This window comes from Ruegeria sp. BHSC276 (assembly GCF_059612945.1).
Window position 1 is genome coordinate 1 of record NZ_JBXWRP010000001.1, and the last position, 446737, is coordinate 446737.

At 63.1% G+C, this 446737-nt stretch carries 439 protein-coding genes, 5 tRNA genes, 1 other RNA gene and 2 pseudogenes (1 of these 447 cut by a window edge); 177 read left to right on the forward strand and 270 right to left on the reverse strand.

Annotated features, from left to right (window positions below):
- Positions 1 to 112: 112 nt before the first annotated feature.
- The 9 genes and pseudogenes from AC2FMD_RS00005 to AC2FMD_RS00045 form a co-directional block, all read right to left on the reverse strand.
- Positions 113 to 247 (reverse strand): annotated as a pseudogene (locus tag AC2FMD_RS00005) (LacI family DNA-binding transcriptional regulator); the annotation flags it as partial.
- Entirely contained in the window at positions 247 to 1014 is a 768-nt protein-coding gene (locus tag AC2FMD_RS00010) for an SDR family NAD(P)-dependent oxidoreductase (protein ID WP_496794523.1), read from the reverse strand. The gene AC2FMD_RS00010 and the pseudogene AC2FMD_RS00005, both read right to left, overlap by 1 nt.
- Before the next feature lies 1 nt (position 1015).
- Positions 1016 to 2065: an ester cyclase gene (locus tag AC2FMD_RS00015; RefSeq protein WP_496794524.1), complete on the reverse strand. Its 1050-nt coding sequence runs from the start codon at positions 2063 to 2065 to the stop codon at positions 1016 to 1018.
- Positions 2066 to 2159: 94 nt separating this feature from the next.
- On the reverse strand, positions 2160 to 3500 hold the full coding sequence (gene hisD / locus AC2FMD_RS00020; RefSeq protein WP_496794525.1) for a histidinol dehydrogenase: 1341 nt from the start codon (positions 3498 to 3500) through the stop codon (positions 2160 to 2162).
- 11 nt (positions 3501 to 3511) lie between these two features.
- Complete coding sequence (locus tag AC2FMD_RS00025; RefSeq protein ID WP_496742754.1) at positions 3512 to 4042, reverse strand: ester cyclase; 531 nt, start codon at positions 4040 to 4042, stop codon at positions 3512 to 3514.
- 135 nt (positions 4043 to 4177) lie between these two features.
- Positions 4178 to 5059, reverse strand: coding sequence for a carbohydrate ABC transporter permease (locus AC2FMD_RS00030; protein WP_170525366.1), 882 nt, complete (start codon positions 5057 to 5059; stop codon positions 4178 to 4180).
- A gap of 9 nt (positions 5060 to 5068) precedes the next feature.
- Positions 5069 to 6100 (reverse strand): carbohydrate ABC transporter permease, encoded by a 1032-nt coding sequence (locus tag AC2FMD_RS00035; RefSeq protein WP_170815427.1) that lies wholly within the window; start codon positions 6098 to 6100, stop codon positions 5069 to 5071.
- Positions 6101 to 6170: 70 nt separating this feature from the next.
- A complete protein-coding gene (locus tag AC2FMD_RS00040) occupies positions 6171 to 7415 on the reverse strand; it encodes an ABC transporter substrate-binding protein (RefSeq protein WP_170525362.1) in 1245 nt (414 codons plus the stop codon).
- A gap of 100 nt (positions 7416 to 7515) precedes the next feature.
- On the reverse strand, positions 7516 to 8562 hold the full coding sequence (locus AC2FMD_RS00045; protein WP_496742794.1) for an ABC transporter ATP-binding protein: 1047 nt from the start codon (positions 8560 to 8562) through the stop codon (positions 7516 to 7518).
- A gap of 114 nt (positions 8563 to 8676) precedes the next feature.
- Between AC2FMD_RS00045 and AC2FMD_RS00050 the strand changes: the two genes are divergently transcribed.
- From AC2FMD_RS00050 to AC2FMD_RS00065, 4 genes are all read left to right on the forward strand, one after another.
- The gene (locus AC2FMD_RS00050) at positions 8677 to 9576 is read left to right on the forward strand and encodes a LysR family transcriptional regulator (protein WP_496794526.1); all 900 of its coding nucleotides are present in this window, start codon (positions 8677 to 8679) and stop codon (positions 9574 to 9576) included.
- 170 nt (positions 9577 to 9746) lie between these two features.
- Positions 9747 to 10748 carry an ester cyclase gene (locus AC2FMD_RS00055; RefSeq protein WP_496794527.1) on the forward strand — a complete coding sequence of 334 codons (1002 nt, stop codon included), beginning with the start codon at positions 9747 to 9749 and terminating at the stop codon, positions 10746 to 10748.
- Positions 10745 to 11635, forward strand: coding sequence for an amidohydrolase family protein (locus AC2FMD_RS00060; protein ID WP_496794528.1), 891 nt, complete (start codon positions 10745 to 10747; stop codon positions 11633 to 11635). Before AC2FMD_RS00055 ends, AC2FMD_RS00060 begins: the two co-directional genes overlap by 4 nt.
- Positions 11636 to 11709: 74 nt before the next feature.
- Complete coding sequence (locus AC2FMD_RS00065) at positions 11710 to 12102, forward strand: thioesterase family protein (protein ID WP_496794529.1); 393 nt, start codon at positions 11710 to 11712, stop codon at positions 12100 to 12102.
- A gap of 267 nt (positions 12103 to 12369) precedes the next feature.
- Here the strand turns inward: AC2FMD_RS00065 and AC2FMD_RS00070 are convergent, their stop codons facing one another.
- Positions 12370 to 12768 carry a RidA family protein gene (locus AC2FMD_RS00070; protein WP_496742759.1) on the reverse strand — a complete coding sequence of 133 codons (399 nt, stop codon included), beginning with the start codon at positions 12766 to 12768 and terminating at the stop codon, positions 12370 to 12372.
- A 115-nt stretch (positions 12769 to 12883) separates the two neighbouring features.
- Here AC2FMD_RS00070 and AC2FMD_RS00075 point away from each other — a divergent pair, with 115 nt between their 5' ends.
- From AC2FMD_RS00075 to AC2FMD_RS00105, 7 genes are all read left to right on the forward strand, one after another.
- Positions 12884 to 13579, forward strand: a complete 696-nt coding sequence (locus tag AC2FMD_RS00075; RefSeq protein WP_496742760.1) for a glutamine amidotransferase-related protein — start codon at positions 12884 to 12886, stop codon at positions 13577 to 13579.
- Positions 13576 to 14367: a creatininase family protein gene (locus AC2FMD_RS00080; RefSeq protein ID WP_496742761.1), complete on the forward strand. Its 792-nt coding sequence runs from the start codon at positions 13576 to 13578 to the stop codon at positions 14365 to 14367. Before AC2FMD_RS00075 ends, AC2FMD_RS00080 begins: the two co-directional genes overlap by 4 nt.
- Positions 14364 to 15605, forward strand: a complete 1242-nt coding sequence (locus AC2FMD_RS00085) for an amidohydrolase family protein (protein WP_496742762.1) — start codon at positions 14364 to 14366, stop codon at positions 15603 to 15605. The genes AC2FMD_RS00080 and AC2FMD_RS00085 overlap by 4 nt, the downstream gene beginning before the upstream one ends.
- The gene (locus tag AC2FMD_RS00090) at positions 15599 to 17008 is read left to right on the forward strand and encodes an FAD-binding oxidoreductase (protein WP_496742763.1); all 1410 of its coding nucleotides are present in this window, start codon (positions 15599 to 15601) and stop codon (positions 17006 to 17008) included. The genes AC2FMD_RS00085 and AC2FMD_RS00090 overlap by 7 nt, the downstream gene beginning before the upstream one ends.
- Before the next feature lie 4 nt (positions 17009 to 17012).
- Entirely contained in the window at positions 17013 to 17897 is an 885-nt protein-coding gene (locus AC2FMD_RS00095) for a TauD/TfdA dioxygenase family protein (RefSeq protein WP_496742764.1), read from the forward strand.
- A gap of 65 nt (positions 17898 to 17962) precedes the next feature.
- On the forward strand, positions 17963 to 19627 hold the full coding sequence (locus AC2FMD_RS00100; protein WP_496794530.1) for an ABC transporter substrate-binding protein: 1665 nt from the start codon (positions 17963 to 17965) through the stop codon (positions 19625 to 19627).
- Positions 19628 to 19680: 53 nt separating this feature from the next.
- Positions 19681 to 20187: a DUF2165 family protein gene (locus AC2FMD_RS00105; RefSeq protein WP_496742766.1), complete on the forward strand. Its 507-nt coding sequence runs from the start codon at positions 19681 to 19683 to the stop codon at positions 20185 to 20187.
- A 239-nt stretch (positions 20188 to 20426) separates the two neighbouring features.
- Here AC2FMD_RS00105 and istB read toward each other — a convergent pair whose 3' ends face one another.
- A complete protein-coding gene (gene istB, locus AC2FMD_RS00110; RefSeq protein ID WP_496742767.1) occupies positions 20427 to 21155 on the reverse strand; it encodes an IS21-like element helper ATPase IstB in 729 nt (242 codons plus the stop codon).
- Complete coding sequence (gene istA / locus AC2FMD_RS00115) at positions 21088 to 22653, reverse strand: IS21 family transposase (protein WP_496742768.1); 1566 nt, start codon at positions 22651 to 22653, stop codon at positions 21088 to 21090. Before istA ends, istB begins: the two co-directional genes overlap by 68 nt.
- Before the next feature lie 140 nt (positions 22654 to 22793).
- Between istA and AC2FMD_RS00120 the strand changes: the two genes are divergently transcribed.
- Positions 22794 to 23030 carry a helix-turn-helix domain-containing protein gene (locus AC2FMD_RS00120; protein ID WP_496742769.1) on the forward strand — a complete coding sequence of 79 codons (237 nt, stop codon included), beginning with the start codon at positions 22794 to 22796 and terminating at the stop codon, positions 23028 to 23030.
- Between the two features lie 413 nt (positions 23031 to 23443).
- On the opposite strand, the pseudogene terL reads toward AC2FMD_RS00120, so the two are convergent.
- From terL to AC2FMD_RS00140, 4 genes and pseudogenes are all read right to left on the reverse strand, one after another.
- Positions 23444 to 23917: pseudogene (gene terL / locus AC2FMD_RS00125) on the reverse strand (phage terminase large subunit); the annotation flags it as partial.
- Between the two features lie 42 nt (positions 23918 to 23959).
- Entirely contained in the window at positions 23960 to 24919 is a 960-nt protein-coding gene (locus AC2FMD_RS00130) for a hypothetical protein (protein WP_496794531.1), read from the reverse strand.
- The gene (locus tag AC2FMD_RS00135; protein ID WP_496742771.1) at positions 24906 to 25337 is read right to left on the reverse strand and encodes a DUF5681 domain-containing protein; all 432 of its coding nucleotides are present in this window, start codon (positions 25335 to 25337) and stop codon (positions 24906 to 24908) included. The genes AC2FMD_RS00130 and AC2FMD_RS00135 overlap by 14 nt, the downstream gene beginning before the upstream one ends.
- Positions 25330 to 26724: a site-specific DNA-methyltransferase gene (locus AC2FMD_RS00140; RefSeq protein ID WP_496794532.1), complete on the reverse strand. Its 1395-nt coding sequence runs from the start codon at positions 26722 to 26724 to the stop codon at positions 25330 to 25332. Before AC2FMD_RS00140 ends, AC2FMD_RS00135 begins: the two co-directional genes overlap by 8 nt.
- Before the next feature lie 398 nt (positions 26725 to 27122).
- On the opposite strand from AC2FMD_RS00140, the gene AC2FMD_RS00145 reads away from it, so the two are divergent.
- From AC2FMD_RS00145 to AC2FMD_RS00155, 3 genes are read left to right on the forward strand one after another with little or no spacing between them, the layout of a single operon-like run.
- Positions 27123 to 27353, forward strand: coding sequence for a DUF3489 domain-containing protein (locus AC2FMD_RS00145; RefSeq protein WP_496686191.1), 231 nt, complete (start codon positions 27123 to 27125; stop codon positions 27351 to 27353).
- Entirely contained in the window at positions 27350 to 27766 is a 417-nt protein-coding gene (locus tag AC2FMD_RS00150; protein ID WP_496742773.1) for a DUF2924 domain-containing protein, read from the forward strand. Before AC2FMD_RS00145 ends, AC2FMD_RS00150 begins: the two co-directional genes overlap by 4 nt.
- Positions 27763 to 29442 carry a recombinase family protein gene (locus AC2FMD_RS00155; protein WP_496794533.1) on the forward strand — a complete coding sequence of 560 codons (1680 nt, stop codon included), beginning with the start codon at positions 27763 to 27765 and terminating at the stop codon, positions 29440 to 29442. Before AC2FMD_RS00150 ends, AC2FMD_RS00155 begins: the two co-directional genes overlap by 4 nt.
- 379 nt (positions 29443 to 29821) lie before the next feature.
- Here the strand turns inward: AC2FMD_RS00155 and AC2FMD_RS00160 are convergent.
- Positions 29822 to 29911 (reverse strand) — tRNA-Ser (locus AC2FMD_RS00160).
- A 268-nt stretch (positions 29912 to 30179) separates the two neighbouring features.
- Here AC2FMD_RS00160 and AC2FMD_RS00165 point away from each other — a divergent pair.
- From AC2FMD_RS00165 to AC2FMD_RS00200, 8 genes are read left to right on the forward strand one after another with little or no spacing between them, the layout of a single operon-like run.
- Positions 30180 to 31271 carry an SPOR domain-containing protein gene (locus tag AC2FMD_RS00165; RefSeq protein WP_496794668.1) on the forward strand — a complete coding sequence of 364 codons (1092 nt, stop codon included), beginning with the start codon at positions 30180 to 30182 and terminating at the stop codon, positions 31269 to 31271.
- Positions 31272 to 31286: 15 nt separating this feature from the next.
- A complete protein-coding gene (locus AC2FMD_RS00170; RefSeq protein ID WP_496742776.1) occupies positions 31287 to 32453 on the forward strand; it encodes a D-alanyl-D-alanine carboxypeptidase family protein in 1167 nt (388 codons plus the stop codon).
- Positions 32450 to 33091 (forward strand): dTMP kinase, encoded by a 642-nt coding sequence (gene tmk / locus AC2FMD_RS00175; protein WP_496794534.1) that lies wholly within the window; start codon positions 32450 to 32452, stop codon positions 33089 to 33091. The genes AC2FMD_RS00170 and tmk overlap by 4 nt, the downstream gene beginning before the upstream one ends.
- Positions 33088 to 34209: a DNA polymerase III subunit delta' gene (locus AC2FMD_RS00180; RefSeq protein ID WP_496742778.1), complete on the forward strand. Its 1122-nt coding sequence runs from the start codon at positions 33088 to 33090 to the stop codon at positions 34207 to 34209. Before tmk ends, AC2FMD_RS00180 begins: the two co-directional genes overlap by 4 nt.
- Complete coding sequence (locus tag AC2FMD_RS00185; protein ID WP_496742779.1) at positions 34206 to 35021, forward strand: TatD family hydrolase; 816 nt, start codon at positions 34206 to 34208, stop codon at positions 35019 to 35021. Before AC2FMD_RS00180 ends, AC2FMD_RS00185 begins: the two co-directional genes overlap by 4 nt.
- On the forward strand, positions 35018 to 35824 hold the full coding sequence (locus tag AC2FMD_RS00190; protein ID WP_496742780.1) for an MBL fold metallo-hydrolase: 807 nt from the start codon (positions 35018 to 35020) through the stop codon (positions 35822 to 35824). The genes AC2FMD_RS00185 and AC2FMD_RS00190 overlap by 4 nt, the downstream gene beginning before the upstream one ends.
- Positions 35825 to 35876: 52 nt before the next feature.
- Entirely contained in the window at positions 35877 to 36809 is a 933-nt protein-coding gene (locus AC2FMD_RS00195; RefSeq protein WP_496742781.1) for an AEC family transporter, read from the forward strand.
- Between the two features lie 60 nt (positions 36810 to 36869).
- Positions 36870 to 37565 (forward strand): CbiX/SirB N-terminal domain-containing protein, encoded by a 696-nt coding sequence (locus AC2FMD_RS00200; RefSeq protein WP_496682765.1) that lies wholly within the window; start codon positions 36870 to 36872, stop codon positions 37563 to 37565.
- Between the two features lie 12 nt (positions 37566 to 37577).
- On the opposite strand, the gene AC2FMD_RS00205 is transcribed toward AC2FMD_RS00200, so the two are convergent.
- From AC2FMD_RS00205 to AC2FMD_RS00225, 5 genes are all read right to left on the reverse strand, one after another.
- Positions 37578 to 38567, reverse strand: a complete 990-nt coding sequence (locus AC2FMD_RS00205; protein WP_496682766.1) for a diguanylate cyclase domain-containing protein — start codon at positions 38565 to 38567, stop codon at positions 37578 to 37580.
- Positions 38567 to 39154, reverse strand: coding sequence for a heme NO-binding domain-containing protein (locus AC2FMD_RS00210; protein WP_496686162.1), 588 nt, complete (start codon positions 39152 to 39154; stop codon positions 38567 to 38569). The genes AC2FMD_RS00205 and AC2FMD_RS00210 overlap by 1 nt, the downstream gene beginning before the upstream one ends.
- 121 nt (positions 39155 to 39275) lie before the next feature.
- Positions 39276 to 40835 carry a trimethylamine methyltransferase family protein gene (locus AC2FMD_RS00215; RefSeq protein WP_496682772.1) on the reverse strand — a complete coding sequence of 520 codons (1560 nt, stop codon included), beginning with the start codon at positions 40833 to 40835 and terminating at the stop codon, positions 39276 to 39278.
- 122 nt (positions 40836 to 40957) lie between these two features.
- Complete coding sequence (locus tag AC2FMD_RS00220) at positions 40958 to 41647, reverse strand: HAD family hydrolase (protein WP_496742783.1); 690 nt, start codon at positions 41645 to 41647, stop codon at positions 40958 to 40960.
- Between the two features lie 26 nt (positions 41648 to 41673).
- Entirely contained in the window at positions 41674 to 41958 is a 285-nt protein-coding gene (locus tag AC2FMD_RS00225) for a DUF3572 domain-containing protein (protein ID WP_496686154.1), read from the reverse strand.
- Between the two features lie 87 nt (positions 41959 to 42045).
- Here AC2FMD_RS00225 and AC2FMD_RS00230 point away from each other — a divergent pair, with 87 nt between their 5' ends.
- Positions 42046 to 43440, forward strand: coding sequence for a diguanylate cyclase (locus AC2FMD_RS00230; RefSeq protein WP_496742784.1), 1395 nt, complete (start codon positions 42046 to 42048; stop codon positions 43438 to 43440).
- Positions 43441 to 43445: 5 nt separating this feature from the next.
- Here AC2FMD_RS00230 and AC2FMD_RS00235 read toward each other — a convergent pair whose 3' ends face one another.
- The 4 genes from AC2FMD_RS00235 to AC2FMD_RS00250 are packed head-to-tail and all read right to left on the reverse strand — an operon-like array spanning position 43446 to position 45350.
- Complete coding sequence (locus AC2FMD_RS00235; RefSeq protein WP_496742785.1) at positions 43446 to 43919, reverse strand: periplasmic heavy metal sensor; 474 nt, start codon at positions 43917 to 43919, stop codon at positions 43446 to 43448.
- A complete protein-coding gene (locus AC2FMD_RS00240) occupies positions 43916 to 44275 on the reverse strand; it encodes a hypothetical protein (RefSeq protein ID WP_496686148.1) in 360 nt (119 codons plus the stop codon). The genes AC2FMD_RS00235 and AC2FMD_RS00240 overlap by 4 nt, the downstream gene beginning before the upstream one ends.
- Entirely contained in the window at positions 44259 to 44876 is a 618-nt protein-coding gene (locus AC2FMD_RS00245) for an RNA polymerase sigma factor (RefSeq protein WP_496742786.1), read from the reverse strand. Before AC2FMD_RS00245 ends, AC2FMD_RS00240 begins: the two co-directional genes overlap by 17 nt.
- 6 nt (positions 44877 to 44882) lie before the next feature.
- Positions 44883 to 45350, reverse strand: coding sequence for an EF-hand domain-containing protein (locus AC2FMD_RS00250; RefSeq protein ID WP_496742787.1), 468 nt, complete (start codon positions 45348 to 45350; stop codon positions 44883 to 44885).
- A 219-nt stretch (positions 45351 to 45569) separates the two neighbouring features.
- Here AC2FMD_RS00250 and AC2FMD_RS00255 point away from each other — a divergent pair, with 219 nt between their 5' ends.
- Both AC2FMD_RS00255 and AC2FMD_RS00260 read left to right on the forward strand, forming a co-directional pair.
- Entirely contained in the window at positions 45570 to 45968 is a 399-nt protein-coding gene (locus AC2FMD_RS00255) for a DUF983 domain-containing protein (RefSeq protein ID WP_496686141.1), read from the forward strand.
- 24 nt (positions 45969 to 45992) lie between these two features.
- Positions 45993 to 46694, forward strand: a complete 702-nt coding sequence (locus AC2FMD_RS00260; RefSeq protein WP_496686140.1) for an NUDIX hydrolase — start codon at positions 45993 to 45995, stop codon at positions 46692 to 46694.
- A 7-nt stretch (positions 46695 to 46701) separates the two neighbouring features.
- Here the strand turns inward: AC2FMD_RS00260 and AC2FMD_RS00265 are convergent, their stop codons facing one another.
- The 30 genes from AC2FMD_RS00265 to AC2FMD_RS00410 form a co-directional block, all read right to left on the reverse strand.
- Positions 46702 to 48369 (reverse strand): ribonuclease J, encoded by a 1668-nt coding sequence (locus tag AC2FMD_RS00265; protein ID WP_496742788.1) that lies wholly within the window; start codon positions 48367 to 48369, stop codon positions 46702 to 46704.
- On the reverse strand, positions 48366 to 49145 hold the full coding sequence (locus AC2FMD_RS00270) for a type III pantothenate kinase (RefSeq protein WP_496686135.1): 780 nt from the start codon (positions 49143 to 49145) through the stop codon (positions 48366 to 48368). Before AC2FMD_RS00270 ends, AC2FMD_RS00265 begins: the two co-directional genes overlap by 4 nt.
- Before the next feature lie 11 nt (positions 49146 to 49156).
- The gene (locus tag AC2FMD_RS00275) at positions 49157 to 49906 is read right to left on the reverse strand and encodes a biotin--[acetyl-CoA-carboxylase] ligase (RefSeq protein ID WP_496742789.1); all 750 of its coding nucleotides are present in this window, start codon (positions 49904 to 49906) and stop codon (positions 49157 to 49159) included.
- Between the two features lie 54 nt (positions 49907 to 49960).
- A complete protein-coding gene (nuoN, locus tag AC2FMD_RS00280) occupies positions 49961 to 51403 on the reverse strand; it encodes an NADH-quinone oxidoreductase subunit NuoN (RefSeq protein WP_496742790.1) in 1443 nt (480 codons plus the stop codon).
- A 15-nt stretch (positions 51404 to 51418) separates the two neighbouring features.
- Positions 51419 to 52960: an NADH-quinone oxidoreductase subunit M gene (locus AC2FMD_RS00285; RefSeq protein ID WP_496682807.1), complete on the reverse strand. Its 1542-nt coding sequence runs from the start codon at positions 52958 to 52960 to the stop codon at positions 51419 to 51421.
- The gene (gene nuoL, locus AC2FMD_RS00290; RefSeq protein WP_496794535.1) at positions 52960 to 55086 is read right to left on the reverse strand and encodes an NADH-quinone oxidoreductase subunit L; all 2127 of its coding nucleotides are present in this window, start codon (positions 55084 to 55086) and stop codon (positions 52960 to 52962) included. Before nuoL ends, AC2FMD_RS00285 begins: the two co-directional genes overlap by 1 nt.
- Before the next feature lie 6 nt (positions 55087 to 55092).
- Positions 55093 to 55398 (reverse strand): NADH-quinone oxidoreductase subunit NuoK, encoded by a 306-nt coding sequence (gene nuoK / locus AC2FMD_RS00295; RefSeq protein ID WP_171096971.1) that lies wholly within the window; start codon positions 55396 to 55398, stop codon positions 55093 to 55095.
- 4 nt (positions 55399 to 55402) lie between these two features.
- Positions 55403 to 56005 carry an NADH-quinone oxidoreductase subunit J gene (locus AC2FMD_RS00300; protein WP_496682814.1) on the reverse strand — a complete coding sequence of 201 codons (603 nt, stop codon included), beginning with the start codon at positions 56003 to 56005 and terminating at the stop codon, positions 55403 to 55405.
- Positions 56002 to 56424: a carboxymuconolactone decarboxylase family protein gene (locus AC2FMD_RS00305; protein ID WP_496713560.1), complete on the reverse strand. Its 423-nt coding sequence runs from the start codon at positions 56422 to 56424 to the stop codon at positions 56002 to 56004. Before AC2FMD_RS00305 ends, AC2FMD_RS00300 begins: the two co-directional genes overlap by 4 nt.
- The gene (gene nuoI / locus AC2FMD_RS00310; RefSeq protein WP_005984030.1) at positions 56421 to 56915 is read right to left on the reverse strand and encodes an NADH-quinone oxidoreductase subunit NuoI; all 495 of its coding nucleotides are present in this window, start codon (positions 56913 to 56915) and stop codon (positions 56421 to 56423) included. Before nuoI ends, AC2FMD_RS00305 begins: the two co-directional genes overlap by 4 nt.
- A 2-nt stretch (positions 56916 to 56917) precedes the next feature.
- Entirely contained in the window at positions 56918 to 57955 is a 1038-nt protein-coding gene (nuoH, locus tag AC2FMD_RS00315; RefSeq protein ID WP_496686123.1) for an NADH-quinone oxidoreductase subunit NuoH, read from the reverse strand.
- A gap of 237 nt (positions 57956 to 58192) precedes the next feature.
- The gene (nuoG, locus tag AC2FMD_RS00320; RefSeq protein WP_496740883.1) at positions 58193 to 60178 is read right to left on the reverse strand and encodes an NADH-quinone oxidoreductase subunit NuoG; all 1986 of its coding nucleotides are present in this window, start codon (positions 60176 to 60178) and stop codon (positions 58193 to 58195) included.
- Between the two features lie 3 nt (positions 60179 to 60181).
- Positions 60182 to 60586, reverse strand: a complete 405-nt coding sequence (locus AC2FMD_RS00325) for a DUF5333 domain-containing protein (RefSeq protein WP_496740884.1) — start codon at positions 60584 to 60586, stop codon at positions 60182 to 60184.
- A 98-nt stretch (positions 60587 to 60684) separates the two neighbouring features.
- Complete coding sequence (locus AC2FMD_RS00330; RefSeq protein WP_496686115.1) at positions 60685 to 61062, reverse strand: hypothetical protein; 378 nt, start codon at positions 61060 to 61062, stop codon at positions 60685 to 60687.
- Positions 61062 to 61478 carry an MAPEG family protein gene (locus AC2FMD_RS00335; RefSeq protein WP_496678940.1) on the reverse strand — a complete coding sequence of 139 codons (417 nt, stop codon included), beginning with the start codon at positions 61476 to 61478 and terminating at the stop codon, positions 61062 to 61064. The genes AC2FMD_RS00330 and AC2FMD_RS00335 overlap by 1 nt, the downstream gene beginning before the upstream one ends.
- A gap of 5 nt (positions 61479 to 61483) precedes the next feature.
- Positions 61484 to 62782, reverse strand: a complete 1299-nt coding sequence (gene nuoF, locus AC2FMD_RS00340) for an NADH-quinone oxidoreductase subunit NuoF (RefSeq protein ID WP_496678939.1) — start codon at positions 62780 to 62782, stop codon at positions 61484 to 61486.
- A 6-nt stretch (positions 62783 to 62788) separates the two neighbouring features.
- Complete coding sequence (locus AC2FMD_RS00345) at positions 62789 to 63016, reverse strand: DUF5337 domain-containing protein (protein ID WP_496678937.1); 228 nt, start codon at positions 63014 to 63016, stop codon at positions 62789 to 62791.
- A gap of 32 nt (positions 63017 to 63048) precedes the next feature.
- The gene (locus AC2FMD_RS00350; RefSeq protein ID WP_496678935.1) at positions 63049 to 64197 is read right to left on the reverse strand and encodes an NADH-quinone oxidoreductase subunit E; all 1149 of its coding nucleotides are present in this window, start codon (positions 64195 to 64197) and stop codon (positions 63049 to 63051) included.
- Complete coding sequence (locus AC2FMD_RS00355) at positions 64197 to 65411, reverse strand: NADH-quinone oxidoreductase subunit D (protein ID WP_496678951.1); 1215 nt, start codon at positions 65409 to 65411, stop codon at positions 64197 to 64199. Before AC2FMD_RS00355 ends, AC2FMD_RS00350 begins: the two co-directional genes overlap by 1 nt.
- A gap of 213 nt (positions 65412 to 65624) precedes the next feature.
- A complete protein-coding gene (locus AC2FMD_RS00360) occupies positions 65625 to 65798 on the reverse strand; it encodes an NADH dehydrogenase (protein WP_068347518.1) in 174 nt (57 codons plus the stop codon).
- Entirely contained in the window at positions 65799 to 66404 is a 606-nt protein-coding gene (locus AC2FMD_RS00365) for an NADH-quinone oxidoreductase subunit C (protein WP_496686109.1), read from the reverse strand. It abuts the gene before it with no gap.
- 12 nt (positions 66405 to 66416) lie between these two features.
- Positions 66417 to 66950, reverse strand: coding sequence for a NuoB/complex I 20 kDa subunit family protein (locus AC2FMD_RS00370; protein ID WP_093964904.1), 534 nt, complete (start codon positions 66948 to 66950; stop codon positions 66417 to 66419).
- A complete protein-coding gene (locus tag AC2FMD_RS00375) occupies positions 66941 to 67306 on the reverse strand; it encodes an NADH-quinone oxidoreductase subunit A (RefSeq protein WP_093964903.1) in 366 nt (121 codons plus the stop codon). Before AC2FMD_RS00375 ends, AC2FMD_RS00370 begins: the two co-directional genes overlap by 10 nt.
- Before the next feature lie 187 nt (positions 67307 to 67493).
- Positions 67494 to 68282, reverse strand: coding sequence for a crotonase/enoyl-CoA hydratase family protein (locus tag AC2FMD_RS00380; protein WP_496712997.1), 789 nt, complete (start codon positions 68280 to 68282; stop codon positions 67494 to 67496).
- Between the two features lie 9 nt (positions 68283 to 68291).
- The gene (locus AC2FMD_RS00385; protein WP_496740886.1) at positions 68292 to 69146 is read right to left on the reverse strand and encodes a hydroxymethylglutaryl-CoA lyase; all 855 of its coding nucleotides are present in this window, start codon (positions 69144 to 69146) and stop codon (positions 68292 to 68294) included.
- A gap of 56 nt (positions 69147 to 69202) precedes the next feature.
- Positions 69203 to 71134: an acetyl/propionyl/methylcrotonyl-CoA carboxylase subunit alpha gene (locus tag AC2FMD_RS00390; protein WP_496740888.1), complete on the reverse strand. Its 1932-nt coding sequence runs from the start codon at positions 71132 to 71134 to the stop codon at positions 69203 to 69205.
- Between the two features lie 5 nt (positions 71135 to 71139).
- Complete coding sequence (locus AC2FMD_RS00395; protein ID WP_496740890.1) at positions 71140 to 71556, reverse strand: ASCH domain-containing protein; 417 nt, start codon at positions 71554 to 71556, stop codon at positions 71140 to 71142.
- Between the two features lie 13 nt (positions 71557 to 71569).
- Entirely contained in the window at positions 71570 to 73174 is a 1605-nt protein-coding gene (locus AC2FMD_RS00400; RefSeq protein WP_496740892.1) for a carboxyl transferase domain-containing protein, read from the reverse strand.
- Positions 73171 to 73971, reverse strand: coding sequence for a hypothetical protein (locus AC2FMD_RS00405; protein WP_496678926.1), 801 nt, complete (start codon positions 73969 to 73971; stop codon positions 73171 to 73173). The genes AC2FMD_RS00400 and AC2FMD_RS00405 overlap by 4 nt, the downstream gene beginning before the upstream one ends.
- Positions 73961 to 75424, reverse strand: coding sequence for an AMP-binding protein (locus AC2FMD_RS00410; RefSeq protein WP_496740894.1), 1464 nt, complete (start codon positions 75422 to 75424; stop codon positions 73961 to 73963). The genes AC2FMD_RS00405 and AC2FMD_RS00410 overlap by 11 nt, the downstream gene beginning before the upstream one ends.
- A 205-nt stretch (positions 75425 to 75629) precedes the next feature.
- Here AC2FMD_RS00410 and AC2FMD_RS00415 point away from each other — a divergent pair, with 205 nt between their 5' ends.
- Entirely contained in the window at positions 75630 to 76235 is a 606-nt protein-coding gene (locus AC2FMD_RS00415) for an OmpW/AlkL family protein (RefSeq protein ID WP_496740896.1), read from the forward strand.
- A gap of 51 nt (positions 76236 to 76286) precedes the next feature.
- Here AC2FMD_RS00415 and AC2FMD_RS00420 read toward each other — a convergent pair whose 3' ends face one another.
- The 3 genes from AC2FMD_RS00420 to AC2FMD_RS00430 form a co-directional block, all read right to left on the reverse strand.
- Complete coding sequence (locus AC2FMD_RS00420; protein ID WP_496740898.1) at positions 76287 to 77450, reverse strand: isovaleryl-CoA dehydrogenase; 1164 nt, start codon at positions 77448 to 77450, stop codon at positions 76287 to 76289.
- A gap of 157 nt (positions 77451 to 77607) precedes the next feature.
- The gene (locus tag AC2FMD_RS00425) at positions 77608 to 78798 is read right to left on the reverse strand and encodes a DegT/DnrJ/EryC1/StrS family aminotransferase (RefSeq protein WP_496740900.1); all 1191 of its coding nucleotides are present in this window, start codon (positions 78796 to 78798) and stop codon (positions 77608 to 77610) included.
- Positions 78799 to 78838: 40 nt separating this feature from the next.
- The gene (locus AC2FMD_RS00430; protein WP_496712982.1) at positions 78839 to 79510 is read right to left on the reverse strand and encodes an HAD-IA family hydrolase; all 672 of its coding nucleotides are present in this window, start codon (positions 79508 to 79510) and stop codon (positions 78839 to 78841) included.
- A 133-nt stretch (positions 79511 to 79643) separates the two neighbouring features.
- Here AC2FMD_RS00430 and glmU point away from each other — a divergent pair, with 133 nt between their 5' ends.
- Genes glmU through AC2FMD_RS00445 form a run of 3 tightly spaced genes read left to right on the forward strand, consistent with a single transcriptional unit; the run spans position 79644 to position 83517 of the window.
- Positions 79644 to 80996, forward strand: a complete 1353-nt coding sequence (gene glmU, locus AC2FMD_RS00435) for a bifunctional UDP-N-acetylglucosamine diphosphorylase/glucosamine-1-phosphate N-acetyltransferase GlmU (protein ID WP_496740902.1) — start codon at positions 79644 to 79646, stop codon at positions 80994 to 80996.
- Between the two features lie 4 nt (positions 80997 to 81000).
- Positions 81001 to 82824 carry a glutamine--fructose-6-phosphate transaminase (isomerizing) gene (gene glmS, locus AC2FMD_RS00440; protein ID WP_496740903.1) on the forward strand — a complete coding sequence of 608 codons (1824 nt, stop codon included), beginning with the start codon at positions 81001 to 81003 and terminating at the stop codon, positions 82822 to 82824.
- Between the two features lie 6 nt (positions 82825 to 82830).
- The gene (locus tag AC2FMD_RS00445) at positions 82831 to 83517 is read left to right on the forward strand and encodes a DNA alkylation repair protein (RefSeq protein ID WP_496740905.1); all 687 of its coding nucleotides are present in this window, start codon (positions 82831 to 82833) and stop codon (positions 83515 to 83517) included.
- Here the strand turns inward: AC2FMD_RS00445 and AC2FMD_RS00450 are convergent.
- Complete coding sequence (locus AC2FMD_RS00450) at positions 83505 to 83918, reverse strand: hypothetical protein (protein ID WP_496712978.1); 414 nt, start codon at positions 83916 to 83918, stop codon at positions 83505 to 83507. The two genes, AC2FMD_RS00445 and AC2FMD_RS00450, sit on opposite strands and share 13 nt — an antisense overlap.
- Before the next feature lie 91 nt (positions 83919 to 84009).
- On the opposite strand from AC2FMD_RS00450, the gene moaA reads away from it, so the two are divergent.
- A complete protein-coding gene (gene moaA / locus AC2FMD_RS00455; protein WP_496740907.1) occupies positions 84010 to 85017 on the forward strand; it encodes a GTP 3',8-cyclase MoaA in 1008 nt (335 codons plus the stop codon).
- Position 85018: 1 nt separating this feature from the next.
- Positions 85019 to 86329, forward strand: a complete 1311-nt coding sequence (locus AC2FMD_RS00460) for a 3-deoxy-D-manno-octulosonic acid transferase (protein WP_496740909.1) — start codon at positions 85019 to 85021, stop codon at positions 86327 to 86329.
- Between the two features lie 39 nt (positions 86330 to 86368).
- Here the strand turns inward: AC2FMD_RS00460 and AC2FMD_RS00465 are convergent, their stop codons facing one another.
- Genes AC2FMD_RS00465 through AC2FMD_RS00480 form a run of 4 tightly spaced genes read right to left on the reverse strand, consistent with a single transcriptional unit; the run spans position 86369 to position 91772 of the window.
- Positions 86369 to 87532, reverse strand: a complete 1164-nt coding sequence (locus tag AC2FMD_RS00465) for a M20 aminoacylase family protein (RefSeq protein ID WP_496686073.1) — start codon at positions 87530 to 87532, stop codon at positions 86369 to 86371.
- 26 nt (positions 87533 to 87558) lie between these two features.
- Entirely contained in the window at positions 87559 to 88722 is a 1164-nt protein-coding gene (locus AC2FMD_RS00470; protein WP_496740911.1) for a M20 aminoacylase family protein, read from the reverse strand.
- Positions 88723 to 88779: 57 nt separating this feature from the next.
- Complete coding sequence (gene argE / locus AC2FMD_RS00475; RefSeq protein WP_496794536.1) at positions 88780 to 89946, reverse strand: acetylornithine deacetylase; 1167 nt, start codon at positions 89944 to 89946, stop codon at positions 88780 to 88782.
- Between the two features lie 5 nt (positions 89947 to 89951).
- Positions 89952 to 91772 carry an ABC transporter ATP-binding protein gene (locus AC2FMD_RS00480; protein ID WP_496678903.1) on the reverse strand — a complete coding sequence of 607 codons (1821 nt, stop codon included), beginning with the start codon at positions 91770 to 91772 and terminating at the stop codon, positions 89952 to 89954.
- Positions 91773 to 92055: 283 nt separating this feature from the next.
- Here AC2FMD_RS00480 and AC2FMD_RS00485 point away from each other — a divergent pair, with 283 nt between their 5' ends.
- The 3 genes from AC2FMD_RS00485 to AC2FMD_RS00495 all read left to right on the forward strand — a co-directional run bounded on the left by AC2FMD_RS00485 (position 92056) and on the right by AC2FMD_RS00495 (position 95829).
- Positions 92056 to 93762, forward strand: coding sequence for a peptide ABC transporter substrate-binding protein (locus AC2FMD_RS00485; RefSeq protein ID WP_496794537.1), 1707 nt, complete (start codon positions 92056 to 92058; stop codon positions 93760 to 93762).
- Between the two features lie 95 nt (positions 93763 to 93857).
- Positions 93858 to 94865, forward strand: coding sequence for an ABC transporter permease (locus AC2FMD_RS00490; protein WP_496678900.1), 1008 nt, complete (start codon positions 93858 to 93860; stop codon positions 94863 to 94865).
- Positions 94858 to 95829 (forward strand): ABC transporter permease, encoded by a 972-nt coding sequence (locus AC2FMD_RS00495; RefSeq protein WP_496678899.1) that lies wholly within the window; start codon positions 94858 to 94860, stop codon positions 95827 to 95829. Before AC2FMD_RS00490 ends, AC2FMD_RS00495 begins: the two co-directional genes overlap by 8 nt.
- Before the next feature lie 7 nt (positions 95830 to 95836).
- Here the strand turns inward: AC2FMD_RS00495 and AC2FMD_RS00500 are convergent, their stop codons facing one another.
- The 6 genes from AC2FMD_RS00500 to AC2FMD_RS00525 form a co-directional block, all read right to left on the reverse strand.
- Positions 95837 to 96973 carry an MFS transporter gene (locus AC2FMD_RS00500; RefSeq protein WP_496740913.1) on the reverse strand — a complete coding sequence of 379 codons (1137 nt, stop codon included), beginning with the start codon at positions 96971 to 96973 and terminating at the stop codon, positions 95837 to 95839.
- Between the two features lie 69 nt (positions 96974 to 97042).
- Positions 97043 to 98320 carry a DUF3422 family protein gene (locus AC2FMD_RS00505; RefSeq protein WP_496712967.1) on the reverse strand — a complete coding sequence of 426 codons (1278 nt, stop codon included), beginning with the start codon at positions 98318 to 98320 and terminating at the stop codon, positions 97043 to 97045.
- Between the two features lie 106 nt (positions 98321 to 98426).
- Positions 98427 to 98783 carry a VOC family protein gene (locus tag AC2FMD_RS00510; protein ID WP_496740915.1) on the reverse strand — a complete coding sequence of 119 codons (357 nt, stop codon included), beginning with the start codon at positions 98781 to 98783 and terminating at the stop codon, positions 98427 to 98429.
- A 98-nt stretch (positions 98784 to 98881) separates the two neighbouring features.
- Complete coding sequence (locus tag AC2FMD_RS00515) at positions 98882 to 100336, reverse strand: NAD(P)(+) transhydrogenase (Re/Si-specific) subunit beta (RefSeq protein WP_496678892.1); 1455 nt, start codon at positions 100334 to 100336, stop codon at positions 98882 to 98884.
- A gap of 13 nt (positions 100337 to 100349) precedes the next feature.
- Positions 100350 to 101918 (reverse strand): Re/Si-specific NAD(P)(+) transhydrogenase subunit alpha, encoded by a 1569-nt coding sequence (locus AC2FMD_RS00520; RefSeq protein ID WP_496741153.1) that lies wholly within the window; start codon positions 101916 to 101918, stop codon positions 100350 to 100352.
- Between the two features lie 130 nt (positions 101919 to 102048).
- On the reverse strand, positions 102049 to 102498 hold the full coding sequence (locus AC2FMD_RS00525; RefSeq protein ID WP_496686059.1) for a methyltransferase family protein: 450 nt from the start codon (positions 102496 to 102498) through the stop codon (positions 102049 to 102051).
- Between the two features lie 200 nt (positions 102499 to 102698).
- Between AC2FMD_RS00525 and kynU the strand changes: the two genes are divergently transcribed.
- The gene (kynU, locus tag AC2FMD_RS00530) at positions 102699 to 103892 is read left to right on the forward strand and encodes a kynureninase (protein ID WP_496794538.1); all 1194 of its coding nucleotides are present in this window, start codon (positions 102699 to 102701) and stop codon (positions 103890 to 103892) included.
- Here kynU and AC2FMD_RS00535 read toward each other — a convergent pair.
- On the reverse strand, positions 103885 to 104463 hold the full coding sequence (locus AC2FMD_RS00535) for a TetR/AcrR family transcriptional regulator (protein WP_496686055.1): 579 nt from the start codon (positions 104461 to 104463) through the stop codon (positions 103885 to 103887). The two genes, kynU and AC2FMD_RS00535, sit on opposite strands and share 8 nt — an antisense overlap.
- A gap of 99 nt (positions 104464 to 104562) precedes the next feature.
- On the opposite strand from AC2FMD_RS00535, the gene AC2FMD_RS00540 reads away from it, so the two are divergent.
- Positions 104563 to 105027 carry a (2Fe-2S)-binding protein gene (locus tag AC2FMD_RS00540; protein WP_496740919.1) on the forward strand — a complete coding sequence of 155 codons (465 nt, stop codon included), beginning with the start codon at positions 104563 to 104565 and terminating at the stop codon, positions 105025 to 105027.
- A 3-nt stretch (positions 105028 to 105030) separates the two neighbouring features.
- A complete protein-coding gene (locus tag AC2FMD_RS00545; RefSeq protein ID WP_496740921.1) occupies positions 105031 to 107271 on the forward strand; it encodes a xanthine dehydrogenase family protein molybdopterin-binding subunit in 2241 nt (746 codons plus the stop codon).
- A gap of 60 nt (positions 107272 to 107331) precedes the next feature.
- Here AC2FMD_RS00545 and AC2FMD_RS00550 read toward each other — a convergent pair whose 3' ends face one another.
- From AC2FMD_RS00550 to AC2FMD_RS00565, 4 genes are all read right to left on the reverse strand, one after another.
- Positions 107332 to 108855, reverse strand: a complete 1524-nt coding sequence (locus AC2FMD_RS00550) for an autotransporter outer membrane beta-barrel domain-containing protein (RefSeq protein WP_496794539.1) — start codon at positions 108853 to 108855, stop codon at positions 107332 to 107334.
- A 179-nt stretch (positions 108856 to 109034) separates the two neighbouring features.
- A complete protein-coding gene (locus AC2FMD_RS00555; protein ID WP_496740925.1) occupies positions 109035 to 109814 on the reverse strand; it encodes a gamma-glutamyl-gamma-aminobutyrate hydrolase family protein in 780 nt (259 codons plus the stop codon).
- A 189-nt stretch (positions 109815 to 110003) separates the two neighbouring features.
- Positions 110004 to 110429, reverse strand: coding sequence for a GlcG/HbpS family heme-binding protein (locus AC2FMD_RS00560; RefSeq protein WP_496678876.1), 426 nt, complete (start codon positions 110427 to 110429; stop codon positions 110004 to 110006).
- A 36-nt stretch (positions 110430 to 110465) separates the two neighbouring features.
- Entirely contained in the window at positions 110466 to 112601 is a 2136-nt protein-coding gene (locus AC2FMD_RS00565; RefSeq protein WP_496740927.1) for a malate synthase G, read from the reverse strand.
- A gap of 207 nt (positions 112602 to 112808) precedes the next feature.
- Between AC2FMD_RS00565 and pepN the strand changes: the two genes are divergently transcribed.
- From pepN to gatB, 4 genes are all read left to right on the forward strand, one after another.
- The gene (pepN, locus tag AC2FMD_RS00570; protein WP_496794540.1) at positions 112809 to 115361 is read left to right on the forward strand and encodes an aminopeptidase N; all 2553 of its coding nucleotides are present in this window, start codon (positions 112809 to 112811) and stop codon (positions 115359 to 115361) included.
- Positions 115358 to 115801, forward strand: a complete 444-nt coding sequence (locus tag AC2FMD_RS00575; RefSeq protein WP_496740931.1) for a hypothetical protein — start codon at positions 115358 to 115360, stop codon at positions 115799 to 115801. Before pepN ends, AC2FMD_RS00575 begins: the two co-directional genes overlap by 4 nt.
- Positions 115802 to 115944: 143 nt before the next feature.
- Complete coding sequence (locus AC2FMD_RS00580) at positions 115945 to 117198, forward strand: hypothetical protein (RefSeq protein ID WP_496794541.1); 1254 nt, start codon at positions 115945 to 115947, stop codon at positions 117196 to 117198.
- Positions 117199 to 117288: 90 nt separating this feature from the next.
- Positions 117289 to 118800 (forward strand): Asp-tRNA(Asn)/Glu-tRNA(Gln) amidotransferase subunit GatB, encoded by a 1512-nt coding sequence (gene gatB / locus AC2FMD_RS00585; protein WP_496794542.1) that lies wholly within the window; start codon positions 117289 to 117291, stop codon positions 118798 to 118800.
- Positions 118801 to 119034: 234 nt separating this feature from the next.
- On the opposite strand, the gene AC2FMD_RS00590 is transcribed toward gatB, so the two are convergent.
- Positions 119035 to 120117 carry a calcium-binding protein gene (locus AC2FMD_RS00590; protein WP_496794543.1) on the reverse strand — a complete coding sequence of 361 codons (1083 nt, stop codon included), beginning with the start codon at positions 120115 to 120117 and terminating at the stop codon, positions 119035 to 119037.
- A 190-nt stretch (positions 120118 to 120307) separates the two neighbouring features.
- Here AC2FMD_RS00590 and AC2FMD_RS00595 point away from each other — a divergent pair, with 190 nt between their 5' ends.
- Positions 120308 to 120745 carry a DUF4177 domain-containing protein gene (locus tag AC2FMD_RS00595; RefSeq protein WP_496794544.1) on the forward strand — a complete coding sequence of 146 codons (438 nt, stop codon included), beginning with the start codon at positions 120308 to 120310 and terminating at the stop codon, positions 120743 to 120745.
- Positions 120746 to 120842: 97 nt separating this feature from the next.
- Here AC2FMD_RS00595 and AC2FMD_RS00600 read toward each other — a convergent pair whose 3' ends face one another.
- Complete coding sequence (locus AC2FMD_RS00600; RefSeq protein ID WP_490360767.1) at positions 120843 to 121097, reverse strand: BolA family protein; 255 nt, start codon at positions 121095 to 121097, stop codon at positions 120843 to 120845.
- 107 nt (positions 121098 to 121204) lie between these two features.
- Between AC2FMD_RS00600 and AC2FMD_RS00605 the strand changes: the two genes are divergently transcribed.
- A complete protein-coding gene (locus tag AC2FMD_RS00605) occupies positions 121205 to 121825 on the forward strand; it encodes a J domain-containing protein (protein WP_496711481.1) in 621 nt (206 codons plus the stop codon).
- Positions 121826 to 121891: 66 nt separating this feature from the next.
- Here the strand turns inward: AC2FMD_RS00605 and AC2FMD_RS00610 are convergent, their stop codons facing one another.
- Both AC2FMD_RS00610 and AC2FMD_RS00615 read right to left on the reverse strand, forming a co-directional pair.
- The gene (locus AC2FMD_RS00610) at positions 121892 to 123346 is read right to left on the reverse strand and encodes an arylsulfatase (RefSeq protein ID WP_496678862.1); all 1455 of its coding nucleotides are present in this window, start codon (positions 123344 to 123346) and stop codon (positions 121892 to 121894) included.
- A gap of 235 nt (positions 123347 to 123581) precedes the next feature.
- A complete protein-coding gene (locus AC2FMD_RS00615) occupies positions 123582 to 124367 on the reverse strand; it encodes a Hint domain-containing protein (RefSeq protein WP_496711482.1) in 786 nt (261 codons plus the stop codon).
- A gap of 367 nt (positions 124368 to 124734) precedes the next feature.
- Here AC2FMD_RS00615 and cobS point away from each other — a divergent pair, with 367 nt between their 5' ends.
- The 4 genes from cobS (at position 124735) to AC2FMD_RS00635 (ending at position 130009) form a co-directional block, all read left to right on the forward strand.
- Positions 124735 to 125721: a cobaltochelatase subunit CobS gene (gene cobS / locus AC2FMD_RS00620; RefSeq protein ID WP_496678859.1), complete on the forward strand. Its 987-nt coding sequence runs from the start codon at positions 124735 to 124737 to the stop codon at positions 125719 to 125721.
- Positions 125722 to 125834: 113 nt separating this feature from the next.
- A complete protein-coding gene (gene cobT, locus AC2FMD_RS00625) occupies positions 125835 to 127712 on the forward strand; it encodes a cobaltochelatase subunit CobT (protein WP_496794545.1) in 1878 nt (625 codons plus the stop codon).
- An 85-nt stretch (positions 127713 to 127797) separates the two neighbouring features.
- Positions 127798 to 129588: an aminopeptidase P family protein gene (locus tag AC2FMD_RS00630; protein ID WP_496740941.1), complete on the forward strand. Its 1791-nt coding sequence runs from the start codon at positions 127798 to 127800 to the stop codon at positions 129586 to 129588.
- 76 nt (positions 129589 to 129664) lie between these two features.
- Positions 129665 to 130009: a DUF427 domain-containing protein gene (locus tag AC2FMD_RS00635; RefSeq protein WP_496678854.1), complete on the forward strand. Its 345-nt coding sequence runs from the start codon at positions 129665 to 129667 to the stop codon at positions 130007 to 130009.
- 13 nt (positions 130010 to 130022) lie between these two features.
- Here the strand turns inward: AC2FMD_RS00635 and AC2FMD_RS00640 are convergent, their stop codons facing one another.
- From AC2FMD_RS00640 to AC2FMD_RS00665, 6 genes are all read right to left on the reverse strand, one after another.
- On the reverse strand, positions 130023 to 131708 hold the full coding sequence (locus tag AC2FMD_RS00640; RefSeq protein WP_496794546.1) for a chloride channel protein: 1686 nt from the start codon (positions 131706 to 131708) through the stop codon (positions 130023 to 130025).
- Between the two features lie 102 nt (positions 131709 to 131810).
- Positions 131811 to 133460, reverse strand: a complete 1650-nt coding sequence (gene recN / locus AC2FMD_RS00645) for a DNA repair protein RecN (RefSeq protein ID WP_496740945.1) — start codon at positions 133458 to 133460, stop codon at positions 131811 to 131813.
- A gap of 36 nt (positions 133461 to 133496) precedes the next feature.
- Entirely contained in the window at positions 133497 to 134360 is an 864-nt protein-coding gene (locus AC2FMD_RS00650; RefSeq protein WP_149774745.1) for an outer membrane protein assembly factor BamD, read from the reverse strand.
- Positions 134361 to 134485: 125 nt separating this feature from the next.
- Positions 134486 to 135406: a UDP-3-O-acyl-N-acetylglucosamine deacetylase gene (gene lpxC, locus AC2FMD_RS00655; RefSeq protein WP_496740947.1), complete on the reverse strand. Its 921-nt coding sequence runs from the start codon at positions 135404 to 135406 to the stop codon at positions 134486 to 134488.
- Positions 135407 to 135617: 211 nt separating this feature from the next.
- Positions 135618 to 137225: a cell division protein FtsZ gene (gene ftsZ, locus AC2FMD_RS00660; RefSeq protein WP_496678847.1), complete on the reverse strand. Its 1608-nt coding sequence runs from the start codon at positions 137223 to 137225 to the stop codon at positions 135618 to 135620.
- Positions 137226 to 137606: 381 nt separating this feature from the next.
- Positions 137607 to 137870 carry a DUF4242 domain-containing protein gene (locus AC2FMD_RS00665; RefSeq protein WP_068347630.1) on the reverse strand — a complete coding sequence of 88 codons (264 nt, stop codon included), beginning with the start codon at positions 137868 to 137870 and terminating at the stop codon, positions 137607 to 137609.
- A 152-nt stretch (positions 137871 to 138022) separates the two neighbouring features.
- On the opposite strand from AC2FMD_RS00665, the gene AC2FMD_RS00670 reads away from it, so the two are divergent.
- Positions 138023 to 138901 carry a LysR family transcriptional regulator gene (locus AC2FMD_RS00670; protein ID WP_496740949.1) on the forward strand — a complete coding sequence of 293 codons (879 nt, stop codon included), beginning with the start codon at positions 138023 to 138025 and terminating at the stop codon, positions 138899 to 138901.
- A 6-nt stretch (positions 138902 to 138907) separates the two neighbouring features.
- On the opposite strand, the gene ftsA is transcribed toward AC2FMD_RS00670, so the two are convergent.
- The 9 genes from ftsA to ftsW form a co-directional block, all read right to left on the reverse strand.
- Positions 138908 to 140242, reverse strand: coding sequence for a cell division protein FtsA (ftsA, locus tag AC2FMD_RS00675; RefSeq protein ID WP_496678843.1), 1335 nt, complete (start codon positions 140240 to 140242; stop codon positions 138908 to 138910).
- Positions 140243 to 140250: 8 nt separating this feature from the next.
- Complete coding sequence (locus AC2FMD_RS00680; protein WP_496678842.1) at positions 140251 to 141258, reverse strand: cell division protein FtsQ/DivIB; 1008 nt, start codon at positions 141256 to 141258, stop codon at positions 140251 to 140253.
- Positions 141246 to 142166: a D-alanine--D-alanine ligase gene (locus tag AC2FMD_RS00685; RefSeq protein ID WP_496740951.1), complete on the reverse strand. Its 921-nt coding sequence runs from the start codon at positions 142164 to 142166 to the stop codon at positions 141246 to 141248. Before AC2FMD_RS00685 ends, AC2FMD_RS00680 begins: the two co-directional genes overlap by 13 nt.
- A gap of 104 nt (positions 142167 to 142270) precedes the next feature.
- On the reverse strand, positions 142271 to 143197 hold the full coding sequence (murB, locus tag AC2FMD_RS00690) for a UDP-N-acetylmuramate dehydrogenase (protein WP_496740953.1): 927 nt from the start codon (positions 143195 to 143197) through the stop codon (positions 142271 to 142273).
- Between the two features lie 55 nt (positions 143198 to 143252).
- Complete coding sequence (locus tag AC2FMD_RS00695; protein ID WP_496740955.1) at positions 143253 to 143495, reverse strand: DUF2484 family protein; 243 nt, start codon at positions 143493 to 143495, stop codon at positions 143253 to 143255.
- Positions 143492 to 143740: a DUF2484 family protein gene (locus AC2FMD_RS00700; RefSeq protein ID WP_496740956.1), complete on the reverse strand. Its 249-nt coding sequence runs from the start codon at positions 143738 to 143740 to the stop codon at positions 143492 to 143494. The genes AC2FMD_RS00695 and AC2FMD_RS00700 overlap by 4 nt, the downstream gene beginning before the upstream one ends.
- A gap of 75 nt (positions 143741 to 143815) precedes the next feature.
- On the reverse strand, positions 143816 to 145225 hold the full coding sequence (murC, locus tag AC2FMD_RS00705) for a UDP-N-acetylmuramate--L-alanine ligase (RefSeq protein ID WP_496711493.1): 1410 nt from the start codon (positions 145223 to 145225) through the stop codon (positions 143816 to 143818).
- On the reverse strand, positions 145222 to 146319 hold the full coding sequence (locus tag AC2FMD_RS00710) for a UDP-N-acetylglucosamine--N-acetylmuramyl-(pentapeptide) pyrophosphoryl-undecaprenol N-acetylglucosamine transferase (RefSeq protein ID WP_496740958.1): 1098 nt from the start codon (positions 146317 to 146319) through the stop codon (positions 145222 to 145224). Before AC2FMD_RS00710 ends, murC begins: the two co-directional genes overlap by 4 nt.
- A complete protein-coding gene (ftsW, locus tag AC2FMD_RS00715) occupies positions 146319 to 147482 on the reverse strand; it encodes a putative lipid II flippase FtsW (RefSeq protein WP_496740960.1) in 1164 nt (387 codons plus the stop codon). The genes AC2FMD_RS00710 and ftsW overlap by 1 nt, the downstream gene beginning before the upstream one ends.
- Positions 147483 to 147611: 129 nt before the next feature.
- Here ftsW and AC2FMD_RS00720 point away from each other — a divergent pair, with 129 nt between their 5' ends.
- Positions 147612 to 148793, forward strand: coding sequence for a BaiN/RdsA family NAD(P)/FAD-dependent oxidoreductase (locus AC2FMD_RS00720; RefSeq protein WP_496794547.1), 1182 nt, complete (start codon positions 147612 to 147614; stop codon positions 148791 to 148793).
- Here the strand turns inward: AC2FMD_RS00720 and AC2FMD_RS00725 are convergent.
- The 10 genes from AC2FMD_RS00725 to AC2FMD_RS00770 form a co-directional block, all read right to left on the reverse strand.
- On the reverse strand, positions 148790 to 149164 hold the full coding sequence (locus AC2FMD_RS00725) for a glycine zipper family protein (protein ID WP_496678832.1): 375 nt from the start codon (positions 149162 to 149164) through the stop codon (positions 148790 to 148792). The genes AC2FMD_RS00720 and AC2FMD_RS00725 overlap by 4 nt on opposite strands.
- A 110-nt stretch (positions 149165 to 149274) precedes the next feature.
- Complete coding sequence (gene murD, locus AC2FMD_RS00730; protein WP_496794548.1) at positions 149275 to 150669, reverse strand: UDP-N-acetylmuramoyl-L-alanine--D-glutamate ligase; 1395 nt, start codon at positions 150667 to 150669, stop codon at positions 149275 to 149277.
- Between the two features lie 150 nt (positions 150670 to 150819).
- Complete coding sequence (mraY, locus tag AC2FMD_RS00735; protein ID WP_496678829.1) at positions 150820 to 151902, reverse strand: phospho-N-acetylmuramoyl-pentapeptide-transferase; 1083 nt, start codon at positions 151900 to 151902, stop codon at positions 150820 to 150822.
- A gap of 34 nt (positions 151903 to 151936) precedes the next feature.
- Positions 151937 to 153331 (reverse strand): UDP-N-acetylmuramoyl-tripeptide--D-alanyl-D-alanine ligase, encoded by a 1395-nt coding sequence (locus AC2FMD_RS00740; protein WP_496740966.1) that lies wholly within the window; start codon positions 153329 to 153331, stop codon positions 151937 to 151939.
- Entirely contained in the window at positions 153328 to 154809 is a 1482-nt protein-coding gene (locus AC2FMD_RS00745; RefSeq protein WP_496740968.1) for a UDP-N-acetylmuramoyl-L-alanyl-D-glutamate--2,6-diaminopimelate ligase, read from the reverse strand. Before AC2FMD_RS00745 ends, AC2FMD_RS00740 begins: the two co-directional genes overlap by 4 nt.
- A 21-nt stretch (positions 154810 to 154830) precedes the next feature.
- The gene (locus AC2FMD_RS00750; RefSeq protein WP_496740970.1) at positions 154831 to 156618 is read right to left on the reverse strand and encodes a peptidoglycan D,D-transpeptidase FtsI family protein; all 1788 of its coding nucleotides are present in this window, start codon (positions 156616 to 156618) and stop codon (positions 154831 to 154833) included.
- Entirely contained in the window at positions 156615 to 156983 is a 369-nt protein-coding gene (gene ftsL, locus AC2FMD_RS00755) for a cell division protein FtsL (protein ID WP_496678822.1), read from the reverse strand. The genes AC2FMD_RS00750 and ftsL overlap by 4 nt, the downstream gene beginning before the upstream one ends.
- Entirely contained in the window at positions 156980 to 157975 is a 996-nt protein-coding gene (gene rsmH / locus AC2FMD_RS00760; protein WP_496678950.1) for a 16S rRNA (cytosine(1402)-N(4))-methyltransferase RsmH, read from the reverse strand. Before rsmH ends, ftsL begins: the two co-directional genes overlap by 4 nt.
- A gap of 4 nt (positions 157976 to 157979) precedes the next feature.
- Positions 157980 to 158483: a division/cell wall cluster transcriptional repressor MraZ gene (gene mraZ, locus AC2FMD_RS00765; protein WP_005977420.1), complete on the reverse strand. Its 504-nt coding sequence runs from the start codon at positions 158481 to 158483 to the stop codon at positions 157980 to 157982.
- A 348-nt stretch (positions 158484 to 158831) separates the two neighbouring features.
- Positions 158832 to 159236 carry a hypothetical protein gene (locus AC2FMD_RS00770; RefSeq protein WP_496740972.1) on the reverse strand — a complete coding sequence of 135 codons (405 nt, stop codon included), beginning with the start codon at positions 159234 to 159236 and terminating at the stop codon, positions 158832 to 158834.
- A 159-nt stretch (positions 159237 to 159395) separates the two neighbouring features.
- On the opposite strand from AC2FMD_RS00770, the gene AC2FMD_RS00775 reads away from it, so the two are divergent.
- Positions 159396 to 159620, forward strand: a complete 225-nt coding sequence (locus tag AC2FMD_RS00775; RefSeq protein WP_496685980.1) for a DUF1127 domain-containing protein — start codon at positions 159396 to 159398, stop codon at positions 159618 to 159620.
- A gap of 94 nt (positions 159621 to 159714) precedes the next feature.
- Here the strand turns inward: AC2FMD_RS00775 and AC2FMD_RS00780 are convergent, their stop codons facing one another.
- On the reverse strand, positions 159715 to 160080 hold the full coding sequence (locus AC2FMD_RS00780; RefSeq protein WP_496794549.1) for a hypothetical protein: 366 nt from the start codon (positions 160078 to 160080) through the stop codon (positions 159715 to 159717).
- 54 nt (positions 160081 to 160134) lie between these two features.
- Complete coding sequence (locus AC2FMD_RS00785; RefSeq protein WP_496794550.1) at positions 160135 to 162537, reverse strand: ATP-dependent helicase; 2403 nt, start codon at positions 162535 to 162537, stop codon at positions 160135 to 160137.
- 161 nt (positions 162538 to 162698) lie between these two features.
- Here AC2FMD_RS00785 and AC2FMD_RS00790 point away from each other — a divergent pair, with 161 nt between their 5' ends.
- Together AC2FMD_RS00790 and AC2FMD_RS00795 are read left to right on the forward strand one after the other, a co-directional pair.
- On the forward strand, positions 162699 to 163859 hold the full coding sequence (locus AC2FMD_RS00790; RefSeq protein ID WP_496740978.1) for an alpha-hydroxy acid oxidase: 1161 nt from the start codon (positions 162699 to 162701) through the stop codon (positions 163857 to 163859).
- Between the two features lie 120 nt (positions 163860 to 163979).
- Entirely contained in the window at positions 163980 to 167417 is a 3438-nt protein-coding gene (locus tag AC2FMD_RS00795; RefSeq protein ID WP_496685972.1) for a pyruvate carboxylase, read from the forward strand.
- Between the two features lie 59 nt (positions 167418 to 167476).
- On the opposite strand, the gene AC2FMD_RS00800 is transcribed toward AC2FMD_RS00795, so the two are convergent.
- Entirely contained in the window at positions 167477 to 168457 is a 981-nt protein-coding gene (locus AC2FMD_RS00800) for a hypothetical protein (RefSeq protein ID WP_496794551.1), read from the reverse strand.
- A gap of 413 nt (positions 168458 to 168870) precedes the next feature.
- Between AC2FMD_RS00800 and AC2FMD_RS00805 the strand changes: the two genes are divergently transcribed.
- A tRNA-Gly gene (locus AC2FMD_RS00805) sits at positions 168871 to 168945 on the forward strand.
- 34 nt (positions 168946 to 168979) lie between these two features.
- Positions 168980 to 169054: transfer RNA gene (locus tag AC2FMD_RS00810), tRNA-Gly, on the forward strand.
- Between the two features lie 70 nt (positions 169055 to 169124).
- On the opposite strand, the gene AC2FMD_RS00815 is transcribed toward AC2FMD_RS00810, so the two are convergent.
- The gene (locus tag AC2FMD_RS00815; protein ID WP_149774720.1) at positions 169125 to 169364 is read right to left on the reverse strand and encodes an Lrp/AsnC ligand binding domain-containing protein; all 240 of its coding nucleotides are present in this window, start codon (positions 169362 to 169364) and stop codon (positions 169125 to 169127) included.
- A 155-nt stretch (positions 169365 to 169519) separates the two neighbouring features.
- Between AC2FMD_RS00815 and hisB the strand changes: the two genes are divergently transcribed.
- Positions 169520 to 170107 carry an imidazoleglycerol-phosphate dehydratase HisB gene (gene hisB / locus AC2FMD_RS00820; RefSeq protein ID WP_496740982.1) on the forward strand — a complete coding sequence of 196 codons (588 nt, stop codon included), beginning with the start codon at positions 169520 to 169522 and terminating at the stop codon, positions 170105 to 170107.
- A complete protein-coding gene (gene hisH, locus AC2FMD_RS00825; protein ID WP_496685963.1) occupies positions 170108 to 170746 on the forward strand; it encodes an imidazole glycerol phosphate synthase subunit HisH in 639 nt (212 codons plus the stop codon).
- Positions 170747 to 170750: 4 nt separating this feature from the next.
- Here the strand turns inward: hisH and AC2FMD_RS00830 are convergent, their stop codons facing one another.
- Positions 170751 to 171158 (reverse strand): DUF2147 domain-containing protein, encoded by a 408-nt coding sequence (locus tag AC2FMD_RS00830; RefSeq protein ID WP_496678805.1) that lies wholly within the window; start codon positions 171156 to 171158, stop codon positions 170751 to 170753.
- A gap of 135 nt (positions 171159 to 171293) precedes the next feature.
- Here AC2FMD_RS00830 and hisA point away from each other — a divergent pair, with 135 nt between their 5' ends.
- The 4 genes from hisA (at position 171294) to AC2FMD_RS00850 (ending at position 173875) form a co-directional block, all read left to right on the forward strand.
- The gene (gene hisA / locus AC2FMD_RS00835) at positions 171294 to 172016 is read left to right on the forward strand and encodes a 1-(5-phosphoribosyl)-5-[(5-phosphoribosylamino)methylideneamino]imidazole-4-carboxamide isomerase (protein WP_496711507.1); all 723 of its coding nucleotides are present in this window, start codon (positions 171294 to 171296) and stop codon (positions 172014 to 172016) included.
- A gap of 122 nt (positions 172017 to 172138) precedes the next feature.
- Positions 172139 to 172900 (forward strand): imidazole glycerol phosphate synthase subunit HisF, encoded by a 762-nt coding sequence (hisF, locus tag AC2FMD_RS00840; protein ID WP_496678803.1) that lies wholly within the window; start codon positions 172139 to 172141, stop codon positions 172898 to 172900.
- The gene (locus AC2FMD_RS00845) at positions 172897 to 173214 is read left to right on the forward strand and encodes a phosphoribosyl-ATP diphosphatase (protein ID WP_496678801.1); all 318 of its coding nucleotides are present in this window, start codon (positions 172897 to 172899) and stop codon (positions 173212 to 173214) included. The genes hisF and AC2FMD_RS00845 overlap by 4 nt, the downstream gene beginning before the upstream one ends.
- Positions 173215 to 173299: 85 nt before the next feature.
- Positions 173300 to 173875: a hypothetical protein gene (locus tag AC2FMD_RS00850; protein WP_496678800.1), complete on the forward strand. Its 576-nt coding sequence runs from the start codon at positions 173300 to 173302 to the stop codon at positions 173873 to 173875.
- A 4-nt stretch (positions 173876 to 173879) separates the two neighbouring features.
- Here AC2FMD_RS00850 and AC2FMD_RS00855 read toward each other — a convergent pair whose 3' ends face one another.
- The 4 genes from AC2FMD_RS00855 to rlmB all read right to left on the reverse strand — a co-directional run bounded on the left by AC2FMD_RS00855 (position 173880) and on the right by rlmB (position 176181).
- Complete coding sequence (locus AC2FMD_RS00855; RefSeq protein WP_496740994.1) at positions 173880 to 174350, reverse strand: CoA-binding protein; 471 nt, start codon at positions 174348 to 174350, stop codon at positions 173880 to 173882.
- 201 nt (positions 174351 to 174551) lie between these two features.
- Positions 174552 to 174959, reverse strand: a complete 408-nt coding sequence (locus tag AC2FMD_RS00860) for a YHS domain-containing (seleno)protein (protein ID WP_496678798.1) — start codon at positions 174957 to 174959, stop codon at positions 174552 to 174554.
- A 145-nt stretch (positions 174960 to 175104) separates the two neighbouring features.
- Complete coding sequence (locus AC2FMD_RS00865; RefSeq protein ID WP_496678949.1) at positions 175105 to 175395, reverse strand: hypothetical protein; 291 nt, start codon at positions 175393 to 175395, stop codon at positions 175105 to 175107.
- 12 nt (positions 175396 to 175407) lie between these two features.
- Positions 175408 to 176181, reverse strand: a complete 774-nt coding sequence (gene rlmB / locus AC2FMD_RS00870; RefSeq protein ID WP_496794552.1) for a 23S rRNA (guanosine(2251)-2'-O)-methyltransferase RlmB — start codon at positions 176179 to 176181, stop codon at positions 175408 to 175410.
- A gap of 116 nt (positions 176182 to 176297) precedes the next feature.
- Between rlmB and AC2FMD_RS00875 the strand changes: the two genes are divergently transcribed.
- From AC2FMD_RS00875 to AC2FMD_RS00900, 6 genes are all read left to right on the forward strand, one after another.
- Positions 176298 to 176381, forward strand: a tRNA-Tyr gene (locus AC2FMD_RS00875).
- A gap of 406 nt (positions 176382 to 176787) precedes the next feature.
- A complete protein-coding gene (locus AC2FMD_RS00880) occupies positions 176788 to 178134 on the forward strand; it encodes a substrate-binding protein (RefSeq protein WP_496740998.1) in 1347 nt (448 codons plus the stop codon).
- 104 nt (positions 178135 to 178238) lie between these two features.
- Positions 178239 to 179270, forward strand: a complete 1032-nt coding sequence (locus AC2FMD_RS00885; protein ID WP_170340251.1) for a branched-chain amino acid ABC transporter permease — start codon at positions 178239 to 178241, stop codon at positions 179268 to 179270.
- Positions 179271 to 179273: 3 nt separating this feature from the next.
- On the forward strand, positions 179274 to 180479 hold the full coding sequence (locus tag AC2FMD_RS00890; RefSeq protein ID WP_496678790.1) for a branched-chain amino acid ABC transporter permease: 1206 nt from the start codon (positions 179274 to 179276) through the stop codon (positions 180477 to 180479).
- Between the two features lie 12 nt (positions 180480 to 180491).
- A complete protein-coding gene (locus tag AC2FMD_RS00895) occupies positions 180492 to 181247 on the forward strand; it encodes an ABC transporter ATP-binding protein (RefSeq protein ID WP_496678788.1) in 756 nt (251 codons plus the stop codon).
- 9 nt (positions 181248 to 181256) lie between these two features.
- The gene (locus AC2FMD_RS00900; protein WP_093964811.1) at positions 181257 to 182012 is read left to right on the forward strand and encodes an ABC transporter ATP-binding protein; all 756 of its coding nucleotides are present in this window, start codon (positions 181257 to 181259) and stop codon (positions 182010 to 182012) included.
- A gap of 3 nt (positions 182013 to 182015) precedes the next feature.
- Here AC2FMD_RS00900 and AC2FMD_RS00905 read toward each other — a convergent pair whose 3' ends face one another.
- The 7 genes from AC2FMD_RS00905 to AC2FMD_RS00935 all read right to left on the reverse strand — a co-directional run bounded on the left by AC2FMD_RS00905 (position 182016) and on the right by AC2FMD_RS00935 (position 189908).
- Entirely contained in the window at positions 182016 to 183137 is a 1122-nt protein-coding gene (locus AC2FMD_RS00905) for an alanine racemase (protein WP_496741000.1), read from the reverse strand.
- Positions 183134 to 184381 carry a D-arabinono-1,4-lactone oxidase gene (locus AC2FMD_RS00910; protein ID WP_496741002.1) on the reverse strand — a complete coding sequence of 416 codons (1248 nt, stop codon included), beginning with the start codon at positions 184379 to 184381 and terminating at the stop codon, positions 183134 to 183136. Before AC2FMD_RS00910 ends, AC2FMD_RS00905 begins: the two co-directional genes overlap by 4 nt.
- Before the next feature lie 90 nt (positions 184382 to 184471).
- Positions 184472 to 184993 (reverse strand): DUF2478 domain-containing protein, encoded by a 522-nt coding sequence (locus AC2FMD_RS00915; RefSeq protein ID WP_496678947.1) that lies wholly within the window; start codon positions 184991 to 184993, stop codon positions 184472 to 184474.
- Positions 184994 to 185063: 70 nt separating this feature from the next.
- Entirely contained in the window at positions 185064 to 185729 is a 666-nt protein-coding gene (locus tag AC2FMD_RS00920; protein WP_496711513.1) for an NnrU family protein, read from the reverse strand.
- Positions 185730 to 185832: 103 nt separating this feature from the next.
- Positions 185833 to 187899: an ABC transporter permease gene (locus AC2FMD_RS00925; RefSeq protein WP_496741004.1), complete on the reverse strand. Its 2067-nt coding sequence runs from the start codon at positions 187897 to 187899 to the stop codon at positions 185833 to 185835.
- Positions 187896 to 188948 carry a quaternary amine ABC transporter ATP-binding protein gene (locus tag AC2FMD_RS00930; protein ID WP_496794553.1) on the reverse strand — a complete coding sequence of 351 codons (1053 nt, stop codon included), beginning with the start codon at positions 188946 to 188948 and terminating at the stop codon, positions 187896 to 187898. The genes AC2FMD_RS00925 and AC2FMD_RS00930 overlap by 4 nt, the downstream gene beginning before the upstream one ends.
- Before the next feature lie 9 nt (positions 188949 to 188957).
- A complete protein-coding gene (locus AC2FMD_RS00935; protein ID WP_496741008.1) occupies positions 188958 to 189908 on the reverse strand; it encodes an ABC transporter substrate-binding protein in 951 nt (316 codons plus the stop codon).
- A 398-nt stretch (positions 189909 to 190306) separates the two neighbouring features.
- Here AC2FMD_RS00935 and AC2FMD_RS00940 point away from each other — a divergent pair, with 398 nt between their 5' ends.
- On the forward strand, positions 190307 to 190969 hold the full coding sequence (locus AC2FMD_RS00940) for a DNA-3-methyladenine glycosylase I (protein ID WP_496794554.1): 663 nt from the start codon (positions 190307 to 190309) through the stop codon (positions 190967 to 190969).
- 41 nt (positions 190970 to 191010) lie between these two features.
- The gene (locus tag AC2FMD_RS00945; protein ID WP_496711515.1) at positions 191011 to 191697 is read left to right on the forward strand and encodes a hypothetical protein; all 687 of its coding nucleotides are present in this window, start codon (positions 191011 to 191013) and stop codon (positions 191695 to 191697) included.
- A 3-nt stretch (positions 191698 to 191700) separates the two neighbouring features.
- On the opposite strand, the gene AC2FMD_RS00950 is transcribed toward AC2FMD_RS00945, so the two are convergent.
- Positions 191701 to 192096 (reverse strand): c-type cytochrome, encoded by a 396-nt coding sequence (locus tag AC2FMD_RS00950; RefSeq protein ID WP_496678774.1) that lies wholly within the window; start codon positions 192094 to 192096, stop codon positions 191701 to 191703.
- 97 nt (positions 192097 to 192193) lie between these two features.
- Between AC2FMD_RS00950 and AC2FMD_RS00955 the strand changes: the two genes are divergently transcribed.
- Positions 192194 to 192631, forward strand: coding sequence for a DMT family transporter (locus AC2FMD_RS00955; protein WP_496711516.1), 438 nt, complete (start codon positions 192194 to 192196; stop codon positions 192629 to 192631).
- Here the strand turns inward: AC2FMD_RS00955 and AC2FMD_RS00960 are convergent.
- From AC2FMD_RS00960 to AC2FMD_RS00970, 3 genes are all read right to left on the reverse strand, one after another.
- A complete protein-coding gene (locus AC2FMD_RS00960; protein ID WP_496741010.1) occupies positions 192615 to 193301 on the reverse strand; it encodes an ABC transporter ATP-binding protein in 687 nt (228 codons plus the stop codon). The two genes, AC2FMD_RS00955 and AC2FMD_RS00960, sit on opposite strands and share 17 nt — an antisense overlap.
- Complete coding sequence (locus tag AC2FMD_RS00965; RefSeq protein WP_496678769.1) at positions 193294 to 194580, reverse strand: lipoprotein-releasing ABC transporter permease subunit; 1287 nt, start codon at positions 194578 to 194580, stop codon at positions 193294 to 193296. The genes AC2FMD_RS00960 and AC2FMD_RS00965 overlap by 8 nt, the downstream gene beginning before the upstream one ends.
- Positions 194581 to 194661: 81 nt before the next feature.
- Entirely contained in the window at positions 194662 to 195672 is a 1011-nt protein-coding gene (locus AC2FMD_RS00970) for a DUF6492 family protein (RefSeq protein ID WP_496741012.1), read from the reverse strand.
- 204 nt (positions 195673 to 195876) lie between these two features.
- Here AC2FMD_RS00970 and AC2FMD_RS00975 point away from each other — a divergent pair, with 204 nt between their 5' ends.
- Positions 195877 to 196338, forward strand: a complete 462-nt coding sequence (locus AC2FMD_RS00975; RefSeq protein WP_496741014.1) for a hypothetical protein — start codon at positions 195877 to 195879, stop codon at positions 196336 to 196338.
- On the opposite strand, the gene AC2FMD_RS00980 is transcribed toward AC2FMD_RS00975, so the two are convergent.
- Both AC2FMD_RS00980 and proS read right to left on the reverse strand, forming a co-directional pair.
- Positions 196335 to 197228 carry a glycosyltransferase family 2 protein gene (locus tag AC2FMD_RS00980; protein ID WP_496741016.1) on the reverse strand — a complete coding sequence of 298 codons (894 nt, stop codon included), beginning with the start codon at positions 197226 to 197228 and terminating at the stop codon, positions 196335 to 196337. The genes AC2FMD_RS00975 and AC2FMD_RS00980 overlap by 4 nt on opposite strands.
- A complete protein-coding gene (proS, locus tag AC2FMD_RS00985; protein WP_496741018.1) occupies positions 197212 to 198552 on the reverse strand; it encodes a proline--tRNA ligase in 1341 nt (446 codons plus the stop codon). The genes AC2FMD_RS00980 and proS overlap by 17 nt, the downstream gene beginning before the upstream one ends.
- A gap of 237 nt (positions 198553 to 198789) precedes the next feature.
- Between proS and AC2FMD_RS00990 the strand changes: the two genes are divergently transcribed.
- From AC2FMD_RS00990 to AC2FMD_RS01000, 3 genes are read left to right on the forward strand one after another with little or no spacing between them, the layout of a single operon-like run.
- Positions 198790 to 199863: an AI-2E family transporter gene (locus AC2FMD_RS00990; protein WP_496712411.1), complete on the forward strand. Its 1074-nt coding sequence runs from the start codon at positions 198790 to 198792 to the stop codon at positions 199861 to 199863.
- Complete coding sequence (locus tag AC2FMD_RS00995) at positions 199864 to 200553, forward strand: HdaA/DnaA family protein (RefSeq protein WP_496712412.1); 690 nt, start codon at positions 199864 to 199866, stop codon at positions 200551 to 200553.
- A gap of 52 nt (positions 200554 to 200605) precedes the next feature.
- The gene (locus AC2FMD_RS01000) at positions 200606 to 202147 is read left to right on the forward strand and encodes a Ppx/GppA family phosphatase (RefSeq protein ID WP_496741020.1); all 1542 of its coding nucleotides are present in this window, start codon (positions 200606 to 200608) and stop codon (positions 202145 to 202147) included.
- A gap of 9 nt (positions 202148 to 202156) precedes the next feature.
- Here AC2FMD_RS01000 and AC2FMD_RS01005 read toward each other — a convergent pair whose 3' ends face one another.
- The 7 genes from AC2FMD_RS01005 to AC2FMD_RS01035 form a co-directional block, all read right to left on the reverse strand.
- Entirely contained in the window at positions 202157 to 202540 is a 384-nt protein-coding gene (locus AC2FMD_RS01005; protein WP_496678755.1) for a hypothetical protein, read from the reverse strand.
- Positions 202541 to 202578: 38 nt separating this feature from the next.
- A complete protein-coding gene (locus AC2FMD_RS01010) occupies positions 202579 to 203592 on the reverse strand; it encodes an endonuclease/exonuclease/phosphatase family protein (protein ID WP_496741022.1) in 1014 nt (337 codons plus the stop codon).
- 3 nt (positions 203593 to 203595) lie between these two features.
- A complete protein-coding gene (locus AC2FMD_RS01015; RefSeq protein ID WP_496685910.1) occupies positions 203596 to 204276 on the reverse strand; it encodes a TerB family tellurite resistance protein in 681 nt (226 codons plus the stop codon).
- 45 nt (positions 204277 to 204321) lie between these two features.
- On the reverse strand, positions 204322 to 204810 hold the full coding sequence (locus AC2FMD_RS01020) for a GNAT family N-acetyltransferase (protein ID WP_496741024.1): 489 nt from the start codon (positions 204808 to 204810) through the stop codon (positions 204322 to 204324).
- Entirely contained in the window at positions 204807 to 205409 is a 603-nt protein-coding gene (locus AC2FMD_RS01025; RefSeq protein WP_496741026.1) for a VOC family protein, read from the reverse strand. The genes AC2FMD_RS01020 and AC2FMD_RS01025 overlap by 4 nt, the downstream gene beginning before the upstream one ends.
- Before the next feature lie 157 nt (positions 205410 to 205566).
- Complete coding sequence (scpA, locus tag AC2FMD_RS01030) at positions 205567 to 207693, reverse strand: methylmalonyl-CoA mutase (protein WP_496794555.1); 2127 nt, start codon at positions 207691 to 207693, stop codon at positions 205567 to 205569.
- Positions 207690 to 208505 carry a hypothetical protein gene (locus AC2FMD_RS01035; RefSeq protein ID WP_496712420.1) on the reverse strand — a complete coding sequence of 272 codons (816 nt, stop codon included), beginning with the start codon at positions 208503 to 208505 and terminating at the stop codon, positions 207690 to 207692. Before AC2FMD_RS01035 ends, scpA begins: the two co-directional genes overlap by 4 nt.
- Positions 208506 to 208664: 159 nt before the next feature.
- On the opposite strand from AC2FMD_RS01035, the gene AC2FMD_RS01040 reads away from it, so the two are divergent.
- Complete coding sequence (locus tag AC2FMD_RS01040; protein ID WP_496685900.1) at positions 208665 to 209111, forward strand: DUF4174 domain-containing protein; 447 nt, start codon at positions 208665 to 208667, stop codon at positions 209109 to 209111.
- A 115-nt stretch (positions 209112 to 209226) separates the two neighbouring features.
- On the opposite strand, the gene AC2FMD_RS01045 is transcribed toward AC2FMD_RS01040, so the two are convergent.
- The 5 genes from AC2FMD_RS01045 to AC2FMD_RS01065 all read right to left on the reverse strand — a co-directional run bounded on the left by AC2FMD_RS01045 (position 209227) and on the right by AC2FMD_RS01065 (position 214625).
- Positions 209227 to 211272, reverse strand: a complete 2046-nt coding sequence (locus AC2FMD_RS01045; protein ID WP_496712421.1) for an ATP-binding protein — start codon at positions 211270 to 211272, stop codon at positions 209227 to 209229.
- A 117-nt stretch (positions 211273 to 211389) separates the two neighbouring features.
- Entirely contained in the window at positions 211390 to 211593 is a 204-nt protein-coding gene (locus tag AC2FMD_RS01050; RefSeq protein WP_149774774.1) for a hypothetical protein, read from the reverse strand.
- Between the two features lie 464 nt (positions 211594 to 212057).
- Entirely contained in the window at positions 212058 to 212411 is a 354-nt protein-coding gene (locus AC2FMD_RS01055; protein ID WP_496685896.1) for a hypothetical protein, read from the reverse strand.
- Between the two features lie 130 nt (positions 212412 to 212541).
- On the reverse strand, positions 212542 to 213027 hold the full coding sequence (locus AC2FMD_RS01060) for a DUF6497 family protein (protein ID WP_496712422.1): 486 nt from the start codon (positions 213025 to 213027) through the stop codon (positions 212542 to 212544).
- A gap of 65 nt (positions 213028 to 213092) precedes the next feature.
- A complete protein-coding gene (locus AC2FMD_RS01065) occupies positions 213093 to 214625 on the reverse strand; it encodes an acyl-CoA carboxylase subunit beta (protein WP_496794556.1) in 1533 nt (510 codons plus the stop codon).
- 172 nt (positions 214626 to 214797) lie between these two features.
- Here AC2FMD_RS01065 and AC2FMD_RS01070 point away from each other — a divergent pair, with 172 nt between their 5' ends.
- Both AC2FMD_RS01070 and AC2FMD_RS01075 read left to right on the forward strand, forming a co-directional pair.
- A complete protein-coding gene (locus tag AC2FMD_RS01070) occupies positions 214798 to 216003 on the forward strand; it encodes a multidrug effflux MFS transporter (RefSeq protein ID WP_496794557.1) in 1206 nt (401 codons plus the stop codon).
- Between the two features lie 64 nt (positions 216004 to 216067).
- Complete coding sequence (locus tag AC2FMD_RS01075; protein ID WP_496678732.1) at positions 216068 to 217468, forward strand: helix-turn-helix domain-containing protein; 1401 nt, start codon at positions 216068 to 216070, stop codon at positions 217466 to 217468.
- 39 nt (positions 217469 to 217507) lie between these two features.
- Here the strand turns inward: AC2FMD_RS01075 and AC2FMD_RS01080 are convergent, their stop codons facing one another.
- The 7 genes from AC2FMD_RS01080 to AC2FMD_RS01110 form a co-directional block, all read right to left on the reverse strand.
- Positions 217508 to 217753, reverse strand: a complete 246-nt coding sequence (locus AC2FMD_RS01080; protein ID WP_496678730.1) for an HP1242/YdcH family protein — start codon at positions 217751 to 217753, stop codon at positions 217508 to 217510.
- Positions 217754 to 217854: 101 nt separating this feature from the next.
- Positions 217855 to 218442 carry a thermonuclease family protein gene (locus AC2FMD_RS01085; protein ID WP_496794558.1) on the reverse strand — a complete coding sequence of 196 codons (588 nt, stop codon included), beginning with the start codon at positions 218440 to 218442 and terminating at the stop codon, positions 217855 to 217857.
- Positions 218443 to 218553: 111 nt separating this feature from the next.
- Positions 218554 to 220212, reverse strand: coding sequence for a choline dehydrogenase (betA, locus tag AC2FMD_RS01090; RefSeq protein ID WP_496741042.1), 1659 nt, complete (start codon positions 220210 to 220212; stop codon positions 218554 to 218556).
- An 86-nt stretch (positions 220213 to 220298) separates the two neighbouring features.
- A complete protein-coding gene (gene betC / locus AC2FMD_RS01095; protein WP_496741045.1) occupies positions 220299 to 221807 on the reverse strand; it encodes a choline-sulfatase in 1509 nt (502 codons plus the stop codon).
- A complete protein-coding gene (gene betI, locus AC2FMD_RS01100) occupies positions 221804 to 222376 on the reverse strand; it encodes a choline-binding transcriptional repressor BetI (RefSeq protein ID WP_496678724.1) in 573 nt (190 codons plus the stop codon). The genes betC and betI overlap by 4 nt, the downstream gene beginning before the upstream one ends.
- A gap of 84 nt (positions 222377 to 222460) precedes the next feature.
- Positions 222461 to 223369, reverse strand: coding sequence for a DMT family transporter (locus AC2FMD_RS01105; RefSeq protein ID WP_496794559.1), 909 nt, complete (start codon positions 223367 to 223369; stop codon positions 222461 to 222463).
- A gap of 40 nt (positions 223370 to 223409) precedes the next feature.
- Complete coding sequence (locus AC2FMD_RS01110; protein WP_496685882.1) at positions 223410 to 224009, reverse strand: LysE/ArgO family amino acid transporter; 600 nt, start codon at positions 224007 to 224009, stop codon at positions 223410 to 223412.
- Positions 224010 to 224094: 85 nt separating this feature from the next.
- On the opposite strand from AC2FMD_RS01110, the gene AC2FMD_RS01115 reads away from it, so the two are divergent.
- Positions 224095 to 224973, forward strand: coding sequence for a LysR family transcriptional regulator ArgP (locus AC2FMD_RS01115; RefSeq protein WP_496794560.1), 879 nt, complete (start codon positions 224095 to 224097; stop codon positions 224971 to 224973).
- A 48-nt stretch (positions 224974 to 225021) separates the two neighbouring features.
- On the opposite strand, the gene AC2FMD_RS01120 is transcribed toward AC2FMD_RS01115, so the two are convergent.
- Positions 225022 to 225762: a YebC/PmpR family DNA-binding transcriptional regulator gene (locus tag AC2FMD_RS01120; protein WP_496794561.1), complete on the reverse strand. Its 741-nt coding sequence runs from the start codon at positions 225760 to 225762 to the stop codon at positions 225022 to 225024.
- Between the two features lie 110 nt (positions 225763 to 225872).
- On the opposite strand from AC2FMD_RS01120, the gene AC2FMD_RS01125 reads away from it, so the two are divergent.
- The 4 genes from AC2FMD_RS01125 (at position 225873) to AC2FMD_RS01140 (ending at position 231023) form a co-directional block, all read left to right on the forward strand.
- Positions 225873 to 227645 (forward strand): SLC13 family permease, encoded by a 1773-nt coding sequence (locus AC2FMD_RS01125; RefSeq protein ID WP_496794562.1) that lies wholly within the window; start codon positions 225873 to 225875, stop codon positions 227643 to 227645.
- Between the two features lie 40 nt (positions 227646 to 227685).
- Positions 227686 to 228420, forward strand: a complete 735-nt coding sequence (locus tag AC2FMD_RS01130) for a glutamine amidotransferase (protein ID WP_496712435.1) — start codon at positions 227686 to 227688, stop codon at positions 228418 to 228420.
- A gap of 72 nt (positions 228421 to 228492) precedes the next feature.
- Positions 228493 to 229350 (forward strand): bile acid:sodium symporter family protein, encoded by an 858-nt coding sequence (locus tag AC2FMD_RS01135; protein ID WP_496741050.1) that lies wholly within the window; start codon positions 228493 to 228495, stop codon positions 229348 to 229350.
- 11 nt (positions 229351 to 229361) lie between these two features.
- Positions 229362 to 231023, forward strand: a complete 1662-nt coding sequence (locus tag AC2FMD_RS01140; RefSeq protein WP_496741052.1) for an FAD-binding dehydrogenase — start codon at positions 229362 to 229364, stop codon at positions 231021 to 231023.
- Positions 231024 to 231036: 13 nt separating this feature from the next.
- Here AC2FMD_RS01140 and AC2FMD_RS01145 read toward each other — a convergent pair whose 3' ends face one another.
- The 3 genes from AC2FMD_RS01145 to AC2FMD_RS01155 all read right to left on the reverse strand — a co-directional run bounded on the left by AC2FMD_RS01145 (position 231037) and on the right by AC2FMD_RS01155 (position 234555).
- Complete coding sequence (locus AC2FMD_RS01145; protein ID WP_496678709.1) at positions 231037 to 231774, reverse strand: YbaY family lipoprotein; 738 nt, start codon at positions 231772 to 231774, stop codon at positions 231037 to 231039.
- A 99-nt stretch (positions 231775 to 231873) separates the two neighbouring features.
- Positions 231874 to 233652, reverse strand: coding sequence for an SLC13 family permease (locus tag AC2FMD_RS01150; protein WP_496794563.1), 1779 nt, complete (start codon positions 233650 to 233652; stop codon positions 231874 to 231876).
- A 90-nt stretch (positions 233653 to 233742) separates the two neighbouring features.
- Entirely contained in the window at positions 233743 to 234555 is an 813-nt protein-coding gene (locus AC2FMD_RS01155) for a TIGR00282 family metallophosphoesterase (RefSeq protein WP_496685866.1), read from the reverse strand.
- 130 nt (positions 234556 to 234685) lie between these two features.
- Here AC2FMD_RS01155 and AC2FMD_RS01160 point away from each other — a divergent pair, with 130 nt between their 5' ends.
- Positions 234686 to 234910: a putative hemolysin gene (locus tag AC2FMD_RS01160; protein ID WP_496794564.1), complete on the forward strand. Its 225-nt coding sequence runs from the start codon at positions 234686 to 234688 to the stop codon at positions 234908 to 234910.
- On the opposite strand, the gene AC2FMD_RS01165 is transcribed toward AC2FMD_RS01160, so the two are convergent.
- Together AC2FMD_RS01165 and mgtE are read right to left on the reverse strand one after the other, a co-directional pair.
- On the reverse strand, positions 234907 to 235470 hold the full coding sequence (locus AC2FMD_RS01165) for a 5-formyltetrahydrofolate cyclo-ligase (protein WP_496741058.1): 564 nt from the start codon (positions 235468 to 235470) through the stop codon (positions 234907 to 234909). The two genes, AC2FMD_RS01160 and AC2FMD_RS01165, sit on opposite strands and share 4 nt — an antisense overlap.
- Positions 235467 to 236861: a magnesium transporter gene (gene mgtE, locus AC2FMD_RS01170; protein ID WP_496741060.1), complete on the reverse strand. Its 1395-nt coding sequence runs from the start codon at positions 236859 to 236861 to the stop codon at positions 235467 to 235469. The genes AC2FMD_RS01165 and mgtE overlap by 4 nt, the downstream gene beginning before the upstream one ends.
- Positions 236862 to 236996: 135 nt before the next feature.
- Here mgtE and guaD point away from each other — a divergent pair, with 135 nt between their 5' ends.
- Positions 236997 to 238286 (forward strand): guanine deaminase, encoded by a 1290-nt coding sequence (gene guaD / locus AC2FMD_RS01175; RefSeq protein ID WP_496741062.1) that lies wholly within the window; start codon positions 236997 to 236999, stop codon positions 238284 to 238286.
- Positions 238287 to 238342: 56 nt separating this feature from the next.
- On the opposite strand, the gene AC2FMD_RS01180 is transcribed toward guaD, so the two are convergent.
- From AC2FMD_RS01180 to AC2FMD_RS01190, 3 genes are all read right to left on the reverse strand, one after another.
- On the reverse strand, positions 238343 to 239677 hold the full coding sequence (locus AC2FMD_RS01180) for an 8-oxoguanine deaminase (RefSeq protein WP_496741064.1): 1335 nt from the start codon (positions 239675 to 239677) through the stop codon (positions 238343 to 238345).
- Between the two features lie 115 nt (positions 239678 to 239792).
- A complete protein-coding gene (hisN, locus tag AC2FMD_RS01185; protein ID WP_496685856.1) occupies positions 239793 to 240584 on the reverse strand; it encodes a histidinol-phosphatase in 792 nt (263 codons plus the stop codon).
- A gap of 45 nt (positions 240585 to 240629) precedes the next feature.
- Positions 240630 to 241001, reverse strand: a complete 372-nt coding sequence (locus AC2FMD_RS01190; protein ID WP_149774650.1) for a helix-turn-helix domain-containing protein — start codon at positions 240999 to 241001, stop codon at positions 240630 to 240632.
- Positions 241002 to 241333: 332 nt separating this feature from the next.
- On the opposite strand from AC2FMD_RS01190, the gene AC2FMD_RS01195 reads away from it, so the two are divergent.
- Entirely contained in the window at positions 241334 to 242290 is a 957-nt protein-coding gene (locus AC2FMD_RS01195; protein ID WP_496741066.1) for an NADPH:quinone oxidoreductase family protein, read from the forward strand.
- Between the two features lie 5 nt (positions 242291 to 242295).
- Here AC2FMD_RS01195 and AC2FMD_RS01200 read toward each other — a convergent pair whose 3' ends face one another.
- Positions 242296 to 243177: a LysR family transcriptional regulator gene (locus AC2FMD_RS01200; RefSeq protein ID WP_496741068.1), complete on the reverse strand. Its 882-nt coding sequence runs from the start codon at positions 243175 to 243177 to the stop codon at positions 242296 to 242298.
- Between the two features lie 126 nt (positions 243178 to 243303).
- Here AC2FMD_RS01200 and AC2FMD_RS01205 point away from each other — a divergent pair, with 126 nt between their 5' ends.
- Both AC2FMD_RS01205 and AC2FMD_RS01210 read left to right on the forward strand, forming a co-directional pair.
- Positions 243304 to 243516 carry a DUF1127 domain-containing protein gene (locus tag AC2FMD_RS01205; RefSeq protein WP_496712211.1) on the forward strand — a complete coding sequence of 71 codons (213 nt, stop codon included), beginning with the start codon at positions 243304 to 243306 and terminating at the stop codon, positions 243514 to 243516.
- Between the two features lie 165 nt (positions 243517 to 243681).
- Positions 243682 to 244419, forward strand: a complete 738-nt coding sequence (locus tag AC2FMD_RS01210) for a Bax inhibitor-1/YccA family protein (RefSeq protein ID WP_496678691.1) — start codon at positions 243682 to 243684, stop codon at positions 244417 to 244419.
- A 124-nt stretch (positions 244420 to 244543) separates the two neighbouring features.
- Here AC2FMD_RS01210 and AC2FMD_RS01215 read toward each other — a convergent pair whose 3' ends face one another.
- From AC2FMD_RS01215 to gatC, 7 genes are all read right to left on the reverse strand, one after another.
- Positions 244544 to 245062: a hypothetical protein gene (locus tag AC2FMD_RS01215; protein WP_496685849.1), complete on the reverse strand. Its 519-nt coding sequence runs from the start codon at positions 245060 to 245062 to the stop codon at positions 244544 to 244546.
- A 191-nt stretch (positions 245063 to 245253) separates the two neighbouring features.
- Positions 245254 to 245421, reverse strand: coding sequence for a 50S ribosomal protein L33 (gene rpmG / locus AC2FMD_RS01220; protein ID WP_005630270.1), 168 nt, complete (start codon positions 245419 to 245421; stop codon positions 245254 to 245256).
- 215 nt (positions 245422 to 245636) lie between these two features.
- Positions 245637 to 246052: RNase P RNA component class A (gene rnpB, locus AC2FMD_RS01225), an RNA gene on the reverse strand.
- A gap of 125 nt (positions 246053 to 246177) precedes the next feature.
- Positions 246178 to 246906, reverse strand: coding sequence for an N-acetylmuramoyl-L-alanine amidase (locus tag AC2FMD_RS01230; protein ID WP_496678687.1), 729 nt, complete (start codon positions 246904 to 246906; stop codon positions 246178 to 246180).
- Positions 246845 to 247543, reverse strand: a complete 699-nt coding sequence (locus tag AC2FMD_RS01235) for a hypothetical protein (protein WP_496712214.1) — start codon at positions 247541 to 247543, stop codon at positions 246845 to 246847. Before AC2FMD_RS01235 ends, AC2FMD_RS01230 begins: the two co-directional genes overlap by 62 nt.
- A 40-nt stretch (positions 247544 to 247583) precedes the next feature.
- Positions 247584 to 249071: an Asp-tRNA(Asn)/Glu-tRNA(Gln) amidotransferase subunit GatA gene (gene gatA / locus AC2FMD_RS01240; RefSeq protein WP_496712215.1), complete on the reverse strand. Its 1488-nt coding sequence runs from the start codon at positions 249069 to 249071 to the stop codon at positions 247584 to 247586.
- 3 nt (positions 249072 to 249074) lie between these two features.
- Positions 249075 to 249362: an Asp-tRNA(Asn)/Glu-tRNA(Gln) amidotransferase subunit GatC gene (gene gatC / locus AC2FMD_RS01245; RefSeq protein ID WP_496678682.1), complete on the reverse strand. Its 288-nt coding sequence runs from the start codon at positions 249360 to 249362 to the stop codon at positions 249075 to 249077.
- 216 nt (positions 249363 to 249578) lie between these two features.
- Between gatC and AC2FMD_RS01250 the strand changes: the two genes are divergently transcribed.
- From AC2FMD_RS01250 to AC2FMD_RS01260, 3 genes are all read left to right on the forward strand, one after another.
- The gene (locus AC2FMD_RS01250) at positions 249579 to 249740 is read left to right on the forward strand and encodes a hypothetical protein (RefSeq protein WP_496678680.1); all 162 of its coding nucleotides are present in this window, start codon (positions 249579 to 249581) and stop codon (positions 249738 to 249740) included.
- Between the two features lie 202 nt (positions 249741 to 249942).
- Positions 249943 to 250506, forward strand: a complete 564-nt coding sequence (locus tag AC2FMD_RS01255) for a DUF4202 domain-containing protein (protein ID WP_496712216.1) — start codon at positions 249943 to 249945, stop codon at positions 250504 to 250506.
- A 6-nt stretch (positions 250507 to 250512) separates the two neighbouring features.
- The gene (locus AC2FMD_RS01260; RefSeq protein WP_496741074.1) at positions 250513 to 251271 is read left to right on the forward strand and encodes a class I SAM-dependent methyltransferase; all 759 of its coding nucleotides are present in this window, start codon (positions 250513 to 250515) and stop codon (positions 251269 to 251271) included.
- On the opposite strand, the gene AC2FMD_RS01265 is transcribed toward AC2FMD_RS01260, so the two are convergent.
- Positions 251231 to 251917: a ceramidase domain-containing protein gene (locus AC2FMD_RS01265; protein ID WP_496741076.1), complete on the reverse strand. Its 687-nt coding sequence runs from the start codon at positions 251915 to 251917 to the stop codon at positions 251231 to 251233. The two genes, AC2FMD_RS01260 and AC2FMD_RS01265, sit on opposite strands and share 41 nt — an antisense overlap.
- Before the next feature lie 57 nt (positions 251918 to 251974).
- On the opposite strand from AC2FMD_RS01265, the gene AC2FMD_RS01270 reads away from it, so the two are divergent.
- Together AC2FMD_RS01270 and AC2FMD_RS01275 are read left to right on the forward strand one after the other, a co-directional pair.
- A complete protein-coding gene (locus AC2FMD_RS01270) occupies positions 251975 to 252667 on the forward strand; it encodes a metal-dependent hydrolase (protein ID WP_496741078.1) in 693 nt (230 codons plus the stop codon).
- On the forward strand, positions 252664 to 253842 hold the full coding sequence (locus tag AC2FMD_RS01275) for a M24 family metallopeptidase (RefSeq protein WP_496741080.1): 1179 nt from the start codon (positions 252664 to 252666) through the stop codon (positions 253840 to 253842). The genes AC2FMD_RS01270 and AC2FMD_RS01275 overlap by 4 nt, the downstream gene beginning before the upstream one ends.
- Positions 253843 to 253849: 7 nt before the next feature.
- Here AC2FMD_RS01275 and AC2FMD_RS01280 read toward each other — a convergent pair whose 3' ends face one another.
- Positions 253850 to 254320 (reverse strand): nucleoside deaminase, encoded by a 471-nt coding sequence (locus AC2FMD_RS01280; protein ID WP_496741082.1) that lies wholly within the window; start codon positions 254318 to 254320, stop codon positions 253850 to 253852.
- On the opposite strand from AC2FMD_RS01280, the gene AC2FMD_RS01285 reads away from it, so the two are divergent.
- From AC2FMD_RS01285 to AC2FMD_RS01360, 16 genes are all read left to right on the forward strand, one after another.
- Complete coding sequence (locus tag AC2FMD_RS01285) at positions 254319 to 255194, forward strand: pseudouridine synthase (RefSeq protein WP_496685835.1); 876 nt, start codon at positions 254319 to 254321, stop codon at positions 255192 to 255194. The genes AC2FMD_RS01280 and AC2FMD_RS01285 overlap by 2 nt on opposite strands.
- A gap of 177 nt (positions 255195 to 255371) precedes the next feature.
- Positions 255372 to 256286, forward strand: a complete 915-nt coding sequence (locus tag AC2FMD_RS01290; RefSeq protein WP_496741084.1) for a 5-bromo-4-chloroindolyl phosphate hydrolysis family protein — start codon at positions 255372 to 255374, stop codon at positions 256284 to 256286.
- 30 nt (positions 256287 to 256316) lie between these two features.
- Entirely contained in the window at positions 256317 to 257507 is a 1191-nt protein-coding gene (locus AC2FMD_RS01295; RefSeq protein WP_496683541.1) for a toxic anion resistance protein, read from the forward strand.
- An 11-nt stretch (positions 257508 to 257518) separates the two neighbouring features.
- Positions 257519 to 258472, forward strand: coding sequence for a DUF2927 domain-containing protein (locus AC2FMD_RS01300; protein ID WP_496741086.1), 954 nt, complete (start codon positions 257519 to 257521; stop codon positions 258470 to 258472).
- 22 nt (positions 258473 to 258494) lie between these two features.
- Positions 258495 to 259643: an SPFH domain-containing protein gene (locus AC2FMD_RS01305; protein ID WP_496741088.1), complete on the forward strand. Its 1149-nt coding sequence runs from the start codon at positions 258495 to 258497 to the stop codon at positions 259641 to 259643.
- 9 nt (positions 259644 to 259652) lie between these two features.
- A complete protein-coding gene (locus tag AC2FMD_RS01310) occupies positions 259653 to 259970 on the forward strand; it encodes a CPCC family cysteine-rich protein (RefSeq protein ID WP_496741090.1) in 318 nt (105 codons plus the stop codon).
- A 6-nt stretch (positions 259971 to 259976) separates the two neighbouring features.
- The gene (locus AC2FMD_RS01315; protein WP_496733948.1) at positions 259977 to 261092 is read left to right on the forward strand and encodes a TFIIB-type zinc ribbon-containing protein; all 1116 of its coding nucleotides are present in this window, start codon (positions 259977 to 259979) and stop codon (positions 261090 to 261092) included.
- 99 nt (positions 261093 to 261191) lie between these two features.
- Positions 261192 to 261872: a nitroreductase gene (locus AC2FMD_RS01320; RefSeq protein WP_496741092.1), complete on the forward strand. Its 681-nt coding sequence runs from the start codon at positions 261192 to 261194 to the stop codon at positions 261870 to 261872.
- A gap of 24 nt (positions 261873 to 261896) precedes the next feature.
- On the forward strand, positions 261897 to 262334 hold the full coding sequence (gene dtd / locus AC2FMD_RS01325; protein WP_496741093.1) for a D-aminoacyl-tRNA deacylase: 438 nt from the start codon (positions 261897 to 261899) through the stop codon (positions 262332 to 262334).
- Positions 262334 to 263437: a glycerate kinase type-2 family protein gene (locus AC2FMD_RS01330; RefSeq protein ID WP_496741095.1), complete on the forward strand. Its 1104-nt coding sequence runs from the start codon at positions 262334 to 262336 to the stop codon at positions 263435 to 263437. The genes dtd and AC2FMD_RS01330 overlap by 1 nt, the downstream gene beginning before the upstream one ends.
- 51 nt (positions 263438 to 263488) lie before the next feature.
- The gene (locus tag AC2FMD_RS01335; protein ID WP_496741097.1) at positions 263489 to 265483 is read left to right on the forward strand and encodes a CocE/NonD family hydrolase; all 1995 of its coding nucleotides are present in this window, start codon (positions 263489 to 263491) and stop codon (positions 265481 to 265483) included.
- A 126-nt stretch (positions 265484 to 265609) separates the two neighbouring features.
- Positions 265610 to 267196 (forward strand): ABC transporter substrate-binding protein, encoded by a 1587-nt coding sequence (locus tag AC2FMD_RS01340; RefSeq protein WP_496794565.1) that lies wholly within the window; start codon positions 265610 to 265612, stop codon positions 267194 to 267196.
- Positions 267197 to 267211: 15 nt separating this feature from the next.
- Positions 267212 to 268168, forward strand: a complete 957-nt coding sequence (locus AC2FMD_RS01345; RefSeq protein WP_496683567.1) for an ABC transporter permease — start codon at positions 267212 to 267214, stop codon at positions 268166 to 268168.
- A complete protein-coding gene (locus tag AC2FMD_RS01350) occupies positions 268165 to 268980 on the forward strand; it encodes an ABC transporter permease (RefSeq protein ID WP_170340710.1) in 816 nt (271 codons plus the stop codon). The genes AC2FMD_RS01345 and AC2FMD_RS01350 overlap by 4 nt, the downstream gene beginning before the upstream one ends.
- Entirely contained in the window at positions 268977 to 270614 is a 1638-nt protein-coding gene (locus AC2FMD_RS01355) for an ABC transporter ATP-binding protein (RefSeq protein ID WP_496741101.1), read from the forward strand. The genes AC2FMD_RS01350 and AC2FMD_RS01355 overlap by 4 nt, the downstream gene beginning before the upstream one ends.
- Before the next feature lie 142 nt (positions 270615 to 270756).
- On the forward strand, positions 270757 to 271593 hold the full coding sequence (locus AC2FMD_RS01360; protein WP_496741103.1) for an alkaline phosphatase family protein: 837 nt from the start codon (positions 270757 to 270759) through the stop codon (positions 271591 to 271593).
- A 6-nt stretch (positions 271594 to 271599) separates the two neighbouring features.
- Here AC2FMD_RS01360 and AC2FMD_RS01365 read toward each other — a convergent pair whose 3' ends face one another.
- The 4 genes from AC2FMD_RS01365 to AC2FMD_RS01380 all read right to left on the reverse strand — a co-directional run bounded on the left by AC2FMD_RS01365 (position 271600) and on the right by AC2FMD_RS01380 (position 276604).
- A complete protein-coding gene (locus AC2FMD_RS01365; RefSeq protein WP_496794566.1) occupies positions 271600 to 272523 on the reverse strand; it encodes an alpha/beta hydrolase in 924 nt (307 codons plus the stop codon).
- Between the two features lie 12 nt (positions 272524 to 272535).
- Complete coding sequence (locus AC2FMD_RS01370) at positions 272536 to 274425, reverse strand: acyl-CoA synthetase (RefSeq protein WP_496683579.1); 1890 nt, start codon at positions 274423 to 274425, stop codon at positions 272536 to 272538.
- Positions 274426 to 274582: 157 nt separating this feature from the next.
- Positions 274583 to 276403, reverse strand: coding sequence for an ABC transporter transmembrane domain-containing protein (locus AC2FMD_RS01375; protein WP_496741106.1), 1821 nt, complete (start codon positions 276401 to 276403; stop codon positions 274583 to 274585).
- 127 nt (positions 276404 to 276530) lie between these two features.
- Positions 276531 to 276604 (reverse strand) — tRNA-Gly (locus AC2FMD_RS01380).
- Between the two features lie 226 nt (positions 276605 to 276830).
- Between AC2FMD_RS01380 and AC2FMD_RS01385 the strand changes: the two genes are divergently transcribed.
- Entirely contained in the window at positions 276831 to 278720 is a 1890-nt protein-coding gene (locus AC2FMD_RS01385) for a PhoX family protein (protein WP_496794567.1), read from the forward strand.
- Between the two features lie 57 nt (positions 278721 to 278777).
- Here AC2FMD_RS01385 and AC2FMD_RS01390 read toward each other — a convergent pair whose 3' ends face one another.
- Both AC2FMD_RS01390 and AC2FMD_RS01395 read right to left on the reverse strand, forming a co-directional pair.
- Positions 278778 to 279344 (reverse strand): tetratricopeptide repeat protein, encoded by a 567-nt coding sequence (locus AC2FMD_RS01390; protein ID WP_496685795.1) that lies wholly within the window; start codon positions 279342 to 279344, stop codon positions 278778 to 278780.
- Positions 279345 to 279374: 30 nt separating this feature from the next.
- Entirely contained in the window at positions 279375 to 279863 is a 489-nt protein-coding gene (locus AC2FMD_RS01395) for an Lrp/AsnC family transcriptional regulator (RefSeq protein WP_496794568.1), read from the reverse strand.
- Between the two features lie 102 nt (positions 279864 to 279965).
- Between AC2FMD_RS01395 and putA the strand changes: the two genes are divergently transcribed.
- The 3 genes from putA to AC2FMD_RS01410 are packed head-to-tail and all read left to right on the forward strand — an operon-like array spanning position 279966 to position 284517.
- A complete protein-coding gene (gene putA, locus AC2FMD_RS01400) occupies positions 279966 to 283364 on the forward strand; it encodes a bifunctional proline dehydrogenase/L-glutamate gamma-semialdehyde dehydrogenase PutA (protein ID WP_496794569.1) in 3399 nt (1132 codons plus the stop codon).
- Between the two features lie 41 nt (positions 283365 to 283405).
- Positions 283406 to 284149: a rhomboid family intramembrane serine protease gene (locus AC2FMD_RS01405; protein WP_496681773.1), complete on the forward strand. Its 744-nt coding sequence runs from the start codon at positions 283406 to 283408 to the stop codon at positions 284147 to 284149.
- Positions 284146 to 284517 carry a GFA family protein gene (locus tag AC2FMD_RS01410; RefSeq protein WP_496712238.1) on the forward strand — a complete coding sequence of 124 codons (372 nt, stop codon included), beginning with the start codon at positions 284146 to 284148 and terminating at the stop codon, positions 284515 to 284517. The genes AC2FMD_RS01405 and AC2FMD_RS01410 overlap by 4 nt, the downstream gene beginning before the upstream one ends.
- Before the next feature lie 9 nt (positions 284518 to 284526).
- Here the strand turns inward: AC2FMD_RS01410 and AC2FMD_RS01415 are convergent, their stop codons facing one another.
- Positions 284527 to 285312: an inositol monophosphatase family protein gene (locus tag AC2FMD_RS01415; RefSeq protein WP_496681769.1), complete on the reverse strand. Its 786-nt coding sequence runs from the start codon at positions 285310 to 285312 to the stop codon at positions 284527 to 284529.
- A gap of 108 nt (positions 285313 to 285420) precedes the next feature.
- Positions 285421 to 286326, reverse strand: a complete 906-nt coding sequence (locus AC2FMD_RS01420; protein ID WP_496681767.1) for a LysR family transcriptional regulator — start codon at positions 286324 to 286326, stop codon at positions 285421 to 285423.
- Positions 286327 to 286420: 94 nt separating this feature from the next.
- On the opposite strand from AC2FMD_RS01420, the gene metF reads away from it, so the two are divergent.
- Together metF and AC2FMD_RS01430 are read left to right on the forward strand one after the other, a co-directional pair.
- Positions 286421 to 287287, forward strand: a complete 867-nt coding sequence (gene metF / locus AC2FMD_RS01425; protein ID WP_496681766.1) for a methylenetetrahydrofolate reductase [NAD(P)H] — start codon at positions 286421 to 286423, stop codon at positions 287285 to 287287.
- 204 nt (positions 287288 to 287491) lie between these two features.
- Positions 287492 to 288133: a J domain-containing protein gene (locus AC2FMD_RS01430; protein ID WP_496681764.1), complete on the forward strand. Its 642-nt coding sequence runs from the start codon at positions 287492 to 287494 to the stop codon at positions 288131 to 288133.
- Between the two features lie 55 nt (positions 288134 to 288188).
- Here the strand turns inward: AC2FMD_RS01430 and AC2FMD_RS01435 are convergent, their stop codons facing one another.
- Positions 288189 to 288707, reverse strand: a complete 519-nt coding sequence (locus AC2FMD_RS01435; protein WP_496712239.1) for a YHS domain-containing (seleno)protein — start codon at positions 288705 to 288707, stop codon at positions 288189 to 288191.
- A gap of 234 nt (positions 288708 to 288941) precedes the next feature.
- On the opposite strand from AC2FMD_RS01435, the gene yghU reads away from it, so the two are divergent.
- The gene (yghU, locus tag AC2FMD_RS01440; protein WP_496741116.1) at positions 288942 to 289820 is read left to right on the forward strand and encodes a glutathione-dependent disulfide-bond oxidoreductase; all 879 of its coding nucleotides are present in this window, start codon (positions 288942 to 288944) and stop codon (positions 289818 to 289820) included.
- Positions 289821 to 289875: 55 nt separating this feature from the next.
- Here yghU and AC2FMD_RS01445 read toward each other — a convergent pair whose 3' ends face one another.
- Positions 289876 to 290664: an SseB family protein gene (locus AC2FMD_RS01445; RefSeq protein WP_496681756.1), complete on the reverse strand. Its 789-nt coding sequence runs from the start codon at positions 290662 to 290664 to the stop codon at positions 289876 to 289878.
- Positions 290657 to 291244 (reverse strand): uracil-DNA glycosylase family protein, encoded by a 588-nt coding sequence (locus AC2FMD_RS01450; protein WP_496741118.1) that lies wholly within the window; start codon positions 291242 to 291244, stop codon positions 290657 to 290659. The genes AC2FMD_RS01445 and AC2FMD_RS01450 overlap by 8 nt, the downstream gene beginning before the upstream one ends.
- Positions 291245 to 291458: 214 nt before the next feature.
- On the opposite strand from AC2FMD_RS01450, the gene AC2FMD_RS01455 reads away from it, so the two are divergent.
- From AC2FMD_RS01455 to AC2FMD_RS01470, 4 genes are read left to right on the forward strand one after another with little or no spacing between them, the layout of a single operon-like run.
- Positions 291459 to 292118, forward strand: coding sequence for an ABC transporter ATP-binding protein (locus AC2FMD_RS01455; protein ID WP_490362212.1), 660 nt, complete (start codon positions 291459 to 291461; stop codon positions 292116 to 292118).
- Positions 292096 to 293670 carry a KpsE/RkpR family capsule polysaccharide export protein gene (locus AC2FMD_RS01460; RefSeq protein ID WP_496741120.1) on the forward strand — a complete coding sequence of 525 codons (1575 nt, stop codon included), beginning with the start codon at positions 292096 to 292098 and terminating at the stop codon, positions 293668 to 293670. The genes AC2FMD_RS01455 and AC2FMD_RS01460 overlap by 23 nt, the downstream gene beginning before the upstream one ends.
- Before the next feature lie 5 nt (positions 293671 to 293675).
- A complete protein-coding gene (kdsA, locus tag AC2FMD_RS01465; protein ID WP_496794570.1) occupies positions 293676 to 294509 on the forward strand; it encodes a 3-deoxy-8-phosphooctulonate synthase in 834 nt (277 codons plus the stop codon).
- Positions 294510 to 294524: 15 nt separating this feature from the next.
- Positions 294525 to 296021, forward strand: a complete 1497-nt coding sequence (locus AC2FMD_RS01470; protein ID WP_496794571.1) for a phosphomannomutase/phosphoglucomutase — start codon at positions 294525 to 294527, stop codon at positions 296019 to 296021.
- A gap of 39 nt (positions 296022 to 296060) precedes the next feature.
- Here the strand turns inward: AC2FMD_RS01470 and AC2FMD_RS01475 are convergent, their stop codons facing one another.
- Positions 296061 to 298052 carry an AsmA family protein gene (locus AC2FMD_RS01475; RefSeq protein WP_496741125.1) on the reverse strand — a complete coding sequence of 664 codons (1992 nt, stop codon included), beginning with the start codon at positions 298050 to 298052 and terminating at the stop codon, positions 296061 to 296063.
- Positions 298053 to 298146: 94 nt separating this feature from the next.
- Here AC2FMD_RS01475 and rimO point away from each other — a divergent pair, with 94 nt between their 5' ends.
- Entirely contained in the window at positions 298147 to 299538 is a 1392-nt protein-coding gene (gene rimO, locus AC2FMD_RS01480; RefSeq protein ID WP_496794572.1) for a 30S ribosomal protein S12 methylthiotransferase RimO, read from the forward strand.
- Positions 299539 to 299604: 66 nt separating this feature from the next.
- Here the strand turns inward: rimO and AC2FMD_RS01485 are convergent, their stop codons facing one another.
- Complete coding sequence (locus tag AC2FMD_RS01485) at positions 299605 to 299793, reverse strand: hypothetical protein (RefSeq protein ID WP_496681739.1); 189 nt, start codon at positions 299791 to 299793, stop codon at positions 299605 to 299607.
- A gap of 220 nt (positions 299794 to 300013) precedes the next feature.
- On the opposite strand from AC2FMD_RS01485, the gene AC2FMD_RS01490 reads away from it, so the two are divergent.
- The gene (locus AC2FMD_RS01490; RefSeq protein WP_496688524.1) at positions 300014 to 300256 is read left to right on the forward strand and encodes a CDGSH iron-sulfur domain-containing protein; all 243 of its coding nucleotides are present in this window, start codon (positions 300014 to 300016) and stop codon (positions 300254 to 300256) included.
- Positions 300257 to 300260: 4 nt separating this feature from the next.
- Here AC2FMD_RS01490 and AC2FMD_RS01495 read toward each other — a convergent pair whose 3' ends face one another.
- From AC2FMD_RS01495 to AC2FMD_RS01515, 5 genes are all read right to left on the reverse strand, one after another.
- A complete protein-coding gene (locus AC2FMD_RS01495) occupies positions 300261 to 300518 on the reverse strand; it encodes a DUF6455 family protein (RefSeq protein WP_496681735.1) in 258 nt (85 codons plus the stop codon).
- A complete protein-coding gene (locus AC2FMD_RS01500; protein WP_496681732.1) occupies positions 300518 to 300787 on the reverse strand; it encodes a DUF6455 family protein in 270 nt (89 codons plus the stop codon). Before AC2FMD_RS01500 ends, AC2FMD_RS01495 begins: the two co-directional genes overlap by 1 nt.
- Positions 300784 to 301053 (reverse strand): DUF6455 family protein, encoded by a 270-nt coding sequence (locus AC2FMD_RS01505; RefSeq protein ID WP_496681731.1) that lies wholly within the window; start codon positions 301051 to 301053, stop codon positions 300784 to 300786. The genes AC2FMD_RS01500 and AC2FMD_RS01505 overlap by 4 nt, the downstream gene beginning before the upstream one ends.
- Before the next feature lie 69 nt (positions 301054 to 301122).
- A complete protein-coding gene (locus AC2FMD_RS01510) occupies positions 301123 to 301491 on the reverse strand; it encodes a YigZ family protein (RefSeq protein WP_496741131.1) in 369 nt (122 codons plus the stop codon).
- On the reverse strand, positions 301488 to 302198 hold the full coding sequence (locus tag AC2FMD_RS01515; protein ID WP_496741133.1) for a M48 family metalloprotease: 711 nt from the start codon (positions 302196 to 302198) through the stop codon (positions 301488 to 301490). Before AC2FMD_RS01515 ends, AC2FMD_RS01510 begins: the two co-directional genes overlap by 4 nt.
- Before the next feature lie 117 nt (positions 302199 to 302315).
- Here AC2FMD_RS01515 and AC2FMD_RS01520 point away from each other — a divergent pair, with 117 nt between their 5' ends.
- Positions 302316 to 302564, forward strand: a complete 249-nt coding sequence (locus AC2FMD_RS01520; RefSeq protein WP_496681723.1) for a DUF8831 family protein — start codon at positions 302316 to 302318, stop codon at positions 302562 to 302564.
- Here the strand turns inward: AC2FMD_RS01520 and AC2FMD_RS01525 are convergent.
- Positions 302552 to 302827: a DUF167 domain-containing protein gene (locus tag AC2FMD_RS01525; RefSeq protein WP_496741135.1), complete on the reverse strand. Its 276-nt coding sequence runs from the start codon at positions 302825 to 302827 to the stop codon at positions 302552 to 302554. The two genes, AC2FMD_RS01520 and AC2FMD_RS01525, sit on opposite strands and share 13 nt — an antisense overlap.
- Positions 302828 to 302946: 119 nt before the next feature.
- Here AC2FMD_RS01525 and AC2FMD_RS01530 point away from each other — a divergent pair, with 119 nt between their 5' ends.
- Both AC2FMD_RS01530 and AC2FMD_RS01535 read left to right on the forward strand, forming a co-directional pair.
- A complete protein-coding gene (locus AC2FMD_RS01530; RefSeq protein ID WP_496681718.1) occupies positions 302947 to 303525 on the forward strand; it encodes a nitroreductase family protein in 579 nt (192 codons plus the stop codon).
- Positions 303510 to 304235, forward strand: coding sequence for an EI24 domain-containing protein (locus tag AC2FMD_RS01535; protein WP_496681717.1), 726 nt, complete (start codon positions 303510 to 303512; stop codon positions 304233 to 304235). Before AC2FMD_RS01530 ends, AC2FMD_RS01535 begins: the two co-directional genes overlap by 16 nt.
- Here AC2FMD_RS01535 and AC2FMD_RS01540 read toward each other — a convergent pair.
- The 3 genes from AC2FMD_RS01540 to mce are packed head-to-tail and all read right to left on the reverse strand — an operon-like array spanning position 304226 to position 306289.
- Complete coding sequence (locus AC2FMD_RS01540; RefSeq protein WP_496741139.1) at positions 304226 to 305545, reverse strand: ferredoxin reductase family protein; 1320 nt, start codon at positions 305543 to 305545, stop codon at positions 304226 to 304228. The genes AC2FMD_RS01535 and AC2FMD_RS01540 overlap by 10 nt on opposite strands.
- A gap of 42 nt (positions 305546 to 305587) precedes the next feature.
- Positions 305588 to 305863 (reverse strand): DUF1467 family protein, encoded by a 276-nt coding sequence (locus AC2FMD_RS01545; protein WP_496681712.1) that lies wholly within the window; start codon positions 305861 to 305863, stop codon positions 305588 to 305590.
- A 21-nt stretch (positions 305864 to 305884) separates the two neighbouring features.
- A complete protein-coding gene (gene mce, locus AC2FMD_RS01550; RefSeq protein ID WP_496681779.1) occupies positions 305885 to 306289 on the reverse strand; it encodes a methylmalonyl-CoA epimerase in 405 nt (134 codons plus the stop codon).
- Positions 306290 to 306423: 134 nt separating this feature from the next.
- On the opposite strand from mce, the gene AC2FMD_RS01555 reads away from it, so the two are divergent.
- Complete coding sequence (locus tag AC2FMD_RS01555; RefSeq protein WP_496794573.1) at positions 306424 to 307143, forward strand: response regulator; 720 nt, start codon at positions 306424 to 306426, stop codon at positions 307141 to 307143.
- A gap of 279 nt (positions 307144 to 307422) precedes the next feature.
- Here AC2FMD_RS01555 and aspS read toward each other — a convergent pair whose 3' ends face one another.
- Positions 307423 to 309198: an aspartate--tRNA ligase gene (gene aspS / locus AC2FMD_RS01560; RefSeq protein WP_496794574.1), complete on the reverse strand. Its 1776-nt coding sequence runs from the start codon at positions 309196 to 309198 to the stop codon at positions 307423 to 307425.
- Positions 309199 to 309392: 194 nt separating this feature from the next.
- Here aspS and AC2FMD_RS01565 point away from each other — a divergent pair, with 194 nt between their 5' ends.
- Entirely contained in the window at positions 309393 to 310619 is a 1227-nt protein-coding gene (locus tag AC2FMD_RS01565) for a class I SAM-dependent methyltransferase (protein WP_496741148.1), read from the forward strand.
- Between the two features lie 5 nt (positions 310620 to 310624).
- Here AC2FMD_RS01565 and AC2FMD_RS01570 read toward each other — a convergent pair whose 3' ends face one another.
- Genes AC2FMD_RS01570 through AC2FMD_RS01580 form a run of 3 tightly spaced genes read right to left on the reverse strand, consistent with a single transcriptional unit; the run spans position 310625 to position 313028 of the window.
- Positions 310625 to 311296: a CPBP family intramembrane glutamic endopeptidase gene (locus tag AC2FMD_RS01570; RefSeq protein WP_496794575.1), complete on the reverse strand. Its 672-nt coding sequence runs from the start codon at positions 311294 to 311296 to the stop codon at positions 310625 to 310627.
- Positions 311293 to 311940 carry an aminotransferase class IV family protein gene (locus AC2FMD_RS01575; RefSeq protein ID WP_496743356.1) on the reverse strand — a complete coding sequence of 216 codons (648 nt, stop codon included), beginning with the start codon at positions 311938 to 311940 and terminating at the stop codon, positions 311293 to 311295. Before AC2FMD_RS01575 ends, AC2FMD_RS01570 begins: the two co-directional genes overlap by 4 nt.
- On the reverse strand, positions 311895 to 313028 hold the full coding sequence (locus AC2FMD_RS01580) for an aminodeoxychorismate synthase component I (RefSeq protein ID WP_496794576.1): 1134 nt from the start codon (positions 313026 to 313028) through the stop codon (positions 311895 to 311897). Before AC2FMD_RS01580 ends, AC2FMD_RS01575 begins: the two co-directional genes overlap by 46 nt.
- Before the next feature lie 172 nt (positions 313029 to 313200).
- Between AC2FMD_RS01580 and carB the strand changes: the two genes are divergently transcribed.
- The gene (carB, locus tag AC2FMD_RS01585) at positions 313201 to 316554 is read left to right on the forward strand and encodes a carbamoyl-phosphate synthase large subunit (protein WP_496688504.1); all 3354 of its coding nucleotides are present in this window, start codon (positions 313201 to 313203) and stop codon (positions 316552 to 316554) included.
- Between the two features lie 105 nt (positions 316555 to 316659).
- Here the strand turns inward: carB and AC2FMD_RS01590 are convergent, their stop codons facing one another.
- From AC2FMD_RS01590 to lepA, 4 genes are all read right to left on the reverse strand, one after another.
- A complete protein-coding gene (locus AC2FMD_RS01590; RefSeq protein ID WP_490360453.1) occupies positions 316660 to 316974 on the reverse strand; it encodes a hypothetical protein in 315 nt (104 codons plus the stop codon).
- Between the two features lie 116 nt (positions 316975 to 317090).
- The gene (locus tag AC2FMD_RS01595; RefSeq protein WP_496743362.1) at positions 317091 to 317333 is read right to left on the reverse strand and encodes a PA2433 domain-containing protein; all 243 of its coding nucleotides are present in this window, start codon (positions 317331 to 317333) and stop codon (positions 317091 to 317093) included.
- A 425-nt stretch (positions 317334 to 317758) separates the two neighbouring features.
- Complete coding sequence (locus AC2FMD_RS01600) at positions 317759 to 318529, reverse strand: hypothetical protein (RefSeq protein ID WP_496794577.1); 771 nt, start codon at positions 318527 to 318529, stop codon at positions 317759 to 317761.
- A 31-nt stretch (positions 318530 to 318560) separates the two neighbouring features.
- Positions 318561 to 320360, reverse strand: a complete 1800-nt coding sequence (lepA, locus tag AC2FMD_RS01605) for a translation elongation factor 4 (RefSeq protein ID WP_496794578.1) — start codon at positions 320358 to 320360, stop codon at positions 318561 to 318563.
- Positions 320361 to 320508: 148 nt separating this feature from the next.
- Between lepA and AC2FMD_RS01610 the strand changes: the two genes are divergently transcribed.
- The 3 genes from AC2FMD_RS01610 to AC2FMD_RS01620 all read left to right on the forward strand — a co-directional run bounded on the left by AC2FMD_RS01610 (position 320509) and on the right by AC2FMD_RS01620 (position 322936).
- On the forward strand, positions 320509 to 321555 hold the full coding sequence (locus AC2FMD_RS01610; RefSeq protein ID WP_496743367.1) for a Hint domain-containing protein: 1047 nt from the start codon (positions 320509 to 320511) through the stop codon (positions 321553 to 321555).
- A 38-nt stretch (positions 321556 to 321593) separates the two neighbouring features.
- Positions 321594 to 321911 carry a hypothetical protein gene (locus tag AC2FMD_RS01615; protein WP_496681681.1) on the forward strand — a complete coding sequence of 106 codons (318 nt, stop codon included), beginning with the start codon at positions 321594 to 321596 and terminating at the stop codon, positions 321909 to 321911.
- A 71-nt stretch (positions 321912 to 321982) separates the two neighbouring features.
- Positions 321983 to 322936, forward strand: a complete 954-nt coding sequence (locus AC2FMD_RS01620; protein WP_496794579.1) for a LysR family transcriptional regulator — start codon at positions 321983 to 321985, stop codon at positions 322934 to 322936.
- Here AC2FMD_RS01620 and AC2FMD_RS01625 read toward each other — a convergent pair.
- Positions 322933 to 323376 carry a low molecular weight protein-tyrosine-phosphatase gene (locus tag AC2FMD_RS01625; protein ID WP_496743370.1) on the reverse strand — a complete coding sequence of 148 codons (444 nt, stop codon included), beginning with the start codon at positions 323374 to 323376 and terminating at the stop codon, positions 322933 to 322935. The two genes, AC2FMD_RS01620 and AC2FMD_RS01625, sit on opposite strands and share 4 nt — an antisense overlap.
- 27 nt (positions 323377 to 323403) lie before the next feature.
- On the opposite strand from AC2FMD_RS01625, the gene AC2FMD_RS01630 reads away from it, so the two are divergent.
- A complete protein-coding gene (locus tag AC2FMD_RS01630; RefSeq protein WP_496743371.1) occupies positions 323404 to 324099 on the forward strand; it encodes an NAD-dependent deacylase in 696 nt (231 codons plus the stop codon).
- A 52-nt stretch (positions 324100 to 324151) separates the two neighbouring features.
- Entirely contained in the window at positions 324152 to 324760 is a 609-nt protein-coding gene (locus tag AC2FMD_RS01635) for an HdeD family acid-resistance protein (protein ID WP_496681669.1), read from the forward strand.
- An 80-nt stretch (positions 324761 to 324840) separates the two neighbouring features.
- Here AC2FMD_RS01635 and AC2FMD_RS01640 read toward each other — a convergent pair whose 3' ends face one another.
- The 6 genes from AC2FMD_RS01640 to meaB all read right to left on the reverse strand — a co-directional run bounded on the left by AC2FMD_RS01640 (position 324841) and on the right by meaB (position 328898).
- The gene (locus AC2FMD_RS01640) at positions 324841 to 325308 is read right to left on the reverse strand and encodes a copper chaperone PCu(A)C (protein WP_496743372.1); all 468 of its coding nucleotides are present in this window, start codon (positions 325306 to 325308) and stop codon (positions 324841 to 324843) included.
- 44 nt (positions 325309 to 325352) lie between these two features.
- Complete coding sequence (locus AC2FMD_RS01645) at positions 325353 to 325742, reverse strand: hypothetical protein (RefSeq protein ID WP_496712089.1); 390 nt, start codon at positions 325740 to 325742, stop codon at positions 325353 to 325355.
- A gap of 88 nt (positions 325743 to 325830) precedes the next feature.
- A complete protein-coding gene (locus tag AC2FMD_RS01650; RefSeq protein WP_496794580.1) occupies positions 325831 to 326004 on the reverse strand; it encodes a hypothetical protein in 174 nt (57 codons plus the stop codon).
- A gap of 172 nt (positions 326005 to 326176) precedes the next feature.
- The gene (gene rpmB, locus AC2FMD_RS01655; protein ID WP_040634222.1) at positions 326177 to 326464 is read right to left on the reverse strand and encodes a 50S ribosomal protein L28; all 288 of its coding nucleotides are present in this window, start codon (positions 326462 to 326464) and stop codon (positions 326177 to 326179) included.
- Positions 326465 to 326622: 158 nt separating this feature from the next.
- The gene (locus AC2FMD_RS01660) at positions 326623 to 327774 is read right to left on the reverse strand and encodes a Hint domain-containing protein (RefSeq protein ID WP_496794581.1); all 1152 of its coding nucleotides are present in this window, start codon (positions 327772 to 327774) and stop codon (positions 326623 to 326625) included.
- Between the two features lie 146 nt (positions 327775 to 327920).
- A complete protein-coding gene (gene meaB, locus AC2FMD_RS01665) occupies positions 327921 to 328898 on the reverse strand; it encodes a methylmalonyl Co-A mutase-associated GTPase MeaB (protein ID WP_496681660.1) in 978 nt (325 codons plus the stop codon).
- A 126-nt stretch (positions 328899 to 329024) separates the two neighbouring features.
- On the opposite strand from meaB, the gene hrpB reads away from it, so the two are divergent.
- Positions 329025 to 331475: an ATP-dependent helicase HrpB gene (gene hrpB, locus AC2FMD_RS01670; RefSeq protein WP_496794582.1), complete on the forward strand. Its 2451-nt coding sequence runs from the start codon at positions 329025 to 329027 to the stop codon at positions 331473 to 331475.
- 70 nt (positions 331476 to 331545) lie between these two features.
- Positions 331546 to 332001: an NUDIX hydrolase gene (locus AC2FMD_RS01675; protein WP_496743378.1), complete on the forward strand. Its 456-nt coding sequence runs from the start codon at positions 331546 to 331548 to the stop codon at positions 331999 to 332001.
- Here AC2FMD_RS01675 and AC2FMD_RS01680 read toward each other — a convergent pair.
- From AC2FMD_RS01680 to AC2FMD_RS01690, 3 genes are all read right to left on the reverse strand, one after another.
- The gene (locus tag AC2FMD_RS01680; protein WP_496794583.1) at positions 331998 to 332993 is read right to left on the reverse strand and encodes a 2-dehydropantoate 2-reductase; all 996 of its coding nucleotides are present in this window, start codon (positions 332991 to 332993) and stop codon (positions 331998 to 332000) included. The two genes, AC2FMD_RS01675 and AC2FMD_RS01680, sit on opposite strands and share 4 nt — an antisense overlap.
- 78 nt (positions 332994 to 333071) lie before the next feature.
- The gene (locus AC2FMD_RS01685; protein ID WP_496684119.1) at positions 333072 to 334034 is read right to left on the reverse strand and encodes a pirin family protein; all 963 of its coding nucleotides are present in this window, start codon (positions 334032 to 334034) and stop codon (positions 333072 to 333074) included.
- 102 nt (positions 334035 to 334136) lie between these two features.
- Positions 334137 to 334979, reverse strand: a complete 843-nt coding sequence (locus AC2FMD_RS01690) for a phytanoyl-CoA dioxygenase family protein (RefSeq protein WP_496743176.1) — start codon at positions 334977 to 334979, stop codon at positions 334137 to 334139.
- Positions 334980 to 335185: 206 nt separating this feature from the next.
- On the opposite strand from AC2FMD_RS01690, the gene AC2FMD_RS01695 reads away from it, so the two are divergent.
- Positions 335186 to 335674: a twin-arginine translocation pathway signal gene (locus AC2FMD_RS01695; RefSeq protein ID WP_496794584.1), complete on the forward strand. Its 489-nt coding sequence runs from the start codon at positions 335186 to 335188 to the stop codon at positions 335672 to 335674.
- A gap of 5 nt (positions 335675 to 335679) precedes the next feature.
- Positions 335680 to 336285, forward strand: a complete 606-nt coding sequence (locus tag AC2FMD_RS01700) for a ferric reductase-like transmembrane domain-containing protein (protein ID WP_496743179.1) — start codon at positions 335680 to 335682, stop codon at positions 336283 to 336285.
- 14 nt (positions 336286 to 336299) lie between these two features.
- On the opposite strand, the gene AC2FMD_RS01705 is transcribed toward AC2FMD_RS01700, so the two are convergent.
- The 3 genes from AC2FMD_RS01705 to AC2FMD_RS01715 form a co-directional block, all read right to left on the reverse strand.
- Positions 336300 to 336644 (reverse strand): 5-carboxymethyl-2-hydroxymuconate Delta-isomerase, encoded by a 345-nt coding sequence (locus AC2FMD_RS01705; RefSeq protein ID WP_496794585.1) that lies wholly within the window; start codon positions 336642 to 336644, stop codon positions 336300 to 336302.
- A gap of 56 nt (positions 336645 to 336700) precedes the next feature.
- Positions 336701 to 337627 (reverse strand): ornithine carbamoyltransferase, encoded by a 927-nt coding sequence (gene argF, locus AC2FMD_RS01710; RefSeq protein WP_149775691.1) that lies wholly within the window; start codon positions 337625 to 337627, stop codon positions 336701 to 336703.
- Positions 337628 to 337695: 68 nt separating this feature from the next.
- The gene (locus AC2FMD_RS01715; protein ID WP_496794586.1) at positions 337696 to 338883 is read right to left on the reverse strand and encodes an aspartate aminotransferase family protein; all 1188 of its coding nucleotides are present in this window, start codon (positions 338881 to 338883) and stop codon (positions 337696 to 337698) included.
- Positions 338884 to 339178: 295 nt separating this feature from the next.
- On the opposite strand from AC2FMD_RS01715, the gene AC2FMD_RS01720 reads away from it, so the two are divergent.
- Positions 339179 to 340069, forward strand: coding sequence for a DMT family transporter (locus AC2FMD_RS01720; protein ID WP_496743200.1), 891 nt, complete (start codon positions 339179 to 339181; stop codon positions 340067 to 340069).
- Here AC2FMD_RS01720 and AC2FMD_RS01725 read toward each other — a convergent pair.
- Complete coding sequence (locus AC2FMD_RS01725) at positions 340059 to 340862, reverse strand: ABC transporter permease (RefSeq protein ID WP_496684134.1); 804 nt, start codon at positions 340860 to 340862, stop codon at positions 340059 to 340061. The genes AC2FMD_RS01720 and AC2FMD_RS01725 overlap by 11 nt on opposite strands.
- A gap of 126 nt (positions 340863 to 340988) precedes the next feature.
- On the opposite strand from AC2FMD_RS01725, the gene AC2FMD_RS01730 reads away from it, so the two are divergent.
- Both AC2FMD_RS01730 and AC2FMD_RS01735 read left to right on the forward strand, forming a co-directional pair.
- Positions 340989 to 341567 (forward strand): GcrA family cell cycle regulator, encoded by a 579-nt coding sequence (locus AC2FMD_RS01730; protein ID WP_496743184.1) that lies wholly within the window; start codon positions 340989 to 340991, stop codon positions 341565 to 341567.
- A gap of 6 nt (positions 341568 to 341573) precedes the next feature.
- Positions 341574 to 342218, forward strand: a complete 645-nt coding sequence (locus AC2FMD_RS01735) for an NUDIX hydrolase (RefSeq protein WP_496743185.1) — start codon at positions 341574 to 341576, stop codon at positions 342216 to 342218.
- 3 nt (positions 342219 to 342221) lie between these two features.
- Here AC2FMD_RS01735 and AC2FMD_RS01740 read toward each other — a convergent pair whose 3' ends face one another.
- Together AC2FMD_RS01740 and AC2FMD_RS01745 are read right to left on the reverse strand one after the other, a co-directional pair.
- A complete protein-coding gene (locus AC2FMD_RS01740) occupies positions 342222 to 343301 on the reverse strand; it encodes a T6SS phospholipase effector Tle1-like catalytic domain-containing protein (RefSeq protein WP_496713422.1) in 1080 nt (359 codons plus the stop codon).
- Positions 343279 to 345570, reverse strand: coding sequence for a xanthine dehydrogenase family protein molybdopterin-binding subunit (locus AC2FMD_RS01745; RefSeq protein ID WP_496743187.1), 2292 nt, complete (start codon positions 345568 to 345570; stop codon positions 343279 to 343281). The genes AC2FMD_RS01740 and AC2FMD_RS01745 overlap by 23 nt, the downstream gene beginning before the upstream one ends.
- Positions 345571 to 345715: 145 nt before the next feature.
- On the opposite strand from AC2FMD_RS01745, the gene AC2FMD_RS01750 reads away from it, so the two are divergent.
- Together AC2FMD_RS01750 and AC2FMD_RS01755 are read left to right on the forward strand one after the other, a co-directional pair.
- Positions 345716 to 348877 (forward strand): valine--tRNA ligase, encoded by a 3162-nt coding sequence (locus AC2FMD_RS01750; protein ID WP_496794587.1) that lies wholly within the window; start codon positions 345716 to 345718, stop codon positions 348875 to 348877.
- A gap of 127 nt (positions 348878 to 349004) precedes the next feature.
- On the forward strand, positions 349005 to 350171 hold the full coding sequence (locus AC2FMD_RS01755; RefSeq protein ID WP_496683337.1) for a benzoate/H(+) symporter BenE family transporter: 1167 nt from the start codon (positions 349005 to 349007) through the stop codon (positions 350169 to 350171).
- 27 nt (positions 350172 to 350198) lie between these two features.
- Here AC2FMD_RS01755 and AC2FMD_RS01760 read toward each other — a convergent pair whose 3' ends face one another.
- Positions 350199 to 350981 (reverse strand): crotonase/enoyl-CoA hydratase family protein, encoded by a 783-nt coding sequence (locus AC2FMD_RS01760; RefSeq protein WP_496688455.1) that lies wholly within the window; start codon positions 350979 to 350981, stop codon positions 350199 to 350201.
- 144 nt (positions 350982 to 351125) lie between these two features.
- Between AC2FMD_RS01760 and AC2FMD_RS01765 the strand changes: the two genes are divergently transcribed.
- Entirely contained in the window at positions 351126 to 352235 is a 1110-nt protein-coding gene (locus AC2FMD_RS01765; RefSeq protein ID WP_496743191.1) for a pyridoxal phosphate-dependent aminotransferase, read from the forward strand.
- On the opposite strand, the gene AC2FMD_RS01770 is transcribed toward AC2FMD_RS01765, so the two are convergent.
- The 6 genes from AC2FMD_RS01770 to AC2FMD_RS01795 form a co-directional block, all read right to left on the reverse strand.
- Complete coding sequence (locus AC2FMD_RS01770; protein ID WP_496743192.1) at positions 352232 to 353422, reverse strand: pyridoxal-phosphate-dependent aminotransferase family protein; 1191 nt, start codon at positions 353420 to 353422, stop codon at positions 352232 to 352234. The two genes, AC2FMD_RS01765 and AC2FMD_RS01770, sit on opposite strands and share 4 nt — an antisense overlap.
- Before the next feature lie 52 nt (positions 353423 to 353474).
- Entirely contained in the window at positions 353475 to 354110 is a 636-nt protein-coding gene (gene eda / locus AC2FMD_RS01775; protein WP_496683347.1) for a bifunctional 4-hydroxy-2-oxoglutarate aldolase/2-dehydro-3-deoxy-phosphogluconate aldolase, read from the reverse strand.
- Between the two features lie 4 nt (positions 354111 to 354114).
- On the reverse strand, positions 354115 to 355920 hold the full coding sequence (gene edd / locus AC2FMD_RS01780; RefSeq protein ID WP_496743193.1) for a phosphogluconate dehydratase: 1806 nt from the start codon (positions 355918 to 355920) through the stop codon (positions 354115 to 354117).
- A 1-nt stretch (position 355921) separates the two neighbouring features.
- Positions 355922 to 357367, reverse strand: coding sequence for a glucose-6-phosphate dehydrogenase (gene zwf / locus AC2FMD_RS01785; RefSeq protein ID WP_496743194.1), 1446 nt, complete (start codon positions 357365 to 357367; stop codon positions 355922 to 355924).
- Between the two features lie 146 nt (positions 357368 to 357513).
- Positions 357514 to 359757 (reverse strand): phosphoenolpyruvate--protein phosphotransferase, encoded by a 2244-nt coding sequence (gene ptsP, locus AC2FMD_RS01790; protein ID WP_496683355.1) that lies wholly within the window; start codon positions 359755 to 359757, stop codon positions 357514 to 357516.
- 46 nt (positions 359758 to 359803) lie between these two features.
- A complete protein-coding gene (locus AC2FMD_RS01795) occupies positions 359804 to 361042 on the reverse strand; it encodes an aspartate kinase (protein WP_149775707.1) in 1239 nt (412 codons plus the stop codon).
- A 166-nt stretch (positions 361043 to 361208) separates the two neighbouring features.
- Here AC2FMD_RS01795 and AC2FMD_RS01800 point away from each other — a divergent pair, with 166 nt between their 5' ends.
- On the forward strand, positions 361209 to 361565 hold the full coding sequence (locus AC2FMD_RS01800; protein ID WP_496683357.1) for a hypothetical protein: 357 nt from the start codon (positions 361209 to 361211) through the stop codon (positions 361563 to 361565).
- Here AC2FMD_RS01800 and AC2FMD_RS01805 read toward each other — a convergent pair.
- From AC2FMD_RS01805 to AC2FMD_RS01825, 5 genes are all read right to left on the reverse strand, one after another.
- On the reverse strand, positions 361559 to 362197 hold the full coding sequence (locus AC2FMD_RS01805; RefSeq protein ID WP_496743195.1) for an SDR family oxidoreductase: 639 nt from the start codon (positions 362195 to 362197) through the stop codon (positions 361559 to 361561). The genes AC2FMD_RS01800 and AC2FMD_RS01805 overlap by 7 nt on opposite strands.
- A 3-nt stretch (positions 362198 to 362200) precedes the next feature.
- On the reverse strand, positions 362201 to 362647 hold the full coding sequence (locus tag AC2FMD_RS01810) for a DUF1178 family protein (RefSeq protein WP_496743196.1): 447 nt from the start codon (positions 362645 to 362647) through the stop codon (positions 362201 to 362203).
- A gap of 51 nt (positions 362648 to 362698) precedes the next feature.
- Entirely contained in the window at positions 362699 to 363184 is a 486-nt protein-coding gene (locus AC2FMD_RS01815; RefSeq protein ID WP_496713058.1) for an NUDIX hydrolase, read from the reverse strand.
- A 114-nt stretch (positions 363185 to 363298) separates the two neighbouring features.
- Entirely contained in the window at positions 363299 to 364048 is a 750-nt protein-coding gene (locus AC2FMD_RS01820) for an EcsC family protein (protein WP_496683365.1), read from the reverse strand.
- Positions 364049 to 364102: 54 nt separating this feature from the next.
- A complete protein-coding gene (locus AC2FMD_RS01825; protein ID WP_496688441.1) occupies positions 364103 to 364597 on the reverse strand; it encodes a GNAT family N-acetyltransferase in 495 nt (164 codons plus the stop codon).
- 72 nt (positions 364598 to 364669) lie between these two features.
- On the opposite strand from AC2FMD_RS01825, the gene AC2FMD_RS01830 reads away from it, so the two are divergent.
- Positions 364670 to 365275, forward strand: a complete 606-nt coding sequence (locus AC2FMD_RS01830; protein ID WP_496743569.1) for a flavin reductase family protein — start codon at positions 364670 to 364672, stop codon at positions 365273 to 365275.
- Positions 365276 to 365408: 133 nt separating this feature from the next.
- Here the strand turns inward: AC2FMD_RS01830 and AC2FMD_RS01835 are convergent, their stop codons facing one another.
- The gene (locus AC2FMD_RS01835) at positions 365409 to 367043 is read right to left on the reverse strand and encodes a SulP family inorganic anion transporter (RefSeq protein ID WP_496688438.1); all 1635 of its coding nucleotides are present in this window, start codon (positions 367041 to 367043) and stop codon (positions 365409 to 365411) included.
- A 216-nt stretch (positions 367044 to 367259) separates the two neighbouring features.
- Here AC2FMD_RS01835 and AC2FMD_RS01840 point away from each other — a divergent pair, with 216 nt between their 5' ends.
- From AC2FMD_RS01840 to AC2FMD_RS01855, 4 genes are all read left to right on the forward strand, one after another.
- Complete coding sequence (locus AC2FMD_RS01840) at positions 367260 to 368132, forward strand: S-methyl-5'-thioadenosine phosphorylase (protein ID WP_496794588.1); 873 nt, start codon at positions 367260 to 367262, stop codon at positions 368130 to 368132.
- 61 nt (positions 368133 to 368193) lie between these two features.
- Entirely contained in the window at positions 368194 to 368823 is a 630-nt protein-coding gene (locus AC2FMD_RS01845) for a LysE family translocator (RefSeq protein WP_496743567.1), read from the forward strand.
- Positions 368824 to 368928: 105 nt separating this feature from the next.
- Positions 368929 to 369468, forward strand: coding sequence for an adenine phosphoribosyltransferase (locus AC2FMD_RS01850; RefSeq protein ID WP_170337941.1), 540 nt, complete (start codon positions 368929 to 368931; stop codon positions 369466 to 369468).
- Between the two features lie 169 nt (positions 369469 to 369637).
- A complete protein-coding gene (locus AC2FMD_RS01855) occupies positions 369638 to 370120 on the forward strand; it encodes a fasciclin domain-containing protein (RefSeq protein WP_005977763.1) in 483 nt (160 codons plus the stop codon).
- Between the two features lie 37 nt (positions 370121 to 370157).
- Here AC2FMD_RS01855 and AC2FMD_RS01860 read toward each other — a convergent pair whose 3' ends face one another.
- The 11 genes from AC2FMD_RS01860 to coxB all read right to left on the reverse strand — a co-directional run bounded on the left by AC2FMD_RS01860 (position 370158) and on the right by coxB (position 380125).
- Complete coding sequence (locus tag AC2FMD_RS01860; RefSeq protein WP_496743566.1) at positions 370158 to 371576, reverse strand: FAD-binding oxidoreductase; 1419 nt, start codon at positions 371574 to 371576, stop codon at positions 370158 to 370160.
- A 38-nt stretch (positions 371577 to 371614) separates the two neighbouring features.
- Positions 371615 to 372433 carry an MBL fold metallo-hydrolase gene (locus tag AC2FMD_RS01865; RefSeq protein ID WP_496681447.1) on the reverse strand — a complete coding sequence of 273 codons (819 nt, stop codon included), beginning with the start codon at positions 372431 to 372433 and terminating at the stop codon, positions 371615 to 371617.
- Positions 372434 to 372525: 92 nt separating this feature from the next.
- Positions 372526 to 373110, reverse strand: coding sequence for a GNAT family N-acetyltransferase (locus tag AC2FMD_RS01870; protein ID WP_496681444.1), 585 nt, complete (start codon positions 373108 to 373110; stop codon positions 372526 to 372528).
- Positions 373110 to 374372: a M16 family metallopeptidase gene (locus tag AC2FMD_RS01875; protein WP_496681442.1), complete on the reverse strand. Its 1263-nt coding sequence runs from the start codon at positions 374370 to 374372 to the stop codon at positions 373110 to 373112. The genes AC2FMD_RS01870 and AC2FMD_RS01875 overlap by 1 nt, the downstream gene beginning before the upstream one ends.
- A complete protein-coding gene (thrC, locus tag AC2FMD_RS01880) occupies positions 374369 to 375757 on the reverse strand; it encodes a threonine synthase (RefSeq protein ID WP_496743381.1) in 1389 nt (462 codons plus the stop codon). Before thrC ends, AC2FMD_RS01875 begins: the two co-directional genes overlap by 4 nt.
- Positions 375754 to 376431: an SURF1 family protein gene (locus tag AC2FMD_RS01885; RefSeq protein ID WP_496743382.1), complete on the reverse strand. Its 678-nt coding sequence runs from the start codon at positions 376429 to 376431 to the stop codon at positions 375754 to 375756. The genes thrC and AC2FMD_RS01885 overlap by 4 nt, the downstream gene beginning before the upstream one ends.
- Positions 376432 to 376603: 172 nt before the next feature.
- Positions 376604 to 377419 carry a cytochrome c oxidase subunit 3 gene (locus AC2FMD_RS01890; RefSeq protein WP_496681436.1) on the reverse strand — a complete coding sequence of 272 codons (816 nt, stop codon included), beginning with the start codon at positions 377417 to 377419 and terminating at the stop codon, positions 376604 to 376606.
- A gap of 22 nt (positions 377420 to 377441) precedes the next feature.
- Entirely contained in the window at positions 377442 to 378017 is a 576-nt protein-coding gene (locus AC2FMD_RS01895; RefSeq protein WP_496681434.1) for a cytochrome c oxidase assembly protein, read from the reverse strand.
- Entirely contained in the window at positions 378017 to 378178 is a 162-nt protein-coding gene (locus tag AC2FMD_RS01900; protein ID WP_496743384.1) for a cytochrome c oxidase system small membrane protein, read from the reverse strand. Before AC2FMD_RS01900 ends, AC2FMD_RS01895 begins: the two co-directional genes overlap by 1 nt.
- Positions 378175 to 379131 carry a heme o synthase gene (cyoE, locus tag AC2FMD_RS01905; protein ID WP_496743386.1) on the reverse strand — a complete coding sequence of 319 codons (957 nt, stop codon included), beginning with the start codon at positions 379129 to 379131 and terminating at the stop codon, positions 378175 to 378177. Before cyoE ends, AC2FMD_RS01900 begins: the two co-directional genes overlap by 4 nt.
- Before the next feature lie 82 nt (positions 379132 to 379213).
- Positions 379214 to 380125 carry a cytochrome c oxidase subunit II gene (gene coxB, locus AC2FMD_RS01910; protein ID WP_496681428.1) on the reverse strand — a complete coding sequence of 304 codons (912 nt, stop codon included), beginning with the start codon at positions 380123 to 380125 and terminating at the stop codon, positions 379214 to 379216.
- 176 nt (positions 380126 to 380301) lie between these two features.
- Here coxB and tldD point away from each other — a divergent pair, with 176 nt between their 5' ends.
- From tldD to AC2FMD_RS01935, 5 genes are all read left to right on the forward strand, one after another.
- Positions 380302 to 381723 carry a metalloprotease TldD gene (gene tldD, locus AC2FMD_RS01915; protein WP_496794589.1) on the forward strand — a complete coding sequence of 474 codons (1422 nt, stop codon included), beginning with the start codon at positions 380302 to 380304 and terminating at the stop codon, positions 381721 to 381723.
- A gap of 226 nt (positions 381724 to 381949) precedes the next feature.
- The gene (gene dprA, locus AC2FMD_RS01920; RefSeq protein WP_496794590.1) at positions 381950 to 383086 is read left to right on the forward strand and encodes a DNA-processing protein DprA; all 1137 of its coding nucleotides are present in this window, start codon (positions 381950 to 381952) and stop codon (positions 383084 to 383086) included.
- Positions 383087 to 383230: 144 nt separating this feature from the next.
- On the forward strand, positions 383231 to 385846 hold the full coding sequence (topA, locus tag AC2FMD_RS01925) for a type I DNA topoisomerase (protein ID WP_496743387.1): 2616 nt from the start codon (positions 383231 to 383233) through the stop codon (positions 385844 to 385846).
- 114 nt (positions 385847 to 385960) lie between these two features.
- Positions 385961 to 386665 (forward strand): CoA transferase subunit A, encoded by a 705-nt coding sequence (locus AC2FMD_RS01930; RefSeq protein ID WP_040634234.1) that lies wholly within the window; start codon positions 385961 to 385963, stop codon positions 386663 to 386665.
- Complete coding sequence (locus AC2FMD_RS01935) at positions 386665 to 387291, forward strand: 3-oxoacid CoA-transferase subunit B (protein WP_490361858.1); 627 nt, start codon at positions 386665 to 386667, stop codon at positions 387289 to 387291. The genes AC2FMD_RS01930 and AC2FMD_RS01935 overlap by 1 nt, the downstream gene beginning before the upstream one ends.
- Positions 387292 to 387340: 49 nt before the next feature.
- On the opposite strand, the gene AC2FMD_RS01940 is transcribed toward AC2FMD_RS01935, so the two are convergent.
- On the reverse strand, positions 387341 to 388207 hold the full coding sequence (locus AC2FMD_RS01940; protein WP_496743389.1) for a lytic transglycosylase domain-containing protein: 867 nt from the start codon (positions 388205 to 388207) through the stop codon (positions 387341 to 387343).
- Between the two features lie 352 nt (positions 388208 to 388559).
- On the opposite strand from AC2FMD_RS01940, the gene AC2FMD_RS01945 reads away from it, so the two are divergent.
- From AC2FMD_RS01945 to pdeM, 15 genes are all read left to right on the forward strand, one after another.
- The gene (locus AC2FMD_RS01945; protein WP_496681414.1) at positions 388560 to 388802 is read left to right on the forward strand and encodes a Flp family type IVb pilin; all 243 of its coding nucleotides are present in this window, start codon (positions 388560 to 388562) and stop codon (positions 388800 to 388802) included.
- Between the two features lie 227 nt (positions 388803 to 389029).
- Positions 389030 to 389266, forward strand: coding sequence for a hypothetical protein (locus AC2FMD_RS01950; RefSeq protein ID WP_496743391.1), 237 nt, complete (start codon positions 389030 to 389032; stop codon positions 389264 to 389266).
- A gap of 232 nt (positions 389267 to 389498) precedes the next feature.
- Positions 389499 to 390380 (forward strand): Flp pilus assembly protein CpaB, encoded by an 882-nt coding sequence (gene cpaB / locus AC2FMD_RS01955; protein ID WP_496681410.1) that lies wholly within the window; start codon positions 389499 to 389501, stop codon positions 390378 to 390380.
- A 207-nt stretch (positions 390381 to 390587) separates the two neighbouring features.
- The gene (locus AC2FMD_RS01960; protein WP_496711365.1) at positions 390588 to 391997 is read left to right on the forward strand and encodes a type II and III secretion system protein family protein; all 1410 of its coding nucleotides are present in this window, start codon (positions 390588 to 390590) and stop codon (positions 391995 to 391997) included.
- 16 nt (positions 391998 to 392013) lie between these two features.
- The gene (locus AC2FMD_RS01965; RefSeq protein WP_496681407.1) at positions 392014 to 392643 is read left to right on the forward strand and encodes an OmpA family protein; all 630 of its coding nucleotides are present in this window, start codon (positions 392014 to 392016) and stop codon (positions 392641 to 392643) included.
- 198 nt (positions 392644 to 392841) lie between these two features.
- Positions 392842 to 394077, forward strand: a complete 1236-nt coding sequence (locus tag AC2FMD_RS01970) for a CpaE/TadZ family protein (RefSeq protein ID WP_496794591.1) — start codon at positions 392842 to 392844, stop codon at positions 394075 to 394077.
- A gap of 27 nt (positions 394078 to 394104) precedes the next feature.
- Positions 394105 to 395553, forward strand: coding sequence for a TadA family conjugal transfer-associated ATPase (locus tag AC2FMD_RS01975; protein WP_496794592.1), 1449 nt, complete (start codon positions 394105 to 394107; stop codon positions 395551 to 395553).
- 11 nt (positions 395554 to 395564) lie between these two features.
- Entirely contained in the window at positions 395565 to 396533 is a 969-nt protein-coding gene (locus AC2FMD_RS01980) for a type II secretion system F family protein (RefSeq protein ID WP_496681400.1), read from the forward strand.
- Between the two features lie 10 nt (positions 396534 to 396543).
- Positions 396544 to 397527, forward strand: coding sequence for a type II secretion system F family protein (locus AC2FMD_RS01985; RefSeq protein ID WP_496688411.1), 984 nt, complete (start codon positions 396544 to 396546; stop codon positions 397525 to 397527).
- A gap of 4 nt (positions 397528 to 397531) precedes the next feature.
- Entirely contained in the window at positions 397532 to 398113 is a 582-nt protein-coding gene (locus AC2FMD_RS01990) for a tetratricopeptide repeat protein (protein WP_496743531.1), read from the forward strand.
- Between the two features lie 29 nt (positions 398114 to 398142).
- On the forward strand, positions 398143 to 398994 hold the full coding sequence (locus AC2FMD_RS01995; protein WP_496688407.1) for a tetratricopeptide repeat protein: 852 nt from the start codon (positions 398143 to 398145) through the stop codon (positions 398992 to 398994).
- A 3-nt stretch (positions 398995 to 398997) separates the two neighbouring features.
- On the forward strand, positions 398998 to 399543 hold the full coding sequence (locus AC2FMD_RS02000; protein WP_496711363.1) for a prepilin peptidase: 546 nt from the start codon (positions 398998 to 399000) through the stop codon (positions 399541 to 399543).
- Between the two features lie 118 nt (positions 399544 to 399661).
- Entirely contained in the window at positions 399662 to 400969 is a 1308-nt protein-coding gene (locus tag AC2FMD_RS02005) for a DUF8689 domain-containing protein (RefSeq protein WP_496711362.1), read from the forward strand.
- A 52-nt stretch (positions 400970 to 401021) separates the two neighbouring features.
- Positions 401022 to 403430: a ligase-associated DNA damage response DEXH box helicase gene (locus tag AC2FMD_RS02010; protein ID WP_496794593.1), complete on the forward strand. Its 2409-nt coding sequence runs from the start codon at positions 401022 to 401024 to the stop codon at positions 403428 to 403430.
- A gap of 43 nt (positions 403431 to 403473) precedes the next feature.
- Complete coding sequence (gene pdeM / locus AC2FMD_RS02015) at positions 403474 to 404136, forward strand: ligase-associated DNA damage response endonuclease PdeM (RefSeq protein WP_496794594.1); 663 nt, start codon at positions 403474 to 403476, stop codon at positions 404134 to 404136.
- 4 nt (positions 404137 to 404140) lie between these two features.
- On the opposite strand, the gene AC2FMD_RS02020 is transcribed toward pdeM, so the two are convergent.
- The 18 genes from AC2FMD_RS02020 to ruvC form a co-directional block, all read right to left on the reverse strand.
- Positions 404141 to 404884 (reverse strand): LytTR family DNA-binding domain-containing protein, encoded by a 744-nt coding sequence (locus AC2FMD_RS02020; RefSeq protein WP_496743478.1) that lies wholly within the window; start codon positions 404882 to 404884, stop codon positions 404141 to 404143.
- Positions 404885 to 405108: 224 nt separating this feature from the next.
- Positions 405109 to 405999: a bifunctional methylenetetrahydrofolate dehydrogenase/methenyltetrahydrofolate cyclohydrolase FolD gene (folD, locus tag AC2FMD_RS02025; RefSeq protein WP_496743480.1), complete on the reverse strand. Its 891-nt coding sequence runs from the start codon at positions 405997 to 405999 to the stop codon at positions 405109 to 405111.
- Positions 406000 to 406054: 55 nt separating this feature from the next.
- Positions 406055 to 406360: a chorismate mutase gene (locus tag AC2FMD_RS02030; RefSeq protein ID WP_496681374.1), complete on the reverse strand. Its 306-nt coding sequence runs from the start codon at positions 406358 to 406360 to the stop codon at positions 406055 to 406057.
- Between the two features lie 57 nt (positions 406361 to 406417).
- A complete protein-coding gene (locus AC2FMD_RS02035; RefSeq protein ID WP_496681371.1) occupies positions 406418 to 408094 on the reverse strand; it encodes a formate--tetrahydrofolate ligase in 1677 nt (558 codons plus the stop codon).
- A gap of 165 nt (positions 408095 to 408259) precedes the next feature.
- On the reverse strand, positions 408260 to 408835 hold the full coding sequence (locus tag AC2FMD_RS02040) for an MOSC domain-containing protein (RefSeq protein WP_496743482.1): 576 nt from the start codon (positions 408833 to 408835) through the stop codon (positions 408260 to 408262).
- Between the two features lie 95 nt (positions 408836 to 408930).
- A complete protein-coding gene (gene ftsH, locus AC2FMD_RS02045) occupies positions 408931 to 410847 on the reverse strand; it encodes an ATP-dependent zinc metalloprotease FtsH (protein WP_496681367.1) in 1917 nt (638 codons plus the stop codon).
- Between the two features lie 76 nt (positions 410848 to 410923).
- On the reverse strand, positions 410924 to 412177 hold the full coding sequence (gene tilS, locus AC2FMD_RS02050; protein WP_496743483.1) for a tRNA lysidine(34) synthetase TilS: 1254 nt from the start codon (positions 412175 to 412177) through the stop codon (positions 410924 to 410926).
- A complete protein-coding gene (ybgF, locus tag AC2FMD_RS02055; RefSeq protein WP_496681363.1) occupies positions 412174 to 412998 on the reverse strand; it encodes a tol-pal system protein YbgF in 825 nt (274 codons plus the stop codon). The genes tilS and ybgF overlap by 4 nt, the downstream gene beginning before the upstream one ends.
- 4 nt (positions 412999 to 413002) lie before the next feature.
- Positions 413003 to 413503 (reverse strand): peptidoglycan-associated lipoprotein Pal, encoded by a 501-nt coding sequence (pal, locus tag AC2FMD_RS02060; protein ID WP_496743484.1) that lies wholly within the window; start codon positions 413501 to 413503, stop codon positions 413003 to 413005.
- Between the two features lie 89 nt (positions 413504 to 413592).
- On the reverse strand, positions 413593 to 414912 hold the full coding sequence (gene tolB, locus AC2FMD_RS02065) for a Tol-Pal system beta propeller repeat protein TolB (RefSeq protein WP_496681360.1): 1320 nt from the start codon (positions 414910 to 414912) through the stop codon (positions 413593 to 413595).
- Complete coding sequence (gene tolA / locus AC2FMD_RS02070) at positions 414909 to 416000, reverse strand: cell envelope integrity protein TolA (RefSeq protein ID WP_496743486.1); 1092 nt, start codon at positions 415998 to 416000, stop codon at positions 414909 to 414911. The genes tolB and tolA overlap by 4 nt, the downstream gene beginning before the upstream one ends.
- 9 nt (positions 416001 to 416009) lie before the next feature.
- The gene (tolR, locus tag AC2FMD_RS02075) at positions 416010 to 416486 is read right to left on the reverse strand and encodes a protein TolR (RefSeq protein WP_496688381.1); all 477 of its coding nucleotides are present in this window, start codon (positions 416484 to 416486) and stop codon (positions 416010 to 416012) included.
- A 1-nt stretch (position 416487) separates the two neighbouring features.
- The gene (tolQ, locus tag AC2FMD_RS02080) at positions 416488 to 417183 is read right to left on the reverse strand and encodes a protein TolQ (protein WP_496681354.1); all 696 of its coding nucleotides are present in this window, start codon (positions 417181 to 417183) and stop codon (positions 416488 to 416490) included.
- 108 nt (positions 417184 to 417291) lie between these two features.
- Complete coding sequence (gene ybgC / locus AC2FMD_RS02085) at positions 417292 to 417675, reverse strand: tol-pal system-associated acyl-CoA thioesterase (RefSeq protein WP_496681352.1); 384 nt, start codon at positions 417673 to 417675, stop codon at positions 417292 to 417294.
- Positions 417672 to 418295, reverse strand: coding sequence for a hypothetical protein (locus AC2FMD_RS02090; protein ID WP_496794595.1), 624 nt, complete (start codon positions 418293 to 418295; stop codon positions 417672 to 417674). The genes ybgC and AC2FMD_RS02090 overlap by 4 nt, the downstream gene beginning before the upstream one ends.
- A gap of 62 nt (positions 418296 to 418357) precedes the next feature.
- Positions 418358 to 419377 (reverse strand): Holliday junction branch migration DNA helicase RuvB, encoded by a 1020-nt coding sequence (ruvB, locus tag AC2FMD_RS02095; protein ID WP_170435328.1) that lies wholly within the window; start codon positions 419375 to 419377, stop codon positions 418358 to 418360.
- A 4-nt stretch (positions 419378 to 419381) separates the two neighbouring features.
- Entirely contained in the window at positions 419382 to 420053 is a 672-nt protein-coding gene (gene ruvA, locus AC2FMD_RS02100) for a Holliday junction branch migration protein RuvA (protein WP_496681347.1), read from the reverse strand.
- Complete coding sequence (gene ruvC, locus AC2FMD_RS02105) at positions 420050 to 420547, reverse strand: crossover junction endodeoxyribonuclease RuvC (RefSeq protein ID WP_496681345.1); 498 nt, start codon at positions 420545 to 420547, stop codon at positions 420050 to 420052. Before ruvC ends, ruvA begins: the two co-directional genes overlap by 4 nt.
- Before the next feature lie 327 nt (positions 420548 to 420874).
- On the opposite strand from ruvC, the gene AC2FMD_RS02110 reads away from it, so the two are divergent.
- The gene (locus AC2FMD_RS02110; RefSeq protein ID WP_496794596.1) at positions 420875 to 421087 is read left to right on the forward strand and encodes a DUF1127 domain-containing protein; all 213 of its coding nucleotides are present in this window, start codon (positions 420875 to 420877) and stop codon (positions 421085 to 421087) included.
- Between the two features lie 99 nt (positions 421088 to 421186).
- Here the strand turns inward: AC2FMD_RS02110 and AC2FMD_RS02115 are convergent, their stop codons facing one another.
- The 4 genes from AC2FMD_RS02115 to AC2FMD_RS02130 all read right to left on the reverse strand — a co-directional run bounded on the left by AC2FMD_RS02115 (position 421187) and on the right by AC2FMD_RS02130 (position 426091).
- Entirely contained in the window at positions 421187 to 421540 is a 354-nt protein-coding gene (locus tag AC2FMD_RS02115; protein WP_490362348.1) for a hypothetical protein, read from the reverse strand.
- Between the two features lie 98 nt (positions 421541 to 421638).
- Positions 421639 to 422517: a 50S ribosomal protein L11 methyltransferase gene (locus AC2FMD_RS02120; protein WP_496794597.1), complete on the reverse strand. Its 879-nt coding sequence runs from the start codon at positions 422515 to 422517 to the stop codon at positions 421639 to 421641.
- Positions 422518 to 422585: 68 nt separating this feature from the next.
- Positions 422586 to 423818 (reverse strand): MFS transporter, encoded by a 1233-nt coding sequence (locus AC2FMD_RS02125; protein ID WP_496688376.1) that lies wholly within the window; start codon positions 423816 to 423818, stop codon positions 422586 to 422588.
- A 77-nt stretch (positions 423819 to 423895) separates the two neighbouring features.
- A complete protein-coding gene (locus AC2FMD_RS02130) occupies positions 423896 to 426091 on the reverse strand; it encodes a primosomal protein N' (RefSeq protein ID WP_496743079.1) in 2196 nt (731 codons plus the stop codon).
- A 91-nt stretch (positions 426092 to 426182) separates the two neighbouring features.
- Between AC2FMD_RS02130 and fsa the strand changes: the two genes are divergently transcribed.
- From fsa to AC2FMD_RS02150, 4 genes are all read left to right on the forward strand, one after another.
- Positions 426183 to 426836: a fructose-6-phosphate aldolase gene (fsa, locus tag AC2FMD_RS02135; RefSeq protein WP_005977921.1), complete on the forward strand. Its 654-nt coding sequence runs from the start codon at positions 426183 to 426185 to the stop codon at positions 426834 to 426836.
- Positions 426837 to 427040: 204 nt separating this feature from the next.
- Positions 427041 to 427748: a DUF484 family protein gene (locus AC2FMD_RS02140; RefSeq protein ID WP_496681337.1), complete on the forward strand. Its 708-nt coding sequence runs from the start codon at positions 427041 to 427043 to the stop codon at positions 427746 to 427748.
- Positions 427745 to 428665: a tyrosine recombinase XerC gene (locus AC2FMD_RS02145; protein ID WP_496681335.1), complete on the forward strand. Its 921-nt coding sequence runs from the start codon at positions 427745 to 427747 to the stop codon at positions 428663 to 428665. Before AC2FMD_RS02140 ends, AC2FMD_RS02145 begins: the two co-directional genes overlap by 4 nt.
- 91 nt (positions 428666 to 428756) lie before the next feature.
- Complete coding sequence (locus AC2FMD_RS02150; RefSeq protein WP_496711350.1) at positions 428757 to 429452, forward strand: CDP-alcohol phosphatidyltransferase family protein; 696 nt, start codon at positions 428757 to 428759, stop codon at positions 429450 to 429452.
- Positions 429453 to 429479: 27 nt separating this feature from the next.
- Here AC2FMD_RS02150 and AC2FMD_RS02155 read toward each other — a convergent pair whose 3' ends face one another.
- The 8 genes from AC2FMD_RS02155 to AC2FMD_RS02190 form a co-directional block, all read right to left on the reverse strand.
- Complete coding sequence (locus AC2FMD_RS02155) at positions 429480 to 429947, reverse strand: hypothetical protein (protein WP_496681332.1); 468 nt, start codon at positions 429945 to 429947, stop codon at positions 429480 to 429482.
- Between the two features lie 76 nt (positions 429948 to 430023).
- Positions 430024 to 430479, reverse strand: coding sequence for a methylated-DNA--[protein]-cysteine S-methyltransferase (locus AC2FMD_RS02160; protein ID WP_496794598.1), 456 nt, complete (start codon positions 430477 to 430479; stop codon positions 430024 to 430026).
- A gap of 85 nt (positions 430480 to 430564) precedes the next feature.
- Positions 430565 to 433483, reverse strand: a complete 2919-nt coding sequence (gene ileS, locus AC2FMD_RS02165) for an isoleucine--tRNA ligase (protein WP_496794599.1) — start codon at positions 433481 to 433483, stop codon at positions 430565 to 430567.
- Positions 433484 to 433649: 166 nt separating this feature from the next.
- Complete coding sequence (locus tag AC2FMD_RS02170) at positions 433650 to 436376, reverse strand: DUF2339 domain-containing protein (RefSeq protein ID WP_496794600.1); 2727 nt, start codon at positions 436374 to 436376, stop codon at positions 433650 to 433652.
- Positions 436377 to 436483: 107 nt separating this feature from the next.
- Positions 436484 to 437194, reverse strand: a complete 711-nt coding sequence (locus AC2FMD_RS02175) for a VIT1/CCC1 transporter family protein (protein ID WP_496711345.1) — start codon at positions 437192 to 437194, stop codon at positions 436484 to 436486.
- 60 nt (positions 437195 to 437254) lie between these two features.
- The gene (locus AC2FMD_RS02180) at positions 437255 to 438244 is read right to left on the reverse strand and encodes a YcjF family protein (RefSeq protein ID WP_496794601.1); all 990 of its coding nucleotides are present in this window, start codon (positions 438242 to 438244) and stop codon (positions 437255 to 437257) included.
- A gap of 3 nt (positions 438245 to 438247) precedes the next feature.
- Entirely contained in the window at positions 438248 to 438691 is a 444-nt protein-coding gene (locus AC2FMD_RS02185; protein ID WP_496743088.1) for a GNAT family N-acetyltransferase, read from the reverse strand.
- Entirely contained in the window at positions 438688 to 440100 is a 1413-nt protein-coding gene (locus AC2FMD_RS02190; RefSeq protein WP_496743090.1) for a YcjX family GTP-binding protein, read from the reverse strand. Before AC2FMD_RS02190 ends, AC2FMD_RS02185 begins: the two co-directional genes overlap by 4 nt.
- A 112-nt stretch (positions 440101 to 440212) precedes the next feature.
- On the opposite strand from AC2FMD_RS02190, the gene truA reads away from it, so the two are divergent.
- The gene (gene truA / locus AC2FMD_RS02195; protein WP_496743091.1) at positions 440213 to 440980 is read left to right on the forward strand and encodes a tRNA pseudouridine(38-40) synthase TruA; all 768 of its coding nucleotides are present in this window, start codon (positions 440213 to 440215) and stop codon (positions 440978 to 440980) included.
- Between the two features lie 2 nt (positions 440981 to 440982).
- Here truA and AC2FMD_RS02200 read toward each other — a convergent pair whose 3' ends face one another.
- From AC2FMD_RS02200 to AC2FMD_RS02220, 5 genes are all read right to left on the reverse strand, one after another.
- Entirely contained in the window at positions 440983 to 441915 is a 933-nt protein-coding gene (locus AC2FMD_RS02200; protein WP_496743093.1) for a nickel/cobalt transporter, read from the reverse strand.
- Positions 441900 to 442547 carry a DUF1007 family protein gene (locus AC2FMD_RS02205; RefSeq protein WP_496711340.1) on the reverse strand — a complete coding sequence of 216 codons (648 nt, stop codon included), beginning with the start codon at positions 442545 to 442547 and terminating at the stop codon, positions 441900 to 441902. The genes AC2FMD_RS02200 and AC2FMD_RS02205 overlap by 16 nt, the downstream gene beginning before the upstream one ends.
- 68 nt (positions 442548 to 442615) lie before the next feature.
- Complete coding sequence (locus AC2FMD_RS02210) at positions 442616 to 443431, reverse strand: thioesterase family protein (protein WP_496743095.1); 816 nt, start codon at positions 443429 to 443431, stop codon at positions 442616 to 442618.
- Between the two features lies 1 nt (position 443432).
- On the reverse strand, positions 443433 to 444668 hold the full coding sequence (locus tag AC2FMD_RS02215) for an acyl-CoA dehydrogenase family protein (protein WP_496711338.1): 1236 nt from the start codon (positions 444666 to 444668) through the stop codon (positions 443433 to 443435).
- A 161-nt stretch (positions 444669 to 444829) separates the two neighbouring features.
- The gene (locus AC2FMD_RS02220; protein ID WP_496686937.1) at positions 444830 to 445183 is read right to left on the reverse strand and encodes a hypothetical protein; all 354 of its coding nucleotides are present in this window, start codon (positions 445181 to 445183) and stop codon (positions 444830 to 444832) included.
- 183 nt (positions 445184 to 445366) lie between these two features.
- Here AC2FMD_RS02220 and AC2FMD_RS02225 point away from each other — a divergent pair, with 183 nt between their 5' ends.
- The 3 genes from AC2FMD_RS02225 to AC2FMD_RS02235 all read left to right on the forward strand — a co-directional run.
- Positions 445367 to 446200, forward strand: coding sequence for a bifunctional allantoicase/(S)-ureidoglycine aminohydrolase (locus AC2FMD_RS02225; protein ID WP_496794602.1), 834 nt, complete (start codon positions 445367 to 445369; stop codon positions 446198 to 446200).
- A gap of 109 nt (positions 446201 to 446309) precedes the next feature.
- Entirely contained in the window at positions 446310 to 446627 is a 318-nt protein-coding gene (locus AC2FMD_RS02230) for a hypothetical protein (protein WP_496682025.1), read from the forward strand.
- 53 nt (positions 446628 to 446680) lie between these two features.
- Positions 446681 to 446737, forward strand: partial view of a type I glyceraldehyde-3-phosphate dehydrogenase gene (locus AC2FMD_RS02235; RefSeq protein WP_496711336.1) — the 5' end (the start) only. The gene runs 927 nt beyond the window's last position; the window shows 57 of its 984 coding nt (coding positions 1–57); the start codon lies at positions 446681 to 446683; its stop codon lies off the right edge, out of view.

The window sequence follows — 446737 nt, forward strand, 5'->3', positions numbered from 1 at the left end:
AGGGATGATTTCTGGACTGGTTTTGAAATAGCGAAACGGCGATCGTTGGGTCATGGTGCGACGCTACAAAACCGCCCTTCCCGCCTCAAGGCAGTTTGCTTTGACAGTGCCCTTTCGCGGCTTTGCGCACTTTTTCGATGGTCTTGGCAGAGGCCGAGGCACCGGGCGTGAACACCCGGCTGACCGCCGACTGGCTTACACCAGCAAGGCGGGCAACTTCTGCCGATGTGACTTTCTGCGCAACCATCAATCTGCCGTCCAACCTCCATCGACCATCAGGGCCGTGCCAGTCACCAGATTTGATGCATCCGAAGCCAGATAGACCACTGCCCCCATGATGTCCTCAATCTCTCCAGGACGGCCCAGCTTGATCTTGTCCAGAATCCAGGCGCGTTTGTCCGGGTCGTCGAAGGTGGATCTGGTCAGCTCGGTCAGAATGAAGGTGGGGCAGATGGTGTTGATGCGGATCTTAGCCGATCCGAACTCCAGCGCCATCGCCTTGGTGAACCCTTCGACCGCGAATTTCGACGCGCAATAAACGGCGCGTTCTCGTCCGCCAACGTGGCCCATCTGGCTGGATATGTTGATCAGCGAGCCGGGGCGACCGGCTTCCAGCAAGCCTTTTGCAACGGCTTGGGTCAGGAAATAGGCGCCTTTGACATTTACCCCCATGACTGCATCGAAATCATCGGGCTGTGTGTCCACGGCCTTGCCGTGACGGGCAAGCCCGGCCGAGTTCAGCAGAATATCGAACGGCCCGTTCTGCGCCACGGCCTCAGCAGTTGCCGCCACGTCCGAAACATCCAGTTCCAGAATCTCGGCAGACCACCCCTGCGCCGACATATCCTGCGCAATATCCTGCAGTGCGCCAGTACGGCGCGCCGCCAAAGTGACCTCAGCACCGTGTTCCGCCAGCGCCACGGCACAGGCCATGCCGATGCCCGACGAGGCTCCGGCGACCAGTGCGCGCTTGCCGCTCAGGTCGAAACTGGGGGTGCTGGGGAATTGGGGCATATCAGACCTCGCCAACCGGGAACGGAATCGTGCCCTGAACGCGAACCTTGTTGAACTCGCGCAGGCGGGCAAAGACATCTACGCCCAGTTGGCGGTAGGCATCCAGCAGGTCGACCATGACCCAGTTCTCGCGGATCAGACCATTTTCCAGCCGCCAGAAATCCAGCGATCTCATGGTGATCTTCTTGCCCGACGGCGCAATGCCCATCCAGCCGTCATGGGTGACGGTCTGGATCATGTTCGGCCACCCGGTGACGGCGGCATAGTCGCCGTCGCCAAAGAAATGGTAGGTGATATCTTCGATGTATTTACCGCGGTCAGGCATGCCGTTCAGGAAAGGTATCTGGTGCCAGTTGCGGAACCCTGCGATCCCACGCCCGGTGCCGATCCCGGCGGGGCCGTACCAGTTCATGCGCGGATGCCAGAACCGCTCCATCTCCATCACTTCAGGCCCACCCTGGCTGGGGTGTTTCTTCAGGTGGTTCAGCATCTCGACGATATGATTGCACGAGGCCTGAGATTTCGCCTCATCCCACGGTCCGGGCACGATGCCGTCCAGAGTCGCCGGGCCGGGAATGCAGAATTCCAGCCCCAGCGACGGGGCCATCGGCCAGGCCTTAGCCTGCATCATCACTTCGGGGATGTCCCAAAGCGTCTGGATCTCGACAACCTTGCCATTTTCGAAGCGGTAAAACTCGTGGAACCGCATATGGGTCAGATGCCCAGTCGGCGGGATGTCCAGCCAGGGGGCGACGAAGGTACCAACGTAGTGGCCGCCGCAGCCGACCCAGTCGTTGCCATGCTCGGTCGGCCCGCCCATGACGATCCAGTCGCGGCGTTCCAGATCCGGCATGGATGTCAGCAGCGGCGCATAACAGGTGTCGTAGAGTTCCTGCGGCCCGGTCAGGTCGCCGAACGGATGCGGCATGTGGATGACGGCGTCAGTCGCAATCACCGCCTGCAGCGCGGCGCGGACGCCGGCCTCGTCAAAGTTGTACATGGCCTCGCGCAAGGGTGCGATCAGGGCCTTATGGGTAGAATGTGTGTCCATTGCGAAATCTCGCATTGTGTTATCTGCTTCTCATTCAAAATCCGTGACGCCCGGGCGAACCCGGGCGCAATTTTCGTGACGGTCTGCCCTGCGTCTACGAGGACGCGTCCGCAGCCTCGCGATAAGGCGCGCCTTCGCCGTAGGGCACGTTGATGCCGCCAAAGCGCCGGACGCGGATGTTGCATTGCTCGGCATGGCCGACAAAGCCTTCCAGCATGCACAGGCGCGAGCCGTATTCGCCGATCAGCGTCGTCGCCTCGTCGGTGACGACTTTCTGGTAGCTGTGCGTTTTCATGAACTTGCCGACCCAGAGCCCGCCGGTATAGCGCCCGGCCTTTTTGGTCGGCAGCGTGTGGTTAGTACCGATCACTTTGTCGCCGTTGGCCACGTTGGTGCGCGGACCCAGGAACAGCGCCCCGTAGCAGGTCATGTTGTCCAGGAACCAGTCGTCGCGGTCGGTCATGACCTGAACGTGCTCGGAGGCGATGTCATCCGCAACCTGCAACATCTCGTCATAGGTGTCGCAGACGATGATCTCGCCGTATTCATCCCAGCTGACCTTGGCGGTGCCCGCGGTGGGCAGGATGCCCAGGATACGGTCGATCTCGCTCAGCGTGTCTTCGGCCAGCTTGCGCGAGTTGGTGACCAGAACGCAGGGGCTGTTATAGCCATGCTCGGCCTGACCCAGCAGGTCGGTGGCGCAAAGCTCGGCATCGGCTGCGGTTTCATCGGCGATCACCATGGTCTCGGTCGGGCCGGCGAACAGGTCGATGCCGACGCGGCCGAACAGTTGGCGCTTGGCTTCGGCCACAAAGGCGTTGCCGGGGCCGACCAGCATGTGAACCGGATCGATGGTCTCGGTCCCGATCGCCATGGCGCCGATGGCCTGAATGCCGCCCATGACATAGATCTCATGCGCGCCGCCCAGATGCATCGCCGCGATCACGGCCGCGTTCGGTTTGCCCTGAAACGGTGGGGTGCAGGCGATGATGCGCGGCACACCGGCCACCTTGGCGGTCGCCACGGACATATGCGCCGAGGCCACCATCGGGAACTTGCCACCGGGCACATAGCAGCCAACCGACTGCACCGGAATGTTCTTGTGACCCAGGATCACGCCGGGCATCGTTTCGACCTCGATATCCAGCATCGAGTCGCGCTGCGCCTGCGCAAAGTTCATCACCTGCTTCTGAGCAAACTTGATGTCGGCCAGTTCGCGCTCGGACAGCGAAGCGATCAGCTCGTCGATCTGTTCCTGGCTCAGGCGGAAGCTTTCCGGCGAGTAATTGTCGAACTTCTCCGACAGTTCGCGCACTGCCGTGTCGCCACGGGTTTCGATGTCTTTCAGCGTCGCTTCAACGACGGCGCGGGTTTTGGCATCGTCCTCGGCCCGGTCGGCCTCGGGTTTGCCGCGTTTCAGATATTCGATAGCCATTGTCCTAATCCTCAGTTGTCGGGCCGGGGCGGAGTCTTTTCTCCCCGGTCGAATGTTTCCCAGCCTTCGCCGTTAAATAGGTCCACGCCCAGTTGAGCGGCGACATGGGCGAAATCGACATTCACCCAGTTGTCGACAATCTTGCCGTCGACGACTTTCCAGAAATCCATATAGCGGATCTCGACCCGCTTGCCGGTGGGCGCGATGCCCAGGAATTCACCGGAATGGGTTGCCTCTTGCCGGCCAAAGGCCGCAGCCCATTCGCTCATGTAAAGCCGGGCCTCGTCGATGCAGGTCTTGTCGGAAAACGCAGCCTGGAATGGGCGCTGCCAGTTTTCCTGAAATTCTTTGAGCCCGGTCTTGGTGCCGCAGCCCTGGTTGCCCATCCAACGGAACCCTGCCGCGAAGAACCTGCCAATGTCGTCAATGCGGTGGTCGTTCAGCCCATCGACCATCCCTTCGATCACCGCGCGGGTCTGGTCGGTTTTGCTCATGTCCGTGTCGCGTGTTAGCGCGGCCTGTTCGGGGCGGGAACCCTTCATGTCTCTATTCCTTTTCCGGTTGCCAAGAGTTTTTCTGTGTGGACGGGGAGGGTTAATCGGCCGTCAGAAAATCCCTTGGCATCCGGTTGAGCGCCGGGTGGCGCCCAACTGCGTTATGTCTTGCAGATGCACTCATCAGCCCTTGACCGCCCCTGCCGTCAGACCGCTGACGATCTGGCGCTGGAAGAACAGGATCAGGACAAACAGTGGTGCGGTGGCCGAAACCACGGCCGCGACCGCGTACATGACCTTGCCTTCAACCTGGGTGGTGCCCATAAAGCTGTTGATGGCGGGAATGATGGTCTCGTTCTCTTCACTCAGAAGCATCACGGCCACGGTAAAGTCGTTGTAGGCCAGCAGGAAACTGAACAGACCGGTGGTAATCACGCCGGGCCACATGACCGGGACGATTACATGCCGGAAGGCCTGGAACCGGGTGCAGCCATCGACCATGGCACTTTCGTCCATGTCCTTGGGGATGTTCTTGAAGAACGAGTGAAGCATCCACAGGGTAAAGGGTTGATTGATAGCCACAAGCACGATGATGGTTGTCGGCAGGATGCCCCAAACATTCCATTCAAAGAACCACAGCAAATAGCCCGAGACCAGTGTCATATGCGGCATAGCGCGGAACACAAGTGCGGCCATCAGGATCCAGAAGGCATAGCGGAAACCGGACCGCGCCAAGGCATACCCCCCGAGCGTTCCGAAGGTCAGCGAGATGAGCACAGTGAAGAAAACCACGATGCCGGTGTTCTTGAAGTTGAACCAGAAATCTTCCAGAACCCATGCCCCGTGATAGCCGGCACCGGTAAAGGCACTGCCGGTTTGCTCAATCGTGTTGGCACCGGTCAGGGCGTTCATCCAGTCGGCCTTGGACAAGAAGTCGGCCTGTACCTTGAAGCTGCCCCAGAAGGTCCAGAAGAACGGGAAGGCGGCAATTATCAGCCAGAGGGCCACGAAGCCGTAAGAGAACAGCTTTAGCGGGGTCATGCGGGATTGTGCTTTGGTCGCCATGTCGTGTCCTCAGTGAGATTTACGGGTGAAGTCGCGCCAGGTGCGAACAAGCACCGGTGACATCAGGATCAACGCAAGGATGATGGTAATCAGCGAGGTTGCACCTGCTGACGCATAGAGCGGATTGCCACTTTCGCGCAGGTCGTTGAAGATGATCCAGCTTAGCGACTGTGCATGGGCTTCGGCCTTGAAGCTGACGATCGGCTCAAAAACCCGGAAGTTGTCCATGATCAGCATGAGCGTCACAAACGAAACCAGCGGCATCAGGTGTGGAACGATCACGTGGATCAAGCGCTGCCACTTCGTCGCGCCATCGATCTGTGCCGCTTCCATCGTATCATCTGGGACGGTTTGCAGACCTGCGTAGAAGGTGATGAAACTGAACGGCAGGGTATGCCACACGCCGTAGACCATCAGCATTGTCCATGTCAACGCCGTCGACGCCTTCAGGCTCAGAGACGGGTCATTGAATATGCGCTGAATGGTGGCGCCGATAACACCGTCGCCATCGACCATCCAGAACAGGATCAACGAGCCAACCAGCGGCGTAACGAGAAACGGCAGAAGCGAAATGAAAATCGCAACTCCTTTGAGCGCACGCGGCAGGTTGTTGACACCTACAGCAATTGCCAACCCAAGGGCCAAAACCAGCGGCGTGACAATAAAGGTGTACGCCAATGTAAATGTCAGGGCGCTGTAGAATGGCAGGTTGTACACCTTAGCCCAGAAATCACCGAAACTGTCAGAATTCGCCCACGCTTCTCCGATCTCTGCAAATGCCAGGTGCGAACGGTTGGTGTATGTGCCCAGACCATTGAACCGGCCTAGCGGTTGTTCTTCCTGCAGCTTGGCAGTGGCCTCGGTATCGACCGACGTGGTTGGCGTGCATCCAAATGGACCACAGCTTTCGGAAACCACCAGAACCTGCTCGTGTTCGACGAAAAGCGATTGAACAAAGACAGAGACGATCGGCAGCGCAATGAATAAGATCATTGCGGAAAGCGTCGGCAGAATGAACCAGAAAAAGGTGCGGTGCTTCATAGCGTGCGTCCCAGTCTAAAGTCCGGAAAAAGATGAGGGGGCCAAGTAAGCCCCCTCCAGTCGGGGAGTGTTATTCGAGGAAGCCGGCTTCTTTGGCCGAGGTCCGGTAGGCGGATTCGACATCCGCCAGCGCCTGTTCAGCGCTCTCGTCACCCTTCAGGAAATCCGTCAGTTCCGAGCCGAGCGCCGCATGCAGCAGACCCATTTGCGGAATCATCGGGTAGGGCTTGGCACCTCCCTGTACGGTTGCCGCAACACCCGCCGCCGCCGGTCCGGGCTTGAACCCTTCAAGCAGCCAGACTGCATCATCGTTGTTCGCAGCCACCATTTCCGGGTTCAGGGCACTGATCAGCGCAGCAAAGGTTGCTTCGGCTTCTTCGTCCGACACGTTGGATGCGATGGTGATACCGTCCCACCACAGCGTGGCTGCAGGGATCGATCCGCCACCTACTGTTGGCGCAGCAGACAGAACCGTGTTCGAGGTCACTTCTTCGGTAGACCCTTCGTCATCCAGAATCGGTGCACCACGCGAACCCCACATGACAGCCAGAGCCGCCTGGCCGGATTCCCACAGGCCCTGCGTTTCGTTCGACGCGTGGGTCAAGTGGTCAGGGTGGGCGTATTCCACCAGGGCCTTCATAGTTTCCAGCGCGGCCACACCCTTTTCGTTATTGATCGAAGGTTCAGCAGAACCAGGCTCAAAGAACTCACCGCCATGACCCAGATAGATCATGTTGAATACTTCTCCCACGTTCCAACCGGTCTGGAGGTTCATCGCGATCGGATGCTCCATGATACCGGCGGCGCGGATTTTCTCGGCGGCTTCGATAACTTCTTCATAAGTCGCCGGAATGCCGTCTACACCGGCCTGTTCCAGGATATCCTTGCGCGAGAACAGGTGCTGCGAGTTGGCCATGAAGGCCACGGCCATAACGTTGCCATCAATGGTGATCAGCAGGTTCGGCGGGATGCTGTCCTTGTATTTCTCAACCAGATCGTTCAGCGGGCGCACCAGACCGTCGTTCATCAGCTGGGTCAGCGTCGAGTTGGCTAGGATCACCGATGTATATTCCGACGGGTTCGGTGTCAGAGCGGCGTTCATGATTGAGCGCGCTTCGGTGGTGTGGTTGGTGTTGAATTCAGCTGCAGCCCCACCGCAATTGGCTTCGGCGGCTCCCGCAACTGCGTGGATTGCCGGGAAGTCGCTGGCGAGAATTCGAATGGATTGACCTTCCGGCCCGCAGTCGGCGGCGTAGGCTGCCGAACCCATCAGGCCCACAAGGGCGGTTGCTGTAGCGATTTTTCTAAGGAACATTTCTGTCTCCCTGTTTTTCTGAGTTTTTTGAGTGCGTGGCCCGTTCACGCATGAGTTTCTAACGCCGGGGTTTGTCCCCGATCATAAAGCGGGGCTGTGTTCAGATCCGGGCACCGGTCTTGCCGTCAAACAGATGGCAGATTTCAGCTGGAACCGAGATTGAAACCATGTCGTCGATCTCTGCTCGGAAATTCTTGTCCGCTTTCACCGATACCAGGGCACCACCGACGCGAACCGAAATCATTGTGGCGTCGCCCAGCAATTCCTGCGTGTAGATAGGAGCGTTGATCTGCCCCTGCCCTTCCACGGCAAGATCGGCATCTTCGGCACGGAAACCCAATGTCATCGCACCATCCGGTGCGCTCAGACCAGAGATTTCGACGTTCTTAGCCGTGAAAACACCGTTCCGAACCTCACCTTCCATCAGGTTCATGGCCGGGTTGCCGATAAAGCTGGCCACAAAGGTGTTAGCCGGGGTGTCGTAAATCTCGGTCGGGCTGCCAACCTGCTGCACAACACCACTCTTCATTACCACCACACGGTCGGCCAGCGTCATCGCCTCAATCTGGTCGTGCGTCACGTAGATCGTGGTCACCGCCAGTTCATGGCTGAGGTTCTTGATCTGCGCACGGGTCGACAAGCGCAGCTTTGCGTCGAGGTTCGACAGCGGCTCATCCATTAGGAATACATTCGGTTCCCGCACGATGGCACGGGCCAACGCAACACGTTGGCGCTGACCGCCCGACAATTCTGCGGGCTTGCGGTGCAGGAAGTCGTCCAGTTCGACCATAGCCGATGCGCGTCGCACTTTTTCGTCATGCGTGGCGGGGTCGATGCCGCGAACCTTCAACGGGAACCGGATGTTCTCGTAAACGTTCATGTTCGGATACAGAGCGTAAGATTGGAATACCATCGCGACGTCACGATCCTTGGGCTCCATGTCGTTGACACGGGCGCCGTCGATCAGGATGTCACCCTCACTGGCATCTTCCAGACCCGCGATCATACGCATCGTCGTGGTTTTGCCGCAGCCTGATGGACCAAGTAGAACCAGAAACTCTTTGTCGGAAATCGTCAGGTCGAAATTGTCGACCCCAACAAACGAACCCCAACGCTTTCCAACGTTGCGAAGTTGAATCTCGGCCATTGAGTCCCTCCCTGATGGGTCGCCGTGCATACGTATGCAAAGAGACTAGACGAAGGCCGATATTCAGTATAATGAAATCGTTCTATGGTAGATATAAACAAAATTAATTTAAGATTGATCGATACAACGGTGCTGTTGATCTTCCTCAGCCTTATGCGGCATCGCAAAGCAACAGAGGTTGCACGCGAGATGGGATTGACCCAACCGGCTGTCAGCCATGCCTTGAAACGACTTCGCATGCTCTATGAGGATCCGCTTTTTCTGCGCCGCGCGCACGGGCTCGAACCGACATCGCTGGCGCATGAATTGGAACCCAAAATTCGCAGGATTGTACGGCTGCTTTCAGAAACGCTCGAAGACCCGGAAAAATTCGACCCACTTTCCACTGCGACCGACCTTAGGATCGGCGCGTTCGATTACGAACTGACGAGTGTGATACCAAAACTTGTTGCCGAAATGCGCAACCTCAGCCCAAACATTGATGTACAGGCCTATCCATTCGTCTATAGCGAGGCGCTCGACGCTCTTGTGCATGGACAGATCGACCTCGCCATTGGATACTTTGATATTCCACAAAAAAGCGAGGCGTCTTTTGTTGTCGAGGACCTCTATACAGAGCACTACGTTCTGGCTGGTCGCCGCGACCACCCTCTGTTGACTGCAAACCCGACACTCGATGACATGGCGCAAGTGGACCACCTGCTTGTGTCGCCCCACGGTCTGATCAGAAACAGGGTGGACGAAGCGTTGCGAATTCGAGGCTACAAAAGAAATATTCGCACGGTCGTTCCCTCGCTTTTTTCGGCGCTCTCGATCATCGAAAGATCGGATCTTGTCGTAACGCTGCCCGAGCATGTCGCCCAAACCAATGGACAACGTTTCGATATCGTCCACAGACCATTGCCGATTGAGGTCGGCGGTTTTCAACTGCAAGCTGTTCGACACGCACGCAATGCCAACAGTCCGCTCCACTTTTGGCTGCTCGAAAACTTGCGCCGGGTTGCGTCCCTTTAGGTGTTCGGGACTGCGACCAGAACAGCCCTATCCTACCGCCTGAACATGCGTGGTTCGACTGTACCTGAATTCACAAGTGCGTGGCCTTCGTCTGCGAATGTACTGGACATGAAAGGTTTGGATCGACCAGTACACATGCTGCAAACAGGCGAAAAACTCGGGAAACAGCTGTGAGCTTTCAGGAAGAAAAACAAGTCGTTCGAGACCTTTATACTATACTGGACGGTACTTCTCCGGATCGAATCAGATCGATACTTTCCGAAGTAATGACACCCGATGCGCTGTGGCGCGGGTTCCATCCGTTTGGCGAATTGACCGGACCGGACGCACTGGCTGAAAAATTCTGGACGCCGCTGCGCCTGTCACTGACACGGATGCAACGGCGGCAGGACGTCTTCTTTGCAGGGCGCAACGAGTTGGACGGGTTCACAGGCACCTGGGTAGTATCGATGGGTCACTTAATGGGCCTCTTTGATCGGCCCTGGCTGGGCATCGCGCCTACCGGAAAGATGACTTTTCTGCGGTATTGCGAGTTCAACAAGGTCGAAAATGGCCGCATCGTGGAAACCGCGATGTATTTCGACATTCCGCACCTGATGATGCAGGCAGGGCTCAACCCCTTCCCGCCGCAAACAGCGGCGCATCTGGTACAGCCCGGCCCGCTGACCCACAACGGATTGCTATACGATGATGCACCTGAGGCTGAGGGTCAGGCCACGCTTGCCGCCATAAATGCCATGATCGGCGATTTGGGTACCTGGCAGTCGGGTCTTTCGATCGAAGATGAACTCACACAAACCTGGCATGACGACATGATCTGGTGGGGCCCCGCAGGGATCGGTGCAACCTACACGATCGAACGCTACGCTAAACAGCATTCTGGCCCATTCCGCGCATCCTTCACGGACCGTTCAAAGACCAAACACATTTGCCGCATGGCTGAGGGTCATTATGGCGGCTTTTTCGGCTGGCCGAATTTCACCGCCCGCCCGACGGGTGGATTTATGGGCATGCCGGCCACCGACAAGGCCGGTGAATTCCGGGTGATCGACATCTATCGACGCGAGGGCGACAAGCTGGCCGAAAACTGGATCTTCATCGACCTGCTGCATTTCTGGAAGCAACAAGGCGTCGATATTCTGGGACGCATGGCGAAAGTACCACGGACATGACCGGCTGGATCGACGCGCATCACCACCTTTGGGACCTTACAACGGTACACTACCCTTGGCTGATGGCCCGTGGGGTGGAAAGGTTCTTTGGCGACCCGACGCAGATTCAGCGAGACTATATGCTGAGCGAGTTCCGATCCGAATCCGCACCCTGCGGCGTCGTTGCTTCGGTCCATATCCAGGTGGGGGCCGAAAGTGGTCTGGACGAAGCCCGGTGGGTCCAAAGCGTTGCCGATGCCAATCCAGACTGGCCGATGGCGCAGGTTGTGTTCTGCGACCTGACCTCGACCGACCTGCCCAATCAGCTTGACACGTTTCAGGACCTTCCAACTGTGCGTGGCGTGCGCCAGATCGTTGGCCGGGCACCCGGAGAGGACGTGCAGACAGGTACCAATCTTTTGCTGGACGATCCGCGATTTCTGGTCGGACTGCAGGAGGCCGGACGGCGCGGTCTCAGATTTGATCTGCAGCTCATTCCTGAGTTGTTGGAGAAAACGGCAGGGGTATTGGCGCAGGCTCCGGATACAAAAATTGCCCTGTGTCACGCAGGCTCACCGCATGACCGCAGCCCGGCGGGCCTGAACGACTGGGCTCAGAGACTGTGCGCGATGTCCAATCTACCGCATGTCTCGTGCAAGCTCTCCGGTCTAGGCATGTTCGATCACAAATGGACGCCAGACAGTATTCGCCCGATCATCGAAGTCTGTCTTGAACAATTCGGACCCAAGAGGGTCATGTTTGGCTCAAACTTCCCGGTCGACAAGCTCTACGGCGATTACGCCTCTCTGATGCAGGCTTACCTTGATCTGGTGCCAACTGAGGCGCATTCGGCAGTGTTCCGTCAGACCGCAGCACGTTTCTATGATCTTGAGGTGCCACAAGATTGATGTTCACGTTTGAAACCACAGTGAATCCTGAATGGATCGACTACAACGGCCATATGTAAGACGCCTGTTACGGGTTGGTATTCAGCCACGCCGTCGATGCGATGCAGGATGAGGTCGGATTCGATGCAGAGTATCGCGCGCGCACCGGGTGCACGATTTACCTGCTTGAAGACCACAAATATTATCTGAAGGAAGTGAAGGAAGCCGACCATCTTCGCATTGAAACGCGAGTTTTGAATTGTGATGAAAAGCGCTTTCACTTGCATATGGAAATGCTCAGAGACGGTGATCTCGCGGCGGTCGTTGAATTCATAGAGCTTCACGTCCGGCAAAAGCCAAGCCCTCATGCGGCACCGATACCGGATGAGATTCTGCAGCGTTTGCAGACAGCGACGCTGCCGTCTGGCGATGCGGCAGAACTAAAGCACCGTTCACGTTCGATGACGATCGCACGCAACTCACGCTAAACTTGATACCAACACAAGTGATTGAATAACCCTCCTCCACCGGAATGGTCAGAAACGTAAGAACCACGCGGCGAACAAGCGACAGTCCCGGGCGAGACCCCGTGGAATATGCACGGAACGAGGACAGCCACATAAGGCGATGCCAACTTGATTACGTGTAAGCAGCCAAGCGGAAGCCTGCCTGAAGAAAGGCGTCTGAAGTCGCCAAGACAGTATCTTCAGACTGACGTTGCTTTGCGTCTGGCAGGGCAAGTCCGCAAGCAAGTATTACTTTGCGGCCATGACCTCCACTTCGACTTTGAACTCTTCGCGCGTGAACCCTGAAACGATCACCAAGGTTGAGCTTGGAACCCGCCCGGTTCCGGCCAGAAATTCGTCCCGTGCACGCATGTAATCAGCCATATGTTCGCGGCTGGTTACGTAAGCTGAAATATGGGCGACGTCGGAGGGCTCCATCTTTCCATCGCGCAGAATTTCGCGGATGCTTTCGAAACAAATCACGGCCTGTTCATAGCAACTTTCGGGGATCGAATCATCGGCCCGTATGCCGAGCTGACCAGAGGTGACAACCAATCGTTTGCCAGCCGGTATCTCGGTGCCATGGACGTAATTGCCAAATGGCGGTCGAATAGAGGTTGGTGTTAAGGTTCTCATTTTGTTGCTCAATTTTCGATCACACAAAAGGCTTGCAAGATAGCTATGAGTTTGCAAGCCTTAAGAAACTCTCTGGCACAGATCAATATCAGGGCCACGCAAACCAATTCTCTGAAGGAGGGAGAATATGGCATCGCGTGTCCTATTGGTGCGCCATGGCGATGAGCCTGAAGATGATCGTGTGGTCACCTGGCTGGCTGCAAACGGTTATGAGGCCGTCACACGCAAACCCTTTTCCGGGGACCGTCTGGATGATGTCGGCGAGGTTGCCGCCTCAGTGATCTATGGCGGTCTTTTTGATGTTTTTGAAACATCAAAACACCCCTTCCTGCTTGAGGAAGACCGCTGGATCAGCCAATGCCTGAAACAGGGAATTCCACTTCTGGGCATCTGTCAGGGATGTCAGCAAATTGCCTATCACCTCGGCGCCTGGGCCGGGGCACCGGAAGAAGAGTGCTTCGAGTTCGGATACTACCCGCTTGAGCCCACGGAAGAGGCGGGAAGCTTTCTTGCGAAGCCGCTGGTCGTCACCCAGGCGCATTATCACACCTTTGATCTGCCCGAAGGGGCGGTGCGGCTTGCCGGCAATGCCCAATACCCGAACCAGGCCTTTCGTTATGGCGATAACGTCTACGGCTTTCAATTCCATGCTGAAGTCACGCCAACTGGGTTCCGCCGCTGGCAGGATAGCAAGAAACATGTGTACGGAAGGCCAGGTGTGCAGGATGAGCAGACGCAGAACCGGTTGATGGATGCGCACGATGCGGCGCAGGGGCGTTGGTTCAACGGGTTTCTTGACAGTTTCCTGGGGCGGGCGGCATGAGTGTTCAAGGTCATTGGGCCGATCTGAAGGCACCTGATTTCGGGGCATTGCCATCTGACACGGTAGCGGTGCTGCCACTGGGCGCGACCGAACAGCATGGTCCGCACCTTCCGCTTTCGGTCGATACTGACCTGACACAAGATGCGGTCGCGCGAATGCTGACTAACCTCAGCGCGGAGCAATCGGTACTGGTGCTACCCGCGCTGACAATCACCAAAAGCAGCGAACACAACCATTTCCCCGGCACTCTGAGCCTTTCTCCTGAAACGCTTTTGGCCGTTCTGCGAGATATCGGCGCTTCGGTGGCGCAGGCCGGGGTTGAGCGTCTGGTCCTGTTCAACGGGCACGGCGGCAATACCGCGTTGTTGCAGGTCGCTGCGCGTGAGTTGCGGATCGACCACAATTTGATTGTGGCGGTGTGTTCGTGGTCCGGTTTCGCCGAAACCGAAGGGCTGTTCGATCCGACCTCCTATGCCGTGGACCTGCATGCCGGCGACAGCGAAACCTCAGCCATGTTAGCGACCCGGCCCGGTCTGGTGGACATGGGCAAGGCGAAGAATTTTCGCACAGCGATGGAAGATTGGCAGCAAGAGTTCAAGTTCATCGGCCTGACCGGCCAGCCAGCCGCCCCCGGGTGGATTGCAGGTGATCTTAACCCCGATGGTGTCTGTGGCGATGCCTCTTCCGCCACTGTGGAAAAAGGCGAGGCGATGCTGGCCTCCGCCGGGCGCAATTTCGCGCTGTTTCTCGCCGAGTTTGCCCGGTTCGACCACAGGAGCAACTCATGAGAGATGCAGTTCCTTCCATCGCACGGTTGCCCGGTGTTCTGGTCCCCATCTCGCTGCTGGCGGACAAGAAGTTCGGTGGGCAGTGCCAAAGCGATTGCCTGGTGGGCGATCTGATAATCCGCGATGGCCGTGTGGTAGGGCTGGAACCTGCCAGCGCATCTCCGACCTGCCTTGTCCTGCCCAAGTTTTCTGAACCGCATGTACATCTTGACAAATGCCACACCATCGACCGGATGGATGGCGTTGGCGGCGGGCTGGCCGAGGCCATTGAGGCCCAGTCGCTGGACCGCGAGAACTGGACCGAAGCTGATATCCGCGCGCGTGCGTGGCGCGGGTTGCAGGAATTACTGAATGCGGGCTGTGCCGCCATTCGCACGCATGTGGATTGGGGCACACCCACCGATCCGGCGGCCACTCCCTTGGCGTGGGGCATCATAGGGGAATTGGCCGAAGACCTGCCTGACGGTATTGTCACGCAACGCGCGGCGCTGACCGATGTGGCCCGAATGACCGAGGATGATTACGCCGCGCTTTGTGCCCGTCAGGTGTCGCAGGCAAATGCGGTCCTGGGCGCGTTTGTTCTGGACCAGCCCAACCGGCGTGAGGGTATCCTCAGCACATTCCGCTTCGCGGAAAAGATTGATGCCGCGCTTGATTTTCACGTCGATGAGGGGCTGGAATCCGGCCTGGGCGGGCTGGAGATGATCGCGGATGCCGCGCTGGAAACCGGGTTTCAGGGCCCTGTGCTGTGCGGTCATGCCTGTAGCCTGATGAACTTTGAAGACCCTGACGTTCAGCGCATCGCTGACAAACTGGCACGGGCCGAAATTTCCGTCGCTGCTTTGCCCGCGACAAACCTCTATCTTCAGGGCCGCAGCGACGGAACACCGGATCGTCGTGGCATCACCCGTATTCGCGAATTGCAGGATGCGGGCGTCAACGTCGTACTGGGTGCCGACAATGTCCGCGACGCCTTCTGCCCGCTGGGCAGCCATAACCCGCTGGCAACCCTTTCGCTGGCCGCTCTGGCGGCGCATCTGGACCCGCCGTTTGGCAGCCATCTTCCAATGATCACCACCAGCGCGCGCCGCGCGCTTGGCCTTGCCCCCGTAACCGTCGATGGGGCCGCAATCGGGGATCTGCAACTGTTCGACGCCCCCTCGGTCACGGCCATTCTGGGCAACGGCAGCTCGCCGCGCCCGTTGGCCGTGGCCTTGCAAGGAGAACAAAAATGGTAGCGAAAACCATGGACCGCACCGAAACCGACTGGGACGCCTTTGCCGCCAGCCTGGCCCCGGTCGAGGTGATCTCGGAACCTGTGCTGGTCAAGAAACGCTCGCGGGATTTCTTCTGGTACAGCCCGCTGCTGAACGCGCAGCTCAGAAAGTGCTTTGGCGATCTGGTCGCGGTCCCAAAGACCACGTCCGAGATGCGTCACTGCCTGCAACGCGCCTATGAGGAAGACCTGCCCGTTACCCTGCGCGGCGGAGGGACCGGGAATTATGGACAGGCGGTACCCCTGAAGGGCGGGTTGATCATCGAATCCACGGCGATGAACAAGATCCTTGAGATAGGTGAAGGATATGTGCGCGCCGAGGCTGGTGCGCTGATGGCGGATGTGAACGCGGCGTTGATGGCGCAGGGCTGGGAAATGACCATGTTCCCGTCGACGCAGGATATCGCCACCATTGGCGGCTTTGTCGCCGGTGGGTCCGCCGGTATCGGCTCGATTGCTAACGGGGCTTTACGCGAAAAGGGCAACATCATCCAGCTCAAGGCGCTGTCGATGGAGGCACACCCGCAGGAGCATAAATTCGACGCCGAAGAGGCGCTACAGATTCACCATGCTTGGGGGTTGAACGGAGTCATCACCGAAGTCACCCTGCGCACCGTGCCGCACCGCGACTGGGTCGGCTGCATGGCGACTTTTGATACTTACCGGGATTGCTATGCCGCAGGTTACGCCCTGGCTTCTGCGTCAGATATCGGCCGAAAACTGGCCAGTACGGTCGAAGCGCGGATCGTCGAATATTTCCCGCGCCTCAAAGGACACATTCGGGAAGGCAAGCATCTGCTGGTCGCGCTGGTTCCGGCCGAGGATATGGAGGCGTTCCGAAAGCTGATCTCGGATCAGGGCGGCCATCTGGACCTTGCGATGACGGATGCAGAACGTCAGGTGGTAAAAATACCGCATGTTTTCGAGTTTGCGTATAACCACACGACATTGCAGGTGCTGAAGGCCGACCGCTCGGCCACCTATCAGCAGATCGGCGTACCCGATCCTGCGGACGCCGATGCGGTTGTCGCCGTGGGTGCCGCTCTTGGCGACGACGTCTGGCAGCACCACGAATTCGCCCTGCTGGACGGCAAGATAGTGGCGTTTGATCTGCCGATCATCTGGTTCAAGGACGAGGCACGGCTGCGCGAGATCGACAGCATCTATAGGCAGCACGACCACAGTGTTGCAGATGCGCATACCTATCACGTCGAAGGCGGCGGGCTGAAGAACGCCGATTATCGCCATCTGGCGTGGAAAAAAAGGATGGACCCCAAGGGACTGCTGAACCCCGGCAAGTCACGGGCCTGGGAAGAGTTCAAGCACCTCTCCGCTGAGGAAATCGAAGCAAAGGCAAAGGGTTAAGAACATGACGACCATTCAGACAAAACCGCTGACACAACAGTTCGGAGTCGAGGTTTCCGGCATTGATCTGGCCGACGTGCGGGCGGACAACCTGTTTCCTGAGTTGCGTGCGCTGTTCGAAGAACATTCCGCCCTGCTGTTTCGCGGGCAGGACGTGAGCGACGAACAGCACATGGCGCTCGCGAAACTGTTCGGCCCGATCGAGGACCGGCAGGCGGATGAACGCAAGCCCGGCGAGAAGTTCGAGGTTCCCAAGGTGTCGAACGTACAGGAAGACGGCACGACCAGTGGCGAAATGGACCTCAAGACGCTGAACCTGAAATCGAACTTCTTGTGGCATTCTGACAGCACGTTTCTGCCCAACCCGGCGCTAACCAATATCCTGATCGGTCGTGTCGTCACCACCGAAGGCGGCGCAACTGAGCTTGCCAGCACCCGGGCTGCTTGGACAGCGATGCCTGAAGAGTTGAAGGAACGCGTTCGCAACCGCGGCATCTGGCACCGCTACAGCCATTCACGGTGCAAGATTTCTCCGGAACTGGCAAGGCTGCCAATGTTCAATAAGTGGCCCGACCAGCACTGGAAGGCCGTATGGCAGAACCCCGTAAACGGACACGAAGCACTGTATATAGCAAGCCATGCCTTCAAGGTCGACGGCTACGACGAGGCCGAAAGCCAGGCGCTTCTGGACGAGTTGATTGCATTCTGTACACAGCCAGAATTCGTCTATTCCCATCAGTGGAAAGTCGGCGATGTTCTGATTTGGGATCAGCGCGCCGTCATGCATCGCGGTACACCCTGGCCCTATGAACAGCCTCGCACACTGTCGAGCATCTGCAGCACGGCCACCGAAGCAGACGGTATCGATCTGATCCGCGTTGCGGGTTGAACCGGAACAACTAAACCCCGCCATGCGGGCGGTCCACCTCACGACCCAGCAGACAGGAAACGTAAATGACGTTTAAAACACACAGCGGCAGCCCACTGCCGGAATTCCTGCCAAAATCGGCGCCGAATTCCGATGCCGATCCGGTAACACGGCGCGAGTTTTTGGCAACCGCCTGCAGCTTCGGCGCGAGCGCAGCAACGGCCTATGCGATGATGGGATTGGCCGCCCCGACCCGCGCGGCCACCGATGCGCAAATGGGCGGCACCGTGCGCATCCAACAGCAACTCGTTACAATGCGCGATCCGCGCAAATTCGATTTCAACTCGCTGGCGACCTTCACACGCGGCTGGCTGGAATATCTGGTCCAGTACAACTCGGACGGTACGTTCACACCGGTCCTGCTGGAGAGTTGGGAAATCAACGACGATGCCACCGAGTATCTTCTGAACGTCCGCAAGGGTGTGAAGTGGAACAATGGCGATAATTTCACCGCTGATGACGTTGCCTTCAACATCGAACGTTTCTGCGACAGCACGGTTGAAGGCAATGCCATGGCGAACAAGTTCGCAGTGATCGTTGATCCGGACAGCGGCAAAATGATGGAGGGCGTTCTGGAGGTTGCGGACAGCCATACCGTTCGCCTGACCCTGCCGCGATCGGATATTTCGCTGATCGCTGGTCTGGCGGACTATCCCGCAGCCATCGTTCACCCAAGTTTCGACGAAGCCAGCATGCTCGACAACGCGATCGGCACGGGCGCTTATCTGCCTGAAAGCTACAGTGTCGGGGACAGTGCCGCATTGGTGCGCAATGAAGGGCATGAATGGTGGAATGCCGGCAATGGCGCCTATATGGATCGGGTCGAATTCATTGACTTCGGCGCGGACCCAAGCGCCTATTTCGCCGGGGCCGCAGCCGATGAATATGACGTCACTTACGACACCGAGGGCGACTACATCATCGCATTCGATAGCCTGGATGGCTGGACCAAGAATGAGGTGGAAACGGCCGCCACGGTGCTGGCCCGGTGCAATCAGCAGGTCGAAGTCGATGGCAAGAAAATCTATGCCGACGCTCGCGTGCGCCGCGCGATGGCGCTTGCGGTCGACAACGCCACGGTTCTGGAACTGGCCTACAACAATCTGGGCAGCGTCGCCGAAAACCATCACGTGTCGCCCAAGCATCCGGAATATGCCGATATCGGCGCCCCAAAGCGCGATGCCGAAGCAGCGATGGCCCTGTTGGAAGAGGCAGGGATGAGCAACTTCGAATTCGACCTCATTACGCTCGACAGCGCATTCTGGAAGGCCACGGGAGATGCAATTGCCGGTCAGCTGCGCGACGCGGGCATTAAGGTGAAACGCACGGTTTACCCGTCTTCCACCTTCTGGAACGATTGGTCGAAATATCCCTTCTCAGTCACTAACTGGAACCACCGTCCGCTTGGTATCCAAACCTTCGCGCTTGCCTACAAAAGCGGCGCAAGCTGGAGCGAGACCGGTTTCGCCAATGCCGAGTTCGACACCCTGGTTGATCAGGCCCTGGCAACACCGGACCCGGATTCCCGGCGCAAGATCATGACTAGGCTAGAGCAGATCATGATTGATGAAGGCGTGATCATCCAGCCCTACTGGCGGGCGCTTCACAACCACTGCAAAAGCAACCTTAAAGGGGCCGCGGTGCATATTTCGAACGAGCTTTACCCACAATACATGTATTGGGAATCCTAAACCTTGCTGCATGTCCGGGCCGGTCCCGGGCAGGCAAGAATCACGGATAAAAGATGCTGGATACTGTTTTACTTGTTGCCGGGTGCGTCAACCTGGCATTCATGGCGGCTTGGCTGACGATAGGAGTGCTCGAGAACCTGTTTCACCCGTTCTTGAATGAAACCTATACCGCACAGGTCATGGATATGGAGAGGATGCGTGAGGAATATCCGGAAGCCTACGAGCATGTTGCTTACCGGCGAGTCACCAACCGTAAGATCCGACGCCGATTGTTCTCGTTCATCGTCGGCTGGGAAATGCTGGCCGTCGCGGGACTTTGGCTTGGTGTAGGAGCATTGGCCGGCGCAGCCTCGGACCTTGTCGTTATTTCGACAGGACTGTCGCTGGGCTTGATTGGCGCAATGATGTTCTGCGCCACATGGGCCGGTTTCCTAATCGCGGGGAACTACTTTTGCTATTGGTTCGGGCATGAAGGAGGCCAAAATACTCACTTCCAGATGCTACTTTGGGGACTTGCCAATTGCGTTGGGCTCATCGCGCTAGCCATCTACTTTAACTGACCTCATTCGCGCATCAGACAACAGTCTAACCAGATTGGAAGTTGCCCCCTCGGTGCTGCCAGACAAATGCAAACCAGTCTCCACATGGACAGAATGGCTGTCCCTTAATTGTCAATCGGCATTGAACCTTAGCCCCCTATCGGCATCCAATTTTGACCCCTTTTGTGATGAGCAGGCCCGGCGCTGCGTAGTCTCCATTTAACGCAGCTGCGACGGGCCTGCGGGTTTTGGGATTGGCGTTATGCCCGGTTTTTGAAGCGCCAGCTTTCGTTTCCGGTTTCGACGATCTCGCAGTAGTGTGTGAGCCTGTCGAGGAGCGCGGTGGTCATCTTGGCATCACCGAAGACACTGGGCCATTCGCCGAATGCCAGGTTTGTTGTGACAATGATCGAGGTGCGTTCGTTGAGCTTGCTGATGAGGTGGAACAGGAGCTGACCACCGGTCTGGGCGAAGGGGAGATAGCCCAGTTCATCCAAGATCAGGAAGTCGAGCCGGGAGATCAGATCGGCGGTTCGGCCCTGGCGTTCTGCGCGGGCCTCAGCGTCCAATTTGTTCACCAGATCGACCACGTTGAAGAACCGGCCCCGGCGCCCGGCCCGGATGCACGCCCTGGCGATGCTGACGGCGAGATGGGTTTTGCCAGTTCCGGTGCCGCCGATCAACACGAGGTTACGCTGGTGATCCAGGAAGTCTCCGGTGGCCAGGTCGCGGACCAGGGTTTCGTTCGCCTCGGCGGTCTCGAAGTCGAACTCTTCCAGTTCCTTTGCCAGGGGCAGTTTGGCGATAGTCATCTGGTATTTGACAGACCGCGCCTGCTTATCCCGGATCTCGGCGGTCAGCAGGTCACCGATGATCTGCTGCGGTTCGTGCTGCCGTTTGACGGCGGTGGTCAGAACCTCGTCATAGGCGGCTCTCATTCCGTAGAGCTTTAGCTTTCCTATCGCGTCGATCACGTCTGATCGTTCCATTTGTCTGTCTCCTCAAGCTGTCATATCGGTTGCAGTCGGCAATTGGCTCGCTGGCCAGCTTCAACGCATCTGGCGTCGCAATTGTCAGGGGCGGTGGCGGTTCGCGGTGTCGAGCCAGGATGTTCAGAACAACACCGGCGGAATGAACGTTGTGCGACAACGCCTCGGCGCAGGCCGCCTCTACCGCTTCGATCCCATCTGTCAGCACAGCACTCAGGATATCGACCATCTGCCGATCCCCGCCAGGCTGGCGTTCGAGCTTGCGCCGCACGCGGCGGATCGCAATCGGCAGGTCCCACTCCTTGAACAGTGCACCATTGCGCAATGCCCCCGGCTTGCGGGCGAGAACTGGTATGTAATGCAAGGGATCGTAGACTGTGTGGTCGCGCCCGAAGGTACGCTCGTGTTGGCCGACAATCCGTCCATCCTGCCAGCATTCCAGCCGGTCGGCATAGGCGCGGATCTCGACAGGTCGGCCGACCGCTCGCGCATCGACCGAGTATCCGTTCTTGTCGAACCGCACGAGGCAGGTCTTGGAGACGGAGGCCGGAACCGCGTGGAATCCATCGAACGGGCCGACATAAGGAACGAGGCTGGGACGCTCCTCTTTGAACACCTCCCAGATGGTCTTGTCGCGCATCTCAGGGTGCTTGTTGGCCCTCGCATAGGCCAAGCACCGATCTTCCAGCCACGCATTCAGGTCGGCATAGGATTTGAACTTGGGACGCGGCACGAAGAAGCGCCGACGGATCACGCCCACCTGGTTCTCGACCTGACCCTTCTCCCACCCGGATGCCGGGGTGCAAGCGACGGGCGCGACCAGGTAATGGCCGCACATCTGCTGGAACCGGCGATTGTAGGCGCGGTCTTTGCCGACAAAGATCGCGTCCACCGCGGTCTTCATGTTGTCATAGATGCCCCGAGCACACGCTCCACCGAAGAAAGCGAACGCCTTGTCATGGGCGTCGAACACCATCTCCTGCGTTTCACGCGGATAGGCCCGAACAAATGGCATCCGGCTGCGACAAAGGCGAACATGCGCGACCTTCACCGTGACAGCGGCACCATCGAGGATCACGAGCTCATGGCTCCAGTCGAATTGGTAGGCCTCACCCGGATCAAAGCTCAGTGGCACATAAGCCGCTGCGGACGCTTCCCGTGTCGCTTGTGACCATCTGGACGCATAACGCCGCACTGCGTCATAGCTGCCATCATAGCCTCGGTTGCGCAACTCTTCGTAAATCCGGACAAGGGTCAGCCGTTGACGTTTGGGCTGTCGGGCATTTTCGGCCCGCATCTCATACAGATCCGCCCGCCAGGGATCAATCTTGGGCCGAGGCTGCGTGGACTGGTCATAGCTGAACTCCGTCGCACCGGAGCGCACTACCTTGCGAACTGTGTTCCGTGAAACCCGAAGCTCACGGCAGATCTGCTTGATCGACTTTCCCTGGGTAAAATACGCCCGCCTGATCTTCGCAATCGTCTCCACAACCAACATCCCCAAATCGCTCCCTCAAATCTGCGAGGAAGCTAACGAAACCAAATATCAGGGGGGTCAATTTTGGACGCCGATTACCCCAATACAGGGGTCAATTTTGCATGCCGGTTCACAATCAGAAAAAGCTCGCGGAGCGAGTGATGAAAGAAGAGTCTGGTGCTTCGATATCACCTCAGGACCTCAACGATATCGAGCACGATCGACGAAGCCCAACTTCTGATCACCTCATCCGTGAATTCGCTACCGTCCTTAATGTGGATGGGGGTTACCTATTCGTCCTCGCTGGCAAAATTCCTGATGACATACGCAAGTCGACGAATGATGCGGACAAGATAGTGGCTGCGTTCAAAAAGTTCCGCGAGACGCTGACTGAGTAACTGTGCTTTGGAGCGTTCCCTTAAACGGTTACATAGTTCCCTTACCTAGTTAACTAGAAGAGCCACTAGCAACTCTGACTTTCGCGCCGTCGTGCACAACTACGCCGCCTCCGGGTGTCTCTGTTCGCATTGATTGTAGTCGAGCCTGCTTCAACTGCGGAGCAAAGCATTTTGGTAAGCACCTAAAATAAGGCGCATTTTTGAATCCGTCTCGATTTGGGTGAAGGGCGGGTGGAAAGAGACGCGGGGCGTTCGGAGACCGATTCCGGGTCAACGACCAGTCTCCGAAAGTCGGATGGCTACGCTAAACCCCTTTGAACCAAAAAGAAAAAGGCCCCGCAAGGGACCTCATCTTGGGTTCGCAATGTGTAAGTGGCGGAACGGAAGGGATTCGAATTGTCGAGACGGCGGCGTTACCGCCGCCTCACGCACGTTTGGTTCTGTTCACGCCGCGCGACGTTGATCGGGTGTTCCCGACCGAGGGCGCGATAGAAGCCGTTGCCCTTTGACCAGTTCAGGAACTGGCTGAAGCTGTCGACCTGGTCATCGTTCCGTCCGCGTGGGAAGGACTGCAGCTCGCGCTTGAAGGTTGCCAGCCAAGGGGAGTCGGCCGGCAGACACACCTTGCCCTCCTCCACCGGGGAACAGGCCGCGTTGAAGCGGATCTCCTTGTCCTTGTCGGGGGTCACCCGTTTGAAGCGCTTGTCGTCCTGGAACAACTCCTGGAACAACGGCCGACCGGTCGCGGCATCCTCGATCAGAACCTTCTCGGGATCCCATTGCCCAACCAGGGCCAGCACCTTCGATTTCAGTTCGGGGTAGTCCAGTTGCCCGCGCCAGAGATCGAGCAGATGCCAGTGCGGCGGCAGGAACCCCCAGGTCGTGCAGACGGAATAGTCCGACCGCGGATCTGACGAGGAGCCGGTATCCTAACTCTGGACGACCAGGTGATAGTGGTTCCGAGGCAGGACCGCGTCAAAGGTGCCAAACCACTCCCAGCGCAGCGGAGATCCGTCCGGCGCGATCGGGTTCTGCTGGTATTGGCAGTTGAAGATCGCCGTGCCCATTTCACGGCGCATGCGATCGAGTGTCTCCCGGTCTAGCCTTTCCGGGAACAGCAGGTCCCCCGGCCTGCGCCAATGCACTTGCCCGCGCCCGATCGGAATAACCTCGATTTCTTCCGCGATGGCCGGCAGGTTCAGGTGCCAGTATGTACCCTTGTCGAGGAGGTATCCCGGCGGGTCCATCTCGTGCAGCCGCTGGGCGATCATCACCACCCTGCCCTCCGCCGGGTTGTCGAAGCGCGACAGCAACGTGCCTTCGATGAACTCCTGCGCCCGGATCAATTCTGCCTCGGAATTGGCGTCGCCGGCCTTCAGGAGATCATCGATGATGATGTAGTCGGCGCCATGGCCGGTCACCGAACTGCCGATGGACACCGCCTTGCGACTGCCGCCCGCGGTGGTGCGGATTTCTTCCACGGTATTGCCCTTCTTCGCCAGCCGAGTCCCGGGGAACATCTCGCGGTACCAGCGCGACGACATGACCCGCCGGCAATCCTCGGAATGCTTGCGGGCGAGATCAAGGCCATAGCTGGCCACGATGATCTTTGCCCCGGGGTGATGCCCCAGCAGGAAGGCTACGTAAGACACCGCCACGGTCACGGATTTCAGGCAGCGGGGCGGAATGTTGATCACCAGCCGCTTGTTCTCGCCACTGCGCACTTCGTCCAGCGCATGGCACATCGCGCGCACATGCCAAGCCGGCTCAAACGTACCATTGGACCCGTGATGGAGGGTGTCGAACACCCTCCACACGAACAGGAAGAAGTTGTCCCGGCAGAGATTGATGGCGGCCTGCCGAACCATGCGCGGTTCAGGTACCGTCATAATCATCCTCCTGGTCCTCGACATCCTCTTGCCCCGCCTGCGGGGAGGAGAAGAAATCCCGGAGGATGTCATAGTCTACCGGCTCGGGCCTGCCCGAGAGACCAGCCTCAGTATCGCGAGCCTCGCTGTCGCCAAACAGGTCCGCATCAAGTTTCAGAAGGGCCAACAGCGCCTTCGAATCTCCCTTCAAGGCACTGGCCGCCAGCCGCTTGGCCATGGCTTCCGCCTTGGTGATCCGGACCTCGCGGTTGCCCTCGCGGACCGTGATTTTGGATTCAAGCTCACGCTTGAGGCTGGCACCCAACCCCCTGGCACCTTTCGGCCGCCCTTTCGGATTGCCCGACTGGCCTTTCTTGAACCGCGTGTGTTTCGGCGGCTTGCCATATCCTACCTGGTAGTCCTTTTCGTCATCAGACATGGCGGACCTCCTTTTCCACGACGGCATTTGCCTGAGCAGCCCGGCCGTCAAAGGTCTCGCCGGTGACCGCGTGCACGACCTGTTCACCCGTCATCTCCTGCCAGCGACGGATGGCGACATCGACGTAAGCCGGGTCCAACTCGATCAGCCGCGCCCGGCGCCCGGTCTTCTCGGCCGCCAGCAGCGTGGCGCCGGAGCCGCCGAACGCATCGAGCACCACGTCGCCACGATGGCTCACATCCATGATCGCGTCCGCCACCAGCGCCGTCGGCTTAACCGTGGGGTGATCGGCCAAATCGGCCTCGCGCCCCTTGCCGAAGCTGTTGACCCCGGCATAGTCCCAGACATTGGTGCGGTTGCGGCCATGCTTGCCCAGCTCCACGTTGTTGATGTGCCGCGCACCCGGCTCCTTGAAGATGCAGACCATCTCGTGCTTGGAGCGGTAGAGGCTGCCCATGCCGCCATTGGTCTTGTTCCAGACGCAGAGATTGATGAGGTCGAGACCGCCGGCCTTACCCATTGCGATCAGGTCCTCGATGTGGCGCCAGTCCATGCAGACCATGGCGATGCCGCCCGCAGGCAGATTGGCCACGACATGGGTCAGGAACGTCTGGAGAAAGCCTCGGAACTCGGTGTCAGTCATCTCGCCCGAGGCCATGGCGAACTCGCGGTGGCTGCCATCCTTGCCCAAGCGCACATGCCCCTGCACCGGCACATTGTAGGGCGGGTCGGTGAAGACCATGCGCGGTACATCACCATCCAGCACAGAGGCATAGCTGTCCGCTTCCAATGCATTGCCGCAGAGGATGCGGTGATCCCCGAGCAGCCAGATGTCGCCGGGCCGGGTGATGGCGGCTTGTGCCGGGTTCGGCTCTTCAACGATTTCCGGCTGACGCGCATCCGTGTCACCGGCACCGCCGATGAGGATGTCGATCTCCGCCACCTCGAACCCGGTGATGTCGAGACCGAACTCCAGCTCGCCATCCAGGCTCAGGTCCATCAGCTCGGCAAACTCGATCTGCAGCGCCGCCTGGTTCCAGTCGGACAGTTCCGCGAGCCTATTGTCGGCAATGCGCAGGGCGCGCACCTCGGCCGGGCTCAGGTGACCGGCTACCACGGTCGGCACCGTGGTGAGGCCAAGCGCGTTCGCTGCCTCGAACCGGCCATGACCGGCAATGATCACGCCGTCGCCGTCGACCAGGATCGGGGTGACGAAGCCGAACTGTCGTACCGAGGCTTTCAGCTTGTCGATGCTCTTTACCGTGTGAACGCGATTGTTCTTGGCGTAAGGCTTGAGGTTTGCAATCGGCGCCTGCACGACCTTTTCGGCCATCCAGACAGGGGCGGTCGATGCTGCGGCATCGCGGGGTTGGGATTGGGTACGCATGCGCGCCTCCATTCATCTGGGCTGTCGCAACAGCCGGGGATCGAATGGACCGCTTCGGGGAATTCGGAGAGAGCATGAACAGCAACTCCCCGGATCCAGCGATCCGGTTCATTGCCTCTTTCGATGCTCCCTTTAGGCGCTCGGGCCCGGTGAGTGCTTCTGGCAGGATTTGAAGGTCCTGCGTGAGGCACACCGAATATAATCACCCAACCAGAAGGAAGCAAGTTTTTGTTTTTTTCCAGTGCGTTACGACACCTAAGATTCTTCGTTGGCGCCAGCGGATTCAGGCTGGACTACCGGCGCGAACCACGCATCACTGGTCCCACGCCCGACATGTTCGGGCTCACCTCGGTACCGGGGCACGGCATCCCGCCCCCCTGAACACGAGGAGACCAGACATGCCCAAAACCAAACACACCAAGACCGATAGGGTGCAAGCCCTGCTTCGCCGCCCCGCAGGTGCCAGCCTCGCGGACATCTGCAAGGCCACCGGCTGGCAGCAACACTCGGCCCGGGCCGCCCTCAGCATGTTGCGCAAGAAAGGCGCAACGATCGAACGCCGCGCATCGGACAAACCGGGCGCGCCGGCCACCTACCACCTCGTTGCCGAGGCGGAGGCGCAGGCATGACCTTCCCAGCGGAAATCGCCGAGCTGGAAGCGATGGATCGGAAGGGCTTGCTGTTGCTCTGGCAGCAGCTGTTCGACCGCCCTGCCCCGGCAATGCTGAGCCAGCCCTTCCTACGCCGCTTCCTCGCCTTCGAACTGCAGGCCCGCCGTCATGGCGGGCTCTCCCGGAAGGTAACGGCCGCGCTGGACAAGGGGGCGGACCAAAAGCCACGGCCGACGCCCCCGGCCCTCAAACCCGGGGGACGCCTGCTGCGCGAATGGAACGGGGTGACCCATGTGGTCGATGTCACCGAGGACGGCTTTGCCTGGAACGGGCGGTCCTACCGCTCGCTCTCGGCCATCGCCCGCGAGATCACCGGGGCGCACTGGTCCGGCCCCCGTTTCTTCGGTCTCACTGGAAAGGGCGCCAGATGAGCCCGCGTCGCAAAGTCCGCTGCGCCATCTACACCCGCAAGTCCTCCGAGGACGGGCTGGACCAGGACTTCAACTCGCTGGATGCGCAACACGAGGCCTGCGCCGCCTATGTCGCTAGCCAGCGTCACGAGGGCTGGTCACTGCTGCCACAGCGATACGACGACGGCGGCCTCTCCGGCGGCACGCTCGAACGCCCTGCCCTGCAGCGGCTTCTGGAAGAGATCGATGCCGGGCGCATCGACATGGTGGTGGTCTACAAGATCGACCGGTTGACCCGCTCACTCACCGACTTCGCCAAGCTCGTCGAGCGGCTCGAACAGGCCAACTGCTCCTTCGTCTCGGTGACGCAGTCCTTCAACACCTCGTCATCCATGGGTCGACTGACCCTGAACGTGCTGCTGTCCTTTGCTCAGTTCGAACGCGAGGTGACGGCCGAGCGCATCCGCGACAAGATCGCCGCCTCCAAGAAGAAAGGCCTCTGGATGGGCGGCAACCTGCCCCTGGGCTACGACCGCCACCCTGATCCCAAAGCCCGCACGCTGGTGGTGAACCAGGAAGAGGCCAGCACCGTCCGGCGCCTCTTTGATCTCTACGCGGAACTGCGCTGCCTGCGCCGGGTGGCGGAGCGGGCCGCTGCCGAGGGATTGCGCTCGAAACGGGTTGTCCGAGCTGATGGCACCGTTAGGGGCAATCGCCTGCTGTCGCGCGGCCAGATCTACTACCTGCTGCGCAACCCGGTCTATCGCGGCCAGATCCGCCACAAGGACAAGCTCTGGCCCGGCCAGCACCCGGCGATCGTCGACGAGGACCTGTGGGAACGGGTGCAGGAGAGGATGCGGCAAGCCTCACAACGGTCCCGCGCGCAACCCTCACCCGATACTCCATCCAGAGGGACGGCCCCCGGCGCCTGGCTGACCGGCAAGCTGCGAGATGACACCGGCGATTGGCTCACCCCGACCCACACCACCCGCAAGGGCCGACGGCTACGCTACTACGTCTCCAACAGGCTGATCTCCGGGGGCACGGATCCCACCGGTTGGCGATTGTCAGGACCAGCATTGGAGACGGCGGTTAGCAACATCGTGATCACACATCTGCAGGAGGCATCCGCATCGCACCGGATCCTCGCGCGGCCCGAGGCCGGGTCCGCATCTGTAATCAAGTCCGCGGTCGCAGAACTGGCCACCCGGCTCCGCGACACCGGCGGAACGATTTGCGCCGGCCTGCTTGCCTCTGGCACGCTCAAGCGCGGGCGGATCTGCCTCGACCTGGACGGCAAGGCCCTGGCAAGCGCGCTTGGCCATTCGCCAGACGATCTGAACCCGGACCTGCTCAGAATCGAAGCGCCTTTCGACCTGCGACGCCGCGGCGTCGAAGCCAAGATCATCGCCGGCGATGTGCAGCCTCACCCGGATCCGCATCTCCGCTCCATGCTGGTCCGCGCCCATGGCTGGGTCCGCAATCTGAAAAGTGGCGTCCAGCTGGTCAACATTGCGCGCGAGGAACAGGTGCCCGCCTCCTTCATCCGCACCCGCGCCCAACTCGCCTTCCTGTCGCCGAAGATCCAGGCCGCGATTCTCGACGGCAGCCAGCCGCCGGAGCTTACCCTCAAGCGCCTGGTCAGCGTCACCCACCCGCTGGATTGGGTGGAGCAGGAGCGCATCTTCGGCTTCTGAAACTCTCCAAAATTCCGGCTTCCCTGATACCCGGTGTGACGTCCCTGTTCCGGCGCAGAACTTCCCTGTTACCGTGAAAAAATTTCCCTGTTCCACAGTTTAGGGAATTTGGGGCGTAAATCATTGATATCACGCCATTATCACAAAGACAAAATCAGGAAATTCCGCCAAAAATGCCGAAATTCGCTGTAAACTCCCTGTTATCAGGGAAAATCCGCCCAAAGCGACCCCGCGAAAATACGGAACTGAGACTGGCGTTAGAACCGTGGCCTAGTTGTGCTTGCTAGATCGTCTCTGATAGAAAACGGGTATGGTAAACCGCTGATGTCGCGGCAGAAATCCGGGGCAGAAAGTATCAATAGAGTGAGACGGGAATGGGTGGCGGGGAGACAGGGATTCGAACCCTGGGGACGCTCTCACGCCCAACGGTTTTCAAGACCGCCGCATTCGACCACTCTGCCACCTCCCCGGCGCAGGCAGCGGTCTAAGGCCAAGACCCGGCCGTGGCAAGCAAAAAGAGGGATTTCTTGCCGAGCCCGGTTCCTCTGTCTTTTCTTGCCGATACACGCGGGCTATGATCCGCGCGATATGGTTGCGGCATACTGGCAACAGAACCAGAGGGCGGCAGCTAGGACGGGGTCCGACCCGGCCATACAGGCAAGGGAACGCAAAACATGGAAACTGCGACACAGACACGCGTTGGCCGGTGGACGGCGGCTGTTGCGATAATGGCTTTGGTGGCGTTGAGCGGTTGTGATGAGGCGCTGCTGGCTGGCGGCCAGGCAAGCAAGCCGAAGCCCGATGGACAGCCCAACGGCGGAGCAACCGAGCTTCTTCCGGACATAGCAGGCCCCTCGCAACGCGACGTCGAAGCACCGGACGTTTTTCAGGTGACCGAGGCCGGCCTGTGGGACGGACGCCCGTCACTGGGTGGCGTCTGGGTGGCCCACCCCAACGTAGTCCAACCCGAACGGGTCAAAATCACAAATACGGCCAATGACAAGTCGGTTACGGGCGCGTTGTTCCGGCGCGAACGGAATCTGCCCGGTCCGGCGCTGCAGGTGTCCTCGGCGGCAGCCGAGAAACTCGGGTTGCTGGCTGGCGCGCCGGCGCGCCTGACCGTGGTGGCTCTGCGCCGCGAGGTGGTCGAACCCCCGGCACCCGAAGCGGAACCGGCTGAAGATGTCGCCGCGGACGCCGCAGACAGCGCAACCAAGGACGAGACGCCCGACAAGACCGACTCGGAGGCGACTACTGCGCCGGAAGAAAAACCCGCAAAGCGGAAATGGTGGCAAAAGAAGAAACCCGACGAAACCGCCGCGACCGGTGCGGCAGCCGAAGTGGCGGCGGGCGCTGCGGCCGTTGCCGCGACGGCGCCCCAGCAGGCGCCCCCCGCCTCTGACGCGACCGCCACCCTAGCCGACCCCGTCGTGACCCCGCCGGCCGAGAAACCGGCCAAGCGAAAATGGTGGCAGAAAAAGCCCAAGGATGAAATCACGGAGACCCCGCTGGACCCGATTGCCGGCGCAGCTGCCGCGATCGAGGCCTCCGAAGCCACACCAGCCAGCACCGGCTCGGAATCGGCCAGTTCAAACCTGACAAAACCCTTTGTGCAGATCGGGACGTTCAGCGAAGAGGCAAATGCCAAAGCCGCCGCTGACAAGGTCAGCAAGAACGGCCTGTCGGCACAGGTTCAACAAGTAACTTCGGGCGACAAACAGGTCTGGCGGGTTCTCGTGGGTCCGGCTGCCACAAGGGCGGAACGCCGCGCAATCCTCGGCGACATGAAGGATCTCGGGTTCTCCGACGCCTTCATCGCCGCGAAATAGACAGGGAGGCCCAAGATGCCGACTTTGATTCGAACCCTCCTTCTTGCCATCGGCCTGATGCTGGCGGCGCTGCCCGCTCTGGCCTTCGACACCTCGGCGCGGGCGGCCTATGTGATGGACCAGACGACTGGGACGGTCCTGCTGGCCAAGAATGCCGACGAGCCGCTGCCGCCCGCGTCGATGTCCAAGCTGATGACGCTCTATGTGGCGTTCGAGGCGCTGCGCGACGGCCGCCTGACGCTGGATGAAAAGCTGCCGGTGTCGGAACACGCCATGAGCTATGGCGGGTCGACCATGTTCCTGAACACGCAGGACCGCGTCCGGGTCGAGGACCTGCTGCGGGGCATCATCGTGCTGTCGGGCAACGATGCCTGCGTCGTCATTGCCGAAGCGCTCAGCCCGGACGGAACAGAGGCGGGCTTTGCCCGCTACATGACCCAGCGCGCCAAGCAACTTGGCATGACCAACTCGACCTTCGCCAACTCCAACGGCTGGCCCGCGGCCGGTCAAATGATGTCGGTCAAGGATCTGGCCATCCTGGCGGACCGCCTGATCACCGATTTCCCGGAATATTACCCGCTGTTCGCAGAGGAAACCTTTGAATTCGACGGGCGCGCACCGTCGAACGTCAATAACCGCAACCCGCTTCTCAAGCTCGACATCGGCGCTGACGGGCTGAAGACCGGCCACACGCAAGAGGCCGGCTATGGCCTTGTCGGATCGGCCCAGCAGGGCGACCGGCGAGTGATCTTCGTTCTGTCCGGGCTGGAAAGCACCGCCCGCCGCGCAGAGGAGGCCGAGGCCGTGGTTAACTGGTCGTTTCGAAATTTTGTCGAGAGGAAAGTTGCCACCGCCGAAACGCCGATAGCCCAGGCCAAGGTCTGGATGGGCGCCCAGAAGACCGTTGGCCTGGTGCCAGAGGACGACCTGACCCTGCTGTTCCCGGTGCTGGGCGACCAGAACGTTCCGGCAGAAGTGGTCTATCAGGGGCCGGTAAACGCCCCGATCCGGAAAGGCCAGCAACTGGCCGAACTGGTGGTCAAGCCCGAAGGCCTGCCCGAGATCCGTCGCCCTCTTTATGCGTCCCAGGACGTACCGCTGGGCGGATTCGTGGTGCGTCTGATGGCAGTTGGCGGCATCGTGCTGAAGGATGTTATCAATTCCCCGCTGGAGTCGATGTGAGCGGGCGCGGGCTTTTCCTGACCTTCGAAGGGATCGACGGATCGGGCAAATCCACCCAGGCACGTCTGCTGGCGGAAGCCCTGCGCGCCGCAGGCCATGACGTGGTGCTGACCCGCGAACCCGGCGGCTCACCCGGCGCCGAGGAGATCCGTCGGCTGGTGCTTGAGGGCGACCCCGACCGCTGGTCGGCGGAAACCGAGATCCTGCTGTTCACCGCCGCACGCCGCGACCATCTGGAGCGTACCATCGAGCCGGCCCTGGCGGCAGGCAAGATTGTGATCTGCGATCGGTTCGCGGACAGCACCCGGATGTATCAGGGCCTGTCGCGCGGCGATCTGCGCGCGCTGGTGGACAAGTTGCACGCCTTGATGATCCGGCGCGAACCCGATCTAACCCTGCTGATCGACATGGACCCAGACACCGGCCTGGCCCGGGCCAAGGGCCGGCAGGGCGCCGAAGAACGGTTCGAGGATTTCGGTCCCGACCTGCAACGCCGGATACGCCGGGGCTTTCTGGATCTTGCCAAAGAGTTTCCGAACCGGTTCCGCGTCATCGACGGCAACCGCGACGTCGGCAGCGTGGCCCGCGACGTGGCGGACATCGTGCATCAGACCTTGCGCCCCCTGCAACAGACATGACCGACGACATTCTTCCCCCGGATCAGGTGCCCGGCGCGCCGCACCCGCGTCAGACGCAACAACTGTTCGGTCAGGACGCGGCCGAAAGCGACTTCCTGTCGGCCTTCGCCTCCGGGCGGCTGCATCACGGCTGGCTTCTGACCGGGCCGCGTGGCGTGGGCAAAGCGACGCTGGCCTGGCGCATCGCCCGCTTCCTTCTGGCGACCCCGGCCCCGCAGGAGGACGGGCTGTTCGAAGCCCCTCCGGCTCCCACATCTTTGGACATCGCGCCCGATCATCCGGTGGCCCATCGCATGCTGGCCGGGGCTGAACCCGGGCTTGCGGTCGTGACCCGCTCGGTGAACGAAAAGGACAAGATGCGCAACGAAATCGTGGTCGAGGATATCCGAAAGCTCGGCCGTTTTTTCGGGCTGTCCGCCGCCGATGGCGGGCGCCGTGTCGTGATCGTGGATACGGCCGACGACATGAACGCCAGTGCGGCGAACGCCCTGCTGAAGATGCTCGAAGAGCCGCCGGCCCGCACCACGCTGCTACTGGTCTCGCACCAGCCCTCGCGGCTGCTGCCGACGATCCGGTCGCGTTGCCGGACCCTGCGCCTGTCGTCGCTGTCGCCGTCGGACATGCAGGCGGCGCTGGCTCAGGCCGGTGCCGACCTGCCGCCCAACCCCGACCATCTGGCCGCCCTCGGGGCGGGCTCGGTCGGCGAGGCAGTCCGACTACTGAACCTGGGCGGGCTTGACATCTATGCCGAACTGATCGGCATTCTGGGCAGCCTCCCCCGGCTGGACCGGCAACGCGCTCTGGCCTTGGCCGAGGCTGCCGCGCAGCGCGGAGCGGCGGACCGGTTCGACCTGCTGCTGAACCTGATCGACATCGCGCTGTCGCGCCTGGCCCTGACCGGCGCAACCGGCGCACCCCCCAGCCCCGAGGCCGCCCCGAACGAGTCGGAAACGCTCCGGCGGCTGTCGAATTCGCCGCAGACGGCCCGCCGGTGGGCCGAGGTTGCCGCGGCCGTATCCGCAAGGGCCCGTCACGGTCAGGCGGTGAACCTTGACCCTGCCGCTCTGGTCCTAGATACGGTGTTCAAGATACAGGACTCCGCCGGCCCGAGCAGATGAACGACACCAGCCCCCCACCCTCGATCACCGACAGTCACTGCCACCTGGACTTTCCCGACTTCGAGGGCCAGTTGGACGAGATAATCACGCGCGCGCGACAGGCCGGCGTGACCCGCATGGTCACGATCTGCACCCGCCTACGCAACGAACCGGCCGTACGCGCCATCGCCGAGGCGCATGCCCCGGTGTTCTATGCCGCCGGCACCCACCCCATGAGTGCCGCCGAAGAGCCGATGGCCACTGTCGACGAGCTGGTCGCACTGGCCGCGCACCCGAAATTCGTGGGCATCGGCGAAACCGGGCTGGACTATCACTATACCGCGGACAGCGCCGAGGTTCAGAAAAAGTCGCTGCGCATCCATATCGAGGCCGCCCAGCGCACCGGGCTGCCGCTGATCATCCACGCCCGCGCAGCCGATTCCGACATGGCCGACATTCTGGGCGCCGAGTTTCGCAACGCGCCCTATTCCTGTGTGATGCATTGCTTTTCCTCCTCGGCCGAACTGGCCCAGGCGGCGCTGGATCTGGGGTTCTACCTGTCGATGTCGGGCATCGCGGCCTTTCCCAAAAGCCACGAACTGCGCGAAGTCTTCGCCGCCGCGCCCATTGATCGAATTCTGGTAGAAACCGACGCCCCCTATCTTGCCCCGCCGCCGCATCGCGGCAAACGCAACGAACCGGCTTTCACCGCCCACACCGCCCGCGTCGGCGCCGAACTGTTCGGGCTGGACTATGCCGAATTCGCGGCCCGCACCCAGGCCAATTTCGACCGCCTGTTCACCAAGGCCGCCGCCCACGAGGCCGCCGCATGACCACGCTGCGCTGCACGATCCTTGGTTGCGGCTCGTCCGGCGGGGTGCCGCGCCTGGGCGGACACTGGGGCGAATGCGATCCCGAAAACCCGCGCAACCGCCGCCGCCGTTGCTCGATGCTGGTCGAGCGCGACGGGCCGGACGGCACGACCTCGGTGTTGATCGATACCTCGCCCGACATGCGCAGCCAACTGCTGGATACCGGCACCGGGCGGCTGGACGGTGTGGTCTATACCCACTCGCACGCCGACCATGTGCATGGCATCGACGATCTGCGCATGATCGTGTTCAACATGCGCAGCCGAGTCCGGGTCTGGGCCGACGGCGACACGCAAAACGCGCTGCTGGGGCGGTTCGGCTATGCCTTCATCCAGCCCGAGGGGTCGCCGTACCCGCCGATCCTCGACCTCAAGACCATCGATGGCCCTTTTGCGGTTGACGGACCCGGCGGGCCGATCCCGTTCCGGCCCTTCAAGGTCAACCATGGCTCGATCGACGCGCTGGGGTTCAGGATCGGTGATCTGGCCTATCTGCCGGACGTGGCCGAGATCTATGACGACGCCTGGCCCGAGTTGGAAGGCCTGGACTGCCTGGTGATCGACGCTCTGCGCCGCAGCCCGCATCCGACCCATGCCCATCTGGACAAGACCCTGGGCTGGATCGAACAGTTGCAGCCCAAGCGGGCGATCCTGACCAACATGCACATCGATCTGGACTATGCCACGGTCGACAGGGAAACCCCCGACCATGTAACCCCCGCCCATGACGGATTGGTGATCGAACAGCCGTTGCCGGGCGCATGACCACCCTCGTCGCGACAGGCACGACGCAGAACGAACCGAGGCGAACCGTGAGATGCTGCAAAGCCTGATCGACGTCATTTTACCAGTCTTCCTAGTCATCGGCGCCGGATATGCTGCGACCCGCCTGGGCTATTTCAAGGAAAACCATGTCGACGGGTTGATGAAATTCACCCAAGGCTTTGCAATCCCGTGCCTGCTGTTTCTGGCCATCGCCCATCTGGACCTGAGCGCCAGCTTCGACCCACGATTGCTGGGCAGCTTCTATTCGGCCGCGGGTCTGTGCTTTGTCGCGGGCATGCTGGGCGCCCGGTTCATCTTCGGGCGAGAATGGGAAGACTGCGTGGCGATCGGCTTCTGCTGCCTGTTCTCGAACTCGGTCCTGCTGGGCCTGCCGATCACCGAGCGCGCCTATGGCGCGAACAACCTGACCGGTAACTATGCCATCATCGCCTTCCATTCGCCGTTCTGCTACTGCGTCGGCATCTCGGTCATGGAGTTCATCCGCAATCGCGGCCAAGGCGGCCTGCGTATGGTCCGGTCCGTCCTGTCGGCGATGTTCAAGAACGCCCTCATCCTGGGCATCACGCTTGGGTTCATTGTGAACCTGACGGGTCTGGCCATCCCGGCGGTCGTGGACGAGGCTCTGGGGTTGATCACCCGCGCTGCCCTGCCCGGCGCGCTGTTCGCGCTGGGCGGCGTGCTGGTCATGTATCGCCCCGAGGGCGATCTGCGGACCATCGGCTATGTCTGCTGCGTGTCGCTGATCCTGCATCCCAGCCTCGTCTGGCTGTTCGGAACTGCGACCGCCCTGCCGCAGGACCTGTTCCGCTCGGGCGTTCTGAACGCGGCGATGGCGCCGGGGTTCAACGCCTATATTTTTGCCAACATCTATGGGCGCGCAAAACGCGTCGCCGCCTCGTCCGTGCTGATAGGAACCGCGGCGTCGATCCTGACGGTCTGGATGTGGCTGGTGGTTTTGGGCTGAGGCCGGATTGACTTCGACGTCGCGCGCCGCACATAACCCCGAGCAAGACAGGAGACCGCAATGCTGAACGCCGTCATCGTCGCCCACGGGCAACCCTCGGATCCGGCTCCGGCCGAGGCGGCTTTGGCGCGGCTCGCCGACGAAATCGACCAGTTGACGGATCAGGTCCATGTAACCTCGGCCACGCTGGCCGCGCCGGGGGCGCTGGAGCAGGTTCTGGACGGCCTGACCGACGCAGTGGCGATCTATCCGCTGTTCATGGCGAAAGGCTGGTTCGTGACCAGCGCCCTGCCCAAACGTGTGGACGGCCGCGATGTGCGAATACTCGACCCGCTGGGAACCGACCCGGACTTGCCCCGGATCGTGGCCACGGCCCTGTCCGAGCAGTTGGACCAGCGCGGCTGGCGAGCGGCCGAGACGGACCTGGTGATCGCCGCACACGGGTCAGGCCGCAGCCGCAACCCGTCGGTTGTTGCCAACAGCTTTGCAGACAAACTGGCCGGTTTGATATCTTTCCAGTCGGTTCGAACGGGTTTTGTGGAAGAGGCGCCGTCGATATCCGAGGCCGCCCGCGGCACCCGCGAAACCGCGCTGTGCCTACCGTTCTTTGCCTGTACGGGCGGACATGTTCTGGACGATGTGCCGACCGAGCTGGCTCGCGCGGGTTTCCGCGGGCTGCAACTGCCAGTCGTCGGTGAACTGGGTGCCGTCAAACACCGCATTGCCAAGGTCTTGGAGGCCGAGGTCACGCGGTGAAACCGGCCGCGCTCAGTGCCCGGCCTTTTCCTGCTCGCAATAGAAGCGGTGACAGCCTCGGCCGCTGCGCTTGGCCTCGTACAGGGCCATATCCGCTGCGTTGAGAATGTTGGCCGGCATCACCGACGGGATCTGCGCGCTGAGCGCGGTGCCGATACTTGCGGAAATAGCGCAGGTCTGGCCCTGATAGTCCATCGGCTGTTGAAGCCGTGAAATAAGCCGTTCCGCGATGCGCTGCAGGACGTCTCGGTCAGACAGACCACGGAAGATCAGTACGAACTCGTCCCCGCCGATGCGGGCCACCGTATCGTCGTTGCGGGTTTCTTCCAACATGATCCGCGCGGCTTCGCTCAGTACGTAGTCGCCGGCCGCATGCCCCAGTTCGTCATTCACGGCCTTGAAGAAATCGAGGTCCAGGTGCATCAGCGCAAAAGTCGCCTTGCTGGACACGAGATGTTCAAGAATGTGGTCCATTGCCCGTCGGTTTTTGAGACCGGTCAAGGTGTCGGTATAGGCCTGCTCCTCCGCCGCCAGCATTGCGCCTTGCAACCGCAGGTTCAGAGACCGTGACGCCTCCATAGCGGCCGATTTTGCCTCGACCAGGTAGAGCAGTTCGATCGCCAGATCGGTGCCCGAAAAGTCCGAACTTGTCAGCGCATAGTCGCGGACCGCGTCCAGGATCGAGATTCCGAATGACAGGTTGATGACCGCCCCGCCTGTCGGCAACGGCGAGACAAGGCCCTTGAGCGCCGTTCGCGGCTCGTCGCGAAATTTCACCGAAAGTTTCACACCTTCGCTTGCCATCAGGTCGCGGAACGACGTAATGGACCGGGGGCGAACCAGATCGAAAACGTCAAGGAAAGCGCGCCCCGGCATCGGCCGGTCAGAACGCAGCTTTTGCAGGGTCGGCCCAGCCTGGCGGATGGTTCCGTCGCCACCCAGCAGGACGAACATGGGGCACAGGGTTCCCAACAACACCCCCAGTTGATCGTGATCCAACATCAGCTTGGTGCCCCCAGATCGAAATTTCGGCCCTCGGCGAATGCGCTTTCGACAAGGGTCATGGAAATGATGTCGATTCCCTTTTCATTCGTGCCAGTGCGCGTCAGAAACACCAGCGCGCCGTAGTCATCGGCCATCGCCCTTAAAAGGCCGGTCAGGACGCAGGAATAGCCGTCCAGCCCGGGCTGACAGTGCAGTTCGAACTCGTTGGGCGAACACTCGATCAATTCCAGAGCGGGCAGCGTCAGATCGGCCACCGCCAGGCGCACCCGATCCGACAGATCGTCCAGCGAGTGCAGGAATTCCACATAGGTGACGCCGCCAAACCGCAACAGACGCCGCAACCCCTCCATGTTGGGGTGAGACACGAGATAGGTGCCCAGATCCTCGAGAAATTCGTCGCGCGCACGCTTCAATTCGGCGCACAGCGCATCGAGCAGGCGATAGGACTTGTCGCGGTCATAGACCAGCATGGCCTCGAACTCGACGAAGCCAAGCTCGGCCACCGCGGTGGCACGCAGCCAGCACTCGCGCCCGTAGGTCGCACAGACAAACGACTGAATGGCCTTGTTTATCAATCCGTGCATGAACAGCCTCAGACTTGGTATGAGTCCGATCACAGCCCAGAAATCTTAACAAAGGTCGAATCCGCGCGGCCAAGTTTCTGCAAATGCAGAATAATCTTAACCTGATACGAATGCAGAGTGTTCAGAAATCCGTCGGCGCCCCGCCCTCGGCTTTGCGTCGGGCCACGAAATCGGCCAGTTCCTCGCGGATGGCCGCATCCATGGGGGGCGCTTCGAAACTGCCGATGATCTCCTTGAACAGCAGGTGCGCGCGCTCGGCGGTCCAGATGCCGCCGGCGGCCTCCCAGCCTTCATAGTTCTTCCAGTCACTCAGGAACGGCTGATAGAAGGCCGTGGTATAGCGGTCCTGCGTGTGCTGGATGCCAAAGAAGTGACCATCGTTGCCGACCGACCGGATCGCATCCAGTGCGATTTCATCCGGGCCCGTGGCGCACAGTTCGGGCTGCATGTAGCGCTGGATCTGCTGCAGGATCTCGCAATCCATGATGAACTTTTCGGGGCTGGCGATCAGTCCGCCCTCCAGCCAGCCGGCGGCGTGATAGACCATGTTGGTCCCCGACTGAACCGCTGCCCAAAGAGAATTGGAGGTCTCCCAGATCGCCTGCCCGTCCGGTACGTTGGCGGCGCATACCCCCGAAGACCGCAGAGGCAGCCCATAGAACCGCGCCATCTGGCCGGTCATCTGTGTCGCGCGCATGTATTCCGGCGTTCCAAAGGCCGGTGCCCCGGACTTCATGTCGACATTCGACGTGAAGGTGCCGATCACGCAAGGAATGCCGGGGCGAACATACTGGAACAGGGCGATCGCGCTGAGTGCCTCGGCCACCGACTGCGCCACCGCACCGGCCAGCGTGACCGGCGCCATTGCCCCGGCCAGCGTGAACGGCGTCACCACGATCGCCTGCCCCCGTCGCGCCAGCCGCAGGCAGCCGTCGATCATCGGGTGGTCATGTTTCAGGGGCGAGGTCGAGTTGATATTGGTGTACATCCGGGGCGTCGCCTCGAACGCCTCGTGGCTGAGGCCGCCGGCGATACGGACCATCTCCATCACGTCCTCGACCCGCTCCTTGCCCAGAGAATAGGCGTGCATGGCCTTGTCGGTCAGCGTCAGCTTGTCGTACAGCACGTCCAGGTGTCGCACACTGGCGTGGATGTCCACTGGCTCGACCGGATAGCCGCCTGCGAAGTGGATGCAGTTGAAATACTGCGTCAGCTTCAACAGGTTCCGGCACATCTCGCGATTGCCGGGCACCTTCTTGCCGATTTCCATGTCCCAGTAGTTGGGCGGCGAGGAGACGTTTCCGAAGAGCAGCCGTTTGCCGCCGATCTCGATCGTGTGGTCCGGGTTGCGTGGCGTGATGGTGAAGGTGGGCGGCGCCTTGCCGACCATCTCCATCACAAAGTCGCGGCCCATCCGCACGATATCGCCATCGACCGCGCAACCGGCCTGACGAAAGATCGCGATGGCCTCTTCGTTCAGAAACTGGATCCCGATTTCCTCGAGAATGCGCATCGCGCCGTCATGGATGGCTTCGACTCCCTCGGGCGGCAGCGGTTCAGTAGGGTGGTCTATATTGATCGGCGGGTTCCACGGCATCTGGTCGATGACGGCGGCGCCCCTGCGGGCGGCGGCACCTGCGCGCCCGCCGCTGCGGCGCCTCTGAGTCCTGGTGTCGGCCATGTGGTCCTCCGGCGATGGCTTTTCTCAAGCAAGCCCCGAAGTCGGCCGTTGAGCCGCTCTGTCTGCGACAGAGATGGTCGGTTTCAAATCATGAAACGCCGATTTTTTGGCGCCCGTTCCGGTCAAATCCCCAGCCAGGCCGGAATATGCCCAATATCCGGCAGAACCACATCGGCCAGAGGCGCCAGGTCCTGCGCCGAGGCCATGCCCGTCAGCACACCGATCGTCGTCATGCCGGCTGCCCGACCGGCCTGCATGTCGTGCAGGCTGTCACCAACCATGGCGGTCTGCGACGGCGCAACGCCGATATGTTCGGCAAAGGCCAGCAACTGGCCCGGAGCGGGCTTGAAGCCGTGGCCGCTGTCATAACCCGCAACGAAATCGAACAGATGACTGACCCCGACCGAAGCCAAGTGTTCCCGTGCAGGCATCTCGCCGTCATTCGTGGCAACGCCCAGCCTTTTGCCGGCCTGTTTCAGACCGCGCAGAAACGGGGCCAGGGCAACCGCTTCGACCTGCGTCGCGCCTGCGGATTCGGCATTGAGCATCTCGATCAGACCGGCCCGCGACCATTCGGGCAGTTGCGGGGCCAGTACATCCACGATCTCGTCGATCGTACCCGCGACCACGATGCTGTCGGACGCGTAGGTACCGCGCACCGGATCAAATCCGATCGCCTCGCCCAACCGCGCGGCGCGCGCGTCGTCGCCGCCGCCCAGCCGCCGCAGAACAGCCGCGCCGAACGCACCCCAAGTGGCCGCAAAGTCGAACAGAGTTCCGTCTTTGTCGAACACCAGGGCTTCGATCTGCATGTCGTTTTCTCCAGATTCAGGCCCGGTCACGTCCAGTGAATATCGGCCCCTCCCGCCAGGGCCGTCCGGGCCTGCGCCGGACTGTCATAGGGCACGGAATTGTCGTCACAGAACGCCATGACCCACGAATCGTCAAGCATCAGAAACTCGAGCACAGACATCAGGAATTCAGGCTCTGCAGCGCGGTCACGAAGATCTGTGATCGACGCCCCCGTCGAACCCAGAAAAACTGGCAGCAAATCGTCATTGCCGGCAAGCCAACCCAGCGCATTCAACGCCAGCGTCTCGGCATTTTCGAAGGATATCGTCATAAATCTCTCGAACGGCGGCAGTTGGAAAGGGTTTGTTAACCAGAGTCATAAACACTTTGGCAACACATTCAACCAACGGTGAAAGCCATGTCCGTGCAGGGAACTATCCTGGTTCTTGATGGGGTCTCGACCAATCGCATCATGCTAAAGGTGCAGCTGACGGCTGCCTGGTATCAGGTGGCGCAGGGCAACAAGCTGGCTGGCCTGCCCGCCTTGGTGCGGCGTGTACAGCCCGATCTGGTTCTGACGGCGATGACATTGGCGGACGGCACCGCATCGGAGGTGAAGAAACTGGTCCAGTGCGATCCACAGCTTCGTGATGTTCCCGTCGTCGCGATCGCGCAGCACAATGATAAGACCGCCCGGTTGCGCGCCCTTTCGGACGGGCTCGACGACGTTCTGCCGTATCCCTTCAAGGACACATACCTATTGGCGCGGGTCCGCAGCCTGCTGCGTGCACGCGCCGAAACGCAGGACCTGCGCGGCAGGAATGACGTGCAATCCATCGGCTTTTCCGAGGCGCCCGACCCGTTTGTCGCGCGTACCCGCACCGACCGGATCGCCGTTCTGGCTCGCTCGGCTTCACGGGGTGCGATATGGCGCCGCGCGCTGGCTGAGCTATCCGGTCAGACGATCTCGGCCCACACCATTCCCAACCTGCGCGGCTTGCTGTCGGGTTCGATCCCGGACGTCATCGTCGTGGACCTGGATCGCGACGCTCAGGGCTTGAACCTTCTGACCGACCTCAAGTCACGCAACGGTACCCGCAAGACCGCGGTGATCGGCGTCATCGCGGATGACAACGCGGCTCTTGCCGCCGACGCGCTGGACCGGGGCGCCGACGCGATCTGCATGGGCGGGTTCTGCGCGCACGAGGTTTCGCTGCGGATCGGCGCGCTGATCTCGCGAAAAGCGCAGGACGATCACATGCGGGCGGCGCTTCGGCGCGGGTTGGAAGACTCTCTGATCGACCCTCTGACCGGGCTGAACAACCGCCGGTTCGCACTGTCTGCTCTGGCCCGGATCATGGCGCGATCCAGGGAAACCGGCCGGAGCTATGCGATCATGCTTGCCGACCTGGATCATTTCAAATCGATCAATGATCGGTTCGGCCATGCTGCCGGCGATCAGATTTTGATCGAGGCCGCGAAGCGTATGAAGCGCAGCCTGGGCGCGAGCGCCTTTTTGGCCCGGATCGGCGGCGAAGAGTTTCTGATCGGGATGCCCGACACCACCGAGGCCGAGGCCAAAAGAAAAGCGGACGAGATCTGCACCCGCATTTCTGCCACGCCTTTTGTCCTGCCTGATGTGCCCATGCGGCTGACCGTTACAGTCAGCGTCGGCCTGAAACTGTGCGACCCACACACCAATCCGATTGCTGAGGGTCCCGGCGCAGCGCTCAGTCTGATCAAGTGCGCCGATCAAGCCCTCTACGCCGCCAAACGGTCTGGTCGCAACCAAGTGAGCCTGAGCGCCGCCTGACGGGGCTAGTGTTCGCGACCGGGCTTGCGCGAGCGTCGATCCTTGACCACCTGTTCGAGACGATCGGCATAGGCCTTCCGCTCGGCGTCGGTCATTTTCGTCACACGCGACAGCCATTTTTTCTGTAAGTTCGACTGGATCAGGGCAGTTGTGGCCGCCTGCTCTTTCAGAACGTTCTCGACCAAGACCGGATCGAAAGGAACTGCGCGCAGGGCTTCGCCCAGCTCGGCAAAATCCTGGGCGCGTTGCCTGGACCCGCGCCTGTGCTCATCGAACAATTCATCTCGCAAGGCTTTTCGGTCAGTTTCGGGAAGAGCCCGGAACAGAGCCGGCCCGAACCCTGGGGGGACATCGACATGATCGCCACGGAACCGCAGGACGGCGCCCAGCAACACACCGGCAACCAACAGGTTCAGACCCAACGAGGCCACCAGAAGAATGGTCATCCAGCGGCGCGGTTGCTTGACGGTTTCGGTCATTCCAATTCCTCCAGAAAGGTGGGTTCCAACCCCATATTCGCCACCAAGTAGGATGTGTCCTGCGATACGAAGTAGCTTGCCGGATCAGGCAGGTACGAGGGCGCGGCAAACCCCACCCAGACCCCTGCGACGCTTGCAGCCATCAGCCCGCCCAGACCCTGCCACCCGCCCAGCCCGTCGTACAGGCTGCGGATCAGACCACGGTCTGCGGGCACGGCCGGTCGCGACCGTTCAAGACGTACCGCCTCGGCATCGGTCAGGATGCGAACGGCCAGATCGTCCGGCAATTCAGGGCTGCTCCGCCGCGCCTCGGCGAACAGCAGGTCCAGATCCGTGTCATTATCTGAAGTCGTCATATCCCAACTCCTCTCGTCGACCCGACAGGATTGCTGTCAGCGTCCGTTTTCCCCGCGCCACCAGGCTTTCCACCGCTTCGACCGAGATTCGCATGATCTGGGCAATCTCGGGGTTCGACAATTCTTCGATATGCCTCAGAATCACTGCCTGACGCTGGCGTTCCGGCAATTGCGCCAAGGCCCCGTTCAGGGCGTCCAACCGGGCCTTCTGCTGCATCCGTTCGACAGCGCCCGCGCTGTCATCCTGGGGTTCAGGGGTACCGTCGAGCGCGTCCGCCGACTTTCTGCGACGCCGGTCGATGCACAGGTTCAGGGTCACCCGGTACAGCCAGGTTGAAACCCTTGCCTGCCCCGGCACCCAATCCGGCGCGACCTTCCAAAGGCGCATCATCGCCTCTTGGGTCACGTCTTCGGCCTCGGCGCGGTTGTTCAACATGCGCAAGGCCACCGAGAAACAGCGCGGCCCCAGCCGATCGGTAAGCACCCGCGCCGCCGCCGCGTCGCCATCGGCGAACAACCTCAGCAACCGCTCGTCGCTCAGGTCTTCCGCGGCGACCCGGTCGCCGCGGAACTTTTGCGCTAAGGAGGTCAGATCCTCCATCCCACATCACTTGTTGTCTGCGCCCGGGCGACCACCTTTCCTGTGTGGTCGTCCCATACGGTGCTGCGCATCCGCGAACTCCTCTTCGGACAGCGAGCCGTTCCCGTCCGCGTCAATCCGGTCGAACATCTTGTCAGCCCGGCGCGGCTTGGGCAACTCATCCTCGGTCAAAAAGCCGTCCTTGTCGGCATCATGACGCGCGAACATGTCCGTCACGCGCGCGTTGGCTTTGGCCTGTGCCGCGGCCTGCATTTCCTCGACGCTCAGCTTGCCATCCCCATCTGCATCCATCGTGGTGAACTTTTGCGTGCGATGTTCTTCCATCTCGGCCTTGGTCACCTGGCCGTCACCGTTCGCGTCCAGGTCCTGGAAACTGATGGGGGCATGATCCCGCGGACCTTTCGCCAGAGCCGATGTCCCGGTGATCGCAGCCGCAGACAGAACGATGGCAGAGATGAATTTTGCGCTTTTCATTGCTCGGTTCCCTTATGTTGCCGCGGCCCTGTGCCGCTGCTTACATCTGTTCAAACGCCGCGCCGTGGGGTTTCCGTCGCGCTGACGAAAATTTTTTGTCGAAAAATTCGGATTGCGGGGTCATATATTCGGAAACGGCACGCGCAAAGCGACGCACCCCCCTTTCCGGGCGGCCCAAACAAGCGCAATATTCATCCAAATCCGAGCGCGAGTATCAAGATGACAGACCAAACTGTGGAAATCATGGCCCATGACGATCGGCCAACTTGGCCGGCCTTGGTAAAGGGGTTCCGTTGCAAATGTCCAAATTGCGGCAAAGGGCAGCTGTTGCACAGCTATCTGAAGGTGAATGACACCTGCAACGAGTGCGGTCAGGACCTGTTCCACCACCGGGCGGATGACGGCCCGGCCTATCTGACGATCCTGATCGTCGGCCACCTGCTGGCCCCGGCGTTGCACGTGTCCTATGTCCACTTCCGGCCGGACCCGCTGACCATGGCGCTGATGTTCTCGGTGGGCTGTGTGGCGTTGTCCTTGTATCTGCTGCCGCGACTCAAGGGAGCAGTCGTCGGGTTTCAATGGGCTCGGCGAATGCACGGGTTCGGCGACTCGAAATGATTTGGCCGCGGGCTTGATCCGAACATGACCGTAGACAAATCTGCCATTCGCGACGCAGCAACCGTGATCGTGCTGCGCGATCGCCATGAAAAGCCGGCGATCCTGATGGGCCAGCGCGGCGCAGCCGCGGCCTTCATGCCGAACAAGTTCGTGTTTCCCGGCGGCGCGGTCGACCCCGAGGATGCCCGTGTGCCGCTGGCCGCGCCCCTGCCTAATATCTGCCACCAACGCCTGGCCGATCAGGCCCCCAACGGCCTGCAGACAGCATTGGCGGCAGCCGCGATCCGCGAGTTGTGGGAAGAAACCGGCCTGATCCTGGGGGTTCCCGGGCAATGGCCCGGACCTGCCCCGCAGGACTGGATCAGCTTCGCTGAGCGCGGGTTCCTGCCTTCGGCGCAGCCCTTGCAGTTCGTGTTCCGGGCAGTCACGCCACCGGGCCGGCCGCGCCGGTTCGACGCGCGGTTCTTTCTGGTGGATGCTGACGCCATCGCCAACGATCCGGACGACTTCAGCCAAGCCTCTGACGAGCTGTCGCACCTGCAGTGGATCCCGCTGGATCAGGCCCGCGATTTCGACCTGCCCTTCATCACCGAGGTGGTGCTGGCCGAGGTCGAAGCACGGGTCACCGACCCGGCCCCGCCAGCTTCGGTGCCCTTCTTCCTCAACAACGAGGAAGCCAGCCTGTTCCAGCGTCTCAAAGGCCGCCCGATGCCCGAAACGGGCTGAGGCCAGATCACTTCATCCGGCTGATCACCACAGTCACTTCGGGCTTCTTGCCGATCTCGATCTGGGCGCTTTGGCGCACGATGCGGCGCATGGCCTCTTCCAGCTTGTCGTCGTCGCGCAGCGTCTTGACGTCGGCCCGCATCAGGAACTGATTCAGGTCCTCTTCCAGCACCTCGACCAGCCCGGCACGCGACGCGCCGGTTTCAGGCAGGCCCATCGTATCGCACCAGGGCTCGCCCAGGGGCTCGTCGTCTTCGTCCAGGATGACGGTCACGATCACATGCCCGTTCAGCGCCAAGCGGATGCGGTCGCGCACCACACCGTCCAGTGCCCCGATCTTGACCGATCCGTCCAGATATGTGCGCCCGGTTTCGACATAGTCGACCACCTGCGGCGCGTTCCCCGACAGGTCCAGCATGGTGCCGTTGACGGCCAGCACACCGGCCCGTCCACCGGCCTCGGCCAGCTTGGCATGTTCGCGCAGGTGCCGGTGTTCGCCATGCATCGGGATGACCACCTGCGGGTCGATCAGCGCATGCACCCGTTCCAGATCCGGGCGGTTGGCGTGGCCGGATACATGATACAGCCCATTGCTGTCATCGACGACGTCCACGCCTTTCTCGCTCAGTTGGTTCATGATGCGGATCACGCCGCGTTCGTTACCCGGAATGGTCTTGGATGAAAACAGAAACAGGTCGCCCTCTTTCAGCTCGATCCCCCGGTATTTGCCACGCGCCAGCTGTGCGCTGGCCGCACGGCGTTCCCCCTGGCTGCCGGTGACGATCAGCATCAGGTTCTGGCGCGGCAGGTCCAACGCCTCTTCGGCGCTGACCACGCGCGGGAAATCGGTCAGAATCCCGGTTTCGGTGGCCGCTTCGATCATCCGCCGCATGGCCCGACCCAGCAGCACGACCGACCGCCCGGCCCGGTGGCCGGCCTCGGCGAGAGTTTTCACCCGCGCCACGTTCGAGGCGAAGGTTGTTGCCACGACCATCCCGCTGGCCTGCTCGACCAATTGAGTGATGGCGGGCCCGACCTCGGATTCCGACCGGCCGGGATGGGTCGAGAACACGTTCGTGCTGTCGCAGACCAGCGCCTTGACGCCGGGTTTTGCCACCTCGGCCCACAGGGCCTCGTCAAAGGGCTCGCCGACCACGGGGGTCGTGTCCAGTTTGAAGTCACCCGAATGCACGATGCGCCCGGCGGGCGTGTCGATCACCAGCGCGGCGCTTTCGGGGATCGAGTGCGACACCGGCAGGAACCCCACGGTGAAAGGCCCGGCTTTGACCTGCTCGGGCCAGGCCGAGACGGTGCGCACCGCATCCTCGGGGTGGCCGGCCTCTTCCATCTTCTTGCGGGCGATGTTGGCGGTGAACGCCCGCGCATGGATCGGCGCACCCAGCATTTCATGGCACAGCGCCACGGCGCCGACATGGTCTTCGTGTGCGTGGGTGATGAAAATCGCCTCGAGCCGGTCGGCGCGTTCTTTCAGCCACGAGATGTCGGCATAGATCAGGTCGACGCCCGGCGTGGTGTCCATGTCGGGGAATGTCACGCCCAGATCGACCAGGATCAACCGTTCCTCGCCGGGCGCGCCATATCCGTAGACATAGGCGTTCATGCCGATTTCACCCGCGCCGCCCAGCGGCAAATAGATCAGTCGTTCACTGCTCATGCCGAGCCATTTTCCTTGTTGTAGCGATGGATCACGGTTAGACCGTGCATCGTCAGATCATCTTCAATTGCGTCAAAGCCCACATCGGCCTGATCGAACAGCGGGGCAAGGCCGCCGGTTCCGACAACCTTCATCGGCATGCCGTATTCGGCCTTGATGCGGGCGATCAGGCCTTCGATCAGGCCGGAATATCCCCAATACACGCCCGACTGGATACAGCCAACCGTATTCGTACCGATCACCTTGTCGGGCCGCGACACATCGATATGCGGCAGCGCGGCAGCGCCTTGGTGCAGCGCCTCGAGGCTGAGGTTCACCCCCGGCGCGATCACGCCGCCGACATAGGCGCCATCAGCCGCGACCACGTCAAAATTGGTGGCGGTGCCAAAATCCACCACCACGACGTTGCCGCCATGACGGTCGAAGGCACCCGCGGCATTGGCCAGCCGGTCCGGGCCGGGAATCGTGCCTTCATCAATCCGCGGCGGAACCGGCAGCAGGCAATCGGGCTTGCCCACGACCAACGGCCGGCATCCAAAGAACCGGTCGGCAAAGACGCGCAGGTTGAACACCACCCGCGGCACGGTCGAGGCGATGATGACATCGGTAATGTCGGCCTCGATCCCATAATGTTTCACCAGAGTCGAGTACCAGGTGAAATAGGCATCGGCCGTGCGCGCATGGTGGGTCGAGGTGCGCAAGGTGCACAGGAATTTCTCGCCATCCCAGATCGAGAACACGGTGTTGGTATTGCCGCAATCAATGGCCAGAAGCATCTGCGCCCCTTTCAGAAATAGACGTCTGCCGCCGGAATGCTGACCCGGCCCTTGGCGGTGTTTAGGACAAGGTTGCCGCCCGCGTCCACCGTTTCAAAGGTTCCGACGGTCTCGGACGTGGCGGTACGGGCCGTGATGACCTCGCCCAGCTTTGCGGCACGAGACAGCCAGGCCGTGCGGATGGGCTCGAATCCATAGGTCGTGAACTGCGCCTCGTATCGGGCATAGGCGGCGGCCAGTTCCGTCAGGAAATCCTCGGGCAGGACCTGAGCGCCGGTTTCCGACAGCAGCGAGACCGGTCGCAGCGCTCCGGGCTCGACGGTATCGGGCGCGGGCGCGTCAGCCAGGTTTAACCCGATGCCGATCGCCAGATGCGACACGCCGCGCCCCTGCCCCGTGCTTTCCAGCAGAATGCCCGCCAGTTTGCCGCCGTTCAGCAGCACGTCATTGGGCCATTTCAGCGACATCCCCGCCGCCCGCCCGGTCACCGAGACCACGGCATCGAACAGCGCAAGCGCCGCAACAAAGCTGCGCAGCGCCGCCTGTTCCGGGTTGCCTTCGGGGCGCATCAGCAAGGTTGCGGCCAAATTCCCCTTGGGATTGGCCCAGACCCGGCCCCGGCGTCCGCGCGCGGCCGTCTGGTGATGCGCCATGATCCAGACCGGCCCGGTTGCGGTGGGCGCGATACGGGCGGCCTCGTTCAAAGTGCTGTCCACCTCCTGCACGACGTGCAGGCCGTATCCCGTGGGCCAGTCACTCATCGCAAAAAGGCCCGGTCCTGCGACCGAGCCCCTCTGTTTCGTACGGACAGCAGATCAGTTGACAAGCGTTGCCGCGGCGGCGGTGGCCGCGCCCTCGATCCCGAACTGATAGAATACGCCGATTAACATCAGCGCCGCCGACCCCATCAGCGCCGCCCATAGAACGGGCGACGACCGAGTGTCGATCGGGTCTTCGTTCTCGTCCCCGAAATACATGTAGAACACGATCCGTAGATAATAGAACGCACCGATGACCGACGAGATGGCCGAAACGATGACCAACCCGATCAGGTCGGCATCGACACCGGCCTGCCAGACGCCCAGCTTGGCAAAGAAACCCAGCATCGGCGGCACACCCGCCAGGCTGAACATCAGGATCAGAACGGCGAGCGCCTTGCCCGGGTCACGCTTAGAAAACTGGCGCAGAGCGTCGATGTCGGTCACGGGCTTGCCGTCGCGCTCCATCATCAGGATGAAGGCGAAGGTGCCGATGTTCATGGTCACGTAGATCGCCAGATACATCAGCATCGCCTTGATCCCCAGCGCCGTGCCCGCCGCCAGACCGATCAGCGCATAGCCCATATGTGCAATCGACGAATAGGCCATCAGCCGCTTGATGTCGCGCTGACCGATGGCCGCGATGGCGCCCAACAGCATCGACAGGACCGACAGCAGGACGATCACCTGCTGCCAGTCGGCGACCGCGCCGCCAAAGGCGTCATGCAGCACCCGCGCGAACAGCCCCATGGCCGCAACCTTGGGCGCAGTGGCGAAAAACGCCGTGACCGGCGTGGGCGAGCCTTCGTAGACATCCGGCGTCCACATATGGAACGGCACGGCCGACACCTTGAACGCCAGCCCCGAGATCAGCAGAACCAGCCCGATCAGCAGGCCGACCGAGACCTCGCCATGATGCACCGTAGACACGATCCCCGAAAACAGCGTGGTCCCGGAGAAGCCATAGACCAGCGACGCCCCGAACAGCAGCAGGCCCGAGCTGAGCGCGCCCAGCACGAAATATTTCAGGCCCGCCTCGGTCGATTTGGCGCTGTCGCGGCGCAGCGCGGCCACGACATACAGCGAGAGAGACTGCAGCTCGAGCCCCATGTATAGCGACATCAGATCGCCCGCGCTGACCATCATCATCATGCCGACCGCTGCCAGCGCCACCAGCAGGGGATATTCGAACCGCAGCATATTGCGGCGCGCCATATAGTCCTGGCTCATGACCAGAACCGCGGCCGCCGACAACAGGATGGCAACCTTGGCAAAGCGCGAGAACCCGTCATCGACGAACATTCCGTTGAAGGCTACGTTCGTGCCCTCACCGTTTGCCGCGATCCAGAAGGCCAACACGGCCATCAGTCCCGCCGTGCCCCAGATCAGCACGGGGGCCAGCGCGTCTTTCGAGGTGTAGACCGCCCCGATCAGCGCCACCATCGCATAGATCGCCAGAATGATTTCCGGCAGGATTACAATCAGATCAGCCTGGATCATGTCTCCAAAGCTCCCTTAGTGCGAGGCGACCTGGGTCGCGGCCTCGGCCGCGGCCAGAGCCGTGTCATAGTTCGAAATCAGCGCGGCGGTCGAATTGCCGATCACGTCCGTAACCAGCGACGGGTAGACCCCCAGCAGAATGGTCATGACGATCAGCGGCGCAAAGATCAGGCGTTCGCGTGTGCTCATGTCGGTGATCGACTTGAGGCTTTCCTTGATCAGGTCGCCAAAGACCACGCGGCGATACAGCCACAGCGCATAAGCTGCCGAGAAGATCACACCGCTGGCCGCCACTGCTGTCACCCAGGTGTTGACCTGGAAAGTGCCCATCAGCGTCAGGAATTCGCCGATGAACCCACTGGTGCCCGGCAGGCCCACATTTGCCATGGTGAACAGCATGAACACCAGCGCATAGGCCGGCATGCGGATCACCAGGCCGCCATAGGCCTCGATGTCGCGGGTGTGCATCCGGTCATAGATCACGCCAACGCAAAGGAACAGCGCGGCCGAGATGAAACCGTGGCTGAGCATCTGGAAGATCGCCCCGTCGATGCCCTGCTGGTTGGCGGCGAAGATGCCCATGGTCACAAAACCCATATGCGCGACCGAGGAATAGGCGATCAGCTTTTTCATGTCCTCCTGCACCAGCGCCACCAACGAGGTGTAGACCACGGCGATGGCCGACAGCCACAGGACCAGATCGGTCATCACTGCCGAGCCGACGGGGAACATAGGCAAGCTGAAGCGCAGGAAGCCATAGCCACCCATCTTCAGCAGGATCGCCGCCAGCACGACCGAGCCCGCCGTCGGCGCCTGAACGTGGGCGTCAGGCAGCCAGGTGTGCACGGGCCACATCGGCATCTTCACCGCGAAGGACGCGAAGAACGCGAGGAACAGCAAGGTCTGCATGCCGCCGACGATGTGGACGCCCAGCACGCTGAAGCTCTCGGACGAGAACTGGTGCGTCATCAGCGCGGCAATGTCGGTGGTGCCAGCGTCGGCATACATCGCCACCATCGCCACCAGCATCAGAACCGAGCCGAGGAAGGTATAGAGGAAGAACTTGAAGCTGGCATAGATCCGGTCCTTGCCGCCCCAGATCCCGATGATCAGGAACATCGGGATCAGCCCGGCCTCAAAGAACAGGTAGAACAGCACCAGGTCCAGAGCCATGAATACGCCCAGCATCAGCGTTTCCAGCAGCAGGAAGGCAATCATGTATTCCTTGACCCGGTCGGTCACGTTCCAGCTGGCCAGGATGGTCAGCGGCATGATGAAGGTGGTCAGCAGCACGAACAGAACGCTGATGCCATCCACGCCCATCTTGTATTTCAGGCCCATCAGCCATTCGCCCTCTTCCACCATTTGAAAGCCGGTGTTCGAGGGGTCGAACTCGGTATAGATACCGATCGAGACCAGAAAGGTGACCGTGGTTGCTACCAGCGCGATCCACTTGGCATTGCTTTGAGCTGCCGCATCCTTCCCGTGCAGGAACAGCGCCATCAGACCGGCGGAAATGGCCGGAATGAATGTGACAATGGATAGGATATTGTCCATCAGTGTGCGCCTCCGCCGATCGACATCCAGGTGACCAGGGCTGCGATGCCCAGAACCATCCAGAAGGCGTAAGTGAAGATGTAGCCCGTCTGTGCCTTGCCTGCGAGGCGGGTGAAGAAGGGAACGACGCCCATTGCTACTCCGTTCAGGAAACCGTCGATCACCTTGCCGTCACCGCCCTTCCACAGGAACCGGCCCAGGGCCACGGTCGGTTTGACAAGGATCGCGTCGTAAATTTCGTCAAAGTACCACTTGTTCTTGAGGAACAGGTACAGCGGACGCTGGTTCTCGGCCAGGCGGCTCGGCAGCGCCGGGTTCACGATGTAGAACAGGTAGGCCAGTCCAAAGCCCAGAACCATTGCGATGAATGGCGAGATCTTGACCCATTTCGGCGCAGCATGCGCGTCGTCCAAAACATGGTTGTCCGGCGCGATGTACAGCGCGCCCTCGCCCGGTTTGCCAACAAAAGCATAGTGGTGGTCGCCGCCCTTGGCCTTGTCACCGTGCGCAGCTTCGTCGTCATGAGATTCTGTGGCATGCGTGTCGTCGCCATGATCATCGGCCTTGGAATGGTCACCGGCCTCGGCATGCGCCTCGGCAACCGGAATGCCATAGAACTTGCCCACCTGATCGGCGTGACCGAAGAAGTTGTTGTACCAGATCATGCCCGCGAACACGGCGCCCAGCGACAGAACACCCAGCGGCACCAGCATGACCATCGGGCTTTCATGCGCGTGCTCATGCGTGTGCTTGTCGCCCCGCTCCTCGCCATAGAAGGTCAGGAAGATCAGGCGCCAGCTATAGAACGAGGTCATCGCGGCGGCGATCACCAGCGCCCAGAAGCCAAAGGCCGACCCGCCGGCATAGGCGCTTTCGATGATGGCGTCCTTGGACAGGAAGCCGGCAAAGCCGATCGTGGTCAGCGGGATGCCGACGCCTGTGATGGCCAGCGTGCCGATCATCATCGCCCAGAAGGTATAGGGGATTTTCTTGCGCAGGTTGCCATAGTTCATCATGTCCTGTTCGTGATGCATGGCGTGGATCACCGAGCCCGCACCAAGGAACAAGAGCGCCTTGAAGAAGGCATGCGTGAACAGGTGGAACATCGCCGCCGAATACATGCCCACGCCCGCGGCCACGAACATGTAGCCCAGCTGCGAACAGGTCGAATAGGCGATCACGCGCTTGATGTCGGTCTGCACCAGACCCACGGTCGCGGCAAAGAACGCGGTCGAGGCCCCCAGCACGGTGACGAACCCGGTCGCACCCGGCGCGAACTCCATCAGCGGCGACATACGGCAAACCAGGAACACACCGGCCGTCACCATGGTGGCGGCGTGGATCAGCGCCGACACGGGCGTCGGGCCCTCCATCGCGTCCGGCAACCAGGTGTGCAGGATCAACTGCGCAGATTTGCCCATCGCACCGATGAACAGCAGCACGCAGACGACCTCGACCGCAGACCATTCGCCCCACAGGAAAGTCAGCTGCGTTTCCGCCAGCTGGGGTGCGGCAGCAAAGATATCCGAGAAGTTGATGCTGTCGGTCAGGAAGAACAGCGCAAAAATCCCCAGCGCAAAGCCGAAGTCGCCCACACGGTTGACGATGAACGCTTTCATCGCCGCCGCATTGGCCGAAGGTTTGCGGTAGTAGAAACCGATCAGCAGGTAGGATGCGACGCCCACGCCTTCCCAGCCAAAGAACATCTGCACCAGGTTGTCCGCCGTTACCAGCATCAGCATGGCGAAGGTGAAGAAGGACAGATAGGCAAAGAAGCGCGGCTTGTAGCTTTCGCCTTCGCGCCACTGCGGGTCGTGATCCATGTAGCCGAACGAATAAAGGTGCACGAGCGCCGACACCGTAGTGACCACGATCAGCATAATGGCGGTCAGCCGGTCCAGACGAATGGCCCACGAGGTCGACAGCGAGCCGCTTTCGATCCAGCGCATGATCTCGATCTGCTGGGTCTGTCCATCAAAGCTGAAGAAGACGATCCACGACAGCAGACAGGCCAGGAACAGCAGGCCCGTGGCCGTCCACAGCGCGGCCTTTTCGCCGATGAATTTCCAGCCAAAGCCGCAGATCAGCGCGCCCACGAGCGGGGCAAAGAGGATTGTGGTTTCCATGATCCCTTACCCCTTCATCATGTTGACGTCTTCAACCGCAATAGTGCCGCGGTTGCGGAAGAAGCAGACCAGAATAGCCAGCCCGATCGCCGCCTCGGCCGCGGCCACGGTCAACACAAACAGCGTGAACACCTGCCCGACCAGATCGCCGAGAAAGCTGGAAAACGCCACGAGGTTGATATTTACCGCCAGCAGCATCAATTCGATGCTCATAAGCAGGATGATGACGTTCTTGCGGTTCAGAAAGAGACCGAAGATGCCGATGACGAACAGCGTCGTCGCGACGGTAAGATAGTGCTCAAGTCCGATCATGGTCTCAAAGTCCCTGCCCCGGTTTCACGTCCTTCAACTCCAGCGCCTTGGCCGGGTCGCGCATCATCTGGGCGATGATGTCCTGCCGCTTGATGTCCTGGCGGTGGCGCAGCGTCAGTACAATGGCACCGATCATGGCCACCAACAGGATCAGGCCCGCCAGTTGGAACAGAAGGAAGTATTGATCGTAAAGGATGACACCCAGCGCTTCGGTGTTGTGGCGATCGGCCGGGATCGGCTGGGCCAGGTTGGCCGCCGCGCCCTGTGCGCTGTCCCAGGCGCCAAAGGCCATGACGAACTGCATCAGGATGACCAGACCGATCAGCAGGGCCAAAGGCATGTAGCGCGCCATCTCGGCCTTGAGCTCGGCAAAATCCACGTCCAGCATCATCACCACGAACAGGAACAGCACCGCCACCGCGCCGACATAGACGATGATCAGCAGCATGGCGACGAATTCCGCCCCCAGCAGCACGAACAGCCCCGCAGACGACAGGAAGGCCAAAATCAGCCACAGCACCGAATGCACCGGCTGCCGGCTGATCACGGTGAACAGCCCGCCGGTGATGGCGCTGATGGCAAAGAGGTAAAAGGCAAATACGCTCATTGGTCATCATCCTCGTTTTCGCCCATGGCCTCCTGCGCCAGTTCCAGCGCCCGGGTCATGGCCGGGATGCCGGCAAAGACCGACATTTGACCGATCGTTTCCACGATCTCTTGTTTCTTGGCCCCTGCCTCGATGGCATGGCGCACCGTTTGGCGCACGGCCGTATCGGCCTGCGCGCCCTGACAGGTCAGCCCCGCCAGCGTCAGCAACAGGCGGGTCTTGGCATCCAATCCGCCCGGATTGACGGTGTTGCCGAACATCATCTCCATGACCTCTTTGGGCATGGTCGGCCACAGCGCCTCGAAGCCGCGCATCGCGTCGACGGGCGAATAGCTCTCCAGCGCCGGGTTGAACGCCTTAGCCATGTCATGTGCCTGTTTCAGCATCTGCTCGAATGGGTTCTTGACCGGATCACTCATCTGTACGGCGCGTCCAGTTCTAGGTTGCGGGCGATCTCGGCTTCCCAGCGGTCGCCGTTCTCTAGCAGTTTCTGCTTGTCATAGAACAGCTCTTCGCGGGTCTCGGTGGCGAATTCGAAATTCGGCCCTTCGACGATCGCATCGACCGGGCAGGCCTCCTGGCAGAAGCCGCAATAGATGCACTTGGTCATATCGATGTCATAACGCGTGGTGCGGCGGCTGCCGTCTTCGCGCGGTTCGGCGTCGATGGTGATGGCTTGGGCCGGGCAGATCGCCTCACACAGCTTGCAGGCGATACAGCGTTCCTCGCCGTTCGGATAACGACGCAGAGCATGTTCGCCCCGGAACCGGGGCGACAGCGGGCCCTTTTCATGCGGATAGTTCACCGTGGCCTTGGGGGCGAAGAAATACTTCATCCCCAGCTTGAAACCCTGCCAGAAGTCCTGCAGCAGGAAATACTTGGCCGCACGGGTATAGTCGATCTGGGTCATTGTCAGCCTCCTACGCTCCAGCGGGCAAACGCGCCCCAGAACCAATCGAATTTTGCAGCAAAAGCCACGAAGACCACCCACACCAAACTGAACGGCAAGAAAACTTTCCAGCCCAGCCGCATCAGCTGGTCATAGCGGTAGCGCGGCGTGATCGCCTTGACCATCGCGAACAGGAAGAAGAAGAACGCCATCTTGGCGACCATCCACAGCACGCCATCCGGCAGGCCAGGGATAGGCGACAGCCAGCCGCCGAAGAACAGCAGCGAAGTCAGCGCGCACATCAGGAAGATGGCGATGTATTCGCCCGCCATGAACAGCAGGAAGGGCGTGGCCGAATATTCCACTTGGTAGCCGGCAACCAGTTCCGATTCCGCCTCGGGCAGGTCAAACGGCGGGCGGTTGGTTTCGGCCAGCGCCGAGATGAAGAACAGGAACACCATCGGGAAATGCGGCAGCCAGTACCAGCTGAAGAACCCGAACGCGCCGTCCTGCGCCCGCACGATGTCGCCAAAATTCATCGAGCCGGTCGAGATGATCACCCCGATGATGATCAGGCCGATCGAAACCTCGTAGGAAATCATCTGCGCGGCCGAGCGCAGGCTTCCGAGGAACGGGTATTTCGAGTTCGACGCCCAGCCCCCCATGATCACGCCGTAAACCTCGAGCGAGGATACGGCGAACACGTACAAGATGGCCACGTTGATATCCGACAGCACCCAGCCATCGTTGAACGGAATGACCGCCCAAGCGATCATGGCCAGCACGAAGGATGTCAGAGGCGCCAGGATAAACACCGTCCGGTCAGCCCCGGCGGGGATTACCACCTCTTTCACCACGTATTTCAGCGCATCCGCCACCGATTGCAGCAGACCATACGCGCCCACGACGTTGGGGCCGCGACGCATCTGGACCGCCGCCCAGATCTTGCGGTCGCCATAGACCAGGAACAACAGCGAGATCATCACGAAGGCGACGACGGCCAGCACCTGTGCCAGTATGATCAGGGCTATTCCGCCCGGGGTGTCAAAGAATTCAGCCATTGGTCCTCACACCGTGGGTATTCCGTTTGCCGCCGTGGCCGCCAAGCCCAGCCCGACGGCCAGAGACTCGCACCGCAAGCGGTTGGTTTGGCGTGTCGGTGTAAACAGCATCCGCCGCCCGTACGCCACCTTTTTTCTTCCTTTTCAACGGTCGCGCACACGACGCGGCCGCCGCCCCGTCATACGAGCCGGCGGGCAACGGCGCGCCGTTGTTCTGCCGTATGAACGCCGCCAGACTCATTCCGCCGCGATCTTCTGGTTGCCGCGCGCCTTGGCCAGCGCCGAAAGCTCTGCCATCAGCTGCGACGCCCGCGCGATCGGGTTGGTCAGATAGAAATCCTTGATCACAGTTCGGAAGGTCGCCTGCCCCAACGGCCCGGCCTCGAGCGGCTGCATTTCGTTCTCGGGCACTTGGTCGATCTGCGCCAGATGCGGCACCGCCTCGACCACCGCCGTGCGCAGCTGCGCCAGCGAGTCGTAGGGCAGCGCCTGCCCCAGCTCGGCCGAAAGCGCCCGCAGGATCGCCCAGTTCTCCTTGGCCTCGCCCGGGGCGAACCCGGCGCGCATCGCCAATTGCGGGCGACCTTCGGTGTTCACGAACAGCCCGTTTTCCTCAGTATAGGCGGCTCCGGGCAGGATGATGTCGGCGCGGTGGGCACCGCGGTCACCGTGGCTGCCCTGATAGATCACGAAGGGGCCGTCCTCGATCTCGATTTCGTCGGCCCCGAGGTTGTAGATCACCTCGGCCCCATCGATCGCTGCCTCGATTCCTCCTTCGGTGACGGCGCCAACATCCATCGCACCAACCCGCGCCGCAGCCGTGTGCAGCACGAACAGGCGGCCCGACAAGGCCTGGGCCGCAGCCAGAACGGCCAGGCCGTCGGCCTCGGTCACGGCGCCCTGCCCGACGATCACGATGGCATCCTTGCCTGCCTTTGCCTTGGCCAGAGCCGCGCGGTCCTCACCCAAATGGTCATAATCATAGGTCAGATCCACCGCCGGACCGATCACCTTGACCGTAGCCCCGGCCAGCCACGCCTTGCGGATGCGCGCGTTCAGCACCGGGGCTTCGTCGCGCGGGTTGGTGCCGATCAGGATGATCTCTTTCGCGGTATCGATCTCTTCAATCGCCACGTTGCCGACATAGCCCGAGCGGTTGCCGATGGGCAGGCGGGCATTGTCGGTTCGGCACTCGACCTTGCCACCCAGCCCTTCGATCATCTGCTTCAGGGCAAAGGCGGCCTCGACCGGAACCAGGTCGCCGACCAGGCCGGCCACGGTCTTGCCCTTCATCGCGTCCGCCGCGGCCGCAAGCGCCTCGGTCCAGCTGGCCGGACGCAAAAGGCCGTTCTCGCGGATATAGGGCGTGTCCAGCCGCTGGCGGCGCAGCCCGTCCCAGACAAAGCGTGTCTTATCGGAAATCCACTCTTCGTTCACGCCGTCATGGTTGCGTGGCAGAATGCGCATCACGACGCGGCCCTTGGTGTCAACCCGGATGTTCGAGCCCAGAGCATCCATCACGTCGATGGATTCGGTCTTGGTCAGCTCCCATGGGCGGGCGGTGAACGCATAAGGCTTTGAAGTAAGCGCGCCCACCGGGCACAGGTCGATGATGTTGCCCTGAAGGTTCGAGTCCAACGTCTGGTTCAGATAGGTGGTAATCTCGGCGTCTTCGCCCCGACCGGTCTGCCCCATCTGGTCGACCCCCGCCACCTCGGTGGTGAAGCGGACGCAACGGGTGCAGCTGATGCAGCGGGTCATGGCGGTGCCCACCAGCGGCCCAAGATCCAGATCGTCCACCGCGCGCTTGGCCTCGCGGAACCGGCTGGCCGAGATGCCATAGGCCATCGCCTGATCCTGCAGATCGCATTCACCGCCCTGGTCGCAGATCGGGCAATCCAGCGGGTGGTTGATCAGCAGAAACTCCATCACGCCTTCGCGGGCCTTCTTGACCATGGGCGAGTTGGTCTTGACCACCGGCGGCTGGCCTTCCGGCCCCGGGCGCAGATCGCGCACCTGCATGGCGCACGAGGCGGCGGGCTTGGGCGGGCCGCCCACGACCTCGACAAGGCACATGCGGCAGTTGCCTGCGATCGACAGGCGCTCGTGATAGCAGAAACGCGGAACTTCGATCCCGGCCTGTTCACAGGCCTGGATCAGGGTCATTGCACCATCGACTTCGATTTCCTTGTCGTCGATCACGATCTTGCGGAGGTCAGACATGGTCTAGTTCGCCCTCAAATACACGCCAATGGCGCTGTTTCTTTCGATTTCCCTGCGCCCCAGCGCACAGAAAGTTTCGGTGTCGGCATAGCTTACGCCGTTCTGAGCCAGGTATGCCTCGCCCTTGGCGCGCATCCGCGCCTTTTCGGCATCCGATTCCACATAGGCCCGGATCTCGGCATCCGAATATCCCAGCTGGTTCGCTTTGGATCGCAGCCCCCACATCACGCCTATCGCCTTCAGACGACGCCCGCTGATTGTCGGGCAGATTTCCGAAATCTCGTTGGCGATGGCGATGTAGTAGAGCGAGTCGTCGATCTCCTTAACTTCGCGCAAGGGCGGTTTGGCTCCGGCCACGGCAGGCAGCGCGACGACGCAGGCAACGGCGGAAAGTTTCGCAGCTTTCATGACATATCCTTTCGTCTTGGGTTCCCCAAGACGACACTTCCCTCGACCGCTATGCAATAACGCGCGGCCTGCCGGAACCTGATATGACATGGCATGGGTCATGGCCGCTGACACTTCCCGGCAAAAGTCAGGCTGTCATTGTCGATCCGCAGAGTCTGCGGCTCGGCATCCGGTCCGATTTTCCAGGCGATGCGGGAAGACCCGAAATTCTGCACACAGAACCGCGTGGCCTCATAGCGCCCCGCTTCGCGCGCGCCGTCCAACGAAGCCGACACGCCCTTGACCGTCACGGTGAAATCGGCCGGCGACCTTTTCTTGTCGACCGCCTTCGCCTTGGCGCGAAATGCCTGCCCATCGAACAGCACGCGATCCTCGGCCTTGCCACCGCAGGCCGACAGCACCGCAAGAACCGCCAAAACACCGGTCAACGGAGCAATGGCCCTACCACGGGCAACAATAGGGATCAGCCTTGCCATCAGATCGCCGCCACCAAAGCCATGACGCCCAGCACAGCCATGCATGCCCAGGCCACAACGTACAGAACGCTTCGCAGGCCGCTGTGCGGTTTGCCAATGCCGCGGATATGAACCACCAGCATCACCAGACGCGCCACCAAGGCGATCGAGGCCAGCCAGTTCACCCAGACCGGGCTGACCCCCAGCAGCATGGCCGCCAGAGTCACGGTCAGGAACGCGGGCAGAGTTTCGGTTCCGTTAAGATAGGCGCGGTTCAGACGATAGGCACTGTCGGCATAGTTCTGTTCCGGCGTCGCCCCTGGCGCCAGGCCCTTGCCCTGCTTGGCCAGCGCCGAGAACGGCGCCAGCAGCAGGACCACCAGCGTAAAGATCACCAGCGCGGCAATCGCGTGCGAGTATTCGGAATATACTTCCATCGGATCTACTCCGCCGCCATCGCACCCATACGGCCCGATTTGCGGGCCTTGATGCGGTCTTCGATTTCTTCGCGGAAGTTGCGGATCAGGCCCTGGATCGGCCATGCGGCCGCGTCCCCCAGTGCACAGATCGTGTGGCCTTCGACCTGCTTGGTCACCTCGAACAGCATGTCGATCTCTTCCAGCTCGGCCTCGCCGCGGACAAGGCGATCCATCACGCGCATCATCCAGCCCGTGCCTTCGCGGCAGGGCGTGCACTGGCCGCAGCTTTCGTGCTTGTAGAATTTCGATAGGCGCCAGATCGCCTTGATGATGTCGGTGGACTTGTCCATCACGATCACAGCCGCCGTTCCCAGCCCCGAGCCCAGATCGTTGCGCAGATAGTCGAAATCCATGATCGCATCGCGCATGTTCTCGCCGCGCACGCAAGGCACGGACGAGCCACCGGGGATCACGGCCAACAGGTTGTCCCACCCACCGCGGATGCCGCCGCAATGGGTCTCGATCAGTTCTTCGAAGCTGATCGACATCGCCTCTTCGACCACGCAGGGGTTGTTGACGTGACCCGAGATCGCAAAAAGCTTGGTGCCCGCGTTGTTCTGGCGGCCGAAACCGGCGAACCAGTCGGCACCGCGGCGCAGAATCGTGGGCACGACGGCAATAGATTCCACGTTGTTCACCGTGGTCGGGCAGCCATACAGACCCGCCCCCGCCGGGAACGGCGGCTTCATGCGCGGCATGCCCTTCTTGCCTTCGAGACTTTCCAGCAGCGCGGTTTCCTCGCCGCAGATATAGGCGCCGGCGCCGTGGTGCAGGAACAGGTCGAAATCCCAGCCCGAGCCGGCGGCGTTCTTGCCCAGCAGGCCGGCATCATAGGCCTCGTCGATGGCGGCCTGCAGCGCCTCGCGCTCGCGGATGTACTCGCCCCGGATGTAGATGTAGCAGGTATGCGCGTTCATCGCGAACGACGCGATCAGGCAGCCTTCGATCAGCGTGTGCGGATCGTGGCGCATGATCTCGCGGTCCTTGCAGGTGCCCGGTTCGGATTCGTCAGCGTTCACAACAAGGTAAGACGGACGGCCATCGCTTTCTTTTGGCATGAACGACCATTTCAGACCGGTCGGAAAGCCCGCGCCGCCACGCCCGCGCAATCCCGAATCCTTCATCGTCTGGATGATCCAGTCGCGCCCTTTAGCGATCAGGTCAGCGGTGCCGTCCCAATGCCCGCGGGCCTGGGCGCCCTTCAGCGTGCGCTCGTGCATCCCGTAGATGTTGGTAAAGATCCGGTCCTGATCCTTCAGCATCGCGTGTTACCTTTGGCTGTCCTGACGCATGCGCCAGAGTTGAAAAATGTTGACGCCTGCATAGATGAAGGCCGCGATCGCGGCGAAATCAAACAGCAGCGCATAGCGTCCCGGCAGTTCCAGCGCCGGGCCGATGAACAGGGTCACGGCAAGCCACATCAGCATGGTCACTGCGATGACCACGCCGATATGTCGGCCCTTGCGGGCGATGGCCTGTTCCTTGTCCTTGTCCATCACACTCCGATGCCCGTATCGGGCACCGTCTCTCAGTCTTCGTAAGTGCCTTCTTTCTTGGCACGTTTGGCAAATTCGGTTTCCTCGCCGGCCGCCAACTTGGCCGCCTGTTCGATCCAGCCGTCGCGTTCGATCCGGCCCTTGAATTTCAACCGTGCATCTACCCAGGCCACCTGTTCGGGCGTCCAGGCCGCGATCTGGTCATAGTGGTAAAAGCCCAGTTCGTTCAGCGTCTGCTCGAGCTTCGGGCCTACGCCCTTCAGCAGCTTCAGATCGTCGGGTTTGCCGCCACGAGGACCAGTCAGCGTTTCGGGCTGAGTCTCGGCGGTTGCGGGCCTAGCTGCGGCGCCCTCGGGCGAAGATGGCTCGGCCTTGGCGGATTTCTTGGGCGCGGCCTGACGGGCCGCGGGCTTGCCCGGGTCCGCCGCCTTGGGCGGCTTGGGCGCGGCTTTCGCGCCGGCGGCCTTGCCGTCCTTGCCCAGCCATGGCGTCAGGATCGGAACCTCGGTCCCATCGATGCGCTTGACCGTATCGCCCAGATCGGCGGCCAGTTGAACGCTGGCATTGTACTTGGACTTGCCGGCCTCGTACTGTTTCAGGCTGGTCAAGCCGCCCTTGGGCTCGGCGGCATAGCGCCCGTTCTGCGGACCCGGAACCGGCGCCTTGCCGGCAGCCAGATCATCGATGATGCGGGCAAAGCTCTCGGCGGTCAGATCCTCGTAATAGTCCTTGCCGATCTGCGCCATCGGCGCGTTCGAGCACGACCCCAGGCATTCGACCTCTTCCCAGCTCAGCTTGCCGTCCGCCGACAGCTGATGAGGCTTGGGCGCGATCTTTTCGCGGCAGACCGCGATCAGATCCTCGGCCCCGCAGATCATGCAGGACGTGGTGCCGCAAACCTGAATATGCGCAACGGAACCAACCGGTTGCAGTTGAAACATGAAGTAGAAGGATGCAACTTCAAGCACCCGGATGTAGGACATGTCCAGCATCTCGGCCACATATTCGATGGCCGGGCGGCTGAGCCAGCCCTCCTGCTCTTGCGCGCGCCACAGCAGCGGGATGACCGCGCTGGCCTGACGGCCCTCGGGGTACTTGGTAATCTGAGCCTTGGCCCAGTCCAGATTGGCGGGCGTGAAGGCAAAGCTTTCGGGTTGTTCGGGGTGCAGGCGGCGGAGCATTAGCGGTCAATCTCTCCAAATACGACATCCATTGTGCCGATGATGGCGGCGACGTCGGCCAGCTGGTGGCCCTTGGCGACGTGGTCCATGGCTTGCAGGTGCAGATAGCCCGGCGCGCGCAGCTTGGCGCGGTACGGCTTGTTGGTGCCGTCGGCGACCAGATAGACGCCGAACTCGCCCTTGGGCGCTTCGACGGCGGCATAGACTTCGCCCGCCGGAACGTGGAAGCCTTCGGTGTACAGCTTGAAGTGATGGATCAGGCTTTCCATCGAGGTCTTCATGTCCGAACGTTTCGGCGGGGTGATCTTGCCGCGCGCCAGAACGTCTCCGGGGCAGTCGCGCAGCTTGGAGATGGCCTGACGAATGATCGACACCGACTGGCGCATCTCCTCCATGCGGACGAGATAGCGGTCATAGCAGTCGCCATTCTTGCCGACGGGAATCTGGAACTCGAATTCGTCGTAGCATTCATAGGGTTGCGCGCGTCGCAGGTCCCAGGCCAGGCCCGATCCGCGCACCATCACGCCCGAGAATCCGTATTTCTGGATGTCGTCCTCGGTCACCACGCCGATATCGCAGTTGCGCTGCTTGAAGATGCGGTTCTCGGTCAGCAGGCCGTCGATATCATCCAGAACAGCGGGGAAAGCATGGCTCCAGGCCTCGATATCGTCAAGCAGTTCGGGCGGCAGGTCCTGGTGAACGCCACCGGGACGGAAATAGGCGGCGTGCAGGCGCGCACCGCAGGCGCGCTCATAGAAGACCATCAGCTTTTCCCGCTCTTCAAAGCCCCATAGCGGCGGGGTCAGCGCGCCAACGTCCATCGCCTGGGTCGTCACGTTCAGCAGGTGGTTCAGGATGCGCCCGATCTCGGAATACAGAACCCGGATCAGCGAGGCGCGGCGCGGCACTTCGACCCCGGTCAGCTTTTCGATGGCCAAGCACCAGGCGTGTTCCTGGTTCATCGGCGCCACGTAATCCAGACGGTCAAAATACGGCAGGTTCTGCAGATAGGTCCGGCTTTCCATCAGCTTTTCGGTGCCACGGTGCAGCAGGCCGATATGCGGGTCGCAGCGTTCGACGATCTCGCCATCCAGTTCCAGCACCAGACGCAGCACGCCGTGGGCCGCAGGGTGCTGCGGGCCGAAGTTGATGTTGAAGTTGCGGATCTTCTGCTCGCCCGTCAGAGCGTCTTCGAAGCCCTTGCCGCCATCCATCATCGTGTCTCTCCTGTCCGGGGATCAACCCCGGCTGTTCCGTTCGTGCCGGACCGGTCCGGCAAGCGAGGGCCTCAGCGCCGCCCCCGGTTTTTCTTTTTTGCCTCGGCCCGAACCCGGACCCTTTCGGCGTCTGCCGCTTTCACCGCCGCCCCGGCCAACAACGCGCCCAGAGCCCCAATCACAACCAGTTCTCCAAGCATCGTCAGCATCTCAGCGGCGCTCCAGTTCCTGCAGCTTCAGACCCATCCACCACAAAAGGGCGATCGTGCCGAAGGGAACCAGACAGGCCAGCGCCCAGTATTTGTTGATCCCGAAAAACGGCAGAAGCTTGACCATCGGGATGATGGTCAGCGCCGAAAGGATCAGCCACCAGATGCCGCCCATTTACTTGGTCTCCTGCTTTTCGTCCCCCGGCAGAATGTAATTCGCACCCTCCCACGGGCTCATGAAGTCGAACTGGCGGTATTCCTGAACCAGCGAGACTGGCTCATAGACCACGCGCTTCTGCGCCTCGTCATAGCGAACCTCGGTGTAACCGGTGGTCGGGAAATCCTTGCGCAGTGGGTATCCCCGGAACCCGTAGTCGGTCAGGATGCGCCGCAGGTCCGGATGGCCCGAGAACAGGATGCCGAACATGTCGAACACTTCGCGCTCGAACCAGTTGGCGGACGGGTGCACATCGACGATCGAGGGCACCATCTCGTCCTCGCGGACCGAGACCCGCAGCCGGATGCGATGGTTCTGATACATCGAGAGGAAGTGATAGACGACGTCGAACCGCTTGGCCCGCTCGGGATAGTCCACGGCGGTGATGTCGACGAGGGTCGAGAATTTGCAGTTCTGGTCAGACTTCAGATACTCGACGAATTCGATCAGGTTCGACGGGGCCACATCGACGCTCAACTCACCAAAGCTGACGTCCCATGACAGGACGCAGTCGGGCCGCTTGATTTCGATCAGTGCGCCAAGTTCCTTGAGTGCTTCGCTCATCAGGGTTCCTCCTCAGCGCACGATGGTGCCGGTGCGGCGGATCTTGCGTTGCAACTGCAACAGACCATACAGCAGCGCCTCGGCGGTCGGCGGGCAGCCGGGAACGTAGATGTCCACCGGAACGATGCGGTCGCAGCCGCGCACCACCGAATAGGAATAGTGGTAATACCCGCCGCCATTGGCGCAGGATCCCATCGAGATGACATAGCGCGGCTCGGGCATCTGATCATAGACCTTGCGCAGAGCCGGCGCCATCTTGTTGGTCAGAGTGCCTGCCACGATCATCACGTCCGACTGGCGCGGGGATGCACGCGGCGCGATGCCGAAGCGTTCGGCATCGTAGCGCGGCATCGAGGTGTGCATCATCTCGACCGCGCAGCAGGCCAGGCCGAAGGTCATCCAGTGCAGCGAGCCGGTGCGCGCCCAGTTGATGATGTCCTCGGACGAGGTCAGCAGGAACCCTTTGTCCTGCAACTCGGCGTTCAGGGCCTGGGTGGCGACTTCCTTGTCAACGCCCGCGGTGTTTGCACCCGTCATCACTCCCATTCCAAGGCCCCCTTCTTCCATTCATAGGCAAAGCCGATGGTCAGAACGCCCAGGAACACCATCATCGACCAGAAGCCGACATCGCTGATATCCTTGAAGCCCACGGCCCAGGGAAACAGGAACGCAATCTCAAGGTCGAAGATGATGAACAGGATCGAAACCAGATAGAATCGGACATCGAACTTCATCCGCGCATCGTCGAACGCGTTGAACCCGCATTCATAGGCGCTGACCTTTTCGGGGTCGGGATTGCGGACTGCCAGAACGACGGCGGCCAGAATCAGGACGATTCCAAGGCCCACGGCGACGGCCAGAAACACCAGGATCGGGAGATATTCCCGCAACAGCTCTTCCACGAGTGGCTCCTTTCCTGCGCATCCCGAACGAGACGCGCCGTCAATTGGCGTGTTGACTGGACATTCTCTATCCGCGCGGGGTCAGAGGGTCAACCGAGCACAAGCGCGCATGGCACCGAATATTCGGCTTGCCAACGCCCAGCGCTGCACTAGGCGCAAGCCCTTGGCTTCAAATGGTCGCGGACGGTCAAACCTCACTATTCCATGAAGGTTTTCGCTTGTCGAAGAAAGCGCTGATTCCCTCATGCGCCTCGTCCGTTTCCCATCGGTCGACCAGCGCCCGGATCGTGTGGTCGATCACCGCGTCGTCGATGCGCGGCCCGAGGTCCCGAACCAACGCCTTGGCCGAGGCCACGGCGCCCGGCGCACAGGACAGATAGGGCTGCACTTCGGCTTCGATCGCGGCATCCAACTCATCCGCCGGAACGGCCCGCGCGAGCAGGCCAAGATCCACCGCCTCGGCCGCGTCGAACAGACGGGCCGACATGAACACGCGCCGCGCGCGGGCCTCGCCCATGCGGGCGATGACATAGGGGCCGATGGTGGCCGGGATCAGCCCCAGCCGGGTTTCGGTCAGCCCCATCTTCAGACTGTCCACGCCGACGGCCACGTCACAGACCGCGGCCATGCCCACGCCACCGCCAAAGGCGTTGCCCTGAAGCGCGCCGATCAACGGTTTTTGCAGGGTGTTCAGGGCGTTCAGCATCTCGGCCAGCTTGCGTGCCTCGACAAAGCGGGTCTCGGGATCGGCGGCCATTTGGGCCTGCATCCAGCCCAAGTCACCCCCGGCGCAGAAGCTCTTGCCCGCGCCGGTCAGAACTACGACACGCACGTCGTCGGTTTTCCCCAGTTGCGCGGCGGCCTGGGTCAGTTCGGCGATCATCTGCGCCGACATCGCGTTGTGTTTTTCCGGCCGGTTCAGCGTCAGCGTGGCAACCCCGCGCGGGTCGGTGGAGATCGAGATGGTTTCAAACATGTCAGCCTCTTATCCCGCCCGCATTGCGCGGGCCATTTCCGCCGCTTCGTTCAGCACGGCGGCGTCCAGTCCGGTGTCATAGCCCAGCCGCTCCAGATGCGCGGCCACGGCTTCGGTGGCCACATTCCCGGCCGCGCCCGGTGCGTAGGGGCAGCCACCCAATCCGCCCACGGCGGCGTCGAACACCCGGACGCCCAGCGCAAGAGACGCGTCGATATTGTCGATCGCGCGCCCGTTGGTGTCATGAAAATGCCCGGCCAAGCGGGTCGCGGGCACATATTCACGCACCGCCAGCAGCATCCGCGCGATGCTGTCGGGTGTCCCCTGCCCGATCGTGTCGCCCAGCGAGATCTCGTAACAGCCGTGCGAAAACAGCAGGTCGGCCACCTCGGCCACTTTGGCGGGTGGCGTCGGCCCGTCATAGGGGCAGTCGGTCACGCAGGAAACATAGCCGCGTACCGGCAGGTCGATATGGCGCGCCGCCTCGAGGATCGGGACGAACCGCTCGATGGATTCGGCGATGGTTGCGTTGATGTTGGCCTTGGAAAACCCATCGGATGCCGAGGCAAACACCGCGATTTCATCCGCCCCGGCAGCCAGCGCGTCCTCATAGCCGCGCATGTTCGGGGTCAGCGCGGCATAGCGCACGCCGGGGGCGCGGGTGATCCCGGCCAGCACCTCGGCGCTGCCGGCCATCTGCGGCACCCATTTGGGCGAAACGAAACTGGCCACCTCGATCCGGCTGAACCCCGCCCGGCTGAGACAGTCGACCAGCGCGATCTTCTCGGAAACTGGGATTTCGCGCTTTTCGTTCTGCAGCCCGTCGCGTGGCCCCACTTCGAAAATCTCGACACGTTCCGCCATCGCGGTGCCCTCCTGTTCAGTCCGGCCCGCCTCGTTTGGGGCGGGCGTTCAGGGTTTCAGTCGTCTTCCAGCCGGACCAGCGCCGCGCCGGCCTCGACCTGCGATCCGGCCTCGGCCAGAACCTCGGCCACGACACCGTCGCGGGCGGCCAGCAGCGAATGCTCCATCTTCATCGCCTCGAGGATGGCCAGCCGGTCGCCCTCCTTCACCGCCTGTCCCGGCGCTGCGAATACCGCTTTGACCAGCCCAGGCATCGGAGCCTCGACCACGTTGGTGTCACCGGCGGCGCTGACGTCGCGGTCCAGCGGGTCCAGCACCTCGAAACTCACGCCATAGGCGTCGAACACGGTGACATCGTGGCCCGTAATCGCAACCGGAGGCATCGGCTGACCGTCGATGACCCAGCGGCCGTTGACCCGTTCGGCGATCACGCTGGTCCCGCTAACCTGCCAGTCCTGTCGGTCCGGCCCTGCGACCTGGACGTCCAGTTCCAGAACCTCGCCGTCGAGCTTCATCTGAAGCGCTCGGTGCAGCGGGGCCCAGAGGGTAAACCCGGTGTCCTCGGCGGGCTTGTCCAGTCCGGTCGCGGCCATCGCGGCCGCAACGGTCATTGCCGGGGTGACGGCGGGTTCGCGCACCAGATCGTCCAGATCGCGGCCGATCAACCCGGTATCCACATCCCCCGCCGCAAACCCGGCGTGCCGGGTCAGTGCGCCCAGGAAAGACAGGTTGGTGACGGTTCCCGCCACCTGCGTTTGGCGCAGCGCCCGGTGCAGTTGTCCCAGCGCCACCGCGCGGGTCGGGCCGTGCACGATCACCTTGGCGATCATCGGGTCATACCACGGGCTGATCGTGTCACCCGCCCGCACGCCGCTGTCGGCGCGACAGCCGCGCGGAAACTCCAGATGGGTCAGAGTGCCCGTCGCGGGCAGGAACCCTTTGGGTACGTCTTCTGCATATAACCGGGCCTCGAAGGCATGGCCATTGATCGACAACTCGCTCTGCTGTTTTGGGAGGCTTTCGCCCGCCGCAACCCGCAACTGCCATTCGACCAGGTCGATGCCGGTTATGGCTTCGGTCACCGGGTGTTCGACCTGCAGGCGGGTGTTCATCTCCATAAACCAGAAGCGGTCGGGGCGCAGACCGTCCGAGGCATCGACGATGAACTCCACGGTGCCTGCGCCCTTGTAGCCGATGGCCTCGGCCGCGCGCACGCCCGCCTGGCCCATCGCTTCGCGCATCTCGGGCGTCATTCCGGGGGCCGGTGCTTCCTCGATCACCTTCTGGTGGCGGCGCTGCAGCGAGCAGTCACGCTCGAACAGATGCACGGCATTGGTGCCGTCGCCAAAGACCTGAACCTCGATATGGCGGGGCTTGGCCACGAATTTCTCGACCAGAACGGCATCATTGCCAAAGGCGGTCTTGGCCTCGCCCCGGGCACTGTCCAGGGCGGCTGCGAAATCCGCGGGTTTCTCGACCAGCCGCATCCCCTTGCCACCACCGCCGGCCACCGCCTTGATCAGAACCGGATAGCCGATCGTGTCGGCCGCACCGGCCAGATGCTCGGGGTCCTGGTTATCGCCGTGATAGCCGGGCACGACCGGGACGCCAGCCTGCTCCATCAACGCCTTGGCGGCATCCTTCAGACCCATTTTGCGGATTGCATCCGCCGAGGGGCCGATGAAGATCAGGCCCGCCGCCTGAACTGCATCCACGAAATCGGGGTTCTCGGACAGAAACCCGTACCCTGGGTGGATCGCCTGCGCGCCGGTGTCCAGCGCGGCCTGAATGATCACGTCGCCTTTCAGATAGCTGTCGGCCGGAGCCGCTCCGCCGATATGCACGGCCTCATCCGCCATCTGCACATGCTTGGCGGCCGCGTCCGCATCTGAATACACGGCGACGCAGGCCACGCCCATCTTGTGCGCGGTTTCGATGACCCGGCAGGCAATCTCGCCCCGGTTGGCGATCAGGATCTTGTCAAACATGGCCGTTACCCTTTCCCTGCCAGATCTTCCACAAGGCGAAACCGTTCGCAGACCAACTCCATCTTTGGGTCGAAGCCGCCGTTTCTTTCGAAATATCTACGATGATCCTCGCGCCAGCCTTTCAGGCTGTCGTTTTCGCCCTCGGCCAGGGCAAACGCCTCGTCCACATCGCAATAGCGCCGGACCGTCACATCGACCGTTTCGATGACCAGCGCGGGCTGTCCGTCCCAGTCCAAAGCGATGTCGCGGCGGCCAACCTGCGGCATTGCCTCGCCACCCGCCGCAAAGTTACGCAATGCGCCACATGTCGCGGTCTTGCGCCCCGAGCGGACCAGAGCCAGCAAGTTGTCGCACAATGCCCGGCTGTCGCCGAACTGAAAAGTCTCGGCCCCAGGGTATCTTTCTTTCAAGCTTTCCAGCATCGAACCGCCCCTTCTACATCCGGAACACGCCAAAGCGCGTGTCCTCTATGGGTGCGTTCAGTGCGGCGCTCAGCGACAGGGCCAGTACATCGCGACTTTTGCGCGGGTCAATAATGCCGTCATCCCACAACCGGGCAGAGGCATAAAGCGGGTGCGACTGCTCTTCGAACATCTCGAGCGTCGGGCGTTTGAATTCGGCCTCTTCCTCGGCCGACCATGTGCCGCCCTGCCGTTCGATCCCGTCGCGTTTGACCGTTGCCAGAACACCGGCGGCCTGCTCGCCACCCATGACCGAGATACGGCTATTCGGCCACGTCCACAGGAAACGGGGCTGATAGGCGCGCCCCGCCATGCCATAGTTCCCGGCCCCGAAAGAGCCGCCCACCAGCATGGTGATCTTGGGCACGCTTGTGGTGGCCACGGCGGTCACCATCTTGGCGCCATGGCGCGCGATGCCTTCATTCTCGTACTTGCGGCCCACCATGAACCCGGTGATGTTTTGCAGGAAAACCAGCGGGATCTTGCGCTGGCTGCACAGTTCCACGAAATGCGCGCCTTTCTGCGCGGCCTCGGAAAACAGCACGCCGTTGTTGGCGATGATCCCGACGGGGCAGCCTTTGACATGGGCGAAGCCGGTCACCAGCGTCTCGCCGAACCGAGGCTTGAACGCGTCAAAACGCGAGCCATCGACCAAGCGCGCGATCACCTCGCGTATGTCATACGGCGTGCGCAGATCGGCCGGGACAACGCCCAGGATTTCCTCGGGGTCATAGGCCGGGTCTTCGGGGCTGGCCCAATCCACCGTCTGCGGCTTGTTCCGGTTCAACGAGCCAACGGCCCGGCGGGCCAGAGCCAGCGCGTGGGCATCATCCTCAGCCAGATAATCGGCCACACCCGAAAGGCGCGTGTGCACGTCGCCGCCGCCCAGGTCCTCGGCGCTGACGACCTCGCCCGTCGCCGCCTTGACCAGCGGCGGGCCAGCCAGAAAGATCGTGCCCTGTTCCTTGACGATGATCGTGACGTCGGACATGGCCGGCACATAGGCGCCGCCCGCGGTACACGAGCCCATCACCACAGCAATCTGCGGGATGCCCTTGGCGCTCATCCGTGCCTGGTTGTAGAAGATGCGGCCGAAATGGTCGCGGTCGGGAAAGACCTCATCCTGGTTGGGCAGGTTCGCGCCGCCGCTGTCGACCAGATAGATGCAGGGCAGATGGTTTTCCTCGGCGATCTCCTGCGCGCGCAGGTGCTTTTTGACCGTCATCGGATAATAGGTGCCGCCCTTCACGGTGGCGTCGTTGCAGACCACCATGACCTCTTGCCCCTGCACCCGGCCGATGCCCGCAATGACACCGGCACAAGGGGCCGCACCGTCATACATGCCATGCGCCGCCGTCGCGCCGATTTCCAGGAACGGAGACCCCGGATCCAGCAGGTTCGCCACCCGCCGCCGGGGCAGCATCTTGCCCCGCGACACATGGCGTTCGCGCGATTTCTCGCCCCCGCCCATGCGCGCGGCCTCGGCGGCGTCAGAGATCTGCGCCAACGCCTCAAGGTGCGCGGCACGGTTTTGCTTGAAGCCATCGGACGAGGGCAAAGCGGAAGATCGCAGCTTCATCTGGTATACTCTCTCAGAAATTCGCGAACGGGGTTTTCGCTGACGCCAAAGCTCTGCATGATGCGCGCATAGCCCTGCGACACGTTGCTGGAGCAGACGGTGTCCAGCTTCTTGATTTCCGGCTCTTCGAGGAAATCCTCAAGATCCCACATCGGAACCATGAAATAATATTCGAACGGCTGCATCTCGGCCGCCATTTCCATCGCCTCGACGGCCTTGTCCTGTTCTCCGCGGCACAGATAGGCCAGCGACAGGTTGCGATAGGCGCTCCCAAGGCTCTCATAGTCGTCGTCTGCCTCGTATTGGTTGACCGCGAGTTTGAGCCGCCCAACGACCTGACGACCGAAATACCCGTCATCCGCCTGCGCCTCAGGCAGGAACATCGCGACATAGGCCAGCTTCTCGTCATGCCAGCCATCGGTCTGCATCTCGTTGCTGAAGACGTCGTGCAGCATCCGGATTTCCGGTTCGTATTTCAGCGTGCCCTCCGAGTCGGCCACCGCATCCAGATAGTTGTCATAAAACGCGATCCTGCGTTTATCTTCGGCATCCAGCCTGGCGACCCGACCGGCGATCTTGCGCAATTCCGATATGGCCTCGTCCGGGTAGCCGTAAAAAATCAGCAGATCAGCCACTTGCAGTTTTTCGATGACGGCAACCTTTTCTTCGACCGCCTTGTCGATCGTGTCGCGCATCCAGGTTTCGAAATAGGTCTTTCCGGCCCAAAAGGCCCCAATAACCGCGATGACGGTCGCGCTGAACTCGACTCCGGTCCGGACGCTGGATTTATCTGCCATGGCACATCTCCTCGGACGCGCGACGTTTCAATTCCTTGCGAATGACTTTCCCCGTCACGGTCAAAGGCAAGTCTTGCACAAAAGCCACCTCTCGCGGGTAGGAATAATGTGCCAGACGGTCCTTGACCCAATCCTGTAGCTCTTGTTCCGAGGCCTCAGACCCCGGTTTCAGCACCACATAGGCCTTCACGATCTCGGTCCGCAGCGGGTCGGGTTTGCCGACCACGCCCACGGTGGCCACCGCCGGGTGGGTCAGCAGGCAATCCTCGATCTCGGCCGGGCCGATGCGGTATCCCGCCGAGGTGATCACGTCATCCTCGCGGCCGACAAAGCGCAGATAGTCGCCCTCCCACACGCCGCGGTCACCGGTGACCAGCCAATCGCCGCGAAACTTCTCGGCCGTGGCCTGCGGGTTGTTCCAGTATTCCAGCAGCATCGAGGCCGAGCCACGCCGGATGGCCACATCACCCTCGGCGTCGGTCGGCTTGCCTGCGGCGTCGATCACCGCGACCTCGTGGCCCGGCACTGGCTTGCCGATACAGCCCGGGCGCGCGGGGAAATCCTCGGCACAGGACGAGACGACCATATTGCATTCGGTCTGGCCGTAGAATTCGTTGATCGTCAGGCCAAAGGCCCGCTGCCCCCACGCCAACATTTCCGCGCCGAGTGGCTCGCCACCCGAGGCCACGGACCGCAGGCCGGGGATCGCTATTTCCGCAGCCTTGAGCATCCGCAGCGCCGTGGGAGGAAAGAACACGTTGCGCACGCCGCCGCGCTTGACCACCTCCGCGCAGGCCTCGGGGGTGAACTTGTCGAGCCGCGCAGCGACGACCGGAATGCCCAGCGCCAGCCCCGGCATCAGCACGTCGAACAACCCGCCGATCCAGGCCCAGTCGGCCGGTGTCCACAGGCAGTCGCCAGCACGCAGGTGGTTGTGGCTGATGGACACGCCCGGCAGATGCCCAGTCAGCACTCGGTGCCCATGCAGCGCCCCCTTGGGCTTGCCCGTCGTGCCCGATGTATAGATCAGCACCGCCGGGTCCTCGGGACCGGTGTCAGCAAAATCCACGGCGGGCCCGTCCGCCCCCAGTTCTGACACGATCAGCGGCTGCGCCAGATCGCCCAACATATCGGCGCCCTCGCCGTCGGTCAGCACATACCCGGCCCCCGCATCGCCGATGCGCGAGGCCAGGGCATCGCGCTTGAACAGCTTGAACAACGGCACCGAGATTGCCCCGATCTTCCAGATGGCCAGATGCGCGGCCGCGCACCACGGTGACTGACTGAGCAGCACGCCGACCCGGTCGCCGGGTTGCACTCTGCGGAGCAACCCGCGCGCCAGCCGATCGGTCATTTGTTCAAGTTCACCATAGGTGATCTCGGTCGTAACCACAGAAGATAGATCAAGGATAGCCACCTGCTCGGCTGGCTGCGAGAGGCACTGACGCGCCATGTTCAACCCGGGCGGAATCACCCAGCCCCCACCCCGGTGCAAACCTGGTATGCGCCTAGTGGGATGCAATGGATTTACCCCTTATTTTCTTATGCCTTGAACGCATTTTCTCAAACAAAACAAAAGGCAGATTTTGACTCAGATCAGTGTCCCGACCCGACCGACCTGAAACACTGGGCGCGTCAACTAACCCAAAGGCATGAAAATGACCAAGAAACTCGCCATCCTCGCGCTTTCCACCGCCGTCGCCGCCCTGTCGGCCCCCGCCTTCGCCCAGTCGGAGGGCGACTGGACCTTGGGTATCGGCATCGGGTATCTGGACCCGAAATCCGACAACGGTACGCTGGCCGGATTTAGCACCGACATCGACTCGGACACCCGCCCGATCTTCACCGCCGAGTATTTCATCCGCGACAACTTGGGCATCGAGTTGCTGGCCGCAACCCCGTTCAAGCATGACGTCACGCTGGGCGGAAGCGTCGATGCCGGCAGCGTCAAGCACCTGCCGCCCACCCTGTCGCTGAACTATCACTTCCCGACCAACAGTGCCTGGAAGCCCTATGTCGGTGCCGGTCTGAACTATACCATCTTCTTCGACGAGGAATCGCCGCTGGGCGATCTCAAGGTCGACGACTCGTTCGGCGTGTCGCTGCAAGCCGGTCTGGACTACATGGTCACGGACAAGGGCGCGGTTCGCCTGAACGTCCGCTGGTTCGACATCGACTCGGACGTCACGCTGAACGGCGCGAACATCGGCAAGGCCGAGGTCGATCCGTGGCTGGTTGGCGTGTCCTACGTCCATCGCTTCTGATCCTTCGATCGGATACGCCTCGCCGTGACCTCGTCGGCGAGGCGTTTTTCTTCATAGCATCTCGTTCATCAGCTCACGGCCGATCAGCATCCGGCGGATCTCGCTGGTGCCCGCGCCGATCTCCATCAGCTTGGCATCGCGGAAGATCCGGCTGACCGCCGCATCCGACAGGAATCCGGCCCCACCCATCGCCTGCACCGCCTGATGGGCCTGAACCATCGCCTGCTCGGACGCATAGAGGCAGCACGCCGCCGCATCCTGCCGGGTCACGTCGCCCCGATCACAGGCCTTGGCCACCTCGTAGATATAGGCCCGCGCCGAGTTCATCGCCGTGTACATGTCGGCGATCTTGCCCTGCATCAGCTGGAAGGTTCCGATCGGTTTGCCGAACTGCTTGCGCTCGGCCATATAAGGCATGATCTCGTCCAGACAGGCTGCCATGATTCCGGTACCGATCCCGGCCAGAACCACCCGTTCATAGTCGAGGCCTGACATCAGCACGGCAACGCCCTTGCCCTCTTCGCCCAAAACGTTCTCGAAGGGCACTTCGACATCTTCGAAGATCAGCTCGGCCGTGTTCGACCCGCGCATCCCCAGCTTGTCGAAATGGGGCGAGGTCGAGAACCCTTTCATCTCTTTCTCGATCAGGAAGGCCGTGATGCCCTTGGACCCGGCGTCCGGGTCGGTCTTGGCATAGACGACCAGCGTATCGGCATCCGGGCCGTTTGTGATCCAGTATTTGTTGCCGTTCAGGCGGTAATGGTCATTGCGCTTTTCGGCGCGCAGCTTCATCGAGACCACGTCCGACCCGGCACCGGCCTCGGACATGGCCAGCGCGCCCACATGGTCGCCCGAAACCAAGCGCGGCAGGTATTTCTTCTTCTGCTCTTCGTTGCCGTTAAGCTTGATCTGGTTGACGCACAGGTTGGAATGCGCCCCGTAGGACAACGAAACCGAGGCCGAGGCCCGCGCGATCTCCTCGACAGCCACGACATGGGCCAAGTAAGACATGCCCGCCCCGCCGTATTCCTCGGGCACGGTGATGCCCAGCAGCCCCAAGTCACCCATTTCCTTCCACAGTTCGTTGGGAAAGGCGTTGGTCTTGTCGATCTCGGCCGCCATCGGCTTGACCCGCTCCTGCGCCCAGCGGTGCACCATCTCGCGCAGCGCGTTCACATCTTCACCCAGATCGAATTGCATTGTCGCCGTGAACATCCGCGCTCTCCTCTCTCGCGTTAATGAACAGGTGTTCAATAAACTGATACAGACCTTTCCCCTCGCGGTCAATCATCGCGTGACCCAAATGAAAAAGCCGCCCCTCGGGCGGCTTTTGCAGGGTTCGGGCGTGCGCCGCATGGCGCACTCGATTGAATTATTGCTGGAAAACGGCGCCGACCTCGGCGCGGATGATGCCGGCAATCAGGCGGCAATCGTCCAGCGAGAAGGTGAGCGGAACGCGCATGTCGATGATCCCGCGCAAAATTCGGTCGGTCTCGGGCATCCGTTCCGACTCGGCATAACGCCAGCTGTCATAGCGCGAAGTGAACCCGGTTGGCTCGGCCCCACCGAACCACTTCAGCTCGACCCCGCGATCGGCGCAGCGCCTCAAAACCTCGGCGATCTGCTCAGACGCCCAATCCAGCAGAAGGAACTGGATCGACGAGCCTACATATCTTTCCTCCGCAGGCCGCTCGACGATGGTCAGGCCGGGCGTGCCGCGCAGGCCCGCCTCGATCTCGGCATAGCGTTCGTTCCAGCGCCGTACCTGCTGGTCCAGATTGCGCAACTGGGGGCGCAGGATCGCGGCGCGCAGATTGTCCATCCGCCCCGACACGTTTGGCGTGGTGTACTTGATCCGCTCGAACACCTCGGGGCCCGGTGCCGCAAGGTGGCGTTCATACAGCATGTACGAGCCCGACAGCATCGTGGCCTTGGCCGCCAGCATCTCGTCATCGGCGATCAACAGACCACCCTCGCCAGAGTTCACATGTTTGTAGGTCTGGCAGGAATAGCAGCCGATCGCTCCCTGCCGGCCGGACAACTGCCCACGCCAGGCGGCGCCCATCGTGTGGGCGCAATCCTCGATCACCGTCACCCCGGCTGCGTCGCACATCTGCATCAACCGGTCCATGTCACACAGATGCCCGCGCATGTGGCTGAGCATCAAAACCTTGGCGCGGTCCAGCTTGGCCGCCAGATCGTCCAGATCGATGGTCAGCCCCTCGGTCACGCCCACAAAAACCGGGCGCGCATTGACCGAAGCAATCGCCCCCGGCACAGGGGCCAGCGTGAAGGCGTTGGTCAGAACCGCGTCCCCCGGCTGGACACCCACGGCACGCAGGGCCGTGGCCAGCGCATAGCCGCCCGACGACACGGCCAGACAGTATTTCGCCCCCATCTGCACGGCAAATTCCTGTTCCAGAAGGGCGGTTTCGCTCACCTCTCCGGGGGCCACGTTGTAGCGGTGAAGCCGCCCGTGGCGCAGAACGGCCAGCGCCGCCTCGATCGCCGCGTCGGGGATTGGCTCCTGCTGGGTGAAACTGCCAGAAAATCGCTCGGTCATGGCGTTGTTTGTGGGGCCAGTCGCAGCGCGGGTCAAGAGATCAGGCCGCCGCGCCCACAAGCTCGGCGACGATTGCGGGCAGATCGTCGAAATGGTGCAGCAGCGCCTCGGGCTGCAGCGCAGCCATGTCATCGCCTGACGGGCCGAAGGTCACAAGGATCGACGGCACCCCGGCGGCACGGGCCGTGTTCCTGTCGGTATCCGAGTCGCCCACCAGGATGCAGTGGTCGGGATGTCCCCCGGCCCGGCGCGCGGCTTCACGCAGCGGGGCGGGGTCGGGCTTGCGCACCGGCAGCGTATCCGCCCCCACCAGCGAGCCGAACAGCGCCCGCGCGCCCAGCCGCGTCATCAGCAGCTCGGCCAGCGCCTCGGGCTTGTTGGTGCAGATGCCGACACCGTATCCGGCGGCTTTCAGCGCTTCGACCGCCTGCAGCGCGCCGGGATAGAAGGTGGTGTGGGTGTCGATAGCCTGTCCATAGGCCTCGAGCAGGACCGGGTAATAGGCGTTCACGGTCTCTTCGTTATAGGCGCCCACGCGTTTCAGCCCGTGGGTCAGCATCATCCGCCCGCCGCGCAAAGCCACCGCAGCATCCTGCCCGTGCACCAGCACATCACCATGCCCCATCTGCCGGAAACAATGGTTCGCCGCCGCCAGCAGATCGCCCGACGTATCGGCCAAAGTCCCGTCCAGATCGAAGATGACCGTGCGCATTTTGTCTCCTTGCTCGGCAGTTTTCCGCCATGTCGTGTTGCAAACGGCAATCTTGTTTGATGGCCGAACGGCTTGCGCCCCTGCCCCCAGCGGATAAAACGGACCTCGAAAAAACAAAAGAGAAAACGCATTCATGAGCACTGCCCTTGTCATCCTTGCCGCCGGAAAAGGCACCCGGATGAATTCGGACATCCCAAAGGTTTTGCACCCGATCGCCCAGGTTCCGATGCTGGTGCACGCCATGCGCGCCGGTTCGGTCCTGGCACCCGAACGCACGGTCATCGTCACCGGCCACGGCTCGCAGGCGGTGGCCAAGGTCGCGCAGGCCGAGGATGAAGACGCGCGCATCGTCGTGCAGGACCAACAGTTGGGCACCGCCCATGCCGTCGCCCAAGCGCGCGAGGCGCTGGACGGGTTCATCGGCGACGTGGTCGTTCTGTACGGTGACACCCCGTTTCTGCAGCCCGACACGCTGGAGCGCATGATCGCCGCGCGGGCTGACAACGATCTGGTGATCCTTGGCTTCGAGGCCGCCGACCCGGCCCGGTACGGCCGTTTGGTGATGAACGGCGACGCCCTGGAGCGGATCGTCGAGTTCAAGGATGCTTTAGATGAAGAACGCGCCATAACCTTCTGCAACTCAGGCCTTCTGGCCTGTGACGCGGGCACCCTGTTCGACCTGATCGACGCGGTCGGAAACGACAACGCCTCGGGCGAATACTATCTGACCGACGTGGTCGAGATCGCGCGCGACCGCGGCCTGAAGGTCACCGCCGTTTCGTGCGACGAGGCGCAGACGCTGGGCGTGAACTCGCGCGCTGATCTGGCCGCCGCCGACGCCGTGTTCCAGGCCCGCGCCCGGGCCGAGTTGCTGGATCTGGGCGTCACCCTGATGGCCCCCGAGACGGTCTATCTGGCCGCCGATACGGTGATCGGCCGCGACACGGTGATCGAACCAAACGTGGTCTTCGGCCCCGGTGTCACCGTCGAAAGCGGCGCGACGATCCGGGCGTTTTCGCACCTGGAAGGCTGCCATGTCAGCCGCGGCGCCATAGTCGGCCCCTATGCCCGGTTGCGCCCTGGGGCGGAACTGGCCGAGAACACGCGTATCGGCAATTTCGTCGAGATCAAGAATACCGAGATTGCCGAGGGCGCAAAGGTCAATCACCTCAGCTATATCGGCGATGCGTCGGTGGGCGCGGGCACGAATATCGGCGCGGGCACCATCACCTGCAACTATGACGGCGTGATGAAGCACCGCACGACGATCGGCGAGAACGTCTTTGTCGGTTCGAACACTATGCTGGTGGCCCCGGTCACCGTGGGCAGCGGCGCGATGACGGCCACCGGCACCATCGTGACCCGCGACATCGAACCCGACGCCCTGGCGGTGGGTCGCGCCAAACAGGAAAACAAGCCGGGCTATGCCCGCAAGCTGTTCGAGATGCTGAAGGTGAAAAAGGCACGCCGGGACAAGGGAGCCTGAGTAAATGTGTGGAATTGTTGGCGTATTGGGCAAGCACGAAGCGGCGCCCATTCTGGTCGAAGCACTGAAACGGCTGGAATACCGCGGCTATGACAGTGCTGGCATCGCAACCGTAAACGGCGGCAAGCTGGGCCGTCGGCGCGCGGTGGGAAAGCTGGTCAATCTCAGCGACTTGCTGGTGCATGACCCCCTGCCTGGTAAGTCGGGCATCGGGCACACGCGGTGGGCGACCCATGGCGCACCCTCGGTCAGCAACGCGCACCCGCATCAGGCCGGACCGGTTGCCGTGGTCCACAACGGCATTGTCGAAAACTATCGCGAGCTGCGGGCCGAACTGGCTGAGAACGGAATCGATTTCCAGACCGAGACCGACACCGAAACCGTCGCGTTGATGACCGAATTCTACATGAAATCGGGGCTGGGCCCGGTGGAGGCCGCCTTCAAGACCATCGACCGGCTGCAAGGCGCCTTCGCGCTGGCCTTCCTGTTCGACGGCGAGGATGACCTGATCGTCGCCGCCCGCAAGGGCTCGCCGCTGGCCATCGGGCACGGAGATGGCGAGATGTTCGTCGGCTCGGACGCCATCGCGCTGGCGCCGCTGACCGACCGGATCACCTATCTGGAGGAAGGCGACCGCGCCGTGGTCACCCGCAATTCGATCGAGATCCGCAACGAGGCGGGCGAAATCGCAAATCGCGAGATCCGCAAGATCCAGCTGGATCAGACCCGAACCGACAAGGGCGGACACAAGCATTTCATGGCCAAGGAAATCGCCGAACAGCCGGTGGTGGTGGCCGAGGCGATCCGCTCGTACCTGCCCACCGGCAGCGACCGGGTGGTTCTGCCGGATGCGGATCTTGATTTCTCCAAGCTGGACCGCCTGACCATGGTGGCCTGCGGCACGGCCTTCTATGCCTGCCTGACCGCCAAATACTGGTTCGAGCAACTGGCCCGGATGCCGGTCGAGGTCGATATCGCCAGCGAGTTCCGCTATCGCGAACCGCCAATCACTGACCGCACGCTGGCGCTGTTCGTCAGCCAGTCGGGCGAAACCGCCGACACCCTGGCCGCGCTGCGCTATTGCGAGGGCAAGGCTGACAAGATCGTGTCGGTGGTCAATGTCCCCGAAAGCTCGATCGCGCGGGAAAGCGACGTGGCGCTGCCCATCCATGCCGGGGTCGAGATTGGCGTTGCCTCGACCAAGGCCTTCACCTGCCAGCTGAGCGTTCTGCTGATGCTGGCGCTCAAGGCCGCGGCCGACCGGGGCACGCTGGACGACGATGCGCTGGCCGATCACGCCGCCGCGCTGCGCGGCCTGCCGACGCTGCTGAACGCCGCGCTGGACCAGGAGGAGGCGATCCGGAAATCCGCGCAGCGCCTGTCCGAGGCGCGCGACGTTCTGTTCCTGGGACGCGGCCTGATGTACCCGCTGGCCCTCGAAGGCGCGCTGAAACTCAAGGAAATCAGCTATATCCACGCCGAAGGCTATGCCTCGGGCGAGCTGAAGCATGGCCCCATCGCCCTGATCGACAAGCACATGCCGGTGGTGGTGATGGCCCCGCGCGATGCGGTGTTCGACAAGACCGTGTCGAACATGCAAGAGGTCATGGCGCGCAAGGGCAAGGTCATTCTGGTCTCGGACGACGACGGGATCGCCGATGCCAAAGACGGGGTCTGGAGCACGATCCGTATGCCGCATGCCCACGCCTCGGTCGCGCCGATCCTGTATTCGGTGCCCGCGCAGCTGCTGGCCTATCACACGGCCGTCGCCAAGGGCACCGATGTGGACCAGCCGCGTAACCTGGCGAAATCCGTCACGGTCGAGTAAGCCGTCATGCCGGAAAGCCCTCTGGACCAGATCAAGGCGCATGCCGACCCGGACCGGGCCACCCAGATGGCGGCCTATCACAAGGTCGATCGCCCCTATCTTGGGGTACCGAACCCAGTGCTGAATGATCTGACCAAAAGCTGGCGGCAGCAGATGGACGTAGACGCCCGTGTCGCGCTGGCCGATCAGCTGTGGCAGACCAACATCCACGAGGCGCGGCTGGCCGCCGCCAAGCTGCTGACGCAGGCGCGCATCCGCCCCGATCAGGCGGTTTGGGACCTGCTGCAAATCTGGCTGCCCGATTTCGACGCCTGGGCGGTCGCCGATCATGCCAGCATGGCCATGCAAAAGCGCCTGTGGGCTGACCCTTCGCGGCTGGATCAGGTCGAAAGCTGGACCAACTCGGATCACATGTGGACCCGACGCGCGGCACTGGTCGCCACCCTGCCCTGGACCAAGCAGAACCACCCCAAGCCCGAAGATATGCAGCGCCGCGACCGTATTCTGAGTTGGGCCGCCGGCTATGTCCCCGATCGCGACTGGTTCATCCAGAAGGCGGTGGCCTGGTGGCTGCGCGACCTGTCGAAACATGACCCCGACCGGGCCCGGGCCTTTCTGGCCGCGCACGGTGACGCGATGAAGCCCTTTGCCCGCAAAGAGGCCAGCAAGTACCTGAAAAGTCAATCGGAATAGACGTCCAGCTCGACCAGCTCGTCAAACGGTACCAGCAGAGCGCGCATCGCCTCGAGCGAGAGCCGCCCGCCGCCGCCCTCGGGGCCCGACGCGGGAACCAGCGTCACATAGGCCTGCGCCCCGGTCTTCGTCACCACGACCCTGCCATTCCGCTCGGCCTGCACCAATGGCGTTTCCAGCCAGCGCCCCGGTTTGTTCGGATCGCCTAGCCCCGCGATCGTGCGTTTCGCACCGCTCCAACCGGGTTGCGCCGCCGCAACGGGCTGTGCCGCGACGACCTCGGTTTCCGTGACCACCGCATCCGGTTTAACGGTCGGCGTTTCTGGCGACCGGTCCAAGGTCTGCCGCACCGCATCGCAGCCGGTCAGAAACGCAGGAAGGAGGATAAACAGGTATCGCATGCAACCAACCTACCCCTGCCCGCGCCCGTGTTCCACCCCTCGAGCGCAGTTGCGACTTGCCGTATCGCATTACCCGCTTTACCTATTGAGCATGACTGCTCCGCTGATCGATCCGTTTGCCCGCGCAATCACCTATCTCCGCGTCTCCGTCACGGACCGCTGCGATTTCCGCTGTGTCTATTGCATGTCGGAAAACATGACCTTTCTGCCCAAGAAAGAGCTGCTGACGCTGGAAGAACTGGACCGGATGTGCTCGACCTTCATCCGGCTGGGCGTGGAAAAACTGCGGATCACCGGGGGCGAACCGCTTGTGCGCCGTGGGATCATGAGTTTCTTCAACTCGATGACCCGGCATCTGGACAGCGGCGCGCTGAAAGAGCTGACACTGACCACCAATGGTTCGCAATTGGCCCGGTTCGCCGACGACCTGTATGCCGCCGGGGTGCGGCGGGTGAATGTCTCGCTCGACACGCTGGACGAAGACAAGTTCGCCCAGATCACCCGCTGGGGGCGGCTGAAACAGGTCTTGGGCGGAATCGATGCCGCGCAGAAGGCGGGGTTGCGCGTGAAGATCAACGCGGTGGCCCTGAAAGGGTTCAACGAGGAAGAACTGCCCAAGATCACACGATGGTGCGCCGAGCGCGACATGGACCTGACTTGGATCGAGGTCATGCCCATGGGTGACATCGGCAACGAGGATCGGCTGGATCAATACTGGTCGTTGAAAGACGTGCGGGCCGAGTACGAAAACCACTATACTGTTACCGATCTGGCCGAGCGCACGGGCGGCCCGGCGCGCTATGTCCGGTTGGAGGAAACCGGGCAGAAGATCGGCTTCATCACACCGCTTAGCCATAATTTCTGCGAAAGCTGCAACCGGGTACGCCTGACCTGTACGGGCGAGTTGTACATGTGCCTGGGGCAAGAGGACATGGCCGACCTGCGCGCGCCCCTGCGCGACCACCCCGACAGCGAAGAGCCGTTGGAACAGGCGATCCGGGCGGCGATCACCCTCAAGCCCAAGGGCCATGATTTCGACTATTCCCGCCAAAAGATCGATGGCCAGATGAGCCGTCACATGAGCCACACGGGCGGCTGACATGTCAGACTTGTCGGGGCGACCCACGGCGTTGTACCACGTGTACTGCGCGCTGACATCCCTCGCCATGCCGCTGGCCTGGCGCACCGTTCGCGCCAAGCTGCAGTCGGCGGGTGTTTCTGAAATCCGTCAGCGCGAGCGGCTGGGCCATGCGAGCCAGCCCCGCCCCGACGGTCGGCTGATCTGGTTTCATGCGGCCAGCGTGGGTGAGAGCCTGTCGGTTCTGAGCCTGATCAAGCGCATGAGCGAACGGATCGAGGATGCGCAGTTCCTGATCACCTCTGGCACCCCGACCTCGGCTTCGCTGGTGGAAAAACGTCTGCCGCCGCGCACCCGCCACCAATACCCCCCGCTGGACAGCGCCGGCCCGGTGGCGCGGTTTCTGGATCACTGGCGGCCCGATGCCGGCGTCTTCGTCGAAAGCGAGATCTGGCCACGACTGATCGTCGAGACCGCCCGGCGCGGGACGCCCCTGGCCCTGCTGAACGCACGCCTGTCCGAGAAATCGGTGGCCGGGTGGAAGAAGCGCCCCGACACCGCCCGCTATGTCCTGAGCCAGTTCCGCCTGTTCCTGACGCAAAACGACCGCACGGCCGCAAACCTGATCGCCATGGGGGCGCCCGTCGATCGGGTGCAACCCGGAACCAACCTCAAGGCCATGTCCGATCCGCTGCCGGTGGATCAAGACATGCTGACGCAGATCCGCGCCCAGATCGGCGCGCGGCCGGTCTGGATCGCCAGCTCGACCCATGCAGGCGAGGAAGAGACCGTTCTGGCCGCCCATGCCGAATTGCTGAACCGCTGGCCCGACCTGCTGCTGCTGCTGATCCCCCGTCACCCTGAACGGCGGGGCGACGTCTGCGCCCTTGTTGATGCGGCGGGTCAAAGCCATGCTCTGCGCAGCGCCGGGCAGCCGATCACCCGCGACACACAGGTCTATGTGGCCGATACGCTGGGCGAAACCGGAACGTGGTACGCATTGTGCCCGATCGTTTTTCTGGGCGGGTCGCTGAAAGAGATTGGCGGCCACAACCCGTTCGAACCCGCACAGGCCGGGGCCGCGGTGATCACCGGACGGGGTTACTACAATTTCGCCGAGACATTTGCCCCGCTGGTGGACAGCGGTGGCGCGGTCGAAGTGTTCTCGGCCTCGGACCTGAGCGGGGCAGTCGCGCTTTGGCTGTCGGACAGATCGGCGCTGGCAGCAGCGCAAGCGGCGGCGCAGTCCTGCGTGAATACCCAGAAATCGGCTCTGGATGCGGTTGTTGATACGCTATGCGACAAACTGGGCCTGGAGGACGCAGGCCCCTGACCGCAAACGGCAGCGGGGGCCTGCGCCCCCGCTACGGAATCAGGCTGCGGGCATCCGCTGTTCGACGATCTCGGCCCACCAACTGCACCCGGCAGGGATCGCCTCGTCGTTGAAATTGTATTCCGGGTGGTGAACCATCGCCGTATCGCCATTGCCGACCAGGATATAGGCTCCGGGGCGCTCTTCCAGCATGTAGGCAAAATCCTCGCCGCCCATGACCAACGGTGCGACCTCGCAATCGCCCGAGACCGACTTGGCCACTTGGGCCGCAAAATCGGTCTGTTCGTCACTGTTCACCATGACGGGATAGCCGCGCATGTAGGTCACGTCGGCAGTGCCGCCGAACGTGGCCGCGACGCCCGCGCAGATTTCCTTGATCCGCTTTTCGGCCAGGTCGCGCATTTCGCTGCTCATGGTGCGTACGGTGCCCTTGATCTGCACCTTCTGCGGGATCACGTTGAACGCCTTGGACGAGGTCTCAAACGAGGTGACCGAGACGACGACCTGATCGATCGGATCGGCATTGCGCGACGCGATGGTCTGCAACGCCAGAACGGCCTGCGCCGCCATTACGGTCGTGTCCACCGTCTCGTGCGGCTTGGCTGCGTGCCCGCCCCGCCCCTCGAAAGTGATGTCGAACTGGTCGGTCGCCGCAAAGAAAGCCCCCGGCCGGATCGAAAAGCTGCCGACCGGCTTGCCCGGCCAATTGTGCATCCCGTAAACCTCCTGGATGTTCCAGCGGTCCATCAGGCCGTCCTCGCACATCTCGCGGCCGCCACCTCCGCCCTCTTCGGCGGGCTGGAAGATCACCACCACGGTGCCATCGAAGTTGCGGGTCTCGGCCAGGTATTTCGCCGCGCCGAGCAGCATGGCGGTATGTCCGTCATGGCCGCAGGCATGCATTGCCCCCGGTGTTTTCGAAGCATAGTCGAGGCCCGTCGCCTCGTGGATCGGCAGCGCGTCCATGTCGGCCCGCAGGCCGATCACCCGGCCCTTGGTGTCGGCCTTGCCTTTGATCACGCCGACCACCCCGGTGCGGCCAATCCCCGTGACCACTTCGTCGCAGCCGAATTCCTTCAGCTTTTCCGCCACCACCGCGCTGGTGCGGTGTGTTTCGAACAGGATTTCGGGGTTTTCGTGCAGATCTCGTCGCCATGCGGTGATTTCGTCCTGCAATTCGGCAAATCGGTTCTTGACTGGCATTTTCGTCTTCTCTCTCCTTCAAAGCCTCAGGCCGCCGGCATCCGGCTTTCGACCATTTCGGCAAACCATGAGCATCCAATCGGAATGATTTCGTCATTGAAATCGTATTCAGGGTGATGCAGCCCGGCGCTGTCACCATTGCCCAGAACTATGAACGCACCCGGCCGTTCCTGCAACATGAACGAGAAATCCTCGCCGCCCATTACCATCGGTGCCTCGAGGCAGCTGCCGCCCACGGCGATGGCTGCTGCCTCGGCGTGCTGTGTGGGCACTTCGGCGTTGATCGTCACCGGCACGCCACGGGTATAGGTTACCTGCGCAGTTCCGCCCATCGCGGACGCGACGCTCTGCGTCACCTCGGTCAGGCGGCGCTCGATCAGGTCGCGCATCTCATTGGAATGGGTACGCACCGTGCCACGCACGCGCGCCGATTGCGGGATCACGTTGAACGCGGTCGAAGATGTCTCGACCGAGGTGACTGACAGCACCGCCTGCAGAGTCGGATCGGCGTTGCGCGCCACGATGGTCTGCAGCGCCACCACAAGGTGCGACAGCATGACGGTGGTGTCCACCGTTTCGTGCGGCTTGGCCGCATGCCCGCCGCGCCCTTCCAGATGGATGTCGAACTCGTCCGCCGCCGCCAGCAACGGCCCCGAGCGGATGGCGAATTGCCCCGTGGGCAGGCCCGGCACGTTGTGCATGGCATAGACCTCTTGGATGCCAAAACGGTCCATCAGCCCGTCCCGACACATCGCTTCGGCGCCGTTCCCGCCTTCTTCGGCCGGTTGAAAGATCACCACCGCCGTGCCGTCAAAATTGCGCGTCTCGGCCAGATATTTCGCGGCCCCTAGAACCATTGCCGTATGTCCGTCATGGCCGCAGGCATGCATAGCCCCCGGTGTTTGCGAGGCATAGTCGAGCCCGGTCTGCTCCTGCATGGGCAGCGCGTCCATGTCGGCCCGCAGGCCGATCACCCGGCCCTTGGTGTCGACCTTGCCTTTGATCACGCCGACCACGCCGGTGCGGCCAATCCCCGTCACCACCTCGTCGCAGCCGAATTCCTGCAGCTTTTCCGCAACCAGCGCGCTGGTGCGGTGGGTGTCGTACAAGATCTCGGGGTTCTGGTGAATGTCACGCCGCCACGCGGTGATTTCGGGATGCAATTCGGCAAAACGGTTTCTGACGGGCATGCACGTTTCCTCCACTACCAACATCCAAGCCTAAAGCCTTGGGCTGGGACAAAAAAATCAGGCGGCCAGTTTCTGAACCAACCGCTGCATGAATTGGTGCCCGGCATTGAACTGGGCAACGGTTATGAATTCGTCGGGCTTGTGCGCCTGGGCGATGTCGCCCGGCCCGCAGATCACGGCCGAATAGCCGGCCTCCTGGAACTGCCCCGCCTCGGTGCCATAGCTGACGACATGGGTCGCGTTGTCGCCGGTCAGCGAGCGGACCAGAGCCTCGGCCTCGCCCTCGGGTTCGGGGACCAGCGCGGGAACAGCAAAGCTGGGCGTCACGTCGATCCGCGTCTCGGGGCGGACCTGCTGCATCCGCGCCTCGACCGCGCGCACCTGCGCAAGATAGGCGTCGCGCCATGCGGCGGCACTTTCGCCGGGCACCACGCGGAAATCCATCATGAACCAGCAATCCTTGGCCGTGATGTTATGCGCCGTCCCACCCCGGATCATGCCCACATGGCAGGTCGTCCAAGGTGGGTCGAACACCGCCGCCAGCGCGCCGGGTTGCGCAGCCATGTTCTTTGCATTCTGCTGATTGGCCCAGTCGATCAAGGGGGCCGCCTGCATGATGGCATTCACCCCTTCGTGCAGGCGCGAACTGTGGACCTCGTAGCCCACCACATGCGTGTCATAGCCATAGCTGCCTTTGTGCCCGGTCACCGCCTGCATCATCGACGGTTCCCCCACGATCACCGCCGAGCCCTTGGGTAGAACCTTCTGCATCGCCGCGATCATCGGCGGAGCGCCGGTACAGCCGACCTCTTCGTCAAAGCTCAACGCCAGTTGCAGCGGGCGAGCCACGCCCGCGTGATGCGCCTCGACCAATGCCCAGATCGCCAGCGCGTCGAACCCTTTCATGTCGCAGGTGCCGCGCCCGAAATACTTGCCTTCGCGCTCGGTGACCGTGAAGGGATCGCTGTCCCAGGCCTGCCCGTCCACCGGCACCACGTCGGTATGACCTGACAGAACGACGGCACCCTCGTCCCAAGGCCCGACATGGGCAAACAGAGCCGCCTTGTGCGGCTGGTCGGGATCGGGCCAGCGGTGGGCTTCGATGCCATGACTTGCCAGATAGTCCCCGACCCAGTCGATCAGAGGCAGGTTGCTGTCGCGGCTGACCGTCGGGAACGCAATCAGCCGCGTCATGATCTCGAGCGGTGTCAGGCGCCGCGCCATCGGGATCAATACCCGCTGTCGGTGGTCAGAATGAAATGCCCCGGCTCGACCTCACGGTATTCAGACGGCGCGGGCTGATAGTCGATCGGATGAATGGGCGACGGGATCGGTTTGAAATTCAGGTCTTTTTCCGATTTTCGCTGGTTCGGGTCCGCGATCGGCACCGCCTTCATCAGCGCCTGGGTATAGGGATGCTGAGGGTTCTCGAACACCCGCGCCCGCGGGCCCAGTTCGACGATCCGGCCCAGATACATCACCCCGACATGGTGGCTGACGCGTTCAACCACGGCCATGTCGTGGCTGATGAACAGATAGCTGAGCCCCAGTTCGGACTGCAGTTCCATCATCAAGTTCAGCACCTGCGCCTGCACCGATACGTCTAGTGCAGAAACGGCCTCGTCGGCGATGATCAGCTTGGGGTTCAGCGCAAGGGCGCGCGCGATGGCGATACGCTGGCGCTGGCCGCCCGACATCTCGTGCGGGTACCGGCGCATGAAGCTGCGCGGCAGGTGCACCTTGTCGAACAGCTGCGCCACACGGTCCTGCAATTCCGACCCCGAGGCCACGCCATAATTGCGCATCGGCTCGGCGACCTGATCGACCAGCTGCATCTGCGGGTTCAACGAGGCGAACGGGTCCTGAAAGATCATCTGCATGTCCAGTCGGGCCTTGCGCAGGCCCTTCTGGTCCAGTTTCATGATGTCGACGCCATCGAGGTCCACCTCGCCCGACAGCGGCTCGACCAACCGCAGAATCGACCGCCCCGCCGAGGACTTTCCGCAGCCGGATTCACCGACCAGACTCAGCGTCTGACCTCGATTCAGAGTGAACGATACATCCTCGACCGCGTGCACGTTCGAGATCGTGCGGCGCAGCAGCCCGCCCTTGACGGGGAAGCGCGTGGTCAGGTTGCGGACCGTCAGCAGCACGTCCTCGGTTCCGGGAATCGGAGCGATGTTCTGGCCCTCGACTCCCAGCAGCTTCATCGGTTCGGGCGCGGATTTGCCGCGCATCTCGCCCAGCTTGGGCACCGCGGCCAGCAAGGCCTTGGTGTAGTCGTGTCGGGGGTTTTCGAAAATCTCGGTGACGGTGCCCTCTTCGACCTTGTTGCCGCGATACATGACCACGACGCGGTCGGCCATCTGGGCGACCACGGCCATGTCATGGGTGATGAACATGACCGCCGTGCCGGTTTCGCGCTTGAGCCGGTCCATCAGGGCCAAGATCTCGGCCTGGATCGTCACGTCCAGTGCCGTCGTCGGCTCGTCGGCGATCAGCAGGCGCGGCTCGCAGGCCATCGCCATGGCGATCACCACCCGCTGTCGCATCCCGCCTGACAATTCGTGCGGGTACTGTTTGAGGCGCCGCTCGGGCTCGGGGATGCGGACCTGCTTGAGTAGCTCCAGCGCGCGCGCCTCGGCCTGTGCCTTGGACATGTTTTTGTGGATCCGCAGGCCCTCGGTCAGCTGTCGGCCCACGGTGAAGACCGGGTTCAAAGCGGTCATCGGTTCCTGGAAGATCATCCCGATCTCGTTGCCGCGAATCTGCTTCATCAGGTCCTGATCGGACTTGGCCAGATCCAGCTTGCGCCCGTCGCGTCGGTCGAACAGCAGTTCGCCCCCCGCGATCTTGCCGCCGCCGAATTCCACCAGCCGCATCAGCGACAGCGACGACACCGATTTGCCCGACCCCGATTCGCCCACGATGCAGACGGTTTCGCCCGGATGGACCTCGAACGAGACATCCTCGACCCCGACGACCGGTCCATCCTTGGTCTGAAACTCGACGCGAAGTTTTCTGATATCGGCAATAGGCTGGTCCAGCACGCGCGCGCTCTCCTTGAGGGCTTGTTCGATTTGAGTGCCAAACGCTAAGGCGGCGAAGTGGGAAAAGTCAAACCCATTGCCCGATTTCGCTGCGGCAAGGCTTGCAATTTTCCAAAACTCTGTTTCGATACCCCGCGTAACCGCGCCGGAAAACCTGTGCAGGCCGCAATAAGCGAAACCTTTTTTCTTTTCGTTACAGCAGCTTGCCCCACGCGCGGCAACGCCAAGTCCGCAGGCCTTGCGGAATAATCGAGACACGAATGTGTCCAACATGGAGTGTATGATGAAAATCAAAGCCCTTTTGCTCGGTGCGATTGCAAGCACGGCGATGGCCCCGATGGCCATGGCCGAGCGCGGATCGGACGGCAATGTCAGCATCATCTATTGGCAGGCGCCCTCGATCCTGAACCCGTTCCTGTCGGGTGGCACCAAGGATGTCGAGGCGGCCTCGCTGGTGATCGAACCGCTGGCCCGCTATGACCAGGACGGCAACATGGTGCCCTACCTGGCGGCCGAAATCCCCACAGTCGAAAACGGCGGTGTCAGCGAGGATCTGACCTCGATCACCTGGAAGATCGCGCCCGGCATCACCTGGTCGGACGGCTCGCCCTTCACCGCGGCGGACGTCAAGTTCACCGCCGACTACTGCATGGACCCGGAGGGCGGATGTGCGCAGGTGACCAAGTTCGAAGGCGTCACCAGCGTCGAGGCGCTCGACGATCTGACCGTCAAGGTCACCTTCGACAAGCCGACCCCCTTCCCCTATGGCCCGTTCGTTGGCGGGGAAAGCCCGATCATCCAGAAGGCCCAGTTCGAAAACTGCATGGGCGCCAAGGCGCCGGAATGCACCGAACAGAACTTCAATCCGATCGGCACCGGCCCGTTTGTCGTCACCGAGTTCAAGCCGAACGACGTGATCACCTTCAAAGCCAACGACAACTATCGTGATCCGAACAAGCCTGCCTTTGCGACAGTGACGTTCAAGGGCGGCGGCGATGCAACCGCGGCCGGACGCGCCGTGATGGAAACCGGTGAGTTCGACTATGCCTGGAACCTGCAGCTGGCGCCCGAAGTGATCGCGCAAATGCAAGAAGGCGGCAAGGGCACTCCGGTGGCAGGCTTTGGCCCGCTGGTCGAGCGCATCATGCTGAACCAGACCAACCCGTCCCCCGAACTGCCGGAAGGCGAACGTTCGACGGCCAAGCACCCGCACCCGTTCCTGACCGACCCGGCAGTGTACAACGCCATGTCTCTGGCAATCGATCGTCCGCTGCTGGTTGAGATCGGTTATGGCCAGGCAGGCAAAGTTACCTGCAACTGGGTGCCGGCTCCGGCCGCGTTCAACTCGACCACCATGACCTGCGACATGCAGGACATCGAAGGCGCGAAGAAGCTGCTGGATGATGCCGGGATCGTCGATACCAACGGCGACGGCATCCGCGAAAAAGACGGTGTTCCGCTGAAAGTTGTATACCAGACCTCGACCAACGCCGTCCGTCAGGACTTCCAGGCGCTGATCAAGGAATGGTGGAGCCAGATCGGCATCGAAACCGAACTGCGCAACATCAACGCCTCGGTCTTCTTCGGTGGTGATCCGGGCTCGCCCGACACGTTCCAGAAGTTCTATGCCGACGTTGAAATGTACGCCAACACCTTCAACGGCACAGATCCGCAGTCGTATCTGGGCAACATGCTGTGCGACAAGGCTCCGCGTCCGGACACTCAGTGGCAGGGCGAGAACATCTCGCGCTGGTGCGACCCGGAATATGACGCGCTGCATGCCCAGCTGGCCCAGACCGCCGGCCTGGAAGCCCGCGCCGAGATCGCGAAAAAGCTGAACGACATGGCCGTAATGGGCGGCGCGATGATCCCGCTGGTGCACCGTGGCCGCCTGTCGGCACATTCGAACACGCTGGGTGGCGTCGTTCTGAACGTGTGGGACAGCGAGCTGTGGAACATCGCTGACTGGTACCGCAAGACCGGTTCCTAAGCGTCAGGCTTGCACTGCCGCGCCCCGGTGTCTATCGGGGCGCGGTTACCTGCATACACCCCAACGAAAAGACGCATGCACAAAGGCGCCTTTGAATGCTCAACTTCACCATTCGACGACTGATCCTGGCCGTTCCGACGCTGTTGTTCATCAGTCTCGTCATTTTCCTGCTGCTCGAACTCGCCCCCGGCGACCCGATGGCGCAGGTTCCGCTGACCGTTCCGCCCGAAGTCAAAGAGAAGATGCGCGAGGCGCTTGGCCTCGGCCAGCCGATGCATGTCCGGTTCTGGAAATGGATCGTGCAGTTCTTCTGGATTGAACCGCAGGTTCTGGTCGATCACATTTTTGGCACTACCTTTTCCGAAGGTGACCTGCGGGTGATTTCGTGGCAGACCCGCTCGCCCGTCATGGACATCGTCGTTCAGCGCATCCCGCAGACCCTGTGGGTTGTCGGCACCGCCTATGTGGTCGCCATCCTGATCGCGCTGCCCATCGGCATCTATTCGGCCTATCGCCAGTATTCATGGTTCGACCAGATGGGCACCTTCGTGTCGATGGTCGGCTTCTCGGTCCCGCCGTTCTTCTCGGGGGTGCTGGTAATCGTGATCTTTTCGGTCCAGCTGGGCTGGTTCCCGTCGATCTATGACACGACGCATGTGGTCAATGACTGGGACAGCTTCGTCGTTCAGCTGAAACAGATGATCATGCCGGTGATGGTGCTGGCGCTGCAGATCACCGCGCAGCTCAGCCGGTTCATGCGCGCCTCGATGCTGGACAACTTGAACCAGGACTACGTCCGTACCGCCCGCGCCAAGGGCCTGAGCGAGTACACCGTCGTCATGGTGCATGTCCTGCGCAACTCGATGATCCCGGTGGTCACCGTGATCGCCCTGGGGATTCCGTCGATCTTCGGCGGCGCCATCATTACCGAGCAGGTATTCAAGGTGAACGGCATCGGACAGCTGCTGATCGGCGCCATCCAGGCCAACGACCTGCCGATGGTGCAGACCCTGACCTTCATCTTTGCCGTGCTGATCGTCCTGTTCAACCTGATCGCCGACGTTCTCTATGGCATTCTGGACCCGAGGATCCGCTATGACTGACAAGGATCGCTTTGTCCCCGACGAAGGGCTTGCGCCCGCTTCGACCGCTCTGCCCGCCGCGGACGTGGTCGAGGAATTCACCGCCCCGCCCCGCAGCCAGTGGCGCGATGTGTGGGACCAGTTCAAGACCCACAAGGGCGCCATGATCGGCGCGATGCTGTTCATCTTTATCGTCGCGGCCGTCTATCTTGGCCCGTTCCTGTGGACCATCGACCCAACCCAGATCGATATCCGTGCCCGCAACCAGGGGCCCAGCTGGGCCCATCCGTTCGGTACCGATCAGCTGGGCCGGGACATCTTGGCCCGGATGATGTCGGGGGGGCAGACCTCGGTCTCGGTCGGCATCACCGCGATGCTGCTGGCGCTGTTTCTTGGGTCGTTCATCGGCGTGGTCGCCGGGTTCTTCAAACGGTTGGACGGGCCGCTGATGCGCCTGACCGACCTGTTCCTGGCCCTGCCGCTGCTGCCGCTGCTGCTGGTGATGATGTTGCTGTTCCGCGAGCCTCTGTCCGCTGCGTTCGGGCTCGAGCGTGGGATCTTCATCCTGATCGTCTGCGCCATCGGCATCACCTCGTGGATGCCTACGGCGCGGATCGTGCGCGGCGACGTGCTGGCCATCAAGGAACGCGAATTCGTTCTGGCCGCCCGCTCGATCGGCACCAGCAACACGCAAATCATCACCCGGCACATCCTGCCGAACGTACTGTCTCCGATCATGGTGTCGGCCACGCTGGGCATCGCCACGGCGATCATCACCGAAAGCGCGCTGTCCTTCCTGGGGCTGGGCTTCCCGCCTGATTTCCCCACCTGGGGCCGGCTGCTGTTCGATGGTGTTGATTATCTGCAGCAATACCCCGAGCGTGTGTTCTGGCCCGGCCTGGCGATCTCGCTGACCGTTCTCAGCGTGAACTATCTGGGCGACGGCCTGCGCGATGCGCTCGATCCGCGGATCCGCGGACGCTGAACAAAAGTCAGTCGGCGCGCCTAAGCGCGCCGGCCAACACAACGATCACAACTGCCAGCGGCAGCAGGACGCCAAAGGCCAGCCGCAGTGACACGAACCCCGCCAGAAGCCCGATCAGCGGCGGACCGATCAGAAGACCTCCGTACCCCAAAGTGGCGACACTGGCGATGGCCTGCCCCGGCGGGACATGCGGGTCGTTCGCGGCTCGGCTGAAGGCCAGCGGCATGATCACCGCATAGCCCACGCCCATCATCGCGAATCCAGCCAGCGCCCCGACCGCCCCCCCGGCCGATACCACCAGGAACACGCCCAAGGCCGCGCAGGCTCCGCTGACCCGGGCCACCGGCACCGGGCCGAACCGGGCTATCACGAGCCCACCCAGGAGCCGAGCTGCAACCATGGACACCGAAAAGACGGCATAGCCCAATGCCGCAACGCTTTCAGCCACACCCGTGACATCCCGCAGAAAGATGGCGCTCCAATCGGCCACCGCGCCCTCGCCCAACGCGCCGCACATCGCGGTCAGCCCGACCAGAACCAGAACTCCGCTGGGCAAGGCAAAGATGGCGTTGCCGTCGGACTGCACCCGCCGCGACGTCCATCGGACCCAAGACAGGGCAAGCGCCAGCGCCACGGTTGCCCCGCCGGCCAGCAAGAAATGTGGCAACACGTCAAGCTGCAGCTGAACCGCGCCGTAGCCGCTGAGCGCTCCCAACCCGGCGCCGAGGCTCCACATCGCGTGGAACGAGGACATCACCGGTTTGGCGTAGGCCTGCTCGACCTCGGCGGCCCAGGCGTTCATGCCCACATCCATCGAGCCGTGGAAGGCCCCGAAGATGAACAGGAACGCAGCCAGCATGGCGAAGCTGTCGGCGGCCGCAAGAAGGATCAGTGATGCTGTGTACAAAACCGCGATCACCCGCGTCACTGTCACCGCTCCGAACCTGTCGGTCAGGCGTCCGGTGACTGGAAAGGAACACACCGCCCCAGCCGCCATGAACAGCAAGCCATAGCCCAGCTCTTCGTGGCTCAGCCCCAAACGGTCACGGACGGCCGGAATGCGCGAGGCCCAGATGCCGAACAGGGCGCCGTTCAGGATGAACATGGCGGCCACGGCCCGCCAGGCTGAAACCAATCCGGTCATTTGCCCTGCCCCACCTGTGAATTGCCTGCCTTGCAGCAATACAGGCGCCGTGCGGGTTGGCAAGCCGCCCTATTCCAGCTTGCGGCGGATGCGGCGCACGGCCAACCAGACAAGCGCCACAACAGGCAGCGTCACGCCTGCGGTCAACATCCCTTTGCTGATCCCCGCCTTGGTCAACGGATACAGCAGGTAACTGACCAGTGACACGGCATAATAGCTGATGGCCACCACTGAAAGACCCTCGACCGTGTGCTGCAGACGCAGGGCCAGATCCGCCCGGCGGTCCATGCTCTCCAACAAAGCCTGGTTCTGCGCGCTGCGCTCGACATCGACGCGCGTTCGCAGCAGGTCACCGGCGCGAATGGCCCGGTCCGAAAGCGCCTGCAGTCGCCGTTCGGTCGCCTTTACCGTGCGCATGGCCGGGTCATAGCGGCGCATCATGAAATCGGCGAATGTCTGACGCCCGTGAAAGCGATCCTCGCGCAGCGCCTCGATTCTCTGGTGCACGATGGCCTCATAGGCCCCCGTCGCGGCAAAGCGAAAAGCCGAACGCGCCGACAGCGTCTCGAGCTCGGTCGACGTGGCCAGCAATTGCGGCAACAGATCGTCAGGATGGGTCTTGTCCTTGGTCATCTCGCCCATCAGCTGGGTCAGTTGCCGGTCCAACTCTCCGATCTGGGGCATCAGGGCCTTGACCCGGGCAAAGCCCAACATGGACATCGCCTTGTAGGTCTCGATCTCGCACAGGCGTTGGATGATCCGGCCGGTGCGCCTACGCCCGGTGCCCTCGGACACGAACAGGGCAAACCGCATGTGTCCCGCCGGGTCGATGCGAAAATCGCTGGCGCAGATCGCCGAGTCGTCCAGCACCTGTGACACAGCCAAGCTTTCGGGTTCGAACCAGTCCGCCAGCGCGGCTTGCGTGGCCCCGTCATCCGGGCGCGGCACCACCCGCAGCATGATCGAGGTCACACGCTGCCCCGGACTGGCCATCAGCCAGTCGGGGGGGAATACCTCGAAATCGGCGGGGTTGAAGGCGCGCTCGCTGACATTCTGAGTGATGGCCGTGTAGGTCACGAATTCCGTGTGATGTTCCCACTTCAACCAATGTCGCCCGATCTGGCCGGCATAGTGGGTGGCATCGGGTTGCGGATGCTGCGCCCCGTGGCGGTCCAACAGGTCGATCAGGTGGGCCATATCTTCGGCTCGGTCGCGCGCCACCGCGGCGACCGGTTTTTTGATCGCAAGGAAGACAACCGTGCACGGGGCCTGCGCAACGGGGAACGGCCGCGCGTGCAATTCATTGGCCAACGTATAGCGCAGCGGATGATCCTCGATTGGCGTCATGAACGGCTCCTTGTATTCCGGGCACTATACGACACCGGCTGATTTCATCAATTCTCTTTTTATTTCATGTACTTACATGGATACCGCGGTATACAAGCCAGCTATCTCATTGATTTGGCTGCCAGAGCTCGATCGGATTGCCCTCGGGGTCGTTCAAGCGGGCGAATGTTCCGATCTCGCTGTTCCATTCGTCTCGGGTCTCCACCGCGATTCCAGCCGCGCGCAGTTGGTCGACCATGGCCGCCAGATCGTCGACGCGGAAATTGATCATCCATTGTTGCGCCGCATCACCGAAATAGTCCGTATCTTCCGAGAAAGGGGCAAAAACGGTGTAGCCTTCGTGCTGCTTCCACGGGACAGGGTCATAGCGGTTGACGCCCAGATGGGCCTCGTACCATTGCGACAGAGCCTTCGGATCGCGGGCGCGAAAGAACACGCCGCCAATGCCGTTTACCTTCTGCATGGAACACCTCGTGCCGTTGGGGGTTGCTGTGGCATCATACCCTGAAACGGAAAAAGGCGCCCGCGAGGGGCGCCTTTTCCAAGGATATGGGCCGCGGATCAGTCGATCATTGGCAGCAGCTTGTCCAGCGACTGCTTGGCGTCGCCATAGAACATGCGGGTGTTTTCCTTGTAGAACAGCGGGTTTTCGATACCCGAATACCCGGTGCCCTGCCCGCGTTTCGAGACGATCACCTGCTTGGCCTTCCACACTTCGAGCACCGGCATCCCCGCGATGGGCGAGTTCGGGTCTTCCTGCGCGGCCGGGTTCACGATGTCGTTCGAGCCGATGACAATGACAGCGTCCGTGTCCGGGAAATCATCGTTGATCTCATCCATCTCCAGCACGATGTCATAGGGTACCTTGGCCTCGGCCAGCAGCACGTTCATGTGGCCCGGCAGGCGGCCCGCAACGGGGTGGATGGCAAAGCGCACGTTCTTGCCTTTGGCGCGCAGCTTGCGCACCAGTTCACTGACCGACTGCTGCGCCTGTGCCACGGCCATGCCATACCCCGGCACGATGATGATGCTGTCGGCATCGTTCAGTGCTGCGGCGACACCTTCGGCGTCGATGGCCACCTGTTCGCCTTCCACGGCCATCTGTTCGCCCTGCGGGCCGCCGAAGCCGCCCAGGATCACGCTGACAAAATGGCGGTTCATCGCCTTGCACATGATGTAGGACAGGATCGCACCCGACGAGCCAACCAGCGCGCCGACCACGATCAGCAGGTCGTTCCCCAGCGAGAAACCGATAGCCGCCGCAGCCCAGCCCGAATAGCTGTTCAGCATCGACACTACCACCGGCATGTCGGCACCGCCGATGCCCATGATCAGGTGATAACCGATGAACAGCGCCGCCAGCGTCATCAGGAACAGCGGGAAGAAGCCACCCGAAGCGGTGTACCAGATCAGACAGATCAGCGAGAGGCCGGCCGCCGCCGCGTTCAGCGCATGCCCGCCCGGCAGCTTGGTTGCCGCCGAGGTGACCTTGCCGGCCAGCTTTCCATAGGCCACGACCGAACCGGTAAAGGTGATCGCACCGATGAAGATGCCCAGGAACAGCTCGACATGCAGAATGGCCAGCTCGGCCGGGGTTTTCTTGGCGATCAGTTTCGCGAAGGCCCCCAGATCCGACAGGTCGGCATCCTTGGCCGCGTCAACGATCGCAAAGACTTCGGCGACGTTCTTGATCTCGAAATGGGCATTGTAGCCGACGAATACGGCCGCCAGACCCACCAGCGAGTGCATGGCGGCCACAAGCTGCGGCATCTCGGTCATCTGGACGCGCTGCGCCACGTATTGACCGATCAGGCCGCCGCCGATGATCAGCAGGAGCGACAGTGGCCACAGGCCCGATCCGGGGCCGACCAGCGTGGCGAACACCGCCAGCGCCATGCCGACGATGCCGTACCAGACCGCGCGTTTGGCGCTTTCCTGGTTCGACAGACCGCCGAGCGAAAGGATGAACAGAACAGCCGCAACGACATAGGCGGCGGTGGTGAAGCCAAATTCCATGTGCCCGGCCTCCTTAAGATTTCTGGAACATGGCGAGCATGCGCCGGGTTACGAGGAAACCGCCGAAGATGTTGATCCCGGCCATGAAAATTGACAGCGCCGCCAGCAGAATGACGAGGAAAGACCCCGACCCGATCTGCATCAACGCTCCCACGATGATGATCGAGGAAATCGCGTTGGTGATCGCCATCAACGGCGTGTGCAGGCTGTGGCTGACGTTCCAGATTACCTGGAAGCCTACGAAGACCGACAACACGAAAACGATGAAGTGCTGCATGAAGCTGGCCGGAGCCACCAGCCCCACCAACAGCATCAGCGCACCGCCCACGCCCAGCAGCGTCACCTGCTGTTTCGTCTGCGCCTTGAAGGCCGCGATCTCTTGCGCGCGCTTTTCTTCGGGCGTCAGTTCCTTGACCTCGGCCTTGGGTTTGGCCGCGATGGCCTGCACCTTGGGCGGTGGCGGCGGGAAAGTGATCTGCCCTTCGTGGGTCACGGTCGCTCCGCGGATCACGTCGTCTTCCATGTCGTGAACGATCTGCCCGTCCTTGTTGGGCGTCAGATCGGTCATCATGTGCCGGATGTTGGTGGCGTACAGCATCGAGGCCTGCGTCGCCATGCGGCTGGGGAAGTCGGTATAGCCGATGATGGTGACGCCATTGTCGGTGACGATCTTTTCGTCCGGAACGGTCAGCTTGCAGTTGCCGCCCTTTTCGGCCGCGAGGTCCACGATGACCGAGCCGCGTTTCATCGACTGAACCATGTCCTCGGTCCACAGCTCGGGCGCCTCGCGGTTGGGGATCAGCGCCGTGGTGATGACGATGTCCATTTCGGGCGCCATCTCGCGGAACTTGGCCAGCTGCGCCTCGCGGAACTCGGGGCTGGAAGGCTTGGCATAGCCGCCGGTTTCCGCGCCGTCCTGATCGTCCTGGAAATCCAGATAGACGAACTCGGCGCCCATGGATTCGACCTGTTCGGCCACTTCGGGGCGCACGTCGAACGCATAGACCACAGCACCCAGGCTGACGGCCGTGCCGATCGCGGCCAGACCGGCCACGCCGGCGCCCACGACCAGAACCTTGGCCGGCGGCACCTTGCCCGCGGCGGTGACCTGACCGGTGAAGAACCGGCCGAAATTGTTGCCCGCCTCGATCACGGCGCGATAGCCGGCGATGTTGGCCATCGACGACAGCGCATCCATCTTCTGCGCGCGGCTGATGCGGGGCACCATCTCCATCGCGATGACGTTGGCGCCCTTTTCCTTGGCCAGTTCCATCCCTTCTTCGTTCCCGGCCGGGTTGAAGAACGAGATCAGCGTCTTGCCCTTGGTCAGACGCTTGAGTTCGGTTTCGGTGGGCACGCGCACCTTGGCGATGATGTCGGCCGTTTTCCACAAAGAAGCGGCGGTCTTGACGATTTCGACCCCGACGGCCTCGTAAGCCTCGTCCGAGAACCCGGCGGCCGCACCGGCCCCTTTCTCGATCGCGCAGTCATAGCCCAGTTTCTGCAACTGAACGGCCGACTCCGGAGTCATCGCGACCCGGTTCTCGCCCTTTAGTATTTCCTTTGGCGTGCCTATTTTCACCGGCATGTCCCCCTAATTATCACTCTGTCCGAGCGGCTGATCGGTATTTCCTGTTAAGCAATCATGTATCCCGCGCAACATTATTTCGCAAGCGCAGCATTCATTACGTTGTGTCACGGGTCGGCGCATCTCAGATCCAGCGCCGGGTTTTGCGTTCGTAGCGCGCGAAATCCGCACGGAAGATGCGGCGAAGGCGGTTTTCCTCGGGCAGGATGAACCGCCGTTCAAGCACCCAGACGAAGACCGGAACCAACACCATCGACAACACGGCATCGAAGCGCAGGATCAACCCGGCAAGGATCAGGACATCGCCCAGATAGATCGGATTGCGGCTGCGCTTGTAAATGCCCGACTGCACCAGCGCCGAGGGTGTTTCATGCGGAATGACCGTCGTACGGTGGCGGCGGAATTCGACGATTGCCAGAACCGCCAGCAGGATGCCTGCACCGATCAACAGCCCGCTCAGCAGGTCCGTGAACCAGCCTTCCAGCGAAAGGCCGAACGACAGATAGCGGCCCTGCAACCAAGCCAGTGCCGCAAAGCCCACAAGCCACAGTGGCGGTAAGTCGATACGGCGCATTCGCATCCCTTCGTTGTCGCGACAATCACGGGCAGATTGTCGCTTCCGACTTACGTCCTACCGTTTTCAGGACAGGATGGCAAAACCCCAAGGTGTCGCAACCCGAAATCGGGCCATCGACCCCTGACCACCCGATCATGGACAGTCCAGCGTCGATCCGATACCCCCGGATCGAAGAAGAAAAACCCTAGGGATCCAGCATGACCGATTTCGCCGCCACCAAAGCCATGTTCAACCTGCCGGAAGGAGTTCTGTATCTGGACGGCAACTCGCTGGGCCCTCTGCCCAAGGCGGCGGCCGCAAAGGTGCAGAAAATGCTGACCGAGGAATGGGGCCAGATGCTGATCACCGGGTGGAACAAGGCCGGATGGATGGGTATGCCGACCGACCTGGGCGATCGGATCGGCCGCTTGATCGGCGCTGCGCCCGGCACGGTCGTGGTGGGCGACACGCTGTCGATCAAGGTCTATCAGGCGGTTGCCTCGGCATTGGAGCTGAACCCGGGGCGCAAGGTGGTCCTGTCCGACAATGGCAACTTTCCCTCCGATCTCTACATGGCTGACGGGCTGCTGCGCTCGCTGGGCGAGGAGTACGAGCTGCGGGTCGTGGACCCCCAGGCCGTGGCCGAGCACATTACCGATGAAGTCGCCGTGCTGATGCTGACCGAGGTCGACTATCGCACCGGCCGCATGCATGACATGAAGGCGCTGACCGAGCTGGCCCATGCACGCGGCGTCATCACGGTGTGGGATCTTGCCCACTCTGCCGGGGCCATCCCGGTGGACTTGGCCGGGTGCAACGCCGATTTCGCGGTGGGGTGCACCTACAAATACCTCAACGCTGGTCCGGGCGCCCCCGCCTTCATCTATGTCGCGCCGAAATGGGCCGACACCGCGCGCCCGGCCCTGTCAGGCTGGCTGGGACACGAGGCCCCCTTTGCCTTCGACCTGGACTATCGCCCCGGCGCAGGCATCGAGCGCATGCGCGTCGGCACGCCGCCGGTGATCCAGATGACCGCGCTGGCCGCCGCGATGGATATCTGGGACATGGCCGACATGGATGATGTGCGCGCGAAGTCCATCGCTCTGACCGAACAGTTTATCCAGCAGGTCGAGGCCACCTGCCCCGATCTGGAACTGGCCAGCCCGCGCGACCCCGCAATGCGCGGCAGCCAGGTCTCGTTCCGTTTTGCCGACGGGTACGCGGCGGTGCAGGCCCTGATCGCCCGCGGCGTGATCGGGGATTTCCGCGCGCCCGACATCATGCGGTTCGGCTTCACGCCGCTGTATATCGACGAAGGCGACGTGACGCGCGCCGTAGAGGTCCTGGCGGACATCATGCAAAACCGTTTGTGGGACAAACCGGAATACAAGATCCGGCAGCGGGTTACCTGACCTCAAGCCCCGCGCCAATCAGCGCGGTCAGCTGGGCGATGCGCTGCTCGAACTCCTCGGCGTTCGAGGCGGTCATCTTGATCCCCTTCAGCGCGGCGGTGATGGTCCGCGCGGTCTCGGCCGGACCGTCTGGCAGTCGCACTCGACCCGCCGCCAGTTCGCGCTTCAGCCATTCGGCGTAGAGATCCGCCAGCGCCGCCTCACCCTCGGCCACGATGTCGGCAGCGGTGGACTTGCTGGTATCCAGCATTTCAAGCCCATGCGGCGACGCCAGTATGGCCGCCATCCCGGCGATCTGCGCGTCAATCGCCCGCGCCAGAATGTCGGACACCGCTCCATCGCCCTGCAGCGCCTGCGTCACCGCCGCGATCTTTTCGGCGTAATGCGCCTGCGTCAGGCTGCGAACGATGGCCTCTTTGTTCTTGTAATGCAGATAGACCGCCGGACGGGACATACCCGCGCCACGCGCTATGTCATCCATCGAGGTCTTGCGGAACCCATAGGCGGAAAAGGCCTGAAACGCCGAAGTCAGGATCGCCTTTGCCCGTGTATCATCCAGTTTTTCCGCCATGAATTGACCTCTGACAGTTTCGCGCGAAATTGTCAATTGACGCACTGACATTTTTCATAAACTATGTCACCAACTAGCCACAGCCAAAAGAGGTGCGCCATGGCGACCACGCTGACGATCAACGGAAAGCCACATCAGGTCGATCTTCCAGACGACGTGCCCCTGTTGTGGGTGCTGCGCGATGAGGTGGGCCTGACCGGAACCAAGTTCGGCTGCGGGGTGGCCGCCTGCGGAGCCTGCACGGTGCATATCGATGGCGAAGCCGTCCGCTCGTGCCAAGTCGCCCTTTCGGATGTCTGGGGCGAGGTCACCACGATCGAAGGATTGGGAACGCCCGACAACCTAGCCACGATCCAGCAGGCCTGGGTCGACCACCAGGTCGCGCAATGCGGCTATTGTCAGTCGGGCCAGATCATGCAGGCCGCCGCGCTGCTGGCCGAAAACCCCGCCCCCACGGATGCCGAGATCGACGAGGCGATGCAGGGCAACCTGTGCCGCTGTGGCACCTATCCCCGCATCCGCGCCGCGATCCACGACGCCGCCGCCAAGCTGAAGGAGGCCTGATCCATGGCCAGCATCGGAAAAATCCTGCGCCGAACCTTCCTGATCGGGTCTGCCGCCATCGTCGGCGGCGTGGCCTTCGGCGTTTATTACGTCAATCGCCCTGCCAAAAACCCGCTGAAACCGGGCGAAGGCGAAGCGGCCCTGAACCCCTTCATCCTGATCGATCAGAACGGCGTGACCCTGTTTGCGCCTCGCGCCGAGATGGGCCAGGGCGTGAAAACCACCTGGGCCGCCCTGATCGCCGAAGAACTGGACGTGGATCTGGATCAGGTCACCGTTCTGCACGGGCCTGCGGCGGCGGCCTATTACAACTCGGCCTTGATCGGCGAGAGCCTGCCCAACAAGGGCTATGACGTCTCGAACTTCCAGCACAACCTGGGAGAGGCCCTGGGCGTGATCGGCAAGGCGCTCAGCCTGCAGGTCACCGGCGGATCGACCTCGATGAAGGACGGGTTCGAGCGGATGCGCGCGGCCGGCGCCTCGGCCCGCGAAACGTTGAAACAGGCGGCCGCCGACCGGCTGGGCATTGACCGCGACCAGTTGAAAACCGCCTCGGGCCACGTCATCGCGCCTGATGGCAGAAAAATCGCCTATACCGAACTTGCTGCCGACGTGGCGCAGATGGATCCGATTGAGGCGCCCCTGCGCGACCCGTCTGAATGGCGCTATCTGGGCCGGACGCAACCGCGTCTTGACATGGTGGAAAAGGCCACCGGCACGGCCCAGTTCGGCGTTGACGTGCGCCTTCCGGGCATGAAATTCGCCAGCGTGCGGATGAACCCCAGGCTGGGCGGTCACATGAACGGCTTCGACGACAGCGCCGCCCGCGCAATGCCGGGCGTCGAAAAGATCGTCGATCTGGGCAATGGCGTTGCGGTGATTGCCACCAACACCTGGCTGGCAAACCAGGCGGTCGAGGCCATTGACGTCGATTGGGGCGAGGCCCCCTATCCCCCTGAAACCGAAGCCATCTTTACCGAGATCGCCAAGGCCTTCGACGCCGATCCCAACTCGACCATGCGCTATGACGGCGATGTCAGCACCGTTCCCGAAGGCGCAACAGTGATCGAAGCTGAATACACTGTCCCCTACCTGGCCCACGCCACGATGGAACCGATGAACGCCACCGCGCTGTTTACCGGCGACGCCTTGGAACTGTGGTGCGGGAACCAAGCCCCCACGCTGATCCAGTTCCGCGTTGCCAACACCGCGGGTCTGGATACCGAAGCAGTCCAAATCCACACCACCTATCTGGGTGGCGGGTTCGGTCGCCGCGGAGAGTTGGATTTCGGCGAAATCGCAACCAAGGTTGCCATGGCGGTGCCCGGCACTCCGGTCCAGACGACTTGGAGTCGCGAAGAGGATATGCGTCACGACTACTACCGCCCCGGTGCGATGGCGCGGATGCGCGGCGCGGTTCAGGATGGCAAGGCAGTGCTCATCGACGGTGCGGTCGCCGCGCAGTCCTGCACGCAGCAAGCCGTCGAGCGCTATACCGGAATGCCCGGCGCTGGCCCGGACAAGGTGCTGGTCGAAGGGTTCTTCAATCAGCCCTACGCGGTGCCCAACTATCGCATGAGCGGCCACATCGCCGATCTGAAGATCCCGGTCGGCTTCTGGCGCTCGGTCGGCAACAGCCACAACGGCTTCTTCCACGAGACCTTCATCGACGAGATGGCCCATGCCGCCGGACGCGATCCGCTGGCGTTCCGGCTGGAGCTGATGCGCGACGAACACGCGCCCTCGGCCGGGTGCCTCGAGGCGGTGCGCAACATGTCCGGCTGGACGGGCAAGACCCCAGTTGGCGTGGGACGCGGCGTGGCCTTCACCTACAGCTTCGGTACCCCGGTCGCGCAGGTGATCGAGGTGGTGGACGAAGACGGCACCATCCGTATCAGCAAGGCCTGGATCGCCTGCGACATGGGACTGGCGCTGGACCCGGATAACGTAAAGGCGCAGATGTTCGGCGGCATGATGTATGGCCTGTCGGCGGCATGCTATGGCGAAATCACCTTTGCCGACGGCGAGGTCGAGCAGATGAACTTCCCCGACTATGACGCGCTGCGCATGCACACCGCGCCGCAGGTCGAGGTTCAGGTTCTGGAAACCAATCGCTTCATGGGTGGAGCGGGCGAACCCGGCACGCCGCCCTCGATGCCGGCGCTGGGCAACGCGCTGTTTGACCTGACCGGCCAGCGCGCCCGAACCCTGCCGCTCAACAAACAGTTCAACCTGCTGGTATAAAACGAAAAAGACCGGCATGATCGCCCTAGCCGGTCTTTTTCAAGCGTGACCGCACAGGGGCTAAAAGTTCACAGAAAGATAGATGGACGCTTCGGTTGAATCGAGATCGGCCTCGAACAGGCTCAGGTATCCGACCGAGGCTTCGAGAAACACGGCATCGCTGGCTTGCGCCCGCACACCTAGACGTGTGGCCCAGGTCAGATCGTCTAATTCAGCCCCCGCCGTTTCAAAACCAAAATTTACCCGGTCTATCCAGTAAGATGCGCTGACTGAAACGTAAGGCGACATGATGGATCTCGAGGTCACGAAGGGCCGACTAATCTCCAACTCGGGTGTCAGGGCACCATACCGCGCGCCGCCGACTTCGCTCATGATGTTCGTGGGACTTCCCGCCAAGCTACCGCTCAGTTCAAATTCCGCGGCGCCATAGTCATAGTAGTCAAAGGCAAGGGAGGGGCGCAAAACAAAAGCCCCAGCTTCATACTGGCCGATCGCCTCGAGGTTTGCCCGCCAACGCGAACGATCAAAGCTGCCATCCAGCTGCAACACTGAAACGTCCGTTGTAAACCAGCCATATGTTGCAACGCCGGTCAAAACCCAGGTTTCGCTGGCGCGCCATGAAAAATAGGGGCCCACAGACACCCCACTCACATCCTTCGCAAGCTGACCACTGAAGCCTTGCGTGTTCGTGTTTTCGTATTCGACCTGGAAGCCAAGTACCAAGTCCTCGCGAACAAGCCGATCGATACCCGCTGCGAAATAACTGTCTGAAATATCCGTGTCCCGAAAGCCCCGAGTGTCTTGGGTTTCGGTATAGGTGAAATCAGACCACACGTTCCAGGGGGTGGGCGGCGCCCATTCCCGTCCCGGCGTCAGTGGTGGACCGACGACCGGGTCGCACAGCGCCGGGTCCAGCTTACCCGACGCCTCCTGAACGCATGCAGACCTTGGGTAGTAGTCACGTCGGCCATTGCCACTGCTCGTGCGCGGCACCGCTGTTGTGGCGACACCACCACCGCCGGAGCCGCCATTGCCGCCTCCGCCAAAGCCGCCGCCGGAGCCGCCGTTGCCGCCACCGCCAAAACCGCCGCCCGAGCCACCGTTGCCGCCACCGCCAAAACCGCCGCCCGAGCCGCCGTTGCCGCCACTGCCAAAGCCGCCGCCCGAGCCGCCGTTGCCGCCACCGTTACCCCCACCCCCGCCCAGCAAGGTCCAATCACGTTTCTGGTTTTGCGTATCAATCAGGCAGTCATTGCCATTTGGCGCACCACCTTGCTTGAAAAGGCGGTGAACGCCACCGCTACCATTGGAGACAAAGGGCGAAAGCGAAAGATGAACACCCTTCCGCGAACTGCTCCACGTGTCGACCGTCGAATTGCCTTGGGCGGCTTCCAGTCGGAAATTTCCCTGCCCCGTTGCAGACAACCAAACCGAAAAGGCAAAGTCCCGGGTTCGACCAATATAAATCAAATCGCCCAAAGAACCGCATTGTTGCGCAAATGCTTCCGACGAAAAGACTGCCGCCGTGAACATCGGCACCACCCAGCGTCCTACCGGGAAGGCAAATTGTCCAAGGTTTGACATCGGTAAATTCCCTCAAAACCGCCGCCTGCGCCGAAACAGGGCTGACGTCAGCAACAGCCTGCTGTTGCATCAAGGAATTCGCAACGCCCATGGGGTCGCTTACCAAAATACTCCTGACACCATGCCCAAATAACAACAGCTGGCGGACAACCGTCGCCTAGCACGAGCCCGGAAGGCAATCACGCCGTCATTTGATAGGAAGCAGCCTTGTTTCCCCGCGCCCAGGCCCGAACGGCGTCGCCGAAGGCCTGAAACAGGGGCCGCGACACCGGGTCATTGGCGGCATCCCATTCCGGGTGCCATTGCACCGACAGGGTAAACCCGGGCGCATCTTGGATATAGATCGCCTCGGGCGTACCATCCGGCGCGTGGCCGTCGATCACCACGCCCTTGCCCACCGTCTTGATGCCCTGCCCATGCAGCGTATTGGTCATCACCTCACTGGCGCCGAACAGTCGGTGAAAAACCCCGCCCTCCGTCAGCTTGACCACATGGCGCAGGGCGAATTTCTCTTCCAGCGTGCCATCGGGCGGCATGCGGTGGTTCATCCGGCCGGGCAGATCGCGGATTTCCGGGTACAAAGTGCCGCCCATGGCCACGTTGACCTCTTGGAACCCTCGGCAGATGCCCAGAAAGGGCTGGCCGCGTTCCACGCAAGCCCGCACCAGCGGCAGGGTGATTGCATCACGCGCCCGGTCGAATTCACCATGCGCGTCAGTTGCCGGCTCGCCGTATTCCTCGGGGTGAACGTTAGGGCGTCCACCGGTCAGCAAGAAACCGTCGCAAACCTCAAGCAGCTCGGCCACGTCGACATAGCGCGGGTCGGCCGGGATCAGCAGCGGCAGACAGTTCGAAACATTCGCGACCGCGTCCGAATTCATCGTTCCACCGGCATGGGTGGGATACTGGTCGTTCATCAGATAAGAATTGCCGATGATGCCAACGACGGGTCGGGACATTCCGCTACCTTGCTGTTTTACATGCACTGGTCGGAAATTATCCGCCCCTTCAGTAACGTGCAAGAAAACACGCCCTGCACCATGGCGCAAGGACGTGTTCAGATGCGCACATATCGTTTCCGATTTCCGCAGAGCGCTGGACGGATTTCCCGAACGATCTGCCGTGTGCGTGACGGCAGCACCAACCGATCAGGTCTCGCCGGTCAGCCCAGCGGCATCGATCCCGGCCATGGCTGCAACCACGTCGTTGTCCGAGGTGTCGCCGGTGACGCCGACGGCCCCGATCACCGCGCCCTTGCGGTCGCGCAACAGCACGCCGCCCGGAACCGGCACGACCTGACCGCCATAGACCCCATTCACCGCGGCCATGAAATAGGCCTGCGCCTCGGCCCGCTGCATCTGGGCGGTGCCTGCCATGCCCAGCATGACCGATCCATAGGCCTTGCCATGGGCAATCGCGAACCGGCCGGGGGCCGCGCCGTCCTCGCGCTCGAAGGCGATAACATGGCCGCCAGCGTCCAGCACCACCACCGACAGGGGTTTCAGGTCCATCTCGCGCCCTTTCTCAAGGGTTTTGCGAATGATGGTGCGGGCCTTTCTGAGTGAAACCGACATGATCTTGTCCTCTGTCTGCGGTGGTCTGCCCCGGTTCTAGCTCTGACGGGCCTTCAGTTCCAGCCGTCGCGCATGCAGGACCGGCTCGGTATAGCCCGAGGGCTGCACCCGCCCCTTGAACACCAGGTCGCAGGCGGCCTGGAAGGCGATGCCGTCGTAACCCGGTGCCATGGGCCGATAGGCCGGGTCGTCCGCGTTCTGACGGTCAACCACTGCGGCCATCTTCTTCATCGCGGCCATCACATGATCGGCGCTGATCACATCGTGATGCAGCCAGTTGGCCAGCGCCTGGCTCGAGATCCGGCAGGTGGCGCGATCCTCCATCAGACCCACGTCGTTGATATCGGGCACCTTCGAGCAGCCGACGCCCTGATCGACCCAGCGCACGACATAGCCCAGAATGCCCTGTGCGTTGTTCTCGATCTCGCGGGTGATCTCGTCGTCGCTGAGGTTGCGGCCGCCAAGCAGCGGGATGGTCAGCAGATCGTCCAGCGTGCCGCGCGGGCCTCCGGCGGCGATCTCGTCCTGACGGGCCAAGACGTCCACCCTGTGGTAATGAGTCGCGTGCAGGGTCGCTGCGGTGGGCGACGGCACCCAGGCGCAGGTCGCACCGGCCATGGGGTGGCCGATCTTGGCCTCGAGCATCTCGCCCATCCGGTCGGGCATGGCCCACATGCCCTTGCCGATCTGCGCCCGCCCCTTCAGACCGCAGGCCAGCCCGATATCGACATTGCGATCCTCGTAGGACTGGATCCATGGCGTATTCTTCATGTCGCCCTTGGGCAGCATCGGCCCGGCCTCCATCGAGGTATGGATTTCATCCCCCGTCCGGTCGAGGAATCCGGTATTGATGAAGGCCACCCGCGATTTCGCGGCGCGGATGCACTCCTTGAGGTTTACCGAAGTCCGGCGTTCCTCATCCATGATGCCCAGTTTCACGGTGTTGCGCGGCAGGCCCAGAATGTCCTCGACCATGTCGAAAATTTTGACCGAGAACGCCACCTCTTCGGGTCCGTGCATCTTGGGCTTGACCACATAGACCGAACCGTGGACCGAGTTGCCGCCATCACGCTGCAGGTCGTGCATCGCGATCAGCGTGGTGCACAGCGCGTCCATTAGCCCCTCGCCGATCTCGTTGCCCTCGGCGTCCAGCACGGCTGGGTTGGTCATCAGGTGGCCCACATTACGCACCAGCATCAGCGATCGGCCCTTCAGGCTACCGGCCGATCCGTCGGGCCGGGTAAAGGCGATGTCCTCGGACAGTTTGCGGGTAAATGTCCGGCCGCCCTTCGTGACCTCTTCGGTCAGATCGCCTTTCATCAGGCCCAGCCAGTTGCCATAGGCCACGACCTTGTCCTCGGCATCGACACAAGCCACCGAATCTTCGCAGTCCATGATGGTGGACAGGGCCGACTCCAGGCGCACATCGGAAATGCCCGCCGGGTCCGAGGCCCCAATGGTGCTGGACGGGTCGATCATGATCTGGATGTGCAGGCCGTTGTTCTTCAGCAGCACGAAGTCCGGGGCCTTGGCCGCACCCCCGAAGCCCACGAATTTCCCGGGCTCGGCCAGCGCCGGAACCAATGCGCCGCCTTCGACCTTCAGACCGGATACATCGGCCCAGCTGCCTTGGGCAAGCGGTGCTGCCTCGTCCAGAAACGCCTTGGCCCAAGCGATGACCCGCGCACCGCGGGCCGCGTCATAGCCGCCCCCTTGCGGCAGGTCGCCCATCGCGTCGGTGCCATAGAGCGCATCATACAGGCTGCCCCAGCGGGCGTTGGCCGCGTTCAGGGCAAAACGCGCATTGGTGATCGGCACCACCAGCTGCGGGCCGGGCGTCGCGGCGATCTCGGGGTCGACATTCGCCGTGTCAATCTGGAAATCGGGGCCTTCATCCAGCAGATAGCCGATTTCGCGCAGAAAGGCTTGGTACTCGGCCATGTCGATGGGTTGCCCCTTGCGGGCCAGGTGCCATGCGTCGATCCGGCTTTGGATCTCGGCGCGCTTGTCCAGCAATTCGCGGTTCTGCGGCCCCAACTCGGCCACCATCCGCGCGAGGCCCGCCCAGAACGCATCGGGGGCCACCCCGGTTCCCGGCAGCGCCTGCTGCTCAATGAATTCGGCCAGAACCGTGTCTACGTTCAGCCCGTGCCGGTCTTGTCTGTCGCTCATGAATCGAATCTCCCGCCCTGTCGTAACATTGGTCTAGTTCACCAAATAAGCCGAGCGTTTCCGATAGGCAACTTCTGCGTTCAATTTTTGGTAAGATTTTTTTACCAAAAATCGACATCCCCGGGCCACCCATGGCTTCGATCGCCTTGCAGCCAATTCATGATCCCCCTAACTTCGCGCCCAACATCCATACACCAGAGGCCCCCGATGCGTGACGCCGCCCCCACAACGATTTACCTCAAGGACTACTCGCCGTTCGGTTACATCGTCGACAGCGTTCACCTGATCTTCGATCTGGCGCCGAATGCAACGCGCGTGACATCACGCATCGCGTTCCGCCCGAACCCGCAAGCCACCGACCGCACGTTCTTTTTGCACGGTGAAGAGCTGAAGCTGATCCGCGCCAGCATCGACGGCACCCCGATCACCCCCGACGTCACCGAAAAGGGCTTGACCGCAAGCGTCCCCGATGCCCCCTTCGTCTGGGAGGCTGAAGTCGAGATCGACCCCGGCAACAACACCGCGCTCGAAGGGCTGTACATGTCCAACGGCATGTATTGCACCCAGTGCGAGGCCGAGGGATTCCGCAAGATCACCTTCTACCCCGACCGGCCCGACGTGATGTCCACCTTCACCGTTCGCATCAACGGTGACCTGCCGGTGCTGCTGTCCAACGGCAACCCGACGGGCAAGGGCGAAGGCTGGGCCGAATGGACCGACCCCTGGCCCAAGCCCGCCTATCTGTTCGCTCTGGTCGCCGGAGACCTGGTTGCCCATTCCGACAGCTTCACCACCAATTCGGGCCGGCATGTGGATCTGAACCTCTGGGTCCGCCCCGGGGATGAGGGCAAATGCGCCTTTGGCATGGACGCGCTGAAGCGGTCAATGAAATGGGACGAGGACGTCTATGGCCGCGAATACGATCTGGACGTGTTCAACATCGTCGCCGTGGATGACTTCAACATGGGCGCGATGGAGAACAAGGGGCTGAACATCTTCAACTCGTCTGCGGTGCTGGCCAGCCCTGAAACCTCGACCGATGCCAATTTCGAACGGATCGAGGCGATCATCGCGCATGAGTATTTCCACAACTGGACCGGCAACCGCATCACCTGCCGCGACTGGTTCCAGCTGTGCCTGAAAGAGGGGCTGACCGTGTTCCGCGACGCGCAGTTCACCTCTGACATGCGCTCGGCCCCGGTCAAGCGCATCCATGACGTGATCGACCTGCGCGCGCGCCAGTTCCCCGAGGACAACGGGCCGCTATCGCACCCCGTGCGCCCCGAAAGCTTTCAGGAGATCAACAACTTCTACACCGCGACCGTCTATGAGAAAGGTGCCGAGGTGATCGGCATGCTGAAAACGCTGGTGGGGGACGAGGCCTATTCCAAGGCGCTGGACCTGTATTTTGAACGCCACGACGGGCAGGCCTGTACGATCGAGGACTGGCTGAAAGTGTTCGAGGACACGACCGGCCGCGACCTGACCCATTTCAAGCGGTGGTACAGCCAGTCCGACACGCCCCGGGTGAAGGTCGAGGAGGATTGGGCCGACGGCACCTATACCCTGACCCTGTCCCAGAGCACCCCACCCACGCCCGGCCAACCCGAGAAGCTGCCGCAGGTGATCCCCGTGGCCGTGGGCCTGCTGGGTCCCAATGGCAACGAGGTGCGCGGCACCGAGGTGCTGGAACTGACCGAAGTGCGCCAGAGCTTCACCTTCGATGGGCTGGCCACGCGGCCCGTCGCCTCGATCCTGCGGGGGTTCTCGGCGCCGGTGATCCTGGAGCATGACCGACCCAACGCCGAACGCGCGTTTTTGCTGGCCCATGACACCGATCCGTTCAACCGGTGGGAGGCCGGACGGACGCTGGCGCAGGACACCTTGCTGCGCATGATCACACAGGACGCGGCCCCCGATGCCGAATATCTGGATGGCTTGCTGGCCGTTCTGCGCGACGCCGATCTGGACCCGGCCTATCGTGCACTGATGCTGGGTCTGCCGACCCAATCCGAACTGGCCGCCGCGCTGCACGAACAGGGCAAAACGCCCGACCCGATGGCGATCTGGCGCGGGGTCGAGACCCTACGACAAGCCACCGCCCAACATATGCAGGACCTGTTGCCCCGCCTGCACTCCGAGGCGCTGGTGGACGGCCCCTATTCGCCCGATGCCGAACAGGCTGGAAAGCGCGCATTGGGCAGCGCCGCGCTGGCGCTGACCACCCGGCTGGACGGCGGCGCCATGGCGGCCGACGTCTATGCCAAGGCCGACAACATGACCCTGCAGCTCAGCGCCCTGTCTTGCCTGCTGCGGGCCGGCAAAGGTCAGGCGGAACTGGCGGCATTCTACGACCAGTGGCACCACGACCGGCTGGTTCTGGACAAATGGTTCGGGCTTCAAGCCTCGCTGGCCGCACCGGACGATGCGCCGCGGATCGCCCGCGCCCTGTCCGAGCATCCCGATTTCAACTGGAAGAACCCCAATCGGTTCCGTGCGCTGATGGGTGGACTGGCAATGAACCACGCCGGGTTCCACCATGCCAGCGGCGCGTCCTACGCCTTGCTGGCCGACTGGCTGATCCGGCTGGACCCGGTCAACCCGCAGACCACTGCGCGCATGTGCACCGCCTTCCAGACCTGGAAACGCTATGACGCCGACCGTCAGGACCTGATCCGCGCCCACCTGACCCGCATCGCCGAAACCCCGAACCTGTCGCGCGACACGACCGAGATGATCTCGCGCATCCTCGGGGCATGACGACGCCCGAAGGCTCTGGGTTCCGCTTTACCCGCCACAACCGGTCGCCCCGCAGCATCGCCATTCTGGCCGCTGTCTATGCGGGGCTGCTGGCACTTGTGCTGATTTTCGACGCGGCTTGGTGGCTGATTGGGTTGCTATCGCTGGGCACCCTGCCCGCGCTGTGGGACGTGCTGCGCGACACCGATGCCGGGCTGAACCTGGAGCCTGCAAAACTGCGCTGGCATTCGGGCGCACGGCAGGGCGAGATCGACCTGACCGAGATCGACTTCTTCCGCTTCGACACACGCTGGGACTTTTCGGTGCGCGTTTCGATGGTGCTGACCAACGGCAAGCGGTTGCGCCTGCCGGACGAGGCCCTTCCGCCGCACAAACAGCTGGAACAGGCGCTGCAACAGGCCGGTTTCCGGGTCGACCGGCATCATTTCACGGTTTTCTGAAACGATACCGCTGTTTCCAGGCCCATTGAACCTGATCCATCGCCGTTTTTGCGCACCTGCGCCCGACATCTTGAATTTTGCACAATTCCCCAGCAGACTGGGACTTGGTTTTTTACGAGTTTCAAATAGTCCGAGTGTTCCTCATGTTCCGGTCTTTCAGGGCGGGGCTTGCGCCCCTCAAAGGATTTCTCCAATCTACGCCGCATCAGCGCGTCGCGCAGGTCGATCCCGCTGCGGACTGCCTACACCATGTCGGCCGGCTGAACATTCCCGTCGCGCAGACTGACGTGCCAACCGGACAGGATCGGATCGATCGGGGCCGCCATCTGGCCCGCCAAGATCGCTGGGCCGAGCTGTCCGCCGAAATCCGAACGGCCGACCAAACCCGCGCCACGGCACCCGACGGGGCTCCCGTGGCAGACCTGTTGGCCTTCGGCGCACGTTCGGATGTGGTTCTGGCGGTTGAACATGCGTTATCCGACGGCAAGGCATTTGCCGAGTATGATGTGCTGGCCGGAATTTCGGAACTGGAAGGCGTGATGCAGGACCACCCCGGCGACCCGATCATCGCGCTGATCGTCGCCCTGGCCCATATCGACCTTGCATGGGCCTGGCGGGGAACCGCACAGGTTTCGACGCTTCCGCCGTTGAACCGGGCCCGCTGCGCGGCGCATTTCGATCGCGCCGGTGCCATCCTGTCGCGATGGCGGCCAGCAACAGCCGACAGCCCGATCATGGCTGCGGCCGACTGTGCCCTGCTGGGCGGGCAACCGGCCGGCACCCAACGCGTCGCGGACCGGTATGAACGGTTGATCGCGCTGGATCCGTACAACCCCCGGCACATGCGCGCGATGGGCTGCCATCTGCTGCCCCGCTGGTTCGGCAGCTACGAGGAACTGGAGTTGCGGGCCCTGCGCGCCGCAGCCAACACGCAATCAATCTGGGGCGCAGGCGGATACGCCTGGGTCCAGTTCGACGCCATCGCGATGGACGAGATCGCCTGTGCCCGCCTGGACACCGACTATTTCCTGCAGGGCCTGTCCGACATCGTCGCCCGCAGGCCCGACCAGCAGACGGTCAACCTGCTGGCGTCCTATTGCGCCCTGACCATGCAAAGTGGCCAATGTCTGAACGAACAGGCCGATCTGGTGCGCAGCCGCATCGCCGACGCCGCCCAATGGTTGATCCGCGACCACCTGACCGAGTTGCACCCGCTGATCTGGGCGCACGCGGCGAACGGGTTCAACAACTCGGTCCGAGTGCAATCGCCCGAACGGTACGCCGCGCGGGGACACCGCGCCGCCCTGCACGCCATCAGCGACCTGTTCCGCGACGAGCTGCGCGACGGGACTGTCGTGACCTTCACACCCTCGGGCCTGCAGTTGAACACCCCCTGAGATTCGCGCTCCCCGCGCCTTTGCCCCTTGCCCCTTGGACGGTCCGGGCCTAATACGCAGGCCTAGACTTCTGCGGAAATGAGGCGCGCCATGCTCGACTTGACCTATGAACTGCCCAAACCCAAGACCATCGCCGGTGCCAAGCACGACTGGGAACTGGTGATCGGGATGGAGGTGCACGCGCAGGTCTCGTCCAATGCCAAGCTGTTCTCGGGGGCATCGACCAAATTCGGGGCCGAGCCGAACTCGAACGTGTCCTTCGTGGATGCGGCCATGCCGGGCATGCTGCCGGTGATCAACGAATTTTGCGTGGCCCAGACCGTGCGCACCGGCTTGGGCCTGAAGGCGCAGATCAACCTGAAATCGGCCTTTGACCGCAAGAACTATTTCTACCCCGACCTGCCGCAGGGCTACCAGATCAGCCAGCTGTATCACCCGATCGTGGGCGAAGGCGAAGTGCTGGTAGAGATGGGCGACGGCACCGCGCGCAAGGTGCGGATCGAGCGTATCCACATGGAGCAGGACGCGGGCAAGTCGATCCACGACATGGATCCGAACATGTCCTTCGTCGACCTCAACCGAACCGGCGTCTGCCTGATGGAGATCGTCAGCCGCCCCGACATCCGCGGGCCGGAAGAGGCCGCCGCCTATATCGCGAAGCTGCGCCAGATCATGCGCTATCTGGGCACCTGCGACGGCAACATGCAGAACGGCAACCTGCGGGCCGACGTGAACGTGTCGATCTGCCGCCCCGGCGACTATGAGAAATACATGGAAACGCAGGACTTTTCGTACCTGGGCACGCGTTGCGAGATCAAGAACATGAACTCGATGCGCTTCATCCAGCAAGCCATCGAGGTCGAGGCGCGTCGCCAGATCGCCATCGTCGAGGCCGGCGGCAAGGTCGAGCAGGAAACCCGCCTGTATGATCCCGACAAGGGCGAGACGCGCTCGATGCGGTCCAAGGAAGAGGCGCATGACTATCGCTACTTCCCCGATCCCGACCTGCTGCCGCTGGAAATCGAGCAGACCTGGGTCGATGACATCGCCGCTAAGCTGCCCGAGCTGCCGGACGAGAAAAAGGCCCGCTTCATCAACGACTTCGGCCTGACCGACTATGACGCATCAGTGCTGACCGCCGAGGTTGAATCGGCGGTGTACTTCGAAGAGGTCGCCAAGGGCCGCAACGGCAAGCTGGCCGCGAACTGGGTCATCAACGAGCTGTTTGGCCGCCTGAAGAAAGACGACCGCGACATCACCGACTCGCCGGTTTCGCCCGCACAGCTGGGTGGAATCATCGACCTGATCGCCTCGGACGCCATCTCGGGCAAGATCGCCAAGGAGCTGTTCGAGATCGTTTATACAGAAGGCGGCGACCCGGCGCAGATCGTCGAAGAGCGCGGCATGAAGCAGGTGACCGACACCGGTGCCATCGAGGCCGCGCTGGACGAGATCATCGCGGCCAATCCCGCCCAGGTCGAGAAGGCCAAGGTGAACCCGAAACTGGCCGGTTGGTTCGTCGGACAGGTGATGAAGGCCACCGGCGGCAAGGCCAACCCCAAGGCAGTCAACCAGTTGGTTGCGCAGAAGCTGGGCCAATAAGGGCTTTCGGTTTGTACAGGCCGGGCAACTGGGTTTGTCCGGTTTGTAGTCAACAGTCTTGCAAACACGGGCCCGGCTCGATTGAACGAAAGCTACCCGTTGCCGAACGGTTCTTGATCGTGGCATCGCCTTCGGCGCTGATAGGCGACGAAAACCGTCGGTCAGGGCGGTCATTGTTGGCGATCTATGATTCTCGCTGCAACAAGAATGACGCTGGCGGCTGCGGAAACTTCCCTACAGAATAAAATCCGTCTGGTTCAGATCGAAGATACCAGTCAATTGAACTTGGAAATCGGCAGAGCCATCCCCATCGATATCCGCGCTCACGACTGTAATTCCGCTTGTCGTGTTTTTGACGAAACGCAATTCACCCTCAGTGCCAGAGAACGCGGCTTCTCCAATAAACGTAAAAGCCTGATCCAAAGGTTGCGACGTTGCATCGATAGCGGAAACATCAATAACATCTTCCCCTTGAACGAAATCTGTAACGACGTCCCGTTTCGTTCCTCCAACACGCGACTCGGAAACAGCTTTGAATACGAACTGATCCGCACCGGCACCTCCGGCAAGGATGTCACGACCGGCGCCGCCCTGCAGGATGTCGTCTCCCGAACCCCCAGCTAGGTTGTCGTTACCAGATCCACCAATGAGAGTATCATTGTCGCCGCCGCCTCTCAAAATATCTGCGGCGTTCCCGCCGTTCAGAATGTCGTTGCCGGCACCGCCATAAACTCGGTCGCTGCCGCCGCCACCGATCAGTACGTCGTCGCCACTGCCGCCGGAAAGGACATCGTTCCCGGACTGTCCGACGAGTTTGTCCACTCCACCCTGACCAATTAGTCTGTCATTGCCTTGGTTGCCAAAAACGGTGTCGTTTCCTAGTCCACCTCGGACGACATCGTTACCACTTCCGGCCCACACCGTGTCGTCTCCATCCCTAGCGTTGACGATGTCATTTCCTGCAAATGACTTAATACTATCAGCAAACAACGAACCGGTTAGGCTATCGCTTTTTGCAAGAACAATTGCTGCCGCTTTTTGAAAGTTCGCTTGTATCTGGATTGCATTGTACAGCGCTGCGGCACTCGCGCCAATTCCAGTCACAGTGTATAGTTTCTGACCACCCGCAAACTCGGTGATCTTGTTCATAATTCCGGACACGCGCCCTGCCGCATCATACCTGAAACTGCCTTCGTAGATCGTTTTCCGAAACCCATCCGAAATAACGATCCTCCCCGAGTTTGCGACCTGCACAAAACCAAACCATACAGATGTGTTCGGTATATCAACGCCGCGATACGCAATCGCTCGAGCCATAACACCCCCCCAAACTAATTAACCCAACGTCAATTAGTAGACGCGTGTCAGGCGAGTATGTCAATCAATGCACCTTTACCGAGTACCCAAATGGAAAAATCTGCCTATATAGTGCAGTCGTCATACAAGTGGTGCTATGGCGTTTGGGGAACACGCTGCTATAACCCCTTCAACAATTTTGAGGTTGTGTATGCAGCGTTACGAATACAAGGTCGTCCCGGCCCCCAAGAAAGGCACCAAGGCCAAAGGGGTCAAAACGCCCGAGGGCCGGTTTGCCGTCACCATCGAGCAGCTATTGAACGAGATGGGCGCAGAGGGTTGGGAATATCAGCGCGCCGAACTGCTGCCCAGCGAAGAGCGGGTGGGACTGACCGGCAGCACCACGAACTGGCGCAATGTTCTGGTGTTCCGGCGGGCTGTCGAGACCGAAGTGCCGGCCGATGAAGCCGAGGCCTTTCTGACCCCGCCCGAACAGGACGATACTCCCTTGGCGCGTCCGGTTCCCGGCCCCGACGCACCGGCCCCGATCGCGCAGGATAATGACGACCCGCCGCTGACGTCGAAGCCGGACAAAGACACCCCCGAGGCCAAGCCGGACGAGGCCGAAAAAGATACCCGGGGCAACTGAACCATTACCGCCACACCGCCTGGCTGGATGCGCGGATTTCGGGCATGCGCCAGTTGCTTGCCAGCGCTCTGATCGCCTTCCGCCGGCCGTGGCGCAATCAGTCGCCAATGTCCAGCGCCAGCGCGTGGATGCGCGGCACGACGTCTCCCAGCGCTTTGTGCACGGCGCGATGGCGGGCCACACGGGACTGACCGGCAAAGGCCGCGGCGCGGATGCGGACGTTGAAATGGCTTTCGCCGCCTTCGCGAAACCCGGCATGGCCACGATGGCTTTCGCTGTCGTCCACGACCTCAAGCTCATAGGGGTCGAAAGCCGCCTGCAGGCGGGTGCGAATTTCCTCGGTCATGGTCATTTTCGTGCTCGTGGACAAATAATTTGCCGCGCCCCTCTTCTACTTTCGGTCACTTAGATTAAACTGCTGCCTCCGAGTCGAAAAGACGCGTTCGTGAGGATGAGCACATGGTAAAACCTGATCCCTTCGGTTTCGACATCTCGGTGTCCAGTGCCAAGAAGAAAAACCCGCGCGGCCGCCGGGGCATGTCGGGCGCATCCGAAACATCGACCCGCGTCTGCGATCACGAAGGCTGTAACGAACCGGGGAAATACCGCGCGCCCAAGGCGCCCGACGTGCTGGATGACTATTTCTGGTTCTGCCAGCAGCATGTGCGCGAGTATAACCAGAAGTGGAATTTCTTCGACGGCACGACCGAGGCCGAGCTGAACGCGCAGCGGTCCAAGGACAAGGTGTGGGAGCGCGAGACCAAACCGATGGGCGACCCTGAGGCGCGCGCCTGGGCCCGCCTTGGGATCGAGGACCCGCATCAGGTGCTGGGCGAGAAGGCCACCAAGAACCGGGGCCGCGAAGCCACGGGCCGCCGCCTGCCGCCCACCGAACGCCGGGCGATCGAGATCCTCGAAGCCAAGGACAACTGGACCAAAGCCGAAGTGCGCAAGGCCTACAAGAAGCTGATCAAGGTTCTGCATCCCGACATGAACGGCGGCGACCGCAGTCAGGAAGAACAATTGCAGGAAGTGGTCTGGGCCTGGGACCAGATCAAGGACAGCCGCAATTTCAAGTAAAGCCTCAGCCTTTCAATGTAAAAAGGGCGCCCGATTGGGCGCCCTTCATGTTTTCTGTAAATTGGGTCAGCCGCCCTGATTGGTTTGCAACGTCTGCAGAACCTGATCGATCGAGAAGCTGGCAGGTTCCTGACGCGGCGGGTAGTCCTTGAAGGTTTCGAGGAACTGAGCCACGAAAGCCTGAGCCGGCACCAGAGCAAAGGCGCGCTCGAGCCGCCATTGCGAGTAGCCGATGGACTCGTGCTCGGCCCGTTCGAACGGGTCCGAATACAGGTTTATGAGCTTGGGCAACCGCAGGAAGGTCAGCGGTTCCTGCCAAACATCGAAACCATGTGCCCGCTGTTCGGCGAACACGACCTTCCACGGCCCGTACCGCAGGTTCACTAGGTCACCGCCATCCGAAAAATAGAGAAACTCCTTGCGCGGGCCTTCTTCGGTCTCGCCTTTGAAGTATGGCAGGAAGTTGTAGCCGTCCAGGTGCACCGGCTCGTTGCCTTCCCCAAAGGGTGCTTCGGTCAGCATGACCTCTTTCATGTCGGCATCCCCCAGCGCGGCCATGAACGTCGGGAACCAGTCCAGGTGACTGATGATCTGGTTCGACTTGCGCCCCGGTTCGATCACACCCGGCCATTTCAACAGCAGCGGAACGCGATAGCCGCCTTCCCAGTTGTCGTTCTTTTCACCCCGGAACGGAGTGGTACCGCCATCGGGCCAGCTGAAGACCTCGGCGCCGTTGTCGGTGGAATACATCACCACCGTGTTGTCAGCGATGCCTAGCTCGTCGAGCCTGTCCAGCATCTGGCCGACCATCTTGTCATGCTCAACCATGCCATCAGGGTAGACCCCCAGCCCGGTCACGCCCTGGCTTTCCTCTTTTAGGTGCGTGAAAATGTGCATGCGCGTCGTATTGTACCACAAAAAGAACGGCTTATCCTGTTCAACCGCCCGGTCGATGAAGTCGAGCGCACCGGCGGTCACCTCTTCGTCGATGGTTTCCATCCGCTTGCGTGTCAGCGGGCCGGTATCCTCGATATTGCCGTCGGCGCTGGACTTGATGACGCCGCGTGGGCCGAATTGCTCGCGGAAGGCGGGATCCTTGGGATAATCGACATTCTCGGGCTCTTCTTCCGCGTTCAGGTGGTAGAGATTGCCGAAGAATTCATCGAAACCGTGGTTGGTGGGCAGGTGTTCATCCAGGTCGCCCAGATGGTTTTTGCCATATTGACCCGTCATGTAGCCCTTGGACTTCATGTATTCGGCAATGGTGGGGTCCTTTTCGCTGATCCCCTCTTTGGCGCCCGGCAACCCGACCTTGAGAAGCCCGGTCCGGAAACCGGACTGGCCGGTCACGAAGCTGGCCCGCCCTGCCGTGCAGGACTGTTCCCCGTAGGCATGGGTGAACAACATGCCTTCGTTTGCAATCCGGTCGATGTTGGGCGTTTCATAGCCCATCATGCCTTGGTTATAAGCGCTGACATTCCAATACCCGATGTCATCGCCCCAGATAATGAGAAAATTCATAGGCTTGTCCTGGGCCGCAGCCGGCAGCGCCAGACTGACCCCCAAAACTGCGCCGGCAAAGCGCCGCTTCCAATTCAAGGTTCTCAAGTTCTCACTCCCTTAATTCAAATGTTCAAGCAAAGTGGATTCCACGGCCGTTCGTTGTCCGGGCGGCACTGAAACCTCTGCAAGCATACCGCGAAGCGCGCACGTTGGCATTAATTTTGGTTTTTTTGTCGGGACAGGTCTGGCCGACCTACTGGATCAGCGCTTTTCCCGCCACCGACGCTTCGCGCCTTTTGAGGCAGGGCAACCGGGTCCGCAACGCGGCTGTAGGGGTTGGGTGGGCCAGTTCAGGGAACAAGGCCAGCAGCTCGGCCGCCACCCCTGTCCCAAACGCCTGAAGCACCATATCGCCGGGATAAAGGCTTTCGGTCGGCAACCCGTTCGAGATCAGAACGGCGTGGCGCGGACAGGCGATGTGGTAATAGGTGACCGGCGATTTGGGCAGGGTCCGGCGAATGGTCCCATCGTTGACCAGATGGACCGCCGCCGCAAAAACCCGAGCTTCGCCGAACAGAAGCTCGGCCATCCACCCTTCGAGCACGATGCGATGCTGCGGTGAGACGTAGAGGTCGCGCGAAGGCCGGCCAGGCCCCAAAGCGTCCTTGCCTATGCAGATCGGTCTGAAATTCGGGCTCAGTTCCAGCTGGTTTGCTGACAATGTTCGTTGCCCGATCCAGAGGATCGGCAGCAATTCTCCACGTGAGGTGCGCACGAGATCGCCAACGGCAAGATCTTCGACTGGGCGTGGTCCGTGCGCGGTCTCGATCAGGGTTCCGGCAACGAAACAGGGCACGACCCCAGCAGGGAGGTTCACGGTCACGCCAAGGCTTGCATTGTTCCCGTTTCCGGGGCGGCCGGTGGTCGCGTCGATCCGAAGCGACAGCGATGTACCCGGAGGAATGTCGACCCCCGGTGTCAAGTCGATGGTCAACAAACCGTTGGCGTCGATGGAAACGGAATAATCGGACGGATCCAATGGCCCGTCACCAAGCACTGTGACGCTCCAGGAAACAGATCGTGAGGCATTGTAATCGACGGCAAACGTATCGGCTCCCGACGGGAAATTAATGACCGACGGGCCAGTAATGACCAATGACACGGCGAAACCTCGCTAACAAACGCACATACTGCACGATATTCCTTTTGACGAGTCAACAAATAGCGCCACGCCGCCGCTGCACGGTGCAGATTTCCGGGTTCGCGATGCAGCCGCGAAGGCCGCCGAAGGCAATCGCCCGGTTCTCTTTCGGCAAACTCGGCTTTCCCTTGCCCTTGCCCGCAATATATTGCACCACACACGGGTTCGACCCCGGTGAACGGGCCAAGGAATGAGGACAAAGCGCATGGCTGACGGATCAATCGACATAAACGCAAAACCGACCGAAGAGATCTCGGTCCGGGACGTGTTCGGCATTGACACGAACATGGTCGTCAAGGGCTTTGCCGAGCAAAGCGACCGTGTGCCGGCGATCGATCCGACCTACAAGTTCGACCCCGAGACGACGCTGGCCATTCTGGCCGGTTTCTCGCACAACCGGCGGGTAATGATCCAGGGTTATCATGGGACCGGCAAATCGACCCATATCGAACAGGTCGCCGCGCGTCTGAACTGGCCTGCAGTTCGCGTCAACCTGGACAGCCACATCAGCCGGATCGACCTAATCGGAAAGGATGCGATCAAGCTGCGCGACGGCAAACAGGTGACCGAGTTTCACGAGGGCATCCTGCCCTGGGCGCTGCGCAACCCGGTGGCCATCGTGTTCGATGAATACGACGCCGGCCGCGCCGACGTGATGTTCGTGATCCAGCGGGTTCTGGAGCATGACGGCAAGCTGACCTTGCTGGACCAGAACGAAATCATCACACCGAACCCCTATTTCCGCCTGTTCGCCACCGCCAACACCGTGGGTTTGGGCGATACCACCGGCCTGTATCACGGCGTGCAGCAGATCAACCAGGCGCAGATGGACCGATGGTCGCTGGTAGCGACGCTGAACTATCTAAGTCACGATGCCGAGGTGATGATCGTTCTGTCCAAGGCGCCGCATTACAACACCGAGAAGGGCCGCAAGACCGTCAGCCAGATGGTCACCGTGGCCGACCTGACCCGGACCGCTTTCATGAATGGCGATCTGTCCACAGTCATGAGCCCGCGCACCGTGATCAACTGGGCCCAGAATGCCGAGATCTTCCGCGACGTGGGCTATGCTTTCCGCCTGTCGTTCCTGAACAAGTGCGACGAGTTGGAGCGCGAGACGGTTGCCGAGTTCTATCAGCGGTGTTTTGATGAGGAACTGCCGGAAAGCGCCGCAAGCGTCAGCTTGGGGTAATGCTGGATTTGCGCCCGTGCCGGGCGCAATGCCTCCGGCGGGGATATTTTGGGCCAGATGAAGGCGGGGCCGGTCGTCGCGGTCGGGCGGCGCTTGAATGAGGGCTGAGAGAGATGGTGCAGAAGAACGACAATCCCGCTGATCCCTTCAAGAAGGCCCTGGCCGAGGCCACCAAGGTGATGGCCGACGACCCGGACCTGTCGGTCAGCTACACGGTCGATCCGTCGGGTTTGTCGGGCGAGTCGATGCGCTTGCCTCAAGTGTCGCGCCGGATGACGCGCGAGGAGGTTTTGCTGGCGCGCGGCACGGCGGATGCGCTGGCGTTGCAGCGCCGGTACCATGACGAGGCCACCCATGCCCGTTACGCCCCGCCGGGCGACATGGCCCGCGATCTGTACGAGGCGATGGAAACTGCCCGATGCGAAGCCATGGGCGCCCGCGACATGCCGGGCACCGCCAGCAATATCGACGTCAAGATCAACCACGAGGCGCTGCGGCGGGGCTATGACCAGTGCAAGCAGCCGTCCGAGGCTCCGCTGGCCGTCGCCGCGGGCTATCTGATCCGGCACCTGGCCACGGGGCGCGATCTCCCGCCGGCGGCCGCGAATGTCATGGAACTGTGGCGCGGGTTTATCGAGGAACAGGCCGGCGGCACGTTGGAGAACCTGAACGAAATTCTGTCGGACCAGACCGCTTTTGCCAAATTCGCCCGCCAGGTGATCGACGATCTGGGTTATGGCGATCAGTTGGGCGAAGACCCGGACGCACTGGACGAGGATCAGGAGGACCAGGCCGAGGAAGAGGCCGAGGAACAGCCCGACCCCGACAGCACCGGCCAGGACGAACAGGACGAGCAGGACGCCGACGCCACTCCTGAACAGACGCAGGAAGAGCAGCAAGACCAGTCGCAGGCGCAGGTCTCGATGGATGAGATGGCCGAGGACGAGATGGGCGAAGAGGCCGAGATGCCCGAGGGCGAAGCGCCGCTGGAGCCGCCCGCCCCTCCGCCGGCGTCCGAGGCCGACCCGGACTACAAGGTCTATCTGAACACTCATGACGAGGAGATCGCCGCCGAGGAGCTGGCCGAACCCGCGGAGCTGGAGCGGCTACGGGCCTATCTGGATCAGCAGCTGGAGCCGCTGAAGGGCGCCGTCAGCCGGTTGGCCAACAAGCTGCAACGCCGACTGCAGGCGCAGCAGAACCGCAGTTGGGAGTTCGACCGCGAGGAAGGCATTTTGGATGCCGGTCGGCTGGCGCGGGTTGTTGCGAACCCGACGACACCGCTGAGCTTCAAGGTCGAGAAAGACACCGAATTCCGCGACACCGTGGTGACGCTGCTGCTGGACAACTCGGGATCGATGCGCGGGCGCCCGATTTCCATCGCAGCGATCTGTGCCGATGTTCTGGCACGCACGCTGGAACGCTGCAACGTGAAGGTCGAGATTCTGGGCTTTACCACCCGGGCCTGGAAAGGCGGACAGGCGCGCGAGGCGTGGCTGAACGATGGCCGCCCACAGCAGCCCGGCCGCCTGAATGATCTGCGGCATATCGTCTACAAGGGGGCGGATGCGCCCTGGCGGCGGGCGCGGGCCAATCTGGGCTTGATGATGAAAGAAGGCCTGCTGAAGGAAAACATCGACGGTGAGGCGCTGGAATGGGCACATCGGCGGATGCTGGCCCGGCGCGAGCAGCGCAAGATCCTGATGGTGATTTCGGACGGGGCTCCGGTGGATGATTCTACGCTGAGCGTAAATCCGGCGAATTACCTGGAAAAACACCTGCGCGACGTGATCGCCATGGTCGAAAAGCGCAAGATGGTCGAATTGCTGGCCATCGGGATCGGCCATGACGTGACCCGGTATTACGACCGCGCGGTGACGATCACCGATGTGGAACAGCTGGCCGGGGCGATGACCGAGCAATTGGCCGCCCTGTTCGACAGCGATCCGCGCGCGCGGGCCCGCGTGATGGGCATTCGGAAGGCCGGCTGAGCCAGGCCTTGCCCCGGGCGGGACCCTTCTTGAAAAAACCAAACTGAGGTGGGCCATGGCCCGCCTCGGATTGAGGGAGATGCAAATGTTCCAATCCTTCGAAGTGACGGCGCGGCCGGAACAGGGGCCACCGCGACTGGCGGCGTTGCAAGCTGAGTTGGTGCGCGAAGGATTGGACGGGTTCCTTGTGCCGCGCGCCGATGCGCATCAGGGCGAATATGTGGCCCCTCATGACGAGCGGCTGGCCTGGCTGACCGGATTCACTGGAACAGCTGGGTTCTGCGTGACATTACGCGACGTTGCCGGGGTGTTCGTCGACGGCCGCTACCGTACCCAGGTCAAGGCGCAGGTGGCCGAGGAGTTCACGCCGGTGCCCTGGCCCGAAGTATCTCTGGCCGACTGGCTGAAACGGCACCTACCCGAGGGCGGCAAGGTGGGGTTCGATCCGTGGCTGCACGCGGCGGGACAGATCCACGACACGCAAGCCGCGCTGGCCGGCAGCGGGATCGAGCTGGTGCGCTGTGACAACCTTGTCGACCGCATCTGGGTGGACCAGCCAGCGCCGCCGATGAACCCGGCAAAGCCACATCCGCTGGACTTCGCGGGCGAAAGCGCCGAGAGCAAGATCACGCGCCTGGCAAAAAGCCTGGCGGACGCGGGGCGCAGCGCAGCCGTGATCACCTTGCCGGATTCGATCATGTGGCTGCTGAACATTCGCGGGTCTGACATCGCCTACAATCCGGTAGCGCACGGGTTTGCCATTCTGCACGCCGATGGGCGGGTGGACCTGTTCATGGCGGCGCAGAAGCTGACCGGGCTGGACCAACATCTGGGGCCGCAGGTGTCGGTGCACCCGCCCGAAGCGTTTCTGGAGGCCGTCGGCGCGTTGGAAGGCGCGGTTCAGGTGGACATGGGCACCGTGCCTCAGGCCGTGATCGACGTGCTGGCCGAGCGCGCCGTGGATGGCGGCGACCCTTGCGCCCTGCCCAAGGCGTGCAAGAACGCGGCTGAAATCGCGGGCAGTGCCGCCGCGCATCTGCGCGACGCGGTGGCGGTGATCGAGACCCTGTGCTGGCTGGATGAGCAGGCACCGGGCAGTGTGACCGAGACCCAGGTCGTCACCCAGCTCGAGGAAAACCGGCGGCGCGACAACGCGCTGCAGGACATCTCGTTCGACACGATCGCGGGCACCGGGCCGAATGGCGCCATCATGCACTATCGGGTGACCGAGGACACCGACAGCCGGCTTGAAGACGGGCATCTGCTGGTTCTGGACAGCGGCGGGCAATATCTGGACGGCACCACCGACATCACCCGCACGATTGCTATCGGAAGCGTCGGCGAAGAGGAGAAGGCCTGTTTCACCCGCGTGCTGAAAGGAATGATCGCCATGTCGATGCTGCGCTGGCCGGTGGGGCTGGCCGGGCGTGACATCGAATGCGTGGCGCGTACTCCGTTGTGGCAGGCGGGTCAGGATTTCAACCACGGCGTCGGTCACGGTGTCGGTGCCTATCTCAGCGTTCATGAAGGCCCGCAGCGCCTGTCGCGCGTCAGCCATGTGCCGCTGCAGCCCGGCATGATCCTGTCCAATGAACCGGGCTATTACCGCGAGGGTGCGTTTGGCATCCGGCTGGAAAACCTGGTGGTCGTGGAAGAAGCGCCCGCCCTGCCCGGCGGTGACGGCGAACGGGCGATGCTGTGCTGGCGTACGTTGACCTATGTCCCGATCGACCGGCGCCTGATCGTGTCCGACATGCTGACCGCAGCAGAACGCGACTGGCTGAACGCCTACCATCGGGACGTTGCGGAAAAGATCCGCCCAAGGCTGTCGCCCGACGCGCAACTGTGGTTGGATGCCGCGACCGCACCGTTGTGACATGACAGTGTTACATGGACGGGTAGACTTCAGGCCGGAATGATCAAAGGCCGCGACGACGAGGGAAGGAGCAGAAATGACCGCAGATATCACGATCCGCAAGGCGCCCGGAAAATGGTGCGTCCGTTCAGGCGGCGCCATTCTGGGCGAGACCACCAACGCACTGGAGCTGTCGGAGGGCGATCTGCCGCCGGTCATCTATTTCCCGCGCGACGACATCGCGATGGCCTTTCTGGACAAGACCGACAAGGTGACCCACTGCCCGCACAAGGGCGACGCCACGCATTTTTCGATCGTCAACAAATCCTCGGTCACCGAAAACGCGGCCTGGAGCTATGAGAACCCGATCCCGGCCGTGTCCGAAATCAAGGACTACATCGCGTTCTACCGGCTCGAATCGGTGAAGGTCGAGCAAATCTGACACCCACGCAGGGTCACGAATGTTCCTCGGCTGCCGTGGCGGCCAGCGCGCGGTTGTACGCCTTGAGTGCATCGACATGATAAAGCGCTCCCACCGGGGTTTCGGATCCGTCGTCTTCGGGCACCACCACCGGTAGACAGGCGATCTCGTCACGGCCGAAATAAGGCATCGCCGCCTCGAGCGTGGCGCTGGCCGGAATGCAAAGCCCCTGATCCATCAGCTCCCGCGCCTGTTTTTCGGTGATCGAGCGCGGATCACCCAGCGGGCGCATCACCGAACCGGCCCGCAGCATCGCCAGCAGATAGGCCTGCGGCCCGGCCGCCAGATGCACGCCCCGGCGCTCCAACTGGGTCAGGAAGAACGACCTGTCGACAAGCCGCGAAGCCAGCGCGGTGGACATCGAAACCGATACCATCACAGCCAGCCCGATCTGCCAATCTCCGGTCAGCTCGAACACGATCAGCGTGGTCGAAATCGGCGCCCCCAGCACCGCCGCCGCCACCGCCCCCATGCCCGCGAAGGCATAGAGCGTGTGCGTGCCGGACACGTCCGGCAGCAGACCGGTCGCGATCAGCCCGAAGGCCAGACCGGTCAGCGCCCCGATCATCAGCGAGGGCGAGAACACACCGCCCCCCATGCGTCCGCCCATGGTAATGGCGACGGCGGCGGTTTTCACCACCGCGAACAGGATGGCGGTGGTCAGCACCAGATCGCCGGTCAGGGCGCGGATCGTGGTTTCGTAGCCCACGCCGATGATGTGCGGGAACCAGATGGCAATAACCCCCAGCATCGCCCCGGACACCGCCGGGCGCAGCCAGCGCGGCAGTGACAGGCGCGTCTGGACGTGGTTGCCGAAATCCTCGGCAAAGAAGATCGCGCGCATCAGCACCACAGACACCAGCCCGCAAACCAGTCCGAGGATCAGGAAGGCCGGAAGCTCGACGTAGAATTGCAACGATCCCGGCGTTTCCAGAATGAATTCGGTCACGTCGCCATATTCCAGCCGGTTGATGACCGTGCCCGCCACCGAGGCGATGACGATCGGCGCAAAAGCATGGACGGCAAAATGGCGCAACACCACCTCGAGCGCGAACAGCGCCCCGGCGATAGGGGCGTTGAAACTGGCCGAGACGGCGGCAGCAACGGCACAGCCCAACAGGTCGCGCCCGGTGATGCCGTCGGCATGGATGCGGTTGCTGACCCAGGTCGAGATCACGCCGGCCATGTGCACCACCGGCCCTTCCCGTCCGGTCGAACCTCCAGTGCTGAGCGTGATCAGCGAGGCGAGGAAAGAGGCGATGCCGGCCTTGGTTTCGACCCGACCATCGTTGACGGCGGCGCCTTCAATCACGTCGGCAACCGAGCGCACGCGGCCGTCATCGGTAAACAGGTGCAGGATTACCCCCACCACCAGTCCACCCACGATGGGAATGACCAGGATCACGACCCATGGCAGCCCTTCGGCATGGCTGTGCAGGCGCAGGATGTCCTCGGTCTGGTAGACATAGGCCTGCAAGGCGGTGATGCCCTTGCGAAACCCCAACGCCATGAACCCTGCGGCGATGCCGATGGCCAGCGCGATGAACCAGAACTGGACCTGGCTGGGACCACGACGGCGCATGACCCGCCAGGCGTCCTTGAGCGCGGCCAAGGCCTGTTGGAGCTGGTAGTGCAGCACGGAACGGGTAGACTGGGTCATTGTCCCTCGGCGGGGTTGGGTGATGACCCTTGGTAACGCACGCACTGCGCAGAGAAAAGTCGCAAGCTGGTGAAGCCCGCGGCACACTGCGACAGGATGGCATCAGGCCTGCAGCAGCGCGCGGGCGGCGGCACGGGCCTCGGGCGTTATGGTGTCGCCCGAGACCATGCGGGCAATCTCGTCGATCCGGTCCGGCTCGGACAGCGGTAGGACAGTGGACAGGGTCTGCCCGTCTGTCACGTGTTTCTGAACCCGCCAGTGATGAGCCGCGCGAGCCGCAACCTGCGGCGAATGGGTTACCACCAGCACCTGCCCGCCCTGCGCCAGCGCCGCAAGCCTGCGGCCCACGGCGTCCGCGGTGGCGCCGCCCACCCCGCGGTCGATTTCGTCAAAGATCATGGTGCGGGCGCTGTCGTCGCCCGACAGGCACACTTTGAGAGCCAGCAGAAAGCGGCTGAGCTCCCCACCCGAGGCGATCTTGTTGAGCGGACCCGACGGCGCGCCCGGGTTGGTGGCGACGGTAAAGGCCACGGCGTCCTGCCCCTCGGGTCCGGGCTCGGTGGGTGTGATCTGGGTCTGGAACACCGCACGCTCCATCTTGAGCGGCGCAAGCTCGGCCATTACCGCCGCGTCCAGCCGGCCGGCAGCCTCGCGCCGCAGAGCGCTGAGTGCCTCGGCGGCCGCGTCGTAGGCTGCCTGCGCCGCCTGAACCGCAGCGCGACGGTCGGCCAGGTCGGCGTCTCCGGCCTCAAGCTGGCCCAGACGGGCGCGTAGCGTGTCGGCGAAACCGCTCAGGTCATCTGGCGCCACGTCATGTTTGCGGGCTAGCGCGCGGATGGCGAACAGACGTTCCTCGGTCTGCTCCAACTCGACAGGGTTGAAATCCAGCGCCTCGAGGCAGGAGGTTACGCCATCCTGCGCCTCGCCCAATTCGATCAGGGCACGCCCCAGGGCGGCGATCGGCTCGTCCAATTGGCCCTCGGCCCGGTCGGCGACACCTTCCAGCCAGCGCACGGCATCCGCCATCGCCCCTTCGGCCCCGTCACCGCCCAGCAGGGCAAAGGCACGGGCCACGTCGTCGCGGATGCGCTCGGCCCCCTGCATCATCCGACGGCGGGCGTCGAGTTCGGCGTCCTCGCCCGGCTGCGGATCAAGCTTGTCGAGTTCGGCAACGGAATGCCGCAGAAATTCCTCTTCGCTGCGCACGGCGGCCACGGCGGCCTCGGTCTCGGCCAGGGCTTTGCGGGCGCGCGCCATCTCAGCCCAGGCGGCGCGCACAGCTGTCAATTGCGGCTCGGCCCCGGCATAGGCGTCCAGCATAGCGCGATGACCACGCGGGTTCAGCAGGCCGCGGTCATCATGCTGGCCGTGCAGTTCGACCAAGGTTTCCGACAGCGCGCGCAGCACCTCGCCCGAGCAGCGGCGGTCGTTGACCCAAGCGGTCTTGCGCCCATCGGCAGTATTGACGCGGCGCAGGATCAGTTCCGACCCGCCGGGCAAACCAGCCTCGGCCAGGATCGCATGGGCGGGATGGCCCTCAGGCAGTTCGAACTCGGCCACGACCTCGCCCTGCGCGGCCCCCTGCCGGACAAGTTCGGCCCGCCCGCGCCAGCCCAGCACGAAGCCCAGAGAGTCGAGCAGGATCGACTTGCCGGCGCCCGTCTCGCCGGTCAGCGCGTTCAGGCCCGGCTGAAAGTTCAGTTCCAGCCGGTCGATGATCAGCATGTCGCGGATATCAAGGGCGCGCAGCATCGGGTCGTCAGCGTCCCAAGCCTGTGACCATGGCGATTACAACCACTGGCCCTTGATCGTCTGGCGGTAGATCTGGCTGAGCCAGTTGTTGCCGCGGCTCTTGAGTTCAAGCCCGCGCGACGTCAGCAGCTTGTAAGCCGCATCATACCATTCGGACGACTGGTAGTTGTAGCCAAGGATCGCACCAGCCGACTGCGCCTCGTCAACCAGCCCCAGGGCCAGATAGGCCTCGACAAGGCGGTACAGCGCCTCGGCGGTGTGGGTGGTGGTCTGGAAATCCTCGACCACTACTCGGAAGCGGTTGATTGCGGCGGTATAGTGATCCTGACGCAGATAATAGCGCCCGATCTCCATTTCCTTGCCCGCCAGATGGTCGAAAGCCAGATCGAACTTCAGCACCGCCGAGGTGGCATATTCGCTGTCGGGATAGACCTCGATCACCGTTCGCAGGGCCTGTAGCGCCTGGAAGGTCAGGCCCTGGTCGCGGCCGACCTCGTCAATCTGATCATAATAGCTGAGCGCCAGAAGGTATTGCGCATAGGCCGCGTCCTCGTCGGTGGGGTAGAAGTCGATATACCGCTGCGCGGCGGCGCGGCTTTCCTCATAATTCTTGTCCGAATGGAACGCAAAGGCCTGCATGATCAGCGACCGCTTGGCCCATTCGGAATAGGGGTACAGGCGCTCCACTTCCGAGAAGTACCAGGCGGCGTCATCCGGCCTATTCTGCGACAACTCGAATTCGCCACGGGTGAAAATCTGTTCGGGGGTATAGCCTTCGAGGTTTTGGGACCGGTCGGCCCCCTTGTTTCCAAACAAGCCGCCCGCATTGCCGCATGCCGTCAAAGTAGCCGCCAGAAGAATCACGCCCGCAAGCCTGACTGCCGCCTTGAAGCCAACCATACCGCCCATCCTAGTCGTCTTGTCTCTTTGGGTAACCCCGGATTGGGCTTTGGTCTAGCATATAAAATTCCGGTGCAAAACGCCTTAAACGACCCGCGACGGAATTGTCGCCAAGACTGGACAGATCAGGCCACCTGCGGGATTTCCGCAAAGGCCAGACCCTGCCCCGGCAATTGCATTGCCTGTTCCGGCGTGCACAGAACCGGGCGCACCGCGCCGGGCGTTTCGAACAGTTTGCGGAGTAGGGTGTTGGTCATCGCGTGGCCGGATTTCTCGCCGACGAAATGGCCGAAGATCGGGCCGCCGGCCAGATACAGATCCCCCAGCGCATCCAGCATCTTGTGACGCACGGCTTCGTCCGCACGGCGGAAGCCGCCCGGAGTCAGAACCGAGTCGCCCTGCACCACGACAGCGTTGTCCAACGTGCCACCCAGAGCCAGACCGTTTTCGCGCATCGCTTCGACATCAGAGCGGCGGCAGAACGTTCGACAATCGGACAGTTCGCGGGCAAAGGCACCGTTGCGCATGTCAAGAATCTTGGTCTGCCGTCCGATGGCCACGTCTTCGAAATCGATGTGGAACTCGATGATCAAGCCGTCCGCCGGACGGATCGACGCCCGCGCGCCCTCGCGCTCGGCGACGACCGGCTTGAGCACCTCGTAAGCCAGAACGGGGCTGGCCTGGCGGCGCACACCCTTGGACATGATGCCGCGCACGAATTCAATCGACGAGCCATCCATGATCGGGACTTCGGGGCCGTCGATCTCGATCAGGGCATTGTGGATGCCGCATCCGGCCAAGGCTGCCATGATATGTTCGACAGTAGACACCGAGACGCCCGCATCATTGACCAACCGCGTGCACAGCTGGGTCCGCTCAACAACGTCATAGATCGCCGGGATCATTGCATTGCCCAGTTCGATATCGGTCCGCTTGAACCAAATACCGTGCCCGGCGGCAGCCGGCTTAAGAACCATCGTCGCGGGCTTGCCGCTATGCAAACCCACGCCTTTGAACGTGACCGAAGATTTGAGCGTCTGTTGCAAATGGGACCTCAGTGAGCGGTGTCCGACCCGAAACGGCCGTGTTGCCACTCAGTTAAGGAAGCACCGGAGGCACCTCAACTCACTCTTTGTAACCGAATGAAACAGTTTTGCGAACGATCGGCAAAAGCCTGCCGATCCGCATGTAAATATCTGAAAACAAAAATTAAAGGGTCGCCAACCGGCGACCCTTCCTCAGAATTTGTTACCGCGATCAGTTGGCCTGACGCCGCAGGAAGGCCGGTATCTCGATCCGTTCCTGATCCGGGTCGGCCGCGTCTTGCGCAGGTGCCGTGGCGTCAGTCTGGCGCAATGCGGGCTGCTGACGGACAGGTTGCGCGGGGGTGTCCGAGGCATGTCCGGTCATCCGATCGATCAGGCGGTTGAAGCCGAAACGCGGCCGTTCCTCAGCCGCAGGGCGCGGCGGTTGTGCCGACGCCTGCGGACGCTGCGCGTTCAGGCGCTGCGACTCGCTCGGGACTTTCTGGACCGCGGCCTGCAACCGCTGCATGGCCTGCGGCGAAGGGGTGCCCGGCGCATGTGAATGCACCGGATCGGCTGCGGCTTCGACCGGCTGGGGCACCGGCCCGGTTTCGGCTGCGCTTGGCTGGTAGGCCGGCGGCGGAAGATCATCGTCATCCGACGCGGTTTCGGTGCCCGAGTCGTAGAAGCTCTCTTTGAACTCTACTTCCTCGATCGACTCGAACAGGGTCGGCGCGATGTTCTCGGCCGCCTCGGCAACTTCGGCCGGACGCGGCTGGGCCTCGACTTCAGGGACTTCCTGCTCGGCCGAGGTGGCGCGGCTCAGCGGCGCTGCCATCGACCGGCGCGGCGCCGGAGCCTCGGCGGCGCTGTCGCTGGCGTCGATGCCGGTGGCCACGACCGATACGCGCATCTTGCCTTCCATCTCGGGGTCCAGAGTGGAGCCGACGATGATGTTGGCCTCGGGGTCCACTTCCTCGCGGATGCGGTTGGCGGCCTCGTCCAGTTCGAACAGGGTCAGGTCATGGCTGCCGGTGATGTTGATCAGAACACCTTTGGCGCCCTTGAGGCTGATTTCGTCCAGCAGCGGGTTGGCGATGGCCTTTTCGGCGGCCTGGATGGCGCGGTCTTCGCCCTCGGCCTCGCCGGTACCCATCATGGCCTTGCCCATCTCGTCCATCACCGCGCGGACGTCGGCGAAGTCGAGGTTGATCAGGCCCGGACGTACCATCAGGTCGGTCACGCCCTTGACGCCCTGGTACAGCACGTCATCCGCCATCGAGAAAGCCTCGGTGAACGTGGTCTTTTCGTTGGCCAGACGGAACAGGTTCTGGTTGGGGATTATGATCAGCGTGTCAACAACCTTCTGCAGCGCCTCGACGCCGTCCTCGGCCTGACGCATGCGCTTGGCGCCCTCGAACTGGAAGGGTTTGGTCACCACGCCCACGGTCAGCACGCCCAGTTCACGCGCGGCCTGCGCGATGATCGGAGCGGCGCCGGTGCCGGTGCCCCCGCCCATACCGGCGGTGATGAAGCACATATGCGCGCCGGCCAGGTGATCGACAATCTGCTCGATGCTTTCTTCGGCGGCGGCGGCACCCACTGAAGCCCGGGCGCCCGCGCCCAACCCCTCGGTCACCTTGATGCCCAACTGCACCCGCGCCGAAGAGCGGCTTTGCTGCAGTGCCTGCGCGTCCGTGTTGGCCACCACGAAATCCACGCCGTCGAGTTGCTTTTCAATCATGTTGTTGACGGCATTGCCGCCTGCCCCGCCAACGCCAAATACCGTGATCCGTGGCTTCAGTTCATCCTGCCCGGGCATCGAAAGATTTAATGTCATGCTCTGTCCGCCTGTTATATGTCCGCCAATGCGGGATTTTCTTGCCTATCCACCTGCAATCCTACAATCCGAATTGGCAAACGTCACGCCAAAAACGCAAAATTGCCACAAAATATGGAAGAAAACAGACCCGCGATTGCAGTATTTCGCCGACTCTGGCAGATGTTGCGGGTTGAAGCTGAGGCAACACAACACGCCAACGGCCCGCAACGCCGGGTTGCGGGGGGGAGGTCACGTATCCGAACTCTCAGAAAGCCTGCTCGGCCTTCGGTCTGCACCTCTTGTCCGGGTGCTGAGTGAATCTCTAACACGGCCTCTTGATCCTGTCACCGTGCAATCGGGTCAAATGCGCGGCGAAAACCGCCGCACATCGTTGATTTTTCAGGGAGTCAGGTCCAGCGCCTCGACGATCTGGGTATATGGCAGGCCGGCAGTGTCGTTGAGCCGCGCCACCTGGGCGGGCGTGTCGCTTTCGAACAGGCACATGCAACGGCCGTCGCCCGGCGAGAAGGTCGAGCGGATATAGCGGATCTGGTCACCGCCGGCGCGCATGGTCTCGGCCGTCCCGATCGCTGCCTTCTGCGCGCCTGCGAGGTCCTCCATGCTGATGCCCTTGAGATTTCTTTCCACCATGAATACAGGCATTTCGTGCTCCTCTCACAAACCGTTTCTGTCAATGAGGGCATTTCAACAGAACCCGGCGCACGGGACTATGGGCGCACCGTTATCATTCGATAACTGACGGTTTGGCCCGGGTGTTGTATCCTTGCCCTGTGGTTTTCAAGGGGAGGGTTGCCATGGAGATGTCCCAGATCCGCTATGTCCTGACCGCGGCGCGGACGCTTAATTTCACCAAGGCGGCCGAGGAATGCGACGTGTCGCAACCGGCGCTGACCAAGGGCATCAAGGCGCTGGAGGAGGAGCTGGGCGCGCCGGTATTTCACCGCGAGGGGCGGCGCATCCTGCTCAGCGAGTTCGGCCGTTCGATGCTGCCGCATCTCGAACACATCCTCGAAGAGACCGAGGCCACGCGGGTTCTGGCCCGCAACTTTCGCCTGCTGGAAAAGACACCGATCCGCCTTGGCGTGATGCCGACGATCGGGCATGTGCGGCTGGCGCGATTTCTGGCCGCCTTCAAGCACGACCACCCCGGCATGGAACTGGCGGTCAGGGAAGCCCCAGTATCGGAGTTGGAGAGCCTTCTGGCCGATGACGAGCTGGACGCGGTGGTGATGACGGCGGGCGACGACATCCGCGACAGGTTCCGCGTCCACCCTCTCTATTCCGAACGCTACGTGGTGGTTCTGCCGCCCGAGCACCGGCTGCAGCGCAAGAACGCCATAACGCTGGCCGAGCTTTCGGGGCAGGACTACGTCGACCGGCTGGCCTGCGAACTGCGCGAAATGGTCATGTCGGTCTGCGATTCGAAGGAGGTCGAGCTGTATGCCCGGTTTCGTTCGGAACGCGAGGACTGGGTGCAGGCGATGGTTCTGGCCGGGATCGGTTTTGCCTTCATGCCGGAATATTCGGTGACCCTGCCCGGCCTCGTTCAGCGCCCGCTGACCGAGCCCGAGGTGAGCCGGGAGGTGGCGATGATCACCGTTCCCGGCCGCAAATTCTCGCCCCCGATGGAGGCTATGATGCGCGCGGCCAGAAGCTTTGCCTGGCCGGGCTGAGCATCCTTACCAGTTGTCCTTGAACCAGCGCACGGCACGGCGGAACGGGCGCACGGCCGAGCTGTCGACCGGGGTTTCGAAATCCCACCATTCGTCCTGCGGATGCGCGGCAAACAGGGCCAATCCGACCGCCGAGGAAAAGCCGGGCCCCGTGGCCGATTGCGGCAGGCCGTGCACCCGCAGAGGCCGCCCCAGGCGGACCCGCTGGCCCAGAATGCGGCTGGCCAGCCCATCGAGACCGGGAATCTGGCTGCCTCCTCCGGTCAACACGATCTGCTGGCTGGGCATGTGGTCGAACCCGGCGGCGTCCAGCCGCAGGCGGACCTCTTCCAGAATCTCTTCGACGCGGGGGCGCATGATGCCGATCAGTTCGGCACGGCTGACGGTGCGTCGGTCGTGTTCCCAGTCGCCGGTGTCCGCGCCGATGTCGATCATGTCGCGGTCATCGGCGCCAGTGGCATGAACGCCGCCATTGAAGGTCTTGATCCGTTCGGCGATGGTGGTCGAGACCCCCAGCCCCATCGAAATGTCACTGGTGACGTGATCGCCGCCCATGCGTACGCTGTCGGCATAGATCATGTGTTTTTTGATGAAGATCGACACGCCGGTCGATCCACCGCCCATGTCGATGCAGGCGGCGCCCAGTTCCTGCTCGTCCTCGACCAGCGCCGAAATTCCCGACACATAAGCCGAGTTGGCAATGCCCGCCAACTCCAGATCGCACCGCTTGATGCAGCGCACCAGGTTCTGGATGGCGACCGCATCGACGGTCAGCATGTGCATGTCCACGGCCAGCGTCTGCCCCATCTGCCCGCGCGGGTCGATCAAGCCCGAGCGGTTGTCGAGCGCGAAATTCACCGGCTGGGCATGCAGCACCTCGCGCCCCGCCCCATAGTCGGGCACGTCGCAAGCATTCAGAACGCGACCGATCTCGGCCTCGGTGACCTCGTGCCCGTCCAGGTCCACCTGCGCGTCCAGTCCATACGAGCGCGGATTGGCCCCCGAGAAACAGGCGATCACGTGATCGACCCGGATGTCGGCCATCTTCTGCGCCGCCTGCAGCGCTGTGCGGATGGCGCGTTCGGTTTCCTGCATGGCCGTGATTTCGCCAAACCGCACCCCACGCGACCGGGTGGTAGCCGCGCCGATGACCCGAAACCCGGTCTGCCCGGCCAGCGAGCCGATCGAATTGTCCTCGCTCAGCCGACCGGTCCCGTCGAACCGCAGCACCAGGCAGGCGATCTTGGATGTCCCCACATCGAGGATCGCGACCACCCCCCGCTGCATGGCCTGCTGGCGCATCTGGCGCATCGCGCGCTGAGACTGATAAAGATCGGTCATCATCGTATTCACTGCCCGTTACCCGTTGTCACTTTTGTATTCCACCAGTCTGCGCTGGCGGCTTCGGTCATCCGAATGGTCGGGCGCGACCCCAGCCGCATATCGACCACGGCCACGTCCCGTTCCAGAAGATCCTGAACCTCGTTCACTGCCAGAACCCGCTCCAGCGCACGCACCGGGCGCTCGGTCGGCAGCATGATGCGCTGGTTGCGGTCCAGAACCAGATCCCAGCGCCGTTCGCCCACCCGCAGCAGGCCGCGCACACGGTCGCCCAGGCCGCGCGCGGTGCGCAGCAGTTCCAGCGCCTCGGCCACATGCTTGTCAGCACCCTCGCCCGCGATCAGCGGCAGATCGGGCCGCTCCGTCCGGCGAGCGATCGACGCCACATGCGCGCCGGTTTCGTCCAGCAGCTCGAGGCCTTCGCGCGTGCGCCATACGACGACCGGCTGACGCTCGACCACGTCCACCTGCAGGATACCGCCCGGCCGGATCCGCACGCTGGCCGACTTCACCGGATCCAGCCCGGTGATCGTGTCGCGGATCTGCTCGACATCCAGATCCCACGAACTGATGGGGAAATCGAGCGGCACCACCTCTCGAATGTCATCGGACAGGTCGGAACCCGCGCCGTCGATCGCCATCAGCTTGACCATGAATTCGGGACGTTCCTGGAAAGCGGTGATTACGCCGTCGACTTGCGCAGTCAGTGCTTCGCGCCGGGTCTCGTCGGCAAAGAACAGACCAACGGCGGCGGCCAGAGCGCCCAGAGGCAGACCGATCTTGAGGCCGCGCCGGATGCCTGGAGTCAGCATCCAGCGCTGCAGACGGTAGCTGAGGCGCGAAGGGGCGGGATCGGCACGCCCGGTGCGACGGCGGAACAGACGCCCACCGCGCAGGCGCAGCTTGGGATCAGACTGGGCCTTTGCATTGCCGCCAGCCTGAAATGTTGCATCCGGCCCCGCAAGGGGTTTGGGCCGATATACGTCTGGCGCGCGCGAGGCGGTCAACGATCGCATGAAGCGTCCTCGACCATCCAGGCGCAGAGCTGACCGAAGGTCATGCCCAGATGCGCGGCTTGTTCAGGCACCAGCGAGGTGGGGGTCATACCCGGCTGGGTGTTGGTCTCCAGAAGGAACACGCCGTCTTCGCCCTTGGCGTCGTCCCAGCGGTAGTCGGTGCGACTGACGCCCCGGCACCCCAAAACCTGATGCGCGCGCAGGGCATAATCCATGCACAGCTCGAAGATACGCGGCGGAATATCGGCGGGCAGCACGTGGCGCGACCCGCCGGGCTTGTATTTGGCGTTGTAGTCATACCAGCCGTCGGTCAGGATCTCGGTCACGGTCAGGGCGCGGTCGCCCATCACGGTGACCGTCAGCTCGCGCCCGGCCACGTATTGCTCGACCATGACCTGTTCGGGCATGTCATCCGACAGCTGCGGCGGGCCGTTCGACCCCTCGAAAACAAGGTAGATCCCAACGCTCGATCCTTCGTTGTTGGGCTTGACCACATATGGCGCGGGCATGACGTGTCCCGCCATCACGTCCGATTTCGGAACGATCAAGCTGTTGGCCACCGGCAGGCCGGCCGCGCGGAATACCTCTTTGCTACGCTGTTTGTCCATGGCCAGCGCCGAAGCCAACACGCCGGAATGCGTGTAGGGAATTCGCAGCCACTCCAGCAGACCCTGCACGCAACCATCCTCGCCCCAGCGGCCATGCAAGGCGTTGAAGACAACGTCGGGCTTGATGTCCTGCAAGCGCGCACAAAGGTCAGGACCGGCGTCCAGTTCGACGACCTCGATCCCTTCTCCCACAAGGGCGGCTGCGCATTCGCGCCCGCTGCTGAGAGACACCTCGCGTTCCGCCGAGGGGCCGCCCATCAATACCGCCACTTTGGGGTTTGTCCTGCTCGACCTACCCACGTTCGTGCGCCTCAATGTCCCCGGACCTTATCTGGTGGTCCGTATTTCGTTATGCCTTTGATCCGTCGCCTGAATTTGCCTGTTTTGGTCTGACGGTCGGGGCTTTAATCTGTCAGCGGATCACCGACCCGCATGATTTCCCACTCTAGCGTGATCCCGCTTGTTTCGTAAACCTTTTTTCGCACCTCTTCGCCTAGCCCTTCGAGGTCGGCGGCGGTGGCGTTTCCGGTGTTGATCAGGAAGTTCGAGTGCTTGGGGCTCATTTGTGCGCCCCCGCGTCGGGCGCCGCGCATTCCGGCGTCGTCGATCACCTTCCAGGCCTTCAGGTCGTGCACATCATCGACCCGCCCGGTCGAGGAAAACCCGGCCGGATTGCGAAAGGTCGACCCGGCGCTGCGGTCCTTGGTGGGCTGGGTCTCGTCGCGCTTTTTCAGCTGCGCCTCCATCCGGGCGTGCAGGTCAGCCGGGTCACCCGCCGGGCCCTGGAACGTGGCCGACACCAACACCGCACCCTCGGGCAGGTCGGACTGGCGATAGCGGAAGTTCAGGTCGGCCGGCGTCAGCTCGAACAACTCGCCCTGCCGGGTGACGATGGTGGCCGATTTCAGAACATCGGCCGTGTAGCTGCCATAGCAACCGGCGTTCATCCGCACGGCCCCACCGATGGAACCGGGGATGGTGCGCAGAAAGGTGAGGTCCACCCCCGCATCCGCCGCCTTGCGCGCGACATGCGCATCCAGTGCGGCCGCCCCTGCGGTGACTGTGGTGCCTTCGACCGAGATGCCGTTGAAGCCGCGCCCCAGTCGGATCACCACGGCCCGCAGCCCGCCGTCGCGGACGATCAGATTCGAGCCGACGCCCATCGGGAACACCGGCACCTCGGACGGAAGATCGCGCAGGAAAGCCTGCAAATCCTGAAGGTCAGCCGGCTGAAACAGATAATCCGCCGGGCCGCCAACACGCAGCCAGGTGAGGTCGTTCAGAGGTCGGTTCGGCGTCAGGCGGCCTTGAGGCGTTGGCAAAGTGGTCATTGAGGCTAGATCGCGGATTCGGTGGGGCGTGGCAAGCCCGTTCCAAGACGCAGGTTCAAATCCGCCGCCGCAGCCACCGCCCAAGGTAGATCACGGGCCAACGCAGCACCGACATGCCGGCGGCCAGAACGAACAGGCCGACCCACGGGCCGTTTTCGTAAGTGGCATAGCCCAGGATCGGGATGCCCACCGCGATCAGCGCATAGGCGCGGGTCCAGTGGTTGTCCTTGCTGGGGATCATGGCCAGCACATTGGCAGCGATGCCCCAAAGGGCGGCCAGTGCGATCGACCAACTCATTGCCCCACCTCGCGGCCCGACCATTTTCGCCAGTAATACCGGATGGGGTTGCGGAACATCGATACGAACCCAGCAAAGGCCAGCGCTCCGATCAACCAGCCATGGGCCACGCCAAGCCAGACGATCAGAACCGGCGCGCAGATCAGCAGCACGATGCCCGGCGGAAATTGCAGGCGCATCGGCAACAGCGCCACGACAGTGGCGCAGATCACCCAAAGGGCGGCAAAGATAACGGAATAATCCATGGCTCTCTCCGCAAATGAGTCACATGCCAGGGCAGGAACACATCCGCAAGTTGTGCACCCAAATGCCTGCTAACGTCAAACGGCTTGTTTTACCTTCAGCCGGCCAGGCAGCGCATTGGCCCAGGCACTGATGGTGCCCGCGCCCAGGCAGACGACCATGTCGCCGGGCCGGGCCTGCTCGCGTACCAGACGCTCCAGGTCGCCTTCGTCCAGCAGCGCGCGCGCGTGGCGGTGGCCGTGACGGATCAGGCCCTGCACCAGATCATCGCGGCTGGCGCCTTCGATCGGATCCTCACCGGCAGAGAAGACCTCGGCAATGGCCACGACATCGGCGTCGTTGAAACAGGCGCAGAAATCGTCGAACAGGTTGGACAGACGCGAATAGCGGTGCGGCTGATGCACGGCGATCACGCGGCCTTCGGTCGCCTGACGCGCAGCCTTGAGCACCGCCGCGATTTCCACCGGGTGGTGGCCGTAATCGTCGATGATGGTGACGCCGTTAACCTCGCCCACCTTGGTAAAGCGGCGGTTGACGCCGCCGAAATTGGCCAGCGCATCGCGGATTTCAGCGGTCTTCATGCCCAGATGACGGGCCACGGCCACGGCTGACAGCGCGTTCGAGACGTTGTGATCGCCCGGCATCGGCAGGGTGCAGCCCTCGATCACCGTGTCCTCGTATTGCAGGTGGATGTCGAAATGCGCAATGCCGCCCTTGTAGGTCAGGTTGACCGCACGAACGTCGGCCTGGGCGTTGAACCCATAGGTGCGCACGCGGCGGTCGGTGATGCGGCCCACCAGTGCCTGAACCTCGGCATGGTCGGTGCAGCACACCGCCAGACCGTAGAACGGGATGTTCGAGACGAAATCGTGAAAGCCCGCGCGCAGCCGGTCGAAATCGCCCCAATGCTCCATGTGCTCAGGGTCGATATTGGTCACGATGGCGATGGTCGCGGGTAGCCGGTTGAACGAGCCGTCGGATTCGTCGGCCTCGACCACCATCCACTCGCCCTGCCCCATCCGCGCGTTCGAGCCGTAAGCATGGATTACGCCGCCGTTGATGACGGTTGGGTCGAAATCGCCCGCCACCATCAGCTCGGCCATCATCGTGGTGGTCGTGGTCTTGCCGTGGGTACCGGCGATGGCAATGTTGGATTTCAGCCGCATCAGCTCGGCCAGCATGTCGGCACGGCGCACCACCGGCAGGCCCAATGCACGGGCGCCGTCCAGTTCTGGGTTGCCCGGCTTGATCGCCGTCGAAACGACAACCACGGCGGCATTGTCGAGGTTTTCAGCCCGCTGACCCACAAAAATCTCAGCCCCCAGCGACGCCAGACGGTCGGTGATCTTCGAGGCTTTAAGGTCGGATCCCTGCACCTGATACCCAAGGTTCAGCAGCACTTCGGCAATGCCCGACATCCCGATGCCGCCGATGCCCACGAAATGGATCGGTCCGACATCCTGCGGCAGTTTGGTTGCTGGATTCATGGGGTCTCCTTCTGCGCCAGCTGTTCGACAAGGGCCACCAGACGCTCGGTCGCGTCGGGCGCCCCGACAGACAGGGCGGCATGGGCCATTTTCTGTGCGGCTTCGGGGTTGGTCAGAACCAGTGCGATTTGCTCGGTCAGGGCGGGAACGTCAAGGGCCTTTTCGGGGATCATGATCGCCGCGCCCGCCTGTACCAGCCCGCGCGCATTGGCGGTCTGGTGATCGCCTGCTGCGGCAGCAAAGGGGATCAGGACCGAGGGCCGCCCGATCACCGAGATGTCAGCCACGCTCGACGCACCCGAGCGGCTGATCACCAGTTGCGCCTCGGACATGCGGCGGGGGACGTCGTGGAAGAAGGGTTGGACCTCGGCCAGAATCCCGTGTTCGGCGTAGAAAGCGGTGACCCGCTCGGCATCCTCCTCGCGCGCTTGGTGCGAAACGCGGATGTACCGGCGCAGGCTCTCGGGCAGTGCCGCGATGGCGCCGGGCACCACGTCGCTGAGGATGCGGGCGCCCTGGCTGCCGCCCATCACGAGCACCGACATCGGGTAATCTCCGGGCGGGATGTAAGGCGCGGCGGTGCGCTCCAGCACGGCGGCCCGGACGGGGTTGCCGGTGTGGATACCGTGGGCGCCCTCGGGCAGGTCGGTGGGCCAGACGCCGCAAGCCACATGCGCAACGCGGGTGGCGAACAGCTGGTTCACACGCCCCAGAACGCCGTTTTGTTCGTGGATCATGCGGGGCAGACGCAGCATCACCGCCGCGCTCAGCGCCGGGATCGACGGGTAGCCGCCGAACCCCACCACCACGTCCGGCCTGTTGCGCAGCAACTGGGCCGTCATCCCGGCAACTCCGGCCGCGATCCGGGGACCGGCCAGCGCTTTGGCCGCCAGCCCGCCGCGGGCGAATGTGGCCGAGGACACCTCGACAATCTCGGTAGAATGCGGGAAACCGCCCGTATAGCGCGCGCCGCGCGCGTCGGTGGACAGGCGCACGCGCCAACCCTTGTTCACCATGGCCTCAGCAAGCGCCTGAGCGGGGAACATGTGGCCCCCGGTTCCGCCAGCCGCGATCAGCAAATAAGGGTTCGTCATCAGCCCCGTCCGCGCAGAATGTCGCCCAGTTCGCCCTGTGGGCGGGTGCGGGTGAAGGCCAGAAGCATGCCCAGCGCGATGCCGCCCGCGATCAGCGACGAGCCGCCATAGCTGACGAAGGGCAGCGTCATGCCCTTGGCCGGCAGCAGGCGCACGGCGACGCCCATGTTGATCATCGCCTGCACACCGAACATGCAGGCCAGACCGGTGCCCGCCAGACGAATGAACATGTCACGTTCGCGCATCAACCGCAGCAGCGAGCGCACGACGATCAGCGCATAAAGCGCGATGATGATCAGCACCAGGATCAGGCCGTATTCCTCGGCCGCCACGGCGATGATGAAATCGGTATGCGCATCGGGCAGCGACCATTTTACCTGCCCCTCTCCCACGCCAACGCCGAACAGGCCGCCCTCTCGGATGGCGTTGGTGGCATAACCCAACTGGGTGGTCGGATCGACTTCCTGGTTCAGGAAACCATCGATGCGCCGGGCGAAATGTTCGGAATTGGCGTAGGCGAACATGCCACCCAAGACGACCGCCCCCGCCATACCCAACAGCAGAAACATCGGCGCGCCGGCCACAAAATACATCACGCCCCAGCCGAACAGGATTAGACAGGCCTGACCGAAATCAGGCTGCATCACCAGCATGCCCACGATCGACAGGCACAGCGCGAAGGACCACAGCCGCCCCGGCGGACCGTTGATTTCTTGCGCCGCGGCCAGCAGCCAGGCGGCCACGACGATGAAGCCGGGCTTCAGAAACTCGGACGGTTGGACCGAGGCGAAGCCCAGCGAATACCAGCGCACCGCCCCCTTGCCGAAATCGGTCCCGAAGATCGGCAGAAAGGCCAGCGCCACGAAGGCCGTCAGAAAGCCCAGAACCGCCAGCCGTCGCACCAACGTGGGCGACATCATCGAGGTCAGCAGCATTGCGATCAGCGCCAGCGATCCAAACAACGCCTGCCGCTCGACATAGTGGAACGGATCGAACCCGTTGCGCTGCGCCAGCGGCGGCGATGAGGCCAGCCCCAGCAAAAGCCCGATCGCAAACAGGATCAGCACGCAGGACATCGTCCATCGGTCAATCGTCCGCCACCATTTCGGAAGGATCGGTTCACCGCGCTGGTCCTGGACCGCGCCATACACCATCTCAGTCATGAGATACCGCCACTATCTGCCTCGTTACCGTCCCGTTTTCGGGATCTGTTCAAGAGTCTACAGGGAAAATGCACCTCAGGCCAGCCTCTTCCTCTTGTCATTGGCGTCAATCCGCGCCAAGGGCAGGGGATGCGATTAGACACGGTCATACTGGGCGCAGGAGCCGCCGGCATGATGTGCGCCGCCCATTGCGGCGGTCGTGTTCTGGTGATCGACCACGCCAAGGCGCCGGGGGAAAAGATCCGCATCTCGGGCGGTGGGCGGTGCAACTTTACCAACCTCCACGCCGGGCCGCAGAACTTTCTGTCGCAGAACCCGCATTTCTGCAAATCGGCCCTGGCACGATACACCCAGTGGGACTTCATCGACCTCGTAGGCCGCCACGGCATCGCCTGGCATGAAAAGACGCTGGGGCAGCTGTTCTGCGACGGCTCATCGAAGCAGATCATCGCCATGCTGCTGGCCGAGATGGACCGCGCGGGCGCCGAGCTGTGGTTGCATACGTCGCTGCGCGATCTGCGAAAGGCCGAAACCGGATTTTCCCTATCGGTCGAGCGCGAGGGCGCGCGGCACGACCTGAGATGTGCCAACCTGGTGGTGGCCACAGGGGGCAAATCCATCCCCAAGATGGGTGCGACTGGGCTGGCCTATGACATTGCTGCACAGTTCGGCCTGCGCGTGACAGAAACCCGCGCGGCCTTGGTGCCGTTCACCTTTCCGGATGGGCGGTTCAAGGACCTGTCCGGTGTTTCCGTCCCCGCGCGACTGTCGAATACTCGCGCAAGTTTCGACGAGGCGCTGCTGTTCACCCATCGCGGCCTGAGCGGGCCAGCGGTGCTGCAACTCTCCTCGTACTGGCGCGAGGGCGAGGCGATCCGGGTCAACCTGATCCCGGACCTGCCCCTGTTCGACTTGCTGCGCGAACGGCGACAAAGCGCCGGCCGGAAGGCCCTGACCACGGAACTCGCGCGCCACCTGCCCGCCCGCCTGGTCGAGTATCTGAGCGCCCAGATCCCGATGCCCGGCAACCTGGCCGATCAATCGGATGCGGCACTGCAGGCACTGACCGATGCGCTGTCCGACTGGGTGCTGACCCCCTCGGGCACCGAGGGGTACCGCACCGCCGAGGTCACCTTGGGCGGCATCGACACGGATGGCCTGTCGTCCAAAACGATGGAGGCCAGGGATGTCCCCGGCCTCTTTGCGATTGGCGAAGCGGTGGATGTCACCGGATGGCTAGGCGGATACAATTTTCAGTGGGCGTGGTCCTCGGGCCACGCCGCCGGAAAAGCAATCGCCGCTCGCGTTTAGCCTACGACGTTGTAGCCGCGGCCGCGCATACAGTTGCGCACGATGACTTCCTGCTTTTGCGTGTTCGAGATGGCGCTGGCGCCCGCGCCCACCAATGCACCGGCCACGGCCGCACGGCCCAGATCGCTGGCGCTGTCGTCGATGATGGCCTTGGTGCCGGCCACCCCGGCCGCACCGACCGCGGCACTGCGCGCGGTATTGGCGTCGACGGTGCCCTGCTGGCGCGCAAGGGCCTGACACTGGGCCAGGTCAGCGTTGTAGTTGGGGCTGACCGGACCATCGACGATAGGCTGGTAGTTCGCGCCGACATCGGCGCAGGCCGCCACAGTCAGAAGCGCGGGCAGGATCAGGGAAAGCTTACGGTTCGGCATCGTTTTGACCTCGTGTCTGTTTCGCCTGACGCAAATCTGGATTTTTGAGGCGCGTCAAGCCGATGGCGGTTCACCTTGGCGCAATCGGCGGTTCATTGCAAATGTCGGGATCACAACCGCTGTTTCACCTGCGCCACGAAATCATCGCCGCGCTGTTCAAAATTGTCGTACTGGTCGAAACTGGCCGCCGCGGGGGCTAGCAGTACAGTTTCACCCGGCGCGGCGTCGCACATGGCCTGCTCCACCGCCTCGGCCATGGTGGTGCAGACGCGGGTTTCGACCGACAACTGCATGGCGAACGCGGCCGCCTCGCGCCCGATCACATAGGCGCACAGAACCTCGTCGGTCGCGTCGTTCAGCGCGGCAATGCCGCCCTCTTTCTCAAGCCCGCCGCAGATCCAGCGGATCTTCTTGAACGCGCCCAGCGCCTTGACCGCGCTGTCGACATTGGTGGCCTTGGAATCGTTTACGAAGGTCACGCCATTCGCCTCGCCGATGATCTGGCTGCGGTGCGGCAGACCCGGATAGCTGTGCAGCGCGTCCTCGATCATCTTGGGCGCCAGCCCCAGCGCGCGGCAGGCGGCATAGGCCGAACACGCATTTTGATGGTTGTGGGTGCCGGGCAGGCCCTTGATGCCGCGCAGGTCGATCGAAGCGGCCTGCCGCCCTTTGCGATATTCCGACAGGAACCCCTTGCGGGCAAAAACCTGCCAGCCCGGGCCTGCCAATTTGCGCGCCACCGAGACGCGGATCACCCGGTCGTCGCCCGGCCCTTCGGCAAGTTGCCCTGCCAAAAACGCGCCTTCGATCTCGTCCACGCCGATCACGGCGCGGTCGGGACCGCCTTCGGAGAACAGGCGGCGTTTGGCGGCGAAATAGCCGCCCATGCCCCCGTGCCGGTCCAGATGGTCGGGCGAGAGATTGGTGAACACCGCCACGTCGGGCGTCAGCGCACGCGCCAGCTCGGTCTGATAGCTGGAAAGCTCCAGCACCACCACAGATCCATCGCCGCAGGGCTCGATATCCAGCACCCCGCGCCCGATATTGCCCGCCAGTTGCGCCTCGCGCCCCGACTGGGTCAGGATGTGGTGGATCAGCGCGGCCGTGGTCGATTTCCCGTTCGAACCGGTGACGGCGACCACACGCGGCGGCACATCGAACTTGTCCCATTCGGCACCGCCCAACGAGCGGAAGAACAGACCAATGTCATTGTCGACCGGTACGCCAGCCTGCAGTGCGGCGGCAACAACTGGGTTGGGTTCGGGATAAAGATGGGGAATGCCGGGCGAAATGATCAAGGTGGCGATCGCGTCAAAGGCGCCCTGCCGTCGCAGGTCCTGACACATGAACCCCTCGGCCTCGGCCTTTTCGCGCGCGGCAGGGTTGTCATCCCAGCACACCGGCTCGGCCCCACCAGCCCGCAATGCGTGCGCCGTGGCCAGGCCCGACCGCCCCAGCCCCAGAACCGCAACCTTATGTCCTGAAAACCCTTTGACCGGGATCATGCCGCGCACCTTCTTCCATCTGCCAATGCGCCGCCACCCTGTACCGAAGAATTGATCCTTGGCAAGGGCGGCATCAGGCTCGCGCCCTTGGCGCGAGCCGGGCCCAACGGGTACAGGCGGGCCGCAGGCCTGCTGCGCCCGGCGGGAGCCTTACCGTACTTTCAGCGTCGCCAGACCGATCATCGCCAAGATCAGCGAGATGATCCAGAATCGGATCACGATGGTCGGTTCGGCCCAGCCTTTTTTCTCATAGTGGTGATGGATCGGCGCCATCAGGAACACCCGCCGCCCGGTGCGTTTGTAATACAGCACCTGGATGATCACGCTCAGCGCCTCGACCACGAACAGGCCGCCGACGATGGCCAGAACCAGCTCGTGCTTGGTGGCGACCGCGATGGCGCCCAGTGCGCCGCCCAAGGCCAGCGATCCGGTATCCCCCATGAACACCGCGGCGGGCGGCGCGTTGTACCACAGAAACCCAAGCCCGCCGCCAAACAGCGCGGCGGTGAAGATCAGTATCTCACCCGTGCCAGGGACGTAGTGTACATCCAGATATTCGGTAAAGTCGACGCGTCCGACCGCATAGGCGATCACACCCAAAGTCGAGGCCGCGATCATCGCGGGCATGATGGCCAGCCCGTCCAGCCCGTCGGTCAGGTTAACGGCATTCGCCGCCCCCACGATCACCACGATCGAGAACGGAATGTAGAAGATACCCAGATTGATCAGCGTGTCCTTGAAGATCGGCACGGCCAACTGGTTCTGCAGCATCTCCGGGTGGTGCAGAGTCGCCCACAGCGCGGCCAGCGCGGCGATGATGATGCCCAAAGCAAGGCGCATCCTGCCGGAAACGCCCTTGGTATTCTGCTTGGACACCTTGGCATAGTCGTCCGCGAATCCGATGGCCGCATAGGCCAGCGTGACGAACAGAACCATCCAGACATAGGGGTTGTCCCAACGCGCCCACAACAGGGTCGACGTCACCAGTGCCCCCACGATCAGCAGCCCGCCCATCGTGGGTGTGCCGGCCTTGGAGAAATGCCCTTCGGGGCCATCATCGCGGATCGGCTGGCCCTTGCCCTGTTTCCGGCGCAGGACGTTGATCAACGGCTTGCCGAACAGAAAGCCAAAGATCAGTGCCGTCAGAAAGGCGCCGCCTGCGCGGAACGTGATATAGCGGAAGAGGTTGAAAAAATCCCCTCCATCCGACAGGGCGGTCAACCAATACAGCATCCAAAAGCCTTTCTCACACGGCGGTCATGGGTGGTCATGCGTCAAGCGCGCCCACTTGCCCCATTTTCCGCAGTCCGTCAACAATCCTTGCCAGCGCCATGCTGAGCGAGCCCTTCGCCAGAACCGCATCGCCCGCCTGAACCAGACCCGGTAGATGCCGGGCCATTTCGGCGCTGGTTTCGAACCACAGGCCACGCTTGCCCTCGGGCAAGGCCTCGTGCAGCGCCTGCATCAGCGGCCCGATGCAATGCACCTTGTCGATCCGTACCATAGCAGGCACATCCGCCAGCCCTGCGTGCATGGCGCGCTCTTGTGATCCCAGCTCCTTCATGTCGCCCAGAAAGGCGATGCGCCTTGCACCCTGCGCCGCCGCCAGTACATCCAGCGCCGCCGCCATCGAGGTCGGATTGGCATTGTAACTGTCATCCAGCAGTTCGATCTGCCCGCCATCCGGCAATGTCACCATCTCGCGCACGCCCCGCCCTGTAACCGGCGCCCATTTGGCCAGGCCGGCAATGGCCGCGTCCAGATCGACACCTAGCGCGACACAGGCGGCAAGCGCGCCCAGGCCGTTCATGGCAAAATGCGTCCCCGCCGATTGCACGTCGAAGGAAATAGGTCGGCCGAAGGCCTCGGCGGTCACGTGGATGTCTGTGGGCGACTGGGTCACGTCAATCAAACGGTAATCCGACGCGGTGCGGCCGAAATCCACGATCACAGCGCCATGTCGGGCGGCGCAGGTGCGTAGGATGTCGGTATGATCCAGGTCGGCGTTTACGATTGCGGCGCCGCCGGCCTCCAATCCTTCGAAGATGGCGGCCTTTTCGTGGGCTATGCCGGCAACCGACTCAAACGCCTCGAGGTGAACCGCGGCGACCGTGGTGACCAGCGCCACATGCGGGCGGGCCTGCCGCGCGAGGGGTGCAATTTCGCCGGGGTGGTTCATGCCGATCTCGATCACCGCATATTCGGTGTCGCGCGGCATCCGGGCCAGAGTCAGCGGTACACCCCAATGGTTGTTGTAGCTAGCGACGCTGGCATGGGTGCGGCCCTGATCCGACAGGATGGTCGCCAGCATCTCCTTGGTCGAGGTCTTGCCGACACTGCCCGTCACCCCGACCACGCGGGCCTTGCACCGGTCACGGGCGGCGCGGCCCAGCGCCTCGAGCGCGGTCTGTACGTCATTGACGATCAACAGTGGCGCATCGTGGGCCACACCATCGGGCACCCGCGAGACCAGCGCGGCGGCGGCCCCCTTTTCCAGCGCCTGCGCCACGAAATCATGCCCGTCGCGCGCAGCTTTCAACGCCACGAACAGGTCGCCCGGTTGCAGCGTGCGCGTATCGATGGACACGCCGCGCGCCTGCCAATCGGTCGTGGCCCGTCCGCCCGTCGCGGCGGCGGCCTCGGATGCGGTCCAGAGTGTCATGCGACCCTCCCGTCCAGTGCGGCCACGGCGATGCTGGCCTGTTCCACGTCATCGAACGGCAGAACCTGGTCACCCACGATCTGCCCGGTCTCGTGCCCCTTGCCCGCGATCAGCAGCGCATCGCCCGGTTGCAATGCATCTATGCCGTGCAGGATGGCTTCGGCCCGGTCGGCAACCTCGGTCGCGTCGGGGGCCCCGGCCATCACCGCGGCGCGGATGGCGGCGGGGTCTTCCGAGCGCGGGTTGTCGTCGGTGACAAAGACGATATCGGCGTTCTCGGCCGCGGCGCGGCCCATCAGCGGGCGCTTGGTCGCATCCCGGTCGCCGCCCGCGCCGACGATGGCGATCAACCGGCCCATCACATGCGGGCGCAGCGCCTGCAAGGCGGTGATCACAGCGTCGGGCGTGTGTGCGTAATCGACGAACACCGCCGCGCCGCTGCTGCGGGTCGCCGCCAACTGCATCCGCCCTCGCACCGTGGTCAGATGCGGCAGGGTGTCGAAGACATGTTCAGCCTCGTCTCCGCTGGCGATGACCAATCCGCAGGCCAGCAGAACGTTTTCCGCCTGAAACCCGCCGATCAGGTTCAGCCGGGTCTGGAAGGTCTTGCCGCGCCAGGCAAAGCGCAAATCCTGCCCGGTGGCGTCAAACCGTTGATTCAAAAGGCAAAGGTCGACATCCCCGCTGCCCACGGTCAGAACTGTCTGACCGCGTGCTTGCGCGATATCACGGATCGCGCCCCCTTTCGGGTCATCCATGTTGATGACCGCCGTTCCGTCCTGCGGCAGAACCCGGTCGAACAGGCCGGCCTTGGCGGCGAAATACGCCTCGAACGTCGCGTGATAGTCCAGGTGATCCTGGGTGAAATTCGAAAACCCCGCCGCCGTCAAATGCACGCCGTCCAGCCGGCGCTGGTCCAGCCCATGCGACGAGGCCTCCATCGCGGCGTGGGTCACGCCCGCCTCGGCGGCCTCGGCCAGACAGCGATGCAGGGTGATGGGTTCGGGCGTGGTATGGGCTAGCGGTGCCGTCCAGGCGCCTTCGACCCCTGTAGTGCCGAGATTGACGGCCACATGGCCCAGCTCGGTCCAGATCTGTCGCACGAAGGTCGAAATCGAGGTCTTGCCGTTGGTGCCGGTGACCGCCACCATGGTGCGCGGCTGCGCCCCGAACCACAATGCGGCGCTATATGCCAGCGTCTGGCGCGGGTCCTGCACCACCACTAGGGCGGCGTCCGAGGCGCCCAGTTCATCAGCGGCGATCCGCGCGCCCTCGGCATCGGTTAGGATGGCGGCAGCCCCCATACGCAGGGCATATTGGATGAATTCGCCCCCATGCACGCGCGTCCCCGGCAGCGCCGCGAACAGAAAGCCGTCCTTGACCTGACGGCTGTCCACGGCCAGCCCGGTAATCTCCGGGTCGGCACCGCCGCGCGCGGTCAGGGCCAGCTGGCTGAGTTTCTTTGACCTTGCGCCCATGACCCACCTCTGTCGGACTGCCTAATTCGAGGTCAGCGTTATAGCAGCGCGATCCTCAGGCTCAAGCCGCGGACGCAAGCCCAGCAGCGGCGCGATGCGGCCGATCAGCTCGGCCGCCACGGGCACCGCCGTCCAGCCTGCCGTGCGGCGCTTTTCGCCGTAGGCCAGGATCGACGGTTCATCCAGCGCAACGATCAGTACATATTTCGGATCATAGGCCGGAAAGACCGAGGCGAAGGTAGCGATCACCTTGTCATCATAGTAACCGCCGCGCGGCTTGGGCTTGTCGGCGGTTCCGGTTTTCCCGGCCACGGCATAACCCGGCACGTCACCAAAGCTGGCGGTTCCGTCCGTTACCACCCTGCGCAGCATCATCAGCGATTGCTGTGCGGCATTTTCCGACATCACGCGCGGCCCGTATTGCGGCCCATTGCGGCGCAGGATCGTGGGGCTGACATAATGCCCGCCATTGGCGATGGCGGCATAGCCCGCCGCCAGATGCATCGCGCTGGTCGACAGGCCGTGTCCGTAGGAAATGGTGACGGTGCTCAGTTCACCCCATTTCTTGGGCTTGAGCGGTACACCGCCCTTGGCCTCGACGATCTCGAACGGCGTGGGGTCGAACATGCCCAGCGCGTCCAGGAACTGTTGCTGGCGCTCGGCACCGATCTGCAGCGCCAACCGCCCCGTGCCGCGGTTCGAACTGTGCACGATCACATCGGCGACGCTGATCTTGCCGTAATTCTTGCCGTTGAATTCGCCGATCGGGAAACGCCCGATTTTCATCGGACCGGAGGTGTCGATGATCGTGTCGGCATTGACCAGACCCAGATCGACCGCTTGCGCGGCAGTGAAGATCTTGAAAACCGAGCCCAGCTCGTAAACACCCTGCACATAGCGGTTGAACAGCGGGCTGTCCGAAGGATCGAACCCCGAGGTCGGCGGGCGCGGACGGTCGTTCGGGTCGAACGATGGCAGCGACGCAGCAGCGATCACTTCGCCGGTATGGGCGTTCATCAGCACCGCCGAGGCGCCCTTGGCGTTCATGATCTTCATGCCGCCGTCCAGAACTTGTTCCACCGCCGCCTGAACGGTCAGGTCCAGTGACAGCTGTAGCGGTTTGTTGCCGTTGGCCGGGTCGCGCAGATAGTCATCGAACTGTTTTTCCACCCCGGCCACACCGATCACCTCGGCAGCCGAGACGCCTTCGCGCCCAAAGCCCGACCCGCCCAGGATATGCGCGGCCAGCCGGCCGTTGGGATAGAGCCGCATCTCGCGCGGGCCGAACAGGATCCCCGGATCGCCGATGTCATGAACTGCCTGCTTTTGTTCCGGTGAGATGCGTTTCTTGATCCAAAGGAATTTGCGCTTGCCGGTGAAGTCCTTGATCAGGCGCTCCTTGTCCAGATCGGGGAAAATCGCAGCCAGCTTTTCCGCGGCGCCGATCGGGTCGATCATCAGCGGCGGCTGGGCATAGACCGAATAGGTATCCAGATTGGTGGCCAGAATCCGCCCGTGCCGGTCGACGATATTGGCCCGCTGCATGGCGATCGAGGCGCCGGGGGCGCTGGCGACGGGTTCCTGCGCCTCGGACGTGGCCAAAACGCCCATGCGGAACCCCACGACACCGAAGGCCAGAAAGAAGAACACGCCCAGAACCAACAACCGCCCCTCGGCGCGGGCGCGGGCGCGGTCTTTCATCTCTTCATGGCGGCGGCGGATGTTCTCGCGCTCGATCACCTTGGGGTTTTCACCGCGGGCGCGGGCCTCAAGGATGCGGGCAAGCGGGCGGAGGGGTGTGCGTGTCATGGGATTTGCACCTCGCCCAGGGCCTGAGTGTCGGTGATCGCCTGCAATTCGACCGGGTCGGCGATGGGCAGGTCGGGATCCTCGGCGTAGGCGATCTGGTCAGCGCGTCCGAATTGCTCGGCGCGCAGCGGCAGCAGGCCCAGACGCTCGAAATTCAAGTCGGCCAATTCACGCAGGCGGTCGGGGCGATTCAGATAGGCCCATTCGGCCTGCAATATTGCCAGTCGCGCCTGCGCCGCGCCGATCTGGCGCTGCAAGGACTGGGTTTCCTTCAATACTTGCTGGGTGCGGTAGTTTTCCTGATAGGCCCACAGGGCCAACCCGAAAACGCCCAAGGCAGTCAACGCAAACAGAATACTCTTCATCTTGCCTTTCCCCCGATTATGGGCATGCCGATGGCGCGGGCATCAATTTCCCCCGCCGGAGCATCGGTACGAACAGCAACCCGCAACTTGGCCGAGCGTGCGCGCGGGTTGTCCTGCAACTCCTGCGCATCGGGGCCGATGGCCTTGCGGGTCTTCAACGTGAATTGCGGCTGATCCTGCCGGATCTCGGGCGCATAGCGGTTGGCACGGCCGGTCTTGCCCGCGCGCGATTGAAAAAAACGTTTGACCATGCGGTCCTCGACCGAATGGAAGGTAACAACGGCGAGTTGCCCGCCCGGCTTTAACGCGCGCTCGGCGGCCATCAGGCCCTGAAACAGTTCCTCGTATTCGGCATTCACCGCAATGCGCAGCGCCTGGAATGACCGCGTGGCCGGGTGGGACTGCCCGGGTTTGGCGCGCGGCAGACAGGATTCGACGATCTCGGCCAGACGCAGGGTGGTGGTGATGGGTGCCTCGGCACGGGCTTTGACGATGGCGCGCGCGATGCGACGGCTGGCGCGCTCTTCGCCATAGTGGAACAGGATGTCGGCCAGTTGCGCCTCGGTGGCGGTGTTGACCAGATCGGCTGCGCTTTCGCCCTCCTGACTCATGCGCATGTCCAGCGGGCCGTCCTTCATGAAGGAAAAGCCACGCTCGGCCTGGTCCAGCTGCATGGACGAGACGCCGAGATCCAGCACCACGCCGTCAAGGTCGCTGGCATATTCATCCATTCGAGAGAAAACACCCGGCTGCATCACCAGCCGGTCGCCATATTCCGCTGCCCAATCCGCCGCCATTTCAAACGCCAAGGGGTCCCGATCGACACCGATCACCTTGTCGGCGCCGGCCTCAAGCAGCCCTCGCGTGTATCCGCCCGCACCAAAGGTACCATCCAGCCAAGTGCCCGAAACCGGCTGGACCGCGTCCAGCAAGGGGCGCAGCAGAACGGGAATATGGGGCTTGTCGCTGGGAGTGTGATCCGCGCCGGCCATGCCGTCACGCACCTTCGATGCCATCAAGGAACTGCATCGGATCGAAATCCTCGGGCAGTTCGTCCAGCCATTCTTCGGTAGCGGCCAGTTCCTCGGCCTCGTAAGTCTCGGGCTTCCAGATCTGGAACGTGTCGCCCGCGGCGATGAAGAACGCCTCGCCCTCAAGCCCGATCTTGTTGCGCAGCTTGGCCGGCAGGACAAGGCGTCCGGTTTCATCGACTGTGGTCGGGAAGGACTGTCCGTGGAACAGGCGCTGCAACATCTTTCGCTGCATCGAACCGCGCGGCAGCGCGTCGATCTTGGCATCGACCTCGTCGATCGCCTCCATCGTATAGCATTCAAGGTATTTACGGCGATGGTCGCCATAGACGATCACCAGTTCGGGATTGCCGCCGGGCTGCCAGTTGGGGTCCGAGGCCTCGAGCACGCGGCGAAATGAGGCCGGGATCGACACCCTGCCCTTCGCATCCACCTTGTGGTGGCTTTCACCTCTGAACCTGCGCGCCAAGACGACTGTCCCTTTCGCTTGCGCCCCACCAAAAATCGCGCCCCCGGATGAAAAACGGCGGGTTGATCTGCTGCCACTGATCAACCCGCCGCATTGACCCGCTTTGCGGGATGTCCAGCTGCGCGCGCCACCTGGGGGGATGTCTGCTCGCCCGCGCGCCGGATCTGTTGAGTGATGAAAGCGAGATGCCTGTATGAAACCTGTTTGTTATTTGGTTCGGGGTCGTTTGGCGCCCCATGTGCCTCGTCCTCATCGGATGAATAAGGGATGCCATGGGAATTCATGGAAATCAATGAGAAATTTTCCCCGAATCCAAATCCACACTGGAATACCAGTCATTCCGCCAATCTACAAACAGCTCATTTGCACCTGTATTTGTAGAAATTTTTTAGACGAACACAATATATAGACCATTTCTTCACTAAAAACTTTTTCCCATGAATTCCCAACTTTTTTCAGATGCTCATCACCAAAACCGGATTTTTTAGCGAAATCTCCCTGATCGACCCGAATCACTGCACCTCTCAGCCCGGCAGACCAAGCCGTTTTCCAGGTCGATCCCACGAAATCCCGCATCTCCCGTTTGATCCCATGCACACCCATTGATGTGACCTGCCCGAGTTCAAGGCATCTCAAGAACGCTGAAATCTCAACTTTTCGCGCGTAAATTTTTGGCAAAACTGACAAGGCGGCTTTTGCCCCACGTCGTGACACACACAGGTCATCTGCGGAAAACCCATATTTTATTGGCATCTTTGGGCTGCAGTGAGGATTCTCCCGTCAATCTATGCATTTGCTGCATAGCGGCATTGAGGGCGCTCGGTATTGTGCACCCGCAGCATTCGCTTATTTTCGGTTTCAAGAAAACGCCGTGGACACGCGGCAGTCACTCAAACGGATTAGGTAACGAACATGGCAGTCGCATCCACCAACAGCGCAGTCAAAAGCGCCTCGGCATTTCGCTTCGCGTCGCTGATCGAAGCTGCAAAAACCCGTTTCGCACGGTACCGCCTGTACCGCCAGACTCTGAACGAACTGTCCGAGCTGTCGGATCGCGAACTGGCCGACTTGGGCCTGCACCGCTCGATGATCCGTCGCCTGGCCATGCAGGCCGCCGAGGAACAGTACGCGCGCTGAGCGCAACGAAATACCGAGATCAGGTCCACTTCTCCTCCCATAGGACCTGTATTTAAGCGGCAGCATCTCTCCTCCTCCCTGGTGCTGCCGCACCCTATACCGGCCCCAACCTGCCGGAAGCCGATACATCGGGGCTCTCCTCCTCCCTGCCCTGATGTTGAAAGCGCGCGGCGGCGTCCTCCTCCTCCCTGACGTCGCCGCGCACTTCGAGATACCGGGCAAGACCCGGGAACGGATGCATCGGGTTCTCCTCCTCCCTTCCCGATGTGAAAAGAGCGCGGTGGCACCCCTCCTCCTCCCTGGTGTCACCGCGCGCTTCAGATACCGGGCAAAACCCGGGTTCGGATGCATCAGGGCTCTCCTCCTCCCTGCTCTGATGTTGCCAAGAACGGCGGTTCCCCTCCTCCTCCCTGGGAACCGCCGTTTTTTCATTCGGGTATGAAAAAGGCGCCACGGGCATGCCCGGGCGCAAAACAACAAATCTAGCATGTGCCGGCAGGCACACTCCGCTGGATCAGAACGGCACGTCGTCCTTGGCGGTCAGGAAGCGGGCGACCACCTTCTTTGTCCCCGCCTTGTCAAACGCGACCTCGACCTTGTCACCCTCGATGGCGATCACCTCGCCATACCCGAATTTCTGGTGAAACACCCGCTCGCCCAGCGTGAAGCTGGCGACGGCGGTCGCGTCGATCACGGTGTTGCGGGACTCGCGCGGCTGCGACATGCCGTATTGGCCCTGCCGCGCCTGCATCCGTTTCCAGCCGGGCGAGTTGTAGACGTTGGCCTGCGCCGCGCGGCTCTCGATACCTGCCGACATCTGGCCGCCGCCATAGAGGCCCGGAGGCGTCAGAACCTCGACATGATCCTCGGGCAACTCGTCGATGAAGCGCGAGGGCATCGCGTTCTGCCATTGCCCGAACACGCGCCGGTTGGCGGCGAAGGAAATGGTGCAGACCTCTTCGGCGCGGGTGATGCCGACGTAGGCCAGCCGCCGTTCTTCCTCGAGCCCCTTGAGACCGGTTTCGTCCATCGACCGTTGCGAGGGGAACAGCCCGTCCTCCCACCCCGGCAGGAACACGGCCGGAAACTCCAACCCCTTGGCGGCATGCAGGGTCATGATCGAGACCTTGGGCCCACCGCTGTCCTGTTCGTTGTCCATTACCAGGCTGACATGCTCCAGGAATCCTTGCAGGTTCTCGAAATTGTCCAGCTGGTTGACCAGTTCCTTGAGGTTTTCCAGCCGGCCCGGCGCCTCGGGTGTCTTGTCGTTCTGCCAGTGCGCGGTATAGCCGGATTCGTCCAGCACGATCTGCGCCAGTTCGATATGCGACACCTCGGGCGGGCCGTAGCGAACAGGTGCAGTGCCGTCGTCGATGACCGCATCATCCTCGATCTCGATCCGCGGGCCGCGGGTCATCGCGTTCCAGCGCGCCAGCCCGTCGACCAGTTCGCGCAGGGCCGCGGCGCCCTTGCCCTTGATCAGCCATTGTTCAACCGCGATCCGCGCGCCCTGAACCAGTGACACGCCATGATCCCGCGCGGTGCGCTGGATCGTCTGCTGCGCCTTGTCGCCCAGGCCGCGCTTGGGGGTGTTCACGATCCGCTCGAAGGCCAGATCGTCCTCGGGGGAAACCACCAGCCGGAAATAGGCCATGGCATCCCGGATCTCCATTCGTTCATAGAATCGCGGGCCGCCGATCACCTTGTAGGGCAGGCCGATGGTCAGGAATCGGTCCTCGAAGGCGCGCATCTGGTGGCTGGCGCGCACGAGGATAGCGATTTCGTCCAAGTTCATCGGCCGCACGCCGCGGGTGCCCCCCTGCATGGCGTCGATCTCTTCGCCGATCCAGCGGGCTTCTTCCTCGCCATCCCAATGGCCGATGAGGCGGACCTTTTCGCCCTCGGGCTTGTCGGTCCACAACTCTTTGCCCAAGCGGTTTTCATTGCCGCGAATGACGTTCGAGGCGGCAGCCAGAATGTGCGGGGTCGAGCGGTAGTTCTGTTCCAGCCGCACAACATGGGCGCCGGGAAAGTCCTTTTCGAACCGCAGGATGTTGCCCACCTCGGCCCCGCGCCAGCCATAGATCGACTGGTCGTCGTCGCCCACGCAGCAGATGTTCTTGTGCCCGCCCGCCAGCAGCCGCAGCCACAGGTATTGGGCGATGTTGGTGTCCTGGTATTCGTCCACGAGGATGTAGCGAAACCAGCGCTGGTATTGCTCCAGCACGTCCGCGTGGGTCTGGAAGATGGTGACCATGTGCAACAGCAGGTCGCCAAAATCCACTGCGTTTAGCTCACGCAGGCGGGTCTGGTATTGGGCATAAAGCTCGACGCCCTTGTTGTTGTAGGCCCCGGCATCGGCGGTGGGGACCTTGTCGGGCGTCAGGGCACGGTTCTTCCAGTCGTCGATGATGCCGGCCAGCATCCGCGCGGGCCAGCGCTTGTCGTCGATGTTCGCCGCCTGCACCAGCTGCTTGAGCAGGCGCAGCTGATCGTCGGTATCCAGAATGGTGAAGTTCGACTTCAGCCCCGCCAGTTCCGCATGGCGGCGCAGCAGCTTGACACAGATCGAGTGGAAGGTGCCCAGCCACGGCATTCCCTCGGCGGGCTGGCCCAGCAGGCGGCCGACCCGTTCCTTCATCTCGCGCGCGGCCTTGTTGGTGAAGGTCACGGCCAGAATCTCGTTCGGGCGGGCCCGCCCGGTGTTCAGCAGATGTGCGATGCGGGTGGTTAGGGCCTTGGTCTTGCCGGTTCCCGCCCCGGCCAGCATCAGGATTGGGCCATCCAATAGCTCGACCGCCTCGCGCTGGGCCGGGTTCAATTCATTCAAGTAGTCCGCCTCGGGCCGAAGCGCGGCCATGGCGCGGGCCGACAGCGAAGCGCCTTCGAAGGCGTCATTTTCATCGAAACTGCTCATGCGCCCAAACTAAGCCGGAAGCGCGTCGAGGGAAAGGGTTTGTTCACGGCTTGTTCGCACGATCTTTCAGATTTTCCACCCGATGGCTGCATTGCTGCGGGGCTTGGGGTGCATCTGTCTGAAACCCTTGCCGAATCGGGCCTCAGGTCGGATCAATCGACATGGACCTGCACAGCACCTATCCGGGAATCGAGGATCTGAAACGCCGCGCACGCCGTCGGCTGCCGCGCTTTGTCTGGGACTATGTCGACAGCGGCACCGGGGCTGAGACCGCGCTCAGACGCAACCGGGCGGCGCTGGACCGGGTCGGGTTTCTGCCCGCGATCCTGAAAGGCCCGCTGGAATTCGACACCGGCACCCGCTTTTCGGGGCGCGACTACCCCCTGCCCTTCGGCATGGCTCCGATCGGGATGTGCGGGCTGGTCTGGCCTGGGGCCGAAGCGCTGATGGCCCGCGCCGCCGCGCAGGCGGGCATTCCCTATGTTCTGTCCACTGTCGCCAGCCAAAGCCCCGAGGACATGGCCCCGCATATCGGCCCAGACGCCTGGTTCCAATTGTACCCGCCCAAGGACCCCGAGATTCGTACCGACCTGCTGAACCGCGCCCGGTCCGCCGGGTTCGGCACTCTTGTGCTGACGGTCGATGTGCCCGTGGCCTCGCGCCGGGAACGGCAGACCCGCTCGGGCCTGACCCATCCGCCGCGCCTGACGCCGCGCCTGCTGGCGCAGATCGCCGCCCGCCCGGCTTGGGCCTGGGGCATGGCGCGTCACGGCAAGCCCCGGATGCGCACGCTGGACAAATATATCGACGGCACCGCCAACCTGCCGCCCACGGCGCATATCGGATACCTGCTCAGGACCTCTCCGGGCATGGATTACGTCAAGTGGTTGCGCGACCACTGGCAGGGGCCGCTCATCATAAAGGGCGTGCTGCGCCCCGATGATGCCGAGCGGCTGAAGAAGGCCGGGATCGACGCTCTGTGGGTGTCGAATCACGGTGGCCGCCAGTTCGATGGCGCGCCGGCCAGCATCGACATGCTGCCCGCAATCCGCGCTGCGACCGATCTGCCGCTGATCTTCGACAGCGGCGTTTCGGGCGGGCTGGATATTCTGCGGGCGCGCGCCTTGGGCGCCGACCTGGTCATGCTGGGGCGGGCTTTCCTCTATGGCGTTGCAGCATTGGGCGCGCGCGGCCCGGCCCATGTCATCGACATTCTGCGGCAGGATATGCTTGCAAATATGGGACAATTGGGCGCCGCAACGCTAAAAGATCTGCCGGATGTTACCGCAAACATTGATGCCGCGATGCAGCACGTGCCATAAAACGCCGCAATAGGCGGCGTTTGCGAGCGATAACATGCCGGTTCTACCCAGAACTACAGATATATCTGCGTGCAAACTCGGTCTATTAACACGGCCAAATGCAAAAGACCGGGACTTGCCATGACTGACTTCAAGAAAATCCTGATCGCCAACAGGGGTGAGATTGCCATTCGCGTAATGCGCGCCGCGAACGAGATGGGCAAACGCACCGTTGCCGTCTATGCCGAGGAGGACAAGCTGGGCCTGCACCGGTTCAAGGCGGACGAGGCGTATCGCATCGGCGAGGGTCTGGGCCCGGTCGCGGCCTATCTGTCGATCGACGAGATCATCCGCGTCGCCAAGGAAAGCGGCGCTGACGCCATCCACCCGGGCTATGGCCTGCTGTCGGAAAACCCCGATTTCGTGGATGCCTGCGTGCAAAACGGCATCACCTTCATTGGCCCCAAAGCTGAAACCATGCGCGCCCTGGGCGACAAGGCCAGCGCCCGCAAGGTAGCGATTGCCGCCGGCGTGCCGGTGATCCCGGCCACCGAGGTTCTGGGCGACGACATGGACGCGATCCGCAAGGAAGCGGCCGAGATCGGCTATCCGCTGATGCTCAAGGCGTCGTGGGGCGGCGGCGGCCGCGGGATGCGCCCGATCTATTCCGAAGACGAGTTGGAGGAGAAGGTTCTGGAAGGCCGCCGCGAGGCCGAGGCCGCGTTCGGCAATGGTGAGGGCTATCTGGAAAAGATGATCACTCGCGCCCGCCATGTCGAGGTGCAGATCCTGGGCGACAAGCACGGGCAGATCTATCACCTGTATGAACGCGACTGCTCGGTCCAGCGCCGCAACCAGAAGGTCGTGGAACGCGCCCCTGCCCCGTATCTGACCGAAGAACAACGCGTCGAGCTGTGCGACCTGGGCCGCCGCATCTGCGCGCATGTGAACTATGAATGCGCCGGTACGGTCGAATTCCTGATGGATATGGAGACCGGCAAGTTCTACTTCATCGAGGTGAACCCCCGCGTCCAGGTCGAACACACCGTGACCGAAGAGGTCACCGGCATCGACATCGTGCAGGCGCAGATCCTGATCGCCGAGGGCAAGACCTTGGCCGAGGCCACCGGCAAGGCCAGCCAGGACGAGATTCGCCTCAACGGCCACGCGCTGCAGACCCGTGTGACCACCGAGGATCCGCTCAACAACTTCATCCCCGACTATGGACGCATCACGGCCTATCGCTCGGCCACGGGCATGGGCATCCGGCTGGATGGCGGCACGGCCTATGCCGGCGGGGTGATCACGCGGTATTACGACTCGCTGCTAACCAAGGTCACCGCCTGGGCGCCCACGCCCGAAAAGGCGATCGCCCGCATGGACCGCGCCCTGCGCGAGTTCCGCGTGCGCGGTGTTTCCACCAATATCGCCTTCGTCGAGAACCTGCTGAAGCATCCGACCTTCCTGTCGAACGAATACACCACCAAGTTCATCGACGAGACGCCCGAGCTGTTCCAGTTCAAGAAGCGCCGCGACCGGGGCACCAAGGTTCTGACCTATATCGCCGACATCACGGTCAACGGGCATCCCGAGACCAAGGATCGCCCGCGCCCGCGTGCCGACCTGAAAGAACCGAAGCCCCCCGCGCCCAAGGCCGAACCGCTGATGGGCACACGCAACCTGCTGGAACAGAAAGGCCCGCAGGCCGTGGCCGACTGGATGAAGGCCCAGCGCCAGTTGCTGATCACCGACACCACCATGCGCGACGGGCACCAGTCGCTTCTGGCCACCCGCATGCGCTCGATCGACATGATCCGCGTGGCACCCAGCTATGCCGCGAACCTGCCGCAGCTGTTCTCTGTCGAATGCTGGGGCGGGGCAACGTTCGACGTGGCTTATCGCTTTTTGCAGGAATGCCCGTGGCAGCGCCTGCGCGACCTTCGCGAGGCCATGCCCAACCTGATGACCCAGATGCTGCTGCGCGGCGCCAATGGGGTGGGCTATACCAATTATCCCGACAACGTGGTGCAGGAGTTCGTGCGCCAGGCCGCCAAGAATATCGACGTGTTCCGCGTGTTCGACTCTCTGAACTGGGTCGAGAACATGCGCGTGGCGATGGACGCGGTGATCGAGAACGGCAAGATCTGCGAAGGCACCGTCTGCTATACCGGCGATATACTTGATCCGAACCGCGCCAAGTATGACCTGAAATACTATGTCGGCATGGCCAAGGAACTGCGCGATGCCGGTGCCCATGTTCTGGGCCTTAAAGACATGGCCGGTCTCTTGAAACCCGCCGCCGCGCGGGTTCTGATCCGCGCACTGAAAGAAGAGGTCGGCCTGCCGATCCATTTCCACACCCACGACACCGCCGGCATCGCCAGCGCCACTATCCTGGCGGCCAGCGAGGCGGGCGTGGACGTGGTGGACTGCGCGATGGACAGCTTCTCAGGCAATACCAGCCAGGCGACGCTGGGCACCGTGGTCGAGGCCCTGCGCCACACCGACCGCGACACCGGGCTGGACATCAAGGCGATCCGCGAGATCAGCGATTATTTCGAGGCGGTGCGCGGCCAATACGCGGCCTTCGAATCCGGACTGCAGGCCCCCGCCTCCGAGGTCTATCTGCACGAGATGCCGGGCGGCCAGTTCACCAACCTCAAGGCGCAGGCGCGCTCGATGGGGCTGGAGGAACGCTGGCACGAGGTGGCGCAGATGTATGCGGACGTGAACCAGATGTTCGGCGACATCGTCAAGGTGACGCCGTCCTCGAAAGTGGTGGGCGATATGGCACTGATGATGGTCAGCCAGGGCCTGACCCGAGAGCAGGTCGAAGACCCCGATGTCGATGTCGCCTTCCCCGACTCGGTCATCGACATGATGCGCGGGAACCTGGGCCAGCCGCCGGGCGGCTTCCCGGAGAAGATCGTCAAGAAGGTGTTGAAGGGTGAAAAACCCAATACCGAACGCCCCGGCAAACATCTGCCGCCGATCGATCTGGAGGCCACCCGCGCCGAGCTATCGAAACTGCTGGAGGGCAAGGAGGTCGATGACGAGGACCTGAACGGATACCTCATGTATCCCAAGGTGTTCCTGGACTACATGGGCCGTCACCGGATCTATGGCCCGGTGCGCACCCTGCCGACCAAGACATTCTTCTACGGCATGGAGCCGGGCGAGGAGATCTCGGCCGAGATCGACCCCGGCAAGACGCTGGAAATCCGGTGCCAGGCGATCAGCGAGACCGACGAAAAGGGTGAGGTGAAGGTGTTCTTCGAACTGAACGGTCAGCCCCGCGTGATCCGGGTGCCCAACCGGATGGTCCAGGCCTCGACCATTCAGCGGCCCAAGGCCGAGCCGGGCAACGCCAACCATGTCGGCGCACCAATGCCGGGCGTGGTGTCGACCGTGGCCGTGACCGCAGGCCAGGAAGTCAAGGAAGGCGACCTTCTGCTGACCATCGAGGCGATGAAAATGGAAACCGGCATCCATGCCGAGCGCGACGCCACCGTGAAGGCGGTGCATGTCCAGCCCGGCGGCCAGATCGACGCCAAGGACCTGCTGATCGAACTGGAGTGACCAGTATCGTCACAAAAAAGGCGCGCCCCACGGCGCGCCTTTTTTTCGTTTCTACCCGTTCAGCCGTCGCTGGTTTCCGCGGCGGGCTGTTGCGGCAACTGGTCCGGCGTGTCGTCGATCGAAACCTCGTCGTCCTGCTCGATCGGCGCCGGCAGGCCCAACAGGTCGTGCAGTTCATGCAACGCCGGATCCGACAGGTCGCGGCCGCCGGTCAGCGTGTCCAGCGCCTCTCGCGGATCATCAGCCTCGGCCAGCGCGTCTTCGGCCTCGGTCACGGCCTGTTCGGCCTCGGCCACGGCGGCTTCATACTTTTCCTGCGCGGTGATGCCTTCGGCGGCTTCTTCCTCGGTCGGCGCGAACTGGTCTTCGATCTCGGAGTCGGTCAAGCCTTGCAGGTCGGCCAATTCCCGTTCGCGCTGTTCAAGATCCTCGGCCGCGCCAGAGAAACCGAGTATGCTCTGCTGATAGCTGTAAAGCTTGCCCGGCATGCTGTTCGGGGCCGCGTTCATCAAAGCCGTCTGGCTGGCATGAGCAGCATTCAATCCCTTGAGTTCGGACGCGATCTTGCCGTGTTTGCTGGGTTTGACATAGGGTTCTTCCACCACCGTAGTCACGGGCGCGACTCTTGCCTTCCGGACCGGTGTCTCGGCCTTCTTTTTCCCTTTGAACAGGTTGTCCAGTTTCGCCACGAACCCGTTCTGCCCGGTGCTGCGGTTATTCGATTTGGCTGACTTGCGCTCGGTTTTGGGCTTGGACAGCCCCAATCCGGACAAGAAACCTTTGCCCTGACCCGATTTGCCTTTGCTTGCGTTGCTGCGCCCGGAATTGCCGCTCTTGGCGCTTCCGCGGTCGCCGGCCTTGTCGGCTCCTTTGCCCTTGCCGCCATCGTTGCCGCCGCCTTTGCCCCCACCGTTGCCGTTGCCATTTCCGTTCTTGGCAATCGCAATGTCAGGCGTGGCCACAACCGCAACGAAGCCGACCGCCCCGGCCAGCAATATCGATGTCGCCACGACCCGCGAAATTGAAGAAATCCTGTGCATCACTAACTCCTTCCGAGCTATCCGGGACGAACGCATCACGACACGGATTGCAGACAAATAGAGATTAACGAATACACTAAATTTAGAAAGTGGCAAAAGTCTGACGACGAAACCCTGTCAGCCGTTGGACGCCAGTGTCCGGACTTGCATCACAACCATTGACTCCCTGTGCTCTTGGCGGTGTTTGTCCGGCTGACCGGCCATCAACGCCAGCAGGATTGCGCCTGCCAAGGCCACAAGCTTCAAATTCTCGACCCTGCCCCTCATTTCGCCTCCACTATCGTCTCAGCCGGGTGTTTCAGGTTTTGAACGGCCGCGCGGCGCTGTTCCGTCGGAAAATTTTTTCGGTTTTCGTGCGTTTTTCCTCTTGCAGCTTTCCGCCAGAATTTATAGTTCACGCCTCACTCGACGGCGCGGGCGTAGCTCAGGGGTAGAGCATTACCTTGCCAAGGTAAGGGTCGTGAGTTCGAATCTCATCGCCCGCTCCAACGAGGACCGAAAGGTCATACAAGATATCTGTTTGCGGGCGTAGCTCAGGGGTAGAGCATTACCTTGCCAAGGTAAGGGTCGTGAGTTCGAATCTCATCGCCCGCTCCAGATGTCAGCTTTTTCCGAACACAAAGTCGGGTCCGACCCAGCCGCATATCGGCCGGATCGGTGTGCGTTGTCAGAACGCCTTGAACGTCATCGTGGTCAGCGACCGTTCGATGTTGGGAATGTCCAGCAGCCGTTCGTTGATGAAATGCCCCACGTCCTGGTCCTTGGGGATGTAGAGCTTGAGCAGCAAGTCCCATTCTCCGCTGGTCGAATACAGCTCCGAATGAATCTCGCGCAGCGCGATTTCTTCGGCGACCTTGTAGGTGGTGCCGGGTTTGCAGCGGATCTGGATGAAGACGCAGGTGGACATTTGCAATGACCTTGTTTGTTTCCTTGCGCGCAAGCTGGCACGCCGGGCAGCCGGGTGCAATCCCTTGCAACAGTTGGCCGCGACCGAAACGATCTGACTGGAATCCCCCGCCCGTCCCCGTCTATAAGCGCCCCTGTAGCAAGAGGATTTCGCCAATGCGCACAGCTTCGATCAGACGCAAGACCGCCGAGACCGCGATTTCGGTCGAGGTCAACCTCGACGGCACCGGCACCTATGACAACCAGACCGGCGTGGGGTTCTTCGATCACATGCTGGACCAGTTGGCGCGGCATTCCCTGATCGACATGACGATCCGGGCCAAGGGCGACTATCACATCGACGACCACCACACCGTCGAAGACACCGGCATCGCGCTGGGTCAGGCGCTGACGCAGGCGCTGGGGGACAAGAAAGGCATCCGGCGGTATGGCGAGTGCCACCTGCCGATGGATGACGCGCAGGTGCGCTGCGCGCTGGACCTGTCGGGCCGACCGTTTCTGGTTTGGAACGTGGACCTGCCGACACCCAAGATCGGCAGTTTCGACACCGAGTTGGTGCGCGAGTTCTTTCAGGCGCTGGCCACCCATGGCGGCATCACCCTGCATATCGACCAGTTGCACGGGTTCAACAGTCACCACATCGCCGAGGCGGCGTTCAAGGCCGTCGCCCGCGCCCTGCGCCAAGCGGTCGAGACCGATCCGCGCAAAGGGGATGCGATTCCATCCACCAAAGGCGCGCTCTAGATGCTGACCGCGATCATCGACTACGAAAGCGGCAACCTGCACTCGGCGGAAAAGGCGTTTCAACGCATGGCGCGCGAGCTGGACGCGGGCGAGGTCGTCGTGACTTCGGACGCCGATGTGGTGGCGCGCGCCGATCGGCTGGTGCTGCCCGGCGACGGCGCCTTTCCCGCCTGCGCGGCCGAGCTGCGCGGGCACAAGGGCATCCACGATGCGATGGTCGAAGCGGTCGAGCAGAAAGGCCGCCCATTCCTAGGTATCTGCGTCGGCATGCAGCTGATGGCGACCACGGGCCGCGAATATACCGACACGCCAGGCCTGAATTGGGTGACCGGAGACGTGGTGCGGATCGAGCCCACGGACCGAGCGCTTAAAGTTCCGCATATGGGGTGGAACGATCTGGTGATCGAGAGCGAGCACCCGGTGTTCGACGGCGTCAACTCAGGCGATCACGTCTATTTCGTCCACTCCTACCATTTCCGCGTCGCCAATCCGGCGCAGCGTCTGGCCCATGTGGACTATGGCGGGCCGGTCACGGCCGTAATCGGCCGCGACACGATGATCGGGATGCAGTTTCACCCTGAAAAAAGCCAGGATGTGGGCCTGAGGATGATCGGAAACTTCCTGACTTGGGCCCCCTGACCGGTTACTGCACGCGGGTCCAGGCCTGGCCGCGACAGATCAGGCCGCCCGCAACGCAACCCTTGACCGTCAGCTTGTTCTGACCGTCCAGCGACATCTTGGAGTTGTAGGTCTTGTCCCGGTCCGGTGCCCAGATCTTGCCGCCGCTGTAGCTGCCTCCGCCATCCGCGACCATGTCCCAGATGATGTTCTTGCCCAGGTTCTCATAATCCAGCTGCTGGTTTCCGTCCTTGTCGAACGCGCTGTCGATGATGCCGCAAACGGCGCTGCCGCAAGGGCTGATCGAAACGTGCAGATATCCGCCGGTATCCCCCGGCTGGGTTTTCCAAAGCCCGTCGACCGGGTCATCGGCACGTGCGCCAGTGGCCATGGTGACCAGCGCCGCAGCAGCGGCCAGAGCAAGTTTGTTCATGGTGTCCTCCCTGTTTTGCAGGCAGTCTGACCGCCGGCACCCGTTCCGGCAAGATTGACTTTGCGTCGCGTTGCATCCCCTGCCCCGCCTGTGCCATATCCCGCGCCAGTACCAGTCACGAGAAGGCCGCCCGACATGATCCTCTACCCCGCAATCGACCTGAAAGACGGCCAGGCCGTGCGCCTTCTGCGCGGCGAGATGGATAAGGCCACAGTCTTCAACGAGGACCCCGCCGCCCAGGCCCGCGCGTTTGTCGAAGCCGGCTGTGAATGGCTGCATCTGGTGGACCTGAATGGCGCTTTCGCCGGGGAACCCGTGAACGCCGCCCCGGTCGAGGCGATCCTGAAGTCCTGCGAGGTACCGGCCCAGCTGGGCGGCGGCATCCGCGACATGGCCACGATCGAGACCTGGCTGGACAAAGGGCTGGCCCGGGTGATTCTGGGCACGGTTGCGGTGGAAAACCCCGATCTGGTCCGTCAGGCGGCCAAGGCCTTTCCCGGCCAGGTCGCCGTCGGCATCGACGCACGCAACGGACGCGTCGCCACCAAGGGCTGGGCCGAGGAAACCGACGTGATGGTGACCGACCTGGCGCGCAGCTTTGAAGACGCGGGCGTGGCGGCGATCATCTACACCGACATCAACCGCGACGGCGCGATGCAAGGCCCCAATGTCGAGGCCACGGCCGAACTGGCCCGGGCAGTCTCGATCCCGGTGATCGCCAGCGGTGGGGTCAGTTCGCTGGACGACCTGATCGCCCTGCGCGACTGCGGCGCAAACTTGAACGGCGCGATTTCAGGTCGCGCGCTTTATGACGGAGCGCTGGATCTGCGCCAAGCGCTGGCAGCATTGCGCGACTGACCGCTTACTCTGGCCCGAAATATCCTCGGGGTGAATTGGCCGCAGGCCAAGAGGGGGCCGACAGCCCTCTGCCCCGCCAAAACAAATTGCGCCGACAGAATCCCCAGGGCTATAACCACCCCATGCTGAAAACCCGCATCATTCCCTGTCTGGATGTCGCCGATGGCCGCGTAGTCAAAGGCGTGAACTTCGTGGGCCTGCGCGACGCGGGCGATCCGGTGGAATCGGCCAAGGCCTATGACGCCGCCGGCGCTGACGAGATCTGCTTTCTTGACATCCACGCCACCCACGAAAACCGCGGCACCATGTTCGACGTGGTTCAGCGCACGGCCGAGCAGTGCTTCGTACCGCTGACAGTGGGTGGAGGCGTGCGTACCAAGGATGACGTGCGCGCGCTGCTGCTGGCGGGGGCCGACAAGGTCAGCTTCAACTCGGCCGCCGTGTCCAACCCCGACGTGATCGCCGAAGCTGCCGACCAGTTCGGCAGCCAGTGCATCGTCTGCGCCATCGACGCCAAAACCGTCAGCCCCGGCAAATGGGAGATCTTCACCCACGGCGGGCGCAAACCTACCGGCATCGACGCCGTCGAATTTGCCAAAACCGTCGTCGCCAAGGGCGCTGGCGAAATTCTGCTGACATCGATGGACCGCGACGGCACCAAGGCGGGGTTCAACATTCCCCTCACCCGCGCGATCTCGGACGCGGTCGACGTGCCGGTGATCGCCTCGGGCGGCGTGGGTAATCTGGACCACTTGGTCGAAGGCGTGACCGAAGGTGGGGCCAGCGCGGTGCTTGCGGCGTCGATCTTCCATTTCGGCGAATACACGATCCGCGAGGCCAAGGAACACATGGCCGCTGCGGGTATCCCCATGAGGCTGACATGAGCATACTGGATGATCTGGCCGCCACGATCGCATCCCGCAAGGGCGCGGACCCCGAATCCAGTTGGACCGCCAAGCTGCTGTCCAAAGGCCCCGAGAAATGCGCCGAGAAGTTCGGCGAGGAAGCCGTGGAGGCGATCATCGAAGCCGTGAAGGGCGACCGCGACCGGCTGACATCCGAGGCCGCCGACGTGCTGTATCACCTGCTGGTCATGCTGGCCGCGCGCGACGTGGCGCTGGAAGACGTTCTGGCCGAGCTTGCCAGGCGGCAAGGCACCAGCGGCATCGCCGAAAAGGCCGCACGCGACCGGGGCTGACACCCGGCTTTCACCAATAGCGTCCGCGCCCTATACTGGTTGACCGAAGCGCCCGTCGGGCGCAGGGTCGACAAGGGACGCAGGCATGTTCAAACCCATGATCTGGACAATGACGATGCTGGCCATTCTGGGGCTGGGCGCATGCACGTCCGCGCCGCCCGCCCGCAGCGACGATGTCGCGCGTCTGGCAGCCCAGATCCGGGCGCTGGGGCCCGAGGTGGACCCCGAAGAGGCCCAGCGCGCGGCTCGAATCGCCTACGCCTACACCGCGCAGCTGGCGCAGGAATACCAGATCACCGATCCGCCGCTGATCCACAATGCCAAGGTCAACAAGGGGCTGCGGCCGCGCGGGCTGTGCTGGCACTGGGCCGAGGACATGGAACGCCGCCTGAACCAAGAGAAGTTTCACACGCTGACCCTCCACCGCGCGATCGCCAATGCCGACAACCCGTTCCGAATAGATCACAGCACGGCGATCATCAGCCGCCGCGGCACTTCGATGTATGATGGAGTCGTCCTGGACCCCTGGCGCTATGGCGGGATTCTTTTCTGGGCGCCCTTGCGCAAGGACTCGCGGTACGAATGGGTCCCGCGCGACATCGTGCTGGAGAAACGACGGCAAGAGCAGGTGGCCCGGCTGAGACCGGCGGCGGTCAACTGAGCAGCTAGAGCTTGGACGAGATGATCCCCGTGGCGAACCCGCCCATACGCAGCTCTCCGAACAAGCGTTGATATTCGATCTTGGGGCAGCGGTTCATCACCACATCAACCCCGCGCGCCTGCGCCACCGCGGCGGCCTCGGCGTTTTCGACACCGATCTGCATCCAGATCGTGCGCAAGTCGGGAAAAGTGGCCAATGCCTCGTCCACGATCGGGGGAACGGCTTCGGACCTGCGGAAAATGTCCACCATGTCAACAGGCTCCGAGATTTCGGACAACGAAGCCCGAACGGTTTCACCGAAAAGATCGGCTCCGGAATGGCCGGGATTGACTGGAATCACCCTGTACCCCTTGAGCGACAAGTAGCGCGCGACGTAATAGCTGGGCCGCACCGGATTCATCGACACGCCAACGACCGCTACCACCTTGGTGCGTTTCAGGACGGATCTGAGGAAGTCATCGGAATAGTCAGTCATGGCTGCAGCCTAGCCGTGACTCGGAAAAGAAAAAAGCGCCCAAGGATACCTTGAGCGCCAGTTGTTGGAACGAGGGACAGTGAAATGACCCGCGGCAGTTCCATTCCGCGGTCACTGTGACATTTAGGCATGAGTTGAGAAAAAAAAAGGGGCTGCGCGCAATTTTGTGATGACAGCTTGATCTCGGCGCACGTTCTCCAGTCATCGATACAAGATGTCAGGCCAGTTCACTTCGGCCTTGCGGATGTATTCCGCCATGTTCGCCTCCCATACCCTCTCGATCTCGGGTGAATGTGTAAGGTACAGGCGCCCGTCCACAATTTTCCAGGCTGTCGGGTCCGTGCTGCTAAGCTGACCGTGTGCCATGGCGAAGGCGCAATAGCCGCCAAACCGCGGAGCGAAGGCCCGTGGATTGCTTTCGAACGCCTCTCGATTCTCTTGAGAAACAAAATGCCACGCCGCTCCCTTCCACATCACCACGATGTCTGGCTTGCCCCGTACGGGGCGACCATCCCGGAAATAGGACACGGTATCAAAGCCCGCCATCGCGCCGCTTGCAGTTTCAAAGAACACCGGTCGCTTTTGCGCCCACAGCGTGGTCGGGGCCATGCAGGCTAGGGAAAGACCGGTAAGGACAGAGCGTCGAGTCAGCATAGCAGTCACAGTTTGAGGGCAATAGGCGCTTCAAGATGCAACTTTTTTCGCGCCGCGAAACCCCCTTGACGCAGTTGTGAAGCCGCGTGTCACGCTGCGTTCAATCGAAAACGTCCTCGATAACATCCCAGGCTTCGTCGAGCACACGATACAGCAGGCCTTTTTTCTTTTTTCGGCGCTTGTTTTTGATCGGCACGTTGCGCCGCACTGCTACGCTGTCCGTCTTGCGCGGCTCGGGTTCCGGTGCTTTCTTGCGCGGCAGCATCTTGAGCTCATGCAGCGGGGCGCCGCAACTGGAACAGCTCAACTCATGCCGCTCGCGGCCTTTCAGGACCAGTGCGGCGCGGGTGCCGCAGTAACAGCATGTGGCAATCTTGGACGGGGCGGGAATGGCTGTCTCCTTTCAGTGCGGCTGAGACGCATATAGGGCAATCGCCGCAGCATTTGAGACGTTCAGCGAACCAAAACCGCCCGCCGCATCGATTTTGACAAGTTCATCCACGGTTTCCTTGGTCTTTTGCCGCAACCCCGGCCCCTCGGCCCCCAGCACGAGGGCCACGGGCTGATCGCGCCGGCCGTCCAGCGCCGCCTCGATGGTCTGATCGGCCTCACCATCCAAGCCCAGAACCAGGAACCCCATATTCTGCAACTCGACGATCGCGTCGGCAAGGTTGCGCACCCGCAGGTAAGGTTGGCGCTCCAGCGCCCCACTGGCGGTCTTGGCCAGGGCACCGGTTTCCGGCGCCGAGTGATGGCGTGTGCCGATGACCGCGCTGGCGCCCAGAACCTCGGCCGAGCGCAGAATCGCGCCCACATTGTGCGGATCGGTCACGCGGTCCAGCAGCAGCACCCGAGGGTTTTTGCGCCCGATGCAATTCTCGGCAAGCCCACCCCATTCCAGCGGCTTGACCTCAAGCGCCGCGCCCTGATGCACCGAGCCCGGGTCGATTGGTGCCGTGAACTTGCGCGGTTCGACGACCTCGGGCTTTAGCCCGGCCTCCGAGATCGCATCCGCCAGCTTGCCCTGCGCGTTGCGGGTCACGATCAGGCGCAGTTTCTGCCGCTTGGGGTTCATCAGCGCATCGCGCACGGCGTGCAATCCGAACAGCCAGACTGTTTCGGACGCCGCCGCTTTGCGCGCCTGTTCTTTCTCGATCACCCACTTCGGTTTCTTCATTTTGCTGGCCTCCGGGCCGGGAAGGATGTTTCCTGCGCCAACGCGAAATTTTCCTGTTGACGCTGCTTTTGAGCGCTAGTAATCACGCCTCCACGTCAGGTGCAACGCCTGACAGTGGGCGACAGGCCGCAAGGTGTGGCAGGGGACTGTAACTCCCTCGCGGAGACGCACGCCTGGTTCGATTCCAGGGTCGCCCACCATCTCCACTCGATTTTGTTGGAAATGGTGTCCGGGGCGCGTGTCTGGATGACGCGAATCCGCCCGACACTGCGTCAATGGCCGGGAAAACATGCGCGCCGCGGTAAAGCATGCGGTTGCACACCGCAAAATGCCTGCCAAGCTTGTAGGAAGGCACCGACGGTTCTGTCGCCGGACGGCACAAAAGTTTTCGAGGAAACCGCTTTGCAACAGCGGGATAATCCGGATCCTCTTGCCGATCTTTACAACTCCCCTCGATGGACAGTTCACTTTTTTACAAAATAATATTTCCTTTCCAGCCACTTGTTGGGGAATTTTCCTTCTGCCCCCCATACTCGGCTTGCGAGGTTGTGTTTTACCCGACGGAAGAGGAGCCCGAGGGCGCAACCCGCTGAATGGGAGGAATTCATGTCAAACAAATCTGTCACGCGTCGCGGCGTGCTGAAGTCTGGTGCCGTCACAAGCGCCGGTCTGGCTCTGCCGACGATCTTCACCGCCTCGTCGGCCGCGGCTTATACCAACGAACCCACGGGCGGATCGGTCACGCTGGGCTTCAACGTGCCGCAGACCGGCCCCTATGCCGAAGAAGGCAATGACGAACTGCTGGCGCAGCAGCTGGCGGTCGAGCATCTGAACGGCGAAGGCGACGGCGGCTGCCTGAACACCTTCACGTCGAAGGCGCTGAAAGGCAACGGCATCCTGGGCAAGAAGGTCGAGTTCGTCACCGGCGATACGCAGACCAAGTCGGACGCGGCGCGCGCATCGGCCAAGTCGATGATCGAAAAAGATGGCGCGATCATGATCAACGGCGGCTCGTCCTCGGGCGTGGCCGTGGCCGTTCAGGGCCTCTGCCAAGAGGCGGGCGTGATCTTCATGGCCGGCCTGACCCACGCCAACGACACCACCGGCAAGGACAAGAAGGCGAACGGCTTCCGTCACTTCTTCAACGCCTACATGTCGGGCGCGGCGCTGGCGCCGGTGCTGGCCAAGGAAATGGGCACCGACCGTCGGGCCTATCACCTGACCGCCGACTACAACTGGGGCTGGACCCAGGAAGAGTCGATCGTGGCCTCGACCGAGGCGATGGGCTGGGAGACGGTCAACACCGTCAAGACCCCGCTGGCATCGACCGACTTCTCGTCCTACATCGCGCCGGTTCTGAACTCGGGCGCGGACGTGCTGGTTTTGAACCACTACGGCGGCAACATGGTCAACTCGCTGACCAACGCGATCCAGTTCGGCCTGCTCGACAAGGTCGTGAACGGCAAGGACTTCAAGATCGTCGTTCCGCTGTATTCGGAACTGATGGCCGCCGGTGCGGGCGAGAACATCAAGGGCGTGCTGGGTTCGATGAACTGGAACTGGCAGCTGCAGGATGAGGGCACCAAGGCCTTCGTGAAGTCCTTTGGCGAGAAATACGGCAAACCGCCGTCGAACTCGGCTCAGACCTGCTATGCCCAGGTTCTGCTTTATGCGGATGCGTGCGAGCGCGCCGGCACCTTCAACCCCTGCGGCGTCGTCGAAGCCCTGGAAGGTTTCGAGTTCGACGGGCTGGGCAATGGTCCGACCCTGTACCGCGCCGACGACCACCAGTGCTTCAAGGACGTGCTGGTCGTGCGTGGCAACATGAACCCGACCAACGCCTATGACACGCTGGAGATCGTCGAGATCACCCCGCGGGCGCAGGTCGAGTACGCACCGGATCACCCGATGTTCGCCGGCGGCGACCTGGGCAAGTGCAACCCGGGCGCATAACCCCGGCACGAGATTTTCCACAAGGAAATCTCTGAGTCCGCAACACGGCTCTTCCCGGTGTCATGATCGGGAAGAGCTGCCGGGACCAGTCAAAGGTAAGGACAATGGACGCAATCCTACTGCAAATTCTGAACGGGCTGGACAAGGGCTCGGCCTATGCGCTGATTGCGCTGGGGCTGACGCTGATCTTCGGCACGCTCGGCGTGGTGAACTTCGCCCACGGGGCTCTGTTCATGATCGGCGCCTTCTGTGCCGTCACGCTTCAGAAGATCTTCAACCTCAGCTACGAGGTGGTCGATGAGACCCAGACCGACTTTCTGGGCAACCCGCTGAAGGTGAAGACCCCCTATGTCGAAAGCTGGTTCGGCCCCGAGCTGGGCGCGACCATCATCGACTGGTCCGTGCCACTGGCCATCCTGTTCGCGATCCCGATCATGCTGATGGTCGGCTACGTGATGGAACGCGGCCTGATCAAGCATTTCTACAAGCGTCCCCATGCAGATCAGATCCTTGTGACCTTCGGCCTGGCCATCGTTCTGCAAGAAATCATCAAGTATTTCTTCGGCGCCAACCCGATCCAGACCCCGCCGCCTGCCGCGCTGAGCGGGTCCGTCGATCTGGGCGTGGCGCTTGGCTTTGACCCGAATGCCATCATCTATCCGATCTGGCGACTGGTCTATTTCCTGTTCGCGGTCGTGATCATCGGAGGCGTGTTCTCTTTCCTGCAGTTCACCACCTTCGGCATGGTGGTGCGCGCCGGCATGGCCGACCGAGAAACCGTGGGCCTCTTGGGCATCAACATTGACCGCCGGTTCACCATCATGTTCGGCATCGCCGCCGCGGTGGCTGGCCTCGCGGGCGTGATGTACGGGCCGCTGAACCCGCCCAACTATCACATGGGCATGGACTTTCTGGTGCTCAGCTTCGTGGTCGTGGTCGTCGGCGGCATGGGCTCGCTACCCGGTGCGGTTCTGGCCGGGTTCCTTCTGGGCATCCTTGAAAGCTTTGCCTCGACCACCTGGGCGACCACCACGATCCCGGGCATCAACCAGATTATCATCTACCTGGTCGCGATCATCGTTCTTCTGACCCGTCCGCGGGGATTGATGGGCCGAAAAGGCGTGATGGAGGAATAACCCATGCTGGGACTGAACAAGAAAGACACAAGCCTGCTGATCGTCGTCGCAATCCTGACGCTGCTGGCCCCCTTCATCCTGAACCCCTTCCCCACTGACAGCGCCATGGCACAGTTCAACGCGGGCTATCCGGACCTGATGCAACGGTTCGTGATCTTCGGCATCTTTGCCATCGGGTTCAACATCCTGTTCGGCCTGACCGGATACCTGTCCTTCGGCCATGCGGCCTTTCTGGGTGTGGGTTCCTACTCGGCCGTTTGGATGTTCAAGCTGCTCAGCTACAACGTCATTCCAGCCATCGCGCTGAGCGTCGTGGTCGCCGGGCTGTTCTCGGTTCTGATCGGCTATGTCAGCCTGCGCCGGTCGGGGATCTACTTTTCGATCCTGACGCTGGCCTTCGCGCAAATGAGCTTTGCGCTGGCCTATTCGGTGCTGTCGAACCCCAAGTTCAACCTGACCAACGGGGAAACCGGCCTGCAGGTCTATGCCGACGATCCGCAGATCCTGCAGGGGGCCAATGCGCCCGATCTGCCGCATCTGTTCGGTCTGCCGATGCGCGCGACCTACACGATGGATGTCGGCGCGTGGAGCTTTGACTTCAACGCGGGCTACTATCTGTGCGCGGTGATCATGATGGTGGTGTTCTACCTGGCGATCCGCATCTTCCGCTCGCCCTTCGGCATGATGCTGCGAGCGGTGAAGTCGAACCAGCAGCGGATGAACTATACCGGGCTGAACTCCAAGCCCTACACGCTGGCAGCCTTTGTGATCTCGGGCATGTATGCCGGCCTGGCCGGTGGCCTGATGGCCGCGATGGACCCGCTGGCCGGCGCCGAGCGGATGCAATGGACCGCCTCGGGCGAGGTCGTTCTGATGACCATCCTGGGCGGCACCGGTACTCTGATCGGACCGGTTCTGGGTGCTGGCTTCATCAAGTATTTCGAGAACATCTTCTCGAAGATCAACGACAACGTCCTGCACGGCTGGTTCGCCTTCCTGCCCGACGGGCTCGAGGACGCGGTAGTGTTCATCATCCACCCGTTCATCGGCAAGGGCTGGCATCTGACCTTGGGCATCCTGTTCATGCTGGTGGTGATCTACCTGCCCGGCGGGCTGGTCGAGGGCGGTCAGCGGTTGCTGAACTGGATCCGCCGCAAAAGCGTTGGCGGGGACGACACCCGCGAAGGCAAAACCGAGCCGGCAGAATAAGGGAACGCGTCAATGGCAATTCTGAAAGTAAAAGATGTCAGCAAGCGCTTCGGCGGCCTCAAGGCCCTGACGGACGTGAACCTGAGCGTCGAGGAAAACTCGGTCCATGCGATCATCGGCCCCAACGGGGCGGGCAAGTCCACCCTGCTGAACTGCCTGGTGGGCAAGCTGATCCCGGATACCGGTTCGGTCTTGTTCGACAACCAGTCTGTGCTGGGGCGCGAGCCGTACCAGATCAACCAGATGGGCATCAGCCGGGTGTTCCAGACACCCGAGATCTTTGGCGAACTGACCGTAATGGAGAACATGCTGATCCCCATCTTCGCGATGCGAGACGGGGCATTCCGCATGCACGCCTACGAGACCATCGCCAACGAGAAAGAGGTGGTCGCACAGGCAGAGGCCATGCTGGAAGAGATGAACATGGCCGACAAACGGCACATGCATGCAGCCTCGCTCTCGCGCGGTGACAAGCGGCGACTCGAGATCGGCATGTGTCTCAGCCAGAAGCCTCGCCTGCTGCTGCTGGACGAGCCCACAGCCGGTATGGCACGGGCCGACACAAACAACACCATCGACCTGCTGAAGCAAATCAAGGATGAGCGCGACATCACCATCGCGATCATCGAGCACGACATGCATGTGGTGTTCAGCCTGGCCGAGCGGATCACCGTTCTGGCGCAGGGCACGCCGCTGGTCGAAGACACCCCCGAAAACATCCGCGGAAACCCCAAGGTCCGAGAAGCCTATCTGGGCGAGGCGGCGTGAGGAAAAGCTATGAACGAGAAACCTGACTTTTCGAAAAACGCCAACATGGCCAGCACCGCGCCCGCGTTCCTGTCGGTGTGGGACATGCATTCGTACTACGGCGAAAGCTACATCGTCCAAGGCGTCAGCTTCAACGTCCACGAGGGCGAGATCCTCGCCCTGCTGGGGCGCAACGGGGCCGGCAAGACTTCGACTCTGCGCTCGATCGCGCGCGTGGGCGAGCCCGAGGTGCGCCACGGCGAAATCTGGCTGGACCACAAGCCTCTTCACAACATGACCAGCTACGAGGCCGCCGCCGCCGGGTTGGGTCTTGTGCCCGAAGATCGGCGGATCATCCCAGGCCTGACGGTCGAGGAGAACTTGCAGCTGGCCCAGATCGCCCCCCCGATCGGCTGGTCGCTGGAACGGATCTACGAGCTGTTCCCGCGTCTGGGCGAACGGCGCAAGCAAGAGGGTGTGACTCTTTCGGGCGGCGAACAGCAGATGCTGTCGATCGCCCGCGCGCTGGCCCGGGACATCAAGGTGCTGCTGCTGGACGAACCCTATGAGGGCTTGGCCCCGGTGATCGTGGACGAGATCGAAAAGACGCTGATCCACATCAAGCAGCAGGGCATGACAACCATCATCGTCGAACAGAACGCCGTACGCGCGCTGCAACTGGCCGACAGGGCAATCATTCTGGACACCGGCTGCATCGTGTTTGACGGCACCGCGGACGAAGTGCTGGAAAACACCCAGCTGCGGGAGGAATATCTGGCGATCTGACCGTCAATTGGGCAGGCAGGCCCATTCGGCCTCAACCTGCCCCTGCCGCAGGGCCAGAACCGTGCCGAACTGGTTCAAAACCGCTTCACTCTGACTGGGGCGCAGCAAGGCGATATCTCCGGGCTGCGCCTTGGTTGTTTTGGGACCCACCCAGACCTCTTGATTGCTTGAACGCCCGAACACGCCGGAATAGCCGAACCCGTCGGGCCAGACGGGGCTGGCCAGATAGTGCCCACCGGAAATGGCGAGGTTGGTCCGGCGCAGTCCGGGCAGGTCGATCCCCGGCACCGGGTTGCGCGGCATCACCTTGAGAACCGGCGTGGCCAGGAACAGAGCGGGCGAAAACGCCTGCGTCGATGCGTGGTCGAAATCCGAAGGTTTCACCAAAACCGACCCAAAGGCGACCTCGGTCGCCAGGCTCCGCGTGGCCGGATCTTGGAAGGTCAGGCTGCCGCCGGTGTTCAGGCACAGCCCCTGCGCCCCCTGCCCAAGCGCATCGACCGCCTGCTCATAGGCTTTCGCACTGGCTCGCCGCGCGCGGCGTCGGAGCAACGCAGGCAGTTTGGCCAAATGCACCTCGTACCCCATCAGCCCCGACAGAGCGGCATGGGCATGACCCGCGATCCGCGCCGCAACGCCTGCGACCTGATCGGCGGCCAAGCCACCACGATGCAGACCCACGTCGATCTCGAGCGACAGGCGCAGGGTTTGGTCCGTGTCAGCGGCCAGCGACAGATATGCGTCAAGCAGCTGTGGCGTGTCGATCAGCCACTGCACCCGCCGGGCGGCGTCGGGGTGCGTCTCAAGAATCCGCCGGGCGGCGGTGACCGGCAGCGGTTTGCCCAGCAGGTGATCGGTGTCCGGCTCGGCGGCCAGCAGGGCCGACAACATGGATTCGGAAAAGCTCATCAGGCCCGTTGTGGAAATCCGGGCGCGAATATGGTCCAGCAGAGGCAGGCACGGCAGCGATTTGGCCACAAGCCGGGCCTGCAAGCCGTGGCCCAACCCCGCGCGGGCAGCGTCGCAATTCGCCTCGACCCGGTCCATATCGACGACGGCAACCGGCCGGTCGACGCCATGATCGCGCAGCGCTTGGGTGAGATGTTCGAAATACTCTGCGGTCATGGGCGGAACATCCGGGCCAGTGCGGGCGTCAGGAACTTGCCCTTTGGATCCAGCCGTTCACGCAATGTGCAGAAGGCATCGAAATCGGGATAGAGGCGCGACAGATCGGAATGGGTCAGGCTGTGCAGCTTGCCCCAATGGGGGCGGCCGCCAGCCTGCAGGAACAGCGGCTCCATCGCCTCGAAATAGCGCAGATGGCCTTCCTTCGCATCGGTGTGGATGGCAACCGATACGCGCGGCCCCCCTTGGAAAGGTGACAGGCAGGCGTCGTCGCCTGCGGTCTGCCGCACCTCGATCGGGAAATAGATGTTGCCATGGTCGCACTCCAACCGTCGGATCAGTTCGGACAGCACGTCCCCCGCGGTTTCGGACGGCAGGTGGTATTCCATTTCCTTGAACCGGATGTGCCGGTCGCTGCACAGAACGCGCCAACTTTCACCGACGTAGTCCTCGTCGGACTGGGCCAGCGTCAGCAGACGCAGCAGGGCGCGCCGCGAGCCGGGGCTGAACCGACCCGCATTGCGCGCCAGCTTCAGAACCTTGACGGCGATCATGTCCAGATCGCGCGGCGCGCGGGTCTCGGGCGCGTCGGTGATATCGTGCCGGATTTCAACGGTCTTGCCGGTGAAAGGGATGTAGAAGAACTCGAAATTCCTGTTCTCGTCCCAATGCTGGTGCATGCGCTCCAGTGTGTCCTGCAGGTCGGACAGACGCACCCGACGGCGCAGATTGTATTTCGGCACGACGTTGATCTGTGCCTCGGTCACGATGCCCAGCAGACCCAGCGAAACCTGCACCATGTTCAGCGGAATATCGTCGGTGGTCAGGGTCTGCCCGCCAGCGCCGATCAGCCGGGCCGCGGTGATTTCGGCAGACAGGCACGGCAGGGTGCGCCCGGTGCCGTGGGTCGCAGTGGCCGCCGCGCCGGCCAGAGTCTGCACGTTGATATCACCCAGATTGCGGAAGGCCTTGCCGTGCTCGGCCAGTGCCGGCGACAGATCGCGCAGCCGGGCATTGGCGTTGACCCAAGCCCGCTGCCCTTCGACCCGCGTCACGGGGGGCAGGTTCAAGGCTGTCAGGTCAATGATATGCTGCGCGCCCGGAACCAGCGGGGTGAAGGAATGCCCTGCCCCGACCGGACGCAGGGTTTCGGCCGAGGCGATCAACTGTTGAAGGTCTTCGGTCGTGGTCAGCCGCTTGGGCCGTATTTGGCTGGTCTGGTTGCCTGCCCAGTTCTGCCACATGGCTGATCCTCCTCCCATCCGGAGCAGAGGATTGCAGCCGGGGCGAAACCGAACAATACCGGTTTTCAGGACGTTACGTCGGGAAAACTGTTATTCGGCGGCAGGCCGCAGGTTGGCGACGCTGTCGAACCAGGCCTCGATGACGTCCAGATCGGGTTCTAGCGCCTGCGCCGCACCATCGGTGAATTCCACGAACTTGTCACGGTTCAGGCCGTTGACCCCGACCAGAACCGGGATGTCAAGCGACAGCGCCTCGGCGATGACGGGGCGGAACCCGCGGCCATCGGCCTCGTGTTTGCCGAACTTGTTGACGATCAGCAATTGCGGACGGTTGGCCAAAGACGCCGTCACATAGCCCACCGCCTGCTCCAACGCCGCCGGGTCCAGTCGGCACCCGCGCGACTGGCTGCCCAACGACTGCGAGATACGGATGGTTTCGCCATCCGGCAGCACGCGCAGGTCCATGTCGCATTTGCTGCTGTCGGCGCATTCGGAGTTGGTCTGAACCACACCGGCCAGACGGGCGCCCTTGGCCAGCAGACGTTCAGCAACCGCGCTCAGCAGGCGGTCGGTTGCGCCGCGATCGGTAGTGGTGACATAGGCCAGGTGCATCGGCAGACCTTTCTGGGTTTCATCTTGTTGTTTCAATTAGCACGCATGAGGCGCCCCTTCCAGCACCGCATCAAGGCAGCGGAGACACTCCGATCACCGGCGCGTGCAGGTGCAACAGCGCGGCATAGGCCAGCCCTGCCACCAACCAGACCCAGGGCCTCGGCCAGGGGCGCGGCAGCCGCAGCGACAGGCGTGCTGTGTTGCGCGACAGGTGCGGCCAATCGGCCCCCATCTCGCGCGCCTTGCGCCTGTCGATCAGGACCATGCCCATCCAGGCGAAACCCGCGAACAGGCCGAACAGGACCACATGTGCCAAGCTGCCATTGGCCAGCAGATGCGCCAGCGCCCACAACACTATCGCCAACAGGATCGGGTGGCGGGTGGTCCGCAGGAGACCGGACAGTTCGGGGTTGAACGGGCGACCTCCCAGCCCGCCGAAGGAAAACGGGTTGGTCGCCGCCAGCCCGGCCACCGCCAGCCAGCAGACGACGGGCATCACCAGCAGAGGCACCCAGCGCAGGATCGCCAGCGGCGGGATGACCTCGACATAGGGCGCGTTGGCCGCGGCCACGATCAGCCAGGCCAGAACCGCCAGCGACAGCGCGGAATAGACCGCGAAATAGGGTCCGCGCCCCATCAATCCGATCAGCCGCCCGCGCACTGCCGGACGCGCCGGAATGGCGTGGCTGAGCAGAAAGATCAGAAGTGCAGCAACAAAAGCGCCCCAACCGGCCATGGTCATATCCGCCTGTTTTGCACCCGGAATACCGGGGAAAACGGCCCCGCCTTGTCCGAAATCAAGTGTGGTCGGGGGCAGCTGCGCCGCCCCCGATCCGGGGTTACAGGCCCAGCGCCTTGCGGCGTTCCTCGGCAAATCCCTGAACCATGCGGTCGGCGATCAGCGCCAGAATGGCCATCGCTGCCCCGGCCGAAATGCCCAGCCCCACATCCGCCTGCCCCAACGCCAGATAGATCGACTGGCCCAGACCGGTCGTGCCGATCAACGCCGCGATCACCAGCATAGCAAAGGCATAGAGAATGGTCTGGTTCAGCCCCAGAAGGATCGTGGGCGCAGCATAGGGCGCACGCACGTCGCGCATGATCTGCCACTCGGTCGCTCCACTGGCGATCGCGGCCTCCATCATCTCGTCCGGGGTGTTGACCAGCCCGTGACGGGTGTAGCGGATCATCGGCACGATCGCATAGGCGCAGATCGCCAGAAAGGCCGAGAACTCGCCGATCTGGAACACCATCAGCACCGGGATCAGGAACACGAACAGGGGAATCGTCTGCAGCATGTCGCATATCGGGCGCACGATCCTCCAGACTGGCGACCAGACCGCGCTGGCGAGGCCGATCAGCCCGCCGACAACGGCGCAGAAGAACACCGCCGCACCGCTGAGATAGAGCGACAGCAGCGCCCTCTCCCACAGTCCCGAGATCAGGATCGTGCTCAGCAGCGCCACAGACAGCGCCGCCAGACGCCAACCGCCCGCCACCCAGCCCAACGCCGCCGCGCCAGTCAGGACGAAGGGCCATGGCAGATTCGCGATGCCCGTCTCGAGCATGCCGATCAGGATCAGCGTGACCAGACCGCCGGTCAGGTGCCCACGCCACGCCATCAGCAAGGCGATCACCGCACCGGCGGCGAACAGGCCATAGCTCATGCCCGGGGTCCACTGGAACCCCCAGGTAAAGGGCAGAACCGCCTGACTCAGACCGATCCGCAGCGGCAGCAGCACATAGAACATCGAGTTGTTCTTGAGCGAATCCAGCCACGGCCCGTTATTCTGGGTAAAGGCTGTCAGGCCGGTGTCCACCGCCTGCGCGACCGGATCCAGCAGCGTCAGCTCGGACGGGTTGGGCAGCCGCGCCCAGAACAGCAGCGTAAACAGGACCGCAAAGCCAATAACCGCCCAGACAACGCGGTTGTCGTGACGATTGCGTTCAGTGGCTAGGGTGCCGCTCATTCGGTCAATCACCACTGCAAAGACAACGATCACCATGCCGGCCAGCAGAGATTCACCGAACTGCGCCTTGCGCATGGTCAGCAGGACCTCCCAACCGATGTCATTGAACCCGCCGATGACCGCTGCGATGATCACCATCGACAGGGCCGCCATCAGGCACTGGTTCACACCCACCATGATCTGCGTCGCCGCCGCCGGGATTTCCACCTGGAACAGCTGCTGGAACCGGGTGCCGCCCGACATGATGGCGGCTTCCTTGATCTCGGGCTCCACGCGCTCCAGCCCCAGCATCACGTTGCGCGCCATCGGCGGCGCTGCATAGATGGCCGAGGCGATCAGCCCCACCACCGGGCCAAACCCGAACAGCAGCAGCAACGGCGTCAGATAGGCAAAGGTCGGTACAGTCTGCATGATGTCCAACACCGCCTGAACCACTGATTTCACCCGAGGCACTTCGTTGGCCAGAATGCCAATTGCACTGCCAACGATCAGCGCGACCGGGACCGAAACAGCCACCAGCGCCAAGGTGTTCATGCTCTCGGCCCAATAGCCCGAGGCCAGCACGAAGCTGAGGCCCAGAAAGCCCAGCGCCGCCATGGGCAACCCACCCAGATACCAGCCGAGTGCCGTCACCAGCCCGATCAGGATCGGCCAGGGCGTGTGGCCCAGCACGAAATTGGCCCAGTTCATCGGATAGGCCATCAGGTCGGAAAACAGCCGGGCCGCAGGTTTGATTGCGTTCAGAAACCAGTCGAGTAAGGCGCCCACCCATTGCGTGGCCGGCACCTCCCACGTCGCGGGCCATTTGACCAGCCAGGGCGCGTGCGGCTCAAGCGCCAGGCACAGCGCTCCGACGATCAGCGTGATCAGCGCCGCCTGTGCCCCTGCCGTCAGGTGCGCCCGCGCGGGCGTGGGAACATCAACTGCAACGGTCATGCGTCATCCACCTGCAAAGCGGCGGCAAGGTCCAAAGGATTCACCGTGCCGACGATCGCGCCGGTTTCGTCATGCACCGGCACCGGCTCGTACAAGGCCATGCAGCGGGCCAACGCCGCGTCCAGCGTCATGTTGACGGTCAGGCCAGGGTCATCCGGACCGCGCTCGGCATCGCCTGGATGCATGACCGAGGCGACCTTGGCGTGCTGGCCCTTGGCAACGTCCTTGGAAAACTCGCGCACGTAATCGTCGACCGGGCGCAGAACGATGTCCGAGGGCGTGCCGATCTGCACGATCTTGCCGTCGCGCATGATCGCGATGCGGTCGGCCAGCTTCAGCGCCTCGGCAATGTCGTGGGTGATGAAGACGATGGATTTTTTCAGCGTCGCCTGAATGCGCAGGAATTCGTCTTGCAGCTGCCGCCGGATCAACGGGTCCAGCGCCGAGAACGGCTCGTCCAGGAACCAGATGTCGGGGTTCACCGCCAACGAGCGGGCGATGCCCACGCGCTGCCTCTGCCCGCCCGACAATTGCCGCGGAAAACTCTCTTCGCGGCCTTTGAGACCGACCAGCGAGATGACCTCCTGCGCGCGGGCCAAACGTTCCTTGCGCCCCACGCCCTGCACGCGCAGCGGATAGGCCACGTTTTCGGCCACCGTCATGTGCGGAAACAGGCCGAAATGCTGGAACACCATGCCCATCTTCCTGCGGCGCAGCTCGGTCAGTTTCTTCTTGGGCGCACCGCGCACGTTGTCGCCGTCAATGCGGATTTCACCGCCCGTCCCTGGCAACAGCTGCGAGATGCAGCGGATGAGGGTCGACTTGCCCGACCCCGACAGCCCCATGATGACGAACAGTTCGCCATCGCGAACGTCGAAATTGGCGTTCTGCACGGCGGGAATGAACCCGTGTTCGCGCAGCTCGGCGGCGGCCTTGTCAGCGTCGTCCCCTGACCGAGCCAGCGCGTCGGTCAGGGCTTTCTCCGCACCTTGGCCAAAGACCTGCCAGAGATTCCGGCAGGCAATGGCTGGCGTATTCGCGTCAGTCACTTAGGCGGCTCACTTGGTTGCCGCGTCCACGACCGGACGCCATTTGTCTTCATTCTGGGCCATCCAGTCGGCCACGACCTCTTCGACCTTGCCACCATCTACATCGATCGCGCCCATCATCGGCTGCTGATCCTCGACGCTCAGTTGATAGTTCGACAGGATCTCATAGGCCGCCGGCCATTTGTCGGCCATGCCGCTCCAGGCGGCCTTGAAGATGCGCGAGGGCGCAAAGTCGCAGTCATTCACGGCATTGGGGTTCGGACCCCAGGCCGGATCCGTGAAACAGGCCTCTTCACCCGGCGGCAGATCGACGAATTTCACGTCATAGGCCGACATCGCCCAATGCGGCTGCCAGAAGGTGATCAACAGCGGCGACTTGCGCTCGGTCGAGGCACGAAGCTCGGCGATCAACGCCCCTTCGGATCCGGCGGGCACGGCTTTGAACGGCACATCCAGTCCCGCCATACGATCGGCGCCAGGGGTGCCCCAGTCGGCCGGATAGTCGACCAGACGGCCCATCGGCAGCGTTTCTGCGGTGGCGAAGACCTGCGCACAGTCATTCAGCGCCTCCCAAGCCGGCAGGCCCGGGCAGAGATCAGCCACATGCGCCGGATACGCGATGCCTTCCTTGGCATCCAGGCCCAGATCACCGATCTCGACCACGGTGCCCTCGGCGATCTTCTTGGCATACTCGTCCGACACGTTCGACGACCAGATTTCGAGCGTTGCGTCGATGTCACCATCTGCCAGCGCCTGGAATTGGTTCATCATGCCTGCGGTCACATATTCGACCTTGTAGCCGGCGGCCTCGAGCATCTCGCCCGCGACATGCGTGGTCACGTGCTGGCCGGTCCATTCGTTGATGGCCAGTTTGATCGGCTCGTCCACCGCGCCCATCTCGGCCGCGTGAACTGCGCCTGCGGCAACCACCGCCAGCAGACTAACACTGAGTTTTTTCATGGATTTGCTCCCTGTCTTCCTTGTTTTGCCCACCCCGGCAGGATTGGCCCGCCGGGTGACATGCCTGATGACATGACCATGTCGCAACATGCACAAATTTGGCCGGAAAAGAAAAGTGAACACTTGGACTGACTTGAAACATTTGCCGGTCCCGCCTCCCCTCCGTTCCGGTTGGAACATCAAGATCCTGCCGCGCGCGTCCGGTTTCGGTACGGCAGGTTATTGATTGACCAGTCAATCACAAACCCGATTCCCGTCATTTGTCGAGCATTTCTTTCGCAGCGCATGAAAAAATACCGGGTTTTCCCGGACTCAGCCCGTTTGAATATCCTCCCTATTCAGGCCAGGGTTGCACAAATAGGAACAAACGGGCAACATTCTGGCCGGAGGGTCGACACATGCACCATTTCGACGAAATCTATGGTCTGGCGGCTGATCGGCACGGCGGGATCGACGCGCTCGAGCAGAAGCTGACCCGCCCCAAATCAACGGACGAACTGGCCCGGATGCCCGATGATCGCTGGTTGTCGATCTTGACCAAATGCATCTTTCAGGCCGGGTTCAACTGGAAGGTCATCGAGGCCAAGTGGGACGGATTCGAAGCCGCCTTCAATGGGTTCGACGTAGGGCGCTGCGCCTTCATGGATGACGAAAAATTCGACGCGTTGCTGCAGGATACCCGCATCGTGCGCAATGGAGCCAAGATCGCCACGGTGCGCGACAACGCCGCCTTTCTGCTGGAACTACGCGCCGAGGGCGGCGCAGGCAAGGTGCTGGGCGGCTGGCCCTCGACCGACTATGTCGGATTGCTCGAGATGCTGGCCCGGCGCGGATCTTGGCTGGGCGGTGCCTCGGCCCAGTACGCGATGCGGTTCGCCGGGCGCGACAGTTTCATCCTGTCGCGCGACGTCACGGCCCGCCTGATCGCCGAAGGGGTGATTGACAAGCCCACCACCTCGAAAAGGGCGATGACCGCCGTGCAAACGGCGTTCAACACATGGATGGATCAATCGGGCCGGTCGCTGACGGAAATCAGCCGGGTTCTGGCCATGAGCCTTTGAAAACCGCTTGCGGCCCTGCCCTGCCGGGCTAGGCTTACATCATGATCCGGCTGGCTCTGATCCTTGTCGCGCTGACGCTTCTGTCCTGCGGTCGTCCGCTGAGCGAGCGGGAAAAGGCCTTTGCCGCACAGGTGCAGGGCGACACGCTGGACCTGGATCGAGTGCGGCTGGTCCAGGGTGCCCCGGTGGCTGCGATCACTTATGAGCGCAAGGCCCGCCCTCGGCTGGCCTGCCGCGAACGCATTCTGCCCCCCATAAAGACCGAGACCGTTACCGGAAAACCCGCGGCCGTGGCCCTGTTCAACCAAGTGTATTTTACGCGGGACTGGTATCTCGAAGACTACATGGCCAGCTATCCCGATCGGATCAACCTGGTGGCCGCGATGCTGCTGGCGCATGAACTGACCCATGTCTGGCAGTGGCAGAACCGCGCGGTGACAGGCTATAACCCCTTGCGCGCCGCGGCCGAGCATGGCGGGCGCAAGGATCCATACCTGTTCGACCTGGACAACTCGGCGGACTTTCTGGACTTTGGGTTTGAACAGCAGGGGGCCATCGTCGAGGAATATGTCTGCTGCCGCGCGCTGGACCCTAACGCGCCGCGCACCCGACGCCTGCACGAGATGTTGGACAAGTATCTCGACCTTGCCGCCCTGCCCGGCGACCGGCGCGAGAGCGACGTGATCCTTCCCTGGAGCGGCGCAAAGGTTCAGGGCATCTGCCGCTGAGAATCATCCGCCCTGCAAAGTCTCCAAATAGGCCACAAGGTCGGCAATGGGCTTGCTGGTCAGGATCGGTTGGCCGGTCGGCGCCTTGATCGCGGTGTCCTGCCCTTCGAAATAGGGGCCATAGACCGGCATCGGACTGCCATGGCTGACCAGCGGATCGCGCCCGTCGATGCGTTTAACCACCCGTTCGGTGGGAAAAACGCCGTCCGAGCCGCTCAACGCCGTCAGATTGGTGGGCTGGATGACCAGCACGCCGGCCATCGGGCCATGGCCGGTTGCATCCAGCCCGTGACAGGTGGCGCAGTGATGCAGGTACAGCTCTTCGCCCGTCCCGACGTCCTGCGCCCAGACGCTCGGGGCGGCCAACAGAGCCAGCGTTGCAAATGTCAGCAGTTTCATCGCGTTCCTCCATCCAGTCCGGCAAATGCAGACTTGCTCGGACCGGTGCAAGCCGCAATGATCCAGATCAACGAAACAGGCGACAAGGACCGGGGCAATGACACAATACGCAGCCATCATGCTGGCCGCCGGGATCGGCGTGCCAATCCTTGCGGCGCTGAATGCGGCCTTTGGCAAGTTGATCGGGTCGCCGACCGTCGCGGCGGTGATCCTGTTTGCCGTGGCCTTTGCCGCCTCGGCGATGGTGATGCTGCTGGGGCCGGGCACGCAGGCTGTGGCCAAAGTCGCGCACACGCCGAAGCACCTGTTGCTGGCCGGGGTTCTTATTGCCTTCTACGTCCTGTCGATCACCCATGTCGCGCCGCATTTCGGTGTGGGCAACGCGGTGTTCTTCGTGCTGCTGGGGCAGTTGATCAGCACCGCGGCCATCGACCATTTCGGCCTTTTCGGTGCGCAGATCACCCCGTTGACCCTATTGCGCGCCGGCGGGATCGCGGTGATGGCCGTGGGTGTCGCGATCACTCAGCTGGCCTGAGCACACCCCCGTCCAGCCGCAGCATCCGGTCCATGCGCGCCGCCAGGTCAACATTGTGCGTGGCGATCAACGCCGACAGGCCGGACTCGCGCACCAGATCCATCAGCGCGGCAAAGACCTGATCCGAGGTATCCGGGTCCAGATTCCCTGTTGGCTCGTCCGCCAACAGGACACGCGGTTCATTGGCCAGGGCCCGGCAGAAGGCCACCCGCTGCTGCTCGCCACCCGACAGGGCCGCCGGGCGGTGGTCGGCACGTTTGGCGACACCGACAAGGCCCAGCAAATCCATCGCGCGGGCCTTGGCCGCCCTTTCGGATACGCCATTCGCCAATTGCGGAAGCACAACGTTTTCCAGCGCGGTGAATTCCGGCAGCAGGTGGTGGAACTGGTACACAAAACCCACATCCCGCCGCCGCATCGCGGTGCGGGTGCGGTCGCCTTTGCCGGTCGCGTCCTGCCCGCCGATTTCGACCGTCCCGGAATCCGGCGTATCCAGCAGACCGGCGATGTGCAGCAGGGTCGACTTGCCCGCCCCCGAGGGTGCCACAAGTGCCACCGCCTCGCCGGCGCGCAGTTCCAGATCGGCGCCGCGCAGCACCTGCACCTCGGCGGGCGTGCCTTTCAGATAGGTCTTGGTCAGGCCGGTCAGACGCAAGGTCACATCATTCATAGCGCAGCGCCTCGACCGGGTTCAGCCGCGCCGCGCGGCGGGCCGGGAAGTAGGTGACGAAGAAGGACAGGCCCAGCGACATCCCAACCGCCTTGAGCACGTCCGACAGGTGCAGCTCGGCCGGCAAGGCATAGATGCCGCGGATCGCTGGATCCCAAACTCCGCCGCCCATCACGTAGTTCACGAAAGAGAAGATCGGGTCGATATAGAGCGCGAACAGGCAGCCCAGAATGACGCCCATCGCGGTGCCGATGATCCCGGTGAACGCACCGCAGATGAAGAACACGCGCAGCACCGAGCCCTCGCTGAGGCCGATGGTGCGCAGGATGCCGATGTCGCGGCCCTTGTTTTTGACCAGCATGATCAGGCCTGACACGATGTTCATCGCCGCGATCAGCACGAGTATCGACAGGATGATGAACATCACGTTGTCCTCGACCTCGAGCGCGCGCAGAAAACCACCCGACGCATCCAGCCACGTCCAGATCTGCACCCGCTCGCCCGCCGCCTCGAGGATCGGGATCAGGATCGGGTTCAGGTCCTCGGGACCGTCGACCATAACCTCGATCTCGTCGGCGACGCCCTCGCGATTGAAAAAGCTCTGCGCCTCGGAAAACGGCATGTAGACGCGGGTGCGGTCGATGTCATAGCGCCCGGCCGAAAACACGTAGACGACTTCATAGGCATTCACACGGGGCGAGGTGCCAAAGGCGGTTTTGACCCCGTTGGGCGTGGTCAGCTTGACCCTATCACCAACCGTGGCGCCGATGGCGCGGGCCACGCCCGAGCCGATGGCGATTCCCTCCTCGAACCGGGACAGATCGCCATAGGCTTGGTCGCTTTGGGCGATGCCGGGCAGGTTGAGCAAGTCATCGGGGCGGATGCCGAACACCTCGGCGCCGCTGCTGCGATCTCGGTTTGTGATCAGGACCTGCCCCTTGACCAACGGCGCGGCGCGTTGAACGCCCGGCACCTGCGCGATGCGCTCGGCCATGGCGTCGTATTCAACGATGGTGCGATCCACCTGCCCGTGCGCGTCCAGTTCTCCGGCCGAGTAAACTGTAACGTGAGCGTTGGCCCCAAGAATGGTGCCCACGAATTCGGACCGGAACCCGGACCGGACCGCCAGCGTTGCGATCAGCGCGAAAACGGCCAGAGTGATCCCGATCAACGAGATCCATGTCATCACACTTACACCGCCCTCGGCACGCCGGGCGCGCAGATAGCGCCAAGCGATCTTCCATTCGAAGGCGGCAAAGGGAGGGGGTGTTCTGGCCATTCCTGCTCCGACAAATCTGTGGTGGGGACATTTTCGGGATTTGGCTGGATGGTCAAGCCGGTTCCGGATGCGCGCGCCCGTTCAACCGGCCAGCGACGAAGTTGCATCCAGCACAGACTGGGTCGTCTCACGATCACTAATCCCTCGTCGCGCCAAGGCCTCGAACAAGCGATCTCGGGTTTCAGGTGTCAGCATGGAAACCGCCCGGTTGTGCAGGCCGAGGCTCAACAGTTCCGGTTCGTCGATCCTGGCAATCAGGCCTTCCAGCTTCTGTTGCGAATAGGTCGGCCACAGCCCCAGCGCGGTGCTGGGTGCGTCCTCGAACCACGGGCGCAAAGTCAGATCCGACCGGAGGCAAAACGTATTCAGCAGCATGAATTCCGAGGGTCTTCGGCGCGACCCGAAGAGCGACTGCACCGAACCGTAGCGTTCGTTGATCTCGTCCAACACCTCCAACACCAACGACCTGCGCACTGGGAACGGCGTCGAAAACGTCGTGGTCTTCAACGCCTCAATGTCCGGGACGGTGACCTGCAAAGCGTCCAGGCTCTGCCGCAGCCAGTTGCGGTGAAAGTCGCTGTTGACCGATATGAACGGGATCCGGGCGGCTCCGCCATCCGCAAAGAATTCTGCCTCATTGAAAGACCGCAGAAACAGGTTTTTGGTGTCCAGGATAACCATCTGCTCCGCCTCGGCGATCCGTGCGGCGCCCAGCTTGAGCACCTGTTGCGTGCGATATCCGTTGTTGCCGCGCCAGCCCCCCTTTCGCACGAAAGGGATACGGTGCCGTCCTTCAATCAGAAGCCGGTCGCCCAGTGAACGCCTGACGCATTGACCTGCCCCAAGCAGAATGTCATCGCCCCCGACGACCCGAACCTTGGATTGCAAAGGGCCATAGGCCGTTAATATGGGCTCGATACGCGCCCGCAATGCGGTTTCGTCCACGTCGTTCAGAACCACATGGATGGAAGCAACTTTGGCCGGATCAGCAAATCGCGCAAAGGAACGCGCCTGCAACTCGAGCAGCGGGTAATCCTTGGAATACACTATCGTGGCAAAACTCAGCACGGTCGGGTTGCCTTTCACAATCACTCGGCGCCGCTGTATCAGCTTCTCGACCTGCCGCCAAATCTGCTTTACCGCGTTGGCGCAGAATCAGCCGTCGGGCTCAAATTCCAGCAACAGATGATATGTGAAAGACGATTATACCGCTGGTTGTGAAGCCCATCTCAGACAGGCCTTTATTGTTTCAGGTATGAAATCAATGTGAGGTTCAGGCAGTAAACTGAACTTGAAATGCAACATTTTCACAGCAACTTTGTTTCGCATTTTGCTTCTTTTGAGAAATTTTGGCACCCTGATTGTGGGGGAATACATTTTAAAGAGCGGGGGTCGCTCATGAATATTGAAGAGGAAATTGAACAGGTTGGTGCGCCAGACACGACGATCATATCTCAGGACATGGATTGCGAAACCGCAGCGTTATTGCGGGCCGTCATTCGACCGCTGTTTGCCGGCGCGGCCAGTTGGGCCGGTCTTGCCGACACGCTGCGCGAAAAAGGCTATCGCCTGGCATTCCAAAGCGGGCGCATGTGCCTGATGGACCGAGCGACCGGAAAACGGCTTTGCGGGTTGCGGTTTCTGGACATCGAATTGAAGGATCTGGTCCGTCGTATGGGTCGCCCCGTCGTAGTCGCCCGAGGTGACAGGGCGGATGGTGAACTGCTTCGCGCGCGTCCGGCGACGGGCGGGTCCTAGTACCGCCGCCAGAACTGGACGGACCGGCGCAGAGATTTGGCAAGGCTGTGTTTTGCGGCCCGCCGGATCGGCAGCGGCGTTTCCTGGCGCCTCAGCACCTCGATGAGCAGGTTTGCCGGCATATGCCCGCGGCGATAGAACTCTGCAAAATCATCCAGATCCAAGCCTTGTGCCGCGCGATAATCGGCAAAGAACCGTTGCCAGACGCGGGCATAATCCCGTCCCGTCGCTTGCTGGTCGCTGGTCTCGCCGCGGTCCCAGAACAATGAAATCGGCTCATCCATCCTTTCGCCGCGATAGCCCCCGGCAACCAACCGCAGCATCAGGTCATAATCACCAGCGATGCGGAACTGAGTGTCGTGTCCCCCCAATTCCTGAAAAACATCTCGCCGCAGAAAAACAGAGTTATGGCAAAACGGCATACGCTGAAGGATGGCCTTGACCGACATCCGTTTTTCCATCTTTTCACCGCCGTCCGCGGACCGGTGAAGGGTTGATCCGAATAGATAGTCAGGACGGGTCGCGGTCAGTCGCTCGGCCGCCCGGTTCAGAAGATCATCCGCGGCCAACGAGTCGTCGGAATTGAGGAACAGGACATATTCGCCGCGTGCCGCTTCGACGCCGCGATTCATCGCGTCGTACAGGCCATGGTCCGGTTCACTGATCAGGCGCGTGCGCGGAGCGTTGGCGATCAAGTCCTGAATAAATTCGACCGTCCCGTCCGACGATGCTCCGTCCTGAATGATGTGCTCGGAACGGTCGCAATTCTGCCGCGCCATGCATTCGATGACGCGACGAAACGTGTCCTGACGCCCTTGGGACAGCAGGTTCCAAGTTGCCGTGATCACCGAGATCAGCGGCGCGTCACCGGTATCAGGCGGTGCGCTCATAGATCTCGGCAATGCGGGTTACGGCGGCCTCGGGGCTCAGCTCTTCGCTTTCGCCGGTGCGGCGGTTGGTCAGCTCGACCACTCCGTTTTTCAACCCGCGCGGGCCAACGGTGATGCGCCAGGGCAGGCCGATCAGGTCCATTGTGGCGAACTTGCCCCCTGCCCGCTCGTTGCGGTCGTCATAGAGCGGCTCGAGTCCCAGCACGGTCAGCGCCTTGTAGATCTTGTCGCAGGCCGCGTCGGCCTCGTCATCGCCCTGCTTCAGGTTGACGATGCCGCAGTGGAACGGAGTCACGCCCTCGGGCCAGATGATGCCCTTGTCGTCGTGGCTGGCCTCGATGATCGCACCGATCAGGCGGCTGACGCCGATGCCGTGGCTGCCCATATGCACCGGAACCTGCTTGCCGTCGGGACCTTGCACGGTGGCGCCCATAGGCTCGGAGTACTTGGTGCCGAAATAGAAGATCTGCCCCACTTCGATGCCACGCGCGCTGCGGCGGCGTTCCTCGGGCACCTGCTGGAACAGGGCCTCGTCATGGGTCTCGTCCGTGCGGGCATAGAGCGAGGTGAACTCCTCCATGATCGCCTGACACTGAGCCTTGTCGTCATAGTCGATGTCGCGCTCGCCAAGACGGATGTCGGTGACCGCGCTGTCATAGAACACCTCGGATTCGCCGGTATCGGCCAGCACCAGGAATTCATGCGTGTCGTCACCGCCAATCGGGCCGCTGTCTGCACGCATCGGGATCGCCTGCAGGCCCATGCGTTCGTAGGTGCGCAGATAGCTGACCAGGTGGCGGTTGTAGGCGTGCAGCGCGTCCTCTTTCGTCAGGTCGAAATTGTAGCCGTCCTTCATGTAGAACTCGCGGCCGCGCATCACACCGAAACGGGGGCGGATCTCGTCGCGGAACTTCCACTGGATCTGGTAGAGCGTCAGCGGCAGGTCCTTGTAGCTGCTGACATGGCCGCGGAAGATGTCGGTGACCAGTTCCTCGGCCGTGGGCGTATAGAGCATGTCGCGGCCGTGCCGGTCCTTCATGCGCAGCATTTCCTGGCCGTAGTCATCATAACGCCCGGATTCGCGCCACAGGTCGGCCGATTGCAGGATCGGCATCTGGATCGGGATGTGCCCGGCGCGGATCTGCTCCTCGTGCACGATGTTTTCCAGCTTGCGCAGCACCTTGAAGCCAAGCGGTAGCCACGAATAGATCCCGGCGGCGGCCTGCTTGATCATCCCGGCGCGCAGCATCAGCCGGTGGCTGACGATCTGGGCTTCGGCGGGGTTCTCTTTGAGAACGGGCAGAAAATAACGGCTGAGGCGCATGTTTTTACCTTGCAGGTGAGAATTCCACGGACACGTGATTATGCGAAAGCCCCGCCGGGGGCAATCGGACAATGACCCAATCGCCGGTTCGTGGCCAGGCGGCTGTGCCTTTGATCAAACCACGTCGAAACCGGTGCACCGCTTGGCCGCCACGCCAAAATCCCGTCTCATGAAGCGCTTGCATCACAGGGTTGCATCGTCCAAGAACAACCACAGGCCTGCAGACAGGAGACCATGATGGCGTTGCCGGTTCGGGACCAGCTGAAATATTGGGGCGTGGCCGCGGCCGTTTTCGTGTTGGTGCTTTGGCTGCTGGGAGATGTCCTGCTGCCTTTCGTCATCGGCGGCGCGATCGCCTACTTCCTCGACCCCCTGGCCGATCGGCTAGAGCGCCTGGGTCTGTCGCGTGCGGCGGCGACCGCAACAATCACGATTATCGGCGTGCTGACCTTTCTTCTGATAATCCTGATGGTGGTTCCGGCGCTGATCACGCAACTGGCCGATCTGGTCGAAACCCTGCCCACCCTGTTCCAACAACTACGCACCTTTGTCGAACAGCGGTTTCCCGCGCTTCTGGACAGTGAGTCAAACACGCATCAATTCCTGATGTCGCTGAGCGAAACCCTCAAGGCAAAGTCCGGCGACATCCTCGAAACGGTCGTCGCCTCGGTGGGATCGGCCGTGAACGTGGTACTGTTGTTGGTGATCGTGCCCGTGGTGGCGGTGTATTTGCTGCTGGACTGGGATCACATGATTGCCCGCATCAACCAGCTTCTGCCCCGTGACCATGCGCCGACCATCCGCCGTCTGGCCTCGGAAATCGACGCGGTGCTGGCGTCTTTCGTGCGCGGAATGGGGTCGGTCTGCCTGATCCTGGGCACCTACTATGCGGTAGCGCTGATGATCGTAGGCCTGCAGTTCGGCCTGATCGTGGGTTTCATCGCGGGGCTGGTCACCTTCATTCCCTATCTGGGCGCCCTGATCGGCGGAACGCTGGCCATCGGCCTGGCGCTATTCCAGTTCTGGGGCGACTGGGCATCGATCGGCCTGGTGGCCGGGATCTTCGCCATCGGCCAGGTGGTCGAGGGCAATTTACTGACCCCCAAGCTGGTGGGCAGCTCGGTCGGGTTGCACCCGGTGTGGCTGCTGCTGGCCCTGTCGGTCTTCGGATCGCTGTTCGGATTCGTGGGCATGTTGATCGCGGTTCCGGTCGCGGCGTCGCTGGGCGTGCTTGCACGTTTCGCCACTTCGCAATATCTGGCAGGCCGCCTCTACCGGGGGCATGACGAGCTGGACCGGGAAAGCGAGTAAATGGCCAGACAACTGAGTTTCGATCTTCCAGCCAAGACCGCGCTGGGACGCGAGGATTTTTTTGTATCACCGGCCAATGCGCTGGCGGTGGCTATGATCTCGGCCAATTCATGGCCAGGCAACAAGCTGGTCCTGTCCGGCCCAGCCGGGTCCGGCAAAACCCATTTGGCCCATGTCTGGGCGGCCGAAACCGGGGGGCGGATCGTGTCGGCGGCAGACCTGCGCCATGATTTGGTGCCCGCCCTGGCGCGGTCGCCGGTCGCGGTCGAGGACGTGCCGATGATCGCGGGCGACATCGAACGGCAGAAAACCTTGTTTCACCTGCACAACCTTGTTCTGGCGGAAGGGCATGCGCTGCTGATGACCGGACGGTTGGCGCCGAGGTTCTGGGAACTGCCCCTGGCCGATCTGCAAAGCCGGGTCGAGGGCGCGCATCACGTGGCCCTGGATCCGCCCGACGATGCGCTGCTGGGCGCGGTTCTGGCCAAGCTGTTCGTGGACCGGCAACTGAACCCCGGCCCCGAGGTGATCGCCTATCTGGTCAAGCACATGGACCGCCGGTTCGAGACCGCCGCCGAGGTCGTGGCCCAACTGGATCACGTCGCGTTGATGGAAAAGCGCGAAATCACCCGGGCACTGGCCGTCCGCGTGCTGAACAAGGACGTCGACGAAACCATCACCGGCGATTGACCGTTTGGGTCTGATTTCGCATCCTGCGCAGGAAGGGACCCCGGGGAAGAACATGGAACAGATTGCAGCCAGGATTCCGGATTGGGGATCATTCGGAAGACCATTGTTCGACGACCCGGGGATTCGCGACCTGTCGCGGGTCGGAGTGGTCGATGTCGGGTCGAACTCGGTGCGGATGGTGATCTTTGACGGCGCGGCGCGCTCGCCGGCCTACTTTTACAACGAAAAGGTGATGTGCGAACTGGGCGCCGGGCTGGCGGAAACCGGGCGATTGAACCCGCGCGGGCGTGAACGTGCGTTGGCCGCCCTGCGCCGGTTCGAACACCTTTCGCGCGATCTGGACCTACCCGGCCTTCATGTGGTGGCCACCGCCGCCGTGCGCGAGGCCGAGGACGGCCCCGATTTCTGCGACCAGGTCTGGGCCGAGACTGGCCTGCACGTGTCGGTCATCGACGGCGAGGAAGAGGCCCGGCTGTCCGCTCAGGGCGTGCTGCTGGGCTGGCCCGGCGCCTACGGGCTGATCTGCGACATCGGTGGCGCCTCTATGGAACTGGCCGAGATCGGCGGCAACTCTGTCGGGCGCTGCGTGACCTCGCCCTTGGGGCCGCTGAAGCTGCGCGATATCAAGGGCGGGCGACGGGCGCGCAAGGCACATATCAAGGAAACCATGGAGGCCCTGCGTGACAAGCTGGGGCCGCAGCGCGACCGGCTGTTCCTTGTGGGGGGCAGTTGGCGGGCCTTCGCTCGGCTGGACATGCTGCGCCGTGGCTATCCGCTGAACGTGCTGCATGAATACCGCATGACCACCAAGCAGGTTCGCGAGACGATCAAGTTCATCGAAAAAAACGACGCCGAAAAGCTGCGGTCGCGGGCCGGGGTGTCGGCCTCGCGCATGGCGCTGGTTCCCTATGCGATGGATGTGCTGTCGCGCCTAATCCGCACCTTCAAACCCAAGGACATCGCCATCTCGAGCTATGGCATACGCGAAGGGCTTCTGTATGAACAGATGCCCCAGATCCTGCGCGACCGGGACCCGCTGATCGAGGCCTGCCGGTTTTCCGAGCAGAAGGACGCCCGACTGCCGGGGTTCGGCCGCCACCTGTTCGATTTCGTGATGCCGCTGTTCCGGTCGGCGCCACAATCCCGAATCCGATTGATCAAGGCCGCCTGTCTACTGCATGACGTCAGCTGGCGCGCCCACCCTGATTACCGGGCCGAGGTCTGCTTTGACAACGTGACCCGTGCCAATCTTGGCGGGCTGAAACATTCCGAACGGGTCTTCATCGGTCTGGCGCTGCAACACAGATACCGCAACAAACGCCACGGCAACCGGTTCGCGCCGCTCTATGAGCTGCTCGACGAGAAAGACCAGCAACAGGCCGAGATTCTGGGCAAAGCCATGCGGTTCGGGGCAATGCTGTGGATGCAGAATGACGCCGCCATCGGCAAGCTACGGTTCTACCCAAAAAAACGCGAGCTTGAACTGTATCTGCCCGGTTCGCTCAGCCCGCTGTTCAACGAGGTCGCCGAGGCACGGTTCAACTCGCTGGCCGATGCGTTGAAATCCGAACCGCGCGTCATCATCCAGAAATGACCCGGGCGGTCAGATATCCGTGACGTCTTCGCCCTCGGGTCGGTCTTCTTCAGCCTCGGGTGCGGGGCTTTCCGGCAAAGGCGGCTCGGGCTTCTTGCGGATGATTATGTCGCCATTGGGAAGCATCTCGGGCGCCTCATAGGCGCTCCAATCCTGAACCTGCGCCGCCAGTTCGGCCAGCGCCGGGCCCATCTCCTGCAGGAAGGACTGCATCGCCGGGCCGAACTGGTCAGCCAGATCGCGCAGATCCTCCAGCGCCGGCTCCAGTTCCCGGCGCAACCCCTCAAAGAACAATTCGGCCCCCTGCTCCATCAGGGATTTGCCTTGCGGCTCCTGCGCGGCGGCAGGCAGGGCAGCCAAAGCGAGCGAAACGGTCAGAACAAGATGCTTCATGCGTCCAAGATAAGGGGCGGACGATCAGGTTGAAAGGGCTAGAGGTCGATATCCATAGTGACCGGAAAATGATCGGACGCGGTGACCAATGCTTCGCGCAATTCGGGAACGCTCCAGCAATGCTCGTCCCGCAACGGATGCCAGATGCGCCAGACCGGGCGACGTGCCTTCAGATCGGGGCTGACCATGATGTAGTCCAGCAGCGCCTCGAGATATTGGCCCTCTTCAGGCCGCGGAAAGCGGGCGGTCGACGGGATCCACCCCGGTCGGGGCCGGCAGGCTTGGGCCGCGTGGGGGTCAAACAGGCCGGCTTGCAACAGAATCTCGACCGAGGATCGCCCGAATAGGTTTTCGAACTCGTCCAGCCCCGGCCCATCATTCAGATCGCCCAGCAGAACCACCGGTTCGTGCGCAGCCAGATGCGCCTTGACCCGATGCGACAGCCACACCGCCTGGGCCAACTGCTTGCGTCGATTGGCAATCGAAATCCGCATCGCCTGCTCGGGCGTGTCCGCCCCATGCGGCGCCTTGGATTTCAGATGCGCGCCGATCATCCGAAACTCGAGCCCGTCCGCCGTTTTGACGGCCAGTTCCACCGGTGGTTTCGAAAACCGGACGATGTCTTCAGTCGCGTCGATGTCCAGGTCGATGCGAAATTCACCGTCAAACCGGGGCGCGTCGCCGGCGAACCCGTCCGTCTCGCGGTCTCCGATCGGGTCGTGACGGGCGCTGAGCCTGTCTGGGTCGTACATCAGGGCAAGCTCCTGATGGGTGTCATTCGGGAAACCCATCACCGCCTGCGAGGTGCGCAGGCCAAACACCTCGGCAAATTCCTGCAGGGCGCGCACGGTGTTTTGGCTGCTGCCGGTATTGGGCGCTTCTACGATCAGGATGGCGTCCGCGTCGATCGCGGTCAGAACCGTCGCGATGGCCTCGACCTGCTGTGCCTTGGTGACGTTGCGCCGCCCCGACCAGCTATCATCGACGACCAGCTTGTCGTGGCGATCGAACAGGTTGGCGAACCATTCGATATTATAGGTCGCCAGCCGCATCGCTCAGGCCCGCGCGCCGTTGATTTCGTCCCAGGCGCGGTTGATGTCGATCATCTTCTTCTCGGCCAGACGGATCGCTTCTTCCGGCACACCGCGCGCCATCATGGCGTCGGGATGGGTGTCCCTCACCAGCTTGCGCCAGACCTTGCGGATTTCCGGCAACGGCATATCCGGGGTGACGCCCAGAACCGTATAGGGATCCTTGGGCGCATCGGGCACGAACCTGGCCCGCAGCGCCTTGAACTGCGCCTCGGACTGGCCGAAGATCTGGGCCACATCCTCAAGAAACCGGTTTTCGTTGGGGTGATAAAACCCGTCGGCCATGGCTATGTGGAACAACCCTTCCATCAGGTCGCACAAGGTCGTGCTGTCCTCGGAGAACATCCGAGCTATCTTGCTGGCATATTCCTGGTAGCCGGCCACGTCCTGACGGGCCAGGTTGAAGACGCGGGCGGCGCCGGCTTCCTCCTCGGGCGGAATGCGGAATACCTCGCGGAAGGCCGTCACCTCGTCGCGCGTCACCTGACCGTCGGCCTTGGCCATCTTCGCCCCCAGCGCGATCACGGCGATGGCGAAGGCCACGGACTTTTCGGGAGGAGTGCGCAGCTTTTCGAAAACCGTTGCCAGGCTTTCGCCCTTGGCCAGCGCGCTCAGCGCTTCGGATATGCGGGACCAGATCGACATGGGCGCACCCTAACGCGCCCAAACCGGACTGTCAGGTGCGACCAATCATTTCGGACGAAGAATTTTCTGCATCAGCACAAGATCCAGCCATCGGCCCCATTTGAACCCCACCTCGGGCATGCGTCCGACCTGCGTGAACCCCAAAGCCGAATGAAAGGAAACCGCCGCGGGATTCTCGGCCGAGATCCCCGCAACCAGAACATGAACCCCATCCGCCCGCGCGACCCGTTCCAGAGCCTCCATCAATCTTCGACCGCCCCCCTGCCCCTGCGCCTGCGGGTCCAACATGATCGTGTGTTCACGCGTGGCGTCATAGCCGGGACCGGTGCGAAACCGGCCATAGGTGGCAAACCCGACCACCTGGTTCCGCCATTCGGCAACCTGGAACGCCGGCCCTCGCGCGGCGATGTCCTCGGCAATACTGGCCGGGCTGCGCTCATCGGTCGTAAAGGTCGCCAGGGTGTCCCGAACCACCTGATTGGTGATTGCCGCGATCGCCACCGCATCCCGGGTCCGAGCCGGTCGGACGATCATTCCAGCACACGCACACCGTGGGGTGTATCGAACTCGGCCCGCAACGCGACCGGCCCGGTGTCGAACACAACCCGATCAAGCTGACCTAGCAATCGCGCCATCGTCAGCGCGTCCGGATGAAAAACGACCAATCGTCGAAGATGGCATCCACTGGCTTGCAGCATCCCCGCCGGGTGCAGATCGCCCTGCCAATGGATCAGCGCCGGGAACAGATTGTCAAATGGCAACCGGCCCGACTCTGGAACGGCCATCTTCCACCGCAAGGCGCCCCGTGCAAGGTCATGGACCTGCCCCACATCAACCGGAAACGCATCCAGATCGGCCTGCAAATCGGAAACCCGACAGATCCAGTTGCTAAGCTTGGGCGGCCCTGCGAACCGATCCAGATCAAACCAACGCGGCCGCCCGGGATCGGGGGCCTGCGGGTCAATCGCAATCGCCTCAAGATAAAGGCCTTCGTCCAACCCAAGCAGATAGTTGTGCGTGCCGAACGCCGCGTGCTTGCCGCCCGGCGCCATCTGCACGCCCAGCGCTTGCTCCACATGGGCCACGGCCTCCTCCAGCGTCGCAGCGGCCACCGCAAGATGATCCAGTTCCATGACCGAGCCTCCACCTCCCAGCCCCTACCTCATGCCACCTGATATCACGAAACACCAGGCCCACACACTTCATCTGGCCCTAAATATCCTCGGGGGTGAATGTACGAAGCCGCAGGCATCGTGCAGAGGGGGCAGACAGCCCCCCTTGCACCTGGGATCAGCCGCGGGCCTCGCGGATCAGGCGCAAGATGTCCTGCGCCGCCTCGGGAATGTTGGTCCCCGGACCGAAGATCGCCTTGACCCCATGATCATACAGAAACTGATAATCCTGCTGGGGGATGACACCACCGCAGATAACGATGATATCCTCGGCGCCAGCCTTCTTCAGTTCTTCCACCAATTGCGGCGCCAGTGTCTTGTGACCTGCCGCCTGGCTCGAGATGCCAACCACATGCACGTCGTTGTCGATCGCGTCCTGCGCGGCCTCGGCCGGGGTCTGGAACAGCGGACCGACGTCCACGTCGAAACCGATATCGGCGAACGCGGTGGCGATCACCTTGGCCCCGCGGTCGTGACCGTCCTGGCCCATCTTGACCACCAGAAGACGCGGGCGGCGGCCCTCTTCCTCGGCAAATTCCTCGATCGATTTCTGGATGGCGGCAAAGCCCTCGTCACCTTCGTAAGCTGCGCCATAGACACCAGCCAGCGTTTTCACTTCGGCCCGATGACGGCCGAATTCCTTTTCCATTGCCATGCTGATCTCTCCTACGGTTGCGCGGGCACGCGCGGCCTCGACGGCAGCGTCCAGCAGGTTGCCCTCCTCTTTCGCGCGCCGGGTCAGTTCGTCCAACGCGGCCTGACAGGCGGCCTCGTCCCGGGTCGCGCGGATGCGTTCCAGCCGGGCGATCTGCGCCTCACGGACGGCCTGGTTGTCGACCTCGAGGATCTCGATCGGGTCTTCCTTTTCCTTGCGATACTTATTGACGCCGACGATCACCTCTTCGCCGCGGTCGATCATCGCCTGGCGGCGCGCGGCGCTTTCCTCGATCCGCAGCTTGGGCATGCCGCTGGCCACGGCCTTGGTCATGCCGCCCATCTCCTCGACCTCTTCCATCAGGGCCCAGGCCTTTTCTATCAACTCGTTGGTCAGGCTTTCGACGTAGTAGGAGCCCGCCAGCGGATCGACCACGTTGGTGATGCCCGTCTCTTCCTGCAGGATCAGCTGGGTGTTGCGGGCGATCCGGGCCGAGAAATCGGTGGGCAGCGCAATCGCCTCGTCCAGCGCGTTGGTGTGCAGCGACTGGGTGCCGCCCAGAACCGCGCTCAGCGCCTCATAGGCCGTGCGGATCACGTTGTTGTAGGGGTCCTGCTCCTGCAGCGACACGCCCGAGGTCTGGCAGTGGGTGCGCAGCATCTTCGAGCGTTCGTTCTTGGCCCCGAACTCGGTCATGACTCGGTGCCACAGGGTGCGCGCAGCGCGCAGCTTGGCGATTTCCATGAAGAAATCCATGCCGATGGCAAAGAAGAACGACAGGCGGCCTGCGAACTTGTCCACGTCCATGCCCGCGTCGATGGCCGCGCGGACATATTCGCGCCCGTCGGCCAGGGTATAGGCCAGCTCCTGCACCAGGTTCGCCCCGGCCTCTTGCATGTGGTAACCCGAGATCGAGATCGAGTTGAACTTAGGCATCTCGTTCGAGGTGTAGTCGATAATGTCCGAGATGATCCGCATCGAGGGCTCGGGCGGATAGATATAGGTGTTGCGGACCATGAACTCCTTCAGAATGTCGTTCTGAATGGTGCCCGCCAGGACCGATTTGTCATGGCCCTGCTCTTCTCCGGTGACGATGAAATTGGCCAGGATCGGGATCACCGCGCCGTTCATCGTCATCGAGACCGAGACCTGATCCAGCGGGATACCATCGAACAGGATCTTCATGTCCTCGACGCTGTCGATGGCGACACCGGCCTTGCCCACGTCACCCACCACGCGCGGGTGGTCGCTGTCATAGCCGCGGTGCGTGGCCAAGTCGAAGGCCACCGACACGCCCTGCTGACCGGCCGCGAGGTTGCGGCGGTAGAAGGCATTCGATTCTTCGGCCGTCGAGAAGCCGGCATACTGGCGGATGGTCCACGGGCGGCCTGCATACATCGTGGCCCGCACCCCTCGGGTGAAAGGCGCGAACCCCGGCAAAGAATGCATGTGCGGCAGGTCGGCGGTGTCGTCCTGCGTGTACAGCGGCTTGACAGCGATCCCTTCCAGCGTTGTCTTGGTCAGGTCCTCGACGGGGCGCCCCCGCAGTTCCTTTTCGGCCAGCGCGCGCCAGTCCTTCATATCGGTCATGTCGATATCCTCTGTTCCAATCCTGTTTGCGCGGGCGCGGTCCCGCGATCATGTGTTCCCGTGTGGGTTATCAATTCGGCAAGGCCGTCGGCGCCCGAGGCCAGCCAGGCGAGATCGTCGGCATAGTCGATGCACAGCTTCATGGCCTGCTGGGCGTTCAGCCCATGCCCGGCCGGCCGGGATGTGCCGTTGAGCGCAAAGCGCCGGCCCGTGTCCGGCACGGACAGACCGGTCAGAACCTCAAGCTGTGCGTGCTGTTGCCCGCAGAACTCCTCGAAGGGCAAAACCAGAAAAGGAATGCCCGGGAACGCACGGCTCAAATCCGCGATGACATTGCGCCAACTCCGTTTGCCGTTTGCGATGCGTTGCCAGCGCTCGGGTTCTATCGATGTGTTCTTGCGGGTCAGCAAATAATCCGCAGCCGACGCCCAGTACATGTCCAGCGACCTGATGTTCAGCGCAATCTTCGAAACCCGTCCGCCAAAGGCCTGGGCCAGAAGCTGCCCCCGCTCCAGTACATTTGGATACAGCGAGGCGTAGGCGAAGTTCCGAACCATGGAACCGACAAAGTTCTCCTGGCTGATCAGAACCTGCCGAGCGCCCTGGCGTCTGCATGCATCCAACTCCTGGTGCAAACCCGCGCAGATGTCGGGCGTCAGTTTGTCGAGACTGTTGAGACCATTGGACTGCGTGCGTTCAGGCCCCCAGTACACTAGCCCCTGGTTCTCCAGTCCCTGGGCATGTGCGGCCATGAAACCTTGAAAACTCGTCGTGGCGCACCGATGCGCACCGCAGTGCAGAATCACTTCCATGCCAACACCCCGCCACCAGGAAACTCCATCCGGTTGGATTGGTGCCTGCCGCGATCACGCAATCGTTGCGCTGCTGCGCATGCTTTTTTGATGCCCAAAGTCATTTCGTCGGTCGCATTCGCCGGGACAAAGGCTATATTCAGGATGACGGGAGACGCAATGACACGCTTGATTACCTTGGTTTTTTCAGCACTTTTGCCCCTCGCCGCCTGGGCGGCGGACGGCGCGGCCGCGGAAGAAGACGCCTTCATCCGCCCCGCCGGCGACAGTGAGCTGAGCGAGTTTCTCTGGACCCACCGGCCCATCGTGGTGTTTGCAGACACCCCGGCCGATCCGCGGTTCCAACAGCAGATCGAGATGTTGAAGGACGGCGAAGACATGATGCGCGAACGTGACGTCGTCGTTCTGACCGACACCGACCCTTCAGCGCGATCCCCAATCCGGACGCAACTGCGCCCGCGCGGGTTCGCGATGGTCTTCGTCGACAAGGACGGGGTGGTGAAACTGCGCAAACCCACGCCGTGGAGCGTGCGCGAGATCAGCCGGTCCATCGACAAGACCCCCCTGCGCGAGCGCGAAGTCCGCGAGCGGCGCGAGGGGCGCTGACGACTCAGACCCGCCCGGCAGAGGGGGTCTGCCACGCCCGCACCATCCGCACTGACGGTGCAGATGGCGACAAAACGGGCAAAACCCACATTTCCCGGGCAAGCGCACATGGACGTTATTCGAACTCCATGATCACGTCATCGACGGCCAGGCTGTCGCCCGGACCGGCATTGATCTTGGACACCACCCCCTTGCGCTCGGCGCGCAGGATGTTCTCCATCTTCATCGCCTCGACCGTGCACAGCGCCTGACCTTCCTGCACCTCTTGCCCGACCTCGACATCGATCTTCACGATCAGGCCCGGCATCGGGCACAGCAGCATTTTCGAGGTGTCCGGCGGCAGTTTCTCGGGCATCAGCTTGGCCAGTTCAGCAGCGCGCGGCCGGCGCACATGCACCTTCATGTCGGCTCCACGGTTGCGGATGCGGAACCCGCCCGAGATCTTGCCGACCTTCAGCACAAGTGGGCTGCCGTCCACGTCCAGAACCGCCAGCTGGTCACCGGGTGTCCAGTCCGAGCTGACGCGCAGGGCGGCGCCGTCCTCGAACTTGACCGTAGCACCGTCGCGGTCTGCATTCACCTGCACGGCATATTCCTGCCCCTGCAGCGTGACCACCCAGCGCTTGCCGACCTTGCGTTCGTGGTTGTCCATCCGACCCGAAACGCGAGTGCGGCGGATCTCGGCCACCCGGTGCATCGCCGCGCACGAGGCCGCGATTCGGCGCAGGTCGCCTTCGGGCAGTTCGACACCGTTGAACCCATCGGGGTATTCCTCGGCGATGAAAGCGGTGGTCATGTCACCACTGACGAATTTGGGGTGATCCATCACCGCCGACAGGAACGGCAGGTTGTGGCCGATGCCTTCAACCTCGAAACTGTCCAGTGCCACGCGCATCGCCTCGATCGCCTGCTCGCGGGTCGGCGCCCAGGTGCACAGCTTGGCGATCATCGGGTCATAATACATGCTGATCTCGCCGCCCTCAAAGACGCCGGTATCGTTGCGCACGGCTGTCTCGCCACTGGGCGCATCGCCCTGCCATTTTCCATTTTCCAGCAGCGGGCCCGCGGCCACCTCCTGCGGCGGACGATAGCGGGTCAGCCGCCCGATCGAGGGCAGGAAGTTGCGATAGGGATCCTCGGCATACAGCCGGTTCTCGATCGCCCAGCCGGTCAGCTTGACGTCGTCCTGGGTGATCGACAGCGGCTCGCCCGCGGCGACGCGGATCATCTGTTCGACCAGATCGACACCGGTGATCAGCTCGGTCACCGGGTGCTCGACCTGCAGGCGGGTGTTCATTTCCAGGAAGTAGAAATTCTTGTCGCCATCCACGATGAACTCTACCGTGCCCGCGCTGGCATAGCCCACGGCCTTGGCCAGCGCCACGGCCTGTTCGCCCATCGCACGGCGGGTCGCCTCGTCCAGGAAGGGCGACGGGGCCTCTTCCACCACTTTTTGGTTGCGACGCTGGATCGAGCATTCACGCTCGCCCAGATAAATGCCGTTGCCGTGCGTGTCGCAGAGAACTTGAATTTCGATGTGGCGCGGTTGCGTCACGAATTTCTCGATGAAGATCCGGTCATCGCCAAACGAGCTTGCGGCCTCGTTCTTGGACGACTGGAAGCCTTCGCGCGCCTCGTCGTCGTTCCAGGCGATGCGCATGCCCTTGCCGCCGCCGCCGGCGCTGGCCTTGATCATCACCGGATAGCCGATCTGCTGGCTGATCTTCACCGCCTCGTCCGCATCCTCGATCAGGCCCATGTATCCGGGAACGGTGCTGACATCGGCCTCCTGCGCGATCTTCTTCGAGGTGATCTTGTCACCCATCGCCTCGATCGCCCCTTTCGGAGGGCCCACGAACACGACGCCTTCGGCCTCGAGCGCCTCGGCGAATTTCGCGTTTTCGGACAGGAAGCCATAGCCGGGGTGAACCGCCTGCGCGCCGGTCTGGCGGATTGCGTCCATCACCTTGTCGATCACGATATAGGACTGGTTCGCCGGCGGGGGGCCGATGTGAACCGCCTCGTCGGCCATTTCCACATGCAACGCGTGCTTGTCGGCATCCGAGTAGATGGCGACAGTGCCGATTCCCATTTTCCGAGCGGTCTTGATGACCCGGCAGGCAATCTCGCCTCGGTTGGCGATCAGGATCTTGTTGAACATGGAACGTCCTCTGTCTTTGTGTTCTGGACAAACGAAAACGCCGTTGCCGGGCTGATGCCCCGCAACGGCGTGCCGTCAAATGGTGGACGGGACGGCGCGCGCCCCGCAATGAAGGTTTCAGTAACAGTTGTTCTGGGTTTTGCAGTACAGCACATTACCCGCCGCGCCGACCGCGGCCCCGACGATCGGGTCCGCGCTGACGACGGCGGCGCCGATGGCCCCGACTCCGCCACCCAGGATCGCCTGTTCTCCGATTGTTTCACCGCAGGCGGTGATGCCGGCGCATGCCGCCAACGCAAGAATGACTCGTGAAGCTCGCATTCGATCTGCCCCTTTTGGTTTCTTGACGAACTGCCGTTCAGTTGCCCGAAACCGGGCCTGCTATTCAATATCAGACTTGCCCCGCAGGGATCCTGCGCAGGATTTTGCCGCGAAGGGCGCGCCGGTGACGAGGAGAAGACCGCGGACAGGTCGAACTGGGAAGGATCGGCCTGCCCGCGGAAGGAAGGGGTACGGAATAGTAGGTGCTTGTGCGACGCAGGCAAAGTCGAGCCGCACGGCCCCGTAATTGTGCATTGGACAATTCTGATCACCAAGCGATCATTGTTTCCAATTTCATTTCCGGCTGAAACCTGCCCATCCGCTGCGCAGGGGCGCGATTTTGCGCCGAAGGGACTGCGTCCGCGCTGCAGGATCACGGCGCGCGCATCGGCCCCGGGCAGACAGTCCAAGGCCAACCCGCGCGTATGGTCCTGGGTCAGATATGTGGCACCCCGATCCACTAGCTAGGACGCTCCGTCGAAGATGTCGGGAAATGACTGCCGCGCAACATCGACATCTATTTTCAACAACGCGTCATAACTGGCAGGATCAAACGGATCTTCGGCCGGAACGACTTCGCGGCCGAACAGCCAGCTCAGGCGACCGGCATCCAGATTGCCGCGCTCGAACGGCTGATCCCCGAAATGCTCCCACAGGGCCTCCATGAAAGCCGCGTCGGCGCGACGATCGGCCGGTTTGCGATCACGGAACCGCTCGCGCCGCGTTAGGGGCGTAACCCCCTTGGGGTTTGCGCGCCGAATCGTGAACTGGAAATCGGTGCCGGGCAACCGGCCGGGAAAACCGCGGTGTTTCAACATGGCGGCACCTGGGCCGCGGTAAAGCGAATCCGGTACGGGCGTCCGCATCGGGAAGAATGGGTCATGGGCAACTCCAAAGCCGCAAGAGTGCAAAGTTGGGCTCGACGCAGATGAATCGGGCGAGTCATGGTCAAAGCTCCTCCCAGATACAGGTGGATCGTTCCAACCGGTAGGCTTCGAAAAACTGGGTTGCGTCCGGGGCGACATCCCCGAACTGAATCGGCCTGTCGGACAACGAAATCACCACCCGCGCAGGGTGCAAATCGTGATGCGCGACATAGGGAACAACCAGCGTCTGGCACAGGTGCAGCATGTCCTTGGCGGCCACGTCATAGCCGATGCGCCCCACCTCGCCCCCGATCTTGGGTGCGATGAACCGGAACCGAAGCCACAGCTCGCCTGGGTTGTTGTCCAGCAGGACCTCGCTCAACTCAACCGGTTGCCCCGAAGGTACGGGCAGCGGGTTGCCCGGCTGCGCCTGAATGGGGCCAGCCAACCCCCAAAGCAGAACGAACAGAGCGCGACCTCGGACCCGCTGTGGGCGGGCTCCTCCTTCCGAGGTCGCGTGCGCAAGGCAGCCTGCCTGCGCGGTTCTGTTTCGGGTCGGGCGGATCATGATATGGTTTTGCGGTGTCGGTCAATCCTGAATGTCTGGCGGACAAGGGGCTTGCGCCCCGCAACCTACAACGGAATGTTGTCGTGTTTTTTCCACGGGTTTTTCAGCTGCTTGTTGCGCAGGCTGGCAAAGGCCCGTGACACCCGGCGGCGGGTCGAATGCGGCATGATCACCTCGTCAATGAAGCCACGCTCGGCCGCCACGAAAGGATTGGCAAAGCGATCCTCGTAATCCTTGGTGTGCTGCGCGATCTTTTCTAGGTCGCCCAGATCGGCGCGGTGAATGATTTCGGTGGCGCCCTTGGCCCCCATCACCGCGATCTCGGCGGTGGGCCACGCATAGTTGAAGTCGCCACGCAGGTGTTTCGACGCCATCACGTCGTAGGCACCTCCATAGGCCTTGCGGGTGATGACGGTCACTTTGGGAACGGTCGCCTCGCCATAAGCAAACAGCAGCTTGGCGCCATGCTTGATGACCCCGCCATATTCCTGGCTGGTGCCGGGCAAAAAGCCCGGAACGTCGACGAAGGTCAGGATCGGGATCTCGAAACAGTCGCAGAAGCGCACGAATCGCGCGGCCTTGCGGCTGCTGTCGATGTCCAGACAGCCGGCCAACACCATCGGCTGGTTGGCCACCACGCCCACGGTCTGCCCCTCAAGCCGAATGAACCCGGTGATGATGTTCTTGGCGAAATCCTCCTGGATTTCGTAGAAATCGCCCTCGTCCGCCACTTTGACGATCAGTTCCTTCATGTCATAGGGCGTGTTGGGATTTTCCGGCACCAAGGTGTCCAACGACATCTCGACGCGGTCCGGCTCGTCGAAGAAGGGGCGAACCGGGGGCTTGTCGCGGTTGTTCAGCGGCAGGAAGTCCACCAGACGGCGCACCTCGGCCAGCGCCTCGACATCGTTCTCGAAAGCGCCGTCGGCCACGCTGGACTTCTTGGTGTGCGTCGACGCACCGCCCAATTCCTCGGCAGTGACGACCTCGTTGGTGACAGTTTTCACCACGTCGGGGCCGGTCACGAACATGTACGAGGTGTCCTTGACCATGAAGATGAAGTCGGTCATCGCCGGGCTGTAGACCGCGCCACCGGCACAGGGTCCCATGATCACCGAGATCTGCGGCACTACGCCAGAGGCCATGATATTGCGCTGGAACACCTCGGCATAGCCCGCCAGCGAGGCGACACCTTCCTGGATTCGCGCCCCACCCGAGTCGTTGATGCCGATCACCGGCGCGCCGTTCTGCATCGCCATATCCATGATCTTACAGATCTTCTGCGCATGTGTTTCCGACAGAGAACCGCCGAACACGGTAAAGTCCTGGCTGAACACATAGACCATGCGGCCATTGATCGTACCCCAGCCGGTGACGACGCCATCTCCGGCAGGTTTTTGTTTTTCCATACCGAAATCGGTGCAGCGGTGGGTCACGAACATGTCGAACTCCTCAAAGCTGCCTTCGTCCAGCAGCAGCTCGATCCGTTCGCGTGCCGTCAGCTTGCCGCGGGCATGCTGCGCGTCGATCCGCTTCTGCCCCCCTCCCAGGCGCGCGTTCTCGCGGCGGTTTTCCAGCTCGGCCAGGATATCCTTCATCTCGATCGTCCCCTGTGAATTTTGCAGGGACAATATAGACAGCTCTGCGTCACCCAAAGCCCTTTTCGGCAAATTTGCAAACCATTGGCAATGCGTGGCAACTAAATTGCAAATTGGCTAACCTCACCAGCGCGGCATGGCCTTTGCGCTACCTTCGATCTAAGAGTGAACCATGCAGTTCAGATTCACCACCGCTGATCGTTCCCCTCCGACACTTGCGACACTGGTCCTGCTGTCCGGCCTCAGTGCGCTCAGCATGAACCTTTTCCTGCCCAGCCTGCCCTTCATGGCAGAGTATTTCCGGGCGGACTACAAGATCATGCAGTTGTCGATCGCGCTGTACCTGCTGGTCAATGCGGTGCTGCAGATCGTGATCGGACCGATCGCGGACAAGGCCGGTCGGCGGCCTGTGCTGCTGTGGGGGCTCGCGCTGTTTCTGCTGGCGACGCTGGGGTGCATTTATGCCCCGAATGTCGAGACCTTCCTGACCTTTCGCATGGCACAAGCGGTCATCGTGGTCGGCATCGTGCTCAGCCGGGCTGCAGTACGGGACATGTACGATCAGGATCAGGCCGCCTCGATGATCGGTTATGTCACCATGGGCATGGCCGTGGTCCCCATGATCGGGCCGGCCATCGGCGGCATTCTCGAAGAGAGTTTTGGCTGGAAAGCCAATTTCTGGTTGCCGTTCGGGCTAGCGGCGCTGGCGCTCGGGCTGACCTATCTGGATTTCGGGGAAACTTCGGCCAAAAGCGGTAAAACCCTGCTCCAGCAGTTCCGAGAGTATCCCGAACTGCTGATGTCGCCCCGCTTTTGGGGGTACTCGCTGTCCTCGGCATTCTCCTCGGGGGCGTTCTTTGCCTATCTGGGGGGCGCACCCTTCATCGGCTCGGAACTGTTCGGCCTGACGGCAGCCCAGGTCGGCATCTATTTCGGCGCACCGGCGGTGGGCTATTTCTTCGGCAACTTCATCAGTGGGCGCTTCTCGGTCCGCTTTGGTGTCAACCGGATGGTGCGCTGGGGGTGCTGGCTGAATGCCATCGGGGTCGCCCTTTCGGCGGGCCTGTTCCTTTTGGACAAAGGCTCGGCGCTCAGCTTCTTCGGCTTCATGACCTTTGTAGGCCTCGGCAATGGCATGTCCATCCCGAACGCAACCGCCGGCGCCCTGTCGGTGCGCCCACACCTGGCGGCCACCGCCTCGGGGTTGAGCGGAGCGATCATGCTGGGCGGCGGGGCGGCACTCAGCGCGCTGGCTGGAGCCCTGCTGACGTATGAAACCGGCGCGATGCCTCTGCTTTGGCTGATGCTCGCCACCTCGGTCCTCGCCATCATCGCCATCAGTTCGGTCATCTGGCGCGAAAGGCAAATCGGCTTGTGAGAGACTTGCGAGACTCGCTTTGCAAAGTTAGGCTGACCAAGCAGAATAATTGCAAAGACACCCAATGGCCACTCAGAAACTCTATGCTGGCGCCAAGCTGCGCGAAATGCGCACACGCCTGACACTGACGCAAAAGGAATTCGCCGCCAAGCTGGGCGTGTCCCTGCCCTATCTGAACCAGATGGAGAACAACAACCGGCCGATCTCGACCACCGTCGTTCTGGCGCTGGCGCAGGAATTCGGCATGGACGTGACCGAGTTGAGCACCGGCGACAGCGAGCGTCTGGTCTCGGACATGCGCGAGGCGCTGGCCGATCCGGTCTTTGCCGATGCCACGCCACCGCTGGCCGATCTGCGCCTGACGGCCTCTAACGCCCCGGCCCTGGCGCGGGCCTTCATCGAACTGCACAGAGCCTACAGGCAGACCCACGAACGGCTGGCCTCGCTGGACGAAGCACTGGGCCGCGAGGACGCGCGCATTCAGGCCAGCCCCTGGGAGGAAGTTCGCGATTTCTTCCACTATTGCGACAATTACATCGATGCGGTGGACCGCGCTGCTGAACGCTTTGCCGCCCGAGCCGACGGACCTGGCGGCATTCGGCAGGCCGCGCTGGAAAGCCTCGCAGAGCGCGGCATTCAGGTCACATTCGAGGATATCCGGGCCCTGCGCAGCTATGACGGTCAGACCAAGACCCTGCGCCTGTCATCGCGTGCGGCGCCGCAGACGCAGGTCTTTCAGTTGTTGCTTCAGGTCGCCCTGATCAGCCAGGACAAGTTGCTGGAGGCCACGTTGGATTTTGCCAAGTTCCAAAGCGGCGAGGCCCGCGCAATCGCCAAGATCGGGCTGGCGAACTACTTTGCCGGCGCATCCCTGATGCCCTACGGCGCTTTTCTGAACGCTGCCAGGGACTATCGGCACGATCTGGAATTGCTCAGCAATAGGTTCGGCGCCTCGATCGAGCAGGTGGCCCACCGTTTGTCCACGCTGCAGCGTCCGGGCGCCAAGGGCATTCCGTTCTTCTTCGTGCGGGTCGATCAGGCGGGAACGATCACCAAGCGCCACTCGGCCACGCGGCTGCAATTTGCGCGGTTCGGCGGGGCCTGCCCGCTGTGGAACGTGCACCGGGCCTTCGAGACTCCGGGCCATTTCCTGCGGCAGCTGGCCGAAACGCCGGACGGGGTGCGCTATATCTCGCTGGCGCGGGACGTGTCGAAATCAGGGGGGTCCTTCGGCGCGCCGGTGCGGCGCTATGCCATCGCGCTGGGATGCGAGGTGCGCCACGCCGAGGCGTTGGTCTATGCCGATCATCTCGACATCAACAATGCCAGCGCCTATGAGCCGATCGGCATTTCCTGCCGGATCTGCGAACGCAAGACGTGCCACCAACGGTCGGTGCCGCCGCTGGAACGGCGCCTGACAATCGACGCGAACAGCCGCGGCACTCTGCCCTACGAGGTGACATGAAAATACGAGGGGCGGGTCGGTCACCCGCCCCGCGCGGTGTCAGGCCGTGGCCTTGGACAGGATCGCCCAAATCTCGTCCTTCAGCGCGGCGCGTTTCTTTCGCAACTCGGTTTCGGCCAGTTCCTCCATCGGTTCGATATTGGTTTCGGCGCGATGCACCGCCCGGTTGACCTCATGGTATTCATCCGCCAGTCGGGCGAAATGCGCGTCCGACTGTTTGAGCTGGCTCATCAACTTGACCTTGTCGGGAAATTCTTCGGCCAGTTCATGTGGCGTATGTGACATATGTTTTCGCTCCTTGTCTTGATATTGCCATCAACGTCTAAAGCCTCTGATCAGACTCATCTTTGACGCGGATCAAGATGCGGATTGTCTGGCAGACTTTTTCACTGCCGCGCAGCGCGCCATCCGGCCGCGCGCGCTTCTGCGGGTGAGCAGAACCAGCGTTCGCCCTTTGCCAGGCTGATCCTGGTGCGCGCATAATGCCTTTGTCCGGGCATGTGATAGATTCGCACGCCCTTGGACGAAATGTTGCCCTTGATGTCGCAGCCCTTGCTGGCGACCTTGCGCTTTTGCCCGCGGTACAACCAGGGCGCCTGCACCGTTCCGGCGTGCAGGCCGACCCCCGCGGCGGCGGCACGGTTTTCGTCGGCGATGTAGTCAACCGAGTATTTTCGAAAGGCGAAGGCCAGACCAGCCTGCACCAACATTGCGCCGGCATCGGCGCCCTGCACCGTGCAAGACGCGACGACCCGGCCATAGCGGTCGGTAACGCGCCGCATGCAGACCGCTTGCATGTCGCCGAAATTCTGCCGGACCACATGCGTGACCCAAGCGCCGCAAGACCAGATCGCTCCGCTTGGGTCCTCGCAGGTCTGGTCGAGTTCAGGCGCGTCGATCCCGTGCAGGCGGACACGCAAGCCGCCCACGTCCCACGTATCGGCATCAATGACCTTGATACGGCCCGTCAGCATGTCAGCGGCATTCGCAGTCGCAGCAAAAAGAACAAATGCTAAACAAATTCTTAACATGGGCACGATATGCCCGGCCGGTGCCGGACATTCAACCCATGCTGCTACGAAAGGTTAACGCTGCGCGGTCTGCCAGTTCGGGTGGATCCAAGGCCGGTCATTGGCCCGGGGCAGCGGGTCTTTGCCCAGCAAATGATCCGACATCTTTTCGCCCACCATGATCGACGGCGCGTTCAGGTTGCCGTTGGTAATCTGCGGAAAGATCGAGCTGTCCGCCACGCGCAGCCCATCCACCCCGATGACGCGGCCCTGCGGGTCGACGACCGCGTTCGGGTCGTCGGCCCGCCCCATGCGACAGGTGCCGCAGGGGTGATAGGCGCTTTCGGCATGTTCGGCGATGAAGGCGTTCAGTTCTTCGTCGGTCTGCACGTCAGCGCCGGGCTGGATCTCCTTGCCCGCATAAGGCTTGAACGCGTCCTGCCCGAAAATCTCGCGGGTCAGGCGGATGCAGGTACGGAAATCCTCCCAGTCCTGCTCGGTGCTCATGTAGTTGAAGCGGATCACCGGCGCGTCCTCGGGCTTGGCCGAGCGCAGCGTCACCTCCCCGCGCGAGGGTGAGCGCATCGGCCCCACATGCGCCTGGAAGCCATGCCCCTCGGCTGCGGCCTTGCCGTCATAGCGCACGGCGATGGGCAAGAAGTGGTACTGGATATCCGGATACTCGATCCCTGGCCTCGAGCGGATGAACGCCGCGCTTTCAAATTGGTTCGACGCGCCAAGGCCGGTCTTGGTAAACAGCCATTGCGCCCCGATCAGGCCCTTGCCGAACAGGTTCCAGTACTTGTACAGCGTGATCGGCTGCAGCGAGGCCTGCTGGATATACAGTTCCAAGTGATCCTGCAGGTTCGCGCCCACGCCGGGCCGGTCGGCGACCACGTCGATGCCGTGCTCGGCAAGATGCGCAGCCGGTCCGATCCCCGACAGCATCAGAAGCTTGGGCGAGTTGATCGACGAGGCCGCCAGCACCACCTCGCGCCGGGCGCGCACGATCTGCGTGCGGCCACCACGGATCAGTTCGACCCCGGTTGCGCGGCCATCCTCGATCACCACGCGTGTGGCGAGGCCCCGTACGATATCGCAGTTCGGGCGTTTCAGCGCGGGCTTCAGATAGGCATTGGCCGCCGACCAGCGCCGCCCCTTCCAGACGGTCTGCTCCATCGGGCCGAAACCTTCCTGTTTCTCGCCGTTGTAGTCATCGGTCAGCTCGTAGCCAGCCTGCCGCCCGGCCTCGACGAAGGCATTGAACAGAGGGTTCTTGCGCGGCCCCCGTGACACATGCAGCGGGCCGTCGCTGCCGCGCCATATCGGGTCACCGCCGTGACCGCCGTCGTGCCAGCTCTCCATCCGTTTGAAATAAGGCAGAACATCCGCAAAGGACCAGCCATCTGCGCCCATATCGGCCCAGGTATCAAAGTCGCGCGCATGGCCGCGCACATAGACCATCCCGTTGATCGAGGACGACCCTCCGATCACCTTGCCGCGCGGGCAGGCCAGCCGCCGGTTGTTCAGGTAGGGTTCGGGCTCGGACTGATAGCCCCAGTCATATATCGACATGTTCATCGGATAGCTGAGCGCCGCCGGCATCTGAATGAACGGCCCGGCATCGGTGCCGCCATGCTCGATCACCAATACCGAGGCCCCCGCCTCGCTCAGACGATAGGCCATCGCACATCCGGCGGATCCGGCGCCGACGATGACGAAATCTGCTTCCATGGTCGTGTCTCCATTGGCCCCGACCGGTGGCGCGGGATGTCCCGTGCGTTGCCACCAGTGGGTTTTTCTTCAAATCTTGAAAGAGGTCATTCGCCGCGCGGAAAGCGCTGGCTTTCCTCGAGGTTGTCCAGATTCATGTGGTTGCGCATGTAGCGTTCCGACGCTTTCTGCAGCGGCTGGTAGTCCCACGGGTAATAGCCGCCCTGCCGCAGCGCCTCGTAAACCACCCAGCGGCGCGCCTGGCTGGCGCGCACCTCGGCGTCGAACCGGTCCAGATCCCAGCGCGCCTCTGACTTGGCCCGCAAGGTTTGCAACGTGCCGGCGTGTTCCGGTTTTTCGGCCAGGTTCTCCAACTCGTGCGGGTCGGCCTCGAGGTCGAAGAGCTGTTCGGGGTCCAGCGCGCAGCGGCTGTATTTCCAATTACCATAGCGCATCGACACCAAGGGTGCATAGGAGGCCTCGGCGGCGTATTCCATCAGGACCGGCGCCGTCCGCTCGGCGCCATTGGCCAGCGGCACCAGGCTTTCACCATCGGTCCAGGGGGCGATCTCGGCCATGTCCACACCCGCCAGCGCGCCCAGCGTCGGGGTCACATCGACAGTCGAAACCGGGGCGTCGATGCGGCCGGTCGGCAGGCCCGGCGCCGAGATCATCAGCGGCACCCGGGCCGAGCCTTCGTAGAAGTTCATCTTGAACCACAGGCCCCGCTCGCCCAGCATGTCGCCGTGGTCGGAGACGAAGAGGATGATCGCCTCTTGCCGGGTGGTCTCCAGAACCTCGAGGATCTCTCCGATCTTGTCGTCCAGATAGGTGATGTTGGCGAAATAGGCCCGGCGCGAGCGGCGGATATCCTCTTCGCTGATGTCGAAACTGCGCCAGTCATTGGCGTCGAATATGCGCTTGGCGTGCGGGTCCTGGTTGTCGTAGCCCAGATCCGGGACCTGCGGCAGCAGGTGCTCGCAATCCTCGTACAGGTCCCAGTACTTTCGCCGCGAAACATAGGGGTCATGCGGATGCGTGAAGCTGACGGTCACGCACCATGGACGGTCATCCTTGCCACGGGCCAAATCATACAGCTTGGCCTTGGCGTGATATGCGACCTCGTCGTCATACTCCATCTGGTTGGTGATCTCGGCCACGCCGGCCCCGGTGACCGAGCCCATGTTGTGGTACCACCAGTCGATGCGCTCGCCCGGTTTGCGGTAATCCGGGGTCCAGCCGAAATCGGCCGGATAGATGTCGGTGGTCAGGCGGTCCTCGAACCCGTGCAACTGGTCGGGCCCAACAAAATGCATCTTGCCCGACAGGCAGGTGTAGTATCCCGCGCGGCGCAGGTGATGGGCATAGGTGGGGATGTCGCTGCGGAACTCGGCCGCGTTGTCATAGACCCCCGTGCGCGAGGGCAACTGGCCGGACATGAAGCTGGCCCGCCCCGGCGCACACAGCGGCGAGGCCGTATAGGCATTGGCAAACCGCGTTGACCGCTCCGCTAGTTTCTTGAGGTTGGGCGCGTGCAGCCAATCGGCGGGACCGTCGGGAAAGAGGGTTCCGTTCAGCTGATCCACCATCAGGATCAGAATGTTGGGTTGTGTCATTTTTCGGCCTCGAGCAAGGTCGTCAGGACGCGCATGGCGTGGGAAACGGCCAGTTGCGGTTCCTCGGGCGCGGAAAGAGCGGCGCGGATGTACAGACCGTCGATCAGGGCGATCATGTTCTCGGCCGCCTCGACCGGGTCCCTCATCAGCGGGCGCAAAGCATGGATCAGGTTCGACCGGATCCGTGCCTGATAGATCTGCCACAGGCGCAGCGCGTCATCGTTGGTTTGAGCCAGAACGTAAAAGGTCATCCACGCGGCGATCACGTCGGGGGTAAAGCAGGACGGCGCAAAACAGGCGCGGATGATGGCCTGGGCGCGTTGGTCCGGCGGGGCGGATTTCAGCTCCGACCGGGCCTCGGCGCCGAAATCGCCCAGGATGCGGCGCATGGCGGCCAGGAATATCTGGTCTTTTCCGCCGAAATAGTGATGCGCCAACGCACTGGACATGCCGGCCCGCTTGGCAATCTGGCTGACGGTCACATCCAGCGATTTCTTCGCGCCCAACTCGGCGATCGTCGCCCTGACGATCGCATCGCGCCGGATCGGCTCCATTCCAAGCTTCGGCATACGCGCCCCCAACATGACCCATGTCGGAAAAACGCTAAGACCTTTTTATTGACTCGTCAATCAATAACGGGAAGGCGACCACCGTCAAAGCTTGGGCGCTAGGCTGGGCGGCGTCAAGCCGCTGCGGTTCAGCACGGCCTCGCGCCAAGTGATGAAACTGACCGCCCCCAGGATCAAGGTGCCGCCCGCGACCACCCAGATATCCACACCTTCGTGAAAGACCAGCGCGCCCAGCAGGGTGGCCCAGATCAACTGCAGGAAGGTGACCGGCTGAGTTACGGCGACGGGTGCGGCCTGCAGGGCCAGTGTCATGAAGTAATGGCCGGCCGTGGCAAAGCTGGCGATCAGGAACAGCACGCCGATGTCACGAAGGCTGGGCGGCGTCCAGACTGCGATCGCAAAAGGGATCAGGAAGATCGTCGTCCAGATCGACAGATGTGCCACCACGACCGAGGGCCGCACATCCCGCACCATCGCCTTGGCCAGCAGGTATGACCCCCCTAGCATCAGCGAGGTGCCCAGCATGGCCAGGTGGCCTGCGGAAATCTCGCGAAATCCCGGCCGCAGGATGATCGTGGCCCCGATGATGGCCACCAGCACGGCGGCGATGCGGCGAAAGGCCATGGTTTCGCCCAGAAAAAGCGCGGCACCCAGCGTCACATAGACCGGGGTAAGATAGTTCATGGCCGTCACCTCGGCCAGCGGGATGCGGGTCATGGCAAAGAACCACAGCATCACGCCCACCGCATGGATGGCGCCCCGGACCGAAAACAGCGTCAGGTTGCGGCGGTTCAGTCGGGTCGTCAGGATGGCCCGCGCGGCCGGCAGCAGGAACACGAGACCCAACGCATAGCGCAGGAAGGCGGCCTGGATCGGGTCCATCGTGGTGCCCAGCAATTTGACCAGGGCGGTCATCCCGACAAAGGACAGGCCGGCAGTGAACATCCAGAACATGCCGGCCAGGGGCCGGCATTGGGCGGCGAGAGCTGTCATGGATTTGGTTGAACACCGAAAGCCGCTGGGGAACAAGCCCTTACATCGCCACCAGTTTCCACGCGATGGCCAGCATCACCAACCCAATCAGCAGGTCCAGGACCTGCCACGCCCGCGGGCGGGCGAAAATTGGCGAAAGCACCCGCGCCCCGTATCCCAACGAAAAGAAAAACACGAAGCTGGCCGACATCGCCCCCACCGCGAACCCCAGCCGGTCGGGATATTGTGCCGAGATCGACCCGATCAGCACCACCGTATCCAGATAGACATGCGGGTTCAGCCAGGTGAAGGCCAAAACCGTCAGCAGTGCCGCCCGCAGGCTGGTGCGCTGTCCCTCGGCCAGTTCCAGTGCCGCTCCGCCACGCCAGGCCGAGGCCAGGCTGCGCAGCCCGTACCACGTCAGAAACAGCGCACCGCCATAACGCATCATGGGCTCAAACCAGGGTGCGGCCTGCGCAAGGCTGCCAAAGCCCGCAACACCGGCGGCGATCAGGATCGCATCCGAGATGGCACAGGTCAGGCACAGGGCAAAGACGTGTTCGCGCCGCAGCCCCTGGCGCAGCACGAACGCGTTCTGCGCGCCGATGGCCAGGATCAGGCTGAAGCCCAGCGCAAAGCCCGAAAACATGGATGCCGTCATGGAACCTCCTGTGTCGCAGGTGTTGACTACAGCCCGAGTGGCCTTTTATCAAATTAAAGATGCTAACTATAAATTAGAACTTCTAATGGTAATCGACCGGAATCACCTGGCGGCGCTTGCGGCCATCCTGCGGCGGGGCAGCTTCGAGGCCGCGGCCGATGAACTGGGGGTCACCCCTTCGGCGATCTCGCAACGGATCAAGGCGCTGGAAGATCGGATCGGGCTGTCCCTGATCCGACGCGGTACTCCTTGCACGGGCACCGAGGCCGGGCAAAGACTGGCCAGACATGCCGAGGATATCGGTCTGCTCGAAGCGCAACTGCGGCGTGAGTTGGCCCTGGATGCAGAGCACGGCCCGGCCCCGGTCCGCATCGCCGTCCCGGCCGACAGCCTGTCGGCCTTTTTCATCGAGGCCATGGCGGCGGTGGACGGAATGCTGTTTGATTTGGAGATCGACGACCAGGACCACTCGGCCGAATGGCTGCGGCGCGGCGAGGTCAGCGCGGCTATCACGGTGGGCGGCCAGACGGTGCCCGGCTGCGCGGCAACGCCGTTGGGAGCGCTCAGGTACCTGCCCACGGCCAGCCCGGCCTTCATCGCGCGCTGGTTCGCAGACGGTGTGACGCCGCACAGCCTCTCTCGCGCGCCTTGCCTGACCTTCAACCACAAGGACATGCTGCAAAAGGCATGGATCGAGACCCGGACCGGCAAGCGCCTGTCGCCACCGACCCATTTTCTGCCTTCGTCGAGCGGCTTTGTTACGGCGGCTGCCGCCGGTCTGGGTTGGGGAATGAACCCGGAACCTCTGGTACGGTCCGCCATTGCCGACGGCCGCCTGTGCGAGATCGAGCCGGACGCCCCGCTGGACGTGCCGCTGACCTGGCAGGTCGGGCGTATTCTGGCACCGGCGCTGACCCCGCTGACCCGCGCCGTGCAACAGGCTGCAAAGCAGGTTCTCAACTGAAAAACCCGGCCCAAGGGCCGGGTTTTCTGGCAACGTGATGCGGTGGCGTCAGAGCTGCGCCATCACCTCGTCAGAGGCTTCGAAATTGGTGGTGACGCGCTGCACGTCATCATCGTCTTCCAGCGCCTCGACCAGCTTCATCAGGCGCTGCATGTCCTCCAGCTCCAGCTCGGTCGTGGTGGTCGGCTTCCAGACCAACTTCGTCGATTCCGATTCACCCAACGTCGCTTCAAGTGCATTGGCGACTTCGTTCAGGTCGGTGTCGGCGCACCAGATGATGTGGCCGTCTTCCGAGCTTTCGACATCTTCTGCGCCGGCCTCGATGGCGGCCTCGAAAATGGTGTCGGCATCGCCCGCGGACGCCGGATAAACCACCTCGCCTTTGCGCTCGAACATGAAGCCGACCGAGCCGGTCTCGCCCAGGTTGCCGCCGTTCTTGGCGAAGGTCGAGCGCACGTTCGATGCGGTTCGGTTTTTGTTGTCGGTCATGGTTTCGACGATGACCGCGACACCGTTGGGGCCGTAGCCCTCATAGCGGATTTCCTCATAGGCCTCGGCATCGCCACCGGTGGCCTTCTTGATCGCGCGTTCGATGTTGTCCTTGGGCATCGACTGCGATTTCGCTTCTTTCACGGCCAGACGCAGACGCGGGTTCTTTTCCGGATCGGGATCGCCCATCTTGGCGGCCACGGTTATCTCTTTCGACAGCTTGGAAAACAGCTTGGACCGCGCGGCGTCCTGGCGCCCCTTGCGGTGCTGGATGTTGGCCCATTTGGAATGGCCTGCCATGTTGCGTCCTCGTAATCGTGATTTGGTATTCGGCGCACATATAGACGTTTGCGGGGCAAAGGATCAAGACACCCACTTGCCCGTCGGTCCGGCGCCGCTATGGTGGCCGAATGACAACGGATCAGATCATTCTCTTTGCACTGTTCATTACCGTATTCGGTCTGCTGCTGTGGGGCCGGTTCCGCTATGACTTGGTGGCTTTCGCTGCCTTGATGATCGGCGTGATCCTGGGCGTTGTGCCGGTTGAAGGCGCCTTTGCCGGCTTCGGCCATCCGGCCACGATCATCGTGGCGCTGGTGCTTGTGGTCTCTGCCGGGCTGGTGCGGTCGGGGGCGGTGTTCCTGATCACCCGCACGCTGGTCGATGCCTCGCGGAGCCTGGGTGCGCATATCGCTCTGATGGGCGGGATCGGAGCCGTTCTGTCCGCCTTCATGAACAACGTGGCGGCGCTTGCGCTGTTGATGCCTGTCGATATTCAGACCGCGCGCAAAGCCGGGCGCCCCGTTGGTCTGTCGCTGATGCCGCTGAGCTTTGCCACCATTCTGGGCGGCATGGCCACATTGATCGGCACACCGCCCAACATCATCATCGCGTCAATCCGGCAGGAGACCCTGGGCGAGCCGTTCCAGATGTTTGATTTCGCCCCTGTTGGCGGGCTGGCGGCCATCGCAGGTCTGGCCTTCGTCGCCCTGATCGGCTGGCGGTTGATCCCAAACCGCGGCGAACAGACCGAGAGTTCGGAAACGCTGGCGGAGTACATCGCTGAACTGACGGTCCCGGCCGGGTCGCCTCATATCGGCAAGCGCGTCGCCGAGTTGGACGAGATGGCCGAGAAATCCGACGTCGCCATCATCGGCCTGATCCGGGACGGCAAACGCCGCTATGGCCGCGCGGCAAACGCGATCCTTCAGGAAGGCGACGCGCTGGTGCTGGAAGCCAGCCCCGAGGCGCTGGATGAATTCCGCGCCGCGCTGAACCTGGATTTCTCGGATGCCCGCCGGCAAGAGCTGCTAACGGCTGCCGGCGACGGGTTGGAAGTGATCGAAGTCGTCGTACCCGAAAGCGCCCGCATCGCGGGTCGTACCGCACAGGGGCTGGGGCTGGCCTGGCGGCAGAACACGATCCTGATGGGCATTTCCCGCCAGGGTCGGCGCATCACTGAACAGGTCCGCAAGACCGAGGTGCAGCCGGGCGACATTCTGCTTCTGCTGTGCCCGCGCGACCGAGGCGCGGACGTGACCGAGTGGCTGGGCTGCCTGCCTCTGGCCCAACGCGGCCTGAACGTGACCGCCAATGACAAGGCATGGCTGGCCATCGGCTTGTTCGCCGCTGCCGTTCTGGCCGCCAGCATCGGGCTGATCTACCTGCCCATCGCGCTGGGGCTTGTGGTTATCGCCTATGTGCTGACCAAGATCATCCCGATCTCCGAGATCTACAATCAGATCGAGTGGCCGGTCGTGGTTCTGCTGGGCTCGATGATCCCGCTGGGCAGCGCGTTGGAAAGCTCGGGCGGGACGGAACTGATCGCGAATGCGCTGGTTCAACTGACCGACGGCCTGCCGGCTTGGGCTATTCTGACGGTTTTGATGGTCGTGACCATGACGCTGTCGGACGTGCTGAACAACACCGCAACCGCCATCGTGGCCGCGCCGGTGGGCATCCAGATGGCGCGCACGCTCGAGGTTTCGCCCGATCCCTTCCTGATGACGGTGGCGGTGGCCGCCTCGGCGGCATTCCTCACACCGATCGGACACAAAAACAACACTCTGGTCCTGGGGCCCGGCGGCTATCATTTTGGCGACTATTGGCGCATGGGCCTGCCCCTGGAAATTCTGATCGTGGCGGTTTCGGTCCCGGCGATCCTTGTGTTCTGGCCGCTGTGAGGGCTTGCGTGACCGCCGGACCGCGCGCTAAGGGCAGCGCATGAAATGCTTTCTGATCCTGCAGCTGCGCCCCGAAACCGATGCCTCGGACGCCGAATATGCTTCGATCCTGAACCGGTCCGGTCTGACGCCCGAGCGCACCCACCGCATCCGTCTGGATTGCGAGGCCCTGCCCGAGGCGCTGGACGTCACCGACTATGCTGGTGTGATCGTGGGTGGCGGACCGGGCTGCGTCAGCGACGACCCGGCCAGAAAATCGCAAATGGATGCCCGGATCGAGGGCGCGATTATGGGGCTGATGCCGCAGATCACGGCGCGCGATCATCCGTTCATGGGATGTTGCTATGGCCTGGGCATTCTGGCCGCGCATCTGGGCGCACCGGTCAGCAAGGACCGTTATGGCGAGCCGGTCGGCCCGTCGCGCTGCCACTTGACCGAGGATGGCGCCCGCGACCCGCTGACCGCCGGTCTAGAGTCCGACTTTGATGCCTTCGTCGGCCACAAAGAGGCGGTGCAGGCCCTGCCCGAGGGCTGCGTGCATCTGGTTGCGTCGGATCCCTGCCCGTTCCAGATGATCCGCTGGGGCCAGAATGTCTATGCCACACAGTTCCACCCCGAAGCCGACGCCAAAGACTTTGAACAGCGCATCCACATCTACAAGGACCACGGCTATTTCCGCCCCGAGGACGCCCAACTGCTGATCGACCGCTGCCATGCCGCCGAGGTCACGCAGCCCGGCGAAATCCTGCGCCGTTTCGCCCAGCGCTACGGGTGACCCAACGGCGCGGTTGCCTGACCGGGGACCGCACGCTTAGGTTGGTCCGAAACGACTTTGGGAGGGGTTGTTTTGGATCTTCTTATCAACGTGGGCCTGCCGGTTTCGCTGGCCATCATCATGCTGTCTTTGGGCATCGGGCTTGAGGCGGCAGATTTCCGGCGCGTGATCAACCGGCGCTATCCGTTTGCGATCGGCGCGGTCTGCCAGGTCGTTCTGCTGCCGGTCGCGGCCTTCGTCACGGTCAAGATGTTCGCGCTGCCGCCGGCAATTGCGGTCGGGTTCATGCTGCTCAGCTTTTGCCCGGGCGGTGTCACCAGCAACATCCTGTCGAAACTGGCGAAGGCCGATGTGGCGCTGTCGGTCAGCCTGACGGCGGTGATCAGCCTGTTGTCGATCGTCACGGTGCCGGTTCTGGCGGCCTGGTCGATCGACAACTTCATGGGCGAGGACGCACCCGAAGTGTCGATCAGCGGTCTGGCGCTGGCGATGTTCCTGATCACTACACTGCCCGTCGCCATCGGCGTTGGCCTGCGCCATTTTGCAACCGGTTTTGCCAACCGGATCGACGGCCCCCTTTCGAAACTGGCAACCATCCTGTTCGTGCTGATCGTGATCGCTGCGCTGGCTGGAAACTGGCAGTTGTTCGTCGACAATCTGGGCATCATGGGCGCCGGGCTGATCTCGCTGAACCTCGCGCTGCTGCTGATCGGATTGGGGCTGGCGCGGGCGGCGAAACTGTCGTGGAATGAGGCCAAGACCATCTCGATCGAAACCGGCATCCAGAACTCGACCCTGGGCATCACGCTGGCGGCTCTGATCACTGGAACCGAAAGCGGCTTCAGCCCGCTGGCCCTGCCCTCGGCCGTCTATGGGATCACCATGTACGCCGTCGCGATCCCGTTCATCGCCTGGTACCGCCACCGCTGAAAGGACAGAGCATGACCGAAAACACTGCTGATGCGATCGTCGTGGGCGGCGGGTTGGCCGGGCTGGCCGCGGCGGCCGAGCTGGGTGACCGCGGCAAAAAGGTGATCGTGCTGGACCAGGAACCCGAGCATTTCTTGGGCGGTCAGGCTTTCTGGAGCCTGGGCGGTCTGTTCATGGTCGACACCCCCGAGCAGCGCCGCATGGGAATCCGCGACAGCCGCGACCTAGCCCTGCGCGACTGGATGGGCAGCGCCCAGTTCGACCGGGACCAGGACGCCTGGCCCCGCAAATGGGCCGAGGCTTATGTCGAATTCGCCGCCGGCGAAATGCGCCCTTGGCTGCACCAGATGGGCCTGCGCTGGTTTCCCGTGGTCGGCTGGGCGGAACGCGGCGGCTCCTATGCCGATGGTCACGGCAACTCGGTCCCACGGTTCCACATCACCTGGGGCACCGGCCCGGGCGTGCTGGAGCATTTCATTCGCCGGGTCCGCGACCATGTCAGTGCCGGCCTGGTCCAGTTGAAGTTCCGTCATCAGGTCAGCCACATCATCATGCAGAACGGCGAGGCCAAGGGCGTCTCGGGCGAGGTTCTGGCCGACGATACGGCGCAGCGCGGCGCCAGGACCAATCGCGACGAGATTGGCGAGTTTGAAGTCTACGCCCCGTCGGTCATCGTCACCTCCGGCGGGATCGGCGGCAATTTCGAGATGGTGCGCCAGAATTGGCCCCGCGACCGTCTGGGCGAACCGCCCCAGGACATGGTGGCGGGTGTGCCTTTCCACGTAGACGGTCGAATGATCGCCATCAGCGAAAAGGCCGGCGGGCACGTCATCAACGGCGACCGCATGTGGCATTACACCGAAGGCGTGCGCAATTGGGACCCGATCTGGCCCGAGCATGGCATCCGCATCTTGCCCGGTCCCAGTTCCATGTGGTTCGATGCGCGCGGCAACCGGTTGCAGCCCCCCTGCCTGCCCGGCTTCGACACGCTGGGCACCCTGCGCGAAATTCTGAAGACCGGCTATGAATACAGCTGGTTCGTCCTGACCCAGAAGGTCATCAAAAAGGAATTCGCCCTGTCCGGGTCTGAACAGAACCCCGATTTCACCTCGGGCAGTTGGAAGGAGGTCATCCGCCAGCGGGTCCTGTCCGGGTCGAAGGCCACCGCGCCGGTTGAAGCGTTCAAGGAAAAGGGCGAGGATTTCGTGGTCGCCAACACGCTGACCGAACTTGTGAACGGGATGAACCATCTGGGCGGTGGCCTGATCGACGAGGCACATCTGCGCGCCCAGATCGAAGCCCGCGATTCACAGGTGGACAATCCGTTCTCGAAAGATGCGCAGATGATGGCGATCCTGGCGGCGCGGAACTATCGCGGTGACAAGCTGATCCGCACCGCCAAACCGCACAAGTTCCTTGATCCGAAAAACGGCCCGCTGATCGCGGTCAAGCTGCATGTGCTGACCCGCAAGACGCTGGGCGGTTTGCAGACCAATCTGGACAGTCAGATGATCGGTGCGGACGGCCAGGTGGTGCCGGGCCTGTTCGCGGCCGGAGAGGTCGCAGGCTTCGGAGGCGGGGGCTATCACGGCTACAACGCGCTGGAGGGCACGTTCCTGGGCGGCTGCATCTTCTCGGGGCGCAACGCGGGACGGTCGCGGGCCGTCGCCTGACGGCCCTTGGGCACTATTGGTCGCGGCGGAACTGCAAAACCGGCTCGCCTGTCGCATCAAGCAGAACCAGCGTGTCCCCGCGCTGAACAAAGCTTGCGACCTTTGGCAGGGCGGCAAGGAACTCCCGCTCAACCTCGTCCAGCGGCGGCGGGCAGGCCATCAGAGTTGCGGCCATGTTGTCGGGGAAGGAAATCGACTCGCCCGATATCTCGGCCTGTCCGCTGAACCGGTTGCAGCCGCCCGTTCCCCCAAAGGCTCCGCCCTCGGCAAAGGTAATCTGCGGGCGTTTCTCGGTGTCCAGCGCAACGCCGTTCACCTCGGTTGCGATCCACTGCGTGTTCTCAAGCATCGCCGCGCCCCGTTCCCAAACCTTGACCATGACCAGATCGACCGAGTTTCCGGCATCATTGGTCAGAACCGGGTAAGCGGTATCGGTGGTGAACAGCAGCTTGCCGTCCTGATGCACCGAGGCCCGCACCACATAGCGATGTCGGTCTTGAATCAACGCGTCGTCATAAGTCAACTCGAACTGCGCAGGCACGCCCGTCAACGCATAGCGTTGCGCGGCAAGAGTAACGGCGGGCGCATCGGCCCGCGACACATCCTGCAGCTCGACGAACAGGGTCGCCCCCGGCGGAACGGCGATCCGTTCGCGGTAGGTGGCGGTTCCCTCGACGGTCCCGGCCTGGGCGGCGCTCAGAACGACAGCCCACAACGCAGCGCCCGCCAGAAGGGTATGTGCGATTTTCATTCTTCGATCCCCTCGTCGCCGGTTTCCTGTCTAGAAGATCGTGGCGCCGCAGCCGTTTGCAAGCCTAGCTGTCCAGAAACGGCGAAATAACGCCAAAACTCAAAGCGGCCAGAGAAACGGGATGATCAACGAGGCCAGCAGCCCGACCGTCAGGTTCAGCGGAATCCCGACCTTCATGAAGTCCGTGAAACGGTACCCGCCGGGGCCATAGACCATCATGTTGGTCTGATACCCGATCGGTGTGGCGAACGAGGCCGACGCCGCGACCATCACCGCCACCACCAGCGGGCGCGGATCGACCCCCACCGCCTGCGCCAGACCGATGGCAATCGGCGTGACCACGACCGCCACGGCGTTGTTCGAGACCAGCTCGGTCAGAACCGAGGTCAGCAGGTAGACGGCCCAGACGATCAGGAAGGGCGGCAGTTTGGCAAAGGACGGGGCAATCGCATTCGCAATCAGCGAAACCGCGCCCGAACTGTCCAGCGCCGCCCCGATGGCCAGCATGGCGAATATCAGCGCCAGCAGACGGCCTTCGACAAACGAGAACGCTTCGTCCGCGTCGATGCAGCCGGTCAGCAGAACCAGTGCAACAGCGAGGATCGACAGCAACAGGATGGGCGCGACCCCAAACGCCGCCAGCAGCACGATCCCCAGCAATGCGGCGATCGCAATCGGCGCATGTCCACGCCGGAATGCACGCGCTGACGGCTGAGTGACATCAACCATGTCCATGTCGGCTGCCAGACGTTGAATATCGGCCGGCGCGCCTTCCAGCAGCAGCGTGTCACCCACCCGGACGATGAGGTCGTCCAGTTGACCGCTAATATTCTGGTTCCGTCGATGCACCGCCAGCACATAGACACCGTAGCGGCGGCGGAGCCGGAGCGCGCCCAGCGTGCGCCCCACCATCCGGCAGCCCGGCGTGATCAGAACCTCGACCGTGCGCGTTTCGACCGCCGAGACCTGATCGACGCGCTTGAGCTCCTTGTTGCGCTGCAGGCTCAACAGTTCCGTCATCTGGGTGCGCAACACCACCCGGTCGCCGACCTGCAGGGTGACACCTTGAAGGTTGCGCCGCAGCGACTCGTCGCCGCGGATCACGTCGATCAGCCGCACGCCGGGGCGTTTGAACAACTGCACGCCGGTCACTTCGCGCCCGATCAGGTTGCTGTCGGGGGGGATGACCGCCTCGGTAAAGAATTTCATCTTGGACCGGTCGCTGAGAAGGCTGGCCATGCTGTCGCGGTCTGGCAGCAGCCGGGGCGCGATGAACCGCAGGTAGACCATGCCGTAGATCACCAGGATGATGCCCAGGGGCGTGACCTCGAAGATCGTGAAGGGCTGCAGACCCTGCGCCCGCGCGACACCATCGACCAGCAGGTTGGTCGAGGTGCCGATCAGGGTCAGCGTGCCGCCCAAAATTGCCGCATAGCTGAGCGGGATCAGCAGCTTGGACGGGGCCACGTTCAGCGTGCGCGCAATCTGGACGAAGACCGGGATCATCACCACCACGACCGGCGTGTTCGACACCACGGCCGAGGCCAGCACCACGAATGTCATCAGCAATCCGATCGCGATGCGAGGGTTGACCTGGGCCTGTTTCTGCGCGGTCACTGTAAAAGCGTCCAAAGCCCCTGTGCGCACCAGCGCGCCCATGATGATGAACATGGCCACAATAGTCCACGGCGCAGGGTTGGAAAGTACGGCCAGCGCATTCTGATACGGCAGGATCCCGGTGACCAGCATCACCGAAACGCCGCCGATGGCGACGACCTCGGCCGGGTAGACCTCGCGCAGGAACATGATGAACATGCCCGCGACGACCAGCAGCGCCAGAATCGCGCTGCCTGTTTCTGACAAAGTAAGGAGATTCATTCGTGGTCTTCTGTCCGAACCCTTAACCGGCCACCGTGCCTGAGCCACAGTTTCCAGCATTGCAGCGGACAGGGCAAGCCCGCCATGCGATCACGGCCCGGCCTGTTGCAGCCGCCCACCCACACGCACCATGCAGACCGATTTCGCCTGGCCGTCCCGGTCATCGGTTTCGACGAAAACGCCGCTCAGCGTGGCCTCGCCATTGGCGGGGGTGAACCGGGCCTTGGGCATGCCTGTGATGAACCGCCGCATCGGTTCCTGCTTGTCCATGCCGATCACCGAGTCATAGTCGCCGCACATGCCTGCATCGGTCAGATAGGCGGTACCGCCCGGCAGGATCTGCGCGTCGGCCGTGGGCACATGCGTATGGGTGCCCACCACAAGGCTGGCGCGTTTGTCGCAGTAATGCCCCATGGCCATCTTTTCCGAGGTCGCCTCGCAATGCATGTCGACGATGACGGCCTGCGCTTGCCCGCCGCGCGGGTGCGATTTGAGGATCGGTTCAACGGCCGAAAACGGATCGTCGAAAGGCCGTTTCATGAAGACTTGCCCCAGCACCTGAACCACCAGAACCTTGCGGCCGCCGGGTGCGGTGAACAGGCGGTGGCCCCGCCCCGGCGCGCCCTTGGCAAAGTTCACCGGCCGCACGACGCGCGGTTCGCTTTCGATGAATTGCAGCATGTCCTTCTGGTCGAAGGCATGATCGCCCAGCGTGACGCAATCGGCGCCAGAGTCCAGCAACAGCTTGGCATGGTCGCCAGTCAGGCCCATGCCGTTCGAGGCGTTCTCGCCATTGACCACGACGAAATCCAGCCGCCATTCCTCGCGCAGGCGTGGAAGATGGGTCTTGATGGCGGTTCGACCAGCGCGCCCCATGACGTCGCCCAAAAACAGAATTCTCATATCGCGGTCCTAGGCGCAGCAGACGGCAATAACAAGGCGGAACCGTGTAAAAGCCCGACCATCACCAGCTTGCAATATTTCAGAAACGTGCAAACGTGCCCTCATTGATTTGCAACCTCGGGAGGTATCATTGAAAAAACTTATTGTGACGGCAACCGTGGTTCTTGTTGCAACATTCGCCCAGGCGCAGACCAAAACCACGATGGCCAATCCGGCGGCCACCTTCTGCATAGAAAACGGCGGCGACTATCAAATCCGAAAGAACGCCGAAGGCTCGGAATACGGTGTCTGCGTGCTGGCGGACGGAACCGAAGTCGATGCCTGGGACTATCTGCGCGCCCATTTCGAGAACTAGGTTCGAAAACTCAGAACCCGGCTCTCGGTGACGACCATGTCCAGGGGCTGATCGGTGGGTTCCAACGGAAGATTGTCGGCCTCTTGCGCGTCAAAGGCGAAACCGATCGCCAAGGTCGCGCGCCGGGCGCGCAACCGCTGAAGCGTCCGGTCATAGAACCCGCCGCCATAACCCAGCCGCCCGCCACGGGCATCGAAGGCCACCAGGGGTACGATCACTATCTCGGGATCGAAATAGTCATCGACGTCGGGCACCTTCGCACCGAACGGGCCGTCCTTCAGCGGACTGTCCGGTGTCCAGCGCGAAAATTGCAACGGCTGCCCGGCCCCCTGGATAACCGGAACGCCGACCGGCCCATAGGCCGCGGCCTCGGCCATGGCGGGCAGCGGGTCGATCTCGGTGCGGATCGGCATGTAGCCTGACAGGGGCACGCCGCGATACCCCGCCAGCACCTCGGACAGGCGGCCGGCCGTGCCCGGCGGACGAGTATCGAATGCAGCCTTGCGCCGGGCAAAGGCGGCCTTGCGCGCCGCGGCCTTGATCTCGGCCAACCCGGTCACAGCAGCACCTGCGCGGCAAGACCCAAAAACACGAAGAACCCGACCACATCGGTCACCGTGGTGACGAACGGCCCCGAAGCCAAGGCCGGGTCGATGTTCAGACGGTCCAGCGCCAGCGGGATCAGAATGCCGCCCAGCGCCGCCGCCACCAGCGTCAGCACCATCGCCAGACCGATGACCGCCGCCAGCATCGGGATACCAAACCAAAAGCTCGCAACGACTGCCATCAGCAATCCGAAAAACAGGCCGTTCAACGCGCCCACCGAAATCTCGCGGAACAGAACACGAAGGGCGTTATTCGCTGTCAGGTCGCGGGTGGCGATGGCCCTTACGGTCACCGTCATCGTCTGGGTGCCGGCATTGCCGCCCATTGACGCCACGATCGGCATCAGTACCGCCAGCGCGACCATCTGGTCGATGGTTTCCGCGAACATGTTGATCACCAGCGACGCAAAGATCGCGGTCAGCAGGTTGACGAACAGCCAGGTCGCCCGCCCGCGCGCCGTCTCGAGAATGGTGTCAGACAGGCTCGAGTCCTCGTCCACGCCGGCCATGCGCAGCATGTCTTCCTCGTGCTCGTCGTCCAGAACCTCCATCGCGTCGTCGATGGTGATGACCCCGACCAACCGCCCGTCATCATCGACCACCGGCGCCGAGATCAGGTGGTACTGCTTGAAGGCATAGGCGACATCTTCTTCGTCCTGGGTTAGCGGGATGGTGTGGAATTCTTCCTCGGCGATGTCGCGCAGCGGCGTATCGCGCCGCGCCGCCATCAACCGGCCCAGCGTGACCTGCCCCACCGGCTTGAGCCGCGGATCGACCAGCACGACATGATAGAACTGGTCCGGCAGATCCTCGTGCGCGCGCATGAAATCGATGGTCTGCCCCACAGTCCAGTGTTCGGGCACCATGACCACTTCGCGCTGCATGAGGCGGCCGGCCGAGTGTTCGGGGTAGGACAACGCCTTTTGCGCCGCAATCCGTTCCGAGTGTTCGAGCGCCTCCAGAACCGCCTCTTGCTGCGATTGTTCGAGGTCTTCCAGCAGATCGACCACATCGTCGCTTTCCAGCTCACGGACGGCCTCGGCCAGCACGTCAGGCCGCAATTCGGCGATGACCTCTTCACGCACGGATTCGTCCAGCTCGGACAGTATGTCGCCGTCGAACTCGCGGTCATACAGATGCAGAAGCTGCGAGCGGTCATGGGGGCTGATCTGTTCCAGAAGGTCGGCGATGTCGGCTGCGTGCAGCGGCTCCATCAGCTCGACCAGCCGATCGCGGTCTCTGTCCTCGACAGCCTGCAGGATTGCCGCCACGGTGTTGCGATCCAGCGCGTAGGCATCTTCGTCGCGGGGCTGGTCGATCACGATTTCGTCATTGCCTGTGGTCATGCGCTGCCCCGTCCGTTGGATTGGCCCCTAATAAAAGAAGCAGCTACAGGAAAACAATGACAATGGCGCAATTTACCCGCATCTTTCGCAGGCTTATGCTGCGACACCGTTCCAATCAGCCGGAGATCGAAGCCGATGGCGCAAAAAACGCTTTTGAAAGGGCGTGTTCTGAGTTTCGAGCAGTCGCCCTTCCAGGCTGACCCCGACCGGGCCGCCCGGCTGCACGAGGCCGTTCTGATCGAAGACGGCCGGATCGGTGCGCTCGGTTCGGCCGAAGCGCTGGCGGCCGCGCATCCCGATGCCGAAACCCATGACCATGGCGCGCGCCTGATTTTGGCCGGGTTCGTCGATCCGCATGTGCACTACCCCCAGACCGCGATCATCGCCAGCTGGGGCAAGCGGCTGATCGACTGGCTGAACACCTATACCTTCCCCGAAGAGATGACCTTCGGCGACCCGAACCACGCCGCCGAAATCGCCGGGCGCTATCTGGACCTGACCACGGCGCATGGCACCACCACCATGTGCAGTTTCTGCACAATCCATCCTGAAAGCGTCGACGCGTTCTTCACCGAAGCGCAGGCCCGCGGGCAGCGTGTGGTGGCCGGTAAGACCTGCATGGACCGCAACGCACCCGACGGCCTGCGAGACACCGCCCAGACGGCTTATGACCAGTCCAAGGCGCTGATCGACCGATGGCACGGCGTGGACCGGATTTCTTATGCCATCACGCCGCGGTTTTCACCCACGTCGACGCCCGAGCAACTGGAAGTGATGGGCGCGCTTTGGGCCGAGCATCCCGACTGCCTGATGCAGACCCATCTGAGCGAGCAGACCGACGAGATAGAATGGGTCCGGTCGCTGTTTCCCGAGGCCCGCGACTATCTGGACACCTACGAAAGATTCGGCCTGCTGGGCCCGCGTGGGCTGTACGGCCACGCCATCCACCTGGAGCCACGCGAACGCGATCGTCTGCGCGAGGTCGACGCCGCGCTGATTCACTGCCCGACCTCGAATACGTTCATCGGATCGGGCCTGTTCGACATGCACGGGCTGATGCGCGACGGCCACCGCATCGGCTTGGCCACGGATACCGGCGGCGGGTCCAGTTTCTCGATGCTGCGGACCATGGCCGCGGCCTATGAGATCGGCCAGTTGCGCGGGCATCCCCTGCACCCCGCGCAGTTGCTTTGGCTGGGTACCGCCGGCTCGGCCCGGTCGCTGCGGATGGATGACCGCATTGGAAATGTAACACCGGGGCTCGAAGCCGACCTGGTCGTGCTCGACCTGTCCTCGACCCCTGCCATCGCACAGCGCGTTGCGGGCGCGAATGACATCTGGGAGGCCATCTTTCCCACAATCATGATGGGCGACGACCGGGCGGTGGCCCAGGTCTGGATCCGAGGGCGCCGGGCGCTGGGTTGAGCGGCCCGACAGCGCAGGCCGCTGGCGGTGCGACAGGCAACGCTCTGGGTCGGGCTTCACGCCTGCAGCGCGCGCGCAAGCTGGTTTTGACGTTCGATCACCCGCGGCAGGTCGATGGTGGTGATCTGCCCCTCGCGGACGATCTGCCGCCCTTCGACGAACAGATGTCTGACCCGGCTGGGGCCGGCAAGCAGCAGCGCTGCGGGGTCCCAGCTGCCGGCACTTTCGACACCGCTGATATCCCATACCGCGATATCGGCCCGCTTACCGGGCATCAGACGGCCGCAATCTGGGCGGTTGAGAACATCGGCGCCGCCGCGCGTGGCAATCTCGAGCGCCTCGCGGGCCGACATGGCGTCTGCACCGTTGGCGACTCGCTGCAGCAGCACCGCCTGACGTGCCTCGGCCATCAGGTTGCCGTTGTCGTTGCTGGCCGACCCGTCGACACCAAGCCCCACGCGGGCCTTGGCATCGCGCAGGGAGCGCACCGGTGCGATGCCCGAGCCCAGCCGGCAATTGGAACATGGGCAATGGGCGACCCCGGTGCCGGTCCGCGCAAACAGATCGACCTCGGCCCGATCCAACTTGACGCAATGGGCATGCCATACATCCGGACCTGTCCAGCCCAGATCCTGCGCGTACTGACCCGGCCGGCACCCGAATCGGGACTGGGAATACCGGATATCCTCGTCATTTTCAGCCAGGTGAGTGTGCAGCATCACGCCCTTGTCGCGAGCCAGCAGCGCCGTGTCGCGCATTAGGTCGCGACTGACCGAAAAGGGCGAGCACGGCGCAAGCCCCACCCGGCACATCGCCCCCTCGGACGGATCATGAAAGGCATCGACCACGCGGATCATGTCGTTCAGAATCGCGGACTCGGATTCGACAAGCGCATCGGGTGGCAGACCGCCATTGCTTTCACCGATGCTCATCGCGCCGCGCGTGGGGTGAAACCGCATGCCCAGTTCGGATGCGGCGGCGATCGTGTCCTCAAGCCGCACACCGTTGGGATACAGGTACAGGTGGTCCGAACTGAGCGTGCAGCCGGACAGGGCCAGTTCGGCTAGGCCGATCTGCGCCGAGACGAACATATGCTCGGGGCCGAACCGCGCCCAGATCGGATAGAGTGTCTTGAGCCAGCCGAACAGCAACGCGTCCTGCCCCGCCGGGACCGCGCGCGTCAGGGTCTGGTACAGGTGGTGATGCGTGTTCACCAACCCGGGCGTGACCACGCAGCCACGCAGATCGTGGATCTCGCCCGAGGCTTCAAGGCGATGCCCGATCCCGGCGATCACCCCATCGCGGACCAGTATGTCGGCCCCGGCCAGTTCTTGCCGGGCGTCGTCCATCGTCAGAACAACATCGGCATTTTTCAGTAGGAATTCGGTCATCTGGCACTCCTGAGATTCGCCCGTCTCATGACAAGAGTGCGTCGCGCCGGTGGAAAACGGGCGGAAGAACCGGCCGAAGAACCCTAGCCGGACAGATACCGGGCGGCAAGCCGCGTCAGACCCGGCGCAACAGGTCCAGCGCCGCCGCGTGGATGTCGGGGTTGGCTGCCGCAAGCACCTGCCCGCCCAGATGGGCCGGGCCGCCCTGCCAGTCGGTGACCAAGCCACCGGCGGCCCGGATCACGGCCATGGGGGCCTGGATGTCATAGGGCTTCAGACCGGCCTCGATCACCAGATCGACCTGTCCGGCCGCCAGCAGCGCATAGGCGTAGCAATCCATGCCGTACCGCGTCAGTTGCACCTGTTCGGCGACCGCGCGAAACGCCCGTTCCTCGTCGTCAGCCCCGACCTCGGGGAAGGTCGTGAACAGGATCGCGTCCTTGAGCGCGGCGGTTTTTCGGGTGGACAGGCTGACCTGCCCTAGCGGGCCCGTCATGAAGGCGCCCGTGTCGTGCCCCACGAATCGCTCGCCGATATAGGGCTGGTCGATGACGCCAAGCATCGGCCCCGTCGAATCCGCCAGCGCGATCAGCACACCCCATGTCGGCGTTCCGCTGACAAACCCCCTGGTCCCGTCGATCGGATCCAGCACCCAGATCCGGCCCGAGCTTCCAGTGACGGTTCCGAACTCCTCACCCAGGATCCCGTCTTCGGGGCGAAATTCGGCCAGAACCTCACGCATAGCCTGCTCGGCGGCCCGGTCGGCAACGGTCACAGGGTCATAGCCACCCTGCTGCTTGTTTGCTGTCTCTAGGTCGGGTCGGCGAAAAAACGGCAAAATGGCCGCACGCGCAGCGTCGGCCAGTTTTTCCGCAACTTCAAGATCGGTCAATACGGTACCAGACATACGCGACTGGTGCGGCGGGTACCGCGCAAAGTCAAGTGCCTCTGCTCAGGCGACGTCGCTGAGAACCCGGGCCAGTTCGAACAGACGGCGGCGCTGGTTCTCGGGGATCGCATAGTACGAGCGCACGAGATCGAGCGCCTCTTTGTCGCCCATCAGATCGGCAGGAACCGACTTTTTGCCACTTTCGGATTTCTGCGTGTCTTCGAGACCCTCGAAGAAAAAGCTGACCGGCACATCCAGCGCCTCGGCAATGTCCCATAGGCGCGACGCACTGATCCGATTGGCACCGGTCTCGTATTTCTGGATCTGCTGAAACTTGATACCGACCTGCTCTGCAAGTTGCTGCTGGGTCATTCCGATCAGCCAGCGACGATGCCGGACGCGCTTGCCCACATGGACATCCACATGATGGGTCATTGGTACACTCCTATCTTACACACAACCGCCCGGGAAAACGCGAACGCGACAGAGACCGCCATACCGGCCGCCGCTGGACAACACTCCTTCAACACCGGAAATGCCCCCCGAAACAGCACTTCTGCAACCCATCATTGCGCCATTTTCGATTCTTTTCAAGAAGGTTGAGTCGGAGCCGGTCAACAGAACTTTACGGTTGTACGTTCGTTCCGGGGTGCCAAATCACTCTGAATCAGGGAATTTCGGCGCAGGTCCGGAACGTTACCTGCCATCGAAGATTGACAATCTCACTCGGTTGCCCCTGCCTAGAGCGCGACCACGGAGGACACGAATTGCTCGCCTACCAAATTCCCTCGGCCACAGCCCAGGCCGTATTGCACGACATCGCAACACCCGAGCCGGGACACGGACAGATCCGCGTCAAGATCCACGCCTGCGGCCTTAACTTTGCCGACCTCCTGATGCAGAAGGGCACCTATCAAGACACACCCCCTGCCCCGTTCACGCTGGGGCTCGAGATCGCAGGGGTCGTGGACGCCGTCGGCCCCGGTGTCGTCCACCTTGTCCCGGGCGACCGTGTGGCCGTCTATTCGGGGCAAGGCGGGCTGGCGGAATTCGGCGTGTTCGACGCCGACCGGGCCGTCATGCTGCCGCCGTCCTGCAGCTTCGAAGAAGCCGCTGCGATCCAGATCGCCTATGGCACCAGCCACATAGCTCTGGATCACCGCGCCCGCCTGCAGCCGGGCGAGACGCTTTTGGTGACCGGTGCAGCCGGCGGCGTGGGGCTGACTGCAGTCGAGATCGGCAAGCTGATGGGCGCAACCGTGATCGCGCAGGCACGCGGCACCGACAAGCTAACCGTAGCTAAAGCCGCCGGGGCGGACCACCTGATCGATGCGGACGAGGATCTGCGGCAGCGGGTGCTGGACCTGGGCGGTGCGGATGTCGTCTATGATGCGATCGGTGGCGACGTATTCAAGGCCGCCTTTCGCGCCACCAATCCCGAAGGTCGCCTGTTGCCGGTCGGTTTCGCCGGCGGCGAGGTTCCGCAAATCCCAGCCAACCACCTGATGGTCAAGAACCTGACGGTGATCGGAGTCTATATCGGCGGCTATCTGAAGTTCCGGCCCGAGATCGTGCGCAGCAGCTTTGAAACCCTGTTCCGCTGGCATGCCGAGGGCCGCATCAAACCGCATGTCAGCCATATCCTGCCTTTATCAAAGGTGGCCGATGGCATGGACCTGCTGCGGTCGCGCAAATCCACCGGCAAGGTCGTCATCACGCCCTGACCGGCTCAGCTGGCGACCGCGCGCAGCGGCCCGCCCCGCAGCATCCGGAAATTCTGGCGGACCAGGTCGGCCAGAGCCTCGACCACCGGTCCTCGGCCCGTGTCGCCGCCATACAGGTTGATCATGTGGGCCGGCAATTCGGGCAGCGCGCCGCCGGCGTCGATCTTTTCCAGATGCGCGGCCTCGGTCGCTTCCAGCATCGCGTGCACGGCCAGATCGGCGCTGACCGTGGCCTCGATCGTGCGGTCGTTTTCCGTTTCCACCGACAGTTCCCAGGGGATGCCCGCAGCGTCCAGAGCCGCGATGACCTGCGGACGGAACAGACAGCGGCGGCCAAGCGCCAACGGCAGGGGCCGACGGCGCCAGGCCGCCCCGCCCGATGCTCCGATCCAGCGCAAAGGCAGTTCGGCGATGGTTTCGCCGCCATCGCCATTCGACGCCTCGGTCGTCAGAATGACATCGCATTCGCCGCGCCGGAACATCTCTTTCAACTGGATCGAATACGATGAGACCAGTTGTACGCGCACACGGGGGAAGTCGGCGTTGAACCGCTGCAAAACCCGGGGAATTGCCGGGTAGACAATATCATGCGGCACGCCCAGAACCACTTCGCCTTCATAGGCCTGATCGGTCAGCTTCGACATCACCTCGTCATTCAGCGATACCATGCGCCGCGCATAGGCCAGCAGTTGCTCCCCCGAGGCCGTCAGGGCGATCGTCCGGCCCGACCGGTCCAGCAACTCAAGCCCAAGCAGTTCCTCGAGCCGCTTCAGCTGCATCGACACGGCCGATTGAGTCAGGTGCAGAAATCCCGCGGCTCGGGTGACGCCGCCATGATCGGCCACGGCGACGAACGACCTGAGGGTCGTGATGTCGAGATTTCGCATATCAGAAATCCTTATGCGTCAATTCATAAACATTCATTTTTCATATATGACAGAGACCGCCATATAGATCAAGGAAGTTGATTGAATGCTCTACCCCCATCACTTCCTGACAAAAGGACAATAAACATGACCCAAATTGCGATTTCCTGCCCCTCGCCGGCGCCGCGCAAAACCGGATGGCTGCAGCGCCTTGTTTCCTTGCCCCGCCAACGGCGCGCACTGGCGCGGCTGGACGCCCGTCTGCTGAAAGATATCGGCGTCACCCGCGCGCAGGCCGAGGCCGAGGCCGCACGCCCCCTTTGGGATGCGCCGGATATCTGGATCTCGGGCCGCTATTGACCCCATTTTGGCAGCGTTGACACCGCCGACGGCGGCGGTGCCGATTTTGCTCGCAATTCCGAGGGTTTTGCCGCCAAGACCCTTGAAACATGCGCCCGACTCTCCGATATTTGCCGTCAGAATGGTCCGCATCGCGGATCGGAATGGATTCAAGGGAGACCCTTAATGGCACAATTCGACACCGTCCGCACGGCGGCCGGCGCACGCACTGCCCAGATCGACGAGGGCCTGCGCGCCCACATGAACAAGGTCTACGGCACGATGTCCGTGGGCATGCTTATCACGTTTGCGGTGGCCTGGGCCGTTGGCACCAGCCCGCAGCTGCTGTCGGTGTTCCGCGACCCGATCACGCTCAGCCCGAATATCCTGGGCTGGATCGTGATGTTCGCCCCGCTGATCATGGTCTTTGCCTTCGGCGCCGCCATCAACCGCCTCAGCGCCGCCGGCGCCCAGCTGTTCTTCTATGCTTTCGCCGCCGTGATGGGCCTGAGCATGAGCTGGATTTTCGTGGCCTTCACCGGCATCTCGATCGCCCAGGTGTTCCTGATCACGTCGATCGCCTTCGCCGGCCTGTCGCTGTATGGCTATGTCACCAAGAAAGACCTTTCGGGAATGGGGACGTTCCTGATGATGGGCGTGATCGGCCTGATCGTGGCCATGGTGATCAACATTTTCCTTCAGTCGCCCGCCATCATGTTCGCCGTGTCGATCATCGGCGTTCTGATCTTTGCGGGACTGACCGCCTATGACACGCAGAACATCAAGGCGACCTACATTCAGCACGCCGCGCACGGCGACCAGGAGTGGCTGGGCAAATCCGCGATCATGGGCGCGCTGAACCTGTATCTGGACTTCATCAACATGTTCATGTTCCTGCTGCAACTGCTTGGAAATCGTGAGTAACCAGCGGCAGAATCCTGTCAGGAAACGGGCCCATTCCGGGCCCGTTTTTTTTTGCCCCGCTCCCAAACGAAAAGGACCCTGCCCACCGGCAGAGCCCCTGAACCCAAGTTCGATTTCGTTCGGATCAGCTACAGTTCAACGGAACCGCAAAGCCCGAACTGCGCGAGGAGTTGCCCTTGCGATAGACATCGCCAGCGGCCAGACAGCCCGTGAAGCGTTCGGTCTCACGCCCGAAAGCCGCACCCACCGAGTTGTCCACCTTAGTGCTGTTGCTGGCGGTACGGACAACACCAAACAGCGTGCCGTTCACGTTGACCGTGCTCAGGAAGAGGTCTGTACTGCTGCCGACGAGTTGCACTGCGGTGTCGGCCGTACGCCCGCCGTTGTCGATGGCCACGCCGGCGATCTTGTCAAACGCTGCCTGGTCCGTCTGAACCTGAACCGCCGGAAGCTGGGCAAGCTCGGCCGGGACGTTGGTGGCAGGCGGCGTAAAGGCGACGGCGCCTTTTACGTCGGACACGGTGCGCGGTTCGCCGTCAATGCCAGTGAACCCGACACCCTGCCGGTTCCAAGGATCCTCACAAGCCGAAAGGGTCAGAACGGCGATGGCAGGCAACAAGATTTTTTTCATGGCGCTCAACATTTTGTGGAGGTTTGCCAAAGCCTATGGCCAGGGTGGCCGCAAAAGCAACCCGCAGGCGAACAGAATACCCGGCGTGCTGATGCACCACTGCAACGCGCGAAAGGGGTGAACCGGTGACCAACCTGCCTGAAAACAAGAAAGGGTCCTGACCGCGCCAGGACCCTTTTTCGTCTTGCGTCTGAAAAGGCAGATTACTTGATCTTGCCTTCCTTGTACTCGACATGCTTGCGAGCGACCGGGTCGTATTTGCGCACGGTCATTTTCTCGGTCATGGTGCGCGCGTTCTTTTTGGTCACGTAGAAGTGGCCCGTGCCCGCGGTCGAGTTCAGACGGATCTTGATTGTCGTCGGCTTCGCCATGGTTATCTCCTGCGTCCGAAAAGGCAGGGGCCTTTCGGTTGAATTCCTATGAGCGTGCGCTTTTACCCGCTCGCTCGCCCGAGTCAACCGGATTCGAAACGTGATACCGGAATAAACTGGCCGAGGCCTTGAATTTCTTGGAACGACGGCAAACGAGGCGAATTTTCGGCCCGCCAGCACTTGAGTCCCCACCGGAAAATACCAGCAGGCAGCGGATGCGCGGAGGGCCTGTAAGCCGGATCCTGTTCCGGGGTTGCCCCCTTCGATGACCATTCCTCTAGGCCGTGCATTGCTGCACGGCTCGAGCTGCCAACCCGGTCCCTCTCGGCCAAGGCAGGCCTAGCGGCGGTATCGGCTGACGCCGACCGGCCCGCGTGGGGACCCTATTTGGCATTGCTCCCGGTGGGGCTTGCCGTGCCGCCGCTGTTGCCAGCGGCGCGGTGGGCTCTTACTCCACCGTTTCACCCTTGCCATGATCTGCCGGAGGCGAACCTTCGGCGTCTCATGGCGGTTTGTTTTCTGTGGCGCTTTCCGTCGGGTTTCCCCGCCCGGGCGTTACCCGGCACCGTTGCCTTGTGGAGTCCGGACTTTCCTCTCGGGCCTAGGCCCCAGCGGCCATCCGGCCCTCCGCGCATCGAATTGGGTATGCCCCTGACCCAGGCACGTCAAGAGAGGAATGGAAGCGACAAGGGGCCAGCCCCTTCTTGGCCTTCGGCCAATTCAACCCCGGGATATTTTGGGCCAGATGAAGGTTGGTCAGGCGAGGCGGTGCGGCTGCGGCAATGCAGCCACGTCCTCTGGGGCCAGCCCTCCCCTACCCCAGGGCCGAAAGCGCAACCGCACAGCAGCGAGCAGCGTTTCATCATCGACAGCAGCAGTATAGCCGGCGGCTTGGGCCACGGCGCGGAAGTAATGGGCCTCGGGCCGCGACAAAGGGGCGGCGTGAGCGCGCGGCGCGGCCAGCCCCTGACGTTCGAGTCGTATCCAGTCGAAACGTGGCCCGGGATCGTGTTTGCGCCCTGGCGCCATGTCCGAATGACCGATCACGCCGGCGGCCGGTATGGACCAACGGGTCATGATCTGCGGCAGAAGCCGCTCGAGTGCCCTTATCTGCGCCTGGGCGAAAGGATGATCGCCTCGGTTGTCGAGTTCGATCCCGATCGAGCGGGAGTTGATATCGCTCTGTCCCTGCCACTCGCCGACCCCGGCGTGCCAGGCGCGATCCTCTTCACGAACCATCTGCCAGAGTGTTCCGTCACAGCCGATCAGATAGTGGGCCGATACCTCGGACGCCGGGTCGCACAAACGCTCGAGCGCGGCTCGGGCGCTGTTCATCGCGGTGTAGTGAAGAACCACCAGAGATGGCTTCAGCCCATCCCGGCGGGGGCCGAAATTGGGGGATGGGTGCCAGATCGGCGAGAGATCAGTTGCCGACGACACGGCGGAACGGGCTGGGGTCCCAGCCACAGGCAAAGCCGTCGCCATCCGGGTCCAGGCCCTTGCGGTCACGTTGTGGCCCGCCGCTGGCCAGGAAATCGATCTGAGCCTGATCTGCCGATGGGTATTTGGCGCAGTTCCGTTGCGCCTTGGCCTGAAGGTTGAACCCGGACCGGCTGTAGATCTGTGCCCCGACCGGATTAGTAGTGGACAATGCGTATTGCACGATATTGGGCTGGCCGTCCGCGCCACGCTGAGGAACCGCCGTCGGGGCGACCACCTCATAGGTCTGACGGTTTCTCTCGATCAGGGCGGCGTCATCCTGAATGCTGCGGCTGCTGGAGACCGCGGCAAAATCCTGTTCTTGCGAAATGCCGCTCGACGTCACCGTTGCCGGGGCCGGTGCCTGGGTGGAGGTACTGGCGAGCGCTGCGGCCGTTTGATTCGCGATATCCGCGGCGCTGCCATCGGTGGAATAGGTGACGGCGGAGGACTCGGCCGACCATGGCTCCTGCGAGATGGCTGGGGGCGGCAGCAGCGGATTGCCTGCTGCGCCCTGCCCCGCCAGTTGCGCCTCGCGCTGGGCCTGGTATTGCGACGTATTGAACTCCGTGCCCTGAACCGGCGCCACCGTATCGCAAGCGGCGGCGACGGCGCACACGGGAATCACAAGAAGTTTGCGCATCGGACTGCTCCGTTCTTGCAGCGGTCGGGTCGACCGACCGTTACCACCATTTGCCCGGCTTGGCCACGAACCCCGCAGCGGATTCGAGCGCGTAGGCGGTGTTCAGCAGGTCGCCTTCCTCCCACGGACGCCCAATCAGTTGCAGCCCCAGCGGCAGCCCATGCTTGTCCAACCCGGCCGGAACCGAGATGCCCGGCAGACCGGCAAGGTTCACCGTCACGGTGAAGACGTCGTTGAGATACATCTGAACCGGGTCGGTTTCCTTCATCTCTCCCAGACCGAAGGCGGCCGACGGAGTTGCTGGGGTCAGAATCGCATCGACGCCCGCGGCGAACACGTCCTCGAAGTCTTTCTTGATCAGGGTCCGCACCTTTCGGGCGCGGTTGTAGTATGCATCGTAGAAACCGGCCGACAGAACATAGGTGCCGACCATGACCCGGCGCTGCACCTCGTGACCAAAGCCCTCGGCGCGGGTCTTTTCGTACATCTCGGTGATGCCATCGCCCTGCGCCAACGTCGCGCGGCGGCCATAGCGCACGCCGTCATAGCGCGCCAGGTTCGACGACGCCTCGGCGGGCGCGATCACGTAATAGGCCGGCAGCGCGTATTTGGTGTGCGGCAGCGAGATATCGACAATCTCGGCCCCCGCATCACGCAACATTTCGGCGCCGTCGGCCCAGAGCTTTTCGATCTCGGCGGGCATGCCGTCCATCCGGTATTCCTTGGGGATACCGATCTTCTTCCCCTTGATGTCGCCGGTCAGCATCGCCTCGAAATTCGGCACCGGAATCTCGACGCTGGTCGAATCTTTGGGGTCATGCCCGCACATCGCCTCGAGCATGATGGCGGCGTCGCGCACGTTCTTGGTCATCGGTCCGGCCTGATCCAGCGAGGACGCAAAGGCCACGATGCCCCAGCGCGAGCAGCGGCCATAGGTCGGCTTGATGCCGGTGATGCCGGTAAAGGCCGCGGGCTGGCGGATCGAACCGCCGGTGTCGGTGCCGGTCGCCGCAAGGCACAGATCGGCTGCAACGGCAGCCGCCGACCCGCCCGATGAACCGCCGGGGGTCAGCGGAGTGTCGTCATTGCCGCGCCGCCACGGGCTGACCGCATTACCATAGACCGAGGTTTCGTTGGACGAGCCCATAGCGAATTCGTCCATGTTCAGCTTGCCCAGCATCACCGCGCCGGCATCGGCCAGTTGCTGCGATACGGTGGATTCGTATTCGGGCTTGAAGCCTTCCAGAATGCGGCTGGCCGCCTGGCTGGGCACGCCCTTGGTGCAGAACAGGTCCTTGATGCCGATCGGCAGGCCGCACATGGCGGGCGCGTCGCCGGCCTTGATGCGCTCGTCGGCCGCCTTGGCGCGCTCCAGCGCGATCTCGGGCGTCTTGTGGACGAAGGCATTGAGCGCGTCGGCCGCGTCGATGGCCGTCAGGCAGGCCTCGGTCAGTTCGACCGAGGTGGTTTCACCCTTGCGCAGCGCGTCGCGGGCCTCGGCCAGGCCCAGTTTGTTCAGGTCGCTCATGTCTTACTCCACCACCTTGGGAACCGCGAAAAACCCCTCGCGCGCGTCGGGGGCGTTGGACAGGATCTTGTCCTGCATGCTCCCGTCGGTCACCACGTCCTCGCGGCGTTTGAGCCGCATCGGCGTCACCGAGACCATCGGCTCGACCCCTTCGACGTCAACTTCGTTCAGCTGTTCGATGAACCCCAGGATCGTGTTGAACTCCGAGGCCAGCGCCGGCAGCGCATCATCCTCGACCTTGATCCGGGCCAGTTTGGCCACCTTGGCGGCGGTGCTTTGGTCAATCGACATGGGAAACCCTCGTGTGCGTTACAGGGGCATTTACCCGTCTGGTGCAGCAGTCGCAAGACCGCCTGCGTGCGGGAATGGTCGGGCGGCGCCGGGGCCAGACCGATCCAGAATACCCGCCACGCAAAAAAGTGAACCGTTTCGTTCACTTTTCACTTGAAGTCCGCGTGCTGCATCCCCTTATGTTGTAAACGAAACAGTTCAGTTCGGAGGAAGCCGATGAAATCGACCATGATTGCACTGTCTGTAGTTTTTGCCACCGCAGCGGCTCCGGCCTTTGCCCTGGGTGTCCCGATGGGCGACCTGACCCCGACGCTGACCTTTCCCGATCAGCACCCTTCGGATCAGGTGAGCCAGGAAAAAACCTCACCCCGAAACTGACTTCGTTCTTGCCTCCCTGTTGGATCGGGCCGGTTTCCCCTTTTTTCCGGCCCGGTCCCCTACCTGCCCTCGTGGCGCCGCCGGCCCTTAACGGGTCGGCGCTTTTTTGTTGTGGCGCGATGCCTTATCGTACATGCACCACGCAGTATCGGGCTGGCTCAACCAGGTTTGCCGAACCCGTTTGACGAACGCAGGAGGTGCCATGACGGAGCGCAAGCAGAAGGTTCTGGACGCAATCGACGCAGCCAATTCGGCCGACCCCACCCAGGAAGACGGGCGTCCCGCTGCGCTGCTTTATGGCGAACGGATGAGCGCCGAGTTGCATCGACTGTTCCCCGACGCATCAGAGCCATTGCAGATCGCCGCCCGCGGCCAGCATGTCGAGCGCTGGAAGCTGGCCCGCTCGGCCTACCCCGAGGGGCGCGCGGGCTATCTGGCGTGGCGCAAGGCCCAAGCCGAGCATCACGCGCAGGTCGTGGTCGAGTTGATGTCCGAGGCCGGTTACGATCAGGCCGAGATCGACGCCGCCCGCCGTATGTTGCGCAAACAGGGCATCAAGCGCGACGACGACGTTCAGGCGCTGGAGGACGTGATCTGCTTTGTCTTTCTGAAATGGTATTTTGCACCCTTCGCCGCGAAACACTCGGGCGAAAAGATTCAGCGCATCGTCGAAAAGACCGCCCGCAAGATGTCGTCTGAGGCGCGCCGACGCGTGCTGGACGAGTTCGACCTGCCCGAAGACCTGGCCCGCGCTTTCAAGGATTGACACATCATGACCGATGACATGCGATTGTTGATCGACCTGCACCTGCCCAACGACCGGCAAGGCCCCGGCAGCGACGCGGCAACGGAAATGGCGTTGAAGCTGGCGGACGTTCAAGCCGATCCCGGATTGAAGGTCGCCGACATTGGCTGCGGCACCGGAGCTGCGGCCTTCTGCCTTGCGCGCCATCTAGGCGCATCGGTGACGGCAGTGGATTTCCTGCCGGATTTTCTGGCCGAGCTGGAGAGACGCGCCCAGTTCTTGGGCCTGGCGGCCCGGATTCAGACGGTTGAGGCGTCGATGGAGGACCTGCCCTTCGACGATGCCAGCCTTGACGTGATCTGGTCGGAAGGCGCGATTTACAACATGGGGTTCGAAAACGGTCTGAACGCCTGGCGTCGGTTCCTGAAACCCGGCGGTGTCCTGGCTGTGTCCGAGCTGACCTGGCTGACCGATCAACGCCCCGAACCGCTGACACGGCACTGGGATGCCGCCTATCCCGAAGTTGCGACCGCCGGACATAAGATCCGCCAGATCGAGACGGCCGGTTATGAACCTGTCGGCTATTTCCCGCTGGGCACCGACTGCTGGATGGAGAACTACTATCTCCCTCTTCAACGCAGCTTCCCTGCCTTCCTCGACCGGCATGGCAATTCCGAGCAGGCCAAAGCCATTGTCGATGCCGAACGGGCCGAGATCGCTTTGTATGAAACCTATTCCGACTTTGTCAGCTATGGGTTCTACGTGGCGCGGCGTCTGCCGGACTGACCGCATCCGTCATGGCCCGCCGGTAAACCTCGATCATCCAGCCCAGCATGGTGGCGTTCAGGATGTGCCACATAAAATGCGTTCCCATCGGGATGCGGGCGCAAAGCGGAGCATCGAGCGCGCGGAAGGTGATCGACGCGATCAGGATCGCAGCTCCGACCGCCAGACCCCAGGCCACCTGCGGCCTGCGCGCGCGCAAAAGATACGCATAGATCAGGATCAGCAACGGCACCGGAGCATATGCGGCCGACCCGCCCAGCCCGGGAACCAGTTGAAACACCGGTATGGTCAACGCCGCATAGGGGATGAACAAGGCCGTCAGCGCCACCGCCTTCGGCGTGGATAGCTGCCAGATGTCCCGGTTCACCGCGAAGATATAGACCAAGATGAACAGCAGAATCGGCGTCGTATCCGCCAGCGCGGCCCAGACTTGCGCATGGGTATGAAACAGATAGCTGCCAATGCCGATCACCGCCAGAATGGCGACCAGCAAGTTGGCCAACGGCAGACCCTGCCCCCGCACCCGCCGCCACATCACCCATGCCGCCAACAGAAAGGCCGCGTTGGACACGGCGTTTACGGGTTCGGCCCAATAGTCCGGCGACAGGCGCTCGCAATAGCCGTCGATTTCTCGCATCCAGTCCATGGATTTTTACATAGCCGATGCTAGGCTGGCCCTGAACCGGTTTCAGGAGGGTCTTTCATGAAAATCATCTGGTTGGGGCATGGCAGCTTCCGAATTCAAGCGGCGGGACAAGTCCTGCTTATCGATCCCTGGCTGAGCGGCAACCCGATGCTGCCCGAGGACCAGCACGACGCAGCCATCCAAGGCGCCACGCATATCCTGCTGACCCACGCGCATTTCGACCACGTCGCCGACGTTCTGCCGCTGGCCAAACGCCTGAACATTCCGGTGGTGGGCCAATACGACGTCATGGCCCATTGGGCCGAGGCCGAAGGGATCGAGACCATCGGCTTCAACAAAGGCGGCCGGGTCGACCTGAACGGGGTCAAGGTCGACATGGTGCCGGCCTCGCACAGCTCGACCTTCGCCACACCCGATGGCCCGCGCGCCGGCGGGTCCGAGGTGGGGTTCATCCTGTCGGCTGATGGTCATACAGTCTATGTCTCGGGTGACACCACGATCATGGCCGACATGGAGTGGATCGGCGACTATTACAAACCGGATATCGGCATTCTGTCGGCGGGCGGCTATTTCACGATGGATATGAAAGCCGCCGCCTATGCCGCCCGGCGGTATTTCGACTTCAAGACGGTGATCCCCTGCCACTACCGGACCTTCCCGATCCTGGAACAATCCGCCAAGGACCTGGCGGATGGGCTGCCGGGCGTTACCGTCATCGAGCCCGAGGTCCTGCAGGAGATCGAGCTTTGACACCCGCGCTGGCCTTCTCGGCGGAAGAATACGCGGCGCGGCTGGCCAAGACCCGTTCCGCGATGGCCCAGCGGGGTGTCGAAACCCTGCTGGTTGCGGACCCGTCGAACATGGCCTGGCTGACAGGGTATGACGGCTGGAGCTTCTACGTCTCGCAGATGGTGATCGTCCCGCGCGACGGCGCGCCCCTGTGGTGGGGCCGGACGCAGGACAAGCCCGGCGCGGCGCAGACCACCTGGCTGGACCCCACCGACCTGCACGACTGGCCTGAAGAGCATGTACAGCACCCCGAACATCACCCGGTCGAGTCGCTGGCATCGCTGCTGCGCGAGCGCGGCTGGACAACCCATCTGGGTGTCGAGATGGAAAATTATTACTACTCGGCCGCCAGCCACCGGATCCTTGAGACCGCGTTCGGCCGCGATGCGCTGATCGACGCGACCGGGTTGGTGAACTGGCAGCGTGCGGTCAAAAGCGAGGCCGAGATCGCCTTGATGCGCAAGGCCGGGCAGTTGACCGCGCATATGCACGCAGTGCTGCGCGACGGGTTCCGCCCCGGGGTTCCCAAGAACGTGCTCGTGGCCGAGGTTCAGGCTGCGGGCATCGCCGGGCTGCCGGGTCTTGCGGGCGACTATCCCGCGATTGCGCCCATCGCGCCCTCGGGAGCCGAGGCCTCGGCCTCGCACATCACTTGGAACGACCGTCCGCTGAAACCGGGCGAGGCGACCTATTTCGAAATCTCGGGCTGCCATCGCCGTTATCACTGCCCGGCCAGCCGCAGCCTGTTTCTGGGTGACCCACCCGCCGATATCCGGCGCGCAGAAACCGCGATCCTGACCGCGATTGAGGACACGCTGGCCGCCGCCCGCCCCGGCGCCACCTGCGAAGAGGTCGCCGCCTGCGTCTATGACAGCTTTGCCCGGGCCGGCTATGTCAAAGGCAATCGCACCGGCTATCCGGTGGGCCTGAGCTATCCGCCCGATTGGGGTGAGCGCACCATGAGCCTGCGCCCCGGCGACAGCACCGTTCTGCAGGACAACATGACCTTTCACCTGATGCCGGGTCTGTGGACCCCCGATTGGGGGCTGGCCATCACCGAAACCTTCGTGGTCACGCCGACGGGCGGGCAACCCTTGGCAGACATACCCCGCGAACTGGTCGTGAAACCGGCCTGAGCGCGCCTCAGCCCTTGGGCCCGCCGCCATCGCGCTGCGCGGCAAAGAAATCGCGCAGCAACCGGGCGCAGTCCTCGGCCGCGATGCCGTCATAGACGTCCGGCCTGTGATGGGCCTGAGGGTGCGAGAACACCCGCGCCCCATGCGCCACGCCGCCCGATTTCGGATCGGCGGCCCCGTAGTAGATCCGCCGAATCCGCGCTGCCGCCAGCGCCGCGGCGCACATGGCGCAGGGTTCCAGCGTGACATACAGGTCATGCCCCGTCAGACGCTCGGACCCGACGGCCCGGCAGGCGGCGCGCAGGGCCAGGATCTCGGCATGCGCGGTCGGGTCGTGCAACTCGCGCGTACGGTTGCCGTCTGCCGCGATGATCCGCCCATCCGGCGCGACGATCACCGCGCCCACCGGAACCTCGCCCCGATCACCCGCCGCGCGCGCCTGTTCCAGCGCCTTGTCCATGTGCGTTCTGAAGACCATGCCCCTGACTGCCCCAGAAACCCACCTTTCGCAAGCCGCGCCGATGCGCTATGCGCAGGGCATGAGCAACACCCCTCCTCCCGGCGACCGGATCGCCAAAGTGCTGGCCCGCGCCGGCATCGCCTCGCGCCGCGAGGCCGAACGCATGATCGAAGCGGGCCGCGTGACCGTGAACGGCAAAACGATCGACAGCCCGGCGCTAAACGTCACGCCCAACGACAGGATCACCGTCGACGGCAAGCCCGTGGCCGAGCCCGAACCCGCGCGTCTGTGGCTGTATCACAAGCCAACCGGTCTGGTGACCACGAACCGCGACGAAAAAGGCCGCCCCACGATCTTCGACAACCTGCCCGAGGGCATGCCCCGCGTCATGAGCGTTGGCCGGCTGGACCTGAATTCAGAGGGCCTTTTGCTGCTGACCAATGACGGGGCCATCAAGCGCAAGCTTGAACTGCCCTCGACCGGCTGGCTGCGCAAATACCGGGTGCGGATCAACGGCCGCCCCAAGGACGAGGACTTTGCCCCCCTGCGCCAAGGTCTTGTGATCGAGGGCGAAAGGTTCCAGCCCATGACCGTGTCGCTGGACCGCCAGCAAGGTGCGAATGCATGGCTGACGATCGGACTGCGCGAGGGCAAGAACCGAGAAATCCGCCGCGCGATCGAAGACATCGGCTTTACCGTGAACCGGCTTTTGCGCGTGTCCTACGGACCGTTCCAGCTGGGCAATCTCAAACCCGGCGAGGTCGAGGAAATCCGCCGCCGCGTTCTGCGCGACCAGCTGGGCCTGGAACCCGAAACCCCACCGGCTGCTGCGAAACGCTCAAGCCGCCCCCAAAGATCCCGCAGGCCGGGCGGCAAGAAATCACGCAATTGACGCGGGTTATCGAACCTTCCCCCTAGCGCCAAGCCCCTTGATACCCTAGGTTTTCAAGGGGACAACCGCAGTTGGAGGACGTCATGTCCGGGACCGGAGTGCAAAAAATGGCCTACGCGGCCCTGCTGGTGCTGTTGTTCGGCGTCTGTACCGGTTGGCTCGGGGGGCTCTGAAGCCATGGCCAAGCGATACGGCGGAAAGTTCAGCCCCGACGGCCAGTCCGACACCGACGCGCCCGCCCAGCGCGGGCAATACGATGGTGCCCGGGTGAACCCGGTCGGCGCACGCGCCAATGTCCTGTTCGTTCCGGCGATCCCTCTGGTCTTTTTGTCGCTCAACGACGGCGCGATCGGGATGACCCTGGGATTGCTCGCCGCCGGCATTCTGACCGCTGCAGCCTTTCTGCTGCGTGAAGGGCTGAAAGCCGAAGATGCCTACAACGCGCGCCGCACCGCGCGCCGCCCAGCCTTTCCCCGCAAGATCTTCTCGTCCGTTTTGACCGGGCTTGGGGTGGGTCTGGCCGCCTATCGCAACGACTATCTGGATGCAGAGGCCGCCAGCCAGGTCAGCCTCCTGGCGCCGGTCTTGTTCGGCGGCGTGGCCACGGCCCTGCATTCCGTCGCCTTCGGGCTCGACCCGATGAGAAACAAAGGCATGGAGGGTGTGGACACCTATCAACAGGACCGGGTCGCCCGCGTGGTCGAAGATGCCGAAGCGCATCTGAACCAGATGACGGATGCCATCAAACGGGCCGGCGACCGCAGGATCGAAGCCCGGGTCGAGCGGTTTCAGACCACCGCTCGCGATCTGTTCCGCACGGTCGAGGAGGACCCGCGCGATCTGGCCGGTGCCCGCAAATACTTGACCGTCTATCTGCAGGGCGCCCGCGATGCGACGATCAAGTTTGCCGATGTCTATGCGCGCACCCGCGACCCGCAGGCTCTGTCCGATTACTCGGCGCTGCTGGACGACCTCGAGCAGAATTTCTCGGCCCGCACCCGAAAGATGCTATTGGATGACCGCAGTGATCTGACGGTCGAAATCGACGTGCTGCGCGAAAGGCTGCAGCGCGAAGGCGTCCGGCTGGACTGACCGGCCAAACCAAGAACAGGGAAGCTTCTCATGTCTGACGAAATCAAGAAAAAGGCGGCCGAGGCCGAAACGCTGGTTCAGGAAGTTGTGGCCGTCGCGTTGCCCGAGCCGAGTTCCGAGATCGTGCCTTTGGAAGAAGCCGACGAACCGGTCGGCGCCGAGATCCGCAAGCGCATGGCCGAGATCGACATGGGCGACACCAACTCGATCGTGTCCTTCGGGTCGGCTGCGCAGGCCGAGCTGCAGGAAATCAGCCAGGCCATGCTGGCTGACGTTCGCAACAAGGATGTCGGACCCGCCGGCGACAGCCTGCGCGACATCGTCACCACGATCCGTGGCTTTTCCGTGTCTGAACTGGACGTGCGCCGCGAGCGCAGTTGGTGGGAGAAACTGCTGGGCCGCGCCGCGCCTTTCGCGAAGTTCACCGCGCGCTACGAAGAGGTGCAGGATCAGATCGACCGGATCACCGACAACCTTCTGTCGCACGAACACACGCTGCTGAAGGACATCAAGTCGCTGGACCTGCTGTATGAAAAGACGCTGGATTTCTATGATGAACTGGCGCTGTACATCGCGGCCGGCGAAGAAAAGCTGACCGAACTGGACAGCCACGACATCCCCGAGAAAGAGGCCGAGGTGCAGGCCGCCCCGGAAGATCAGCAGGTGATGAAGGCGCAGGAACTGCGCGACCTGCGGGCCGCCCGCGACGATCTGGAACGCCGTGTGCATGACCTGAAGCTGACGCGGCAGGTGACGATGCAATCGTTGCCCTCGATCCGGCTGGTTCAGGAAAACGACAAGTCACTGGTGACCAAGATCAACTCGACCTTGGTGAACACCGTGCCGCTGTGGGAAACCCAGCTGGCGCAGGCGGTCACCATCCAGCGCAGCGCCGAGGCCGCAGCCGCCGTGCGCGACGCCAACGATCTGACGAACGAGTTGCTGACCTCGAACGCCGCAAACCTGCGCCAGTCGAACAAGATGATCCGCGAGGAAATGGAGCGCGGCGTGTTCGACATCGAAGCCGTCAAAAAGGCCAACGAGGATCTGATTGGCACCATCAATGAAAGCCTCGCCATCGCAGATGAGGGCAAAGCCCGCCGCGCCGCCGCCGAGCAAGAGCTGAAGAAAATGGAGGCGGAACTGCGCGACACGCTGGCCTCGGCCAAGGCCCGCAAAGACGGGTTGGGCGACACCGCCGGAACGGCCGTGCCGAAATAAGGGCTGCGCGCATGCGGATGAGGCATCTTCTTGGGCGCATCTGCGGCTTGGGCGCATTGCTGATCGTCTCCGGCTGCGAGGATCCGCTCAAGACGTCGCTGGCGCCGCAGGCTCGACCCGAGGCTGCTCCATCCGCTGATGTCTACGTTGAACCTTCGGCCGCCAGCCGGGACCTGGCCCGCTACTACGAGCGGGTCGAGCGCGACCTGCTGACGCGCGGCCTGCTGCGCACCGACGGGGGCGGGCCGGATACCCCGTATGACGCCGACGATCTGGCGCGGAATTTCGAAACCATCGCGTTTTACAATGAGTATCCCGGCACCACTGTTTCGGCGGGCGGGCAACGCGTCGGTGGGCGCCTGAGCCGCTGGGCCAGCCCGGTCCGCGTTGCGGTCGAGTTCGGTCCCTCGGTTCCGCCACAGCGCCGCGCGGCGGACAGTGCCGATGTACAGGCCTTCTCGGCCCGGTTGGCGGCCCTGACCGGCCATCCCGTGTCCTCGGTCAGCCGCAACGGCAATTTCCACGTCTTCATCGCCGGTCAGGATGACACCGAATATGTGCAGGCCCGGCTGCGTCAGCTGATCCCCGGCATCGCGCAAGAGCAACTGGATCTGTTCGCGGATCTGCCACGCTCGTTCTATTGTTTTGTCTTCGCCTCGGCCACGCGCGGGGCGCCGAACACCTATACGCGCGCCGTCGCCCTGGTGCGCGCCGAGCAACCCGACCTCATGCGTCTGAGCTGCATCCACGAGGAAATCGCCCAGGGGCTGGGGCTGCCCAATGACAGCCCCCGGGCGCGGCCTTCGATCTTCAATGATGACGACGAATTCGCCCTACTGACCAGCCATGACGAAAAGCTGCTGACTATGTTGTATGATCCGCGCCTGAAACCCGGCATGACCGCGCAAGAGGCCGCGCCGGTGGTGCGGATCATCGCCCGTGAATTGATGGGGCAATCGCTTTGACCCCGATGACAGGAGAACCCAGATGGGAATTTTCGATTTTCTGACCGGAGAATTCATTGATGTCATTCATTGGGTGGACGACACCCGCGACACGATGGTCTGGCGGTTCGAGCGCGAGGGACACGAGATCAAGTATGGCGCCAAGCTGACCGTGCGCGAAGGCCAGGCGGCCGTATTCGTGCACGAGGGCCAGCTGGCCGACGTGTTCACGCCCGGCCTCTACATGCTTGAAACCAACAACATGCCGATCATGACGACGCTGCAGCATTGGGATCACGGGTTCCAGTCGCCGTTCAAGTCCGAGATCTATTTCGTCAACACGACCCGGTTCAATGACCTGAAATGGGGCACCAAGAACCCGATCATGCTGCGCGACCCCGAATTTGGCCCGACCCGGATCCGCGCCTATGGCACATACACGATCCGGGTCAAGGACCCGGCCCGTTTCCTGGTCGAGATCGTGGGCACCGATGGCGAATTCACCATGGACGAGATCAGCTTTCAGATCCGCAACATCATCGTGCAGGAATTCAGCCGGGTGATCGCGGGGGCAGGCATCCCGGTTCTGGACATGGCCGCCAACACCGCCGATCTGGGCAAGCTGATCGCGGCCGAGGTCTCGCCGGTGCTGGACGGTTATGGGCTTGAGATGCCGGAATTCTACATCGAGAACATCTCGTTGCCGCCGGCGGTCGAGGCGGCGCTGGACAAGCGCACCTCGATGGGGCTGGCGGGGGATCTGGGCAAGTTCACCCAGTATTCGGCGGCCGAGGCGATGACGGCGGCCGCCAGCAACCCAAGCGGTGGCGGCGGTATGGGTGCTGGCCTTGGTATGGGAATGGGCATGGCGATGGCAAACCAGATGTCGAACATGGCAGCGGGCCGGCCGTCAGGCCCGTGGGGCGCGCCCGCGCCCGCTGCCCCGCAACCGGCCGCGCATGTGGCCCCGCCGCCTCCGCCGCCGGTCGAGCATGTGTGGCATATCGCGGTAGACGGTCAGACCAGCGGGCCGTTCTCGAAGGCCAAGATGGGCCGCATGGCCAGCGCGGGCGAGATTTCGCGGGACACCTTCGTTTGGACACCAGGTCAGGACGGATGGAAGAAAGCGGGCGAGGTGCAGGAACTCGCGCAGCTTTTCACGATTCTGCCGCCTCCGCCGCCCGAGGCATGAGGCATCGGCATGACCGCATCGCGGAAACGCTCGAAGACAGGCGGGCGCAAAGCGCCGCAGCCGCCGCAATTCATCTGCCCGTGCTGCGGTTATGTCACCCTGGCCGAGCGCGGGGCCTATCTGATCTGCGCGATCTGCTTTTGGGAGGACGAGGACATTCTGTACGACAAGAACCCCCGCGAACCCTCTGCCGCCAACCACGGCCTGACGCTGGCCGAGGCGCGCGAGAATTTCAGGGCGATCGGGGCCTGCGAGGCCGCTATGCTGCCGCATGTCCTGCCCGAGGAGCAGCGCGCAGCCTATCTTCACTTTCCCGTCGACAACTGACCACCTATGACCCAGCCCCCTGCCCCACCACCCGGCTCTGCGGAACACCGTTTTCCATGTGACAATTGTGGCGCGGACTATCGCTTCGATCCGCAATCCGGCACGCTGACCTGTGACCATTGCGGCCATTCCGAACCGATCGGTGCTGGTCCTTGGGGAGGCGCCAGCCTGCGCGAGCTGGACTTCGACGCGGCCATCGCCGACCGCCTGCCCGACAGCGAGATCGAAGAGACGCGGGTTCTGACCTGCCCCAACTGCGCGGCGCAGGTCGAGTTCGACCCCAACACCCACGCCGCGGAATGCCCGTTCTGCGCCACCCCGGTCGTGACCGATACCGGCGTGAACCGGCACATCAAACCGCGCGGCGTACTGCCCTTTGCGCTTGACGAACGCGCCGCGCACAAGGCCATGAGCGACTGGCTGGGGCGGCTGTGGTTCGCGCCGAACGGGCTCAAGGACTACGCCCGCAAAGGCCGCAGGATGCAGGGCATCTATGTGCCCTACTGGACCTTCGACGCCGACACGAAATCGGCCTATCGCGGCGAACGGGGCGTGGTCTATTACGAAACCCGGACCGTGATGCGTGACGGCAAGCGGGTGCAACAGCAGGTACCCAAGGTGCGCTGGACACCGAAATCCGGCCGGGTGGCCCGGTTCTTCGATGACGTGCTGGTGCTGGCCTCGCAATCCTTGCCCAAATCATACACCGACGCGCTGCAACCTTGGGACCTGCCCGCGCTGGAACCCTATCAGCCCGAGTACCTGGCCGGGTTCCGGGCCGAGGCCTATACGGTCGATTTGCAGCAAGGCTATCAGGAGGCCCGCGGCCACATGGCCCGCGTGATCGAGCGCGACGTCCGCTTTGACATCGGCGGCGACCGGCAGCGCATCCACGCGATCGAAACCGACATCCGCGACGTGACCTTCAAGCACATCCTGCTGCCCGTCTGGATGGCCGCCTACAAGTATCGCGGCCAGACCTATCGCTTTGTCGTCAACGGTCGCACCGGTCAGGTGCAGGGTGAACGGCCCTGGTCGGCGATCAAGATCACGATTGCGGTCGTCCTGGGCCTGCTGGCGGCAGCCGGCATCGGGTATCTGGTGGCGACCGGACAGCAATGACCGCTGGGTTCCGCCGCCGAAAACTCTGCCGCGGAACCCCTTGAACATCCCCGGCTTCTCACCCATCCTGCCGCCGGCTGCCCCGGAGGAGAGGACGACGTGACCCTGGCCGATCTGAACACGCTTCTGACCGCGCGCCATTCCTGCCGCGCCTTCCGGCCCGATCCGGTGCCGCGGGGTGACATCGAACGGATCCTGACCAGCGCGGCCCGGGTGCCCAGCTGGTGCAACGCGCAGCCCTGGCAGGTGGTCGTGACCAGCGGCGCGGAAACGGATGCGTTCCGCAGCGCTTTGCGGGCCGAGGCCGAGACAGGCCAGGCGGAGCCCGACCTGCCCTTTCCGACCGGCTATTCCGGCGTCTATCAGGACCGGCGCCGGGCCTGCGGATGGGCCCTGTACCAGGCAGTAGGCGTAGAGAAGGGCGACCGCGCCGGATCGGCCCGGCAGATGATGGAAAACTTCAACCTGTTCGGCGCCCCGCATTGCGCCATCCTGTCCAGCCCGGCGGAACTCGGCCCCTATGGCGCGATGGATTGCGGCGGGTTTGTCACGGCTTTCACACTGGCGGCACAGGCCTTGGGCATCGCCACGATCCCGCAGGCGGCGGTGGCCGCCTATGGGCCGTTCTTGCACCGCTATTTCAAGATCCCCGATAACCGGCTGATCCTGTGCGCGATTTCCTTCGGCTATCCGGATACCGACCATCCGGCCAACCAATTTCGGACCGAGCGCGCCACGCTGGACGAGTTCGTCACCTGGCGTGGGGCTTCGGCCGAGTGAGCGGAGTTTGAGAAAGACACCGATATGCGCGCATCGATACAAAGGGTGTCCGAGGCATCGGTCTCGGTCGAGGGGCAAGTCATCGGCCAGTGCGGGCCGGGGCTGCTGGTGCTGGTCTGCGCCATGCAGGGTGACGACGACTTCCGCGCCGAGCAACTGGCGGCAAAGATTGCCAAGCTGCGGATCTTCAAGGATGACGCGGGCAAGATGAACCGGTCCGTGCTGGACATCGGCGGCTCGGTCCTTGTGGTAAGCCAGTTCACGTTGGCTGCCGACACCTCGCGCGGGAACCGCCCCGGATTTGCGGCGGCCGCCGATCCCGCAACCGGCGAACGCCTGTACGAACACTTTGCCCACGCGCTGGCCGCGCTTGGCGTTCCGACCGAAACCGGGTCTTTCGGAGCGGATATGGCGGTGTCCCTGATCAATGACGGCCCGGTTACGATCTGGATGGACATGTGATGACGATGCAGGATCAGGCGATCGCGATCTGGAAGGCTGGCGTTGCCGCCGTTGACGGCTACGGCGCGGTCAAGGCGGCGCTGCCCGATGTTCCGCGCCCCGATCAGATTCTGGCGGTAGGCAAGGCCGCGGCGGCGATGATGAATGCAGCGCAGGATCATTTCGGCAAGACACCGGGCCTGGTGGTCACGAAAGACGGCCATGCCGAAGGGCTGCCGTCACATCTGCAGGTCATCGAAGCCTCTCACCCCGTGCCCGATGCCCGCAGCCTGAAGGGCGGCCAGGCTCTGCGCGCGGCGGTTCAGGCCATGGGTCCCGGCACGCATCTGTTGCTGCTGGTCTCGGGCGGTGCGTCCTCGCTGGCCGAGGATCTGGTGCCGGGGACCACCCTCGAAGATCTGGCGCGGCTGAACGCGCAGCTGCTGTCCGAGGGCCTGGACATCACCGCCATGAACGCCCGCCGGCGCGAGATGTCGCGGATCAAGGGCGGGGGCCTGCTGGCCGGTTTCGGCGGAGCGCGCGCGACGGTCCTGGCCATTTCGGACGTACCGGGGGACGACATCAGCGTCATCGGATCGGGCATCGGCGCCGTACCCGAAGCCCCTCAATTCGAAGCCAGAGTCGAGATCATTGCCTCGAACGCCCATGCGCGCCGCGCCGCAGCCTACGCGGCACGTGCCGCCGGTCTAGACGTTCTGGCCGAGGAAGAGGCCCTGCACGACGACTATCTGTCCGTCGCCGCTGATATCGGCGCGCGGCTTCGCCAGATGCCGCCGGGCGCGATGATCTTTGGTGGAGAGCCGACGGTTGTCCTGCCCGAAAACCCGGGACGAGGCGGGCGGAACCAGGCGCTGGCCCTGGCGCTGGCGCGCGAGATTCAGGGATGCGAGGGGCTGTATGTCGTGGTCGGTGGAACCGACGGAACCGACGGGCCGACCGATGCGGCCGGCGGTGTCGTGACCGGCGCGACATGGGCCAATGGGGCGGACAAGGCCTTGCGCGATGCCGATGCGGGCTCGTTCCTTGACCGGGTCGGCGCTTTGCTGGTGACCGGCCCCACGGGAACCAATGTCATGGATCTGGTTGTCGCAACAAAGGAATGAATTGACGCTTTTCCTCTCACACCATCCGCCGATGCGCCCGAGACTGGACGCATGACGCAGGCGAAGAACTCACTAGCCGAGATCGAAGAGGTTCCGGACCAAGGCATCATTCTGTCGGACGGCTGCCGCCTGTCGGCTCGGATCTGGCGACCTGTCGATGCGGCGCAGCACCCGGTGCCCGCCATCCTGGAATATCTGCCTTATCGCAAGCGCGACGGCACGACGGCGCGCGATGCCCTGACCCATCCTTGGTTTGCCAAACGGGGTTACGCCTGCATCCGCGTCGACATGCGCGGCAATGGTGACAGCCAGGGACTGATGGAGGATGAATACACCCAGCAGGAACTGGATGACGCCGTCGAAGTGATCGAGTGGCTGGCCCAACAGCCCTGGTGCAGCGGCGCGGTCGGGATGATGGGGATCAGCTGGGGCGGCTTCAACGCGCTGCAGGTGGCGGCGCTGCAGCCCGCCCCGTTGAAGGCCATCATCACCTTATGTTCGACCGCCGACCGCTATGCCGATGACATCCACTACAAGGGCGGCTGCCTGCTGAACGAGAATCTGGGCTGGGGGGCCACCATGTGGTCGTATTCGTCCCGCCCGCCCGACCCAGCGCTGCGTGACGACTGGCGCGAGATGTGGCTGCAGCGGTTGAAGGCCGAACCGTTCCTGCCTGCGGTCTGGCTGCGGCACCAGACCCGTGATGCCTATTGGCGGCATGGGTCTGTCTGCGAAGACCCCGGCGCGATCCGGGCCGCGACTCTGGCGGTGGGCGGCTGGGGAGATGCCTACAAGAACACGGTGCCCTGGCTGGTCGAGAACCTGACCGCGCCCGTCAAAGGCATCGTCGGCCCCTGGGTGCATAAGTATCCGCATTTTGCCGTACCCGAACCACGCATCGGCTTCCTGCAAGAGGCGCTGCGCTGGTGGGACCGCTGGTTGAAGGGCGAAGAGACCGGCGTCGAACAGGACCCGGCCTATCGCGCCTATCTGATGGATGGCGTGCGCCCGGCGCGCTGGTATGCCGAGCGCCCAGGCCATTGGATCACCGAGGATGACGGCGCTACGTCCCACCTGCCGACTGTCACCCTGCCCCTTTCCGATTCAGGGCTGGGTGTGGACGGACCGCTGAATGCCCGCGTCCGCTCGCCCCATCACTGCGGGATGGATGGCGGCGAGTATTGCGCCATCTGGCTGGGTCCCGACATGCCCGGTGACCAGCGGGCAGATGACGCGCTGTCCGCCTGTTTCGACACCGCGCCACTGGCCGAAGACATGAATCTGGTCGGCGCGCCGCGCATCCGGTTGACACTTGCCGCCGACCGGCCACAGGCACAGATCGCCGTGCGCCTGAACCATGTGCACCCGGATGGCGCCTCGACCCGGATCACCTATGGCGTGCTGAACCTGGCCCACCGGGACAGCCATGCCGACCCGCGCCCGCTGAAACCCGGAGAGCCTTGCGACATCGCGCTGGATCTCGACCACATCGCCTATCGTGTGCCCAAGGGGCACCGCTTGCGCATCGCGATCTCGAGCGCGTACTGGCCGTTGATCTGGCCCACGCCCGAAACCGCCGAACTGCACCTGAGCGGCGGTAACCTGACCCTGCCACTTCGCCCCCGGGCGAATGGCGATGAATGCGTCTTTCCGCCGCCCGACGCTGAGACCGCATGGCAGGTCCGCCACCTGCGTCCCTCCAACCACGCCCGCCGCGTCGAAACGGACATGACCACCGGCCTGATCCACCTGGTCATCGAGGACGATTTCGGACTGGTCCAGGATGCCGACCACGGCCTGATCAGCGGCGGCACCGCGCACGAGAAATGGACCATCCACCCCGACGATCCCCTCTCCGCGCGCGGCGATTGCGCCTGGGTGCAGGAGCTGGAACGCGACGCGCTGCGCCTACGCACCGAGGCGCGCTGCGAGATGTGGGCGGACCTGACCCATTTTCACATGCGGGCGACGCTCGACGCGTTCGAGAATGATACGCCCATCTTTTCAAAATCACTGGAGGACAGCATCCCGCGCTATCAGATGTGATGGACCGGCCCCCGCGGCACCCGAGATTTGACCTTGCCCGGTGGCGTGAAATGCGCGAACGTTGACTCATGCGTCAATAAAAAGCCCCCAACGGGCGAAAAACTCAAGCAACTGGGAGTAACTTGAATGAACGAACAACTCACTCACATGGCCAGCCAGGTGACCGCCGGGAAACTAACCCGCCGCGAATTCATGGGCAAGGCAGCCGCACTGGGCGTGTCGGCGGCCATGGCCAGCACCATCTTTGCGGATGCCACCCGCGCCGCCGGCCCCAAGAAGGGCGGCGACCTCAAGCTGGGCCTGCAGGGCGGTGAATCCACAAACTCACTGGATCCGGCCACCTATGCCAGTTCGGTTCCGTTCCAGAACGGCAAGCAGTTCGGTGACCAACTGGTCGAAGTCGCCCCTGACGGCACGATCGAGCCGCGCCTTGCCGAAAGCGTTGAAGGCAGCGCCGATGCAAAGGTGTGGACGTTCAAGCTGCGTCAGGGGGTCGAGTTCCACAACGGCAAGACCATGACCAGCGAAGACGTGCTGAAAACGATGCAGCGCCACTCGAACGAAGATTCGAAGTCGGGCGCATTGGGCATCATGAAGGGCATCGAGTCGATGAAGGCCGATGGCGAGTATTTTCAGGTCACCCTGAACGAGCCGAACGCCGATCTTCCCTACCTGATGGCCGACTACCACCTGATCATCCAACCGGACGGCGGAATGGACAACCCGGGCGCCGGTATCGGCACCGGTCCGTACAAGCTGGAAGCGGACGAACCCGGTGTGCGCCACCTTTTCTCCAAATTCGAAAACCATTGGAACCCGGATTTCGGCAACTTTGACAGCGTCGAAGTGGTGGTCATCAACGATGCCACGGCCCGGACGGCTGCGCTGCAGTCAGGTCAGGTCCACGCGATCAACCGGGTTGAGCCCAAGGTTGCCGACCTCTTGGGTCGTGCGCCCAATCTGACCGTACATTCCACGGCAGGTCGCGGCCACTACGTGTTCATCATGCATTGTGACACGGCGCCGTTCGACAGCAACGAACTGCGGACTGCTCTGAAATACGCGATCGACCGCGAAGAGCTGGTCGAGAAGGTACTGCGCGGCTATGGCTCGGTCGGGAACGACATGCCGATCAACGCAGCATACCCACTGTTCGATGAGACGATCCCGCAGCGTGAGTTCAGCGTCGAAAAAGCAGCCGAACACTACAAGAAGTCCGGCCATGACGGGTCGCCCATCATTTTGCGTGTGGCCGACGGAGCCTTCCCTGGCGCCGTGGATGCCGCAGCCCTGTTCCAGCAGACCGCCCAGCAGGCCGGGATCCCGCTTGAGATCAAGCGCGAGCCGAATGATGGCTACTGGTCCGAAGTTTGGAACGTTCAGCCTTTCTGCGCGTCCTACTGGGGCGGCCGTCCAGTGCAGGACCAGATGTACGCAACTGCCTATCTGTCCACCGCCGACTGGAACGACACCCGGTTCAAGGTCAAAGAGTTCGACGACCTGCTGTTTGCCGCGCGTGCCGAGCTGGACCCGGCAAAGCGCAAGGCAATCTACAGCCAGATGGGTATGATGGTCCGTGACCAGGGCGGCCTGATCTGCCCGATGTTCAACGACTTTGTCGAAGGCATCAGCAACCAGCTGGATGGCTGGGAAACTGATCCGACCCAAGAGATGATGAACGGCAACATGTCCCGCAAGATGTGGTTCGTCTAACTCGGATCGACAGGTATGCATCCTATCATCAAACTGGTTTCCCAGCGCCTGGCGCTGGGATTCCTCTTGCTGTTTGGCGCTTCGGCCCTGATTTTCGGGTTGACCGAGGCCCTACCCGGAGACGCCGCGCAAGCCGTCCTGGGGCAGTCCGCGACCCCTGAATCCCTTGCCAACCTGCGTGAGGAGATGGGGCTGAACCGTCCCGCCTTGACCCGGTATTTCGAATGGCTTGGCGGAATTGTCCAAGGTGACATGGGCACGTCCCTGACCAACAAGCTGGACATCGCCGAGTCGGTCAGCAACCGATTGGGCAATACGTTGTTTCTTGCCTTCTGGGCGGCCATCGTCTCGGTGCCCCTTGCAATTTTCCTTGGCCTCGTCGCGGTCCGCTATCGCAACCGCTGGCCCGACAAGCTGATCTCGGCCGTCACCCTGACGACGATCTCGATCCCCGAGTTCCTGATCGGCTATGTCTTGGTCTATTTCGTGGCAGTCAAACTGGGCATGTTCTCGCCGCTGGCGATGATCAATGACAGCATGTCCTTTTGGCAGAAACTGAACTCGATCGCGCTGCCCGTCATCGTGCTGACCATGGTGGTTCTGGCACACATGATGCGCATGACCCGCGCCGCGATCCTGAACGTGATGCAGTCGGCCTATGTCGAAACGGCCGAACTGAAGGGCCTGAGCAACTTCAAGGTCATCTGGCGCCATGCCTTCCCGAACGCCATCGCCCCCATCGTGAACGTGGTGATGCTGAACCTGGCCTATCTGGTCGTGGGTGTGGTCGTCGTCGAGGTGGTGTTCGTCTATCCCGGCATGGGGCAGTACCTTGTTGACCATGTGACCAAGCGCGACGTGCCGGTGGTTCTGGCCTGCGGGGTCATCTTTGCCGCAATCTATATCGGGCTAAACATGGTTGCCGACATCGTCGCGATCCTGGCCAACCCAAGGCTGAGGCACCCGAAATGAAGAACATCCCAATCTCTGCAATGATCGGGCTGGCCTTCACCGCCCTGTATTTCATTATCGCCGTCTTTGCACCCTTCCTGGCGCCCTACGGCATGGCCGAGGTTGTGGGCGACGTATGGGAACCCTCGAGTTCGGAATTCTGGCTGGGCACCGACAATATCGGCCGCGACCTTCTCAGCCGCATGATCTATGGCGGGCGCACCACGATCTTCATCGCTACCGCTGCCACCATCCTCAGCTTCGTCACCGGTTCGATCCTGGGATTTCTGGCCGCCGTACTGGGGGGCTGGGCTGATCAGGTGATGTCGCGGACCGTGGACCTGATCATGTCGATCCCGTCGCTAATCACCGCGCTGGTGGTTCTGGCGATGGTGCCGGTCACCATCCCGGTTCTGATCGTGGTCATGGGCCTGTTGGACGCCACCCGCGTCTATCGCCTGGCCCGGGCCGTGGCTGTTGACATCGAGGTCATGGACTATGTCGAGGCCGCAAAGCTGCGCGGCGAAGGCCGCGGCTGGATCATCTTCCGCGAGATCCTGCCCAACGCGTTGTCACCGCTGGTGGCCGAACTGGGCCTGCGCTTCATCTTCATGGTGCTGTTCGTCTCGACCCTGTCGTTCCTGGGCCTGGGCGTTCAGCCCCCGCTGGCCGATTGGGGCGGCATCGTGAAAGAAAACAAGGACGGCATCGTCTATGGCATCGGCGCGGCGCTGTATCCGGCGGTGGCCATCGCCACGCTGGCCATCTCGGTCAATTTGGTGGCTGACTGGATCCTGAACCGCACCACATCGCTGAAAGGAGGCCGGGGATGAGCGATACCCTTCTCAAGGCCCGTGACCTCAAGATCGGCGCGACCGTCTATCCGCCGGGCGAAAAACCCCGCGACATCGAGATCGTGCACGGGGTCAGCTTTGACCTCGAGCGCGGCAAGGTGCTGGGGCTGATCGGAGAATCCGGTGCCGGGAAGTCGACCATCGGGCTGGCCTCGATGGCCTATGGCCGGGGCGGCGTGAAGATCACCGGCGGCGAGGTCTGGGTGAACGGGCGCGATATTCTCAAGACGTCGCTCTCGGATATCCGCAAACTACGCGGCGGCGAGGTGACCTATGTGTCGCAATCGGCGGCAGCGTCCTTCAACCCGGCCAAGAAGATCATGGATCAGGTGGTCGAAGCTGCGGTCGAGCAGAAGAAGTTCGGCCGCAAAGAGGCCGAAGCCCGCGCGCGTGAGCTGTTCGCCAAGCTGGGCCTTCCCGACCCGGACAACATCGGCAACCGCTATCCGCATCAGGTCTCGGGTGGGCAGTTGCAGCGTTGCATGACGGCGCTGGCGTTGTGCCCCGAGCCGGATCTGGTGGTGTTCGACGAACCCACGACCGCGCTCGACGTGACCACGCAGATCGACGTCCTGATGGCGATCAAAGAGGCCATCCGCGACACCGGCGTGGCCGCGCTGTACATCACCCACGATCTGGCGGTCGTGGCGCAGGTCAGCAATGACATCATGGTGCTGCGCATGGGCGACACGGTCGAATACGGCACCACCGACCAGATCATCAACAACCCGCAGGAAGAATACACCAAGGCGTTGGTCTCGGTCCGTTCGATCGAACACGAGGAAAAACAGCCCACGCCCGAACCCGTGCTGCAGGTCGATGGCATTACGGCCCGCTACAAGGGGCTGAACTTCGACGTGCTGCACAACGTCAATGTCGAGCTTCATCCGGGGCAGACGCTGGCGGTCGTGGGGGAATCGGGGTCTGGGAAATCCACCCTGGCCCGGGTGATCACCGGCCTGCTGCCCCCGCGCGACGGCGAGATCACCTTTGCCGGGCGCAAGCTCAGCCCCGATCTGGCCGGACGCTCGCGCGAGGACCTGCGCGAGTTGCAGATGATTTACCAGATGGCCGATGTTGCGATGAACCCGCGCCAGACGGTGGGTACCATTATCGGCCGGCCGCTCGAGTTCTACTTCAACATGCGCGGCGCCGAGAAGCACAAGCGCATCATCGAACTGTTGGACGAGATCGAACTGGGCGAAGGTTTCATCGATCGCTATCCGGCGGAGCTGTCAGGAGGTCAGAAGCAGCGTGTGTGCATTGCCCGCGCGCTGGCGGCCAAGCCCAAGATGATCATCTGTGACGAGGTCACATCGGCGCTGGATCCACTGGTGGCGGACGGCATCCTCAAGCTGTTGCTGGACCTGCAGAAGATCGAGGACGTCGCCTATCTGTTCATCACCCATGACCTGGCGACGGTGCGCGCCATCAGCGACAGCATTGCCGTGATGTATCAGGGGCGCGTGGTCCGCTATGGACCCAAATCGCAGGTGCTGAGCCCGCCATTCGACGACTATACCGATCTGCTGCTCAGCTCGGTCCCCGAGATGCATCTGGGCTGGCTGGAAGAGGTCGTGGCCCACCGCAAGATGGAGAGCGCCGGCAACTGAACCGCCCAAAACCGGAAATCCCGGCGTTTTGTCCCAAGACAGACGTCGGGATTTTTGCCATTCCGAGCGCGAATTGACAGATCGCTCTCGTTTCAGGCGATAGACTCGACCGGAAACAAACCCCGCGAACAAGGAGAGCGCGATGGACCGCAAACTGCTGCTGATCATTCTCGACGGGGTTCCCTGGCGCAATTTCCGCCGGCTTTTCGGCAATGTCGAAGGCTGGGTCGACAGCGGCGAGGCGCGGGTTTGGAAACACCGCTCTGTGCTGCCGTCGATCTCGGCCAGCTGCTATGCCTCGATCCACACCGGCGTTTCACCGCAGGAGCATGGCTGCACCGGAAACGGCAACGTGTTCCGGCTGGACCACAAGGACATCTTCAGCCAAGTGCGCGAGGCCGGCGGCGTGACCGGGGCCGTCACCCACAGCTTTTGGTCGGAGTTCTTCAACCGCCACCCTTTCGACTATGTGCGCGACATCGAATATGACGAGCCGGACAGCCCGACCATCAATCACGGCCGGTTCCACTCGATGACGGGCTATGGCAAAGCCAACCAGATGACGCCGTCCGATGTCGACCTGTTTGCGACCCTGACCAACCTGTGCCTGCGGTTCGGGCTGGATTACGGCATTCTCCATACCTGTACGCTCGACAGCATGGGCCACCGGTTCTACCACGACTGTGAAGAGATGGATCACGCCTGCTTTGTCATGGACGAAATGCTGGCCCCATTCATCCCACGCTGGCGGCAGTTGGGATACGAGGTGATCGTGACCGCCGATCACGGTCAGGACGAGCGCGGCCACCACGGCGGGCGCAGCCCCCTACAGCAGGAAACGGCGCTGTACTACTTCGGCGATGCCGAAGGCCCCGATGCGGAAACGGTCATTGACCAGTTGCAGTTGGCGCCCACGGTTCTGACCCGCATGGGCGCTCCGGTGGCCGAGACGATGAAGGCCAAGCCATTCCTGCGCTGAGCGCCGTCAGTCGTAGTTCCACAACCCCTGCCCCAACGCCTCGACCGCGATCGAGATCCGTTCGAAGCTGTCGGCGGCGCGGGTCACCGAATGGCGGGCGCGCAGGTAGCCATGCACGAGGCCGGCTTCGTTGATCCAATGCGCCTGCCCACCGGCGGCGGTGATTTTGGCGCAGTACGCGGCACCGTCATCGCGTAGCGGGTCACAGTCGGCGGTTACCACCACCGTCGGCGGCAGCCCGGAAAAGTCGGTATCGTGCAGTGGGGCGAATTTGGGGTCATGTTCCGGGACGGCGCCGCCACACCGGACTTTTTCATAGAACAGAACCTCGTCGCGCGTCAGCATCGGCGCGTGGGCGTGTTCGATATACGATCCCTGGTTCGGGTCGCCACCCAAACCGGGATAGATCAGAACCTGCCCCAGGATGTTCCCAATCCGCCCGCGCGCATGATGGGCGACGGCTGCGGCCAGGTTTCCGCCCGCGCTGTCCCCGGCCAGAACCAGCGGGTCGCCGAATTCGGATTGCACCCAGTTCGCCGCGGTCCAGCAATCCTCGAACTGCGCCGGATGAATATGTTCAGGACACAGCCGGTAGTCGACCGCCACCACCCGATAGCCGGTTTGGGCGCACAGTTCGGCGCAGACGTCATCGTGGCTGTCCAGCCCGCCCACGACGAACCCGCCGCCATGCATGTAGACGACGGTTCGGGTTGGATCGCCGCAGAAATAGACGCGCACCCCGACCCCATCGGCCGAGGTGTCACGCGTTTCGAGGCCCGGTGGACGCGGTTGCCGAAACGCGCGGCACATGTCGTCGTAGACGCGGCGCTGGTCCTCGACGGACCGCTCCACCGCGTCTTCGGGATAGCTTTCGGCGGTGCGCCGGATGAACGCCCAAGTCTCCTCGTCGATCAGACGTTCATAGTCCATTGCCCCTCCGGATCAGTCGGCCCACTCCCATGGCCGGGTGAAGTTGCCCAGCACCTGGTTCACATCGTCCTCGGATGCACCGTTCACGTCAAGCTGCGCGACAAGGCCCCGCTTTTTGTCGTCGATGACCGACACGACCCGCGCCGGAACGCCGGCGGTTTCCAACGCCTGATTGTAGACCCGCGTGATCGCCTGTTTGCGCAGTTCAGGCTTGAAGACCTTGCCCACCGCAGTCTTCGGCAGTTCGGGCAGGATGGTCATGTGCTTGGGATGCGCGGCGCGTTCATGCACGTGGATCTTGCAGTATTCCAGCAGTTCTTCCTCGGTCACGCTGGCGCCTTCGACCAGTTCGACAAAGGAACAGGGGACTTCGCCCGCATGAGCGTCGGGCTGACCGATGGCGCCGGCGAAGGCCACCGCGTCATGGCCCAGCAAGGCCTCTTCTATCTCGGCCGGGTCGATGTTGTGACCGCCGCGAATGATCAGATCCTTGGCGCGGCCGGTGATCCACAGATACCCGTCCGCATCGAACCGACCCAAGTCGCCGGTGCGCAGGTATTTGTCGAAGTAGTACAGATCGACGTTCTTGTCTTCCTCTGTATAGGTGTTCCCGGCATAGACGCCCGGGTTCGACACGCAGATCTCGCCCACTTCGTCCACCGCGCATTCCTTGGGTCCGTCGGGGCCGTCGCGCAGGATCTTGACGTCAGTGTACGGGAACGGGATCCCGATCGAGCCGATCTTCTTCTCGCCATCCACCGGGTTGCAGGACACCAGGCAGGTGGCCTCGGTCAGGCCATAGCCTTCGACGATGGTCACACCGGTCGCTTTCTCGAACCGGCGGAACAGCTCGACCGGCAGCGGGGCCGACCCCGAGAAGGCCGTCTTGACGGTCGAGATGTCTGCATCCACCGGGCGCTGCATCTTGGCCGAGATCGCCGTGGGCACGGTGATGATGAACGAAACCTTCCAGCGCTCGATCAATTTCCAGAAGTTGTCGAACACACCGTCGCCGCGATACCCGGCGGGGGTCGGGAACACCACATGGGCGCCCGACGACACCGCCGCCATCACGATCACATGGCAGGCAAAGACGTGGAACATCGGCAGCGGGCACATGATCACGTCCTCTTCCGAGAACAGCAGCGTGTGGCCCAGCCACCCATTGTAGATCATGCCGGAATATTTGTGCTGCGCGACCTTCGGCATTCCCGTGGTGCCGCCGGTGTGGAAATAGCAGGCGACCCGGTCCTCTTTGCTGTCCTCGAAGGTCAGCGTGGTGGGTTGCTTGGCCAGTTCCTTGTTGAAATCCAGGTAGTCGGCGTGGGCCAGATGCTCTTTGTCCTCCATCTTGGGCCGGACCAACGGCACAATCCACGATTTCGGCGGCGTCAGGTACCGGTTCAGATCGATCTCCAGCACGGTGTTGACACCCGGCGCGTGGCGCACGGCCTCGGCGACCTTCTGCGCCACATCCGTCTTTGGGAAAGGCTTCAGCGTGACCACGACCTTGGCCTTGGTCTCACGCAGGATCGACGCGATCTGCTCGGGCTCGAGCAGCGGGTTGATTGGGTTCACGATCCCGGCCACCGCGCCGCCCATCATAGTGATCAACGTCTCGTTGCAGTTAGGCAGCACATAGGCCACCACGTCGTTTTCCTTGACCCCCAAAGAACGGAACAGATTGGCTGCCTGGTTCGTCTTGGCCAGCAGTTTCGACCATGTCAGGGTTTCGGCCTTGTCCTTGGGGCCGGACAGGATCTGGAAACTGATCGCGTTGCGATCCGGGAACTTGGCGGCCGTCCGCGAGAGCAGCTGATGGAACGAGACGGGTACGTCGCGGGCCTCCCACGGCATTTCCTGCTCGATCCTGATTTTGTCTTCCTTGCCCACAAAGGCCATGTGGTTCCTCCCCATTTCTGCCCTGCGTTTTTCGCAGGCTGTCCATCGCTTTCAAGATGAAAGCAAACAGTGCCCTGCGCAAGCGAGGGCTTACCCTCGGGCAAGGGGAAAATGTAGAATGACGCTACGGCGGTTCGGGAATTGCCCGCGCGTCACTTCACTCGGCGGCCACGCCATCGGTGAACTGGAGGCGCGCCAGACGCGCATAGAGCCCACCTTGTGCCACCAGGTCGTCATGGGTGCCCTGCGCCACGATCCGGCCGTTCTCCATCACCACGATGCGATCGGCCTTTTTCACGGTGGCCAGACGGTGCGCCACGATCAGGGTAGTGCGCCCGGCGCGCATTTGGTCGACGGCGGCCTGAACTGCGCGCTCGCTCTCGGCATCCAGCGCCGATGTCGCCTCGTCCAGCAGCAGAACCGGAGCGTCGCGCAAAATCGCCCGCGCGATGGCGATGCGCTGTTTCTGCCCGCCCGACAGCATCACGCCGCGTTCGCCGACGAAACTGTCATAGCCTTCGGGCAGGGCCGAGATGAAGTCATGCGCAGCGGCGGCACGGGCGGCGGCCTCGACCTCGGCATCCGAGGCGTCCAGACGTCCAAAGCGGATGTTCTCGCGCGCCGAGGCCGCAAAGATCACTGGGTCCTGCGGCACCAAGGCCATGTACTGCCGGAAATCTGCCCGGCGCATGTCGCGCAAGTCGATCCCGTCCAGGCTGACCTGACCGGCCTCGGGGTCATAAAATCGCTGGATCAACTGGATCACGGTCGTCTTGCCCGCGCCCGAGGGGCCGACGAAAGCCACGGTCTCGCCCGGGCTCACCGTCAGCGACAGGTCGTCCAGAGCCAGAACGTCGGGACGGGCCGGATAGCGGAAGTTCACCTTGTCGAAAGAGATCTGCCCCTTGACCGGCTGCGGCAGCGCCTTGGGTTGCGCCGGGTCGTTGACCGTACCCTCGGCGTTCAGCAACTCGACCAGCCGTTCGGTTGCGCCTGCGGCGCGTTGCAGCTCGCTCCAGATTTCGGAAAGGGCAGCCACGGACCCGGCCATGATGATCGAATAGATCACGAACTGAATCAGAACGCCTTCGGTCATCACGCCGTTGCGCACATCGTTCGCGCCCATCCACAACACGCCGACGATCCCAGAGAACACAAGGAAGATCACGATCACCGTAAGAACCGCGCGCGTGTGGATGCGGCGCAGGGACGCCTGATAGGCGGTCTCGGTCAGGTCGGCGAATTGCTTGCGGCTGGCATCCTCGTGGGTAAAGGCCTGCACGGTCTGCACCGCGCCCAGCGCCTCGCCCGCGTTACCGGAACTGGCCGCGATCCAGTCCTGGTTCTCGCGGCTGATGGCCCGCAGGCGCCGACCGAGCACCAGGATCGGCACCACCACCGCCGGGATCAGCAACAGCACCAGCCCGGTCAGCTTGGCCGAGGTCAGCAGCATCAGAACCAGACCGCCGAAGAACAGCAGCATGTTGCGCAGCGCGATCGAGACCGACGAGCCCAGAACTGACTGGATCAGCGTCGTGTCGGTGGTGATCCGGCTGAGCACCTCGCCCGTCATGATGCGTTCATAGAAGGCCGGGCTCATCCCGATCACGCGGTCGAACACGGCCTTGCGGATGTCGGCCACGACCCGCTCGCCCAGCCGCGTAACCAGCGCATAGCGGACCCCTGTGCCCACGGCCAGCATCGCGGCAATACCCAGCGCCGCCAGAAAGTACCAATCCAGCAACTCGCCATCTTCGATACGGAAATTGTCGACCACCCGTCGCACCGCCAACGGCAGCGTCAGCGTCATGCTGGCGGTCAGAACCAGCGCCAGCGTCGCCCCGATCATCAACAGGCGGTAAGGCCGCAAGAACGGCCAGAGCGAGGCCAGAACGCCCAGTTTCCGCGATCCGGGGCGATCGTCATGCGAACCGTGTTCCTGTTTGGTTGCTTGGTTGGCGGGTTGTGGTCTTGCCATGCCTGGCCCTTGTTTCGCGATCAGCTGTTGATGGGGCTTCTTGGCGGCACAGGCCGGTCGGGTCAAGCTGTCCGTGGCACATCAGCCCTTGGCAAGGGCTATTTGACGCAAGCATCTCCGGGAAGACTGGAGCGGGTAGACGGAATCGAACCGACATAACCTGCTTGGAAGGCAGGGGCTTTACCATTAAGCTATACCCGCTTGGTGCTGGGCTGAGTAGTCCATGCCCGGGCGGTCGTCAAGCACCTAAATCGGTGGTTCGCGTGCTTTTCCGTGCGGTTTTGCCTGTGTTCGTGCCGCAGCCTCGGCCTCAATGTGCCGTCAGATTGCCGTATCGTCCGCTCGCCCTGCCCAGCCTTCAAGTGTTTGTCATACTCAGTGCCTAAATCCGTTTCACGAATCCATTCCGACAGCGAGGAACTACCCCATGAAAGACGTTGATCCCACCACCCTGTCCGCCGACGATTGGGACGAGCTGCATTTCCCCCGCCCCGCCGAGAACGATTTTGACCGTGTCGTGGACAGCGCGCTGTCGCGCCGGGGGTTTCTGAGCGGCGTTCTTGCCTTCGGCTCCGGGGCCGCCGCAATGGGCACCGGCCTGCTGGGGTCGACCTCGGCACAGGCCCAGGCCGCGTCACGGTTTGCCTTCACACCAATCCCGGCCCAGACCGACGGGACGGTGCATGTGCCCGAGGGCTACGATTGGAAGGTTCTGATCCGCTGGGGCGATCCGCTGTTCTCGGACGCCGACGGCTATGACGTCACCGATGGCGGCCCGGTCGAAAAATCTGATCGTATTTTCGGCGAGAATACCGACGGGATGGAGGCATTTTCGTATCGTGGTCGCCAACTGATCGCGGTGAACCACGAATACCCCAACCGCAAGATCAACTTGCCCGCCGCTCAGGACGGCAAACCCGCCAGCGCCGATGACGTGCGCAAGCTGCAGAACATCCAAGGCGTGACCGTGATGGAGATCGCCGAAGGCGCCGATGGCTGGACCGTCGTTAAGGACAGCCCGTTCAACCGCCGCATCCATCACAACACGCCCATGAAGATCGCAGGCCCCGCCGCCGGGCACGACCTGATGAAGACCGAGGCCGACCCGACCGGCACCCAGTCGCTGGGCACCCTGAACAACTGCGGCGCGGGCAAGACGCCTTGGGGCACCTATCTGACCTGCGAGGAAAACTTCAACGGCTATTTCGGCTCGAGCGACGAGACTGCCAGCTACGACCCCAAAGTCGCCGACGGCTACCAACGCTATGGCATCAAGGCCCAGAGCTGGAACGGCTACGAATTGTTCGATCCGCGCTTTGACACCTCGAAGAACCCCAACGAGCCGCACCGCGCCGGTTGGGTGGTCGAGATCGACCCGACCGACCCCGAAAGCACGCCGGTCAAGCGCACCGGTCTGGGGCGTTTCAAGCACGAAAACGCCGCTGTCGAGTTGGCCCGGGATGGCCGCGTGGTGGTCTATATGGGCGATGACGAACGCGGCGAATACCTGTACCGCTATGTCTCGAACGGCATATACACACCCGGCGGCGAAACCGAAGGGCTGCTGGATGACGGGACGCTCTATGTGGCCAGATTCAATGACGACAGTACCGGGCAATGGGTTCCGCTGACGCCCGAGACCACCGGAATGGAGCAGGCCGAGATCCTGATCTTCAGCCGCATGGCGGCCTCGAAGGCGGGCGGCACCACCATGGATCGGCCCGAATGGGTGGCCACCAGCCCGGTCGCGTTCGAGGCCTATTGCTGCCTGACCAACAACAAGAACCGCGGCGTCAAGCCGAATGCGGGTGGCGACGACACCTCGGTCAACGGTCCCAATCCGCGCGAAGCCAACAAATACGGCCAGATCGTCCGCTGGCGCCCCGCGGATGACGACCACGCCGCCGATGGCTTTGACTGGGATCTGTACGTCATGGCGGGCAACCCGACGGTGCATTCCGATGCCTATGCCGGGTCCGAAAACATCAACGAGGGCAACCTGTTCAACTCGCCCGATGGCATGATGATCGACAGCACCGGGATGGTCTGGATCCAGACCGACGGCAATGACGACAACGAAGGCGACTTTGCCGGGCACGGCAACAACCAGATGCTGGTCGGCGATCCGGTCACCGGCGAGATCGCGCGGTTCATGACCGGCCCGAACGGCTGCGAGGTCACCGGCCTGACCTGGTCGGCGGATCGGCGCACGATGTTTGTGGGCATCCAGCATCCCGGCAAGAACTGGCCCGACGGAGGCACGCCGCGTTCTGCGATCATCGCGATCAAGCGCACTGACAACGAGGTTCTGGGCTGATCCGGCCTCAGGTTCAACGCCACCTCCGGCCTGTGCCGGAGGTGGCCATCATTGGGTTCAAAGATCCTGCCCCAGAGGGGCCAGCGGCCCGCCCTTGGCGGCCAGGTGACGTTCGGGCAACCACGGGTTCAGGGCCAGCGCCCGAGCCAGTTCCTCGCGCGCTTCGTCGATTCGGTGCAGGCCCATCAAGGTCAGCGCGCGCCCGCTGATCGCCGCGATGTGGTTGGGCGACAACGCCAGTGCGCGGTCCAGATCAGTCAGGGCCGCCTCGAAATCCTGACGCAGAAAATTGACGAAGGCGCGCTGGTTGTACCCTTCGGCATAGTTTGGACAATAGGCGATGAGCCGGTCGAAATCCTGCAATGCGCCTAGCAGGTCCCAGGCACTGCGGAGCGACATGCCGCTATCCAGAACCGCCTGCGCGGCCTCGTCTGGCGCGTCGGCCCACAACTCCCACATCTGGTTCGAGATCTCGCGGGCGGCCATCTCGGTCTCGGCCTGCCGGATCTGGTCGATCAGTTCGCCCAGCCGGGCGTCGTGGTCGGGCGCGGGAGGACATGTTTCGGCGAGCGCCGGGATCCCGACGCCCGTGCTCAGCACTGCGGAAAGGACAAGGTTTCTCATATACCAATGGTGGCGCACCACCAGATTTCGTCAACCCACACCATCGATGGCATCGGCCAGCCCGGTCTCTTTCACCGCCTCCATCGCCACGAAGGTCGAGGTGCTGGCCACATGCGGCAGCGACGAGATCTTTTCGGCCAGAACCGCGCGATATTCCGTCATAGACCCGGTCCGCACCTTCAGCAGATAGTCGAAATTCGACGCGATCATGTGCGCCTGTTCGATCTCGGGCACTTTGCGCACGGCCGCGTTGAACTCGGCCAGCGCCTTTTCCCGCGTGTCGGTCAGGCGCACCTCGACAAAGGCCACATGGTCCAGGCCCAGGCGGATCGGGTCCAGCATCGAACGGTAGCCGGTGATGATCCCCTCGGACTCGAGTCGTTTCAGCCGCGCCTGTGTCGGCGATTTCGACAGCCCGATCCGACGGGCCAGATCCGCGACCGAGATCCGCCCGTCCTCGGCCACGATGGACAGAATCGCGCGGTCGAACCGGTCCAAACCCGGAAAGTCTTTTCGCATGGCATTTGATCCAAAATTCAGGACATCGGGTGCCTGTTAGGGCATTTTCGGTCCGTTGTCCCGCAAAATGATAAGTATACTGCGTGAAAGACCGGAGAACACATGACTCACAGCCTGCGCCACACCATCGATTCCATGACCTATGCGGACCAGACCGCGTTGCTGAAATCCCTGACCGATCAGGCCGCCCTGACCCAAGCGGACCGCACCGCCATCTGCGAGGCGGCTGCGCAACTGGTGCGCGACATCCGCTCCAGCACCGCGCCGGGGCTGATGGAGGTATTCCTCGCCGAATACGGCCTTTCGACCGAAGAAGGCGTGGCGCTGATGTGCCTGGCCGAGGCGCTCTTGCGCGTGCCCGATGCCGACACGATCGACGCGCTGATCGAGGACAAAATCGCACCCTCGGACTGGGGCAAGCATCTGGGTCACTCGTCATCGTCGCTGGTCAACGCCTCGACCTGGGCGCTGATGCTGACGGGCAAGGTGCTGGACGAGGGCAAGGCCTCGCCGGTCAGCGCCCTGCGCGGCGCCATCAAGCGGCTGGGCGAGCCGGTCATCCGCACCGCCGTCGGACGCGCGATGAAGGAAATGGGCCGGCAGTTCGTTCTGGGCGAAACCATTCAGTCCGCCATGAAACGCGCCGCCGGGATGGAGGCCAAGGGCTACACCTATTCCTACGACATGCTGGGCGAGGCCGCCCGCACCGAGGCGGACGCGGCGCGCTATCACCTCGCCTATTCCCGCGCCATCGCCGCGATTGCCGAGGCCTGCACCCATGACGACATCCGCGCCAACCCCGGCATCTCGGTCAAGCTGTCGGCCCTGCATCCCCGCTACGAAGTAGCCCAGGAAGAGCGCGTGATGCACGAACTGGTGCCGCGCCTGCGGGCCCTTGCCCTGCTGGCCAAGGCCGCCGGCATGGGCCTGAACGTGGACGCCGAAGAGGCCGACCGCCTGTCGCTGTCGCTGCAAGTGATCGAGGCGGTGATGTCCGAGCCGGCGCTTGCGGGCTGGGACGGGTTCGGCATCGTGGTGCAGGCCTATGGCCCGCGCGCGGGGCTGGTGCTGGACACGCTCTATGACATGGCCGAGCGCCACGACCGCAAGCTGATGGTGCGCCTCGTCAAGGGCGCCTACTGGGACACCGAGATCAAGCGCGCGCAGGTCGCGGGCGTCGACGGCTTCCCGGTCTTCACCCAGAAGGCGGCGACCGACATCTCCTACATCGCCAATGCCCGCAAGCTGCTGGGCATGACCGACCGGATCTATCCGCAATTCGCCACCCACAACGCCCACACGGTCAGCGCAATCCTGCACATGGCCGAGGACCAGCCCTTCGAGTTCCAGCGCCTGCACGGGATGGGCGAAACCCTGCACTGGCTGGTGATGGAGCACCAGAACACCCGTTGCCGGATCTACGCCCCGGTCGGGGCGCATCGCGACCTGTTGGCCTACCTGGTGCGGCGCCTGCTGGAAAACGGCGCCAACAGTTCCTTCGTCAACCAGATCGTTGACGAGCACGTCCCGCCCGAAGAGGTCGCCGCCGACCCGCTCGAGGCGGTTCAAGAGCCCGCGAAACACCTGCCCACCGGCCCCGAACTGTTCCTGCCCGAGCGCCCGAATTCGCGCGGTTTTGACCTGACCCACACGCCGACGCTGGATGCGATCGACGCCGCGCGCCACGCCTTCCGCGCCCACCACTGGTATGCCCGCCCGCTGCTGGCCGGCGAGGCATCGCCCGAGGCCGACGAGGTGGTCACCAACCCGGCCCACCCGCAGGACCAGCCCGGCACCGTCGCCCCGGCCAGCGCCTCGGATGTCGAGCTTGCGCTGGCCGCAGCTGCTCCGTGGCAGGCCCCAACGGCCGAGCGCAGCCGCATCCTCAACGCCGCAGCAGACCTCTACGAGGAGCACTATGGCGAGATCTTCGCCCTTCTGGCGCGCGAGGCCGGCAAATCGCTGCCCGACGCGGTGGCCGAACTGCGCGAGGCGGTGGACTTCCTGCGTTACTACGCCGCCAACATCCCCGAGGGCGAGCCTGCGGGCACCTTCACCTGCATCAGCCCGTGGAACTTCCCGCTGGCTATCTTCACCGGCCAGATCGCGGCGGCACTCGCCACCGGCAACGCCGTGCTGGCCAAGCCCGCGCCGCAGACCCCGCTGATCGCCCACCGGGCCGTGCAGCTGCTGCATCAGACCGGCGTGCCGCGCGATGCCCTGCAACTGCTGCCGGGCGGGCCGTCGGTGGGCGCCGCGCTGACATCCGACCCGCGCGTCTCGGGCGTGGCCTTCACCGGCTCGACCGCGACGGCCCTGAAAATCCGCGCAGCCATGGCGCAGAACCTCAAACCCGGCACGCCGCTGATCGCGGAAACCGGCGGGCTGAACGCGATGATCGTGGACAGCACCGCCCTGCCCGAGCAGGCCGTGCAGTCGATCATCGAAAGCGCCTTTCAGTCGGCGGGCCAGCGCTGTTCCGCCCTGCGCTGCCTGTATCTGCAGGAGGACATCGCCGATGACGTGCTGACCATGCTCAAGGGCGCGATGGACGCCCTGTCGGTGGGCGATCCGTGGCTGCTCTCGACTGATTGCGGCCCGGTGATCGACGAGCAGGCCCGTCAGGGCATCGCCGACCACGTCGCCAAGGCCCGCGCCGACGGTCGTGTGTTGAAAGAACTGGCGCTGCCGCCCGAGGGGATCTTCGTGGCGCCCACGCTGATCGAGGTCCCCGGCATCAATGCGCTGGAACGCGAGATCTTCGGCCCCGTCCTGCACGTCGCCCGCTTCAAGTCGCACGAAATCGACCAGGTGATCGCCGACATCAACGCCACCGGCTACGGCCTGACCTTCGGCCTGCACACCCGCATCGACGACCGCGTGCAGCACGTCACCGAGGCGATCCACGCGGGCAACATCTATGTCAACCGCAACCAGATCGGCGCGATCGTCGGCTCGCAGCCCTTCGGCGGCGAAGGCCTGTCCGGCACCGGCCCCAAGGCGGGTGGCCCGAACTATCTGGCCCGTTTCTGCGCCCCGGACCGACAGGTCGTGGACGCGGAATGGTCCGCCGCGGCCGACCTGCCCGCACCGATCGGGCAGCCTGCCGCGCCGACGACCCGCTCGATGCCCGGACCGACCGGTGAATCGAACCGGCTGACCGAGTTTCCCCGCGCGCCGTTCTTGTGCCTAGGCCCCGGCCCCGAGGCGGCCAAGGCGCAGGCGGAGGCCATACTCGGGCTGGGCGGCACGGCAATCCGAGCCGAGGGGGCGCTGGCCCTGCACCGGCTGGAGGACCTGCAGGGAATTGCAGGCGTTCTGTGGTGGGGCGACGCGGACACCGCGCGCCAGATCGAACTGCATCTGTCGCGCAGAACCGGGCCCATCCTGCCGCTGATCCCCGGCTTGCCCGACCGGTCGCGGGTGATGGCCGAGCGCCATCTCTGCGTCGATACCACGGCCGCCGGAGGAAACGCCGCACTTCTGGGCGGTGCGGCATAAGCTGACTTGACGCTGGGCCAGGAAAAGCCCAGCGTCCCCCCATGTTCCCAATTCGAGACCACAACCCCTCGGGGCGCACGCCCTATGTCGTCTATGCGCTGATCGCGGCGAATGTTTTGATTTTCCTCAGCTATGTCGGAATCATGGACGACGCCCGGCTGATCAATCGGTTCTATTTCGACTATGCGATCATCCCCGCCCGCATCAGCGACGGCGTGGCGCTCGAGACGTTGGTGACGTCGATGTTCCTGCATGGCGGCTGGATGCATCTGATCGGCAACATGCTGTTCCTTTGGATCTTCGGCGACAACCTGGAAGACGAGATGGGCCACCTGCCCTTCCTGCTGTTCTACATGGTCGCCGGTATCGGCGCAGGGCTGATCCACATCATCACGGCACCGGGGTCGCTGGTTCCGACCATAGGCGCCTCGGGCGCCATTGCCGGGGTCATGGGAGGCTACCTTCTGATGTTCCCAAGGGCACGCGTAGATATCCTGCTGATTCTGGTCGTCTATGTGCGGGTCTTCACCATCCCGGCCTTCGTGATGCTGGGCGTCTGGCTGGGAATGCAGTTCCTTGGCAGCGTGTCCAGCAACCCTGACGCCGGCGGTGTAGCCTATTGGGCGCATACGGGCGGCTTCGTGATCGGTTTGATTTTGTGCATCCCGCTGTGGCTGAAACGCGGCGGGCCAGCTTATTGGAGCCGTACCCACGGTCACCCGCCGCATCCCGAACACCGCTACAAGCTCAGCCAGTCCCGTATACCAAGAGTGCCACGCCGATGACCCGGATGACCGCCACCTGCCATTGCGGCACCGTGAAGATTGAGGCCGAGTTCCCCGGCGGCCTGTCCACGGCCGCCCGGTGCGACTGTTCCTTTTGCATCCGCCGTGAGGCCGCCGCCGTGACCGCCATCACCGACAGCCTGCGCATCCTGCAGGGCGCAGACAATCTGAGCCTCTACACATGGGGCACGCACACGGCCAAACACTATTTCTGCAAGACCTGCGGGATATATGTCTATCACCAGAGGCGATCAGACCCCGCGGAATGCGGGGTCAACCTGGGGTGCATCGAAGGTGGCAACCCGCGCACGCATGGCCCGATTCCGTGGAATGACGGGGTCAACCACCCCTCGGACCGAACCGATTGAGCGGAAGGCTCAGCCCCGGATCACCTTGGCGAACTGGTCGAAGATCGGCTCGTTGGCACAGATCACTTCGCCATCCTCCAGAATGCTGCCCTCGGGGTTCAGCGGCTGCACAAGGCCGCCGGCCTCTTTCACGATGATGATGCCCGCGGCCATGTCCCAGGCATTCAGCCGACGTTCCCAGAACCCCTCGTAGCGACCGGCAGCCACATAGGCCATGTCCAGCGCCGCGGCGCCCCAACGGCGCACGCCCGCGCAGACCGGCATCAGCCGGGCCAGATCCTGCAGCGTGGCCGGCAGATCGGACCGCCCGCCAAACGGCAGACCGGTCGAAAAGATCGACTCGATCATGCGATGCCGGCCCGACACGCGGATACGCATGTCGTTCATCCAGGCGCCTTCGCCCTTTTCGGCAAAGAACATCTCGTCCTTGGCGGGGTCATAGATCACGCCGGCGACGATCTTGCCCTTGTGTTCCAGCGCGATCGAAATGGCCCAGTGCGGCAGGCCGTGCAGGAAGTTAGTGGTGCCATCCAGCGGATCGACGATCCAGCGCCGGGTCGGGTCTTCGCCCTCGATCTCGCCGCCCTCTTCGGCCAGCCAGCCATAAGTGGGGCGCGCACCCAGCAGTTCCTCTTTCAGGATCTTCTCGGCGGCAATGTCGGCCTTCGAGACGAAATCGCCCGCGCCCTTCATCGACACCTGCAGGTTCTCGACTTCGCGAAAGTCCTTTACCAGCGATCGGCCCGCCTTGCGTGCGGCCTTGATCATGATGTTGAGATTTGCACTGCCAACCATTGTTCCGAGGCTCCTGTCCGGTCAAACCGCGCGTATACTGGCGCAACGCCCCCTTGCCAAGAGGAATGATGCGCATGGCAGCCCACCGTCTCGCGCGGGGCCACGGCCCTATTGCGCCTGCAACTTGCGCGCCTCCTGGCTGGCCAGCTTGACCAACTCCTGCACAAAAGGCTTTTCCATGTCCTCGGCGCGAACAGCAGCGTAGAGGCGCCGCGTGATGCCATCCTTAGTCAGCGGGCGGGTCACATAGTCCGAGTTGTACTTGACCTCGCGCACGACCCAGTCGGGCAGGACCGAAATCCCTCGGTTCGATGCGACCAACAATAGGATCACTGCCGTCAGCTCGACCTGCCGGATCGCCGCCGGTTCGACCCGCGCGGGTATCAACAGCTGGCTGAACACGTCCAGCCGGGTCCGTTCGACCGGATAGGTGATCAGGGTCTGGCCGCGGAAATCCTCGGCCTCGATATACGGTTTTTCTGCCAGCGGATGGGTCGAGGCCGCAACGAAAACGGGGTTGTAGTCGAACAGCTCGATGAACTCGACGCCCGGCAGGTCTTCGGGGTCCGAGGAGACGACCAGATCGACCTCCTCCTTCTGCAGCGCGGGCAGCGCGTCAAAGGCCAGACCCGGCCGGATATCGACATCGACATCCGGCCACGACTTGCGGAAGGCCTCGAGCACCGGGAACAGCCACTCGAAACAGGCGTGGCATTCGATCGCGATGTGCATCCGCCCCGTACGCCCGTCGCGCAGCGAGGAAAACTCCTCCTGCATGGCCTCGACCTGCGGCAGGATCTGCTCGGCCAGACGCAGCAGGCGCAGCCCCGCCGCCGACAGTTTCATCGGCTTCGACCGGCGCAGGAAAAGCTCGACCCCGGCCTGATCCTCGAGCCCCTTGATCTGATGGCTCAGCGCCGATTGCGTGATGTTCAGCTGATCGGCCGCGCGCGCCAGCCCGCCGCAGTCATGGATGGCCTTGATCGTGCGCAGGTGCCGGAACTCGATATGCATTTGCAGTCTAACTCATGTTGTTCTTGAGGAATATGAGTTTGTCTCACAACCCGCATCATGGCACAAGAGCCTGGTCACAAACAGCGAGACACCGATGACCAAGCCCGAGATCTCCTTTGAATTCTTCCCGCCGCAGACGCTCGAAGCGTCGTTTAGGCTGTGGGATACGGTTCAGACCCTGGCACCGCTGGGGCCGCGATTCGTTTCGGTCACCTATGGCGCGGGCGGCACCACGCGCGAGCTGACGCGTGACGCCGTGGCCACGCTGCACAAATCGTCGGGGTTGCCGGTGGCCGCGCATCTAACCTGCGTCGATGCTTCGCGCTCTGAAACCCTGGCCATCGCCCAGGAATTCGCCGCCGCCGGCGTCACCGACATCGTTGCCCTGCGCGGCGACCCGCCCAAGGGGCAGGACCGTTTCACTCCGCATCCCGACGGTTTCGCGACCTCGGTCGAACTGATCGCGGCGCTGGCCGAAACCGGCAAGTTCAAGATCCGGGTCGGCGCCTATCCCGACATCCACCCCGAGGCATCCGATGCACAGGCCGATATCGACTGGCTCAAGGCCAAGCTGGATGCTGGCGCCGATGAGGCGCTGACTCAGTTCTTCTTCGAAGCCGAGACATTCTTCCGCTTTCGCGATGCCTGCGCAAAGGCGGGGATCGACAAGCCGATCGTGCCGGGCATTCTGCCGATCGAGAACTGGACGGGCGCCCGCAAATTCGCGAAACGCTGCGGTGCCCGGGTTCCCGGATGGGTCGAGGATGCCTTTGAGAAGGCCATCCGCGACGACCGGCACGACCTGCTGGCCACCGCTCTGTGCACCGAACTGTGCTCGGACCTGATTGAGGGCGGCGTGGACAAGCTGCATTTCTACACGCTCAACCGCCCCGAGCTGACGCGCGACGTGTGTTTCGCCCTGGGGATAACGCCCAAGGTCGACCTGCAACACGTCGCCTGACCTCTCTTGCCGCAATCCCCTGTGCTGGGGCCGCCCCGGGCGGCCCCCTTTTTTTCGTCCGGCGGCTGCGCAAACCAGCCATGAATACAATCGCCGCGCAAACCTCGAACTGTTGTCCAGAAGCGCCCAATCAGTTGATTTATTTGACACAAACACCGGTTGTCCCGGAAAATAAGGGAACGTGTTTTAAAGAGTGATTTTGGTATGGAGCCAGTCGACAAAATTCAGGCTCGGGTTGATGCATTGCGGGCGCTTGGCCTGGATCAGACCGCGACGGCATCTGACATTCGCAACGCATGGCGCGACATCGCCTTTCGCGCGCATCCCGACCGCACCGGCGGGGATTCCGTGCAGTTCGCCGAGGCCAAATCGGCCTTTGACCTCCTCAGAAGCGAAGGGCTGGCCACTAAGGCCGCCGGCCCGGCACGTCCACGCCGCCCCAAGCTCAGGGCGCGTCTGATCGAATTGGCCGAAGATGCGCTCGAGTCATGTCGGTCTCTTCTTGGGGCCGGCGGCGCCTTGCCGCATGACGATCACCGCGCGCCATGCCGAAATTCAGAACAGGCCAACGCAGACCACATTCCCTCGGCCGTGGGGTGCCGGGGGCGCGATCTGACGTTCTTCGTGGCCACGCCGGTTTGCGAGGGGAAGAACCGGGTCGCCCTGCCGACCTCGATCCTGACCAGCGGCCGCAAGTTCGAGGCCGAGATCCTGTCTTTTCAGGCCACGTCATCCGGCGCGGGAGAGGTCTTGGTTCCCGACACGATCCGCGAACGCAAGTTCCCCGGGGCGAAAAGCGTGCGGATCCGGTTTGAGGCCGACCCGCACATGAACGAAGCGTTCTGAAAACGCGAAAAGGCCCGGCAAGTCCCGCCGGGCCCGCGATCATCGGAACAAAGGATCAGTTCTGGATCGGTCCGGCCGAGGTGAATTTGGGGATGACGCTGGTCGAGGCGTCCGACGGCTCGATCTCGGGCCAGTTGCCTTCGGCCAAGTTGATGTTGCCCGGCACGTCCTCTTCCCAGAAACCGACCACGACATCGGTGATGTTCAGATACAGCTTGTCATCCACGATGCGCCACAGGTTGGGGTTGCCCGGCACCTTGCCGCCCTTGGACACACCATAGGCGCAGTGCCCGTCATATTGCGGGGCGTAATAGGCGGGATTTTCAAGAAACTTCGCCCGGTTTTCCTCGGATGCGAAAGCCCAGATGGCCCCGTTGTACTCAGCCGTGATGTCGGCGCGGCCACGCACGGCTTCGGGTTGGGATTGCCCGACGGGCACCTGTTCGAGGTCGCGATAGGCGACAACGTCGTAGCCGGATGCGGCATAGCCAGTCCCGTCAACATATTGAGGCCCGGCAAGGGCCGGAACGCCCAGCATCATGGCGGCGGCAAAAGTCAGTGCAAAACGGTTCATGTACGTGATCCTTGTTCTGGAGGCAGTGTCTGCGTGATCGTCAGCTGCGAGAGTATTGGAATTCCCCGGATCGCACAGCCCAGCTAACGCTGCTGTGACCGGCCACGAGAAAACGTGAGCGAATTGCGGAGGATTGTTTCACGAAACGCGCAACGTCGGGGGTTGGCCTCGGGGCGTGACGATACTACCTCTGGGACGACCCGGCGCGCCCGGCTTAGGCATGAAAGGCAGAAGATGAGCAACACATCCACCTATACCCCCCCGAAAGTCTGGACCTGGGACAGCGAAAGCGGCGGACGTTTTGCCAGCATCAACCGCCCCATCGCGGGCGCCACCCATGACAAGGATCTGCCCATGGGCAAGCATCCGCTGCAACTGTATTCGCTGGCCACTCCGAACGGGGTCAAGGTCACCGTGATGCTGGAAGAACTGCTGGCCCTGGGCCACGACGGCGCCGAATACGATGCCTGGCTGATCAATATCGGCGAGGGTGACCAGTTCGGCTCGGGCTTTGTCGAGATCAATCCCAACTCGAAAATCCCCGCCCTGCTGGACCGGTCTGGCGACAAACCGGTGCGCGTGTTCGAAAGCGGGTCGATCCTGTTCCACCTGGCCGAGAAATTCGGTGCATTCCTACCGAAATCCGGCCCGGAGCGCACCGAAGTGATGAACTGGCTGTTCTGGCAGATGGGCAGCGCGCCTTATCTGGGCGGCGGGTTCGGCCATTTCTATGCCTACGCGCCCGAGAAATGGGAATATCCGATCAACCGATTTGCCATGGAAACCAAGCGCCAGTTGGACGTTCTGGACCGGGAACTGGCTCACAAACCCTTCATTGCCGGTGATGACTACTCGATCGCCGACATGGCGATCTGGCCGTGGTACGGCCAACTGGTTCTGGGCCGCCTATACGACGCCGCTGAATTCCTGGATGTTGATTCCTACACGAACGTGATGCGGTGGGCAAAAGAGATCGATGCCCGCCCGGCGGTGCAACGCGGCCGGATGGTCAACCGCGCCTTCGGCGAGCCGCACACCCAACTGCGCGAACGCCACGATGCCAGTGATTTCGAGGCGCGCACGCAGGACAAGCTGGAACAAGCCGCCGAATAGTCTGACGTCTTTTTCAGCCGCCTGACCGAAGATGCAGCGCCCCGGCGCTGCATTTTCATTTCAGGATCGGCGGTTTGTCCGGATCACTTCCGGGCGCGGCGCGGACAGGATCCGGGCGGGTCGGTTGCGGGATGTCAAACCGCAGCCCAACCATCGACAACGCCTCGGTCGCGGCATCGTCATCAGCAAAGAACCCAACGTCCAATGCTCCAGCTTCGATCCCGGAAAAGGTCAGCGCCTCGGAGACCGCCTTGGCCAGCGCCGGTTCCGCGCCTTGGACCGCATCGACGAAGGCCAGCAGATGCCCGGCCCCGCCGCCCTGGGCGCGCGTCGCCACCAGATAGGCGGCCGAGGCCAGCCCTACCGCCGTTGCCAGCTTGGTATCCAGCGCCGTCAACAATGCATCGGGCAAGCCGGCAGGCGGCAGGAACTCTTCCAGCCGCGCCTCGACCGCCTGCGGAGCGTGGCTGAGCGTCTCGGCCAGCCAGGTCAGCGCTTCGGCCGGGATCAGCATCGACGAGGGCGCCACCTCGAGGTTCAGGCCCAGCCCGATCCCCTGCCCGCCCAGCATCCCGGCCAGAACCCGGCCCGACAGCGCCGCATAGGGCGCCGGTCTGCCTGCGAACTGCACAAGACGCTCCTCGCGATCGAAGGCCAGCACGAAACGCCCGTCGGCGACTTCGAACAACTCGGGCGAGATATTTTCGCCGCGCGCCTCTTCGGTCAGCATCAGAAACAGCTCGGAATCGGCAAGCCGCTCAAAGAATCGCAGCCGGGCCGCATCGTCCTGCGGACGGGCCTCCATAGCGGCATGGGCTGCATCCAAGGCCGTGGTATCAGTCATTCAGCACCTCTTGCACCCGGGCGCGCAGAACCGGCAGCAACTCGGTCTCGAACCAGGGGTTTTTCTTCAACCATGCCGTATTGCGCCACGACGGATGAGGCAAGACGAAGACCCGCGGCGCATGGTCCCGCCAGGCGCGCACCGTCTCGGTCACCGAGGATCGGGTCCCCAGGTGGAATCGATGGGCATGGCTGCCGACCAGCACGGTCAGGGGCACCGCCCCCAATTCCCGCATGACCTTCGCATGCCAGGTCTTGTGGCAGATGGGCGGCGGCGGCAGATCAGCCTGCCGCGCGTCATAGCCGGGAAAACAGAAGGCCATCGGAACGATCGAGACCCGCGAAAGGTCATAGAACTCAGCCGGGCTGAGCCCCAGCCAATCACGCAACCGGTCGCCGGACGGATCGGTAAAGGGCCGGCCGGAGTCGTGGACCCGCGCGCCCGGCGCCTGCCCCGCGACAAGGATCCGGGCGCCGGGCCGGAACCACACCACCGGTCGCGGGCTGTGTCCAGTCGCAGTAGCGGCGAACCGCTCGGCGCACAAACTGCACGACCGGATCCGGTCGGATAGGCTTTCCATAAACTCTGCTCACCTTCTCGTTTTGAGCCGGGCCTTCGCTCGCCAAGTGACATTCTGACCAAGTGCATGTCACATTCGCACAGAACAGTTTTCCGCGCGCATTGAAGATTTGTTTCACAATTCGACATAATGTAGCCAACATGGCCCGATAACAAAGGGGCTTTGGCCGGACCGTCGTGGCCGGGCCGGAACGAAAAAGTTGCACAGGCCGGAAATGCTCGAGTTTGAAAATGTCAGCAAATCCTTTTGGACCGGGACACGCCGCAAGGTGATCCTGGACCGGGCCTCGTTCCGGGTCGAGCTGGGAAAGTCGCTGGGCATCCTTGCCCCGAACGGAACCGGAAAAACGACGCTCATCAACATGATGGCGGGTCTCGAAAAGCCAGACGAAGGCGTGATTCGTCGGGACTGCCGGGTCTCTTTCCCGATGGGGTTTACCGGCGGCGTGTCCAAACGCCTGTCGGCACTGGAGAACGCGCGCTACATCGCCAAAATCTATGGAATGGATCCGGACTATGTCGAAGCCTATTGCAGCTGGCTCTGTGGTCTGGGCGAATATTTCAACCAGCCGCTGGCCACTTATTCCTCGGGGATGCGCGCACGGTTCACCTTCGCATTGATGCTGGCACTGGACTTTGACATGTATCTTATCGACGAAGGCATGCCGGCAACCACAGATGTGGAATTCAACAAGAAAGCGGGTTCGATCCTGCAGGAACGCCTGCGGACGACGACTCTGGTGATCGTATCGCACGACCCGAAGGTTCTTGAGAAATTCGCCAGACAGGCGGCCGTACTACTGGACGGCCGGCTTCACGTTTTTGAGTCTCTGGAAGAAGCGAAACAGGTGTATGACTACCAAACCCAAGGCTAAGAAATACGACCCGAACCGGGCTGCCAAGGGCGAAGGAACGGTCGAAGCCCGGGCCGAAGCCATTTCGCGCATTCGAAAGGCGACGCAGGGCGTGGCCGAAACGCCGGCAGGAACCGAGCTGGATGCGATCAAGCGCGAGGGGCTTACGGGGCGGCAATTGCGCATAGCACGGCGCATGGCGCAGAAACATGGCCTGGCCGCGACGTCGGATTACGACGCCGTGCGGCTGCTGCGCCAAAAGGGGATCGACCCGTTCCCCCGCAAGAACCTGCTGGATATCGTCGGCCAATTGGGCGATGCCCCTGCCCCGGACGGCACTTCCCGAGACCAAGTCAAGATCCACCTGCCGCAGACTATCAAGGAAAAAACCGAAAACCTGCCGGGCCCCGAACTCAGCCCGGCCGAGCGTCGTGCGTTCGAGATTGGCCAGATCCAGAAAGACATCGCCCGGCGGCGGCGGCGTAAGCTGATCGGTCTGTTCGCCCGGCTGGCCGCCTTCGTGCTGCTGCCGACGCTGTTGGTCGGCTATTATTTCTACAAGGTGGCAACGCCGATGTACGCCAGCAATTCGGAATTTCTGATCCTGCAGGCCGATGGCGGGCCCGGCAGCATCGGCGGGTTGCTGGCCGGGACGCAATTTGCAACGACCCAGGATTCGATCTCGGTGCAGTCCTTTCTGGAATCGAAAGAGGCGCTGCTGCTTCTGGACCGTGACGCCGGGTTTTCGAAGGTCTTCCAGCAAGACTGGATCGACCCCATCCAACGCCTCGAACAGGATGCGACCCTGGAGGATGCCTTCAAGCTGTACAAGCGGATGATCACCATCGGCTATGACCCGACCGAAGGCGTGATTCGAATGGAAGTCGCGGCACCGGATCCGGAAACGGCGACCCTGTTCTCGGAGAAACTGATTTCTTATGCCGAAGACCGTGTGAACGCCCTGTCTGAAAAGAAACGCGAAGACCAGATGCGCGACGCCGTCGAAAGCTTCGAGGCGGCACAGGCGGCCCGGCGCAAGGCGCAGGAAGACCTGATCGAGTTGCAGCTTGAAGGCGCTGTTCTGGACCCGGAGAACGTGATCGCCAGCCTGCGCGCCCGTATCAATGAAATCGAGATTCAGCTGCAGGACAAGGAACTGCAACTGGCTGCCCTGCTGGACAACCCGCGGCCGAACCAGGCCAAGGTCGACGGCGTGCGCGCCGATATCGAGCGGTTGCAGGCGGTGCTGGAGGAGTTGAACGCAAAGATGCTGGATGCGTCTGCTGGCGAGAACTCTCTGGCGCGACTGAGCGTGCGCATCCAAATGGCCCAGGCCGACCTGGCGGCCCGGGACATGATGCTGCAGACCGCCATGCAGCAGATGGAGAACACCCGGACCGAGGCCAACCGTCAGGTCCGATACCTGACCGTTTCGGTCAACCCGGTACCCAGCCAAGAGCCCAGCTATCCGCGCAAATTCGAAAATACGATTTTGGCATTCCTGCTGTTTGCTGGTATCTACCTGATGATTTCGCTGACCACGTCAGTCCTCCGTGAACAGGTATCTTCGTAGAGCACATGCAACATGTAAAAATCGCCGACCTGACGGTCGGCAACGATCTTCCGCTGACCGTCATCGCCGGGCCGTGTCAGCTTGAATCCGCCGACCATGCCCAGATGATCGCTGGCCGGATGAAGGAAATCTGCGACAAGGCCGGAGCGCAATACGTCTTCAAGGCCTCGTATGACAAGGCCAACCGTACGTCCCTGTCCGGCAAACGCGGCATGGGGATCGATGCGGGCCTCAAGGTTCTGGACGACATCCGCAAGACGATGGGTGTTCCGATCCTGACCGACGTTCACACCGAAGCACAATGCGCCATCGCGGCCGAAGCGGTGGATATCCTGCAGATCCCCGCGTTCCTGTGCCGTCAGACCGACATGTTGTTGGCTGCGGGTGAAACGGGCAAGGCGGTCAACGTCAAGAAGGGTCAGTTCCTGGCCCCATGGGAGATGCCGAACATCGTCGAAAAGATCGAAAGCACCGGCAATCGGAACATCCTGCTGACCGAGCGCGGAACATCCTTTGGCTACAACACGCTGGTTGCCGACATGCGATCGCTGCCGCAAATGGCCCGGACGGGATATCCGGTCGTGATGGACGCTACGCACTCGGTGCAGCAGCCCGGTGGCCGGGGCGGATCGTCGGGTGGTCAGCGCGAATTCGCGCCGGTCATGGCCCGCGCCGCGGTATCGCTGGGCATTGGCGCAGTGTTCATCGAAACTCACCAAGACCCGGACAACGCGCCGTCAGACGGGCCGAACATGATCCCGCTGGATCAGATGGGCGACCTGATCGGGACACTGATGCAGTTCGACGCCCTTGCCAAAGCCAACCCAATTCAGATTTGAAAACCGAGATTTGACATGACCAAACCCTTGTCCGAGGTGACCCCGAACACCTGGAGCTTTCTGCGCGACGCGATGATCAAGCCCACCGGCTTTCGCGAATATGATGCCCGCTGGAAATATCCCGACGAGATCAACCTGCCCGGCATGACCGCGCTGGGCCTCGGCCTGGGGACGCAGATGCACAGGCGCGGGATCAAGCCCGAGATCGCGGTCGGAAACGACTATCGCGACTATTCGCTGGCGATCAAGAACGCACTGATCCTTGGTCTGATGCAGGCGGGCATCCGGGTCAAGGACATCGGCCCGGCGCTGTCGCCCATGGCCTATTTCGCGCAGTTCCACCTGGATGTCCCGGCCGTGGCCATGGTGACCGCCAGCCACAACCCGAACGGCTGGACCGGGGTCAAGATGGGCTTTGACCGCCCGCTGACCCATGGCCCCGATGAAATGTCCGAACTGCGCGATATCGTGCTGAACGGTGAAGGCATGGCCCGCCCTGGCGGGTCCTATGAATTCGTCGATGGCGTGAAAGAGGCTTATATCGACGATCTGGTCGGCGATTTCAGAATGTCCCGCCCGCTGAAGGTCGTCTGTGCCACGGGCAACGGTACGGCTTCGGCCTTTGCACCGGAAATCTTTGAGCGGATCGGGGTCGAGGTCGTACCCAGCCACAATCGGCTGGATTACACCTTCCCCAACTACAACCCCAACCCCGAAGCAATGGAGATGCTGCACCACATGGCCGCGACCGTCAAAGCAACGGGCGCGGATCTGGCCTTGGGGTTTGACGGCGACGGAGACCGCTGCGGCGTGGTCGATGACGAAGGCGAAGAGATCTTTGCCGACAAGGTCGGTGTGATCATGGCGCGCGATCTGGCCAAGCTGCATCCCGGCGCCACCTTCGTGGCCGACGTGAAATCGACCGGCCTGTTCGCCAGCGATCCCGAACTGCAGGCGCTTGGCGTCAAGGCCGACTATTGGAAAACCGGCCACAGCCACATGAAACGGCGCGTTAAGGAAATCGGCGCGCTGGCCGGGTTCGAGAAGTCCGGCCACTATTTCCTGGCCGAGCCTGTCGGGCGCGGCTATGACTGCGGCATGCGGGTGGCCGTCGAAATCTGCAAGCTGATGGACCGGAACCCGGACAAAAGCATGTCGGACCTGCGCCGCGCGCTGCCCAGGACGTGGTCGACCCCGACCATGTCGCCCTATGCCGCCGATACCGAGAAATACGACATCCTTGCGCGGCTGGTCGACAAGCTGGTTGCCAAGGCCGAGGCGCGGGAAACACTGGCCGGGCGCCCCATCAAAGAGGTGGTCACGGTCAACGGCGCGCGCGTGATCCTGGACAATGGCAGCTGGGGTCTGGTGCGGGCTTCGTCGAACACTCCCAATCTGGTCGTCGTATGTGAAAGCAGTGAAAGCGAGGCGGAAATGCGGGCCATTTTCGCCGATCTCGACGCCGTGATCCGCACCGAGCCCGGCGTGGGCGACTACGACCAGACGATCTGACACCGATGGGGGCGCCGCCAGCGCCCCCACAACCATTGATCAGTTGTTTCCCAGCAGTTTCAGCAGGCCTTTCTTGGCCTCTTCTTCAAGCTTTTTCTTGACCGCGTCTTCGATCTGGTCGCTGTCCGTGATGGTCGTGTCAAGCTCTTCTCCGGCCTTCCTGAGAGCCTTCTGCTTGGCGTCCTGTTCCAGCTCTTTCAGCTTTTCGTCGGTGGCCGCCTCGATCACTTTGCTCAGATCCGGTTTGATCGACGGGTTGCTCCACGGGCCCTGGATCCGCACGGGAACCGCCAGCCCCTCGCCTGAATTGGCGCGCAAGGCCACCGGCGTGAAAACATAGTCGATATCCCGCCGACCCAGTCCAATCCGGCCAGACCCGTCCGCGCGGAAATTGTCCAACTGCATCAGCAGATCATTGTTTCTGAGGTTTCCTTTGCGGATCACGAATGAGGCCGTCAGGCTGTTGAACACCGTCGTCCCGCCAACGGCATCGCCACGTCCCATCAGACGGTCAAGATCGATCCCCGCGATGACCCCTTTGCCCACCTTCAGACTGCCCTTGCCACTGAGCGAGCGCATGATCTGATCTTCGCTCTGACCTTCGCCGAGGAATTCCAGATCCAGCCCCCCCTTGCCCGACAACCGTTCAACCCCCGCCAGCGCCGTCAAAGCCTGCTGCAGGTCGACCCCCTGCGCCGATAGCTTGCCGCCGACCGACAATCCGTTGCGGTTGTTGGCGACCACCTGCCCAGTCAGTTGCCCCGCGAACAGCGTGGCCGGGTTCATCTGCATGACCGCGCGCGACCGGTCGAGGCTGAGTGTCAGGTCGCTTGCGCCGAATTCGAGACCGGGAACCGCAATCGACTCGGCCCTCAGGCGGATCTGCCCATTGGCCAGGCCCAGAACCGATGCGTCGATCGGCTGCTTTGACCATCCGTCGTCGCCCCGTGGCGACGATCGGGCTTTCGGGGCGTCGTTTTTTGGTTGCCTCCGGGTCTGCGTACCAGCATCCGCATCGGCGACACGCGACAGATCCAGATGGCCCGCCGTCAGGTTTGCGGTGATCTGCGGAGTGGCGGCGACAAGGATGTCTGCATTGCCCGTGATCCGGTTCTGATCAAGCGCGACCTGGATGTCGCGCAGCGCGATGCGTCCGTCGCGGGTATAGGTCATCTGACCGCGCACGTCGGCCGCGCGGCCCAGACCCTGAGGCACGGTCACACCCGCCTGGCCAAAAGCGGCCAGCATCTTGTGTGTATCGGTCGTCGTGATCCGGGTGCGCCCGTCCATTTCCCCTGCCAGATTGACGCGTCCGTCAAAGTTAACCTGGCCCCCGGGCGCGCTCAGGTCCAGCGCCAGCGGCGTCGCCTGACCTGAAGAAAAGGCCGGCAGATCCGATATGCTCAACGCCACCGTAACCGCCCCACCCGGCACGGGCATTTCCGCGTCCATCCGCATCGGGGCGGAAATGTCGGGCCAGCTGGCCGACAGATCCACGTTCGCGAAATCCATGCGAACCGCGCCGTCTTCTACATAGACCAGCCGGGCATTGGTCAGCTCCAGCTTGTCCAGCGTCACGGAACTGGGCTGCGATGCGGGTTTCGGCCCGCCAGACGGCAAGGCGGCCTCGGCTGGCGCGGCCTGTTGGCGGGGTGCCAGTTCCCAGTTTCCGCGTCCGTCGGACAGTTCCAGCCGCACGACCGGGTCGCGCGCCAATACACGACCGATCCGGACCTCGCCGCCCAGAAGGGCCGAGGCATCAACGCCCACCTCCAGGCTTGACGCGCTGAGCATGGGTTCGGGTCCGGCCCAGGGGGCATTCGCAAATTGCACCGGTCCGGTTTCCAGGCCCAGGACGGGCCAGAACGAAAACCGTACGTCGCCCTCAAGCGCAAGGTCGCGCCCGGTCTGGGCCTTGACCTGTTCCGCCAGGATCGCGCCAAGCTTGTCGCCGGGCATCAACAGCAAGGCCCCGATGGTCAATCCGATGGCGGCCATCAGAATGAAAAGAATGCGAAACAGCCACTTCATGATTTCTATGCGCCCCTGTTGTCCTTTGCCTAAATGATGTCTGCCCGACGCGTGGGATTTGCAAGGGGAAGATTTCCCCACTATATGCCGCGCCATGAGCACCAACCCGCCCAACCTCCGCCCCGACCTGGCGCCTGCCGCCCGGATTAACGATGCCCCGCGCCGCGGTCAGCCCACCATCGGCATGGTCTCGCTCGGCTGCCCCAAGGCGCTTGTGGACAGCGAACGCATCCTGACCCGCCTGCGGGCCGAAGGATACGGCATCTCGCCCGACTATGCCGGGGCGGACGCGGTGATCGTGAACACCTGCGGGTTTCTCGACAGCGCCAAGGCCGAAAGCCTTGAGGCGATCGGCGAGGCGCTGGTGGAAAACGGCAAGGTGATCGTGACCGGCTGCCTGGGGGCCGAGCCGGACTACATCCGCGAACACCATCCGCGCATTCTGGCCGTGACCGGCCCGCACCAGTATGAACAGGTGCTGGATGCCGTGCACAGCGCCGTGCCGCCCGATCCGAACCCCTTCGTCGATCTGCTGCCGGCCTCGGGGGTCAAGCTGACCCCGCGCCATTTCAGCTATCTCAAGATTTCCGAGGGCTGCAATCACAAGTGCAAGTTCTGCATCATCCCCGACATGCGCGGTAAGCTGGCCAGCCGCCCCGCCCATGCGGTGCTGCGCGAGGCCGAAAAGTTGGTGGAAAACGGCGTGCGTGAACTGCTGGTCATCAGCCAGGACACCTCGGCCTATGGGCTGGACCGCAAATATGACGTGAACCCGTGGAAAGATCGCGAGGTGCGCAGCCACATCACCGACCTCGCGCGCGAGCTGGGCCAAATGGATGCTTGGGTTCGGCTGCACTACGTCTATCCCTATCCGCACGTGCGCGAGCTGATCCCGTTGATGGCGGATGCGGGCTGCAACCTGCTGCCCTATCTCGACATTCCCTTCCAGCACGCCCACCCGGACGTTCTGAAACGCATGGCGCGCCCCGCGGCCGCGGCGAAGACACTGGACGAGATCGCCGCCTGGCGCGAGATCTGCCCCGACATCACCCTGCGTTCGACCTTCATCGTGGGCTACCCGGGCGAGACCGAGGCCGAGTTCCAGACCCTGCTCGACTGGATGGACGAGGCGCAGCTGGATCGTGTGGGCTGCTTCAAATACGAAAACGTCGACGGGGCGCGCTCGAACGACCTGCCCGATCACGTCCCCGAAGAGGTCAAACAGGAGCGTTGGGAACGCTTCATGGAAAAGGCGCAGGCGATCTCCGAGGCGAAACTGGCCGCCAAGGTCGGCCAGAAGATCGAGGTGATCGTGGATCAGGTGGACGAGGACGCCGCCATCTGTCGCACCAAGGCCGACGCGCCGGAAATCGACGGGAACCTGTTCATCGACGAAGGTTTCGAGGCGCTTCGTCCTGGCGACATCGTCCCGGTTCAAGTGGACGAAGCCGGTGAATACGACCTGTGGGGTAAGTTGCTGCGCTGAGGCACAGCCCACGAAAAACGGGCGGCCCCAGAGGGACCGCCCGCGAAAGCCAAAATTGGTAAAGCCTTACTGGCTGACCGGGTTGCAGACGGTCTGACCTGCTTCGGTTGTTGCCAGTTCATATCCGGCCGAGCAGCTGGGCGTTCCGTATTTATCATAGTCGGGCTGGATGTAGACCGGAGCGGGTTCTTCCTGCTGACCACAGGCGGTCAGGATCAAGCCAAATGCGGCTGCGGCAGCGAATTTCAGTTTCATGTCCATCAATCCTTCAATACTTTTCTGATATTGCCCAACTTTTCGGGGCCGCGCCCAGAATACGGCCAATATGGCCGCGTGGCAACATTTTGGATCACACGGTCGTGAACCAGGGCAAAACCATGCCGTGTGCCCCATTTTTAGCCTAAGCAAAGGCAGTCCGTCAGGTTACAATGCAACCCGAACCAATTGATGATTTTTCGCTGAAAGGACAAGCAAAATGGCTGAACCACCGATAATCGCCCGCAAGGCCCCCTATCCAGTCGAGGTGATCGAAGGAAAAACCTATTTCTGGTGCCGGTGCGGGAGATCCAAGCGTCAGCCACTTTGTGACGGTTCACATAAGGGCACCGGAATCGAACCCGTCTCATACAAGGCTGAAGCGACGCGGAAAGTCTTTTTTTGTGGATGCAAGCAAACCCAAAACCCTCCGATTTGCGACGGCACGCATTCCCGGCTCTAGCCGCTCAGCGCAATTGCCTCAGAGCATCCGCAATCGCGCAACAAGGCGGCTCGGGCGTCATTTCGGCCTGTTGCTCGGCCAGCCACAGGACACAGCCTTTGCTGCAGTCGGCCGCCCTGCATCGGGTAACGATCTCGGCATAAGCCTGGTGGCTCAGACGCCCGTCGGCCATGGCTTCGGTCAGCGAAACCCCCATGCGACGGGCAACCGAGCGGGCAAGCCAGAAGTGTTTTTCGATATCTCCCAGATGTATGTGCCGCATCACAACTCCTGACCCGTCTCTGCACGAATTCGATGAAACAACCCGAGATTCGGGCATGCGAAAGGTACCCGCGCACCGATCTTCGCGCCTGACAGCCAATCTCGGCACATCTCTGCCCGCCCACAACCACGGCAGCGCCGAACTGCTTGTGCCCAGTCCTGCTGCGTCAGACCACCCGAACGGTAGGCAACGAGCAGATCCGTGCGGGTGATGCGCCCCATTTTCAGCACAAGGCGCAGATGGCGCGCGGTGTCGCCCAGCACCTTCATGACTGCCCCCGTGAAGTCCGGCCCAAACGGCCTAGCATCTCGCGGTTTCTGCAGAATTCCGGCGGCTTGCCCCCGAATTCCTCGCCGGCCAGCCCCCGCGCACAACAGACCGGGTCCGGACATTCGGCGCACCGCAACACCGCGTCTGACAACTGATCAAGTGAAACTGCGCCTGAAATCGCGGCTTCCTGCAGGTCAACGCCCACCTGATCCGCCATCCGGTCCAACAGATCCGCATGGCGCTTCAGCGTCTCTTTAGGTGTCATGGCCCCGCCTTTCCTTATACCGATGGCTTTGACGATACGGCAAATGCGCCGCGTGGCCCTTGATACAGGTCAAGCAGTCGCCCCAAGACGGTCCAGATAGGCCCGCGTCGCGTCCTGAACCCGTCGGAACCTGTCGCCGCCCAATTTCTTTCCGCCATACCAGCGAGTGACGATAATCACGTGGTCCTGCAGCCCCGCCCGCTGCATCATGCGCAGGATGACCATGGCCGCTCCGGCTTCGCCATCATCGGCCTTGAGGGCACCTGTCGGCAGGACAGCAGCCCAAGTGTTGTGGGTGGCCTTGGCATACAGCTTGTCCGCCTTCAACGCCCGCAACACGGCATCGATGTCGTCACGGCTTCCGACCGACGCACCCGAAACCGCATATTTCGAGCCTCGGTCGGTCAAAACAACGCCAAGACGGGTCAGTTCCGTCATTCCATCAACCCCAGATCGGCTGCGGTCTCCAGCACGACCTCGACCCGTTTGGCATTGGGCGGGTGCGACGCCAGGAAACGGTCTCCCGGGTCGGGGATGCGGCTGAAATAGGCCATTCCCTTCAGCGGATCGTATCCGGCTGCATTGGTGATGACGGTTCCCAACACGTCCGCTTCCAACTCGAATGTCTTGGCATAGCTCTGCATGCCCACCTCGGCGCCCAGTTGTTGTGCGCGTTCGATCTCGTACGGCCCCTCGCCCTGGGCCTTGGCCAACTCGCCAAAGACGCGCGCACCCTCCTTTGCGTTTTCGATCTGGCGCGCAATATGGCCCATGATGTGATGCGCGGCCTCGTGGCCCATCACAAAGGCCATCTCGTCGCCGTTGCGGGCCGACCCGATCATGCCCTGGTTGAAGATCACAAGAGGCCGGCCTTGTTCGTCCAGCGTCTGAAAGGCGTTGGGCTGCGAATAAGGGGCAAGATCTACGAGGATCACGAAGTCACAGTTCTGGCCCTTGGTCTGCCGGCGGCATTCCGCGCCCGCCGCCCCGGCAACCGCGCGGCTGACCTGGCGAAAGGTTTCGGCCTTGTCCCGCAAGGCGAGAGAGGTCGGCGCCCAAGCCTCGGCCGGCACCAGAACGTGGCGCTCGACGGCGGCGCCGCACCCGGCCAAGGCCAGCAGCAGCAAGACAAAAACGCGGCGCATCCACGATATCCTTCCCTCAGATCCGGCGTAAAGCCTAGCGCAGCCGAACCCGAGAGACCACAGCGGACGAACCGATCGATGGTTGCATTGGGCCATCAGGCCGGGCACTGTTGGATCATGTTTTCGATTGAACATGAATTCGACTCGACGGTCATCACCCTGGTGGACGAAGGCCCGCCGCCCCTGCAGGAAGACGTGGTCATCAACAGCTTTGCCGAATGCGTCACCATCGAACAGTTCGACCCGCGGACCGACCGCATCCAGAAGATCACGCTCTCGGCCGGGCAGTTGCGCGACCTTGCCGCCGCGCTGGACCTGCCCGAAGGGGTCTACCAGATTCGTGAGACGGACGATCAAGGATCATAGGCAAACAGCTTGTCCCGCGCGGCCTGCCCTTGCACGAGGGTCAGTCGAGAAGGCGCGACACCCATCGCCTTGGCCAAAATTCGGGCCACCGCCTTGTTTGCCCTGCCATCCTCGGCCGGAGCCGTGACCCAGATCTGGACGACCGAACCATCCACCTGCATACGATCCCGCGCGGCCTTGGGTGTCGCGCGCACGGCGATGCGTTGCCCATCCTTGGCCAGATGGCTCAGATCCGGCAGGTGCTTCAGTTTTGGTTCGGCCATACAATTTTTTCCATTTGGTCAATTCAATTGAGCCTGAGTCTTTCGAGATGAGAGTTTGCCCTTGAAATGACGCCTTGTCTGCCCGAAATACCAATGGCCCATGTGAAAAAGGTTAACATATGTCTCTGAAGAACCCGGCCGCGTTGGAATTTCTGCAATCCCGCCGCTCTCGCCCGGCCAAGACGCTGGTTGCGCCCGCGCCGAACCGCGATCAACTGATGCCGCTGCTGACTGCGGCGGCCCGCTGCCCCGATCACGGAAAGTTGGAGCCGTGGCGGTTCATCGTTCTGGAAAAAGGCGCCATGCCCCGTCTGGCCGCGCTGACCGAAGAGCGTGGACAGGCACTGGGCAAAAGCCCCGACGAGATCGCAAAAGCCCGCAGCCAGTTCGACATGGGGCAACTTGCCGTTGCCGTGATCGAGGTTCAGAAACCGTCCGAAAAGATCCCTGCGATCGAGCAGACCTATTCGGCCGGGGCGGCCTGCCTGGGCCTGCTGAACGCGGCGCTGGCCGCGGGTTGGGGCGCAAACTGGCTGTCGGGCTGGCAAACGCATGACCGGGAATTCTGCGAACGCGGTCTCGGCCTGGCGCCGAACGAGCGGGTTGCCGGGCTGATCCACATCGCCACCGAAAGCACCGCTCCGCCCGAACGCCCCCGTCCGGATGTGGACGCGATCACCGAATGGGTGTCCGAGTGATCGTTCTCAACGCCTTTTTCGCCGCCCTCGGCCAGATCGGAGACCCCCGGTTCCGCAAGGTCCTGATGCGCGGCATCGGCCTGACGATCCTGTTGCTGGTCGTTGCTTGCACCGGGGCCATCTGGCTGATCAACTTCGCGTCAGGCTCTGAGATTTCGCTGCCTTTTGTCGGGGCCGTGCCGTGGCTGAACGATGTCCTCAACTACTCCGGCATTGTGCTGGTGCTGATCCTTCCGATCTTTCTCATGATTCCGGTGGCTTCGGCGATCACCTCGATGTTCCTGGACGAGGTCGCCCAGGCCGTCGAGGACAAGCATTATCCGGCCCTTCCGCCCGTCCCCCGCATTCCGGTCGCAGACGCGGTTCTGGATTCGCTGGGGTTCCTGGGCGTTCTGATTGTCGCGAACCTGCTGGCCCTGGTGCTTTATGCCCTGTTCCCGCCGCTCATGCCGTTTATCTTCTGGGGCATGAACGGTTTTCTTCTGGGGCGCGAATACTTCACGCTGGCCGCCATGCGCCGGGTCGGCCGGGACGGGGCGCGCCGGTTGCGCGCGCAGCATGCCTCGACCATCTGGATTGCCGGCACGTTGATGGCCATCCCGCTGACCTTTCCGCTGGTCAACCTCGTGATTCCGATCCTCGGAGCGGCCACCTTCACGCATATCTTCCACGCGCTGAACGGCCGGCCCGAGGTAGCCCGTCAATCATAGACGAAGGATTCACACAGAATCCGGTGCCGGGGTACGCCCAGCGCGGTCAAGTCCTGCTGTACCGCGGTCAGCATTCCGGGCGGGCCGCACAGGACAAACAACCAGCTTCGGCGCGCCTCATCGTCGAACAAACGGCGCAACAGAGACCGGTCGATCACCCCTACCTCACCGGTCCAGTCCTCGGCCGGTTCCGAAACCACGTGAACCAGGCGCAGATGCCCGCCCCGTTCCATCGCGGCAAGTCTGTCGGAATCGACGATCTGTGCCGCCGACCTGTTGCCGTAGACCAGCGTCACCGGGCGCGGATCGCCCTGCGCGCGCAACTCGTCCAGAATGCTCAGCATTGGGGCGATCCCGACACCCCCGGCGATCAGCGCCATGCCCGGTGCGTCCCGCTCGACCGGGGTCAGATGCCCGAACGGACCATCCAAATAGGCCGGCGCACCGATCGGAATCCGCCCCAAGCTGCGGGTGAAGTCGCCCAGTTCCTTGATGACGAACCGTATCTCGGGGCCCTCCGAAGGCGCCGAGGCGATGGAAAACGGGTTGTCGTTCACTGAAAACGGGCCGTGCCCGACCTGCAGCCAAGCAAACTGTCCGGCCTGGAATTTGAGCCCGTCATGGCCGTCCGGCGCCAGCACCAGTTCCCAGGTGCGTTCGGCAATCGGCCCGACACTTGTCACGCGCCATGGTCGGCGCAACCGGGCGAGCGGCGCCAGAAGATAGACCCGCAGCATACACGCACCGGCAACCGCCCCCAATGCCAGCCAGACGCCGGTCAGAACCGGGTCTGCGCTGTAGCGGCCCGCCGCCAGCGCGTGCCAGATGGCAAAACCCGCAATGGTCAGAGCCATCAATCCGTGACCCAACCGCCAGTTCTGGTATTTTCTTCCCAGATCCGACCGCGACAGGGCCAACCCCACCAAGACCGGCAGCAACATCCAGGCGACGGCGCCGGGCAGGATGGTCTCGGGCTCCCAGCTTAGGGTCAATTGGCGCGTGGAGTCCCAAGGATAGGGCGGGTTGCGCGCGCCCTGATACAGAAAGGGATGGAACAGGGCCAACACCAAGGCCACGCGCGCCAGAACCCGATGCCAACGCATCGTCACATCCATGCCGATCCGACGCGAGATCAAACGAAAGCGGCCCGACAACAGGAACTCGACCAGCAGGATGGCCAAAGCGACCAGACCTGCGCCGGTCGCAAGCTCATCCCACAGGGACCGGAGGGGAAGCCCCTGCATCCCCGCCAGGGCCAGCGGCGTCACCAGCAGGACCACATATCCGACGATCAGTACCTGCCTCGGCACGAGCCGATACTCCCCTATGCAAAAGCAATCGCCCGGCCGGTGTCACTCGACGGGGTCAAGCTGGTTCAGCCAGTCAAAATCCCTGATCGAGATGACACCCGACACGATGATTCCGGCAATGATCGCCCACAAGACGATCGAAATTCCGGTGGTGATCCACAGTTTCTTCTTCATGTGGTGAACTTCCGGCGCGCCCGCATGGGTGCCCGGCACGATGTCGCCCAGATCTCCCTGCGTCTTGATGCGCACGGGCAATACGACCAACAGGGTCAGAAACCAGATGACGGCGAACAGAACCAGCGCGGCCGTAATGGTCATACAAGAACCTCCTTGCCCAGTTCAGACCTGCTCTAGTTCGACGAGGCAGCCGTTGAAATCCTTTGGGTGCAGGAATAGAACGGGCTTGCCATGCGCGCCGATTTTGGGCTCTCCGTTGCCCAGCACGCGGGCACCGGTCTCCTTCAGGTGATCGCGCGCGGCGATGATGTCCTCGACCTCGTAGCAGACGTGATGGATGCCACCCGAAGGGTTCTTTTCCAGAAACCCTTTGATGGGGCTATCTTCGCCCAGCGGGTACAGCAATTCGATCTTTGTGTTCGGCAATTCGATGAACACGACGGTAACTCCGTGATCGGGTTCGTCCTGCGGGTCGCCGACCTTGGCCCCCAGCGCGTTTCGATACTGCACCGAAGCGGCCTCGAGGTCGGGAACCGCGATTGCGACGTGGTTGAGGCGGCCGATCATGACATACTCCTTTGTTCGGGTCATCGACGGTTATGGGCGCTGCCCCTGCAAAGGGCAAGTGCGCCAAAACGCGCGTTAACCCTGTGTTATCCAGATCTTCCTAGCGTGAGGCATCTGCTGAAAGGAGTTCTGCCATGGACGATTCGGTGCCCTTCGCCGCATCCACCCCTGCTCCAAGCGCCGCACGGCCGTTGCTTGGGCAGACGATTCTGGTTGTCGAGGACAGCCGATATGCCTGCGACGCCCTGCGATTGATGTGCCTGCACAGCGGCGCCCGTATCCGGCGCGCGGACTGCCTCAGATCCGCCCGGCGGCATCTTCAGATCTACCGCCCAAGCGTGATCATCGTGGACATGGGCCTGCCCGATGGCTCAGGCGCCGATCTGATCGCGGAACTCAACATCGCCAGCCCTCGCATCAGCGCCATTCTTGGCATGTCCGGTGACGACGGCACGCAAGATCTGGCGTTAAGGGCCGGGGCCGATGGCTTCATGACCAAGCCGCTGAAATCGCTGGCTCATTTTCAAACAACAATCCTCCAACTGCTGCCGGAGGACCGGCGCCCCGGAAACCTGCATGCAGTCCGCGACGAAGAAATCTCTCCGGATCCGATGGCCTATCAGGACGACATGGCTCACATTGCCGACCTTCTGACTGGGCCCGCCGATGACCGAACGCTGGACTATGCGGCGCAATTTCTGCGCGGCGTTGCGCGCGACGCCGGTGACTCCGTTCTGGCCGAAGCGGCGCAACAGCTGGCCATTTCACGCGTCAGAGGCGCCCCCGTAACGGTCCTGGCCGCCCGTGTCGCCGGTCTGGTGCAAAACCGCCTTGAACGGCGCGAGGCAATCTGAATGATCACTGCGTATTTCATCACCACCGCGTTGCTTTGCGCCTGGTGGTACCGACAGACCCGGCGGCAGGCGCGGTCCATACGGGTCAATCGACTGAATCAGCCCGGATGGCTGGACTAAAACTTGCGGTCTTGGGACCTTCGCCCTGCCGAAAGGGTCCCGGCCGAAACAATCGGCCCAGACCGGCCGCCCACGGCAAAACCTAACGGGCCCGCGGATACGTGCGCATCCGCTGAACCTGGTTTGGCCGCGTGAACAGGGAGGTGCGAGCGGGCCGGATCAATCCTGCGGAATGATGCGCAGGCCCAGTTCCATCAACTGATCCGAGGTCGGGTCCGACGGCGCCTGCATCATCAGATCCTCGGCGCGCTGGTTCATCGGGAACATCATGACCTCGCGGATGTTGGCCTCGTCGGCCAGCAGCATGACGATCCGGTCGATGCCGGCGGCACAGCCCCCGTGCGGCGGGGCGCCATAGTGGAACGCGTTGAACAGCGCGCCAAAGCGGCTTTTGACCTCTTCCTCGCCGTAGCCGGCCAGTTCGAAGGCCTTGAGCATGATCTCGGGCTTGTGGTTGCGGATCGCGCCCGAGACGATCTCGTAGCCGTTGCAGGCCAGGTCGTATTGATAGCCCTTGACCTCAAGCGGGTCGCCTTGCAGCGCCTCCATGCCACCTTGCGGCATCGAGAACGGGTTGTGTTCGAAATCAATTTCGCCGGTTTCCTCGTCCTTTTCGTAGATCGGGAAATCCACGATCCAGGCAAAGGCGAAGCGGTCCTTGTCAGTCAGGCCCAGTTCCTCGCCGATGACGTCGCGCGCCTTGCCCGCGACCTTTTCGAAGGTCTTGGGCTTGCCGCCCAGGAAGAAGGCCGCGTCGCCTTTGCCCAGACCCAGTTGCTGACGGATAGCCTCGGTGCGTTCGGGGCCGATATTCTTGGCCAACGGGCCGGCCGCTTCCATTCCGTTCTCGCCCTCGCGCCAAAAGATGTAGCCCATGCCCGGCAGGCCCTCTTTCTGGGCAAAAGCGTTCATCCGGTCGCAGAATTTGCGGCTGCCGCCACCCGGCGCCGGGATCGCGCGGATCTCGGTGCCTTCCTGTTCCAGCAGCTTGGCGAAGATCGCGAAACCGGACCCCCGGAAATGGTCCGACACCACTTGCATCTTGATCGGGTTGCGCAGATCGGGCTTGTCGGTGCCATACCACAGCGCCGCGTCCTTGTAGGAAATCTGCGGCCAGACCTTGTCGACCTTCCGGCCATTGCCGAATTCCTCGAAGATACCCGTAAGCACCGGCTGGATCGTGTCGAACACGTCCTGCTGGGTGACGAAGGACATCTCGAGGTCGAGCTGGTAGAAATCGGTGGGCGAGCGGTCGGCGCGCGGGTCCTCGTCGCGGAAGCAAGGGGCGATCTGGAAATACTTGTCGAAGCCCGACACCATGATCAGCTGCTTGAACTGCTGCGGCGCCTGAGGCAACGCGTAGAACTTGCCCGGATGCAGGCGCGACGGAACCAGGAAGTCGCGCGCGCCCTCGGGGCTGGATGCGGTGATGATCGGAGTCTGGTATTCGCGGAAGCCCTGATCCCACATGCGGCGGCGCATGCTGGCGATCACGTCCGAGCGCAGTGCCATATTGCGCTGCATCGCCTCGCGGCGCAGGTCCAGGTAACGATAGCGCAGGCGCGTTTCCTCGGGGTATTCCTGATCGCCGAACACCATCAGCGGCAGTTCCTCGGCCGCGCCCAGCACTTCCAGTTCGCGGACATAGACCTCGATCTCGCCGGTGGGCAGCTTGGGGTTCACCAACTCGGGGTCGCGCGCCTTGACCGTGCCGTCGATGCGGATGCACCATTCTGAGCGCACTTTCTCCAACGCGCTGAATGCATCACTGTCGCCGTCGCACAGGACCTGGGTCACCCCATAGTGGTCACGCAGGTCAATGAACAGCACGCCGCCGTGATCTCGCACCCGGTGAACCCAGCCCGACAGGCGGACGGTTTCACCGACATTGGCGGCGGTCAGATCGGCGCAGGTGTGGCTGCGATAAGCGTGCATGGATGGTATCCCTTCGGGCGCTGAATTCGTCGCGCCGATACACCGCGATCACGTCGGGAAGTCAAGGGTTGGGGCGCGATGCGGGCCGGAATGCAGACAAATTCGAAAAAATCGCTATCTTTTGGACATGTGAACTTGAATAGTTTTCCCGGCACGCGGGAGCCAGGCCCCTTGAGCAAGGAGGTGTTCGGCCGATGTGGCAAACTGTTTTGGATCGCGTATTGCGGGGTTTCATCACCCGCGGAACTCTGCGGATCACCTATCCTGACGGGACGGCGCGCACCTATGGCGACGCCACGCAGCCCGAGGCGCATGTCACCCTGCATGACCCCGCATTGATGGCGCGCTTGGTGCGCAATCCCGAGATGGCTTTTGGCGAGGGCTACATGGACGGCACCCTTACCGTCGACGAAGGCGGCCTGGAAAGCGCCATGCGGATCGCGATTCGATGCGCGGCCAGCGGGTCATTGCCCCTGCTGCAGCAGATCCAGGACTGGGCCGGGTATCTGCTGCGACCGATCCTGCAGCGCAACTCGGTCCGCTCGGCGCGGCGCAATGTTGCGCATCACTATGACCTGTCCGACGACTTCTACCGGCTGATGCTGGACCCTGACATGCAGTACAGCTGCGCCTATTTCCAGCAGCCCTGGATGACTTTGGAACAGGCACAAGCCGCCAAAAAGGCGCATATCGCGCGCAAGCTGTGCCTTGAACCCGGAATGCGCGTGCTGGACATCGGTTGCGGTTGGGGAGGGCTGGCCCTGACGCTGGCGCGTGACCACGGCGTGCAGGTGACCGGGCTGACCCTTTCGCAAAACCAGCACCACACTGCGACCGCACGAGTACGGCAGGCCGGGCTAGCCGACCGCGTCGACATTCGGCTGATGGACTACCGGCAGATGCAGGATCAGTTCGACCGGATCGTCTCGGTCGGGATGCTGGAGCATGTGGGCGCGCCACAGCTGCGCACCTATTTCGACCAGGTCGCGGCCCTGTTGAAGCCCGACGGCGTGGCGTTGATCCATTCCATCGGCCGCAATGGGCCGCCCACCGGCCAGTCGCCTTGGCTGAACAAGTACGTCTTCCCGGGCGGCTATGTCCCGTCGCTCGAGGAAATCGTCAAACCCGTGGCACGCACCGGCCTGTGGTTTCTGGATGTCGAAAGCCTGCGGCTGCATTATGCCCTGACTCTGCGCGCCTGGCGCGACCGGTTCGAGAGCAACCTGGATCAGGTACGCGCGATGTATGACGACCGGTTCATCCGCATGTGGCGGTTCTACTTGACCGCCTGCATTCTGGTGTTCGAGGAGCGCGACCAGACCGTTTTCCAACTGCAACTGGGCCATCGCCGTGACGCGGTGCCGTTAACGCGGGACTATCTGTATCAGCCGGGTCAAGACATGCGCAACGCCGCCGAGTAAAGTCCCTAGAACGGGCGCTGCACGTTTCCGGAATAGAAGAATTCGCCCAGCCCGGCGGCAAAGATGATGTTGCCCGCGATCGCGTGCAGCAGCACCGCATAGAAGAACAACCCACGCTTTCGGTAGGCCCAGGAAAACAGCAGCCCGCCCGCGAATGTCATCGCGGCGACGATCCAGCTCCAATACATCAGATGGGCAAAGGCAAACAGCCCGGCGTTCAGCAACGGCAAGGCCGTGCCGTCAGGCAGAATCGCGTGATAGCGGCGATAGAACAGTGTGCGGAACAGCAACTCTTGCGGAAGCGCCGACAGCAACGGATAGCCCAGCCAGATCACGACCAGAAATTCTGGCCGGTTCAGCAGCAGATAAAAGGCCGCATCTGGGCGCGTGGACATCACCAGGGCCGAACAGATCGCCGCCATTACCAAGGAGAACCCGATCACCTCGGCCCAGCGCCAGTTGCGCCAGCCATAGCGAAGCTCGGCCCAGGAAAAGCCCGGAGTGCGGTGCAGCAGGGCGATCCCGCCAGCGGTGAAGAAGAACAGGGCCGGAAACATCCAGTCGGGTGGAAACAGAACCGCGATCAGCAAAGGGACCGCGACATAGAACGCCACGAATTCAGCCTTCAGGCGCAGGTTCGACACCTGCAATCCACGCGCAGAACTGCGGTCGTTCATGGCAATATCACTTGGGCCGGGATCAAACCGCGCAAGGAATTGCCTATCCAGACCCGGTGCGCGGTGGCCAGATCATGCAGGGTCAAGACCGCCTCGACCGCGCGTCCGGTCTCAATCAGTTCCTCGCGCAGGATGCCCGGCAGCAGGCCCGCTGCAACCGGCGGTGTCAGCAGGCATCCGTTTTCCGTTTCGACGAACAGGTTGGTGATGGTGCCCTCGCACAGTTCATCCCGTTCATTCAGGAACAACAGCTCGTCCACGCCGTCGGGCAATTCCGCCCGCGCCTGATCATAGATCGCGCGGCGGGTGGTCTTGTAACGCAGCCAGATGTCCGAGGACATGAGCCGCGGCGTGGCGATGCCCACCGTCCAGCCCGGCGGGTTGTCCGCCAGAGGCCCCATGGTGACCTCGGGCGTGCCGGTCATGTCCAGAGTCAACCGGCACCGCAGCGGGTCCGCGCCGGCCACGCCGGCCACCACCTCGCCCACACGCCGCACGTCGAACCGAACACCCAGCCAATCCGCCGTGCGCGCCATGCGCCGCAGGTGGCGCTCCAGCCGCACAAAGCCCTGCCCGGGCCGAAACGCAAAGGTTTCGATCAGACGGAAATCAGGCTCAGTTGGTGCGCGAACCGGGCTTTCCATAGCGCTTCCTCGTATTCCGACGCGGCAGTGCTGTCCCAGACGACGCCTCCGCCGACGTTCAGCGTGGCCCGATTGCCCTCGACCATCAAGGTCCGGATCGCGACGTTGAATTCCGACCGCCCATCCGGGGCGGCCCAGCCAATGGTGCCGCAATAGATGTCGCGCGGCCAGGGCTCCAGATCCGAAAGAATCTCCATCGCACGGATCTTGGGCGCCCCGGTGATCGAACCACAGGGAAACAGCGCCGTCAGGATGTCGGACAGCCCGGCCCCCACCTGCAGCCGCGCCTGCACCAGCGACACCATCTGATGCACGGTGGCGTAGGTCTCGACCTTGAACAGCTCGGGCACCTGAACGGTTCCCGGCAGCGCCACGCGGCTGATGTCATTGCGCAGCAGGTCCACGATCATCAGGTTCTCGGCCCGGTTCTTTTCGTCCGAGGACAGGAAATCCCGCCGACGCGCATCCTCGGCCAGATCGGCGCTGCGCGGCTGGGTGCCCTTCATCGGCCGGGTCTCGATCATCCCGTCGGCATCGGTGCGGTAGAACAGCTCGGGCGAGCGGCTGAGCAGATCGGGCAGCCCGTCCTGCTGGACCAGCGCGCCATGGCCGACCGGCTGTCCGGCGGTCAGCGCGGCGTAGAGCGCGGCGCTGTCGCCCTCGGTTTCCAGGTCAATGGGAAATGTCAGGTTGGCCTGATAGATGTCCCCGGCCCCGATCGCATCATGCACGGCGCGGAAGGCTTCGGTATAGCGCGCCTCGCTCCAACGCGGCTGAAACGCAGTCAGCCCGGCTGCACCGGACGGCAGGTCGTGCACGCTCGGGCCATCGAATACCCCAAAGCACAACAGCGGCAATCGACGGTTTCCGGGCAGCCTCGCGGTCAGCTTCGGCTCGAGCGCATAACCCAACTCATAACTGGCATAACCGGCCAGCCAACCGCCCTTCGCGCGCGCGTCATCCAGCGCCGCCAAGGCATGGGGCACCTGCTCCGCCCGGTCGGCGCGGATCACCTGGGTAGGCCGGTCGAAACCTGTGCCCGGACCGGCGGGTCCCTGATCGAAACGAATGCGCAATTGCTTCCTCATCTACCGTTCCGCGGCATATAGAGAATACGGTGCCAAGGGAAAGGGGGGAAAGCGGCAATTTCGATTCCGTTTCCGATCCCCCTTGCACCTTTTGCCCGGGTCCCTATAACGCACGACAATTTGGGCGCTTGGGCGGCGCCCGCGACTCGTGCAAAATCGAAGGGACCAGGCCATGCCGAAGAGAACCGACATCCAGTCGATCATGATCATCGGGGCGGGGCCCATTGTCATCGGGCAAGCTTGCGAGTTCGACTATTCCGGCGCCCAGGCCTGCAAGGCCCTGCGCGAGGAAGGTTATCGGGTCATCCTGGTGAACTCGAACCCCGCCACGATCATGACCGACCCGGAACTGGCCGACGCCACATATATCGAGCCGATCACGCCCGAGGTCGTCGCCAAGATCATCGAAAAAGAACGCCCTGACGCCCTGCTGCCCACGATGGGAGGTCAGACCGGCCTGAACACCTCGCTGGCGCTGGAAGAGATGGGCATTCTGGAAAAATTCGGCGTCGAGATGATCGGGGCCAAGCGCGAGGCCATCGAGATGGCCGAGGACCGCAAGCTGTTCCGCGAGGCGATGGACCGCCTGGGCCTTGAAAACCCCAAGGCGACAATCATCACCGCTCCAAAAAAGGCCGATGGCTCTGCCGATCTGGATGCCGGCGTGCAGATGGCCTTGGACGAGCTGGAAAACATCGGCCTGCCCGCGATTATACGCCCCGCCTTTACACTGGGCGGCACCGGCGGTGGGGTGGCTTACAACCGCGAGGACTACATCCATTATTGCCGCTCGGGCATGGATGCCTCGCCCGTGAACCAGATCCTCGTCGACGAAAGCCTTCTGGGCTGGAAGGAATACGAGATGGAGGTGGTGCGCGACAGCGCCGACAACGCCATCATCGTCTGTTCCATCGAAAACGTCGACCCGATGGGCGTGCATACCGGCGACTCGATCACCGTGGCCCCTGCCCTGACCCTGACCGACAAGGAATACCAGATCATGCGCAACGGCTCGATCGCCGTTCTGCGCGAGATCGGGGTCGAGACCGGCGGCTCGAACGTGCAATGGGCAGTGAACCCTGCCGACGGCCGCATGGTCGTGATCGAGATGAACCCGCGCGTGTCGCGCTCGTCGGCGCTGGCGTCCAAGGCCACCGGCTTCCCGATCGCCAAGATCGCGGCCAAGCTGGCGGTGGGCTACACGCTGGACGAATTGGACAATGACATCACCAAGGTCACCCCTGCCAGCTTTGAGCCGACCATCGACTATGTGGTCACCAAGATCCCGAAATTCGCCTTCGAGAAGTTCCCGGGCGCTGAACCCTACCTGACCACCGCGATGAAATCGGTGGGCGAGGCGATGTCGATTGGGCGCACGATCCACGAATCGATGCAAAAGGCGCTGGCTTCGATGGAATCGGGCTTGACCGGCTTTGACGAGGTCGAAATTCCGGGCCTGAGCATCGGCCCTTGGGGCGCTGTCGAAACCAGCGACGACAAGGCGCATGTTATCAAGGCGATCAGCCAGCAGACGCCGGACCGGCTGCGCACCATCGCGCAGGCGATGCGGCACGGGCTGTCGGATGACGAGATCCAGGCGGTCACCAAGTTCGATCCGTGGTTCCTCGCGCGCATCCGTGAGATCGTCGAGGCCGAACGTGACCTGCGCAAGAACGGCCTGCCGGTCACCGAAGAGGGCCTGCGCGCGGTCAAGATGCTGGGCTTTACCGATGCCCGTCTGGCCAAGCTGACCGGCCGCAACGAGGACAACGTGCGCCGCGCCCGTCACAACTTGGGCGTCAAGGCGGTGTTCAAGCGCATCGACACCTGCGCCGCCGAGTTCGAGGCGCAGACGCCCTACATGTATTCGACCTACGAGGCCCCCACGATGGGCGAAGTCGAATGCGAGGCGCGCCCCAGCGACCGCAAGAAGGTGGTCATCCTGGGCGGCGGCCCGAACCGGATCGGTCAGGGGATCGAGTTCGACTATTGCTGCTGTCACGCCTGTTTCGCACTGACGGATGCCGGGTATGAGACCATCATGGTCAACTGCAACCCCGAGACGGTTTCGACCGACTATGACACCTCGGACCGCCTGTATTTCGAGCCGCTGACCTTTGAACACGTCATGGAGATTCTGCGGGTCGAGCAGGAGAACGGCACCCTGCACGGCGTGATCGTGCAGTTCGGCGGCCAGACGCCGCTGAAGCTGGCCAACGCGCTGGAACAGGCCGGCATCCCGATCCTCGGAACCTCGCCAGACGCCATCGACCTGGCCGAGGACCGCGAGCGGTTCCAGGCGCTGGTCAACCAGCTGGGGCTGAAGCAACCCAAGAACGGTATCGCCTCGACCGACGCGCAAGCGCTGGAAATAGCCGAGGAGATCGGCTTCCCGCTGGTGATCCGCCCGTCCTACGTTCTGGGTGGCCGCGCGATGGAGATCGTGCGCGACATGGATCAGCTGAAGCGCTACATCAACGAGGCCGTTGTCGTCTCGGGCGACAGCCCGGTTCTGCTCGACAGCTACCTGGCCGGGGCGGTCGAGCTGGACGTGGACGCGCTGTGCGACGGCAAGGATGTGCATGTGGCCGGCATCATGCAGCATATCGAAGAGGCCGGCGTGCATTCCGGCGACTCGGCCTGTTCGCTGCCGCCCTACTCGCTGTCGACCGAGGTCATCGACGAGATCAAGGAGCAGACCTACAAGCTGGCCAAGGCGCTGAACGTGGTCGGCCTGATGAACGTGCAGTTCGCGATCAAGGATGGCGAGATCTACCTGATCGAGGTCAACCCGCGCGCCAGCCGCACCGTGCCCTTCGTGGCCAAGGCGACCGACAGCGCAATTGCCTCGATCGCCGCGCGGGTGATGGCGGGCGAGCCGCTGTCGAACTTCCCGCAGCGCCCGCCCTACAAGGAGGGCCAAGACACCGAGATCGCCGACCAGATGACCCTGGCCGACCCGAACATGCCCTGGTTCTCGGTGAAAGAGGCGGTGCTGCCCTTTGCCCGTTTCCCCGGCGTCGATACCATCCTTGGCCCCGAGATGCGCTCGACCGGCGAGGTTATGGGCTGGGACCGCGACTTCCCCCGCGCCTTCCTCAAGGCGCAGCTGGGCGCCGGCATGGTGCTGCCCTCCAAGGGGCGGGCCTTCATCTCGATCAAGGATGCCGACAAGGGCGCGTTGATGCTGGAGGCGGCGAAGGTTCTGGTGGAACAGGGCTTCACGCTGGTCGCAACGCGCGGCACGCAGACCTGGCTGGACAGCCAGGGCGTGCCCTGTGACGTGGTCAACAAGGTCTATGAAGGCCGCCCCGACGTGGTGGACATGCTGAAGGACGGTCAGGTGCAGCTGGTGATGAACACCACCGAGGGCGCGCAGGCCATCGAGGACAGCAAGGCGATCCGCTCGATCGCTTTGTATGACAAGATTCCCTACTATACCACGGCCGCAGCCAGCCACGCCGCCGCGTTGGCCATCAAGGCGCAGGCCGAGGGCGATGTAGAAGTCAGGTCTCTGCAGGGCTGATACGCGCAAAGGGCAAAGCCCGATAGAACCACGCCGAACTGGTGCGCTCCGTGCGGCGGGGCGCCCTTCCCGCTCCCGTGTCGCGCAAGTTGCGGCAAGGTGGGATCAGGCCCAGGCCAGGGCAGTGCCGATGATGACGAGGGTGATGCCCAGCCCCTCGCGGTAGGAAAAGGATTCGCCGAACAGAAAGAACGAGGCGATGGCGATCAGCACGACCTCGGCCCCCAGAATGCCGGTATAGATGATGCCCAGCCGTTCGTCGCGCAGCGCGGCGAGTTCCAGCGTGGCGGCAGCCAGCAAGGTGGCGACGATCAGCAGCCCCAACCCGAGGCCGGGAAGTTTCCACCAGAACTTCATCGAGATCATGGCCACGGAATAGAGACCCGCCGATCCAAGCGCGATGATGGGGATCATGGACATGGGGCCTCCGCCGCTGGTTTCCGTTGGGTCAACCTTAGCAGGTGCGGGTCAGCGGGGCTGTGAAGTGGCTCACATTGCGGGGAGGCCCCTCCCAGACTTGTCGACGGGCGGCAGGATCAGTTCAGGCCGAGCATTTCCTTGGCCTTGGCCAGCGTATCGACCGAGGCCTGGTGATCCCCGGCGTCGTGCAGTTGCTGGCCTTCGTCGCGCAGGGCCTCGACCTGCGCGACCTGCTCGTCGCTGAGCTCGGTCCCCGCCGCCAGCGCCGCGTTGATGGCGGCGATGTCAGTGGGGCATTGAGATGCGAAAGCAGGCACGGCGAACAGCCAGAGTGCGGATGCGATCGTCAGATGTTTCATCGGTATATCCTCCCATGGTGAGAGATGGAGTGTATCACGAAACGCTCTCCGGCTCAGCGGACCTTGGTCGGGTGAAATCGCGCTTGGTGGCAAGCGCGGGTGCGGCAGTTGGTCAGCAGAGGTGAGGGCAGCGCCGGCCAGAGGGGGTGAGGCCCGTCTTGGAAACGGTCCGGTGGACCGTTTCAGGGCCGAATGGGCAGAGCCCCGGGCCGCAAACGCGCCGCCCGTTTTGCCGGAGGCAAACCTTCGGTTTGACGGGGGGCGGCGCGTCCCGGCGGTGCTGCTGGGCGGCTGGCGTGAGTTGGGTGATGGGTGCGAACACCCATCCTACGTTTGCTGGTTGATTGGAACAAGGCAAAACAAGAACCAAAAATCACAACACCAATACAAGCGTACTCAAACCAAAATTTGCAGCGAGACTAATTTCAGCCCGCAATCCAAAATAAAGTCTCTACAACCGACCAAATAATAAAAACTGCAACTGAGATAGGTAGCATACGCAACGCTGCATCAATAAAGGAAACTAGTGTGAAAACGAACAAATTGTTGTTCATCCCATGCCAAGGACCACTCAAAACCCCAAAATACCGTGGCCCCGCATTTCGCCCGCAGTCGAAATAAAGACTTTCATCAGCATTTCGACCAATGTCAGCAAGTGCTACAAGCCAACTTGAACCGATCTGCCAATTTACCATCGCCAACAACATACTGAGAAAAAAAGTCCACACAAAATCAAAGGACATTTCGTACCGAATACAGGCGGCGACAGAGATCAAGAATATTGCCCAGTGCAAAAGAGATGGCGGATCATTTTTACCCACCCGAACAGACAGAAACCCGTCGACATTCGAGATATTGTCACGAAACCGCTCCGAGCCCTTCGTAAGGAGGTGGTTTGAACCGGTAAGTGAAAAGTACAACTCTTGTCGCTCCGAATTAGAGAGATTAGTCCAAGCCATTTGGAAGTAGTAAACAATGTACCGCGTCAACCCGAGGTGCAGCGCAGTACAAATGAAAAGCGCGTAAATTGCATATTGTTGATCTATCCGAACACCGAGAAACTGAGGGGTATTGGCCCCTGTGGCTCGTGCAATAAGTGACGCCGAAAAAAATATTGTAGCCGCCATTGCCAAACTAGAAAGAAGTTTGAAGCAATTATTGAGGGAGGCAAAAATATGATCCTTGGGCGCGCGCATTTTTCAGGCAAACGTTTGTTTTCTCGAGAAGCTAGCTGTCCATCTTCAACGCCGAAATAAACGCCTCCTGCGGGATGTCGACCTTGCCGAACTGGCGCATCTTCTTCTTGCCGGCCTTCTGCTTTTCCAGCAGCTTCCGTTTCCGCGTCGCATCGCCGCCATAACACTTCGCGGTCACGTCCTTGCGAAGGGCGGATAGGGTCTCGCGCGCGATGACCTTGCCGCCGATGGCCGCCTGGATCGGGATCTTGAACATGTGGCGCGGGATCAGCTCTTTCAGCTTTTCGCACATGGCGCGGCCGCGGGTCTCGGCGCGGTCGCGGTGGACCATGACCGACAGCGCGTCCACCGGCTCGTCATTCACAAGGATCGACATCTTGACCAGATTGTCCTGCCGGTAGCCGGTCATCTGGTAGTCGAAGCTGGCATAGCCCTTGGTCACCGATTTCAGGCGGTCGTAGAAGTCGAAGACGACCTCGTTCAGCGGCAGGTCATAGACGACCATGGCGCGGCTGCCCGCATAGGTCAGGTCCATCTGGATGCCGCGGCGGTCCTGGCAGAGTTTCAGCACGTCGCCCAGGTATTCGTCGGGCACAAGGATGGTGGCCTTGATGCGCGGCTCCTCGAGGTGGTCGACCTTGGACATGTCGGGCATGTCGGCGGGGTTGTGCAGCTCGATCATCTCGCCGTCTTTCATGTAGACGTGATAGATCACGCTGGGCGCGGTGGTGATGAGCTCGATATCGTATTCGCGTTCGATACGATCGCGGATGACCTCGAGGTGCAGCAGGCCGAGGAAGCCGCAGCGGAAGCCAAAGCCCAGCGCGGCCGAGGTTTCCATCTCGAAAGAGAAGCTGGCGTCGTTGAGGGCCAGTTTCTCGATCGCGTCGCGCAGGTCTTCGAATTCGGCGCTGTCCACGGGGAAGAGGCCGCAGAACACCACCGGCTGCGCGGGTTTGAAGCCCGGCAGAGCGGTTTCGGCACCGTTGCGGTCATTGGTGATGGTGTCGCCGACGCGGGTGTCGCGCACCTGCTTGATCGAGGCGGTTAGAAAGCCGATCTCACCCGGGCCCAAGCTGTCGACCATCTGCATCTCGGGGCGGAACACGCCGACGCGGTCGACATGGTGCAGGGTGCCATTCGACATGAACTTGACCCGCATCCCTTTTTTCAGAACGCCGTCCATGATGCGCACAAGGACGATCACGCCGAGGTAGGAGTCATACCAGCTGTCGACCAGCATCGCCTTGAGCGGCGCGTCGCGCTCGCCCTTGGGCGCGGGCAGCTTGTGCACGATCGCCTCAAGCGTTTCGTGGATGCCCTGCCCCGTCTTGGCGCTGACCTGAATGGCGTCGGTGGCGTCGATGCCGATCACGTCCTCGATCTGTTCGGCGACGCGGTCGCAGTCGGAGGCCGGCAGGTCGATCTTGTTCAGCACCGGCACGATCTCGTGGTCGGCGTCGATGGCCTGATAGACATTGGCCAGCGTCTGCGCCTCGACCCCTTGCGTCGAGTCAACCACCAGCAAAGAGCCTTCGACCGCGCGCATCGAGCGGCTGACTTCGTAGGCGAAGTCCACGTGGCCGGGAGTGTCGATCAGGTTCAGCACGTACTTTTCGCCATTGTCGGCGGTATAGTCGATGCGGACCGTGTTGGCCTTGATGGTGATGCCGCGCTCGCGCTCGATATCCATGCTGTCGAGCAGCTGTTCCTTCATGTCACGATCCTGCACCGTTCCGGTCTCTTGGATGAGCCGGTCGGCAAGGGTGGATTTGCCATGGTCGATATGCGCGACGATGGAGAAATTGCGGATATGAGCGAGGTCTGTCATGAAGGGGGATATGTCCGCAGATTGTCACCTCGTCAAGCAGGGAAGCGCAGGGTAGAAGGGGTCAGGAGCGACTTTGGCAACCGACGTTTACCCGTTGTTGGGACTGACAGGCGAAGCTGCGGCACCGGGCGAGGCGTGAAGGCAGGACATGGCGGACTATTCGATCTACGTTTTGGGCGAGTCGCAGATGACCATCTCGGGCGGCGAACAGTTGGACGGCGTCACCCAGGGGGACGGCTCGCACCTGGTGGGACAGACGATCACCTTCAACACGGTCGACCCGACCGAAATATTCATCACCGATGCCGGCGCCGACACCGATTTCCGCGACAATGACGGCAACCAGCGGCTGAACGGCGACCAGACCATCGACGGGACCTTGTATTCCAACGGCACGCGGGTCGAGGCGGAATACGGAATCACCGTGACCGACGGGACCAATACCTGGCAGGCGGTCGGGTTCAACGTGAACAACTCATCGCCCAGCTTTGCCACTGTCGAGGGGTTGGCCTTCATCGGCGGGCCCGGAAGTTTTCCGCCCGCGGGCGTCCCGCTGACGGTGATCAGCGCCCAGGAAGGACCCAATTTCGACTCCAGCGCCTATGTCACCCCGATCTGCTATGCGCCCGGCACCCTGATCGAGACCGAGCGCGGCCAGATCGCGGTCGAGAATCTTGCCGTGGGCGACCGGGTTTGGACGCTGGATCACGGGTGTCAGCCGGTGCAGTGGGTCGGTCGGCAGAGCGTGATCGCCGCCGGACGGTTCCGCATGGTAACGATACCAGCGGGAACCTTGGACAATACGGCTCCGCTGTGCGTGTCGCAGCAGCACCGGCTTTTGGTTGCGCATCCGTCGGTTGAGTTGATGTTCGGGATGGATCAGGTTTTCGTGCCGGCCATCAGCCTTGTCGACGCGGGCGCTGCTGCGCTGTCGCCGGCCCTCACGGTGACGTATCACCATTTCATGCTGGACCGGCACGCCATCGTACGCGCCAACGGCGCCCTTTCCGAAAGCCTGCTGGTATCGGCGGCGCAGTCGGGCACGCCAGATGCGCTGTTCTTCCCTGACCTCGATGGGGCTGCGCGCATGGCAATTGCCCGGCCTGCTCTGACCCGTCGCGAAGGCGCGACGCTGATGCATGAGATGATGCGTGTTGATCGGGATCGAGGTTTGATTCATACTGCGCGCAGCTGAGAGAGGCGCAAGACCTCTCCGGGCAGGCAAAGCGAGGCATGAGCATGAAACACTTCCTATTGATTGCGGTTTGCGCATCGACGCTGACGGCGGTGGCGCCGGCCATGTCCGACGCGGCGCAGATCAAACGGGCCTGTCTGGCGTCGGACCGCACCGCCGCGACACGGCAACGGTGCAACTGCATCCAGAGCGTCGCCGACCAGGTGCTGACCCGCAGCGACCAAAAAACCATCGCCAAATGGTTTACCGACCCGAACCAGGCGCAGGCAATCAAAATGTCGAAAAGCGCCCGCGACGATGCTTTGTGGGAACGGTATCAGGCCTTTGGGCAGGTCGCTCAGGCCAGTTGCAGCTAGGAGGGCAACGGGCCAGTGCTTGACCTGACCTGTGCCGAACCGCAGGAATGGCGCAGCGAAAGGTGTGTTGCATGGGAATGAAGGGGCTGACCCTGCGTGGGCTGGAAGTATTTGCGGCCCTTGCGCGGACCGGTTCGGTGGCGCAGGCCGCCGAGATCACGGGGCTCAGCCAGCCGTCGGTCAGCCAGCAGTTGCGCAATCTGGAAAAGGCGTTAGGCACCGATCTGGTCGATCACGGCCGCCGCCCCATGCGCCTGACACCCGCCGGGCGCAGCTTTCTGGCCCGGGCCGAGGCGGTTCTGGCCGAGCTGCAGATGGCCCAAAGCGAGCTTTCGGTCATGGACCTGGGCCATTTGACAACCCTGTCGATCGGGCTGATCGACGATTTCGACAATGACCTGACCCCTCGCCTGGCCACGCTTCTGGCCGAGCGTCTGACCCGGTCGCGGTTCAAGTTGATCACCCTGTCCAGCCTGGATCTGTTCCGCGCGCTCGAAGACCAGAGCCTGCACATGGCCGTATCGGCTCACAGCGGCGAGGTTCTGGAGGACGTGGTCGAATATCCGCTGGTGCAGGACCCGTTCATCCTTGTGGCGCCCAACGGCAGCGCTGTGGACGAGGAAGCCCTGCGATCCCTTCCGTTTTTGCGCTACGCGCGCGAACAGCTGATCAGCCGCCAGATCGAAAGCCATCTGGCCCGCGCGCAGCTTGAGTTCGAGGACCGGTTCGAGATCGGCTCGCACCTGGCGCTGATGGCGATGGTCGCGCGCGGGCTGGGCTGGGCAATCACCACGCCGCTGGGTTACATGCGGGCCGCCCGGTTCCATGACGGGCTCGAGGTGCACCCCGCCCCGTTCGGCACGGCGTCGCGCAGGATTTCCCTGTTCACCCGGTCCGACTGGTCCGATCAGGTCCCGCGCGAGGTGGCCGGCATGACCCGCCACCTGATGCAGAGCCAGATGATCGGCCCTTGCCTGACCCGTCTGCCCTGGCTGTCCGGGCAGTTCAGGGTGATCGGCGGTTAGGCGTCCAGATACGCGATCAGCCCGTCGACGGCGGTTTCGATCAGATCCAGCGCGCCGTCGAAGTCGCGCGTATAGTACGGATCGGGCACATGATCGGCACCGGTCTGGGCCGCGAAATCGGTCAGCAGGCGCACCGGGGTTTCATTGCCCGCCGGGCGAAGCGCTTCGATCTTGGCGATGTTGCCGTCATCCATCCCGACGATCAGGTCGAACCGGTCGAAATCGGCGGCAATGAACTGTCGCGCGCGTAGGTCACTCAGGTTCAGCCCACGGGCACGGGCTGCGCGCTGAATTGGGACATAGGGCGGATCGCCCACATGCCAGTCCGAGGTGCCGGCGCTGTCGGCGGCGTGGTGGTGCGCGCGGGCGCGGAAAACGCCCTCAGCGGCGGGCGAGCGGCAGATATTGCCGAGGCAGACAAACAGGATACGCTGTGACATGACTCGGGTGTAGCGCGCGGAGGGCGGATGGGAAAGATCGTGATTTTGACCGGGGCCGGGATTTCGGCCGAAAGCGGGCTGGGCACCTTTCGCGACGAAGGCGGGCTGTGGGCGCAACACCGGATCGAGGACGTGGCCACTCCCGAGGGCTTTGCCCGCGACCCCGCGCTGGTTCACGCCTTCTACAACGCGCGCAGGGTGCAGGCGGCGCAGGCGCAGCCGAACGCGGCCCACCGGGCGCTGGCCCGGCTGCAGCGCGACTGGCCCGGCGAGGTGGTGATCGTGACGCAGAACGTGGATGGCCTTCACGAAGCCGGGGGCGCGTCAGGCGTGATCCACATGCACGGCACGTTGGCGGGCGCGCTCTGCGCGGCCTGTGGCCACCGCTGGCCCGCCCCGGCCAAAATGGCTGTGGATGAACCCTGCCCCGTCTGCACCGCTCCGACCGCGCGGCCCGATATCGTGTGGTTCGGCGAGATGCCGTATTTCATGGATCAGATCTATGGCCACCTGGCGCAGGCCGATATCTTCGCGGCCATCGGCACCTCGGGACAGGTCTACCCGGCCGCGGCCTTCGTACACGAGGCGATCGCCGCCGGCGCGCGAACGGTCGAGCTGAACCTGGAGCCCTCGGCAGGCGTATCCAGTTTCGACGAGACCCTGTTCGGACCGGCAACGCAGGTGGTGCCGCACTGGGTCGATCTCCTGTTGGCTCAGAGGTGACTTGAGGCCGCCCCGCAGGCTATGCTGAACCAAACCAGACAGGGAGTTTGCAATGACCGAACCGGACAGGCCGCAGGGCGAGGTCTTGGATGACGGCGCGCTGGATGGGCGTGCAGCGCTAGGGGAAACCCTTGCTGACCTGTGGTGGACCTTCCTGTTGCGCGGGTTGCTGGCGGGGGCGGTGGGCATCGCGGCGCTGTTCTGGCCTACCGGCAGCATCGCGCTGCTGCTGCGGCTGGTGGGTGTTCTGCTGATCCTCGATGGCGGGCTGACGCTGCTGGGCTTTGGCCGGCGCGGGTTGATCGGCGGTGCGGGTTTCGGCGCGGTGCTGATCGGGCTGGTCCTGCTGATCTGGCCCGAGGGCACCGCCAGACTGGCGTTCTTCCTGCTGGGGGCCTGGGCGCTGATCATCGGCATCGGGTCGCTGATGTCGCTGGGTCAGATGCACCCGCTGGACCCCGAGCGAGCCACGGTACGCAACTCGGGCCTTGTGGCGCTGGTGATCGGGCTGGTGCTGATCTTCTGGCCCGGCAGCGGGCTGGTGGCGTTGGGCTGGGCCATCGCCTTTTCCGCGCTGGCTTTCGCCGCGGTCATGCTGTTCATGGCGGCCCGGTTCAAGCGCGCGGGCGATCGGGTGACCATCCGCACCGTCAACAGATAGGTCCTACGCAAGCAGGCCGGGCATTGCCCGGCCTGACGCATGGATGACGGCCGCAGCGCAGCCCGAAGACAGGCGTGCCGTCAGTTCGAATGCTTCATGTGACCGTCCTGGCGCTCGAGATCGACTGGGATCTCGACCTGCACCTCGCCGGCCTGCTCGAACACCAGCGTGACCGGAATTTTTGCACCCTGCTCGAACGGCTTTTTGATCCCCATGAACATCACGTGGTCGCCGCCACGTTGCAGCATGTGGGCTTCGCCGGCCAGGATGGCAAAGCCTTCCTCGACCTGCATCATCTTGGCGACGCCGTTCTCGTCGATCTTGTGCGTGTGCAGCTCGACCCGCGCGGCGACGTCCGACTGGGCCGAAACCAACCGGTCATCGGTGTCGCCGGTGTTCTTGATCATCATGAATGCCGCACCGGCCTTGGCGTTCATGCCCGAGGATCGGGCATAAGCATCCTCGACCGAGATGATGCTGTCGGCAAAAGCGGCGGTGGACAAGACGGTAGCAGCCAAAGTGGCCAGAAAAGTGGATTGGAAGCGCATTTGGGCCTCTCCTTGAAACGTGTCTGAATGTTTTGGAAACGATCTCAGGCGCGGATCGGAGGCCCCCTGGCCGATTGACCGTGGACCAGCGCGACCACCAAATCAGAGGTTCCGCGCAGCGGGCCGGGCTGGACCCGATCCGGCGCAAGAGGATGCGGTAGCTGGTCGGCAAACACCGCCCCCAGAAGACTGAGAGCATAGTCCGGGCAATAATGCGGCGCCTTGGTCGGCTGGCCGTTTTCGTCCATGTAGACCACGACCGGCCCCGTGCCGGTACACAGCACCATCTGCCCCACGGCCCTGTCCATGCCGCGCGAGGCGGCAACGCTCTGTGCTGTCAGCGCAAGAAGCAGCGACAGGGCAATCGGCAGGATCGTACGCAGGGTCCGGGTCATCTCGCCCGAGGTATAGGCGCGATCGAGGAAATCCGACAAGGGGATTGACCCGCCTGAGACAGTTTGGCGCTGCAAAAAAACGGGGCGGCCAAAAAATGGGCTGCCCCGTGTCCAGTTGTCAGGGAGGTCAGAAAAAATCGCGGTCGTCGCGCTGGGTCGTCAGGCCTGTGTGCAGGCGGTTCACCCGCCGTTGCATCCGGGTGCAAATGGATACCGACTCGACCAGAATTGTCGAAAGGACTGAAAGAAATTTGGAGGTTTTCGCAGACATTTCATCGCTCCGCCGCTGCAATACGTACATGCTTAAGAAGATTCTCGCGCATTGTATGTGAACAATTTCACCGTTTGACGCGAAATTGTTTGGCGTCAAGGATGCGCGCTCGCGAAGGCCCAAACCCGTACAAAGATGTCTGCGCAACGAAGAGCCCCCGCGCCAACAGGCACGGGGGCTGAAAACAAGACCTGTGGGGAAATCAGGCCGAGGCTTGTGCCTTGGCGATTTCCTTCTTCACTTTCAGTGCGTTCGGGGACAGATCCTCATCCTTGGCCTTGGCCAGGAAGGCGTCCAGACCACCGCGGTGGTCGACCGAGCGCAGGGCAGCCGCCGAGATGCGCAGCTTGACGCCGCGACCCAGCGTTTCAGACTGCAGGGTCACGTCGTTCAGGTTGGGCAGAAAGCGACGCTTGGTTTTGTTGTTGGCGTGGCTGACATTGTTGCCAGTCATCGGGCCTTTTCCGGTCAGTTCGCAACGGCGCGACATGGTTTCATCCTTTGTTTCTGGTGGGCCGGGCTGCTGCACGCGGCCAAATCACAAGGGGCGCAACCCGAAGTCGCGCCCGAAAACTGGTTGGATGCGTTTAGTGGGAATCGCTTCAAGGGTCAAGACGGGTAGCGCGAAATCTTTGCTCCCCCTCCCGATCATGTCCCCGCACCCCAGTTTTCGGCCAGCAACGGTTTTGCGTTGCGCAGGTGCCGCGCGATTAATCGGGCCTGCTGGCGCCCGCGTGGAATGGTGCGGGCCGGGTTCGACACGTGAACCCCGCCTGCCAGTTGCGGAAAGATGGCGAGGATCTCTTCTCGCGCTTTCGCGCCCAGCGACCGCAGCGCCTCGGGGCCGGTGAACAGGCTTTCGGTCGGAGCGCCCTCGGCAAACACGATTCGGTGCTGGTCGAACAGCAGGTGGAAATACTCCACCCCCGGAATGGCGTCATCGACGAAGATGCCCGGCAGCGCCGTCAGCCTGATGGCGGGGATCAACACCTGATCCTGCCCGAACATGCGCCGCGCGATGGGGGACTGGACCAGCATCCGGTGCTGCCGAGACACAAGCAGATCGCGCGCAGGCAGCCCGGCCCCAAGCGCACCGGCAAGGATCCGCACCGGGGCCAGCTTAGGGTTTGCCCGGATTTCGGTCGCGCTGAACGCGCGACATCCGATCCAGCGGATCGGCTGGTCGCAGCCCGAATCGGTCCGGACCAGCTGCCCAAGGCGCAGGTTCTGGATGGGCACCGGACCATGCGGTGTCAGGATGCGCGCGCCACGGGTGAAACAGGGGACGCCGGATCCGTTTTCGAACTGCGAATAGGTGATCGTCTGGCCGGATGGCAGGACGAAGGATCCGCTGGTCAGAGAATAGCTGGTGCCATCGACGACAGTGAACGTGCCAAAGCTGCTGTCGGTGACGACCGTCCCGGCCGGCAAGTTGAGCGTATCGCTACCCGACCCGCCCTGGATGTCGCCGGACACCGAGGTTGCCTGCAGCGTCAACGTGTCATTGCCACTGCCGAGGCGAATGTTGCCGATGGTCGAACCTTGCACCGTCACGGTGTCGTCGTCGGCACCGGCGGTCAGGCGACCGCCAATGGCGCTGTTGACGATCATCAGCGTGTCGATCCCGGCATTGCCGCGCACCGAACCAGAAATCGTACTGTTGGAAACGGTCACGACATCATTGCCGCCACGCGCGCGAATGCCGTCGATCGGGCTGCCTTGCGGAGAGCCGTTCAGCGTGCCGCTGTCATTGCTGACATCGATATTGTCGTTGCCATTCGTCCCGTTGATATTGGGCATGGTCGGCCCGTCCCGTCGCGTTTGCCCGTCCTGCGTGCAAGATATGGCGCCCTGTCCAATGCAGCCGGCCGGCCTCGGTTTTCGCGTTCAGGCTACATGACAACACGCTGCTGCACAAAGCTTTCGTTGCCGCGCCCACAGGGCGCCTAGATCTGCGCAAGCGCCTGCAACATCCGTTCAGCCGCGGCCGAGGGGCTGAGCCGCCCTGCCCCGACCTCGGCGCCCAGCCGATCCATCTCGGACCGGGCCCGCGGGGTCTCCAGCTTGGCGAGCAGGGCGTGACGCACCTCTTGGTCGAACCAATAGCGGGCCTGTTCGGCGCGGTTGGCATCCCAATGCCCGTTCTGTTTGCGCCAGTCGGCCACGGCCTGCATCTCGGCCCAGGCCTGGTCCAGGCCGCGCTCCTCGACCGCCGAGACTGTCATCGCCTTGGGAAATCCCTCGGGGTCCTGCGGGCGTTTACGCAGCAGGCGCAGCGCCCCGGCATAATCGGCGCAGGTGCGGGTAGCGGTGGCTTTCAGGTCGCCGTCGGCCTTGTTCACAAGGATCATGTCGGCCATCTCCATGATGCCCCGCTTGACGCCCTGCAATTCGTCCCCGCCGGCCGGGGCCAACAACAGAAGGAACAGGTCAGACATTTCCGACACCACGGTCTCCGACTGGCCCACGCCCACCGTTTCGATCAGCACCACGTCGAACCCGGCCGCCTCGCACAGGGCGATGGCCTCGCGCGTGCGGCGGGCGACGCCGCCTAGGTGGCTCTGGCTGGGTGAGGGGCGGATGAAGGCGTTCGGCTCGCGGCTGAGGCGTTCCATCCGGGTCTTGTCGCCTAGGATCGAGCCGCCGGACCGGGCCGAGCTGGGATCGACCGCCAGAACCGCCACCCGCAGTCCCTGCCCGATCAGCATCATGCCGAAACTCTCGATGAAGGTGGATTTGCCTACCCCCGGCGTTCCCGACAGGCCGATGCGCAGCGCCTGCCGCCCGGCGCCCGACAGAGCGTCGAGCAGCTGCGCCGTTTGGGCGCGGTGATCGGCGCGGGTGCTTTCGACAAGGGTGATCGCGCGGGCCAGCGCCCGGCGGTCGCCTTTGAGGATCCTGTCGGCGAGCTCGGCTGTGGTCATGGGCGGGGTCCTTCGTCGAAATCTGCCCTAGATGACGGGGATGGGCCGAGTTTGTCCAGTACCGCCGCGCGCGGGATTTGACGCAGGCGTTCTGGACCTTGGACGGGGCTTTGGCGATAAGGCGGCATGACCCGTCTACCGATCGACGATGCCCTGCCCGACCTGATCGCCGCGCTGCGCGCGCGCGGCCGCGCAGTGCTGCAGGCCCCGCCCGGCGCCGGCAAGACCACGCGCGTGCCGCTGGCGATGCGCGACGCCGGCCTGTGCGACGGGCGGATCGTGATGCTGGAACCGCGGCGGCTGGCCGCCCGCGCCGCCGCCGAACGCATGGCCGAGACACTGGGCGAACGCGCGGGCCAGACCGTCGGCTATCGCGTGCGGGGCGAGGCGAAAGTGTCGAAAGCCACCCGGATCGAGGTGGTGACCGAAGGCATCCTGACCCGGATGCTGCAATCCGAACCCGACCTGCCCGGTGTGGGTGCGGTGATCTTCGACGAATTCCACGAACGCTCTTTGAACGCCGATCTGGGGCTGGCCCTGTGTCTCGAGGTCGCCGGTGCGCTGCGCGACGACCTGATCCTGCTGGCGATGTCGGCCACTCTGGATGCCGATCCGGTGGCGCGGTTGATGGACGCGCCGCTGGTGACATCCGAAGGGCGCAGTTTTCCGGTTCAGACCCGCTGGCTGGACCGCCCGCTGGGCCCGCAGGCGCGGCGGCTGGACGCGTTGGTCGACCTGGTGGTTCAGGCCGAGCGTGAGACCCGCGCTACCGGCGGCGGCATTCTGGTGTTCCTGCCCGGCGAGGGCGAGATCCGCCGGGCCGAGGCCGCGCTGGCCGGCCGGCTGCCCGGCGATTGCGCGATCCGGCCGCTGTTCGGCGCCCTGCCCTTTGCCGCCCAGCGCGCCGCCCTTGCGCCTGCCGAGACCGGGCGCAAGGTGGTGCTGGCCACCTCGATCGCCGAGACCTCGCTGACCATTCCGGACATCCGGGTGGTAGTGGACATGGGACAGGCCCGCCGCGCGCGGTTCGATCTGGGCTCGGGCATGTCGCGGCTGGTGACCGAGCGCGTCACACGCGCCGAGGCGACCCAACGCGCGGGCCGCGCGGGCCGCGTGGCCGAAGGGCTGTGCTTTCGCCTGTGGTCCAAGGGTGAGGAAGGCGCCCTGCCCGCCTTTCCACCCGCCGAGATCGAGGCCGCCGACCTGACCGGACTTGCGCTGGAACTGGCCCTGTGGGGGGCCGAGCCGCAGGATCTGGCCTTTGTGAAACCACCGCCCGAGGGGGCGCTGGCCGAGGCGCGCGCGCTGCTGCGGATGCTGGGCGCGTTGGACGGCAAGGGCCGGATCACCGAACATGGCCGCGCACTGGCTGGCCTGCCGCTGCATCCGCGGCTAGGGCACATGCTGGTCACGGCCGGCGCGCAGGCCGCCCCGCTTGCCGCCCTGATGGCCGAGCGCGACCCTTTGAAGGGCGCGCCGGTGGATCTGTCGCTGCGGCTCGAGGCGCTGCGCGATCCGCGCGCCTACCAGCGCAACCGGGTCTGGCCCGCCAATCCCGGCGTTCTGGACCGGATCCGGTCCGAGGCGAAGCGGCTGCGCGGCCAGATCAAGACTGAAGGCGACCCGCTGGGCCCGGCGGCGATGGCCGCGCTGGCCTATCCCGACCGGGTCGGGCAGAGGCGCAAGGGCGACGCGCCGCGCTATGTGCTGTCGGGCGGCAAGGGCGTGGTGATGGCCCCCGGCGACCCGCTGGCCGCAGCGCCGTATCTGGTGGCAATCGACACTGACGGCAACCCGCGCGAAGCCCGGCTGCGCATGGCCGCGCAGATTACCGAAGCCGAGATCCGCGCGTTGTTCGCCGACCAGATCGAATGGGTCGAGACCTGCGCTTGGTCGAAACGGGACCGCCGGGTGGTGGCCCGGCGGCAGGAACGGTTCGGTGCGCTGGTGCTCGATGACCGCATCTGGAAGGACGTGTCCGACGAGTCCGTGGCCCGCGCGATGCTAGACGGCGTGCGCGATCTGGGCCTGAGGCTGGAGGGCAAGGCTGCGCGACTGGCCGCGCGGGTCGAGCTGGTGCGGGCGGCAGGCGTCGACCTGCCCGATTTCTCGGAAAGCGTGCTGATGGCAACGCTCGAGGACTGGCTGCTGCCGATGCTGACCGGCGTGCGCAGCGCCGAGGATTGGAAACGGTTCGACCTGCTGCCCGCCCTTCAGGCGCGGCTGAGTTGGGACCAGATGCAGGAACTGGACCGCCGCGCGCCCCCGGCCTTTGTCACGCCACTGGGGCGCAAGGTCCCGATCGACTATGGCAAAGCGGTGCCCGAGATCGCGGTCCGCCTGCAGGAGATGTTCGGGGTTACCCAGCACCCGATGGTGGGGGGCGAGCCGCTGAAGGTCACCCTTCTGTCCCCCGCGCAACGCCCGATCCAGATCACCCGCGACCTGCCGGGGTTCTGGGCCGGGTCCTATGCAGATGTACGCAAGGACATGCGTGCGCAATACCCCAAGCACCCCTGGCCCGAGGACCCGACCCAGGCCGACCCGACCCTGCGGGCCAAACGCAGGGGTGCTTGAATACCATCTGTCAGGTTGATATCTCTCGCCGTCCTGAAGGCAGAACAACAAAAAACGGCAGGCACCCGCAATGACATGGCTGCACAAATTCTGGGAGGGGGTCCTGAAACCCCTGTTTCAGCGTCCGCGCCTCGTGCAGTTCGCGGCGCTGTGTACCCGTGGCGATGGCCGCGATACGCAGGTGCTGATGGTCACCAGTCGCGACACCGGGCGGTGGATCATCCCCAAGGGCTGGCCGATTGACGGGCTGAACGGGGCCGAGGCCGCAGCGCAGGAGGCCTGGGAAGAGGCCGGCGTGCGCAACGCCGAGGTCGATCCGGAGCCGGTCGGCAGCTATTGCTACGGCAAGGTCCGCAAAAGCGGCGCGATCGATCCGGTTTGCACCACGGTCTATCGGCTGCGGGTCACCGATCTGGCCGATGAATTTCCCGAAATGCACGAACGCACCCGCGAATGGGTCTCGCCGCAAGAGGCGTCCGAACGCGTCCACGAACCGGAGCTGAAAAAGCTGCTGTTGCGGATCTAACCAACGGCAGAGCGCAGCCCGGCACGAATCTGGTCGGGGGTCAGCGGACCCGTATCGCCCTGCGTGATCAGCTCTGCCACCCGGTCGCAGATCGGGGTCGGCGCGCCGGTTTCGCGGCCCAAGCGGATGATCTCGCCCTGCAGGCTGTCGATTTCGGTCGGGCGACCGGCATCCAGATCATAGGCCATCGAGGTGCGCGCGGCGGGGTCGATCGTCAGCATCCGCGCCGCGATGCGCGAAAACAGCGGCGTGGGCAGGCGCAGGATATGCGGCGTCATCGAGGCCGGCAGCGGCGTGGTAGAGGCCACGGGGCGCCCGGAGGCGGCCAGAACCGCCAGCGCCTCGGCCATCTGGTCAGCCATCAAGCGGCGCCAGTCGCGGTTCAACAGCTGCTCGCGCAGGGTCAGACCCGACAGCGCGTTCAGCGCATTGTTGAGGTTGATGACCAGCTTGCCCCATTGCACTGCGTCGATCCCGTCGGTTTCGGTGACGGGCAGATCGGGCGTGGACAGGCGGCGGGCCAGCGCGCCGGGACCGGACTCGATCACGATGTCGCCGGATGTCGCGCGATGCCAGGTGGCCGGACCGGCAGGCACCACGTTGAACGGCACCATCCCGGCGCGCACGTCCCGTCCGGGCAGCGCGGTGCGCAGGGTGCGGGCGTTTTCCATCCCGTTCTGCCACGAAATGACCGGGGCCGCGGCCGGGGTGTACGCGGCGATTAGGCCGGCCATTTCGACGGTGGCGCCGGTTTTCACTGTGACCAGAACCAGATCGGCGTCGGACAGACAGGCAGGGTCTTCAGAAAGGGTCAGACGGTCGGCAGGGATCGTTTTGCGCAGGCCCGAATAGTCGGTCGCGGTCAGCCCGTTCTGCCGGATCGAGTCCAGCACCCGCGCCCGGCCCAGCAGGGTTACGTGGTGGCCGGCATCGGCCAGCATCCCCCCGCAATAGCATCCGATGCTGCCCGCGCCCGCGATCACCAGTCTCATGCCGTCCCCTTCCCGTTTGCCGCTAAGGATCGCCGGGATCCCTTGGGCAGGCAAGCCGGGCGGGCGCTGACGTGACGTTCAGCGCGCGCGCCGGGGCTTGGTGCGTTCCAGTTCCGGGGTAATCGGAATGAACTCGTCCTCGTCCCCCGGCGGCAGGTGGAAGGCGCCGTTGGCCCAATCGGCGGATTTCCATTCGCGGATCGCCGTTTCGATCTTGTCCTTCGAGGAAGAAACGAAGTTCCACCAGATATACCGATCCTCATTCATCGTGGCTCCGCCCAGCACCATCAGCCGCGCCCCCGCCGGCCCGGCAGTCACCGACAGGCGGTCACCCGGGCGGAAGACCATCATGCGGCCTTCCTCGAACCGGTCACCCGCGATCTCGACCGAGCCTTGGGTGACGTAGACGCCCCGATCCTCGTGATCGTCGGGCAACGGGAAGGCGGCGCCGGGGTCCAGTTGCACGTCCAGATAGAAGGTTTCCGACAGCATCGTGACCGGGCTGGTTTCCCCATAGGCCGAGCCGAGGATCAGCCGGGCGCTGACACCGGCATCCTGGATATGTGGCAACGCGGCCTGCTTGTGATGTTCGAAATCGGGGGCCATGTCTTCGTGCGCTTCGGGCAGCGCGATCCAGGTCTGGATGCCGAACAGGCTGTGCCGCTTGGCGCGGGTTTCGGCGCTGGTGCGTTCGGAATGGGTGACGCCGCGGCCCGCGACCATCCAGTTGACCTCGCCGGGATAGATCATCTGATGGGTTCCGAGGCTGTCGCGATGTTCAAATTCGCCCTGGTACAGATAAGTAACGGTGCCCAGCCCGATATGCGGATGCGGGCGTACGTCGATGCCGCCATCGGTGATGAACTCGGCCGGTCCCATCTGGTCGAAAAAGATGAAGGGCCCCACCAACTGGCGCTTGACCGAGGGCAGCGCGCGGCGCACTTCGAACCCGCCCAGATCGCGGGCGCGCGGGATGATCAGGGTTTCCAGCGCCGAACCTTCGCTGACGCATTCGGGGCTGTGGGTGGGGTTCCAGCTCATGTCGGCCTCCAATCCAGTGCGGCGGGATGTTCACTCTTGCCAATCTAGCGCAAAATACCGGCGGACAAAGTGCATCTGCGCACAGATAGGCTGCAGCCCGGATCAGCCCTGTGCGCGGGGCCAGAGCTGCGGGAAGAACGGGCCGGCGATCCGGTCGCCCTCGGCATAGCCGGCGGCCTCAAACTGCGCCCGCTCCTCCTTGGCCCAATCGCCGCGATACCGGATCACCCCGTCCGGCCCGGTCATGCGCAGGGTGAAGCGGCGCACGGTTTCCGTGGGCGTGACCGAGGACAGCCCCCCGTGCAGCGTGCGCATGTCGAAATAGATGCAGTCGCCCAGATCCATATCCCATTGCAGCAGGTCATAGGCGCCGGGGTTGGCATTCACGTCTGGTGGCGGGTGATAGGTGCGGCCTGCAACCTGCGTGGGTTCGTAACTGGGGTGCCCGTCGGCAAAGCGTACGCGCATGAACAGCTTGTCCCACAGGTGCGAGCCGCGCACGAAAGCGATCCCGTTGTTCTTGCTGACCGGTTCAAGCGGCAGCCACAGCACGCACATCGAGCCTTCAAAATCGAAATAGGACAGGTCCTGATGGAATGGCGGGCGCGAGGTCGATCCGGCCTCGCGCAGGAACCAGTTGTCCATCACCAGATTGATCGGCGCGGCGCCCAGCAATTCGGAAGCTATCGGCGCGCAGGGCGAGTTGCGGACGAATTCCTCGAACTGGGGGATCTTGCTCCAGGCCCAGTAATCCTCAAGATAGGCAGGCGCGTCCGGGTCCTTGGTGTGGCGGGTGAAGTTCTCGGTCGGGGTTTGCAGATCGGCGTCGATGCCCGCGCGCAGCAACTCAAGCCAGTCTGCGCTGAATTTCTGGCGCAGCATCACCGCACCATCGCGGCGGAAGGCGGCGATTTCATCCTTTGTCAGCAGGTTGGCATCTGTCATCGGCTTCCCCCCTTGGTGGCGCAAAGAAAAGGATCGCACCCGAATGGCGCAGGCGTCAAAGATTATTGCCGCCTTGGTCCATTCCATGCGCTTTCGTCCGCCGGTTGGCCGGTTTTTGCCCGGAACGCTCGGAATGAGCCGCGATCGTGCTATTCTTCCACTGTGGCGGTTGGAACAGCTGCCGGGTCAGCACAGGAGAGGTTTAGATGCCCGGAGATTCACTGAACCGAAGAACCATGTTGGTGGCCGGTACCGCACTGGTCGCCACGGCCGGCAGCGGCCTGATCCTGCCCGCGCGGGCTGAGGGCCTGGCCCCCACTCCGTCGATGCGGGGCGGATCGAACAACTATCGCCCGGGCGCGCCGATCGTCGACCGGATCGGCGGCGGCGGCTTCTGGATGACCGGCACAGTACGGCGGGCCGGCGACGGCGCGCACCTGCCAGGTCAGCGCATCCAGATCTGGGCGCATACCACCGAAGGCCACGAGCGCGATCCTCAGAGCCACGGCGCCACCCTGACAGATGCGAACGGAGAATTCCGGCTGGAGATGCCGCAGATCGTGCCCGCCTTTGGTCAGCCGCACGGACATCTGGCCTATGACAGCGGCGAATTCGAGACCGTGTTCCTGCGCCCGATCATGTCCAGTGCGCGCGACAAGACCCTCGCCGCGCATTTCGTTCTGCAACCGGTCTGAACCAGGTGCCGCGCCCGGGCGCCCTCGCGGTCTGGCTGGCGCTGATCGCCGCCGTTGCGGTGCCTGTGGTGGTGGCGGGGTTCAGCCCGTATCTGGCATGGCGCAGCCCGATCTACATCGCAGCAGGCTTTGCCGGGATCATCGGGTTGGGATTGCTTCTGGTACAGCCGCTGCTGGCCGCGCGCGTGTTGCCGGGGCTGACGGCGATGAGCAGCCGAATGGTGCACCGCTGGGTCGGGATAACCCTGATCGCCATGATTGTCCTGCACGTCGGCGGGCTGTGGGTCACCAGCCCCCCGGATGTGGTGGATGCCCTGCTTTTCCGGTCGCCTACCCCTTTCTCTGCCTGGGGCGTGGTGGCCATGTTGGCAGCGTTCGCCGCCGTGGCGCTGGCCGCGCTGCGCAGCCGGCTGGGATGGCGGTTCCGCCTTTGGCGGTTGGCCCATGCCAGTCTTGCGCTGGTGACCATTCTAGGCACCGTCGTACATGCCCTGCTGATCGAGGGCGCAATGGAAACCGTCACCAAGGCCGCATTGTGTGGGCTTGTATTGTTCGCCTGCGTCGGGGCCTTGATCAGATTGCAGGTCTGGGACGTGAAACCGCGAGTTTAGACGGCAGGCGCAGCTCAGGTCGCCAGGCGCTTTGCATAGGTGGCGCGGTTCATCTCTACATCCCGCACCGTGATGCTGCCGACCGCCGGTGCAGCGGCGGCCAGAACATCCAGAATGATTGCGTTCAGTTCGGTTCGCGTCGGCTCGTCCCGGCCCTGCATCAGGAATAGAGTGGCATGAATGAACGACTGCGGCTCGGTCCCGATGTGGGAATACGGGATCGGCATCGCGCGGATTTTGAGCGTTGGTGCGTCAAATTCCTCATGCGCGGCGAGGACCTTATAGAGATCTTCGCATATGGCTTGAAAATCATGCGATTGCTCAAGCCCGGCTGAAAATTCCAGGACGACGTGCGGCATGGGAGCCTCCAGAATTGAAAGAGAACCAGCGGCTCCCATAGAATTTCTAAGGGGCTTCAGACCCCCAAACACCAGCGCATCACCGCCTTCTGCGCGTGCAGGCGGTTTTCGGCCTCGTCAAAGATCACCGAGTTCGGCCCGTCCATCACCTCGGAGGTCGCTTCCTCCTCGCGGTGGGCGGGCAGGCAGTGCATGAACAGCGCATCGGGTTTGGCGTGGGACATGAGTTCCGCGTTGACCTGATAGGGCCGCAGCAGGTTGTGGCGGCGCTCCTTGGCCGACTGCGAGTCGTGCATCGAAACCCAGGTGTCGGCCACGACAAGATCGGCGCCTTCGACGGCCTTGTATGGGTCGCGCTCGATCACGATTTTCGAGCCCTTCTGGCGGGCGAAACCCATGAACTCTTCCTCGGGGTCGAACTGGGCCGGGCCGGTAAAGGTCAGGTCAAAACCGAACTGGCCCGCCGCGTGCAGGAACGAGGCACAGACATTGTTGCCGTCACCCGTCCAGACCACCTTTTTCCCGGCGATGGGGCCGCGGTGTTCCTCGTAGGTCAGCACGTCGGCCATGATCTGGCAAGGATGGGTGCGGTCGGTCAGGCCATTGATCACCGGCACGTCCGAGTATTCGGCCATCTCGGTCAGGATGGTTTCGTCGAAGGTGCGGATCATGATCATGTCGACATAGCGCGACAGCACGCGGGCGGTGTCGGCGATAGTCTCGCCATGGCCCAGCTGCATGTCCTTGCCCGACAGCACCATGGTTTGCCCGCCCATCTGGCGCACGCCCACATCGAACGAAACGCGGGTCCGGGTCGAGGGTTTTTCGAAAATCAGCGCCACCATGCGGCCGGCCAGCGGCTGTTCGTCGTCGGGTGCGGCCTTGGGACGGCCCAACCGGGCCTGCTTCATCGCGCCGGCTTGGTCGATCATCGACCGCAGCGCGGCGGCGTCGGTTTTGTGGATATCAAGGAAATGGTTCATGTCGGTTCGCTTTTTCACTGTCGGTTGCCGGGGGGCGTCGCCCCCGGCGCATTTGGGAATAGGGGGCGTCAGGCCGAGGCGAGTTGGCTTTGAACCTGCCGGGCGGCTTTCTCGAGGCAGATCTGGGCCTGGGCAATGTCATCCTCGGTCAGGGTCAGCGGCGGCAGCAGGCGGATCACGTTGTCGGCCGCGGGCACAGTGATGACTTCGTTGTCATAACCGGCCGTGACCACGTCGGCGTTGGGCGCCTTGCATTTCAAACCCAGCATCAGGCCGGATCCGCGGACCTCTTCGAACACGTCGGGGTGATCGGCGACAAGGCCCTCGAGCTTTTGGCGCAACAGCCCCGCCTTGCGGTTGACGCCGTCCAGGAAGGCCGGTGTCGCCACATGGTCCAGAACCGCGCAGCCCACCGCGCAGCCCAGCGGGTTGCCGCCATAGGTCGACCCATGGGTGCCCGCGGTCATGCCGCTGGCGGCCGCTTCGGTGGCCAGCACCGCACCCAGTGGAAAGCCCCCGCCGATGCCCTTGGCCACCATCATGATGTCGGGCGTAATGCCCGTCCATTCATGGGCAAAGAGTTTCCCGGTGCGGCCGACGCCGCACTGCACCTCGTCAAGGATCAGCAGCAGCCCATTGTCGTCGCAGATCTGGCGCAGGGCCTTGAGCTCGACATCGGGGACGGGGCGGATACCGCCCTCGCCCTGGATCGGCTCGATCATGATCGCGGCGGTTTTGTCGCTGATCGCGTTGGTCACGCCGTCCAGATCGCCGAAGGCGACATGTACGAACCCGGGCAGCAGCGGGCCGAACCCCTTGGTCATCTTCTCGGACCCGGCCGCGGCGATGCCCGCCGAGGACCGGCCGTGGAAAGACCCCTCGAACGTGATGATCTCGACCTTTTCCGGCTGACACTTGTCGTGGAAATGCTTGCGGGCCATCTTGACCGCCAGTTCGCAGGACTCGGTGCCCGAATTGGTGAAGAACACAGTGTCGGCGAAGGTCAGATCCACCAGCTTGTCGGCCAGCGCCTGCTGTTGCGGAATCTGGTACAGGTTCGACACGTGCCACAGCGCATGCGCCTGCTCGGTCAAGGCATTGACCAGGGCCGGGTGGGCATGGCCCAGCGCGTTCACAGCGATACCCGCGCCCAGGTCAAGGAAACGTCGGCCGTCCGCCTCGGTCAGCCAAGCGCCTTCGCCCTTAACGAAGGTCAGCGGAGCACGATTGTAGGTCGGCAGAACGGACGGGATCATCGGATCATCCTTTTTGGAAAACTTGAACCCAGTGACTGAAACACTGAGACCGGGTTCGTCAACAGATTTGGTGAGAGATGCGCGGATTTGGGTCGCGCGCGCAGGATCAAACGGGCCGGTTACGCGGTGATGCGTCGGCGTCGGAGCGGCAGGATATGCACGGTTTTGATCATGCGTGCTCGTATAGCGGGACCGTCACGATGTGAAAAGCCGAAATCGCGACGACAGCTGAATTTGTTGGAACCGTGGGCGTTTGGGGCTTGTCATTCGGGCCGCTCTGCCGCACCGCTGGGCCATGTTCACGCCCAAGGCTCACAACCCGGCATTGGCCGCCGGTCTGATCTTTTGCGCCAGCGCCTTCATCGCGGGCACCACGCTGCTGGCCAAGGCGCTGGGAACAGATACGCTGGGCCCGCCGCTGCATCCGCTGCAGATCAGTCACGGGCGGTTCCTGTTTGCCTTCGTCGCAATTGCGGCCACCGTCGCGGCATTGCGCCCCCGGCTGCGGCGACCGCATTGGGGGCTGCATCTGGGCCGCACCAGTTTCGGCTGGGCGGGGATTTCGCTGATGTTCGCCTCGGTCGCCTACATTCCGATTGCCGATGCCACCGCGATATCTTTCCTGAACCCGGTATTCGCGATGGTGCTGGCCATCCCGCTGTTGAAAGAGGGCGTCGGCCCGTGGCGCTGGCTGGCCGCAGCGGTGGCGTTGGCGGGCGCGTTGATCTTGCTGCGCCCGACGCCCGCAAGCTTTCAGCCCGCCGCCCTGCTGGCGCTGAGTGCGGCGGCTGTGATCGGAATGGAGCTGATCTTCATCAAGAAACTGTCGGGCCGCGAGGCGCCGATCCAGATCCTGCTGGTCAACAACGCGATGGGTGTGACCATCGCCACGGTCGCGGTGCTGGCGGTCTGGGCACCGCCTGCGTCCGCGCAATGGGCAGCGCTGGTCGGGATCGGGGTGCTGATGGCCTGTGCGCAGGCCTGTTTCGTCAACGGCATGGCGCGGGCCGATGCCTCGTTCGTGGCGCCGATCAGCTATGCCACGCTAATCTTTGCGGGCCTGTACGATTTTGCGGTGTTCGACGTGATCCCGGATGCGGTCAGCGTGACCGGGTCGGGCATCATCCTGACCGGAGCGCTGATCCTGGTGTGGCGCGAAGGTCGGGCGCGGCGGGTCAGGCCTTGAGCCGGTAGCCCGTGCGCAGCATCTGCCAAGTCACCGCACAGACGGCCAACGTGGCCCCGCCGCAGACGGCCAGCCCAAGCAGCGGCGAACTGTCCGACACGCCGATCATCCCGAACCGCAGCCCGTCGATCAGGTAGAACACCGGATTGGCATGGCTGAGGCGGTTCAGCAGCGGCGGCAGCGCCTCGACCGAGTAGAAGGTGCCCGACAGGAAGGCCAGCGGGGTGACGATGAAGTTGGTGATGGCCGCCATCTGGTCAAACTTGTTGGCGAAGATGCCCGCAAACAGGCCCAGACCGCCCATGAACGCACCGCCCAGCACCACGAAGGCCAGCGCGATCAGCGGATGCGCCGGCACCAGCCCCAACACCAGCGCCAGGGCCGCTGCCACGACCAGCGCGATCAGCACGCCCCGCGCAATGCCGCCCGCCAGATAGCCCAGCAGGATTTCGAGCGGTGACAGCGGCGGCATCAGCGTGTCCACGATGTTACCCTGCACTTTGGAGATCACCATCGAGGACGAAGTGTTGGCAAAGGCGTTCTGAATCACCGTCATCATCATGATCCCGGGCGCCAGAAAGGTCAGAAAGGGCACGCCCATCACATCCGGCCGCCCCGGGCCGACAGCGATGTTGAAGATCAGCAGGAACAGGCCAGCGGTGACCAGAGGCGCCAGCAGGGTCTGCGTCCAGACCGCCAGAAAGCGCAGGGTTTCGCGCTGGGCCAGTGTCCACAACCCCATCCAGTTGACCGCTCCGAAACGGCGCATGTCCTGATCCGCGAGATTCTGCATTCCTGCCCCCAATCTGATTCGATGACCGCTTGTAACTCGGCCCGCAGTGATTAGAATAGGGCGCTGAGACGAATTCCGAAGGCGGCCCGTGACCGAGGCCGCTTTCCCGCTTTTGAAAGGCTACCCATGTCCTGGACAGACGAGCGCGTTGAACTGCTCAAGAAAATGTGGGGCGAAGGCCAGTCGGCCAGCCAGATCGCCAAGGAACTGGGCGGGGTCACCCGCAATGCGGTGATCGGCAAGGTCCATCGCCTGGGCCTGTCGAACCGGACCACCGGCGCCGCACCGGCCAAGGCCGAGCCCAAGGAAAAACCAGCCCCCACGCCCAAGGCCGAAACCAAGCCCAAACCCGCCCCCAAGACCGAGCCGGCCCGCACCGCGGCAGCCGCGCCGGCCGCCGAGGCGAAACCGGCCACGCCGCCGCGCCGCCAGATCATTCCGGCCGGCCAGCCGCTGCCGCCGCAGCCCTCGGCCAATGAAATCAGCCCCGAGGCGCTTGCCAAGGTCAACGAGGTTGAGAAGAAGGCCAAGAAGCTGTCTCTGATGGAACTGACCGAGAAGACCTGCAAATGGCCCGTGGGCGATCCGGCCACGGATGATTTCTGGTTCTGCGGTCTGCCGGCCGAGCCGGGCAAACCCTATTGCGAGGCGCATGTGGGTGTCGCCTTCCAACCCATGAGTGCGCGCCGCGACCGGCGTCGGTAATACCCGGTGCGCCGGGATCCGACCGCGACGGAGGATATCTGGCTGGCGCAGGCCAAACGATTGTTGGCGCTGGCCGAGACAGGCCAGCACTTTACCACCGACCGTTTCGACCGCGAGCGTTATGACGAGATCGCCGGCATCGCCCGCGCCATGCTGGCCGATCTGGGCCGGGTGCCCGTGTCGCGGATCGAGGGGCTGATACCGCCCCATGCAGGCGGATACGCCACCCCCAGCATCGACATCCGCGGCGCCGTGATCCAGAACGGCCACATCCTGCTGGTGCGCGAGCGCAGCGACGGGTTGTGGGCCATGCCGGGCGGGTTTGCAGATATTGGTAGCTCTCCGGCGGAGAACATCGAACGCGAGGTCTTTGAGGAAGCCGGGCTGCAAGTCAGGGCGCACAGCCTGTACGCCCTGCGCCACAAGGCGCGGCACCCCTACCCGGCGGATGCCCGCGATTTCTACAAGCTGTTCTTCCTGTGCGACCCAGAGTCCGGCACCGCGCCGCAGCCAGGCGCCGAAACCAGCGATGCGGGCTGCTTCGCGCCCGATGCGCTGCCCGCCCTTTCGCAGGTGCGCAACCTCGAGGCGGATATCCACGCCGCCTTTGACGCGCATCGCCGTGCGCCCAGTCCGGCGAGTTTCGACTGAAACCTATTGCGCGGGGTGCGAATGCGGCCCGGCCGGCAGATGCACCCATTTCGGCAGCTCGTTGGGTGATACCGAGACATGCAGTCGTTCCGACGGGTCCTGCCCGACCAACCGGTGGCGGCGCAGCAGAAAGATCTTGCCCCACCCGCGCCAGGTGCCGACCGATGGCGCGTGCGGATCGGTGGGAAACCGGCTGCGCCAGCCCTCGGGCAGCGGCAGACCGTGCAATTCGGCCTTGTCCAGCATCCACACCAGCGAAATGTTGGCCAGCGGCCGCGCCGGCTCGAACCCGCTGAGCTGCCCGCCCACGTCGCCATGGGTGCCACGGAACCAGACCTGTTCGACACGGCCCTTGAAGTCGGCGGTGTCCTGCCACAGGACCGGAGTGAACACTTCGCGCGTCTCATCCAGCGCCAGCGCGTGATAGCCGTTTCGGGTCGCCTGCCCCAGATGGTGATGATGGAAGGCGTGGCGCTCTTCGGCCAGGCGCCACAGCAGCGGCAGCCGCAGGCCCAGTGCCTTGACCGAGTCCCAGACGCCGATCATCTCGATCTCGACACCATCGTGACAATAAAGCCGCCGGAAATCCTGCGCGGCCTTGCCGCGCGGATTGTTCTCATAGTGGCGGTAGGCCTGCTTGATGTTGCGCTCGGTCGCGTGTTCGGGGCGCAGCAGCCCGATCATGTCGATCACGCCCGCCAGGCTGCGCACCCCATAGGCGCCGCGCGAATACCCGATCAAGTAAATCCGGTCGCCCGGCTTGTAGCGCGACGCCAGATAGCCATAGGCCCGGCGAATCTGCCGGTTGATCCCGCGTCCCATCATCACGTCCAACGTGGATTTCCAGCTGTCCCACTGGACACCGCCTTCGTAGAACACCGAGACGTTACCGCCCATCTCGCGGCACATCCGATAGGTCAGGCCGGCATGCGTTTCTCGGCCGGGTTCCAGCGTGGACATGGTGCCGTCAAGGATGATGACATGGCTGATCGGCTCGCGATGACGCGTTTCACCGGAATGTTCCGACCGCAGCGGGCGGCCAAGCCATCCGAGGAGTTTTCTACCGATCCACGTCAACTGCATCCGACAGCATTTCCCAAACCCTGCGAGGTGTAAAAGGCATGTCCGCCTGTCGCACCCCGTGATCCCACAGCGCGTCCTGAACTGCGTTTGCCACGGCCGCCAATGCGCCGACCGTGCCTGCCTCGCCACAGCCTTTCATTCCCATCGGGTTGGCCGTTGACGGAACCGGCGCCGAGGTAAACCTGATCATCGGCAGGTCGTCGGCGCGGGGCAAGGCGTAGTCCATGAAAGTAGCCGTCAGCAGTTGCCCTTCGGCATCATGCACAACGTGTTCGCACAGCGCCTGGCCGATACCCTGCGCCACCCCGCCATGCACCTGGCCTTCGGCCAGCATGGGGTTGATGAGGTTGCCGAAATCATCGACCACCGTATAGCGGTCGACCGATGTTGTGCCAGTTTCCGGGTCGATCACGATCTCGGCGACATGGGCGCCGTTGGGATAGCTGCGCGCCTCTAGCCGCGTGCGGGCCTCGTGCTGCAGCAGGTCGGTGCGGCCATCCGCGCGGGCCATTTCAGCCGCTTCGATCAGCGTGGGCGTCAGGTTCGACCCCGGCGCGCGAAAGGTTTCATGGTCGAAGGTCACATCGCTTTCCTCGACCCCCATTTTATCCGCCAGATAGGGCGTGAATGCGGCAATCATCTGGTCAATCGTGACCAGCGTCGCCGCGCTTTGGACCGTGACCGAGCGCGACCCGCCGGTGCCGCCGCCCTGCGCCATGCGGTCGCTGTCGCCCTGCACGACCCGGATCCGGTCGGCCGGAATCCCCGTCTGATCCGACAGGAACTGGGCGTAGACCGTCTCGTGCCCCTGCCCGTTCGATTGCGTCCCGACATAAAGATTCACGGTGCCGTCCTGACAGAATTCAATTTTTGCGCCTTCGGAAGGGTCGCCCAGAATGCTTTCAATATAGTAACAAATCCCCTGCCCTCGGATCAGACCGCGTTCGGCGTCGGCGGCCTTGCGCGCGGCGAAACCGGCGGTCTGTTCGGCGGCGCGGGACAGGACCATGTCGAAATCGCCCACGTCGTAGGTTTCACCTGTGGCCGAGACATAGGGAAAGGCGTCGGGCCTGATGAAATTGCGGCGGCGCAGCTCCCACGGATCGACGCCCAGTTCTCGCGCGGCGCGGTCCATCGCGCGTTCCAGCACATAGATCGCCTCGGGGCGGCCGGCACCGCGATAAGCGTCGACCTGGGTGGTGTTGGTATAGAACCCCTCGACCCGCAAATAGGTTTTCTGCACGTCATAGACGCCAGGCAGTACGCATTTGAACAGGTTGGTCTGGATCGCCTGGCCGAAATGGCTGTTGTAGGCGCCCAGGTTGCACCGGCTGTGCACCCGGTAGGCGGTGATGCGAAGATCCTCGTCAAAGGCCAGTTCGGCCAGCGAGGTCAGGTCGCGCCCGTGGTGGTCGGACAGCATCGCCTCGGTCCGGTCCGACATCCAGTGCACCGGCTGGCCCAGTTGCATCGCCGCTACCGCGACCGAAAAATACTCGGGATACGGCATCGCCTTCATGCCGAACCCGCCGCCCACGTCGGGCGTTGTGACATGGACCGCCTGCGGGTCCAGCCGCAGCTTGTCGGTCAGTTGCGCCTTCATTCCCCAGACACCCTGCCCGCCATAGCTGAAATGCAGCCGCCCATCGGACCAGACCGCGTTGCAGCCGCGCGGCTCGATCGAGTTCACGATCACCCGGTTGTCGGCCACCTGCAGCGACACGACATGGGCGGCGGCGTCAAAGGCGGCCTGGGTCGCGGCCTCGTCGCCCACGGCCCAGTCAAAGGCGCGGTTGTCGGGCGCCTCGGGGTGCAGCGGCTCACCGCCCGGCGCAAGGTCCAGCTTGGCGGGGCGGTCGGCGGTGTCCATCCAGATCAGCTCGGCGGCGTCGCGGGCCTGCGTCAGCGTTTCGGCCACGACCATCGCCACCGGCTCGCCGACAAACCGCACCCGGTCGCGGGCCAGCATGTGGCGCGGGGGATTGGCGGCGCGGGTGCCATCGCGGTTGACAATGATAGTGGCGCTCAGCACCGGGTCGATTCCGGCGGCGATCAGGTCATCGATGGTCAGCACCAGCCGCACGCCGGGCGCGGCGCGGGCGGCGTCAAGGTCAAGCCCGGTGATGTCGCCATGCGCCACCGGGCTGCGAAAGAACACTGCGTGCAGTGCGCCGGGTGGTACCGTATCGTCCATGTAGCGCCCCTGCCCGGTCAGGAACCGCTGATCCTCGGTCCTGGAGACCGGCTGGCTTTTGCCGAACTTTTCCATGACGCGCCCCTTTCGCTGCCTCAGACCGCGAGCCTAGCCGTGATGCGGCGGATGTCCAGTGCGCGGGGTGCTTGGCCCTTTCCCTTCCCGCCGCCATTCGCTATTGCAGGCGCTGACCCAAGATCGATGACGCAGGACGCACCCGATGGCGATGGACAAGACATTCAACGCGGCCGAGGCCGAGGCCCGGATCTACAAGGCCTGGGAAGAGGCCGGAGCCTTCAAGGCAGGCGCGAACAAGTCGCGCGACGAGAGCTTTTGCATCATGATCCCGCCGCCGAACGTGACCGGCGCGCTGCATGTGGGCCATGCGTTCAACAACACCCTGCAGGACATCCTGACCCGCTGGCACCGGATGCGCGGGTTCGACACGTTGTGGCAACCCGGCCAGGACCACGCCGGCATCGCCACCCAGATGCAGGTCGAAAAGAAGCTGATGGCCGAGGAAGGCAAAAAGCGCACCGACTACACGCGCGAGGAGTTTCTGGCCAAGGTCTGGGAGTGGAAGGGCCAGTACGGCGGCACCATCATCGAACAGCTGAAACGCCTCGGCTCTTCGTGCGACTGGTCGCGCAACGCCTTCACCATGGCCGGCGCGGCCGGCGACCCGCGCACGGGCCACGAAAACAGCCCCAACTTCCATGACGCGGTCATCAAGGTCTTTGTCGACATGTACGACAAGGGCCTGATCTACCGCGGCAAGCGGCTGGTCAACTGGGACCCGCATTTCGAGACCGCGATCTCGGACCTCGAGGTCGAGAATATCGAGGTCGCCGGCCATATGTGGCACTTCAAGTACCCGCTGGCCGGGGGTGAGACCTACGCCTACGTCGAAAAGGACGAGGACGGGAACGTCATCCTCGAGGAAGAGCGCGACTATATCTCGATCGCCACGACCCGCCCCGAGACCATGCTGGGCGACGGCGCGGTTGCGGTGCACCCGTCGGACGAACGCTATGCGCCGATCGTCGGCAAGCTGTGCGAAATCCCGGTGGGCCCGAAAGAGCATCGCCGCCAGATCCCGATCATCACCGACGAATACCCCGACCCGAATTTCGGCTCGGGCGCGGTGAAGATCACCGGCGCGCATGACTTCAACGATTATCAGGTGGCCAAGCGCGGCAAGATCCCGATGTACCGCCTGATGGACACGCGCGGCCACATGCGGGCCGACGGCGCGCCCTACGCGGACGAAGCCGCCAAGGCCCAGCAATATGCGCGTGGGCGCGAATTCACCGAGAACGAGATCGACGCGATCAACCTGGTGCCCGACCATCTGCGCGGCCTGGACCGGTTCGAGGCGCGCGCCAAGGTGGTCGAAGAAATCACCGCCGAAGGTCTGGCCGTGATGACCCGCGCGGACGATCCGCGCCTGGGATCGACCGCGCTGAAACCCGATGCCGAGGGCGCCGACGCGCTGGTGCCGCTGGTCGAAAGCAAACCGATCATGCAGCCCTTCGGCGACCGCTCGAAGGTGGTGATCGAGCCGATGCTGACTGACCAGTGGTTCGTCGAGACGTCAAAGATCGTGGGCCCCGCGCTGGACGCGGTGCGCGACGGCCGGGTCAAGATCATCCCGGAATCGGGCGAAAAGACCTATTACCACTGGCTGGAGAACATCGAGCCCTGGTGCATCAGCCGCCAGCTGTGGTGGGGGCATCAGATTCCGGTCTGGTACGGGCTGGACCTGTCGGCCGAGGATTTCAAGGATGACGAAAACGACGGCGAGCTGGACCTGGTCGAACTGGGCCGGCTGCTGAACGAAGGCGGCATGCTGCACCGGGGCGCGGTCATGGAGTGCGCCGCCAGCTTCGAGGACGTCACCGGAAAGTTCCTGGATGACAATGCCGACATTCCCAGCCCGCTCAGCCACGCCACGGTGATCGAGGTGGCCGACAAGCACGAGGCGATCCACCGGTTCGCCGAAAGCTTGGCGCAATACGCGATCGACCGCGATCCGACCAAGCTGGTCTATCCGGTCTGGCGCGACCCGGATGTGCTGGACACCTGGTTCTCGTCCGGCCTGTGGCCCATCGGCACACTGGGCTGGCCCGAACAGACCGAGGAGTTGGAGCGCTACTTCCCCACCGATGTCCTGATCACCGGGTTCGACATCCTGTTCTTCTGGGTCGCCCGGATGATGATGATGCAGCTGGCCGTGGTGAACGAAATCCCGTTCCACACTGTCTATCTGCACCAGCTCGTCCGCGACGAGAAGGGCAAGAAGATGTCCAAGACCACCGGCAACGTCATCGACCCGCTGGAAATCGTGGACGAGTTCGGCGCCGACGCGCTGCGCTTTACCAACGCCTCGATGGCAGCCATCGGCGGCGTGCTGAAACTGTCGCGCGAGCGCATCACCGGCTATCGCAACTTTGGCACCAAGCTGTGGAACGCCGTCCGGTTTGCCGAGATGAACGAGGTCTTCACCGACGCCGTGCCGCAGCTTGACGTGGCCGACCTGCAGCCCAAGGCCGCCGTGAACCGCTGGATCATCGGCGAAACCGCCCGCGTGCGCGAAGAGGTCGACGCGGCGCTGGAGAGCTATCGCTTCAACGATGCCGCCAACGGGCTTTATGCCTTCGTCTGGGGCAAGGTCTGTGACTGGTACGTGGAACTGTCCAAACCGCTGCTGCAGGGCGACGATGCCGAGGCCCAGGCCGAGACCCGCGCCACCATGCGCTGGGTTCTGGATCAGTGCCTGATCCTGTTGCACCCGATCATGCCCTTCATCACCGAAGAGCTGTGGGGCCTGACCGGCACCCGCGCCAAGATGCTGGTGCATGCCGACTGGCCAACCTATGCCGCTGCCGATCTGGTCGATGCCGACGCGGATCGCGAGATGAACTGGGTGATCTCGGTGATCGAGAACACCCGCTCGGCCCGCGCCCAGATGCGCGTTCCGGCGGGCCTGTACGTGCCGATGCTGGTGACCGAGATCGACGCCCACGGCCAAGCCGCCTGGGACCGGAACGAGGCGCTGATCAAGCGGCTGGCCCGGATCGACAGCCTGACCAAGGCCGATACGCTGCCCAAGGGCACGATCTCGATCGCGGCGCCCGGCGCGTCCTTTGGCCTGCCGCTGGCCGACATCATCGACATCGGCGCCGAAAAGGAACGGCTGGAAAAAGCCAAGGGCAAACTGGCCAAGGAACTGGGCGGTCTGCGCGGGCGTCTCAACAACCCCAAATTCGTGGCCTCGGCCCCGGAAGAGGTGGTGGAAGAGGCCAAGGCCAACCTAGCCGCCCGCGAAGAGGAAGAGGCCCGCATCAACGAAGCGCTGGCCCGACTGGCCGAGATCGCCTGATCCGTCAGCCCCCGCACTCGCTCGAAGAAACCCCGCCGCGCACGCCCGGCGGGGTTTTTTCCACCCACCCCTGTTCACCGGGCCAAACGGTTGCTAGCAATCTCGGGACCAATCCACCGAGGGCCCCATGTCCAGACCCTTTCCGCCGATGCAGACCGTTTCAACCGGGCTGGTCGTGGCCATAGTCGGCTTTTTCAGTTCGTTTCCGATTGTCCTGCAGGGACTGGACGCCATGGGTGCCTCGGGGCCGCAGGCGGCATCGGGGCTGATGATGGCCGCCCTTGCCATGGGGCTGGCTGCCATCCTGCTCAGCTTGTGGTACCGCCAACCGATCAGCGTAGCCTGGTCCACGCCCGGTGCGGCGCTGCTGGCGGTTTCGGCCGCGCCGGCTGCGGGATTCTCGGGTGCCACCGGCGCGTTCCTGTTTGCAGGTGCGCTGACCGTGTTGGCCGGGCTGTGGCGCCCTGTGGGGCGGTTGGCCGCGGCCATTCCCACCTCCTTGGCGCAGGCGATGCTGGGCGGGGTGCTGCTGCCGCTGTGCATCGTCCCGTTCAAGGCCGCGGTCGAGATCCCCTGGCAGGCCCTGCCGGTGATCCTGACCTGGTTCATCGCTGGACGCGTGCACAGACTGCTGGCGGTCCCCACCGCCGTTCTGGCCGCCGCGCTGGTCGTCGTTCTGTTTTCTGACGGCCCATCGGTCCGCCCCGACCACCTGCTGGCCGCGCCGGTCTGGACCACGCCCACCTTCTCGGTCCCGTCGATGATTGGCATCGGGGTGCCGCTATTCGTGGTCACGATGGCCACTCAGAACATCCCCGGCATCGCGGTCATGCGCAGCTTTGGCTATGCCCCGGTCGCAGGACGGCTGTTCTCGGCCGTGGGTGGGGCCAGCATCCTGTCGGCCTTCTTCGGCGCGCCTGCGACCTGCCTCGCGGCCATCACCGCCGCCATGTGTTCGAACGAGGACAGCCACCCCGACCGGGATCAGCGCTTTTGGTCTGCGGTCATGGCTGGGGTGTTCTATTGCCTGTTCGGGGTATTCGCTGTGGCCATCACCGGGTTTGCCGCCCATGCCGATCCGATGCTGATGGGCACGTTGACCGGCGTGGCATTGATCGGGGTCATGGCCAATGCCACCTTCGCCGCACTCGAGGTTCCGGCCGAGCGCGAAGCCGCGATCCTGACCTTTGCCATCACCGCCTCGGGCATCACCGTGTTCGGCCTGGGCGCGGCGGTCTGGGGTCTGCTGGCAGGCGGCATCGCCTATGGGGTGACGACGCGCCTGCGGGGCTGAGGCCTAATTGGCTGCGGCACGCGAGCTCTATTTGAACTCGGGCTTGCGGCCCTGCATCTGGGCCATCACCACTTCCATCTGGTCGGGTTTGCCGATCAATTCGACCTGTTCGGCGGATTCGGCCAGCAGAACCTCGGCGCGCGACTTGCATTCGGCCACCTCGATCAGACGTTTCGCGGCGCGAATGGCCGAGGGGCTCTTGCCCGCAATATCCTCGGCCAGTGCGATGGCTTCGGTCAGCGGATCATCCGACAGGCTGGTGACCAACCCCCAATCGGCGGCTTGTGCAGCACCGATGGGCCGCGCGGTGTAGGTCAGCAGGCGCAGCACGTCCGACCGCACCAGTTTCGGCAACAGGACCATGCCGCCCATGTCGGGGATGATGCCCCATTTCATCTCCATCACGGCCAGCTTGGCGTCGGGATGGGCAATGCGGATATCGGCGCCCAGCGCGATCTGCAGGCCACCACCATAAGCCACGCCCTGAATGGCGCAGATCACCGGCACCGGCACGCGGCGCCAGACCAGCGCCAGTTCCTGCATCTCATTCGCGTCGTCATGGCTGCGGGTCATCAGCCACTCGGTCGGGTCCTTGTGCGCCATGGTCGCGAAACTGGCCATGTCGAGCCCCGCGCAGAAGCTTTTGCCCTCGCCCGACAGCACCACGGCACGGGCGTCCGAGGCGGCGACCTCTTGCCCCGCTGCCAGGATCGCCTTGATCATCGCATCATCCAGCGCGTTCATCTTGTCGCCGCGGGTCAGGGTGACATGGGCGATGTGGTTCCTGTATTCGACTGATACGCGCGCCATCTGGGCCTCCGGGTTTGATGTTCCGGGCAAACCATGCCCCGAAACCCGCAGCCGACGCCAGCCCGACGTGAGGGCAGATCAGTGCGGACGCCCCGGCCCCATGCAAGGCTTGCCCCGGCCATGCCCTTGGGATTATCTGCGCCCATGACCGGACCCAGATACACCCCGCTTGCCCAATCCCTGCCTGCAACCGTGCCCTTCGTCGGCCCCGAGACGCAGGAGCGCCAGCGCGGTGCGCCCTTCGTCGCCCGGCTGGGCGCGAACGAGAGCGTGTTCGGCCCCTCGCCCCGCGCGATCGAGGCGATGCGTCAGGCCGCTGACGGCATCTGGATGTATGGCGACCCCGAGAACCACGATCTGCGCCATGCGCTGGCCCATCACCACGGGATCAACCCCGACAACATCGTGGTCGGCGAAGGCATCGACGGGCTTCTGGGCTATCTGGTGCGCCTGATGGTCGGTCCGGGCGATGCGGTCGTGACCTCGGACGGGGCCTATCCCACCTTCAACTACCACGTCGCGGGCTATGGCGGGGCGATCCACAAGGTGCCTTATGCCAACGATCACGAAGACCCGGCCGCCCTGTTCGCCAAGGCGGCCGAGGTCGGGGCCAAGCTGGTCTATCTGGCCAACCCGGACAACCCGATGGGCAGCTGGCATCGCGGCGCGGACATCGTCGCGGCGCTGGACGCCCTGCCGGACGGCTGTCTGCTGGTTTTGGACGAGGCTTACGTGGAATGCGCGCCTGACGGCACCGCCGCGCCGGTCGCGCCGGATGATCCGCGCGTGATCCGGATGCGCACCTTTTCCAAGGTTTACGGCATGGCCGGCGCGCGGGTCGGCTATGCGATCGGAGCGCCCGGGTTGATCTCGGCCTTCAACAAGGTGCGCAACCATTTCGGCATGAACCGCATGGCGCAGGCCGGGGCGCTGGCCGCCCTGCACGATCAAGACTGGCTGACGCAGGTACAGGCGCGGATAGTCTCGGCCCGCGACCGGATCGGCGCGATTGCGCGTGACAACGGGCTGAGCCGGCTGCCCTCGGCCACCAATTTCGTGGCGATCGACTGCGGGCGCGACGGAGCATTTGCCAAGGCAGTGCTGGAGGCGCTGGTGGCGCAGGGGATCTTCGTGCGGATGCCCTTTGCAGCCCCGCAGAACCGCTGCATCCGCGTCAGTTGCGGCACCGAGGCCGACCTGAACGCCTTTGCCGCCGCCCTGCCGCAGGCGCTGGCGGCAGCGCGCAACGCCTAGCCCGCCAGAACCGCCGCCGCAGCCTCGAGCGCGCCGGACCCGCGCGGGATCTCCAACGCGGCCATGGCGGTTTCGATGCCGCCCAGCAGGCCCATGACCATGTGACCGTTCAGATGGCCCATGTGGCCCAGCCGGAAACACGCGTCCTCGTCCGCCATGCCCAGCCCGATACCCAAGGTCAGGCCCAAATGCCGCTCGGTATAGCTGCGCAGGGGCGTGCCGCGACCCTCGGTCAGGCGCAGGGCGGTGACGGCATGACTGCGATGCGTGCGATCACCAACGTTCAGGTGCAGCGCCCCGCCCTCGGCCCACCTCTCGCAGGCGGCCCAGACGGCCTGTGCCAGCCGCGCATGGCGGGCCCAGACCTGCTCAATCCCTTCGGCATGGATCAGATCCAGGGCGGCGCGCAGACCATACAGGTGGTGGGTTGGCGCGGTGCCGCCGAAATACTGATAGAACCAGTCGGGCTCTGATCGTGGCTGCCAGTCCCAATAGCCCGAAACCCGCGGCATCGCGGCCCGTTTGGCCTTGGCCCGGTCGTTGAAGAACACGAAGGACATGCCCGCCGGGGTCATCAGCCCCTTCTGGCAGGCGGTGACCATGACATCGACGCCCCAGTCATCCATCTCGAAACGGTCGCAGCCCAGCGAGGCGATGCAATCCGCCATCAGCAATGCCGGGTGGTTCAGATCGTCCAGCAGCGCCCGCAGCGCCGGAATGTCGTTGCGGATCGAGCTGGACGTGTCCACATGAACCGCCAGAACCGCCTTTATCCGGTGGTTGGCATCAGCCCGCAGGGTCTGTGCAATCCGGTCCATGTCCCACGGGTTGGAAGGGCCGAAATCGATCAGGTCGACCTTCACGCCCAGACGCTCGGCCATTTCCGCCCAGCCATGGGTGAACCGCCCCGAAGCCGGAGCCAGCACGGTTTCCCCTGGCGCCAGAACGTTGGACAGTGCCGCCTCCCACGCGCCGTGGCCGTTGGCGATGTAGATCGCCACCTCGTGCCGGGTACGGGCCACGCGGCGCAGGTCGGCCGTCAGGTCGGGCATCATCTCGACCAACTCGCCGGCGTAGATATTGGGCGACGGGCGGTGCATGGCCTGCAGCACCGCGTCCGGAATCACGGAAGGGCCCGGAATGGCCAGATAACTTCGCCCTTGGGCCAAGGATATATTGTCTGTCATGTGGATCAACCTGCCTGATATGGCGCCCACCCTAGCGCCGGGTCAGGCGAGGTCAATCCATCAGCGCGGCCGCCTCACGCGCGAGGGCTTCGATCCTCGCCCACTCGCCCTGCGCCACCATCTGTTTCGGCGCGACCCAGCTGCCGCCCGCACAGATCACATTGGGCAGGGACAGGTAGTCGCGCGCGTTGGCGGGCGAAACGCCGCCTGTCGGGCAAAAGGTGATCTGCGGCAGCGGCGCGCCGATCGCCTTGAGCGCAGGCGCCCCGCCCGAAGCTTCGGCCGGGAAGAATTTCAGCATGTCATAGCCCTGCTCGAGCAGGCGCATCGCCTCGGTCGCGGTGGCCGCGCCGGGCAGCAGCGGCAGGCCCTCGGCCTCACAGGCGGCGATCAGGGCATCAGTAGCACCGGGCGATACGCCGAATTGCGCGCCGGCTTCTTTCGCGGCGCGGACATCTTCGGGCGTGACCAGTGTGCCGGCCCCCACGACCCCGCCGGGCACCTGCGCCATGGCGCGGATCGCGTCCAGCGCGGCGGGCGTGCGCAAGGTCACCTCGAGCGCGGGCAAGCCACCGGCCACCAGTGCCTCGGCCAGCGGGCGGGCATGCGCGGCGTCATCGACGACCAGAACCGGGACGATGGGCGCCAATCCGCAGATCTCGCGGGTGCGTTGGGTTTTTGCGGACATAGGATCAGGCTCCGAAAATGCTGGCACCGGCATCGGCCGAGCCGACGGCGTTGCGGAACGTGGTGAACAGGTCGCGGCCGACCCCGTATTGATGCGCCGAAAGATCGGCGGTGGCGACGGGGCGGTCCAGCACGCCGGGGGTCAGGATTTCAAGCTGACCCTGCACCGCGTCGACGCGCAGCAGGTCGCCATCGCGCAGCTTGGCGATCGGGCCGCCATCCAGCGCCTCGGGGCAGACATGGATCGCCGCGGGCACTTTGCCCGAGGCCCCCGACATGCGGCCATCGGTCACCAGAGCCACCTTCTGCCCGCGCCCCTGCAGGATCGACAGGATCGGCGTCAGCGAGTGCAGCTCTGGCATGCCATTGGCCTTGGGCCCCTGGAAGCGGACCACGACGATGACATCGCCGGTGAACTCGCCGGCCTTGAACGCGGCCTTGACCTCGTCCTGGTCGTGGAAGACGCGCACAGGGGCCTCGACCACCTGGTGTTCGGGCGCCACGGCCGAGACCTTCATCACGCCGGTACCCAGATTGCCGCTCAGGCGCGACAGGCCACCGGTGGGCTGGAACGGGTCATTGGCAGGGCGCAGGATCTTTTCGTTCAGACTGTGGCCGGCGCCGTCCTCCCAGACCAGCGCGCCATCGATCAGCTTGGGTTCCTGCGTGTAGTGATGCAGCCCCTGCCCCGCCACGGTCAGCGTGTCGGGATGCAACAGGCCTTCGTCCAGCAACGTGCCGATGGCATACCCCAGCCCGCCCGCGGCGTGGAAATGGTTCACGTCGGCCAAACCGTTGGGATAGACCCGCGCGACCAGGGGCACGACGCCCGAGATGTCCGAGAAATCCTGCCAGTCCAGCACGATACCCCCGGCACGGGCCATGGCGATCAGGTGGATCAGCAGGTTGGTCGACCCGCCCGTAGCCATCAGCCCCACGATACCGTTCACGAAAGCCCGTTCGTCGAGGATCTGGCACACTGGCGAGTAATTGTTGCCCAGCGCGCTGAGCGACAGGGCACGGCGGGCGCCTTCCTCGGTCAACGCATCGCGCAGCGGCGTGTTGGGGTTGACGAAGCTAGAGCCCGGCAGGTGCAGACCCATGAACTCCATCAACATCTGGTTGGTGTTGGCGGTGCCGTAGAAGGTGCAGGTGCCCGGCCCGTGATAGGCGGCCATTTCGGCGGCCATCAGTTCTTCGCGCGTGGCTTCGCCGGCGGCGAATTTCTGGCGCACCTTGGCCTTTTCGTCGTTGGGCAGGCCGCTGGTCATCGGGCCGGCGGGCAGGAACACCGCCGGCAGATGGCCAAAGCTCTGCGCTGCGATCACCAGCCCCGGCACGATCTTGTCGCAGACCCCCAGGAACACCGCCGCGTCAAATGTATTGTGGCTGAGCGCCACCGCCGCCGCGAGCGCGATCACGTCGCGCGAGAACAGCGACAGTTCCATCCCGGCCTCACCTTGCGTGACCCCGTCGCACATGGCCGGCACCCCGCCCGCCACCTGCGCGGTGCCGCCCGCGGCACGGGCCGCGCGCCGGATCAGTTCGGGATAGCGCTCGAACGGCTGATGCGCCGACAGCATGTCGTTATAGGCGGTGACTATGCCTAGATTGCCCACGCTGGTGGTGGCCAGCGTCTGCTGATCGGCCCCTGCCCCGGCATAGGCGTGGGCCTGGCCGCTGCAGGACAGATGCGCGCGTGCCGGCCCTTCGGACCGAGCCTGCTCCATCCGCTGCAGATAGGTGCGGCGGGGATCGGCGCTGCGCTCAATTATTCTTTGGGTGACATCGGTGATGACGTTGTGAACCATCTCAACCTCCGATCTGGCGCCAGCGGCGCCCGTCGCGATGCATCAGCATCAATGCGTCTTCCGGGCCGGAACTGCCCTGATCATAGCGCGAGGGACGGTCGCCGCGCTCTTCCCAGCCCTTGATGATGGGATCGACCCAGGCCCAGGCGGCCTCGACCTCGTCGCCGCGCATGAACAGGGTCTGGTCCCCGCGGATCACGTCCATCACCAGCCGCTCATAGGCGTCCTGCGCGCGCACATCGGCACCCAGCGCCTCGGCAAAGCTCATGTCCAGCGCCACATCCGTCAGGCGGAAGCCACCCGGGCCGGGATCCTTGATCGTGGTGCGCAGGGTGATGCCCTCGTCGGGCTGCAGGCGGATCACCAGCACGTTGCCGTGCAGCGGGCCGACATTGGGAAAGATCGTGTGCGGCGGGTCGCGGAAAAACACCGCGATTTCGGATTCACGCGCGCGCAGACGCTTGCCCGTGCGCAGATAGAACGGAACTCCCGCCCAGCGCCAGTTACCTACGCGCACCTTCAGCGCGATGTAGCTTTCGGTCAGGCTGTCAGGGTTGCCCACATGATCGACATACCCGTCGTCGCCCTTTTCCGCCCGGTACTGGCCGCGGGCGATGTCGGTCGAGGCCACAGGTTCCAGTGCTTCGATCACCTTGACCTTTTCACTGCGCACCGAGTTGGGCGAAAAGGTCGAAGGCGGCTCCATTGCAGTCAGGCACAAAAGCTGCACCAGGTGGTTCTGCACCATGTCCCGCATCGCGCCGGACTGGTCGTAATAGGCGCCACGCCCTTCGACCCCGACGGTTTCGGCCACGGTGATCTGGACATGATCCACGTGGGTCGCGTTCCACAGCGGTTCGAACAGCGAGTTGGCAAAGCGCAGCGCCATCAGGTTCTGCACCGTTTCCTTGCCTAGGTAATGGTCGATCCGATAGATCTGATGTTCTTCGAAACAGGCGCGCAAACCTTCGTTCAGCGCCTTGGCCGAGGCCAGGTCATGGCCAAAGGGTTTCTCGACCACGATGCGGCTGTCGGGCGTGGCAAGCCCGTGATCATGCAGGCGCTGCGCGATGCCGGGAAACAGTTTCGGACCGACCGACAGGTAAAAGGCGCGCACCACGTCGGGGCGCAGTGACTTGGCCAGCTTGTCCCAGCCGTTTTCGCCCAGCGCATCCACGGGCACGTATTCGACCCGGGCCAGGAACCGGTCCAGAACGTCTTTCTTGAAGGACGGCGCGAATTCCTTCATCGATTTGCGCACCTGAGCACGGAACCCGTCATCGTCCATATCCGACCGCGCGGTCCCGATGATGCGCGCATCTTCGGGCATCTGCCCCACTTCGAACCGATGGTAGAGGCCCGGCAGGATCTTGCGCTGGGCCAGATCTCCGGTCGCGCCGAACAGGACCAGATCGAATGGATCTACGGGGATTACGCGTGAAACCATGGCTGGCTCCCTTTTTCGGACAATCCGGCGCAGTCTGCAGCCAGACACCCTGTTACCGCTAACATTTGTGGCTTGGATAGAAAGACCAAGCCCAAAAAGCAAGCCCGGAATTCGCTAACGGGCCCTTTTTCGCGGCCATCATGCCTTCAGCCGTTGGCGCGCAGATACTCCATGATCGCCGGGCGCACCGATTGTTCGCCGCGATGGCGGGCGTCGGCGATGATCTTGCGGACCTCCTGCAGGTTGGACCGCAGCAGCAGGCTCTTGACCGGGCCGATCGAGGCCGGGCGCATTGACAGGGTGCGGATGCCCATCGCCGCCAGGCACAACGCCTCGATCGGGCGGCCGGCATCCTCGCCGCAGAAACTCAGCGGCGTGTCGGAAATTCCGCACCGTTCGACGATGCGCTCGATCAGGCTGAGGAAGCTGACATTCAGGGTGTCATAGCGGCGTCGCACCAGCTCGTTCTCGCGGTCGGCGGCGAAGAAGAACTGTTTCAGGTCGTTGCCACCGATCGAGATAAAATCGACCTCATCAAAGAATTTCTGGGGGGCAAAGGCCAATGACGGTGTTTCCAACATCGCCCCGATTTCAAGCGTTTCAGGCAGAACATGGCCCAGGCGCTTTTCGCGCTCGATGGTCTTGTTCACCTCCCACCGGGCCTCGCGGTATTCATCGGCTTGCGCCACGAAGGGGAACATCACCGTCAACGGTCGCCCCTCCGCGGCGCGGATCAGCGCTTGCAGCTGCATGCGCATGACCCCGCGCTTGTCCAGGCCCACGCGTATGGCGCGCCAGCCCAGCGCCGGGTTGGGCTCGGCGACATGCTTCATGTAGGGCAGCACCTTGTCCGACCCGATATCCAGCGTTCGGAATACCACGCGCTTGCCATCGGCCGAATCGAGAACGCGTTTGTACTGCGCCACCAGTTCGGACCGCTTCGGCATCTGGTTGCGGATCAGGAACTGCAATTCGGTGCGGAACAGGCCAACGCCCTCGGCCCCAGACGTTTTGAGCGACGGCAGGTCGGCCATCAGGCCGGCATTCATCACCAGGTTTATCCGCTCGCCATCCTTGGTCACGGTCGGGGTTTCACGGATCGAGGCATAGCGTTTCTGCGCTTCGGCCTGCATGGCCATCTTGTCGCGGAAGGCGCTGACCACGGTATCCTCGGGGCGCAGATGCACCACCCCCTCGTCGCCATCGACCAAAATGTGGTCGCCGTTCAAAGCCTCGGTCGTGATCCGGCCCACATGCACAACCAGCGGGATGGCCAAGGCGCGGGCGACGATGGTGGCATGACTGCCGACCGAGCCTTCCTCGAGCACGATGCCCCTCAGCGACCGACCATATTCAAGCAGATCGCCGGGGCCGATATTGCGCGCCACGAGGATCGGATCGGGCGGCATCTCCTTGCCGTTGTCGCGGCCCTGCCCCGTCAGAATGCGCAGCAGGCGGTTCGACAGATCGTCCAGATCGGCCAGCCGTTCGCGCAGATAAGGGTCGGTGACCTGGTTCATCCGAGCGCGGGCCTGCGACTGCTCCTTTTCAACCGCCGCCTCGGCGCTGAGGCCGCGGGCGATGTCCTCCTCCATCCGCCGCATCCAGCCCTTGGAATTGGCAAACATCCGATAGGCTTCCAGGACCTGCAGCTGTTCGGTATCGCCGCCCCGCGAGATTTCCAGCATCTTGTCGACGCCCACGCGCAGTTCTTCGACCGCCGCGTTCAGGCGCTCAAGCTCGCGGTGCGGATCATCGGCGATGGGGTTGGTGACCACGACGCGCGGTTCGTGCAGCCAAACATGACCTTCGGCCGACCCTTCCTGCGCGGGCCCACCCCGCAACAGCCGCGATTGCTGGTGCAACGGCGACAAGGCCGCCCCTTCGCCCACGAAGGCGCCCAGCTCGGCCATCTCGGCCAGCACCATCGCGACCACTTCCAGCGCATAGACCTCGTCGGCGGAAAACTCGCGCGCGTCGCGCGACTGCACGACCAGAACGCCCAGCTTCTGGCCCAGCCGCTGGATCGGCACGCCCAGGAACGACGAATACCGCTCCTCGCCTGTTTCCGGCATGTAGCGGAAACCCTTTTCCGAAGGCGCATCGGCTGTATTGATCACCTTGCCGAACTTGGCCACGCGCCCCACCAGGCCCTCGCCCAGTCGCATGCGGGTCTGGTGCACAGCTTCAGGGGCAAGCCCTTCGGTCGCGCAGAGTTCAAGGGTTTCGTCGTCGCGGAACAGGTAGATCGAGCACACCTCGCACCGCATGCTGTCCGCGATCAGGTGCGTGATCCGGTCAAGACGCTCCTGACCGGCCGCCTCGCTTGCCATCTCCTCGCGCAGCCGCCCCAGCAGCTTGCGGGATTCCGTTTCCATTCCGTCTGCCATCGCCCGGTCTATCCTGCGGTGTCAGGCGGGACCTTGGCCGAAACGCTCAGGCCGCCTTGTCCAGTTCAAAGGCATCATGCAGCGCCTGAACGGCAAGTTCCATGTATTTCCGGTCGATCAGCACGGAAATCTTGATCTCGGAGGTTGTAATGACCTTGATGTTGATCCCCTCATCCGAGAGTACCTTGAACATCTTGGCCGCCACGCCCGACTGCGAGCGCATGCCGATGCCCACCACCGAAACCTTGGCCACATCGGTATCGGCGACCAGTTCGGCATAGTTCAGATCACCACGCTCCTTGACCGCCAGCAGCGCCTTTTCGGCGCGCGCCACCTGGTTGGTGGGGCAGGAAAAGGTCATGTCCGTGCGCCCCTCGTCCGAGATGTTCTGCACGATCATGTCGACATTGATCCCCTCATCGCTGAGCGCGTTGAAGATGATCGCGGCGATGCCGGGGCGGTCGGCGACCGACACGACTGTCATCTTGGCCTCGTCCCGCGAATAGGCCACACCCGAGACTACATTGGATTCCATGATTTCCTCCTCGTCGACGACCAGGGTTCCGGCCTCGTCGGACTGTTCCTCGAAGCTCGAGAGAACACGCAGTTTCACCTTGTACCGCATCGCCAGCTCGACCGAGCGGGTCTGCAGCACCTTGGCCCCCAACGAGGCCAGTTCGAGCATTTCCTCGAACGAGATCTTGTCCAGCTTGCGCGCCTTCTCGCAGATGCGCGGATCGGTGGTATAGACGCCATCCACATCCGTGTAGATGTCGCAGCGTTCGGCGTCGAAGGCCGCGGCAAAAGCCACTGCGGTGGTGTCCGAGCCACCCCGACCCAACGTGGTGATCCGCCCCTCGGGGCTGAGGCCTTGAAAACCCGCCACCACGGCGACCTTCATGCCCTCGCCGAACTTCTGGTTGATGTTGTCGGTCGGAATGTCCAGGATCCGCGCCGCCGAATGGGCGCCATCGGTCAGCAGCGGCACCTGCCAGCCCTGCCAACTGCGGGCGGGGATGTCCATTTCCTGCAAGGTCAGTGCCATTAGACCGGCGGTGACATTCTCGCCCGAGGAAACTACGGCATCATATTCGCGCGCGTCATACAGCGGCGAGATCTCGTCAACCCAGCCTACCAGTTCGTTGGTCTTGCCCGACATGGCCGACACGATGACGATGACGTCATAGCCCTTGGCCACTTCGACGCCGATGCGCTTGGCCGCGCGGCGGATGCGGTCGAGGTTGGCGACGGATGTGCCGCCGAATTTCATCACGAGTACGGGCATGGGGGCAAATGTCTCCGCGCCTTGGATTTCCGGTCCCGTGCGTCTTATGCGAGGGGACCCGATAGGGCAAGAGTGCAAAGGGGCGCGCCCTGCGGCGCGCGGCCGCTTTACAACCGGTGCCGGCAATGCCAGCGTGGGATCAGCCGTTTACACCATGAGGTTTTTCATGCTGCGTTTCGTTTCCGCCCTTGCCCTGATGTCCACACCTGCGGTGGCCCAGGTGGCCACCCTGTCCGGCACGGATGGTCAAAACGCCTTGGGAACCGTGCCTTGCACCGCCCTGTCCGGCCAACCCCTGCAAAGCTGCCCGGCCGAGTTGCGCCGTAAAGAGGACGGAACCGCCACGCTGGCGGTACAACTGCCCACTGGCGAGGTGCGCCGCATCTATTTCACCGATGGAAAGCCGGATTCCAGCAGCGCAACCGCACAGATCACGTCGGAAACTCGCGGCGATATTCTGGTGATCTTCATCGATCCCGGTGAAGTCTACGAGATTCCCAAAGCAGCGCTGGCAGCTCAGTAAGGATGCGCCTGCCCATCCCACGTTTCGAAACATCCGGTGGTATCCAGGCTTAGCGCCTTGAAACGCTCAGCCAGCCCGGCAACGGCCTGTGAGACGGTGATGTCGGCGGCCTGACCGCCCATGTCCGTCCGCACCCATCCGGGGTGATAGATACCGACGGCGATGCCGTCCCGCTTCAGATCGACCGCCAGGTTGCGCCCGAGATTCAGCGCGGCGGCCTTTGAAGCACGATAGATATAACTCCCTCCTGGCGCCCGTGTGTGCGAGGCCATCTGCGACGAGATGATCGCGATCTTGCCGCGGGCGGCCCGCAGATTGGGCAGCAGGGCCTGAATAGTCAGAAACACGCCGGTCACATTGGCGGCGAAGGTCTGGGCCCACATCTCGGCCGGATAGCCCTCGATCGTCTGGCCCTTGTCCAGATAGACGCCCGCGTTGCACACCAGCAGGTCAACCGGTTGCCCGTGCAGCGCGCGCGCCATAGCCGCATGATCGGCCGGATTGGTCACGTCCAGTTTGACCTTGGCACTGCCATCGCGGGCGGTGCCGGTGACTTGGTGGCCCTGCCCTTTGTAGAGATCGGCCAGAGCCCGTCCGATCCCCCGATTGGCGCCGGTGATCAGAACATGCATCGCTCAGTTCGTCTTTCGGCTGGGCACGAAAGGCAGAGGCGCCACCGGCACACCATCTTCGATCAGCGCCTTCGCCTCCTCCAACCTGGCCTCGCCATATATGGGACGCTCGGGTGCTTCGCCCAGATGAATCTTGCGAGCCTCGCGCGCGAAATCCCGCCCGACGTAGTCGGAGTTGGCCTCGACCTTGGTGCGCAGCTCTTTCAGAACGCGTTCGATTTCGACACGGGACGGAGCTGCGCCAGGGTCGGGGGCGGATCGCGGCATTTGGGATTCGGCCGTGCGCCCTGTTTGCACGCGAGGCGTCATGATCGCTTTTTCAACAGACGTGCAGCCGCATTGCGCGCAGGATACCATGCCCGCCTTGGCGAGCTTGTCATAGGCATCGGCCGACTGGAACCAGCTGTCGAACCCGTGACCGTTGCTGCATTTCAGGGCGTATTGAATCATCTTGCGTCCCAAAAGTCGGTTGTTGAATAGATACCGTCAGACATGGCGATATCAAGCCTTTCTCGCTGAGCCACGGGCCTCAGCAGGCGAAAAGCCCCGGAGCAATGCGGACAGGTCCCGCCCGGAAACCCTGTCGGCCCCCTCGTCCAGCTTGAACCATGCCCTGCGCCGCTGACCGGCCTCGGGGAAAATTTCGGCCACCTCGGTGACCCGCAGAGGGAAGACGTCGACCAGACACATCACGCGCCCCAGCCGCTTGTGGTGCTTGGCATGGGCGAAACTTCCGATACGCCGGGTGTCGCAATGGCCGGTCGCGCCGGCCTCTTCCCAAGCCTCGCGCGCGGCGGACTCCGCGTCGCTCAGCCCGGTTATTGCCCAACCCTTGGGAATGATCCAGCGGCCGGACCCGCGCGTAGATATCAACAGAACTTCAAGCCCTGCCTGCGTCTGTCGATGGCACAAGGCCGCCACTTGCCGAATGACCGGCAGTGGCTCGGAGGCGAATGCGCCGTCCGACGAAATCCCGGCGTCTTTCACGTTCAGCATCCTCTCGACAGGCCTCATTTTCCTGCTAAACCGCCCGCTTGTCCCGCAGGTCGGTCAGTTTCAAACTACCACTTCGGGCGGAATTGTCCAATTTGGGGCGATCTGTCACCCAATTATGCGGCGCTCCAGCCGCTGAACCAGATCTTCATGTGGAATGTCGGCGTCGACGGCCAACCGACGCAGGCCGAAGTGAACCCGGGCGATCTGCTGGTAATAACGGGAATAGACATAGTTGATGCCGCCCCCGGCAACGGCCCCAAGCACCGGCAGGGTCTGCGCGGCCAATTTCTGACCAAGCGCCACCGACAGTCTGGGCGCAACGGCCGCGATCAGCTTTTGTATCGCCGGGCCGGTCAATGTCAGGCGCACCGAGAAGAAACCCAGGTCGGCGCCATCGTCATGCGACAGCGGGCCGGCGGCGGACAGAACCCGCACGCAGTCGAACTTGACGTTTTCGGCCGATGGATCGAACCCCTCGCGGGCGGCAGCCCCCTGGATCGCACGCAACAGCATGGTCGTCGTGACCGGCAGTTCGATCAGCGCGGTGGTCAAGCCACCCGTACCGCCAACTGCGCCCATGGTGGTGGCGACGATCGTGTTGACCCACGGCTCTTGATCCGGAACTGCGCGCCGCGATCCGTTCGCCGCACGGACGGCCACCCACAGCGCCTGTTCGGTGGCCCCCGTCAGACCCGATCGAACCGGAACTGGCAATTGCTCGAGCAATGATTCCGCCGATCCGCCCATGCGGTTCAGAAACTTCACGCCGGCGCCCCCTGCGTCGCGATAGTATCCCGCAAGTCGGTCAAGCTCGGCTTCGGGGTCAGGGCGCTGCACTCGCAAAATATCGTGCATCCGGTCTCCTCCTGCCCCCGAAAGATCGGCATCAGCGCGCGCGCTTTCAATAGGTCAGCGTGTCCAACGCGTGACTTCTCCGCCTATTCCCTTCCAGGCGCCGGGCGCCAAATCCAGGCCAAGCACACGATCCGGGTTGGTTGGCGGCGGCATCTCTACCCCCTCGAGCCGGGCAAACCCAAAGCGTGAATAGTAGGGCGCGTCACCGACCAGCATGACCCGCTCCCACCCTTTGGCCCGCCCCGCTTCGATGCCTTCACGGATCAGAAAACCACCCAACCCTTCGCCCTGGTGGGTCGGGTGGACGGCCACGGGCCCCAGCAAAAGCGCATCGTGTGCGCCAACATGAACGGGCCAGAATCGGATGGCCCCGGCCAATATCCCCTGCCCGTCGCGAGCCACCATCGACAGCCCTGACACTGGCGGAACATCGTCGCGCAAGCGATAGGACGACAGCGCCTCGCGCCCCGGCGCAAAGCACAGGTCGTAGAGGGCTTCGACTTCCCACCAATCCTCCGGCTCTTCCGGCCTGATCCCGAACTGCTGCACCGCGGCCCTCTTTTCGACTCTGGAAATCGCCCTAGCACTTCGCTAGGCCTTGAGCAAACGCTTGGAGATCAGATGTTCTATCGCCCCGAAGACGGTCACGGATTGCCGCACAACCCGTTCAACGCCATCATCACGCCGCGCCCGATCGGATGGATCTCGACCCGCGGCGCGGATGGGATCAACAACCTGGCGCCCTATTCGTTCTTCAACGGGGTCGCCTATACACCTCCGCAGGTGATGTTCGCCTCCACCGGCGCAAAGCACGACCAAGACAGCGGAAAGGACAGCATCGCCAATATCGAGGCGACCGGGGTCTTTTGCGTCAACGTGGTGGCCCACGCCCATCGGGATGCGATGAACGCAAGCTCGGCCAGCCTTCCGAAAGAGGTGGACGAGTTCGCCCACGCCGGCTTGACACCGGTGGAATGCGAAACCATCCCATGCGCCCGCATCGAAGGCGCCCCTGCCGCGCTGGAATGCAAACTGACCCAGATCGTCACGTTGCCTGGCCAAGCCAACCGGGTGGTTTTCGGAGAGGTCATCGGCGTACACCTGCGCGATGACTGCCTGAAGGAGGGCAAGTTCGACGTCACCACCTTTCAACCATTGTCGCGGCTTGGCTATCGCGACTATTCGGTGGTTACGGAATTGTTTTCCCTCAATCGTCCAGACGATTGAGCCGGGTTTGGGGGCTCTGCCCCCGCCGCGCTGTTCGCGACTCCCCCGGGATATTTACAGCCAGATGAAGAACGCGCGAGTCCTTCATCTGGCCAAAAATATCCCGGAGCGCGAGGCAGAGCCTCGGATTTCCTCAGTGGCCGCCCAGAATGCCGGTTCGAACAGAATAGTCGACCGCAAGGCCGTAATCCGGGTCATCGTCGCTGTCGACCATCAGGTGACCCGCTTTCTTGAGCAGCTTGTGACAGTCGCGGCTGAGATGGCGCAGCATGACACGCTTGCCTGCCGCCTCGTATTTCGCGGCGACGTTTTCGATGGCCTGCAGGGCCGATTGGTCAACCACTCGGCTGTCGGCAAAGTCCACGATCACCGTTTCCGGGTCGTTTTGGACATCGAACAATTCAACAAACCCCTCGGACGAGCCAAAGAACAACGGGCCCTTGATCTCGTAGACCTTGGCGCCTTTCTCGGTTTCGGAGTCGCGGGTGACCGCGTGGATGCGCTTGGCGTTGTTCCAGGCATAGGCCAGCGCCGAAACGATCACACCGACCACGACGGCCACGGCGAGGTCTTCCATCACGGTGACGACGGTGACCAGAACGATGACGAAGGCGTCGGTCAGCGGTACCTTGCGCAGGATGTTGAACGAGTTCCAGGCGAAGGTGCCGATCACCACCATGAACATCACGCCAACCAGCGCGGCCAGCGGGATCTGTTCGATCAGAGGCGAACCGACAAGGATGAACACCAGCAGGAACAGCGCGGCAGCGATCCCCGCGATGCGCGTGCGGCCGCCGGACTTCACGTTGATCATCGACTGCCCGATCATCGCACAGCCGCCCATGCCGCCAAAGAACCCGGTCACGACGTTGGCGGTGCCCTGCGCGATGCATTCCTGCGATGCACCGCCGCGCTTGCCGGTAATCTCGCCCACCAGGTTCAGCGTCAGCAGAGATTCGATCAGGCCGATGGCGGCCAGGATCACGGCGTAGGGCAGGATGATTTCGAAGGTCTCCCAGTTCAGCGGGACCATGGGGATATGGAATTTCGGCAGTCCGCCCTCGATCGAGGCCAGGTCACCGACGCGCGGGACATCCAGCCCCATGCCAATCACCAACGCGGCAACCACGACGATGCCCGCCAGCGGCGCTGGCACGATGCGCGTGATGCGCGGCATCACCCAGATCACCGCCATGGTCAGCGCGACCAGCCCCAGCATCGTATAGAGTTGCATCCCGGACAGCCATTCACCGCCGCTCATGCCGTGGCCAGTGTTTTCCATCGTGCCCGGCACCTTGAACTGGCCCAGTTGCGCCAGAAAGATTACGATGGCCAGGCCGTTGACAAAGCCCAGCATCACCGGATGCGGCACCAGTCGGATGAACCGGCCCCAGTGCATGGCCCCCGCGATGATCTGCAGAATGCCCATCAAGACCACCGTGGCGAACAGGTATTCGACCCCGTGCTGCGCCACCAGCGCCACCATGACGACCGCCAGCGCACCGGTTGCGCCCGAGATCATACCCGGACGGCCCCCAATCAGCGCGGTGATCAGCCCCACCAGGAACGCCGCGTAGAGGCCCACCAGAGGATGAACCCCGGCGACGAAGGCAAAGGCCACCGCTTCGGGCACCAAAGCCAGGGCGACGGTCAGGCCCGACAGAAGCTCGATCCGCAGGCGGGCGGGGGTCAGCTTTTCGTCCGGCATCCAGCTCAGATCGGGAATAGCGAGGCGATTGGCAAAGCTTGCCAGCAAGGCTCGGGGCATGAAATGGTCCTGTGGGTCAGAATGTTCGCGCGAAGGCGGTCGTATACCCGCCTTCGGCGCTGTCTGCTAGCCCATCGATGGCAGGCTGTCATGCAAAAACTGCAAGGCCGCGCGCCTTTTGGCCCCTGTGGGGCGCAAAAACACCGGCAAACCTTGCCAAATGCCCGATGAGACCGCAGAAATTCCCACAGGCAGGTATCGCAGTGGAGAACGAACGTGGCCCAGACGAAGATTGCCGTCATCGGCGGATCGGGAATTTATGACATCGATGGGCTGGAAACGCCGCAATGGGTTACCGTGGAAACGCCCTGGGGCGCGCCGTCCGACCAGATCCTGACCGGGACATTGAACGGCATAGGGATGGCCTTTCTGCCCCGCCACGGGCGCGGGCATGTGCATTCACCGACCGAGGTGCCCTATCGCGCCAATATCGACGCGCTGAAGCGGCTGGGGGTGACCGACGTGATCTCGGTTTCGGCCTGCGGGTCCTTCCGCGAGCACATGGCGCCGGGAGATTTCGTGGTCGTCGATCAGTTCATCGACCGCACCTTCGCCCGCGAGAAAAGCTTTTTCAGCACCGGCTGCGTCGCCCATGTCAGCGTGGCCCATCCAACCTGCCCGCGCCTGGGCGATGCCTGTGAATCCGCCGCCCGGGCGGTCGGTATCACCGTGCACCGTGGCGGCACCTACCTCGCGATGGAAGGGCCGCAATTCTCGACGCTGGCGGAATCGAAGATGTACCGCGAGCAGTGGGGCTGCGACGTGATCGGCATGACCAACATGCCCGAGGCCAAACTGGCCCGCGAGGCCGAGCTTTGCTACGCCTCGGTAGCGATGGTTACCGACTATGACAGCTGGCACCCCGATCACGGCGAGGTGGACGTGACCGCGATCATCGCGACGCTGACCGGTAATGCCGAGAAGGCGCGCGCGTTGGTCAAAGGCCTGCCCGCCCTGCTGGGAGCAGACCGCGCGCCCTGCCCGCATGGCTGCGACCGGGCGCTGGACCACGCGATTTTGACAGCTCCGGAAAAGCGCGACCCGCTATTGCTGGCCAAGCTGGATGCGGTGGCAGGCCGGGTGTTATGAGTGGCCCTTTAGGCCGAGTGTTTTTTCAGGCTTGCTGCGGCGGATCTAACTGAGGTGCGTGATGGATCTTGAACTTTGGCTGGCCTTCGTCGCCGCCTCGACCGCCCTTCTGCTGATCCCGGGACCGACGGTTCTGTTGGTGCTGAGCTATGCGCTGTCCAAAGGGCGCAGCGTGGCCGTGGCCTCGGCCACAGGGGTTGCGCTGGGGGACCTGATCGCCATGACCGCGTCGTTGCTGGGGCTTGGGGCACTGGTGCTAGCGTCGGCCACCCTGTTTTCGGTGCTGAAATGGGTGGGCGCCGCATATCTCGTCTGGCTGGGCATCAAGCTGCTGCGCAGTGCGCCGTCCGGCGGTATGCAGGCGGTTGCTACCAAGCGCGCCGTCACCGCGCGCGGCGTGTTCGGCCATGCGGCCGCTGTCACTGCGCTGAACCCCAAATCCATCGCTTTCTTCATCGCCTTCGTGCCGCAATTCCTGCGCCCGGCCGAGCCGTTGGGCTCGCAATTCGCCATTTTGATCGCCACTTTCGTGGGATTGGCCGGGCTGAACGCCCTGGCCTATGCGCTGCTGGCCGACCGGCTGCGCCGCGTAATCGGCCGCCCCGGCATCATCACCGGCATGACCCGTTTCGGAGGACTGACCCTGATCGGAATGGGCGTGGCCACGGCGGTACTGCGCCGCCCGGCCTGAGCCGCCCCCTCCGCAGCAAAAACGCGCAGGCCGGCAACTGCCGCTTGCATGACTGGCCGCGATGCGCCAAACACCGCCGTGTTCTGACGCAAGAAGGGTCACCCCATGTCCAGAAGCAAAACGGTCAAGGATTACATTCGGACCATCGTCGATTTCCCCCACGAAGGGATCATGTTCCGCGACGTGACGACCCTGTTTGCCGATCCGCGTGGGTTTCGCATGGCCATCGATCAGATGCTGCACCCCTATGCCGGCGAACGCATCGACAAGGTTGTGGGGCTCGAGGCGCGTGGCTTCATCCTGGGGGGCGCGATCGCGCACCAGCTGAGTGTCGGCTTCGTTCCGATCCGCAAGAAGGGCAAACTGCCGGGCACCACGATCAGCGAGGAATACAAGCTGGAATACGGCGAGGCTATCGTCGAGATCCACGATGACGCGATCCAGCCCGGCGAAAAGGTTTTGGTGGTCGATGACCTACTCGCCACCGGCGGCACTGCTGCGGCAGGCATCAAGCTGATCGAACGTCTGGGCGGTGAAATCGTAAGCTGCGCCTTCATCATCGACCTGCCCGAGCTGGGTGGGCGGAAGGTGCTGGAGGAGATGGGCATGGACGTCCATGTCCTGTGCGAATTCGAAGGGCTGTGAACAGACAACAGTCACGATTTCGTGACTTGCCGCTGGAAACACCGCGCGCTTAGCGCAGGGTCGTTCGTTTTCCAGTCGGTTTTTTGCCGCCGACGTATGATCCCTTCCCGGCCTGTCGCCGTATCGCCCCTGATGTCGCCGATGACATCCTCAACAAGGGAAGTAGATCATGTTTCGCAAATTCGCTGTTGCCGGCGTCGCCAGTATCCTGTTTTCGACCGCTGCCATGGCCGACGGCCACGGCAAGGACATCGTGGACACCGCTGTAAGCGCCGGCAGTTTCAACACTCTGGTCGCAGCCGTACAGGCGGCCGAGTTGGTTGACACGCTGAAGGGCGAAGGCCCCTTCACCGTTTTCGCGCCCACCGATGAGGCATTTGCCGCTCTGCCCGAAGGCACCGTGGAAACGCTTCTGAAGCCCGAGAACAAGGATCAGCTTGTGGCGATCCTCACCTACCACGTGGTTCCGGGCAAGGTGATGTCGGGTGATCTGTCCGACGACATGACTGCCGCCACCGTTCAGGGTGGAGAGATCACAATCGACCTCGACAACGGTGTCATGGTCAATGACGCAAATGTCGTTCAGGCAGATATCGAAACCAGCAATGGCGTGATCCACGTCATCGACAAGGTTATCCTGCCCGCATCGTAACGGATTGGTAGTTGCGGCCCGGCGCACCGGGCCGCACTCACGCATCTGACAGAACGGCGCCCGGGTTCATTATGCCGAGCGGGTCCAAAGCAGCCTTTATGGCGCGCATCGCCGACAGTTTGGCCGGATCACCATAGCGTTCCAGATCGCCGGTCTTCAGACGGCCCACCCCATGCTCGGCACTGACCGATCCTTCAAATTCATGCACCAGGTCATGAACCGCGCGCTTGATCGCGGCGCGCCGGTCATCGAACTCACCCCGGTCGCGGCCTCTGGGCGGGAAGACGTTGTAGTGCAGGTTGCCGTCCCCCAAATGACCAAAACAGTTCACCCGGAACGGTCCGAGGGCCGCAATCGCCTTGCCACCTTGGCGGATGAAGTCGGGGATCCGCGAAATCGGAACCGAGATATCATGGCTGGACACCGAACCGATCAACCGGTTCGCCTCGGGGATACGTTCGCGCACCGACCACAGCGCGTCGCGCTGCGCGGCGCTCTGGGCGATGACGCCGTCTGACACCAGACTGCGGGCCTCGGCAGCGACGAACAAGGACTCCAGCGCCGCCTCGGGCTCGTGCCCGGTCGGCAATCCCAGCTCGATCAGGACTGACCATTCCGGCGGTGTGTCAAAGGGTTGCCGCACGTCCGGCAAGACCTCTGCCAGAAAATCCAGCCCCTGTCTGTGGATCAGTTCGAACGCGCTGACGGTTTCGCCCAGATGGTCCCGGGCCAGGGCCAGCAGGTCGATCGCCGCTTCGGGGCTGGTCACCTGAAAGATCGCCGTGCCCAGCCCGGCAGGACGCGAGAACAGCTTGAGCGAGGCGGCGGTGATGACCCCCAGCGTGCCCTCGGATCCGATCAGCAGGTTGCGCAAGTCATAGCCGGTGTTGTCCTTGCGCAGCCGCCCCAGCCCGTGCCAGATGTCCCCGTTGGGCAGAACCGCTTCGAGCCCCAAGCACAGATCCCGCGCGTTGCCATAGCGCAGGACGTTCAAGCCCCCGGCATTGGTGGCCAGGTTTCCCCCGATCCGGCAGGACCCCTGCGCCGCCAGCGACAGCGGAAACAGCCGGTTGGCCGTCCCGGCCGCGGCCTGAATGTCGGCCAGCACCGCGCCAGCCTCGGCGATCAGGATGTTTTCGGTTGGGTAAACGGCCCGTATCGCGCGCATCCGCTCGAGCGACAGGATCAGGGGCGCGGGGCCATCCGCCATGACCTGCCCGCCCACAAGGCCAGTGCCGCCACCGTATGGCACCACCGGCACGCGGGCCTCGGACGCCAACCGCACCAAGGCTGCGACCTGCTCAACCGTGCGAGGCAAGGCCAGCAGACCCGCATGCCCGGCAAAGCGGCTGCGCGGCTCTTCCAGATAACGCGGCTCGACCGAGCGCAGAATATCGTCACCCAGGCAGGCGCGGATGGTTTCGGCAAAGGTTTCGTCGGCAGGGTTCAAATGCATGCCCTCTGCATGCCCAAGCCTGCGGCGGACGGCAAGGCTTATTCCAGCTCCATCAAGTATCGCGGCTCGAGCACCACCACCGTCGGGCGGTCCGGCAAGGTCCGCAGCGATACTTCGATTTCCGAAACCCCGTCCCGGCGCACCGGAAAGTCGGATCGGATATCGGCCAGGAACCGGTCCAGCGAATATCCCGAGAACCAGTGCATCGGAATGATGACCGAGCTTTTCAGCCGTTGCAGGACCGAGATCATCTCGGGCAAGGGCATGGTCGTGCCCCCGTCCACCGCCGCCATGACCACGTCCAGCCGCCCCAAGGCCGCGAACTGTTCGTCGGATGGCACATGGTGCAGATGCCCCAGATGGCCGATGCACAGGCCTTCGACCTCGAACACGAAGATCGAGTTTCCGCGCTCTTCCACCCCGCCATACGCGGACCGAATATCGGTCGAAACGTTGCGCACCAGCAATTCGCCCAGATCGAGATGGTGTTCGATGCCCTGCCCGAACTCGCCCCACCCCGGCAGCACATGCGGTATGGCCGGATCGGGATAGGCGGTCCAATGGGTGTCATGGGCGTGGTTCATCGTCACGATGTCGGGGATCAGATCCGCACCGCCGATGAAGCCGGTATAGTCGGTCACCGCATTCAGCCCGCCCGGTGTCTGGATCAGAAAGGACGCATGCGCGACATAGCTGATCCGGACCGAAAATTCGGGCACCGGATCCTGCCACGCCGCCTTGTGCAGATATTGGATTCCGGGGGTGTTCTGGGCGATGGCGATGCAATGGCTCGGCCGACGCTCCTGCGCCGCCGCCGTCCCTGCCAGCAAGATCAGACCCGTCAAAATACTCCTCATGCCAGACAGTCTAGCGCATCCGGTACCCGAGTCACGTCGCGGGGCCAAGATTTCGGAAACAGTCCCGCCGGAACCAGCGCCGAACGGGCGGCCTAGCCCGCGTCCGTCCGCCCGCGCCGGTCCGATCGCAGCGACGCATAGAGCACATGCGTCCGCCAACGCCCGTTGATCTGCAGATAGGATTGCGCGACGCCCTCGTATTTGAAGCCCGAGCTTTCCAATAGCCCGCGAGAGGCGGCGTTTTCCGGCAGGCAGGCGGCCTCGATCCGGCTCAGGTCCAGGCGGGTAAAGGCGTAATGCACCACGGCGCCGATGGCCTCGCGCATATACCCCTGCCGGGCAAAAACCTGCCCGGTCCAATATCCCAGGGTTCCGGCCTGCGCCGGCCCCCGGCGGATGTTGTCCAGCGTGATGGCGCCCACCAGAACGTCGTCGGCGCGGCGGAACAGGAACAGCGGAACTGCCGTGCCATTGGCCACCGAGCGTTGCGCCCAGTAGACACGGTTGGTGAACGATTTGCGGGTCAGATGGTCCTTGGCCCAGATCGGCTCCCACGGGGTCAGATACTCGCGCGAGGCCAGCCGCAGCGCGGCCCAGTCGTTGAAGTCGGAATGCACGGGCGGGCGCAAGCTCAACCGCTCGGTCTCGAGTTTCAGCCTGCGTCTGCCCAACAGCATCACGCCGCGCGCCTCTCCTGCAACTGCTCGAGCGTCGGCGCACTACCGACCGGCCCATAAAGCGCCAGCGCCGCCGGTGCCTGAACCGCCATCTTCTCGGCAAAGGCGCGGACGTCTGCGGTGTTGACCGCGTCGATCTTGGCCACGGTTTCCTCGAGCGGTGGAACACGGCCCCAGATCTGCACCAGACGGGCCAGACGTTCGGCTCGGTTCGAGGGGCTTTCCAGCCCCATCAACATCCCGGCCTTCATCTGCGCCCGGGCGCGGGCAACCTCCTCGGCGCTCATGTCCTCGGCGGCGCGCTTCATCTCGTCGATGGTGATGGTGGCCAGCTCGCCCACCTGATCGGCCGAGGTTCCGGCATAGATCGTGGTCGTTCCCGTGTCGGCATAGGCGCCGGTCTGGGCAAAGATCGTATAGCACAGGCCGCGAGTCTCGCGCACTTCCTGGAACAGGCGCGAGGACATGCCGCCGCCCAGCGCGGTCGAATAGATCTGCGCGGTATAGATCTCGTCATCGCGATAGCCCGGGCTTTCCAGCGCCAACGCGAAATGCGCCTGCTCCAGCACCTTGTCCCGCCGCGCCTCGCCGCCGGTGAACCGGGCGGGCTCAGGCAGCAGCCCCTTGCGGGGTTGCAGATGGCCGAACATCTCTTCGGCCAGTTTCATCAGCTGGTCATGATCGACGGCGCCCGCCGCCGACAGGATCATCTGGTCGGGCGCATAGTGCTCGGCCACGAAGGCCGACAGGTCGTCGCGCGAAAAGGCGCTGACCCGTTCGGTCGGCCCCAGGATCGTGCGGCCCAGCGGCTGATCGCGATAGCTCTGTTCCTGCAGCCAGTCAAAGATCACGTCGTCGGGCGTGTCATGCGCCTGGCCGATCTCCTGCAGGATCACGCCGCGCTCAACCTCGATCTCGCGCGGGTCGAAGACGGGGTTCAGGACGATGTCGCCGACCACGTCCATCGCCAGCGCCACGTCATCCTTAAGCACCCGGGCGTAATAGGCCGTCACCTCGCGCGAGGTATAGGCGTTGATATAGCCGCCCACATCCTCGATCGCCTCGGCGATCTGCAGGGCCGAGCGCCGCTCGGTGCCCTTGAAGGCCATGTGCTCGAGGAAATGCGCGATGCCGTTCTGTTCGATCCGCTCGTGCCGCCCGCCGGCGGTCACCCAGATGCCGATGGCGGCCGATTGCAGCCCCGGCATCTGTTCGCTGACGATCCGAAAGCCGTTCGTTAGTTGGTCCAGTCTGACAGTCACTCAGCAATGTGCCTTTTGATATGATCCTCGATGGCGCCCAGATCGTTGGCGATGCGGGTCACCCGTTCCGGACGTTCATACAGATCGGACATGCGCGAGGGAAGAGGCGGATGCACACCGCTGGCCTGCTCGACCGCGGCGGGGAATTTCGCAGGGTGCGCGGTGGCCAGCGTGACCATCGGCACATCGGCGGCGCGGGTGTCCTCGGCCACCTTGATGCCCACGGCAGTGTGCGGGCAGACCAACTCGGCGCTGTGTTGCAGCGTGGATTTGATCGTGGCCAGCGTTTCCGCTTCGGACACACGACCCGAGTCGAAACTTTCGCGCAGAGCCTCCATCGCGCCTTGGCTGACGTGGAAGCCGCCCTGTTTCAACTCGTCCATCAACTGCGCCACGGCCCGCCCGTCTTCGCCATAGGCATAGTACAGCGCGCGTTCAAAGTTCGAGCTGACCTGAATGTCCATTGACGGGCTGATCGAGGGGATGGTGTCTCCCTTGAAATAGCCCTGCCCCGACAGGCAGCGATGCAGGATGTCGTTCTGGTTGGTCGCCACTACCAAACGGTCGATGGGCAGACCCATCCGCTTGGCGATATAGCCCGCGAAGATGTCGCCGAAATTGCCGGTGGGCACCGTGAAGCTGACCTTGCGGTGCGGCGCACCCAGGCTGGTCGCGGCCGAGAAATAATAGACCACCTGCGCCAGCACCCGGGCAAAGTTGATTGAGTTCACCCCCGCCAGCTTGACCCCGTCGCGGAAGTCGAAATCGTTGAACATGTCCTTCACGGCGGCCTGACAGTCGTCGAAATCGCCATCGACGGCCAGCGCGTGCACGTTGCTGTCGGCGGGGGTGGTCATCTGGCGGCGTTGCACCTCGGACACGCGGCCATACGGGAACAGGATGAACACATCGACCGCATCCAGCCCCCGAAACGCCTCGATCGCGGCCGATCCGGTATCACCGCTGGTGGCGCCCACGATGGTAACACGCTCGCCCCGCCGTTTCAGCGCCACCTGGAACAGCTGACCGATCAGCTGCATGGCGAAATCCTTGAAGGCCAGCGTGGGCCCGTGAAACAGTTCCAGCAGAAAGTGGTTCTCGTTCAGCTGCTTCAACGGCGCGCGGGCATCGTGACCGAACCCGGCATAGGCGCGTGCAATGATCTCTTTGAACTCGTCCCCGGCGAAAGAGCCGCTGACATACGGCCACATAACGCGGAACGCGATCTCTTCGTAGGGCAGCCCGGCCAGCGCGGCGATCTCGTCCTGGCTCAGAACCGGAATTTCGGCAGGCAGGTAAAGGCCACCGTCGCGGGCCAGACCGGTCAGCATCGCCTCTTCAAAGCTCAGTTCGGGCGCCTGCCCGCGGGTCGAAATGTATTTCATTGCGCGTCACTTTCTGATGGGGCGCGGCCGCGCCACAGGAAATATCCGGTCATTGCGGCCCAGACCAGCGCCAAACCGAACCATGTCACCGCGTATTGCAGATGGTCGTTGGGAATGCCCGCCGTATCCACCGGCAGCGGCGTGATGGCGGGATCGGTTTGGTTGCGGGCAACCAGAAGGATCGGCTCGGCCCCAAGCGCATCGGCCAGCGCGGGCACGTCGCGGGCAAACCAGATGTTGCCCGCCCGGTCCGGATCGGGAGTATAGCCGTCGATCTCATCCGGCCAATGCAGATTTCCGACAACCTGCATGGGTCCGGTCCGGCGCTCGGCCTGCTTGGCCGTTGTGGGGACAAAGCCCCGGTCCACCAGGATCGTGCGATCACCGGTTCGGAAGGGCGCGATGATCCGATAGCCCGGCCCGACCTGCTTGACCGAAACCAGTACATGGATTTCGCCGGGCAGCATCTCGCCTGAAACCTCGACGGGCAGATAACGGTCGGCATCGGGATCGAACGCCTCGGGCAGCGATACCGGATCGGCGGCGATCCGGGCTTCGATGTCGGCCAGAATGCCCTCTTTCCACGCCAGGCGCTGAACCTGCCAAGTGCCCAGAGACACAAGAACCGCCAGCCCGGCGAGCCCGAAAATCAGCAGAAACAGGATGCGGCGCATATCTAGCCCTTGTTGCGTGTCATACCGGCTCGGGGTCAAGCCGGCGTCTTGTTACGGTCTGTGCGCACGGAAATGCAACCGTGCAATTGTACGGGGCGCAATCCCCTGCGCCCCTGATCGAGAAAAAGCCGCCCCGAGGGGCGGCTTTTGCAATTCGACAGCCTCGCGGGCGTTACATCAGCGGTGCTTGGCCCCAGATGTAAACCGCGAAGAACAGGAACAGCCAGACGACGTCAACGAAATGCCAATACCAGGCAGCCGCCTCGAAGCCGATGTGTTTTTCCGGAGTGAAATCGCCCCGCATCGCACGGATCAGACAGACCGTCAGGAAGATGGTGCCGATGATCACATGTGCACCGTGGAAGCCGGTGGCCATGAAGAAGTTCGAATAGAACTGGTCGCCGCCGAATTCCCATCCTTCGTGGGCCAGCAGTTCAAAATATTCATAGGCCTGCAAAGCCGTAAAAACGACCCCAAGAAAGATGCCGATTGCCAGGCCCTGGACCAGTGCCTTGCGGTCATTTTCGTGCACCAGGGCGTGGTGTGCCCAGGTCACGGCACAACCCGACAGCAGCAGGATCAGCGTGTTGATCAGCGGCAGGTGGAACGGATCCACCGCGTGGATATCCGGCTGGACGTATTCAGTACCGGCATATTCGTACATCGGGTACATCCGATGCTTGAAGAACGACCAGAACCAGGCAAAGAAGAACATCACCTCGGACATGATGAACAGGATGAAGCCATAGCGTAGACCGATGCGCACGACCGGTGTATGGTCACCGGCGCGGCTTTCGGCCACCACGTCCGACCACCAGCCGAACATCGTGTACAGAACCGCCACAAGACCGGCCCAGAACACGAAGGACGTCACTCCGTGCATCCACAAGACGGCTCCGAACAGCATGACGAAGCCACCGATCGAGCCGATCAGCGGCCAGATCGACGGGGCCAGAATGTGGTAATCGTGGTTTTTTGCGTGTGCCATCAGCGTCCCTCACCTACAGGCGTTAGTTCGTGTTTGTTTCTGCCTGCGCATCAAGGGCGGCATAGCCCTCGGGCAGGTCGATTTCGTAGAATGTATACGACAGCGTGATCGTATGAACATACTGAGCTTCGGGGTCTTCCACCATTTCGGGGTCGACGAAGAAAGTTACGGGCATTTCGACCCGCTCACCGGGCTCCAGAACCTGCTCTTCAAAGCAGAAACAGGCGATTTTCTGGAAGTATCCTCCGGCGGAATAGGGCGTCACGTTGTACGATGCCTGTCCCGCAACTGGCTTGTTCGTCGGGTTGTACGCCTCGTAGAACGCCAGACCGGTCTCGCCGATACGCACCTTCATCTCGCGCTCGACGGGCTTGAACTCCCACGGCATGTCTTTGGCCTTGGACGCGTCGAAGCGAACGGTCACCACACGGTCGAGGATCTCATCAGGCGTGGCCTCAGCCACTCCGGTGGTGCCCCCGAACCCGGTGACCCGGCAGAACCAGTCGTAGAACGGCACAGCCGCCCAGGCCAGGCTGCCCATCAGAACAACCAGACCAACGGTCTGCGCAACGGTCTTCTGCGGTCCGGTCAAAGCCATCAGTTCTGAACCTCCTCGATGTCCACACCGAAATCGTTGCCCGAGACCTTGACGATGGTCAGGCCGAAGATGATCACGATGAACGCCGCCAACGTCAGCCCAACACCCACGTTGCGGCCGAACCGGCGTTGGTGAAGCTCATGGCTTTTGCGCAGGCTCATAACCAGCCTCCCAACCCGTAGGGTTTCAACAACGCCTCGGCGAGAATCGCGCCGAAATGCAGGAACAGGTACAGCAGCGACAGCTTGAAAAAGCTGCGCTCGACCTTGAAATTGTCCGCCTCGGCATCGTCTTCGGTGCGACGCGAGATGGCCCAGGCCCCCTGCAGGAACAGCGCGTTCAAAACTACGGCCACAGCCAAGTAAATCGGGCCACCGATGCCCGAGAAAGCGGTGCCCACGGCCAGCAGGGCCAGCAATGCGGTATAGACTAGGATATGGGTCCGTGTGGCGCGGCGTCCATGCGTCACTGTCAGCATCGGCACGCCCGCGTCGTCATAATCCGAGCGCATGAACAACGCCAGCGCCCAGAAATGCGGCGGTGTCCACATGAAGGTCAGGGCAAACATCAGCCACGGTTCGAGCGTCATCGAACCCGTGGCGGCAACCCAGCCAATCACCGGGGGAAACGCTCCCGCAGCGCCGCCGATCACGATATTCTGCGGTGTCAGGCGCTTGAGCCACATCGTGTAGATCACGACATAGAAAAAGATGGTAAAGGCAAGAAACGCGCCCGCGAACCAGTTGGTCGCCAAGCCCAGCATGATCACCGACAGGCCCGACAGGGCAAGGCCCAGCGCCATCGCCTCGCCGGGTTCGACCTTGCCCGACGGGATCGGACGACCCTTGGTGCGCTTCATTACCTTGTCGATATCCGCATCCCACCACATGTTCAGCGCACCCGAGGCGCCGCCGCCGATGGCGATGAACAGGATCGCGCAGAACCCGACGAAGGGGTGCACGGACACAGGTGCGGCCAGCAGCCCCACCAACGCGGTGAACACGACAAGCGACATCACCCGCGGCTTGAGCAGCGCGAAATAGTCGCCAAAGCCGGCCTCGTCCGCACGGGGTTGTGCGGCAAGTGTGCTGGCATTGATGCTCGCGTCGGTCATGACAGGTCCTTGTGGTGCGAAAGCTGCGCGAAACCCGCGCAGCCTGTCCTTGGTTTCGATCGGGCCTCAGGCCCTAAGGCGGTCAGTTCGCAGCTATCTGGAACGACGCGGGCAGGCCGGCATATTCTTCCTGCGCCGATTTCAGCCATTCCTCATAGGCTTCTTCGCTGACGACCTTGACGGTGATCGGCATGTAAGCGTGGTCCTTGCCGCACAGCTCGGAACACTGACCGAAATAAATGCCTTCCTTGTCGGCTTTGAACCACAGCTCGGCCAAGCGGCCCGGAATACCGTCCTGCTTGACGCCAAAGGCCGGAATCGTCCACGAATGGATTACGTCGGCCGCGGTGACCTGCATCACGACCACCTTGTTGACGGGCACCACGACGGCGGTGTCGGTGGCCAGCAGCCACTCATCCTCGCTGTAGCCGGCATCAGCCAGCTTGGCGCGCATCGCGTCATCCAGAACGAACGGCGTGACTTCGGCATCGGCCGGACGGGCGCTTTCGTCCAAGGTGGCAGGGTGCCCCAGCAGATAGCTGTCGAAGGCAAATTCGTGATCGACATACTCGTAGGTCCAGTACCACTGGTTGCCGGTCACCTTGATGACGACGTCGCCCTCGGGGATTTCCTGCTGCTTGAACAGAACCGGCAGCGAGAATGCCCCGATGAACACCAGAATCAGGATCGGGCCCAGAGTCCAAGCGATCTCGACCGGGGTGTAGTGCGAGAATCGCGCCGGCGTCGGGTTTGCACGCTGGTTGTAGCGCACGATGCAATAGACCAGCAGGCCTGCGACCAGCAGACAGATCGCGGTGATGATCACCAGAATCATGCCGTCAAGGCGTTGAATCCCTTCGGCCAGGCTGGTGGCCGCGGGCTGGAAACCCATGCCGCCGTCGACCGGCTTGCCGATGATCTCAAGGTCCTGAGCCATGGCGGGAAGGCTGGAGAGGGCTGCGAACACCCCCGAAAGCATCAAAGCATTCTTCATTTTCTGTCCTGATCGTTTGATCTTTGCGTCTCTGGCGAACAGGTGTGAATCGGTCACACCTCTCCCGTTGTCTTTGGCCGCGTTAAAAACCATATTCCGAGGGCTAGATAAAGCAAAATGCTTGCGTCAAACAGACGCTATTTTTGATCTGGATCAAATCCGAAAGGCCGCAACCAATGACTCACGCCCCGTTTCGCCCGTTCGAAACCGTTTTGCCGCAAGACGAGGCGCTGACCGTGCTGCGGTCGGCCACCGATGGCGCCGAGGACGGCGAACTGTTCGTCGAGCGCCGCAAGTCCGAATCTCTTGTCTTTGATGACGGTCGTCTGCGGTCGGCCTCGTACGATGCGTCCGAGGGGTTCGGCCTGCGGGCGGTTCAGGGTGAAGTAGCAGGATATGCCCATTCTACCGACGTATCCATCCCGGCATTGAAACGCGCGGCCGAAACCGCGCGGCTGGCCGTCGGGGATGGTGGAGGGACACTTGCCGACTCACCGCGAGCGACGAACAAGAACCTGTACACCGACGAGGACCCGATCGAATCCGCCAGCTTTCCGGTCAAGATCGAGACCCTGCGCCAGATCGACAGCTTCGCCCGCGACCTTGATCCGCGCGTTGTTCAGGTAAGCGCGGTGATTGCCGCATCGGTTCAGGAGATCGAGATCCTGCGCCCCGACGGAACCCTGGTGCGTGACGTGCGCCCGATGACGCGGGTCAATGTCTCGGTCATCGTCGAGCAGAACGGCCGCCGCGAGAGCGGATCGGCCGGCGGCGGCGGACGGGTCGGGCTCGACGGGCTGATTGATCCGGCCGATTGGCAGGACAAGGCCCGCGAAGCCTTGCGCATTGCTTTGGTCAACCTTGACGCCGTCCCAGCTCCGGCCGGCGTGATGGAAGTCGCACTGGGCCCCGGCTGGCCTGGCATCCTGTTGCACGAGGCGATCGGCCACGGCTTGGAAGGAGATTTCAACCGCAAGGGCAGTTCGGCCTTCGCCGGGCTGATGGGGCAGCGGATCGCCTCCAAGGGCGTGACCGTGGTGGATGACGGGACCATCCCCGATCGCCGGGGCTCGATCACCGTGGATGATGAGGGCACGCCCAGTTCGCGCACCGTGCTGATCGAGGACGGGATCCTGACCGGCTACATGCAGGACCGCCAGAATGCGCGCCTGATGGGGGTGACCCCCACCGGCAACGGACGGCGGCAAAGCTATGCGCACAAGCCAATGCCGCGCATGACCAATACGATCATGCTGGGCGGCGATGCCAACCCGGCGGATCTGGTTGCCGAGATCAAGGACGGCATCTGGGCCGTGGGTTTCGGCGGCGGCCAGGTCGACATCACAAACGGCAAGTTCGTGTTCAGCTGCACCGAGGCCTACCGGGTCGAGAACGGCAAGATCGGCGCCCCGGTCAAGGGCGCGACGCTGATCGGCGACGGCCCGTCGGCGCTGAAGCGTATCCGGGGTCTGGGCAATGACATGGCGTTGGATCCGGGTATGGGGACCTGTGGCAAGGACGGCCAATGGGTTCCGGTCGGCGTAGGCCAGCCCACCGTTTTGATGGATGGCCTTACCGTGGGCGGGTCTGCCGCCTGAGGCGAATCAATGTTGGAGCGGCCTCGGCTCGGTTAACCGGGGCCGCCCTTCCAAACATTTCGCACCCGCGCGGACGCCAGGCAGGAAAAAAATTTTTGTTATCTTTTCAATATTATATCGACAATCACGCCTGAAACACTCGCCTTAACTCCTAAAATTTTTCGAGATTCACGGGCTGTTAACCCGGCCAGCCGTAAACCAGTTCTGCAATCAGGCGGAGCCACGGATGACCGAAGAGCAGCAATCTTCCATTCACCCCCCACTCCCACCCACCACGGAAGAGGACCGGTTTTCTTGGCTTCGTCTGATGCGTTCGCGCAAGGTCGGCCCGGCCACGTTCCGGCGCCTGCTGCACGAACATGGCTCGGCGCAGAATGCGCTGGCCGCGCTGCCGGAAGTGGCACGCGCTGCCGGAGTCAAAGGGTATGAAACATGCCCACCCGGCGTGATCGAGGCAGAGCTCAAGGCCGCAAAAGCCGCCAAAGCGCGGCTTTTGTGCCTTGGCTCGGCTGACTACCCCTCAATGCTGGCGGACTTGTCCGATGCGCCCCCCCTGCTTTGGGCAATTGGGGATACGTCAATCCTGCATCGGAAGATGATTGCCCTTGTCGGGGCTCGGAACTGTTCGTCGTTGGGCGCACGGATGGCCCGCGCACTGGCAGGCGGGCTGGGCGCACAAGGCTATGTCGTAGTTTCGGGGTTGGCGCGGGGAATCGATACCGCTGCCCACAAGGCCGCGTTGGAATCTGGAACGGTCGCAGTGATGGCCGGTGGTGTCGACGTCATCTATCCGGCCGAGAACACGGATTTGGCCCGCGATATAGCGCTGCGGGGTCTGCGCCTGTCCGAACAGCCCATGGGCGTCACCCCGCAAGCCCGGCATTTTCCCCGTCGCAACCGGATCATCTCGGGCCTGGCGCAGGCGGTGGTGGTGGTCGAAGCCGCTGCCAAATCCGGCAGTCTGATCACTGCGCGCGACGCTCTGGACCAGGGGCGCGACGTGTTGGCCGTGCCGGGCCATCCGTTCGACGCGCGCGCGGCGGGGTGCAACCTGTTGATCCGCGAAGGCGCCACGCTGGTGCGATCGGTCGACGACGTGATCGAAGCCCTGCCTCCACAGACGACCGATCTGTTCGATGCGTCCGCTGCCCCGCAGCCCGCTCCGGATCACGTGCATCCGATTTCGACCGATGACTTGCAGGGCATGATCCTGTCGCGCCTTGGTCCTTCGCCGGTGGCCGAAGACCAACTGATCCGGGACGTGCAGGTTCCGGCCAGCGCCGTCGGCCCGATTCTGGTCGAACTGGAGCTGGCGGGGCGCATCCAAAGACAGGCGGGCGGGCTGTTGTCTCTGGCCGTCTGACCCGGGTTCGATTTGTCGTTTCACCGGCTCGCAGCGCACCGGAATTCGGACGCGCAATACAGTGCATTGACAAATCCGCCTTGCCCTCCACATCTTGCACGGCCATACATGCCGCCCAATCCGTCGAGCGAGGTTTTAGACTAAATGCCTGTAGTTGTTGTAGAATCCCCGGCCAAGGCAAAAACGATCAACAAATATCTCGGCCCCGACTACACGGTTCTGGCTTCGTACGGCCATGTTCGCGACCTGCCTCCGAAAGACGGATCGGTCGATCCGGACCACGATTTTTCCATGAAATGGGAGGTCGCCGCCGATAGCCGCAAACACGTCAAGGCCATCGCGGATGCGCTCAAGGATGACAACGCGCTGATCCTGGCCACCGACCCCGACCGCGAGGGCGAGGCGATCAGCTGGCACCTGCAAGAGGCGCTGACCAAGCGCCGCTCGATCAAGAAGGACACCGAGGTTCGGCGCGTGACCTTCAACGCCATCACCAAGGATGCGGTGACCAAGGCGATGCAGAACCCGCGCGAGGTCGACATGCCTCTGGTCGAGGCCTATCTGGCCCGGCGCGCACTGGACTATCTGGTCGGCTTCAACCTGTCGCCGGTTCTATGGCGCAAGCTGCCCGGCGCGAAATCGGCCGGACGCGTGCAATCGGTCTGCCTGCGCCTGATCGTCGAGCGCGAGATGGAGATCGAGGCGTTCAAGCCCGTCGAATACTGGTCGGTCAAGGCGCTGTTCGAAACGCCGCGCGGCCAAACCTATGAGGCGCGGCTGGTCACGCTGGCCGGCAAGAAGCTGGACAAGCATGACATCGCCAACGCCACCCAGGCCGAACTGGCAGTGCAGGCCATCACCAGCCGCGCGCTGAGCGTGACCTCGGTCGAGGCCAAGCCGGCCGCGCGCAACCCCAGCGCTCCGTTCATGACCTCGACCCTGCAGCAGGAAGCCAGCCGCAAGTTCGGTATGGGCGCGCGCCACACGATGCAGGTGGCCCAGCGTTTGTACGAGGCCGGGCACATTACCTATATGCGAACCGACGGCATCGACATGGCGCCCGAGGCCGTCGCGGCCACGCGGGACGCGATCAAGGACCGGTTCGGTGCCGAATACGTGCCGGACAGCCCGCGCATGTACAAGAACAAGGCCAAGAACGCGCAGGAAGCGCACGAATGCATCCGGCCCACGGACATGACCAAGGACGCCGCCGCCTTGAAACTGTCGGATGACGATCAGCGCAAGCTGTACGATCTGATCTGGAAACGCACGATCGCCTGCCAGATGGCCGCTGCGCGGCTGGAACGCACCACCGTCGAAATCGGCAGCGATGACGGTCAGGTCGGCCTGCGCGCCACCGGTCAGGTCGTGCTATTCGACGGCTTCATGCGCGTCTACGAGGAAGGCCGCGACGATGTCGAGGACGAGGATGACAAGCGTCTGCCCCAGATCATGCAGGGTGATCCGGCGCGCTTTGCCAAGACCACGCTGAAGGATCAGTTTGACAAGGCCACCGCCGACGGCGCGGACAAGAAGGCCATCCTGTCGGACAACCAAGCAGTTCTGGCGCTGCAACACCACACCCAGCCGCCGCCGCGCTATACCGAGGCGACCCTGGTCAAACGGATGGAAGAACTGGGTATCGGGCGACCCTCGACCTATGCCTCGATCGTCACCACGATTCAGGACCGCGGTTACGTGCGCAAGGACAAGAACCGCCTGATCCCCGAGGAAAAGGGCCGGATCGTCACGATCTTCTTGCTGAATTTCTTCCGTCAGTATGTGGGGTATGAATTCACCGCCAACCTCGAAGAGCAGCTGGACGAGGTGAGCGCCGGCGCCCGCGACTACAAGGACCTGCTATCCAAGTTCTGGCGCGATTTCTCGGCCGCGATCGCCGAGACGTCCGAGTTGCGGATTTCAGAAGTGCTCGACAAGCTGGACGAGGCGCTGGCCCCGCAGCTGTACCCCCCGCGCGAGGATGGCTCGGATCCGCGCATCTGCCCCAAATGCGGGGTCGGACGGCTGCACCTGAAAACCTCGCGGACCGGCGGATTCGTGGGCTGCGGGAACTATCCCGAATGCACCTATACCCGCCCCATCGCCGGTGAAGGCGCCGAGGGCGAGGAACGTCTGCTGGGCATGGATGGCGAAGATGAGATCTGGCTGAAATCCGGACGCTTCGGCCCCTATGTCCAGCGCGGCGAAGCCACGCCCGAGAACAAGAAACCGCCGCGCGCCTCTTTGCCGAAGGGCTGGAACAAGGATGCCATGGACCTTGAGAAGGCGCTGACCCTTCTGAGCCTGCCGCGCGAGATTGGCGAACACCCCGAGGGCGGTATGATCAGCGCCAATTTCGGGCGCTTCGGTCCCTATATCATGCACCAGCTACCGGACGAGGCGAAGCCGGTCTACGCCAATCTCAAGGATCCCAACGACGTGTTCGAAATCGGCATGAACCGGGCCGTCGAACTGTTGGCGGAAAAGCGCGCCAACCCCGGGCGGCGGGGACGGGCTGCGGCCAAACCGCTGAAGGAACTGGGCGAGCATCCCGATGGCGGCGCGATCCAGGTTCTGGACGGGCGCTATGGGCCTTATGTGAAGTGGGAAAAGGTCAACGCGACCCTGCCCAAGGACATCAAGCCCGAGGACGTTACGCCCGAAATGGCGGTGGAACTGGTCAATGAGAAGGCGGCCAAGAAAGGCACCCGCAAAAAGGCCGCGCCCAAGAAGAAAGCCACCAAGAAGAAAGCCAGCTGATCCAGGCCCCCGCGGGCGGTTAGGTAGAAATACCACCCGCCCGCAGGTTTCATTGACTTCCCAATGACGTGGCGGCACAACCTGCCCATCACCATGTCATTGGGGGAGTTTTCCATGAAGAAAGTCTATGCCAATGCCACCGAGGCCCTCGATGGGATACTTCGGGATGGCATGCTGATCGCGGCCGGCGGGTTCGGCCTGTGCGGCATTCCCGAATTGCTGCTGCAGGCGATCAAGGAGTCGGGCGTGAAGGATCTGACCTTTGCCTCGAACAACGCAGGCGTCGACGATTTCGGCATCGGCATTCTGCTGCAGACGCGGCAGGTCAAGAAGATGATCAGCTCGTATGTCGGTGAGAACGCCGAATTCATGCGCCAGTACCTGTCGGGCGAGCTTGAGCTGGAATTCACCCCACAAGGTACCTTGGCCGAGCGCATGCGCGCCGGCGGCGCGGGTATCCCGGGCTTCTATACCAAGACCGGCGTCGGCACCGTGATCGCCGAGGGCAAGGAGCACAAGGAGTTCAACGGCGAGACCTACATCCTCGAGGAGGGGATCTTTGCCGATCTGGCCATCGTCAAGGCATGGAAAGCCGACGACACCGGCAACTTGGTGTTCCGCAAGACCGCCCGCAACTTCAACGTGCCGGCGGCGACCTGCGGCAAGATCTGCGTGGCCGAGGTCGAAGAGATCGTGCCGCGCGGTTCGCTGGATCCCGACTGCATCCACCTGCCCGGCATCTATGTGCACCGGGTCATTCAAGGTCAGCACGAAAAGCGCATCGAACAGCGCACCACCCGCAAGAAGGAGGAAGCGTAATGCCTTGGGATCGCAATCAGATGGCCGCGCGTGCGGCCGAGGAACTGGAAGACGGCATGTATGTGAACCTCGGCATCGGAATTCCGACGCTGGTGGCGAACTATGTGGGCGACAAGGACATCACCCTGCAATCGGAAAACGGCATGCTGGGCATGGGCCCCTTCCCCTATGAGGGCGAAGAAGACCCCGACCTGATCAACGCTGGCAAGCAGACCATCACCGAACTGCCCCGCACCGCCTATTTCGACAGCGCCACGTCTTTTGCCATGATCCGCGGCGGCAAGATCGCGGCGGCGATTTTGGGCGCGATGGAGGTCGACGAGAAGGGCGATCTGGCCAACTGGATGATTCCGGGCAAGCTGGTCAAGGGCATGGGCGGCGCGATGGACCTGGTGGCCGGGGTCGGACGGGTCATCGTGGTGATGGACCACACCAACAAGCACGGCGACAGCAAGGTGCTGAAGGAATGCACCCTGCCGCTGACCGGCAAGGGCGTGGTTGACCGCATCATCACCAACCTGGGCGTGCTGGACGTCGTCGAAGGCGGCCTGAAGATCGTAGAACTGGCCGATGGCGTCACCGAAGAAGACATGCGCGCGGCGACCGAGGCGACCATCGTCGCTTGACCCGGTTGGCGTTGGGAATTGAAAAGGCCCGCGATTGCGCGGGCCTTTTTCACTTCATGGTCTGAAACACGCAACCGTCGGAAACAAGATCGGGAGGTGTGGCGCACAAGGCGCGGGCGACCTGGAACGCCGCCAGCACCTTGGGCACATAGTCGCGGGTTTCAGCGTAAGGCGGCACGCCATTGTGTTTGCGCACTGCGCCCTCCCCCGCGTTGTAACCGGCCAGCACGAGGATCGGATCGCTCCCGAACTCTCCCATCAACCAGTCGAGATATTTCACGCCACCGGCAATGTTCTGCTCCGGCAGCATGCTGTCGGTCACCCCGAACCGCTTGGCGGTGGCGGGCATCAGCTGCATCAAACCCTGCGCCCCGGCCGAGCTGACGGCCGTCTCGCGTCCGCCGGACTCCACCGACATCACCGCCAGCACCAGAGCGGGCGATACCTTGGTGCCCACGGTCGAGCGCAGGATATCCACGCCGCGCTGCTCGACGATGCGCTGCAGTGTTTGAAGCCGCGGCGAAGCGACCCCGACCGTTGCCAGCGCCTGAAGCGCTGGATCCAGCCTTCCCGGACCAGCCTGGGCCATGTCAGGCGAAATCCTCGCCCAGAAGGCCTTGTATGCACCTTCGGGCGTTTTCTCGGGCTGGATCTGCGGAAGGTTGGCCGCCGGTACTTTGGTGCGGGCAATGATGTCGGGCACGACAAGCGTGGCGCCCGTGCTGGGGGCCGATGGCGCCTTGGCATGTTCCTCGGCCGATATCTGGACGGTGACATGCGGACGCGTGCCCGGCTTGGGCGCCTTGATCCGTTTGTAGACGCCGCGCGGTTCGATATCGGTGGCCTGGGCCGGTGCAACGAAAGCTGCTGCAAACGCCAAAACGCCGGCGCATGTCAGTACGCTCGGGATTCTCATCTTACCTGCCTCATCTTCTTTTGGCGTTGATTTGTTACGCGAATCCGCGCTGCGGGCCAGAAAAACCACATGAATTGGGGCGTTTTTGCCTCATTTGCCGCAATTTTGCATCGGAACGCGCCCCACCCCGAAGATATGAGGAATTTTTTTTTGTTACACTTCAATGTGTTCCAAGAAAAATGACTAAAAAGTTAAGCACGCGGAAGAAAATCATCTGTTTGGCCCAAATCCTGCCATGCGGGCAGGGCAAACATAATGCCATACCGAGACGGTCATGAGCAGACTGAGAGAGGACGCTCTGGAAAGACCCCGAGGTTTTATTAGCTTAGTGATCCTTTAGGAGGGACGTAACATGATCAAGCTCTTCAAGAAATTCCGCAACGACGAAAGCGGCGCCGTGACTGTTGACTGGGTCGTTCTGACCGCGGCCGTCGTGGGCCTGGGCACCGTTGCCTACACGCAGATCTCGGGCGGCGCGACCGGCCTGGCCACCAACGTGAACAGCGCTCTGAGCGGTGCAACCGTTTCGACCGGCACCAACGCCGGCGCAGCCGGTGGTATCACCACCGCAGGCACCGGCACCGGCGGCAGCTAAGCCCCGAAACATGCATTCTGGGCCGCGCCAAACTGGCGCGGCCTTTTTTTTAACCAAAACGTAGGACTTCGTGTGTTGAACCGAGCATAGTTCCCCGCCCGGCCAACCTGCTGTCCGCCATGGACGGGCAGCCGGGTTGCACGAGGAGACGAAAGCAACGGTATGGTCGGCACCTGCTGCGCGGTTCGCGCAAGACACGGGACGCCGACGGTTAAGGGGTATACACAATGATCCGCTTTGCAAAAAAATTCATTTGCAACGAAGGCGGCGCTGTCACAGTTGATTGGGTTGTCGTAACCGCGCTGGTCGTTGGACTGTCGATGGTGACCTATCTGGTCATTCAAACGGCCACCACCAACATGGGGGGCAACGTTGATACCGCGTTGAGCGGTTCAACCGTCAGTACTGGCACCAGCGCTGGAGAGAACGGCGGCATCGTGACCGCGGGCACCAGCGGAAGTTGAGGCCTCGAAACACTTCCCGGGTGAGTCTCGGGCATTGCCAAGGTTGACCAGACAGAATTTCGCGCGGCGCTTTGCTGCGCGGGGACGTCACTTGGAGCGTTTCCCCAACAACCCTGGCGAAAATCCGGAATTTGTCCCACATTTCGACACAATTCCGATTTATCAAATATGCTGTTTCAATGTCTTGTTTGGGCCGATACACGTGCGACCAACAAAATAAAGAGGTGAACGCATGCGAGCTGTTTTTGGACTTGTCCTGATCATCGGGGTCGCCCTAGCTGGTGGCGCGGTGTACATGGCCCGAAATTACATTGCCGAGTATCAAAACGCACTGGCCCGGGAAAAACAGGCGGCTCAAGAGGCGCTCGCGAATGCCAAAGTCAACGTGGTGCCAACCGTGGGCGTCATCGTCTCGACTCGCAAACTGAAATATGGTGAACCGCTGACCACCGAGGATGTGCGCGTGGTCGAATGGCCCGAAAACGCGATTCCCGAAGGCACGTTCACCGACATGACCGCGCTGTTCCCCGAAACGGGCCAGAACGAGCGGTTCGTTTTGCGTGCGATGGAAAAGGACGAGGCCATCATGGCGGTGAAGATCACCAAACCGGGTGAACCAGCCGGCCTGACCTCGTTGCTGGAAAAGGGCAAACGCGCCTTTGCCATCAGTGTGGACGTGGCCTCGGGCGTTTCGGGCTTCCTGCGCCCCGGTGATGTGGTCGATGTGTACTGGACCGGGTCGTTGCGGGGCGCGGTCGAGGGCGCGAACGGCGAGATCACGCGCCTGATCCAGCCGAATATCGAATTGATAGCCGTGGACCAGACGGCCGGTTCCGACGTGACGGGCACGACCATTGCCCGAACGGTGACGGTGGCCGCCACCCCCGAACAGATCGCGGCACTGGCACAGGCGCAGAACACCGGGCGGCTGTCGCTGGCTTTGGTGGGCGTACAGGATGAAACCGTCGCAAGCGCCATCGAAATGGACCAGCGTAAGCTGTTGGGCATCAAGGAGAGCGCACCTGCTCCGGTCAAGCAAGAGGAGAAGGTCTGCACCATTCGGACCCGCCGGGGCGATCAGATCGTAGAGACGCCGATCCCCTGCACAAACTGACGCTTGCTCAATAGCTTGCCAGCCAAATTCGGAATGAAGCCGCGCTTTGTGCGCGGCTTCTCTCGTTTTGGTTGTTGCCCATTCTCCACATAAGGAAAATTCCGGAAACCCTTGATTATTGCAATAAAACCCGAATTCGCGCACAGTTCGCCATCATAGGGCAATAGACCCACAAAAAACTGAGTGGTGATCGGAGAGGCAGGTCACATGACATTTCGTTCCTGGATTGGCGCAACCCTTTTGGGGGTAGCGCTTGTTACGAGCCCGGCCGGCTTCGATGCCGCTTGGGCCGAAAATCTTCGCGTGGTCAAGAAAGGTACGGCGGAAACGCTGGATGTGCCGATCAACCGCGCCATCGTGGTTGAAAGCGAAACACCTTTCGCGGAGCTCAGCATCGCGAATGCGGGCATCGCGGATATTTCGTCGCTTTCGGACCGCACCATCTATGTGTTGGGCAAGGCGCCCGGCATGACGACGCTGACCTTGTTCGACGGCGCCGGCAATCTGATCACCAATGTGAGTGTTCGGGTCGCACCGGACGTGACCGAATTCAAAGAGCGCCTGAGGCAGATTCTGCCAAACGAACCGATCGAGGTGCGCACCGCCAATGACGGGATCGTGCTGTCTGGCACGGTTTCCAGCTCGGCCAAGCTGGCGCGGGCACTGGAACTGGCCGAGCGCTACGCCCCCGAACGCGTATCGAACCTGATGAATGTCGGTGGTGTGCAGCAGGTCATGCTGAAGGTCCGCTTTGCCGAAATGAACCGCTCGGTGGCCAAGAACCTGTCAGCCTCACTGGGCTTTGGCGGCGGTGACGTGACCGGCGGCATCAACACTCTGAACAACCAGCCCGCCCTGACCAATGCCTTGGCCAACAGAATTCCGGTGGCCCAGTCCAATACGGGCGCCATCCTGTTCGGCTTCGGCGCGGGGTCGACCCAGGTTCGCCTGCTGCTCGAAGCGCTGGAAGCCAAAGGCTTGGCCCGCAGCTTGGCCGAACCGAACCTGTCGGCCCTGTCCGGCCAGGAGGCGACGTTCCTCGCCGGTGGCGAGGTTCCGATTCCCGTACCGCAGGATGACGGCGTGGTTGCCATCGAATACAAGGCCTTCGGCGTCGAGATCGACTTTGTGCCGCGGGTCGTTGACGGTGACCTGATCAACCTCGAGATGGCCGCGTCGGTGTCCAGCATCGACACCGGCTCGAACTTCACCATCAACGGCGACAACGTTCCCAGTTTCATCACGCGCCAGACCAGCACGACGGTTGAACTGCGCGACGGAGAAAGTTTTGCGATCGCGGGCCTGATCCAGGACGACTTTACCGACCTGAGCAATCAGATCCCCTGGCTGGGCGACGTTCCGGTGCTGGGCGCGTTGTTCCGAAGCGCCGAATACCAGCGCGAGCAGAGCGAACTGGTGATCATCATCACCGCGCATCTTGTGTCGCCGACGCGCGGCGAAGCGCTGGCCTTGCCCACGGATCGGGTCAAACCGCCAAGCGAATTCGACCTTTTCGTCAATGGTCGTGTAGCCCGCACCGAGCGCACGGGCAACGGCGCGGCGTCGGAAGTTGCCAAACAGGATTTCGGCAGCTCCTACGGCTATGTCCTGGACTGATAGGGAGGACAGACCAATGCAAAAGTGGATGATCACACTGGGTCTTGCAGTCGCGGTTGCCAACTGCACCCGAGAAGCCGGCTACGAGATCGACCAGGGCGCCTTTGGCAATGCGACCCTAAACAACGTTCAGGTCATGAACGGCGAGTTGTCCTATGGCCAGATCCTGGCTCAGCGCTTCGCGGCCGAGGTCCCGACCCAGATCAACTTTGCCTTCGACAGCGCCCAGTTGGACGAGTCGGCGCGCCGGATCCTCTTGCAACAGGCCAACTGGATCAAACAGTTCCCCGAAGCCCGGTTCCGCGTCTATGGACACACGGATGCGGTCGGCTCGCAGAGCTACAACTACAACCTGGGTCTGCGCCGCGCGAATGCGGCGGTGAATTTCCTTGTTCAACAGGGGATCTCACGCGCGCGCCTCGAGGCGTTGGTGTCGTTCGGCAAGACCAAGCCTTTGGTGGCGACACCGAATCGCGACCGCCGCAACCGGCGCACCGTGACCGAGGTATCCGGCCTTGTGGACCGCCATCCCAACATCCTGGATGGGAAATACGCCGAGGTCATCTATCGCGAGTATGTCGAAAGCGCGACCTACCCGAGCAAGTTGAGCCGCGAGACGGCGCTGGGCGAGACCAGCGAACAATAATTGGAAATCGGGCGACATCGTCGCCCGTTTCCCTACAATTGGTTTTTTTGCGCCCCATTCTTGCCCCAGTTCCAAGCGACATTGTGAACAATTGGGTGACCTGCGGCCGAAATTGGCCGCAACAGGGCGACAGCAAACCGACACACGATTCTCGACCGTATCGACGTTTGCTGCGCTCCTACGACGAGGATTGTGTTAATGACGAGCGCCACGCCGCAAAATGATGATACCGCCATTCTGGCATGTACGATCAGCCGGGACGTGCAGAACTTCGACCTGCTGATCGAGGACATGGAAACCGCCCTGGGTGAACGCTGGGGTGATCTTGGTTTTGCCGAAGCGCTTGCCTTTTTCAACCAACCCGAAGCCGAATCCCTTCAATTCGTGGCTCTGGCCATCGATGGCGAGGATGAAGACGATCTGACGCTGATGGGCGAGATCATCACGAAGGCCAAGGACAAAAACATCAAGGTTGTTCTGATCGCCGAAGACGTCACGCCGGCGGCGCTGCATCAACTGCTGCGCAAGGGGGCGGACGAGTTCGTTCCCTACCCTCTGCCGGAAAACGAGTTGCAAGAAGCCATCGACCGTATGAACCAGCCCGATCCCGAACCGGTGCCACAACCAACCGCCGTGCCGCTGGCGGCCGGGTCGCCGAAGGAAGGCGCGCTTCTGGTGGTTCAAGGATTGGCCGGCGGCGTCGGCGCCACGACCATAGCGGTGAACCTTGCCTGGGAACTTGCGACCGTTTCGGGCAAGGATGCCCCTCGGGTCTGCCTGATCGACCTTGATCTTCAGTACGGGACAGTATCGACCTATCTGGATCTTCCCCGCCGCGAAGCCGTGTTCGAGATGCTGTCGGACACCGCCGCCATGGATGATGACGTGTTCGCACAGGCGCTGCAGAAATTCGATGACAAGCTCGACGTGCTGACGGCCCCGTCGGACATGGTGCCGCTGGACCTGCTCACGCCCGAAGATATTCAGCGCGTGATCGACATGGCCCGCAAACACTATGACTACGTTCTGATCGACATGCCCAAGACGCTGGTGCATTGGTCCGAAACGGTGTTGCAGGCTGCACATGTGTATTTCGCCCTGATCGAACTCGACATGCGCTCGGCCCAGAACGCGCTGCGTCTCAAGCGGGCGCTTCAGGCCGAGGAACTGCCCTTCAACAAGTTGCGTTTCGCGCTGAACCGCGCGCCGAAATTCACCGATCTCAATGGCAAGAGCCGGGTCAAGCGCATGGGCGAAAGCCTGGGCATTTCAATCGACCTGCAGCTGCCGGATGGTGGCAAACCGGTTCTTCAGGCCGGCGATCACGGATTGCCTCTGGCCAATTCCGCCGCCAAGAACCCGCTGCGTCGGGAAATCGCCAAACTTGCTCAGTCATTGCACAGCCTCGGCAGCAACAGCGCCGAGGCCGCATAATCACAGCCCCCAAGGGGAGGAGCCGCCGTGTTTTCACGATACAAGAAGCAACCAGCCGCTCAGCCGGTGGCCACGCCGACCGAGACAGCCAAGTCTCCGGAAGCACCTGCGAGCTCGGCCCAGCCGTCATCTTCGACGGCCGTCGCGCGCAAGCCCGCGGTCAAAAAACAGGGCGAAGTCAAGAGAATGGACCGCGAGCGCAAGCGCAAAGAGCGCCTGAGCGAGATCAAGATCGAGCTGCATCGCGAGCTTCTGGAAAACCTGAACCTAGCTGCGCTGGAAAACGCGTCCGAGGCGGAACTTCGGGCCGAGATCAGCGCCATCGCAAGCGAAGTCCTGGAAGCCAAGAACATCGTTCTTAACCGCGAAGACCGCTCGCAGCTGAACAAAGAGCTGTATGACGAGGTGACCGGACTCGGTCCTCTGGAAACGCTGCTGCAGGACGACACGGTCAGCGATATTCTGGTCAACGGCCCGCATCAGATCTTTGTCGAACGGTTCGGCAAGCTAGAGTTGAGCGACGTCACCTTCAAGGATGAAAAGCACCTGATGCGGATCATCGACAAGATCGTGTCGGCCGTGGGCCGGCGTGTCGATGAGTCGAACCCCTATGTCGACGCCCGCCTGGCAGATGGGTCGCGTTTCAACGCAATGGTCCCCCCTATCGCGGTGGATGGATCGCTGGTGTCGATCCGGAAATTCAAGAAAGACAAGCTCAGCATCGACGACCTTGTGAAATTCGGCGCCTTTACCGAGGAAATGGCCGCTTATCTTCAGGCCGCGGTGTCCACCCGCCTGAACATCATCGTGTCGGGTGGTACCGGCTCGGGTAAGACCACCACGCTGAACGCTTTGTCCAGCTTCATCGACGATGCCGAACGCATCCTGACCATCGAGGACACGGCGGAACTGCAGCTGCAGCAGACCCATGTTGGCCGGATGGAAAGCCGCCCGCCCAACGTGGAAGGCAAGGGCGAAGTCAGCCCGCGCGACTGTCTAAAGAACGCCCTGCGGATGCGCCCCGACCGCATCATCGTCGGCGAGACACGCGGCGCCGAGGTGATCGACATGTTGCAGGCCATGAACACCGGCCACGACGGCTCGATGACCACGATCCACGCCAACTCGGCCCGCGACGGTATCTCGCGTCTGGAAAACATGATCGCGATGGCCGGGATCGAAATGCCGATCAAGGCCGTGCGCAGCCAGATCGCAAGCGCCGTGAACCTGATCGTGCAGGCCAGCCGCCTGCAGGACGGCTCGCGCCGCATGACCTCGATCACCGAGATTACAGGCATGGAAGGTGACGTGATCTCGATGCAGGAAATCTTTCGTTTTCAACGCGTTGGCCTGACACCCGATAACAAGATCATCGGTCACTTCACGGCCACGGGCGTACGCAGCCACTATTCGGAACGGTTCCGTCTTTGGGGGTATGACCTGCCCGCATCGATCTATGAACCGACGACCATGTAGGAGAGCCGGACATGCAACTGCCTACCGAGGCGCTCATCTATGTCGCGATCTTCGTCGGGGTTCTGGCGCTGGTCGAAGGCATCTATCTGGTGGCTTTCGGCAAGTCCATCAGCCTGAACAGCAAGGTCAATCGCCGTCTGGACATGCTTGACAAGGGTGTCGGTCGCGAACAGGTGCTGGAACAGCTGCGCAAGGAAATGCAGCAGCACATGAAATCGCAGAGCATCCCGCTCTATTCCCTGTTGGCCGACAAGGCGCAAAAGGCAGCGATCGCCTTCAGCCCGCGCCAGTTGATCATGATGATGGCCCTGCTGTCGATCGTTGCCTTCATGGGGCTGAGCATCGGCACCCGCACCGAGACACTGTTGCGGGTTGCGCTGTCGGTGGCGATCGGGGTCGGTGCGGTCTATGCTTGGGTGAACAGCAAGGCCAAAAAGCGGATGGCCATGCTGGAGGAACAACTGCCGGATGCGGTCGAACTGATGGTGCGCTCGCTGCGGGTGGGCAACCCGTTCGTATCGTCCGTCCAGATCGTCGCCAACGAGGTCGAAGACCCGTTGGGTACCGAATTTGGTGTGATCGCCGACGAATGCGCCTATGGCCGCGACGTGGGCGAAGCGCTCAAGGACATGGCCGAGCGTCTGGACATGCAGGACCTTCGCTTCTTGGCCGTTGCGGTGGGTATTCAACAGCAGTCCGGCGGCAACCTGGCCGAAATCCTTGCCGGTCTTGCCAAGGTGATCCGGGCCCGCTTCCGTCTGTTTCGGCGCGTCAAGGCCATCACCGCCGAGGCACAATGGTCGGGCAAGTTCCTGTCAGGGTTCCCTGTCGGCTGCCTGCTGTTTATCCTGGTGAAGGACCCAAATTATTATGACTCGGTCCTTGATCACCCGTGGTTCATCCCGGCCTGCTTCGTTGTCGGCATTATGCTGACCTTGAACCTGATCGTGATGCGCATCCTCACCAACATCAAGGTCTGAAGGGGCAAGCATGGAAATCCTGAACCAAATCAATGATTTTCTGACCCAGCAGTTGGGAGAGTTCGGGCCGCTGATCGTCGTGGGCGTGCTGGGCCTGTTCATGATCCTAATCACCATCCCCATTCTGCTGAACCAGCCCGAAGACCCCCTGAAGAAGCTGCAGCGCGCCAACGCGGCGCCCAAGCGCGAAAAAAAGAGCAAAAAGGACCAGCTGCGCAATTCAAGCCGCAACGAACAGCTGGAGAAATTCGCCAACTTTCTTGAGCCGAAGGACCAAGAAGAATATTCCGCCATGGAACTCAAGCTGCGTCAGGCCGGTTACCGGTCGAAGGACGCGGTTCGGTTCTTCCATTTTGCGCAGTTCGCTTTGGGAATTTCCGGCATCATCATCGGGGTGTTGCTGGTCACCGTGTTCAACAACGGGCAGGAATTTACCGGCCAGCAGATGATGATCCGCGTGCTGGTGCCCGGTGCCATCGGCTATTACATCCCCAAATACTGGATCACGCGCCGCATCGAAGAACGCAAAGAAGCCATCACCGCCGGCTTCCCCGATACGCTTGACCTGATGCTTGTCTGCGTGGAAGCGGGTCAGTCGCTGGATCAGGCCATCGTTCGCGTGGCGTCCGAAATGCAATCATCCTATCCGGAAATCGCCCAGGAATTTGAAACCGTTGCCTATGAAATGAAGGCGGGCAAGGACAAGGACACGGTTCTACGCGACTTCGGCACCCGCTGCGGCGTGCAGGACGTCAGCTCGTTCGTGACCGTGATGATCCAATCGGCGACTTTCGGCACCTCGATCGCCGATGCATTGCGGGTCTATGCGGGCGAGATGCGTGACAAGCGGGTTATGCGGGCGGAAGAGGCCGCAAACAAGTTGCCAACCAAAATGACGCTTGCCACAATGATGCTGACGGTCCCGCCGCTGCTGATCATTCTGATCGGGCCTTCGGCCAAGGGGATCATGGACTTTACGAACATGAGCAAATAGCCGGATGCAGACGTCGCTGCTTCGCGTCACAAGAACAGGGGTTTTCATCCTGACAACCACCGCGGCCGCATCCGCGGTGGTTTCGTGTACCGAGACAGGCCTGACCCAAGGCCCCTACCCCCCGGGGATCGACCCCAAGGGCGGCCCGGTCGACGAAGTTGCCGTCGGCAACCGCCTGATGGCCGCCGGAGAATACGAACTGGCGCTGGAGTCTTTCACCCGCGCGGCGCTGGCCGAAGGGATGACCGCCGAGATCCTGACCTCGATCGGCACCGCCAATCTTGGGCTCAGGCGTCTTGGCCAGGCGGAACCGCTGTTGCGCGAAGCCGTGGAGAAAGACCCGGAATGGCCGATCGCCTGGAACAATCTGGGCGTGTTGCTGATGGAAACCGGTGAATATGCCGAAGCCTCGCAGGTGTTCCAACGGGCCTATGCGCTGGACAATGGCGAAAGTGACGCAATCCGGGACAATCTGCGCTTGGCACTCGCAAAAATGGAAAATCCTGTTAATAATACTACGCAAGAACAAGAATTCCGGCTTGAGCAACAAGGGGATGGGGCATTCCTGTTGCGCAGGAACCGATAACAGAGGCACGAGCAGCAAGGGACGCAAAAATGCGCCACAGCTTTCTGATTCCCACAGTCGCGGCATGCGGGCTGATCTTGACGGCCTGCGCCAAGGAAACCGAGCAGGAAAAGGTCGAACGCACGTTCCAGGAAGTGAACGTCATCGACGAGACCAACCTGAACGACGTGATGTTGAATGCGTCGAACCCGGACGAGGCCGTCACCTATTTCCAGGGCGCCGCCAGCAAGAACCCCGACCGGATCGACCTGCAGCGTGGCCTGGCCATTTCTCTGGTTCGCGCCAAACGCAGCACCGAAGCCGCGGTCGCGTGGAAACGCGTGACCACGATGCCCGGTGCCACCAGCGCCGACAGGGTGGAATATGCGGATGCGCTGGTCCGCAGCGGAAACTGGAAAGATGCCAAGGCAGTCCTTGATTCCGTGCCGCCGACGCACGAGACTTTTAAGCGATACCGCCTCGAAGCCTTGGTCGCCGATGCCAACAAGGATTGGAAACGCGCCGATCATTTCTATGAGACTGCCGTGGGTCTGACGACCCGACCGGCCGGTGTCATGAACAATTGGGGGTATTCCAAACTGAGCCGCGGCCAGTATGCCGAAGCCGAGCGGCTGTTCACCGAGGCCATCCGCCAGGACAAAAACCTGTTCACCGCCAAGAACAATTTGGTCTTGGCCCGAGCCGCACAGGGCAACTATTCCATGCCCGTGATTCCCATGACCCAGGCTGAACGGGCCGAGTTGTTGAACACGATGGCGATCTCGGCCGTCAAGCGCGGCGACGTGAACCTGGCAAAGAACCTGTTCCGCGAGGCCATCGCGACGCACCCGCAGTATTTCGACGAGGCGGTGCGATCGTTGCGCGCACTCGAGGAAGCCTGATAGATGACCATCCCTTCTGCCGCGGCACTGTGGTTCTTGCCCTTTGTCCTGCCCATTTGCCTGTATGTCGCCTTTACCGACATGCGTGAGATGCGCATCAAGAACCACGCGGTCGTCGCCTTGGCGGCCGTGTTCGCGGTGGTGGGCCTGATCGCGGTTCCACCCTGGTCGGGCGATTGGCTGCCCGGAACGCTTGGCCCGCTGTCCTTTTCGCTGCCGGTCTACGCCTGGCAGTTGTATCACCTGATCGTAGTCCTGTTTCTTGGCATCCTGCTGAACGCCGCAGGCGTCATGGGGGCCGGTGACGCCAAATTCTGCGCCGCCGCCGCCCCCTATGTTTGGTTGGGCGACCTTCTGTCGGTTGCCGCCATCCTGATGGCCACGGTCTTGGCAGCGTTCACGACCCACCGACTGGCGAAACATTCCGGCTTGCGCCGGTTCGCGCCAGAATGGGAAAGCTGGGACCAGGGCAAGAAATTCCCTATGGGTCTGGCGCTTGCCGGGGCTCTGGCCATCTACCTAATTCTCGGCGCCATTTACGGTTCTTAAACCATCTTTCCTGCGCCGCGCCCGCGCCATTGTGCTGCCACAAAGGTGCGCCAGATTTTCCACATCCGCCCCTTAACGGGGGACTATCGTGTGACATTTTGATGGACGAGCAGCGCTCATGAATATGCAGACCACTTCCGTGATGGCCCCCCCTTCCCCGAAAGGGCTGGAGGAAATGCAGCTTCCGCTGGTGATGATGCGGGACATCCTTCTCAAGACCATCTTCCGCAAGAATGTCGACACGGTCACACAGATTTCCCAGGCGGTCTGCTTGCCGGCATCGGTCACGCAGGAACTGGTCGATATCGCCCGCGAACAAAAACTGCTCGAGGCGACCGGCACGCTGAACGCCAACAGCGGAAACGAGATGGGCTATCAACTGACCGATGCCGGCAAGGCGCGGGCGCTGGATGCGCTGAGCCAGTCCGAGTATTTCGGCGCTATGCCCGTGCCGCTGGATGTCTATCGCGAACAGGTCAAGCGCCAGTCGATCCGCAACATCCAAGTCACCCGCGAGCAACTGACCAGCGCCATGGGTCATCTTGTCCTGCCCGACAGCCTGCTGGACCATCTGGGGCCCGCGGTCAGCGCTGGCCGGTCGATCCTGATGTATGGTCCGCCGGGCAACGGTAAGTCCTCAATCTCGAACGGGATTCGCGATGCGTTGGGCGACAATGTTTATGTGCCGCGCGCGATCGAATATGCCGGCCAGGTGATTACCGTCTATGATCCGATCGTGCACAACGCGATCGAAGACGAACCCGACGACCCCAACAGCCTGCGCCGCCGCAAGCGGTTCGACTCGCGCTATGTCAAATGTGAACGCCCCACGGTGATCACGGGCGGTGAACTGTCGCTGAGCATGCTGGACTTGGTCTACAACCCTACGGCACGCACCTATCAGGCGCCGCTGCAGCTGAAATCGACCGGCGGCATCTTCATCGTGGACGACCTTGGCCGCCAGGCCGAGCCGCCGCAGGCCCTGATCAACCGGTGGATCGTTCCGCTGGAAGAAGGCAAGGACATTCTGGGTCTTCAGTCTGGTGAAAAGTTCGAGGTGCCCTTCGACACGCTGGTCATCTTCTCGACCAACTTTCACCCCAACGAGATCTTCGACCAGGCCGCGCTGCGCCGGATCTTCTTCAAGATCAAAATTGACGGCCCGAACCAGGAAAACTTCCTGAAGATCTTTGCCATGGTCGCCCGCAAGCGCGGAATGCCGCTGGACGAGGCCGCGCTGGTGCATCTGTTGAAGGTCAAATACCCGACCATCAACAATGTCTATGCGAACTATCAGCCGATCTTCCTGATCGACCAGATGATCTCGATCTGCGAGTTCGAGGGCATCCCCTATCAGATGAGCCCCGAATTGATCGACCGCGCCTGGGCGAACATGTTCGTCAAGGACGAGAAAATCGTCAAATAAGACGATCCTAAACCGCATTCCGCTCTGATACCGGGCGGGCTAGTCTGCGTCCATGACGCAGACTCCCGCCCGAATAGACGCCTGGTTCTCTGCCAGGGGATGGTCCCTCCACCCGCACCAACAGGCCATGATCGACAGGGCGCAGGCCCCGGCGACGCTGTTGATCGCGCCCACGGGCGGCGGCAAGACGATGGCCGGGTTCCTACCCTCGCTGATCGAACTGGCCGATGGGTATGAGGGGCTGCACACGATCTATGTCTCGCCTCTCAAGGCGCTGGCCGCCGACATCAAACGCAACCTGCGCGGCCCGGCCGATGAGATGGGGTTGCCGATCCGGATCGAAGACCGCACCGGCGACACCACCCCCTCCCAGAAGAAACGCCAGCGCGTGGACCCGCCGCATATCCTGCTGACGACCCCGGAAAGCCTGGCGCTGCTGACGTCCTACGAGGATGCGCCCCGCATGTTCCGGGGCGTCCAGCGCGTGATCGTGGACGAGATACACGCGCTGGCCGACAGCAAGCGGGGCGACCAGTTGATGCTGGCCCTGGCCCGCCTTCAGACGCTGTGTCCCGATCTGCGGCGCGTGGGCCTGTCGGCGACGGTCGAGGACCCGGATGCCATCGCGCGCTTTCTGGCCCGCCACCCCGACCCTTGCAACATCGTTATGGCAGACCCCGGCCCCGACCCCGATATCGCCATGTTGCAAACGGCCGAAATGCCGCCGTGGGCCGGGGGCGGCGCGGCCTATGCCATCCCGGCGGTGCTGGAGCAGGTCCGGCAGCACAAGACGACGCTGATCTTCCACAATACCCGCGCCCAGGCCGAGATCTTCTTTCACAACCTGTGGCTGGCCAATGACGAAGGCCTGCCCATCGGCATCCACCACGGCAGCCTCGACCGGCAACAGCGCGAACGGGTCGAAGCGGCGATGGTCCGTGGAGACCTGCGCGCCATCGTCTGCACCGGCAGCCTCGATCTGGGGATCGACTGGGGCGACGTGGATCTTGTGATCCAGATCGGCGCCCCCAAAAACGTCAAGCGCCTGGTCCAGCGGATCGGGCGGGCCAACCACCGCTACAACGCGCCGTCCAAGGCTCTGCTGGTGCCTGCAAACCGGTTCGAGGTGGTCGAATGTGTTGCCGCGCTGGAGGCCGCGCGCGAACACGACCTGGACGGCGAGCCGCGCGGCTCCGGCCCACGTGACGTATTGTGCCAACACATCCTGATCGCCGCCTGCGCCGGGCCGTTCGATGCCGATGCCCTGTATGCCGAGGTCACTTCGGCCGGGCCCTATGCCGATCTGTCCCGCGCGGCCTTCGATGCCTGTCTGGAATTCTGCGCCACCGGTGGCTATGCGCTGCGGGCCTATGACCGCTGGCAGCGCCTGCAACAGCGCCCCGACGGGCTGTGGCAGCTGCGCGACCCTCGCGCGGCGCAACGCATCCGCATGAACCTGGGCACGATCCAGGACAGCGATACCCTGAAGGTCAGGCTGAAGCGCAACCGGGGCGGCAAACCCTTGGGCGAGGTCGAAGAGGCCTTTGCCGCATCGCTGACCCCCGGCGACACCTTCCTGATCGGCGGTCAGATCGTGCGCTATGAAGGACTGCGCGAAACGGTTGTCGAAGTCACGCGCCGTGCGGACAAAAAGCCCAAGGTCGCCACCTTCTCAGGCACCAAGTTCGCCACCTCGACTCAGCTGAGCGATCGCATCCTGCGGATGTTCGCACAGCCCGACTGGCCGCAACTGCCCGAACATACGGGTGAATGGCTGGATCTGCAGCGTCGGATGTCGCGGCTGCCCGAGCGTGACCGGCTGTTGATCGAGAGCTTTCCAAATGACGGCCGCGAAAACCTGTGCGTTTACGGCTTTGCCGGACGCAACGCACAACAGACGCTGGGCCTGCTGCTGACCAAACGGATGGAGGAAACCGGGCTGGCCCCGCTGGGCTTTGTCGCGACCGACTATGCCACGCTGATCTGGGGCCTGGACGCGGTGAACGACCCCAGCCCCCTGTTCCAGATCGAGGCCCTACGCGACGGGTTGGACAACTGGCTGGCGGGCAATGCGGTGATGAAACGGACCTTCCGCGCCTCGGCCACCATCGCCGGGTTGATCGAGCGCAATACAGGTGGCCAACGCAAAAGCGGGCGGCAGGCGACCTTTTCGTCGGACATCCTGTACGACACGCTGCTGAAATACGACCCCGACCACCTGCTGATGCAGATCACCCGCGAAGAAGCCATGCGCGGGCTGGTCGATTTCGGACGGATCGAGGCGATGATCGCGCGTATCGGCGACCGGATCGACCTGGTCCGGCTGGATCGGGTGTCACCGCTGGCGGCGCCGTTGCTGCTCGAGGTGGGAAAGGTTCCGGTCAAGGGCGCGGCCGAAGAACGGATTCTGGCCGAAGAAAGCGCCCGCCTGCTGGCGGCCGCGGGTCTGTCGCCGGACTGAGAATCAGGTTGAAACTACGCGCGGATCAGGCAAGGACCGGACCATGAACAGCCTCGCGTTCTCGTTTTCCGGCGTGCGCCTGCACGCCCTCGGCTCGGGTGCCTTGTGGTGGCCCGATCATGACCTGCTGTGCGTGTCGGACCTGCATCTGGGGAAATCGGCCCGCATGGCACGGCGGGGCGGCCCAACCCTGCCCCCCTATGACACCCGCGACACGCTGACGCGCCTGACCGCTGACCTGGAGCGGACCGGGGCCAAGACCGTGATCTGCCTTGGAGACAGCTTCGACGACATTGAGGCCGCTGATACGCTGGATGAGGCGGACCGTCTGCGGATCTCGACCCTGCAGGCCGGCCGCCTGTGGATCTGGATCGAGGGCAATCACGATCCGGGGCCCGTGTCCCTGAGCGGCGCCCAACTGGCCGAGTGGCGCCGCGCGCCGCTGGTATTTCGCCACATCGCCCAAAACGATGCGCAGGGCGAAGTCTCGGGTCACTATCACCCCAAGGTGCGGCTGCGGGCCCGGGGCCGTTTGATCACACGTCCGGCGTTTCTCTTCGACGATCAGCGGCTGATTCTTCCGGCCTATGGCACCTATACCGGAGGGCTGCGTAGCAGTGATACCGCTTTGTCCGGCTTGATGGGGCCCGAGGCGCGCGCGATCCTGACCGGGGTGCAGCCGCGCCTCACCGCCATGCCGCGGTGACCTGTCAGACCAGACCGGCTTCTTCCAGATTCGGTTTGTATTTCCGGCTGACCGGGACAAGATCGCCATTGCAAAGGCGCAGGAACAGCTTGCCACCGGCTTTCTCGACACCCTCGACCGCTGCCTCGGTCACCCAATGAGACCTGTGCGCACAATGGCCGATGACCGGGTCCATTTCGTCCATGGCATCGCTCAGGCGAAGACGCACGGTGTAGACCCCCTGCGTCGTCACGACGTCGACGTGGTGACCCCGAGCGCTGAGCCGAACAATGTCGCCCGAGAAATCCTCGGGCAGGCGCCGAACCAGACGCGGGCATTCCATGGGCCGCTGCTCGGCAGAGTCATTCCTGATGCTTTTGGACGCCAGAACAAGGCCTGTTCCCAACAACACCCCATAGGCACCGACCGCGCCGAATCCCGGAGACGGGTAGCCGCAAGCCGTAAAAAGGAGCACGGTGAAGGCCCAGAACACCGGCGTAAAAAACAAAATGATCATCAGCGCGACGGCATAGTCGCGCGTCGTCATTCCCAAATGCCCAAAACGTCGCAAGGCGAATTTTCGCCCACTTCTGACCGCCAGAATCGCCAGAGCCATGAGTCCGGTCCAAAACGCCAACCGCAGAGGGTAGGACAATTCCAGTTCGTTGAACGGATTGACCGTGTAGGCCAACAACGGAACAAAGACAAAACCAGCCACAAGCCGTTGCGGCGTGCACTCGGCCCCGATACCGCGCAACATCGACGTCATTCCAACTCACCACCCCACCCCGGTCCCACACCGTTCAGGCCAGGGCTGCCGGGCGCCTTCACCTTTCAACACTCTGATAAGATGGAATTATCATGAAAACGACCGGCATCCAATACGATCGGTCGCCAGTAAACTATTCGTGTGCAATCCGAGCAGTCAGGCTGGCCGGCCATTGCGTCCGGCCGGTCGCCAGGTTGCGGCCATGCTCTGGCCGCAACCTATGGTCATGCGGTCAGACCTTCGGGCTCGGGCAGACCATTTTCCCGGCAGCAGGCCGTCAGGGTATTCGCCAGCAGGCAGGCGATCGTCATCGGTCCGACACCGCCCGGAACGGGGGTAATCGCACCTGCCCGTTCGGCCGCACTTGCATAGTCTACATCCCCGACCAGCCTGGTCTTGCCATCGCGCTCGATCCTGTTGATGCCCACGTCGATCACAGTGGCGCCCTCCTTGATCCAGTCTCCGGGCACCATCTCGGGGCGGCCCACGGCGGCCACGACGATATCGGCACTGCGCACCACGTCGGGCAGGTTCTTGGTACGGCTGTGCGCGATGGTCACGGTGCAGCTGTCGCCCAGCAGCAGTTGCGCCATCGGCTTGCCCACGATGTTCGACCGGCCGATCACCACCGCATCCAAGCCGGACAGCGAGCCATGATGATCCCGCAGCATCATGAGGCAACCCAGCGGGGTGCAGGGCACCATGGCCTTCTGCCCGGTGGCCAGCAGGCCCACGTTCGAGATGTGGAACCCATCCACATCCTTGGCGGGGTTGATCGCATTGATAACCAGGTCTTCATTCAGATGCTTGGGCAACGGCAACTGCACCAGGATACCATGCACCGCCGGATCGTTGTTCAGCTTGTCGATCAACGCCAGCAGGTCCTGTTCGGAGGTATCGGCGTCCAGCTTGTGCTCGTACGAGTTCATGCCGACCTCGACGGTCTGCTTGCCCTTCGAGCGGACATAGACCTGGCTGGCGGGGTCCTCGCCCACCAGCACCACGGCCAGACCGGGCGTGATACCGTGTTCCTCTTTCAGCTTCGCGACCTTGTCGGCCACCTGCGCGCGCACCTTTGCTGCAAACGCCTTGCCGTCGATAACCTGGGCTACCATCCCTCGATCCCTTCTGTTCAAACACCGGGCCGGGCGCATGCGGCGCCCGGTTCGTTCAGCTCGGGCCGAGCACACGCTCTTCGCGCGCGATCGACCAATCTATCAGGATGCGCCACAGCCTTTCGGCAAGATCGGGGTCCAGGCCCAAATCGACCGAGTTCGAACGCACCTTTTGCACCACGTCTTCGACACGCTCAGGGATTCGAGCCGGAAGGCCCTCGCCCGGCTTCAGCTCGGACGCGCGGTCGATATAGGTTGCGCGCGTCACCAGCAACTCGATCAGCTGACGGTCCAGCTTGTCGATCTGATTCCGCAGTTCCTGCATGGTTCTACAGTCCTGCGGCGGTGTCAGAGTGGACATCGCAATCTCCTCATGGCCCGGGGATTCCCCGGACCACGAGATGTCTTATTCGACGGCTTAGAACAAGCCCTCGATCTGGCCTGCGTCATTGAGTCGGATCGTCTCGGCCGCCGGTTTGCGGGGCAGGCCGGGCATGGTCATGATCTCTCCGCACACCACCACGATGAAGCCAGCACCGGCGCTCAGGCGTACTTCGCGCACCGGAACCGAATGACCGGTGGGTGCCCCGCGCAACGCCGGATCGGTCGAGAAGGAATACTGGGTCTTGGCCATGCAGACCGGAAGGTTGCCGTATCCGGCGGCTTCCCATTCCTTCAGCTGGTTGCGGATCTTGGCATCGGCCAGCACCTCGTCGGCGCGGTAGATACGCTTGGCGATGGTCTCGATCTTTTCGAACAGCGGCATCTCGTCGGGATAGATCGGCGCAAAATTCGCGGTGCCGGCATCAGCCAGTTCCACGACCTTGCGGGCCAGATCCTCGGACCCTTCCGAGCCCAGCTCCCAATGGCGCGACAGAACCGCCTCGACCCCATGCTCGGCGCAATAATCCTTGACCGCCTGAACCTCGGCATCGGTATCGGTGACGAAGTGGTTGATCGCGACGACGACCGGCACACCGAAGGATTTCACGTTCTCGATGTGGCGGCCCAGGTTGGCACAGCCCGACTGTACAGCCGCGACGTTTTCGGCGCCCAGATCGGCCTTGGCCACGCCGCCATTCATCTTCATCGCACGCACCGTGGCCACGATCACCACCGCCGACGGCGCGATGCCCGCCTTGCGGCACTTGATGTTCATGAACTTCTCGGCGCCCAGATCGGCCCCGAAACCGGCCTCGGTCACGACATAGTCGGCCACCTTCAGCGCGGTCTTGGTTGCAATGACCGAGTTGCAGCCATGCGCGATGTTGGCGAACGGGCCCCCATGCACGAAGGCCGGATTGTTTTCCAGCGTCTGCACCAGGTTGGGCTGCATCGCGTCCTTCAGCAGAACGGTCATCGCGCCCTCGGCCTTGATGTCGCGGCAATAGACCGGCGACTTGTCGCGGCGATAGGCCACAATGATGTCGCCCAGACGCTTTTCCAGATCCTTCAGGTCGTTGGCCAGGCACAGAATCGCCATCACCTCGGAGGCCACGGTGATGTCGAACCCACCTTCGCGCGGGAAGCCATTGGCCACACCACCCAACGAGCAGGTGATCTGGCGCAGGGCGCGGTCGTTCATGTCGACCACGCGGCGCCAGGCAACGCGGCGCACGTCGATTTCCTGCTCGTTGCCCCAATAGATGTGGTTGTCGATCATCGCCGACAGCAGCGAGTGCGCCGAGGTGATCGCGTGGAAGTCGCCCGTGAAATGCAGGTTCATCTCTTCCATCGGAACGACCTGCGCATAGCCGCCGCCCGCAGCGCCGCCCTTCATGCCGAAGTTCGGGCCCAGCGAGGCCTCGCGGATGCAGATCATCGCATTCTTGCCGATGCGGTTCAGGCCGTCGCCCAGACCGACGGTGGTGGTGGTCTTGCCCTCGCCCGCCGGGGTCGGGTTGATCGCGGTCACCAGGATCAGCTTGCCGTCCTCGCGGTCCTGAACCGAGTTGATAAAGCTTTGGCTGACCTTTGCCTTGTCGTGGCCATAGGGCAGCAGATCGTCGCTGGAGATGCCCAGCTTGGCCCCGATCTCCTGGATCGGCAGCTTTTTCGCCTCTCTCGCGATTTCAATGTCGGATTTGTAGCTCATTGGGCAAGGTCCCTGATTGAATTCCGTGCAAAACCGACGCCAAGCGCCGGTGCTGTTCAACCCATACCGTCGTGCTCTGCGGGAATGGATGTGGATTCCGACATTTTCGAGCCGCGAAACGGCGTTGTCACCGTTCAGCGGTTTCGAATGGGAAACGCTTGCGCGTCAGGGCGACCAGGGGCGCTGATCGGGAACAAACAGGGTCAGGGTGTCGCCCAGCGTCACGGCCCCCGGTCGTTCGACCCAGGCCGTCACCCCGCGCCGCCCTTGTGCGGCTGGCTTGAACCCAGCGCCATGGCCGGGCGCGTCAGCCTCGATCTCGCGGCCAGGCAGCACGCAGGGGCGGTTTTCCATGTCGACGGTCAGTGTCATCCCGCCGCTGGCCTGCAGGCGAGAGGATGGCGGGACATGGGTAAAATCCGGAATCCCCTGCACAACGACGCTGGCCCCCAGCAGACCCGGGTCCAAGCTGTCGACACCCATTTCGTCGGCGATATCGGCCAGTTCCTCGGCCGACAGGATCGTCAGCTGGCGCACGTTGCGGATCTCCGTGCCCCGTGGATACAGATTGCTGACCCGCACGCAGGAAGGGCGGTTCAGCCCTTGGTGGCGCGCACCGCTGTCGCCCGCGAAATCAAGGTCCAGCCGGTCTACCGAGCGGGCACGCAGAGAGTCCCCGGCCGGGACATGCCCCAGCCAGACGACCGTAGCCTTGAAATCGGTTTCGCGCAAAACGGGCATGGGAGTTTCCTTGTCTGTCGGTTTATCCGTCGCAGCCTGCGTCCCATTGCAGGAAAGGCAAGAAAAAACCCGGCGCGTGGGCCGGGTTTTTTGCGTCAGGCAGTGGGTTCGGGCTCCATCCCGCCCTCGGGCGGAGATTTCTTGGGCTTGGTCTTCGGAATTGCCGTCACGCTGGCCGCGCCACCCTGATCGGGTGTACCGCTTTCGTCATCGCCTGCGTGCGGTGGCTCGCCCTTCATCACCCGCTTGATCTCGTCTCCGGTCAGGGTTTCGTATTCCAGAAGGCCCTGCGCCAGACGCTCCCATTCCTCGTGATGGTCGGTCAGGATCTGGTGCGCGCGCTCATATCCCTGCTGGATCAGGCGCTTGACCTCTTCCTCGATCAACTCTTTGGTGTGGGCCGAAACCGAGAACCCCGCGGTATTGCCCTGATAGCCCTCATGCGCCTCGGCATAGTCGATATTGCCGACCTTGTCGGACATGCCCCAGCGCATCACCATGGCCCGCGCCAGCTGGCTGGCCTGCATGATGTCGCCGGCCGGGCCGTTCGAGACGTGATCCTCGCCGTATTTGATGACTTCGGCGGCCTTGCCCGCCATGGTCATGGCCAGCTTCTGCTCGCACTCGTCTTTGTGATAGTTCAGCTGGTCCATCTCGGGCAGGCTGACCACCATGCCCAGCGCACCGCCGCGCGGAATGATCGTGGCCTTGTAGACCGGATCGCACAGCGGCAGGGTCATGCCGACAACGGCATGGCCGGCCTCGTGATAGGCGGTCTTTTCCTTCTGGTCCTGAGTCAACACCATCGAGCGGCGCTCGGCCCCCATCATCACCTTGTCCTTGGCGTTCTCGAAATCCTCCATGGTCACGAAACGCCGACCGACCCGCGCGGCCATCAAAGCCGCCTCGTTCACCAAGTTGGCAAGATCGGCGCCCGAGAACCCGGGTGTGCCGCGCGCGATGATGCGCAGATCGACATCCGGGCCAAGCGGCGTCTTGCGGGCATGCACCGCAAGGATCTTCTCGCGTCCTTTGATATCGGGATTGCCGACGGTCACCTGACGGTCAAAGCGGCCCGGGCGCAGTAGCGCCGGGTCCAGCACGTCCTTGCGGTTGGTTGCTGCCAGGATGATGACGCCTTCGTTGGCCTCGAACCCGTCCATCTCGACCAGCAACTGGTTCAGGGTCTGTTCGCGTTCGTCGTTGCCGCCGCCGTAACCGGCGCCACGGTGGCGACCCACGGCGTCGATCTCGTCGATGAAGACGATGCAAGGCGCGTTCTTCTTAGCCTGCTCGAACATGTCGCGCACGCGGGACGCGCCCACACCCACGAACATTTCCACAAAATCCGAACCCGAGATGGTGAAGAACGGCACGCCGGCCTCACCCGCAATCGCTCGGGCCAGCAGCGTCTTACCGGTACCCGGAGGGCCGACCAGCAGCGCGCCTTTGGGGATCTTGCCGCCAAGGCGCGAGAATTTCTGCGGGTTGCGCAGGAACTCGACGATCTCTTCCAGTTCTTCCTTGGCCTCGTCGATGCCCGCCACATCGTCAAAGGTCACGCGGCCATGCTTTTCGGTCAGCATCTTGGCCTTGGACTTGCCAAAGCCCATGGCACCGCCTTTGCCGCCACCCTGCATCCGGTTCATGAAATAGACCCAGACACCGATCAACAGGAGGAAGGGAAGCAGCGTGATCAGGAACGACTGGAAACCCGATTGCTGTTGCTTCTCTGCCCGAACCGGGATGTCTTTCTCGATCAGCAGCTTGGTGACCTCGGCATCACCGGGTTTGATCGTGACATAGTTGCCGCCGGACCCCGTGGTATAGCGGATCTGTTCCCCGTCCAGCGTCACGTTCTTGACGTCGCCCGCTTCGACGGCGCTGACGAAATCGGAATAGGTGCGTTCGTTGCTCTGAAGCGTTCCACCTGGACCGCTGAACAGGTTGAACAATGCAAGGATCAGCAGGAACAGAACGACCCAGAAGGCGATGTTGCGCGCGTTGCCCAAGAAATATCTCCCAAAAGACTTCGGCAGATCACAACCTGCCGTGTTGACCCTTAAAATAGAGATGATTGGCGCAGGTTCAATGCGATAAAAACGCGGCCTGAACCTGGGCCCGCGCGGGGACGATTTCAGCCATCCAGCCATTGGCCAGACCAGCCAGCGGCGCCGACAGCAGGTGATCGCCCCGCCAGACCGCGGGCGTCGAACTCAGCACGACCCGCGGCAATCCCTCGGCGCGCCAGTCCGGTAACTGTCTCAGTCCAACCTCTCCCAGCGCGCGCGTCTCGGCGCCGTCGGTGTCCGGCCCGCGCAGAATCCAGCGCCCATCCCAGAGGTCGCCCGGCCTGGCAACCTTCCCGAACACGGCGTTCAGCTCTCGGCAAATCCACGCAAATTTCCCGGACGGAACGATCTGGCATCCTCCGATCACAGCGGCTTGCCCTGCCGCAATCGCGGCCATCGCGCGCGCGACCGTAGCCTGACGCGGAGGGTAGTCTTCCCCCGCGATCCAACGCACGAACCCCACGACCAGCCGTCGCTGAACTTCTGGCGGAGCGGCGGCGAAGCCCGCCCGGTCCAACTGGATACTACCCGCGTGCTGGGTCGCGATGCTCTGGGCCATTTCCCGCGCATATCGTTGCAAGGCTTGATCTGCCCGTCCCATGTTCTCAGCGACGCGCGCCAGAGTTTCGGCAGTGATCCCCAGTTCGGACAAGCCCGCCAGCGCCTGCCGGGCCTTGATCCGGTCGAACCGACGGTCCTGATTCGAAGGGTCCTCTGCCCAGCCGACCCCTTCCGTGTCCAGATAGGCGCGCAGATCGGCACGGGTGGCAAACAGCAAGGGCCGATACAGGGTGACGCCTCCCATGTCCCGCATCACGGGCATGGCCGACAGGCCGGTAACGCCAGCCGCGCGGGCAAGGCGCATCAGAACGGTTTCAGCCTGATCATCCGCCGTGTGCCCCAGGGCGATGGCCGCTATGCCCCGTTCCGCCGCCCAACCGCGCAGCAATTGATACCGCGCCCGCCGGGCCTGATCCTGCAGGTTGCCTGACCCGTCCCAATCCCTCCATTCGAGGATCGTGTGCGGGATATTCATCTGTTCGCACAGCGCAGCCACCCGGGCCGCTTCATCCCCGGCCTCGGGACGCAAGCCGTGGTCCACCGTGGCCGCGAACAGGCGGATGCCCTCACCCCCTGCGACGCGCGCCAGCAAATGTAACAGGGCGGTTGAATCGCTGCCGCCCGAAACCGCGACTCCCAGCCGAGGCGGCAAGGGGCTGGGCAGCCGCGTCCGAAGCCCGGAAAGAAGGCTCTCGGTGTCGCGGGTCAAGAGCAGTCCAGCGACGCCATTTCCTGCGACGCCGCGGAAACGAAACCCGAATCGGGAAAGCGCACCGAAACCTCGCCCAAGGTTATGCAGGCCTGTTCGACCTGTCCCAGACGGCCCAGCGCAGCGCCCAGTTCGTACAGGGCCTCGGGGGCTACGGGACCCTCGGATTCGACGGTAAAACTTGCCAGAAACGCCCGCGCGGCTTCACGCGTGTCCCCCAGCCCTTCCAACGCCTGACCGCGGCGCAGATTGGCCTCGGCGGCCAGCGGGCTGCCAGGATACTTGGCGTCGAATTGCGCCAGCAGGTCGGCGGCCGTCTGGAAATCACCATCGGCCAGGGCCTGCGCCGCCTCGTCGAAATCGGCCTGCTCGCCCACGGCAAGCTCGACCTGGCCGGCACCCTCTGCGATGTCCGGCGCCGGTGGGGTGACGATCGTCGCGGCGTCCTCGCCGCCAAGGGGCGCGGTCGGCTCGCCGCTGAACTCACAGCCCGGCTCCAGCTCGCAAAGCCGAAACTCGAGATCACCGATCCGGTTGGTGCCGTCGCTCACGATGTTCTGGATACGCTGGTTCAACTGCTCGGTCTGGCGGGTCAGCCGCTGCAATTCGGCCTCAATCGCATCAACCCGTTCCAGGATCGAGCTGCCGGACAGGTTTGGCGCGGGCGCGCCGGTGGTCGAAAACTCGCGCTTGAGCCGCTGGATTTCTACATGCAGCACGGTCAGCTCCTGCCGGATATCCGCCAGGGTCTGCTGATCCTGCGCCTGCGCCCCGGTGGCGACGGTCAGGGCCGCCGCCAGCACCAAACCTGCAACCTTCATACCATCACCCCGCGGTCGAACCGGTCAGCACCGTCACCGCCCGGCGGTTCTTGGAGTAGCATTCCTCGGTGCTGCAAATCTCGATCGGGCGCTCTTTGCCAAAGCTGATGGTCTGAAGGCGGTTCCCGGCCACCCCGCGCGAGATCAGGAACTCGCGCGCGGCATTGGCACGGCGGGCGCCCAGCGCAAGGTTGTATTCCCGCGTGCCCTGTTCGTCGGCATGGCCTTCGATGGTGGCGGTATAGTCGGTATTGGCCAGCAACCAGTCGGCCTGGCCCTGCAGAATGGTCTGCGCCTCGGGGGACAGCGTGGACTGATCGACCGCGAACAGAACCCGGTCACCGACCGCCTGCTGGAAATAGGCCGGCGAGCGCGGATCACTGGCCGAACCCGGCACCAGCGCCCCGGCCCCGCCTGCCCCGCCCAGGGCCGAAGGATCATTGTTGGTACAGGCGGTCACCAGCGCCAGCGCGCCCAGTGCCGCGATCTTGCTCAATACGTTCATTTCAATCGCCTCTGGTTCCATTTTGTTGTTTGACGCCTGTCTATCACAGCCAAGGTACCTTGTGAACGTCGGCATCATTGACGATCAGTTCATTTCAACAACGGCCCCCATGACGGATCGCTGCCCCCGTCCGGTGTGCGGACCGGGCGTAGGTTGCGCCCCGAGATGTCGACCGAATACAGCGTAGACCGCCCGCTGGCCCCCTGTGTTTCGCGGGTGAACATTATGACCCTGCCATTGGGCGACCAGGTCGGACCTTCATCCAGGAACGAGGCGGTCAGCAGACGCTCTTCGCTGCCGTCCACGCGCATCACGCCGATGTGGAAGCGGCCCTTGTTCTGCTTGGTGAAGGCAATCAGATCGCCCCGCGGCGACCAGACCGGTGTGCCATAGCGGCCCTGGCCAAAGCTTATGCGGGTCGCCTCGCCGCCATTGGCGGGCATCACATACAACTGAGGCTGGCCCGACCGATCACTTTCAAAGACGATCCGCGAACCGTCCGGCGAATAGCTTGGCGCGGTTTCGATGGCAGGCGTATTGGTCAGGCGTACGCTCTGCCCCGAGGCCAGATCCATCTTCCACAGGTCGGTATTGCCGCCCTGGGTCAGCGAATAGACGATCGAGCGACCGTCGGGCGAGAACCGCGGCGAAAAGCTCATGGTGCCGTCCTGCGTTTTCAGCTCCTGCTTTTTCACCCGGCCCACATCCAGCAGATAGATGCGCGGGCGGCCGCTTTCATAGCTGGTGTACAGCAGCCGGTCGCCCGCCGGTGAAAAGCGCGGCGCCAGAACGATGGCGGCACTGTCGGTCAGGTACTGCACATTGGCGCCGTCGTAGTCCATGATGGCCAACCGTTTGCGCCGCTGATCCTTGGGGCCGCTTTCCGACACATAGGCGACGCGGCTGTCGAAATAGCCACCCTCGCCCGTGATGCGGCTATAGACCTGATCGGCCACCTTGTGCGCCATCCGCCGCCATCCATCGATCGGGCCCGAAAACTGCAACCCGTTGCCCAGTTCCTGCCCCGAAAACACGTCCCACACCCGGAACCGCACCGTCAGGGTATTGCCCGAGAGGTTCACCGCGCCGGTCACCAGCGCGTCGGCGTTGATCGCCTTCCAGTCAGCGAACTGGATCGGGGCCTCGAAACTGCTGACCTGGCTGATGAAGGCCTCGGGCGCGATTTCGCGGAACAGGCCGGTGCCGGTCAGATCGGTGGCGACCACGCGGCTGATGTCGGTGGCATATTGCGTGGCGGCCGGGGTATCGGGCACGAAGTTCGGCACAGCGAAGGGCATCGGTTCGATGATGCCTTGATCCAGCTCCAGCCTCAGCGGCCCTGTCTGGGCAGACGCCGGGGCCGACAGCAAGGTCAGGCCGACAAGGAGGCTGGTCAGTAGTTTCATCATTTGATCCGCATCCTCTCGGGATTGAAGGTGATCTCAATATCCTTCCAATGCGCGTATTTGTCAGCAGGAAGGTCGTATCCTTTGGCACCACAGCGCAAAATCGCGCGTCGGGCGGCCTCGTATGCCTGTTTCGCGGCGCCCGCCGACCCGCCCGAGCTGTCCAGCATCCGCAGGCTGCCCGCAACGATCGTGCCGTCGCGGTTCAGCGAAAAGCCGACCACGACGACGGTTTGCAGGGCGTCGGTCGACAGGGACCCCACGTTCCAGCACCGCGAAACGGCCAGACGCATCGCGTCTTTCTCGCCGCTTGTCAGGGGCGGGCCGGCCGGTTCCTCGGCGGCACCCAGCGCCTCGGCCAGGGCATCGTTGATGGCGGCCTGATCCTGCGGGGCCGGCTCGGATGGTGTATTGGTCTCGGCCACCTCGGCCTGAGCGGTTGGTTGCGGCCGGCTGGGCCGTACCCGCGGGCGCGGCGAACGTTGGGGCGACAGGTCCTTGCCTTGTTCCGCTTCGGTCACGATCTGGTCGGTCGCCTCTTCAGGGGCGGTCTGATCCTGTTGTTCTTGCTGGGTCTCGGCGCCCTCATCCAATGAAACGGCCGGTGTTTCGATGTCATCGGGCTTGGCATCCGGCGGTGGCGGCGCGATGGGTTCCGGCGCGATCTTGTCGGCGGGGCGCGGCTGAGACTCGGGCAAGGCGGGCAAAACGGCCACCTCGGGTTCGGGCTCCGCCAGAACCGGGGGCTGTTCGATGATTTCCGGCTCGGGCGGTGCCTCGACGGGGACGGGCTGAGGCTCGGGGTCTGGTTCCGGCGGAGTCACGGTTTCGGGTCGCGGTGGTTCCTCATCAACCGGCTCAGGGAGCTGAGGCGCCGGGGGTTCTGCGTCCGGAGTTTCAAGCCCACCAGGCGCCACCGCCACCGCCGGAGCCTCCCGCTGTGCAGTCAGCGCCGCGAATTGCTCGGCCGAGATCACCGACACCTCCTGTACGGCCATCGGCAGGGGCTCGGAGCGGAAGGTGCCGCCGAACAAGGCCCAACCGATCAGGGTGACGTGGGCAATCGCCGAAATCTTGGTGCCGGTATCCACCGCGCGGCCTCACTCTTGGCCTTCGTCCAGCGACGGTCCGCCGGTGTCGGTGACCAGGCCCACATTGGAAAAGCCTCCCGCGTTCAACGCGCCCATGACCTGCATGACCTGCGCATAGGGGATCGCGCCGTCGGCCCGCAGGAACACGCGGTCGCTGCTTCGCTCGGCCGCGATGGCGCGCAATTTGCCGACCAGTTCGTCACGCGCGACGTCCGTGGTCTGAATCTGCACCCGCCCATCCGCCGTCATGGTCACGGTCAGCGGTTCCTCGTTGTCGCCGGGCAAGGCGCTTGCCGCCGTCTTGGGCAGGTCGACCGGAACACCCACCGTCATCAGCGGGGCGGCAACCATGAAGATGATCAGCAGCACCAGCATCACGTCCACGAAGGGGGTGACGTTGATCTCCGCCATCGGCTGGGCACGGCCGCGGCGGCGTCCGCGGCGACGCCCGTTGCCGCCCGACGATTGCTGCATCGCCGCGCCCATGTCAGCTGTCCAACTGGCGTGACAGGATGGTCGCGAATTCGTCGGCGAATGCCTCGTATCCGCCGACGATGTGGTCGCTGTCCGCGCTCAGCTTGTTGTAGAAGATCACTGCCGGAATCGCCGCCAGCAGGCCCAAACCGGTGGCCAACAGCGCCTCGGCGATGCCCGGCGCCACGACGGCCAGATTGGTGTTCTGCTGCTCGGCGATTTCGATGAAGGCGTTCATGATGCCCCAGACCGTGCCGAACAGCCCGATGAAGGGCGCGGTGGACCCCACCGTGGCCAGGATCGGCAGGCCCTTGTTCAGCTTTTCGGCCTCTTTCGCGATGGCCACGTCCATCGACCGGTCGATACGGGCCGTGGCCCCCGCGATCAGCCCGCCGTCGTTGCGATGCGACCTGCGCCATTCGATCATCCCGGCCGCGAAGATCTTTTCCGATGCGCCATCGGGCTGCGGTCCGATCTGCTCGAACAGTTCGTCCAGCGGATTGCCCGACCAGAAGGCCTGATCGAATGCCTCCGCCTCGCGCCGGGCCGCGCGATAGTTGATCAGCCGTTGAATGATGATCGACCACGACCAGAAGGATGCGACGACCAGCATCAGCATCACGACCTTGACGATGAATGTCGCGCGGGCAAACAGCCCCCACATGGAGAAATCGATCTCCTGCGCAAGCGCCAGCGTTTCAGCTTCCATGAACCTGCTCTTTGTTTTGCCTGACGGCCGTTGTTTGGCCTTGTTTTACCGAACGCTAGCGCAGTTGCGTGCAAAATGCCATCAGAACCGCCGGGCCTGAGCAAATTGTTACATCAATGCGCGAATCTCTGCCGGCAACCGGATCGGCTTGCCGTCCTTGTTGATGCAGACGGCGGTGACGGTGGCGCGGAAGATCTCGGTGTCACCCCGACGGATCAGCTGTGCCATGGTCAGACGCACGCCCGAGATCGCGACGACCTCGGTCTCGACGATCAACTCGTCGTCGAACCTGGCCGAGGCAAGATAGTCGGCCTCGACGCGCCGCACGACCCAGACGACACCCGCCTCACGCATTGCGTTCTGGTCATTGCCCAGATTCCGGACCCAATCCGACCGGGCGCGCTCGATATAGCGCAGGTAGTTGGCGTGATAGACGACGCCTCCCATGTCGGTGTCCTCGTAATAGACGCGAATGGGAAAGACGTGTTTCATTGCGGACGCTCCATCCGGGCGAACAGGCGCAGCGCGTGCGAAGGGTCCTGCGCCACCGCCGGCAGAACCGGATCATAGGCGGCGCGGATCAGCCCGGCAATGTCGGGCCGAAGGATCGTCGTCTCGCCCGCCACGGCCAGGGGCGAGCGGTCGCGGAACGCCGTGTCGGACCACAGCAAAATGGTCTGAACGACCTGCGAAAGGGCCAGGGTTTCAGCCGGCACCTTCGACAACTCGCGATCCATCCGAAGAAAGACGAAAGCCGCTCGGATCGCACCGTCTTCGTCGAAGCGGAAAATCCGGTACTGGTTCGCCCCGGCGCCCTCCAGCCGCGCAACCAGCGAGACAAGATCGGGTATCAGACGATCCAGGTCTGGAACCTCGGGCAACTCGCTCCACTCGCGAAAGAAGAACACCATGCAGTTGGCACCCAGTTCGGGGTCGGTCTCGGCCATCTTGTGATCGGCCAGCGCAACCACCGCCTCGAACGCGCCTTTGACCGTGGCCAGGGTTTCATCCTCGACCCCGAACACGATAGGCACGATCGGACGGCCCCAGCGCGCAAACAGGAACGCGCCATCGGATCGGGTAAACAACGCCTGGATCTCTTCGGGTGTCACGCCCTGCCCTTCGTCTTTTGAAAATTCTCTCGCCCCAGCCTTAAGGTCTGAAGCCGGCGGCTTCAACCAAACAGGTCGCTCTGTCCCTTGGGCGCGGTCATGCCGAGATGCGTCCAGGCCTTCTGTGCCAGCATCCGGCCGCGCGGCGTGCGCTGGATCAAGCCCTGTTGCAAAAGATAGGGCTCGATCACTTCTTCCAGCGAGTCGCGGCTTTCCGAAAGGGCGGCCGACAAGGTCTCGATCCCCACCGGGCCACCGCCATAATTCTCGGCGATCAGTTTCAGATAGCGGCGGTCGGCCCCGTCCAGACCCAGATTGTCGACGCCCAGCCGCGTCAGCGCGCCATCGGCCAGCTCGCGCGTGATGCGACCGTCGCCTTCGACAATGGCGAAATCCACGACCCGCCGCAGCAGCCGTCCGGCGATACGGGGGGTGCCCCGCGACCGGCGCGCGATCTCGCGCGCACCGTCGTCATCGGCCGGCGCGCCCAGCTTGCGGGCGTTGCGGGTGACGATCTCGTGCAGCTCGTCCACGGTGTAGAATTGCAGCCGGGTGGGAATACCGAACCGGTCGCGCAGCGGGGTGGTCAGCAGGCCCATCCGCGTGGTCGCCCCGACTAGCGTAAAGGGCTGCAGCTCGATCCGCACGGTACGGGCCGCGGGGCCCTCGCCGATCACCAGATCCAGCTCGAAATCCTCCATCGCCGGGTACAGCACCTCTTCCACCGCCGGATTCAGGCGGTGAATCTCGTCGATGAACAGCACGTCGCGCTCTTCGAGATTGGTCAGGATCGCCGCAAGATCCCCGGCCTTGGCCAGAACCGGCCCCGAGGTCATGCGGAAGTTCACCCCAAGTTCGCGCGCCATGATCTGCGCCAGCGTCGTCTTGCCCAAGCCCGGAGGGCCGTGGAACAGCGTGTGGTCCATCGCCTCGTTCCGCTGGCGGGCCGACTGGATGAAGATGCGCAGATTGGCCCGCGCCTCGGCCTGGCCGATGAATTCGTCCAGCCCCTGCGGGCGCAAGGCGCGGTCGTTGTCCTCGGGCAGAGGCTGCGGGCGCAGGGTCGGGTCGGCATCAACCATTCATTCAGCCTTTCGGAGCCAGCAGTTTCAACGCCGCGCGGATCAATTCGGCCTCGCCGGCATCGGGCAGGTTGGCGGCGGCCTCAGCCACGGCAGAGGCGGCCTCGGACGGGCCATACCCCAGGTTCGACAGCGCCGACAAAGCACCCGCCGACGCCGCACCCGCGCCGGGTTTCGGGGACCGCACGGGGGCCGGCGCCGGGTCTGCGGGTTCAACCACCTCGGCCACGGGGCCGTCCATTGCCTCGGTCACCGTGCCGCCCATCGCCATGACGCCGGGCGCCTTGTCTTTCAGGTCCAGCACGATGCGCTGCGCGGTCTTAGGCCCGACACCCTTGGCCGCCTTTACCGCGCCCCAATCGCCTAGCGCGATGGCCCGGCTGACCCCGTCCGGCCCCAGCGCCCCAAGAATGGCCAGAGACACCTTGGCCCCCACCCCCTGAACCGAGCAGAGCAGCCGGTGCCATTCTTTCTCGACCAGTGACAGAAAGCCGTAAAGCTGCATCAGGTCCTCGCGCACCACCAGATCGGTGTACAGCGAGACCGCCTCGCCCACCCCGGGCAGGGCCGCCATGGTGCGGTCCGAGCAATAGACGATGTAGCCGACCCCGCGCACGTCGATCAGAAGGTGATCCGCCGCGCGGTAGTCGATGCGTCCTGTCAGCTTGCCGATCATGAGACCACCTGTTTGATGCGGGCCTGCGGCGTCGCCCCGTAGAACGCATGGCAGATCGCGATCGCCAGCGCGTCCGCCGCATCGGCCCCCTTGGGCTGGCATCCCGGCAACTGAAGTTTGACCATGTGCAGAATCTGCTCCTTCTCGGCGTGCCCTACACCCACCACGGTTTTCTTGACCCGGTTGGGCGCATATTCGCCCACCGGCAACCCGGCCTGCGCCAAGGTCAGCAACGCCACTCCGCGCGCCTGACCCAGCTTCAGCGTCCCGGCGCCGTCCTTGTTGACGAAGGTCTGTTCGATCGCTGCCTGGTCGGGTTGATGCTCGGCGATCACCTCGACGATCTGGTTGTGCAGCGACAAAAGCCGCTCGCCCAGATCATCCCCGTCGGATTTGCACAGGCCGTTGGCAACGTGGCTCAGCCGGCTGCCATGTGATTCGATGACGCCCCATCCCAGGGTGCGCAGCCCCGGATCGATGCCCAGAATTCGCATGTTGTGCCTCGGCCTGCTCGGGTTTTCGTGATCTTTTTCATCGATTAGCACGAAGCGTGAACATTTTCCAAGCGAATTGACACCACACCCAAAAACGACACCTATGCTCCACCTGCGACACGGCGGCCTGAATCCGACGCCGGAAGGTCTGAAATCGACATGGCTCGGGGGTCATTTTTCACCTTTTTTTCATGGCTTTTTCAGGTATCGGGACCCTTGCAAAATCTGCATGGGACACATGCAATTTTGTGCCTTGCTCGGGCGCACCTTCGTCATTAGCTGCCGCGCAGCATTTGGAATGAAGCACCAACCAGAAGGAAGCAGGATATGGCTGCACTGGAACCCACCCGCGCCGCAATTGGCTCGATCGGCTTTGCAGGCCGTATCGGCGCTTTTCTGGCCTCGATCGTGAACGCCGTCATCGAATGGAATGATGCCCGCATCACCCGCAAGGCGCTGAACGGCCTGAGCGATCGTGAATTGGAAGACATCGGCCTGTGCCGGGGCGACATCGACGCAGTCGCCGAAGGCTGCCGCTGAACGACGGCCACCACCACTCACTTGCTCACTCCAGCCATCGGTTCAGAGGCGGGGGCAAAAAACGAACACCGCGGACCGGAAGGTGCGCGGTGTTTGCGTTCAAGACAGCTTGTAGATGATCGCCTTGAATTGATCGGACATGAATTGTGTCACCGGATCGATCTGCATGACCCATGCACCGGCCTGTTCGATCGCTGTCCCGCCGTTCAGCACGTCGAGCCGGGTTTGGTACCCGGACGGTCCCAGGCTGGACAACAGGAAAGCCTTGAATGCAAACACCCCGACCAGACACATAACAAGAACCTTCAGCGGAACGGCCGAGCGCACCCGTTGGGGTTTCATGACGACCAACCCATCTTTGCGCATGGTCGCGCGATAGCCGCGGCTCATCTTGTTGTGTTTCTTTGTCAGCCGATGAACGCGCTGATCGAATTCAAGTTGTTTTCCTGTCATGGCAGCCTCCAAAAACCGCCCCCCAAATTCATTGGATGACGGTAGAAGGAGAATGCGTCAAAACCGTGGCAAAAATCCACAAAACTCCTGCAAATAGTCTAATTTGCGCCGTGTTTGGTTAAGACTAGCGTCGTCCATTCACCAATCATTGATCGATCCATCGTATTGAACCAGTTTCGTGTATAAACCGATTCCACTTCGTCGGCCTGCTCGTTGAGGATTCCCGACAGGATCGCATGTCCGCCTCCGCGCAGATTCTGCGCGATTTCCGGCGCAAGGGCCACCAGCGGACCCTTCAGAATGTTGGCAAAAATCAGATCGTAAGGCGCCACCGCTTGGAGGTCGGGATGGTCAAATCCGGCGGCCTCGACACAACGGACGGCCCCGGCCATGCCGTTGGCCTTCAAGTTGGCCTCGGCCACTTCTACGGCAACCTCGTCGATGTCGCTGGCCAGAATCTCGCCCGACCAGACCCGCGCCGCCGCCATCGCCAAAACCGCCGTACCGCAGCCGATATCAGCGACCTTGCTGGCCTTGAACCCTTGTTCAATCAGCTTATCAAGCGCCCTAAGACACCCCAGCGTGGTTCCGTGGTGCCCCGTACCAAAGGCCATCGCCGCCTCGATCAGCAGCGGGATGCGTCCCTCGGGCAGCTTGTCGGCATCGTGGCTGCCATAGACGAAAAACCGCCCGGCCTCGACCGGGGCCAGCTCGCGCCGGACATGGGCGACCCAGTCGGTTTCCGGCAGTTCCGACACCACGAACGGCTTGGCTTCGAAGGCCGCCGCCAGCAGGGCCAGTGCAGCCTCGTCCGGGGTTTCGGTGAAATAGCCGCCGACCTCCCAGAGGCCCGAGCCGTCCTCGACCTCAAAAACGCCCACGCCGGTGGGTTCGGGATCCAGACGCTCCATCGCTTCGCCGAGGCTTTCGGCCGCGGCTTTGCCTTTCAGGGTAGTCAAGGCGGTGAATGTAGGCATGGGAACCTCCTGCAGAAACCGCCTTTGCGCCTAGGGCCGTCAGCCGTCGAGGTCAAGCGTCCCGGGTGTCATTCGGCCGGTGCGGGGGCGTATTTCGAAAAGACGGTCTCGTTCCCCGGCTCGGGATGGCGCGGGATCAGCAGCGACAGCGCCAGAGAGATCAGCGCCATGCCCGCCGCCAGGCCGAACACCGCCCCCGGCGACACGACCCACAACAGCCCCAGCAGCGCCGGCAGAAACACCGCCGCGATGTGGTTGATGGTAAAGGCCACCGCCGCGGTGGGTGCAATATCGGCCGGATCGGCGATTTTTTGGAAATAGGTCTTGAGCGCCAAAGCCAGCGCGAACAGCACGTGGTCGATGACGTAGAGAATGGCCGCCAGCAGCACGCCCCATCCAAACCAGTAGATGCCGCCATAGGCCGCAAATACGATAGCAAGGCCCAGATATTCGAAGATCAGCGTGCGCCGCTCGCCAAACACCGCAACGGCCTTGCCCAGCAGAGGGGCGGCGGCCATGTTGATGATCAGGTTGATGAGGTATAGGCTGGTCAGGTGATGCACTTCGAAGCCAAAGCGTTCGACCATCATGAACCCCGCGAACACGACGAAGATCTGCCGCCGCGCGCCCGCCATGAACTGCAGCGCATAATACAGCCAGTAGCGGCGGCGCAGCACGATTTTCTTGGTCTGCGGTGTCGGCGCATCGAATTGCGGATAGGCGATCAGGCAGAACAGCGCCAGCACCGCGGTCAAACCACCAGCCGCCATAAAGACCGTGTTGTAGGACAGATCGAACCGATCCCAGGTCAGCACGATCAGCCCATAGACCACAAGCGTCGCGGCCGATCCCATCGCCACCAGCCACCCCAGCACCTGCGGGGCGCGGTCCTTGGGCAGCCATTGCAGCTGAAGCGATTGATTGACCGTTTCGTAGTAGTGAAACCCGATCGAGCTGAACAGGGTCACAAACAGCAGCCCGCCGAGGCTGGGAAACCAGGCCGTCACCGCCGTGGCCACGCCCAGCAGCATCAGCGAAATCATGGCCAGCACCTGTTCGCGCACGAAAAGGATCACCGCGATCACGCCAACGGCCAGAAAGCCCGGGATTTCGCGCACCGTGTGCAGCAGGCCGATGTCTGCCCCATCGAAATCCGCGACTTCGATCACGAAGTTGTTCAGCAGTGCGCTCCATGCGTTGAAGGCGATCGGCATGGTCAGCGCCATCACGAACAGCAACGTGACGGGGCGGCGCCAGAACGGCAGGCTCTGGGCCTGGGACAGGGGCATCGGTTTCAGCATGAGAGTTCTCTACGCCCAATCCGCCCGGCTGGCGAGAGGAAATCCCCCGTGCACATCGGGTCTGCGCTCATGCAGGGTCAGTAGAAGCTCTGCGGGTCGATATCGACGGTCAGGCGGATGTCGCCCTTCAGGCGCACCGGTGCGATCCAGCGGGCGATGGCGTCCTGGATCGGCGCCCCTTTGGGCGCCTTGATCAGCAGCCGCACCCGGTGCCGCCCGCGGATACGGGCAATCGGCGCCGGGGCTGGCCCAAAGACTTGTGCCCCGATCTGCCGCAGCGGCGCGTCATTGCGCGCCAATGCGTTGCCGATGTCAAAGACGGGCCCGACCTCGGGGCCGGACAGCACGACTCCCGCCATCCGGCCATAGGGCGGCACCCCGGCCGCCTGACGCCCGGCGGCCTCGGCCCGCCAGAATCCTTCCTCGTCCCCTGACAGGATCGCGCGGATCACCGGGTGTTCGGGCTGAAAGGTCTGCAGCAGCGCCGTCCCCGGCTTGTCGGCCCGCCCGGCCCGGCCGGCCACCTGCCGCATCAGTTGAAAGGTCCGCTCGGCTGCGCGCAGGTCGGACCCGTGCAGGCCCAGATCCGAGTCGATCACCCCGACCAGCGTCAGGTTCGGGAAATTGTGCCCCTTGGCCACCAGCTGCGTACCGATGACGATATCGGCGTCGCCCTCGGCGATCTCTTCGATCTTGGACTTCAGCGCCCGGGCCGAGCCGAACAGGTCGGAACTGAGCATGGCGATGCGGGCGTCGGGAAAGGTCGCCTCGGCCTCTTCGGCCAGACGTTCGATGCCGGGGCCGACCGGGGCCAGCTTGCCCTCGACCCCGCAGGCGGGGCAGGCCTCGGGCATGGGCTTGGTCTCACCGCACTGGTGGCACATCAGACGTTTGAGGAACCGGTGCTCGACCATGCGCGCATCGCAGTGGTCGCAGGCGATCTGTTCGCCGCAGGCCCGGCACAACGTCACCGGCGCATATCCCCGGCGGTTGATGAACAGCAGCGACTGTTCGCGCTTCTCGATGCGCGCCTGCACCGCCTGGCGCAGGCTGGGGGAAATCCAGGTGCCCGGCTGCATCTTCTCGGCGCGCATGTCGATGGTCTTCATGTCCGGCAGCACCGCCGCCCCAAAGCGCGAGGTCAGGTCCAGTCGGTCATACTTGCCGGCCTCGGCATTGGCCCAGCTTTCCAGCGACGGTGTCGCGCTGGCCAAGATCACGCGCGACCCGCAGATCGCCGCCCGCAGAACCGCCATGTCGCGCGCATTGTAATGCACCCCGTCTTCCTGCTTGTAAGAGGTGTCGTGTTCCTCATCCACCACGATCAGGCCCAGATCGCGGAACGGCAGAAACAGCGCCGACCGCGCGCCCACCACCATCTGCGCATCGCCCTGCCCGACCATGCGCCAGACACGGCGGCGTTCAGTCATCGTGGCACCGGAATGCCATTCGGCCGGGCGCGCACCGAACCGCTCCTCGACCCGCGTCAGAAACTCGGCGGTCAGCGCGATTTCTGGCAGCAGCACCAGCGCCTGCCGGCCCATGCGCAGCGCTTCGGCCACCGCTTCAAGGTAGACCTCGGTCTTGCCCGACCCGGTCACGCCCTTCAGCAGCGTGGTGCCATAAGTTCCGCTGCGCAGTGCCGCCCGCAACGTGTCGGCGGCAGCGGTCTGGTCGGGGGTCAGAGCTTTGCCGGGCCGGTCCGGATCCAGCGTCGGATAAGGCAGGTCGCGGGGGCTGTCCTCCTCACGCACTGCGCCCTGCTTGACCAACCCTTTGACGACCGACGAAGTGACCCCGGCCATCTCGGCCAGTTCTTTCAGAGTAAAGGCCAGGCCGCCATAATCACGCAGCACCTCCAGCACCCGGGCGCGGGCGTCGGTCATGCGGTCGGGTGTGCCGCTGCCCAGCCGATAGATCTTGCGCATCGACAGCGGGTCGCCCAGCCCGGGCGCGCGGGTGGCCAGCCGCAGCATGGCCGGCATCGGCGTCAGCGTGTAGTCGGCCGCACGCTGCAGGAACAGGCGCATCTCTTGGCGCATGGGCGCCACGTCCAGCACCCGGATGACCGAGCGGATCTTGCTGCGATCGAAATCACCGCGCCCGGCCCCCCAGACCACGCCCAACACCTTGCGCGGACCCAGCGGCACCTCGACGAAGGCCCCCAGGAAACACCCCCCCTCGGGCGCCTTGTAATCCAACGTCCGGTCCAGCGGCTGGGTCGTCAGAACCGCCACCAGCTCACCTTGGTCGAAATGCACCGGGTCGCTCAATGCGCGCCTTTCTTCAGCAGGGGTTTCAGCACGGGTCTCTTTGAGGTAAAGGCATCCTCGAGCAAGGCCAACCCATCAAAGGACTGCCCCGATGAAATTCTTCGTAGACACAGCCGAAATCGACGCCATCGCCGAGTTGAACGACCTGGGCATGGTGGACGGCGTCACCACCAACCCCTCGCTGATCCTGAAATCGGGTCGCGACATTCTGGAAGTGACCAAGGAAATCTGCGACCTGGTCGATGGCCCGGTTTCCGCCGAAGTCGTCGCCACCGAGGCCGAGGACATGATCGCCGAAGGCCGCAAGCTGGCGCAGATCGCACCGAACATCGCCGTCAAGGTGCCGCTGACTTGGGCCGGTTTGAAAACCTGCAAGACGCTCAGCGACGAGGGCCAGATGGTTAACGTCACCCTGTGCTTCTCGGTCAACCAAGCGATTCTGGCGGCCAAGGCGGGCGCGACCTTCATTTCGCCCTTCATCGGACGTCTGGACGACATCAACCTCGACGGCATGGACCTGATCGCCGACATCCGTCAGGTCTATGACAATTACGGGTTCGAAACCGAAATCCTCGCCGCCTCGATCCGCAGCGTGAACCATGTGGCCGACAGCGCCCGCATCGGCGCCGACGTGATCACCGCCCCGCCCGCCGTGATCAAGAAGCTGGCCGACCACCCGCTGACCGACAAGGGGCTCGAGGCCTTCCTGTCGGATTGGGCCAAGACCGGCCAGAAAATCCTGTGACCCGCTAATCCCAAGCACCACCGCGCGGCCCCGCCAGGGGCCGCGCCTGGCCCGCCTGCACGGGCCTGATCAGCGATCAGGCCCGTGCAGGCGGGAGCCAAGTCCCCACACTCGGCACCTAATCCACCTAAACGTGCATTTTTCCCAAGGTATTTCCGGGCACCCGTGCTATAACGCCCCCAACAAAAAAAGACCGGACAGGATATGAGCAGCAACCCCAAACTCGAGGACAACCTCCGCGCAGCGATTCTGGCAAAACCGGATGCGGTGCTGGACGACAAGGACCTGATGCAGGCGCTGGTCGCCGCGAACGAACGCGCCCGCGGAGACAACATCATCGACCTGCGCGGAATCGCCATGCAGCGGCTCGAGGCGCGGCTGGATCGTCTGGAGGACACGCACCGCTCGGTCATCGCCGCCGCCTACGAGAACCTGGCCGGCACCAACCAGGTGCACCGCGCCATCCTGCGTCTTCTCGAACCGGCGGAGTTCGAGGATTTCCTGCGCACACTGGGCACCGACGTCGCCGACATCCTGCGGGTCGACCGGATCACTCTTGTTCTGGAAACTACGGCCGCGCAACACGATCCGGGAATCGCCAGGCTGGACGGTATTCTAACGGTGGCCGAACCCGGCTTCATCGACCGCTACCTGAGCCACGACCGCGGCGGCCCGGCCCGCGACGTCGTGCTGCGCGAGATTCACCAACCCAACCGATTGGTGCACGGTGATCAGGCCGGCGAACTTCAATCCGAAGCCTGCATGCTGCTGGACCTGGGCACGGGCCGCCTGCCGGGCATGATCGTAATGGGCGCGCGCGACCCGCGGCATTTCTCTCCGCAGTTGGGCACCGATCTGCTGGCGTTTTTCGCCGGCGTGTTCGAACGGTCGATGCGCCACTGGCTGTCATGAGCCTGATCTCTCCGGCCTGCCGCGATGCGCTACAAGTGTGGCTGGAGAGTCTCTCGGCGCTTGCGGGCCGGTCGGAAAACACCACCAACGCCTATCGTCGGGATGTCACCGATTTCCTGGCCTTCATGACCCTGCATCACAGCGAACGTCAGGGGTTGGCCGCGCTGGAACGGATCAGCGTGTCGGACATGCGGGCCTGGATGGCGCAACAGCGCGACTCCGGCGTCGGCGCCCGATCTCTGGCGCGCAAGCTGTCGGCCGTCAAAAGCTTCTACCGCTGGCTGGCCGAGCGCGAGGGGTTCGAGCCCACCGCCGTCCTGTCCACCCGCGCGCCGAAATTCACCAAAAAGCTGCCGCGCCCCCTAGCCGAAGACGCCGCCCGCGCCGTGATCGAGGCGGTCGAGTTGCAATCCAGTTCGGATTGGGTTGCGGCCCGCGACGTGGCCGTGGTGACCCTGCTCTATGGCTGCGGACTGCGCATTTCCGAGGCCCTCTCGCTGACCGGCGCTGACGCGCCCCTGCCTGAGACGCTCAGAATCGTCGGCAAGGGCGACAAGGAGCGAATCGTTCCGGTCATTCCCGCCGCACGGCAGGCGGTGGACCGGTACCTGGAGTTGTGCCCGCACCCGCAAAGTGCAACCGCCCCACTGTTCCGCGGTGTGCGTGGCAAGGCGCTGAACCCACGGGCGATCCAAGGCGTCATGGCAAAGGCACGCATGCAGTTGGGCCTGCCGGCAACGGCCACGCCCCATGCCATGCGCCACAGCTTTGCCACGCACCTTCTGTCGGCCGGTGGCGACCTCCGAGCCATTCAGGAACTGCTGGGACACGCGTCTCTGTCCACCACGCAGGCTTATACCGCCGTCGATACCGCGCGGCTGATGGAGGTCTACAACCGCACCCACCCCAAGGCCTGAACGCAACGGAATCGCCACGACCGCCTGCATAGACCCTTAGGGGCGGGATTTTGCTTTGCATCTCGGGCGCGCATCGTACATGACACGGGCCATGACACTCAGATTCAAAGCCTTAGCCGTTCATCTGTTCACCGCGACTGGTGCCGTTATTGCCATGCTGGCCATGCTGGCAGCGGTCGAGGAAAAATGGAGCCTGATGTTCCTTTGGCTGGTGGTGTCTTTCATTGTCGACGGAATCGACGGTCCTCTGGCGCGGCACTACCACGTCAAGAAAAACGCGCCCGAGTTCGACGGGGTGCTGCTGGACCTGATCATCGATTATCTGACCTACGTGTTCATTCCGGCCTATGCGCTGTTCAAATCCGGCCTGATGGACGGTTGGACCGGCTGGTTCGCAATTATCGTCATCACCTTCGCTAGCGCGATGTATTTCGCCGACACGCGGATGAAAACCAAGGACAATTCCTTTTCCGGCTTCCCGGGTTGCTGGAACATGGTCGTGGTGGTGATCTTCGCGCTGAAACCCGATTTCTGGTTCAGCCTGATCCTTGTGGCGCTGCTGGCCGTGGCAATGTTCCTGCCGCTGAAATTCATCCACCCCGTGCGTACGGAACGCTGGCGCAACCTTTCCCTGCCCATGGCCTTCGCCTGGACGTTTTTCGCCGGATGGGCCGCCTGGGTCGATTTCCACCCGCAAAGCTGGGCGCATTGGGGCCTTGTCGTCACCAGCCTGTATCTGGTGTTTGCTGGTATTGCCCAGCAACTGATCCCGCAAAGGACCGGATGACCCCGCCGCGCAGGGCGAGGCCGAAGCTCACAGGATTTCCTGGATCTCGAATTCGGTTCCATTGTGGGTGAACACGTCGCCCTTCTGCAAACCGGCCATCGCCAGGTAAATCGGGCTTTGGGGTGAAATCCCCATATAGGTGTCCCCGTCAACGTCGAATCGCGTGGTCGAGACGCAGACGACGAAATGCCGGTCATTCAGCTTGACCACCGCGCCCGGCTCGACCGTCTGTTTCGGACCAAAATCGGTGTTTTCGATCACGTCGATCTTGGCGTGATGTGCATGCACCGGCCCGTCGAAAGCCGCCGCCAGATCGGCGCTCTCGCGCGAGGCGGCGATGTCGTCCTTGTCATGCACCTCGCGATCGTCCAGCTGCGACTCTTTCAAAAAGGCCTCGTGATGGGCCTGCGCGACTTCAAGCTCCTGGGCTTCCAGGGCCATCAGGCGGTCGATGATGGCTTTCTTGCGGGCAGCCGGGTCTGTCTGAGCGGTCATGCAATGCGGTCCTTCGCTGACGAATTCCATCTCAGGTTGGGACGCTTTGCGGGGGATTGCAACTGGATTCCGGTGATCAGATCAGCAGGCTCGCGGCGCCTTCGTGGCGCAACAAGGCCACCTTGCTCTCGATTCCGCCCTGGCCGGAAAACCCGCCCAGCCCGTTCGCAGCCAACACCCGGTGGCAGGGAATGATCACCGGAATCGGATTGGCTCCGCAGGCTTGTCCCACGGCCTGTGCGGGGTGCCCCAGTTCGCGCGCAATGTCGCCATAGGTGCGGGTTTCACCGAAAGGAATCGCCGACATCTCCGCACAGACCGCACGCTTAAACTTTGATCCGTTGACGTGCAGCGGCAGGTCGAAGCGGCGCAGGCTGCCTTCGGCGTAGGCCATCACCTGCGAGGCGGCTTCGGCAAGCAGCGGAGTCGTATCGCCCTCCGTTTGGCCGCCCCAGACCAGCCTAGTGATGGCGCCGCCTTCTTCCTCGATCCCGAGGCATCCGAACTGGGTTTGAACCGCAATCATCGGCATGGCTGCAGGGTTTCAGATCAGCACGCCGCCCGCAAGTCGCAAAAAAAGCCCCCGCGCTATGGCGGGGGGCTTTCGGGGTTTACGTTCAGCTCAGGGCGGTGTCGCAGCGACCGCAGACACCGGGATGCGCGTGGCGCCCCACATCCGGCAGGATCTTCCAGCAACGCTGGCACTTGGCCCCTTCGGCCTTTTCGAACACGACGCCGACGCCTTCGACCTCGGGCAGGCGGAAGGCCTCGGCCGGGGCCGGGTCGGCGGTGACAGTCAGGCCCGAGGTGATGCACAGGTCATCCACGTCGAAAGTGGCCAGCAGGTCACGGGTTTCGGCATCCTCGACATGCACGACCGGCGCGGCTTCGAGGCTGGAGCCGATGACCTTGTCGCGGCGCTGCACTTCCAGCGCGGCGGTCACCGCACGACGTACACGGCGGATCTTGGCCATGTTCTCCTCAAGCGCGGGGTCGCGCCAATCGGCAGGCGTGTCGGGGAAGTCGACCAGATGCACCGAGCTGTCCTCGCCCGGGAACCGCTCCAGCCAGACCTCTTCCATCGTAAACGGCAGGATCGGTGCCAGCCAGGTGGTCAGACGGTGGAACAGGATATCCAGCACCGTGCGCGCGGCCCTGCGGCGCGGGGTGTCCCCATCGCAATACAGCGCATCCTTGCGCACGTCGAAATAGAAGGCCGACAGGTCGACCGTGGCAAAGTTGAACACCGCGCTGAACACGCCCTGGAAGTCGAACGCGGCATAGCCCTTGCGGACCTGCTCGTCCAATTCGGCGAGTCGGCTGAGCACCCAGCGTTCCAGACGCGGCATCTCGGCCGGGTCGATCCGGTCGGCCTCGGTGAAATCGGCCAGCGAACCCAGCATGAAACGCATCGTGTTGCGCAGACGGCGATAGCTGTCGGCGACCCCTTTCAGGATTTCCGGCCCAATCCGCTGATCGGCGGTATAGTCGGTCTGGGCCACCCACAGGCGCAGGATGTCGGCACCATATTGCTTGATGACCTCCTCCGGCACGATGGTATTGCCGAGCGATTTGGACATCTTGTTGCCCTTCTCGTCCAGCGTGAACCCGTGCGTGACCACGTTGCGGTAGGGCGCGCGACCGATCGTGCCACAGGCCTGCAACATCGAAGAGTGGAACCATCCGCGGTGCTGGTCGGTGCCCTCCATGTAGACATCGGCGATGCCCTCGGGCGCACCATCCTCGCGATCGCGCAGAACGAATGCGTGGGTCGAGCCCGAGTCGAACCACACGTCCAGAACGTCGAACACTTGGTCATAGTCGTCAGGGTTCACGATGCCGTCCAGCACCTGCTGTTTGAACCCGTCGGTGTACCAGACATCGGCACCGTGTTCTTCGAACGCGGCCTTGATGCGGGCATTCACTTCCGCGTTGCGCAGCAGATAATCCGGGTCGGTGGGCAGAGCGCCTTTCTTGGTGAAACACGTGAGCGGCACGCCCCAGGCACGCTGGCGCGACAGAACCCAGTCGGGGCGTGCCTCGATCATCGAATACAGGCGGTTGCGGCCCGACGGCGGCGTCCATTTCACCAGTTCGTCGATCGAGCGCAGGGCGCGTTCGCGGATGGTGTCGCCCATCTGGTTCATGCCGTCGTCCAGCTTGCGGTCCACGGACACGAACCATTGCGGTGTGTTGCGATAGATGATCGGCGCCTTGGACCGCCACGAATGCGGATAGCTGTGCTTGATCTTGCCACGCGCCAGCAGCCCGCCGACCTCGGCCAGCTTGTCGATCACGGCCTTGTTCGCGTCGCCCTCGCCGCCCTTGCGCGACAGGATGTACTTGCCACCGAAGAACGGCATGTCAGCGCGGAAGCTGCCATCGTCCATCACGTTGTAGGTGATGACCTGCTCGAGCATGCCCAGATCGCGGTACAGCTCGAATTCCTCCATCCCGTGCGAGGGCGCGCAATGGACGAAGCCGGTGCCTTCCGTATCGGTCACGAAATCGGCCGCGCGAAAATCGCGGATGTCGTCCCATTCGCCGTTGGACCCTTCGGCCCCTGCCAGCGGGTGCTGCAGCTGGATCTTGGCCAGATCGTCCTGCGTGACGTCACACAGGCGTCGGTACATGGTGTCGTCCAGTCGCGCGCGCGCGAACACGTCGGCGGCCAAGTTGTCGGCCAGCAGGTACCGGTCACCGATCCGAGCCCAGCATTCCTCGGGGCGGCCGGTCACTTCGTACAGCCCGTACGAGATGTCCTTGCCATAGACCACGGCCTTGTTCGAAGGCATGGTCCAGGGCGTCGTGGTCCAGATCACAACATAGGCGTTGTCCAGCGTGGTGTCGCCGGTGTTCACCACCTTGAACTTCACCCAGATGGTGAAGCTTTCCTTGTCGTGATACTCGACCTCGGCCTCGGCCAGAGCGGTCTTCTCGATCGGCGACCACATCACCGGTTTCGAGCCCTGATACAGCGTACCGTTCATCAGGAACTTCATGAACTCGTCCGCGATCACCGCCTCGGCGTGATAGTCCATGGTGACGTAGGGATCGGCCCAGTTGCCGGTGATGCCCAGGCGCTTGAACTCTTCGCGCTGTATATCGATCCAGCCTTCGGCGAACTTGCGGCATTCCTGGCGGAAGTCGATGACCGGAACCTCGTCCTTGTTCTTGCCCTTCTTGCGGTACTGTTCCTCGATCTTCCATTCGATCGGCAGGCCGTGGCAGTCCCAGCCGGGCACATAGCGCGCGTCGAAGCCCATCATCTGATGCGACCGCACGATCATGTCCTTGATCGTCTTGTTGAGCGCGTGGCCGATATGCAGGTGCCCGTTGGCATAGGGCGGGCCGTCATGCAGGATGAACGGCTTGCGCCCCGGCTTTTCGCGCAAGCGGTCATAGACGCCGATCTTCTCCCAGCGGTCCAGCCATGCGGGCTCGCGCTTGGGCAGGCCGGCGCGCATGGGGAATTCGGTTCGGGGCAGGTTCAGCGTGTCTTTGTAGTCGGGTGTCTGGGTCATGTCGGCGCACATGGAGAGGCGTCCCTTGGATATTCTTGGCGTGTTTGGATCGAAGCGGTCGGTGCGATGAACTCAAGCACCTTTGCCCGGCGTCTCGGAAACTCAGAGCGCCGGGGAAATAATTCGAATGATAATGGCCAAAACGTCTTGCATAGCCGGGCTTATAGGCCGGTTGTGCCTATTGGTCCAGAGCTTCCGGCCCCTGCGGCGAATGGCGCAGCTTGGCCCAGCGGTTCAGCCAAGCCAAACCCGCCAGCGCCAGCCCCAAAGCCAGCAACGAAAACACCCGGATCAGGCCGCCCAAGCCTGAGATGTCGATCAGGAACACCTTGGCCACCGCCAGCCCGATCACCGCCAGCCCGGCCTTGCGCATCAGGTTCGAACCGCGGGCCAACGACTGATAGAACAGCGCCGCGCCGATCACCAGCAGCGCGAGCGTGTAGGTATAAAGCTCGGGCTGGGACACGCCGTTGCCTTCATACATTCCTGCCGCACCCTGCCAGAAATGCCGGATGGTCAGGCCCAGCCACAAGGCACCCAGCGCGATGGCCACTCCCTGGCAGACCAGCCGCAACTGGGCCGGCATCGTGGGGATTCGCCACGCGAACAGACCGATGACAAGGGCCGGCAGTAAATAGGCAATGGCAAGCGTGTTCACGATCGGAGGTCCCAGAACAGGATCTGCGCCAAAACGCAAAACAGGGTTGGCCACTGTCGCAGCCAGCGCCAGCCACAACAGGCCATGCGCGGCGAAAAACACGCCCAATGCGACCCGCACCCAGTTCAATCGCCCGCCCAGCGCAAACCGCTGCCCCTGCGCGAATGCCAACAGCAGCCAAATGGCCGACAGCAGGCCCAGCCCCCAATGGCTGTCGTCGGCACCGCCCTCGCCCAGCCCTTCCAACCAGCGCAGCAGCAGCAGCGACACCAGAACGCCGCCCGTCGCCCAAGCCGCGCTGTCTAACATGACCTTGGCGACAGGTCGGTCCAGCGGGCGCAGCATCCACCATGCGGCGACATAGCCTGCAACCGCAGTTCCATAGACCAGCGCCATTTCCGGAACCGGCGCATCGAGCGCCCAGCCCAGACCCGGGTTCAGGATCAGCCGGAACGTGACGGTGACGACTCCGGCCCAGATGAACCAGCTCATCGGCGGCAGGGCAAACCGCCGGTCCAGCGCCGCCGCCGCGATGATCGTGACCACGAATGCGATGGTCAGCGCCGCCGAGCTGAGCACGATCACGCAGCCGAAGGTCAGGCAGGACAGGGCCGACAGCGTGGCCAAAGCCGGACGCATCCGGGCCTTAACATCCACACGCGCAAAGCGCTCGGCTAGCACCACCATCAGCGCCGCAAGCGCGACCGCATGCAGGGCCCAGGGGTAGGCTCCGATAACGCTGGCCGGGCGCCAGCCAAGCTCAAGCGCGATGGCCAGCGCCGGGGCGTACAGCGCGGCGGCACCGGCCCAGACCAGCGGGTACCGCCCACCCCGGAACGACCGCCATGCCGCCAGAACAGCGATCACCGCGCCCAGCGCAACCAGCCACGTCGCGGCCAACGGAAAATCGACTTCGGGCGTTTCGGAGTAGGTCTGCCAGAACCCACGCGCCACCGCGCCGCCATCAAACCCGTGCGTGAACACGAAACCACCCAGCCCCAGGGCAGGCAGCGCGGTCATGTCCTGCAGGGCCGGTGCGTCCTTGGCCCAGATCAGCAGGGCGAACGTCAGGACTGCCAGCAGGATCACACCCAGCCAGAACTCACCGCTCGTATCCGCCCATTGCAACACCAGAATGGCCGAGCTTGCCAGCACCGCCCCAAAGGCCAAACGCGTCGGAAATTCGGGCCACGGACCACTGGCTTTTCTGACAAAGATTTCGCTGAACATCGCGCCGTCATGATCAGGCCAGATCCGGCGCACGGGAATGGCAATGGCGATCACGGCAACGGCAGCCACGTAGATGAGGAAAGCCGGTTCTGTGATCGGCGAACCAGCCACAAGCAAAAGGCCCGCCAAATAGGCTCCCATCAGCGACAGCACCGACACCCAGGCCCAACGCTGCACCGTGTCGATCCCAAGCCCAAGCCCGGTGATCACAAAGAAATATCCATGCAGCCAGGAAGGGTCGGCCGACTCTCCACCTACGACGAATGGCGCGGCAAAGGCGCCGATCAACCCGATCGCCGCCAGCAGTGGGCCGTGGAACCAGCCCAGAACCAGCCCGACAAGGGCGATGGCGATCATGCCCGCCAAAGCCGCCTCGGGGCCGATCAGGTCATAGAGCTGGCGCGCCGCCAGCACACCGCCGAACAGCGTGACCAGCCCCGCGCCGGAAAACACCGAAGGCAGGTAGGCGGTGGCCGACGACTCGTCATCGCCGTATCGGCGCCGCACGACTTCACCCGCCACGATCAGCAGCGAGCCGAAGCCCAAGGCCGCCAACACGCGCGCGGTGGGCGGCAGCAACCCGTTCTCGACCCCGTATTGCACCAGAAATATCCCCGCCAGCGCCAGCGACAGGGCGGATACGGCATAGAACCAGTTCTCGCGGAGCCACGCGCCCAGATCGTCGAAGCGCTCGGCGCGGAACACGACTGCGGCCGGAGGGGATGCGGTCTCGGCAACAGTTGCCGATTTTTCAGGCTCGGGCTGTTGATCCGGCGTGGGTGGGCTTTCCTGTTTCGGCGGGCCCCAAGGGGCCGGTCGGGGTTTTGGCTTCAACGCTTCTGCTGGCGCGGGCGGCGTCTGCGCGGGCCGCGCCATGTCGGGCTGCGGCTCGACACCCGACCTGATCTCCAACTGCTCGACCCGCCGCCGCAGTCGGGCATGGCCGACCAGCAAGACGACAATAGATACCGGCATCGCCAAAACGACCAAGCCAACAAGAACAAGCAGAGATTCCAAACCGCACCTCCGGGCAAATCTGCATTATAGGCTATCCTGTGCAGGCGCGGTAAGACAGTCGGGAAATCCCAAATGGTTTCAGCCTGTTGTGGTCTGACGCCAGTAATCTAAGGATGGAACAGAGACCCGACGAGATAGGCAATTGCCGCCGCTGCTCCACCAATCGCCAGCGTCTCAAGCCCCGAGCGCCACCAGGGTGCCAGCGACCACCGGCTTTTCATCGCGCCGATGGCAAAGAACACGCCCAGCGTCATCAGGACCGAGGCTGAAAACGCGCCCTCGACACCCAACAAGAACGGCACGAGCGGAACCATACCGGCCACGACAAAGGCCGCGAACGTGGCTGCGGCGGCCTTGAGCGGATGCGGATCGACGCTGCCCAACCCGTACTCGCCCTCGATCATCAGGTTGATCCACGTGTCACGATCGGCAGTGATCGCATCGGTTGCCTGTTCGAGCACCCGGCCCGACAGGCCCTTGCGGGACAGGATTTCCAGCACCTCGCCGCGCTCGCCGTCTGGGTAGAGGCGGATGTGGCGCTCTTCGATGGCGCGGATCCGTCGGATATTGTCCAGCTCGGCCTTGGTCCCCGAGTAATTCCCAGCAGCCATCGAGAACCCGTCGGCCAGCACGTTGGCCAGGCCCAAGGCCACGATGACGAAGGGCGACAGCCCGGCCCCGGCCACGCCTGCCACGATGGCCAGCGTGGTCACCGATCCGTCGATCCCGCCATAGACAACGTCCCGCAAGAACCCGCGCCCGGGTGGGGTGTCGATCCGTTCTGCGATTTCCTGTTGGCTGTGGCCGTGATCCGCCATGGCTGGTCTCCCTTCCGGAAGATTTTGCCCTGCGCAGCGGCCCGTTGGCTTTGCGGCAGATCAACCCTTGGAAAACAGCCCGCCCAGCGCGCGCGAGACCATGCCGCGGGTCGACGGCCTGTGCCGGTCCGAGAAGGGCAGCGGACGGCAGACCTCCATCGCGGCCACGCCGACGCGGGCGCTTAGGGCGCCGTTGACCAGCCCTTCGCCAAAGCGGCGCGACAGTTTGCTGAGGACTGACCCGCCCAGAACCGGTTCGAGCAGGTCGTCGCCCACGGCCACCGCACCGGTGGCCACCAGGTGAACGAACACCGCGCGGGTCAACCGCCAGCCCCCCAGAAACCCGGCCCGACCGCCATAGATTTCGGCAATCCGGCGAATCATCCGCAGCGAGGCAAGAAGCGCCGTCGCAACATCGGCCAGCGCCAGAGGAACCAGCGCCGTCACGGTCGCGACCTGGCGCGCGGCGGCCTCGACCTCGCGGCTGGCAACAGCATCCAGCGGGGCCAGCAATTCATCCTCGACCAGTCCCAGCAGGCCCGAAGCGTCGAACTGTTCCTCGACCCGTTCGGCCAGACGGTCGCGGCCCCAGCGCGTATCTTCGCGCCCGCGATAGAACGCGATCAGGCGCTGCGTCACGGCCCGGGCCTGCGCCAGATCAGCATCGGCCAGCGCGGCATCGGCGGCGCGGCGCATCCCGTCCACCCGCGACAGCCGGCCAAGCGCGGCCAGTTCGCGCAGGGCGATCAGCAGAGCCACCAGCACCAGCGCGCAGATCAGGCCGGTCACGATCCAGCCCAGCACCGGAACGCTGGCGATCAACGAGGTGGCAAAATTCCACGCGGCTACAGAGACCGCCGCCCCCACGACGGCAACCGCCAGCCCCCAGAACCACCGGCCCAGAACCGACGGCTTGCGCGCGGCCAGCCGGGCCGCGGCCTGCATCGCCTGCCCCTGGGGTGGCGCGATATCCGGTACCGGCGCGGCGTTCGCCACGTCGGCGGCCGGGGCATCCTCGTCAAGCTCGATCAGAACCGGACCCTTGGCCATGCGTCACTCCTTCTGTTGCCAGACGAACCGAATGTCCGGCAGCTGTTCATCATTGTCGACCCCGTCGCTGCGGGCCACTTCGACAAAGCCGTGCCGTTCGTAGAACCGGCGCGCGCCCGTGTTGGCCTGAAAGGCATACAGCGCCAGTTCTCGGCGACCTGCCTTGGCGCTGTCCAGCAGTTGTGCGCCGATCCCCTGACTTCGCGCGGCGGGGCTTAGGTACAGGCAATGAACCTCGGTCTCGTCCACGGCCAGAAAGCCTGCGACCTTGCCGCCCTGTTCGGCAACCGTGACCCATCCATTGTCGATCATCCGCCCGCAAAAGGCGATGGCTTCGGCCCCGGAATGCAGCTCGGGCATCCAGTCGTTTTCGCGTGCAAAGCCGTGCAGGATCTCTCCGACCGCCCCGGCGTCGAGGCTGCGCGCGGGCCTGAGGGTAACGGTCACAGCCGGTCCCCGATCAGAAACTGCGCAGCGCGGTCCAGCCGGATATGCGGCGGGCCGTCGCCGGGGCGCAGCGACAGATGCGCCGGGGCAAAGGTCATGAACCCGTAATCCTCGCCCAACCAAGTGTCGGCCCCCTTGCGCGCGGGGCCCAGCAGATGGGCGGGGTCTTCGGGCAGTTCTCCGGGATAGAAGGCCGCCTGCTTGCCGGTGTCCAACGTACCGCGCACGCAGGGCAGTTCGACGCCGTTGTGATTGCGGATTTCTTCGGTCGTCACGCGCAGCGCGGCGATGGACATGGCAGCGGTCTCGGCCCCGGCGAACCTAGCGCGGTCGCGCGCCTCGCGCGTCAGAGCCTCCATGATCGCGGTCAGGCGCGGGTGCTGCAGGTGGTGCAGGTGATCGGCCTTGGTGGCAGCGAACAGGATGCGTTCGACCCGCTTGCCCAGCAGCATCTGGCTGAGCCACGCATTGCGGCCGGGCCGGAAGGCAGACAGGATATCACCCATGGCGCGGCGCATGTCCTCGACCGCCTGCGGCCCCTTATGGATCGCGCCCAGCGCATCCACCAACACCACCTGCCGGTCGATCCGGGCAAAATGATCCCGGAAAAAGGGCTTCACGACCTGCGATTTGTAGGCCTCGAACCGGCGCTCCATCTCGCGATGCAAGCTGCGGCGGCGCGAGGCGCCCTCGGTCGGCAAAGGCGCAAAGGTCAGCACCGGCGACCCGGCCAGATCACCCGGCAGCAGAAACCGGCCCGGCGTACAGTCATAGAAACCCGCATCCCGCGCGGCAGTCAGATAGTCGGCAAAGCCCCGCGCCAGGGCCTGCGCGGTGGGTTCATCATGGGGGTCGGCCGGGTCAACAGATTTGATCTGGGCCAGGAAATCAGCGGCGGCCGGACGCTGCGCGATCCGCTCCAACGTTTCGCGCGACCAGTCGTCATAGGATTTTTCGAGCAGGGCCAGATCCAGCAGCCACTCGCCGGGATAGTCGACGATGTCCAGATGCACGGTGCGCGGCCCCTGCAGGCCGGCCAGCAGCCCGGCGGGGCGGGCCTTGAACGACAGACGCAGCTCGGACACGGCGCGGGTGCTGTCGGGCCAGTGGGGCTGCGGCCCGGTCAGAGCCGACAGGTGCGATTCATAGTCGAACCGAGGCACGGTGTCGTCGGGCTGCGGCTGCAGGTAGGCGGCGTTGATGCGCCCCTCCTGCTGGGCGACCAGGCCGGGCATCCGCCCCCTGTCCAGAAGGTTGGCCACCAGCGACGTGATGAACACCGTCTTGCCCGACCGCGCCAGACCGGTGACCCCCAGCCGGACGACCGGTTCGAAAAACGTCTCGGACACGCGGTCGCCGACGGATTCGACGCCGCGCACAAGACTGTCTGCCAGTGATGAGATGACCAAACCGCCGCCCCGCATTTCTTGTTTGTCCCAAGATAGGTAGCCGCTGCCCCGGTTGCCAGCGCTTTTGCCGCCTGCCCTTGCCCGGGCGCGTCCGGCAAGGTACCAGCAGCCCATGCCCAGATACGCGTTGAAAGTCGAATACCAAGGTGCGCCGTTTGCCGGATGGCAGCGGCAGAAAGAGCTGCCCTCGGTCCAGGGCGCCATCGAGGCGGCTTTGTCGAAACTGCAGCCCGGTGCGCACACGATCGCGGCCGCTGGGCGCACGGATGCGGGCGTTCACGCGCTGGGGCAAGTGGCCCATTGCGACCTTGAAAAAGACTGGGACCCGTTCCGCCTGTCCGAGGCGCTGAACTATCACCTCAAGCCGTTGCCGGTGGCGATTCTCAAGGCCGCGCGGGTGGCGGAAGACTGGCATGCGCGGTTCTCGGCCATCGAGCGGCAATACCTGTTCCGCATCCTGATCCGCCGTGCACCCGCGACCCATGACAAGGGCCAGGTCTGGCAGATCGGGCACCCGCTGGATGTCGCCGCGATGCAGGAAGGGGCCGACATGCTGATCGGGCGGCACGACTTCACCACCTTCCGGTCCTCGATCTGCCAGGCGGCCAGCCCGGTCAAGACGCTGGACGAGCTGCGCGTCGAACATGTTCAGGGCTTTTCCGGCCCCGAAGTGCATTTCCATGTCCGTGCCCGGTCCTTCCTGCACAACCAGGTACGCAGTTTCGTCGGCACGCTTGAACGGGTCGGCGCGGGCGCCTGGACACCGCAGGACGTGCGCGATGCGCTCGAGGCCGCCGACCGCGCGGCCTGCGGGCCGGTCTGCCCGCCGCAAGGTTTGTACCTGGCGCGGGTGGGCTACCCCGATCCTGTTTTCGACTGACGTCAGAGCGCGCGCAGCAGCAATCCGCCCGCGATCACCGCGATCAGCAGCCCGGCCACCAGTTCGATCGTGGGCGCCAACACGGCCGCAAACCGCGTGGCTGAGGCCGAGGCCAGCAACCCGCCCCGCAACCCGAACGACGTCCAACCAACCAGGGTGGTAACGGTCGCGGTGCCCAGCGCCATGGCAAAGGCCCCGGCGATACCGACCATCGCGATGCCCATCTGCCAGGTCAGGATCAGCACGAACAAAGCTCCGGTACAGGGTCGCGCGGCGATGCCTGCGATCAGAATCAGCGCCTCGCGCAGGCTGCCGACCTGGGCCACCTCTTCGGCGGTGGGGCCGTGACGATGCCCGCAATCGGAACAGACCTCGCCGTCGTGGTGGTGATGCCCGTGATCATGATGATGGTGATGGTCGTGCGGAGCACTGTCCGCACGGCCGCGCCGGGCGAAACTGCGCAGCGACCGCAGAACAAGCCACAGCCCGATGGCCGCGATTGCGCCATAGCTGACCGGGGCCATGATCTGCTCGGTGGTGCCGACCAAGCTTTCCCGCGACATCTGGAACACCAGAACGCCTGCATAAACCAGAACGATCGCCGTCACGGCCTGCCCCAGCGAGGACAGAACGCTGATCGCCGACAGGCGCAGAAAGGCGACATTGCGGCCCAGCCCGTACCCTCCGATCAGCACCTTGCCATGACCCGGCCCCACCGCATGGAAGAACCCATAGGCAAAACACACGGCCAGCAGCGTGGCCACGGCCTCGGGCTGTTCGGCCCGCGCGGCCCGCAGGGCACGGGCGATCTGGTTCTGGAATTCCCGCTGCTCGCCCGCGGCCCAAGACGCGAGGCTGTCAAACCCGCCGCTGCCCCAGAACCACAGCAGCAGCGCAATCGCCAGGCTGACCGGCAGGATCAGGTAGCGGGACATGAAACGCGGATCTCGGTGGCAAAGCGTTCACCGACCAGAGGGATGTCGTTCTCCTCGAGGTCATAGTCGGCGTCCAAGGTCAGCAGAAAGGCCTGCATCTGGGCCAGTTCGCCGTCGATATCCGGCTCGAACCTGTCGATCCGGCAGGTTTCAGGCCCGGAAACGGTGACCGGACGCGTCACCTCGTAGGCGGTATAGAATGTCTCGTCATAGGGTTTGGCCGACAGAGCCTGCGCGGGTACTGGCTCGCCCTCGACCTTGCGCAGATGGGTGGTCACGATACGGCCATCCTCTGTCGTCGCGCGCGGCTCTAGCGGACCAGACAAGGCAACCGGCTGATCGGCTGCCAGGATGACCAGATCGCCGTTGTATCCTTCGACCCATTGCGCGTCGAAGCCAGCAAGGCGCTGTTCTTCCGCCTCGGATAAAACGCCGTCGCCGTCCTGATCCAACCTCATGTCCTCGAGCACCAGCAACGAGTAGAATTCGTCATAAGCCCAAGTGACGCGGACATGGGTCAGGTTGCCCGACTCATCCACGATGAATTCCAACCCGGTGTCGATGAAGACATGCGGGTGCGCCACCGCAGAAAACGGCAGGCAACAGGCGATCACGGCGGGTATCCAGCGCATGAACGCGAAGATAGGGTGCCCGACCGGCGCTGGCAACACAGTTCGGCGGTGAGCACGGATTTTGCCGCTCATTTCGGCGGAAACAGGACCAGCGTCTGCAGCGCCGTGCCAATCGGGCCTTGAGTATCGTACAGAACCGACTGCGACATCCCGATGCCGCTGGGCTGCCAGTGTGACACGGAATCCGAGGCGAGCCAGTCAGACACCGGCTCGCGGTGGATCTGCACCGTCAGGTCGGTGTTCATGAACCCCATTTCCGAGGTCGGCGCATTCCACGAAATGCCGTTGCCGCAATCGGCCAGCGGGCACAGCGACTGGATCGGCGAGGGGGTTTCGCCCTGCAGCAGAGGCGGGGTGCGCATCCAGATGGTTTTCGGCCCCGCCCCTTGGTTGCCGCCCTTGGGATAAGCCACCTCGGAATGATGGGCAAAGCCGGGCAGGTCATGCCGCATTTCGCCGATGGGAAACGGGCCGTCTTCGATCTGCGACAGGTCGGGGCCTTGGATCGCCACATTCGGCACCGGCCCCAGATCCCGGCGCGCCAGATGCATCGTGGTGGCGGTGGCGCACAGCGTATCGTCCAGGTCATGCACGGTGACGCGCGTGGTGGCCAGCGTCTTGGTGTGGCGGACGGTCTCGGCGGCCACGCGCAGACCGGACAGAGGCAGCGGGCGCAGCAGATCGACCGTCAGGCGGGTCAGCATCTTGTCGAGGCCGACCTCGATCTCGGCCGCGCGCACGATCAGGCCCGCAACCGGGCCGGCATGACAGTGATCGGCCGACCACGGCCCGCGCGCCGGGTCATTGCCGACAAAGGCCCCGTCGGGCGCGACCCGAAAATATGCGGTCTCACCCACCACTGGCTGCATCGCCGCGTCCTGCATGTCAGATCTTTTCCTGGGTATGCTTTCTCAGTTCGGCCCGCGCCACCTGACGGCGATGCACCGCATCCGGGCCATCGGCTAGCCGCAGCGTGCGCACATGTGTCCAGGCAGTGGCCAGCGGCGTATCCTGGCTGACGCCTTGCCCGCCAAACATCTGCACCGCCTCGTCGATCACCTTCAGCGCAACACGCGGCGCGACGACCTTGATCTGGCTGATCCACGGGGCAGCCGCGCGCGCATCGCCCTGATCCATGTACCACGCGGCCTTCAGACACAGCAGGCGGGCCATCTCGATCTCCATCCGGCACTCGGCGATGATGTCGAAATTGGCACCCAACTGCGCCAGCTTCTTGCCGAAGGCTTCGCGCTGCAGGGCGCGTTTGCACATCTGCTCCAGCGCCATCTCGGCCTGGCCGATCGCGCGCATGCAGTGATGGATGCGACCGGGCCCGAGGCGCCCCTGTGCGATTTCGAACCCGCGGCCCTCGCCTAGCAGGATGTTCTCGGCCGGCACTCGGACATCGGTGAACCGGATATGCATGTGCCCGTGCGGCGCGTCGTCATGGCCGTACACTTCCATCGGGCGCAGGATCTCGATCCCCGGCGTGTCGGCGGGCACCACGATCATGGACTGGCGCTGGTGCTTGGGCAGGTCGTCGCCGCCGGTCTTGACCATCACGATGTAGACCTTGCAGCGCGGATCGCCCGCGCCGGACGACCACCATTTCTCGCCATTCAGAACATAGTCATCCCCGTCCCGCACGCAGGACATCGAGATATTCGTGGCATCCGACGAGGCTACATCCGGTTCGGTCATCAGATAGGCCGAGCGGATCTCGCCCGCGAGCAGCGGCTTGAGCCACTGCTCTTTCATCTTCTCGGTGCCATAGCGCTCGAACACCTCCATGTTGCCGGTGTCGGGGGCGGAACAGTTAAACACCTCGGCGCCCAGCGGGGTCTTACCCATCTCTTCGGCGAAATAGGCGTACTCGACCGTAGTGAGGCCAAATCCCTTGTCGCTGTCGGTCAGCCAGAAATTCCACAGACCCGCCGCCTTTGACTTGGCCTTCAACCCCTCCAGGATCTCGGCCTGGCGGTCGGTGTACTGCCAGCGGTCGCCCTTGTTGATCTCGGCCTGGTATTCCTCTTCCAACGGCATGATCTCGTTGCGGATCATGTCGCGGACCCGCTCCAGCAGCGCCCGGTTCTCCTCGCGCAAGACGAATGACATGTTCATGGATGGTCCCTCCCAAATGGCCCGGCGCAGGGCCGAATTTCTGACGCGAGGATGGCGCAGGGTCACTGACCGTGTCCAGTCGGGTGACGGGACGTCACGCGCAATCATTTGTTCAAACGACTTGGGGACGTTTGGCCCGGATCGAGCGTTTCCTCAGGCAATCAGGGTGTCATGATCCAGTTTCCGCCAGCGTCCCTGCAACGCCGCGTCCGGATTTCGCGGGTTTGATCACCGCCTTCGGCTTGGATGAAATGCTGCAGATGTACACAGTTTCCCCGCACGTCGCGTACCCGGATCGTCCCTTTCGAGCCGGTCTGTTCATTTTCCCAGCTGCGTTCCTGCCCGACGCTAGGCGTCCCGCCCGACAGCAGTGCCGTCGAGGCCGCGTCCAGAATCTGAAAATCAGCCGGGCTCAGGCCCATTTCGGCAATGATCCGCGACAGAGGTTTGGCCTGCGCCGTGCCGATCAACCCGACCAGAACCGCTGCGCAGAAGAGGAAGAAAAACCGGGGCATGCCTTGAAACTCGCTTTCGTCGAAATGGGTCCGGGGCCAAGCCTATACCGCGGGTGCGGTGCGGCCAAGCCCCGGGCGGGGTGCACCTTCAAATAATCCCGAACAAACCTATTGCATCCGTGACGCTATCGGCCCCCGCACGATCGGCACATAGTGGCCGAGACACCTACCCGAGGTTTTACGATGGCTCATCCCACCTATTACGCGCCCTATGGCGGCCACCCCGGTCAGGATCAGTTGCTGACCGATCGCGCCATGTTCACCGAGGCCTATGCCGTGATCCCGCGCGGTACGATGCGCGACATCGTCACCAGCTTTCTGCCGTTCTGGGAGAAGACCCGGCTGTGGGTCCTGTCCCGTCCGCTCAGCGGCTTCGCCGAAACCTTTTCGCAATACATCATGGAGGTTCAGCCCGGCGGTGGCAGCGACCGACCCGAGACCGACCCGGCGGCGCAAGGCGTCCTCTTCGTGGTCGAAGGGACCGTGGTCCTGACCCTCGCCGGGCAGAAGCACGTGCTGGACCCCGGCGGATACGCCTATGTGCCGCCCGGATCCGACTGGGCGCTGCACAACCGGTCCGACGCGGTGGCGCGGTTCCACTGGGTGCGCAAGGCCTATCAGGCGGTGCCCGGCCTGCCCGCCCCCGACCCGATCATCACCAACGAGTGCGACGTGGCCCCCACCCCGATGCCCGGCACCGAGGGTCGCTGGGCCACCACCCGCTTTGCCGACCCGGCCGACCTGCGTCATGACATGCATGTCAACATCGTCACCTTCGAACCCGGCACCGTCATTCCCTTTGCCGAGACCCATGTGATGGAACACGGGCTGTATGTGCTGGAAGGCAAGGCGGTCTATCGGCTGAACCAGGATTGGGTCGAGGTCGAGGCCGGCGACTACATGTGGCTGCGCGCGTTCTGCCCGCAGGCCTGCTATGCCGGCGGGCCGGGGCGGTTCAGGTACCTGCTGTACAAGGACGTCAACCGCCACATGCCCCTGTCCGTGGCCGGGCGATAGCGAGAAATTCCCTCCCGAAACCGGCTTTCCGGGGCCGAGACTTCCCTCGGGGGCCGAAATTTGCTCTGATCGGGGCAGATTTCATGTGTTCATTCCCGGAGATTGCCCAATGAAACTGCGTAGATCCATTTTGACTCTGGCCACGATCGCGCCTCTCAGCGTCGCCGCCCCGGCCCTTGCAAACGAAGAAACCCGAACCGTATCGGTGATGAGCCGCACCTGGGCCGTCACCCAGGTGGCCGACGAACCGGTCGTGTACCGCGCCACCCGCGACAACAACAACCTTAACCCGTTCGGTCCGCCCCCGCGCCTGCGCACGCTTCAGGCCATCGCGGCCATCCAGCAAGCGACCGGGTGCAAGGTGATCCGGTCCAGCATGTACCAGAACATCTCGGGTCAGTTCTTCTCGCAAGTCAGCTGCCGCTGACATCCCTCCGAACGGGCATTGAGGTCGCCCCGGCGCCCTGCCATAGCTTGCGCATGAAGATTGCGATCAACGGATTCGGCCGCATCGGCCGCACGATCCTGCGGCAGGTC

Coding starts and splice junctions, on each gene's coding strand:
- AC2FMD_RS00010 (WP_496794523.1), bottom strand. CDS start 1,014: ATGCCCCAATTCCCCAGCACCCCCAGTTTCGACCTGAGCGGCAAGCGC.
- AC2FMD_RS00015 (WP_496794524.1), bottom strand. CDS start 2,065: ATGGACACACATTCTACCCATAAGGCCCTGATCGCACCCTTGCGCGAG.
- hisD (WP_496794525.1), bottom strand. CDS start 3,500: ATGGCTATCGAATATCTGAAACGCGGCAAACCCGAGGCCGACCGGGCC.
- AC2FMD_RS00025 (WP_496742754.1), bottom strand. CDS start 4,042: ATGAAGGGTTCCCGCCCCGAACAGGCCGCGCTAACACGCGACACGGAC.
- AC2FMD_RS00030 (WP_170525366.1), bottom strand. CDS start 5,059: ATGGCGACCAAAGCACAATCCCGCATGACCCCGCTAAAGCTGTTCTCT.
- AC2FMD_RS00035 (WP_170815427.1), bottom strand. CDS start 6,100: ATGAAGCACCGCACCTTTTTCTGGTTCATTCTGCCGACGCTTTCCGCA.
- AC2FMD_RS00040 (WP_170525362.1), bottom strand. CDS start 7,415: ATGTTCCTTAGAAAAATCGCTACAGCAACCGCCCTTGTGGGCCTGATG.
- AC2FMD_RS00045 (WP_496742794.1), bottom strand. CDS start 8,562: ATGGCCGAGATTCAACTTCGCAACGTTGGAAAGCGTTGGGGTTCGTTT.
- AC2FMD_RS00060 (WP_496794528.1), top strand. CDS start 10,745: ATGACCGGCTGGATCGACGCGCATCACCACCTTTGGGACCTTACAACG.
- AC2FMD_RS00075 (WP_496742760.1), top strand. CDS start 12,884: ATGGCATCGCGTGTCCTATTGGTGCGCCATGGCGATGAGCCTGAAGAT.
- AC2FMD_RS00080 (WP_496742761.1), top strand. CDS start 13,576: ATGAGTGTTCAAGGTCATTGGGCCGATCTGAAGGCACCTGATTTCGGG.
- AC2FMD_RS00085 (WP_496742762.1), top strand. CDS start 14,364: ATGAGAGATGCAGTTCCTTCCATCGCACGGTTGCCCGGTGTTCTGGTC.
- AC2FMD_RS00090 (WP_496742763.1), top strand. CDS start 15,599: ATGGTAGCGAAAACCATGGACCGCACCGAAACCGACTGGGACGCCTTT.
- AC2FMD_RS00095 (WP_496742764.1), top strand. CDS start 17,013: ATGACGACCATTCAGACAAAACCGCTGACACAACAGTTCGGAGTCGAG.
- AC2FMD_RS00100 (WP_496794530.1), top strand. CDS start 17,963: ATGACGTTTAAAACACACAGCGGCAGCCCACTGCCGGAATTCCTGCCA.
- AC2FMD_RS00105 (WP_496742766.1), top strand. CDS start 19,681: ATGCTGGATACTGTTTTACTTGTTGCCGGGTGCGTCAACCTGGCATTC.
- istB (WP_496742767.1), bottom strand. CDS start 21,155: ATGGAACGATCAGACGTGATCGACGCGATAGGAAAGCTAAAGCTCTAC.
- istA (WP_496742768.1), bottom strand. CDS start 22,653: ATGTTGGTTGTGGAGACGATTGCGAAGATCAGGCGGGCGTATTTTACC.
- AC2FMD_RS00120 (WP_496742769.1), top strand. CDS start 22,794: ATGAAAGAAGAGTCTGGTGCTTCGATATCACCTCAGGACCTCAACGAT.
- AC2FMD_RS00130 (WP_496794531.1), bottom strand. CDS start 24,919: ATGACGGTACCTGAACCGCGCATGGTTCGGCAGGCCGCCATCAATCTC.
- AC2FMD_RS00135 (WP_496742771.1), bottom strand. CDS start 25,337: ATGTCTGATGACGAAAAGGACTACCAGGTAGGATATGGCAAGCCGCCG.
- AC2FMD_RS00140 (WP_496794532.1), bottom strand. CDS start 26,724: ATGCGTACCCAATCCCAACCCCGCGATGCCGCAGCATCGACCGCCCCT.
- AC2FMD_RS00145 (WP_496686191.1), top strand. CDS start 27,123: ATGCCCAAAACCAAACACACCAAGACCGATAGGGTGCAAGCCCTGCTT.
- AC2FMD_RS00150 (WP_496742773.1), top strand. CDS start 27,350: ATGACCTTCCCAGCGGAAATCGCCGAGCTGGAAGCGATGGATCGGAAG.
- AC2FMD_RS00155 (WP_496794533.1), top strand. CDS start 27,763: ATGAGCCCGCGTCGCAAAGTCCGCTGCGCCATCTACACCCGCAAGTCC.
- AC2FMD_RS00170 (WP_496742776.1), top strand. CDS start 31,287: ATGCCGACTTTGATTCGAACCCTCCTTCTTGCCATCGGCCTGATGCTG.
- AC2FMD_RS00180 (WP_496742778.1), top strand. CDS start 33,088: ATGACCGACGACATTCTTCCCCCGGATCAGGTGCCCGGCGCGCCGCAC.
- AC2FMD_RS00185 (WP_496742779.1), top strand. CDS start 34,206: ATGAACGACACCAGCCCCCCACCCTCGATCACCGACAGTCACTGCCAC.
- AC2FMD_RS00190 (WP_496742780.1), top strand. CDS start 35,018: ATGACCACGCTGCGCTGCACGATCCTTGGTTGCGGCTCGTCCGGCGGG.
- AC2FMD_RS00195 (WP_496742781.1), top strand. CDS start 35,877: ATGCTGCAAAGCCTGATCGACGTCATTTTACCAGTCTTCCTAGTCATC.
- AC2FMD_RS00200 (WP_496682765.1), top strand. CDS start 36,870: ATGCTGAACGCCGTCATCGTCGCCCACGGGCAACCCTCGGATCCGGCT.
- AC2FMD_RS00205 (WP_496682766.1), bottom strand. CDS start 38,567: ATGTTGGATCACGATCAACTGGGGGTGTTGTTGGGAACCCTGTGCCCC.
- AC2FMD_RS00210 (WP_496686162.1), bottom strand. CDS start 39,154: ATGCACGGATTGATAAACAAGGCCATTCAGTCGTTTGTCTGTGCGACC.
- AC2FMD_RS00215 (WP_496682772.1), bottom strand. CDS start 40,835: ATGGCCGACACCAGGACTCAGAGGCGCCGCAGCGGCGGGCGCGCAGGT.
- AC2FMD_RS00220 (WP_496742783.1), bottom strand. CDS start 41,647: ATGCAGATCGAAGCCCTGGTGTTCGACAAAGACGGAACTCTGTTCGAC.
- AC2FMD_RS00225 (WP_496686154.1), bottom strand. CDS start 41,958: ATGACGATATCCTTCGAAAATGCCGAGACGCTGGCGTTGAATGCGCTG.
- AC2FMD_RS00230 (WP_496742784.1), top strand. CDS start 42,046: ATGTCCGTGCAGGGAACTATCCTGGTTCTTGATGGGGTCTCGACCAAT.
- AC2FMD_RS00235 (WP_496742785.1), bottom strand. CDS start 43,919: ATGACCGAAACCGTCAAGCAACCGCGCCGCTGGATGACCATTCTTCTG.
- AC2FMD_RS00240 (WP_496686148.1), bottom strand. CDS start 44,275: ATGACGACTTCAGATAATGACACGGATCTGGACCTGCTGTTCGCCGAG.
- AC2FMD_RS00245 (WP_496742786.1), bottom strand. CDS start 44,876: ATGGAGGATCTGACCTCCTTAGCGCAAAAGTTCCGCGGCGACCGGGTC.
- AC2FMD_RS00250 (WP_496742787.1), bottom strand. CDS start 45,350: ATGAAAAGCGCAAAATTCATCTCTGCCATCGTTCTGTCTGCGGCTGCG.
- AC2FMD_RS00255 (WP_496686141.1), top strand. CDS start 45,570: ATGACAGACCAAACTGTGGAAATCATGGCCCATGACGATCGGCCAACT.
- AC2FMD_RS00260 (WP_496686140.1), top strand. CDS start 45,993: ATGACCGTAGACAAATCTGCCATTCGCGACGCAGCAACCGTGATCGTG.
- AC2FMD_RS00265 (WP_496742788.1), bottom strand. CDS start 48,369: ATGAGCAGTGAACGACTGATCTATTTGCCGCTGGGCGGCGCGGGTGAA.
- AC2FMD_RS00270 (WP_496686135.1), bottom strand. CDS start 49,145: ATGCTTCTGGCCATTGATTGCGGCAATACCAACACCGTGTTCTCGATC.
- AC2FMD_RS00275 (WP_496742789.1), bottom strand. CDS start 49,906: ATGAGTGACTGGCCCACGGGATACGGCCTGCACGTCGTGCAGGAGGTG.
- nuoN (WP_496742790.1), bottom strand. CDS start 51,403: ATGATCCAGGCTGATCTGATTGTAATCCTGCCGGAAATCATTCTGGCG.
- AC2FMD_RS00285 (WP_496682807.1), bottom strand. CDS start 52,960: ATGGACAATATCCTATCCATTGTCACATTCATTCCGGCCATTTCCGCC.
- nuoL (WP_496794535.1), bottom strand. CDS start 55,086: ATGGAAACCACAATCCTCTTTGCCCCGCTCGTGGGCGCGCTGATCTGC.
- nuoK (WP_171096971.1), bottom strand. CDS start 55,398: ATGATCGGACTTGAGCACTATCTTACCGTCGCGACGACGCTGTTCGTC.
- AC2FMD_RS00300 (WP_496682814.1), bottom strand. CDS start 56,005: ATGAGCGTATTTGCCTTTTACCTCTTTGCCATCAGCGCCATCACCGGC.
- AC2FMD_RS00305 (WP_496713560.1), bottom strand. CDS start 56,424: ATGAGTGATCCGGTCAAGAACCCATTCGAGCAGATGCTGAAACAGGCA.
- nuoI (WP_005984030.1), bottom strand. CDS start 56,915: ATGACCCAGATCGACTATACCCGTGCGGCCAAGTATTTCCTGCTGCAG.
- nuoH (WP_496686123.1), bottom strand. CDS start 57,955: ATGGCTGAATTCTTTGACACCCCGGGCGGAATAGCCCTGATCATACTG.
- nuoG (WP_496740883.1), bottom strand. CDS start 60,178: ATGTCTGACCTCCGCAAGATCGTGATCGACGACAAGGAAATCGAAGTC.
- AC2FMD_RS00325 (WP_496740884.1), bottom strand. CDS start 60,586: ATGAAAGCTGCGAAACTTTCCGCCGTTGCCTGCGTCGTCGCGCTGCCT.
- AC2FMD_RS00330 (WP_496686115.1), bottom strand. CDS start 61,062: ATGGCAAGGCTGATCCCTATTGTTGCCCGTGGTAGGGCCATTGCTCCG.
- AC2FMD_RS00335 (WP_496678940.1), bottom strand. CDS start 61,478: ATGGAAGTATATTCCGAATACTCGCACGCGATTGCCGCGCTGGTGATC.
- nuoF (WP_496678939.1), bottom strand. CDS start 62,782: ATGCTGAAGGATCAGGACCGGATCTTTACCAACATCTACGGGATGCAC.
- AC2FMD_RS00345 (WP_496678937.1), bottom strand. CDS start 63,016: ATGGACAAGGACAAGGAACAGGCCATCGCCCGCAAGGGCCGACATATC.
- AC2FMD_RS00350 (WP_496678935.1), bottom strand. CDS start 64,197: ATGCTCCGCCGCCTGCACCCCGAACAACCCGAAAGCTTTGCCTTCACG.
- AC2FMD_RS00355 (WP_496678951.1), bottom strand. CDS start 65,411: ATGGATGGCGGCAAGGGCTTCGAAGACGCTCTGACGGGCGAGCAGAAG.
- AC2FMD_RS00360 (WP_068347518.1), bottom strand. CDS start 65,798: ATGGGCGGCATCTGGTGGCTGATCCTTTCGGCGCTGACCATCATCCCG.
- AC2FMD_RS00365 (WP_496686109.1), bottom strand. CDS start 66,404: ATGAGCGAAGCACTCAAGGAACTTGGCGCACTGATCGAAATCAAGCGG.
- AC2FMD_RS00370 (WP_093964904.1), bottom strand. CDS start 66,950: ATGGGAGTGATGACGGGTGCAAACACCGCGGGCGTTGACAAGGAAGTC.
- AC2FMD_RS00380 (WP_496712997.1), bottom strand. CDS start 68,282: ATGTTTGAAACCATCTCGATCTCCACCGACCCGCGCGGGGTTGCCACG.
- AC2FMD_RS00385 (WP_496740886.1), bottom strand. CDS start 69,146: ATGGCGGAACGTGTCGAGATTTTCGAAGTGGGGCCACGCGACGGGCTG.
- AC2FMD_RS00390 (WP_496740888.1), bottom strand. CDS start 71,134: ATGTTTGACAAGATCCTGATCGCCAACCGGGGCGAGATTGCCTGCCGG.
- AC2FMD_RS00395 (WP_496740890.1), bottom strand. CDS start 71,556: ATGCTGGAAAGCTTGAAAGAAAGATACCCTGGGGCCGAGACTTTTCAG.
- AC2FMD_RS00400 (WP_496740892.1), bottom strand. CDS start 73,174: ATGAAGCTGCGATCTTCCGCTTTGCCCTCGTCCGATGGCTTCAAGCAA.
- AC2FMD_RS00405 (WP_496678926.1), bottom strand. CDS start 73,971: ATGGCAGATAAATCCAGCGTCCGGACCGGAGTCGAGTTCAGCGCGACC.
- AC2FMD_RS00410 (WP_496740894.1), bottom strand. CDS start 75,424: ATGGCGCGTCAGTGCCTCTCGCAGCCAGCCGAGCAGGTGGCTATCCTT.
- AC2FMD_RS00415 (WP_496740896.1), top strand. CDS start 75,630: ATGACCAAGAAACTCGCCATCCTCGCGCTTTCCACCGCCGTCGCCGCC.
- AC2FMD_RS00420 (WP_496740898.1), bottom strand. CDS start 77,450: ATGTTCACGGCGACAATGCAATTCGATCTGGGTGAAGATGTGAACGCG.
- AC2FMD_RS00425 (WP_496740900.1), bottom strand. CDS start 78,798: ATGACCGAGCGATTTTCTGGCAGTTTCACCCAGCAGGAGCCAATCCCC.
- AC2FMD_RS00430 (WP_496712982.1), bottom strand. CDS start 79,510: ATGCGCACGGTCATCTTCGATCTGGACGGGACTTTGGCCGATACGTCG.
- glmU (WP_496740902.1), top strand. CDS start 79,644: ATGAGCACTGCCCTTGTCATCCTTGCCGCCGGAAAAGGCACCCGGATG.
- glmS (WP_496740903.1), top strand. CDS start 81,001: ATGTGTGGAATTGTTGGCGTATTGGGCAAGCACGAAGCGGCGCCCATT.
- AC2FMD_RS00445 (WP_496740905.1), top strand. CDS start 82,831: ATGCCGGAAAGCCCTCTGGACCAGATCAAGGCGCATGCCGACCCGGAC.
- AC2FMD_RS00450 (WP_496712978.1), bottom strand. CDS start 83,918: ATGCGATACCTGTTTATCCTCCTTCCTGCGTTTCTGACCGGCTGCGAT.
- moaA (WP_496740907.1), top strand. CDS start 84,010: ATGACTGCTCCGCTGATCGATCCGTTTGCCCGCGCAATCACCTATCTC.
- AC2FMD_RS00460 (WP_496740909.1), top strand. CDS start 85,019: ATGTCAGACTTGTCGGGGCGACCCACGGCGTTGTACCACGTGTACTGC.
- AC2FMD_RS00465 (WP_496686073.1), bottom strand. CDS start 87,532: ATGCCAGTCAAGAACCGATTTGCCGAATTGCAGGACGAAATCACCGCA.
- AC2FMD_RS00470 (WP_496740911.1), bottom strand. CDS start 88,722: ATGCCCGTCAGAAACCGTTTTGCCGAATTGCATCCCGAAATCACCGCG.
- argE (WP_496794536.1), bottom strand. CDS start 89,946: ATGGCGCGGCGCCTGACACCGCTCGAGATCATGACGCGGCTGATTGCG.
- AC2FMD_RS00485 (WP_496794537.1), top strand. CDS start 92,056: ATGAAAATCAAAGCCCTTTTGCTCGGTGCGATTGCAAGCACGGCGATG.
- AC2FMD_RS00490 (WP_496678900.1), top strand. CDS start 93,858: ATGCTCAACTTCACCATTCGACGACTGATCCTGGCCGTTCCGACGCTG.
- AC2FMD_RS00495 (WP_496678899.1), top strand. CDS start 94,858: ATGACTGACAAGGATCGCTTTGTCCCCGACGAAGGGCTTGCGCCCGCT.
- AC2FMD_RS00500 (WP_496740913.1), bottom strand. CDS start 96,973: ATGACCGGATTGGTTTCAGCCTGGCGGGCCGTGGCCGCCATGTTCATC.
- AC2FMD_RS00505 (WP_496712967.1), bottom strand. CDS start 98,320: ATGACGCCAATCGAGGATCATCCGCTGCGCTATACGTTGGCCAATGAA.
- AC2FMD_RS00510 (WP_496740915.1), bottom strand. CDS start 98,783: ATGCAGAAGGTAAACGGCATTGGCGGCGTGTTCTTTCGCGCCCGCGAT.
- AC2FMD_RS00515 (WP_496678892.1), bottom strand. CDS start 100,336: ATGGAATTTGGCTTCACCACCGCCGCCTATGTCGTTGCGGCTGTTCTG.
- AC2FMD_RS00525 (WP_496686059.1), bottom strand. CDS start 102,498: ATGCGCCGTATCGACTTACCGCCACTGTGGCTTGTGGGCTTTGCGGCA.
- kynU (WP_496794538.1), top strand. CDS start 102,699: ATGACCGATTTCGCCGCCACCAAAGCCATGTTCAACCTGCCGGAAGGA.
- AC2FMD_RS00535 (WP_496686055.1), bottom strand. CDS start 104,463: ATGGCGGAAAAACTGGATGATACACGGGCAAAGGCGATCCTGACTTCG.
- AC2FMD_RS00540 (WP_496740919.1), top strand. CDS start 104,563: ATGGCGACCACGCTGACGATCAACGGAAAGCCACATCAGGTCGATCTT.
- AC2FMD_RS00545 (WP_496740921.1), top strand. CDS start 105,031: ATGGCCAGCATCGGAAAAATCCTGCGCCGAACCTTCCTGATCGGGTCT.
- AC2FMD_RS00550 (WP_496794539.1), bottom strand. CDS start 108,855: ATGTCAAACCTTGGACAATTTGCCTTCCCGGTAGGACGCTGGGTGGTG.
- AC2FMD_RS00555 (WP_496740925.1), bottom strand. CDS start 109,814: ATGTCCCGACCCGTCGTTGGCATCATCGGCAATTCTTATCTGATGAAC.
- AC2FMD_RS00560 (WP_496678876.1), bottom strand. CDS start 110,429: ATGTCGGTTTCACTCAGAAAGGCCCGCACCATCATTCGCAAAACCCTT.
- AC2FMD_RS00565 (WP_496740927.1), bottom strand. CDS start 112,601: ATGAGCGACAGACAAGACCGGCACGGGCTGAACGTAGACACGGTTCTG.
- pepN (WP_496794540.1), top strand. CDS start 112,809: ATGCGTGACGCCGCCCCCACAACGATTTACCTCAAGGACTACTCGCCG.
- AC2FMD_RS00575 (WP_496740931.1), top strand. CDS start 115,358: ATGACGACGCCCGAAGGCTCTGGGTTCCGCTTTACCCGCCACAACCGG.
- AC2FMD_RS00580 (WP_496794541.1), top strand. CDS start 115,945: ATGTTCCGGTCTTTCAGGGCGGGGCTTGCGCCCCTCAAAGGATTTCTC.
- gatB (WP_496794542.1), top strand. CDS start 117,289: ATGCTCGACTTGACCTATGAACTGCCCAAACCCAAGACCATCGCCGGT.
- AC2FMD_RS00590 (WP_496794543.1), bottom strand. CDS start 120,117: ATGGCTCGAGCGATTGCGTATCGCGGCGTTGATATACCGAACACATCT.
- AC2FMD_RS00595 (WP_496794544.1), top strand. CDS start 120,308: ATGCAGCGTTACGAATACAAGGTCGTCCCGGCCCCCAAGAAAGGCACC.
- AC2FMD_RS00600 (WP_490360767.1), bottom strand. CDS start 121,097: ATGACCATGACCGAGGAAATTCGCACCCGCCTGCAGGCGGCTTTCGAC.
- AC2FMD_RS00605 (WP_496711481.1), top strand. CDS start 121,205: ATGGTAAAACCTGATCCCTTCGGTTTCGACATCTCGGTGTCCAGTGCC.
- AC2FMD_RS00610 (WP_496678862.1), bottom strand. CDS start 123,346: ATGAATTTTCTCATTATCTGGGGCGATGACATCGGGTATTGGAATGTC.
- cobS (WP_496678859.1), top strand. CDS start 124,735: ATGGCTGACGGATCAATCGACATAAACGCAAAACCGACCGAAGAGATC.
- cobT (WP_496794545.1), top strand. CDS start 125,835: ATGGTGCAGAAGAACGACAATCCCGCTGATCCCTTCAAGAAGGCCCTG.
- AC2FMD_RS00630 (WP_496740941.1), top strand. CDS start 127,798: ATGTTCCAATCCTTCGAAGTGACGGCGCGGCCGGAACAGGGGCCACCG.
- AC2FMD_RS00635 (WP_496678854.1), top strand. CDS start 129,665: ATGACCGCAGATATCACGATCCGCAAGGCGCCCGGAAAATGGTGCGTC.
- AC2FMD_RS00640 (WP_496794546.1), bottom strand. CDS start 131,708: ATGACCCAGTCTACCCGTTCCGTGCTGCACTACCAGCTCCAACAGGCC.
- recN (WP_496740945.1), bottom strand. CDS start 133,460: ATGCTGCGCGCCCTTGATATCCGCGACATGCTGATCATCGACCGGCTG.
- AC2FMD_RS00650 (WP_149774745.1), bottom strand. CDS start 134,360: ATGGTTGGCTTCAAGGCGGCAGTCAGGCTTGCGGGCGTGATTCTTCTG.
- ftsZ (WP_496678847.1), bottom strand. CDS start 137,225: ATGACATTAAATCTTTCGATGCCCGGGCAGGATGAACTGAAGCCACGG.
- AC2FMD_RS00665 (WP_068347630.1), bottom strand. CDS start 137,870: ATGCCTGTATTCATGGTGGAAAGAAATCTCAAGGGCATCAGCATGGAG.
- AC2FMD_RS00670 (WP_496740949.1), top strand. CDS start 138,023: ATGGAGATGTCCCAGATCCGCTATGTCCTGACCGCGGCGCGGACGCTT.
- ftsA (WP_496678843.1), bottom strand. CDS start 140,242: ATGACCGATCTTTATCAGTCTCAGCGCGCGATGCGCCAGATGCGCCAG.
- AC2FMD_RS00680 (WP_496678842.1), bottom strand. CDS start 141,258: ATGCGATCGTTGACCGCCTCGCGCGCGCCAGACGTATATCGGCCCAAA.
- murB (WP_496740953.1), bottom strand. CDS start 143,197: ATGACCACTTTGCCAACGCCTCAAGGCCGCCTGACGCCGAACCGACCT.
- AC2FMD_RS00695 (WP_496740955.1), bottom strand. CDS start 143,495: ATGAGTTGGTCGATCGCACTGGCCGCCCTTTGGGGCATCGCTGCCAAT.
- AC2FMD_RS00700 (WP_496740956.1), bottom strand. CDS start 143,740: ATGGATTATTCCGTTATCTTTGCCGCCCTTTGGGTGATCTGCGCCACT.
- murC (WP_496711493.1), bottom strand. CDS start 145,225: ATGAATCCAGCAACCAAACTGCCGCAGGATGTCGGACCGATCCATTTC.
- AC2FMD_RS00710 (WP_496740958.1), bottom strand. CDS start 146,319: ATGACGAACCCTTATTTGCTGATCGCGGCTGGCGGAACCGGGGGCCAC.
- ftsW (WP_496740960.1), bottom strand. CDS start 147,482: ATGACTGAGATGGTGTATGGCGCGGTCCAGGACCAGCGCGGTGAACCG.
- AC2FMD_RS00720 (WP_496794547.1), top strand. CDS start 147,612: ATGCGATTAGACACGGTCATACTGGGCGCAGGAGCCGCCGGCATGATG.
- AC2FMD_RS00725 (WP_496678832.1), bottom strand. CDS start 149,164: ATGCCGAACCGTAAGCTTTCCCTGATCCTGCCCGCGCTTCTGACTGTG.
- murD (WP_496794548.1), bottom strand. CDS start 150,669: ATGATCCCGGTCAAAGGGTTTTCAGGACATAAGGTTGCGGTTCTGGGG.
- mraY (WP_496678829.1), bottom strand. CDS start 151,902: ATGCTGTATTGGTTGACCGCCCTGTCGGATGGAGGGGATTTTTTCAAC.
- AC2FMD_RS00740 (WP_496740966.1), bottom strand. CDS start 153,331: ATGACACTCTGGACCGCATCCGAGGCCGCCGCCGCGACGGGCGGACGG.
- AC2FMD_RS00745 (WP_496740968.1), bottom strand. CDS start 154,809: ATGGGCGCAAGGTCAAAGAAACTCAGCCAGCTGGCCCTGACCGCGCGC.
- AC2FMD_RS00750 (WP_496740970.1), bottom strand. CDS start 156,618: ATGACACGCACACCCCTCCGCCCGCTTGCCCGCATCCTTGAGGCCCGC.
- ftsL (WP_496678822.1), bottom strand. CDS start 156,983: ATGAAGAGTATTCTGTTTGCGTTGACTGCCTTGGGCGTTTTCGGGTTG.
- rsmH (WP_496678950.1), bottom strand. CDS start 157,975: ATGGCCGGCGCGGATCACACTCCCAGCGACAAGCCCCATATTCCCGTT.
- AC2FMD_RS00770 (WP_496740972.1), bottom strand. CDS start 159,236: ATGCCAATAAAATATGGGTTTTCCGCAGATGACCTGTGTGTGTCACGA.
- AC2FMD_RS00775 (WP_496685980.1), top strand. CDS start 159,396: ATGGCAGTCGCATCCACCAACAGCGCAGTCAAAAGCGCCTCGGCATTT.
- AC2FMD_RS00780 (WP_496794549.1), bottom strand. CDS start 160,080: ATGCCCGTGGCGCCTTTTTCATACCCGAATGAAAAAACGGCGGTTCCC.
- AC2FMD_RS00785 (WP_496794550.1), bottom strand. CDS start 162,537: ATGAGCAGTTTCGATGAAAATGACGCCTTCGAAGGCGCTTCGCTGTCG.
- AC2FMD_RS00790 (WP_496740978.1), top strand. CDS start 162,699: ATGGACCTGCACAGCACCTATCCGGGAATCGAGGATCTGAAACGCCGC.
- AC2FMD_RS00795 (WP_496685972.1), top strand. CDS start 163,980: ATGACTGACTTCAAGAAAATCCTGATCGCCAACAGGGGTGAGATTGCC.
- AC2FMD_RS00800 (WP_496794551.1), bottom strand. CDS start 168,457: ATGCACAGGATTTCTTCAATTTCGCGGGTCGTGGCGACATCGATATTG.
- AC2FMD_RS00815 (WP_149774720.1), bottom strand. CDS start 169,364: ATGTCCACCTGCGTCTTCATCCAGATCCGCTGCAAACCCGGCACCACC.
- hisB (WP_496740982.1), top strand. CDS start 169,520: ATGCGCACAGCTTCGATCAGACGCAAGACCGCCGAGACCGCGATTTCG.
- hisH (WP_496685963.1), top strand. CDS start 170,108: ATGCTGACCGCGATCATCGACTACGAAAGCGGCAACCTGCACTCGGCG.
- AC2FMD_RS00830 (WP_496678805.1), bottom strand. CDS start 171,158: ATGAACAAACTTGCTCTGGCCGCTGCTGCGGCGCTGGTCACCATGGCC.
- hisA (WP_496711507.1), top strand. CDS start 171,294: ATGATCCTCTACCCCGCAATCGACCTGAAAGACGGCCAGGCCGTGCGC.
- hisF (WP_496678803.1), top strand. CDS start 172,139: ATGCTGAAAACCCGCATCATTCCCTGTCTGGATGTCGCCGATGGCCGC.
- AC2FMD_RS00845 (WP_496678801.1), top strand. CDS start 172,897: ATGAGCATACTGGATGATCTGGCCGCCACGATCGCATCCCGCAAGGGC.
- AC2FMD_RS00850 (WP_496678800.1), top strand. CDS start 173,300: ATGTTCAAACCCATGATCTGGACAATGACGATGCTGGCCATTCTGGGG.
- AC2FMD_RS00855 (WP_496740994.1), bottom strand. CDS start 174,350: ATGACTGACTATTCCGATGACTTCCTCAGATCCGTCCTGAAACGCACC.
- AC2FMD_RS00860 (WP_496678798.1), bottom strand. CDS start 174,959: ATGGCCCCGACCACGCTGTGGGCGCAAAAGCGACCGGTGTTCTTTGAA.
- rlmB (WP_496794552.1), bottom strand. CDS start 176,181: ATGAAGAAACCGAAGTGGGTGATCGAGAAAGAACAGGCGCGCAAAGCG.
- AC2FMD_RS00880 (WP_496740998.1), top strand. CDS start 176,788: ATGTCAAACAAATCTGTCACGCGTCGCGGCGTGCTGAAGTCTGGTGCC.
- AC2FMD_RS00885 (WP_170340251.1), top strand. CDS start 178,239: ATGGACGCAATCCTACTGCAAATTCTGAACGGGCTGGACAAGGGCTCG.
- AC2FMD_RS00890 (WP_496678790.1), top strand. CDS start 179,274: ATGCTGGGACTGAACAAGAAAGACACAAGCCTGCTGATCGTCGTCGCA.
- AC2FMD_RS00895 (WP_496678788.1), top strand. CDS start 180,492: ATGGCAATTCTGAAAGTAAAAGATGTCAGCAAGCGCTTCGGCGGCCTC.
- AC2FMD_RS00900 (WP_093964811.1), top strand. CDS start 181,257: ATGAACGAGAAACCTGACTTTTCGAAAAACGCCAACATGGCCAGCACC.
- AC2FMD_RS00905 (WP_496741000.1), bottom strand. CDS start 183,137: ATGACCGCAGAGTATTTCGAACATCTCACCCAAGCGCTGCGCGATCAT.
- AC2FMD_RS00910 (WP_496741002.1), bottom strand. CDS start 184,381: ATGTGGCAGAACTGGGCAGGCAACCAGACCAGCCAAATACGGCCCAAG.
- AC2FMD_RS00915 (WP_496678947.1), bottom strand. CDS start 184,993: ATGCACCTGGCCTATGTCACCACTACCGATCGCGGCGCAACCGACCGC.
- AC2FMD_RS00920 (WP_496711513.1), bottom strand. CDS start 185,729: ATGGCCGGTTGGGGCGCTTTTGTTGCTGCACTTCTGATCTTTCTGCTC.
- AC2FMD_RS00925 (WP_496741004.1), bottom strand. CDS start 187,899: ATGACCGTTGCAGTTGATGTTCCCACGCCCGCGCGGGCGCACCTGACG.
- AC2FMD_RS00935 (WP_496741008.1), bottom strand. CDS start 189,908: ATGAAAAAACTCAGTGTTAGTCTGCTGGCGGTGGTTGCCGCAGGCGCA.
- AC2FMD_RS00940 (WP_496794554.1), top strand. CDS start 190,307: ATGCACCATTTCGACGAAATCTATGGTCTGGCGGCTGATCGGCACGGC.
- AC2FMD_RS00945 (WP_496711515.1), top strand. CDS start 191,011: ATGATCCGGCTGGCTCTGATCCTTGTCGCGCTGACGCTTCTGTCCTGC.
- AC2FMD_RS00950 (WP_496678774.1), bottom strand. CDS start 192,096: ATGAAACTGCTGACATTTGCAACGCTGGCTCTGTTGGCCGCCCCGAGC.
- AC2FMD_RS00955 (WP_496711516.1), top strand. CDS start 192,194: ATGACACAATACGCAGCCATCATGCTGGCCGCCGGGATCGGCGTGCCA.
- AC2FMD_RS00960 (WP_496741010.1), bottom strand. CDS start 193,301: ATGAATGATGTGACCTTGCGTCTGACCGGCCTGACCAAGACCTATCTG.
- AC2FMD_RS00965 (WP_496678769.1), bottom strand. CDS start 194,580: ATGGCCAGAACACCCCCTCCCTTTGCCGCCTTCGAATGGAAGATCGCT.
- AC2FMD_RS00975 (WP_496741014.1), top strand. CDS start 195,877: ATGCAACATTTTCACAGCAACTTTGTTTCGCATTTTGCTTCTTTTGAG.
- AC2FMD_RS00980 (WP_496741016.1), bottom strand. CDS start 197,228: ATGAGCGCACCGCCTGATACCGGTGACGCGCCGCTGATCTCGGTGATC.
- proS (WP_496741018.1), bottom strand. CDS start 198,552: ATGCGCCTCAGCCGTTATTTTCTGCCCGTTCTCAAAGAGAACCCCGCC.
- AC2FMD_RS00990 (WP_496712411.1), top strand. CDS start 198,790: ATGGCGTTGCCGGTTCGGGACCAGCTGAAATATTGGGGCGTGGCCGCG.
- AC2FMD_RS00995 (WP_496712412.1), top strand. CDS start 199,864: ATGGCCAGACAACTGAGTTTCGATCTTCCAGCCAAGACCGCGCTGGGA.
- AC2FMD_RS01000 (WP_496741020.1), top strand. CDS start 200,606: ATGGAACAGATTGCAGCCAGGATTCCGGATTGGGGATCATTCGGAAGA.
- AC2FMD_RS01005 (WP_496678755.1), bottom strand. CDS start 202,540: ATGAAGCATCTTGTTCTGACCGTTTCGCTCGCTTTGGCTGCCCTGCCT.
- AC2FMD_RS01010 (WP_496741022.1), bottom strand. CDS start 203,592: ATGCGGCTGGCGACCTATAATATCGAATGGTTCGCCAACCTGTTCGAT.
- AC2FMD_RS01015 (WP_496685910.1), bottom strand. CDS start 204,276: ATGTCGATCTGGTCCCGCATATCCGAAGCGCTGAGCGCGCTGGCCAAG.
- AC2FMD_RS01020 (WP_496741024.1), bottom strand. CDS start 204,810: ATGATCGTCCGACCGGCTCGGACCCGGGATGCGGTGGCGATCGCGGCA.
- AC2FMD_RS01025 (WP_496741026.1), bottom strand. CDS start 205,409: ATGGAACTGGATCATCTTGCGGTGGCCGCTGCGACGCTGGAGGAGGCC.
- scpA (WP_496794555.1), bottom strand. CDS start 207,693: ATGACCGATATGAAGGACTGGCGCGCGCTGGCCGAAAAGGAACTGCGG.
- AC2FMD_RS01035 (WP_496712420.1), bottom strand. CDS start 208,505: ATGGAAGTGATTCTGCACTGCGGTGCGCATCGGTGCGCCACGACGAGT.
- AC2FMD_RS01040 (WP_496685900.1), top strand. CDS start 208,665: ATGACACGCTTGATTACCTTGGTTTTTTCAGCACTTTTGCCCCTCGCC.
- AC2FMD_RS01045 (WP_496712421.1), bottom strand. CDS start 211,272: ATGTTCAACAAGATCCTGATCGCCAACCGAGGCGAGATTGCCTGCCGG.
- AC2FMD_RS01050 (WP_149774774.1), bottom strand. CDS start 211,593: ATGCGAGCTTCACGAGTCATTCTTGCGTTGGCGGCATGCGCCGGCATC.
- AC2FMD_RS01055 (WP_496685896.1), bottom strand. CDS start 212,411: ATGTTGAAACACCGCGGTTTTCCCGGCCGGTTGCCCGGCACCGATTTC.
- AC2FMD_RS01060 (WP_496712422.1), bottom strand. CDS start 213,027: ATGATCCGCCCGACCCGAAACAGAACCGCGCAGGCAGGCTGCCTTGCG.
- AC2FMD_RS01065 (WP_496794556.1), bottom strand. CDS start 214,625: ATGAAGGATATCCTGGCCGAGCTGGAAAACCGCCGCGAGAACGCGCGC.
- AC2FMD_RS01070 (WP_496794557.1), top strand. CDS start 214,798: ATGCAGTTCAGATTCACCACCGCTGATCGTTCCCCTCCGACACTTGCG.
- AC2FMD_RS01075 (WP_496678732.1), top strand. CDS start 216,068: ATGGCCACTCAGAAACTCTATGCTGGCGCCAAGCTGCGCGAAATGCGC.
- AC2FMD_RS01080 (WP_496678730.1), bottom strand. CDS start 217,753: ATGTCACATACGCCACATGAACTGGCCGAAGAATTTCCCGACAAGGTC.
- AC2FMD_RS01085 (WP_496794558.1), bottom strand. CDS start 218,442: ATGCTGACGGGCCGTATCAAGGTCATTGATGCCGATACGTGGGACGTG.
- betA (WP_496741042.1), bottom strand. CDS start 220,212: ATGGAAGCAGATTTCGTCATCGTCGGCGCCGGATCCGCCGGATGTGCG.
- betC (WP_496741045.1), bottom strand. CDS start 221,807: ATGACACAACCCAACATTCTGATCCTGATGGTGGATCAGCTGAACGGA.
- betI (WP_496678724.1), bottom strand. CDS start 222,376: ATGCCGAAGCTTGGAATGGAGCCGATCCGGCGCGATGCGATCGTCAGG.
- AC2FMD_RS01105 (WP_496794559.1), bottom strand. CDS start 223,369: ATGACAGCTCTCGCCGCCCAATGCCGGCCCCTGGCCGGCATGTTCTGG.
- AC2FMD_RS01110 (WP_496685882.1), bottom strand. CDS start 224,009: ATGACGGCATCCATGTTTTCGGGCTTTGCGCTGGGCTTCAGCCTGATC.
- AC2FMD_RS01115 (WP_496794560.1), top strand. CDS start 224,095: ATGGTAATCGACCGGAATCACCTGGCGGCGCTTGCGGCCATCCTGCGG.
- AC2FMD_RS01120 (WP_496794561.1), bottom strand. CDS start 225,762: ATGGCAGGCCATTCCAAATGGGCCAACATCCAGCACCGCAAGGGGCGC.
- AC2FMD_RS01125 (WP_496794562.1), top strand. CDS start 225,873: ATGACAACGGATCAGATCATTCTCTTTGCACTGTTCATTACCGTATTC.
- AC2FMD_RS01130 (WP_496712435.1), top strand. CDS start 227,686: ATGAAATGCTTTCTGATCCTGCAGCTGCGCCCCGAAACCGATGCCTCG.
- AC2FMD_RS01140 (WP_496741052.1), top strand. CDS start 229,362: ATGACCGAAAACACTGCTGATGCGATCGTCGTGGGCGGCGGGTTGGCC.
- AC2FMD_RS01145 (WP_496678709.1), bottom strand. CDS start 231,774: ATGAAAATCGCACATACCCTTCTGGCGGGCGCTGCGTTGTGGGCTGTC.
- AC2FMD_RS01150 (WP_496794563.1), bottom strand. CDS start 233,652: ATGAATCTCCTTACTTTGTCAGAAACAGGCAGCGCGATTCTGGCGCTG.
- AC2FMD_RS01155 (WP_496685866.1), bottom strand. CDS start 234,555: ATGAGAATTCTGTTTTTGGGCGACGTCATGGGGCGCGCTGGTCGAACC.
- mgtE (WP_496741060.1), bottom strand. CDS start 236,861: ATGACCACAGGCAATGACGAAATCGTGATCGACCAGCCCCGCGACGAA.
- guaD (WP_496741062.1), top strand. CDS start 236,997: ATGGCGCAAAAAACGCTTTTGAAAGGGCGTGTTCTGAGTTTCGAGCAG.
- AC2FMD_RS01180 (WP_496741064.1), bottom strand. CDS start 239,677: ATGACCGAATTCCTACTGAAAAATGCCGATGTTGTTCTGACGATGGAC.
- hisN (WP_496685856.1), bottom strand. CDS start 240,584: ATGTCTGGTACCGTATTGACCGATCTTGAAGTTGCGGAAAAACTGGCC.
- AC2FMD_RS01190 (WP_149774650.1), bottom strand. CDS start 241,001: ATGACCCATCATGTGGATGTCCATGTGGGCAAGCGCGTCCGGCATCGT.
- AC2FMD_RS01200 (WP_496741068.1), bottom strand. CDS start 243,177: ATGCGAAATCTCGACATCACGACCCTCAGGTCGTTCGTCGCCGTGGCC.
- AC2FMD_RS01205 (WP_496712211.1), top strand. CDS start 243,304: ATGACCCAAATTGCGATTTCCTGCCCCTCGCCGGCGCCGCGCAAAACC.
- AC2FMD_RS01210 (WP_496678691.1), top strand. CDS start 243,682: ATGGCACAATTCGACACCGTCCGCACGGCGGCCGGCGCACGCACTGCC.
- AC2FMD_RS01215 (WP_496685849.1), bottom strand. CDS start 245,062: ATGTTGAGCGCCATGAAAAAAATCTTGTTGCCTGCCATCGCCGTTCTG.
- rpmG (WP_005630270.1), bottom strand. CDS start 245,421: ATGGCGAAGCCGACGACAATCAAGATCCGTCTGAACTCGACCGCGGGC.
- AC2FMD_RS01230 (WP_496678687.1), bottom strand. CDS start 246,906: ATGGCGACGGCTTTGCCTGTGGCTGGGACCCCAGCCCGTTCCGCCGTG.
- AC2FMD_RS01235 (WP_496712214.1), bottom strand. CDS start 247,543: ATGCGCAAACTTCTTGTGATTCCCGTGTGCGCCGTCGCCGCCGCTTGC.
- gatA (WP_496712215.1), bottom strand. CDS start 249,071: ATGAGCGACCTGAACAAACTGGGCCTGGCCGAGGCCCGCGACGCGCTG.
- gatC (WP_496678682.1), bottom strand. CDS start 249,362: ATGTCGATTGACCAAAGCACCGCCGCCAAGGTGGCCAAACTGGCCCGG.
- AC2FMD_RS01250 (WP_496678680.1), top strand. CDS start 249,579: ATGAAATCGACCATGATTGCACTGTCTGTAGTTTTTGCCACCGCAGCG.
- AC2FMD_RS01255 (WP_496712216.1), top strand. CDS start 249,943: ATGACGGAGCGCAAGCAGAAGGTTCTGGACGCAATCGACGCAGCCAAT.
- AC2FMD_RS01260 (WP_496741074.1), top strand. CDS start 250,513: ATGACCGATGACATGCGATTGTTGATCGACCTGCACCTGCCCAACGAC.
- AC2FMD_RS01265 (WP_496741076.1), bottom strand. CDS start 251,917: ATGGACTGGATGCGAGAAATCGACGGCTATTGCGAGCGCCTGTCGCCG.
- AC2FMD_RS01270 (WP_496741078.1), top strand. CDS start 251,975: ATGAAAATCATCTGGTTGGGGCATGGCAGCTTCCGAATTCAAGCGGCG.
- AC2FMD_RS01285 (WP_496685835.1), top strand. CDS start 254,319: ATGCCCCTGACTGCCCCAGAAACCCACCTTTCGCAAGCCGCGCCGATG.
- AC2FMD_RS01280 (WP_496741082.1), bottom strand. CDS start 254,320: ATGGTCTTCAGAACGCACATGGACAAGGCGCTGGAACAGGCGCGCGCG.
- AC2FMD_RS01290 (WP_496741084.1), top strand. CDS start 255,372: ATGGCCAAGCGATACGGCGGAAAGTTCAGCCCCGACGGCCAGTCCGAC.
- AC2FMD_RS01295 (WP_496683541.1), top strand. CDS start 256,317: ATGTCTGACGAAATCAAGAAAAAGGCGGCCGAGGCCGAAACGCTGGTT.
- AC2FMD_RS01300 (WP_496741086.1), top strand. CDS start 257,519: ATGCGGATGAGGCATCTTCTTGGGCGCATCTGCGGCTTGGGCGCATTG.
- AC2FMD_RS01305 (WP_496741088.1), top strand. CDS start 258,495: ATGGGAATTTTCGATTTTCTGACCGGAGAATTCATTGATGTCATTCAT.
- AC2FMD_RS01310 (WP_496741090.1), top strand. CDS start 259,653: ATGACCGCATCGCGGAAACGCTCGAAGACAGGCGGGCGCAAAGCGCCG.
- AC2FMD_RS01315 (WP_496733948.1), top strand. CDS start 259,977: ATGACCCAGCCCCCTGCCCCACCACCCGGCTCTGCGGAACACCGTTTT.
- dtd (WP_496741093.1), top strand. CDS start 261,897: ATGCGCGCATCGATACAAAGGGTGTCCGAGGCATCGGTCTCGGTCGAG.
- AC2FMD_RS01330 (WP_496741095.1), top strand. CDS start 262,334: ATGACGATGCAGGATCAGGCGATCGCGATCTGGAAGGCTGGCGTTGCC.
- AC2FMD_RS01335 (WP_496741097.1), top strand. CDS start 263,489: ATGACGCAGGCGAAGAACTCACTAGCCGAGATCGAAGAGGTTCCGGAC.
- AC2FMD_RS01340 (WP_496794565.1), top strand. CDS start 265,610: ATGAACGAACAACTCACTCACATGGCCAGCCAGGTGACCGCCGGGAAA.
- AC2FMD_RS01345 (WP_496683567.1), top strand. CDS start 267,212: ATGCATCCTATCATCAAACTGGTTTCCCAGCGCCTGGCGCTGGGATTC.
- AC2FMD_RS01350 (WP_170340710.1), top strand. CDS start 268,165: ATGAAGAACATCCCAATCTCTGCAATGATCGGGCTGGCCTTCACCGCC.
- AC2FMD_RS01355 (WP_496741101.1), top strand. CDS start 268,977: ATGAGCGATACCCTTCTCAAGGCCCGTGACCTCAAGATCGGCGCGACC.
- AC2FMD_RS01360 (WP_496741103.1), top strand. CDS start 270,757: ATGGACCGCAAACTGCTGCTGATCATTCTCGACGGGGTTCCCTGGCGC.
- AC2FMD_RS01365 (WP_496794566.1), bottom strand. CDS start 272,523: ATGGACTATGAACGTCTGATCGACGAGGAGACTTGGGCGTTCATCCGG.
- AC2FMD_RS01370 (WP_496683579.1), bottom strand. CDS start 274,425: ATGGCCTTTGTGGGCAAGGAAGACAAAATCAGGATCGAGCAGGAAATG.
- AC2FMD_RS01375 (WP_496741106.1), bottom strand. CDS start 276,403: ATGGCAAGACCACAACCCGCCAACCAAGCAACCAAACAGGAACACGGT.
- AC2FMD_RS01385 (WP_496794567.1), top strand. CDS start 276,831: ATGAAAGACGTTGATCCCACCACCCTGTCCGCCGACGATTGGGACGAG.
- AC2FMD_RS01390 (WP_496685795.1), bottom strand. CDS start 279,344: ATGAGAAACCTTGTCCTTTCCGCAGTGCTGAGCACGGGCGTCGGGATC.
- AC2FMD_RS01395 (WP_496794568.1), bottom strand. CDS start 279,863: ATGCGAAAAGACTTTCCGGGTTTGGACCGGTTCGACCGCGCGATTCTG.
- putA (WP_496794569.1), top strand. CDS start 279,966: ATGACTCACAGCCTGCGCCACACCATCGATTCCATGACCTATGCGGAC.
- AC2FMD_RS01405 (WP_496681773.1), top strand. CDS start 283,406: ATGTTCCCAATTCGAGACCACAACCCCTCGGGGCGCACGCCCTATGTC.
- AC2FMD_RS01410 (WP_496712238.1), top strand. CDS start 284,146: ATGACCCGGATGACCGCCACCTGCCATTGCGGCACCGTGAAGATTGAG.
- AC2FMD_RS01415 (WP_496681769.1), bottom strand. CDS start 285,312: ATGGTTGGCAGTGCAAATCTCAACATCATGATCAAGGCCGCACGCAAG.
- AC2FMD_RS01420 (WP_496681767.1), bottom strand. CDS start 286,326: ATGCATATCGAGTTCCGGCACCTGCGCACGATCAAGGCCATCCATGAC.
- metF (WP_496681766.1), top strand. CDS start 286,421: ATGACCAAGCCCGAGATCTCCTTTGAATTCTTCCCGCCGCAGACGCTC.
- AC2FMD_RS01430 (WP_496681764.1), top strand. CDS start 287,492: ATGGAGCCAGTCGACAAAATTCAGGCTCGGGTTGATGCATTGCGGGCG.
- AC2FMD_RS01435 (WP_496712239.1), bottom strand. CDS start 288,707: ATGAACCGTTTTGCACTGACTTTTGCCGCCGCCATGATGCTGGGCGTT.
- yghU (WP_496741116.1), top strand. CDS start 288,942: ATGAGCAACACATCCACCTATACCCCCCCGAAAGTCTGGACCTGGGAC.
- AC2FMD_RS01445 (WP_496681756.1), bottom strand. CDS start 290,664: ATGACTGATACCACGGCCTTGGATGCAGCCCATGCCGCTATGGAGGCC.
- AC2FMD_RS01450 (WP_496741118.1), bottom strand. CDS start 291,244: ATGGAAAGCCTATCCGACCGGATCCGGTCGTGCAGTTTGTGCGCCGAG.
- AC2FMD_RS01455 (WP_490362212.1), top strand. CDS start 291,459: ATGCTCGAGTTTGAAAATGTCAGCAAATCCTTTTGGACCGGGACACGC.
- AC2FMD_RS01460 (WP_496741120.1), top strand. CDS start 292,096: ATGACTACCAAACCCAAGGCTAAGAAATACGACCCGAACCGGGCTGCC.
- kdsA (WP_496794570.1), top strand. CDS start 293,676: ATGCAACATGTAAAAATCGCCGACCTGACGGTCGGCAACGATCTTCCG.
- AC2FMD_RS01470 (WP_496794571.1), top strand. CDS start 294,525: ATGACCAAACCCTTGTCCGAGGTGACCCCGAACACCTGGAGCTTTCTG.
- AC2FMD_RS01475 (WP_496741125.1), bottom strand. CDS start 298,052: ATGAAGTGGCTGTTTCGCATTCTTTTCATTCTGATGGCCGCCATCGGA.
- rimO (WP_496794572.1), top strand. CDS start 298,147: ATGAGCACCAACCCGCCCAACCTCCGCCCCGACCTGGCGCCTGCCGCC.
- AC2FMD_RS01485 (WP_496681739.1), bottom strand. CDS start 299,793: ATGAAACTGAAATTCGCTGCCGCAGCCGCATTTGGCTTGATCCTGACC.
- AC2FMD_RS01490 (WP_496688524.1), top strand. CDS start 300,014: ATGGCTGAACCACCGATAATCGCCCGCAAGGCCCCCTATCCAGTCGAG.
- AC2FMD_RS01495 (WP_496681735.1), bottom strand. CDS start 300,518: ATGCGGCACATACATCTGGGAGATATCGAAAAACACTTCTGGCTTGCC.
- AC2FMD_RS01500 (WP_496681732.1), bottom strand. CDS start 300,787: ATGAAGGTGCTGGGCGACACCGCGCGCCATCTGCGCCTTGTGCTGAAA.
- AC2FMD_RS01505 (WP_496681731.1), bottom strand. CDS start 301,053: ATGACACCTAAAGAGACGCTGAAGCGCCATGCGGATCTGTTGGACCGG.
- AC2FMD_RS01510 (WP_496741131.1), bottom strand. CDS start 301,491: ATGACGGAACTGACCCGTCTTGGCGTTGTTTTGACCGACCGAGGCTCG.
- AC2FMD_RS01515 (WP_496741133.1), bottom strand. CDS start 302,198: ATGCGCCGCGTTTTTGTCTTGCTGCTGCTGGCCTTGGCCGGGTGCGGC.
- AC2FMD_RS01520 (WP_496681723.1), top strand. CDS start 302,316: ATGTTTTCGATTGAACATGAATTCGACTCGACGGTCATCACCCTGGTG.
- AC2FMD_RS01525 (WP_496741135.1), bottom strand. CDS start 302,827: ATGGCCGAACCAAAACTGAAGCACCTGCCGGATCTGAGCCATCTGGCC.
- AC2FMD_RS01530 (WP_496681718.1), top strand. CDS start 302,947: ATGTCTCTGAAGAACCCGGCCGCGTTGGAATTTCTGCAATCCCGCCGC.
- AC2FMD_RS01535 (WP_496681717.1), top strand. CDS start 303,510: ATGGGTGTCCGAGTGATCGTTCTCAACGCCTTTTTCGCCGCCCTCGGC.
- AC2FMD_RS01545 (WP_496681712.1), bottom strand. CDS start 305,863: ATGACCATTACGGCCGCGCTGGTTCTGTTCGCCGTCATCTGGTTTCTG.
- mce (WP_496681779.1), bottom strand. CDS start 306,289: ATGATCGGCCGCCTCAACCACGTCGCAATCGCGGTTCCCGACCTCGAG.
- AC2FMD_RS01555 (WP_496794573.1), top strand. CDS start 306,424: ATGGACGATTCGGTGCCCTTCGCCGCATCCACCCCTGCTCCAAGCGCC.
- aspS (WP_496794574.1), bottom strand. CDS start 309,198: ATGCACGCTTATCGCAGCCACACCTGCGCCGATCTGACCGCCGCCAAT.
- AC2FMD_RS01565 (WP_496741148.1), top strand. CDS start 309,393: ATGTGGCAAACTGTTTTGGATCGCGTATTGCGGGGTTTCATCACCCGC.
- AC2FMD_RS01570 (WP_496794575.1), bottom strand. CDS start 311,296: ATGAACGACCGCAGTTCTGCGCGTGGATTGCAGGTGTCGAACCTGCGC.
- AC2FMD_RS01575 (WP_496743356.1), bottom strand. CDS start 311,940: ATGGAAAGCCCGGTTCGCGCACCAACTGAGCCTGATTTCCGTCTGATC.
- AC2FMD_RS01580 (WP_496794576.1), bottom strand. CDS start 313,028: ATGAGGAAGCAATTGCGCATTCGTTTCGATCAGGGACCCGCCGGTCCG.
- carB (WP_496688504.1), top strand. CDS start 313,201: ATGCCGAAGAGAACCGACATCCAGTCGATCATGATCATCGGGGCGGGG.
- AC2FMD_RS01590 (WP_490360453.1), bottom strand. CDS start 316,974: ATGTCCATGATCCCCATCATCGCGCTTGGATCGGCGGGTCTCTATTCC.
- AC2FMD_RS01595 (WP_496743362.1), bottom strand. CDS start 317,333: ATGAAACATCTGACGATCGCATCCGCACTCTGGCTGTTCGCCGTGCCT.
- AC2FMD_RS01600 (WP_496794577.1), bottom strand. CDS start 318,529: ATGCGCGCGCCCAAGGATCATATTTTTGCCTCCCTCAATAATTGCTTC.
- lepA (WP_496794578.1), bottom strand. CDS start 320,360: ATGACAGACCTCGCTCATATCCGCAATTTCTCCATCGTCGCGCATATC.
- AC2FMD_RS01610 (WP_496743367.1), top strand. CDS start 320,509: ATGGCGGACTATTCGATCTACGTTTTGGGCGAGTCGCAGATGACCATC.
- AC2FMD_RS01615 (WP_496681681.1), top strand. CDS start 321,594: ATGAGCATGAAACACTTCCTATTGATTGCGGTTTGCGCATCGACGCTG.
- AC2FMD_RS01620 (WP_496794579.1), top strand. CDS start 321,983: ATGGGAATGAAGGGGCTGACCCTGCGTGGGCTGGAAGTATTTGCGGCC.
- AC2FMD_RS01625 (WP_496743370.1), bottom strand. CDS start 323,376: ATGTCACAGCGTATCCTGTTTGTCTGCCTCGGCAATATCTGCCGCTCG.
- AC2FMD_RS01630 (WP_496743371.1), top strand. CDS start 323,404: ATGGGAAAGATCGTGATTTTGACCGGGGCCGGGATTTCGGCCGAAAGC.
- AC2FMD_RS01635 (WP_496681669.1), top strand. CDS start 324,152: ATGACCGAACCGGACAGGCCGCAGGGCGAGGTCTTGGATGACGGCGCG.
- AC2FMD_RS01640 (WP_496743372.1), bottom strand. CDS start 325,308: ATGCGCTTCCAATCCACTTTTCTGGCCACTTTGGCTGCTACCGTCTTG.
- AC2FMD_RS01650 (WP_496794580.1), bottom strand. CDS start 326,004: ATGTACGTATTGCAGCGGCGGAGCGATGAAATGTCTGCGAAAACCTCC.
- rpmB (WP_040634222.1), bottom strand. CDS start 326,464: ATGTCGCGCCGTTGCGAACTGACCGGAAAAGGCCCGATGACTGGCAAC.
- AC2FMD_RS01660 (WP_496794581.1), bottom strand. CDS start 327,774: ATGCCCAATATCAACGGGACGAATGGCAACGACAATATCGATGTCAGC.
- meaB (WP_496681660.1), bottom strand. CDS start 328,898: ATGACCACAGCCGAGCTCGCCGACAGGATCCTCAAAGGCGACCGCCGG.
- hrpB (WP_496794582.1), top strand. CDS start 329,025: ATGACCCGTCTACCGATCGACGATGCCCTGCCCGACCTGATCGCCGCG.
- AC2FMD_RS01675 (WP_496743378.1), top strand. CDS start 331,546: ATGACATGGCTGCACAAATTCTGGGAGGGGGTCCTGAAACCCCTGTTT.
- AC2FMD_RS01680 (WP_496794583.1), bottom strand. CDS start 332,993: ATGAGACTGGTGATCGCGGGCGCGGGCAGCATCGGATGCTATTGCGGG.
- AC2FMD_RS01685 (WP_496684119.1), bottom strand. CDS start 334,034: ATGAGCTGGAACCCCACCCACAGCCCCGAATGCGTCAGCGAAGGTTCG.
- AC2FMD_RS01690 (WP_496743176.1), bottom strand. CDS start 334,979: ATGACAGATGCCAACCTGCTGACAAAGGATGAAATCGCCGCCTTCCGC.
- AC2FMD_RS01695 (WP_496794584.1), top strand. CDS start 335,186: ATGCCCGGAGATTCACTGAACCGAAGAACCATGTTGGTGGCCGGTACC.
- AC2FMD_RS01705 (WP_496794585.1), bottom strand. CDS start 336,644: ATGCCGCACGTCGTCCTGGAATTTTCAGCCGGGCTTGAGCAATCGCAT.
- argF (WP_149775691.1), bottom strand. CDS start 337,627: ATGAACCATTTCCTTGATATCCACAAAACCGACGCCGCCGCGCTGCGG.
- AC2FMD_RS01715 (WP_496794586.1), bottom strand. CDS start 338,883: ATGATCCCGTCCGTTCTGCCGACCTACAATCGTGCTCCGCTGACCTTC.
- AC2FMD_RS01720 (WP_496743200.1), top strand. CDS start 339,179: ATGTTCACGCCCAAGGCTCACAACCCGGCATTGGCCGCCGGTCTGATC.
- AC2FMD_RS01725 (WP_496684134.1), bottom strand. CDS start 340,862: ATGCAGAATCTCGCGGATCAGGACATGCGCCGTTTCGGAGCGGTCAAC.
- AC2FMD_RS01730 (WP_496743184.1), top strand. CDS start 340,989: ATGTCCTGGACAGACGAGCGCGTTGAACTGCTCAAGAAAATGTGGGGC.
- AC2FMD_RS01740 (WP_496713422.1), bottom strand. CDS start 343,301: ATGCAGTTGACGTGGATCGGTAGAAAACTCCTCGGATGGCTTGGCCGC.
- AC2FMD_RS01745 (WP_496743187.1), bottom strand. CDS start 345,570: ATGGAAAAGTTCGGCAAAAGCCAGCCGGTCTCCAGGACCGAGGATCAG.
- AC2FMD_RS01750 (WP_496794587.1), top strand. CDS start 345,716: ATGGCGATGGACAAGACATTCAACGCGGCCGAGGCCGAGGCCCGGATC.
- AC2FMD_RS01755 (WP_496683337.1), top strand. CDS start 349,005: ATGTCCAGACCCTTTCCGCCGATGCAGACCGTTTCAACCGGGCTGGTC.
- AC2FMD_RS01760 (WP_496688455.1), bottom strand. CDS start 350,981: ATGGCGCGCGTATCAGTCGAATACAGGAACCACATCGCCCATGTCACC.
- AC2FMD_RS01765 (WP_496743191.1), top strand. CDS start 351,126: ATGACCGGACCCAGATACACCCCGCTTGCCCAATCCCTGCCTGCAACC.
- AC2FMD_RS01770 (WP_496743192.1), bottom strand. CDS start 353,422: ATGACAGACAATATATCCTTGGCCCAAGGGCGAAGTTATCTGGCCATT.
- eda (WP_496683347.1), bottom strand. CDS start 354,110: ATGTCCGCAAAAACCCAACGCACCCGCGAGATCTGCGGATTGGCGCCC.
- edd (WP_496743193.1), bottom strand. CDS start 355,920: ATGGTTCACAACGTCATCACCGATGTCACCCAAAGAATAATTGAGCGC.
- zwf (WP_496743194.1), bottom strand. CDS start 357,367: ATGGTTTCACGCGTAATCCCCGTAGATCCATTCGATCTGGTCCTGTTC.
- ptsP (WP_496683355.1), bottom strand. CDS start 359,757: ATGGCAGACGGAATGGAAACGGAATCCCGCAAGCTGCTGGGGCGGCTG.
- AC2FMD_RS01795 (WP_149775707.1), bottom strand. CDS start 361,042: ATGCCCGTACTCGTGATGAAATTCGGCGGCACATCCGTCGCCAACCTC.
- AC2FMD_RS01800 (WP_496683357.1), top strand. CDS start 361,209: ATGCTGCGTTTCGTTTCCGCCCTTGCCCTGATGTCCACACCTGCGGTG.
- AC2FMD_RS01805 (WP_496743195.1), bottom strand. CDS start 362,197: ATGCATGTTCTGATCACCGGCGCCAATCGGGGGATCGGACGGGCTCTG.
- AC2FMD_RS01810 (WP_496743196.1), bottom strand. CDS start 362,647: ATGATTCAATACGCCCTGAAATGCAGCAACGGTCACGGGTTCGACAGC.
- AC2FMD_RS01820 (WP_496683365.1), bottom strand. CDS start 364,048: ATGCACGATATTTTGCGAGTGCAGCGCCCTGACCCCGAAGCCGAGCTT.
- AC2FMD_RS01830 (WP_496743569.1), top strand. CDS start 364,670: ATGTTCTATCGCCCCGAAGACGGTCACGGATTGCCGCACAACCCGTTC.
- AC2FMD_RS01835 (WP_496688438.1), bottom strand. CDS start 367,043: ATGCCCCGAGCCTTGCTGGCAAGCTTTGCCAATCGCCTCGCTATTCCC.
- AC2FMD_RS01845 (WP_496743567.1), top strand. CDS start 368,194: ATGGATCTTGAACTTTGGCTGGCCTTCGTCGCCGCCTCGACCGCCCTT.
- AC2FMD_RS01850 (WP_170337941.1), top strand. CDS start 368,929: ATGTCCAGAAGCAAAACGGTCAAGGATTACATTCGGACCATCGTCGAT.
- AC2FMD_RS01855 (WP_005977763.1), top strand. CDS start 369,638: ATGTTTCGCAAATTCGCTGTTGCCGGCGTCGCCAGTATCCTGTTTTCG.
- AC2FMD_RS01860 (WP_496743566.1), bottom strand. CDS start 371,576: ATGCATTTGAACCCTGCCGACGAAACCTTTGCCGAAACCATCCGCGCC.
- AC2FMD_RS01865 (WP_496681447.1), bottom strand. CDS start 372,433: ATGAGGAGTATTTTGACGGGTCTGATCTTGCTGGCAGGGACGGCGGCG.
- AC2FMD_RS01870 (WP_496681444.1), bottom strand. CDS start 373,110: ATGCTGTTGGGCAGACGCAGGCTGAAACTCGAGACCGAGCGGTTGAGC.
- thrC (WP_496743381.1), bottom strand. CDS start 375,757: ATGAAATACATTTCGACCCGCGGGCAGGCGCCCGAACTGAGCTTTGAA.
- AC2FMD_RS01885 (WP_496743382.1), bottom strand. CDS start 376,431: ATGCGCCGCATCCTGTTTCTGCTGATTTTCGGGCTCGCCGGGCTGGCG.
- AC2FMD_RS01890 (WP_496681436.1), bottom strand. CDS start 377,419: ATGGCACACGCAAAAAACCACGATTACCACATTCTGGCCCCGTCGATC.
- AC2FMD_RS01895 (WP_496681434.1), bottom strand. CDS start 378,017: ATGGCTTTGACCGGACCGCAGAAGACCGTTGCGCAGACCGTTGGTCTG.
- AC2FMD_RS01900 (WP_496743384.1), bottom strand. CDS start 378,178: ATGAGCCTGCGCAAAAGCCATGAGCTTCACCAACGCCGGTTCGGCCGC.
- cyoE (WP_496743386.1), bottom strand. CDS start 379,131: ATGACCGACGCGAGCATCAATGCCAGCACACTTGCCGCACAACCCCGT.
- coxB (WP_496681428.1), bottom strand. CDS start 380,125: ATGAAGAATGCTTTGATGCTTTCGGGGGTGTTCGCAGCCCTCTCCAGC.
- tldD (WP_496794589.1), top strand. CDS start 380,302: ATGACTCACGCCCCGTTTCGCCCGTTCGAAACCGTTTTGCCGCAAGAC.
- dprA (WP_496794590.1), top strand. CDS start 381,950: ATGACCGAAGAGCAGCAATCTTCCATTCACCCCCCACTCCCACCCACC.
- topA (WP_496743387.1), top strand. CDS start 383,231: ATGCCTGTAGTTGTTGTAGAATCCCCGGCCAAGGCAAAAACGATCAAC.
- AC2FMD_RS01930 (WP_040634234.1), top strand. CDS start 385,961: ATGAAGAAAGTCTATGCCAATGCCACCGAGGCCCTCGATGGGATACTT.
- AC2FMD_RS01935 (WP_490361858.1), top strand. CDS start 386,665: ATGCCTTGGGATCGCAATCAGATGGCCGCGCGTGCGGCCGAGGAACTG.
- AC2FMD_RS01940 (WP_496743389.1), bottom strand. CDS start 388,207: ATGAGAATCCCGAGCGTACTGACATGCGCCGGCGTTTTGGCGTTTGCA.
- AC2FMD_RS01945 (WP_496681414.1), top strand. CDS start 388,560: ATGATCAAGCTCTTCAAGAAATTCCGCAACGACGAAAGCGGCGCCGTG.
- AC2FMD_RS01950 (WP_496743391.1), top strand. CDS start 389,030: ATGATCCGCTTTGCAAAAAAATTCATTTGCAACGAAGGCGGCGCTGTC.
- cpaB (WP_496681410.1), top strand. CDS start 389,499: ATGCGAGCTGTTTTTGGACTTGTCCTGATCATCGGGGTCGCCCTAGCT.
- AC2FMD_RS01960 (WP_496711365.1), top strand. CDS start 390,588: ATGACATTTCGTTCCTGGATTGGCGCAACCCTTTTGGGGGTAGCGCTT.
- AC2FMD_RS01965 (WP_496681407.1), top strand. CDS start 392,014: ATGCAAAAGTGGATGATCACACTGGGTCTTGCAGTCGCGGTTGCCAAC.
- AC2FMD_RS01970 (WP_496794591.1), top strand. CDS start 392,842: ATGACGAGCGCCACGCCGCAAAATGATGATACCGCCATTCTGGCATGT.
- AC2FMD_RS01980 (WP_496681400.1), top strand. CDS start 395,565: ATGCAACTGCCTACCGAGGCGCTCATCTATGTCGCGATCTTCGTCGGG.
- AC2FMD_RS01985 (WP_496688411.1), top strand. CDS start 396,544: ATGGAAATCCTGAACCAAATCAATGATTTTCTGACCCAGCAGTTGGGA.
- AC2FMD_RS01990 (WP_496743531.1), top strand. CDS start 397,532: ATGCAGACGTCGCTGCTTCGCGTCACAAGAACAGGGGTTTTCATCCTG.
- AC2FMD_RS01995 (WP_496688407.1), top strand. CDS start 398,143: ATGCGCCACAGCTTTCTGATTCCCACAGTCGCGGCATGCGGGCTGATC.
- AC2FMD_RS02000 (WP_496711363.1), top strand. CDS start 398,998: ATGACCATCCCTTCTGCCGCGGCACTGTGGTTCTTGCCCTTTGTCCTG.
- AC2FMD_RS02005 (WP_496711362.1), top strand. CDS start 399,662: ATGAATATGCAGACCACTTCCGTGATGGCCCCCCCTTCCCCGAAAGGG.
- AC2FMD_RS02010 (WP_496794593.1), top strand. CDS start 401,022: ATGACGCAGACTCCCGCCCGAATAGACGCCTGGTTCTCTGCCAGGGGA.
- pdeM (WP_496794594.1), top strand. CDS start 403,474: ATGAACAGCCTCGCGTTCTCGTTTTCCGGCGTGCGCCTGCACGCCCTC.
- AC2FMD_RS02020 (WP_496743478.1), bottom strand. CDS start 404,884: ATGACGTCGATGTTGCGCGGTATCGGGGCCGAGTGCACGCCGCAACGG.
- folD (WP_496743480.1), bottom strand. CDS start 405,999: ATGGTAGCCCAGGTTATCGACGGCAAGGCGTTTGCAGCAAAGGTGCGC.
- AC2FMD_RS02030 (WP_496681374.1), bottom strand. CDS start 406,360: ATGTCCACTCTGACACCGCCGCAGGACTGTAGAACCATGCAGGAACTG.
- AC2FMD_RS02035 (WP_496681371.1), bottom strand. CDS start 408,094: ATGAGCTACAAATCCGACATTGAAATCGCGAGAGAGGCGAAAAAGCTG.
- AC2FMD_RS02040 (WP_496743482.1), bottom strand. CDS start 408,835: ATGCCCGTTTTGCGCGAAACCGATTTCAAGGCTACGGTCGTCTGGCTG.
- ybgF (WP_496681363.1), bottom strand. CDS start 412,998: ATGAAGGTTGCAGGTTTGGTGCTGGCGGCGGCCCTGACCGTCGCCACC.
- pal (WP_496743484.1), bottom strand. CDS start 413,503: ATGAACGTATTGAGCAAGATCGCGGCACTGGGCGCGCTGGCGCTGGTG.
- tolB (WP_496681360.1), bottom strand. CDS start 414,912: ATGATGAAACTACTGACCAGCCTCCTTGTCGGCCTGACCTTGCTGTCG.
- tolR (WP_496688381.1), bottom strand. CDS start 416,486: ATGGGCGCGGCGATGCAGCAATCGTCGGGCGGCAACGGGCGTCGCCGC.
- tolQ (WP_496681354.1), bottom strand. CDS start 417,183: ATGGAAGCTGAAACGCTGGCGCTTGCGCAGGAGATCGATTTCTCCATG.
- ybgC (WP_496681352.1), bottom strand. CDS start 417,675: ATGAAACACGTCTTTCCCATTCGCGTCTATTACGAGGACACCGACATG.
- ruvB (WP_170435328.1), bottom strand. CDS start 419,377: ATGGTTGATGCCGACCCGACCCTGCGCCCGCAGCCTCTGCCCGAGGAC.
- ruvA (WP_496681347.1), bottom strand. CDS start 420,053: ATGATCGGCAAGCTGACAGGACGCATCGACTACCGCGCGGCGGATCAC.
- ruvC (WP_496681345.1), bottom strand. CDS start 420,547: ATGCGAATTCTGGGCATCGATCCGGGGCTGCGCACCCTGGGATGGGGC.
- AC2FMD_RS02110 (WP_496794596.1), top strand. CDS start 420,875: ATGGCTGCACTGGAACCCACCCGCGCCGCAATTGGCTCGATCGGCTTT.
- AC2FMD_RS02115 (WP_490362348.1), bottom strand. CDS start 421,540: ATGACAGGAAAACAACTTGAATTCGATCAGCGCGTTCATCGGCTGACA.
- AC2FMD_RS02120 (WP_496794597.1), bottom strand. CDS start 422,517: ATGCCTACATTCACCGCCTTGACTACCCTGAAAGGCAAAGCCGCGGCC.
- AC2FMD_RS02125 (WP_496688376.1), bottom strand. CDS start 423,818: ATGCTGAAACCGATGCCCCTGTCCCAGGCCCAGAGCCTGCCGTTCTGG.
- fsa (WP_005977921.1), top strand. CDS start 426,183: ATGAAATTCTTCGTAGACACAGCCGAAATCGACGCCATCGCCGAGTTG.
- AC2FMD_RS02140 (WP_496681337.1), top strand. CDS start 427,041: ATGAGCAGCAACCCCAAACTCGAGGACAACCTCCGCGCAGCGATTCTG.
- AC2FMD_RS02145 (WP_496681335.1), top strand. CDS start 427,745: ATGAGCCTGATCTCTCCGGCCTGCCGCGATGCGCTACAAGTGTGGCTG.
- AC2FMD_RS02150 (WP_496711350.1), top strand. CDS start 428,757: ATGACACTCAGATTCAAAGCCTTAGCCGTTCATCTGTTCACCGCGACT.
- AC2FMD_RS02155 (WP_496681332.1), bottom strand. CDS start 429,947: ATGACCGCTCAGACAGACCCGGCTGCCCGCAAGAAAGCCATCATCGAC.
- AC2FMD_RS02160 (WP_496794598.1), bottom strand. CDS start 430,479: ATGCCGATGATTGCGGTTCAAACCCAGTTCGGATGCCTCGGGATCGAG.
- ileS (WP_496794599.1), bottom strand. CDS start 433,483: ATGTGCGCCGACATGACCCAGACACCCGACTACAAAGACACGCTGAAC.
- AC2FMD_RS02175 (WP_496711345.1), bottom strand. CDS start 437,194: ATGGCGGATCACGGCCACAGCCAACAGGAAATCGCAGAACGGATCGAC.
- AC2FMD_RS02180 (WP_496794601.1), bottom strand. CDS start 438,244: ATGGCCAAGGGTCCGGTTCTGATCGAGCTTGACGAGGATGCCCCGGCC.
- truA (WP_496743091.1), top strand. CDS start 440,213: ATGCCCAGATACGCGTTGAAAGTCGAATACCAAGGTGCGCCGTTTGCC.
- AC2FMD_RS02200 (WP_496743093.1), bottom strand. CDS start 441,915: ATGTCCCGCTACCTGATCCTGCCGGTCAGCCTGGCGATTGCGCTGCTG.
- AC2FMD_RS02205 (WP_496711340.1), bottom strand. CDS start 442,547: ATGCGCTGGATACCCGCCGTGATCGCCTGTTGCCTGCCGTTTTCTGCG.
- AC2FMD_RS02210 (WP_496743095.1), bottom strand. CDS start 443,431: ATGCAGGACGCGGCGATGCAGCCAGTGGTGGGTGAGACCGCATATTTT.
- AC2FMD_RS02215 (WP_496711338.1), bottom strand. CDS start 444,668: ATGAACATGTCATTCGTCTTGCGCGAGGAGAACCGGGCGCTGCTGGAG.
- AC2FMD_RS02220 (WP_496686937.1), bottom strand. CDS start 445,183: ATGCCCCGGTTTTTCTTCCTCTTCTGCGCAGCGGTTCTGGTCGGGTTG.
- AC2FMD_RS02225 (WP_496794602.1), top strand. CDS start 445,367: ATGGCTCATCCCACCTATTACGCGCCCTATGGCGGCCACCCCGGTCAG.
- AC2FMD_RS02230 (WP_496682025.1), top strand. CDS start 446,310: ATGAAACTGCGTAGATCCATTTTGACTCTGGCCACGATCGCGCCTCTC.